Origin of the sequence: uncultured Kushneria sp. (assembly GCF_947497025.1) — a bacterium.
In the GTDB taxonomy this organism is placed as follows: domain Bacteria; phylum Pseudomonadota; class Gammaproteobacteria; order Pseudomonadales; family Halomonadaceae; genus Kushneria.
Window position 1 is genome coordinate 57,170 of record NZ_CANMFC010000002.1, and the last position, 461,373, is coordinate 518,542.

419 protein-coding genes, 1 tRNA gene, 7 pseudogenes and 1 riboswitch (1 of these 428 running past the window's edge) are annotated in these 461,373 nt (G+C 61.4%); of the genes and pseudogenes, 212 read left to right on the plus strand and 215 right to left on the minus strand.

Annotated features, from left to right (window positions below):
* From Q0931_RS03565 to Q0931_RS03580, 4 genes are all read left to right on the plus strand, one after another.
* Positions 1-737: the 3' portion of a hypothetical protein gene (locus Q0931_RS03565; protein ID WP_299257370.1), read on the plus strand. 424 nt of this gene lie to the left of the window's left edge; 737 of the gene's 1,161 nt are visible here — the last part of the coding sequence; its start codon lies beyond the left edge, outside the window; it ends in the stop codon at positions 735-737.
* 67 nt (positions 738-804) lie between these two features.
* A complete protein-coding gene (locus tag Q0931_RS03570; RefSeq protein WP_299257372.1) occupies positions 805-1,620 on the plus strand; it encodes a mechanosensitive ion channel domain-containing protein in 816 nt (271 codons plus the stop codon).
* An 85-nt stretch (positions 1,621-1,705) separates the two neighbouring features.
* The gene (locus Q0931_RS03575; protein WP_299257374.1) at positions 1,706-2,044 is read left to right on the plus strand and encodes a tRNA-binding protein; all 339 of its coding nucleotides are present in this window, start codon (positions 1,706-1,708) and stop codon (positions 2,042-2,044) included.
* A gap of 11 nt (positions 2,045-2,055) precedes the next feature.
* The gene (locus Q0931_RS03580) at positions 2,056-2,703 is read left to right on the plus strand and encodes an HD domain-containing protein (RefSeq protein WP_299257376.1); all 648 of its coding nucleotides are present in this window, start codon (positions 2,056-2,058) and stop codon (positions 2,701-2,703) included.
* Here Q0931_RS03580 and Q0931_RS03585 read toward each other — a convergent pair.
* Positions 2,700-4,103, minus strand: coding sequence for a PLP-dependent aminotransferase family protein (locus Q0931_RS03585; protein WP_299257378.1), 1,404 nt, complete (start codon positions 4,101-4,103; stop codon positions 2,700-2,702). The two genes, Q0931_RS03580 and Q0931_RS03585, sit on opposite strands and share 4 nt — an antisense overlap.
* 274 nt (positions 4,104-4,377) lie before the next feature.
* On the opposite strand from Q0931_RS03585, the gene Q0931_RS03590 reads away from it, so the two are divergent.
* The 6 genes from Q0931_RS03590 (at position 4,378) to Q0931_RS03615 (ending at position 9,153) form a co-directional block, all read left to right on the plus strand.
* Positions 4,378-5,163 carry an alanyl-tRNA editing protein gene (locus Q0931_RS03590; protein WP_299257380.1) on the plus strand — a complete coding sequence of 262 codons (786 nt, stop codon included), beginning with the start codon at positions 4,378-4,380 and terminating at the stop codon, positions 5,161-5,163.
* Entirely contained in the window at positions 5,160-6,365 is a 1,206-nt protein-coding gene (locus Q0931_RS03595; protein ID WP_299257382.1) for an MFS transporter, read from the plus strand. Before Q0931_RS03590 ends, Q0931_RS03595 begins: the two co-directional genes overlap by 4 nt.
* A 2-nt stretch (positions 6,366-6,367) precedes the next feature.
* Positions 6,368-7,279 (plus strand): pyridoxal-phosphate dependent enzyme, encoded by a 912-nt coding sequence (locus tag Q0931_RS03600; protein WP_299257383.1) that lies wholly within the window; start codon positions 6,368-6,370, stop codon positions 7,277-7,279.
* A gap of 46 nt (positions 7,280-7,325) precedes the next feature.
* Entirely contained in the window at positions 7,326-7,976 is a 651-nt protein-coding gene (locus Q0931_RS03605) for a serine O-acetyltransferase (protein WP_299257385.1), read from the plus strand.
* A gap of 138 nt (positions 7,977-8,114) precedes the next feature.
* Positions 8,115-8,393 (plus strand): hypothetical protein, encoded by a 279-nt coding sequence (locus tag Q0931_RS03610; protein ID WP_299257386.1) that lies wholly within the window; start codon positions 8,115-8,117, stop codon positions 8,391-8,393.
* 124 nt (positions 8,394-8,517) lie between these two features.
* Complete coding sequence (locus Q0931_RS03615; protein ID WP_299257387.1) at positions 8,518-9,153, plus strand: nitroreductase family protein; 636 nt, start codon at positions 8,518-8,520, stop codon at positions 9,151-9,153.
* Between the two features lie 83 nt (positions 9,154-9,236).
* Here the strand turns inward: Q0931_RS03615 and Q0931_RS03620 are convergent, their stop codons facing one another.
* Entirely contained in the window at positions 9,237-9,941 is a 705-nt protein-coding gene (locus tag Q0931_RS03620) for a hypothetical protein (protein WP_299257389.1), read from the minus strand.
* 623 nt (positions 9,942-10,564) lie between these two features.
* Between Q0931_RS03620 and Q0931_RS03625 the strand changes: the two genes are divergently transcribed.
* Entirely contained in the window at positions 10,565-10,768 is a 204-nt protein-coding gene (locus Q0931_RS03625; protein ID WP_086621314.1) for a cold-shock protein, read from the plus strand.
* 214 nt (positions 10,769-10,982) lie between these two features.
* On the opposite strand, the gene Q0931_RS03630 is transcribed toward Q0931_RS03625, so the two are convergent.
* Complete coding sequence (locus tag Q0931_RS03630) at positions 10,983-12,548, minus strand: methyl-accepting chemotaxis protein (protein WP_299257395.1); 1,566 nt, start codon at positions 12,546-12,548, stop codon at positions 10,983-10,985.
* A 226-nt stretch (positions 12,549-12,774) separates the two neighbouring features.
* On the opposite strand from Q0931_RS03630, the gene Q0931_RS03635 reads away from it, so the two are divergent.
* Positions 12,775-13,257 (plus strand): GNAT family N-acetyltransferase, encoded by a 483-nt coding sequence (locus tag Q0931_RS03635; protein ID WP_299257397.1) that lies wholly within the window; start codon positions 12,775-12,777, stop codon positions 13,255-13,257.
* A 15-nt stretch (positions 13,258-13,272) separates the two neighbouring features.
* Here Q0931_RS03635 and Q0931_RS03640 read toward each other — a convergent pair whose 3' ends face one another.
* Complete coding sequence (locus Q0931_RS03640) at positions 13,273-14,610, minus strand: DUF2254 domain-containing protein (RefSeq protein ID WP_299257399.1); 1,338 nt, start codon at positions 14,608-14,610, stop codon at positions 13,273-13,275.
* Between the two features lie 152 nt (positions 14,611-14,762).
* On the opposite strand from Q0931_RS03640, the gene rluF reads away from it, so the two are divergent.
* On the plus strand, positions 14,763-15,824 hold the full coding sequence (gene rluF / locus Q0931_RS03645; protein ID WP_299257401.1) for a 23S rRNA pseudouridine(2604) synthase RluF: 1,062 nt from the start codon (positions 14,763-14,765) through the stop codon (positions 15,822-15,824).
* A 129-nt stretch (positions 15,825-15,953) separates the two neighbouring features.
* Complete coding sequence (locus Q0931_RS03650; RefSeq protein WP_299257403.1) at positions 15,954-16,790, plus strand: YrhK family protein; 837 nt, start codon at positions 15,954-15,956, stop codon at positions 16,788-16,790.
* Between the two features lie 98 nt (positions 16,791-16,888).
* Here Q0931_RS03650 and Q0931_RS03655 read toward each other — a convergent pair whose 3' ends face one another.
* Positions 16,889-17,455: an HD family hydrolase gene (locus Q0931_RS03655; protein ID WP_299257405.1), complete on the minus strand. Its 567-nt coding sequence runs from the start codon at positions 17,453-17,455 to the stop codon at positions 16,889-16,891.
* A gap of 232 nt (positions 17,456-17,687) precedes the next feature.
* Between Q0931_RS03655 and Q0931_RS03660 the strand changes: the two genes are divergently transcribed.
* Positions 17,688-18,374 (plus strand): hypothetical protein, encoded by a 687-nt coding sequence (locus Q0931_RS03660; protein WP_299257407.1) that lies wholly within the window; start codon positions 17,688-17,690, stop codon positions 18,372-18,374.
* A 235-nt stretch (positions 18,375-18,609) separates the two neighbouring features.
* Here Q0931_RS03660 and Q0931_RS03665 read toward each other — a convergent pair whose 3' ends face one another.
* Complete coding sequence (locus tag Q0931_RS03665) at positions 18,610-19,803, minus strand: DUF4236 domain-containing protein (RefSeq protein ID WP_299257409.1); 1,194 nt, start codon at positions 19,801-19,803, stop codon at positions 18,610-18,612.
* A 786-nt stretch (positions 19,804-20,589) separates the two neighbouring features.
* Here Q0931_RS03665 and Q0931_RS03670 point away from each other — a divergent pair.
* Entirely contained in the window at positions 20,590-20,877 is a 288-nt protein-coding gene (locus tag Q0931_RS03670; protein ID WP_299257411.1) for a type II toxin-antitoxin system HigB family toxin, read from the plus strand.
* 2 nt (positions 20,878-20,879) lie between these two features.
* Positions 20,880-21,281, plus strand: a complete 402-nt coding sequence (locus Q0931_RS03675; RefSeq protein WP_299257413.1) for a transcriptional regulator — start codon at positions 20,880-20,882, stop codon at positions 21,279-21,281.
* 157 nt (positions 21,282-21,438) lie between these two features.
* On the opposite strand, the gene Q0931_RS03680 is transcribed toward Q0931_RS03675, so the two are convergent.
* Positions 21,439-21,515: transfer RNA gene (locus Q0931_RS03680), tRNA-Arg, on the minus strand.
* Between the two features lie 91 nt (positions 21,516-21,606).
* Between Q0931_RS03680 and Q0931_RS03685 the strand changes: the two genes are divergently transcribed.
* From Q0931_RS03685 to Q0931_RS03705, 5 genes are all read left to right on the plus strand, one after another.
* Positions 21,607-22,020, plus strand: coding sequence for a c-type cytochrome (locus Q0931_RS03685; protein ID WP_299257415.1), 414 nt, complete (start codon positions 21,607-21,609; stop codon positions 22,018-22,020).
* 79 nt (positions 22,021-22,099) lie between these two features.
* Entirely contained in the window at positions 22,100-22,954 is an 855-nt protein-coding gene (gene thiM / locus Q0931_RS03690; protein ID WP_299257417.1) for a hydroxyethylthiazole kinase, read from the plus strand.
* On the plus strand, positions 22,947-24,509 hold the full coding sequence (crtD, locus tag Q0931_RS03695; protein WP_299257419.1) for a 1-hydroxycarotenoid 3,4-desaturase CrtD: 1,563 nt from the start codon (positions 22,947-22,949) through the stop codon (positions 24,507-24,509). Before thiM ends, crtD begins: the two co-directional genes overlap by 8 nt.
* Positions 24,509-25,174 carry a carotenoid biosynthesis protein gene (locus Q0931_RS03700; RefSeq protein ID WP_299257421.1) on the plus strand — a complete coding sequence of 222 codons (666 nt, stop codon included), beginning with the start codon at positions 24,509-24,511 and terminating at the stop codon, positions 25,172-25,174. Before crtD ends, Q0931_RS03700 begins: the two co-directional genes overlap by 1 nt.
* Before the next feature lie 22 nt (positions 25,175-25,196).
* The gene (locus tag Q0931_RS03705; RefSeq protein ID WP_299257423.1) at positions 25,197-26,228 is read left to right on the plus strand and encodes a DUF2891 domain-containing protein; all 1,032 of its coding nucleotides are present in this window, start codon (positions 25,197-25,199) and stop codon (positions 26,226-26,228) included.
* Here Q0931_RS03705 and Q0931_RS03710 read toward each other — a convergent pair.
* Entirely contained in the window at positions 26,225-27,313 is a 1,089-nt protein-coding gene (locus Q0931_RS03710) for an acyltransferase family protein (RefSeq protein WP_299257424.1), read from the minus strand. The two genes, Q0931_RS03705 and Q0931_RS03710, sit on opposite strands and share 4 nt — an antisense overlap.
* A gap of 255 nt (positions 27,314-27,568) precedes the next feature.
* On the opposite strand from Q0931_RS03710, the gene Q0931_RS03715 reads away from it, so the two are divergent.
* Entirely contained in the window at positions 27,569-28,615 is a 1,047-nt protein-coding gene (locus Q0931_RS03715) for an Ldh family oxidoreductase (protein WP_299257425.1), read from the plus strand.
* A gap of 144 nt (positions 28,616-28,759) precedes the next feature.
* Here the strand turns inward: Q0931_RS03715 and Q0931_RS03720 are convergent, their stop codons facing one another.
* Positions 28,760-29,728 (minus strand): 2-hydroxyacid dehydrogenase, encoded by a 969-nt coding sequence (locus tag Q0931_RS03720; protein WP_299257427.1) that lies wholly within the window; start codon positions 29,726-29,728, stop codon positions 28,760-28,762.
* Positions 29,729-29,732: 4 nt separating this feature from the next.
* The gene (locus Q0931_RS03725; RefSeq protein ID WP_299257429.1) at positions 29,733-30,440 is read right to left on the minus strand and encodes a GntR family transcriptional regulator; all 708 of its coding nucleotides are present in this window, start codon (positions 30,438-30,440) and stop codon (positions 29,733-29,735) included.
* A 201-nt stretch (positions 30,441-30,641) separates the two neighbouring features.
* On the opposite strand from Q0931_RS03725, the gene Q0931_RS03730 reads away from it, so the two are divergent.
* Genes Q0931_RS03730 through Q0931_RS03750 form a run of 5 tightly spaced genes read left to right on the plus strand, consistent with a single transcriptional unit; the run spans position 30,642 to position 35,515 of the window.
* A complete protein-coding gene (locus Q0931_RS03730; protein ID WP_299257431.1) occupies positions 30,642-31,682 on the plus strand; it encodes a C4-dicarboxylate ABC transporter substrate-binding protein in 1,041 nt (346 codons plus the stop codon).
* Positions 31,683-31,707: 25 nt separating this feature from the next.
* Entirely contained in the window at positions 31,708-32,199 is a 492-nt protein-coding gene (locus Q0931_RS03735) for a TRAP transporter small permease subunit (RefSeq protein WP_299257433.1), read from the plus strand.
* A complete protein-coding gene (locus Q0931_RS03740; RefSeq protein ID WP_299257435.1) occupies positions 32,196-33,503 on the plus strand; it encodes a TRAP transporter large permease subunit in 1,308 nt (435 codons plus the stop codon). Before Q0931_RS03735 ends, Q0931_RS03740 begins: the two co-directional genes overlap by 4 nt.
* A gap of 13 nt (positions 33,504-33,516) precedes the next feature.
* The gene (locus Q0931_RS03745; protein ID WP_299257437.1) at positions 33,517-34,713 is read left to right on the plus strand and encodes a mandelate racemase/muconate lactonizing enzyme family protein; all 1,197 of its coding nucleotides are present in this window, start codon (positions 33,517-33,519) and stop codon (positions 34,711-34,713) included.
* 37 nt (positions 34,714-34,750) lie between these two features.
* Positions 34,751-35,515: an SDR family oxidoreductase gene (locus tag Q0931_RS03750; protein ID WP_299257439.1), complete on the plus strand. Its 765-nt coding sequence runs from the start codon at positions 34,751-34,753 to the stop codon at positions 35,513-35,515.
* 45 nt (positions 35,516-35,560) lie between these two features.
* Here the strand turns inward: Q0931_RS03750 and rep are convergent, their stop codons facing one another.
* Entirely contained in the window at positions 35,561-37,612 is a 2,052-nt protein-coding gene (gene rep, locus Q0931_RS03755) for a DNA helicase Rep (RefSeq protein WP_299257441.1), read from the minus strand.
* Positions 37,613-37,732: 120 nt separating this feature from the next.
* Here rep and Q0931_RS03760 point away from each other — a divergent pair, with 120 nt between their 5' ends.
* Positions 37,733-38,314 carry an STN domain-containing protein gene (locus Q0931_RS03760; protein ID WP_299257443.1) on the plus strand — a complete coding sequence of 194 codons (582 nt, stop codon included), beginning with the start codon at positions 37,733-37,735 and terminating at the stop codon, positions 38,312-38,314.
* 115 nt (positions 38,315-38,429) lie between these two features.
* Positions 38,430-38,936: a GNAT family N-acetyltransferase gene (locus Q0931_RS03765; protein WP_299257444.1), complete on the plus strand. Its 507-nt coding sequence runs from the start codon at positions 38,430-38,432 to the stop codon at positions 38,934-38,936.
* On the opposite strand, the gene trmL is transcribed toward Q0931_RS03765, so the two are convergent.
* The 3 genes from trmL to pyrE all read right to left on the minus strand — a co-directional run bounded on the left by trmL (position 38,894) and on the right by pyrE (position 40,879).
* Positions 38,894-39,358: a tRNA (uridine(34)/cytosine(34)/5-carboxymethylaminomethyluridine(34)-2'-O)-methyltransferase TrmL gene (gene trmL, locus Q0931_RS03770; protein WP_299257446.1), complete on the minus strand. Its 465-nt coding sequence runs from the start codon at positions 39,356-39,358 to the stop codon at positions 38,894-38,896. The genes Q0931_RS03765 and trmL overlap by 43 nt on opposite strands.
* Positions 39,359-39,500: 142 nt before the next feature.
* Positions 39,501-40,052 carry a YfaZ family outer membrane protein gene (locus tag Q0931_RS03775; RefSeq protein ID WP_299257448.1) on the minus strand — a complete coding sequence of 184 codons (552 nt, stop codon included), beginning with the start codon at positions 40,050-40,052 and terminating at the stop codon, positions 39,501-39,503.
* 155 nt (positions 40,053-40,207) lie between these two features.
* Positions 40,208-40,879 (minus strand): orotate phosphoribosyltransferase, encoded by a 672-nt coding sequence (gene pyrE / locus Q0931_RS03780; RefSeq protein ID WP_299257450.1) that lies wholly within the window; start codon positions 40,877-40,879, stop codon positions 40,208-40,210.
* A gap of 86 nt (positions 40,880-40,965) precedes the next feature.
* Here pyrE and Q0931_RS03785 point away from each other — a divergent pair, with 86 nt between their 5' ends.
* Positions 40,966-41,727 (plus strand): exodeoxyribonuclease III, encoded by a 762-nt coding sequence (locus Q0931_RS03785; RefSeq protein ID WP_299257451.1) that lies wholly within the window; start codon positions 40,966-40,968, stop codon positions 41,725-41,727.
* A gap of 149 nt (positions 41,728-41,876) precedes the next feature.
* On the opposite strand, the gene rph is transcribed toward Q0931_RS03785, so the two are convergent.
* A complete protein-coding gene (gene rph / locus Q0931_RS03790; RefSeq protein ID WP_299257453.1) occupies positions 41,877-42,599 on the minus strand; it encodes a ribonuclease PH in 723 nt (240 codons plus the stop codon).
* A gap of 142 nt (positions 42,600-42,741) precedes the next feature.
* On the opposite strand from rph, the gene Q0931_RS03795 reads away from it, so the two are divergent.
* From Q0931_RS03795 to dsbG, 4 genes are all read left to right on the plus strand, one after another.
* Positions 42,742-43,608: a YicC/YloC family endoribonuclease gene (locus Q0931_RS03795; protein WP_299257454.1), complete on the plus strand. Its 867-nt coding sequence runs from the start codon at positions 42,742-42,744 to the stop codon at positions 43,606-43,608.
* A 427-nt stretch (positions 43,609-44,035) separates the two neighbouring features.
* On the plus strand, positions 44,036-45,988 hold the full coding sequence (gene dsbD / locus Q0931_RS03800; RefSeq protein ID WP_299257455.1) for a protein-disulfide reductase DsbD: 1,953 nt from the start codon (positions 44,036-44,038) through the stop codon (positions 45,986-45,988).
* Between the two features lie 2 nt (positions 45,989-45,990).
* Positions 45,991-46,815: a prolipoprotein diacylglyceryl transferase family protein gene (locus Q0931_RS03805; protein ID WP_299257457.1), complete on the plus strand. Its 825-nt coding sequence runs from the start codon at positions 45,991-45,993 to the stop codon at positions 46,813-46,815.
* Positions 46,816-46,890: 75 nt separating this feature from the next.
* A complete protein-coding gene (dsbG, locus tag Q0931_RS03810; protein ID WP_299257459.1) occupies positions 46,891-47,673 on the plus strand; it encodes a thiol:disulfide interchange protein DsbG in 783 nt (260 codons plus the stop codon).
* 38 nt (positions 47,674-47,711) lie between these two features.
* Here the strand turns inward: dsbG and Q0931_RS03815 are convergent, their stop codons facing one another.
* The 10 genes from Q0931_RS03815 to Q0931_RS03860 form a co-directional block, all read right to left on the minus strand.
* The gene (locus tag Q0931_RS03815; protein ID WP_299257461.1) at positions 47,712-49,016 is read right to left on the minus strand and encodes a sensor histidine kinase; all 1,305 of its coding nucleotides are present in this window, start codon (positions 49,014-49,016) and stop codon (positions 47,712-47,714) included.
* A complete protein-coding gene (locus tag Q0931_RS03820; RefSeq protein WP_299257463.1) occupies positions 49,013-49,708 on the minus strand; it encodes a response regulator in 696 nt (231 codons plus the stop codon). The genes Q0931_RS03815 and Q0931_RS03820 overlap by 4 nt, the downstream gene beginning before the upstream one ends.
* A 76-nt stretch (positions 49,709-49,784) precedes the next feature.
* Positions 49,785-50,198 carry a DUF6691 family protein gene (locus tag Q0931_RS03825; RefSeq protein WP_299257465.1) on the minus strand — a complete coding sequence of 138 codons (414 nt, stop codon included), beginning with the start codon at positions 50,196-50,198 and terminating at the stop codon, positions 49,785-49,787.
* Positions 50,195-50,653 (minus strand): YeeE/YedE family protein, encoded by a 459-nt coding sequence (locus Q0931_RS03830; protein ID WP_299257467.1) that lies wholly within the window; start codon positions 50,651-50,653, stop codon positions 50,195-50,197. Before Q0931_RS03830 ends, Q0931_RS03825 begins: the two co-directional genes overlap by 4 nt.
* A 71-nt stretch (positions 50,654-50,724) precedes the next feature.
* Entirely contained in the window at positions 50,725-51,165 is a 441-nt protein-coding gene (locus tag Q0931_RS03835) for a TIGR01244 family sulfur transferase (protein WP_299257469.1), read from the minus strand.
* 41 nt (positions 51,166-51,206) lie between these two features.
* Positions 51,207-53,000 (minus strand): SulP family inorganic anion transporter, encoded by a 1,794-nt coding sequence (gene sulP / locus Q0931_RS03840; protein ID WP_299257470.1) that lies wholly within the window; start codon positions 52,998-53,000, stop codon positions 51,207-51,209.
* 61 nt (positions 53,001-53,061) lie between these two features.
* Complete coding sequence (locus Q0931_RS03845) at positions 53,062-54,417, minus strand: FAD/NAD(P)-binding oxidoreductase (RefSeq protein ID WP_366941564.1); 1,356 nt, start codon at positions 54,415-54,417, stop codon at positions 53,062-53,064.
* Entirely contained in the window at positions 54,389-55,303 is a 915-nt protein-coding gene (locus tag Q0931_RS03850) for an MBL fold metallo-hydrolase (RefSeq protein WP_299257471.1), read from the minus strand. Before Q0931_RS03850 ends, Q0931_RS03845 begins: the two co-directional genes overlap by 29 nt.
* Positions 55,304-55,550: 247 nt before the next feature.
* A complete protein-coding gene (locus Q0931_RS03855) occupies positions 55,551-56,297 on the minus strand; it encodes an MBL fold metallo-hydrolase (protein WP_299257472.1) in 747 nt (248 codons plus the stop codon).
* Between the two features lie 107 nt (positions 56,298-56,404).
* Entirely contained in the window at positions 56,405-57,589 is a 1,185-nt protein-coding gene (locus Q0931_RS03860; RefSeq protein ID WP_299257473.1) for an MFS transporter, read from the minus strand.
* Positions 57,590-57,917: 328 nt separating this feature from the next.
* On the opposite strand from Q0931_RS03860, the gene Q0931_RS03865 reads away from it, so the two are divergent.
* The 3 genes from Q0931_RS03865 (at position 57,918) to Q0931_RS03875 (ending at position 60,412) form a co-directional block, all read left to right on the plus strand.
* The gene (locus Q0931_RS03865; protein ID WP_299257474.1) at positions 57,918-58,811 is read left to right on the plus strand and encodes a LysR substrate-binding domain-containing protein; all 894 of its coding nucleotides are present in this window, start codon (positions 57,918-57,920) and stop codon (positions 58,809-58,811) included.
* 58 nt (positions 58,812-58,869) lie between these two features.
* Entirely contained in the window at positions 58,870-59,571 is a 702-nt protein-coding gene (locus Q0931_RS03870; protein ID WP_299257476.1) for a type II CAAX endopeptidase family protein, read from the plus strand.
* A gap of 85 nt (positions 59,572-59,656) precedes the next feature.
* The gene (locus tag Q0931_RS03875) at positions 59,657-60,412 is read left to right on the plus strand and encodes a glutathione S-transferase family protein (RefSeq protein WP_299257478.1); all 756 of its coding nucleotides are present in this window, start codon (positions 59,657-59,659) and stop codon (positions 60,410-60,412) included.
* Positions 60,413-60,487: 75 nt separating this feature from the next.
* Here Q0931_RS03875 and Q0931_RS03880 read toward each other — a convergent pair whose 3' ends face one another.
* From Q0931_RS03880 to Q0931_RS03890, 3 genes are all read right to left on the minus strand, one after another.
* A complete protein-coding gene (locus Q0931_RS03880) occupies positions 60,488-61,549 on the minus strand; it encodes an HlyD family secretion protein (protein WP_299257480.1) in 1,062 nt (353 codons plus the stop codon).
* A gap of 15 nt (positions 61,550-61,564) precedes the next feature.
* Positions 61,565-63,097 (minus strand): MFS transporter, encoded by a 1,533-nt coding sequence (locus Q0931_RS03885; protein ID WP_299257482.1) that lies wholly within the window; start codon positions 63,095-63,097, stop codon positions 61,565-61,567.
* 119 nt (positions 63,098-63,216) lie between these two features.
* Positions 63,217-63,654, minus strand: coding sequence for a MarR family transcriptional regulator (locus Q0931_RS03890; RefSeq protein ID WP_299257484.1), 438 nt, complete (start codon positions 63,652-63,654; stop codon positions 63,217-63,219).
* 346 nt (positions 63,655-64,000) lie between these two features.
* Here Q0931_RS03890 and Q0931_RS03895 point away from each other — a divergent pair, with 346 nt between their 5' ends.
* A complete protein-coding gene (locus Q0931_RS03895) occupies positions 64,001-66,487 on the plus strand; it encodes a membrane-bound PQQ-dependent dehydrogenase, glucose/quinate/shikimate family (RefSeq protein WP_299258180.1) in 2,487 nt (828 codons plus the stop codon).
* A 135-nt stretch (positions 66,488-66,622) separates the two neighbouring features.
* Here the strand turns inward: Q0931_RS03895 and Q0931_RS03900 are convergent, their stop codons facing one another.
* From Q0931_RS03900 to Q0931_RS03955, 12 genes are all read right to left on the minus strand, one after another.
* On the minus strand, positions 66,623-69,775 hold the full coding sequence (locus Q0931_RS03900; protein ID WP_299257486.1) for a type I restriction endonuclease subunit R: 3,153 nt from the start codon (positions 69,773-69,775) through the stop codon (positions 66,623-66,625).
* A 153-nt stretch (positions 69,776-69,928) separates the two neighbouring features.
* On the minus strand, positions 69,929-71,104 hold the full coding sequence (locus Q0931_RS03905; RefSeq protein WP_299257488.1) for a DUF4268 domain-containing protein: 1,176 nt from the start codon (positions 71,102-71,104) through the stop codon (positions 69,929-69,931).
* Positions 71,097-71,768: an abortive infection family protein gene (locus tag Q0931_RS03910; RefSeq protein ID WP_299257490.1), complete on the minus strand. Its 672-nt coding sequence runs from the start codon at positions 71,766-71,768 to the stop codon at positions 71,097-71,099. The genes Q0931_RS03905 and Q0931_RS03910 overlap by 8 nt, the downstream gene beginning before the upstream one ends.
* Positions 71,769-71,770: 2 nt before the next feature.
* The gene (locus Q0931_RS03915; protein WP_299257492.1) at positions 71,771-73,237 is read right to left on the minus strand and encodes a restriction endonuclease subunit S; all 1,467 of its coding nucleotides are present in this window, start codon (positions 73,235-73,237) and stop codon (positions 71,771-71,773) included.
* A complete protein-coding gene (locus Q0931_RS03920; RefSeq protein WP_299257494.1) occupies positions 73,227-74,945 on the minus strand; it encodes a class I SAM-dependent DNA methyltransferase in 1,719 nt (572 codons plus the stop codon). The genes Q0931_RS03915 and Q0931_RS03920 overlap by 11 nt, the downstream gene beginning before the upstream one ends.
* Positions 74,946-75,281: 336 nt before the next feature.
* Complete coding sequence (gene dcm, locus Q0931_RS03925) at positions 75,282-76,751, minus strand: DNA (cytosine-5-)-methyltransferase (protein ID WP_299257496.1); 1,470 nt, start codon at positions 76,749-76,751, stop codon at positions 75,282-75,284.
* A 61-nt stretch (positions 76,752-76,812) separates the two neighbouring features.
* Complete coding sequence (locus Q0931_RS03930; protein ID WP_299257498.1) at positions 76,813-77,895, minus strand: hypothetical protein; 1,083 nt, start codon at positions 77,893-77,895, stop codon at positions 76,813-76,815.
* 60 nt (positions 77,896-77,955) lie between these two features.
* Positions 77,956-78,696 carry a siderophore-interacting protein gene (locus Q0931_RS03935; RefSeq protein ID WP_299257500.1) on the minus strand — a complete coding sequence of 247 codons (741 nt, stop codon included), beginning with the start codon at positions 78,694-78,696 and terminating at the stop codon, positions 77,956-77,958.
* The gene (locus Q0931_RS03940) at positions 78,693-79,127 is read right to left on the minus strand and encodes a MarR family transcriptional regulator (RefSeq protein ID WP_299257502.1); all 435 of its coding nucleotides are present in this window, start codon (positions 79,125-79,127) and stop codon (positions 78,693-78,695) included. The genes Q0931_RS03935 and Q0931_RS03940 overlap by 4 nt, the downstream gene beginning before the upstream one ends.
* 144 nt (positions 79,128-79,271) lie before the next feature.
* Positions 79,272-80,765, minus strand: coding sequence for a Na+/H+ antiporter NhaC family protein (locus Q0931_RS03945; protein ID WP_299257504.1), 1,494 nt, complete (start codon positions 80,763-80,765; stop codon positions 79,272-79,274).
* Positions 80,766-80,860: 95 nt separating this feature from the next.
* Positions 80,861-81,169: a metalloregulator ArsR/SmtB family transcription factor gene (locus tag Q0931_RS03950; RefSeq protein WP_299257506.1), complete on the minus strand. Its 309-nt coding sequence runs from the start codon at positions 81,167-81,169 to the stop codon at positions 80,861-80,863.
* Between the two features lie 78 nt (positions 81,170-81,247).
* Entirely contained in the window at positions 81,248-82,381 is a 1,134-nt protein-coding gene (locus Q0931_RS03955; protein ID WP_299257507.1) for an NADH:flavin oxidoreductase, read from the minus strand.
* Between the two features lie 244 nt (positions 82,382-82,625).
* On the opposite strand from Q0931_RS03955, the gene Q0931_RS03960 reads away from it, so the two are divergent.
* From Q0931_RS03960 to Q0931_RS03970, 3 genes are all read left to right on the plus strand, one after another.
* Complete coding sequence (locus Q0931_RS03960; protein WP_299257508.1) at positions 82,626-83,459, plus strand: inositol monophosphatase family protein; 834 nt, start codon at positions 82,626-82,628, stop codon at positions 83,457-83,459.
* 215 nt (positions 83,460-83,674) lie between these two features.
* Positions 83,675-84,136, plus strand: a complete 462-nt coding sequence (locus Q0931_RS03965) for a MarR family transcriptional regulator (protein ID WP_086900393.1) — start codon at positions 83,675-83,677, stop codon at positions 84,134-84,136.
* Positions 84,137-84,201: 65 nt separating this feature from the next.
* Entirely contained in the window at positions 84,202-84,630 is a 429-nt protein-coding gene (locus Q0931_RS03970) for an organic hydroperoxide resistance protein (protein ID WP_299257513.1), read from the plus strand.
* 135 nt (positions 84,631-84,765) lie between these two features.
* On the opposite strand, the gene norR is transcribed toward Q0931_RS03970, so the two are convergent.
* Positions 84,766-86,328, minus strand: a complete 1,563-nt coding sequence (gene norR, locus Q0931_RS03975) for a nitric oxide reductase transcriptional regulator NorR (protein WP_299257515.1) — start codon at positions 86,326-86,328, stop codon at positions 84,766-84,768.
* Positions 86,329-86,558: 230 nt separating this feature from the next.
* Between norR and hmpA the strand changes: the two genes are divergently transcribed.
* The gene (gene hmpA / locus Q0931_RS03980) at positions 86,559-87,737 is read left to right on the plus strand and encodes an NO-inducible flavohemoprotein (protein ID WP_299257517.1); all 1,179 of its coding nucleotides are present in this window, start codon (positions 86,559-86,561) and stop codon (positions 87,735-87,737) included.
* A gap of 31 nt (positions 87,738-87,768) precedes the next feature.
* Here hmpA and Q0931_RS03985 read toward each other — a convergent pair whose 3' ends face one another.
* The 4 genes from Q0931_RS03985 to Q0931_RS04000 all read right to left on the minus strand — a co-directional run bounded on the left by Q0931_RS03985 (position 87,769) and on the right by Q0931_RS04000 (position 91,705).
* Positions 87,769-88,536, minus strand: a complete 768-nt coding sequence (locus tag Q0931_RS03985; protein WP_299257519.1) for an SDR family oxidoreductase — start codon at positions 88,534-88,536, stop codon at positions 87,769-87,771.
* Positions 88,537-88,671: 135 nt separating this feature from the next.
* Positions 88,672-89,238, minus strand: a complete 567-nt coding sequence (locus Q0931_RS03990) for a peptidylprolyl isomerase (RefSeq protein WP_299257521.1) — start codon at positions 89,236-89,238, stop codon at positions 88,672-88,674.
* A 71-nt stretch (positions 89,239-89,309) separates the two neighbouring features.
* The gene (gene narL, locus Q0931_RS03995; protein ID WP_299257523.1) at positions 89,310-89,993 is read right to left on the minus strand and encodes a two-component system response regulator NarL; all 684 of its coding nucleotides are present in this window, start codon (positions 89,991-89,993) and stop codon (positions 89,310-89,312) included.
* Complete coding sequence (locus tag Q0931_RS04000) at positions 89,990-91,705, minus strand: histidine kinase (RefSeq protein WP_299257525.1); 1,716 nt, start codon at positions 91,703-91,705, stop codon at positions 89,990-89,992. Before Q0931_RS04000 ends, narL begins: the two co-directional genes overlap by 4 nt.
* A 222-nt stretch (positions 91,706-91,927) precedes the next feature.
* On the opposite strand from Q0931_RS04000, the gene Q0931_RS04005 reads away from it, so the two are divergent.
* Entirely contained in the window at positions 91,928-94,612 is a 2,685-nt protein-coding gene (locus Q0931_RS04005; protein WP_299257527.1) for an MFS transporter, read from the plus strand.
* Positions 94,613-94,634: 22 nt separating this feature from the next.
* Positions 94,635-98,417 (plus strand): nitrate reductase subunit alpha, encoded by a 3,783-nt coding sequence (locus tag Q0931_RS04010; protein ID WP_299257529.1) that lies wholly within the window; start codon positions 94,635-94,637, stop codon positions 98,415-98,417.
* 98 nt (positions 98,418-98,515) lie between these two features.
* On the opposite strand, the gene Q0931_RS04015 is transcribed toward Q0931_RS04010, so the two are convergent.
* Genes Q0931_RS04015 through Q0931_RS04035 form a run of 5 tightly spaced genes read right to left on the minus strand, consistent with a single transcriptional unit; the run spans position 98,516 to position 103,509 of the window.
* Positions 98,516-100,276, minus strand: coding sequence for an ABC transporter permease subunit (locus tag Q0931_RS04015; RefSeq protein ID WP_299257531.1), 1,761 nt, complete (start codon positions 100,274-100,276; stop codon positions 98,516-98,518).
* Positions 100,277-100,286: 10 nt separating this feature from the next.
* Positions 100,287-101,387, minus strand: coding sequence for an ABC transporter substrate-binding protein (locus Q0931_RS04020; protein WP_299257533.1), 1,101 nt, complete (start codon positions 101,385-101,387; stop codon positions 100,287-100,289).
* Complete coding sequence (locus tag Q0931_RS04025; RefSeq protein ID WP_299257535.1) at positions 101,384-101,806, minus strand: ABC transporter substrate-binding protein; 423 nt, start codon at positions 101,804-101,806, stop codon at positions 101,384-101,386. Before Q0931_RS04025 ends, Q0931_RS04020 begins: the two co-directional genes overlap by 4 nt.
* A 24-nt stretch (positions 101,807-101,830) precedes the next feature.
* The gene (locus Q0931_RS04030) at positions 101,831-102,685 is read right to left on the minus strand and encodes a dipeptide/oligopeptide/nickel ABC transporter ATP-binding protein (RefSeq protein WP_299257537.1); all 855 of its coding nucleotides are present in this window, start codon (positions 102,683-102,685) and stop codon (positions 101,831-101,833) included.
* The gene (locus Q0931_RS04035) at positions 102,673-103,509 is read right to left on the minus strand and encodes an ABC transporter ATP-binding protein (RefSeq protein WP_299257539.1); all 837 of its coding nucleotides are present in this window, start codon (positions 103,507-103,509) and stop codon (positions 102,673-102,675) included. Before Q0931_RS04035 ends, Q0931_RS04030 begins: the two co-directional genes overlap by 13 nt.
* A gap of 202 nt (positions 103,510-103,711) precedes the next feature.
* Between Q0931_RS04035 and Q0931_RS04040 the strand changes: the two genes are divergently transcribed.
* From Q0931_RS04040 to Q0931_RS04055, 4 genes are all read left to right on the plus strand, one after another.
* The gene (locus Q0931_RS04040; RefSeq protein WP_299257541.1) at positions 103,712-104,065 is read left to right on the plus strand and encodes a DUF488 domain-containing protein; all 354 of its coding nucleotides are present in this window, start codon (positions 103,712-103,714) and stop codon (positions 104,063-104,065) included.
* A gap of 272 nt (positions 104,066-104,337) precedes the next feature.
* Positions 104,338-106,365: a TonB-dependent receptor gene (locus tag Q0931_RS04045; RefSeq protein ID WP_366941579.1), complete on the plus strand. Its 2,028-nt coding sequence runs from the start codon at positions 104,338-104,340 to the stop codon at positions 106,363-106,365.
* An 83-nt stretch (positions 106,366-106,448) separates the two neighbouring features.
* A complete protein-coding gene (locus Q0931_RS04050) occupies positions 106,449-107,012 on the plus strand; it encodes a YdcF family protein (protein ID WP_299257543.1) in 564 nt (187 codons plus the stop codon).
* Positions 107,013-107,111: 99 nt separating this feature from the next.
* Positions 107,112-107,495 carry a hypothetical protein gene (locus Q0931_RS04055; protein ID WP_299257545.1) on the plus strand — a complete coding sequence of 128 codons (384 nt, stop codon included), beginning with the start codon at positions 107,112-107,114 and terminating at the stop codon, positions 107,493-107,495.
* A 75-nt stretch (positions 107,496-107,570) separates the two neighbouring features.
* On the opposite strand, the gene Q0931_RS04060 is transcribed toward Q0931_RS04055, so the two are convergent.
* Positions 107,571-107,810 carry a glycerophosphodiester phosphodiesterase family protein gene (locus tag Q0931_RS04060; protein ID WP_299257547.1) on the minus strand — a complete coding sequence of 80 codons (240 nt, stop codon included), beginning with the start codon at positions 107,808-107,810 and terminating at the stop codon, positions 107,571-107,573.
* A gap of 310 nt (positions 107,811-108,120) precedes the next feature.
* Between Q0931_RS04060 and Q0931_RS04065 the strand changes: the two genes are divergently transcribed.
* From Q0931_RS04065 to Q0931_RS04085, 5 genes are all read left to right on the plus strand, one after another.
* Positions 108,121-109,665: a DUF262 domain-containing protein gene (locus tag Q0931_RS04065; protein ID WP_299257549.1), complete on the plus strand. Its 1,545-nt coding sequence runs from the start codon at positions 108,121-108,123 to the stop codon at positions 109,663-109,665.
* 322 nt (positions 109,666-109,987) lie between these two features.
* Positions 109,988-111,565, plus strand: a complete 1,578-nt coding sequence (gene narH, locus Q0931_RS04070) for a nitrate reductase subunit beta (protein WP_299257551.1) — start codon at positions 109,988-109,990, stop codon at positions 111,563-111,565.
* Entirely contained in the window at positions 111,558-112,292 is a 735-nt protein-coding gene (gene narJ, locus Q0931_RS04075; protein WP_299257553.1) for a nitrate reductase molybdenum cofactor assembly chaperone, read from the plus strand. The genes narH and narJ overlap by 8 nt, the downstream gene beginning before the upstream one ends.
* Positions 112,292-112,969 carry a respiratory nitrate reductase subunit gamma gene (narI, locus tag Q0931_RS04080; protein WP_299258184.1) on the plus strand — a complete coding sequence of 226 codons (678 nt, stop codon included), beginning with the start codon at positions 112,292-112,294 and terminating at the stop codon, positions 112,967-112,969. The genes narJ and narI overlap by 1 nt, the downstream gene beginning before the upstream one ends.
* A gap of 12 nt (positions 112,970-112,981) precedes the next feature.
* Entirely contained in the window at positions 112,982-113,797 is an 816-nt protein-coding gene (locus Q0931_RS04085; RefSeq protein WP_299257555.1) for a peptidylprolyl isomerase, read from the plus strand.
* Positions 113,798-113,908: 111 nt separating this feature from the next.
* On the opposite strand, the gene Q0931_RS04090 is transcribed toward Q0931_RS04085, so the two are convergent.
* Together Q0931_RS04090 and Q0931_RS04095 are read right to left on the minus strand one after the other, a co-directional pair.
* A complete protein-coding gene (locus tag Q0931_RS04090; RefSeq protein ID WP_299257557.1) occupies positions 113,909-114,493 on the minus strand; it encodes a GNAT family N-acetyltransferase in 585 nt (194 codons plus the stop codon).
* Positions 114,494-114,529: 36 nt separating this feature from the next.
* The gene (locus tag Q0931_RS04095; protein ID WP_299257559.1) at positions 114,530-115,132 is read right to left on the minus strand and encodes a LysE family translocator; all 603 of its coding nucleotides are present in this window, start codon (positions 115,130-115,132) and stop codon (positions 114,530-114,532) included.
* A gap of 110 nt (positions 115,133-115,242) precedes the next feature.
* On the opposite strand from Q0931_RS04095, the gene Q0931_RS04100 reads away from it, so the two are divergent.
* From Q0931_RS04100 to Q0931_RS04130, 7 genes are all read left to right on the plus strand, one after another.
* A complete protein-coding gene (locus tag Q0931_RS04100; RefSeq protein ID WP_299257561.1) occupies positions 115,243-116,634 on the plus strand; it encodes a PLP-dependent aminotransferase family protein in 1,392 nt (463 codons plus the stop codon).
* Positions 116,635-116,756: 122 nt separating this feature from the next.
* On the plus strand, positions 116,757-117,482 hold the full coding sequence (locus tag Q0931_RS04105; protein ID WP_299257563.1) for a glutathione S-transferase: 726 nt from the start codon (positions 116,757-116,759) through the stop codon (positions 117,480-117,482).
* An 80-nt stretch (positions 117,483-117,562) separates the two neighbouring features.
* Positions 117,563-118,219, plus strand: coding sequence for a glutaredoxin 2 (gene grxB / locus Q0931_RS04110; protein ID WP_299257564.1), 657 nt, complete (start codon positions 117,563-117,565; stop codon positions 118,217-118,219).
* Between the two features lie 110 nt (positions 118,220-118,329).
* Complete coding sequence (gene gmk / locus Q0931_RS04115; protein WP_299257567.1) at positions 118,330-118,962, plus strand: guanylate kinase; 633 nt, start codon at positions 118,330-118,332, stop codon at positions 118,960-118,962.
* 91 nt (positions 118,963-119,053) lie between these two features.
* A complete protein-coding gene (rpoZ, locus tag Q0931_RS04120; protein ID WP_299257569.1) occupies positions 119,054-119,305 on the plus strand; it encodes a DNA-directed RNA polymerase subunit omega in 252 nt (83 codons plus the stop codon).
* 26 nt (positions 119,306-119,331) lie between these two features.
* A complete protein-coding gene (locus Q0931_RS04125) occupies positions 119,332-121,458 on the plus strand; it encodes a RelA/SpoT family protein (protein WP_299257571.1) in 2,127 nt (708 codons plus the stop codon).
* A gap of 66 nt (positions 121,459-121,524) precedes the next feature.
* Positions 121,525-121,914, plus strand: coding sequence for a RidA family protein (locus Q0931_RS04130; protein WP_299257573.1), 390 nt, complete (start codon positions 121,525-121,527; stop codon positions 121,912-121,914).
* A 102-nt stretch (positions 121,915-122,016) separates the two neighbouring features.
* Here Q0931_RS04130 and Q0931_RS04135 read toward each other — a convergent pair whose 3' ends face one another.
* On the minus strand, positions 122,017-122,892 hold the full coding sequence (locus Q0931_RS04135) for an SDR family oxidoreductase (RefSeq protein ID WP_299257575.1): 876 nt from the start codon (positions 122,890-122,892) through the stop codon (positions 122,017-122,019).
* Between the two features lie 109 nt (positions 122,893-123,001).
* Here Q0931_RS04135 and Q0931_RS04140 point away from each other — a divergent pair, with 109 nt between their 5' ends.
* The 8 genes from Q0931_RS04140 (at position 123,002) to Q0931_RS04175 (ending at position 136,096) form a co-directional block, all read left to right on the plus strand.
* On the plus strand, positions 123,002-123,919 hold the full coding sequence (locus tag Q0931_RS04140) for a hydrogen peroxide-inducible genes activator (RefSeq protein WP_299257577.1): 918 nt from the start codon (positions 123,002-123,004) through the stop codon (positions 123,917-123,919).
* The gene (gene recG, locus Q0931_RS04145) at positions 123,916-126,036 is read left to right on the plus strand and encodes an ATP-dependent DNA helicase RecG (RefSeq protein WP_299257579.1); all 2,121 of its coding nucleotides are present in this window, start codon (positions 123,916-123,918) and stop codon (positions 126,034-126,036) included. Before Q0931_RS04140 ends, recG begins: the two co-directional genes overlap by 4 nt.
* A gap of 147 nt (positions 126,037-126,183) precedes the next feature.
* Positions 126,184-128,646, plus strand: a complete 2,463-nt coding sequence (locus tag Q0931_RS04150) for a class I SAM-dependent DNA methyltransferase (RefSeq protein ID WP_299257581.1) — start codon at positions 126,184-126,186, stop codon at positions 128,644-128,646.
* The gene (locus Q0931_RS04155) at positions 128,639-129,994 is read left to right on the plus strand and encodes a restriction endonuclease subunit S (protein WP_299257583.1); all 1,356 of its coding nucleotides are present in this window, start codon (positions 128,639-128,641) and stop codon (positions 129,992-129,994) included. Before Q0931_RS04150 ends, Q0931_RS04155 begins: the two co-directional genes overlap by 8 nt.
* Positions 129,991-130,995 (plus strand): virulence RhuM family protein, encoded by a 1,005-nt coding sequence (locus Q0931_RS04160; protein WP_299257585.1) that lies wholly within the window; start codon positions 129,991-129,993, stop codon positions 130,993-130,995. The genes Q0931_RS04155 and Q0931_RS04160 overlap by 4 nt, the downstream gene beginning before the upstream one ends.
* Positions 130,996-131,202: 207 nt before the next feature.
* Entirely contained in the window at positions 131,203-134,343 is a 3,141-nt protein-coding gene (locus tag Q0931_RS04165; protein ID WP_299257587.1) for a type I restriction endonuclease subunit R, read from the plus strand.
* Positions 134,333-135,052: a SprT family zinc-dependent metalloprotease gene (locus Q0931_RS04170; RefSeq protein WP_299257589.1), complete on the plus strand. Its 720-nt coding sequence runs from the start codon at positions 134,333-134,335 to the stop codon at positions 135,050-135,052. Before Q0931_RS04165 ends, Q0931_RS04170 begins: the two co-directional genes overlap by 11 nt.
* Positions 135,053-135,235: 183 nt before the next feature.
* A complete protein-coding gene (locus Q0931_RS04175) occupies positions 135,236-136,096 on the plus strand; it encodes an oxygenase MpaB family protein (RefSeq protein ID WP_299257591.1) in 861 nt (286 codons plus the stop codon).
* A gap of 73 nt (positions 136,097-136,169) precedes the next feature.
* Here the strand turns inward: Q0931_RS04175 and Q0931_RS04180 are convergent, their stop codons facing one another.
* From Q0931_RS04180 to Q0931_RS04205, 6 genes are all read right to left on the minus strand, one after another.
* Positions 136,170-137,057: a phosphogluconate dehydrogenase C-terminal domain-containing protein gene (locus tag Q0931_RS04180; protein WP_299257593.1), complete on the minus strand. Its 888-nt coding sequence runs from the start codon at positions 137,055-137,057 to the stop codon at positions 136,170-136,172.
* Positions 137,050-137,850 (minus strand): TIM barrel protein, encoded by an 801-nt coding sequence (locus tag Q0931_RS04185; RefSeq protein ID WP_299257595.1) that lies wholly within the window; start codon positions 137,848-137,850, stop codon positions 137,050-137,052. The genes Q0931_RS04180 and Q0931_RS04185 overlap by 8 nt, the downstream gene beginning before the upstream one ends.
* Positions 137,851-137,871: 21 nt before the next feature.
* Positions 137,872-139,230 (minus strand): MFS transporter, encoded by a 1,359-nt coding sequence (locus tag Q0931_RS04190; RefSeq protein WP_299257597.1) that lies wholly within the window; start codon positions 139,228-139,230, stop codon positions 137,872-137,874.
* A gap of 162 nt (positions 139,231-139,392) precedes the next feature.
* Positions 139,393-139,863: a hypothetical protein gene (locus Q0931_RS04195; RefSeq protein ID WP_299257599.1), complete on the minus strand. Its 471-nt coding sequence runs from the start codon at positions 139,861-139,863 to the stop codon at positions 139,393-139,395.
* Positions 139,772-140,569: a hypothetical protein gene (locus tag Q0931_RS04200; RefSeq protein WP_299257601.1), complete on the minus strand. Its 798-nt coding sequence runs from the start codon at positions 140,567-140,569 to the stop codon at positions 139,772-139,774. The genes Q0931_RS04195 and Q0931_RS04200 overlap by 92 nt, the downstream gene beginning before the upstream one ends.
* Entirely contained in the window at positions 140,556-141,269 is a 714-nt protein-coding gene (locus Q0931_RS04205; protein ID WP_299257603.1) for a hypothetical protein, read from the minus strand. Before Q0931_RS04205 ends, Q0931_RS04200 begins: the two co-directional genes overlap by 14 nt.
* Before the next feature lie 190 nt (positions 141,270-141,459).
* On the opposite strand from Q0931_RS04205, the gene Q0931_RS04210 reads away from it, so the two are divergent.
* Positions 141,460-142,482 (plus strand): Gfo/Idh/MocA family oxidoreductase, encoded by a 1,023-nt coding sequence (locus tag Q0931_RS04210; protein ID WP_299257605.1) that lies wholly within the window; start codon positions 141,460-141,462, stop codon positions 142,480-142,482.
* A gap of 27 nt (positions 142,483-142,509) precedes the next feature.
* Positions 142,510-143,223 (plus strand): transcriptional regulator NanR, encoded by a 714-nt coding sequence (gene nanR, locus Q0931_RS04215; RefSeq protein WP_299257607.1) that lies wholly within the window; start codon positions 142,510-142,512, stop codon positions 143,221-143,223.
* 29 nt (positions 143,224-143,252) lie between these two features.
* Here the strand turns inward: nanR and Q0931_RS04220 are convergent, their stop codons facing one another.
* Complete coding sequence (locus Q0931_RS04220) at positions 143,253-144,152, minus strand: LysR family transcriptional regulator (protein ID WP_299257609.1); 900 nt, start codon at positions 144,150-144,152, stop codon at positions 143,253-143,255.
* A gap of 156 nt (positions 144,153-144,308) precedes the next feature.
* Between Q0931_RS04220 and trpB the strand changes: the two genes are divergently transcribed.
* Together trpB and trpA are read left to right on the plus strand one after the other, a co-directional pair.
* Positions 144,309-145,637: a tryptophan synthase subunit beta gene (gene trpB / locus Q0931_RS04225; RefSeq protein ID WP_299257611.1), complete on the plus strand. Its 1,329-nt coding sequence runs from the start codon at positions 144,309-144,311 to the stop codon at positions 145,635-145,637.
* The gene (gene trpA, locus Q0931_RS04230) at positions 145,637-146,458 is read left to right on the plus strand and encodes a tryptophan synthase subunit alpha (RefSeq protein ID WP_299257613.1); all 822 of its coding nucleotides are present in this window, start codon (positions 145,637-145,639) and stop codon (positions 146,456-146,458) included. Before trpB ends, trpA begins: the two co-directional genes overlap by 1 nt.
* 63 nt (positions 146,459-146,521) lie before the next feature.
* Here the strand turns inward: trpA and Q0931_RS04235 are convergent.
* Positions 146,522-146,824: pseudogene (locus Q0931_RS04235) on the minus strand (HU family DNA-binding protein); the annotation flags it as partial.
* A 272-nt stretch (positions 146,825-147,096) separates the two neighbouring features.
* On the opposite strand from Q0931_RS04235, the gene Q0931_RS04240 reads away from it, so the two are divergent.
* The 4 genes from Q0931_RS04240 (at position 147,097) to phoR (ending at position 150,758) form a co-directional block, all read left to right on the plus strand.
* Positions 147,097-147,693 (plus strand): chorismate lyase, encoded by a 597-nt coding sequence (locus tag Q0931_RS04240; RefSeq protein ID WP_299257615.1) that lies wholly within the window; start codon positions 147,097-147,099, stop codon positions 147,691-147,693.
* 53 nt (positions 147,694-147,746) lie between these two features.
* The gene (gene ubiA, locus Q0931_RS04245) at positions 147,747-148,613 is read left to right on the plus strand and encodes a 4-hydroxybenzoate octaprenyltransferase (RefSeq protein ID WP_299257616.1); all 867 of its coding nucleotides are present in this window, start codon (positions 147,747-147,749) and stop codon (positions 148,611-148,613) included.
* Between the two features lie 156 nt (positions 148,614-148,769).
* The gene (gene phoB / locus Q0931_RS04250) at positions 148,770-149,453 is read left to right on the plus strand and encodes a phosphate regulon transcriptional regulator PhoB (protein WP_299257618.1); all 684 of its coding nucleotides are present in this window, start codon (positions 148,770-148,772) and stop codon (positions 149,451-149,453) included.
* Between the two features lie 6 nt (positions 149,454-149,459).
* Positions 149,460-150,758, plus strand: coding sequence for a phosphate regulon sensor histidine kinase PhoR (phoR, locus tag Q0931_RS04255; protein WP_299257620.1), 1,299 nt, complete (start codon positions 149,460-149,462; stop codon positions 150,756-150,758).
* 23 nt (positions 150,759-150,781) lie between these two features.
* Here the strand turns inward: phoR and Q0931_RS04260 are convergent, their stop codons facing one another.
* The 5 genes from Q0931_RS04260 to Q0931_RS04280 form a co-directional block, all read right to left on the minus strand.
* Positions 150,782-151,753: an N-acetylmuramoyl-L-alanine amidase gene (locus Q0931_RS04260; protein WP_299257622.1), complete on the minus strand. Its 972-nt coding sequence runs from the start codon at positions 151,751-151,753 to the stop codon at positions 150,782-150,784.
* 178 nt (positions 151,754-151,931) lie between these two features.
* Entirely contained in the window at positions 151,932-152,660 is a 729-nt protein-coding gene (cysZ, locus tag Q0931_RS04265) for a sulfate transporter CysZ (RefSeq protein WP_299257624.1), read from the minus strand.
* Between the two features lie 98 nt (positions 152,661-152,758).
* Positions 152,759-153,484 (minus strand): phosphate signaling complex protein PhoU, encoded by a 726-nt coding sequence (gene phoU, locus Q0931_RS04270; RefSeq protein WP_299257626.1) that lies wholly within the window; start codon positions 153,482-153,484, stop codon positions 152,759-152,761.
* Positions 153,485-153,598: 114 nt separating this feature from the next.
* Complete coding sequence (gene uvrD, locus Q0931_RS04275) at positions 153,599-155,797, minus strand: DNA helicase II (RefSeq protein WP_299257627.1); 2,199 nt, start codon at positions 155,795-155,797, stop codon at positions 153,599-153,601.
* Between the two features lie 114 nt (positions 155,798-155,911).
* Positions 155,912-156,823 (minus strand): SIS domain-containing protein, encoded by a 912-nt coding sequence (locus Q0931_RS04280; protein WP_299257628.1) that lies wholly within the window; start codon positions 156,821-156,823, stop codon positions 155,912-155,914.
* Positions 156,824-156,999: 176 nt separating this feature from the next.
* Between Q0931_RS04280 and Q0931_RS04285 the strand changes: the two genes are divergently transcribed.
* Complete coding sequence (locus Q0931_RS04285) at positions 157,000-157,218, plus strand: PA3496 family putative envelope integrity protein (protein WP_147376571.1); 219 nt, start codon at positions 157,000-157,002, stop codon at positions 157,216-157,218.
* 82 nt (positions 157,219-157,300) lie between these two features.
* Here the strand turns inward: Q0931_RS04285 and Q0931_RS04290 are convergent, their stop codons facing one another.
* The 5 genes from Q0931_RS04290 to pdxY all read right to left on the minus strand — a co-directional run bounded on the left by Q0931_RS04290 (position 157,301) and on the right by pdxY (position 162,706).
* Positions 157,301-158,218 (minus strand): OmpA family protein, encoded by a 918-nt coding sequence (locus tag Q0931_RS04290; RefSeq protein ID WP_299258186.1) that lies wholly within the window; start codon positions 158,216-158,218, stop codon positions 157,301-157,303.
* A complete protein-coding gene (locus Q0931_RS04295) occupies positions 158,218-158,997 on the minus strand; it encodes a MotA/TolQ/ExbB proton channel family protein (protein ID WP_299258187.1) in 780 nt (259 codons plus the stop codon). Before Q0931_RS04295 ends, Q0931_RS04290 begins: the two co-directional genes overlap by 1 nt.
* A gap of 427 nt (positions 158,998-159,424) precedes the next feature.
* The gene (locus Q0931_RS04300) at positions 159,425-160,777 is read right to left on the minus strand and encodes a sodium-dependent transporter (protein WP_299257631.1); all 1,353 of its coding nucleotides are present in this window, start codon (positions 160,775-160,777) and stop codon (positions 159,425-159,427) included.
* A 187-nt stretch (positions 160,778-160,964) separates the two neighbouring features.
* Positions 160,965-161,825 (minus strand): DUF72 domain-containing protein, encoded by an 861-nt coding sequence (locus tag Q0931_RS04305; RefSeq protein WP_299257633.1) that lies wholly within the window; start codon positions 161,823-161,825, stop codon positions 160,965-160,967.
* Between the two features lie 2 nt (positions 161,826-161,827).
* On the minus strand, positions 161,828-162,706 hold the full coding sequence (pdxY, locus tag Q0931_RS04310) for a pyridoxal kinase PdxY (RefSeq protein ID WP_299257634.1): 879 nt from the start codon (positions 162,704-162,706) through the stop codon (positions 161,828-161,830).
* 90 nt (positions 162,707-162,796) lie between these two features.
* Here pdxY and Q0931_RS04315 point away from each other — a divergent pair, with 90 nt between their 5' ends.
* Entirely contained in the window at positions 162,797-164,875 is a 2,079-nt protein-coding gene (locus Q0931_RS04315; RefSeq protein WP_299257636.1) for an AsmA family protein, read from the plus strand.
* Between the two features lie 164 nt (positions 164,876-165,039).
* On the opposite strand, the gene Q0931_RS04320 is transcribed toward Q0931_RS04315, so the two are convergent.
* From Q0931_RS04320 to erpA, 19 genes are all read right to left on the minus strand, one after another.
* Positions 165,040-167,106 (minus strand): pyrroloquinoline quinone-dependent dehydrogenase, encoded by a 2,067-nt coding sequence (locus Q0931_RS04320; protein WP_299257638.1) that lies wholly within the window; start codon positions 167,104-167,106, stop codon positions 165,040-165,042.
* 11 nt (positions 167,107-167,117) lie between these two features.
* Positions 167,118-167,480, minus strand: a complete 363-nt coding sequence (locus Q0931_RS04325; RefSeq protein WP_299257640.1) for a hypothetical protein — start codon at positions 167,478-167,480, stop codon at positions 167,118-167,120.
* A gap of 375 nt (positions 167,481-167,855) precedes the next feature.
* Positions 167,856-169,691, minus strand: a complete 1,836-nt coding sequence (gene glmS / locus Q0931_RS04330) for a glutamine--fructose-6-phosphate transaminase (isomerizing) (RefSeq protein WP_299257642.1) — start codon at positions 169,689-169,691, stop codon at positions 167,856-167,858.
* 71 nt (positions 169,692-169,762) lie between these two features.
* Positions 169,763-170,533: a DeoR/GlpR family DNA-binding transcription regulator gene (locus Q0931_RS04335; RefSeq protein WP_299257643.1), complete on the minus strand. Its 771-nt coding sequence runs from the start codon at positions 170,531-170,533 to the stop codon at positions 169,763-169,765.
* A gap of 230 nt (positions 170,534-170,763) precedes the next feature.
* Complete coding sequence (gene glmU / locus Q0931_RS04340) at positions 170,764-172,125, minus strand: bifunctional UDP-N-acetylglucosamine diphosphorylase/glucosamine-1-phosphate N-acetyltransferase GlmU (protein ID WP_299257644.1); 1,362 nt, start codon at positions 172,123-172,125, stop codon at positions 170,764-170,766.
* 241 nt (positions 172,126-172,366) lie between these two features.
* Positions 172,367-172,792, minus strand: a complete 426-nt coding sequence (locus tag Q0931_RS04345; protein ID WP_299257645.1) for a F0F1 ATP synthase subunit epsilon — start codon at positions 172,790-172,792, stop codon at positions 172,367-172,369.
* A 12-nt stretch (positions 172,793-172,804) separates the two neighbouring features.
* Positions 172,805-174,178 (minus strand): F0F1 ATP synthase subunit beta, encoded by a 1,374-nt coding sequence (gene atpD, locus Q0931_RS04350; protein ID WP_299257646.1) that lies wholly within the window; start codon positions 174,176-174,178, stop codon positions 172,805-172,807.
* A gap of 44 nt (positions 174,179-174,222) precedes the next feature.
* Complete coding sequence (gene atpG, locus Q0931_RS04355; protein WP_299257647.1) at positions 174,223-175,113, minus strand: F0F1 ATP synthase subunit gamma; 891 nt, start codon at positions 175,111-175,113, stop codon at positions 174,223-174,225.
* 58 nt (positions 175,114-175,171) lie between these two features.
* Positions 175,172-176,716, minus strand: coding sequence for a F0F1 ATP synthase subunit alpha (atpA, locus tag Q0931_RS04360; RefSeq protein WP_299257649.1), 1,545 nt, complete (start codon positions 176,714-176,716; stop codon positions 175,172-175,174).
* A gap of 16 nt (positions 176,717-176,732) precedes the next feature.
* Complete coding sequence (locus Q0931_RS04365) at positions 176,733-177,269, minus strand: F0F1 ATP synthase subunit delta (protein ID WP_299257651.1); 537 nt, start codon at positions 177,267-177,269, stop codon at positions 176,733-176,735.
* Between the two features lie 11 nt (positions 177,270-177,280).
* On the minus strand, positions 177,281-177,751 hold the full coding sequence (locus tag Q0931_RS04370) for a F0F1 ATP synthase subunit B (protein WP_299257653.1): 471 nt from the start codon (positions 177,749-177,751) through the stop codon (positions 177,281-177,283).
* Positions 177,752-177,829: 78 nt separating this feature from the next.
* Positions 177,830-178,057 carry a F0F1 ATP synthase subunit C gene (atpE, locus tag Q0931_RS04375; protein ID WP_299257655.1) on the minus strand — a complete coding sequence of 76 codons (228 nt, stop codon included), beginning with the start codon at positions 178,055-178,057 and terminating at the stop codon, positions 177,830-177,832.
* A gap of 71 nt (positions 178,058-178,128) precedes the next feature.
* On the minus strand, positions 178,129-178,953 hold the full coding sequence (gene atpB, locus Q0931_RS04380) for a F0F1 ATP synthase subunit A (RefSeq protein ID WP_299257657.1): 825 nt from the start codon (positions 178,951-178,953) through the stop codon (positions 178,129-178,131).
* A gap of 21 nt (positions 178,954-178,974) precedes the next feature.
* Complete coding sequence (locus Q0931_RS04385) at positions 178,975-179,511, minus strand: ATP synthase subunit I (RefSeq protein WP_299257659.1); 537 nt, start codon at positions 179,509-179,511, stop codon at positions 178,975-178,977.
* Positions 179,512-179,587: 76 nt separating this feature from the next.
* Complete coding sequence (locus Q0931_RS04390; RefSeq protein WP_299257661.1) at positions 179,588-180,511, minus strand: ParB/RepB/Spo0J family partition protein; 924 nt, start codon at positions 180,509-180,511, stop codon at positions 179,588-179,590.
* A 107-nt stretch (positions 180,512-180,618) separates the two neighbouring features.
* Positions 180,619-181,389, minus strand: coding sequence for a ParA family protein (locus Q0931_RS04395; protein WP_299257663.1), 771 nt, complete (start codon positions 181,387-181,389; stop codon positions 180,619-180,621).
* A gap of 35 nt (positions 181,390-181,424) precedes the next feature.
* Positions 181,425-182,042: a 16S rRNA (guanine(527)-N(7))-methyltransferase RsmG gene (gene rsmG, locus Q0931_RS04400; RefSeq protein WP_299257665.1), complete on the minus strand. Its 618-nt coding sequence runs from the start codon at positions 182,040-182,042 to the stop codon at positions 181,425-181,427.
* Positions 182,039-183,931, minus strand: a complete 1,893-nt coding sequence (gene mnmG / locus Q0931_RS04405) for a tRNA uridine-5-carboxymethylaminomethyl(34) synthesis enzyme MnmG (RefSeq protein ID WP_299257667.1) — start codon at positions 183,929-183,931, stop codon at positions 182,039-182,041. The genes rsmG and mnmG overlap by 4 nt, the downstream gene beginning before the upstream one ends.
* A gap of 620 nt (positions 183,932-184,551) precedes the next feature.
* On the minus strand, positions 184,552-184,905 hold the full coding sequence (erpA, locus tag Q0931_RS04410) for an iron-sulfur cluster insertion protein ErpA (protein WP_108841194.1): 354 nt from the start codon (positions 184,903-184,905) through the stop codon (positions 184,552-184,554).
* A gap of 210 nt (positions 184,906-185,115) precedes the next feature.
* Here erpA and Q0931_RS04415 point away from each other — a divergent pair, with 210 nt between their 5' ends.
* The 6 genes from Q0931_RS04415 to Q0931_RS04440 all read left to right on the plus strand — a co-directional run bounded on the left by Q0931_RS04415 (position 185,116) and on the right by Q0931_RS04440 (position 191,915).
* The gene (locus Q0931_RS04415) at positions 185,116-186,897 is read left to right on the plus strand and encodes a chloride channel protein (protein ID WP_366941566.1); all 1,782 of its coding nucleotides are present in this window, start codon (positions 185,116-185,118) and stop codon (positions 186,895-186,897) included.
* Between the two features lie 53 nt (positions 186,898-186,950).
* Entirely contained in the window at positions 186,951-187,385 is a 435-nt protein-coding gene (hemJ, locus tag Q0931_RS04420) for a protoporphyrinogen oxidase HemJ (RefSeq protein ID WP_299257671.1), read from the plus strand.
* Positions 187,385-188,239 carry a hydroxymethylpyrimidine/phosphomethylpyrimidine kinase gene (locus Q0931_RS04425; protein WP_299257673.1) on the plus strand — a complete coding sequence of 285 codons (855 nt, stop codon included), beginning with the start codon at positions 187,385-187,387 and terminating at the stop codon, positions 188,237-188,239. Before hemJ ends, Q0931_RS04425 begins: the two co-directional genes overlap by 1 nt.
* Entirely contained in the window at positions 188,236-188,859 is a 624-nt protein-coding gene (gene thiE, locus Q0931_RS04430; protein ID WP_299257675.1) for a thiamine phosphate synthase, read from the plus strand. Before Q0931_RS04425 ends, thiE begins: the two co-directional genes overlap by 4 nt.
* A gap of 115 nt (positions 188,860-188,974) precedes the next feature.
* The gene (gene hemL / locus Q0931_RS04435) at positions 188,975-190,264 is read left to right on the plus strand and encodes a glutamate-1-semialdehyde 2,1-aminomutase (RefSeq protein ID WP_299257677.1); all 1,290 of its coding nucleotides are present in this window, start codon (positions 188,975-188,977) and stop codon (positions 190,262-190,264) included.
* An 82-nt stretch (positions 190,265-190,346) separates the two neighbouring features.
* A complete protein-coding gene (locus Q0931_RS04440; protein WP_299257678.1) occupies positions 190,347-191,915 on the plus strand; it encodes a bifunctional aminoglycoside phosphotransferase/ATP-binding protein in 1,569 nt (522 codons plus the stop codon).
* 21 nt (positions 191,916-191,936) lie between these two features.
* Here the strand turns inward: Q0931_RS04440 and Q0931_RS04445 are convergent, their stop codons facing one another.
* Positions 191,937-192,620 (minus strand): response regulator transcription factor, encoded by a 684-nt coding sequence (locus tag Q0931_RS04445; protein ID WP_086900464.1) that lies wholly within the window; start codon positions 192,618-192,620, stop codon positions 191,937-191,939.
* Positions 192,621-193,037: 417 nt separating this feature from the next.
* Between Q0931_RS04445 and Q0931_RS04450 the strand changes: the two genes are divergently transcribed.
* Both Q0931_RS04450 and Q0931_RS04455 read left to right on the plus strand, forming a co-directional pair.
* Positions 193,038-193,670, plus strand: coding sequence for a carbonic anhydrase (locus tag Q0931_RS04450; RefSeq protein ID WP_299257679.1), 633 nt, complete (start codon positions 193,038-193,040; stop codon positions 193,668-193,670).
* A gap of 41 nt (positions 193,671-193,711) precedes the next feature.
* Complete coding sequence (locus Q0931_RS04455; protein ID WP_299257681.1) at positions 193,712-195,265, plus strand: SulP family inorganic anion transporter; 1,554 nt, start codon at positions 193,712-193,714, stop codon at positions 195,263-195,265.
* A 92-nt stretch (positions 195,266-195,357) separates the two neighbouring features.
* Here Q0931_RS04455 and Q0931_RS04460 read toward each other — a convergent pair whose 3' ends face one another.
* The gene (locus Q0931_RS04460) at positions 195,358-196,011 is read right to left on the minus strand and encodes a LuxR C-terminal-related transcriptional regulator (protein WP_366941580.1); all 654 of its coding nucleotides are present in this window, start codon (positions 196,009-196,011) and stop codon (positions 195,358-195,360) included.
* 300 nt (positions 196,012-196,311) lie between these two features.
* Here Q0931_RS04460 and rdgB point away from each other — a divergent pair, with 300 nt between their 5' ends.
* From rdgB to rlmJ, 4 genes are all read left to right on the plus strand, one after another.
* The gene (gene rdgB, locus Q0931_RS04465; protein WP_299257685.1) at positions 196,312-196,911 is read left to right on the plus strand and encodes an RdgB/HAM1 family non-canonical purine NTP pyrophosphatase; all 600 of its coding nucleotides are present in this window, start codon (positions 196,312-196,314) and stop codon (positions 196,909-196,911) included.
* Positions 196,908-198,086, plus strand: coding sequence for a radical SAM family heme chaperone HemW (gene hemW, locus Q0931_RS04470; protein ID WP_299258190.1), 1,179 nt, complete (start codon positions 196,908-196,910; stop codon positions 198,084-198,086). Before rdgB ends, hemW begins: the two co-directional genes overlap by 4 nt.
* 98 nt (positions 198,087-198,184) lie before the next feature.
* Positions 198,185-198,850: an OmpA family protein gene (locus tag Q0931_RS04475; protein ID WP_299257687.1), complete on the plus strand. Its 666-nt coding sequence runs from the start codon at positions 198,185-198,187 to the stop codon at positions 198,848-198,850.
* Positions 198,851-198,928: 78 nt separating this feature from the next.
* Positions 198,929-199,783: a 23S rRNA (adenine(2030)-N(6))-methyltransferase RlmJ gene (gene rlmJ / locus Q0931_RS04480; RefSeq protein WP_299257689.1), complete on the plus strand. Its 855-nt coding sequence runs from the start codon at positions 198,929-198,931 to the stop codon at positions 199,781-199,783.
* A 107-nt stretch (positions 199,784-199,890) separates the two neighbouring features.
* Here rlmJ and Q0931_RS04485 read toward each other — a convergent pair whose 3' ends face one another.
* From Q0931_RS04485 to Q0931_RS04505, 5 genes are all read right to left on the minus strand, one after another.
* A complete protein-coding gene (locus Q0931_RS04485; RefSeq protein WP_299257691.1) occupies positions 199,891-200,571 on the minus strand; it encodes an ABC-type transport auxiliary lipoprotein family protein in 681 nt (226 codons plus the stop codon).
* Positions 200,568-202,214 (minus strand): intermembrane transport protein PqiB, encoded by a 1,647-nt coding sequence (gene pqiB / locus Q0931_RS04490; protein WP_299257693.1) that lies wholly within the window; start codon positions 202,212-202,214, stop codon positions 200,568-200,570. Before pqiB ends, Q0931_RS04485 begins: the two co-directional genes overlap by 4 nt.
* The gene (locus Q0931_RS04495; RefSeq protein WP_366941581.1) at positions 202,211-203,560 is read right to left on the minus strand and encodes a paraquat-inducible protein A; all 1,350 of its coding nucleotides are present in this window, start codon (positions 203,558-203,560) and stop codon (positions 202,211-202,213) included. The genes pqiB and Q0931_RS04495 overlap by 4 nt, the downstream gene beginning before the upstream one ends.
* 226 nt (positions 203,561-203,786) lie before the next feature.
* Positions 203,787-205,526 carry an ABC transporter transmembrane domain-containing protein gene (locus Q0931_RS04500; protein WP_299257695.1) on the minus strand — a complete coding sequence of 580 codons (1,740 nt, stop codon included), beginning with the start codon at positions 205,524-205,526 and terminating at the stop codon, positions 203,787-203,789.
* Positions 205,523-207,262, minus strand: a complete 1,740-nt coding sequence (locus Q0931_RS04505) for an ABC transporter transmembrane domain-containing protein (RefSeq protein ID WP_299257697.1) — start codon at positions 207,260-207,262, stop codon at positions 205,523-205,525. The genes Q0931_RS04500 and Q0931_RS04505 overlap by 4 nt, the downstream gene beginning before the upstream one ends.
* Positions 207,263-207,422: 160 nt before the next feature.
* Here Q0931_RS04505 and Q0931_RS04510 point away from each other — a divergent pair, with 160 nt between their 5' ends.
* Positions 207,423-208,313 carry a cation diffusion facilitator family transporter gene (locus Q0931_RS04510; RefSeq protein WP_299257699.1) on the plus strand — a complete coding sequence of 297 codons (891 nt, stop codon included), beginning with the start codon at positions 207,423-207,425 and terminating at the stop codon, positions 208,311-208,313.
* Positions 208,314-208,371: 58 nt separating this feature from the next.
* Here the strand turns inward: Q0931_RS04510 and Q0931_RS04515 are convergent, their stop codons facing one another.
* The gene (locus Q0931_RS04515) at positions 208,372-209,433 is read right to left on the minus strand and encodes a biotin/lipoate A/B protein ligase family protein (RefSeq protein WP_299257701.1); all 1,062 of its coding nucleotides are present in this window, start codon (positions 209,431-209,433) and stop codon (positions 208,372-208,374) included.
* Positions 209,434-209,600: 167 nt separating this feature from the next.
* On the opposite strand from Q0931_RS04515, the gene Q0931_RS04520 reads away from it, so the two are divergent.
* Entirely contained in the window at positions 209,601-210,770 is a 1,170-nt protein-coding gene (locus tag Q0931_RS04520) for an MFS transporter (RefSeq protein ID WP_299257703.1), read from the plus strand.
* Positions 210,771-210,795: 25 nt separating this feature from the next.
* On the opposite strand, the gene Q0931_RS04525 is transcribed toward Q0931_RS04520, so the two are convergent.
* Together Q0931_RS04525 and mnmE are read right to left on the minus strand one after the other, a co-directional pair.
* Positions 210,796-211,692 carry a PhzF family phenazine biosynthesis protein gene (locus Q0931_RS04525; RefSeq protein WP_299257705.1) on the minus strand — a complete coding sequence of 299 codons (897 nt, stop codon included), beginning with the start codon at positions 211,690-211,692 and terminating at the stop codon, positions 210,796-210,798.
* A 119-nt stretch (positions 211,693-211,811) separates the two neighbouring features.
* Positions 211,812-213,173, minus strand: a complete 1,362-nt coding sequence (gene mnmE, locus Q0931_RS04530; RefSeq protein WP_299258194.1) for a tRNA uridine-5-carboxymethylaminomethyl(34) synthesis GTPase MnmE — start codon at positions 213,171-213,173, stop codon at positions 211,812-211,814.
* A gap of 172 nt (positions 213,174-213,345) precedes the next feature.
* Here mnmE and Q0931_RS04535 point away from each other — a divergent pair, with 172 nt between their 5' ends.
* Positions 213,346-213,978: a flavin reductase family protein gene (locus tag Q0931_RS04535; protein WP_299257707.1), complete on the plus strand. Its 633-nt coding sequence runs from the start codon at positions 213,346-213,348 to the stop codon at positions 213,976-213,978.
* A 102-nt stretch (positions 213,979-214,080) separates the two neighbouring features.
* Here the strand turns inward: Q0931_RS04535 and pgm are convergent, their stop codons facing one another.
* The 3 genes from pgm to nadA form a co-directional block, all read right to left on the minus strand.
* Positions 214,081-215,745 (minus strand): phosphoglucomutase (alpha-D-glucose-1,6-bisphosphate-dependent), encoded by a 1,665-nt coding sequence (gene pgm / locus Q0931_RS04540; RefSeq protein ID WP_299257709.1) that lies wholly within the window; start codon positions 215,743-215,745, stop codon positions 214,081-214,083.
* 89 nt (positions 215,746-215,834) lie between these two features.
* The gene (gene nadC, locus Q0931_RS04545) at positions 215,835-216,701 is read right to left on the minus strand and encodes a carboxylating nicotinate-nucleotide diphosphorylase (protein ID WP_299257711.1); all 867 of its coding nucleotides are present in this window, start codon (positions 216,699-216,701) and stop codon (positions 215,835-215,837) included.
* Positions 216,698-217,819, minus strand: a complete 1,122-nt coding sequence (nadA, locus tag Q0931_RS04550) for a quinolinate synthase NadA (protein WP_299257713.1) — start codon at positions 217,817-217,819, stop codon at positions 216,698-216,700. The genes nadC and nadA overlap by 4 nt, the downstream gene beginning before the upstream one ends.
* 186 nt (positions 217,820-218,005) lie before the next feature.
* On the opposite strand from nadA, the gene Q0931_RS04555 reads away from it, so the two are divergent.
* Both Q0931_RS04555 and Q0931_RS04560 read left to right on the plus strand, forming a co-directional pair.
* The gene (locus tag Q0931_RS04555; RefSeq protein WP_299257715.1) at positions 218,006-218,929 is read left to right on the plus strand and encodes an aldo/keto reductase; all 924 of its coding nucleotides are present in this window, start codon (positions 218,006-218,008) and stop codon (positions 218,927-218,929) included.
* 3 nt (positions 218,930-218,932) lie between these two features.
* Complete coding sequence (locus Q0931_RS04560; protein ID WP_299257717.1) at positions 218,933-219,583, plus strand: hypothetical protein; 651 nt, start codon at positions 218,933-218,935, stop codon at positions 219,581-219,583.
* 5 nt (positions 219,584-219,588) lie between these two features.
* Here the strand turns inward: Q0931_RS04560 and Q0931_RS04565 are convergent, their stop codons facing one another.
* The 4 genes from Q0931_RS04565 to rpmH form a co-directional block, all read right to left on the minus strand.
* Positions 219,589-220,554: an NAD regulator gene (locus Q0931_RS04565; protein ID WP_299257719.1), complete on the minus strand. Its 966-nt coding sequence runs from the start codon at positions 220,552-220,554 to the stop codon at positions 219,589-219,591.
* Between the two features lie 137 nt (positions 220,555-220,691).
* Entirely contained in the window at positions 220,692-222,377 is a 1,686-nt protein-coding gene (gene yidC, locus Q0931_RS04570) for a membrane protein insertase YidC (protein WP_299257721.1), read from the minus strand.
* A 78-nt stretch (positions 222,378-222,455) separates the two neighbouring features.
* Entirely contained in the window at positions 222,456-222,833 is a 378-nt protein-coding gene (gene rnpA / locus Q0931_RS04575) for a ribonuclease P protein component (RefSeq protein WP_299257723.1), read from the minus strand.
* A gap of 25 nt (positions 222,834-222,858) precedes the next feature.
* Positions 222,859-222,993, minus strand: coding sequence for a 50S ribosomal protein L34 (rpmH, locus tag Q0931_RS04580; RefSeq protein WP_086623304.1), 135 nt, complete (start codon positions 222,991-222,993; stop codon positions 222,859-222,861).
* Positions 222,994-223,325: 332 nt separating this feature from the next.
* On the opposite strand from rpmH, the gene dnaA reads away from it, so the two are divergent.
* The 4 genes from dnaA to gyrB all read left to right on the plus strand — a co-directional run bounded on the left by dnaA (position 223,326) and on the right by gyrB (position 229,682).
* Complete coding sequence (gene dnaA / locus Q0931_RS04585; RefSeq protein ID WP_086900485.1) at positions 223,326-224,873, plus strand: chromosomal replication initiator protein DnaA; 1,548 nt, start codon at positions 223,326-223,328, stop codon at positions 224,871-224,873.
* A gap of 94 nt (positions 224,874-224,967) precedes the next feature.
* Positions 224,968-226,071, plus strand: a complete 1,104-nt coding sequence (dnaN, locus tag Q0931_RS04590) for a DNA polymerase III subunit beta (RefSeq protein WP_086900486.1) — start codon at positions 224,968-224,970, stop codon at positions 226,069-226,071.
* Between the two features lie 81 nt (positions 226,072-226,152).
* Positions 226,153-227,268: a DNA replication/repair protein RecF gene (gene recF / locus Q0931_RS04595; RefSeq protein WP_299257730.1), complete on the plus strand. Its 1,116-nt coding sequence runs from the start codon at positions 226,153-226,155 to the stop codon at positions 227,266-227,268.
* On the plus strand, positions 227,265-229,682 hold the full coding sequence (gene gyrB, locus Q0931_RS04600; RefSeq protein ID WP_086900488.1) for a DNA topoisomerase (ATP-hydrolyzing) subunit B: 2,418 nt from the start codon (positions 227,265-227,267) through the stop codon (positions 229,680-229,682). Before recF ends, gyrB begins: the two co-directional genes overlap by 4 nt.
* Positions 229,683-229,732: 50 nt before the next feature.
* Here gyrB and Q0931_RS04605 read toward each other — a convergent pair whose 3' ends face one another.
* Positions 229,733-230,167 (minus strand): hypothetical protein, encoded by a 435-nt coding sequence (locus tag Q0931_RS04605; RefSeq protein ID WP_299257733.1) that lies wholly within the window; start codon positions 230,165-230,167, stop codon positions 229,733-229,735.
* A gap of 73 nt (positions 230,168-230,240) precedes the next feature.
* Here Q0931_RS04605 and Q0931_RS04610 point away from each other — a divergent pair, with 73 nt between their 5' ends.
* Entirely contained in the window at positions 230,241-230,612 is a 372-nt protein-coding gene (locus tag Q0931_RS04610; RefSeq protein ID WP_299257735.1) for a MerR family transcriptional regulator, read from the plus strand.
* Positions 230,609-231,019 carry a carboxymuconolactone decarboxylase family protein gene (locus tag Q0931_RS04615; protein WP_299257737.1) on the plus strand — a complete coding sequence of 137 codons (411 nt, stop codon included), beginning with the start codon at positions 230,609-230,611 and terminating at the stop codon, positions 231,017-231,019. The genes Q0931_RS04610 and Q0931_RS04615 overlap by 4 nt, the downstream gene beginning before the upstream one ends.
* On the opposite strand, the gene Q0931_RS04620 is transcribed toward Q0931_RS04615, so the two are convergent.
* Together Q0931_RS04620 and Q0931_RS04625 are read right to left on the minus strand one after the other, a co-directional pair.
* Positions 231,016-231,771, minus strand: a complete 756-nt coding sequence (locus Q0931_RS04620; protein WP_299257739.1) for a 3'-5' exonuclease — start codon at positions 231,769-231,771, stop codon at positions 231,016-231,018. The genes Q0931_RS04615 and Q0931_RS04620 overlap by 4 nt on opposite strands.
* Positions 231,759-232,622, minus strand: coding sequence for an arginase family protein (locus Q0931_RS04625; RefSeq protein WP_299257740.1), 864 nt, complete (start codon positions 232,620-232,622; stop codon positions 231,759-231,761). Before Q0931_RS04625 ends, Q0931_RS04620 begins: the two co-directional genes overlap by 13 nt.
* A gap of 286 nt (positions 232,623-232,908) precedes the next feature.
* On the opposite strand from Q0931_RS04625, the gene Q0931_RS04630 reads away from it, so the two are divergent.
* From Q0931_RS04630 to Q0931_RS04645, 4 genes are all read left to right on the plus strand, one after another.
* The gene (locus Q0931_RS04630; RefSeq protein ID WP_299257741.1) at positions 232,909-234,189 is read left to right on the plus strand and encodes an ABC transporter substrate-binding protein; all 1,281 of its coding nucleotides are present in this window, start codon (positions 232,909-232,911) and stop codon (positions 234,187-234,189) included.
* A gap of 84 nt (positions 234,190-234,273) precedes the next feature.
* The gene (locus Q0931_RS04635) at positions 234,274-235,173 is read left to right on the plus strand and encodes a carbohydrate ABC transporter permease (RefSeq protein WP_299257742.1); all 900 of its coding nucleotides are present in this window, start codon (positions 234,274-234,276) and stop codon (positions 235,171-235,173) included.
* On the plus strand, positions 235,170-236,045 hold the full coding sequence (locus tag Q0931_RS04640) for a carbohydrate ABC transporter permease (protein WP_299257744.1): 876 nt from the start codon (positions 235,170-235,172) through the stop codon (positions 236,043-236,045). Before Q0931_RS04635 ends, Q0931_RS04640 begins: the two co-directional genes overlap by 4 nt.
* A gap of 7 nt (positions 236,046-236,052) precedes the next feature.
* Entirely contained in the window at positions 236,053-237,225 is a 1,173-nt protein-coding gene (locus Q0931_RS04645) for an ABC transporter ATP-binding protein (protein WP_299257746.1), read from the plus strand.
* Between the two features lie 140 nt (positions 237,226-237,365).
* On the opposite strand, the gene Q0931_RS04650 is transcribed toward Q0931_RS04645, so the two are convergent.
* The gene (locus Q0931_RS04650; RefSeq protein WP_299257748.1) at positions 237,366-238,406 is read right to left on the minus strand and encodes an SDR family oxidoreductase; all 1,041 of its coding nucleotides are present in this window, start codon (positions 238,404-238,406) and stop codon (positions 237,366-237,368) included.
* A 135-nt stretch (positions 238,407-238,541) separates the two neighbouring features.
* The gene (locus tag Q0931_RS04655; protein ID WP_299257750.1) at positions 238,542-239,981 is read right to left on the minus strand and encodes a PLP-dependent aminotransferase family protein; all 1,440 of its coding nucleotides are present in this window, start codon (positions 239,979-239,981) and stop codon (positions 238,542-238,544) included.
* Between the two features lie 200 nt (positions 239,982-240,181).
* Between Q0931_RS04655 and Q0931_RS04660 the strand changes: the two genes are divergently transcribed.
* Genes Q0931_RS04660 through gabT form a run of 3 tightly spaced genes read left to right on the plus strand, consistent with a single transcriptional unit; the run spans position 240,182 to position 244,378 of the window.
* Positions 240,182-241,603 carry an APC family permease gene (locus Q0931_RS04660; protein ID WP_299257752.1) on the plus strand — a complete coding sequence of 474 codons (1,422 nt, stop codon included), beginning with the start codon at positions 240,182-240,184 and terminating at the stop codon, positions 241,601-241,603.
* A 22-nt stretch (positions 241,604-241,625) separates the two neighbouring features.
* Entirely contained in the window at positions 241,626-243,074 is a 1,449-nt protein-coding gene (locus Q0931_RS04665; RefSeq protein ID WP_299257754.1) for an NAD-dependent succinate-semialdehyde dehydrogenase, read from the plus strand.
* Positions 243,075-243,100: 26 nt separating this feature from the next.
* Complete coding sequence (gene gabT / locus Q0931_RS04670; RefSeq protein WP_299257756.1) at positions 243,101-244,378, plus strand: 4-aminobutyrate--2-oxoglutarate transaminase; 1,278 nt, start codon at positions 243,101-243,103, stop codon at positions 244,376-244,378.
* 99 nt (positions 244,379-244,477) lie between these two features.
* On the opposite strand, the gene Q0931_RS04675 is transcribed toward gabT, so the two are convergent.
* The 4 genes from Q0931_RS04675 to Q0931_RS04690 all read right to left on the minus strand — a co-directional run bounded on the left by Q0931_RS04675 (position 244,478) and on the right by Q0931_RS04690 (position 248,583).
* A complete protein-coding gene (locus Q0931_RS04675; RefSeq protein WP_299257758.1) occupies positions 244,478-245,443 on the minus strand; it encodes a ribokinase in 966 nt (321 codons plus the stop codon).
* Between the two features lie 79 nt (positions 245,444-245,522).
* Positions 245,523-246,221 (minus strand): pirin family protein, encoded by a 699-nt coding sequence (locus Q0931_RS04680; protein WP_299257760.1) that lies wholly within the window; start codon positions 246,219-246,221, stop codon positions 245,523-245,525.
* Positions 246,222-246,372: 151 nt separating this feature from the next.
* Positions 246,373-247,449 (minus strand): acyltransferase, encoded by a 1,077-nt coding sequence (locus Q0931_RS04685; protein ID WP_299257762.1) that lies wholly within the window; start codon positions 247,447-247,449, stop codon positions 246,373-246,375.
* 288 nt (positions 247,450-247,737) lie between these two features.
* Positions 247,738-248,583 (minus strand): HAD-IIA family hydrolase, encoded by an 846-nt coding sequence (locus Q0931_RS04690; protein ID WP_299257764.1) that lies wholly within the window; start codon positions 248,581-248,583, stop codon positions 247,738-247,740.
* Positions 248,584-249,007: 424 nt separating this feature from the next.
* On the opposite strand from Q0931_RS04690, the gene Q0931_RS04695 reads away from it, so the two are divergent.
* Positions 249,008-250,165, plus strand: coding sequence for a glycosyltransferase family 9 protein (locus Q0931_RS04695; RefSeq protein ID WP_299257766.1), 1,158 nt, complete (start codon positions 249,008-249,010; stop codon positions 250,163-250,165).
* Positions 250,166-250,217: 52 nt separating this feature from the next.
* Here Q0931_RS04695 and Q0931_RS04700 read toward each other — a convergent pair whose 3' ends face one another.
* Both Q0931_RS04700 and Q0931_RS04705 read right to left on the minus strand, forming a co-directional pair.
* A complete protein-coding gene (locus Q0931_RS04700) occupies positions 250,218-251,120 on the minus strand; it encodes a DMT family transporter (RefSeq protein ID WP_299257768.1) in 903 nt (300 codons plus the stop codon).
* Positions 251,101-251,382, minus strand: a complete 282-nt coding sequence (locus Q0931_RS04705; RefSeq protein WP_299257770.1) for a 4Fe-4S binding protein — start codon at positions 251,380-251,382, stop codon at positions 251,101-251,103. The genes Q0931_RS04700 and Q0931_RS04705 overlap by 20 nt, the downstream gene beginning before the upstream one ends.
* A gap of 168 nt (positions 251,383-251,550) precedes the next feature.
* On the opposite strand from Q0931_RS04705, the gene cdd reads away from it, so the two are divergent.
* The 3 genes from cdd to Q0931_RS04720 all read left to right on the plus strand — a co-directional run bounded on the left by cdd (position 251,551) and on the right by Q0931_RS04720 (position 253,165).
* Positions 251,551-251,979 carry a cytidine deaminase gene (cdd, locus tag Q0931_RS04710; protein ID WP_299257772.1) on the plus strand — a complete coding sequence of 143 codons (429 nt, stop codon included), beginning with the start codon at positions 251,551-251,553 and terminating at the stop codon, positions 251,977-251,979.
* Positions 251,979-252,557, plus strand: a complete 579-nt coding sequence (locus Q0931_RS04715; RefSeq protein WP_299257774.1) for a putative glycolipid-binding domain-containing protein — start codon at positions 251,979-251,981, stop codon at positions 252,555-252,557. Before cdd ends, Q0931_RS04715 begins: the two co-directional genes overlap by 1 nt.
* Positions 252,558-252,913: 356 nt before the next feature.
* Positions 252,914-253,165 (plus strand): hypothetical protein, encoded by a 252-nt coding sequence (locus Q0931_RS04720; RefSeq protein WP_299257776.1) that lies wholly within the window; start codon positions 252,914-252,916, stop codon positions 253,163-253,165.
* Between the two features lie 186 nt (positions 253,166-253,351).
* Here the strand turns inward: Q0931_RS04720 and Q0931_RS04725 are convergent, their stop codons facing one another.
* Entirely contained in the window at positions 253,352-253,744 is a 393-nt protein-coding gene (locus Q0931_RS04725) for an MAPEG family protein (protein WP_299257779.1), read from the minus strand.
* A gap of 261 nt (positions 253,745-254,005) precedes the next feature.
* Here Q0931_RS04725 and Q0931_RS04730 point away from each other — a divergent pair, with 261 nt between their 5' ends.
* Positions 254,006-254,428 (plus strand): GFA family protein, encoded by a 423-nt coding sequence (locus tag Q0931_RS04730; RefSeq protein WP_299257781.1) that lies wholly within the window; start codon positions 254,006-254,008, stop codon positions 254,426-254,428.
* 16 nt (positions 254,429-254,444) lie between these two features.
* On the opposite strand, the gene Q0931_RS04735 is transcribed toward Q0931_RS04730, so the two are convergent.
* Together Q0931_RS04735 and Q0931_RS04740 are read right to left on the minus strand one after the other, a co-directional pair.
* The gene (locus Q0931_RS04735) at positions 254,445-255,395 is read right to left on the minus strand and encodes a D-2-hydroxyacid dehydrogenase family protein (protein ID WP_299257783.1); all 951 of its coding nucleotides are present in this window, start codon (positions 255,393-255,395) and stop codon (positions 254,445-254,447) included.
* A gap of 38 nt (positions 255,396-255,433) precedes the next feature.
* Entirely contained in the window at positions 255,434-255,877 is a 444-nt protein-coding gene (locus Q0931_RS04740; protein WP_299257785.1) for a DUF4174 domain-containing protein, read from the minus strand.
* Positions 255,878-255,977: 100 nt separating this feature from the next.
* On the opposite strand from Q0931_RS04740, the gene Q0931_RS16710 reads away from it, so the two are divergent.
* The 8 genes from Q0931_RS16710 (at position 255,978) to Q0931_RS04775 (ending at position 261,425) form a co-directional block, all read left to right on the plus strand.
* Positions 255,978-256,316, plus strand: coding sequence for an MBL fold metallo-hydrolase (locus Q0931_RS16710; RefSeq protein ID WP_366941568.1), 339 nt, complete (start codon positions 255,978-255,980; stop codon positions 256,314-256,316).
* A 1-nt stretch (position 256,317) separates the two neighbouring features.
* Positions 256,318-256,947, plus strand: a complete 630-nt coding sequence (locus tag Q0931_RS16715; protein WP_366941569.1) for a hypothetical protein — start codon at positions 256,318-256,320, stop codon at positions 256,945-256,947.
* A 59-nt stretch (positions 256,948-257,006) separates the two neighbouring features.
* Entirely contained in the window at positions 257,007-257,594 is a 588-nt protein-coding gene (locus Q0931_RS04750; protein ID WP_299257787.1) for a UbiX family flavin prenyltransferase, read from the plus strand.
* A 76-nt stretch (positions 257,595-257,670) separates the two neighbouring features.
* Positions 257,671-258,228: a DUF6438 domain-containing protein gene (locus Q0931_RS04755; RefSeq protein ID WP_299257789.1), complete on the plus strand. Its 558-nt coding sequence runs from the start codon at positions 257,671-257,673 to the stop codon at positions 258,226-258,228.
* The gene (locus Q0931_RS04760) at positions 258,228-258,362 is read left to right on the plus strand and encodes a DUF2256 domain-containing protein (RefSeq protein WP_299257791.1); all 135 of its coding nucleotides are present in this window, start codon (positions 258,228-258,230) and stop codon (positions 258,360-258,362) included. Before Q0931_RS04755 ends, Q0931_RS04760 begins: the two co-directional genes overlap by 1 nt.
* Positions 258,363-258,469: 107 nt before the next feature.
* Positions 258,470-258,667 (plus strand): hypothetical protein, encoded by a 198-nt coding sequence (locus Q0931_RS04765; RefSeq protein WP_299257793.1) that lies wholly within the window; start codon positions 258,470-258,472, stop codon positions 258,665-258,667.
* Positions 258,668-258,874: 207 nt separating this feature from the next.
* Positions 258,875-260,449: a bifunctional diguanylate cyclase/phosphodiesterase gene (locus Q0931_RS04770; RefSeq protein WP_299257795.1), complete on the plus strand. Its 1,575-nt coding sequence runs from the start codon at positions 258,875-258,877 to the stop codon at positions 260,447-260,449.
* A 46-nt stretch (positions 260,450-260,495) separates the two neighbouring features.
* Positions 260,496-261,425: a DNA/RNA non-specific endonuclease gene (locus Q0931_RS04775; protein ID WP_299257797.1), complete on the plus strand. Its 930-nt coding sequence runs from the start codon at positions 260,496-260,498 to the stop codon at positions 261,423-261,425.
* Between the two features lie 239 nt (positions 261,426-261,664).
* Here the strand turns inward: Q0931_RS04775 and Q0931_RS04780 are convergent, their stop codons facing one another.
* Complete coding sequence (locus Q0931_RS04780; protein ID WP_299257799.1) at positions 261,665-262,633, minus strand: asparaginase; 969 nt, start codon at positions 262,631-262,633, stop codon at positions 261,665-261,667.
* A 275-nt stretch (positions 262,634-262,908) separates the two neighbouring features.
* Between Q0931_RS04780 and Q0931_RS04785 the strand changes: the two genes are divergently transcribed.
* Complete coding sequence (locus Q0931_RS04785) at positions 262,909-263,871, plus strand: threo-3-hydroxy-L-aspartate ammonia-lyase (protein WP_299257801.1); 963 nt, start codon at positions 262,909-262,911, stop codon at positions 263,869-263,871.
* A 136-nt stretch (positions 263,872-264,007) separates the two neighbouring features.
* On the opposite strand, the gene Q0931_RS04790 is transcribed toward Q0931_RS04785, so the two are convergent.
* Complete coding sequence (locus Q0931_RS04790) at positions 264,008-264,829, minus strand: pyruvate, water dikinase regulatory protein (protein WP_299257803.1); 822 nt, start codon at positions 264,827-264,829, stop codon at positions 264,008-264,010.
* A 458-nt stretch (positions 264,830-265,287) separates the two neighbouring features.
* Between Q0931_RS04790 and ppsA the strand changes: the two genes are divergently transcribed.
* Positions 265,288-267,744, plus strand: a complete 2,457-nt coding sequence (ppsA, locus tag Q0931_RS04795; protein WP_299257804.1) for a phosphoenolpyruvate synthase — start codon at positions 265,288-265,290, stop codon at positions 267,742-267,744.
* 81 nt (positions 267,745-267,825) lie between these two features.
* On the opposite strand, the gene Q0931_RS04800 is transcribed toward ppsA, so the two are convergent.
* Entirely contained in the window at positions 267,826-269,025 is a 1,200-nt protein-coding gene (locus Q0931_RS04800) for an ROK family transcriptional regulator (RefSeq protein WP_299257806.1), read from the minus strand.
* A 214-nt stretch (positions 269,026-269,239) separates the two neighbouring features.
* Between Q0931_RS04800 and Q0931_RS04805 the strand changes: the two genes are divergently transcribed.
* From Q0931_RS04805 to Q0931_RS04830, 6 genes are all read left to right on the plus strand, one after another.
* Positions 269,240-269,974 (plus strand): SDR family NAD(P)-dependent oxidoreductase, encoded by a 735-nt coding sequence (locus Q0931_RS04805; protein WP_299257808.1) that lies wholly within the window; start codon positions 269,240-269,242, stop codon positions 269,972-269,974.
* Positions 269,975-270,079: 105 nt separating this feature from the next.
* Positions 270,080-271,504: a sugar porter family MFS transporter gene (locus Q0931_RS04810; protein WP_299257810.1), complete on the plus strand. Its 1,425-nt coding sequence runs from the start codon at positions 270,080-270,082 to the stop codon at positions 271,502-271,504.
* Positions 271,505-271,866: 362 nt separating this feature from the next.
* Positions 271,867-272,862: an arabinose ABC transporter substrate-binding protein gene (locus tag Q0931_RS04815; protein ID WP_299258196.1), complete on the plus strand. Its 996-nt coding sequence runs from the start codon at positions 271,867-271,869 to the stop codon at positions 272,860-272,862.
* Positions 272,859-274,388: an L-arabinose ABC transporter ATP-binding protein AraG gene (gene araG, locus Q0931_RS04820; protein ID WP_299257812.1), complete on the plus strand. Its 1,530-nt coding sequence runs from the start codon at positions 272,859-272,861 to the stop codon at positions 274,386-274,388. Before Q0931_RS04815 ends, araG begins: the two co-directional genes overlap by 4 nt.
* A 76-nt stretch (positions 274,389-274,464) precedes the next feature.
* On the plus strand, positions 274,465-275,487 hold the full coding sequence (araH, locus tag Q0931_RS04825; RefSeq protein WP_299257814.1) for an L-arabinose ABC transporter permease AraH: 1,023 nt from the start codon (positions 274,465-274,467) through the stop codon (positions 275,485-275,487).
* Between the two features lie 58 nt (positions 275,488-275,545).
* Positions 275,546-276,739 (plus strand): aldose epimerase family protein, encoded by a 1,194-nt coding sequence (locus tag Q0931_RS04830; RefSeq protein ID WP_299257816.1) that lies wholly within the window; start codon positions 275,546-275,548, stop codon positions 276,737-276,739.
* A gap of 87 nt (positions 276,740-276,826) precedes the next feature.
* Here Q0931_RS04830 and Q0931_RS04835 read toward each other — a convergent pair whose 3' ends face one another.
* The 17 genes from Q0931_RS04835 to Q0931_RS04915 form a co-directional block, all read right to left on the minus strand.
* Entirely contained in the window at positions 276,827-277,237 is a 411-nt protein-coding gene (locus Q0931_RS04835) for a thiol-disulfide oxidoreductase DCC family protein (protein WP_299257818.1), read from the minus strand.
* A 61-nt stretch (positions 277,238-277,298) separates the two neighbouring features.
* A complete protein-coding gene (locus Q0931_RS04840) occupies positions 277,299-278,231 on the minus strand; it encodes an AEC family transporter (RefSeq protein WP_299257820.1) in 933 nt (310 codons plus the stop codon).
* A 57-nt stretch (positions 278,232-278,288) separates the two neighbouring features.
* Positions 278,289-278,711 carry a type II 3-dehydroquinate dehydratase gene (aroQ, locus tag Q0931_RS04845; protein ID WP_299257822.1) on the minus strand — a complete coding sequence of 141 codons (423 nt, stop codon included), beginning with the start codon at positions 278,709-278,711 and terminating at the stop codon, positions 278,289-278,291.
* A complete protein-coding gene (locus Q0931_RS04850) occupies positions 278,708-279,592 on the minus strand; it encodes an RsiV family protein (RefSeq protein WP_299257824.1) in 885 nt (294 codons plus the stop codon). The genes aroQ and Q0931_RS04850 overlap by 4 nt, the downstream gene beginning before the upstream one ends.
* 41 nt (positions 279,593-279,633) lie before the next feature.
* Positions 279,634-280,158, minus strand: a complete 525-nt coding sequence (locus tag Q0931_RS04855; protein WP_299257826.1) for a C40 family peptidase — start codon at positions 280,156-280,158, stop codon at positions 279,634-279,636.
* 220 nt (positions 280,159-280,378) lie between these two features.
* A complete protein-coding gene (locus Q0931_RS04860) occupies positions 280,379-281,026 on the minus strand; it encodes an OmpW family outer membrane protein (protein WP_299257828.1) in 648 nt (215 codons plus the stop codon).
* A gap of 231 nt (positions 281,027-281,257) precedes the next feature.
* Positions 281,258-282,529, minus strand: coding sequence for a TRAP transporter large permease (locus Q0931_RS04865; RefSeq protein WP_299257830.1), 1,272 nt, complete (start codon positions 282,527-282,529; stop codon positions 281,258-281,260).
* 1 nt (position 282,530) lies between these two features.
* Positions 282,531-283,097, minus strand: a complete 567-nt coding sequence (locus tag Q0931_RS04870; protein ID WP_299257832.1) for a TRAP transporter small permease subunit — start codon at positions 283,095-283,097, stop codon at positions 282,531-282,533.
* 99 nt (positions 283,098-283,196) lie between these two features.
* Positions 283,197-284,216 carry a DctP family TRAP transporter solute-binding subunit gene (locus Q0931_RS04875; protein ID WP_299257834.1) on the minus strand — a complete coding sequence of 340 codons (1,020 nt, stop codon included), beginning with the start codon at positions 284,214-284,216 and terminating at the stop codon, positions 283,197-283,199.
* 163 nt (positions 284,217-284,379) lie between these two features.
* Positions 284,380-286,239, minus strand: coding sequence for a sugar phosphate isomerase/epimerase and 4-hydroxyphenylpyruvate domain-containing protein (locus Q0931_RS04880; RefSeq protein ID WP_299257836.1), 1,860 nt, complete (start codon positions 286,237-286,239; stop codon positions 284,380-284,382).
* 79 nt (positions 286,240-286,318) lie between these two features.
* Positions 286,319-287,182, minus strand: coding sequence for a shikimate dehydrogenase (locus Q0931_RS04885; RefSeq protein WP_299257838.1), 864 nt, complete (start codon positions 287,180-287,182; stop codon positions 286,319-286,321).
* 111 nt (positions 287,183-287,293) lie between these two features.
* Positions 287,294-288,493, minus strand: coding sequence for an alpha/beta fold hydrolase (locus Q0931_RS04890; protein WP_299257840.1), 1,200 nt, complete (start codon positions 288,491-288,493; stop codon positions 287,294-287,296).
* A 57-nt stretch (positions 288,494-288,550) separates the two neighbouring features.
* Complete coding sequence (locus tag Q0931_RS04895; RefSeq protein ID WP_299257841.1) at positions 288,551-289,873, minus strand: TIGR00366 family protein; 1,323 nt, start codon at positions 289,871-289,873, stop codon at positions 288,551-288,553.
* Between the two features lie 34 nt (positions 289,874-289,907).
* Entirely contained in the window at positions 289,908-291,110 is a 1,203-nt protein-coding gene (gene pcaF, locus Q0931_RS04900; protein WP_299257843.1) for a 3-oxoadipyl-CoA thiolase, read from the minus strand.
* A complete protein-coding gene (locus tag Q0931_RS04905; protein ID WP_299258198.1) occupies positions 291,107-291,937 on the minus strand; it encodes a CoA-transferase subunit beta in 831 nt (276 codons plus the stop codon). The genes pcaF and Q0931_RS04905 overlap by 4 nt, the downstream gene beginning before the upstream one ends.
* Positions 291,938-291,942: 5 nt before the next feature.
* Positions 291,943-292,767 (minus strand): CoA transferase subunit A, encoded by an 825-nt coding sequence (locus Q0931_RS04910; protein ID WP_299257845.1) that lies wholly within the window; start codon positions 292,765-292,767, stop codon positions 291,943-291,945.
* A gap of 257 nt (positions 292,768-293,024) precedes the next feature.
* Positions 293,025-294,173 (minus strand): lyase family protein, encoded by a 1,149-nt coding sequence (locus tag Q0931_RS04915; RefSeq protein ID WP_299257846.1) that lies wholly within the window; start codon positions 294,171-294,173, stop codon positions 293,025-293,027.
* A gap of 155 nt (positions 294,174-294,328) precedes the next feature.
* Here Q0931_RS04915 and Q0931_RS04920 point away from each other — a divergent pair, with 155 nt between their 5' ends.
* From Q0931_RS04920 to pcaG, 3 genes are all read left to right on the plus strand, one after another.
* Entirely contained in the window at positions 294,329-295,129 is an 801-nt protein-coding gene (locus tag Q0931_RS04920; protein ID WP_299257848.1) for an IclR family transcriptional regulator C-terminal domain-containing protein, read from the plus strand.
* A 270-nt stretch (positions 295,130-295,399) separates the two neighbouring features.
* Positions 295,400-296,137: a protocatechuate 3,4-dioxygenase subunit beta gene (gene pcaH, locus Q0931_RS04925; protein WP_299257850.1), complete on the plus strand. Its 738-nt coding sequence runs from the start codon at positions 295,400-295,402 to the stop codon at positions 296,135-296,137.
* A 42-nt stretch (positions 296,138-296,179) separates the two neighbouring features.
* Complete coding sequence (gene pcaG / locus Q0931_RS04930; protein ID WP_299258200.1) at positions 296,180-296,794, plus strand: protocatechuate 3,4-dioxygenase subunit alpha; 615 nt, start codon at positions 296,180-296,182, stop codon at positions 296,792-296,794.
* Between the two features lie 98 nt (positions 296,795-296,892).
* Here the strand turns inward: pcaG and Q0931_RS04935 are convergent, their stop codons facing one another.
* Positions 296,893-297,786, minus strand: coding sequence for a helix-turn-helix domain-containing protein (locus tag Q0931_RS04935; protein ID WP_299257852.1), 894 nt, complete (start codon positions 297,784-297,786; stop codon positions 296,893-296,895).
* A gap of 147 nt (positions 297,787-297,933) precedes the next feature.
* Here Q0931_RS04935 and pobA point away from each other — a divergent pair, with 147 nt between their 5' ends.
* On the plus strand, positions 297,934-299,118 hold the full coding sequence (pobA, locus tag Q0931_RS04940; RefSeq protein ID WP_299257854.1) for a 4-hydroxybenzoate 3-monooxygenase: 1,185 nt from the start codon (positions 297,934-297,936) through the stop codon (positions 299,116-299,118).
* A gap of 93 nt (positions 299,119-299,211) precedes the next feature.
* Here the strand turns inward: pobA and Q0931_RS04945 are convergent, their stop codons facing one another.
* On the minus strand, positions 299,212-299,430 hold the full coding sequence (locus Q0931_RS04945; protein ID WP_299258206.1) for a hypothetical protein: 219 nt from the start codon (positions 299,428-299,430) through the stop codon (positions 299,212-299,214).
* Between Q0931_RS04945 and Q0931_RS04950 the strand changes: the two are divergent.
* The 4 genes and pseudogenes from Q0931_RS04950 to Q0931_RS04965 all read left to right on the plus strand — a co-directional run.
* Positions 299,387-299,863, plus strand: a pseudogene (locus Q0931_RS04950) (C4-dicarboxylate ABC transporter substrate-binding protein); the annotation flags it as partial. The gene Q0931_RS04945 and the pseudogene Q0931_RS04950 overlap by 44 nt on opposite strands.
* A 129-nt stretch (positions 299,864-299,992) precedes the next feature.
* The gene (locus tag Q0931_RS04955) at positions 299,993-300,532 is read left to right on the plus strand and encodes a TRAP transporter small permease subunit (protein ID WP_299257856.1); all 540 of its coding nucleotides are present in this window, start codon (positions 299,993-299,995) and stop codon (positions 300,530-300,532) included.
* Positions 300,522-301,813, plus strand: a pseudogene (locus Q0931_RS04960) (TRAP transporter large permease). Before Q0931_RS04955 ends, Q0931_RS04960 begins: the two are co-directional and overlap by 11 nt.
* A 142-nt stretch (positions 301,814-301,955) precedes the next feature.
* On the plus strand, positions 301,956-303,053 hold the full coding sequence (locus Q0931_RS04965; RefSeq protein WP_299257858.1) for a M42 family metallopeptidase: 1,098 nt from the start codon (positions 301,956-301,958) through the stop codon (positions 303,051-303,053).
* A gap of 43 nt (positions 303,054-303,096) precedes the next feature.
* On the opposite strand, the gene Q0931_RS04970 is transcribed toward Q0931_RS04965, so the two are convergent.
* On the minus strand, positions 303,097-303,738 hold the full coding sequence (locus tag Q0931_RS04970; protein ID WP_299257860.1) for a LysE family translocator: 642 nt from the start codon (positions 303,736-303,738) through the stop codon (positions 303,097-303,099).
* Positions 303,739-303,827: 89 nt separating this feature from the next.
* On the opposite strand from Q0931_RS04970, the gene gloA reads away from it, so the two are divergent.
* Positions 303,828-304,361, plus strand: a complete 534-nt coding sequence (gene gloA / locus Q0931_RS04975) for a lactoylglutathione lyase (protein ID WP_299257862.1) — start codon at positions 303,828-303,830, stop codon at positions 304,359-304,361.
* Positions 304,362-304,406: 45 nt separating this feature from the next.
* Here gloA and Q0931_RS04980 read toward each other — a convergent pair whose 3' ends face one another.
* On the minus strand, positions 304,407-305,831 hold the full coding sequence (locus Q0931_RS04980) for a mechanosensitive ion channel domain-containing protein (protein WP_299257864.1): 1,425 nt from the start codon (positions 305,829-305,831) through the stop codon (positions 304,407-304,409).
* Positions 305,832-305,975: 144 nt separating this feature from the next.
* Here Q0931_RS04980 and Q0931_RS04985 point away from each other — a divergent pair, with 144 nt between their 5' ends.
* The 6 genes from Q0931_RS04985 (at position 305,976) to Q0931_RS05010 (ending at position 313,535) form a co-directional block, all read left to right on the plus strand.
* Entirely contained in the window at positions 305,976-306,836 is an 861-nt protein-coding gene (locus tag Q0931_RS04985) for an IclR family transcriptional regulator (RefSeq protein WP_299257866.1), read from the plus strand.
* Positions 306,829-307,800, plus strand: coding sequence for a 2-dehydro-3-deoxygalactonokinase (locus tag Q0931_RS04990; RefSeq protein WP_299257867.1), 972 nt, complete (start codon positions 306,829-306,831; stop codon positions 307,798-307,800). The genes Q0931_RS04985 and Q0931_RS04990 overlap by 8 nt, the downstream gene beginning before the upstream one ends.
* 32 nt (positions 307,801-307,832) lie before the next feature.
* Positions 307,833-308,456, plus strand: coding sequence for a 2-dehydro-3-deoxy-6-phosphogalactonate aldolase (locus Q0931_RS04995; RefSeq protein ID WP_299257869.1), 624 nt, complete (start codon positions 307,833-307,835; stop codon positions 308,454-308,456).
* 58 nt (positions 308,457-308,514) lie between these two features.
* Positions 308,515-309,663 (plus strand): galactonate dehydratase, encoded by a 1,149-nt coding sequence (dgoD, locus tag Q0931_RS05000; RefSeq protein WP_299257871.1) that lies wholly within the window; start codon positions 308,515-308,517, stop codon positions 309,661-309,663.
* Between the two features lie 253 nt (positions 309,664-309,916).
* Positions 309,917-311,083: a nucleotide sugar dehydrogenase gene (locus tag Q0931_RS05005; protein ID WP_299257873.1), complete on the plus strand. Its 1,167-nt coding sequence runs from the start codon at positions 309,917-309,919 to the stop codon at positions 311,081-311,083.
* A 238-nt stretch (positions 311,084-311,321) separates the two neighbouring features.
* Entirely contained in the window at positions 311,322-313,535 is a 2,214-nt protein-coding gene (locus tag Q0931_RS05010) for a TonB-dependent siderophore receptor (protein WP_299257875.1), read from the plus strand.
* 74 nt (positions 313,536-313,609) lie between these two features.
* Here Q0931_RS05010 and Q0931_RS05015 read toward each other — a convergent pair whose 3' ends face one another.
* Entirely contained in the window at positions 313,610-314,503 is an 894-nt protein-coding gene (locus Q0931_RS05015) for a LysR family transcriptional regulator (RefSeq protein ID WP_299257877.1), read from the minus strand.
* Positions 314,504-314,640: 137 nt separating this feature from the next.
* Between Q0931_RS05015 and Q0931_RS05020 the strand changes: the two genes are divergently transcribed.
* The gene (locus tag Q0931_RS05020; protein WP_299257879.1) at positions 314,641-315,231 is read left to right on the plus strand and encodes an NAD(P)H-dependent oxidoreductase; all 591 of its coding nucleotides are present in this window, start codon (positions 314,641-314,643) and stop codon (positions 315,229-315,231) included.
* A gap of 145 nt (positions 315,232-315,376) precedes the next feature.
* A complete protein-coding gene (gene yccS / locus Q0931_RS05025; RefSeq protein WP_299257881.1) occupies positions 315,377-317,608 on the plus strand; it encodes a YccS family putative transporter in 2,232 nt (743 codons plus the stop codon).
* Here the strand turns inward: yccS and Q0931_RS05030 are convergent.
* From Q0931_RS05030 to Q0931_RS05085, 12 genes are all read right to left on the minus strand, one after another.
* Positions 317,574-318,056 carry an EAL domain-containing protein gene (locus Q0931_RS05030; RefSeq protein ID WP_299257883.1) on the minus strand — a complete coding sequence of 161 codons (483 nt, stop codon included), beginning with the start codon at positions 318,054-318,056 and terminating at the stop codon, positions 317,574-317,576. The two genes, yccS and Q0931_RS05030, sit on opposite strands and share 35 nt — an antisense overlap.
* Positions 318,023-319,177 (minus strand): M20 aminoacylase family protein, encoded by a 1,155-nt coding sequence (locus Q0931_RS05035; RefSeq protein WP_299257885.1) that lies wholly within the window; start codon positions 319,175-319,177, stop codon positions 318,023-318,025. Before Q0931_RS05035 ends, Q0931_RS05030 begins: the two co-directional genes overlap by 34 nt.
* A gap of 309 nt (positions 319,178-319,486) precedes the next feature.
* Complete coding sequence (locus Q0931_RS05040) at positions 319,487-320,761, minus strand: flippase (RefSeq protein ID WP_299257887.1); 1,275 nt, start codon at positions 320,759-320,761, stop codon at positions 319,487-319,489.
* Positions 320,762-320,927: 166 nt separating this feature from the next.
* Positions 320,928-321,161: a hypothetical protein gene (locus tag Q0931_RS05045; protein ID WP_299257889.1), complete on the minus strand. Its 234-nt coding sequence runs from the start codon at positions 321,159-321,161 to the stop codon at positions 320,928-320,930.
* A 133-nt stretch (positions 321,162-321,294) separates the two neighbouring features.
* On the minus strand, positions 321,295-322,941 hold the full coding sequence (locus Q0931_RS05050; RefSeq protein ID WP_299257891.1) for a carboxylesterase family protein: 1,647 nt from the start codon (positions 322,939-322,941) through the stop codon (positions 321,295-321,297).
* A 62-nt stretch (positions 322,942-323,003) separates the two neighbouring features.
* Positions 323,004-324,905, minus strand: a complete 1,902-nt coding sequence (locus Q0931_RS05055) for a carboxylesterase family protein (RefSeq protein ID WP_299257893.1) — start codon at positions 324,903-324,905, stop codon at positions 323,004-323,006.
* Between the two features lie 30 nt (positions 324,906-324,935).
* Positions 324,936-326,264 carry a TIGR00366 family protein gene (locus tag Q0931_RS05060; RefSeq protein ID WP_299257895.1) on the minus strand — a complete coding sequence of 443 codons (1,329 nt, stop codon included), beginning with the start codon at positions 326,262-326,264 and terminating at the stop codon, positions 324,936-324,938.
* A gap of 361 nt (positions 326,265-326,625) precedes the next feature.
* The gene (locus Q0931_RS05065; RefSeq protein WP_299257897.1) at positions 326,626-327,594 is read right to left on the minus strand and encodes a DUF2235 domain-containing protein; all 969 of its coding nucleotides are present in this window, start codon (positions 327,592-327,594) and stop codon (positions 326,626-326,628) included.
* An 87-nt stretch (positions 327,595-327,681) separates the two neighbouring features.
* On the minus strand, positions 327,682-328,290 hold the full coding sequence (locus tag Q0931_RS05070; RefSeq protein WP_299257899.1) for a cell wall hydrolase: 609 nt from the start codon (positions 328,288-328,290) through the stop codon (positions 327,682-327,684).
* A 169-nt stretch (positions 328,291-328,459) separates the two neighbouring features.
* Positions 328,460-329,275: an SDR family oxidoreductase gene (locus Q0931_RS05075; RefSeq protein ID WP_299257901.1), complete on the minus strand. Its 816-nt coding sequence runs from the start codon at positions 329,273-329,275 to the stop codon at positions 328,460-328,462.
* 138 nt (positions 329,276-329,413) lie between these two features.
* On the minus strand, positions 329,414-330,322 hold the full coding sequence (locus tag Q0931_RS05080; RefSeq protein ID WP_299257903.1) for an oxidoreductase: 909 nt from the start codon (positions 330,320-330,322) through the stop codon (positions 329,414-329,416).
* Positions 330,323-330,359: 37 nt separating this feature from the next.
* Complete coding sequence (locus Q0931_RS05085) at positions 330,360-330,692, minus strand: antibiotic biosynthesis monooxygenase (protein ID WP_299258202.1); 333 nt, start codon at positions 330,690-330,692, stop codon at positions 330,360-330,362.
* A 224-nt stretch (positions 330,693-330,916) separates the two neighbouring features.
* Between Q0931_RS05085 and Q0931_RS05090 the strand changes: the two genes are divergently transcribed.
* On the plus strand, positions 330,917-333,043 hold the full coding sequence (locus Q0931_RS05090) for a TonB-dependent siderophore receptor (protein WP_299257905.1): 2,127 nt from the start codon (positions 330,917-330,919) through the stop codon (positions 333,041-333,043).
* A gap of 89 nt (positions 333,044-333,132) precedes the next feature.
* On the opposite strand, the gene Q0931_RS05095 is transcribed toward Q0931_RS05090, so the two are convergent.
* The 6 genes from Q0931_RS05095 to bioB are packed head-to-tail and all read right to left on the minus strand — an operon-like array spanning position 333,133 to position 339,030.
* Positions 333,133-334,482: an adenosylmethionine--8-amino-7-oxononanoate transaminase gene (locus Q0931_RS05095; protein WP_299257907.1), complete on the minus strand. Its 1,350-nt coding sequence runs from the start codon at positions 334,480-334,482 to the stop codon at positions 333,133-333,135.
* Positions 334,472-335,203 carry a dethiobiotin synthase gene (gene bioD / locus Q0931_RS05100; protein WP_299257909.1) on the minus strand — a complete coding sequence of 244 codons (732 nt, stop codon included), beginning with the start codon at positions 335,201-335,203 and terminating at the stop codon, positions 334,472-334,474. The genes Q0931_RS05095 and bioD overlap by 11 nt, the downstream gene beginning before the upstream one ends.
* Positions 335,184-336,011, minus strand: coding sequence for a malonyl-ACP O-methyltransferase BioC (gene bioC / locus Q0931_RS05105; RefSeq protein WP_299257911.1), 828 nt, complete (start codon positions 336,009-336,011; stop codon positions 335,184-335,186). The genes bioD and bioC overlap by 20 nt, the downstream gene beginning before the upstream one ends.
* Positions 336,001-336,759: an alpha/beta fold hydrolase gene (locus Q0931_RS05110; protein WP_299257913.1), complete on the minus strand. Its 759-nt coding sequence runs from the start codon at positions 336,757-336,759 to the stop codon at positions 336,001-336,003. The genes bioC and Q0931_RS05110 overlap by 11 nt, the downstream gene beginning before the upstream one ends.
* Positions 336,756-337,940, minus strand: a complete 1,185-nt coding sequence (bioF, locus tag Q0931_RS05115; protein WP_299257915.1) for an 8-amino-7-oxononanoate synthase — start codon at positions 337,938-337,940, stop codon at positions 336,756-336,758. Before bioF ends, Q0931_RS05110 begins: the two co-directional genes overlap by 4 nt.
* A 16-nt stretch (positions 337,941-337,956) precedes the next feature.
* Positions 337,957-339,030 carry a biotin synthase BioB gene (bioB, locus tag Q0931_RS05120; RefSeq protein WP_299257917.1) on the minus strand — a complete coding sequence of 358 codons (1,074 nt, stop codon included), beginning with the start codon at positions 339,028-339,030 and terminating at the stop codon, positions 337,957-337,959.
* A gap of 255 nt (positions 339,031-339,285) precedes the next feature.
* On the opposite strand from bioB, the gene Q0931_RS05125 reads away from it, so the two are divergent.
* The 6 genes and pseudogenes from Q0931_RS05125 (at position 339,286) to Q0931_RS05155 (ending at position 343,308) form a co-directional block, all read left to right on the plus strand.
* Positions 339,286-339,960, plus strand: a complete 675-nt coding sequence (locus Q0931_RS05125) for a TonB-dependent receptor plug domain-containing protein (RefSeq protein ID WP_299257919.1) — start codon at positions 339,286-339,288, stop codon at positions 339,958-339,960.
* On the plus strand, positions 339,893-340,636 hold the full coding sequence (locus tag Q0931_RS05130) for a hypothetical protein (protein WP_299257922.1): 744 nt from the start codon (positions 339,893-339,895) through the stop codon (positions 340,634-340,636). Before Q0931_RS05125 ends, Q0931_RS05130 begins: the two co-directional genes overlap by 68 nt.
* A pseudogene (locus Q0931_RS16720) lies at positions 340,582-341,458 on the plus strand (TonB-dependent receptor); the annotation flags it as partial. The gene Q0931_RS05130 and the pseudogene Q0931_RS16720, both read left to right, overlap by 55 nt.
* 242 nt (positions 341,459-341,700) lie before the next feature.
* Entirely contained in the window at positions 341,701-341,937 is a 237-nt protein-coding gene (locus tag Q0931_RS05145; RefSeq protein ID WP_299257926.1) for a hypothetical protein, read from the plus strand.
* Positions 341,938-342,102: 165 nt separating this feature from the next.
* A complete protein-coding gene (locus Q0931_RS05150) occupies positions 342,103-342,294 on the plus strand; it encodes a hypothetical protein (protein ID WP_299257928.1) in 192 nt (63 codons plus the stop codon).
* 95 nt (positions 342,295-342,389) lie between these two features.
* Positions 342,390-342,590, plus strand: a riboswitch (cobalamin riboswitch).
* A 37-nt stretch (positions 342,591-342,627) separates the two neighbouring features.
* A complete protein-coding gene (locus Q0931_RS05155) occupies positions 342,628-343,308 on the plus strand; it encodes an energy-coupling factor ABC transporter permease (RefSeq protein ID WP_299257930.1) in 681 nt (226 codons plus the stop codon).
* 84 nt (positions 343,309-343,392) lie between these two features.
* Here the strand turns inward: Q0931_RS05155 and Q0931_RS05160 are convergent, their stop codons facing one another.
* Complete coding sequence (locus Q0931_RS05160) at positions 343,393-344,022, minus strand: LysR substrate-binding domain-containing protein (RefSeq protein ID WP_366941582.1); 630 nt, start codon at positions 344,020-344,022, stop codon at positions 343,393-343,395.
* A complete protein-coding gene (locus Q0931_RS16725) occupies positions 343,985-344,335 on the minus strand; it encodes a LysR family transcriptional regulator (protein WP_366941573.1) in 351 nt (116 codons plus the stop codon). The genes Q0931_RS05160 and Q0931_RS16725 overlap by 38 nt, the downstream gene beginning before the upstream one ends.
* A gap of 95 nt (positions 344,336-344,430) precedes the next feature.
* Between Q0931_RS16725 and Q0931_RS05165 the strand changes: the two genes are divergently transcribed.
* Positions 344,431-345,360 carry a DMT family transporter gene (locus Q0931_RS05165; RefSeq protein ID WP_299257932.1) on the plus strand — a complete coding sequence of 310 codons (930 nt, stop codon included), beginning with the start codon at positions 344,431-344,433 and terminating at the stop codon, positions 345,358-345,360.
* 45 nt (positions 345,361-345,405) lie between these two features.
* Here the strand turns inward: Q0931_RS05165 and Q0931_RS05170 are convergent.
* The 4 genes and pseudogenes from Q0931_RS05170 to Q0931_RS05185 form a co-directional block, all read right to left on the minus strand.
* Positions 345,406-347,048 (minus strand): annotated as a pseudogene (locus Q0931_RS05170) (aldehyde dehydrogenase family protein).
* A gap of 14 nt (positions 347,049-347,062) precedes the next feature.
* The gene (locus Q0931_RS05175; protein ID WP_299257934.1) at positions 347,063-347,536 is read right to left on the minus strand and encodes an NAD(P)-dependent oxidoreductase; all 474 of its coding nucleotides are present in this window, start codon (positions 347,534-347,536) and stop codon (positions 347,063-347,065) included.
* Positions 347,513-347,940 (minus strand): annotated as a pseudogene (locus tag Q0931_RS05180) (NAD(P)-binding domain-containing protein); the annotation flags it as partial. The gene Q0931_RS05175 and the pseudogene Q0931_RS05180, both read right to left, overlap by 24 nt.
* A gap of 73 nt (positions 347,941-348,013) precedes the next feature.
* Positions 348,014-349,318: a DUF3100 domain-containing protein gene (locus tag Q0931_RS05185; protein WP_299257938.1), complete on the minus strand. Its 1,305-nt coding sequence runs from the start codon at positions 349,316-349,318 to the stop codon at positions 348,014-348,016.
* 228 nt (positions 349,319-349,546) lie between these two features.
* Between Q0931_RS05185 and murI the strand changes: the two genes are divergently transcribed.
* The gene (gene murI, locus Q0931_RS05190) at positions 349,547-350,377 is read left to right on the plus strand and encodes a glutamate racemase (RefSeq protein ID WP_299257940.1); all 831 of its coding nucleotides are present in this window, start codon (positions 349,547-349,549) and stop codon (positions 350,375-350,377) included.
* A gap of 102 nt (positions 350,378-350,479) precedes the next feature.
* Here murI and Q0931_RS05195 read toward each other — a convergent pair whose 3' ends face one another.
* Both Q0931_RS05195 and Q0931_RS05200 read right to left on the minus strand, forming a co-directional pair.
* Entirely contained in the window at positions 350,480-351,061 is a 582-nt protein-coding gene (locus Q0931_RS05195; RefSeq protein WP_299257942.1) for a sugar O-acetyltransferase, read from the minus strand.
* A gap of 66 nt (positions 351,062-351,127) precedes the next feature.
* Complete coding sequence (locus Q0931_RS05200) at positions 351,128-352,075, minus strand: 2-hydroxyacid dehydrogenase (protein ID WP_299257944.1); 948 nt, start codon at positions 352,073-352,075, stop codon at positions 351,128-351,130.
* Between the two features lie 261 nt (positions 352,076-352,336).
* Between Q0931_RS05200 and Q0931_RS05205 the strand changes: the two genes are divergently transcribed.
* Positions 352,337-352,819, plus strand: coding sequence for a universal stress protein (locus Q0931_RS05205; protein ID WP_299257946.1), 483 nt, complete (start codon positions 352,337-352,339; stop codon positions 352,817-352,819).
* Between the two features lie 98 nt (positions 352,820-352,917).
* On the opposite strand, the gene sbmA is transcribed toward Q0931_RS05205, so the two are convergent.
* Complete coding sequence (gene sbmA / locus Q0931_RS05210) at positions 352,918-354,162, minus strand: peptide antibiotic transporter SbmA (RefSeq protein WP_299257948.1); 1,245 nt, start codon at positions 354,160-354,162, stop codon at positions 352,918-352,920.
* Between the two features lie 132 nt (positions 354,163-354,294).
* Positions 354,295-355,032, minus strand: coding sequence for a GntR family transcriptional regulator (locus tag Q0931_RS05215; protein ID WP_299257950.1), 738 nt, complete (start codon positions 355,030-355,032; stop codon positions 354,295-354,297).
* Positions 355,033-355,206: 174 nt separating this feature from the next.
* Between Q0931_RS05215 and Q0931_RS05220 the strand changes: the two genes are divergently transcribed.
* Positions 355,207-356,055 carry an amidohydrolase family protein gene (locus Q0931_RS05220; protein WP_299257952.1) on the plus strand — a complete coding sequence of 283 codons (849 nt, stop codon included), beginning with the start codon at positions 355,207-355,209 and terminating at the stop codon, positions 356,053-356,055.
* Entirely contained in the window at positions 356,049-357,350 is a 1,302-nt protein-coding gene (locus tag Q0931_RS05225; RefSeq protein WP_299257954.1) for an SLC13 family permease, read from the plus strand. Before Q0931_RS05220 ends, Q0931_RS05225 begins: the two co-directional genes overlap by 7 nt.
* Before the next feature lie 70 nt (positions 357,351-357,420).
* Here the strand turns inward: Q0931_RS05225 and Q0931_RS05230 are convergent, their stop codons facing one another.
* Positions 357,421-359,163: a glycerol-3-phosphate dehydrogenase/oxidase gene (locus tag Q0931_RS05230; RefSeq protein WP_299257956.1), complete on the minus strand. Its 1,743-nt coding sequence runs from the start codon at positions 359,161-359,163 to the stop codon at positions 357,421-357,423.
* 89 nt (positions 359,164-359,252) lie between these two features.
* A complete protein-coding gene (gene pdxA, locus Q0931_RS05235; RefSeq protein WP_299257958.1) occupies positions 359,253-360,299 on the minus strand; it encodes a 4-hydroxythreonine-4-phosphate dehydrogenase PdxA in 1,047 nt (348 codons plus the stop codon).
* Positions 360,300-360,461: 162 nt separating this feature from the next.
* Between pdxA and Q0931_RS05240 the strand changes: the two genes are divergently transcribed.
* Positions 360,462-361,253 carry a 2OG-Fe dioxygenase family protein gene (locus Q0931_RS05240; protein ID WP_299257960.1) on the plus strand — a complete coding sequence of 264 codons (792 nt, stop codon included), beginning with the start codon at positions 360,462-360,464 and terminating at the stop codon, positions 361,251-361,253.
* Here the strand turns inward: Q0931_RS05240 and Q0931_RS05245 are convergent.
* Positions 361,235-364,339 carry an efflux RND transporter permease subunit gene (locus Q0931_RS05245; protein WP_299257962.1) on the minus strand — a complete coding sequence of 1,035 codons (3,105 nt, stop codon included), beginning with the start codon at positions 364,337-364,339 and terminating at the stop codon, positions 361,235-361,237. The two genes, Q0931_RS05240 and Q0931_RS05245, sit on opposite strands and share 19 nt — an antisense overlap.
* Positions 364,336-365,505: an efflux RND transporter periplasmic adaptor subunit gene (locus Q0931_RS05250; RefSeq protein ID WP_299257964.1), complete on the minus strand. Its 1,170-nt coding sequence runs from the start codon at positions 365,503-365,505 to the stop codon at positions 364,336-364,338. The genes Q0931_RS05245 and Q0931_RS05250 overlap by 4 nt, the downstream gene beginning before the upstream one ends.
* A gap of 242 nt (positions 365,506-365,747) precedes the next feature.
* Here Q0931_RS05250 and wrbA point away from each other — a divergent pair, with 242 nt between their 5' ends.
* Positions 365,748-366,356: an NAD(P)H:quinone oxidoreductase gene (gene wrbA, locus Q0931_RS05255; RefSeq protein WP_299257966.1), complete on the plus strand. Its 609-nt coding sequence runs from the start codon at positions 365,748-365,750 to the stop codon at positions 366,354-366,356.
* Positions 366,357-366,466: 110 nt separating this feature from the next.
* Here wrbA and Q0931_RS05260 read toward each other — a convergent pair whose 3' ends face one another.
* Positions 366,467-367,099, minus strand: a complete 633-nt coding sequence (locus Q0931_RS05260; protein ID WP_299257968.1) for a peroxiredoxin — start codon at positions 367,097-367,099, stop codon at positions 366,467-366,469.
* 171 nt (positions 367,100-367,270) lie between these two features.
* Positions 367,271-367,573: a hypothetical protein gene (locus Q0931_RS05265; RefSeq protein WP_299257970.1), complete on the minus strand. Its 303-nt coding sequence runs from the start codon at positions 367,571-367,573 to the stop codon at positions 367,271-367,273.
* 131 nt (positions 367,574-367,704) lie between these two features.
* Here Q0931_RS05265 and ligB point away from each other — a divergent pair, with 131 nt between their 5' ends.
* Together ligB and Q0931_RS05275 are read left to right on the plus strand one after the other, a co-directional pair.
* Complete coding sequence (gene ligB / locus Q0931_RS05270; RefSeq protein WP_299257972.1) at positions 367,705-369,447, plus strand: NAD-dependent DNA ligase LigB; 1,743 nt, start codon at positions 367,705-367,707, stop codon at positions 369,445-369,447.
* A 312-nt stretch (positions 369,448-369,759) separates the two neighbouring features.
* Entirely contained in the window at positions 369,760-369,963 is a 204-nt protein-coding gene (locus Q0931_RS05275; protein ID WP_299257974.1) for a hypothetical protein, read from the plus strand.
* Positions 369,964-370,204: 241 nt separating this feature from the next.
* Here the strand turns inward: Q0931_RS05275 and typA are convergent, their stop codons facing one another.
* Positions 370,205-372,037: a translational GTPase TypA gene (gene typA, locus Q0931_RS05280; RefSeq protein WP_299257976.1), complete on the minus strand. Its 1,833-nt coding sequence runs from the start codon at positions 372,035-372,037 to the stop codon at positions 370,205-370,207.
* A gap of 525 nt (positions 372,038-372,562) precedes the next feature.
* On the opposite strand from typA, the gene glnA reads away from it, so the two are divergent.
* From glnA to Q0931_RS05310, 6 genes are all read left to right on the plus strand, one after another.
* Positions 372,563-373,969, plus strand: a complete 1,407-nt coding sequence (gene glnA / locus Q0931_RS05285; protein ID WP_299257978.1) for a glutamate--ammonia ligase — start codon at positions 372,563-372,565, stop codon at positions 373,967-373,969.
* A 147-nt stretch (positions 373,970-374,116) separates the two neighbouring features.
* A complete protein-coding gene (locus Q0931_RS05290) occupies positions 374,117-374,662 on the plus strand; it encodes a DUF4124 domain-containing protein (RefSeq protein ID WP_299257980.1) in 546 nt (181 codons plus the stop codon).
* A gap of 175 nt (positions 374,663-374,837) precedes the next feature.
* Positions 374,838-375,923 (plus strand): nitrogen regulation protein NR(II), encoded by a 1,086-nt coding sequence (glnL, locus tag Q0931_RS05295; RefSeq protein WP_299257982.1) that lies wholly within the window; start codon positions 374,838-374,840, stop codon positions 375,921-375,923.
* Positions 375,916-377,331, plus strand: a complete 1,416-nt coding sequence (gene ntrC / locus Q0931_RS05300; RefSeq protein ID WP_299257984.1) for a nitrogen regulation protein NR(I) — start codon at positions 375,916-375,918, stop codon at positions 377,329-377,331. Before glnL ends, ntrC begins: the two co-directional genes overlap by 8 nt.
* 128 nt (positions 377,332-377,459) lie before the next feature.
* The gene (locus Q0931_RS05305; RefSeq protein ID WP_299257986.1) at positions 377,460-378,323 is read left to right on the plus strand and encodes an oxaloacetate decarboxylase; all 864 of its coding nucleotides are present in this window, start codon (positions 377,460-377,462) and stop codon (positions 378,321-378,323) included.
* Positions 378,324-378,414: 91 nt separating this feature from the next.
* Positions 378,415-379,752, plus strand: coding sequence for a deoxyguanosinetriphosphate triphosphohydrolase (locus Q0931_RS05310; protein WP_299257988.1), 1,338 nt, complete (start codon positions 378,415-378,417; stop codon positions 379,750-379,752).
* Positions 379,753-379,847: 95 nt separating this feature from the next.
* Here Q0931_RS05310 and Q0931_RS05315 read toward each other — a convergent pair whose 3' ends face one another.
* Positions 379,848-381,449: a carbohydrate porin gene (locus Q0931_RS05315; protein WP_299257990.1), complete on the minus strand. Its 1,602-nt coding sequence runs from the start codon at positions 381,447-381,449 to the stop codon at positions 379,848-379,850.
* A 260-nt stretch (positions 381,450-381,709) separates the two neighbouring features.
* Here Q0931_RS05315 and Q0931_RS05320 point away from each other — a divergent pair, with 260 nt between their 5' ends.
* From Q0931_RS05320 to betT, 7 genes are all read left to right on the plus strand, one after another.
* On the plus strand, positions 381,710-382,981 hold the full coding sequence (locus Q0931_RS05320; protein ID WP_299257992.1) for an ABC transporter substrate-binding protein: 1,272 nt from the start codon (positions 381,710-381,712) through the stop codon (positions 382,979-382,981).
* Positions 382,982-383,001: 20 nt separating this feature from the next.
* Positions 383,002-384,012, plus strand: a complete 1,011-nt coding sequence (locus Q0931_RS05325; protein ID WP_299257994.1) for a carbohydrate ABC transporter permease — start codon at positions 383,002-383,004, stop codon at positions 384,010-384,012.
* On the plus strand, positions 384,009-384,851 hold the full coding sequence (locus tag Q0931_RS05330) for a carbohydrate ABC transporter permease (RefSeq protein WP_299257996.1): 843 nt from the start codon (positions 384,009-384,011) through the stop codon (positions 384,849-384,851). Before Q0931_RS05325 ends, Q0931_RS05330 begins: the two co-directional genes overlap by 4 nt.
* Positions 384,852-384,902: 51 nt before the next feature.
* Positions 384,903-386,033, plus strand: coding sequence for a sn-glycerol-3-phosphate ABC transporter ATP-binding protein UgpC (ugpC, locus tag Q0931_RS05335; protein ID WP_299257998.1), 1,131 nt, complete (start codon positions 384,903-384,905; stop codon positions 386,031-386,033).
* A 28-nt stretch (positions 386,034-386,061) separates the two neighbouring features.
* A complete protein-coding gene (locus Q0931_RS05340) occupies positions 386,062-387,693 on the plus strand; it encodes a glycoside hydrolase family 13 protein (RefSeq protein ID WP_299258000.1) in 1,632 nt (543 codons plus the stop codon).
* Between the two features lie 58 nt (positions 387,694-387,751).
* Entirely contained in the window at positions 387,752-388,804 is a 1,053-nt protein-coding gene (locus Q0931_RS05345; RefSeq protein WP_299258002.1) for a LacI family DNA-binding transcriptional regulator, read from the plus strand.
* Positions 388,805-389,051: 247 nt separating this feature from the next.
* Complete coding sequence (betT, locus tag Q0931_RS05350; RefSeq protein WP_299258004.1) at positions 389,052-391,115, plus strand: choline BCCT transporter BetT; 2,064 nt, start codon at positions 389,052-389,054, stop codon at positions 391,113-391,115.
* 142 nt (positions 391,116-391,257) lie between these two features.
* Here betT and Q0931_RS05355 read toward each other — a convergent pair whose 3' ends face one another.
* Positions 391,258-392,418 carry an MFS transporter gene (locus tag Q0931_RS05355; protein ID WP_299258005.1) on the minus strand — a complete coding sequence of 387 codons (1,161 nt, stop codon included), beginning with the start codon at positions 392,416-392,418 and terminating at the stop codon, positions 391,258-391,260.
* Between the two features lie 122 nt (positions 392,419-392,540).
* A complete protein-coding gene (locus tag Q0931_RS05360; protein ID WP_299258007.1) occupies positions 392,541-393,455 on the minus strand; it encodes an NERD domain-containing protein in 915 nt (304 codons plus the stop codon).
* A gap of 115 nt (positions 393,456-393,570) precedes the next feature.
* Between Q0931_RS05360 and Q0931_RS05365 the strand changes: the two genes are divergently transcribed.
* Positions 393,571-394,449, plus strand: a complete 879-nt coding sequence (locus tag Q0931_RS05365) for an NAD-dependent protein deacetylase (protein ID WP_299258009.1) — start codon at positions 393,571-393,573, stop codon at positions 394,447-394,449.
* On the opposite strand, the gene Q0931_RS05370 is transcribed toward Q0931_RS05365, so the two are convergent.
* Both Q0931_RS05370 and Q0931_RS05375 read right to left on the minus strand, forming a co-directional pair.
* Positions 394,439-394,858, minus strand: coding sequence for a YbaY family lipoprotein (locus Q0931_RS05370; RefSeq protein WP_299258011.1), 420 nt, complete (start codon positions 394,856-394,858; stop codon positions 394,439-394,441). The two genes, Q0931_RS05365 and Q0931_RS05370, sit on opposite strands and share 11 nt — an antisense overlap.
* 2 nt (positions 394,859-394,860) lie before the next feature.
* Positions 394,861-395,220 carry a translation initiation factor gene (locus Q0931_RS05375; protein ID WP_299258013.1) on the minus strand — a complete coding sequence of 120 codons (360 nt, stop codon included), beginning with the start codon at positions 395,218-395,220 and terminating at the stop codon, positions 394,861-394,863.
* A 213-nt stretch (positions 395,221-395,433) separates the two neighbouring features.
* Between Q0931_RS05375 and Q0931_RS05380 the strand changes: the two genes are divergently transcribed.
* Both Q0931_RS05380 and Q0931_RS05385 read left to right on the plus strand, forming a co-directional pair.
* The gene (locus Q0931_RS05380; protein WP_299258015.1) at positions 395,434-396,117 is read left to right on the plus strand and encodes a hypothetical protein; all 684 of its coding nucleotides are present in this window, start codon (positions 395,434-395,436) and stop codon (positions 396,115-396,117) included.
* A 219-nt stretch (positions 396,118-396,336) separates the two neighbouring features.
* Complete coding sequence (locus Q0931_RS05385) at positions 396,337-397,440, plus strand: Gfo/Idh/MocA family oxidoreductase (RefSeq protein WP_299258017.1); 1,104 nt, start codon at positions 396,337-396,339, stop codon at positions 397,438-397,440.
* Positions 397,441-397,559: 119 nt separating this feature from the next.
* Here Q0931_RS05385 and Q0931_RS05390 read toward each other — a convergent pair whose 3' ends face one another.
* From Q0931_RS05390 to Q0931_RS05405, 4 genes are all read right to left on the minus strand, one after another.
* Positions 397,560-398,540: a zinc-dependent alcohol dehydrogenase family protein gene (locus Q0931_RS05390; RefSeq protein WP_299258018.1), complete on the minus strand. Its 981-nt coding sequence runs from the start codon at positions 398,538-398,540 to the stop codon at positions 397,560-397,562.
* A gap of 28 nt (positions 398,541-398,568) precedes the next feature.
* Positions 398,569-399,630 (minus strand): PA0069 family radical SAM protein, encoded by a 1,062-nt coding sequence (locus tag Q0931_RS05395; RefSeq protein ID WP_299258020.1) that lies wholly within the window; start codon positions 399,628-399,630, stop codon positions 398,569-398,571.
* 82 nt (positions 399,631-399,712) lie between these two features.
* Positions 399,713-401,974, minus strand: coding sequence for a glycoside hydrolase family 3 C-terminal domain-containing protein (locus tag Q0931_RS05400; RefSeq protein ID WP_299258022.1), 2,262 nt, complete (start codon positions 401,972-401,974; stop codon positions 399,713-399,715).
* Between the two features lie 40 nt (positions 401,975-402,014).
* Complete coding sequence (locus tag Q0931_RS05405) at positions 402,015-403,379, minus strand: MFS transporter (RefSeq protein WP_299258024.1); 1,365 nt, start codon at positions 403,377-403,379, stop codon at positions 402,015-402,017.
* Positions 403,380-403,520: 141 nt separating this feature from the next.
* On the opposite strand from Q0931_RS05405, the gene Q0931_RS05410 reads away from it, so the two are divergent.
* A complete protein-coding gene (locus Q0931_RS05410) occupies positions 403,521-404,519 on the plus strand; it encodes a LacI family DNA-binding transcriptional regulator (RefSeq protein ID WP_299258026.1) in 999 nt (332 codons plus the stop codon).
* Here Q0931_RS05410 and Q0931_RS05415 read toward each other — a convergent pair whose 3' ends face one another.
* Positions 404,520-405,416 carry an EamA family transporter gene (locus Q0931_RS05415; RefSeq protein ID WP_299258028.1) on the minus strand — a complete coding sequence of 299 codons (897 nt, stop codon included), beginning with the start codon at positions 405,414-405,416 and terminating at the stop codon, positions 404,520-404,522.
* Positions 405,417-405,645: 229 nt separating this feature from the next.
* Here Q0931_RS05415 and Q0931_RS05420 point away from each other — a divergent pair, with 229 nt between their 5' ends.
* Together Q0931_RS05420 and Q0931_RS05425 are read left to right on the plus strand one after the other, a co-directional pair.
* On the plus strand, positions 405,646-406,194 hold the full coding sequence (locus Q0931_RS05420; protein WP_299258030.1) for a carboxypeptidase-like regulatory domain-containing protein: 549 nt from the start codon (positions 405,646-405,648) through the stop codon (positions 406,192-406,194).
* 61 nt (positions 406,195-406,255) lie between these two features.
* Entirely contained in the window at positions 406,256-406,699 is a 444-nt protein-coding gene (locus Q0931_RS05425; RefSeq protein ID WP_299258032.1) for an MAPEG family protein, read from the plus strand.
* An 8-nt stretch (positions 406,700-406,707) separates the two neighbouring features.
* Here the strand turns inward: Q0931_RS05425 and Q0931_RS05430 are convergent, their stop codons facing one another.
* Both Q0931_RS05430 and Q0931_RS05435 read right to left on the minus strand, forming a co-directional pair.
* The gene (locus tag Q0931_RS05430) at positions 406,708-407,106 is read right to left on the minus strand and encodes a VOC family protein (RefSeq protein ID WP_299258034.1); all 399 of its coding nucleotides are present in this window, start codon (positions 407,104-407,106) and stop codon (positions 406,708-406,710) included.
* Between the two features lie 118 nt (positions 407,107-407,224).
* Positions 407,225-409,462 (minus strand): NADP-dependent isocitrate dehydrogenase, encoded by a 2,238-nt coding sequence (locus Q0931_RS05435; RefSeq protein ID WP_299258036.1) that lies wholly within the window; start codon positions 409,460-409,462, stop codon positions 407,225-407,227.
* 408 nt (positions 409,463-409,870) lie between these two features.
* Between Q0931_RS05435 and Q0931_RS05440 the strand changes: the two genes are divergently transcribed.
* Together Q0931_RS05440 and Q0931_RS05445 are read left to right on the plus strand one after the other, a co-directional pair.
* On the plus strand, positions 409,871-410,278 hold the full coding sequence (locus tag Q0931_RS05440; protein ID WP_299258038.1) for a hypothetical protein: 408 nt from the start codon (positions 409,871-409,873) through the stop codon (positions 410,276-410,278).
* 211 nt (positions 410,279-410,489) lie between these two features.
* Positions 410,490-411,110 (plus strand): VTT domain-containing protein, encoded by a 621-nt coding sequence (locus Q0931_RS05445; protein WP_299258040.1) that lies wholly within the window; start codon positions 410,490-410,492, stop codon positions 411,108-411,110.
* Positions 411,111-411,208: 98 nt separating this feature from the next.
* Here the strand turns inward: Q0931_RS05445 and Q0931_RS05450 are convergent, their stop codons facing one another.
* From Q0931_RS05450 to Q0931_RS05460, 3 genes are read right to left on the minus strand one after another with little or no spacing between them, the layout of a single operon-like run.
* The gene (locus Q0931_RS05450) at positions 411,209-411,862 is read right to left on the minus strand and encodes a TPM domain-containing protein (RefSeq protein WP_299258042.1); all 654 of its coding nucleotides are present in this window, start codon (positions 411,860-411,862) and stop codon (positions 411,209-411,211) included.
* Positions 411,863-411,891: 29 nt separating this feature from the next.
* A complete protein-coding gene (locus Q0931_RS05455; RefSeq protein ID WP_299258044.1) occupies positions 411,892-412,647 on the minus strand; it encodes a TPM domain-containing protein in 756 nt (251 codons plus the stop codon).
* A gap of 16 nt (positions 412,648-412,663) precedes the next feature.
* Positions 412,664-413,299: a LemA family protein gene (locus Q0931_RS05460; protein ID WP_299258046.1), complete on the minus strand. Its 636-nt coding sequence runs from the start codon at positions 413,297-413,299 to the stop codon at positions 412,664-412,666.
* Positions 413,300-413,518: 219 nt separating this feature from the next.
* Between Q0931_RS05460 and Q0931_RS05465 the strand changes: the two genes are divergently transcribed.
* Positions 413,519-413,893 carry a hypothetical protein gene (locus tag Q0931_RS05465; protein ID WP_299258048.1) on the plus strand — a complete coding sequence of 125 codons (375 nt, stop codon included), beginning with the start codon at positions 413,519-413,521 and terminating at the stop codon, positions 413,891-413,893.
* A 164-nt stretch (positions 413,894-414,057) separates the two neighbouring features.
* Here Q0931_RS05465 and Q0931_RS05470 read toward each other — a convergent pair whose 3' ends face one another.
* Genes Q0931_RS05470 through Q0931_RS05485 form a run of 4 tightly spaced genes read right to left on the minus strand, consistent with a single transcriptional unit; the run spans position 414,058 to position 416,516 of the window.
* Positions 414,058-414,660: a glutathione S-transferase family protein gene (locus Q0931_RS05470; protein WP_299258050.1), complete on the minus strand. Its 603-nt coding sequence runs from the start codon at positions 414,658-414,660 to the stop codon at positions 414,058-414,060.
* 46 nt (positions 414,661-414,706) lie between these two features.
* Complete coding sequence (locus Q0931_RS05475; RefSeq protein ID WP_299258052.1) at positions 414,707-415,342, minus strand: FMN-binding negative transcriptional regulator; 636 nt, start codon at positions 415,340-415,342, stop codon at positions 414,707-414,709.
* Positions 415,343-415,344: 2 nt separating this feature from the next.
* Positions 415,345-416,061, minus strand: coding sequence for a GNAT family protein (locus Q0931_RS05480; protein WP_299258054.1), 717 nt, complete (start codon positions 416,059-416,061; stop codon positions 415,345-415,347).
* On the minus strand, positions 416,058-416,516 hold the full coding sequence (locus Q0931_RS05485) for a GNAT family N-acetyltransferase (protein WP_299258056.1): 459 nt from the start codon (positions 416,514-416,516) through the stop codon (positions 416,058-416,060). The genes Q0931_RS05480 and Q0931_RS05485 overlap by 4 nt, the downstream gene beginning before the upstream one ends.
* Before the next feature lie 92 nt (positions 416,517-416,608).
* On the opposite strand from Q0931_RS05485, the gene Q0931_RS05490 reads away from it, so the two are divergent.
* The gene (locus tag Q0931_RS05490) at positions 416,609-418,084 is read left to right on the plus strand and encodes a PLP-dependent aminotransferase family protein (RefSeq protein ID WP_299258058.1); all 1,476 of its coding nucleotides are present in this window, start codon (positions 416,609-416,611) and stop codon (positions 418,082-418,084) included.
* 52 nt (positions 418,085-418,136) lie between these two features.
* On the opposite strand, the gene Q0931_RS05495 is transcribed toward Q0931_RS05490, so the two are convergent.
* Complete coding sequence (locus tag Q0931_RS05495; protein WP_299258060.1) at positions 418,137-419,033, minus strand: LysR substrate-binding domain-containing protein; 897 nt, start codon at positions 419,031-419,033, stop codon at positions 418,137-418,139.
* Positions 419,034-419,153: 120 nt separating this feature from the next.
* Between Q0931_RS05495 and Q0931_RS05500 the strand changes: the two genes are divergently transcribed.
* The 5 genes from Q0931_RS05500 (at position 419,154) to Q0931_RS05520 (ending at position 424,243) form a co-directional block, all read left to right on the plus strand.
* Positions 419,154-420,170 (plus strand): 2OG-Fe(II) oxygenase family protein, encoded by a 1,017-nt coding sequence (locus tag Q0931_RS05500; protein WP_299258062.1) that lies wholly within the window; start codon positions 419,154-419,156, stop codon positions 420,168-420,170.
* A 165-nt stretch (positions 420,171-420,335) separates the two neighbouring features.
* The gene (locus Q0931_RS05505) at positions 420,336-421,964 is read left to right on the plus strand and encodes a BCCT family transporter (protein WP_299258064.1); all 1,629 of its coding nucleotides are present in this window, start codon (positions 420,336-420,338) and stop codon (positions 421,962-421,964) included.
* A gap of 206 nt (positions 421,965-422,170) precedes the next feature.
* A complete protein-coding gene (locus Q0931_RS05510; protein ID WP_299258066.1) occupies positions 422,171-422,440 on the plus strand; it encodes a DksA/TraR family C4-type zinc finger protein in 270 nt (89 codons plus the stop codon).
* A 137-nt stretch (positions 422,441-422,577) separates the two neighbouring features.
* A complete protein-coding gene (locus tag Q0931_RS05515) occupies positions 422,578-422,790 on the plus strand; it encodes a hypothetical protein (protein ID WP_299258068.1) in 213 nt (70 codons plus the stop codon).
* A complete protein-coding gene (locus Q0931_RS05520) occupies positions 422,783-424,243 on the plus strand; it encodes a sodium:solute symporter family protein (protein WP_299258070.1) in 1,461 nt (486 codons plus the stop codon). Before Q0931_RS05515 ends, Q0931_RS05520 begins: the two co-directional genes overlap by 8 nt.
* 61 nt (positions 424,244-424,304) lie before the next feature.
* Here Q0931_RS05520 and Q0931_RS05525 read toward each other — a convergent pair whose 3' ends face one another.
* From Q0931_RS05525 to Q0931_RS05545, 5 genes are all read right to left on the minus strand, one after another.
* On the minus strand, positions 424,305-424,985 hold the full coding sequence (locus Q0931_RS05525; RefSeq protein ID WP_299258072.1) for an alpha/beta hydrolase: 681 nt from the start codon (positions 424,983-424,985) through the stop codon (positions 424,305-424,307).
* Positions 424,986-425,090: 105 nt separating this feature from the next.
* Positions 425,091-425,957: a nitrilase-related carbon-nitrogen hydrolase gene (locus tag Q0931_RS05530; protein ID WP_299258074.1), complete on the minus strand. Its 867-nt coding sequence runs from the start codon at positions 425,955-425,957 to the stop codon at positions 425,091-425,093.
* An 11-nt stretch (positions 425,958-425,968) separates the two neighbouring features.
* Positions 425,969-427,315, minus strand: coding sequence for an APC family permease (locus Q0931_RS05535; protein ID WP_299258076.1), 1,347 nt, complete (start codon positions 427,313-427,315; stop codon positions 425,969-425,971).
* Between the two features lie 58 nt (positions 427,316-427,373).
* The gene (locus Q0931_RS05540) at positions 427,374-427,619 is read right to left on the minus strand and encodes a hypothetical protein (protein WP_299258078.1); all 246 of its coding nucleotides are present in this window, start codon (positions 427,617-427,619) and stop codon (positions 427,374-427,376) included.
* 207 nt (positions 427,620-427,826) lie between these two features.
* Positions 427,827-429,203 (minus strand): acyclic terpene utilization AtuA family protein, encoded by a 1,377-nt coding sequence (locus Q0931_RS05545; protein ID WP_299258080.1) that lies wholly within the window; start codon positions 429,201-429,203, stop codon positions 427,827-427,829.
* 107 nt (positions 429,204-429,310) lie between these two features.
* Here Q0931_RS05545 and Q0931_RS05550 point away from each other — a divergent pair.
* Positions 429,311-430,231: pseudogene (locus Q0931_RS05550) on the plus strand (LysR family transcriptional regulator).
* Between the two features lie 13 nt (positions 430,232-430,244).
* On the opposite strand, the gene Q0931_RS05555 reads toward Q0931_RS05550, so the two are convergent.
* The gene (locus Q0931_RS05555; protein ID WP_299258082.1) at positions 430,245-430,916 is read right to left on the minus strand and encodes an alpha/beta fold hydrolase; all 672 of its coding nucleotides are present in this window, start codon (positions 430,914-430,916) and stop codon (positions 430,245-430,247) included.
* Positions 430,917-431,053: 137 nt separating this feature from the next.
* Between Q0931_RS05555 and Q0931_RS05560 the strand changes: the two genes are divergently transcribed.
* The 7 genes from Q0931_RS05560 to Q0931_RS05590 all read left to right on the plus strand — a co-directional run bounded on the left by Q0931_RS05560 (position 431,054) and on the right by Q0931_RS05590 (position 436,838).
* Positions 431,054-431,341, plus strand: coding sequence for a DUF4235 domain-containing protein (locus Q0931_RS05560; RefSeq protein WP_120211736.1), 288 nt, complete (start codon positions 431,054-431,056; stop codon positions 431,339-431,341).
* Positions 431,342-431,486: 145 nt separating this feature from the next.
* Positions 431,487-431,681, plus strand: a complete 195-nt coding sequence (locus Q0931_RS05565) for a hypothetical protein (protein WP_299258086.1) — start codon at positions 431,487-431,489, stop codon at positions 431,679-431,681.
* Positions 431,678-432,445 carry an ABC transporter ATP-binding protein gene (locus tag Q0931_RS05570; protein ID WP_299258089.1) on the plus strand — a complete coding sequence of 256 codons (768 nt, stop codon included), beginning with the start codon at positions 431,678-431,680 and terminating at the stop codon, positions 432,443-432,445. Before Q0931_RS05565 ends, Q0931_RS05570 begins: the two co-directional genes overlap by 4 nt.
* Positions 432,442-433,323 (plus strand): metal ABC transporter permease, encoded by an 882-nt coding sequence (locus Q0931_RS05575; RefSeq protein ID WP_299258091.1) that lies wholly within the window; start codon positions 432,442-432,444, stop codon positions 433,321-433,323. The genes Q0931_RS05570 and Q0931_RS05575 overlap by 4 nt, the downstream gene beginning before the upstream one ends.
* A 39-nt stretch (positions 433,324-433,362) precedes the next feature.
* Positions 433,363-434,358, plus strand: coding sequence for a zinc ABC transporter substrate-binding protein (locus Q0931_RS05580; RefSeq protein WP_299258093.1), 996 nt, complete (start codon positions 433,363-433,365; stop codon positions 434,356-434,358).
* Between the two features lie 135 nt (positions 434,359-434,493).
* A complete protein-coding gene (locus tag Q0931_RS05585) occupies positions 434,494-435,969 on the plus strand; it encodes a YdiU family protein (RefSeq protein ID WP_299258095.1) in 1,476 nt (491 codons plus the stop codon).
* A 59-nt stretch (positions 435,970-436,028) separates the two neighbouring features.
* Entirely contained in the window at positions 436,029-436,838 is an 810-nt protein-coding gene (locus Q0931_RS05590; RefSeq protein ID WP_299258097.1) for an SDR family NAD(P)-dependent oxidoreductase, read from the plus strand.
* Here Q0931_RS05590 and Q0931_RS05595 read toward each other — a convergent pair.
* The gene (locus Q0931_RS05595) at positions 436,835-437,866 is read right to left on the minus strand and encodes an oxidoreductase (RefSeq protein WP_299258099.1); all 1,032 of its coding nucleotides are present in this window, start codon (positions 437,864-437,866) and stop codon (positions 436,835-436,837) included. The two genes, Q0931_RS05590 and Q0931_RS05595, sit on opposite strands and share 4 nt — an antisense overlap.
* A 92-nt stretch (positions 437,867-437,958) precedes the next feature.
* Here Q0931_RS05595 and Q0931_RS05600 point away from each other — a divergent pair, with 92 nt between their 5' ends.
* The 3 genes from Q0931_RS05600 (at position 437,959) to Q0931_RS05610 (ending at position 441,598) form a co-directional block, all read left to right on the plus strand.
* Entirely contained in the window at positions 437,959-438,768 is an 810-nt protein-coding gene (locus Q0931_RS05600) for a TraX family protein (protein ID WP_299258101.1), read from the plus strand.
* Positions 438,769-438,791: 23 nt separating this feature from the next.
* Positions 438,792-439,658, plus strand: a complete 867-nt coding sequence (locus Q0931_RS05605) for a M23 family metallopeptidase (RefSeq protein WP_299258103.1) — start codon at positions 438,792-438,794, stop codon at positions 439,656-439,658.
* A 161-nt stretch (positions 439,659-439,819) separates the two neighbouring features.
* Positions 439,820-441,598, plus strand: coding sequence for a methyl-accepting chemotaxis protein (locus tag Q0931_RS05610; protein ID WP_299258105.1), 1,779 nt, complete (start codon positions 439,820-439,822; stop codon positions 441,596-441,598).
* 36 nt (positions 441,599-441,634) lie between these two features.
* Here the strand turns inward: Q0931_RS05610 and Q0931_RS05615 are convergent, their stop codons facing one another.
* A complete protein-coding gene (locus tag Q0931_RS05615; protein WP_299258107.1) occupies positions 441,635-442,078 on the minus strand; it encodes a hypothetical protein in 444 nt (147 codons plus the stop codon).
* Positions 442,079-442,222: 144 nt separating this feature from the next.
* Positions 442,223-443,386: a phosphoglycerate kinase gene (locus tag Q0931_RS05620; RefSeq protein WP_299258108.1), complete on the minus strand. Its 1,164-nt coding sequence runs from the start codon at positions 443,384-443,386 to the stop codon at positions 442,223-442,225.
* Positions 443,387-443,808: 422 nt separating this feature from the next.
* Here Q0931_RS05620 and Q0931_RS05625 point away from each other — a divergent pair, with 422 nt between their 5' ends.
* Positions 443,809-444,861 carry a class I fructose-bisphosphate aldolase gene (locus Q0931_RS05625; protein WP_299258110.1) on the plus strand — a complete coding sequence of 351 codons (1,053 nt, stop codon included), beginning with the start codon at positions 443,809-443,811 and terminating at the stop codon, positions 444,859-444,861.
* A 140-nt stretch (positions 444,862-445,001) separates the two neighbouring features.
* Here the strand turns inward: Q0931_RS05625 and tkt are convergent, their stop codons facing one another.
* From tkt to Q0931_RS05640, 3 genes are all read right to left on the minus strand, one after another.
* Entirely contained in the window at positions 445,002-446,996 is a 1,995-nt protein-coding gene (gene tkt, locus Q0931_RS05630; RefSeq protein ID WP_299258112.1) for a transketolase, read from the minus strand.
* 201 nt (positions 446,997-447,197) lie between these two features.
* Complete coding sequence (locus tag Q0931_RS05635) at positions 447,198-447,965, minus strand: triose-phosphate isomerase family protein (RefSeq protein ID WP_299258114.1); 768 nt, start codon at positions 447,963-447,965, stop codon at positions 447,198-447,200.
* A gap of 34 nt (positions 447,966-447,999) precedes the next feature.
* The gene (locus tag Q0931_RS05640) at positions 448,000-449,715 is read right to left on the minus strand and encodes a dihydroxyacetone kinase family protein (RefSeq protein ID WP_299258116.1); all 1,716 of its coding nucleotides are present in this window, start codon (positions 449,713-449,715) and stop codon (positions 448,000-448,002) included.
* Between the two features lie 410 nt (positions 449,716-450,125).
* On the opposite strand from Q0931_RS05640, the gene rpiB reads away from it, so the two are divergent.
* The 9 genes from rpiB (at position 450,126) to Q0931_RS05685 (ending at position 460,226) form a co-directional block, all read left to right on the plus strand.
* The gene (gene rpiB / locus Q0931_RS05645) at positions 450,126-450,602 is read left to right on the plus strand and encodes a ribose 5-phosphate isomerase B (RefSeq protein WP_299258118.1); all 477 of its coding nucleotides are present in this window, start codon (positions 450,126-450,128) and stop codon (positions 450,600-450,602) included.
* A 169-nt stretch (positions 450,603-450,771) separates the two neighbouring features.
* Positions 450,772-451,752: a sugar-binding transcriptional regulator gene (locus Q0931_RS05650; RefSeq protein WP_299258120.1), complete on the plus strand. Its 981-nt coding sequence runs from the start codon at positions 450,772-450,774 to the stop codon at positions 451,750-451,752.
* Positions 451,753-452,186: 434 nt separating this feature from the next.
* Positions 452,187-452,843, plus strand: a complete 657-nt coding sequence (locus Q0931_RS05655) for a DUF2291 family protein (protein WP_299258122.1) — start codon at positions 452,187-452,189, stop codon at positions 452,841-452,843.
* Between the two features lie 27 nt (positions 452,844-452,870).
* On the plus strand, positions 452,871-454,433 hold the full coding sequence (locus Q0931_RS05660; protein WP_299258124.1) for a sugar ABC transporter ATP-binding protein: 1,563 nt from the start codon (positions 452,871-452,873) through the stop codon (positions 454,431-454,433).
* Positions 454,434-454,461: 28 nt separating this feature from the next.
* Entirely contained in the window at positions 454,462-455,577 is a 1,116-nt protein-coding gene (locus Q0931_RS05665) for an ABC transporter permease (RefSeq protein WP_299258126.1), read from the plus strand.
* Between the two features lie 67 nt (positions 455,578-455,644).
* Positions 455,645-456,607, plus strand: a complete 963-nt coding sequence (locus tag Q0931_RS05670; RefSeq protein ID WP_299258127.1) for a D-ribose ABC transporter substrate-binding protein — start codon at positions 455,645-455,647, stop codon at positions 456,605-456,607.
* Between the two features lie 333 nt (positions 456,608-456,940).
* On the plus strand, positions 456,941-458,050 hold the full coding sequence (locus Q0931_RS05675) for an alcohol dehydrogenase catalytic domain-containing protein (RefSeq protein WP_299258129.1): 1,110 nt from the start codon (positions 456,941-456,943) through the stop codon (positions 458,048-458,050).
* A 91-nt stretch (positions 458,051-458,141) separates the two neighbouring features.
* Positions 458,142-459,452: an MFS transporter gene (locus Q0931_RS05680; protein WP_299258131.1), complete on the plus strand. Its 1,311-nt coding sequence runs from the start codon at positions 458,142-458,144 to the stop codon at positions 459,450-459,452.
* Positions 459,453-459,476: 24 nt separating this feature from the next.
* Complete coding sequence (locus Q0931_RS05685) at positions 459,477-460,226, plus strand: GolD/DthD family dehydrogenase (protein WP_299258133.1); 750 nt, start codon at positions 459,477-459,479, stop codon at positions 460,224-460,226.
* A gap of 45 nt (positions 460,227-460,271) precedes the next feature.
* On the opposite strand, the gene Q0931_RS05690 is transcribed toward Q0931_RS05685, so the two are convergent.
* On the minus strand, positions 460,272-461,276 hold the full coding sequence (locus Q0931_RS05690; RefSeq protein WP_299258135.1) for a beta-propeller fold lactonase family protein: 1,005 nt from the start codon (positions 461,274-461,276) through the stop codon (positions 460,272-460,274).
* Between the last annotated feature and the right edge of the window lie 97 nt (positions 461,277-461,373).

The window sequence follows — 461,373 nt, forward strand, 5'->3', positions numbered from 1 at the left end:
GTGACGGCGTGCTGGTCATCCCGCGGCTGGAAGACTGGTTTTTGCGCCATCGCTGTGGGCTGGGTTTGATCCGGTCGCTGCTGGAATCGCTGGCCGGTCTTGAACGCCACTGCGTGATCGGTTGCAACAGCTGGGCCTGGGCGTTTTTGTGCAAGGCCGTCGATGCGCATCTGATCCTGCCCGAGCCGCTGACCTTCAAACCCTTTGACGAATCGCGCCTGCGCCGCTGGATTGCCGACATCGTCAGACAGCAGGCCGTTGAAGGCACCCGCTTTCGCCTGAACAGCAATGGCAAAAATATCTTTGCCCTCGACAGGAAGGACCGACCGCGCGAGGCGTATTTCGAAACGCTGGCCGCCCGCAGCCGCGGGATTGCCTGGGTGGCCTGGCACATCTGGCAGCGCAGTCTCAAAAAGGCCCGCGACACCGAAGACAACGACTACAGCGACGACGACCAGCAGACCCTCTGGGTGGTCGCCCTGGAGGAGTTCTCGCTGCCTGGCAGCGACGGCACCCAGGCCCTGCTGATCCTGCAGGCGCTTTTGATTCACAACAGCCTCAGCGGCCGCGAGCTTGAATGCGTGCTGCCCGACCCCGGCTTTCAGGGCATGCATCACGCGCTGCATCGCGCCGGTTTCATCACCGAACATCATGGGCGCTACTACTGCCGCCCGGCCGCCTACCCGGCCATTCGCAATGGACTGGCCACGGCCGGGTTTCCACTCGACGGCTATTAAGTCAGCCCCGTATCGCCCATGAGTCGGCCTTCGCCCGAGCCGGCGCCTCACATTTCAGGGAGTTTTCATGGCACAGCAGGAATCGGCAACCCCCGAAGCCGCCCGGATGATTCGCGACATCGGCGATATTCACTTTGGCACCATTGCCCTGATCATTCTGGGCACCTGGCTTGCCGTGGTGCTGGTCAAGCGCACCCTGCCCTGGATCGCCGAGCGCGGCCCCAATCGGCTGCGGCTCTGGCTGCTGGGCGCAGTGCCGATCTTTCGGCTGGTGGCCACGGCGCTTGCCGTGGCCTGGATCATTCCGCTGGTGTTCAAGGTCACCGTGGAGAACTTTCTGGTGATTGCCGGCGCGGTCGGCGTGGCCGTCGGTTTTGCCTTCAAGGACTACATCAGCAGCCTGATCGCCGGACTGGTGGCCCAGTTCGAGACGCCCTGGCGCGCCGGCGACTGGGTCAAGGTCGGCAGCGACTACGGTGAAGTCCGCTCGGTGGGCATGCGTGCCATCACGCTTCGCACCCTGCACGATGACATCATCACGGTGCCGAACCTCAAGCTCTGGGACAGCAACATTGCCAATGCCAACGACGGTGAGCGCACGCTGATGTGCGTGGTCGATTTCTACCTGGCGCCCCACTTCGATGCCCAGCGCATGCGCGCTGCCCTGCGCGATGTCGCCCTGACCAGCGCGTGGCTGTGCTACGACAAGCCGATCATTGTCTTTGTCGAGCAGACCGAGGTGGGCACGCATATCGAACTGCGCTGCTATCCGTTCGAAATGCGCGACCAGGGGCACTTCATCAGCGACCTGACCGTACGTGGCAAGGAAGCCATCCGGGCGCTGGGCGCCACGGAAGTGGCCGCCCCGGCCGCGGCGGGGTAACCGGAACCGGCGCCATGACGGGCAGGGCCCTGACAGGGATACCGTCCATGCCAGGCCATGAAAACCGGCTAAAAAAGGAGCCATCGTGTCGACACTGAGCTGGGATGAGTTTTCAAAAGTGGAACTGCGCGTGGGTCGCATCACGCACGCCGAAGTGTTCGAAAAGGCGCGTCGACCGGCCTATGTGCTGCAGGTGGATTTCGGCCCCGAGATCGGCGTGCGCAAGTCCAGCGCCCAGATCACCGAGCTGTATAATTCCGACACGCTCGTGGGGCGGCTGGTGGTGGCGGTGACCAACTTCCCGCCCAAACAGATCGGCCCGATCATGTCGGAGTGTCTGGTGACCGGTTTTCACAACGAGGACGGTGCCGTGGCGCTATGCGTGCCGGACCAGGACGTGCCGCTGGGCACCCGGTTGATGTAGAAATGCCCGCCATGTCTTCACTTTTCCCGGATCATCAACCGCTCGCCGATGCCCTGCTGACCCGGTTGCCTGACGCTTTTGATGGCGCCCACGATCTGGCGCATCTGGTACGCGTGTGGCGCAACGTGCAGACCATCGTCGCCGTGGAAGGCGGTGACCGCGAGCTGCTGCTGGCCGCGACCCTTTTGCATGATGGCGTACACGTGCCCAAAAACGATCCGCGCCGGGCCCGCGCCTCAAGGCTGGCCGCCGAGCAGGCCCGGGAGATTCTTGCCGCGCTTGAATGGGAGAGTGCTCGCATCGAGGCAGTGGCCCATGCCATCGAGGCGCATAGCTTCTCGGCAGGCATCGCAGCGCGCACGCTGGAAGCCAGGGTGCTACAGGACGCCGACCGACTCGACGCGCTGGGAGCGCTGGGCATCGCGCGCTGTTTCCATACGGCCGGTCAGATGGGCAGTGTGCTGTATGATCCGTTCGACCCGCAGGCCGATGATCGGGCGCTGGACGATCAGCGCTTCGCGCTGGATCACTTCGCCACCAAACTGCTGACGCTTTCAGGGAGATTCCAGACCGCCACCGGCCAGCAGATGGCCGCACGGCGCCACGCACGGCTGGTCGCCTTCCGGGAGGCGCTGCTGGAGGAGATCGGTGACGCTTAAAGCTCGATGCCGGGGTCAAAGAGCTCGGCCAGCTCAGGCGTAAAGTGCGCCACGTTGATGCGAAGGGCATCCTCGCGGCGGTTACCCACGGTGAAGACCGAACCCGGCAGCAGCAGCACATTGTGGGCCGCCAGCCGGTGGATAAAGGCGTCCATGTCGCGTATGCCAGGGTGGCGGGCCCAGAGGAACATGCCGCCCTCGGGGAGGATGTCAAATGTCCAGCCCCGGGCGCGCAGCAGCTGCTGAGTCAGCGCCTGCTGTGCCATCAGGTCGCGCTGCACCTTGCGCATGTGACGCAGATACGAGCCATCGGAGAGGATCGTATTGACAAAGCGCTCGCAAAAACCCGGCACCGACACCGAGGTCAGAAGCTTCAACTGCAGCAGCGGCTCGATCATCTCGGCGCAGCAGGCGATATAGCCGATGCGCAGCGATGAGGAGAGCGATTTCGAAAAGCTGCCGATGTAGATGACGTGATCGAGATCATCCAGATCGGCAAAGCTCTGGTGATTGCCGCTGGAGAAATCGCCGTAGACATCATCCTCGATGATCAGGAAATCATGGGCGATCGCCAGGCGCAGGATGTCAAAGGCATTGCGTGCCGACAGACTGCCGCCGGTCGGGTTATGAAAGGTGCTGTTACAGAAAAACGCGCGCACCCGGCGCCGGCTCAACAGCTCGGTGATAAAGGCCGTGTCCGGCCCGGCCGAGGTGCGCGGCACGCCGATCACTTCCCCGCCACCCAGCGCAATCAGCTTGTTGAGGTTGCCGTTGCCGGGCTCATCGACCAGTACCACATCGCCCGGTCGAATCAACAGACGAATGACAAGATCCAGCGCCTGGGTGGCGCCAAGCGTGGTGATCAACTGGGTCGGCGAGACGCTGGCGCGGGTCTTGCTCTGCAGATGGCGGGCCAGTTGCTGACGCAGCGGGCGATAGCCCTGGATATCGCCATACTCCACCAGCGCACGCTGCTCAAGGCGGGCGGTGCGACGAATGGCGCGGGCCAGCATCTCGGTATTGCGCCACTCGGTCGGCAGCCAGCCGCCGCTGAGCTTGATCGACTCGGGCCCGCTTTGCAGCAGCGCAAACAGCGAGTCCGACGGGTGCATCGGCATGACCGTATCATGGGTCTCCCGGGCCGCCAGATCGGCCAGCGTATCGGCCCGGCGCCCGGCGCTGCGCGCGGTATCCGATGAGGCCGTCACGAAGTAGCCGCGGCCCTGCTGCGCCTCGATTAGCCCTTCGGCGGCCAGGCGGTCATAGGCGCTGACGATGGCGTGATGGCTGGCGCCGCTGTCAGCGATCTGATGGCGAATGGAGGGCAGCCGCTGGCCGGCGGCCCACTCACCCGCCAGCAGCCGGGCGCGCATGTGGTGATAAAACGTGTCGCTGTTCATGTGGCCGCCTCCCTCACGCCTTTTCTGTCCTGCCCTTTCCTTCCTGATATATGCCCTGCCTGCAGAACGCTACCAGATAACGGTGTTACACCGCTTTTACCGGTTTTTCAGCACTTTATCACTGTTTGTTAAAACGAGCGCACAGTTAGCCGGAAATCTTTTTGACTGTTGGCTCACGTCTTCTCAAAACGTGTGAGCATCAGGGATCACGATCCGACCACCGGCCTTGTTCATGTCCCTGTATCAGGCGTTTATCGACAGGAAGAGAAGTCAGATGCGTACCACCGACAAGCTTTATTACCTTGATCAATATCTGTATCAGACCGAGGCGCGCATCGCGACGCTGCATGCCGAGGCCATCGAACTCGACCGGACCGTGGCCTTTCCCGAAGGCGGCGGTCAGGAAGCCGATATCGGCACCATCGACACGCCGGTGGGCACCTTTCGCTTCATATGGACCAAAAGGCTTTATGGCACGCCGCTGAGCATCGAGGGATTTACCGGGGCCAAGGTCGGCGGCGTGATCCTGCACCTGGTGCATCCCGACGATATCGACCGCCTGGGGGCGCTGGAGGTCGACATGCCGGTCACCGTCACCATCGAGGTCGAGCGCCGTGCCCGGCTCACTCTTTCCCACACGGCCAGCCATTTTCTTTATGCCGCGGCGCTGGCGCACCAATCCGAGCTCAAGCGCCTGACCATCGGCTGTCATATCAAGGAAGATGCCGCGCGCTTTGATTTCCTCGTGGAGACGCCCTTCAACGCCGAGGATGTCAGCGCCATCCAGGCCGAGGCCAATCGTCTGATGGCCGACAATCTGCCGATCATTACCGACCATCTACCAGAGCACATTGACGCGCGCTTCTGGCAGTACGGCGATCTTTACATTCCCTGCGGCGGCACCCATCTGGAAACGCCCGATGCCGTGGGCCCGCTACAGGTGCGGCGCAAGAACATCGGCAAGAGCAAGGAACGCCTGCTCTGCAGTTTTGATCAGGCTCATATCGACACGAGCGCCTATCGCGTCGACACCGAACGCCATGTCGAGACCGCCTCATGAAGACGCCTCTGCCCTTTCGCACCTGGCTTTACTTCGGCGCGCAGTCGATCAACCTGACCACCGCGGTCATGTCGGTGGCCATGGCGGCCATTGTGGGCGCCGAAATTGCCGGCAACGACACCCTGGCCACCCTGCCCTACGGCGTTCAGTTTCTGACGCTGATGCTGGCGACCTACCCGGCCTCAAGGCTGATGAGTCGCCTGGGCCGGCGCTGCGGCTTCATGATCGGCAACGCCTTTCTCGCCGCGGCCGGCGCGCTGGGCTATCTGGCGGTACAGGGCGAAAGCTTTGTGCTGCTGGCCATCGCCCATGGCGCGCTGGGCATCTACATTGCCTTCGCCAACTTCAACCGCTTTGCCGCCACCGATGGGCTGCGCAAAGGACTCAAGTCACGGGCCATGTCGCTGGTGGTGGCCGGCGGCGTGCTGGCCGCCATCATCGGGCCGCTGGCCTCGTCGGTGCTGTGGAACATTCCGGGCTATGGTCACTTTGCCCTGAGCTACAGCCTGTTCATTCCGCTGGCGATACTGGCCACCTGCATTGCCATGGCGCTGCCCAAAAGCGCTTCACAACCGCCGCGTGAGTCCGCCGACAACGATATCGCCACGCCTCATCGGCTGTTGAAACAGCGCCGGGTGCTTTTGGCCATTGCCGTCTCGGCGCTGGGCTATGGCGTGATGAATCTTCTGATGATTCAGGCCTCGCTGCACATGCACGCCCTGGACACGCCCTTTCACAGCGTCAACACCGCCATTCAGTGGCACGTGCTGGCCATGTTCCTCCCGTCCTTTTTCACCGGGCGACTGATCAACCGTTTCGGTCATCAGTTCATCGTCACCCTGGGGCTGGGCCTTCTGGTCACCACGGCGCTGCTCAACGTGGCCACCGAAGGCTGGCTGAGCATGGCACTGACCCTGATCGTGCTGGGCCTTGGCTGGAACTTCACCTACATCGGCGGCGGGGCGCTGCTGGCCCACACCATCGGAGACAGCTCCCGCGCCGTGCGACTGCAGGGCATCAACGACATGGCCATTGCGGTCATGGCGACTCTTGGGGCCTTTTTGCCGGCCGTGCTGCAGGCCACCATTGGCTGGCAGACCACCAACCTGATCACGGCGGCCCTGTGCGCCATGATGCTGCTGTGGGTCATGCTGGTGCTCTCCAGGCGTCGCCATGGCGCCCTTGTTTCGGGAGCAGCGTAAGCATGAGTCGCCTGATTACCTGTGATCCGCAGTTTTCCATCAAGCTGGAGCTGGACAACCCCGGCGGCAGCCACAAGTACCGAGCCGCCAGCCATATCGTGGCGCGCGCCATCGAGACCGGCGAGATCATCCCCGGGCGTACCACGGTGATCGAAAAGACCGGCGGCAACTTCGGCTTTGGCCTGCTGGCCGCCTGTCAGAAAAGAAACGTCGATGTCGCGCTGGCCATCGGTCTGGGGTTCAGCCAGTTCAAGCGCGACCTGCTCGAGGGGCTGGGCGCCGAGCTGATCGGCAAGGCGCAGCTGCGTGAGGGTGCCACGCCGCGTGAGGTCATCGACCATCACCTGGTCCACCAGCACGCGCTGGGGCGCCACTATTACTACACCGATCAGTTCAACAACACCGATAACGTGCAGGCGCATCGCAGCGCTACCGGCGTCGAACTGGGACGCCAGCTGTTGAGTGCCAGCGCCTCACGACGGCTGCTGTTTGTCGGCTGCGCCGGCACCGGAGCCAGCTTTACCGGCGTGGTACAGGCGCTGCGCGATCTGGATTTCGATGTGCGATCCATACTGGTCGAACCCGAAGGCTGCGACACGCTGGCCGAGCACTTTGTCGATCACCGCCTGGAGGGCATGTGCGTGGGGGTCGCCCCGCCCTTTCTGGACTGGACGCTGGTCAGTGACGTGTACCGCGCCGGTCTTGAAGACACGATCACCGCCCAGCGACGCTTTTATCGTGAGCAGGGCTTTCACGTGGGCAACACCACCGGGGCCTGTCTGGCCGTGGCCGGGCAGCTACGCGAGACGGCCGCCCTCGAGGGGCGCCATATCGTCATGCTCGGCTATGACGGCGGGCACTGGTACCCGGACCTGACCCGACAGATGCCAACCGGTGCACGTAACGCCGCCTGAATCCTGCCGCCGGCAGGTCCGTATGCCCTGATTCGGAATCCCACGGATGCGCAGACACAACATCTACTACTACACCCTGGCGCGGCTAATGCCCTTTCTGGAACCCGCCACACTTGAGCTGCTTGGCGAGCGTCATGACCCGTCGGCCATGACGCTGGCCGCCGAAGACCTGGACGCCCTGATCAAAAGCGACCCCTCTCACCGGGGCCTTGAACAGTGCTACCTGGAAAGCTGCTCGCCGTTCATTGCGGTGTCGACCTATCGGCTGGCGCATGCCTGCTGGGCGCGCGAGCCGCTGATGGCGATGAAGCTCTGCCACGCTGCGCGTGTCGCCACCGGCGTCGAGATTCACCCGGGCGCGACGATCGGCCGGCGCTTCGTGGTCGATCACGGCACCGGCACGGTGATTGGTGAAACCACCGAGATCGGTGAGGACTGCACGGTACTCAATGGCGTGATCATTGGCTCAAGGCGCATGAACGCCAATATGAACGTCAAGCGCCACCCCACCATCGGCCACCGGGTCAGCATTGGCGCCTACAGCCAGCTGCTCGGCAATATCGTCATCGGGGATGACGTACGCATTCACCCCTGGTCGGTCATCACCCGCGACCTGCACGCCCGGGCGCGCGCCTGGGCCGATCACGCTCGTCCTATCGAGCCACCCGACATGCCAGGCGCCATCCTGATCCAATAGAACCTCAGCGCTGGAGTAGAATCCGAGCGCTGGCCGGGCGCTGATACATGGTTCAGCTCCATGCGTCCAAGGCCGCATGGACAGCGCCCGTGGTTTCGCAACAGCATGGTGTGGTACGTCTCTCAAAGGATAAAGCCCATGAGTGCCCCCTTTATTACCGACAATCTGTTACTGCGCTGCCGGCGCGAGCAGCGCGTTCAGCAAGAGCGTAATCGTCAGAGCTTCGACCCGGCCGCCATCAACGACCGAAAGGAGCTCTCCCTGCTGGTCGAGCAGGCCCTGGCCGATGGCGATGACTACGCCAGCATCGTCTCGCGACATCGTGACATCGCGCTTACCGAGGCAGAGCTGATCGATCTGATCGGCCCCGAACAGGCACTGCGTGATCGTCTCGAAAGGTTCGGTCAGCTACACTGAATCGCGCCCCCTGTGTCGAAGGCCCCGTTTGCACAGCGTGCAGACGGGGCCTTTTTGTCCGGCCGTGATGCCTTTCGCCAACACTCGCCCGGGGCCCGTTTGATCACCCAGGAGAGACTCCGACATGTCACTGACCGATGCCCTCAACTGGCGCTACGCCGCCAAGCGCCTGAACGGCGAGCAGGTGCCCGAAGAGACGCTCGAGCGGATCATGGACGCCGCCCGGCTGGCGCCCTCTTCCTTTGGCCTGCACCCCTGGTCGCTGGTGCATGTCAGAAGCCAGGAACTGCGCGCACGCCTGCATGAAAACGCTGCGCCGCAGCCACAGGTCATTGAAGGCTCCGACCTGCTGGTCTTTGCCGTTCACGATCGCGACTTCAAGGCGCAGGTCGATGACCATGTGACCCACATGGCGACAACCCGCGGCCAGGATGAAAGTTCGCTCGACGGCTTTCGCAATATGGTCAAGGGCGTGATGGATCAGAAGGGCAGCCACGAGGCGTGCCTGGAATGGGCCGCACGCCAGGCCTATATCGGCATGGGCGTAGCGCTGAGCGCCGCCGCGCTGGAAAAGGTCGACGCCTCGCCGATGGAAGGCTTTTATCCGGACAGGCTGGATGAAGCGCTCGGCCTGCGGGAAAAGGGACTCAAAAGCGTGGTCATCATGGCGCTGGGCTATCGCGACCCCGAACGTGACCCGGGCGCCGGACGCGCAAGGGTGCGTCGTGACCGGGACGATTTCGTTGTCACCATCGAGTGATGGGCGGTGTTTGACAAGGCTCCGTCCGATGCGGGGCTTTTTTTGTGTGTCGTTCCCGGCAACACCGGAGACGCCATGCCTGTTCAGCGCCGGCGCAGGGTTCTCAACAGCTTGCCGACGCCATAACGCGGGCTGGGGTCAAAGAAATGCGCCAGCAGGGTGAGCCGTGGCCCCGAGGCGGCAAGACTGACTGCGCGGTTGGTATACAGCGTGGTGCGACCTGAAAACAGCATGGGGCGGCGTTCGGCAAAGTTTTCAAGGGTAAATTGCTTTTTCTCCAGTAGCCGCGTGGCACGTTCACGGTTGGCGTAGCGCTTGAACCAGACCTTGCCGGCAGTGTTTTCAAGCTCGCTGCGGGGATGACGCCGGGCGTTGGGACGATAGAGCAGCTCTCCCGCCTCGTTGCCATCGGTCGCCGTGGGAATGATCAATGGAATGACCAGCGTGAACAGGTGGGAATCAAAATGGGCACGATACTGCTCGGTGCTGTTGCCTGGTGTAACCAGGCGTGCAATGTGGTACTGATCCTCCAGGCTACCCTGATAGCCAAAGTGCTCCCGAGCCATGCCATGCAGCACAGGGGCCAGCTCATTGCGCACCTCAAGGGCATCCAGCAGTCGGGCATGTGTTGGGGAGGAAGCACAAAAGGTACGCCCCACCACCTCCTGCATGATCTCCCGGGCATAGGCATCCACATCGAGACTTTCCGATAACGCCGGAAACATCATGGCACCGCGTTCCATGAAGCCTTCCCGGGACTGCTCCAGCGCCTGCCAGTAGTGTTCCATCGTCCGTTCTTGTAGTGTGTCTGTAGCCGATAGAATTAACATGGGCCTTGTATTAGCGTCACCGAGCAGACCTCTCGAAAACTTGATCTGTAATAAGGCCGTCAGGTAGTTCCTTGTTTTCCAGAGCAATAAAAAACATCCTTTATCGTCCTGATGAGCATCTCGGCACAGCCCTGACATCATCCTGGTGGAATCGGGCAGCACGACAGGGCCTCCCCCCTCGCCAATCGGTGCTGACACCTCCGCCGACCGATCCATTTCATGCGCCGGCTCGCCCGATCCTGGTATCTGCGCCGGTGTTCGTCTCGCCCGGCAGCATCAGACAGCCTGTTCTTTTTGAAGGTGGGCGGGCTGTAGCCGGGCTGACAGGCAGGGGACGGAGCCACGCCATCAGGGGGCGTCGTGACCGTTATTCCCATCGATCTCGAATTCTTTTCGATCATATGTTTGACTCTGCCCCCGTTAGCATGCCACGATGATCTCAGTTGGTTAGCAAGTCGAATATAGTCAGTTGCACTCGAAGTCCTTCGGTAGCCTGGTTTTATCCCCCTTGTTTTACCTGCTTTATCTGGGGCAACACCCGGTCACTTTTTATAGCGCTTTATGCGCAAGGAAATTCGAATATGTCTACTGGCACAGTCAAGTGGTTCAACGACGCTAAAGGTTTCGGCTTCATCTCTCCTTCTGACGGCGGTGACGATCTGTTCGTCCACTTCTCCGAAATCAAGGCTGAAGGCTTCAAGTCACTGCAGGAAGGCCAGCAGGTCTCCTTCGAAGTGACTCAGGGCAAGAAAGGCCTTCAGGCTGCGAACGTCCAGGCAGACTAACCTTCGGGTTAAACTGTCTTTGAGCCGAAAGGCTCTGAACAACAAGGCCCGCGAAAGCGGGCCTTGTTGTTTTTGTATGTCGGATCAGTATCGGTACGTCCATCGCCATGCAGCGTGCCGGTATTTTCAATACCCGGCCGATATATCCTGAAAGGCCCCGCCATGTGCGGGGCCTTTTGATATCCGGCTTTCTGCCAGCCTGCTACCGCTCGTATCAGGCGACGGCCGTTTCCCGAACCCGAAAGGTCGCCACAAGCCTTTGCAGCTGACCGGCCTGCTCTTCCAGCTTGCCGGCCGCAGCGGTTGACTGCTCGACCATGGCCGCATTTTGCTGGGTGACCAGATCCATCTGAGCGATGGCGGTATTGACCTGATCGACGCCCCCATCCTGCTCGCGCGAGGCGGTCGCAATATCATTGATCAGCGTGGCGAGCTGCTCGATGGCGCTGCGGGTCTGCTCGATGCTGCTGCCGCTGCGCTCTGCCTGCGCCACCCCGGAAGTAATCCGCTGACTCATGGTTTCCAGAAGCTGGCGAATTTCGCCGGCCGAAGTGGCACTGCGATTGGCCAGCGCTCTGACTTCCGAGGCCACCACGGCGAACCCTCGCCCCTGCTCGCCGGCACGGGCGGCTTCCACCGATGCGTTGAGTGCCAGAATATTGGTTTGAAACGAGATCGAGTCGATGGTGACCAGGATGTCGTTGACGCGCTGGGACTGCGTGGCAATCTCCTTCATCAGTGACAGGCTCTGTACCACGTCACTGCTACTGCTGCGGGCACTGCCGGTGGCCTCGATGGTCAGCGTATTGACCTGCTGGGTCGCCTCGGTGTTGCGTTTTACCGTCGAGGATATCTCCTCCATGCTGGCCGCGGTTTCCTCCAGCGAAGCGGCCTGCTGCTCGGTACGGGTTGCCAGATCATGACTGGCGTGCGAAAGCTCGCTGGCACCGGCGTAGACACTCTGGCAGGTATCCCGAATGGAACTCACCAGCGTCAGGAGCGAGGCGTTCATTTTCTTCATCGCCATCAGCAGCTGCGCGGTTTCATCGCGCCCGGTGACGATGATCTCCTGGGTCAGATCGCCCTGAGCGACCTGCTCGGCCACATACACTGCGCGATTCAGAGGGCGCGTAATGCTGCGGGTAATCACGACGGCCAGTGCCATGGCCGCCAGCAGCGCCACACCGGCAAACATCAACAGGCTGGTCATGGTGCGCCCGTAAGCGGCTGTAATCGTCTCATCCGCATGTCCCAGGCGCTCGGCAGCGGCCGTATTGATCTGATCGGCCAGCGACTCAAGCTGATAAACCTGCTCCTTGTAACCGCCAAAGGCGGTATTGGCCTGCGTCGGGTTGACCAGCTCACCGTCAAGAATACGTTGATGAATGGCCTGGAACCCTGAGGCGTAGGCCTCCAACGCCGTACCCGCCTGCCCGTAGAGCGTTCGCAGTTCCTCGGTCGGCGCCAGCTGCTGGCCCTGCATCAGCACCTCTTTCAGCGCCTCCCGGGAACCCTCCCACTGGTCGTAGTAGTCAGCGACCCTGTCGGGCAAGGCGATATTGATAAAGCTGTCCTTCTCAAAACGCCGCGCCTGCAGGGCCAGACGCTGTACGTCGAGCGCATTCTGCGCCAGCATGGCATCCGTATTGATGGCCCTGTCAGCGGTAGATTTCATATTGCCAAGCCCCAGCAGCCCGACGACGGCACTGGCGACCAGAAGCAGGGTTAAAATACCAAACGCCATGGCCAGCCGGGGGCCAATTTTCAAACGAGTCAACATGGTCACTTGCTCATGCAAAACGGGATAGCATGCTATATCGACGCCGCCATGGCTTTCTTGATGATAGCTTCAATAAATTAAAGCCATGCCTTTGATTTAAAAAATAATTAATGCTGGCGACCATCGATCCTCCTGCCCTTAGGGCCCGGCAGGAAGGAGTGTCGCTGTACACCCGGCCCCGAACCGGTTTATATCAACACTCCCTGATGCTGATCGGCCATCCAACATGCCCATCGAGATTGTTCCCCTCCACGAACGCCCGGCATTCATCGATGCCTGTAGCGCCTGGGCCTACGGTCAGTGGGGGGTGCACAGCCCGCGCACGCTGGAGGAAACCCGACTGCTGTTTGCCAGCGCCGTCCACGGCAGCGGCCTGCCGCTGACCTGGGTGGCTCAGCACGGCGACTATCCGGTGGGCATGGCCAGCCTTTTTGAGGACGACTGCTCAAAACGTCCGGACCTGCGCCCCTGGCTGGCCGCCGTGTTCGTTCATCCTGACTATCGCGGCCGGAAGCTGGCAGCCCGTTTGATCGAGACGGTCGAGGCCGCTGCACGCGCGCGGGGTGAAAAGCGGCTCTATCTGATCACTGCCCACCAGCAGATGCTTTATGAGCGCCACGGCTGGCGCAGGACAGGCACGGTCAACTACCCCGACCGCCCCTGCACTCTGATGGAGAAGCACGTCGCCCCTGCTGACGCCCACCCATGAATTGGCAGGCCGGCGTCAGCTCGATGCCGACCGTTCAGGCAGCCGGGCGTTGATGTTCAAACAATGTAGCCCTCTGGTGAGGCGCGCCTCGATAAAGTCGATCTCCAGCGACGCGGTAAAGTGATCCGCCATGAGCTGAATCACGCGGTCGGCGTGGGCCTGAATGACTCGATGATCATCGGCCCGTGCGAAGTTGGACAGCGTCTTGAAGGCCTTCAACAGCGACAGACAGATGCTCAGATCCTGCCCGCCGTAGTGGAGGATGGGGTCGAAGACCCTGAACATCAGGCTTTCGAAATCTTCCTCGTGCCATGAGATCAGACAGCGTCCATCGTCATCCACCAGCGTGTTGGGGGGCGTCAGTGCCAGTCGTTGCGCCAGTAATTCGGTCATCTGGTGAATACACAGTCGCGCCGTGCCGGGGTCATTGATCCCGGGCGACAGCGCCTTGATGGCCACCTCCATCAGCTGCGTCAGTCCGTTGACATAGTGATCCCGCGTGGACTCCCCCTCGACGTATTCCAGACAGGCCAGTATCTGCTCTGTCAGCCCCTCGTCCGGTGCGGTATCTGCCTCGACCGTCAGAATGGGAAACTTCTTGACCACGAAATCGCCAAAACTGAACCTCAGATGGATCGCGATACCGTTATTGGTCGCCATTTTGGCCAGTCGCTCGAAATCAACGCTCTGGATATAGCCACTGTCGCGGGAATACACGGGATGACCGACGCTGGTATCGATCTCATCTTCTCGATGGACATAACGCGCGCTGTTCTGTTTTTCCCTCAACCCGTCGAGAGAACGCTGCGTGGACACGAGCAGCCCCTGAGTGATCGCATTGATCTGTACGGACTGGGAAGTGCCATGAATGAAAAAGACGAACATGGCCAGGCTATTGATCACCATGCCCGAGCCCAGATAGACCGCCAGCGAGCGCCAGGTATCCGGGGGGTTGTGAGTGGCCGGCACCAGCAGCAGGAGCAATAGATACAGGATGGTGCCGAGATAGTGCCCCAGCACCTGCTGGTGGCGCTTCTCGGTCATGATGCCGAACACCAGCTTGTTGGAGAAATTGCTGCCGGCCTGGGTCAGCACCGACATGACCGTGGAAAAGCTGAACACCAGAAGCGAGATCATGCCCGCCATCAGCGTGGCCACCAGCGTTCGGGCCGTATCGGGATGATCAAAATTCACAAAATCCAGAAATCCCGGCAGGTTTTTCACCTCAAAGGTGACGGCCAACACCGCCAGGACCCCATAAATCGTGATGATGATACTGGTCAGGTAGGCAATACTGTTGCGAAACCCCCTATAAAATCGAGCACCCGTGACGTTTTCATGGGGAGATGACAACTCCTTTTATTGATGTGTACCGGCCACCGCACGACTCGCCTTGTCTGCGCGCAGCGTATCAGAGCCCGCCGGCCACGCTTTAGGCAAAAAAGACCCGAACGCTCGCTGTTTTTTGATACCACGCTCAACCATTTCCAACCCTGTGAAACGCCATGCCATTACGAACATCGACCCGAATCAATAAATACATCAGCGAAAGCGGCCTGTGCTCTCGTCGCGAGGCAGACCGCTTTGTTGAACAGGGCAAGGTCTGGATCAACGGCCGGCGCGCCGGCACGGGAGACCAGGTGGTCGCGGGGGATCGGGTCACGGTCAACGGTCAGGAGATCGAACCCCAGGAAGAAGAGGACCTGATCCTGATTGCGCTCAACAAGCCCGTCGGGATCGTCAGCACCACCGAGTCGAGCGAGAAGGACAACATCGTCGAGTTCGTCAAGCACGGCGCGCGCATCTTCCCCATCGGCCGGCTGGACAAGGACTCCCAGGGGCTGATCTTTCTGACCAACAATGGCGATCTGGTCAACCGCATCCTGCGCGCCGACAACAACCACGAAAAGGAGTACCAGGTGACGGTCGACAAGCCGATCACCGAGGACTTCATCGAGGGCATGCAAAATGGCGTGCCGATTCTGGGTCAGATGACCCGGCGGTGTCGGGTCGAGAAGGTCTCCACGTTCGTCTTCACCATCACGCTGGTGCAGGGGCTCAACCGCCAGATTCGGCGCATGTGCGAGGTCTTCGGCTATGAAGTCACCCAGCTGATCCGCACCCGGATCATGAACGTCTCGCTCAAGGGGCTGGCCATCGGCGACTGGCGCGACCTGACCCCGAAGGAAGTCGACACGATCATCGACCTGACCGAAGGCTCAAAGGCCGGGCCGACGCCAGACAAGCCAAAGTCACCGTCGCGCGCCAGGGGGTCAAAGAGCGCACCCGGCGAGAAGCCAAAGGCCGACCCGCTGGGCATCGGCAAGCCGGCGCTGGATAAAATGTATTCAAGGGGCAAGGGCAAACCCGCCCCCGCCGGCAAGAAGCCGCCCAGTGGTGGCGGCAGAAAGGCCGGTGGAAACTGCAAGCCTGCGTCGCAGTGCAAATCGGGCGGCAAGCCCACCCCTCAGAGCAAAACGAACGGCAAACCGACCGGCAAAGGAAAGCCGGCCAGTGGCAAACCCGCTTCACGCTCTCAGGGCAGCCGCCCCGGCAAGAAGCGCTAGGCGCAACCAGATGCAGCGACAGCCTCCGGGTGAGGCTGCCGGCCTGATGACCGGCACGTATCGCTCAGGGCGCTATACAACCTCTTCCTGAATCACCACACTTGCCGTTTTTCCTCCAGAGTCATCGTCATGCCGCACCTTTTTACCGACCGCCCCCGTTCGGCCCGCCCTGGCCGAGGCAAGAGCGATCTCAAACAGGACTACCGCTGGGAAGGCATCAACGCGGTGCTCTATGAGCTGGGCGGTGTGATGTTCATCGTCGGCAGCGTGATGTTCTATCCGCGCCTTGAACACATCAGAGACATCGGCGCCTGGCTGTTCTTTGTGGGCTCGCTGGTCTACCTGGTCGTTCAGGCCCATGACGTGATCGAAGTACGCCGCTTCTGGCACAGCAGCAAAAAGACCTCGCCCTCGCAGCTGCTGGAGCTCATCTCGCTGGCGGTCTATATCATCGGTACGTTGCTCTACGCCGTGGGCAGCCTGTTTTTTCTGTCATGGTGGCACTGGATCGTGCCCGGGGCGTGGCTGTTCATCATCGGCTCGGTGCTCTTTCTGATCGGTGCCTGTCTCAACGTCATGATGGTGATTCGCGCCTCGGCGCTACTCACCCTGCAGCTGATGAACCTGACCGCCGTCACCTTCGTGGTGGGCTCGGTACTGTTCGTGGTCGCCTCCATTCCCTATCTCTGGGGCTTTGACAGCGTGGCGGATCATGACCAGCTGCATAACCTGCTGGCCTCGCTCTTTCTGGTCGGCAGCGCCTTTTTCATGATTGGCGGACTGTTTAACCACCAGCGCGCGCGCATTGTCATTCGCCACCGCTTTGATGCCACCGCCGAGGACAGCGAAGCCGACGAGCGCCTGCTCGCCTTCATGCGCGGTGAGCTTAACGATCCCGAACACAGCCTGGATGATGATTTTGAGTACGAAGACAACACCACGGTAAAGCCCGCCGCGCCTGCATGAGGTAGATGTGCGGCTGCCCTGCGCACCATCAAAAACCCCGACCAGCGTTCGCTGGTCGGGGTTTTGTCATTTGCAGCTCAGACAATGGCGGGAAAGCGCTACTGGCCGTGATCGATCCGCCGCCGGGTTTCGCCATCGACCAGCGTGCGCAGCATGGTCAGCACCGGCTCGGCATCCGTCTGGGCCCGCCCGTAGGTGAGGTTGAACGTGTAATCGAAGTCAGCCGGGTTATCGCCCTGACTGTGCTGGAGAATGGTCTCGAGCTTATCCAGGCCCTTCACCAGTCGCGCCTCGCGCGAGGCGCCCTGCTCGTAGTCCTCCCACAGCGACAGAAACTCGGCTTTCAATTTCTCATCCAGCGGCGCCATAACGGTGAGCAGATCCAGACGCTCCTGGGTGTTCTTGTCGGCGTTTTGCGCAATGGCCGGCTGATCGCCGTGGATCGCCTCACCCAGATCGTGCAGCACGCAGATTTTGAGAACGCGCGTCATGTCCAGCGGCGCCAGCTCGCGCTCGAACGTCATCGCCATCAGACACAACCGCCACGTATGCGCCGCCGTATCCTCCTGCCGCCCGGTGGTGGTGTACGCCGTGCGCAGCACGCTCTTGAGCCGCTCGGCCTCCTTTAAAAACGCCAGCCCGTTGCCGAGTCGTTCGATGTCCATGAGATTTCCAAAATTGTTGTCAGATGAAGGTATGGGAGACAAGAGTATAAGAGGCGGAAATGACATAAAACCTGAATAATGACTGGCATTCGAGGATTTAGCTTATCAGAATAATTTAGACTTAGTTAAAGTAAACGAAAATTTCGCCGATCTAGATTGAGGTAATAGCTTTTAAGCTGGAACCGGCAGGCTGATCGGTTCCGACATAAACATCTATATTGCTGGAGCAGTTATGTTTTCAGAGAAAGTACAAAAATCTGATAGCACTGGCTTAGATGATACTTTCTTAAATTGCGATATCTGTCATGGCGCGGTTAAAAAAAAGAACTTAGAAAAACATAAAAAAAAGCACGAAAAAAAAGCTAAAAAAGAGGCTCGCTCAGGCAACAAGCACTCATTAATTCTTGAAAACAAAAATAGCGATGTCGATTATATAAACGTGACAAAAACTTATCATAAATGTGCAAAATGCAAAAAATTGATATCGAAGTCTTTGATGAAAGAGCATTTGCACAAAATGCATGGCATTGTTATCAGAAACGTAGAAAAAGATTTGTTTTGGTATTATGAAAACGTTGTAAAAACTCAGAAAAGAAAAAAAGCAGAGCCTAAAACGTCAGTAGGAAAACCAGCGTTCACAAGCCAAAAAGTTTCCAAAGAAAACGGCGATAAAACTTTTATAAAGTGTCCTGTATGTAAAACAACGTTAAATCAAAAAAATTTGCAGAAGCATTTAAAGAAAGTTCATGGCAATGCAAAAATTCCGTTAAAAGATACCCGTCATACTGAAAAATCTACATATTTAGGAAAGAAACTCGAAAGTGAGCGCCCAGAACGAGATTATTCTGAAGATATATTTGATCGTGCAATTATCTACCACGGTGGAGCTTATGGCCTAGGCAAAAATCGAAAACATTGATGGGGAACCACGTTAAAAAAATACTTTGATTTATCCAGCCCTTGTTGGGATTATAAAATATACGCAAGCGCATGATAATACTTATTTTTTTAGTAAAACTTTTCTGCCGGTATACCTTTTTGTATACCGCCTTTTTGCTCAGCTTATTAAATAAAGCTATAAACATATACCTTAGATATCTGTTTTGATCAATATCAAGACCCTTGCAACTGGCCGAAGAAAACTAACTCTGAGCCTAGAACGGCTCAATTGGTTTCATTGTCCACGAAGTAAGCACCTTTCGCTTAACATCAAAGTTTCCAAGACAGTCATAAGCATCGATGTCTTTTGGTGAATCGAAATTCAATAATTGCCATGCATCGCGATTCAATCTAACGCTATAGAGATATTCGTCTTTCTCATGACCAGTGCTACGATCGAGGCGCTGTGAGTATCCAGATAAAGTTATCTTTTGGATTGTTGGCATAATCTGAAAGCACAGCGCTGCCAGCTTCAAACCAATGCTGCTGACATGTCGAGCGTAAAGCTCACTCAGTTCCTTTGCGGCAAGCTTACGTACATTCACTTTGAAACCACGGGCAGCCAATGCCGCTCTGCGTGCTGGAAACATATCAATTTCTGGAAAATCCACGTCGATTTTAAGCTCATGGCTGGAAAGGAAATCCCAAGCTATTAAGGTTTCATAGGGCCATTCAATCTCTTCCAACGCTTCTTTTAATAGCGCCTCCATGCTCTGCAAGTCTCCTTGCTGGCCATATAAGTGCCTTAGCCTTAAAGATTCTTGGAGTACTTCGTGCTGTTTTCGGGCATTTTCCCAATCAGAAACAGCATTTTGATAATCAGAACTGATCAGCTCAATGCATTTTTGGCGCCGCTTTTCCGCTGGTGGCCAGACTAAATGCACAAGCTTTTTGGCAGGTAGATCAGGGAGTATAGGCTGTTCTCCATTAAATGATTTTGCTTTATAAGACTGAGCAATCGGCGCCTCTATATCGCCATGCAGTATAGCCAATGATTCACGCGTTTCATTAATGTTATCGACCATCACCCCCAGCCTTTCCCGGATGACATCGCCTTGTTGCTGCTTGAGGACTTTTAAGGTCGAAGAATCTAGATGTAAACCAGTACGGCTGTTTAATAACTGAACTTCACCAGTTTCATCATCGATAACAATTTGTAGCTGGATCTCGATATGCTCTTGTTGTCTGGAGTTAAGACTGGAGGAGGAAGCTCGTAACCTATTGCTAGAACCTGAACCGATTTTTTCAGACCAAGACAATCCTGTACCAGGGATACCGGCACTTACGCGTGTACCAGAGGGGGAAAAGGAGATGCCCCCACCGCGGCCACCAAGGCGAACTCCAAGGCCACGGTGAGTAGCAGAAAAGCGGATGCCCGGTGCTATTTTTATGGACTTTCTGAAACGCATCCCCATTTTGTCACCTTATTGAATGGATCACGTACCCCCGCATAATAGCGGGGGTCAATGTCAGCCTGTTTAATTCCCCTTTTTGTGTTTATGTGGCTTCAGGGATGGCGTATTGCCAGGCGTCTGCTTATTGTCACGCTGACGTTTGTCAGGCTGGCCAGTAGACTTGGCGGTCCGTTTAGGACCCGGTTTGATACTCATAATGACTCCTTACTGCTGTTGGCACGACATGAGCGGCCAGACACGTCTGCCGCTCTCCTGACGCCATGGACAACACCCTTGCATCCGCCCACGGCGAAAATCTCGGTCAACTCCCCCGGCGCGCTGTCGACTCCCCGCCCCGCCTGCGCGCTAAATAGGTCGGTTTTATTGCACCCTTGCAGAGGGCGTCGGGCCGCTCATGTACTGGGCCGGACGACGGTTTTATGGCACCAGAAAATCTTGCGTTTCCTTGCATTTCAAACCGGCCACACCGGGTGGTGTGGGGTCAAAAGCCGGCTATGTGATACACGTTGACGCCGTTATCCGAAAACGGGTGTCTCTTGCGGTACCCGGGAAGCTCTAAAGGTCTTTTCAGCACAATATTCGAGCGCGCCGATTAAGTAAAGTTGTGTAACAGGAGATGAGACAAAAGCAGCATTCATCACGAACCCCTTTCGCTCGCCAGAATGAAATGATCACGCTTCGATCCAGATTTTATAGAGTCCCTACGCGACAACTCTGCATAGCAAATTGCTATATACAGCGTTTTGTTATACCTTGTTCTCTCCAGACAAGGACCCTTTCATGCATGTCATTACGCAAAAGCGAATCTGGGAAGCCAAGGCACAACACCCGCAGACCGCAACGGCGCTGGATAGCTGGTACAGGCTTATAAGGGCAAACGATCCGTCTGATTTCGCCGCCATGAAACGCCTGTTTCCTCAAACCGACAAGGTGGGGTCACTTCATGTTTTCGACATTGGCGGCAACAAGCTCAGATTGATCGCCGTCGTTCACTACCGGACAAGAAAAGTCTTTATCCGGCACATTTTGACCCACAAGGAATATGACAAGGGCAAATGGAAGGAATGAACATGAATGCCATTAATGAATCGACCATTCAGCACTGGGCCTGCGTCGCCCATCTGCTTCAGGCCCCTCAAAATGAGGCGGAATACGACCAGAAGGTAGAAACGCTCGACAGCATCCTCGATCGCATCGGCGACGATGAAGACCATCCTCTTGCAGTGCTGGCAGACCGCCTGGGGGATCTCATCGAAGCCTACGATCAGATGCACCGGCCGATGCCGGAAGTTTCCGGGATTGAAGCACTGCGCTATCTCATGAGTGAACATGGCATCGCGCAGTCTCGGTTGCCAGAAGTTGGTGCTCAGTCTGTCGTCTCGGCCACGCTGGCTGGAAAGCGTCAACTCAACTGGCGACAGGTACGCGCCCTGTCCGACCGGTTTGGTGTGTCGACGGACACTTTCAGGTAATGATGCATTCTTGCTCACCGCTCAAGGAGCGATCCTGTGGCGCCTTGCTCCTGCTCCCGGCTTTAGAAACATCAAAGCCCAGACAACAGACGTGACAAAACCCTGAGCGGACTCAGTAGCAGCATCAAAACGAGGAAGGTATTGCAGGGAAAGGAAGTGGCGCGCTTGTTGGGATTCGAACCCAAGACCCCCGCCTTCGGAGGGCGGTACTCTATCCAGCTGAGCTACAAGCGCGCGGAGCGTCTTCACGGGGAAGACAGCGCGCTATCCTACCGCCCGCGCCTGTCTCTGTCCACTCCCCGCGCGGGCCGCAGGGCGTGGTGTCATGTCAGTCAGGCAAGTGTCCGTAACGCTTTTATACTTTTGCCCACATCATAAAAAAACACCTGACCTGACCACGCTTGAGGACAAGACCATGCACATGCGCTTTACCCGCCTGATGACCGCCGCCGCCCTGCTGGCCGGCCTTTTGGGTACGACCGCTGCCGCCAATGGCGATGAGATCGACGGCCACCGGATTTATGAGGATAACTGTGCCGGCTGTCACGACGGCGGGCGCGGGCCACAGCGGGGCTCGGATGACTGGACCCAGCGGCTGGAAGCGGGCCAGCAGACCCTGTATACCCATGCCATCGAGGGCATTGGCGGCATGCCGGCGCGCGGTGGCAACAAGTCGCTCTCGGATGATGAGGTAAAGGCGGCGGTCGATGATCTGGTCGCCCCGACCAAAGACAAGTAACGTCTATCCTGACGCGTCAGACCACCTTTTTTCTGATAACCCTGTTTTTTCATGACAGCCAAGGGAGTCCATGATGGGCATGAGCGAGCAATCGGGCGGTGAGCCCACCATCGACATGGTCGTTCAGGCGCACCAGGCGCTGAAGGCCAGAAAGCCGCTGGTGCAGTGTTTGACCAACAACGTCACGGTCAATCTGGTCGCCAATGCCCTGCTGGCTGCCGGCGCCACACCGGCCATGATCGACAACCCCGAAGAGGCCGGGCGCTTTGCCACGCAGGCCGATGCCGTACTGATCAACCTGGGTACGCCGCAGGGGGATCAGGTCAAGGCGATGCACAAGGCCGCCAGCGGTGCCCATCAGGCGGGCAAGCCCTGGGTGCTCGATCCGATCGGCGCGGGCAGCATGAAATGGCGCCATGGTCTGGCACTGGAGCTGCTGGAGCATCGTCCCACGGTGGTACGCGGCAACGCCTCCGAAGTCATGGGGCTGGCCGGCCAGGAAGGCGCCGGGCGGGGTGTGGACAGTGCCATAAGCCCGCAAAGCGCGGTCAACGCCGCACGCGAGCTGCTGACCCAGGCCTGTACGGTCTCGGCCTCGGGGCCGGTGGACATGCTGCTCGGGCCGCTGCTTGATCGTCATCACAACGGCCCGGCGCTGGTCGAAATCGGCGGCGGCAGCGAGTGGCAACCCCGCGTCTCCGGCACCGGCTGTGCGCTGGGCGCGATCGTGGCGGCCTACTGCGCCGTGGTGCGTGATCCGCTGTGCGCCGCCGTGGCCGCGCATGTTCATGTCGCCGTGGCCGCCGAGCTTGCCGAGGAGCACGCTCAGGGGCCGGGCAGCTTTGCCATGGCCTGGCTCGACGCGCTGGATCAGGTCGATGAGCACCTGCTGCGCCAGCGCGGACTCATCGCGGTGCGCTGGCTGGATGCTTAAGCCGAGCACATACGCTGCCTCACGCATCGGCATCATCGGCGCCGGCATCGCGGGGCTGGCCGCGGCCATCCGCCTGCGCCTTGAAGGCGCCCACGTCGAGGTGTTCGAGGCCGGTGCCACGGCAGGCGGCAAGCTCGGCGAGCTGGTGCTGGGCGAGTATCGCTTTGGCATTGGTCCATCGCTTCTGACCATGCCGGAGTACATCGACGAGCTGTTTGAACTCGCCGGTGAAGTGCCCTCTGATCACTTTCGCTACCGGCGGCTGGACACCGTCTGCCGCTACGTCTGGGAGGACGGCACCCGGCTGGATGCCCGCGCCGACCCGAAGGCCTTTGCCAAGGAAGTCGAGCGTGTGCTGGGTGTGCCGGCGCAGCGGGTGCTCAGAACGCTGGCCCACGGGGAGGAAAAGTATCACCTGACCGGGCGGACCTTTCTGGAAAAATCGCTGCATACGCCAAAGACCTGGCTGACGCCGGAGGTCGGCCACGCCCTGACCCGGCTGCACCGTCTGGATCTCACCCGCACCCTGCATGACGTCCACCAGCGCGACCTGGGCGAGCCGCATCTGGTGCAGCTCTTTGATCGCTTTGCCACCTACAACGGTTCCAACCCGTATCGCGCGCCAGGCCTGCTCTCGATGATTGCCCACTTCGAACACGGGGCCGGCGCCTTTGTGCCCGAAGGCGGCATGCCCGCGATCGGCCGGGCGCTGTATGGGCTGGCCGAGCGGGTGGGCGTGATCTTTCACTTCGAGACGCCCGTGGCGGAAATTCTCACCCGCCACGACAGCCACCGGCCGCGCGCGGTGGGGCTACGCCTGGCGGATGATCGGCAAGTGATGTTTGATCGCGTGGTCAGCAACATGGATGTGTTTTTCACTCATGACCGGCTGTTGCCCGATGCCCCGGCGCCCACGCAGGTGCTGGCGCGGGAAAAATCGACCTCGGCGCTGATCTTCTACTGGGGTGTGAATAAATCCTTCCCGGAACTGGATGTGCATAACATCTTTTTCAGCGACGATTACCCGGGCGAGTTTGCAGCGCTGGAGGCGGGCACGCTGTGTGATGACCCGACCGTCTATGTCAGCATCTCTGCGCGCTACGACCCAAGTGCAGCGCCAGAGGGCGGCGAGAACTGGTTCGTGATGATCAACGCCCCCTTTACCACACCCGAACAAAACTGGCCGACGCTGATCGAGCGCACCCGCGAGCGGGTCATCCGGAAACTCGAGCGGATGCTGGGCAATGGGGGTGGAAAAGCCGGGCTGCGCGAAGCGATCGTCGAGGAGTGCGTGTATGACCCCACCACCATCGAGGCGCGCACGCTCTCTCACCTGGGCGCGCTGTATGGCACCAGCTCCAACGACCGCATGGCGGCGTTCATGCGCCATCCCAATTACAGCCGCCATGTCGACGGGCTCTATTTCTGCGGCGGCAGCGTGCATCCCGGCGGCGGGCTGCCGCTGTGCCTGTTATCCGCCAAAATCATGACCGATGTCATGGCACAGCGTGAACCCTTATCAAAGCCCGCCCCTGACCTGAAGGACGATGTTTGATGGCTTCACAGATTCCTGCTCCATCCGAACGCCGCCTGCGCCCGATGCCGGTCATTATCCTGTTGAGCCTGATCTATCTGGCCGGCGTCATCGGCATTGCGCTGCCGGTGCATGATCAGTTCATTCGCCTGACCCCGCTGACACTGATCGCCTCACTGGGTCTGGTGCTGGCCTTTCATCCGGGGCCGCGCAGGCCGCTCTGGGGCTACGTGGCACTATGTTACGTGGTGGGGTTTGTCGCCGAGGCGATCGGCACCTCGACGGGGCTGTTGTTCGGCGATTACGCCTACGGCCACGTGCTGGGGCCAACGCTCTGGCATACGCCGCTGATCATCGGGGTGAACTGGGCGCTGCTGCTGTATTGTCTCAACGTGTCGATACAACGCGTGCTGCCCGAGCTGTCACGACCGCTCAAGGGCGTGATCGGCGCGGCCCTGATGGTGGCGCTCGACATGCTGATCGAACCGGTCGCCATTCATCACGAGATGTGGGCATGGGGCGACACCCTGGTGCCGCTGAGCAACTACATCGGCTGGTTCATCGTCTCGCTGCCGATTTCGATGCTCTTTCACTACCTGTTTGCGCGCACCCACAACCCGGTCGCCATCGCTGTGGCGCTTTTAATGGCGGGCTTTTTTGGCGCGCTGAATCTGCTGGGGGTTTGAGGCCCTCTTTCGGGAACATGTCATGATAACCGCACGCCACCCTCCTGATCAGGCCACGCCTGGCGCCCTTGCCCATATGGCGCTGGGCCACGTCGAGCGGGAGTATCCCAACCTGATCACTCATCTGATGCGCGACGCACAGGATATCGCTGCCCCTTCAACGCTGCATCCGATCTTCTACGGCAGTCTTGACTGGCACTCCTGCGTGCACAGCTACTGGCTGCTGGCACGCGCGGCGCGTCTTTGCCCCGAAAGCGAAAGTGCTGCACGCGGAAAGGCTCTGTTTGAGCGCAATATCACGCCCGAGAAGGTGGCCAGGGAGCTGGCCTACTTCCAGGCACCGGGGCGCGGCAGCTTTGAACGCCCTTACGGCTGGGCGTGGCTGCTGAAACTGGCCGCCGAGCTGAACACGGCATCACACCCCGCGCTGATCGAGGCGGGCCGTACACTGGCGCCACTGACCGACTTCATTGTTCAGCAGTTCATCAACTTCTGGCCGAAGCAAGGTTATCCGATTCGCACCGGCACCCACTACAACAGTGCCTTTGCCGGCATTCTGGCGCTGGACCATGTCGAATCGTGCTGTGCGGGGGTTCAGGGACATGAGCTGGGCAGGATACTGCGCCAGCGCGCCAGCGACTGGTTCCAGAGTGATCGGAGCGCCCAGGCCTGGGAGCCGGGCGGCGATGAGTTTCTCTCACCGACGCTGATCGAGGCGCTTTACATGGCCCGCGCGCTGGAGCCGCAGGCGTTTGTCGGATGGTTTGACGCCTTTTTGCCGGCACTGGCCGATGGCCAGCCGCAGACGCTTTTTACTCCGGCCGTGGTCAGCGACCGCAGCGATGGCAAGATCGCCCATCTGGACGGGCTGAACCTGAGCCGCGCCTGGTGCTTTCGTGCCCTGGCGGCACGACTGGGAGAGGGCCATCCGGCCAGTGGTCGGATGCGCGACAGCGCCACCGAACACCTGAGTGTCGCGCTGCCGCATCTGGGGGCGGATTACATGGGCGAACACTGGCTGGCCACATTCGCCCTGCTGGCGCTGGAGGCCTAGCTGACCGGCTGTACCAGTCCGGTGCGGTAGGCCACGCGCCGAAAGATGTGCGGCATGGTAAAGAGCATGCCGCCGGGGCCACCATTAAGCGCCCTGTGGGCCAGCAGGCACAGCGCGCCAATCAGCACCGTCATAACCAGCGGCGTCACGGCCAGCACGCCATTTTGCAGCGCGCCTTCGATATACAGCGTCTCGGGCATGACGGCGACCAGCGCAAATATCAACAGCTTGTGAATGACGTAGATCGGCAGGGTGCGCTGGCCGATATCGCACAGCAGCACCATTCTGAAGCGCTCGGTCAGCAGCGCGAAAAGATCGATGGTGGTCGAGACCATTAAAAGGGCGAGGACCAGCTTCACACCCGGGGCCTCCATCGCGCTCAGCTTCCAGGTAATACCCAGTGCCGCCACCGTCAACGCCCCGGTCACCAGCAATCGTTTAATGTCGCACTGCACGTAGTGGCGGGCAAGGAAGGGTTGTAGATGACACCCCAGGGCAAAGAAGAAGAAGTAGTCCAGCAATGAGGCAATGTTCCACCAGCCCGGCGGCAGCAACAGGCTTGAGGCCAGATGCAGTACCACCCCCAGCCCGATGCTGATGACCGCCGGCGACGCCGTGTGCTGGATCAGCTTGCAGGCGACGAAATAGAGCACCAGCGCGTAGAGATACCAGAGCCCGGTATCGGCGCTGATCAGCTGCATAACCATCCCCCCGAGGGTCCCCGGATGGGCGCCGGCGGCCACGACCTCGACATCCAGCGGCTCGATGACGTACTCGGTGAACAGCCAGTACAGCCCCACCCACAGCACATAGACCCACAGCAGGCTGGCCACACGGCTGGTGCGCACCTCCCCCCAGCCACGTCCGGTCACCGAGCGGCTGGCCAGAAATCCCGAGATGAGAAAGAAAAGCGGCATGCGCAGCGGCTTGAGCGCCGTGACGATCAGATTCCAGAGCGTGGGGATGGCCGTCTGACCGAAATCGATCTGCTGAAGCACCATCTGATTAAAATGATAAAGCACCACCGCAAGGATACAGACGCTCTTGGCGGCATCGATCCAGGCGATCCGGCGTGCGCTGGGCATGCAGACTCCTCGTTTTATTTAACCATTTTTAAAATAAACCAAAGGTATTATGCGCAGCTTGTAGGACTAATCCATGGAACTAAAAAAATAATACACAAATCAACGCCAACGGTTACATATCGGCATTCGCATTCCTCCTCCCTGACACCTTCGTCCAGCAGGCGCCGCCGGGGAAGACGGTTATGCTGGCAGGCTACTGACGGGCCATGTCCTGCCGGGATCAATCCGTCTTTCCTGTACCGACCGGGAGCCCCCATGGAACACGACATCACGCTTTCGCTTGACCAGGCGCAGGCACTAAGCCGGCACATTCTGCATAACGCAGGCTTTGGCCCCGGCCATGTCGAGGCCATCACCCGAAGCGTTGTCGCCGCCCAGCGTGACGAGTGTCACTCCCACGGGCTGTATCGCCTGCTGAAGATCGTGGAGACGGCGAAAATGGGCGGGCTGGACCCGCAGGCCGTACCCGAGGTGATCGATCATGCCCCCGGTATCGTGAGGATCGATGCCCGCTACGGCAGCTCGCTGCTGGCGTTCGAACAGGGGCTCGCGCCGTTAAGGGAGAAGGCCGAGCGCCACGGCATTGCGGTGCTGGCCATCAATCACTGCTTTCACTTCTCGGCGCTGTGGTCCGAGGTAGAAGCACTTTCCGGGATGGGGCTGGCGGGGCTGGCGATGAATCCAACGCATGCCTTTGTGGCACCGGCGGGCGGTGTGCGCTCGCTTCTGGGCACCAACCCGCTGGCGTTTTCCTGGCCAAGACCGGGCGGCGATCCCTACACCTTTGACTTTGCCACCAGCGTGGTGGCCCGCGGTGAAATCGAGCTGCATCGCCGCGCCGGCAAATCCATACCTGACAACTGGGCGCTGGATGATCAGGGTCAGCCGACCACGGACCCGACCGCCGCGCTGGAAGGCGCCATGCTGCCCTTTGGCGGGCACAAGGGATCGGCGCTCTCCACCATGATCGAGCTGCTGGCCGGTCCGCTGATCGGTGATGCCCTGAGTCATGAGACCCAGGCCGCCAATGAGGAAGGTACCGGCCGACCCTGTCATGGCGAGCTGGTGATCGCGCTGTCGCCCAGGGTATTTCTGGGCGAGCAGCATGAGGCCGGGATTTCACACGCAGAAAAGCTTTTCGAGGAGATGCTGGGGCAGGGCGCGCGGCTGCCGTCGCAGCGCCGCTTTGAAGCGCGAGTGCGCAGCCTGGCATCCGGCGTGTCGATTCCGGCGGCGCTCTATCGGGATCTGATGGCCCTGGCCGGTGAGGATCCGGTCGGTGAAAAGGAGGATGCGCCCTAGCCCGGCAGCCAGCTTCAGGGTCCGGCCACGCGACTGGCGCACACCTACCCCCACCCGGCAGACACCACCGAGTGGGGCGTTAAGGCCGTCAGGACACTGACAGAACCCTAACAGGGCATGGACGATGATCTGCTGCGTCCTGCATCAGGCCACGATATTGCGAAGCTCACGGCCTTCCAGCAGCCGGTTGATGTTCTCGGCCATGGCATCCTTGCGCCGCTCCAGCGTGCCCTGGGTCCAGCCGGACATGTGCGGTGTCATGACCAGGTTATCGAGGGTCTGAAAGGGCAGATGGCCGGGGTCGGACGCCGGCGTCTGTGCATCGGGATAGACGTACCAGGTATCGATGGTGGCCCGGCGGATACGTCGCGAGGAAAGCGCATCGAAGAGCGCCTTCTCCTCGATGACCCCGCCGCGACCGACATTGATCACATGAGCGTGTGCCGGCAGGGCGTCAAAGGCGTCGGTATTCATCAGTCCCCGGGTCGCCGGGGTCTCGGGCAGGGCCACCACCAGGGCATCGAGCCCCTGATAGAACCTTTCGAGCTCATCCAGGCCGAAGGCCTGCTCAAGGCCATGTGCCCGGGCATTCACCGGTGAACGATTGGCGGCGCGGACACGCAGGCCCAGCGCCCGGGCCGTGGCGGCCAGCGACTGACCGATGTGACCAAAGCCGAGAATGCCCAGCACCTGTCCATGAAGCTCCCCGTGCAGGGTACGCCCCGACTGATAGTGCCAGTCTTTCTGACGCAGGCGATGATCGGCCTCGACCAGGGGCACGCAGTCATTGAGCAGGGCGGCCATGACGTACTCGGTGATGGGAATATCGTGGCCATGACAGTTGCACAGCCGGGCCCCCTCGGGCAGACGCGTGGCATCAATGGCATCCACGCCTGCGCCGACGGCCTGAAAAAGACGAACCGCTTCGGGTCGCGGCTGCTCATCATTGAGTCGATGCCCCAGGATGATGTCTGCCCGGGCAAACTGCCGCCGCCCGGCCTCATCCAGGGTATCGGGCAGGCAGATCAGCTCGGCCTCATGATGCAGGCGGTCCCTGAAACCGTCGTGAAAGCTGGCCGCATTCCGGCCATGAAAGACAATGCGTGTACTCACGTCGCTACTCCGGGTCAAAGGGGACGATGCCGGCATCCAGCAGTGCCGGATCCAGAGACGTCTCGATGGGATCCATCATCTCTGCGGCAAAGGCCATCAGCCGCGAGAGCACGTCATCGGCCGCCGGTTTCCGACCGGCAATGACGGCTTCCAGCAGCTCCTGATGCAGACGGATGTTGGTACGAATCAACGGCTCATCGCCAAAGTGGGTCAAAAACAGATAACCCAGCCGGCGAAAAAGGGTGTGCAGCGGACGCAGGGTGCGTTCAACGAAGGGTTCACTGGCGGCCTTGAGCACCAGCCGGTCCATTCGCCGATCGATCTCGTTGAAGCGACGGATCCGCTCGTCACACAAGGGCGTGTCGTCCTCGATCAGGGCAGCCAGCGCAGAGGCGAGCTGGCGCATCTGACTGCGCTCCAGCGTACTGGCACGCTCGCAGGCCTGCTCTATGGCAAAGCGCTCCAGGTCATGGCGTACCCTCAGCAGCCGACGCTCGCGCCCCGGATCAATGGGTAACACGCGAATCCCTCGCCCGGCCCGAACCTCCAGCAGCGTGTCATCGCTCAGGCGCCGTGTGGCCTCGAGCACCGGCATGCGTCCAAGCCCGGTACGGGCCTGGAGCTCGGCCATGGTGAGAAAGGCGCCGGGCGCCAGCTCCATGTGGGCCAGCAGCGTCTCGATTCGCTCATAGGCCAGTTCCGCGCGGGACATGCCCGGGGTTTCATTGGTCCGTTCCAGGGGCTTTAACCTTCTTTCCTGCATGTTGTCCTCGCACGATGACGCAGTCAGGCGTCGCTGTGAATACACCCTATGTATCATATGATATTTCGATATACAGAAATATATTTCTCCTTCGGCAGCGCTTTTATCGATCCCCTTTTCCGGTAACGCTGCCTTACGAAGGAGCACGTCATGGCAGAACTTACCAGGCGCCGTCTGCTGTCCGGTGCAGGCGCAGGCCTGCTCGGTGCCGCAGCGCTCTCGGGTCGGGCACTGGCCGAGCCGGGCCGCCAGTATCGTCTGAGAGCGCAGACCAACAAGAGTGAAACCTCGACCCAGGGCGCCATGTACACGCGCTTTGTCGAGCTGTGCGAGTCGCTCTCCGGCGGGCGATTACTGATCGACCTGCATTATTCAAGCGCGATTGTCAACGACTTTCAGACCTTCGATGCCGCCGCCAACGGGGTGCTGGACATCGATATGACAGGGGCCAGCTATCTCACCGGCAAGGACCCCGCCTTCCAGTTCATTGGCGATGTCATGGGCGGATATGAAGATCCCGTTCAGTTGCACGCCTGGCTCGATATGCCCGAGGCGCGCGCCATCGTCGACCCGCTCTATGGGCGTTACAACATGTACTGCGTCGGCCTGCTCTGCCCGCCGCTGGAGTCGTTGAGCTCTACCGTCCCCCTGCCGGGTATCGAGGCCCTCGGGGGGTGGAAGTTTCGCTCACCGCCGGGCATGGAGAGCGAGATATTTACCCGCCTGGGGGCCGCCCCGGTCGTGATGTCCTTTGGCGAGGTCTTTACGGCCATGGAAACCGGCGTGGTCAGCGGTGCCGATGCCGGCACCCTGGCCCTCAACCGCTCGCTGGGCCTTTATGACATCTGCAAATACGCCACCTATCCGGGCTTTCACTCCATGCCTGCCGACCATGTCGCCATCAACCTGGACAGCTGGAATGCCCTGCCTGCCGAGCTTCAGCGTGTCATTGAAGTAGCCCAGCGCGCCATCGCCTTTGACGTCATCAAGGAGGTGACGGTGGATGACCACCGGGTACTGACCGATCTGTCCGACCAGGTCACCTTTCATGACTGGTCGGAAAAGGATCGGCTGGCCTTTCGCGAAGCGGCCCTGCAGGTCTGGAAGGACTGGGCGACGCGCAGTGAAGCGGCCGATGTCATGGTGAAAAGCCATCTGGCCTTCATGCGTCAAATGGGGCTTCTGGTCTGAAGCCACCGTCCTCAGGGAGGTCATGATGTCCGATCCATCTGCTGAACAACCCGCCTTTCACTGGGATGAGCTGCCCGCCTGGCTCTTCATGGTGGTCATCGTGGCCATGACCTGGGAGGTGGTGTTTCGCTATTTCTTCCTGGCGCCGACCAGCTGGGCCAACGAACTCTCCCTGTATGTCTGCGCCATTGCCTATGTCTATGCCGGCGTCTTTGTCATGCGACGCGATGCGCATCTGCGCGTCACCGTGCTTTATGACCTCGCGCCCCGGCGGTTAAAACGCATCCTTGATGTCATGCAGTGCCTGATGACCCTGTGCTTTTGTCTGATCGTGGCCGGTTTCGGGGCGCGCGAGGCCTGGGTGGCGCTGGTCGCCGGCGAGCGCTTCGGCACGGTCTGGAATGCTCCGATCCCGATGACCATCAAACCCCTGATCGTGGTCTGTGCGCTGGTCATGGCCGTGATGTCGGTCATCAATCTTTATCGCCGCTGGCACCGACAGGAGGACGTCACATGAGCATTGCGATCATGTCCCTGGTGCTGCTGGGGGGATTGATACTGGCCATGGCCATGGCTGTACCGCTCGGATTTGCAGCGGGCGGTGTGGCCTCGCTGTTGGCCCTTGTCGAGTTCGGCCCGGAGGTCCTGGGTCTGGCCATGCAGAAGATCTACGGCATGGCGACCGACATCTCCTTCGCCTCGGTGCCGCTGTTCATTCTGATGTCGTCTTTGCTTGAGCGCTCGCGGCTGGCACGCGATCTTTTTGACAGCCTGCAGTATCTGGTAGGCGGTGTTCGCGGCGGCGTCGCGCTGGTCACGCTTTTGATTGCGGTCATCATGGCGGCCATGAGCGGCATCATCGGCGGCGAGATCGTGATGCTCGGCCTGGTTGCCCTGCCGCAGATGCTGCGCCTGAACTATGACCGCAGTCTGTCCATCGGCGTCATTGTGGCGGGCGGCTCGCTGGGCACCATGATTCCCCCCAGCATTGTGCTGATCATCTTCGGGCTGGTCGGGGGCGCAAGCATTCAGGCGCTCTTTTCGGCCACGGTCATCCCCGGGCTGATACTCGCCGGCAGCTACCTGCTCTATGTGGTCATACGCTGCTGGCTCAACCCGGCGCTGGCGCCCGCCAGCCGCGATGCCGTGCCGGAGGGGATGACACTCAAAAGCGCTTTGATGGGCCTGGTCCCGCCGATGTTGCTGATCGTTTTGATCCTGGGCTGTATCTACGGGGGGGTGACCTCGATCACCGAAGCGGCCTGTGTCGGGGTCGTCGGCACCCTGGCCCTGATTGTCGTGCGGCGCGAGCTCAGCGTGTTCCTGCTGCATCAGGCGCTGGTCCAGACCCTGCGCGCCGTCGGCATTCTGCTGTGGGTGACCTTTGGCGTGGCGGTGCTGATCAGTGTCTACAACCTGATGGGCGGGCGGGCCTTCATCAATGAGCTCATTCTGGGCGCAGGCCTGACGCCGATGATGACCATCCTTTTGATGCTGCTCGTCTTTCTGGTGCTGGGCTGCTTCATGGACTGGATCGGAATCGTGCTGCTGACCATTCCGATCTTTTTGCCCATCGTGGTCGAGCTGGGCATGAGCCCCATCTGGTTCGGGGTGCTTTTTTCCATCGCCATGCAGATTGCCTTTCTTTCCCCTCCCTTCGGCTCGGCGGCCTTCTACCTGATGAGCGTGGCGCCAAAGGGCGTCACCCTCGTCGACATCTACCGTTCCGTCTGGCCGTTCATGCTGATCCAGCTTGCCGTGCTGATCCTGGTATTACTCTTTCCGCCGCTCGCGCTGTGGCTGCCCGGCCTGCTTCCATAACTGGAGTTCACTGATGAAAATCACTGCCATCGAAACCCTGCATGCCCGCGAGTTCGAAAACGTGCTCTGGGTACGCGTACACACCGATGAAGGCACCATCGGCCTTGGGGAGACGTTCTACGGCGCCGGTGCCGTGGCGGCCCACATTCATGACACCCTGGCCCCCAGGCTGATCGGGCGTGACCCGCTGGCCATCGAGGCGCTGCATCGGGAGATGACCAACCTGCCGCTGGCACACGCCTCGACCGGTGCCGAGTCGCGCGCCACCTCGGCCATCGATATTGCGCTATGGGACCTGTTCGGCAAGGTATGCCAGCAGCCGGTGCATCAGATGCTCGGCGGACTCTGTCAGCCACGGCTTCGCATCTACAACACCTGCGCCGGCTACGGCTATGTGCGAAATCGCGACATCCGAACGGTCAACAACTGGAATCTGGGCAGCAGCGAGGGCCCCTTCGAGGATCTCAATGCCTTCATGACCGATGCCGGCGTGCTGGCCGAAAACCTGCTGGAAAGCGGCATCAGCGCCATGAAGATCTGGCCCTTTGACCCCATCGCCCAGCAGACCCACGGGCTGGACATCAATGCCGAGCAGATGAAAACGGCGCTGCGCCCCTTCGAGCAGATCCGACAGCGCGTGGGGGATGCAATGGACATCATGGTCGAGTTTCACTCCCAGTGGAATCTGACCAGTGCCAAACGCATTGCCAGGGCGCTGGAGCCCTACAACCCCTACTGGTTCGAGGACCCGATCAAAATGACCTCAACCTCAGCGCTGGGAGAGTACGCACGCGCCACTTCGGTGCCGGTGTGCGGCAGTGAAACCCTGGGCTCGCGCTGGCCCTACAAGGAGATGCTCGATCAGAATGCCCTTGGCGTGGTGATGGTGGATCTGTGCTGGACCGGCGGTTTGACCGAGGGGCGCAAGATCGCCGCCCTGGCCGAGACCTTCCACAAGCCGTTCGCCCCCCACGACTGCATCGGCCCGGTGGGCTTTGCCGCCGCCGTGCACATGTCCTTCAGTCAGCCCAACACCCTGATCCAGGAGTCGGTCCGCGCCTTCTATCGCGGCTGGTATCAGGAGCTGGTCACGGCCGTACCGCGAATCGAAAACGGTTACGTCTACCCCATGGAGGGGCCGGGGCTGGGCGTCGAACTGCTGCCGGAGGTCTTTGAGCGCGCCGATCTGGTCACCCGTAAAAGCCAGTAACGGCCAAGGGCATCCATCATGAAGGGAGGCATCAACCATGCATCTGTTTGACCTGACCGGGCGTACTGCCCTGATTACGGGCTCCTCGGGCGGACTGGGGCTTGCCATGGCCCAGGCGCTCAGCGATGCCGGCGCGGCCATCGTGCTGCACGGTCGCAATGCCGACAAGCTGCACGACGCAGCCACGCACTTTGCCGCCAGGGGCATCGAGGTGGGCACCATCACCTTTGATGTGACCAGCGAGACGGACGTGCACCAGGCCTTCGAGACCCTCGATCAGCGGGGCACCACCATCGATATCCTGATCAACAATGCCGGCATGCAGCACCGCCAGCCGATGACCGAGCTGGCACTGGCGGACTGGCAGAAGGTGATCGATACCAACCTGACCGCGGCCTTTCTGGTCGGCCAGCAGGTCGCGCGTCGCCTGATTGAAAAGGGGCAGGGCGGCAAGATCATCAATGTGGGCTCGCTGACCAGCCAGGTCGCCCGGGCGACCGTCGCGCCCTATACCGCAGCCAAGGGGGGGATTCGGCTACTGACCTGCTCGATGGCCGCCGAATGGGCCGAGCACAACATCCAGGCCAACGCCATCGGCCCCGGTTACATGCTCACCGACATGACCCGGCCACTGTCGGAGGACCCGGCGTTTGACGGCTGGGTGAAGGCGCGCACCCCGTCGCGCCGCTGGGGGCTGCCGGAGGATCTGGCCAGCACGGTCATCTATCTGGCCGCGCCCGGCTCGAGCTATGTCAACGGCCAGATCATCTACGTGGATGGCGGCATGCTGGCCGTCCTGTAGCCCCTGTCAGACCGGGGCCCGGGGCAGCCACCGGGCCGGGCCCCTCTACCCGAGCAGCGAGCGCAGCCCGGCGATGGCACTCTGGCCGCGCTCACGCTTTTTCTCCGGGTCTTCCTTGTCGGCGCGGCCGTACCACTCCAGGTCCTCGGGCGGCAGCTCGTCAAGAAAGCGGCTCGGCGCACAGTTCATCATCTCGCCGAACTGCTTGCGCTGCTGGGCCAGCGACAGCGTCAGGGTCTGGCGCGCGCGGGTAATCCCCACATAGGCCAGCCGCCGCTCCTCCTCGATGGTGTCCATCTCGATCGAGTTGCGGTGCGGCAGCAGCTCCTCTTCCATGCCCATCACGTAGACGTGCGGGAACTCGAGCCCCTTGGAGGCGTGCAGGGTCAGAAGCTGCACCTTGTCGGTGTCATCCTCCTGGGCCTGCTGGTCGAGAATATCGCGCAGCACCAGCCGTGAAATCGCCGCCTCGACGTCATCGGTCTCCTCGGCCATGTCGTCGCCCTCCTCGGTATCACGATGCATCGACTTCTCGAGCTGATCGATCAGGATATACACGTTGCCCATGCGCTTTTCGGCCACGATCGGGGCGCTGGCGTTCTGATAGAGCCACGCCTCGTAATCCATCTCGGCAAACATTGCCCGGATCGCGGCGATGGCGTCGCCCTGATCCATGCGCTTGCGGATACCTTCCAGAAAGTGATTGAAACGCCCCAGCCGGTCGACGGCACGCTCGGAGAGCACGTGTGCCAGGCCCATCTCGCTGCAGGCGGCAAACAGGCTGACCTTGCGCTCCTGGGCGTAGTTGGCGAGCTTTTCCAGCGTGTTGGGGCCGATCTCGCGGCGCGGCACGTTGACGATGCGCAAAAAGGCGTTGTCATCGGCCGGATTGATCAGAAGCCGCAGGTAGGCCATGGCGTCCTTGATCTCGTTGCGGGAGAAAAAGGAGGTGCCGCCGGAGAGCTTGTAGGGGATCTGGTGGTGCTGAAGCTTCAGCTCCAAAAGCCGGGCCTGAAAGTTGCCGCGATAGAGCACGGCAAAATCGCGCCACTGGGCGCTCTCCTTGATGCGCCGGGTAAGGATCTCGGTGGCCACCCGCTCGGTCTCGGCCTCCTCGTTGCGATTGACGATGATACGAATCGGCTCGCCGCGGCCCTTGTCCGACCACAGCGTCTTCTCATAGACGTGGGGGTTGTTGGCAATCAGCGTATTGGCGGCCTTGAGGATGATCGAGGTGGAGCGGTAGTTCTGCTCCAGCTTGATCACATTGAGCGAGGGGAAATCCTCCCCCAGCTGCACCAGGTTCTCCGGCCGCGCCCCGCGCCAGGCGTAGATCGACTGATCGTCATCGCCCACCACGGTAAAGGTCTGACGCTCGGCCATCAGCATGCGCACCAGCTGATACTGGCTCGAGTTGGTGTCCTGATACTCATCCACCAGCATGTAGTGGATGCGGTGTCGCCAGCGCTGCAGCACCTCCGGATGGCGCTCGAACATTGTCGCCGGCAGCATGATCAGGTCATCGAAATCGACCGCGTTATAGGCCTTCAGGTGGCGCACGTAGTGCTCGTAGATGCGCGCGCAGTAGGCGTCATCCTCGGTCTCGGCGTGGGAGAGCGCATGTCCAGGCAAAATCAGGTCGTTTTTCCAGGTCGAGATCTGGCTCTGCACCCGGTTGATCTGATCGCCGTCGATCTGGGCGTCCTTTTGCATCAGATCGCGCAGCAGCGCCCTGGCATCCTCCGGGTCAAACAGCGAAAAGCCCGGGCGCAGGCCCAGCGTTTTCAGCTCCGAGCGGATGATGGTCAACCCCAGGGTGTGAAAGGTAGAGACCGTCAGGCCGTGGCCGCTGCGCCCGGGCAACAGCGTCTGGACGCGCTCCTTCATCTCGCGGGCGGCCTTGTTGGTAAAGGTCACCGCCGCGATGCGCCGGGCACTCATGCCGCACTCATGAACCAGATACGCAATCTTGGTGGTGATCACGCTGGTCTTGCCGGAACCGGCGCCGGCCAGCACCAGACAGGGGCCATCGATGTATTTCACGGCCTCGCGCTGGCGTGGGTTGAGGCCGGCAATGCGGTTGCGAATATCGGACATGGGAACAACCTGATGAGGGGCAGATAACGCGAGCACGTCATGATACATCCTGCGGCCCCGGGTGTGCTGTAATGACAGGCAGTGGATCTGCCGCCCACTGTCATGACCCAGAGGAAAACCATGCGTGATCAGCGCCTTGCACCGGGTATCAAAAAACCGCCCTTTCGCACCGGTATGCGCCTTGCCCTGATCGGGGCCGTGCTGGGGTGTTCAGCGCAGGCCAGCGCGGCCTGCCAGATTCAGGCCATCCAGTACGACTATCCCGAACAGCGCCTTGATCAGGCGCTTGAGCAGTTTGCCCATACCAGCGGCTGCCCGGTCGAAGTGGACAGCGCATCGCTTGGCAACCTTCAGGCGCCGGCCCTCTCCGGACGCTTCACCCCGGGTGCCGCCCTGATTCAGCTGGTGCGCGGCTCGGGCCTTGAAGTCCATCTGGACAACGGCCATTACCGAATCAATCAGAGTGACCGGGAGCACATCGAAGATCTGGTCGAGACGTTTCGCTACCGCATCGACAGCGCCCGGGACAACAATCAGCTCACCCAGGACGAGGCCCGGGACCTCGACGCTCAACTGGACGCCATCGAGGCGCAAAGCGATCAACTGATCACCGAGCAGGGCTTTTTGAGCGCCGCCGAGAAGGCCGGCCATGAGCGCTTCTTTGCCTGGCTGGAAGGGCGGCTGGCGCCGGGCGCTCTCTGAGTTCCGGGTGGATGATCGGCCCTGCCCGGCATCGCGATGGCATGAGCCGTCATCACATCACGCACCACAACATCAGTGACAACGACATCAGTGACAACAACAAGAGGCCACAAGGATGAGGATCATTCAGGACGACCTGAGCAGCGACGCGACCATCGCGCTGATCCGCGAGCATGTGACGGATCTGGCCGGCCACTCTCCCGAAGAGAGCTGTCATGCGCTGGATATCGACGCGCTGCGCGCGCCCGGGGTGACCTTCTGGAGCGCGTGGGAGGGCAACACCATTGCCGGCTGCGGGGCGCTCAAGGCGCTCGATGAAACACATGGCGAGATCAAGTCGATGCGCACCGCCGAGACGCATCTGCGCCGCGGGGTAGCCGCCAAACTGCTCGATCATATTATCCGAGAGGCGCAGTCGCGCGGGTTCAAACGGCTCAGCCTTGAAACCGGAACGCCCCCGGTATTCGCCCCGGCACGCAGCCTCTATGCGCGCTTCGGTTTCGAGACCTGCCCGCCGTTTGGCGACTACCAGGAAGACCCATACAGCGTGTTCATGACGAAGTCTCTCGACGGCCCGGATTACAGCGCCCCGTCAAAGTCCAGCTGTCGCCAGGCCTCATAGACCAGTACCGCGCAGGCGTTGGAGAGGTTGAGGCTGCGGCTGCCTTCCCGCATGGGAATGCGCAGGCGCTGCCCTTCCGGCAGGCGGTCGATCAGCGCCTGCGGCAGGCCGCGACTCTCCGGGCCAAACAGCAGCGCATCCCCCGTTTGATAGGCCACGTGATCATGACGGGTACGCCCGCGGGTGGTGACGGCCAGCATCCGCGTTGGTGCGACCGCGGTCATGAAGGCCTCCAGCGAGGCATGGACCCGGACGCGGGCCCACTCGTGGTAATCAAGCCCGGCCCGGCGCAGGCGCTTGTCATCCAGTTCAAAGCCGAGCGGCTCGATCAGGTGCAGGCGAAAGCCGGTATTGGCGCAGAGTCTGATGATGTTGCCGGTATTGGGGGCGATTTCCGGCTCGAACAGGACGATATCCAGCATGGGCGGGCGTTTTCTCTACTTTCTACGGTTAGATGCCGCATATTGACGATCAGCTTCGCGGGGACCAACGACAGCGGGCCCGGCACAAGGGCCGGACCCGCTGGTGACAGACAGGTGCCTGTCGGATCAGAAACCGACGAATTTAGAAGCCAACCGAAACGCCCAGCTCCGGACCGCTGAACAGCGTCTTGCCATCGTGGTTGTCGAAATCGGTATGGTAGTAGCGATAGCCAACATAACCATAGGTATTGGCGATCAGCGTGGCACGAGCGCGGGCGCCGTATTCATAGCTTTCGTTAACGTCGCCATGGGCCAACCCTTCCGGCGTATAAAAGCCATAGCCACCGACACTGACACGCGGAATCGGGGTGTCCACATAGGCCGAACCGCCCAGCCCCAGACCACCCCCGTCACCGTAGTCGCTGTCCAGATACTGGTAGCGTCCGCCGACCGACACATCCACACCCGGCAGATAGGGCGAGAACATCAGCTGGCCGGAATAGGCCTTGGTATTGTTGCCGCTGTCATTGGTGCTGAAATAGCCCAGTCCGGCAGAAAAGCCCGGCAGCAGCCCCTGAGTGGCCTGAAAACCGTGGGAGTCCTTGCCACCGCTGGCAGAAAGGCTCAGAGCCGAGGCGTTAAGACTTGAGAGGGCAAGGCCTGCACCCAGTACCGAGATGATGATCTTTTTCATTTTGAAATCCTTGGCTTGTTGTCCCCTTGAACGGGACATGCGCTGTCAGAAAGGAATCCGTTCGCCTGCGGAAATACAGGCCGGTGTGCACCGGCGCATTGTGCCATCATGATGATATGGATCGACATGATGTTATCTTTTTTATTAAGGCTACCTTACCACCGCCTGAAGCCGTTATCCTGAACACCGTAATGCGCGCGATACTCATGGATGGCGTGGGCATAAGGAGCCAGGGCGTCATCGCCGCGAGTCTCGAGATATTCGAGAATGCCCGCCAGCGTGACAATCGGCACGACCGGAATATCGTAACGCCGGCGAACGTCCTCGATGGCGCTGATATCACCCTGTCCGCGCTCCTGGCGATCAAGAGCGACGACCACACCGGCAGCGGTGGCACCGGCCGCCTCGATCAATGCCATGGATTCCCCGATGGCCGTGCCGGCGGTGATGACATCATCAATGATCAGCACACGGCCGGACAGCGGCGCGCCAACAATCGAGCCGCCTTCACCATGGTCCTTGGCTTCCTTTCGATTGAACGACCAGGGCAGATTGCGGTCATGATGAGTCGCCATCGCAATGGCCGTACTCGATGCCAGCGGGATGCCCTTGTAGGCAGGGCCGAACAGGAGATCGAACTCCAGCCCGGCACGCTGGATGGCACCGGCATAGCAGCGCCCCAGCATGGCCAGTGCCGCACCACTGTGAAAATGGCCGGCATTGAAGAAATAGGGACTGACGCGCCCCGACTTGAGGGTGAACTCGCCAAAGCGGAGCGCCTGCTCGGCAATAGCGAATTCGATGAATTCTCGCTGCTCGTCCAACATGTCATACCCTTATTTCTTGTACCGGCTCTTTACCCAAACCTGTCAGGCTCGGGTATCATACACGCGCGAAAAACAAGGGACCATGTATGAAAATCGCCAGTATCAACGTCAATGGCATGCGCAGAGCTGTCGAACGGGGCTTTCTCGACTGGCTCAAGGCGCAGGATGCCGACATCGTCTGCGTGCAGAACTTAAAGACCAAAAGCTTCGAGCTGGACGACTCGATCCTCTATCCCGAGGGCTATGAAGGCTATTTTCTGGATGCCGAGCAGGATGATTTTGCCGGCGTCGGCATCTACTGCCGCAAGATCCCCAAGGCGATCATGTATGGTCTGGGCTTTGAGCAGTGCGATAATGAAGGTCGTTTTCTGCAGGCCGACTACGAGCGCTTCAGCGTGGCGTCCTTTCTGATGCCGGAAGATCCGCACGCCAAGCAGCGTTTTATCGCGCAGTACAGCGACTATCTCAACAAGCTGCGCCGCAAGCGTCGCCAGTACATCATCGCCGGCAGCTGGTACATCGCCCACAAGACCGTCGACCTTGATCACTGGTCCGAACACCAGAGCACGCCCGGATTTCGCCCCGAAGAGCGCGCCTTCATGGATCAGGTCTTCGGACCGATGGACTTCGTCGACACCTTCCGGGAAGTCGAGCGCAACGCCGGCCATCACACCTGGTGGCAAAAACCCGACAGCGAAGTGCCGCGCAAGCGTCAGGATGGCTGGCGCACCGACTATCAGATCACCGGGCCGGATATCGCCCGCACGGTCAAGCGTGCCTGGATCGATCGCGACGCCGATTTCAGCGAGTTCGCGCCGCTGATCATCGAGTACGATCTGGAGCTCTGACCCCGGCTGTCGATGACGGCACGGCCGTGATCGACCGCCCTCGGCTATTGAGCTGTTAGCCACCGCTCGGTCCCTTCGCGCAACGGCGCCGGAAGCTTTTGGCTTCCGGCGCCGTGTCGTTGTGCGGCTGACGTTTCAGGCCGTGCGGATCAGCTGACCATACCCAGCACATTGCGCTGACGCGCAAAGAGCTGCTCGCAGCCGGCTTCGGCCATGTCCATCATGGCGTTGAGCTCAGTGCGCGAAAACGATGTCTTCTCGGCCGTGCCCTGTACCTCGATGATGCCGCCATCGGCGGTCATGACCACATTCATGTCGGTCTCGGCGCGCGAGTCCTCGGCATAGTCCAGATCCGTCACGGCCTGGCCCTTGTAGATGCCGACCGAGACCGCGCTGACCAGCTGCTTGAGCGGGTCAGTGGTGATCTGCTTGTTGCGCTGCAGCGACTGGATCGCATCGACCAGCGCCACACAGCCGCCGGTGATCGCGGCCGTACGGGTACCGCCATCGGCCTGGAGCACATCGCAGTCGATAGTGATGGTGAACTCACCCAGCTTTTTCAGATCGACCGCCGCACGCAGGCTGCGCCCGATCAGGCGCTGGATTTCCACCGTGCGCCCGCCCTGCTTGCCACGCGCCGCTTCCCGGCCGCTGCGGGTATGGGTCGCGCGCGGCAGCATGCCGTACTCGGCGGTGATCCAGCCCTGGCCCTTGCCGCGCAGCCAGCGCGGCACGCCGGCTTCGACGCTGGCCGTACACAGCACCTGGGTATCGCCAAAGGCGACCAGCACCGAGCCCTCGGCATGCTTTGTGTAGCCGCGGGTCAGGGTAATTTCACGGGTTGCCTCGGGGGCACGTCCACTGGGTCGCATGACACTCTCTCTACTGGTAAAAATGAAGACACCAACCAAAAGGCGGGCCGGGCATCTTACACGCCTGCCTGCGCAATGAACGAATCGTTTAAACTGATCGCTTTCACCTCTTGTCTTTCCACCTTTCACGCAAGGATGACCCATGGCTCGCAGCATGACCGCCTTCACCCGCCAGACGCTGGATGCCGACTGGGGCAGCCTTGCGCTGGAACTGCGCTCGGTGAACCAGCGCTATCTGGACCTGCACTTTCGCCTGCCTGAATCCCTGCGCGATCTTGAAGCGCCGTTTCGCGACAGCCTGCGTGGGGTGCTCTCGCGCGGCAAGATCGAGTGTTCGCTGCGCTTTGAGCGCGCCCAGGGCAGCGGTGACAACCTCGACATCAACGTCGAGCATCTGGAAGTGCTGATGGAGACCCTGACGCGCCTGCGCCGTCACGCCCCGGAAGCCTCAATGCCGACCCTGCTGGAGCTGCTGGACCACCCCGGCATCTCGCGCGGCGGCGAGATCGACATGGACGCCGTGCGCGCCACCGCCCTCAAGCTGATATCGCAGGCGCTCGAGGATCTTAACGCCGGCCGCGAGCGCGAAGGCGAACAGCTCTGCGCGCTGATTCGCGAACGCCTGATTGGCATTCGCGCTCAGGTGGAAGAGGTCCGAGCCCACCTGCCGGCCGTACTGGAGCGCCAGCGTCGTCAGATTCTGGAACGTCTGGAAACCGTGAAGGCCGAGCTTGACCCGGCCCGGCTGGAAGCGGAAATGGCGCTGATGGCACAAAAGGCCGATGTTGCCGAGGAGCTCGACCGACTGGAAACCCATGTCAATGAAGTCGAGCGCCAGCTCACACAAAAGGGCCCGATCGGACGCCGACTCGACTTTCTAATGCAGGAACTCAACCGCGAAGCCAACACGCTCTCCTCCAAGGCCGCAGTCACTGATACCACCCGCTGCGCGGTGGAACTCAAGGTGCTGATCGAGCAGATGCGCGAGCAGATTCAAAACATCGAGTAGACACTTACGAAGATTTTTGCCCTATATACAGATCCTGTTTTGTAGAATCTTCCATCAAAGCAGGGTCTGCAAAAGCCCGCAATTTCTCCCATCTAAAGCAGCACAAGTTTGGCAGAACACACCCTCTACTTGTGAACCAGTGCTTCCATCATACGATGGTCAAACAACGCATGACTCTACCGACTGCCAGCCCGGTAGGCTGAACCATGAGTTCAAGAAACACCTGCAATCAGCATGAAGAGTCATGACGGTCCTTGAAAAGCTCTTATGCCGAATATCGATACACAATGCTTGCAAACCCATATGGCTGCGAATGAATTCGTAGCGTCGTTTTTGCCCGCACCCATCCTGCGCCTTCATGAAAGAGAATTCATCGCCAGCTCATTTTCATGAGTCATTCTCGCGCTATCAGTTCAGGAGGCGGTTCATGTGGCAAGAGATAAAAGCGCAGATCATGGGTTCGAAGCCGGGATCATGTTTGGCGATACTCATGTTGCTCTGCGTAGCACCCCTGGCCGTGGCGCAGGATCCGTTCGGAAAACGGGGCGACTTCCTGCCACCGGATCAGGCCTTCGAACCGACGCTGATACAAGACGGCGACGAGATAGACATCAATTGGCAGATCGAGCCCGGTTACTATCTCTATCGCCACAGCTTCGCCGCTGAGGCCGATGAACACGAGCTATCGCTCGATATCCCCGAGGGGGAGAATATCGAGGACGAGTACTTCGGTCGCTCCGAAATCTACCGTCATGCGTTGAGCATGACCACGCAGCCCGGGGAAGCCGATACCCTCACCCTTCATTGGCAGGGTTGCGCCGATGCCGGCCTCTGCTATCCACCCCAGCAGCGGACCTTCGATCTGGAATCCGTTGCAGGTGCCTCGGGGGACGGCACCACCGACGCGAATGAGCCAGGAACGGATGCCATGGTCGATGCGCCGAATTCGTCATCCGCGACACCAGCGTCTGTCGCGTCAGGCCCCACCAATCAGTCCCGGACAGACGCGGCGATGGCGGAAGATCAGCAGCTGGCGGCGCAGCTCGCCGGTGGCAACTGGATCTGGACGCTGGCAGCGTTCTTCGGCATGGGTCTGCTGTTGACCTTCACGCCTTGCGTGCTGCCGATGATCCCCATCCTCTCCAGCCTGATCGTCGGCCAACGTCGCAGCGGGGAGAATCCGCGCGCCGCCGGCTTCGTACTCTCGCTCGCCTACGTTCTCCCCATGGCTGCAACCTACGCGATACTGGGCGTGGCGGCGGCCATGGCGGGCGCCAATCTGCAGATGCTGTTTCAGAATGTCTGGTTCATCGGCATTTTCTCGGTGCTGTTCGTGGTGCTGGCGCTCGCCATGTTCGGTGCCTTCGAGCTCGAACTGCCGCGGGTGCTGCGTCAACGCCTGGATGCGGGACTGTCGCGACAGCGCGGCGGCCGGCTCAAGGGCGTCGCCGTCATGGGGGTACTCTCCGCCCTGCTGGTCGGCCCCTGCATGACCGCTCCTCTCGCCGGCGCTCTGCTCTTCATCGCCGACACCGGTAATCCGTGGCTGGGCGGCGCGGCGCTGCTCGCGCTGGGCCTCGGCATGGGCGCTCCGCTGGTGCTGATCGGCACGCTCGGCAGCCAGTTGCTGCCCAGGCCTGGCGCCTGGATGACCCGCGTCAAGGCGCTTTTCGGCTTCGTGCTGCTGGGCATGGCGATCTGGTTCGTCGCCCGAATCCTCTCGGATGCCATCGTTCTTGGCCTGTGGGGCGCGCTGGGTCTGGGCGGAGCGATCTCTCTCGTCGCCCTGGCACGTGATAACGACCCAAATGGCGATAGGCCAGGAGGCGTCCTGCGCCAGGTTGCGACAGCCAGTGCTGCCATCATCGGTCTGTGGAGCACGTTGATCCTGATCGGTGCCGCCGGTGGCGCCAGGAATCCATGGCAACCCCTCTCAGTCTACGTCCCGAGCGGTGTGGCAACGGCCTCCAAAGACGCCAGCGAGTCCGGGCCTGTCACGTTCGACGACGTGAAGGATCTGGCCACGCTCGAACGCCGCGTCCAGGCCACCGCCAACAGCGGCCAGATGACGCTGGTCGAATTCACCGCCGACTGGTGTGTCTCCTGCGAAGTCATCGAACGGGAAGTGTTCAGCGACCCGGCCGTCAAGGAGGCGCTCCAGGACGTGCAGCGACTGAGTATCGACGTCACGGATTACGACGCCGAGGACAAGGCGATCATGCAGCACTTCGGCATCGTCGGTCCGCCGACCCTGATGTGGTTCGGCCCTGACGGTCGGGAACAGCGCAGCGCTCGCATCATCGGCGAGCTGGATGCCGTGGCCTTTCTCGACCGCTATACGCAGGCCAGACAGAACGCCAACGAGTCCACGGAGGGCTGACCATGAATCCGCTTGATCGCAGTATCGCTCTGGGGCCCCTGGGCGTGAGTCTGGGTCAGCTTTTGCTGATCGTGGCCATGATCGTCGCCCTGATCGTGGGTGCCTGGGTGGGCCGTCGTCGGCAGGTCAGCGTCGGCGATGTTCTGTTCAATGCGTTGCTGATCGGCGTGATCGGCGCACGCATCGTGTTCGTCGCCCGCTACTGGCAGAGCTACGACACCTTCTGGTCCTGGCTCGATATCCGGGATCGCGGGTTCGAGTCGCTGGCGGGGCTGGCGATCGCTTTTACCTATCTGGCCTGGCGTTTCTGGCGGCAGCCGGCCATGCGCCGCCCCCTGGGTGCAGCGGTTCTCTCGGGTGCCCTGGCATGGTCGATGACCGCTGGCGCCCTGACGCTGACGGCACCTCGCGGGGCGAGCCTGCCTGCCATCCCGCTGGCGGCTCTCGATGGGTCACCGGTAGCACTGCCCACCGTGCTGCAGGCATCTGATCGGCCCATGGTGGTCAATCTCTGGGCGAGCTGGTGTCCACCCTGTCGTCGCGAGATGCCGATGCTGGAGCAGGCCCAGCAGGCGCGGAACGACGTGTCGTTCGTGTTCGTCAATCAGGGCGAGAGCGTTGACGCCATCGAGACGTTTCTGCAACGGGAGTCCCTCTCGCTCGATCATCTCTATCGCGATCCGGATATGACCTTCGGTCGGGAGGTGGGTGCCATGGCCATGCCGACCACCCTCTACTACGACGCCGACGGCCAGCTCGTCGATACCCACTTCGGTGAGCTTTCCCGTGCCACGCTCGATCGCAGTCTCGAGCGCATTGCCCCATGACGACTCGAGCGCGCTTTCAACCCAAGCGCTTCACTTGACCTTCCCGCCAGGCATTCACAAACGGAGACGACAACGATGCAACATCACACCCCCCGAATGATGTCACTACGGCTCGCGCTGCCTATGGCCGCCAGTATTGCTCTGGCGGCAAGCCTTCCCGCCGCCGCCGATGACTGGCCCGCGCCGATTCAGGCTCTCGAGCAGCAGGGCCTTACCATTCACGGTGAATTCGATGCCCCCGGTGGGCTCAAGGGCTACGGTGCCAGCATCCGAGGGCAGAGTGTGGCCGCCTATCTGACCCCGGACGGCGAACATGCCGTCGTCGGTACGCTGATCGACGCCCGGGGCCGTGACGTCTCTGCCGAGCCACTGGAAAAGCTCGTCGATGGACCCAGGAATGCCGAGCTATGGAAGACAATGGCGGATCATCACTGGGTTCGGGAGGGCGATGCCGATGCATCGCGAATGGTCTACACCTTCAGCGATCCCAACTGCCCCTACTGCCGCAAGTTCTGGCAGGACGCTCAGCCCTGGATCGAAAGCGGTGAGGTCCAGATTCGTCATCTGATGGTAGGTATTCTGAAAGCAGACAGCCCCGAGAAAGCCGCCGCAATCCTGGCCGCCGACGATCCGAGCGCCGCGATCGCCGAGCACTACCGTACCGGCGCCATGCCGGATAGCGAGGGAACCGATCAGAGCGAGCAATGGGTCAGTGACAACACGCAACTGATGCATGATGGTCAGCTTTACGCGACACCCGTGACCTTCTATCAGGACGATGATGGCACGGTGTATAAGGTCAGGGGCGCGCCCTCGCCGGACAAGCTGCGCACCATCATGGGTAGCGACTCTCCCTGAGTTTTCTCATCCACCTCTGCTCACCCGTCCCTGGCGAGTCAGGCCAGGGGCAGCGAGAGCGTCACCCGCAGCCCGATACCGTCGCCGGAGGCGAGCCGCACGCTGCCGCCGGCCCGGGTGGCGATCGCCTCGACGATGGATAATCCCAAGCCGCTGCCCTGCGGATGATTGCCGCGATGAAAGCGCTCCGTCAGGCGGGCGATCTGTTCGGGCGGGATGGTCTCGCCCTGATTGACGATGTCGATCACGGCCATGCCGTCCGCCTCGTGCGCCTCGATCTCGATCGGGGTGTCAGGTGAACCGTGACGCATGGCGTTCTCGAGCAGATTACGCAGCGCGATCACCAGCAACTCCCCGGATAGCGCGATATGAAGTTGATCGGCCAATGCGTGCCAGTGGCACCGATCACGACTCCCGGTCTCCACCATCGCGGCCTCCAGGGCTTGCTCCAGCCGCGTGGGATCGACACTCCCCCGCGCGATCTCCTCGCTCTCCATGCGTGCCAGCAACAGCAACTGGTCGAGCGTCTTCGTCAGCCGCTCGACCCCTGCCTCCGCCTGCTGCATCGCCTTCCGGCGGGGATCGCCGTTGACGCGTCGCGCAATCTGAAGATGGGTACGAATCGCGGTCAGCGGCGTACGTAGCTCATGCGCGGCATCGTCGGTAAAGCGCTGCTCCAGCGCCAGCATGCGTCGAGTACGCGCAAGCAGGGTGTTGAAACCGTCGATCAGCGGACGAATTTCCCCCGGCAAACCGCGAATCGGCAGTGCCGAGAGGTCACCATGATCGCGTGACATCAAGCGCCGCTGTAGTCTCGACAGCGGCGATAGTCCCCGAGTCACGCCCCACCACAGTGCAATCAGACTACCGATCAGTGCGAGCAGAAACGGATAAAAGGCTGCGCGGCGTACCTGAGATAACAATGATTCCCGCTCCCGCAGGCGATCGGCGACGGTGATCCGCTTGTCGTCGTCGACCAGGGTATAAACGCGCCAGCGCTGGTCGTTGTGATCGCGGTAGCTGTAGCCTTCGGCATCGACTGCGAGAACATCGTTCATTCCCGGGTGCGTACCCGCCACCACCTGCCCGCGCAGCGATGACACGCGGCAGGCGATGCCCTCAAGCGCAGGGATGACTGACGTCTCGCCAACTTCACCACTCCAGGTCGCCGCCGGCACACGATCAAGCAGACCGGCCACCATTCGGGCCGACTGGGCCAGGCGCTGATCCAGCGAACGCTCGAGCTGGCTCGAGAGATCGCGCATCGACCACGCCGCCGTCAGCCCCCACAGCAGCATCAGCGTGATCCCGAGCGTGGCGACGAGACGCAGCCGAAGGCTCATGATGGGGTGTCGCCATGACAAGGCCTGTCGGCGGAAAGCGGGCCGAGACGGTAGCCGATGCCACGGACCGTCTCGATCGCTTCGCGTCCCAGCTTGCGACGCAGCTGGTAGATGTGCACATTGAGGGCGTTGCTCTCGATCTCGTCATCAATGCCGTAGAGGCGATCCTTTAGCTGATCAGCACTCAAAATCCGCCCACGAGCCCGAATCAGCGCCTCCAGCAGCATCAGTTCGCGACGCACCAGCGCCACCGGTACGCCATCCAGCATCACACTGCGAGCGACAGGATCCAGCGCCAGGCGCCCGTGACGAAGTGAACAATCGACCTGCCCGGCGCTGCGGCGTAACAGCGCCTGCAGTCTTGCGGTCAACTCATCCAGATCGAACGGTTTGACCAGGTAGTCGTCAGCTCCGCCCTGAAGCCCTTCGACGCGACTGGCCACGGCATCTCTTGCCGTCAGCATCAGCACCGGTGTGGCAACGCCAGCACGACGCCACTGTTGCAGCAGCGTCAGACCCTCGCCATCGGGCAGACGGCGATCGAGCACCACGGCATCGTAGTCAATCGCAGACAGCGCCCCGCGTGCGCCGTCCAGCGTGATCACCGTATCGACGACGAAATCGCTCAGCGCCAGTCCCGCTTCGATGCCGGCCGCCACCGGGGCATCGTCCTCAACGAGTAGTACGCGCATGTTTCCCCCGTTTGCGATCCGATCCATTCCCGCCACAGTCTGGCGGACGGCGATGAGGTCGGAATGAGCTCGCCGATCAGTGAGCAGGAGAGAGCCGACGCGCCAGCCACCACCCCATCAGCAGGGTCATGATGAATGCCGCCAGCGGCCAGCTCGGTTCCGGCAGCGAGGCAGCCGCCGGGCCCGGGCAATAGCCGGAGAGGCCCCAGCCAATACCGAAAAGTGCGGCACCGCTCAGCAGCCGGGTATCGAGATCACGGCGGGTGGGCAGCTGGAACCGGGATTCGAACAGCGGCATCTGGCGTCGCCAGACGAGGCGATAACCGATGAAGGTAGTAATGACCGCGCCGCCCAGCACGAAAATCAGGGTCGGATCCCAGGCGCCGGCGACATCGAGAAAGCCGATGACTCGTGCCGGATCGGTCATGCCGCTGATCGCCAGGCCGAGTCCGAACAGCAGACCGGACAAATAACCTGACCGAACTTTCATGCCGAGCCCCCCAGCACATGACGCGACACGAACACGGTCAGCATGGCAGCAAGTACGAAGACGAGCGTTGCGGCCATCGACCGGGGCGACAGACGCGCCAACCCGCAGACCCCGTGTCCGCTGGTGCAGCCGCTACCCAGACCGGTGCCCAACCCGACCAGCAGGCCGGCCATCAACATTATCGCCGGTCCACTTTCCGGGACACCGACCACCGCTCCGCTGTCGCCCGACACATTGCCCCAGTCCAGGCCGGTCAATATCAGCAGGCCCGGCCCGGAGACAATGCCCAGCAGAAACGCAAGGCGCCAGGACCTGTTCCCGCCGCGTTCGAAAAGCAGTCCGGAGAGAATGCCGCTGATCCCCGCAATTCGTCCCAGCAATCCCATTAGCAGGCTGGCGGCAAGCCCGATCAGAATGCCGCCCAGTGCCCCTTGCAACCAGCTCATCGTTTCCATTTCGCACCTCATTGCCAGTGCCGTCAAACAGCAGTTGCCAAACGCTCGGCCGCGCCAACATCACATATTGATCAGTTCCCTCGAATCGCCTGGCTTGCCTGCCGTTCGAGGCGCTCACGCAGGGGTTCCAGGTCATGACCGATGGCGCCGGCGGCCTCGATAAGCTCCTGCACGGGACGATAGGCTGCCTGTGACAAGGCCCATAGATCAGTTACGCGCTTGCCCGAACGGCAAAAGCCAATAATGGGCCCTTGAGCGTTATTCAGAATGTGATCGAACGCCTCGATATCAGTCTGTGAATATTCCCCCGGCCTGACCGGAACCTGATGCCAGACCATCCCCAATGATTCTGCCTTGTCTTTCAGAGCATCAGGATCCGGCTGGTCCTCACTTTCGCCCCGTGGACGGTTGGAGAGAACCGTGCAAAACCCCTGGTCTGCCAGTTGCTCAAGCTCATCGAGCCGGGGCTGCGCAGTGACGCTCAATCGATTATCAAGTGATTTGATATCCATGATTTCCTCGTCTTGCTCGTCTGATAATAACGTTAATGCCTTCAACCGACAGTCCCCGAACACCCGGGCACCGGCGATTCGATACACGGATGACTCAGCGGTGCCGAGCCGCGGCCATGCAGCTCGCACCAGGCATCGAAGGTGCTCAGAAAGACACGGCCATTGAGTGTTTCGAGCAGTTCGGTACGACTCAATCGATCCATTACAGGCCCTTTCACTTCGGCGAAATGCAGCCCGATATGTCGATCCCGCAGGCGCCGATTAAGCGCCTCGAGACTCTCCAGCGCCGTGGCGTCAACGACGTTGACCGCCTGGCAGGCCAGCACCAGATCCCGAGGCGGCGGGTCACGATTCACCACTGCCGTGATCAGGTCTTCCAGGTGGCGAACGTTGGCGAAATAGAGACTCTCGTCGACGCGCAGAATGGCAACCCCGGCATCGGTCTCCACGGCATGACGACGAACATTGCGAAAATGTTCGGTGCCGGGAATGCGGCCGACTTCCGCACTATGCGGTCGGCTGGTGCCATAGAGATGCAGCGCCAGCGACATGGCGACACCAACCAGAATGCCTACGTCCACGCCCAGCACCAGCGTTGCCAGTGCGGTCGCCGACATGGCGACTCCCTCGCCGCGGGCGTAGCGCCAGACGCGCCTAAACGCTGCCAGATCGATCAGCGAGACAGTGGCGATGACGATGGTTGCTGCCAGCGTCGCCATCGGCAGTTCCCGCAGCCAGGGCGACAGAAACAGCATGGCCAGCGCGATACCCACGGCAGTGAACGCACTGGAGGCCGGGGTACGAGCGCCGGCATCGAAATTGACCACGGAGCGCGAGAAACCGCCCGTGACCGGCATACCACCGGTAAAAGCCGCCGCCAGATTGGCGCCACCGAGCCCGATCAGTTCCTGGTCCGGATCGACATGCTCACCACGACGCACCGCCAGCGCCTGTGCCACCGAGACCGATTCCACGTAGCCGACAATACTGATCAGCACCGCCGAACCGATCAACGATCGCCACAGCTCTGGTTCCCAGTCGGGCAGGGTCAGCGGTGGCAGCCCGGCGGGAATCTCACCAATGACGGCAACGTCGCGGCCCAGCCATCCTGCCGCGCCGGCAACCAGCGCTGCCAGTATGATGGTAGCGATCGGCGCCAGCCTGATCAGCACGCCCGCCACACGAGCCGGTACATGACAGTGTTCCAGTACGGGCTTGCCCCACCTCCGTATCAGCCACAGCAGCAGAAGCGACCCCATCCCAATGATGACAGTCGGCAGGCTGACACTCTCCAGCGCCGAGGGTAATCGGGACAACAGCGCCGGCAGCGTCGAGCCGGAGAGGTCGACACCAAGCAATTGCTCAAGCTGACTCGCTGCGATCAAAACGCCCGAAGCACTGACGAAACCGGTCATCACCGGATGACTCAGGAAATTGACCAGAAAGCCCAGCCGACAAAGCCCCATGATCAGCAGAATGGCACCGCAGAGCAGTGCCAGTACCAGGGCTGCGGCGACGTAATCCTGCGATCCCGATTCGGCAACCTGCGAAAGCGCCGAGGCGGTCATCAGGGACACCACCGCCATCGGGCCAACAGAGAGCGTCGCACTACTTCCCAGCAGGGTATAGATGACCAGTGGCACCAGGCTTGCGTACAGCCCTGCCACCGGCGGGAGCCCCGCCAGCATGGCGTAGGCCAGTGCCTGTGGAACCAGCATCAGCGCCACAATGACGGCCGCCAGCAGATCCTCGACCAGCACCCCAGCGTTGTAACGCCGCCCCCAATCAAGAATCGGAAGCCAGCGCGCCAATCCGGCTCTTTGCTGCTGACTCATGACTTGTCCGCTCCGTTATCCGAGCCATGGTGCGACCGGGTATTCATGAAAGAGGCACCTCTCAGGAGCGGGTCTGCGGCCTGGCCAGCCATTCGTGCCCCTTGAGCATCAGGTTCCAGTAAATGAATGGAAGCTGCTGCGCCTTGATGTTCCAGCCGAGTCTGGTCGGCCGTGTCGCCTGGTTGATCCAGGACGGAAAGGTCGGCTGTAACTGGCCACCGTAGCCAAACTCCGCCAGTACTACGCGCCCACGCTCTACCGTCAACGGGCAGGCGCCATATCCGAAGTAACCGGAAGGCATCGGCTTGCCGTCAAGTGCAGCCAGCAGGTTGTCCGCCACCACCGGTGCCTGCTTGCGCACGGCGGCGGCCGTCTTGGCATTGCCGGTACCACTGGCATCACCGAGACCAAAGACATTGTTGAAATGATTGTGCTGAAGGGTTTCGGCGTCGAGGTCGAGCCAGCCGCCCTCATTGGCCAGTGACGATTCTCGCACCAGCCGTGGGGCACGCTGTGGCGGCACGACGTGAAGCATGTCGAAATCGGTCTCGATCTCTTCGACACTGTCTTCATGGGTGACACGAAAGCGCGCCTTCTGGGCCGAGCCGTCCACGGCAACGAGATTCTGCTGAAACTGCTTGTGAATGCCGTAGCGTTTCACATATTCGTCCAGTGCCGGCACGAAGTCCGAAACGCCGAACATCACACCGCCGGCATTGTGGAAATGAACGTCAATATCTTTCAGGAGCCCTTGTTTCTCCCACTCGTAACAGGAGAGATACATTGCCTTCTGCGGCGCGCCGGCACACTTGATCGGCATCGGTGGCTGAGTAAATAGCGCCTTGCCTTGTTTCATGGACTGAACCAATGACCAGGTATAGGGCGCCAGATCGAAACGGTAGTTCGAGGTCACGCCATTCTTGCCCAGCGTCTCCTCGAGGCCATCGATCGCCTGCCAGTCGATCTCGAGACCCGGCGCGACCACCAATGCCCGGTAGCCAAGCGTCGAACCGTCACCGAGCTTTAACCGATGTAGTTCAGGTATCAGTTGATCGGCTGTGGTTTGATACCAGGTTGCAAAATCCGGCATTACCGAATGCATCGAACGTCGCGTCTGGTCCGCTGTAAATACGCCACCACCGACCAGCGTCCAGCCGGGCTGATAGAAATGATCCTGTGCGGGCTCGATGATGGCGATATCGAGATCTAACCGGCGCTTGTGAAGGCTCGCGGCGACCGCGATGCCGCCTGCGCCACCGCCGATGATGACGATGTCGTGCCGTTTCTCATTAACGTCTGGCGATTCGTTCAAAACTGTTGACCCGCCCATGACTGACTCCCGTTGGTTGTTTCGACACGCTGCAATATGGCCTGGCGACAATGCCCTCTCACTCCCATGCAGCACCTTCCAGAGCATCAAGCGGCAACTTCAGATAGCGTTTGCCGTTGCTCTCCGGTTCGGGGAGGCGACCGCCGAGAATGTTGACCTGCAGCGCGTGCAGGATCAGCTTCGGCATCGGCAGTTCGCGATCGCGACGGTTGCGCAGCTCGACGTACTCGGCCTCGCTGCTTTCACTCAGGCGATGCTTGTTGGTCTCACGCTGCTCGCGCACCGTGCTTTCCCATTGAGGTTCACGGCCGTCGGGCATGTAGTCGTGACCGGTGAACAGCCGCGTCTCATCGGGCAGCGCCAGGATCGCCTGAATCGAATGCCACAACTGATGAGCGCTGCCGCCGGGAAAGTCGGCGCGCGCGGTGCCGAAGTCGGGCTGGAAAAGGGTGTCGTGAACGAAGGCAGCATCACCAATCACGTAAGTGATCGAGGCCAGTGTATGCCCCGGCGAGTGCATCACGCGGCAATCAATCTCACCCAGTTTGAAGGTATCCCCTTCGTCGAACAGATAATCCCACTGGCTGCCGTCATCCTTCAGATCCGGCCAGTTGTAGATCTTTTTCCACAACGCCTGAACCCGAGTCACCGGTCGGCCAATGGCGGTCGGGGCTCCGGTTTTGTCATGGAGATAGCGCGCGGCGGAGAAGTGATCGGCGTGCGGGTGGGTATCCAGAATCCACTCGACCTCGAGCCCTTCGCGCTCGATATAGGCCAGCAATGTATCGGCCTGCAGCGTGGCGGTCGCGCCAGCCTTCTCATCAAAATCGAGCACCGGATCGATAATTGCGCAGCGGCGCGTGACGGAGTCGCTGACAACGTACTGGATACTGAAAGTGCGAGGATCGAAAAAGCCGGCGACATTGGGACAGCCGCTTTTCTGATCACCCCGGGAGAGGGCGAAGTTTTTCATGACAGCTCCTTGAAGAATCATGCCTCAAGGATAACGCACAAAAAGTTATATATTTAGATTACTTTGAAATATAAGAAAGCGATTGGATAACCATTAACGCTTTCAAGACCAGCAGCCATATGGGTAGTAAAAGGGAGGGGCAAAAAACAAAAGCGCTGAAAATATTTAATAAGTAATTGTTTTATATGTTAAAAAATTTATATTTCAGATTCAGAGTATCGAGTAGCACCTACTTGGTGGCCCAGACCTACGCCCACGCCGCCCCATCAAGGGCATCCAGCGGAATCTTCAGATAACGCCTGCCGTTGCTTTCGGGCTCGGGCAGGCGGCCGTCGGGCATGTAGTCGTGGCCGGTGAACAGGCGGGTGTCGTCGGGCAGCGCGAGGATCGCCTGGATCGAATGCCACAGCTGGTGCGCACTGCCGCCGGGGAAGTCGGCACGCGCGGTGCCAAAATCAGGCTGGAACAACGTGTCGTGAACGAAGGCAGCATCGCCGATCACATAGGTGATCGAGGCCAGCGTATGGCCCGGCGAGTGCATCACACGGACCTCAAGCTCGCCCAGCTGGAAGGTATCGCCGTCATCAAACAGCCGGTCCCACTGACTGCCGTCATCGCGCAAATCCGGCCAGTGGTAGATCTCCTTCCACAGCGTTTGCACCTGCGTTACCGGCCGGCCGATGGCGGTGGGTGCGCCGGTTTTGTCATGCAGATAGCGCGCGGCGGAGAAATGATCGGCATGCGGGTGCGTGTCCAGAATCCAGTCGACCTCAAGCCCTTCGTGCTCGATGTACTCAAGCAGCGCATCGGCCTGCAGCGTGGCGGTGGCGCCGGCCTTCTCGTCAAAATCAAGCACCGGGTCGATGATGACGCAGCGGCGCGTAGCGGGGTCGGAGACCACATACTGAATGCTGAAGGTGCGGGGATCGAAAAAGCCGGCAACCGTGGGCCGGCCTTTTTTCGAATTCCCCGGGGAGAGCGCAAAGGTGTTCATGACGGCTCCTTGAGAAGGACAGGTCTCAAGGATAACGGCAAGACGATTCCATGATCAGGTTGATTTGAAATATCGGAAGTAGTGATCAATTGTCACATCACCGACATTCAGGTGTGCCTTGCTCGAAACAGCAGGCCGGTGACCAGCGACAGGGCTGCAGCCCCCGTAAACACAACCACCAGGCTGGAAAGGCTTGCCAGATAGCCTGCCAGGACGGGGCCCACCACATTGCCCAGGGCATAGACCGTCAGCACCGCCGTAAAACTGATGCTCGAGATGTCGGGATACAGCCGCTGGCTGACAAACGAAAAAATGGCACTCAGGCTCATGAGACAAAGGCCCTGCAGGGCAGCAGAGGCAATAACACCTGCCCAGAGATTCGCTCCGAATGCGATGGCCAACAGGGAAGCCACAGAGCAGAGAAAGACCCCCTGAACCAGACGGCGCAGGTCAATGCGTCGCTCAACATCGGCCGTCCATAGACCAACGATTCCGCCGACACCAAAGGCAATGAACAGTATCGCGCCAGCACCGTCAGCCTGCAGACCGGCCAGACCTCCCGCTGAATCGATTTGATCCACTGCGAACGACAGATAGATGCCATTGGTAATACCAAACGATACGGCAATCCAGTACACGGGCCGAATCGCTTTACCCATCAACCTTTTGATTTTTTCCGGATCAAGGGACGACGCCGTCGTTTCCGGCAGCTGGCGCAATACCATCAGGTTATACAGGGCACACAGTAGTGCCATGCCGGAAAACCCGAACCAGATGGTTCGCCAGTCCCAGCCCAGCAGGGCGACGGCCAATGCCAGCATTCCCGCACCGGCCATGCCAAAGGTGGTGCCCGTACTGACCGCGGACAGTACGCGACCATGCCACTTTTCAACAATCGCACGCCCCACCGCGTCATTGAAGGGTGACCAGCACAGACCAGCGCTTGTCGCCGCCAGAACGATGCCAGCGGCAAATATCAGCTTGCTCTGCGTGGCGGCCACAAGGGCCATCCCGATCGCGGCCGCCAGCGAGCCCACAACCACCGGCACGCGCGAGCCATGGCGTACGACGAGATGGGCAGATACCAGCAATGCCAGAAAAAAGGCCGCAAAGGCACTGCTGGCGATCAGGCCGGCATGGGAAGTGCTCAACGAGAACACATCGCGAAACTCTGGCAGAAACAGCCCATAGCCCATTCGGGCCGGCCCGAATGCAATGGCGGTGCACAAGGCACCCCCCAGAGCAATGGAGGCGGTCTTTTTCATCTCGGTTCGACTTGTCTGTTGTGTCACTCTTGAGTCACTCGCTATAAACACCTGGCTTTACTGACTGCCCTTGAAAGAGCGCGTGATTCGGACCGTACCAACCCCATCCTTCAATCTGACGCATCCGTGCGCCGCTGACTCAGAACCTGAGTCGCACCCAGCGCCGTTCGTGCCAAATCAGAAAGCGTCTTTTCAGTGACGACCTCAAACCGATCGGTGGCATGGCCGTCATGTTGATCACAGGGCGGAGCGGTGGATGGTGGATGAAGCGGCGCGGGATACATTGCCAGGATACGCGTCCTCGTGTGACCATTAAATCTATATTTAAAACACTCTGTGTATAGAAAAATTAAACATGCCTGATCGAACGCTCGACATCGAATTGCTGCGCACGCTGCACATGGCGGGGTCACTGGGTACGCTGCGTGCGACGGCCACACGGCGGCATTGCACGCTCGGCGCGGTCAGCCAGCAGATCAAGCGGCTGGAGCGACAGCTGGACCGGCAGCTGCTGGTGCGTTTCAAGACGGGCGTGCAGCTCACCACGGAAGGCGAGCAGTTGATCGCGCAATCGCTTGCCCTGCTGGCCGAACACGATGCTCTTCTTGAACGTCTCTCACACCACTCGACGCAGGGTATCGTTCGAATCGGTCTGCCAGACGAATATGTGCCCCAAACGCTTGATAGCCTGCTGCCAGACCTTCGGCAAACGGTTCCGCGAGTCCGACTGCAGGTTAAAACGGCCAACAGTCTCGAACTCCGGCGGGCAGTGGCTCAGGGCGAACTTGACCTGGCAATTGCCCTGTACTCCAACGGGGAAGCGCAAATACCCGGGCTTCCTCTTTGGCGCACGCAGCCCGTCTGGGCAGGACCGACCCGCAACGCGCTTCACCTGCGGGAACCGCTGCCACTGGCGCTGCACCCATCCGACTGCACTTATCGAGCCATCGGTCTGGCAGCATTGAATGACAGTGGCCGAAGCTGGGAGACGGTATTTACCAGTACCAGTGTTGCCGCGATCGAATCGGCCGTGGCCAATGGTCTGGCGGTCAGTGTGCTCAACCGGGCACGGTTAACCGGAGACATGCAGCCGCTGGGAGGCAGAGAAGGCTTTCTACCGCTGCCGGAATGCCTCGCCTGCCTGATCGAATCACCGGAAGTCGCCACGCATGACAGGGCGGCGGTGGCGCTCGTCAAAAGCCGATTGCAATCCTCAAACCTGATTCAGAAGGTAAAACTGGCGGGTTAGCATTTCACGCGCTCGGCATCAGTGCTTCAAGCCTTCTTCCCTTACTGGAACCCCGGCCATGACCACCGCTCGTCCTTTCTGCCAACGCGCCTCGCTTCAGGTTCTATTCGGCCTTTTGATGTTTGCCGTCTACCTCGGCAGCCAGTTTTTAAGCGTATGGGTGCTGCAGCACGTCATGAGCGCTGCCGCCTTTGCCGCACTCATTCAGGGCTACGGCTTTGCGGTGCTTCTGGCGCCGTCGCTGGTGCTGATGCTCGCGGGCTTTTGGGCATGGCGGCGCTGGTTTTCACCGCAACCCACGCTTGCCGGGCACTTCACAAAGGGCGATTTCGCCCGGGGTATTGGTCTTGTGCTGCTGGTGCAGGGCCTGGCGGCGGCGATCAGCGTCTGGCTGAACATGGCACCCGAGGCGTTCATGACCTCGCTTTATGACGGCAAGAGCCTGCTCCAGAGCCTCATCATGGCATTTTGCGTGCTGGTCTGGGCGCCGATCATCGAAGAGCTGGCGTTTCGTCACTTTCTAATGTCTAGAATCGATGATCAATCGTCAGGTCTGCGAGGCGCGTTTCTGATCATATTCAGCGCGCTGTGCTTTGCCGGGCTGCACATGTTCCAGTATCACCATGTGATCACCTTCCTGGCGCTGTTGGGCTGGGGCCTGGTGCTGGGCTGCTACCGCTGGCGCACCCGCGGGCTTTTACTGCCCATGCTGCTACACGCCGTCATCTCAAGCATCGGTCTGGTCGGCGCACTGTTTTAGGCACGGTCGGCAGGCCAAAAGAAGGGCGAAAGAGAAGGGCAGACGACTGTGCCAGGCTGAAGGAAACTCCTTCAGGTGACCCCTCATGCCCATGACCCTATACGCCCATCGCCTTTCCCAGCCGTCACGCGCCGTGGAAATTCTCGCGCGCGAGCTGGGCATCGAGTACACCTTTCATGAGGTCGACTTCGCCGGCGGTGACACCCGCACCGAGTGGTTTGGCGCGATCAATCCCTTTCAGACCGTGCCGGCGCTGGTGGTCGAAAGCGATAGCGACACACTCCATCTGGCCGAAAGCCAGGCGATCATGATGACCCTGTGTCGCACTGCCGCGGATCAGGACACCGCGCAGCGCTGGTATCCGGGCGAACAGGACATCCCTCGCAGCGCCCGGATCGATCAGTGGCTCGCCTGGTATCAGGGCAACGTGCGCCGCTTCGACATGTTTCATCACATCATGAACCTGCATCTGACGCTGCCGATGCTCAAGCGCGAGATTCAGGCCATGCTCCTGCAGCCTTTGCAGGAAGGGCTCAAGCCGGGGCTCGCCACGCTGGAAGCACATCTTGCCGCTCAGCACAGCGCCGACCATTCGCCGACGCTTTTGGGCAATGAACACCCAACGATGGCCGATCTCGTCATGGGCTGCGAGCTCTATCAGATCCGCGCGGCGGGCTATCGGTTTGACGCCTGGCCACAGGTGGATGCCTGGCTTGCAGGCATGGCCATGCGGGCACACTTTCAGGCGGTGAGTGAGGAGATCAATGCGCTGGGCCACGAGATCAGAGCACAGGAAAGCGACTATCTACAGCTTGATGCCTTTGCCCGGCCCGGCGGTTAAAGCCGCTGTCGCGATGCAAAAAAGCCCGGCTGAAGCCGGGCTTTTTCATGAACGATTGGAGAGCGTTTGCGGCTTTCAACCGGGTACATCGGTATGGATCGTCGTCTCCACCGAGAGCCCCACGCGCAGCCGATCGAGCCCGGGCTGGTCGGGGTCAAGCGCGATGCGCACCGGCAGACGCTGAACGATCTTGGTGAAGTTGCCGGACGTCTCGTTGCTCGACACCGGGGAAAAGGTGACGCCCGTGGCCGGGGCGAGGCTTTTCACATGGCCGTGCAGGTCAAGCCCCGGCCAGGCATCGACCGAGATGTCCACCGGCTGGCCGGGTGCGACATGGGTGATGTCGACCTCGCGATAATGCGCGGTAATGTAGATCTTCTCCACCGGCACGATGGCCAGCTGGGCGCTGCCGGCCTCGACCCAGCCTCCCACGCGGGCGGACTGCTCGGCGATGACGCCGTCCACCGGGGCCTTGATATGCGTACGCGACAGCGCCAGCCGGGCCTTTTTCTGCTGCGCCAGAGCCTGATCCAGCGCGGCTCGAGCACTCTCCTTTTGCGCCCTGAGCACCTCCTCCTGACGGCGCACGCGCTCCAGCTCGGCCTGATCGGCCCGGCGCTTCGCCTGCAGGGCACGGGCGTTGGCATCAGCCTGCTGGGCGTTCTGATCAGAGACATTGCCGTTATGGCGCAGACGGCGGTAGCGCTCGGCGGTGGCATGGGCGTAATCGGCATTGGCGCCGTCCTGAGCGACCAGCGCCTCGGCCTGGCGAACCTGGGCCGGCTGCTGCGCCAGCTGCGCCTCGATGCGGGCAAGCTCTGCCCGGGCGGCGGCCACCTGACCCTCGGCGTCATCGACAGCGGCCTGATAGTCGCGCGGATCAATATCCATCAGCGGATCGCCGCGCGTCACGCGGTCGTGATCCTCGACATGTACCGCCACCAGATCGCCGGCCACCTGCGGCGAGATCACCACATAGTCGGCATCAAAGCGGGCATCATTGGTCCAGACCTCATCACTTCGAAGCTGATGCCACGCCAGAATCACAGCGGCAACGGTGGCGATCAACACGATCGCGACGGTCATGATCAGCGGCTTGCGCGACCGGGGGCGAGGGTCATCGGTAGGGGAGCTCATGGCACTCTCGGCGAATTACAGGGGTTTGGGGCGATTGAAACGCGGCGCAAAGGTGCGTTTGGGCAACAGACACAGGGGCAACAGCAGCAGGGAACACAGCGCCAGCGCGCGCCAGAGATCGGCATGAGCCAGCACCTGAGCCTGCACTTCCAGCTGCTCGAACAAATGGTGAAAGGCCTCACCGTGCGCCGTCAGCGCCTCGCTGTCGTGACCGCCCAGCGGCATCGAACGAGCAAGCGAGAAGCGCATGGCACCAATGCGATCAAGCAGGGCGTGAAGATGATGGTCATTGGCCACCGCCATGGCGTGGCCGATGATGCCGCTGGCCACGGGACCGGCCAGCGCGCGGGTCGTGTTGATCGTCGCCGAGGCGAATGGCCCTTCCCTGGGGTCGATTACCGCCGTGGACGTGGTCAGAAGACTCACCACCACGATCGACTGGCCGGCCGAGAAAATCATCTGCGAGAGATAGAACTGCTCACGCGTCCAGGCGATGGTGGCGTAGCTGTTCATCCAGCTGGCCAGCGCCATCAGTACCAGCCCGAGCGCTACCATCCAGCGACTGTCGATGCGCTCGAAGTTGAGCACAAACGCCGTCAGCGGCAGCATCACCAGTGACGGCAGCGCCAATGAGAGCATCACCGGCAGGCTCTGCAGCGGCCGATAGCCCTGCACCTCGGCCAGAAACTCCTCGGGCAGCGAGGCCGCCGAGGCCCCCAGCGCAATCACGCCCATCAGCATGACGATGCCGAAGCCGAAATTGACCCTTTTGACCAGCCCGGGCTGAATCAGCGGCACCGGGACCACGCAGCAGCGCAGGATAAAAAGCGGCACCAGCGCAGCGCTGGCAAGCGTGAGCCAGCAGATCAGCGGTGAATTGAACCAGTCCAGCCGCTCGCCCTGGGTAAAAAGGATAATGACGCTGGCGCACACGCCCCAGCCAAGCAGCCAGCCGGGCCAGTCGAACTGACGCCAACGCCCGGGCGGGCGCGGGTCCTGAGGCAGGCCGTAAAGCAGCAGCGCTGCGGCCAGCACACACAGCGGCACCACCGCCCAGAAGACAAAGCCCACGCCCATGCCCTGATGGGCCCAGACTACGATGGGGCTTGCGATGTTGGGGGCAAAGGTGGCCGTCAGACCGTAGGCGGCCAGCCCAAAAAGCTTGGTCGAGGGCGTCAGAAAGCGCAGCGCCACCGCCATCAGCAGCGGAATCAGAAAACCGTTGCTCAGCCCCTGCAGCCAGCGCAGGGCGAGCATCAGCGAGCGCGACTCGATCACCGTGCAGCAAAGGCCCAGCGCGCCGAGCGTGAGCACCGCCACCGCCGCAAAGCGGCGCATCGAATACGTCATGGCAAGCCAGGGCGCCACCAGCATGCCCATGGCCACCCCGGCGGAATAAAGCGTGGTGAACCAGCGGCCCTGATCTGCACTAAACCCGTAGGCGCCGCGGATATCGGCCAGGGCCAGCGAGGTAGCTTCTTCGTTGATATCGGCACCGACACAGGCCAGCAGCATACCGACCAGGCCGAGAACCAGGCGCAGGGACATGACACACTCTTTGCGATGGAAAAGGGACAGAGAAGCCGACTCGGGGCAGGCAACCTATCGCCATAAGTTGACTTTGTCAACTTTAAGTCAAATACCCATCGCTTTTATCAGTGCCCGGATCAGCGTCCGGGAGAGCCATCTCCGATGTTGTCGAGCACCCGGTCGAGCAGCGCATCGAACTGGCGTGTCTCATCAAGCGTACACCCGGCCATCATGGTCGAGGCCAGCTCGCTTCGTATACGTTCGAGTCGTTCAAACAGCTCCCGTCCTTCCTCGGTCAGCGCCGCCTCGGTGATGCGTCGGGCCGTCGAGCTGCCGCAGCGCCGTATCAGCCCCTGCTGCTCCAGCTCCCGAAAGGCCCGCGCCACCTGGCCCTTGTCCCAGCCACGGCGCTGTAGAAGGGTCTGCTGGTGCTGATCGGGAAAGCGGCCCACGATCGACAGCACCCGCAGTTGAAAGGTGGGCAGGGTGATGCCTTTACACCGGGCCATCTCGCTCAACCGCGCCCGGCTCAGAAAGCTCAGCTCTGCCAGCTTGTCGACGATCTTGCGTTCCATGGCCCCTCGCTGCGCTGAAAAACCGCCATTGTGGTGGAAATGCTGTGGTGCTGGCGAGTCCGGCGTGAACATTGCCCGGTCGTGGGGAGGGCACCAGAGCAATAACGCCAGGCGCTGGGCCGCGAGATTCAAACCCAAAGCGGTGAGTATCTGACACTGAACGTCTTCGGGTAAAAAAACCCTGTCTCGCAGTCCCGTAACTTTATTCCGTTTGTTTTTATTAGGAATATGACCAAGCTGTCATGACGAATGAGCCGTCAAGCGACAAACAAGCACGCCCGCATGGTGAAAAGAGCAAGGGAGAGCAACATGGGAACATCTTCAAAAAAATGAGCATCGGCGAGATATTGCGCTGCTGCTGGTCGGGGTGCTGGTGGCGCTGGTCGGCCTGGCACTGACGGTGGGCGGTGCCTGGCTGGCCCTCGTGGGCGGCTCCTGGTATTACCTGCTGGCCGGCATCGGCATGCTGCTGTCCGGGGGCCTGCTGGTCATGCAGCGCCGCGCCGGGGTGCTGCTCTACGCCGCGGTCTTCATCGGTTCGCTGGTCTGGGCGGCCTGGGAGTCGGGACTCGATTACTGGCGCTGGATCCCACGTATGGACGTGATCCTGATCCTCGGGATTCTGGTGGCGCTGGTGGCCTGGCGCACTGCCGAGGGTATGTCCCGCCGCGCCGCCTTCTCGACCGCCGGTGGACTGACGCTGGTACTGGCCGGTGCCGGCGCGCTCGCCTTTCTACCGCACAACTTCTCGCACCCCAATGAGGTGCCCGAGCCGCAATCGACGTCGCTGGCCACGGATACCGGCAATGCCCAGCCGGCAGATCAACCCGCGCGCGGTGACTGGACGGCCTACGGCGGCGACAACGCCGCCACCCGCTATACCTCGCTGAATCAGATCACGCCCGACAACGTTGACCAACTGGAAAAGGCGTGGACCTATCGCACCGGCGATCTGCTCGATCACCGCTGGGGCGCCGAGACCACGCCACTGAAGGTCGGCAATAGCGTCTATCTGTGCACCTCGCGCAACATCCTGATTTCGCTGGACGCTGCCACCGGCGAGGAACGCTGGCGCCATGATCCGCAGGTCTCCGAAGACGCCATTCCCTACACCGCGGCCTGTCGCGGGGTCACATACTATCAGGTGCTGGAGAACGCCCCGGTGCAGGATGATGGTGACGATACGAAGCCCACGGCAGCTCCGGTCGATGACAATGCTGCAGGTCCAGATGACAGTACCGACAGCCGCGTTGTTGCTGCCTCGAGTGACAGCGAACAGCAGTGCCGAACGCGCATCTTCTCGGGCACGCTGGATGGCCGCATCATTGCCGTGGATGCCGAGACCGGCAAGCCCTGTACCGATTTCGGCGACAACGGCCAGGTCGATATCAAGCAGAACATGGGCGAGACACCGCCGGGCTATGTCTCCATCAACTCGGCGCCGGTGATTGTCGATGGCGTGCTGGTCACCGGCCATCAGGTGCTTGACGGTCAGCGTCGCTATCCGCCCTCCGGCGTGATCAAGGGCTATGACGCCGTCACCGGCGAACTCGAATGGGCCTGGGATGCCGGCCGCCCGGATCAGAGCGAGCCGCTCAGCGGTGACGAGACCTACGTACGCGGCTCGCCCAACATGTGGACCACGGCGGTAGGCGACAACAAGCTGGGACTGGTCTATCTGCCGATGGCCAACTCGGCCGCGGACTACTGGAGCAGCTCGCGCACGCCGGCCGAGAACGAATGGGCCAGCTCGCTGGTGGCCCTTGATGTGACCACCGGACTGCCGAAGTGGAAATTTCAGACCTCACACAAGGATGTCTGGGATTACGACCCCGGTTCCCAGCCCACGCTGATCGACTTCCCCACCGACAACGGCAGGGTGCCGGCGGTCATCATGCCCACCAAGCAGGGCGGCATTTACGTCTTTGACCGTCGCAGTGGCGAACTGCTCGGCGGGGGCGCCGAGGAGCGTCCGGTGCCGCAGGGCGGTGTCGAGCCCGAGCAGCGCACGAAGACCCAGCCGTACTCGCTTTATCACACCCTGGAGCAGCCCGAGCTGACCGAGCGCGACATGTGGGGCATGTCACCCTTTGATCAGATGTTCTGTCGTATCCAGTTTCAAAACGCCAGCTACGGGGGCATGTACACGCCACCCACCGCCGATCGCCACTGGGTCGAGTACACCGGCTACAACGGCGGCTCTGACTGGGGCAGCATTGCGATCGACCCCCACCGCGGCGTGCTGATCGCCAACTACAACGACATGCCCAACTACAACATCCTCGTGCCGCGTGAGAAGGCCGACCAATACGGCTGGCGACCGCGCGAAGAACAGCAGGTGGATGAAGGAGGACCCGAAGGGGCAGGTGATCCACAGGCCGGCACGCCCTACGCCGTTGACGTCAACGCCGGCTGGCGTGTGCCCTTTACCGGCCTGCTGTGCAAGCAGCCGCCCTACGGTCATATTCGCGCCGTCGATGTGGCCTCCGGCAACACGCTGTGGGACCGCCCGCTGGGCACCGCCCGCGCCAACGGCCCCTGGGGTATCCGCTCGGGGCTGCCGATCAACATCGGTACCCCCAACAACGGCGGCTCGGCCGTCACCGCCGGCGGTCTGATCTTCATTGCCGCCGCCACCGATGACCTGATTCGGGCCATCGACATCGAAAGCGGGGAAACGCTCTGGAGCGCGCCCCTGCCGGCCGGCGGTCAGGCCAACCCGCTGGTGTATGAAGCCAACGGCCGCGAGTACCTGATGATCGTCGCCACCGGCCACCACTTCATGGAAACGCCGTCGGGGGATTACGTGCTGACCTATGCGCTGCCGGAGTAAGCTGGCCCAGCGCTTTCGTGACCCTCAAAAGCCCGGCAAATGCCGGGCTTTTTTGATCAAGTTTCCATACGGCGTCCCAAAACATGCTGGCAATGCATCGAGGTTTCGCTATTTATAGATCCTGACTAAATTCGCCTACCGGCTCCACTGATTCGACAGAAGCTCGGCCTGCCTGAGAATCAACTCGATGACTTCCGGTGATTTATCTGGCGGGTACTTGTAGCGCTGCAGCGTTCGGCGTACCAGAATCCGTAGCTTGGCACGCACGCTTTCGCGAACCTGCCAATCCACTGTCGTCGAGCCACGCAGCTTATTGGTGACCTCGACCGCCAGTGCCCTCAGCCGATCATCGCCCAGCTCGCGTACCGCGCTTTCGTTGGTAATCAAGGCGTCGTAAAAAGCGATCTCATCAGGGTTCAGGCCAAGCGCCTCGTCGCGTTCCATATCGGCCTTGAACTGCTTGGCCATGGCGATCAGCTCTTCGATCACCTGCGCCGTTTCGATGCCACGGTTGTTGTATTTATTTAATGTTTCCTGCAGCCGATCCGAGTACTTTTTCTCCTGCACGGCGTTTGTGCGCGTTTTGGCCTTGATGTCGTCCTTGAGCAGTTTTTCTAACAGTTCAACGGCCAGATTGCGATACGGCATCTGGCGCACGTCCTCAAGAAATTCATCGGAGAGCAGCCCGATGTTGGGCTTGTCGAGCCCGCAGAGTGCGAACACATCGGTCACGTCTTCCGCTTTCACAGCGTTATCAAGGATCTGCTTGAGCGCGGAGTTTTTCTGTTCCTCACTTAGCGAGCGGTTTGTACTGGTGTGCTTGACCAGCGCCGTCTTGATCGCCGAGAGAAACGCGATCTCCTCGTGCAGCGCTTTGGCTTCATCCAGCGTGCTGCACAATGAATACGCCTTGGTGAGCTGAAGCACGGTATCGAGAAAGCGCTTTTTGCCATCGTCCAGGCCCAGGATATAGTTGGCCGCTGGCGGCAACAGTTTGTGCGGAGCTTCTTCAAAACCGCTGTAGTCAAAGCCTTCGCGATTGGGGCCGCTGGCAAACATGCCGTGGATAATGTCGAGCTTCTCTTCCAGCACCGCGAAGGCTTCCTCGGCACTGTAGGTGGGCTGGCCCTTGCCACGGGAGTCGGTGTACGTCTTTAGGGCGTTTTTCAACTCGTTGGCGATGCCAATGTAGTCGACCACCAGCCCGCCGGGCTTGTCCTTGAACACCCGATTCACCCGGGCAATGGCCTGCATCAGGTTGTGCCCCCTCATGGGCTTGTCGACATACATGGTATGGCAGCACGGCGCGTCGAAACCGGTCAGCCACATATCGCGCACGATCACCAGCTTGAGCGGGTCCGCCGGATTCTTGAAGCGCTTCTCCAGCCGCTTCTTGGTGGCCTTGTTATAGATGTGGGGTGTCAGCAGCGAGCTGTCGGCGGCCGAGCCGGTCATGATGACCTTGATCGCGCCCTTTTCCGGGTCGTCGTCGTGCCAGTCCGGGCGAAGTTTGACGATTTCGTTGTAGAGCTGCGCGCAGATGCTGCGGCTCATGGCGACGATCATCGCCTTGCCCTCGATGGTCTCGTTGCGCGTCTCGAAGTGCTCGACGAGATCCGCCGCGATGCGTTGTAGCCGCGGCTCGGTCCCCATCAACTTTTCCAGACGACTCCATTCGCCCTTGGTGCGCTCCCGCGCGCCGGTATCTTCTTCATCCTCGATGACCTCGTCGACCTGCTCGGAGAGCTGATTGATTTCCTCGCGGTTGATATCGAGCCGCGCCAGCCGTGATTCGTAGAAGATCGGCACGGTGGCGCCATCGTCGACGGCGTCCTGAATATCGTAGATCGAGACGTAATCGCCGAAGACGGCGCGGGTGTCCTTGTCTTCACTGGCAATCGGCGTGCCGGTAAAGCCGATGAACGAGGCATTAGGTAGCGCATCGCGCATGTGCTTGGCAAAGCCGAACTTGTATTGACCGTCCTGCTTGAGGGTGGCTTTCAGACCGTACTGGCTGCGGTGCGCCTCGTCCGAGATCACCACGATGTTGTGGCGACCGTTGAGAATCGGGTGACCCCGCTCGTCGTCCAGCAGGGCAAACTTCTGCACCGTGGTGAAAATGATGCCGCCGGATTCACGCTCGGCGAGCTTCTGACGCAGGCTTTCGCGGTCCTCGGCCTGGATCGGGTCCTGCTTGAGCAGATCCCGCGCGCTGCTGAACGTGCCGAACAGCTGGCCATCGAGGTCGTTGCGATCCGTCACCACAATCAGCGTGGGGTTGTGCATCGCCGGTTGCTGCAACAGTTTGCCCGCATAGCAGACCATCGAGATGCTCTTGCCCGAACCCTGGGTGTGCCACACCACCCCGGCCTTCTTGCTGCCGGGCTTGACCTCATCACCGTAAGTCGCGCGTTTCTCACCCAAGCCCGCCGCAGGTTCCTCGGCAGCAATCACAGTCGCTTTCACCGCCTCACGAACGGCGTGGAACTGGTGATACCCGGCAATCTTCTTGATGACCCGCTCGGCGTCGGTTTCGAACAGCACGAAGTAGCGCAGATAATCGAGCAACATCGCCCGGTCGAAAAAACCCCGCACCAGGGTTTCGAGCTGCCACTCCAGCAGCGGCTTGTCGTCTTCATCCTTGATGGTGCGCCACGGCATGAAGCGCTCCTGATCCGCCGTCAGCGAGCCGACTCGCGCGGTGTAGCCATCGCTGATCACCAGCGCTTCATTGGTGACGAACAGGTCAGGAATTTCCGTCTTGTAGGTCTGCAGCTGATTGAAGGCACCGGTGATATCGGCGGTTTCACTGCTCGGGCTTTTCAACTCGATCACCGCCAGTGGCAGGCCGTTGATAAAACAAACGATATCCGGGCGACGGGGCTGTTTGCTGCCCTGTATGGTGAACTGATTGATGGCGCGGAAACGGTTGGCCTTCACGCGCTCGAAATCGATCAGAAAGGCGTGGTCATAAATGACCTCGTCATCGCGCTTGTACTGCACCGGCACGCCGTTGAGCAGCCACTGGTGAAAGGCGCGGTTACTGAGCACGAGATCGGGGCTTTGGGGTTTGCTGACCTGCGCCACGGCCTGCTGAACAGCGTCATCGGGCAGCTGCGGATTGAGCCGGGTGATGGCCTTCTCGAGATCGCTGTGCAGCAATACCTGCTTGTAATCTTCGCGCTCCGGCGTGGCTCCATCATGGGCGATATCCGGCCCGTGGGCGGTTTCCCAGCCGGTGTCGCCAAACCACTCCAGACACAGCTGCTCCAGTTGATCTTCGGTCATCCCCACTCCCTTGCCACCTGCTGAAATCGTCAATACTCGTTGACACGTTTTGTGTCATCGCTATACTTCGCCGTAATACGCCCGGCGCCTCTTCACAGTTCACTGTGTACGCGCCGGTTCTTTTTTATCGACCCGAAGGCGCCTGTCATAAAGTCATGGCAGTTCGGAATGCTCGAAGCTGACCTGTCTTAACTGTTGATTGATGCTTCTTAGTGGGTCACGCAGTGCATTTTCGAACCGCGTCATATGGTGCACCATCCATTCGATCATCGCGGGCCAGTTCGCCTTGTCATATCCGTCAACAGCTTTGGTGTACTGGAGACGACAGGCTTTCTTATCAGGCAGCGGCAGCCAGATCAGTGGAGCATCAAAGTTTTCCTCGATCGTATCCTTCTGTACTTCCAGCCGGTCAAATACAAAGGTATTGGCTTCAGCCTGGCCATTTTGAAGGCTCAACCCAACACGTATCTCACTTTTCCCGAAAATCAACTGATAGGGCATACCACTGATACCAGAGCCTGCGCTAAGCCAGTGATCCCTCATCGGACTGATATTGTTATATAGAGTGCAACCACTCTTGCTGAACTCTTCCAGCGCCTGTTCCCAGAATTTCAGACGCAGGGTGTGTCGATGCTTTTGCTCTGTATCGGCGCTTTTCTCCTCATCCTCCTTGGCAACCATGCCAATCATGAAGTCGGTCGATTCGGGCGTCGGGATGATCTGCTCAACGTTCAGGAAAAGCTCACGGCCGGCCTTGTAAGGCGTCACCTTGAAACACTGACAGGCAATACCAAACTGGCTCAGCCATAGCACGGTATTGGTGACTTCCTTGCGATAACGCGCTGCGACAAGAATAAGACGCTGCGTTTTGATGCGATTGATCTGAGCCGCTTCCAGACCATCGACTTCCAGAAACTCGATTAGATTATCGACGGCACTAGCCGGCGGCTGATCGGTTTCCTGCGCTTTCTGATTGAGATAGCGCTGGTAGATATCCACGACCTGCGACTTGCTCAAATTGGCGCAGTAGCTGGCATATTTCAGTGCCTGCCAGATCACGTCCCGACCGCTATCGTCTAGCTTGTTTTCGATAATGACCAGGTTGCCACTCTTGTCGATGGCGAGTAGATCCAAACGCTCACGGGTATCGTCAAAGCCATCAAACTCCTTTTGAATAATAAGGAGTTCCTCACCATCTGCCTGCGCCAATGCCTGCGGGCAGTTTTCCAGCCACTCCTGCAAATGCTTGCGCTCGCCAAAGCCAAGCTCAGTAAATCTTTTTACTTCTAGAGGATTAATTCGGTTGGTAGAAGCATCGATTCTAAACATTGTTTTCTAACTCCTCATCATCCTCTTCAGTACTCACATATTGAAGAAGAGAGGCACGATATCCCTTTAGATCATGTTCAAACATCAAACGGCTATAAGAAACCTCTCCTCCAGACAACAAACTAAAACTAGAAAACTGCCCATCCAGCCAGTCATTGAACTCTTCATAGTCATCATAATAAATCCTAGCCGACAGGTTAGGATCTGATGATTCTTTGTGCCTTCTGTACAAATATGAGCAAAAAACGTCAGTTATGCCTGCAACAAAACTGGCATCAGTTGGAGTGATAGGACTCACATAATAACCATCATCTCCATGCGAGGCAGCACCGTATCTATTCCTCAACTCAGAAATATTATGAACCATCGAATTTGTTATTATTTTAATCTTATCATTAACATCAGGATTATCGTTTAATTGCAGACAATCTCGAACATTTCTGTAGAGAGGGTTCATGTCTTGGCTTAGATTTGCGTTGCCAAGCCTATCTGAAAGAATGGTTTTAAAAACCGTCTCCAGGAGTGATTTAGATGTATCGAGAACAAGAGAGCAGTCTTGAATTTCTAAAGCATTTTCCAAGCGCTCTTTTTGTTCGTTAAGATGCGTGGCATCCATCGATAAAGAAAATGCCTCGGCACAAAGAAGAGGTCGAGCAAGCGACATTGTTAGACCTCCAATTCGCCAGAAAGAAGCTTTGGCAGCAATGCGTCACGCATCTCTGAAAGATTATTAGAGCTTTTTAAATTTAACTCGACACTTGAGTATTTCTCTCTTGCAACATTGGAAAAAATCGATACTAAACTATCAACAGGTACAACAATCGGAATACCTCGGAAGCTTTTCTTGCTTATCTCCGCAAACGTACTTCCGCTAGCGAGCTGCTTGATATCATCCATAACAGATTCAGCCCATTGAAGAACAAATTCGGGCTGCAGCCTTTTTTTGCAAATCATGGCAATATAGCCTTGATTAATGGCCACAGGAATTTTTGCCAAAGCAAGGTAGCCAACCGGCGCACGGGAAGACATCAAAACCGTATCTACAGGAAGTAGACCAGAGCTTATCTTTGCTAAACCAGCCTCCGTAATTTTTCTTTCTGTCGAAATCATTACCTTACTTTGAGCACCAGAAAGATCCTTTGGGCTAGTCCAATTGATACTACCACTTTCCCAATACTCTTTATTTTTTGTGGGCGGCGTTCCACCCCCTTTGATCTCGACTTCCGTGCCAATGGTTGAACATTCCCACCCGTCCGGAATTTCCCCCAGCTCACTGTCCTGCATTGCCGAGGGAAACAGCGCGGCGGTCTCGAACAGCTCGTTGTAACGCTCGGGATCTTCCGCACGCAGCGCGTCGAGCTGCTCTGCCGTTTTGCCGGAAATAGCCTGCATCGCGGCGCGGTTCATGTAGGATTCCAGATCGCCGACCGCGGGCGGCTCATCAAACTCGGCGGCGTAGCAGACGGGCGAGGCGGTTTCATTCTCTGGCTGGAGCGCCTGCCAGCGCTCGCGCGCGGCGATCTTGGCCTTGACCGGCTCGAAATCAACGAACCAGCTTTTGAATAAAGCTTGGGCCATCTGTTCGAGGGTTTGGTTGATGCGGTGATTAAGTTGGATCTTGTCGTCGAGACTTCCGAGTATTTCAACAATGCGATTTTGTTCTGAAAGCGGCGGTAAATTTAGTTCAAATTTAGAACAATCTGGAACTCGAATATGACTGACTACAGATCCAGTGCCATCGTGCATGCGAAACTGATTTTGAAGATCCACCGACAAGAAGGTGTAAAGTAAAAACCTAGGGTGGATAACGTCTTTATCGACACGATATTGCACAATCCTTTGCCCTAAAAACACAGTATCGCTGAAATCAACCAAGCCCACCTCCCCCATAGGGGCCTCTCTGGTGAGCAAAATATCATCTGGTTCGACGGTGGCCCTTCTAGTCCATTTTTGGTAAGTGTCCTTTGTCACATATCGGCAATTCGCAAGGTCTATTCGGCCATTACGAATATTGGGAGTCCGAATCATTTTATAAGGTGTTGCGTAGTTCACCTGCGGAGCGGTTTTATTGACACAGTCAATTATTAGCTCGCATACATTGCTGATTTGAACTCGATTCCACTTAGAGCTCATAACCCAGCCCCCCAAGATTCCGCTTGATCTCTGCTTCCAGCCGGTCGCTTTCTTCGAACTGCTCTTTCAACTGCGCTGTCAGCCGCGCCATCTTGTCGGCAAAGGGTTCGTCGTCTTCTTCCTGCGCGGCGGTGCCCACATAACGCCCCGGCGTCAATACGAAGTCGTGCTTTTCGATGGCGGCGAGATCGGCGGAGGCGCAGAAGCCGGAGACGTCCTCAAATTCGTCGGTGCGCTGCCAGCTGTGGAAGGTGTCACTGATCCTGGCGATGTCCTCACCCGTAAAGTCGCGCAGCACGCGGTCGCGCATATAGCCCTGCTGGCGGGCGTCGATAAACAGAACCTCGCCCTTGCGACGACGCTTTTCGACGCCGTTGGGCGAAAGGCCGCCGGTCTTGTCGCGGGTCAGAAACCAGATGCAGGCGGGGATCTGGGTGTTGGTAAAGAGCTGCCCCGGCAGGGCGACGATGCACTCGACCAGGTCTTCTTCGACCAGGCGGCGGCGAATCTCGCCCTCGCCGCCGCTGTTGGAGCTCATCGAGCCGTTGGCCAGCAGCAGCGCCATACTGCCTACGGGGGCCAGGTGGTGAAGCATGTGCTGCAGCCAGGCGAAGTTGGCATTGCCTTTGGGCGGGGTGCCGTAGTGCCAGCGCACATCCTCGGCCAGCGACTCGTGCCACCAGTCCTTGATGTTAAATGGCGGGTTGGCCATCACGAAATCAGCGCGCAGGTCCGGGTGCTGGTCATCGAGAAAGCTGTCGGCGTTTTTCTTGCCGAAATTGAAGTCGATGCCGCGAATGGCCATGTTCATCGCGGCCAGCCGCCAGGTGGTGGGGTTGGATTCCTGCCCGTAGATGGAGACGTGCTTTTTCTGTTCGGCGGGGTCGTAGTGATGCTCGCGGGCGTGCTCTTCGACGAACTTGTCGGAAGAGACAAAGAAGCCGCCGGAGCCCATCGCCGGGTCATACACCCGGCCCTTGTAAGGCTCCAGCATTTCGACGATCAGCGAGACAATGCTCTTGGGCGTGTAGTACTGCCCGCCCTGCTTGCCTTCTGCCAGCGCAAACTGACCGAGGAAGTACTCATAGACATGGCCGAGAATGTCCTTGCTTCGCAGGTTGAGCGACTCGCCATCAAGCATCGGCTGGGTAAAAGAGGTATCCGAGAAGGAATTGATCAGCCCGATCAGCTTGTCGTTATCGACCTGAAAGCGGCTAATGCCTTCCAGCACGCCCTTGAGCTTGTCGTTGCTTTTCTCGATGGCTTCCAGGGCGTTGTCGATCAGCCAGCCTACCGAACGCAGGCGCACGTCTTCGCCTTTATTGTCTTGCCAAAGCACCGAACCGGTGGGCAGGGCGGCTTTCTCTTTCAACGTGCTCCAGCGCGCCTCTTTCGGCACCCAGAACACGTTGGCTTCGCGGTAGTAATCGAGAATTTCCAGCTCGTCTTCGAGCGCCTGCTCATACTCGGCGTCGCTGTCGTAATCGTCGCGCGGTAGGAAGTAGATGTTGTCGTCGGCCTCAAGCTTGAAAAGCGCCAGCAACTCGCGCTGGCGCTCTCCAAACGCATCGGAGACGTACTTCAGAAAGATCAGCCCCAGCACCACGTGCTTGTAGTTGGCGGCGTCGAGGTTATTGCGCAGCTTGTCGGCGGCTTTCCAGAGCTTGTCTTCAAGCGCAGTTAAAAACTGGTGTTCGGTATTATCCACTGTGACTCCTGGAAAAAGTATTCGGCTATAAGCTGGCAGAATCATGGGCTTGATTCCGGGCTTATACATTCGATGGTGTTTATTTAACGCGGTCTATTCGAGGGCCCGCAACTCGATTCAAATACGACAGGCAACGCCTGTTTCCGGGTAGCGATATTGGCGATCAAATGATTGAAAAGGACCTACACCGTGGCGACAGAGTAATGGCCGGTATTGGCAATGAGGAACAACGGCTCGGCAAGAACTCCGGTCTGACACCGCGTCGATGAACTCGACAGGTCTCCGAACCAGCGCCGCTATTTCATTTTTGGATGAAAATTAAAATAAAGCGGCACGCTATTTTAACTTCCTGCGGGTTCCACCACTGGCGTGACCCGGAACAGCCTCAGCGCTTTTCCCCTTCGCCTTCATCAGCCTCGACTTCATCATCTCCGCCACGGCCTGAAACACCGGCACGACCACCGAGTTGCCGAACTGGCGATAGGCCTGGGTATCCGACACCGGAATCACGAAGCGTCGCTCGCCCGCAGCGTCAAAGCCCATCAGCCGGGCGCATTCATGCGGCGTCAGGCGGCGCGGGCGGTTTTGCAGGTTTTCGGGGGCATCAAAGGCCAGCGCGTCGTTGAAGCCGCGGTCGACGAGGATCTCCGAGCCGTCCTTGTGATAGCGCGCCGACAGCGTGCGGGCGGTATCTTCTGCCCGGGTCAGGCCGAAGCCGAAGCCGTTGCCCTTTTCCCTGTGCTTGCGGGCGTACTGGTACAGGTAGTTCCAGAGCTTGGGTGTGAGCACATACTTCGCATCAACCTCCGAGTCCAGCAGCTCGCCGAAGGTGGGCTTTTGGGCGGGGAAGTGCGCGCTGATGTCACGCAGGGTGAAGCCGTCATGCACGTTGAGATCGCGGCGAAAGCCGACCAGCACGATGCGCTCGCGGTGCTGGGGCACAAAGTGGCGGGCGTCGATCACCTTGGGGTCGCGGCCCTTCGGGGCGTCCACATCGGCGACGTCATAACCCAGCTCATCGAGTGCTGCGCAGATCACGCGAAAGGTCTTGCCCTGGTCGTGGCTTTTGAGGTTCTTGACGTTTTCCAGCACGAAGGCGGGCGGACGGCGCGCGGCGATGATGCGGGCGACATCGAAAAAGAGCGTGCCCTGGGCGTCGCACTCAAAGCCGTGCTTGCGCCCCAGGGCGTTTTTCTTGGAGACGCCGGCCAGCGAGAAGGGCTGGCAGGGAAAACCCGCCAGCAGCACGTCGTGCTCGGGGATCTGCTCGCGAATGTGGGCGTAGGCGGTCTCTTCATCGACATCATCGCGCGCGGAGAGGGTCACATCGCGGATGTCCTCGTTGAAGCGGTGGGTCTTCGGGTCGCAGTAGTGGTTCGCCTTGTAGGTGCGCACCGCGTATTTGTTCCACTCGGAAGTGAACACACACTCACCGCCCACGGCCTCAAACCCCTGGCGAATGCCACCGATGCCGGCAAACAGATCGATGAAGGTGAAATCAGCCTGATGCTGATGGGACGGCGGCGCGGGCAAAAGCGTGATCAGTACCCGGCGCTCGGCATCGCTCAAAGGCATCTGATGGCGCACCTTGAGATGGCGAATCAGCGCCTCGCGGGTCCAGTGAGCGCTCACTTCTGATAGTTTCTCGGCGACCGCGCCGCGATCAAAGATCTCCAGCACCCGGGCCAGCAGCGCGTTGTCGTCCAGAGCGTCATAGGGGCAGGGTCCGGACGGCTGGGCGCGGTCGGCCTCGAGTTCCGGGGGCAGCAGTTCCGGTAAAAACGGTTCTGATGAAGACAGCGTCATGGGCGCTCGCGGGTCAGTCGGATCAGGCAGGGTGGCAGGCCATTGTAGGGCGAAGCGATGGCTAGTCTCCAGGGCCTCGACGGTGTTTTCTCAGACATTCATCGGTAAGACGCGGCAGCGGCTGGCGCAGGGCGCCGGCCAGAAGGTTCCGGGCCAGGGTCTCGGCCGAATCGGCCAGGTTGCCGAGCACCACGAACCGCGCGGCGGCGATGGCCTTGTGCGACTGGGCCCGGCGCCCATAGAGCGACTCCGACCGGCCGCTGGTGCCGTCCGCTTCGATACTCAGGCGCTTGAGCGCACCACGATCCAGATAGTGGCCGATCACCAGCACGCGATCCTGATGGGCGTGGTCCTGGGTGAGGTAGCCCGGACCTGCCCCCTTGTCCCACCAGGGCTTGACGAGGATGACGTGGAAGGTGTCGATGCCGCAGTCGGCCAGCGCCAGCATGGTCATCACCTGGCCCTTGTTGAGGCCAAAACACAGCCCGCCCCGGCCCTGATACGGGTACTTGTGCTTGATCTCGAGCTGTATCCGCTGCCCGTTGGGCAGTTGCAGGATCGTGTCGATGTCCCACAGCCAGTCAAGAAAGGGGGCCAGCGCGCAGTTCTTGTAGAGCCGATGAAGCACGATGTCGTGAAACATGTCGATGCCAACCCGGCACTCGGTCATGCGCCAGAAGGCCCGGGTGGTGCGCAGGGTCTCGCACACGTCCGGGTCGGGACGGCGAAACTCGAGTTCGCGTTTTTGACAGAGCTGCCCCAGAAAGGTCTGTAACGCGACGCCGTTATATCCGCCATAGCCGTCAATCAGAAAGTCTTGTAATGCCCGGTCGTAGCGACAGCGCACCACGGCGCGCGGATGACGGCCCGACAGCGCATCGAACACCGCATCGATCTCTCCTGCAGGCTGATGCGCCCAGAGCCACCAGGCGATCTGTCTGCCGCGACGGCCGGCCCGTACCAGTGACAGCGGCAGGATCATCGCCCCGTGAGCCTCAAGCCTTGCAAGAATGCCCTCGACCAGCGCCTCCACCACCAGCCCTTCCAGCAGGCGGTGCTTGTCCATCGACAGCAGCCTCATCTGCGTGTTCGGACAGTCGATGTCGATCTCGTTGAGCCGTCCCAGCGGCGTCAGCAGTGCCATGTCGATGCGCCTTATACATTATCTCTAATGTATTGACGGCAGATATCGCGCTCACTGTAATCAGCCGCTCTGCTCGGCGTCCTCGCGCTTGGCGCTCTTGTGGCGCTCCTCGTTCAGGCCCAGCTTCCAGTAGCTCGACACATAGAGATCGCCCTTGACCACCTCGCGCTCGGCCTTGAAGTAGTGGCGCAGCTTGCGCATGGCAGAGAACTCGCAGGCCGCCCAGACGGCCGGGCGGCCATCTTCCCAGTCGATCGCCCGCACCGCGTCAGGCAGTACGTCGCTGTTATCCCCCGGATGCTCGTTGATCACCCAGTGCAGTTCGATACCCTCGGGCGCGGCAAGCGGCTGAATGTCGGCCTCGCTCAACACCTCGATCACCGCGTGGCCGCGGGCGTGTGCGGGCAGGTGTTCCAGGTTGTCGCTGATGGCCGGCAGGGCGGTCATGTCACCGGCGAGCAGGAACCAGCCGGCGCTGGCATCGACGCGCTTGCGCGGACCGGGGCCGCCAATCTCGATGATGTCACCGGGGGCAGCGCGCTCAGCCCACTGCGCCGCCGGGCCGCCGTCCTCGTGGAGCACAACATCCACATCGATGGCATCGGTTCGCTGGGCGCGCACGGTGTAGGTGCGCATGAAGGGCGTGCCGTCATCGCGGGTGAACATCAGCTTGATGTAGGTGCCGGCCTGATCGTCGGGAAAGGTCGCCATACCCTCACCGCCAAGTGTGACGCGCAGCATGTGCGGGGTGATGAGGGCCTTGTCGAGTACGGTAAAACGGCGGGGGGCGGGGCGGCTCATGGGGTCTCCTGTTCGCGATCGAGCTGTTCGGTCATGGCGTTGACGGTGTCGATGAAGGCATCGGCCTGGTCAGTGCTCAAGGCGGCCACCATCTGCGCATCGCACGCTTTTTCAATGGTTTTGATCCGCTCGCGCAGCGCCCGGCCGTTCGCGCTCAAGGCCAGATGCGCAGCGCGGCTATCGGTGGGGTGTGGGTGGCGCTCGATCAGGCCCTCGCGCTCAAGCTCGCGGGTGACCCGGGTGATCAGGCCCTTGTCCTGCAACAGCGCTGCGGCAATCTCGCGGGCCATCACGCCCTCGTGGCGGCCGATCTCGCCAAGCACGCGCAGATGCGACAGCGGCAGGATAATGCCGGCTGCCATGTAGCGCTCGCGCAGGACACGTTTGTAGGCGTGCAAAAGCCCGAAGAGGGCGTTGCCGGCAGAAGACATGACGTCACGACCTGAAATGAAAATGATTCTCGATACGATCCAGCATATGGTTGATATTGTCAACCATCTAGCCAGGCATAACGCAGAACGCCCACGCCTGATCGGGGCGGGCGTTCTGAGTGAGACGGCAGAATTCGCTACCGGCTACAGCATCATCGCGGCCACCCAGGCAAACAGCAGCATGCCGAGGTTGGCGTGCAGAAAGGTCGGGATCACGCTGTCTCTGATGTGGTCATGCTGACCATCGGCATTGAGCCCGGCAGTGGCGCCCAGCGTAATGGTGGAGGCCGGTGAGCCGGCATCACCCAGTGCCGCCGAGGCGCCCAGCAGGGCGACAGTGGCCAGCGGCGAGAATCCCAGCGCCAGCGCCAGCGGAATATAGATCGGCGCCAGAATCGGCACGCTGGCAAAGGAATCGCCAAAGCCGATGGTAATGAAAAGCCCTACTACCAGCATGATCGCCGCGCCCAGCGCCATATTGCCGCCGATCAGATCCGCCGCGGCGCTCACCAGCGGGGCGATCTCGCCGGTAGCACTCAGCACGCCGGCAAAGCCCGAGGCCACGGTAATGATGACCGCGATCTGCGCCATCATGCGAAGCCCCTGGGTGAAGACATCATCCTGCTCGCGCCAGCGGAAAATGCCGGTCACGCTGATGATCATGAAGCCGATCAGGGCGCCCAGCAGCAGCGAATCAAAGGCAATCTGACACCACAGCGCCACGGCCAGCGCGATCATCGTCATCACCAGCTGGCCGATGTTGAGCGTCACCGGGGCCTGCGCTGGTGACTGGGGTGTCGCGGCACTGGAGGCCTGCAGGACGGGCGTGTCAGACGTTGAAGATGCATAGTCGCGTGGGCGGCGATAGGTGATCAGCACCGCCACCAGCATGCCGGCAATAATGCCCATGACAGGCAGAAACATCGCCCTTGGCGCCATGGCCGCCGTGGCGGTCAGCCCCAGCGGCTCGCCCACCTGGTTGACGTTGGCCAGCAAAATCTCGTTGAGATAGATCGCCCCGAAGCCAGTGGGCAGCAGCAGGTAGGTGGCACTCATGGCGCAGGCCAGAATGCAGGCGATCGCCCGTCGGTCCAGCCGCAGCCGGTTCATGAGGCCCAAAAGCGGCGGAATCAGAATCGGGATGAAGGCGATGTGCACCGGCACCAGATTCTGCGACAGCAGCGAGGCGACGATCAGGATCGCAAACAGCAGCGCCCTGATGCGGCGATCCGTGCTCTTCGTGTTGCTGTCCAGTGCGGTGGAAAGCCTCGAAGCCAGCAGTTCCAGCAGGCCGCTGCGCCCCAGCGCCACCGCCAGGGCACCGATCATGACGTAGGTCAGCCCGACCTGCGCGCCCACCAGCAGATTGTCATTGAATGCCGCCAGTGAAGCCTCCACCGACAGCCCCGCATGAAGCCCGCCGAGCAGCGCCGCCGCAATCAGGGCAATGGCCACCGGAATCTGCAAAAGACACAACGTCACCATCAACACGATCGTGAGCACCACGGCATTGATGTGATAGCCCACGGCCTGCGCGACCAGGTAGAGCACGGCCAGAAAGGCCAGCACCGGCAACACGCGACGACGGGCGAAGCGGTCCCGACCAGAGGACGCGTCGAGAGAAAGGGTTGGGGACATGATCCTGCCTTGTGAACGGTTATTGTTGTCCGCCCGATCGGGCGTGGCGCGATCATATCAATGCAGGCGTGATGACGCTGCGTTCTTCGCCCCTGTCAGCGGTTCAACAGCCGCTCACCGAGCGCGCTCAGAAAGGCCTCGGCCACGTCGTGTTCATAGCGGTAATAGGTCCACTGGCCCATGCGCTGGGACGAGACAAGGCCGGCGCGTGACAGGGTCGACAGGTATAGCGAGGTGGTCGGCTGGGAAAGTCCGGTCTTCTCGCGAATATGGCTGACGCAGATGCCCCCGGGCGGGGCCATCTCTTTCTGAGGCGGGAAATGGCGTTCCGGCTCCTTGAGCCAGCACACAATGTCCAGACGCACCGGGTTGGCCAGTGCGCTTAAAATCGTATTGATATCCATGATCAGGGCCAGGCGTTGGGAGCCGGATCAGTATACGCACTCACGGCCGGACTGCCGAGACAGCCCGGCCAATGCGCATCAGCGAACCAGAGTATCCAGTGCGCTGGTATCGAAGTCGTGTAGCTCATCGAGGCGGCCGTCACGGACCTTGTTCGCCCACTGCGGGTCGGACAGCAGGGCCCGGCCGATGGCGATCAGATCGAAATCACCGCGGCCGCGCCACATGGCCAGCTCCTCGACATTGACCCGGCTTTTGGAGGTCGGGTCTTCCTCACGGGTGAAGTGCCCGGTGCGGAAGGTCTTGTCCAGACCCACACTGCCCACGGCAATGACCGGGCAGCCGGTCAGCTCACGCGTCCAGGTCGCCAGCGTTTTGGTGCTGCCTTCAAAGCCCGGCTCCCATACGCGGCGCGTGCTGGCATGGAAGATGTCCACGCCGTCCTCGGCCAGCGGCTTGAGCAGCTCGCCCAGGGCCTCGGGGGTCTCGGCGATGATTGCCTCGTAGTCAGACAGCTTCCACTGCGAGAAGCGGAAGATGATCGGGAAGTCCGGGCCGACCGCGTCACGCACGGCGCGCACGATCAAGCGCGCAAAACGCAGCCGGTTCTCGACGCTGCCGCCGTACTCGTCAGTACGCTGATTGCTCTCGGGCCAGAAGAACTGGTCGATCAGGTAGCCGTGGGCGCCGTGCAGCTCGATACCGTCAAAGCCGATCGCTTTGGCATCGCGCGCCGCGCGGGCAAAGGAGGCCACCACGTCCTGGATATCCTGCTCGGTCATCGCCTTGACGACTTCCACGCCGTCTTCAACGATCGACATCGGACCAAAGCCCGGCACGCTGGCGTCCGGCTCAACCCCCGGGCGACGCTCGCGCCCCACGTGCCACAGCTGCGGCACGATTTTACCGCCGGCGGCGTGAACGCCCTCGACCACCTTCTGCCAGCCGGCCAGCGCCGCCTCGCCATGAAAGGCCGGCACCTGTGGGTAGCCGTTGGCGCCGGGGTGATCGATATAGGTACCTTCGGTGATGATCAGGCCCACGCCGCCTTCGGCGCGGCTCTTGTAGTAGGCCGCGACGTCATCACCCGGCACGCCGCCCGGCGACTGGTTGCGCGTCATGGGGGCCATGACAATACGGTTGGGAATGGTCACCGGGCCCAGCGAGAGGGGTTCAAACAGCGGAGCGGCCAGCGTTTGTGCAGAAGTCGTCATGTCATCCACCTATTGATATAGAAATATACCAATATATTTAAACAGAGCGACCATAGCGTGACAATCCCCTGCTCGCCTGCAGGGAGCGACACAGGGTCGCGGGGCATGTGATCGGCATGCTGTCCGCCATTGGTGCTGGTGATCGCCCCGGATGAACGCCATGCTATAAGCAACCCGTGTTACCAACGCGTCTGTCACTGCAACGGTTGAACACCCCACTGTCCCTTTACCAAGGAGCCCCGTCATGACCCTGGATCAGGCTGCCACCAAGACGCTTATCGACATTGTTCGCCACGCCGCGAAAACCGAAATTCTACCGCGCTTTCGCATGCTCGATCCCGACACCATCGACACCAAAAGCGGTCCGGATGATCTGGTCACCATTGCCGACAAGGGGGCCGAGAAGGTGATCACCCAGGGGGTCGCCAGGGCCTTTCCGGAGGCCACCATCGTGGGCGAGGAGGCCGTGGCCGAAGACGCAACGCTTCTGGACACCATTCGCGACGCCGAGATGGCGGTGATCATCGACCCGATCGATGGCACCTGGAACTTTGCCCGCAATCTCAATCAGTTCGGCGTGATTGTGGCCGTGGTCAGCCGCGGCGAGACCGTTTTCGGTCTGCTGTATGATCCACTGGTCGATGACTGGGTCATGGCCCGCAAGGGGGAGGGCGCCTGGTATGGCCGCCCGGACGGCACGCAGCGGCGCCTGCACATGTCCAGCACCTCGAAGCTTTCCAACATGACCGGCTCCACCTCCATTCGCCGCTTCCCGAAGGAGACCCAGTACGATCTGGCCGGACTTTTCCCTGACTTTGATCGCATGATGTCCTTTGGCTGCGCCTGTCACGAATACCGCACCATGGCCTTCGGCTTTGTGGACTTCATGCTCACCGCCAAGCTGATGCCCTGGGATCACGCCGCCGGCGTCATGATCGTTCAGGAAGCCGGCGGTTATGCCGCGCTGCTCGACGGCACGCCGTATAACCCCACGATCCATCAGGGCCGCATGATTGCTGCCAACTCAAAAGACAGCTGGGAAGCCCTGCGCGAAAAGTTCGACTTCCTGATCGACTGATCTGCCTCTCCTGTCCGGCGCGCCTCTGGTGACGCGCCGGCGGCCCATGACGAAACCGGGTGATTGTCCGTGATGACCTGCAGCGATCACGATGGACACTGACACGGTTTTTCCTCATATTTTCCTCATATTCATTCCAACTTTGCCGCCGGCGCTATGATACTGATAGATTTAAATGGCTGGCCATTAAATCGCGCACTATATAAGTTACAGTCATGACTGATCACAACGACAATTTCGAGCAGGACGGAGACTTGCTGGCACTGGAATCGCAGCTCTGCTTTGCGCTCTATGCCACACAGCTTTCCATGAGCAAGCTTTACCGACGGCTTCTCAAGCAGCTGGAGCTGACCTATCCCCAGTATCTGGTCATGCAGGTGCTGTGGCAAAAGGACCATCTGACCGTTTCAAGCATTGGCGAGCGACTGTCTTTGGATTCCGCCACGCTCACACCACTGCTCAAGCGCCTGGAAAGCGCCGAGCTGGTCAGGCGTCAGCGTACCCGTGAAGACGAACGCCAGGTCGAGGTGTCGCTGACCGACCGGGGCAGTGCCCTGCGTGAAAAGGCCCGCACGCTGCCCGCGGAAGTTGAACGCGCCTCGGGCTGCTCAACATCGGAAATGAAGGCGTTGCGCGATCAGCTCAACGCTTTAAAGCAAAATCTGGATCGTATCTGACCCTTTTTTATCCATTTATATCGCGCGCTATCCAATAGCGCATATTGAACACAGGAAATATCAGCATGTCGATCGAAAAGGTACTCTACCGCGCCAGCGCCCAGGTCACCGGTGGCCGTGAAGGCCGCGCCGTTTCCTCCGATGAAAGACTCGATGTCGCCTTGAGCACGCCGAAGGCGCTGGGCGGCAAGGGCGGGGATGGCACCAACCCGGAGCAGCTTTTTGCCGCCGGCTATTCGGCCTGTTTCCTGGGCGCGCTCAAGCATGTGGCCGCTCAGGAGAAGGTCAGCCTGCCGGAAAACGCCTGGGTCGGTGCCGACGTGGACATCGGGCCGATTCCGACCGGTTTTGGCATCGAGGTGGCACTCAATATTCATCTCTCGGGCATGGATGAAGCCCGGGCCAATGATCTGGTCGAAAAGGCTCATGTGGTGTGTCCCTATTCCAACGCCACCCGCGGCAACATCGACGTGACGCTTAACGTCGAAGTCTGAACAGCGTCCGCAAAAACGCCTGAACCAAAAAACGCCCGCCTGTTTCACAGGCGGGCGTTTTCATGCTGCAACACCACGTGTGATCGTCGACATGTTTCACGTGAAACATTGTCTTTTTTTGACCCTGAAGACTCCCTATTTAAGCCCCAGCCGTCGTCCGAGCCGGTGCAGGTTGGCGCTGTCCATGTCGAGCGCCCGGGCACTGGCCGCCCAGTTGTGATCGTGTGCGGCCAGCACCTGTTCGATGTGGTGGCGCTGGAAGGTGTCAGTAGCCTCACGCAGGGAAAGCATGTTATCCACAACCGGTGGCGGGCAATCGGGTGTGGATAAGCGATCCGCCGCAGGCTCGACATCGCTCGAGCCGGTTTCGACCGGCAGATCCAGATGCTTGATCCCGATACAAACCACGGCCGATCGGCGCGACTCCGGGCGCGCCTCGCCCATGGCGCGCAGGGCGGCCCGGCTCAGGGTATGTTCGAGCTCGCGCACATTACCGGGCCAGTGCCAGGCCAGCAGGGCCTGCTCGGCGCTGATGTCCAGGCGCAGGTTGGCAAGGCCGAGCCGCACCCGATTGTCCTCCAGAAAATGGCCGGCCAGCAGCAGAATGTCCTCGCGTCGCTCGCGCAGCGGCGGAATACGCAGCGGAAAGACACTCAGGCGGTGATAGAGATCCTCGCGAAAGCGCCCGGCTGCCACTTCTTCGGCAAGATCCCGGTTGGTCACGGCAATCAGGCGCACATCCACCTTGATGGGCTGATCGCTGCCCAGCGGCTGAATCTCGCCCTCCTGCAGCACCCGCAGCAGTCTCGGCTGCTGGGCAAGCGGCAGCTCACCGATTTCATCCAGCATCAGGGTGCCGCCGTCGGCCATCGCAAAATGACCGCGATGGTCGCGACTGGCGCCGGAGAAGGCGCCGCGGCGATGGCCGAACAGGGCGCTTTCGATCAGCGATTCCGGCAGCGTGGCACAGTTGACCTTCACCAGCGGGCCGTTGCTGCGCCGCGAGCGCTCGTGCAGATAGCGGGTGAGGCGCTCCTTGCCCACGCCGGTTTCACCGTGCAGCAGCACGCTCAGATCGGTGGGCGCCACCAGCGCCAGGCTTTCATACAGCCGCGCCATGGCCGCGCTGTGCCAGCCGGGCGAGTGCAGCGACGCGCTCTGCTCTGATGACAGCACCTGATTGAGCCGCGAACGGGTATCCTCGAGCTGACCGGTCAGACGCAGGCAGGTGGCCAAAAGCTCCGCGGCGGCCATCAACTCCTCATCGTCAATGCCGGCCATCTGCTCGGGAATCAGAGCATCCAGCGTCAGCATGCCCAGCAGCCGATCACCGTCGCGCAGCGCCACGCCCATGCAGTCATGCACGTGGGTCAGATCGGCATCAAGGAGGCCATCGAAAGGGTCCGGCAGGGCACAATCCCGTGGAAAACGACAGACCTGCGGGTGCGCCGCGATGGCGGCAAGCCTTGGATGAGCCGCCAGCTGAAAGCGTCGGCCACAGACTTCATGTCCCATGCCGAGCACCGCTACCGGCTGAAGTCCGCCTTCCACGCTGACCATCAGCGTACTGGCATCGGCCGGATAGTTACCGACCAGTGCGGCCAGCAGCCGCGACCACTGCGGATGCAGCTCATCAAGGCGCTTGCCGTCACTCAATGCCGCCAGCAGCTCGCGCAGCGCCCGGGAAAAGATGGTCATATCGACACTCCGTCTGCTCGATGGTCATTTTGACATGCTAAAACAGAGTCATTATGACCACGGTCGCGGCATCAATACCAGCGCGTCCTGATGGACGAGTACCCGCCACACCGCCTCCAACGGGCGCTGCGGCGGTGGTAGTGTGGCAGGCTGTCGCAGTACGCCCGGTCTGGCACGGGTCTTGCGATATCAAAAGGGTCTCTTGTTTTTCCTGTCGCCAGGAGGGCGCCATGCTTAACCAAAAGCAGCTTGAAGTCATCAATGCCACAGCCCCGGTCGTCGCCGAACACGCTGAAACCATCGCCAGCACCTTTTACCCGTTGATGTTCGAGCGCTATCCACACGTGCGTTCGATGTTCAACATGCGCCACCAGCAGACCGGCGAACAGCCCCGGGCGCTGGCTCGCTCGGTGGTCGCCTACGCCCTCAATCGCAACGACCCGGAAGCGCTGGAAAGGCTCATGCGTCCGATCGTCAACAAGCACGTGGCGATCAATCTGCAGCCCGATCAGTATCCCATCGTGGCCGAATGCCTGATGGCAGCGATCGGCGAGGTGCTGGGTGATGCCGTGACCCCCGAAGTAGCCGATGCCTGGAGCGGGCTCTACTGGGAGTTTGCCGATCGACTGATCGATGCCGAGGAAGCAACCTATCAGCAGCTGGAACAGGCACCGGGCGGCTGGCGCGGCGAGCGTGCTTTCACGCTGGTCGATCGCGTGCCGGAAAGCGAGGAGATCGTGTCGTTCTACTTCAGACCGGCCGATGACAGCCCGGTGCGCACCTTCCAGCCGGGGCAGTATCTGGGCGTGTCCCTTGAGATCGACGGCGAACAGGCGCTGCGCCAGTACAGCCTGACGTCCCTTCCGGGGGATGACTTCTATCGTATTTCGGTCAAGCGTGAGGGCCAGGGACGCGCCAGTCGCCACCTGCACGATCACATCAACGTCGGCGATCATGTGCAGCTGCTGGCGCCGGTCGGGGAAATGGTGCTCGATGATCGCGATGCACCGGTGATGCTGATCAGCGGCGGCGTCGGCCAGACCCCGATGCTGTCGCTCATGGCCCAGGCGCTTGATGCCGGCCGCCAGGTGATCTATCTGCACGCGGCGCGCAACGCAAACGTCCACGCCTTTCATGAACACCTCAAGGCCATGGTCGAGCAGTACAGCTGCCAGCTGACTTACCGCTACGTCTACAGCCATCCGGACACGCCCGACGACAAGCGTCACAAGGGCATCATCGATCGCGCCCTGCTGGCGGATTATCTGCCGCGCGAGGTAACGCCGAGCTGCTATTTCACCGGTCCCACCGGCTTCATGCGCGATGTGGACAATGCCCTGGCGGCACTGGGCATCGATACGCCCTGTCGCCATTTCGAGTACTTCGGCCCCTCCGGTCAGCTGCACTGATCGCACCAGACCGATCGACGGCGAGCGTGGTTTACAGGTGATAGACCTGACTGCGCCCGCCATCGACAAGAATGTCGGTGGCGTTGATAAAGCGCGCCTCGTCACCGGCCAGAAACAGCGCCGTTGCGGCGACCTCGTCGGCCTCGCCCAGACGACGACAGGGGATGAGTTCGGCCTGACGCGCGCGTTCAGCCGGGCGTAACCCGTCAAGCCAGGCCTGCGCGGAGGGCGTTGCAATCAGCCCAGGCGAAATCGAATTGACCCGAATGCCCCGGGCCGCGTATTCAATGCCCAGCGAACGGGTCAGCCCGATCAGGCCGTGCTTGGCCACCGGATAGGGAAAGGCCCCGGGAATGATCCGATGCCCATGGACCGAGGCGATGTTGACCACATGGCCGCGCGACTGCGCAAGCATCGACGGCAACAGCGCCTGAATGCAGTGCCAGGCGCCTTCCAGATTGATAGAAAGACAGCGCTGCCAGAGCTCGGCATCCACCGCCAGCGGGTCGGAGAAAACGTTGACGCCGGCGGCGTTGACCAGGATATCGATCTTGCCCAGAGCGTCGAGCGAAGAGGCCATGACGCCTCTGACGGCATCATGATCGGCCACGTCCACCGTCTCGACATGAACCCTGCCGGGATACGACCGCCCCAGCCGGGTGCCCTCTCGGATCAGGGCAGGCGCGTCCTGATCCAGCAGTGCCACGCTTGCCCCTTCAATGAGAAAACGCTCGACCGTGGCAAGCCCGATGCCGCTGGCAGCCCCGGTCACCACAGCCCGCTGTCCCTGAAGTCTCATGTACCGCCCTCGTGATGATTCGAGTGATCATCATCGCAGCTTCGGGGCACACCGCGTACACGCCCTTGTGATGAGCCACAAAAAACGGCCCGGAACCCCTGGGCAGGCATTCCGGGCCGTCATGTCAGTGGCACATCAATCCACCCGCTCGACCTCGAGGATGGTAATCGGCTCGCGCGGTACGTCGGCATGCGGGCCGCGGCGACCGGTGGGCGCACCGGCAATGGCATCCACCACGTCCATACCGGAGACAACGTGACCGAAAACGGTATAGCCGGGCTCGTAGAGATTGCGGTAATCCAGCGCCTGATTGTCGACCAGGTTAATGAAGAACTGGCTGGTGGCCGAATCGGGCTGCGCGGTACGCGCCATGGCGATGGTGCCCCGGGTATTCTTGAGGCCGCTCTCTTCCAGGGCGATGGGGTCACGGGTCTTTTTGGTCGACATGTCGGCGGTCATGCCGCCGCCCTGAATCATGAAACCGTCGATGACGCGGTGGAACACGGTACCCTGATAGAAATCCTCCTCGGCATAGCGCAGGAAGTTCTCCACCGTATGGGGCGCCGCCGCGGCGTCGAGTTCCAGCTCGATACTGCCCTGGGTGGTCCGGATTTCGACATGCGGGTGGTCGGCATCGGCCAGTGCCAGAGGCGAGCAAAGCGGTAGCGCCAGCAGGCACCCGCGCAGTAACGGTTTCAGCATGAAAAGCGCTCCAGTCATACGATAGGGCCAGAAAGCCTAGCCGGGTGTGCCGGGGCTGACCAGCCCCCTGCTTATTTCCATCCTTCCCGGGCGGCCCAGACTGCCGCTTCGGTACGGGTGCGCATGCCCATCTTTTTTAACAGATGCCGGACGTGGACCTTGACCGTCCCTTCGCTGATGTCGAGGCGCCGGCCGACCTCCTTGTTCGACTGACTCTGGGCGATCAGACGCAGAATGTCGCGCTCGCGTCGGGTCAGCCGGGCCACCAGCGCCTCGGGACCGGGCGCGGGTTCACGCAGGGCCCGGGTCAAAAGGCCCATGAGGCGCGGATCAAAGGCATCGCCCTGCTCATCGAGTGCCTCGATGGCCGCCAACAGCGCCTCGGGGTCGGTGTCCTTGAGCAGATAGCCGCTGGCCCCGGCGCGAATCGCGGCGAGCACGTCGTCCTGCTCTTCAGAGACGGTGAGCATCACGATCGGCACGGCCACGCCTGCTTCACGCAGCCGGGTCAGCGTCTCGATGCCGTCCATGCCCGCCATCTTCATGTCCAGCAGAATCAGATCCGGCACATGGTGCGTGCAGTACTCCAGCGCCCGGGCGCCGCTGTCGGCCTCGCCTGCCAGACTCAGCGACGTGCTCATCGCCAATAGCTGCTGCACCCCGCGTCGAAAGAGCGGGTGATCGTCCACCACCAGTACGCCGCGTGGTGGCGGCTGGTGGTTCATGTCATGAGGGCTTGTGTCATGAGAGCTCATGCTGTGGTGTCTCCCGGGATGTGGGGATCGTTGATGAAGTTCAGCGCCACCCGCGTGCCGCCCGTGTCACGGCGGACCAGTTCCAGCGTGGTGCCCAGACTGCGGGCGCGCTCGGCCATGATGATGGTGCCATAGTGATGCGTGCGCGTTGGGTGCTCGGGCAGGCCCACGCCGTCATCCTCAACGATCAGTTCAATGCTACCGGCCTGGCCGGTCAGGGTCACCGCGACCTTTTTCGCTCGAGCATGCTGTACCACGTTGGCCAGCGCCTCCCGCAGAATCTGGACCAGATGCAGCTCCTGATCGGGGGAGAGGACGTCATCGGCAAGGGCGAGCCTCATATCGATGTCGAGCCCGCCCCGCTCGGCAAACTCGCCCACCGTGGCCTGTACCGCCGCGTTGATGCCATCCTCGGTCAAACGCAGACGAAAGGTGACCAGCAGTTCACGCAGCTGTCGGTAGGCCTGATTGATGTCCTCGCGCAGCTCGGCGAGAATGGCCGGTGCGTCGCTGTCGGTGGTCTCCGGCAGGGCGCGGCCCAGTCGCAGGGCCTGAATGTTGAGATAGCTCAGCGACTGCGCCAGTGAGTCATGCAGCTCACGGGCGATCACGGCGCGCTCGTCCATCAGCGCCAGTCGCCGCTTGTGCCGTCCCTGGGCGCGCAGGGCCAGCGCCGCCCCCAGCTGGTCGGCCAGCGTCTCGCAGAGTCGACACTTCCAGGCCGGCAACGGCGCCGCGCCCGGCAGGCGGGCCGTCAATACCAGAGGCGTCTGTGCATCGCCCTTGAGAGGAATGTAGTAGGCGTCATCGTCACTGCGATCCCCGGGAGAGACCAGCCTCAGTTCGGCCGGGGCCATCAGCGTCCCGAAGGGGCGCAGCGCCTGTTCGGGGTCGATCGCCTCGGGGGCGGTCGTGGCCAGATAGCGTGCATTGTCGTATAGAAGCGTCAGCGCCAGATGACTCTGCTCCAGTCGATGACCGCGCTCTTCGACCTGATCGTTGAGATGCTGACAAAACGCGTCGAGCTGACCGGCCATGTCATCGATGGTGGCCGCCAGCAGCCCGATTTCATCGTTGCGCCAGTAGCCACTGCGCGCCTTGAGTTCGCCGGCGCGCAGGGCCTCGATCACGTTCAAAAGCCGCCCCAGCGGGCGACGCACGTGACAATGAAGCTGATATGCGCCCCAGGCGATCAGCGGCAGGGTGAGCAACAGCAACACCACCTGCAGGGTGCAAAGCCGGCTGATGCGTGCCTCGGCCAGTGTCTGAAGTGCCTTGGTCAGGTTATCCAGCGCACGGACATGATCAACGATGCGCCGGGGCTCCACGCTCACCGCCTGCGCAGGGGTACGCATGTCCGGGTGCAACGCTTCACGCCACTCAAGACGTACGTCCGCCAGCTGCGCCACAACGTCTGGCTCATACTCAAGGGCCACCGCTGTCGCCAGACGTTGCCAGGTGTCATCCACCCCCTTCAGCAACGTCTGCCAACGCTCGGCATCCGCAGTGGGCGCCTGCGCTGCCAGCCGCCAGGTCTGCATGCGCAGCGAGCCGGCCTGATTGATCATCCGGGCATCCAGCCGGGCAGTATCGGCCAGCCAGCCGCTGGCCAAGATGCCCCCCAGCGCCAGCAGGGAAACCCCCGAAAGAATCAGGGCAAGCATCAGGGAGAGCGCGTAGTGCGAGGGCACAAAGCGTTTGGCTACCCCCATGGTGTCCTCCTGCGAGGGCCAGCTACCTCCAAGGAGGTAATCAACCCCATAAAGGGCTTTGCTTTCAGCGATCTACGGGCACGCCGCTCGCTATCGCCAATGAGATAACACGCTGATTTAACGCTATTTTCAGCCGGTCTATTTTGACGACGGTCAAAAGCGCTCGCGCCATCTCGCGCACAGTAGTCCTGACGCCATCATCCCGGCTACGAGGGCACCATCATGAGCGCAGACACCGCATCCCCACCACGATCACAGCAGCGGCGTGCGCTGGGTCTCTCGACGCTGGCCTTCACGCTGTGCTTTGCGGTCTGGACGATCTTTTCGATCCTCGGGGTCCGCCTCAAGCAGGAATTCGGCCTGTCCGATACCCAGCTCGGGCTCTTGATGGCCACGCCCGTCCTCACGGGCTCCGTCAGCCGGCTGTTGCTGGGTCTCTGGACCGACCGCTTCGGCGGACGTCGGGTCTTTAGCCTGTTGATGCTGGTCAGCGCGGCCTGCGTTTACCTGCTCACCTTCGCGACAAGCTACGCCATGCTGCTGCTGGCTGCCCTGGGCGTGGGGCTGGCCGGGGGCGGATTCATCGTCGGGGTGGCCTACACCTCGACCTGGTATGGCGCCGGCCAACAGGGCACGGCACTGGGCATTTTTGGTGCCGGCAACGTGGGGGCCGCCATCACCAACTTCGCTGCCCCCTTCCTGCTGCTGGCGATGGGATGGCAGGGTACGGCGCTGGTCTATGCCACCGTGCTGGCGCTGGCCGGTATCGCGTTCTGGGTGCTGGCGAAAGAGGATCCGGCCCATGCCGAGCGTCGGGCGCCGGTGCCTCTAAAGGTGCAGCTGGCGCCGCTTTCCGAGCTGCGGGTCTGGCGCTTCTCGCTGTATTACTTCTTTGTCTTTGGCGGCTTCGTGGCACTCGCCCTGTGGCTGCCCCACTATCTGATGGAGGTCTACGGACTGGGCATTGCTGCCGCCGGCATGGTGGCGGCGCTCTATTCGGTGCCGGCCTCGCTGTTTCGCATTCTGGGCGGCGTACTTTCAGACCGCATCGGCGCCCGACGCGTCATGTACTGGACGCTGGGCATCTCGGCGCTGTGTCTGCTGGTGCTGAGCTATCCGCCGAGCCGATTCATGATCGAGAGCGTGCGCGGTGAGGTCAGCTTCTCGCTGGTCATCACACTGCCGCTGTTCATCGTGCTGATCTTTGTGCTGGGCTTTTTCATGTCGTTGGGCAAGGCCGCCGTGTTCAAGCACATTCCGGTCTATTACCCCGACCATGTGGGTGCGGTCGGCGGCGTGGTCGGCATGGTCGGCGGGCTGGGCGGCTTCCTGCTGCCACTGACGTTTGGCATGCTCAACGATGTGGTGGGCATCTGGCAGAGCTGCTTCATGCTGCTGTTTGTGGTGGTGATTGCCGCCCTTGCGTGGATGCATTACGCCATTACCCGCGCCGACAACCAGAGCTGGGGCAAGGCCCCGCGCAGCACGGACCTGCCGGAGCTTGCCGCCCCCCGTTCGCTGGTACTGACCGAGTGGCACCCCGAAGACGCCACATTCTGGCAGACCACCGGAGCGCGCATTGCCCGGCGCAACCTGTGGATCTCGATTCCCAACCTGCTGCTGGCCTTTGCGGTGTGGTCGATCTGGAGCATCCTGGTGGTGCGCCTGCCCCAGCTCGGTTTTGGCTACAGCCCCAATCAGCTCTTCTGGCTGGCCGCGCTGCCGTCCCTGTCCGGTGCCACGCTTCGCATCTTCTACAGCTTCATGGTGCCGATTTTTGGCGGCCGGCGCTGGACGGCGATTTCAACCGCCTCGCTGTTGCTGCCGTGCCTGTGGATCGGGGTGGCGGTGCAGCATCCTGATACGCCCTACAGCGTGATGCTGATTCTGGCCCTGCTGTGCGGCTTTGGCGGCGGCAACTTCGCCTCAAGCATGGCCAACATCAGCTTTTTCTATCCGCAGTCACAAAAGGGCACCGCCATGGGCCTGAACGCAGGCCTTGGCAATCTGGGCGTCTCCGCCCTGCAGCTGATCGGTCCACTGGTGATTGCCACCAGCGTGCTGGGGCCGATGGCCGGTGGCCCGCTGACCGTCACTCAGGGCGTACATGCCGGCGAGTCGGTCTGGCTGCAAAACCTTGCCTTCATCTGGGTGCCGCTGATTGTCATTGCCGCACTGGCCGCCTGGTTTGGCATGAATGACATCGCCTCGGCCAAATCCTCCTTCCGCGATCAGGCGGTGATCTTCAAGCGCCAACACAACTGGCTGATGAGCTGGCTGTATCTGGGCACCTTTGGCAGCTTCATCGGCTTTGCCGCCGGTTTCCCGCTGCTCTCCGGCATGCAGTTCCCCAGCGTTGATCCGACCCGCTACGCCTTTCTGGGGCCGCTGGTCGGCGCACTCGCCCGGCCGCTGGGCGGCTGGCTGGCCGACCGACTGGGCGGGGCACGAGTCACGCTCTGGAACTTCGCTCTGATGGTGGCAGGCGTTTTGGGGGTACTGCTCTTTCTCCCCGGCGGTTCCCTGTCTCAGGACCCGGGCCAGAGCGGCAGCTTTGTAGGCTTTTTCCTGATGTTTCTGATCCTGTTCATCGCCACCGGCATCGGCAACGGCTCTACCTATCGCATGGTGCCGGTCATCTTCTTCAACCAGCGTCGCCAGGCACTGGGTGATGACCACCTGGAGCAGGTGCGCACCGAGGCCAATCGCGAATCTGCCGCCGTTCTGGGGTTCATCTCGGCGATGGCTGCTTACGGCGGTTTCTTCATTCCCAAATCCTATGGCACCGCGATGGCGCTGTCCGGCAGCGTGGCGCCGGCCCTTTACGGTTTTATTTTCTTCTATCTCAGCTGCATGGCGCTGACCTGGTGGTTTTATGCCCGTCGTAACGCCCCGGCCCCCTGCTAGGCACGCCCAAGGAGACTGACCCATGAGCTATTTTCTCGACCGACTGCAGTACATGAAAAAGATCCGCACCTCATTTGCGGGCGGCCACGGCGAAGTGCGCGAAGAGAGCCGCGAGTGGGAGAACGGCTATCGCGCCCGCTGGCAGCATGACAAGGTGGTGCGCTCCACCCACGGGGTGAACTGCACCGGCTCGTGCAGCTGGAAGATCTACGTCAAGAACGGCCTGGTCACCTGGGAGACCCAGCAGACCGACTATCCGCGCACCCGGCCGGACCTGCCCAACCATGAACCCCGGGGCTGCCCGCGCGGGGCGAGCTACTCCTGGTATCTCTACAGCGCCAACCGGCTCAAGTATCCGCTGGTACGCAAGGCGCTGATCCGGCTGTGGCGCGAAGCGCTTGAGCAGCACCCGGACCCGGTCGATGCCTGGGCCTCGATCGTGGAGGACCCAACCAGGACCGCGCAGTACAAGCGCCTGCGCGGCATGGGCGGCTTCGTGCGCGCCGACTGGCAGGAGATGGAAACCCTGGTGGCGGCCTCCAACGTCTACACCGCCAAACAGTACGGGCCGGACCGCATCATTGGCTTCTCGCCGATCCCGGCCATGTCGATGGTCTCCTACGCCGCCGGCGCGCGCTATCTGTCGCTGATTGGCGGGGTGTGCCTGTCGTTTTATGACTGGTACTGCGACCTGCCGCCGGCCAGCCCGCAGACCTGGGGCGAGCAGACCGACGTGCCGGAATCCGCCGACTGGTACAACTCGAACTACATCATCGCCTGGGGCTCCAACGTGCCGCAGACGCGCACGCCGGATGCGCACTTTTTCACCGAAGTGCGCTACAAGGGCACCAAGACGGTCGCGATCACGCCGGACTACGCCGAAGTTGCCAAGCTGTGTGATGAGTGGATCAGCCCCACCCAGGGCACCGACTCGGCACTGGGCATGGCAATGGGCCACGTGATCCTGAAGGAGTTTTACCTCGACCGACAAAGCGAGTACTTCACCGACTACGTGCGCCGCTATACCGATATGCCGATGCTGGTCGAGCTGGAAGCGCGCGAGGATGGCAGCTTCGTGCCCGGCCGCCAGCTGCGCGCCGCCGATTTTGATGCCGCACTCGGTCAGGACAACAATCCCGAATGGAAGACAGTCGCCTGGGATGAGACGCGCGACCAGCTGGTGGTGCCGCGTGGCTCGATCGGCTTTCGCTGGGGTGAGGCAGAGGCGGGCCAGGGCCGCTGGAATCTGGAGCAGCGCGACGCGGACGGCGATGACATTCACCTGCGCCTGTCGCTGGTCCCCGCCCATGATCGGGTCGTGCGGGTCGGCTTCCCCTACTTTGGCCACATCCGCCATGACTACTTCAACCACGTCGATGGCAACGACGTGCTTTACCATCATCTGCCGGCCAAACAGCTGACCCTGGCGGACGGGCGCCAGGTGCTGGCGGTCACGGTATTTGATCTGATGGTGGCCAACTACGGCATTGACCAGGGCCTCAGACTCAGCGATGGCGAGACCGGCGAAGACGACGGCGCCACCTCACTGGATCAGATGCGCCCCTATACTCCGGTCTGGCAGGAGGCGATCACCGGCGTGCCGGCAGCGCAGATCTCCCGACTGGCGCGCGAGTTTGCCGACAACGCGGATAAAACCCGCGGTCGCTCAATGATCATCGTCGGTGCCGGGCTCAACCACTGGTACCACATGGACATGCAGTACCGCGGCCTGATCAACATGCTGATCCTGTGCGGCTGTATCGGTCAGACCGGCGGCGGCTGGGCGCACTACGTGGGCCAGGAGAAGCTGCGCCCGCAGACCGGCTGGACACCGCTGGCGTTCGGACTGGACTGGAACCGCCCGCCGCGCCACATGAACGGCACCTCGTTTTTCTACAACCACTCAAGCCAGTGGCGCTTTGAGAAGGTCGAGATCAAGGACCTGCTTTCGCCGCTGGCCCGGCGCGAGGAGTACTCCGGCAGCCTGATTGATTTCAACGTGCGCGCCGAGCGCATGGGCTGGCTGCCGTCTGCGCCACAGCTGGACACCAATCCGCTGCACCTGGCCGGTGCTGCAGAGGCCGCCGGGCAACCGCTCAACGACTATGTGATCAGCCAGCTCAAAAGCGGCGATCTGCGCTTTGCCTCGGAAGACCCGGACAACCCGCAGAACTTCCCGCGCAATCTGTTTGTGTGGCGCTCGAACCTTCTGGGCAGCTCCGGCAAGGGGCACGAGTACATGCTCAAGTACCTGCTGGGCACCACCCACGGGCTGCAGGGCAAGGACCTTGGCGAGATGGGCGGGGCGCTGCCGGAAGAAGTCGAATGGCGTGATGACGCCCCGGAGGGCAAGCTCGACCTGCTGGTGACGCTCGATTTTCGCATGTCGACCACCTGTCTCTACTCCGACGTGGTGCTGCCTACGGCCACCTGGTACGAGAAGGACGACCTCAACACCTCCGACATGCATCCCTTCATTCACCCGCTGACGGCGGCCACCGATCCGGCGTGGGAATCCCGCAGCGACTGGGAGATCTACAAGGGCATCGCAAAGGCCTTTTCAAGGGTGTGCGTGGGGCATCTGGGCGAGGAGACCGATCTGGTCACCCAGCCCATGCAGCATGACTCCCCCGGCGAGCTGGCCCAGGTCGAGGTGCGCGACTGGAAACGCGGCGAGTGCGAGCCCATTCCCGGCCACACCATGCCGCATCTGATTGCGGTCAAGCGCGACTACCCGGCCACTTATGAACGTTTCACCTCGGTCGGACCACTGCTGGACACGCTGGGCAACGGCGGCAAGGGCATCAGCTGGCCCACCGGCCCCGAGATCGAGCTTTTGGGTCAGCTCAACCGCTGCAAGGCCGAAGGCCCGGCAAAGGGGCGCCCGATCATCGACAGCGCCATTGATGCCGCCGAAATGATTCTGACCCTGGCCCCGGAAACCAACGGCAAGGTGGCGGTGCGCGCCTGGGAGGCACTCTCGAAAATCACCGGGCGTGAACACGCCCACCTGGCGCTGCCCAAGCATGAGGAGAAAATCCGCTTTCGTGATGTGGTGGCCCAGCCGCGCAAGATCATCTCGAGCCCCACCTGGTCGGGCCTTGAAGATGAGCACGTCTCCTATAACGCCGGCTACACCAACGTCCACGAACTGATCCCGTGGCGCACCCTGAGCGGTCGCCAGCAGTTCTATCAGGATCACGCCTGGATGCGTGCCTTTGGCGAGAGCCTTCTGACCTATCGCCCGCCGATCGATACCCGCGCCGCGATGGCCGGTATCAAGCGTCCCGATGGCAACCAGAACCCCGAGCGGGTGCTCAACTGGATTACCCCGCACCAGAAGTGGGGCATTCACTCCACCTATTCGGACAACCTGTTGATGCTCACGCTGTCGCGCGGCGGGCCAATCGTCTGGCTCTCCGAGGACGATGCGAAGTCGCTCGGTGTGGAGGACAATGACTGGATCGAGCTCTACAACGCCAACGGCTCGATTGCCGCGCGGGCGGTGGTCAGCCAGCGCGTCAAGCCGGGCCTTGCAATGATGTATCACGCCCAGGAGCGGATCGTGAACGTGCCGGGCTCGGAGATCAGCGGCACCCGCGGCGGCATTCACAACTCGGTCACCCGCGTGTGTCCCAAGCCCACGCACATGATCGGCGGCTACGCCCAGCTCTCGTACAGCTTCAACTACTACGGCACCGTCGGCTCCAACCGCGACGAGTTCGTGGTGGTGCGGCGCATGCACCACATCAACTGGCTGGATGGCGAAGGCACCGACAGCGTGCAGGCACCGGTAAAGGGGTAGTCGGGCAGGGTCATAAACCGGCAGCTTCCATCCCCCGGCAAAAAGGCGCCCCTCGCAGGAGGGGCGCCTTTCTTTTCAGTCTGTCTCAACCCGGGCGCTCAGCCGCGCCGCCAGAGGCTCGACAGCGACACCGCCAGAATCGACATCAGTACCAGCGCCAGTGCCGGCACCAGCACCGCCCAGGGCGCGCGCTCCAGATAGGGAATGCCTTCGGCAAGTAGTAACCCCCACTCTGGTGCCGGCGGGCGGGGGCCGAGGCCCAGAAACCCAAGCGCGGCCAGCGCCAGGGCGATGCCCGGCAGGCGCAGCATGGCGTGACGAAAGACCGGGCCGATCACCGCCGGCAGCACATAGCGGGTGAGAAGCCGCAGACGCCCCACCCCCAGCATGGGCGTGATGCGCACGTGCGCCTGGCCCTGCACTTCGCTCACCAGCGCTGCCGTGTGCGCCGCCAGCGGCGCCCAGCTCACCAGCGTGACCGCAATGATGGCGCCGCTGGTGCTGGGGCCCATCACACCGGCCACGATCAGACCGGCAATCACCGGCGGGGCGGCGTTGGTGACCTCGATGGGCCCGGCCGCCAGCCGCGGCGCCAGCCCGATCAACAGACCCAGCACAAAGGTGATGGTGACCACGACCAGCGCCATGCCCATGGTCGACAGCGCCCCGTGGCTGACGCGGGCAAGAATATCGCGCCCGGTGCCATCGGCGCCCAGCGGCAGGGCCAGACTCGGCGTCTGCAGACGCAGGTAGCTGGAGGTGAGCGGGTCGCGCCCCATGCCGGCGACAATAATGATCACCAGCGCGAGCGCCACCACCGCCGGCACCAGCCACTGCCAGCGCCCGCGGTGAGACTCATGGCGGGTCACGGGAATGGCGCCGGCGCGCAGGGTCCGCCCAAGCATCAGCGTGCGGACAAGCCCCGCCGCGCCGCCGAGCACCACGGCAATCGCCAGCAGCAGCACGATGCCGGTCTGCAGCGCCGGCATGTCCTGCGCCGAGGCGGCCCCCAGGGTGGCCCGCCCCAGACCGGGAATCGAGAACACCTGTTCAACGGCAATCGCCCCGCCGGTCAGCCCGACGACCACCAGCCCCACCTGCGGCATGAGACTGGGCAGGGTGCGCTTGAGCACAGCCAGTGCAATGCGCCGCCTGCCAAAGCCCGCCACATGCCAGGTCGCCACCCAGCGCTCGGAAAAACTCGCCGTCAGACCGTCGCTGAACAACCGCCCCAGAAGCCCGCCGGCCGGCAGCCCGAGCGCCAGCGAAGGCAGCACCATATGGCGCCACTCGCCCCAGCCATAGGGCGGCAGCCAGTTGAGCCCGGCAGCAAAGACCACCAACAGGATCGCGGCGAGCAGAAACTCCGGCAGGGCGGTGAGCGTGGCGCCCACGGCCCCGGAGGTGGGCACCGGCTCGCCGATCAGCCCGCGGCGAACGGCGCTCACGCACAGCGTCACGGTGGTCACCAGCGCCACCAGCAGGGCCCCGAGCATCAGCACCAGCGAGACCCCGGTGGCCGACAGCATGCCGGGCAGCACCGGCCCGCCCGAAATCCACGAGATCCCGGCGTCACCGTGCACAAGGCCCCAGAGCCAGTGGCCGAGCTTCTCCCACGGGCCCATATCAAGCCCCAGCTGGACACGAATGGCGTCCAGCGCTTCCGGCGTCGGATTTTGATCGCCGGCGCGGGCACGCAGGATGCTCAACGCCGGATCACGCCCGGAAAGCCAGAGCAGCAGCCCCACCAGTACCACCACGGCAGACAGCGTCACCAGCCGCGAGAGGGTAGGTACCAGGATGCGCAGGCTTGGCACCAGGGCATGGAAGGGGGCAGTAGTCACACCGGACGTGCTCATGACCGCCGCCTTAACGAGAGGCGCCATCAAGGCGCGTGTGCTCGGTGATCAGTTCGCGCTCGCGTGGGTCGCGCACAGTATTTGCCACTCGCGCGGCTTCACCCTGGATGACGCGCTCATGCAGCATTGGCACGGCGGCATCGGTTTCCAGAATGGCGGCTTCGGCGTCGATGATCGCCTGACGACGCTCGGGCCCGGTGGGCAGGTCAGCAGCGCGGGCCAGCGCCTCATCCACTTTCGGGTCACAGAGCTGGGCGATGTTGAAGGAGCCCTCACAGGCGAAGTCGCTGTACATGTAGGCGACCGGGTCGCCGGAATCGAGCATGGTCGCGCGCGACAGGATGACGGCGTCAAACGCCCCGGCCAGCATGTCCGATTCGATATGGGCGTACTGGCGCACCTCCTGATGGACCGTGAAACCGGCGGCCTTCAACTGCTGCTCCAGCAGCACCGCCACTTCCGGCAGCTCCGCGCGGTCGGTAAAGGTCCCCAGCGTGATACTGGCGCCGTTCGGGTCAGCGGCTTCGGGACGCCCTTCAATCGGCGAACGCAGGCCATCGGCCCAGGCCAGTGCTGGCCCCAGCAGCCCCTTCGCCTCATCGGCGCGCCCTTCATAGACCGTTCTGACGATCGCTGCCTGGTCGAGTGCTTCACGGGCCGCGGCGCGCATCGTCGGGTCGCTGAACACGCCGCGCTCGGTGTTGAGATAGAGCGTGTTGGTGCGCGGCATCGGCACCTCATGGACCAGCTCCGGGTCGATCAGCGCGACCTGGGAGACCGGCACGGCCTCGACCACATCGGCCGTACCGGTGCGCAGGGCCGCCGCGCGGGCGGTACCGTCGGGCACGTAGTCGGCGTCGATGCCGGCCAGTTCGGCACGCTCGCCCCAGTAGTCGTCATAACGATCGAGTCGGGCACTCTGGGTACCGTTGATCTCTTTCAATACAAACGGCCCGGTGCCGGCCTCGATCGGATTGACCCGGCCATCCTCGCCGTAGGCCTTCGCCGCCATGATCGCCAGCTGCGGGCTGGAGAGGCGATTGGGCACCAGCGGGTCGGTATGTTCGGTGCGTACCTGCACGGCGTTGTCACCATCGGCTTCAATGGTCATGTTGACGCCATCAAGAATGCGCGGGCGCGGCGCGGCGCGGCGTGGGTGGCCGCCGTCAGTGCCCTGACGACCTGTTCGGCGGTCAGGGGCGTGCCGTCATGGAAGGTGACGTTACCGCGAATCTTGAAGCGCCAGGTGCGTTCATCGAGGCGCTCCCACCCGGTGGCCAGCAACGGCTGCGGGTCATTGTCATCGTTCAGGCGAATCAGCGTCTCGGCGGTACGCCAGCGCGACAGCTTGAAGGCATCATCGGTGAGCGGATTGAGTCCGGAGCGCGGCGGCTGCAGCATGGCGACCCGCAGACGCTTGCTGTCGGCGCTGGCGGCGTCCTCTTGGGTGGATTCTTCCTGCTGACAGCCGGTAAGCAGGGCCAGCGACAGGGCCCCGAGGGATAGATAAAACGCGCGACGAAGGGTCAAGACGGATCTCCTGGGCAATCGGTATCAAGGAACAGGGTGAAGGGAAGGAGTGGCCGCTGGTGTGATCACGGCGTGCTCCAGCCGTGCGGCGCGCACCAGTGCCCGGGTATGGTCATGGGCCGGCGCCTCGAACAGGGCCTGCGTCGGACGGTCCTCGATGATCGCGCCGTTATGCAGGATGAGCGTGCGCTCACAGAGCCGGGGCATGACCGAGAGATCATGCGAGATGATCACAAAGGCGGTGCCATCGAGTCGACTCATGTCATCGAAAAGCTGCATGACCCGGGCACGCACCGGCAGATCCAGCCCGCTGAGCGGCTCATCGGCCAGCAGAAGCCGCGGACGCAGTACCACGGCTCGGGCAATGGCCACGCGCTGGGCCTGACCGCCGGACAGTGCATCAGGTCGATAGCCCAGAAACTTCTGGCCGAGCCCCACCCGATCCAGCGCCTCCTCGATGCGCCGGGTGTGGTTATCCAGCACGTTCAGACGCACCAGCGGCTCGCGGATCAGCTCGCGCACGCTCATGCGCGGGTCCAGTGACGATGCCGGGTCCTGGGGGATGTACTGCACCAGCCGTCGGTACCAGCGCAGGGCCCGCACCGAGGCCGGGCGCACGACGCGACCCTGACAGGTGATCGACCCGGCATCGGCGCCCTTCAGCGCCAGCAGCAGGTTCAAAAGCGTGGTCTTGCCGGCCCCGGAGACGCCGGCCAGACCAATGCGCTCCCCGGCGTGAATGGAAAGGTGAATGTCGCGCAGGATCGTGCGGGGTGACCGCGCCCGCCAGAACGCCGGACTCGGCTGATAAAGATGTTTATGCAGCCCCTCGGCGCACAGCAATGGCGATGACGCATCGCTGGAATCTACGCCGTGCACAGCAGACCCTCGCGCACATCAAAGTCGGCGGCATAAGGCGGCATGCCGGGGGCGCTTTCCCGCAGCGCGTGCACCAGCTGACGCGTAAAGCGATGCTGCGGATTGGCGATGATGTGGGTCAGCGTGTTGCTCTCGATCAGCCGCCCATCATCGATGATGACGGCACGCTCGCACAGCCGACAGGCCGCGCCGATATCGTGGGAGATAAACAGCAGCGCCGGGGTGTCAGAGGTGCCGGTGCACTCGCGCAGGAGCTTCAACACCTCTTCCTGGGTGAGCACATCCAGCGCCGTGGTGGGCTCGTCGGCCACGATCAGGGCCGGTTTGCAGGCCAGCGCCAGCGCCATGCAGATACGCTGGCGCTGCCCGCCGGAAAGCTCGGCCGGCGAGCGCTGCATGACCTCTTCGGCCCTTTCGATGTTCATGCCACGCAGCATCGCCATGGCCGCTCCCAGGGCGCTTTTGCGCGAGAGGCCGTGAAAGCGCATGAAGGGTTCACGCAGCTGCGCCCCGACGCTGACCAGCGGGTTGAGCGCCGAATGGGTGTCCTGAAAGACCATGCCCGAGCGTGACTGCATCGGGCGACGGGTGGCGCGAATATCGGCCACCTCCACGCCATTGATGCACACGCTGCCATCGATCTGCACCGAGTGCGGCGACAGTCCCAGAATGGCCCCGGCGGTCAGCGACTTGCCGGAGCCCGATGGCCCCAGCAGACAGACCCGTTCGCCCGCGGCGACATGAAAGCAGAGATCACTGACCACCGTCTGTCCGCCGGCACGAATGCACAGCTCGTTGACCCTTAACACCGCATTCGCCGACATCTTTCGCGCACGCTCCCGACCGTCTGAGTCCTCTTTGGCGCGCTAGGTTATATCATAACAATCGGCAACGTGTATTGTGCCTTCCTTAAGTATCCCTGAGGCCCTGCCGACCTGGCCGGGTGCGACAAAACGCAGCCTGCAGGCTGAATCCGAAACAGCTAATGTGTTATTGAACCCACGCGCACTATCGACAGGAGGCGACATGCAGATTCAGCTCAAGCGGATTTATGACAAGCGCGACAGCAGCGACGGCTACCGCGTGCTGGTCGACGGCATGTGGCCACGGGGCATGGCCAAGGAAGACGCCCATATCGACGAGTGGTATCGCGACATCGCCCCCTCGAAGGATCTGGTCAAGTGGTTCAGCCACGACCGCGAGCGCTGGAACGACTTCTATGAGGCCTACCGCCGGGAGCTGCGGGACCGGGACTCGACGCTGGCGCAGACGCTTCGCGAGCACGCCAATGAGGAAGGGCTGACCCTGCTGTTTGCCGCCCGGGATGAAGAGTGCAACAACGCCGTGGTGCTCAGGGATTTTCTCAAGCGCACTCGCTAGAGGGAGACAGTCGATCTTCCGTTCAAGATATCCGCCGTAAGGCACCCCACCAGACAGGGCGCTGTCGAGTCGCTTGCTCAATGACCCGACGCGCTCTGCTGAAAACCTGCCCCAGGATGCCGCCCCCGCGCCCGATAGGGCGTTACCGGATGCTAAACTCAGCGCCATAACCAATAACATAACGACAACACCCATGTGTCCATGGGGAACAACCGTTTCAAGGGAACAACATGACATCACGCAGAACGCTGCTGTTTGCGCTGGCGGGCGCCATGGCGGCAGGGACCGCCCATGGCGAGCAGACTCGGGCCGTGGAGACAGCGCCCAATGAGGCCGTGGAGACCATGGTCATCAGTGCCCCGCGTCTGGCCCGCGAGCTCTACGACACCCCGGCGGCCGTCTCGACCGTCGAGCGCGAGAGCATTCAGCGCGGCCAGCAGCGCGTGCGGCTGGATGAATCACTCGGGCAGGTGCCGGGCGTGTTCATCCAGAACCGCGACAACTTTGCCCAGGGCCAGCGCATCGCGATCCGCGGCTTTGGCGCCCGCGCGCCCTTTGGCGTGCGCGGCGTCACCATTTTGATGGACGGCATCCCCTATACGCTGCCCGACGGCCAGGCCCAGATCGATGCCATTGATCTCGACAGCGCCGAGAGCATTGAGGTGATTCGTGGGCCGTCGTCGGTGCTGTACGGCAACGCCGCAGGCGGGGTGATCTCGGTGACCACAGCTGACGGCCGCGAGGACCCGGGCACCCGCCTGCGTGTGGAAGGCGGCAGCGACGGCTACAAAAAGGCCTCCCTGCAGACCGGTGGCAGCGATGGCGACTGGTCGCACCACGTCAGCCTCTCGGCGTTGAACCAGGACGGCTATCGTGACCACAGCTCGGTCGAAAAGTACCTGCTCAATGCCAAACTGCGCCGCGAGCTGAGTGAGGACCGCGCGCTGACTGCCATCGTCAATCTGCTCGACAACCCGCGCTCGGAAGACCCGGGCGGCCTGACCCGTGAGCAGGTCTCCCAAAAGCGCCATCAGGCCGGTCGCTTTACCCGGGAATATGACACCGGCCAGAGCGTCGATCAGCAGGTGGTCGGGCTTCAGTATGAGGATCTTTCCGCCGGCCCCGGCGAGCTCTATGTGAAGGGCTTCTACACCTGGCGCAACTTCGAGCAGCAGCTGCCCTATCCGGGCGACAGCCTGCTGGGCTATGACCGCGACTTCTTTGGCGGCAGCGCCGAGTACCGTCAGGCGCTGAGCCTGAGTGATATGCCGCTGCGCTACGTGGTGGGTATCGATGCGGCGCACCAGAAGGATGACCGCTGGCGACGCAACGTGGCTTTCAGTGGCGAAGTCACCGATACGGCGGCCGACGAGACCCAGACCGCCACCTCGACCGGCGTCTTTGTGCAGGGCGACCTTGATCTCACCGATCAGTGGACCGCCTCGCTGGGCGCGCGCTACGACCGCGTCAGGCTCAAGGTGGATGATGATTTCACCACCAACGGCGATGACAGCGGTGATCGCGAGTTCAACGAGTGGAGCGGCTCCGCGGGCCTGAGCTATCGCTACCTGCCCGATCATCAGGCCTATGTGAATACCGGCACCTCATTCGAGACGCCGACCTTCTCCGAATTTGCCAACCCTGCCGGCGGCGGCGGCTTCAACGCCAGCGTCGAACCGCAGAAGGCGTGGAACCGCGAGATCGGTCTGCGCGGTCACTTCAATAACGGCCTGAACTACGACGTGGCGCTGTTCTCGGTGCGGGTGCGCGACGAGCTGGTGCCCTATTACCTGGACGGTGACAACGACCGGACCTTCTACCAGAACGCCGGGGACACCGACCGGGACGGTCTTGAAGTCGCACTGGGCTGGCAGATCGACGAGACCTGGCGGCTGGATAGCGCGTTGACGCTGGCCCACTACCGTTTCGACAGTTTCGAAGCCGAAGGCGAACGCTATGACAGCAACCGCATTCCCGGCCTGCCGGAGCAGACCTGGGTCAACTGGCTCACCTGGGAAGGCACTGACCAGCGCTTTGCCACGCTGGAAACCCAGTACATCGGCGACATGGTGGCCGACAACGCCAATGACGTGGACGTCGACAGCTACTGGCTGATCAACCTGCGCGCCGGCGAGGGCTGGCAGCTTGGTGGCGACACGAGCCTCAATCTCTACGCCGGCATTCGCAACCTGTTCGACCGCGAGCACTTCGCCAACACCCGCATCAACGCCAACAACACTCGCTATTTCGAGCCTGCACCGGGGCGGACCTTCTATGCCGGGCTGGAAGTCGGATTTTAACGAAAATAGATAACCGCGCCGGCGAAGCGGTTGCCCGGCGCGGGATATTCAATACTGGATGAGTCATGACAGGGAGAGTATCGATGGAATGGCATTACGATGATCGCCATGCTCGCGCCACTGACATCATCGACGCACTGCCGGAAAACAAACACAGCGATGTCATCTTCGTACTCGGGTCAGCGCACAGCCATGATGACATTGCTGACGTTGTTGCCGAACGATTCAGGGCCTCGGAAAGGGCCGTGATTATCAGCGGCCATGCGAATGAATCCGCAAATATAAAGGCACTCGCCGTCGCCCGGGGTGTGCCACCGTCTCGAATCGAATGTGAGAACAATGCCAGCAACACGCTGGAAAACTTCCTGTTTTCAGAGCCTCTCTTGCATGGAGCATCAGAGCAGAAAACCATCGAAATCATCTGCAAGGATTACTCGGCGCCAAGAGTATTTTTGACGGCGACAAAAACGCTTCCGCAGTGGACCATTGGCATCCATTCCTACCGCTTGAGTGCCGTCACGCCTGCCGCCTTTCTCGACAAGTTCGTTGCAGAAACTCAAAAGATAGAGAAATACGCCAGCAAGGGCGATATCACGAGTCCCGATACCATCGGGCTTGATCCAGACCTCTTTGTTGCGCAGAGCTGATGACTCGAACCCGATTCACCTTCACCGTAATCTCTGCCGGTTCTTTTTGAGGCTACAGTGTGAGTTACCCCTCTTTCACCTGTCAGAGCGTGCCTTTATATGAAACCCCACCTTTATCCTCTCGCCCTCGTTCTGGCACTGGCCGGCTGCAGCGGTGAGGCGCCCGACCGCTCCGATGACGGACTGGTATTCGTCTCCGGCAGCTATACGTATCCCATCAAGCAGGCGTGCGTGCACGATATCGCGCTGGATCATGACGAGGCGTCAAATCCGATCGTCACGGTCGATGTGATCGATTCTGCCGAATGCAGCGGGGAACTCCGGGAATTTACCGAGACCCACATTGGTGATCAGATGTCGCTTCGATTCAAGGATCAAGAGCTGGTAAGAGATGCCAACGTGGTCAGCCATCTCAGCGATACCTTTACCGTTTTGGTCAACAGCGACGAGCAGGGGCAGACCATCATTGACTATTACCGATAACAGCTCATGTCTGACCTCTAAAAAGCCTCGCCGATGGCGGGGCTTTTTGATGCGTTACGCCACGGCCCGCCACTACTAGCCCAAATCGACCAGCACACCATCCCGGGTGGGCACCATGTCGGGCTCGATGGTATCGGCCCCCTGTTCGATCACCAATCGATATGCCTCCAGCGTGTGTTCGGGCCGATAGCCGCTGGCGCCGCGATGGGCGACCAGCTCGAAATCATCGGCACTGAAATCGGCCAGGCGAGCGGTGTCGATATCAAAGGCATCACGGGGGGAAGTGGTGAGAAACGAACGGTTGGGCAAGGGCATGGCACGAATCCTCAACTGATCATGAGAGAAGGACCTGCCAGATGGACAGTGAGCGCGCCGGATGACCGTTGCAAGACGCTGATGTATCTACAGCGTAATAACGGGTAGGAGAAAGGTTGCGATGAGACGGGCCGATTAGCTAAAAGGAGCACCGATAACCAAAAACTATAGGAAACAAAAAACTGAACTCTTACCCTATTAAACTGGCTTGACTGCTATTGCCCTAGCCCTCAAGGAGCTTATAAAGCTAATTCCCTTTTAAATAGAAAAATGCTAATTTAAAAAATTAACAAACAACCGGTGTGCCTTTATGCCACAACAAGTTAACCTTGACGCCTTAATTCCTCGAGAAGACTTTGCTATTAACGAAGGAGGCAGCACTTCTCAATTTGGACAAACTATACAAATAAGGGATTTGGAAGAAGGGTCGTTTTTTTATCCAATTTTAAGAAAACCAGATTTTCAAAGGGAAACTGCCGATTGGACCCCAGATAAAATCTCAAGCTTTATAGAGAGTTATATAAGCGGCGACCTAATACCAGCTATAATATTATGGCAATCAGGAGTTAATATTTTTGTGATCGATGGAGGCCATAGATTAAGCGCTCTAATAGCTTGGGTCAGCGACGATTATGGTGACGGAGATATATCAAGGCAGTTTTTCGAGCATCAAATTTCTGACGAGCAAAAGAAAATAGCTGAAAAAACAAGAAAGGAAGTTTCAAAGAAAATTGGCTCTTATAAAGATTTACAACATGCAGCTAGGTATCCGGACCGAGCAAACCAAGAACATGTAGAAAAAGCAAAAAAACTAGGTTTTACAGCGCTGCAACTGCAGTGGGTCACAGGTGATGCTGAAAAAGCAGAAGAATCTTTTTTCAAAATAAATCAGCATGCTGCTCCTATTGATAAAACCGAACTAAGGTTACTAAACTCGAGACAAAAGCCGAATGCCATAGCCTCTAGAGCTATAATACGAGCAGGTAAAGGGCATAAATACTGGTCTAGCTTTAGCTTAGAAGCTCAAGATACGATCGAAGAACTTTCCAATCATATAAACAATCTCCTTTTTTCGCCTACATTTCAAACCCCTATAAAAACTTTAGACTTACCAGTGGCTGGCAAGGGCTATTCTGCAGGGTCCTTAAACTTGCTGCTTGATCTTATCAATTTGGCCAACAATAAAACTGAATCTCAAGTTAGTAACGATTTAGACGGATCAGAAACAATAAATTTTTTAAAAACCACAAAAAGGATTTTATCTAGAATAACTGGGCAACACCCTTCATCCCTTGGTTTACATCCAATCGTTTACTTTTATAGCGTTTCTGGAAGATATCAACCTACCTCATTTTTAGCAGCCATTGAATTCGTTAAATGGCTTGATCAACATAAAAAACTCAAACAATTCATTTCAGCGAGAGAAGGGTTTGAGAATTTTATGCTTCAATATAAAAGCATACCCAATCAAATAACCAATAAATTTGGGAGTGGAGCTAAAAAGGGCCATAGAAGGCTATTTGAGTTCTATGTAAAACTTTTAAATCTTAAGCTAGAAGGCACTAGCGACACAGATATAGTAGAAAATATATCAAAAGACGATATTTTCGGTTTTTTACAATTTTCTCCGTCTTTCACAAAAACAAACGAGTCTTCTTTTTCAAACAACGTTAAATCTACAGCCTTTATTCAAGAAGCTCTCAAAAACCCCATCAGATGTCAAATCTGTCAAGGATTGATCCACAAAAACTCAACTTCTTTTGATCATATACAGAGAAAAGAAAATGGGGGTACTGGTAGTGCTGAAAATGCACAACTAGCTCACCCATACTGTAACAGCACATATAAAAATTAAATATTCAGTCTTTTTATTTAATACAAACAATTAAAAACCCGAACGAACGGCTGGATAGTATTATCCAGCCTTACCCCCAAAGAATCCCTACCTCCTGAGCTTCTCTCTAACAAATCCCCGATAAGCCCTCAAGCATCTGATTTTTCAGTCTTTATCCGCATTTTCGTTATCTACCTACAAAGAGGTATGCACCTTTGCACACCCCGCCCACCTTGACCTGCATCAAAACCACCAGCCCCTGCCACGCGCACGCTTGGCCCCATAACTGCGCATCCTGCCGGTGGCGGGCAGTCCATGCGCGATCGTCGTGGAGGCCGTGATTATGAGAATTCGCTCACAGGTGGGCATGGTGCTCAACCTCGATAAATGTATCGGGTGTCATACCTGTTCCGTGACCTGCAAGAACGTCTGGACCAGTCGCGAGGGCATGGAGTACGCCTGGTTCAACAACGTCGAGACCAAGCCCGGCATCGGGTACCCAAAGGAGTGGGAGAACCAGCACAAGTGGAAGGGCGGCTGGCTGCGCCGCCGGGACGGCGCGATCGAGCCCCGCATCGGCGGGCGCTTTCGCGTGCTGGCCAAGCTGTTTGCCAACCCGGAGCTGCCGGAAATCGATGACTACTACGAGCCGTTTGATTTCGACTACCAGCACCTGCACCGCGCCGGCGAGGGCAGGCATCAGCCGGTGGCACGGCCGCGCTCTTTGATCAGCGGTCAGCGCATGCAGAAGATCGAGTGGGGGCCGAACTGGGAAGAGATTCTTGGCACCGAGTTTGAAAAGCGCCGCCGCGACAAGAACTTCGATCGCATCCAGGCCGACATTTACGGCGAGTTTGAAAACACCTTCATGATGTATCTGCCCAGGCTCTGCGAGCACTGCCTGAACCCGGCGTGCGTGGCGTCGTGTCCGAGCGGGGCGATCTACAAGCGCGAGGAGGACGGCATCGTTCTGATCGATCAGGATAAGTGCCGCGGCTGGCGCATGTGCGTGTCGGGCTGCCCGTACAAGAAGATTTACTACAACTGGAAAAGCGGTAAATCCGAGAAGTGCATCTTCTGCTATCCGCGTATCGAGTCCGGTCAGCCGACCGTCTGCTCGGAGACCTGCGTGGGCCGCATCCGCTCGCTCGGCGTGCTGCTCTATGACGCCGATCGCATCGAGGAAGTCGCCGCCAGCGCCGATGAGCAGGACCTCTACCACCGCCAGTGCGAAATCTTTCTCGACCCGCATGACCCGGAGGTGATTGCCCAGGCGCGCCGCGACGGGGTGGAAGACAACGTCATCAAGGCCGCGCAGGCCTCACCCGTCTACAAGCTCGCCATCGACTGGCAGCTGGCCCTGCCGCTGCACCCGGAGTATCGCACCCTGCCGATGGTCTGGTACGTGCCGCCGCTGTCGCCAATCCAGTCCGCCTTCGATCAGGGCAACGTGCCAGGCGACGGCGTGCTGCCGGACATCGAATCGCTGCGCATCCCGGTGCGCTATCTGGCCAACCTGCTCACCGCCGGACAGGAAGGGCCTGTCATCCGCGCACTCAAGCGTCTGATGGCGATGCGTCTTTACAAGCGCGCCCAGCAGGTCGAGGGCCGCGAGGCCAGCGAGGTGCTCGAAGCCGTAGGACTGACGAAGGCACAGATCGAGGACATGTATCGCTACCTGGCGCTGGCCGATTTCGAGGACCGCTTCGTGATTCCCTCGACCCACCGCGAACAGGCCCGCGAGGCCTTCCCCGAGCGCGGCGGCTGCGGCTTCACGTTCGGGCAGGGCTGCAACGGCGGCGACAGCGCCGGCAGCCTGTTTGGCGGGCGCCGTCAGACCTCCACGCTGGTGAAACCCGTGGTCTCCCATTACGAGCCGGAAGTGGCGCCTTATGACGCCGAGGAGGATCGCCATGCGTAGTCTGATCGTACTGGCCCGGCTGCTGGATTATCCCACCCGGGACCTGCAGCAGGCCGCCCCCGAAATGACGGCAGTGATCAAGGCCGAGGACCGGCTCACGCCCCTGCGGCGGGAAACGCTGGTGGGCTGGATTCGCCGCGTGGCTCAGGCGGACCTGCTCGATCTGCAGGCCGACTATGTGGCGCTGTTTGACAAGGGCCGGGCGACCTCGCTGCTGCTGTTCGAGCACGTCCACGGCGAATCGCGCGACCGCGGTCAGGCGATGGTCGATCTGCTGGTGCAGTATCGCGAGGCGGGCTTTGAGCTCGATGCCCGGGAGCTGCCCGACTATCTGCCGCTGTTTCTGGAGTATCTCTCAACCCGAACGGAGGCCGAGATTGCCGGCCAGCTCGGCGAGATCGCCCACATTCTGGCGCGCCTGACCGCCCGGCTCGAAGAACGCGAGGCCGATCAGGCGCTGGCCACGGCCACGCTGCTGGCACTGATCGGTGCCGAGGACGAGATTACCGAGCATCAGGAGACAGTGCGCGAGGAGACGCGCGATGACACGCCGGCCGCACTTGATGCGGTGTGGGAAGAGGAAGCCGTGCGCTTCTCCGCAAGCTCGGATCAGGACTGCGCGGTGCAGTCCGCCGCCGGCCAGCGCCGCGCGCAGCAGCGACAGAGCGCGCGCGACGCGGCCCAGCCCGTCCGTATCATCGATCCTGCCTCGGGAGTCACCTCATGATGGACTATACCCATACCCTGTTGTTCGGCTTTTACCCCTATCTTGCCGGCACGGTCTTTCTGCTGGGCAGCCTGCTGCGCTTTGACCATGGCCAGTACACCTGGAAGACCGGCTCGAGCCAGATGCTGACCAAAAAACGCATGCGCGTGGGCAGCAATCTGTTTCACATCGGCATCATCGTGATCTTCTTCGGCCATCTGGTCGGGCTTTTGACCCCGCACTGGGCCTATGAGTGGGCGATCACCCCGGGCAACAAGCAGATCATGGCGATCGTGGTGGGCGGCATTGCCGGGGTGCTGTGTCTGATCGGCGGCATGATCCTGCTTCATCGGCGCCTGTTTGATCCGCGCGTGCGGGCCAGCTCCAGCACCGCCGACATCGTGATTCTAGCGCTATTGATGGTGCAGGTGACGCTGGGGCTTTTCACCATTGTGGCCGCCGTCGATCATCTCGATGGCAGCGTGATGCTGCCGCTGGCCGAGTGGGCACAGTCGATCGTGTTCTTCCGCGCCGGCGCCGCCGGCCATCTGATGGATGTCGGGCTGATCTATAAGCTGCACATTTTTGTAGGCCTGACCATCGTGCTGATTTTCCCCTTCACCCGCCTGGTCCACGCCTGGAGCGCGCCGTTTGGCTATATCGGCCGTCGCTATCAGCTGGTCCGCCGCCGCGCCTGAGGAGATACCGCCATGCAGATGATCGACACGCAAACGCTGCCGGAGGCGCCAACTCTGGCCCTGCCGCCCATCGTTGTTGGTGACACGCCGATCGACCCGACAGAAATTGCCGCCGAGATGCAGTATCACGGCGCCGATTCGCCGGAAAGCGCGCAGCTGGCGGCGGCGCGGGCGCTGGTCATTCGCGAGCTGCTGCGCCAGGAAGTCGCCATGACGCTGGGGCGCGATGTGGCCATGGATGAGCAGGATGCTATGACCACGCTGCTGGATCAGGCCCTGAACACGCCCGAGCCCGATGACGCGGCCTGCGAACGCTTCTTTCAGGCGCATCGCGACCGCTTTTGCACGCCGCCGCGCTATCGCGTGCGCCACATTCTGCTGCCGGCGGCGCCGGACGATCAGGCCGCGCGTGACGAGATGAAAACGCTGGGTGACTCTCTGCTCGGTGAGCTTGCCGAGCATCCGGAGCGCTTTGACGAGTTCGCCCTGCGCCATTCGGCCTGTCCGTCGAAGGAGAGCGGCGGGGCGCTGGGGGAACTGGCACCCGGGCAGACCGTGAAGGAGCTGGATGATGCCCTCAAACACCTGCCCGAGGGGCTGCATGAGCGGCCGCTGGCCTCGCGCTACGGCTGGCATCTGGTGCAGATCGATCAGAAGATCGAGGGCGAGGCACTGCCGCTGGAGACGGTGATCGATCGGGTGCGCCATACCCTGCGCGAGCAGGCCACCCGCCGCGCCCTGCGCCACTATCTGCTGGCACTGGCAGAGGAGATCGGCGTCACCGGTATTACGCTTGATGATGAGGCCGGCGGGGCGCTGATGCAGTAGCTGGCCCGCCGCATCCATCAACAACAGCATCCATCAACAATGCCATCAAACAACAACGCCATCGACCTGAAGGGTCGATGGCGTTGTCATGTCCGGCTCGGCAAGGCGCCTTTAGCCCGGTGTTTGCGGCGGACCGGTTTCCGGCAATGTCGTGTCACCCTCGTTGAGCGGGCGCTGCATGATCACCGCATCGACCCAGCGGCCGAACTTGAAGCCACACGCCTCGATCACGCCCTGATGGGTAAAGCCAAAGCGCCTGTGCAGGGCGATCGAGCCCTGATTGTCACTGTCACCGACCAGCGCAATCATCTGGCGCCAGGGGCCGGCTTCACAGCGCGTGAGCAGCTCGCTCAACAGCGCGCTGCCCACGCCGCGGCCGTGGGCAGCGTGGCTGACGTAGACCGAGTCCTCCAGACAGAAGCGATAGGCGCTGCGCGGATGGAAAAAACCGGCGTAGGCATAGCCCACCACGCGACCATCGAGCGTGGCGACGAAATAGGGCAGGCCCCCCTCACGAATGGCCGCGCAGCGTCGGGTCATCTCTTCAAGCGTTGGCGGCACTTCTTCAAACGAACCCAGCCCGTGGCGGACGTGGTGGTCATAGATGGCGTGGATGGCGGCAAGATCCTGATCCATCACATCGCGTACGGTCACACCACGTCCTGTTACATCGAGCTTTCCAGGCCTGTCACTCATGCGGATACTGTCCCTGCTGATCGTTGAAGGTGGGCGTCACTTTACAATGAACACAACGCAGGCGGCAGTCATCAGCCCCATGGTGACATTGAAGATTCGCCACGCCCGCGGGGTGGTCAGAAAGCGCGCGATCACCATGCCAAAGCCGGCCCACAGCGAGATGCAGGGCAGGGCGACAAGCTCCATGAAGATAGCCAGCCCGAGCGCATTGGCCCAGAGCATGCCCTGGGCGGGCAGAAAGCTGGCCATCAGGGTCAGCCCCATCACCCAGACCTTGGGGTTGACGAACTGAAAGGTGGCCGCCTGCCACAGCGTCAGGGGCCGGGCATCACCTGTCGACTTAAACTGCGGCGGTGGCGCACTGGCGATGCGCCAGGCGAGATAGAGCAGATACAGGGCGCCGGCGATCTGCAGCCACTGCTGAATCAGCGGATAGCGCTGAAAGAGCGTGCCCAGCCCCAGGGCAATCAGCGTAAAGAGCGTCAGCCCGCCCAGCAGAATGCCCATGATGTGGGGCAGGGTGCGGCGAAAGCCGTACATCGCGCCGGAGGCCGTCAGCATGACGTTGTTGGGGCCGGGCGTACCGGTCATGGTGATGGCAAACAGGGTCACGGAGACCCACCAGCTGACGGACATCATGATGGCCCCTCAATCATTGTATGAGTACAATCGTGGAAGCATTACCCGCTTATGGGTAACAATTTGAGCATACGTTTTCCAATGTCACCGTCAACGGATTTATTGTCACCATGACAATATGGATACCCGAGCTTTCTCAGGATGGACCGCGCTATCGCGCTCTGGCCCACGCCATCGAGCGTGCCATCGATGACGGCGAACTCGCCCCCGGCGCCAGGTTGCCCCCCCAACGCCGGCTGGCGGATGCCCTCGGCGTGACGGTCGGCACCGTCACCCGTGCCTATGCGCTGGTGGAGCAGAGCGGTCGGGTCAGCGCTCAGGTCGGCAGCGGCACTTACGTCAAGACTGAACAGACCGCCGAAGGATTTTCGCGGGTCATCGGTACCCCGCACGAGGGGCTGGTGGATCTGGGCATGTCCCTGCCGCCGCCGCATCCGGAGCGTCAGGCCATCCTGGGGCGCCTCCTGAGTGAGATCAGCGCGGACCCCGCCGCACTTGAGCAGGCCATCGACTATCCGCTTGATGACACCATGGCAACGCATCGCCAGCGCTACGCCGACTGGCTGGTTCATCAGGGGCTGACCGTCGACCCGGATGAGCTCCTGATTACCCAGGGCGGCATGAACGGCATTACGCTGGCGCTGTCGGCGCTGCTCTCACCCAATGATCGTCTGGCCGCCGAGGCGCTGAGCTATCCGGGCGTGATCAGTGCCGCGCGCCAGCAGTCGCTGAAAATGATCGCGGTGCCCTTTGATGACGAGGGCATCGATGTGGCGGCGCTGGCAGTGCGCCATGAGCGCACGCCCTTCAAGGCGCTCTATGTGATGCCCGAGCATCACAATCCCACCACCGTGCAGCTGTCTGAAAAGCGCCGCGGGGCGCTGGTGGCGCTGGCCCGCGAGCGCGATTTCTGGCTGATCGAGGATGCGGTCATGCACCTGCCGCAGGAGGCGCGCGGTACGCCGCTGTATCAGCTGGCCCCGGAGCGTACGATATTTGTGTTTTCGGTGGCCAAGATTCTGGGCGGCGGCCTGCGCTCGGGGGTGATGCGCGCCCCCACAGCGCTGCTGGAGCGGCTGCGCATCAGTCTGCGCAATCAGTGCTGGGCACCGCCGGCGCTGATGGCCGAGATCGCCGGGCGCTGGCTGGCCAGTGGTGAGGCCGATCGGCTACTGTCGTGGCAGTTCGAGGAGCTCAAGGTTCGCCAGGCGATGGTGAGCGAGGCGCTGGCCGGGTTTGACGTGCATATGCGCTGCGGCGGCTTTTATGCCTGGCTGGTGCTGCCCGGGGAGCACCGCGCCGCAATGCTGGTCGAAACGCTGGAACACAAGGGCGTGCGCGTGGCCCCGGCCGAGGCCTTTTGTGTCGGCAGCACCGCTGCACCGCAGGCGATACGGATCTGTCTGAGCGCGGCGCCGGATCGCTCGGCACTGGCACGGGCGCTGGAGGTCATCGTTGAGGCCCTGTCACACAACATGCCGCCGCGCTGGCAGACGGTCTGATAAAAGAGGCATCGATGCCGGTCACTATGCCGTTTGATGCCCGGCGACAAGGGGGTCTTCATCCCGGTTGCCCCGAGCTGCCAATATAAGGCACATCACGACGTCGGTACGGAGAGAACACCATGCGTTACGAGCTCTATTACTGGCCGGAGATCCCCGGCCGGGGCGAATTCATTCGTCTGGCACTGGAAGCCGGTGGGGCCGACTATATTGATGTGGGCAACAGCACCGAGCCCGGCTACGGCGTCGAGGCCGTCACTCAATGGCTTGATGGCAGCATGACCGACTATCCGCCCCTGGCGCCGCCCTTTTTAAAGGCGGGCAAGGAAGTGATCTCGCATGTGGCCAATATCCTGTTGTACCTGGCGCCACGGCTCAAGCTGATCAACGATGACAAGGTCTATCAGTACTGGGCCCACAGCCTGCAGCTGACCATCACCGACTTTGTTGCCGAGGCCCACGATGTACACCATCCGCTCGGGCCGGAGCTTTATTTCGAGGATCAGCAGGCCGAGGCCGTTCGCCGGGCGCGCAATTTCATCGACAACCGCCTGCCGAAGTTTTTCCACTATTTCGAGCGCATCATCGATAAAAATCCCGACAGCCCGGTGTATCTGGTCGGCAAACGTCTCTCCTATGTCGACCTGTCGCTCTTTCACATGGTGCAGGGTCTACGCTACGCCTTCCCGAAAACCATGGCCGCGCTGGAATCCGAAATCCCGAAGGTCATTGACCTGCACGATCATGTGCTGGAGCTGCCCCTGATCAGCGAATATCTCGCCTCCGAGCGCCGGCTGCCGTTTTCCGAACAGGGGCTTTTCCGTCACTATTCAATCCTTGATCAATAAAAGACTTGATGCTCTGGTGGCGAGGCACGCATTCCTCGCCCAGGCTTGAGAGACGACAGGGCGACGTTGGAGAACGCAAAATGAATCTTTACATCTATGATCACTGCCCGTTTTGTGTGAAGGCACGCATGATTTTTGGCCTGCGCGATGTGCCGGTCACCCTGCAGACACTGCTCAACGATGACGCCGAGACGCCCATGCGGCTGGTCGGCGACAAGAAGGTGCCGATTCTCGAATTCGAGGATGGCTATACCCTGGACGAGAGTCTGGAGATAGTGAAGTGCATCGATAACGAAGCCGAAGGCGTGAAGGTCATGGAGGGCCCGCGCAACCCGGAGGTCGAGCGCTGGGTGAAGGCAAGCAGCGAAACGGTCGGCAGGCTGTTCATCCCGCGCGCACCCCGGGCGCCGCTGGGTGAATTTGCCACGATGGATGCCGTCGAGCACTTCACGAACAACAAAAAGGCGGTATTTGGTCGCTTTGACACCCTGCTCGAGCAGACGCCCGAGCTGCTGGTGGAGGTGACGCAGTGGCTCAATGAGCTTGACGCGCTGATCCAGTCGCCGGAGGCCGTCAATGGCGTGCTGTCGATGGATGACATCGAACTCTTTCCGGTGCTGCGTCAGCTGTCACTGGTGGAAGGCGTGAAATATCCCGAGCGGGTTGAAGCCTACCGGCAGGCGATGTCACAGCTGGCCGATGTCCCCCTGCATGACGAGATTGCCGTGGCGGCCTGAGCGCGATGGCGCCGGCACAATATATAGGGGGCACAATATATAGGGTCACCGAAATCTGCAGGGCTGTGCCATAATGGCGCGCCTTGCAGCCATTCATTCGGACCGCTTTCATGTCTCAGGGCACGCTCTATATCGTTTCCGCTCCGTCGGGCGCCGGCAAGACCAGCCTGGTGCGCGAGCTCATCGCCGCCACCGACGGCATTGGCGTTTCGGTCTCTCATACGACCCGCCAGAAGCGCGCCGGCGAAACCGATGGCATCAACTACCATTTCGTGGACGAGCCCACCTTCGAGGCGATGATCCAGCGGGGTGAGTTCTTTGAGCACGCCTGGGTCTTTGATCGTCACTACGGCACCTCGCGTCTGGAAGTGGAAAAGCGCCTGTCCCGCGGCGAGGATGTCATCCTTGAGATCGACTGGCAGGGCGCTCGTCAGGTGCGCAGCCAGATGCCGCAGGCAGTGTCGATCTTCATCCTGCCGCCCTCACGCGAAGCGCTGCGCGAACGCCTTTCCAACCGCGGTCAGGATGACGCCGCCACCATCGATCGTCGCATGCGTGACGCCGTCAGCGAGATGTCGCATTTCAACGAGTATGACTATCTGATCATCAATGATGATTTCGCCACCGCCGTGAGCGAACTCAAGGGACTGATCAGTGCCGAACGTCTTCGATTGGCGCGGGTACAGGCGGCAAACCAGGCGCTGATTGGTGAGCTCTTGTCAGAAGTGGAAGGGCTCCGGTAGACTCGGTTCCCCCTTCCGAACACGATTAACGCCTGGCACATGACACGCCGGGCGCCTTCACTCAGATCACACGCATTCAGGAGCCAGCATCATGGCACGAGTAACGGTTGAAGATTGTCTCCAATTCATGGATAACCGCTTTCAGCTGGTCATGGTCGCGACCCATCGCGCCCGTCAGCTGGCCCGCGGATCGCGCAATGCCGAACTCCCCTGGGAAAATGACAAGAGCACCGTCATGGCCCTGCGCGAAATCGCGGCGCAAAAGGTCGATCGCACCGTGCTCAACGAGCCGCTGGAAGCCATGGTCCCCCAGCGCCCGCGCTACGAACCTGAAAGCGAATAAGCCCATTGCCCATACGCTGACCTGCCATGTTCACGATCGATGATCTCTCCGACCGCCTGGACGGCTACCTGACCGTCGATGAGATCGCGCAGGTCAGACGCGCCTTCTATTACGCCGAACAGGCCCACGACGGCCAGCATCGCCGCTCCGGCGAGCCCTATGTGACCCACCCGCTGGCCGTGGCCAACATCCTTGCCAACATGCACATGGACTATCAAAGCCTGATGGCGGCGATGCTTCATGACGTGATCGAGGATACCGGCATCACCAAGGAGGCACTGTCGCGCCAGTTCGGTGAAGAGGTGGCAGAGCTGGTCGACGGGGTCTCGAAGCTGACCCAGATCACCTTCGAGGACAAGGCCGTCGCCCAGGCGGAGAACTTCCAGAAGATGGTACTGGCGATGTCACGCGATATTCGCGTCATCATTGTCAAGCTGGCGGATCGTCTGCACAACATGCGCACCCTGGGTGCCCTGCGCCCGGACAAGAAGCGCCGCATTGCGCGTGAAACGCTGGAGATATACTCCCGCATTGCCGGACGCCTTGGCATCAACACCATTCGGGTCGAACTCGAGGATCTCTCCTTTCAGGCGATTCACCCGATGCGCGCCGAGCGCATTCAGCGCGCGGTGGTCAAGGCACGCGGCAACCGTCGCTCGATGGTGCGCCACGTTCAGAGCACCCTGCAGAGCACACTAGATGGCGACGAGCTGCCCGGCACGGTCATGGGGCGCCAGAAGCATCTGCTGTCGATCTATCGCAAGATGCGCGATCAGCGAAAGCCCTTCAACGAGTTGATGGACGTGTTCGGCTTTCGCATCGTCACCGACCGGGTCGATACCTGCTATCGCATCCTGGGCGCGGTGCACAATCTCTACAAGCCGGTACCGGGGCGCTTCAAGGACTACATCGCCATTCCCAAGGCCAACGGCTACCAGAGCCTGCATACCACGCTCTTTGGCCCCAACGGCATCCCCATCGAGGTGCAGATCCGCACCCGCGAGATGGAGGCGATGGCCAACAACGGCATTGCCGCCCACTGGCTCTACAAGGCCGGCCAGACCGACCGACCGATCGCCATGGGCAGCCACGCCCGCGCCCGCGAATGGGTGCGCGGCCTGCTGGAAATGCAGCGCCATGCCGGCAACTCGCTCGAGTTCATCGAACACGTCAAAAACGACCTGTTCCCTGATGATGCCTACGTGTTCACCCCCAAGGGCGACATCATGGAACTGCCGCGCGGGGCCACCGCCATCGATTTTGCCTACGCGGTGCACACCGATATCGGCAACAGCTGCATCGCCTGTCGCATCGACCGCCATCTGGCCCCGCTGTCATCGCGTCTTGAAAGCGGCCAGACCGTCGAGATCATTACCGCACCGGGGGCCCAGCCCAACCTGGCATGGCTATCGTTCACGATTACCGCCAAGGCCCGCTCGGCGGTGCGTCATGCCCTCAAGCATCAGCAGCGCAACGACTCGGTAGCGCTGGGCCGTCGTCTGCTCAATCAGGCCCTTTCCTCGTTCAACCTGACGCTGGAGACACTGTCACAGACCCCTCTTGATGCGCTGCTCGAGGCGCTGACGCTGAAGTCACTGGATGATCTGCTTGAGGAGATCGGGCTGGGCAGCCGCGTGGCCTACAGCGTGGCGCGGCGTCTGGTCGACAGCGAGCCCGAACGGATTCAGGCCCACAGCGACAACCAGCAGGGCGCCATGGCCATCAGCGGCGCCCGCAACATGGTGATCAGCTTTGCCCGCTGCTGCTATCCGCTGCCGGGCGACACCATCGTTGGCAATCTCAGTGCCGGTCGCGGCATTGTGGTGCACCGCAGCGAGTGCGGTAATCTGGAAGACTGCCGCGAGGATCCCGAGAAGTGCTTTCCGCTGCAGTGGTCCGAGACCGTGGAGGATGACTTCCCGGTGGGCCTGCGCCTTGAGATTGAAACGCGCCGAGGGCTGGTGGCCGAGCTTGCCAGTCTGATCAACGACGCCGAAGCCAATATCGAGCGCATCAATATCGAGGAACGTGATGAGCGTCTGTCGATCGTTCACCTGACCCTTGCCGTGCGTAACCGCGTCCATCTGGCGCGAATCATCAAGCGTATTCGCAATCTGGCCTATGTGGGTCGCGTCTCGCGTACCGGCAGCTGACAATCCGACGCATCATCGCCTTTTGACTTTTGAAGAGTGCTTTCAACAACAACGCAGGGAGTGTTCATGAGCAATCGTGCCGCCATTCATACCGACCGGGCCCCGAAGGCCATCGGCCCTTATTCACAGGCCGTCAAGGCCGGCAATACCGTTTACCTGTCCGGTCAGATTCCACTCGACCCGGACACCATGGAGATGGTGAGCGAGGATATCGAAGCGCAGGCACACCAGGTCTTCAGGAACATGAAAGCCGTGTGTGAAGAAGCCGCCGGCACGCTGGCCGATATCGTCAAGCTCAACCTCTACCTGACGGATCTATCGCACTTTGCGCGCGTCAACGCGGTCATGGAGCAGTATTTCCAGCCGCCCTACCCGGCTCGTGCCGCGGTGGGCGTGAAGGAGCTGCCCAAAGGCAGCCAGTTTGAAGCCGAAGGCATCATGGTGCTGGGCGACTGAAGTACCGAGGTTGTTGTCGGTGCCATCAATGAAGGGGGGCGATGATTGGTAACATCGCCCCCTTTCCTGTGATCGGTCCTGCGCCAGACAGCGCGTACGGCGTCAGGCCTGCTCGCTGACCTTGATGCCTGCCGCCTTGAGCACCTGGGCGTAGCCCTCACGAAAGGTCGGATACTGGAACTGATAACCGGCCTCGACCAGCCGACGGCTGTCGCAGCGCTTGCTGGCGCGCCGGCGCAGCGGTGACTGGATGGTGCTGCTGGGCTCGACGTTGAGTCGGGCGGCCAGCCACATCATCACATCATGCAGCGGCGTGGACTCGGTATCGCTGCCCAGATAGACCGGCTCGAGCGGTTCATTGTTCATGGCGCGCTCAATGAGAAAGTCCAGTACACCGGCACAGTCATCGCGATGGATACGGTTGGAATACATCGGCGGGCTCTTGGGTGCAATGCGGCCTTCCTGCACCTGACCGATCAGGCGCTCGCGCCCCGGACCATAGATGCCCGAAAAGCGCACGGACGTGCCCGGCAGGGCGCTGGCGGCCAGACGCTGCTCGGCTTCGACCAAAAGACGCCCGGAGAAGCTTTTGGGGTCGAGTTCGCTGTCTTCATCGACCGTTTCGCCCTCCTGCTGCCCGTAAACCGAGGTCGAGGAGACGAAGATGACGTGCTTCGGGGGCTGCGCCCGCTGCTCGAAGTCATTGAGTATTCGATCAAGCCCATCCACGTAGGCGGCCTGATAGGCACTCTCTTCGAAGCGGTCAGCGCTGAGCGCATAGACTACAATGTCGGCATCAGGCAGCGCTTCGAGCGCGGATTCATCGTTGATGTCCATCGATAATGGCTCAATGCCATACGACTGGAGTCCGGCCGCATGACGACGTACGCCGATCACACGGTACCCCTGTTCGAGCTTGCGCTGGCCCAGTGCGGTACCGACATCGCCGCACCCAAGGATGAGAATTGTTTTATTCACCCGCTAAGCTCCTTGCTTGATAGGGCCGATAAGGTTTGACTACAAGGCCCTGATTGAACGGTCGCTTCATGCGACAACTCCCTGTCCACGTGCTGGCTCGGTCTGCTACATGACTCTAACAGAACTTCGTTACATCGTAACCTTGGCCCAGGAGCGTCATTTCGGACGCGCCGCCGAGCGTTGCTTCGTCTCCCAGCCGACCCTGTCGGTGGCGGTCAAGAAACTGGAGGAAGAACTGGGCGTGGCGCTGTTCGAGCGCAGCAAGTCCACCGTCCAGGTGACCCCGCTGGGCGAAAGGATCGTCGAGCAGGCCAGTCGCGTGCTCGAACAGGCCGGCGCGATCAAGGAGCTGGCCAATGAAGGCAAGGATCAGCTCTCAAGCCCCTTGCGGGTCGGTGCCATTCATACCATCGGGCCCTATCTCTTCCCGCATCTGATCCCCAGACTCTCCGAGGAAGCGCCGCAGATGCCGCTTTACATCGAGGAGAACCTGACCGGCGAGCTGCGGCGCAAGCTGCGCTCCGGCGAGCTGGACGTGATTATCGTGGCGCTGCCCTTTGCCGAGCCCGATGTTCTGACCAAATCGCTCTATGACGAGCCCTTTGAAGTACTGCTGCCGGCCGGTCATGCCTGGCTCTCGCGCAAGGAGATCGACCGGGACGTATTGTACGACGAGAAGATGCTGATGCTGGGCGAGGGCCACTGCTTTCGTGATCAGGTCCTCGAGGCGTGTCCGACCATCAAAAATCACGTGCATCAGCCCGGCAACACCCTGATTGCCGAGGGCGGCTCGCTGGAAACCATTCGCCACATGGTCGCCTCCGGGCTCGGCATCACCGTGGTCCCCCAGTCCGCCACCGGCAGCGTGCATTATGCCAGCGGTCTGCTGGAAACGCGTCCGTTCAGGGACCCGGCGCCGTATCGCACCGTGGCGCTGGCCTGGCGGGCCAGCTTCCCGCGCCCCAAGGCGATCGACTCGATTACGCGCGCCATCAAGGCCTGCCACAAGGCGATCAATCCGGAATGAGTGCCGCCTTGCACGCCAGGGTCAGCGGCGCGACGGATCTGAACACGCTCAAGGGCGTGGGGCCGGCGATGCGCGAGCGCCTGGAACGCCTCGGGCTGCAGGTGGCAGAAGATCTGCTCTTTCATCTGCCGCTGCGCTATCAGGACCGCACTCGGGTCACCCCGATTGCAGCCCTCAAGGCCGGCAGCGAGGCGGTGGTGGAAGGCGAGGTGACGGCTTCTGACGTGATCCAGGGCCGCAAGCGCAGCCTGCTGGTCCGCCTGCGTGACGGGTCAGGGATCATGTCGCTGCGTTTTTTCCACTTCTCCCAGGCTCAGGTCGGGCAGTTTGCCCGTGGCACTCGGATACGCCTGTTTGGCGAGGCGCGCTCCGGCAGTACCGGCCTTGAGATGTATCACCCCGAGTATCGGCTTTTAAAGGACGAGCCTCAGGAGGTGGAAGAGACCCTCACGCCAATCTATCCGACCACGGAAGGACTGGCCCAGCCGCGCCTGCGCGCCCTGATTCGTCAGGCCTTTGAGCATCTTGATCAGGGCAGCCTCACGCTGGAGGAGCTGATTCCCGACGCCATCCGGACCCGCTTTCGATTGCCGGCGCTGCGCGAATCGCTGGATTACCTGCATTTTCCGCCGCCGGATGCCCCGCTGGAGACGCTGGCCGATGGCCATCATCCCACTCAGCGCCGGCTGGCGCTCGAGGAGCTGCTCGCCCACCAGCTGAGCCTGTATCGCATTCGCCTGCGCATTCAGGACGATGCTGCCCCGGCATTGCCCGCCAGCGGCGGGCTGGCCACCCGGTTTCTGACCCAGCTGCCATTTTCGCTGACCGGCGCCCAGCGCCGGGTATTAAGCGAGATCAGCGCCGATATCAGTCAGGCCACGCCCATGCTGCGGCTGGTGCAGGGCGATGTCGGCTCCGGCAAGACGGTGGTGGCTGCCATGGCGATGCTCCAGGCCGTGGCCGGCGGCTATCAGGCCGCGCTCATGGCGCCGACCGAACTGCTGGCCGAGCAGCACTACAAGAGTCTCAAGCGCTGGTTCGAGCCGCTGGGCATCGAGGTAGCGTGGCTTTCCGGCAAGCTCAAGGGCAAGGCAAGGCTGGAAGCCAAGGCGATGATCAGTGAAGGGCGTGCCCGGGTCGTGGCCGGCACCCACGCACTCTTTCAGGACGATGTGCATTTTCAACGCCTGGGCCTGGCCGTGATCGATGAGCAGCATCGCTTTGGCGTGCATCAGCGCCTCGCCCTGCGTCAAAAGGGTGAGGTCAGCACGGACGGGCGCAGCAGCGGCACCACCCCGCATCAGCTGATCATGACCGCCACGCCCATTCCCCGAACGCTGGCGATGAGCGCCTACGCCGATCTGGACGTCTCGGTGATTGATGAGCTGCCGCCCGGGCGCACGCCGGTCAGGACCGTGGCGGTATCGGACGAGCGCCGCGGCGAGGTGACCGAACGCATTCGCAACGCCTGCATGGCCGGTCGCCAGGCCTACTGGGTCTGCACCCTGATCGAGGAGTCCGAAGCGCTGACCTGTCAGGCTGCCGAGGTCACCCGCGACACCCTGACCGAAGCGCTGCCGGAGTTTCAGGTCGGCCTGGTCCACGGGCGCATGAAGGCCGCCGAGAAGGCCGAGGTGATGAACGCCTTTCGTGACGGCGAGCTGGACCTGCTGGTGGCCACCACGGTCATCGAGGTGGGGGTGGATGTCCCCAATGCCAGTCTGATGATCATCGAAAACCCCGAGCGTCTGGGGCTGGCCCAGCTGCACCAGCTCAGAGGCCGGGTCGGACGCGGCAGGGTCGAGAGCTTCTGTGTGCTGCTCTACCATCCTCCGCTGTCGGACACCTCCCGCGAGCGCCTGGCCGTGCTGCGCGAATCCAATGACGGCTTTCGCATCGCCGAACGGGATCTGGAGCTGCGCGGGCCCGGCGAGGTGCTCGGCACCCGGCAGACCGGTCTGGTCGGCATGAAGATTGCCGATCTCACCCGGGATCGTGACCTGCTGGAGCCGGTGCGCAGCCTGACCCGCGCCATGCTCGATCAGGCGCCCGAGGCGGTCGAGCCCCTGATCCGCCGCTGGCTGGGTGATGCTGTCGGCCAGTACGGTCAGGTGTAGGTCAGGCTGCCTTCTGCAACCGAGTAGCCTGTTTTCGCCAGGGCTGCCCTATCACGCCAACAGAATGAGACACTAGGAAAAATCCAACTCTGCTTTCCAGTAGGCGAATTCTGCCTGCTGGCAGTTGACGATATTCAGGTAAATGGAATGGCCCTCAAAAAATCTCAGCTCTATCGCTCCCTCTGGCAGTCCTGTGACGAGTTGCGCGGCGGTATGGACGCTTCACAGTACAAGGACTACATCCTGACCCTGCTGTTCATGAAGTACGTCTCGGACAGAAAGGACTCGTTGATCGAGGTTCCTGAAGGGGGCAGCTTCGCCGATATGCTGGCGCTCAAGGGCGACAAGGAGATCGGCGATAGGATCAACAAGATCATCGGTCGACTGGCCGAAGCAAATGACCTCAAGGGCGTCATTGATCAGGCGGATTTCAACGATGAGACGAAGCTGGGTTCGGGCAAGGACATGCAGGATCGGCTTTCAAAGCTGGTCAGTATTTTCAATCAGCTCGACCTGGGCGCCAACCGCGCCGACGGTGACGACCTGCTGGGTGATGCCTATGAATACCTGATGCGCCACTTCGCTTCCGAATCCGGCAAAAGCAAGGGGCAGTTTTATACGCCGGCGGAGGTTTCCCGCGTCATCGCCCAGATCGTGGGGATCGGTCAGAACACCCGTCAGGACGAGACGCTCTATGATCCGACCTGCGGGTCCGGCTCGCTGCTGCTGCGCGCCGCCTACGAGGCGCCACAGGGGATGAGCATCTACGGCCAGGAGAACGACAACGCCACCTGGGCGCTGGCCAGAATGAACATGATCCTGCACGACTACCCGACCGCCGAGCTGTGGCGTGGCAATACACTGTCGCAGCCCTGGTTCAAAAGTAGCGATGGCAGCCTCAAGACCTTCGATTACGCCGTGGCCAATCCCCCGTTCTCGGCAAAATCCTGGACCAACGGCCTTGACCCGGCCAACGACGAATTCGAACGTTTCGAACTTGGCACGCCACCGGCCAAAAACGGGGACTACGCTTTTCTGCTGCACCTGGTCAAGTCGCTCAAGTCCACCGGTCAGGGCGCCATTATCCTGCCCCACGGCGTGCTGTTTCGCGGTCATAAGGAGGCGGACATCCGCCGCAACCTGATCCGCCGCGGCCTGATCAAGGCCGTGATCGGGCTGCCCGCCAACCTTTTCTACGGCACCGGCATTCCCGCCTGCATCATCCTGATCGACAAGGCCGGGGCCGCTGAGCGTCGTGATCCGGACAGCGGCGGTATCTTCATGTGCGATGCCAGTCGTGAGTTCATGAAGGATGGCAACAAGAACCGCCTGCGCTCCCGCGATATCCACAGAATTGTCGATACCGTCAATCATCAGCGCAACGTGCCGGGCTACGCCCGCCGGGTACCACTAGCCGAGATTACTGGCGATAAAAACGAGTTCAACCTCAATATCCCGCGCTATATCGATGCGGCCAATAAGGAAGACGAGCACGATCTTTTTGCCCATCTGAACGGCGGCATTCCGGAGCGCGACATCGATGCGCTCCAGGAGTACTGGGAGGTGCTGCCCGGGTTGCGCGCCTCGCTATTCAAACAAAGTGAGCGCGCAGGCTACCTGGCCGCGGCGCTCGAGCCGCAGCAGGTCAAGGCCACGATACTGGCGCATCCGGAGTTTCAGTCCTTCGCCCAGCGCGTGAGTCGAATCATCAATAACTGGCAGTCGGCCCACTGGTCACTATTGAGGGAACTGGCACCCGGCGTTCAGCCTCGCCAGGTGATCCATGAAATCGCCGAAGACCTGCTGGCGCGATTCACTTCGATAGCGCTCTTGGACCGCTACGCCGTTTACCAGCGGTTGATGGATTACTGGGCCGAGGTGATGCAGGACGATGTCTACCTCGTCGCTGCCGACGGTTGGCAAGAAGCTGCCCGCCCGCGCGGCGTGATCGATGACAAGGAGCGCAAGATCAAGGAAGAGCCCGACCTGGTGGTCGGCAGCGGCAAAAAGGCGAAAAGATACAAGATGGACCTGATCCCGCCCGGATTGTTGATAAAGCGCTACTTCGCCGATGAACAGACCCGGCTTGAAGCCTTGCAGGCAGAGGCCGAGAACGCCACACGCTCTCTTGAGGAGTTCATCGAAGAGCAGGAAGGCGAAGAAGACCTGCTCAGCGAAGTCAAAAACGACAAGGGCAAGGTGACCAAAACCGAGATTCCCAAACGTCTCAAGGTGCTCAAGGGCGAAGCGGAAAGCGACGACGAAATCGCCGCACTCAGGCAGTGCCAGAAGCGTCTGAACGCTGAAGCCGCGGCCAAAAAGGCCGCCAAAGAGGCCGAAACCGCGCTGCATCATGCTGTGCTGGCGCGCTACGCGCAGCTCAGCGAGGCGGAAATCAAGCAGCTCGCCGTGGACGACAAATGGTTGACGGACATCCGCGCCGCCATCGAATCGGAAGTCGAGCGTATCACCAACCGCCTGGCATCCCGCGTGCGCGAGCTGGAAGAGCGCTATGCCCAACCGCTGCCCGGCATCGAGCGCGAAGTCGAGGCGCTGGCGGCGCGCGTCACGGGCCATCTGGATACCATGGGAGTGCGGGTAGATGTCTGAGCGCAGCGATCGCGACCGGGCCGAGGGCGTGCGGGAGGCAGCGGTGTTTTATGCAGCGGCTTCGGCTGAGAGGCAACCTGATTCGGTGCCGGCTGGGTATAAGCGCACCGAGGTGGGGGTAATTCCGGAGGATTGGGATCAGGTTCGCGTGTCTACTTTGGCCAAGGTGAGAGGGGGGAAACGCCTACCGAAAGGCTATTCACTTATAGAATCTCCGACTCCTCATCCTTATATACGAGTTGCCGATATGCAGCCGGGAAAGGTGGATGGAGCAAATGTAAAGTTTGTGCCTGAAAAAGCCTTTCATGCGATCAAAAATTATAGAATTTATAAAGACGATATATTTATCAGTGTGGCCGGAACTCTTGGCATGGTTGGAACCATCCCAAATTACCTTGACGGAGCCTGCCTCACCGAAAATGCGGATCGGATAACCGATATCAATTGTAACCGATACTATTTAATGTATTGGTTAATGTCTGAACCAATTCAGAGAGTTATTGATTCAATTCGAACAGTCGGTGCTCAACCAAAGCTAGCGCTTGGCCGAATTGCAAAATTTGATATTGCTATTCCGCCGGACCCGGAAGAACAAGCCGCTATCGCCAAAGCCCTATCTGACGCCGATGCGTTAATCGAATCGCTTGACCGCCTGATCGCCAAAAAGCGCGCTATCAAACAGGGGGCCATGCAGCAACTGCTCACTGGCCAGACTCGGTTACCGGGCTTTACCGGAGAATGGGAGGCGAAGCGGCTGGAAGAAATTGGAGTCTTTTATAAAGGTCAGGGCATTCGACGCGACGATGTAAGTGAAGAAGGTGTGCCATGCATTCGTTACGGAGAGATTTACACCCGATACGACAACTATGTTACGAATCCAGAATCTCGCATTCCAAGAAATATAGCTCTTTCTGCCTTCCCTTTGAAAACCGGCGATATTCTTTTTGCCGGATCTGGTGAAACTGCAGAGGAGATAGGAATGTGCCTAGCCTATTTGGGAGAAAGTTCAGCTTTTGCCGGCGGAGACATTGTTATATTGAGACCTCATTATGGTATCTCCGCTTATCTTGGACACTTGCTGAACCATCCCTCGATAGCCCAACAAAAAGCCCGGCTTGGACAGGGTGATGCGGTTGTTCATATAAGCGCGCGTAATCTTGCACAGATTGAATTGCGGCTACCCCGAGCAGATGAACAAACCGCTATCGCCAGCGTCCTCTCCGATATGGACGCCGAAATCGAAGCCCTGGAACACCGCCGCGACAAGGCCCGCCAGATCAAGCAGGGCATGATGCAAGCGCTCCTCACCGGTCGCACGCGACTGGTCGAGCCAGAGGCCTACCCATGAAGCCTAGCGAATTGATTCTCTACCGCAGCGACGATGGCCAAGCGCAGGTTCACCTACGCGCTGACGGCGATACGGCCTGGCTGACGCAGGCCGACATCGCCGAGCTGTTTGAAACGAGTAAACAAAACGTCAGCCTGCATGTTCGTAACATATTGAATGAAGGCGAGCTGTTGGCAGAGTCAGTCATCAAGGAATCCTTGACAACTGCTGGAGACGGTAAACGCTATCGTGTCAAGTGGTATAACCTGCCGATGATTCTGGCAGTAGGGTATCGCGTGCGCTCCCCGCGCGGTACGCAGTTTCGGCAGTGGGCGACGGCGCATCTGAACGAATACCTGGTGAAGGGCTTCGTGATGGATGATCAGCGCCTGAAGGAGCCCGGCGGCTGGGATTACTTCGACGAACTGCTGGCCCGCATTCGCGACATTCGGGCTTCGGAAAAGCGCTTTTATCAGAAAGTGCGCGATCTGTTTGCGCTGTCCAGCGACTACCAGCCGAAAGATGCGGAAGCCGCTCTTTTTTTCGCCGAGGTACAGAACAAGTTGCTCTATGCCGTGACTGAACGTACCGCGGCGGAAATCGTGGTCGAACGGGCGGATTCGTCCTCGCCGAATATGGCGTTGACAAGCTGGAAAGGGACGCGGGTTCGCAAACAGGATGTGGTGACGGCCAAGAATTATCTCGTGGCCGACGAGATCGAGACGCTGAACCGGCTGGTCACCCTGTTTATCGATCAGGCCGAGCTGCGCGCCAGGGATCGCCGGGATTTGACCCTCGATTACTGGCGCGACAATGTCGATCGTCTGCTGGCATTCAGTGAACGCCCGATTCTCGATGGCGCCGGCTCAATAAGTGCCGAACAGGCTCGACGGGTAGCGCATCAGCGATACGAAACCTTCGACGAACAGCGGAAAAAAGTGGAAGCGGAGCAGGCAGACAAGGATGATCTCGAAGCGCTTCAATCGATAGAGCACCATTTGCGGCAGAATAACAAACAGTGAATCGTCTGGCAGCGCCATTGTGCAGATGGGTCGCCTCTGGTGGCGTTTTCTTGATCGGGTCTTGAACGTGGCCTGACCGTTGCATCATGTATGCCCTTTGGGGCTAATAAAAACAGTGGGTTATCTGGTTTCGGCGGATGGTATTTTCTTGATCGGGTTTTCATCGCCGACAGATAAAGCAAAAGGTTTCACTATGGGGGCAGGGGCATGAGAAGCGATATCGGTCAGCGAGAGCGTCAGACCCAGCAGGCAGTGCTGCACTATTTTCAGGAAACGCTGAATTATCGCTACCTGGGCAACTGGAAGGATCGCGAGTCCAACCGCCCCATCGAAGAGACGCTGCTGCGTGACTGGCTCAAGCAGCAGGGCCATGACACCGGTCTGATCGGCAAGGTGGTTCGCGAGCTGGATCAGGCGGCAGCCATTAGTGGCAGTAGAACCCTCTACGATGCCAACCGGGCGGTATACAGTCTGCTTCGCTACGGCGTGAAGGTAAAACCCTCGATCGACTCGCAAACGGTCACCGTCTGGCTGATCGATTGGCATACCCCGGAAAACAACGATTTCGCTGTCGCCGAAGAGGTGTCAGTAAGCGGTCCGAGCGCCAAACGCCCGGATGTGGTGCTCTATGTTAACGGTCTGGCGCTGGGGGTACTGGAACTCAAGCGCTCGACGGTTTCGGTCACCCAGGGCATTCGTCAGAACCTCGACAACCAGAAAGCCGATTTCATCCGCCCCTTCTTTGCAACCAACCAGTTGGTGATGGCGGGCAACCCCAGCGAAGGGCTGCGCTACGCCGTGATCGATACGCCAGAGAAGTACTGGCTCGAGTGGCAGGAACAGAATCCCGAGTGGTCGCCCCGGGCACCGGTCGAACCGAAAACGCTCGCCCCCTGGGATCAGGGTCCGCTGTCGAAACTGCATGAGCAACTGGGCTGGCTGTGCAACAAACCGCGCTTTCTGGAGATTCTGCACGACTTTATCGTCTTCGATGCCGGCATCAAGAAGACCTGCCGTCATAATCAGTACTTTGGCGTACGGGCTGCACGCGATTTCGTGCGCCGGCATGAAGGCGGCATTCTCTGGCATACCCAAGGCAGCGGCAAGTCGCTGACCATGGTGTGGCTGGCCAAATGGATTCGCGAGAACGTGGCCAATGCTCGCGTGCTGATCATTACTGATCGCACCGAGCTGGATGAGCAGATAGAAAAGGTTTTCAAGGGCGTCGATGAACATATTTACCGCACCCGTAGCGGTGCCGATCTGATCAGCGTTCTCGGCCTCGATAAAGAGTGGTTGATCGGCTCGCTGATTCACAAGTTCGGTGCCTCCGAGGAAGGCGATGTGGATGCCTTTCTTCAGGAGGTGCAGGGCAATCTGCCCGATGGATTCCATGCCAGGGGCAAACTTTTTGTTTTCGTGGACGAGTGCCACCGAACCCAGTCCGGCAAGCTGCACGATGCCATGAAGGCGTTACTGCCCGATGCGATGCTGTTGGGCTTTACGGGTACGCCGCTGCTCAAGGCGGACAAGCGCAAGAGCATCGAGGTCTTTGGTCCTTACATCCATACCTACAAATACGATGAAGCCGTACAGGACGGCGTTGTGCTTGATTTGCGCTATGAGGCCCGCGACATCGATCAGCACGTAACGTCACAGGAGAAGATCGACCAGTGGTTCGAGGTCAGGACCAAGGGGCTCAACGATTACGCCCGCGCACAGCTCAAGAAACGCTGGGGTACCCTGCAGAAGGTTCTCAGCTCACGGGACCGGCTGGAAAAGATCGTCGCCGATATCCTGTGGGATATGGCGACTCGAGATCGTCTAATGAGCGGTCACGGTAACGCCATGCTGGCCGCGGGCAGCATTTACTCGGCGTGTCGGCTTTTCGAGATGTTTCAGCAGACGGAGCTGAAGGGAAAGTGCGCCATCGTGACGTCCTATGTCCCTTCCACCGCCACGATCAAGGGGGAAACCACCGGCGAAGGTGAAACGGAAAAGCTGCACCAGTACGAGATTTACCGGCGTATGCTGGCCGCTCATTTTGACGAACCCATGGAAACGGCGCAGCACAAGGTAGAGACCTTTGAAAAAGAGGTGAAAAAACGTTTCATCGACGAGCCGGCGCAGATGAAGCTGTTGATCGTGGTGGATAAACTGCTGACCGGCTTCGACGCACCGCCGGCGACCTACCTCTATATCGATAAATCGATGCGCGATCACGGCCTGTTTCAGGCCATCTGCCGCGTCAATCGGTTACACAGCGAGGACAAGGAAGTCGGTTATGTAATTGATTACAAGGATCTGTTCAGATCGCTGGAGCAGTCCATCCAGGACTATACCGGCGGTGCCTTCGATGCGTTCGACGCCGAGGATGTGCAGGGGCTACTGGAAGATCGTTTGGAAAAAGCACGAGAGCGTCTGGAAGAGACCCGCGAAGCGGTCAAGGCGGTTTGCGAGGGGGTAGAGCCGCCTGCGGACAGCGCCGCCTATCGGCGCTATTTTGTGGGGGCAAGCAACGACCCGACGCTTCAACAGGAAAACGAGCCGCGCAGGCTGGCCCTTTACAAGCATGTTGGCGCCTTGCTGCGTGCCTGGGCCAATCTGGCCAATGAGATGGAGCAGGCGGGCTACAGCGAGGCCGAAGCGGCGACCGTGCGCGAGGAGGTCACCTACTATGAAAAGGTACGCGAGGAGATCAAGCTCGCCAGCGGTGACTACATCGACATGAAGCTCTATGAGCCGGCCATGCGACATCTTCTGGATACCTATATCCGCGCTGACGAGAGTGAGAAGCTCTCAGCTTTCGATGACATGACGCTGGTGGAGCTGATTGTCGAGCGCGGGGAAGAGGCCGTTGAGGCGCTACCAGAATCGATATCAGGTAATCAGGAGGCGATGGCGGAAACCATCGAAAACAACGTTCGTCGTCTGATCATCGATGAAATGGCAGTAAACCCGAGATATTACGAAAAGATGTCCGAGCTGCTGGACGCGCTGATCGAACAGCGCCGCCAGCAGGCCATCGAATATCGGGAATATCTAAAAAGGGTTGTCGAACTGACACGCCAGACAACACAGCAGCAAGCAGACAAGCGCTACCCCGCAGGTATCGACACCCCGGCTATCAAGGCGCTGTATGACAATCTTGGCGAAAATGCGACATTGGCGATACGACTGGATGATCGTATTCGCTCGGTCAAAAGAGCGGACTGGCGTGACAACGCCTTCAAGGTGAAGGAGCTTCGTAACGCTGTCAGCAATTTCCTTGATGCCGAAGTACGCGAGCAGGGCGGCGCCGATATTGATACCGTCATGGCGCTGATAAAGGCGCAGCATGAATACTGAGATCGAGGTGAGCGGTATCCGCGTCGATATCCACCGCAAGCCAATCAAGAACCTCCATGTCGGTGTCTATCCACCGGACGGTCGCGTGCGTGTCGCGGCGCCCGAGCGCCTGGACGATGAAGCCGTGCGTTTGGCCATCGTCTCTCGCCTGAGCTGGATTCGTCGCCAGCGCCGTGGATTCATCGAGCAGACGAGAGAGTCAGCGCGCGAGATGGTGACCGGAGAGAGCCACTATTTTCGCGGCCGTCGATATCGGCTCAACGTTCTGGAACAGAGGACGCCCCCGGACGTTCGGATCGCGGGTAGACATACGCTTGAACTACGTGTGCCTCCGGATAGCGAGACCCGGTATCGCCGCAACGTTCTTGAGCGCTGGCACCGTGATCAGCTGTATCAGGCGATACCCGATTTGATAGAAACCTGGTCACCCATCGTCGGTGTCGAGGTAGCAGAATGCAGGGTCAAGCGTATGAAAACACACTGGGGCTCCTGCAATATTGCAGCCCGACGCATCTGGTTGAATCTTGAGCTGATTCGCAAGCCACCCAAATGTTTGGAATACATTTTCGTCCATGAAATGGTTCATCTGCTGGAGCGCCATCACAATGAGCGTTTTCGCCGGCTGATGGATACGTTCATGCCGGATTGGCGCCTGCGCAAGGACGAGTTGAACAAGGCGCCGCTGGCTCATGAAAAGTGGGATTACTGACTTAGGGAAAACCTCTTTGACGTCTCAACGTCACTGATCCGCCGCTGGCTGGGTGATGCTGCCGGCCAGTACGGTCAGGTATAGACGACGCGGTAGTCATCATCGCCGCGGCTGTCGTTACGGTGTCCTACACTGAAAGCGTCTGACAGCCCTTACAACGCCGGATACGCGAGCCCTGCGCCCATGACCTCGACCTTTTTGCGTGACGCCATGATCGAGCGCCTGGGGTCGGCGCGTACCGATCAAAACCCCGGCCCCTTCCCCCGTGACGGCCTGGTCAGAAACATCCACGGCGATTTCACCCCGATGATGTGCGGCGGTATCAGCGCGCTGTTGCTGCAGATGCTGCACCCGCTGGCGCTGGCCGGTATCTGGGACCATTCGCGCTTTCGCGAGGACATGATCGGGCGGCTCAGGCGCACCAGTGATTTCATTGCCACCACCAGCTTTGGCACGTTCGAGCAGGCCGAAGCCGCTATTGCCCGCGTGCGGCGGGTCCATGAGTACGTGAAGGGCCATGCTGCCGACGGTCGGCCCTACGCCGCCGATGATCCCGACCTGCTGGTGTGGGTCCATGTGGCCGAAATGAGCCGCTTTCTCACCGCGCACCTGCGCTATCGTAATCCACACCTGAGCCACACCCAGCAGGATCGCTACTTCTTCGAGACCGCCTGCATTGCCGAGGCACTGGGCGCACGCAACGTACCGGACAGTCGCGCCGCGGTAGAGGATTATTTCGCGCGGACGCGTCATGAACTGGTCTGTGATGCGCGCACCAGGGAGGTCATTGAGGTGTTGCTGGATGCCCCGCCGCGCAATCTCGTGCTGCGTCCGGCCGGGGCGCTGTTCATGCGCGCCGGCATCGATCTGTTGCCCGACTGGGCTGGTGAAATCCTGGAATTGAAGATGTCGCGCCTGCAGCGACGCATGGTGCGCACCGGTATCAAAAGCGCGATGCCGATGATCAGTCGAGCGGTCCGAAGCGGCGCCTATCAGCGCACGCTGGTGCGACTGCAAAAAAATGACGGGCAAGCGAAGGGCTAGAGAAAGGGCCAGGGCTAGCAGGGCTAGGGAAAGGGCAGAAGGGTCGGGCACCGGCTGCCCGACCCAACGGGCATTACTCGGCGGTAGACACTGGCGCCGAGGTATCGCGGCGCACCTGGTCGATCCTGAGCATGCGCGCGATGACCCTGTCGAGCTCCTCCTGCTCGAAGATCTTCTTCCAGTCATCCTTGAGGATATTTTCACGTCCGTAGTCGATGGCGATCATGCAGGCATCCGAGAACGGGTTGGTGCTGCGAAACGCCACGGCCAGTGCAATCTGGATATGGCCGTAGAGCATCGCCTCGGCCGCCTCCCGGGCCACGCCGGTGCGCGCCACCGTTTCATCCAGCGCTTCCTTCATGAAAGTGCCCACCATGCAGGCCACGGTCTCCACCAGCGTCGGCTCGAGATAGGCCAGCTGTGTGACGGTCATCCAGTGCACCTTGTCGACCGGGCCATACATCCGGCGAATCACCGTCTCAAGTGAGGCGCGCTCTGCCTCGCTGCCCTGTTCAAAGGCAGCCGCCACCGACTGTGTGGCGGCACTGCCGCCAAAGGCGTCGGCCCACTCTTCGTCGCTGCGACGCTCCAGAAACACCGACGGGTGGCAGGGGTGCGCGACGGCGTAGTGAATCTCGTCGCGCTGATGCAAAAGATTGGCATACGCCGCCGCCGGGTCCAGCGTGAGCACCGTGGCGCCGACCTTCATGCGCGGCACCAGCTGTGCGGAGACCCTGCCCAGCACGATGTCGGGTACGGCCAGAATCACCAGATCGCAGCGCTCGATGACCTGCTCGATGTCGCTGACCTCTCGCCCGAGTTCACGCATTGTCTCCTGCGCGGCGGGAGCATTTTCGCAGTAATAAATGTGGCTACTGCTGCCTTCAAGATTGGCCGAGATGCGCATGCCCATCTTGCCGCCGGCACCTACCAGCGCGATGTGCTGATACAGGTTATCCATGATGACTCCTTAAAAATGTCATGTTGTGACGGGTCCACTGCGCTTCCAGCGCACAGGTACTCGCTTCATCCTGCTGCCAGGGCAGCCAGTGTTCGATAATCTCGTTGATACCACGCGCCTCGGGGCTCACCGCCTCACGCATGGCCTTCAGCGGTAAAAGCCCGTCGCCCAGCGGGCAGCCGGTCAGCTGAAAGCCGACCCAGCCCGGCGCGCGCGAGAAGGCAAAGTCCTTGATGTGCAGATTGACCACCCGCGAAGCCGTGCGCGCGATGACCATTTCGGGCAGCTCGAGTGCCGCCACACAGTTACCCGGGTCCAGACAGACCCCGATGTGCTCATCATCGATCGTCTCGATCACCTGCATCAGCGTCTCGACGCTGACCTGCTCGTAGGTTTCGAGTGCCAGCGTGACCTGCTGCTGTCTGAGCGCCGGCAGGATCTTTTCGAGTCGCTGCAGGGCCTGCTCAAGCGTCGGGCGATCCTCCCCGGCATACAGCATGCTGCGAATCAGACGCACATCGAGCAGACGGGCCAGCGCCAGATAGCGCTCGAGATGCTCGGGCGCGATCCCGCGGGTGCCCAGCTCCAGCACGATATCCAGTGCGCGGGCCCGGTCGCGCAGCGCCGTGAGTCGCGACTCATCAAAGGTCTCGATCGCCGGGTAGTCACAGATCTGAAAGACCTTCCCACCCAGCGCGGCGGTCTCTTCCAGCATCGCCTCCAGCGTCATGGGCGTTTCGACCTGTTCTGATCCACGCCAGAAAAAGGCGTAGGTACTCAATCCAGTGGCCATGGGGTCTCGGGGGTAAAGGGGTCAGTGGGCATGGACGCCGCCAGGCATGCGCGCTCCCGAGTCGGGCCGGGGCACGCGGCTGATCGCCAGCATCAAAATCCCCGACATCAGCATCAAACCGCCAACCACGAACATCGGCACGGTGTAGCTGCCGGTCAGGTCATGGAGGGCACCGGTGAGATAGCTCGACGAGAACCCGGCCATGTTGCCCACGGTGTTGATCAGCGCCACACCGGCGGCCGCCGCGGCACCATCCAGAAAACGCGTCGGCAGGGTCCAGAAGTTGGGCAGGGCGGCAAAGATCGAGCAGGCCGTCACGGTAATCACGGCCACGGTGGCGGCCGGGGAATCCATGTAAAGCGCCAGCGGAACACTTACGGCACCGGTAAAGGCGGGCAGCGCGATATGCCAGCTGCGCACGCCGCGTCGGGTGGCATCGCGTGACCAGAGATAGAGCACGATGGCGGCCGGCAGATAGGGAATCGCAGTGATCAGGCCCTTTTGCATCAGATCGAACCGGGTGCCGAACTGCGCTTCAAAACCGCCAATGATGGTGGGCAAAAAGAAGGCGAGTGCATAAAGCCCGTAGATGAAGCCGAAATAGATCAGCGCCAGCGTCCAGACCCGGCCGTTGGTAAAGGCCAGCTTCAGCCCCTGACGGCCGTGATCACCGCCGCTTTTCTCGCGGGATTCACGGGCCAGCTCCTCGGTCAGCCAGCGTTTTTCCTCCACGCTCAGCCAGCGGGCATCGGCCGGGCGGTCCACCAGATAGAACCAGGCAACGATGCCCATGACGATCGCCGGGATGGCCACCCCGAAGAACATGAAGCGCCAGCCGGCCAGACCGAAAAAGACCCCGTCATGCTGAATGAGAGACGCCGCCAGCGGCGCGCCGATCACGGTGGTCAGCGGCTGGGCCAGGTAGAAAAGCGCCAGAATGCGACTGCGATAGCGCGCCGGCACCCAGAGACTCAGAAACAGGATCGCCCCCGGGAAAAAGCCGGCCTCGGCCACGCCGAGCGCAAAACGCAGCGCATAAAGCCCGTTAGCGCTGTCCACCCAGGTAAAGAGCAGGGCGACCACGCCCCAGCTCACCATGATGCGGGCCAGCCACTTGCGCGCGCCGAAGCGATGCAGGGCCATGTTGCTGGGCACTTCCAGCAGGATATAGCCCAGAAAGAAGATGCCGGAGGCAAAGCCGAACTGCGCCGCACTCAGGGCCAGGTCGCTGTTCATGCCATTGGGGGCGGCAAACGAGATCGCGGTACGGTCGAGATAGTTGATGAAAAACATCAGGGCCACGAAGGGCACCAGGCGAATGGCGACCTTGCGAATGGCAGAAGCTGCCACAGCGTCATTGGGCGCGTGAGACATGATCATGTCACTCCCGCTGCCGTCTCAACGGCAGTTAACCGGCATGAATGGGCAAAAGTCCTTCGCGGATGCGATCGACTTTATGAAAGCCTGGCCAGGCGAGGAGTGATCATCATCTCATCATACCACTGGCGCAATACGACTCAGGTCGCATAGCGACGCAAAGGATCACTCAAGCACCAGGCGCAACACCCCGAACGCCGGCAGCGGCATCGGTGCACCGGCAGCGGTTAAATGATCCATCCATGCCATGTCTTCCAGGTCGGTGTGCGCATCCAGCAGTGCCGCAGCACGTATGGCAACACCCTGTATCGCCAGACGGACCGGCTCGGTGGAGAGATTGGCCAGCCACAGCTCATCAAACGCCCCTTCGGGCGACTGCCAGCCCACGGCGGCCACGTTGGAAGGGGCGTCAGGGCAGACCAGCAGCGGCTGACCACCGCCGCGGATCAGTCCGCGCAGTACATGAAAAAGCGGGTACGGCACATGGCCTGCCATATCAAGGGGTGGTCCCAGCGAGGAGAGTGTCAGCGCCTTTACACCGCCTTCACCGGCGCGGGCGACCACGCCTGTCTGCCAGGCCGCACCGAACAGGGCGCGCTGGCGCGGGTCTCGATCGCCCGAGCGTGACGCGCTCATTGCCATCACTGGTCGTGAGCTGTTTGCCATAAGGGTTGGTCCACGCCCCGATCGCGCTGGTGGTCACCCGGTAGGGGCATCCCGGCGCCAGCGCCCGGGCGCTTTTGAAGATATGCGGCAGGCTTTCCAGCGTTTCCATCACCGAAACATCATCGGCGGCATGAACGATCGGTGAGAGGGCATGGGTGATGAAATCGATGTGATCCGGGTCAGGACGGCAGCGGTTGAGTTCGGTGAAATACGTTGGAAAACCACCACCCAGCGCCAGAGCCGGCCAGTACTGGCGCGCTAGCGCCCGGACCATTTCAGGACCGGCACCGTCAGGCCAGGGGCCTTCGGGCTGATGGCTCTTGAGATAGGCACGCGGCGTGACCAGCATGCCGGCCGGTGACACGCCGGCCTCTTCAAGCCAGCTGGCCAGTCGGGCCAGGCCGCTCTCGGGCCCGTCATCGTCACAGATCACATATAGCCAGGGCGCCACGTCATGTGCACCGCAAAGTGTCATGACGGCATCAAGCCGCGTGCGGGCCTCCGGCAGGGCCACATCCAGCACAATGTCCAGATGATGCGGCTGCAGGGCCTTGAGATAGTGCTCGATGCGAGAAAACTCTACCTCGCGATCCAGCCACAGTCCGCAGCCGATCAGCGGTAAGCAGCGGTCTGAAAGCAGGGCAGGCGTGCACCGATGAACGTCAGCGAGCGTCATGGTCGTTCTCCTCAAGCTGGATCGACAATTCCTGCATCACCGTCTCACCGGCTTCGATCACATAGGGCGTGGGCCAGGCCAGCGGGCGGCTGTAGATCTTGAAGGAGGCATCCGACCAGTTGCGCTGGTCCTCCATCTCGAACACCTCACCCTTGAATGACAGCCGGACGGCAGGCCCGTGCAGCGGGGTGTAGCCAAGCCTTTTGATATCCCAAAAGGGCTGGCCGGGGCTGATGCGTTCGGGAAAGCGTGACGCTCTTTCAGTGTCATCGCCGTGGGTAATCTGCACGGGGTGACCAACCACGCCGTCAAGGGGCAGCAGCACGATCAGTCCACTGCGACAGGTGGCAAGGGTTCGAGCCGCCGTCAGGGTCAGAAACATCTCGACACCGCAGGCACTGATGTGCGCTTCAAATCGGCCCGACAGTGCACGCTCGCCCGTCTCAAACTCATGGATCAGCTGCAGGCTCCCTGGATGAGAGGTGACATGCTCGGTCACGGTTACGAGGTTGTGCGTGCCCCACTGGTCGTCGCGAATGACCGGGCGGACGCCGCGCACGCATTCAATACCGCGGTAGCAAAGCGTGCGCAGGGCGCCGGCCTGACGGTGAAACGACAGCGCTCCCACGGCGTGATGCGTGATCGGTGGCTCGGCCAGCGCCGTGCCGTAATGCCGTTTCCCCCAGCAGCTATCGTCCATTTCTCTCTCCCACACAGAAGCGCTGGTATCGAGCATAGTGACAGGAGGGGCCAGCCGATATGCGACCATTGGTATGATGACATCATCACTACTACCGGCCTAAATGGACCGATAAGCGTGCCCTACCGGCCGCCGGGAACAGCGTGGGAGAGCCACATGAAGGGAGAAACAACATGAAGGGAGAAACAACATGAAAGGTGCCCTGATCGGCTGCGGCTTTTTTGCCGAAAACCAGATGAAGGCGTGGCAGTCGCTGCCGGAAGTGGACATCGTGGCGGTATGCGATCCGGACCCGGTGCGGCGTGAGTACTTTCAGACAAACTTTGACGTGGCCCGCACCTTTGCCGAGGCTCAAACCCTTTTCGAGCAGTGTCGGCTCGATTTTGTCGATATCGCCGCCCCCACACCGGCCCATGATTCGCTGGTCAGACTGGCCGCCGATCACGGCGTGGCCATCATCTGCCAGAAACCCTTTGCCGGATCCCCCGATCGGGCGAAGGCCCTGATTCAATACTGTCTGCAAAAGGGCGTTGGCCTGAGCATTCACGAGAACTTTCGCTGGCAGTACGCCGTGCGCGAGGTGATCCGACGGGTCCGTAATGATGAGATCGGCACGCCCTTTTTCGGGCGCATCAGCTATCGCAACGGCTTTGATGTCTATCAAAGCCAGCCCTACCTGGCCCACGTCGAGCGCTTTATCATCGAGGATCTGGGCATTCATGTACTCGATATTGCCCGCGCGCTCTTTGGCAATGTGCGCCGGCTGAGCTGCGAGACGAGCCGCGTGAACCCGGACATTGCCGGCGAGGACGTCGCTACCATGATGCTGCGCCACGACAGCGGCACTACCTCGGTGGTCGATTGCAGCTACGCCACGCGTCTCGTCCCTGACCCCTTCCCGCAGACGCTGATCGATATCGACGGTTCCCGCGGCTCGCTGCGTCTGATGGCAGACGCAACACTGTATATCCACACCCCTGACGGTTGTGTCGAGCATCACGTAACGCCACAGGCGCCGGACTGGAGCACGCCGCCCTGGACCATCATTCAGGACAGCGTGGTGGCCTTTCAGACCCACTGGCTTGAATGTCATCGCGCAGGCGTTGAAGCCGATACCTCGGGCAGGGACAATTACAATACGCTGGCACTGGTAGACGCCGCCTATGAGGCGGCTGCCCATCATACGGTCATGACGCCAGAACGCTGGTCATGACGTGTTCGATACAAGGAAATCGCTTCGATGCTTCCAACCTCCGACGAGCCGATTCGACGGCGCAAGCTTTCCGACGAAGTGCTGGACAGACTGCTGGAAGAGATTCGCGGCGGGGCGCTGCGCCCGGGCGATCAGCTGCCGCCCGAACGCGAGCTGATGACCCGCTTCGGCGTCGGGCGTCCGGCCGTTCGCGAAGCGATGCAGAGTCTGGCCTCACGGGGGCTGATCACCATTTCCCACGGTGAGCGTGCCCGCGTCAGCGAGTTCAGCGTCTCCTCAATGATCGATCAGTTCGATACCACCGCGCGACTGCTGCTGTCAGGCGCCGAGGAGAACATCAGCCATCTCATACAGGCACGCCTTTTTTTCGAAACCGGCATGGTGCGCATGGCCGCGGCCCGGGCCACACCCGAGGATATCGCCCACCTTGAATCACTGATCGACGAGATGGCAAAACAGCCCACCGGGGCAGCCTTTATCGATTGTGACATGGCCTTTCATCATGCGATTGCCGACATGACCGGCAATCCCATCTTCGCGGCGACCGCCCGGGGCATGCTGCACTGGCTCAAGGACTATCACGCCGCAATCGTCAGCTTTCAGGGCGCCGAGGACGTCACCCTCAGGGAGCATCGCGACATCGTGCATTATCTCGGCATCCATGATGTTGAAGGCGCCGCGCGCGCCATGGGCAATCACCTGACCCGCGCCAGCGAACTTTATCGACAGCGCCTCGATTAGCGCAGGCCAGGTATTCCCCTGGCGGACGCTTACGCCGGCGCCGTCAGTTCATGCCGCAGCCACGCCGCCAGCTGCTCGCCGCTTTGCTGGGACGTACCGCGTCCCAGCAACAGACAGAGCCTTGCATCGGTGTCGACAAACCCCCAGGGCGCCACCAGCCGGCCGCTGTGCAGATCGCCCTCGATCACCAGTCGCGGCGCGATGGCCACCCCCAGGCCCGCCAGCGCCGCCTCCAGCAGATAGTAGAGATGTTCAAAGCGCTGGCCGGTCTGGCGAGCCCTGTCCAACGCCGCCTCATCGAGCCCGCAGGCCTTTGCCCACTGTGGCCAGGCCTGAAGACGCGAGGTGGTCTCCAGAATGGTTTCCTCGAACAGCGCGTCAGGCGGGCGCTGCGTCAGTCGTGCGGCAATGCCGGGCGACGCCACCGCGCCGATACTCTCGGCGGTGATCTCGATCACCTGAATATCGGAAGGCCATGGCGGGGCAATAAAGGCCAGTGCCGCGCTGATATCGCCGCGCCTGGGGTCGGGCTCGCCGTCGCTGGCCAGCACGTTGAGTCTGAGTGTGGGCAGCTCGCGGTGCAGCCGATCCAGCCGCGGAATCAGCCAGCGCGCCAGCAGACTGCCCGGGCAGGCCAGCGTGAAGGGCGCGCCCTTGATCTCGCGGCTCAGGGCACGACAGCTCGCGCGCAGCGTGGTAAAGGCCTCGCTGACGCCGGCATGCAGCTGGCGGCCATGGCGGGTCAGGACCAGACCCCGTCCGGCGCGTTCAAACAGGGTGGCGTCAAAATGTGCTTCCAGTGCACGAATCTGACGGCTGACCGCCCCATGCGTGACGCTCAGCTCCTGGGCCGCGGCCGTGACACTGCCCAGCCGGGCGGCGGCTTCAAAGGCCTTGAGCGCATTAAGCGGCGGTAGGGATTCCGGCATAAGGTGTGAGTTTTCCTCAATGATTGAAGCGAATTAATCGATGTTATACCGCGCCCTGAACTGTCACGATAGGGCCATCATCGATGTTCGCATTGATATCCATTTCATGAGTTGGTGCGTTCATGACCAACCTTCATGACGGACAGGGAGATCACCATGTCGTCTGCTACTGATTCCACCACGCGCTTTTCAAGGGGCCCGGACGCCAACGGCTTCTACGGCGATTTCGGCGGCCGCTTTGTCGCCGAAACCCTGATGCCCCTGATTCTCGAACTCGAGGAGGCCTGGGAGTGGTCACGTACCGATGAGGCCTTTCGCCGCGAGCTTGAAGGCTATCAGCGCGACTACATCGGCCGCGCCACGCCGCTGTACTACGCGCAGCGCCTGACCGAACATCTGGGCGGGGCGAAGATCTACTTCAAGCGCGAGGATCTGAACCATACCGGCGCGCACAAGATCAACAACTGCATCGGTCAGATCCTGCTGGCCCGCAAGATGGGCAAGCGTCGCATCATCGCCGAGACCGGTGCGGGCATGCACGGCGTGGCGACCGCCACGGTGGCGGCACGCTTTGGCATGGAGTGCGTGATCTACATGGGCGCCACCGACATCGAGCGCCAGCAGCCCAATGTCTTTCGCATGAAGCTTTTGGGCGCCGAGGTCATCCCGGTCGAATCCGGCACCGGGACGCTCAAGGACGCCATGAACGAGGCGCTGCGCGACTGGGTCACCAACGTCGACTCCACCTTCTACCTGATCGGCACGGTCGCCGGTCCGCATCCCTATCCGGCGATGGTGCGCAACTTCCAGTCCGTGATCGGCCGTGAAACCCGCGAGCAGATTCTCGAGAAGGAAGGGCGCCTGCCGGACACGCTGATGGCCTGCATCGGCGGCGGCTCCAACGCCATGGGGCTCTTCCACCCGATGCTCGATGACGACAGCGTCCACATGATCGGCGTGGAAGCGGCCGGTCACGGCATCGAGACCGGCGAACACGCGGCGAGTCTCAACGGCGGAGAGCCGGGCGTGTTGCACGGCAATCGCACCTTTTTGCTGCAAAGCGTTGACGGTCAGATTACCGATGCCCACTCGGTCTCGGCGGGGCTGGACTATCCCGGCATCGGCCCCGAACACGCCTGGCTGCATACCCAGAAGCGCGTTGAATACGTCTCGATCACCGATCACGAAGCGATCGAGGCCTTCAAACTCTGCTGTGAACTCGAAGGCATCATTCCGGCGCTGGAGTCGGCGCACTCGCTGGCCCATCTCAAAAAGATTGCGCCCGGTCTGCCCGGGGATCATCTGATCGTGCTCAACATGAGCGGGCGTGGCGACAAGGACATGGCAAGCGTTGCCAACTGGCTCGAGCAGCACGGCGATACCGACAAGCTGCCGAACACCACGGTCGAGGCCGCCGAGCCCGGCCGGATTGATGACATGCAGCCGCCGCATGATGTGGCGAAAAAGACCGGGGAGACCGAATAATGGCCACACGTATTACTCGCCGCCTTGAGGCATTGAAGGCAGAAGACCGTGCGGCGCTGGTCACCTTTACCATGGCCGGTGATCCGAACTATCAGGCCTCGCTCGACACGCTCAAGGGCCTGCCCGGGGCCGGTGCCGACATCATCGAGCTGGGCATGCCGTTCACCGATCCGATGGCCGACGGCCCGGCGATTCAGAAGGCCGCCCTGCGGGCGCTGAAAGGCGAGCACACCCAGCAGAAAACGCTCGAGATGGTGCGCGAGTTTCGCCGCGAGGATCAGGACACGCCGATCGTATTGATGGGCTATTACAATCCCATCTACCGCTACGGCGTCGAGGCCTTTTTGAAGGATGCCGGTGAGGCCGGCATCGACGGGCTGATCGTGGTGGATCTGCCGCCGGAGCATGACAGCGAGCTGTGTCTGCCGGCGGCGCGGGCCGGGATCGACTTCATTCGTCTGGCCACACCGACCACCGATGACAAGCGCCTGCCGCGGGTGCTGGAAAACACCTCGGGCTTTATCTATTACGTCTCGGTGGCCGGTGTCACCGGCACTGCCGCCCCCACGCCGGAAAGCGTCGAGCGCTCGATCACGCGCATTCGCGCCCATACCGACCTGCCGATTGCCGTGGGCTTTGGCATTCGCAGCGCCGAACAGGCCGCGGCCATCGGTCGTTTTGCCGATGCCGTGGTAGTGGGATCGGCCCTGATCAGCTGCATCGAGCAGGCCGACAGCGTGGAGGCCGGCACCCGGGACGTTCATGCGCTGGTGCGTGAGCTCTCAAAAGGCGTGCGCAGCGCGCGCCTGACACCGGCCTGATAAAACAACACCGGCTGCCCTGGGGCAGCCGGTGATATCAACGCCGTAACCCTTTTGAGGGGATTACTTGGAAACGGCGTCCTTGAGACCCTTGCCGGCCTTGAACGCAACGTTCTTGCTGGCAGGAATCTGGATTTCCTTGCCGGTCTGCGGGTTCTTGCCGGTACGCGCGGCGCGCTCACGTACGGTGAAGGTACCAAACCCGATCAGGGTGACATCTTCACCCTTGGCAACACTGCGGGTAATCTCGTCGAGTACGACGTTGAGTACCTGACCTGCCTTGTCCTTTGAAAGATCCGCCTGCTCGGCAATGGCCGCGGCGAGTTCTGGTTTGCGCATAACGCCTCCTGGTTGGGCAATAACATGGCGATTTTTTGGTGCCGCCCATTGTTATATCGAATTCGCACACTGCAAGGGGGTGCGCGAAGGGTCGCTCACTGCCCTGCACCAGCGCCATGAGGCCGGCCTTGCAGGGCGAACACTGTTCGACTGGCCTAGACTAGCAACGCCGCCCCGCTTCACGCCAGCCAAAACTGCACAAAATGGCACTTTGTGGCGTATATCCCCCCTAATGGATGATATTTTTACCCTCCGGGTACAAAAAGATACCCGATGGCCCTCTTTCGGATGTTTCACTCATGCCCGAATCTTTCCGGTTTTCTCCCACTTTCGCGCACTGGCAGCCGGTGGCGCTGTCCGGTGTCCATCTTGAAGACCCGCTCAGAACCCTGATGGGCTCGCGGGATTCCCTGACAGCACGGCTGGCCCGTTGGGTCGGCGCGCCCATCACGGTTCGTCTGCATGCGCAGGGGCCGGGTCGCGGCCGTCATGACGAACTGGCCGCTCTGGGCCAGAAGGCCGGGCAGCGGGTCTGGCGACGGGAAGTCACTCTGGAAGCCAAAGGCGAAGTGCTGGTGGCCGCGCGTTCGGTCATGGCGCTCAAGGCCTGCCCGCCCTGGATGACCGGGCTGGGCACACAGGCCCTCGGGCATCAGCTTTTTGCCAGAAGCGCCCGGGCACCGCGCAAGGCCATGGTGCAGCGTTCCAGTCTCGAAATGATTCGGGCCGCGCCCGGATTTCTGGCCCTGCCCGTAACGTGGGGGCGGCGCTCCCTGTTTGCCCTGGGCACCGGGCGAGCGCCCCTGCTGGTACAGGAGTATTTCGTGCACGAGCGCTTTACCGAGTGCCAGCGGCCATCACACGTGAAGGGCTCGACGCGCCGCCATTTCGGGTAGACTCATGCTTTCACGCTGACACGCTTGTTTTTACGCTGACTGGAGCCCCGACGATGCCGTCGCCCCTCGCTCGACTCCCCGACTTCCTGCGCCTGACCCGGCTCGACCGGCCCATCGGCACCTGGCTTTTGATGTGGCCGACGCTGGCTGCGCTGTGGCTGGCCGGTGATGGCCTGCCCACGCGTCATAACCTGATCATCTTCATTGCCGGGGTCTACGTCATGCGCGCGGCAGGATGTGTGATCAATGACTACGCCGATCGTCACTTCGATGCCCACGTCAAGCGTACCCATGATCGGCCGCTGGCGACCGGGCGCATCAGCGCGCGCGAGGCGCTGATCCTCTTTGGTGTCCTGCTGGCGATCGCCTTCGTGCTGGTCTGCTTCACCAATACCTTTACCATCATGCTGTCGTTCGGGGCCGCGGCGCTGGCGGCCAGCTATCCGTTCATGAAGCGCTACACCCACCTGCCGCAGGTGGTGCTGGGGGCGGCGTTTGGCTGGAGCATTCCGATGGCCTTTGGCGCCGAGCAGGGCCATGTGCCGGCCGTGGCCTGGTGGCTCTTTTTTGCCAATATCGTCTGGACACTGGTCTATGACACCTGGTATGCGATGGTCGATCGGGACGATGATCTGAAAATCGGCATCAAGTCGACCGCCGTGCTGTTCGGCCGCATGGATCTGGTCATCCAGGGCGCGCTGCAGATATTGATGCTGCTGTTGCTGGCCGTGGTGGGCCGTCTGGCCGGGCTGGATGGCTTCTACTGGGTAGCGCTTGCCGCCATCGCCGCCGTGTTTGTCCATCAGCAGCGGCTTTGTCGCACGCGCACCCGAGAGGGCTGCTTTCAGGCCTTTTTGAACAATCACTGGGTGGGCGTGCTGCTGTTTGCCGGCATCGCGCTGGCGACCTGGCAGGCCTGATGCCCTGAAAGTGATGGCGTCAGGCCCGTCGATGGTGTCATAAAGTTGTCACATGAAGACGTTTGAATGACGATCACATGACGAAGCCGATGACGAAATTCCATCGTGTTCATCGTCCCGGCAGTCGCCATCGCTATCCGGCAGGGGAAGCCCTTCATGTCCAGAACCGTTTTAATCGTCGACGACGAAGCGCCGATTCGTGAAATGATTGCCATGGCACTCGAGATGGCGGACTTTCGCATTCTCGAGGCCGAGGATGCCATCACCGCTCATGAGCTGGTCGTCGATGAACGCCCTGATCTGATTTTACTGGACTGGATGCTGCCCGGGGTCAGCGGGATCGATCTGGCCCGCCGCCTCAAGCGCGAGCCCACCACCCGTGATATTCCAATCGTGCTGCTGACCGCGCGCAGCGAGGAAGACAACAAGGTTCAGGGGCTGGAAAGCGGCGCCGATGACTACATCACCAAGCCCTTTTCCCCGCGCGAGCTGATTGCCCGCCTCAAGGCGGTGCTGCGACGCACCACGCCGGCAGGCGTTGAAGAAACCGTTGAGGTCAATGGTCTGTTGCTCGATCCGGTCAGCCATCGCGTCAGCGTCGATGGCCGGGCACTCGAGATCGGGCCGACCGAATATCGTCTGCTGCAGTTTTTCATGACCCATCAGGAGCGCGCCTACACCCGCACTCAGCTGCTTGATCAGGTCTGGGGCGGCAATGTCTATGTCGAGGAGCGGACGGTGGATGTGCACATTCGCCGATTGCGCAAGGTGCTGGGGGACGCTCATCAGCATCTGGTGCAGACCGTCCGCGGTACCGGCTACCGCTTCTCGTCGCGGTAGTCGGACATGCATTACTGGCTCAATGAACTCTGGCGGCTGGCCTACCTGGTCATCTGCTTCGGCATTCTGGGCACCCTGCTGGGCTATCCGGGGTGGGGCATTGCCCTGGGGCTGGGCATCCATCTCGCCTTTACCCTTCGACACCTCAAGCGCCTCTACCGCTGGCTGGAAGCGCCGGTGGATCAGCGTCCGCCCGATGGCGAAGGGGTGTGGGGCGATCTTTTTGACCGGCTCTATCGCTATCAAAAGGGCCAGCAGCAGCTGCAAAACCGTCTGCGTTCGGTGTTGAAGCGCGTTCAGGAATCGGCCGAGTCGATGAGCGAAGGGGTGGTCATGCTCGATTCACGCGGCTGTCTGGACTGGTGGAACAGCGCCGCCGAGCGTCTGATCGGACTGGACAGTCGCCACGATCGCGGCCATCACCTGACCAACTATCTGCGCGATCCTGCCTTTATCCGCTATTTTCGCAAAATGGATTACAGCGAGCCGATCACGATCGGCGCACCCACCAACGAGGCACGCACCCTGTCGTGCCAGATCACCCGCTTCGGCGATGACGAACGTCTTCTGATCATTCGCGATGTCACCCGGCTACAGCGTCTGGAACAGACGCGGCGCGATTTCGTGGCCAACGTCTCGCATGAACTGCGCACGCCGCTGACGGTGCTGACCGGCTATGTCGAGACCTGGCAGGACAATGATGGCGCACTTCCTGCGTCCTATAAGCGCGGTCTGAGCCGCATGCAGGAACAGACCGTGCGCATGCAGCATCTGGTCGAGGACCTTCTGACCCTGTCGCGGCTGGAAACCAGCGAGCGCCACCACAACGAGCGCTCGATCGACATGGCCGCACTGTGTGAGCAGATCGCCGAAGACGGCCAGGAGCTGTCCGGCGGCAGCCACGAGATCACCTGCCGGCTCGAGGAAACGCGGCGGCTGTTTGGCGATGTCGAAGAGCTGCGAAGCGCCCTGACCAACCTGATCTACAATGCCGTGCGCTATACGCCGCCAGGCTGTCATATCACCCTCGTCTATCGCCGATGGGACAAGAACGGTGCCGCCGTCGAGGTCATCGATGACGGCGACGGCATTTCCCCCGAGCATCTGCCGCGGCTGACCGAACGCTTCTATCGGGTCGACAAGAGCCGCTCGGTAGCCAGTGGCGGCACTGGCCTGGGGCTGGCCATCGTCAAGCACGTGCTGTTGCGTCACGACGCCCGGCTCGATATCGAAAGCCAACCCGGCGAGGGCGCCTGCTTTCGCTGTATCTTTCCCGTCACCCGCCTGGAAACGGCGCCTGCCTGACGCGCAGGCGCGATCATCACGCTTTATTGACGCACGGCGCGGACATCAGCCAGACCGTGATAGCGCTCGAGCAGCGCCAGCAAAATGGCCTGACTTTCCACATCGACATTGCCGTGCGTATCGGCCGGTCGAAAGTGCATCTGAAAGGCGCCCAGCGCCTTGCGGGTCGGCTCGTCATACGTGCCGGTCACGCTCACCGGATACCCCCAGAGACCCAGCGCGCGCTGCAGCTGCGCCATGGACAAGGGTGAAGCACTGAGCTCGCGCTGATAGCGCGTCACGACATGGCGCTCGGGCCAGGCGCCGACACCGGCCTCATAAAGGCGCTGCCAGGGAAAGAACGGGCCCGGATCCACCTTGCGCCCCGGGGCAATGTCACTGTGACCCAGCACGTTTTCCGGAGCAATGTGGTAGCGGTCGACGATGTCGCGGGCCAGCGCCGTGACCAGCTCGATCTGGGCACGGGAATAGGGGTCCCAGACCATGCCGTCGGGCGAGGTGTAGTGGCCGCGATTGACGATCTCGATGCCAATGGAGGTATCGTTGAGATTGACACGATCTCCCCAGCTGCTCACGCCGGCATGCCAGGCCCGCTTGTTCTCGTCCACCAGCTGCATCGCGACCGGCTGATTCTGATACTCACCGGGCGAAGCCGTGACGAGATAGTGGGCGCTGACGCTGTTGCCGGTCAGCGCCCGAAAGGCGGCCGTATCATCGCCGCCGGTGTAGTGCAGCACCAGAAAACGGATGCGCTGATTCTGCCCGGGTGAGGACACCGAGTGATCTACCCGATAGCCGCTGCGGCGCTCGAGTGTGGCCCCCTGCGCCGGGGTATAACGCCGGGGCGGGGTGGTGTCCTCGATGACCGGGACATTGCTGAAAATGCGGTCGATGGCATCGGTATCGACCACGGGCGTCGGGGTCGGTGCTGGCGTACTGGCACAGCCGGCCAGCGTCATGGCCAGCGCCAGCCCCGCAAGCAGGGATTTTGACATGTTGGGTTCCGTCAGGACGGTGAGGTGATCCGGGCTTCAAAACGCCATACGACACGAGTCACTGTGCAGGCCCTGACGGGCGTTTCATGCGACATGTCACATCATGTGACGACGGCAGGGTCGCATCATAGCAGTGTTGTTCACGCCTGCCTGCATGACGCCTGCATCGAAACAGGGTCTATTGCGGCACCGGCAGCGCCATGTAATGACGCCGCCACATCATGACGCCCGCTGCCACCGCAGCCGGCATGACCAGCAGATTGACGATGGGAATCCAGATCAGGGCGGAGACCACGCCGCCAAAGGTCAGCGTCGGCCACCAGCGCGCGCTCAGGCGTTTTTTCATGTCGGGAAAGCTCACCCCGTTGTTGTCCATGGGGTAGTCCAGATACTGAATCGACATGCTCCAGATGGAAAACAGCGCCCAGCACAGCGGCGCCACCAGATGCAGCACGGGGACGAACCCGATCAGCAGCAGCAGCAATATTCGGGGGGCCATCCAGGCCAGCTTTTGAATCTCGCGCTTCAGACTGTCGATGCCCTGACGCCAGAGCGAGCGGTCATCAATGCTCTCCTGCTGACCGGACAGACGCCTTTCAACATTCTCGGCCAGAAACCCGTAAAAGGGTGAGGCGATCAGGTTGGCCACGACCGTAAAGGTAAAGGCCAGCACGATGATCAGGCACAGCACCACCAGCGGCCAGATCAACCATTCCAGCCACTCGAGCCAGCCCGGCACGCTGGCCATCCAGTAGTTGACCCAGCCGGAGAAACGCTGGATGACCAGCGTAAACATCAGCGCGTAAATGGCCAGATTGGCCAGCAGCGGGATCACGACGTAACTTCGAAGCCCGGGCGAGAGCACCATGGAAAACCCGCGCCCCAGCGCAGAGACGGCATACACCATTAAAGGATTATCCAGTCATCAAAAGGGGTGGGCAGGCAGATTAGCATACCCGCCGATCCTCGCAGAGAGGGTCGGCAGGTGTCAGGAAAGGGAAGTGCTCAGGCCGTTGGCGTGCTGCCTTGTGGCGGCTGGGTGCTGTTGGCGTGGCGAATGTCGTCACCCTCGACCAGATACACCACCGATTCCGCCAGGTTATCGGCATGATCGCCGATACGCTCCAGCGAGCGCAGAATCCACATGACGTTGAGCACCGAGCTGATCGAGCGCGGGTCCTCCATCATGAAGGTCACCAGCGAGCGCATGGCGGTCTGGTAATCCTGATCAACGATTTCGTCCTCCCCCAGTACCTCGCGCGCCAGGGGTACATCCATGCGGGCAAAGGCGGTCAGGGCCTGACGGACCATGTCCCGTACGCGGGTGCTGATATGGCGAATTTCGGTGAAACCGCGGCTGGTCAGACCTTCCTCGATCAGACTCAGGGCGTGACGGGCGATCTTGTTGGCCTCATCCCCCATGCGCTCCAGATCGGAGGTGGCACGCGTGACGGCCAGTACCAGCCGCAGGTCGGAGGCGGTGGGCTGGCGACGGGCCAGAATATGGGCGCACTCGTCATCGATGTCGAGCTGGAAGTTGTTGACCTCACGGTCGTTGTCACGCACCCGCTCGGCCGCCTCGAAATTGCCCTCCAGAAGCGCGGCGATAACCTCGTTGATCTGGCGCTCTACCAGCCCCCCCATCGCCAGCAGCTGGGTCTTCAGTGACTCCAGCTCCTGATTGAACTGACGTGAAATATGCTGGCTGTGAGGGTCGTTGGTAATGTCCATGGTGACTCCGTACACGGATCAGGGGCGCTGCCTGGCAGCGCCATGTTGTCGCCAGCATCGCGCAGAGTCATGACAATTTAATGACAGACCGGGCTGCCTGATGTACTGGCGCCTTCAGCCCAGCGGTACCAGCTTGGCAAAGCCCAGTACCAGCCACTTGTCGCCGTCTTCCTCAAAGCTGACTTGGACCCGCGCACGCTGACCCTGACCTTCGGCATTGATCACCACCCCTTCACCAAAGACCGGATGGCTGACCCGCTGACCCAGGGACAGGCTCGGCAGCTCCTCGCCACCATCGACCTGCTCCTGGCGCACGCTGGAGGCCTTCGAAGTGACCGGGCGCGAGATCTGTCCGCGCAGGCGAACCTCCTCGACCAGATTTTCCGGCAGCTCACGCAGAAAGCGCGACGGGCGCTGGAAGGTTTCCTTGCCGTGTAGACGCCGCGACTCGGCGTGGGTCAGATAGAGCTTTTCCATCGCCCGCGTGACCCCGACATAGCAGAGCCTGCGCTCCTCCTCGAGACGGCCGGGTTCTTCCAGCGACATCTTGTGCGGAAAAAGGCCCTCTTCCATGCCGGCCACGAACACCACCGGAAACTCGAGGCCCTTGGCCGAGTGCAGGGTCATCATCTGCACCGCATCCTCGAATTCATCGGCTTCATGCTCACCGGAGTTGAGTGCGGCTTCTGCCAGGAAGGTGCCGAGCGTGTCACCCTCACGATCGCTCATCGGATCAAAGGGGTTGCTCTGGGTAGCGGCCTTCGCCGCGCTGACCAGCTCTTCCAGGTTCTCGACCCGCGCCTGGCCCTTTTCACCCTTCTCAGCGCGGTGATGTTCGATCAGGCCGGTCTGGCTGATGACGTGATCGATCATTTCGTGCAGAGCCAGGCCCGCGGTGTCGTTATCGAGCTGATCGATCAGATTGCTGAAGGTGGTCACGCTCGAGGCAGCGCGTCCTTTCAAAAGCCCTTTTGATGGCGCATCGTTGAGGGCCTGCCATAGCGAGACGCCCTCGTCGCGAGCATAGGCGCGCAGCAGCTCGACGCTGCGCGTGCCGATGCCGCGCGCCGGCACATTGATCACACGCTCAAGCGAGGCATCGTCGTCACGCGACACCATCAGGCGCAGATAGGCCAGCGCGTTCTTGATCTCGAGACGCTCGTAAAAGCGCTGACCGCCGTAGATGCGATAGGGCACCTTCTGGCGAATCAGCGCCTCCTCCAGCACCCGCGACTGGGCGTTGGAGCGGTACAGGATAGCGATATCACGACGGGCACGATCCTTCTCGCGTACCTGAGCGGCAATAGTATCGACAATGAAGCGCGCCTCGTCCAGGTCGTTGAAGCCGCCGTACAGGGAGATGCGCTCGCCTTCGGCGACATCGGTCCAGAGCTCCTTGCCCATGCGACCGGCATTGTTGCGAATCAATGCGTTGGCCGCCTCAAGGATGGCGCTGGTCGAGCGGTAGTTGCGCTCAAGGCGGACCAGGCGGGTATCGTGAAACTCATCGCGAAAGCGCGCCAGGTTCTCGACCTTCGCGCCACGCCAGCCATAGATCGACTGGTCATCGTCGCCGACCGCCGTCAGACAGGCACGATCACCGGCCAGCAGCTTGAGCCAGGCGTACTGCAACGTGTTGGTGTCCTGAAACTCGTCGACCAGCAGGTGCTGAAACCGCTCGCGGTAGTGCTGCAGAAGGCGCGCGTTATCGCGCAAAAGCTCCAGCGAACGCAGCAGCAGCTCGCCGAAATCGACCAGTCCGCCACGTTCACAGGCGAGATGATAGAGCTCATAGAGATCGACCATCTGCTGCATGTAGGCATCACCATGGGCGTCAATGTCGCCCGGGCGCAGGCCTTCTTCCTTGCAGCCGCCAATGAAGTACTGCACCTGTTTGGGCGGATAGCGCTCGTCATCAATGTTGTGATCGCGCAGCAGCCGCTTGACCAGCCGCAGCTGATCATCACTGTCAATGATCTGGAAATGCTCGGGCAGGCCGGCATCCTGCCAGTGGGTGCGCAAAAGTCGATGGGCAATCGAGTGAAAGGTGCCGACCCACATGCCGCGCGGCGAGACCTTCAAAAGCGTCTCCAGCCGCGATCGCATCTCGCGGGCGGCCTTGTTGGTGAAGGTCACGGCCAGTATCGACCAGGGCGACAGGCCATCGACCTCCATCAGCCAGGCAATGCGATGCACCAGCACCCGGGTCTTGCCGGAACCAGCGCCGGCCAGCACCAGCATGTTGCCCTGAGGGGCGCCGACCGCGTCGCGCTGATCGGAGTTGAGCGAATCGAGTAGCGCAGAGGCGTCCATGAAATCAGATACCCTGGAAATCGGCCGGAAGTGGCCTGAGAGAAGAGATCAAAAAGAAGCCTCTACCCTAGCATATCCGGCGCTGCCGGTCCCTCTCCCTGCCTTGCCCGGGGCCTATTGATCGTCGGATTTGCCGCGGGTGCGGGCGCATTCCTGACGGGCCCGGTCGAAAGGGTCGGGGCGGGCCGTACGCAGCGGGTCAAGGCTGCGCTTGACCGCTACCAGATGCTCGGCCAATTGCGGGCCGCGTGTCTTGGCCACGCCCACGGCGAGGATATCGATTACCACCAGATGCGCGATGCGCGAACTCATGGGGCGATAGACCTCGCTGTCCTCGAACACATCGATATAGAGCCCGAGCGTGCACTTTTCGGCCAGCGGTGAATCCGCCGGACACAGTCCAATGACCGTGGCGCCGTGAGACAGGGCAATGTCGACGCTTGAAAGCAGCGAGCTGGAACGCCCGGTCTGGGAAATGGCCACCACCACATCATGCTCGCCGAGAGTGACAGCCGACATGTGCTGCATGTGTGGATCGGAATAGGCCGCCGTCGAGATGCGAAGGCGAAAGAACTTGTGCTGGGCATCGATGGCCACTGCCCCGGAGGCACCGTAACCGTAGAACTCGACCCGGCTGGCATCCGACAGCGCATTGATCGCGCGGGTCATGCTGGTGGCGTCGATCCGGTCACGTACGCCCAGAAGCGTTCCCACGGTGGAATCAAAGATTCCGCGGGAGAACTCGGCGACGCTGTCGGTTTCGTTCATCGAAAATTCCGAAAACTGCTCGCCGGTCGCCAGTGTCTGCGCCAGCTTGAGCTTGAAGTCCTGATAGCCCGTGCAGTCAATGGCGCGGCAGAATCGGATGACCGTCGGCTCGCTGACGCCTACCCGGCCAGCCAGCGCGGCCAGTGGCAGATGAATGACTTCATCGGCATTGCGCAGTACAAAACGGGCCACTTTCTGCTCGGAGCGGCGAAAGGCCGGCAGCCGGGCGCGAAGGTCATCAAAAAGCGTGACACTCAAGGTGCATCCTCTGTGCTGGTTGACGCACACCCTTTGTTGCGGTACGTCATAAAATTGTCAACAGCACTATCATACGCTGAGTGCGAGCACTGATCGACGCTGACTATTACGTTCATGGTCACGTTGACACAGTGTCATGTCCCGGATCCATTTCAATGTCGAAGGGTGCATCGTTCATGCAAAAACAGACTGCTGATCAATCCAGACTCAATGCCGTTCGCAACGAAATTCTCGATATCGCCCTGCATATCGATGCGAAGGAAAACGAGAAACGCCGACAGCGCGCCGCCGAGCGTGCCCTGAAGGCCCGTCGAGGTATCGAGGATCACTTCGAATCACGACGGCTGGCCACGCAACTCAGCGAGGAGGATGAACGACGGCATCACTTCGGCTAGCCGACACCGCCAACGCCAAACCTGTGCGTGAAACGACCGCGACCGGCAGGGCCGGCCACGATCGCAAGCGGTAGAAGGGTGGCTACGGGCTGGTCGAGCGCGTCGCAGCCGGGCTCAATACCAGCTCGACCCGACGGTTCTGGGCGCGGCCTGCTTCGGTATTGTTGCCGGCCAGCGGCCGGGTTGGCCCATAGCCGATCGCCCGCAGCTGCGAGGCGCTGACACCGCCCCGGCTCAGGTAGCGCAGCACGGCCGTGGCGCGCCCAACGGAGAGCTCCCAGTTTGACGGGAATCGCTCCGTCGAGATGGTCCGACTGTCCGTGTGACCTTCCACCGAAATTTCACCATCGAAATCCCTGAGCGCCGGCAGCAGACGATCCAGCAGTACGCTGCCCTGGCCGCCGATGTCGACATCGGCGCTGGGGAAGAGCAGTCGGTCTTCGATCCGCAGGATGGTGCGCTCGCGCTCGCGGGTGACCTGAACCCCTTCGATCCCGGCCAGTCGGCGATCCATGGCCATGACCTGATCCGAGGGCGCCTCTTCTGCCGGTGACGCCCTGTTTTCCAGCGGAATCATCACCGCCAGCGCCGCCTGAACATCCACGCGCGCCGGCGTCCGGCTGTCGTTTACCGCCGTGGCTGACAGCATTTGCCAGGGCGTCTGAACAGCGGGCGAGGCCGCAAGCCATGGCAGCACGCCAGTGGTACTGACCGGCACGGCCTGCACTGGCGAGAGTCGATCCGTGGCTGCAAGCGTCAGCGGCGAGACCATCACCGCAGCACTTCCTGAAGCCAGTGGCGATGCCGTGGCCGACAGCTCCTCCTGCGGGATCACGCCACGCATCGCCAGCAACAGCACGAACAGCACCAGCAGCAGGGTCAGAAGATCCAGATAGCTGAGCATCCAGCCATCATTTTCCTCCCCGCGATCGGCACTCAGCACCAGCTCGCGGGCGGCCTGGCGGGCCTGACCCGAGGTTCCCGACGATCGGTGTTCCATCACGACGCGCTGCCTCCGCCACCTTCCGACTCGCGCGGCAGCGGTCGCTCACCCAGCTCGTCATGGGCCTCGCTGATAAAGGAGTTGAGCGTGGCCTCGATAAAGGAGGGCAGGCGACGGCGCGAGATCATGGAGACCCCCTCCAGCACCATGTTCATCGCGATCAGCCGATCTTCGGTGCGCCGCTCCAGCTTGACCGCAATCGGTCGGAACAACAGATTGGCCAGCAAAATGCCGTAGAAGGTCGACAGCAGGGCGACGCCCATGCGCGGGCCGATCACGGCCAGATCACCGTTCTGGATCACCTCCAGCATGTTGATCAGCCCGACCAGGGTGCCCAGCATGCCAAAGGCCGGCGCGTAGGTGGCCATGGTGCGAAAGATCTGTGCCTCGGCCAGCTCCCGGGCGCGCAGGCGTGTGATACGCCAGCGCAAAAGATCCAGAATCTCCTCTTCGCGCACGTTATCGATCACCAGACTGATGCCGGTACGCAGAAACGGGTTGCGGGTATTTTCCAGCGCACGCTCTACCGCACGGGCATCGCCATGCATCCATTCCCGGGCCAGGGCCACCAGCTCGTCGATATCCTCGCGAATGAAATCCGGCTCGCGGCGAAAGACGCTGCCCACCAGCGCCACCACGCGGCGGATTTCGCGCATGGGATAGCTGATCATGGTGGCGGCCAGCGTCCCGGTCAGTACGATCAAAAGACCGGGCAGGTTGAAAAAGCTCAAGGGGGACTGCGCGGTAAACAGCACCACGACCATGAGCAACAGCATGCTGACTACAATGCCGATCAGGGTCGAAGGATTGCCGGGAACGCCGGGCGGGCGGCCGGAAGAGGCCTGAGAGGAACTGTCAGTGCTGCCGGATTGACTGCTGGTCATGAAAGGAGATCCATGTGCATGCAGCGTCGTGACGCCTACGGCCGACGGGTTTTTCTTCAGCCAGCGCCACTGCTGCCGATATTGACCGGTCCATTCTGACAGAGCACTTTCTCGTCAAACGCCACGAATAGCGCCATTTTTGCCACGCATTCATTCGCTTGAACAAGAGTTGTGCACCTTTCCCACAGAGTTATCCACATTTTCCATTGACAGTGGATATCCCTGTGATCAATCGAGGAACCGCCATCCACTGTCGGCATGCACAAATAAAAGGGGCGGGCATCCAGGATGCCCGCCCCTTGCACAGCGGTTTAATGCCTTACTGCAGCAGACCGAAGACAAACACGATGGCCACGCCGATCGGCGCCACAAAGCGCGCCGAGAAGCGCCACCAGGCAAAGGCCAGGCCACTCATGTTGAGCTGGGCACGCACCTCATCACGTCCCATGAACCAGCCCACGAACACGATGGTGGCAAGACCGGTCAGCGGCAGCATGAACTTGCTGGTCACATAATCCAGCAGATCGAAGATGGTCATGCCAAAGGGCATGAACGCCGACCAGTCGTTGAACGACAGTACCGTGGCAATGCCCAGAAGCCAGGTCGCGGCACCGGCCGCCAGCGCCGACTGCAGCCGACTCATCGGAGTTTTCTCCTCGAGCCATTCGACAATCGGCTCCAGCAGCGAAATCGCCGACGTCCAGGCGGCAAAGACCAGCAGCAGGAAAAACAGCGTCCCGAAGATGACACCGCCGGACATGCTGCCAAAGGCCAGCGGCAGGGTCTGGAAAATCAGCCCGGGCCCGGCCGCCGGGTCAAGCCCATCGGCAAAGACGATCGGGAAGATGGCCATGCCGGCGGCCAGCGCGATCACCGTATCGAGAATCACCACCGTCAGGGCCGTACGGCCGATATTGACGTCATCACTGAGATAGGAGCCATAGGCCATCATGATGCCCATGCCCAGACTCAGGGTGAAAAAGGCATGTCCCATCGCCGCCAGAATCACATCGCCGGTCAGACGTGTAAAGTCAGGCCGGAAGAGGTAATCAAACCCTTCGGCAAAGCTGCCGGTGGTGGCGGCATAGCCCACCAGCACTGCCAGCAGCACCACCAGCGCCGGCATGAGGATCTTGGCGGCACGCTCGAGTCCGCCGGCTACACCGCCAGCCACAATGGCAATGGTCAGCACCATGAACAGGCTGTGCCAGGCCAGCAGCGTGCCCGGGCTTGCCAGCAGATCGGAAAACAGCGTGCCAACGCTTGTGCCATCAAGGCCGGTGAAGGTCGATGTCGCACTATAACGGACATAGGCCAGCGCCCAGCCGCCGATCACGCTGTAAAACGACAGGATCAGCCAGGCGGCCAGAATGCCGCCCACGCCAATCAGCACCCATGCCCGAGATCTTTTGAGACGCCCGGCGATGCGGTTCATGGTCGAGATGGGGTTTTTCTGTCCCAGCCGACCCAAAAGCCATTCGCTCATCAAAATGGGCAGGCCGATCAACAGGATGCAGACCAGATAAACGAGAACGAAGGCACCGCCACCGCTCTCACCGGTCATGTAGGGGAATTTCCAGATATTACCCAGCCCGACGGAAGAGCCGACCGCGGCGAGCATGAATGCAATGCGCGAGGACCACTGCGCATGTGAATGGGGCTTGTTGGTCATGAGGCTACCCTGTGGTTCCCTTTAAGTCGGCAAACCCGACCGGTTTGAAAAGGTCAAACCGCCTGTTGCCGACGCCCGTGCTTCATTGTTGATGTTTTTACGATGCCATTGTGTCAACAACGCCCATCTGAAGCGATTGATGGCGCCCATTGTACAGGCGTGGGCATCGACATCACGCGTTGTCACATTAAAAGAGTGATTCCTGCCGCTCACCGGCAAAGGCGGCCAGAGGCGGCAGGGCAATGCGCTCGGCCAGCCGGCCATGGAAAGCACGGGCCAGCAGTGGCGCTGCCCGGTTATCCGGCGTATGCACAAACAATACAGGACTTTTCCCCTGCTCTATCCACAGCGCCAGCTGCTCGATCCAGGGCGTGAAGCGCGCGTGATTGATCTCATCATCAAAATGCCCGATAAAGCGCACCACCGGCTGCGCCGCCGTGCTCAAAACGTGCAGCGGTCGACGCGGCTTCTCGCGCTGGGCCTGCTGTAGCCGGATATCGTCACCGGCCGGGGTAGCAAACAGCGCGCGCGTATCCAGCATGACACGATCGACCTCATGAGTTATCAACAGCCGGTTGAGCGACTGCTCGGCCATCCCCTTGTGGAAAAATTCACTGTGACGGACTTCCACGGCACAGGGCAGCGCCTTCGGCCAGCGTTTCAGAACGGCTTCGAGCATGGGCAACTCATCTGCGCCGAAGTCCCGGGGCAGCTGAATCATGGTCGGACCCAGCCGATCATGCAGCGGCGCCAGCCGCTCAAGGAAATGATCCATCTCGGCCTCGATGCCCACCAGCCGTTTGTCATGCGTCAGCAGGGAAGGCAGCTTGAAGCAGAAGCGAAAGTGGGCGGGCGCCTGGCGCGACCAGGTCTCGATCACATCGACCCGCGGCGCGCCGCTGTAGAAGGTGGTATTGCCCTCGACGCAGGAAAAGACGCCGGCATAGTCCGGCAGCGAGTCACTCGGCCCGGTGTAGCGGCCGTAGAGCGTGCCGCGCCAGTCGACATTGGCCCACATGGCCAGGCCCAGATGCAGTGTGCCCGCCATGGTCAGCGCACCCGTTCGGCGTCAAAGCGCTGTCTGGGCGCCACGATCTCGTTCTGGGCCTGAATCAGGGCAAGTTCGCGGGTGCCGGCCTCAAAGGTATGGGTGAAAAGGGCATGCACGGCTTCGGCCGTGCTTGCCAGCGCCCGCGCCGGGCCCTCATTGGTCATTCCGTCCTGATCACGCAGGCAGCAGGCCAGAAACACGGCGGCGGTAAAATCACCGGCGCCGTTGGGGGCCACCGGAAAATCAAAGCGGGGCGTGGCGATCCGCCAGCTGCCCACCGCGGTATCCACCAGCATCTCGATGGTGTCCGGGGTACTGTCATCAATATCCAGCGAGGTCACCAGCACCACACTCGGGCCCTGCTCGCGCAGCCGTGCTGCTGCAGTCAGCACGTCATCCAGGGACTCAATGGGCTGATCGCTCAAAAAGGCCAGTTCAAACTGATTGGGCGTAACAATATCGGCCGCCGGTACGGCGCATTCACGCATCCAGGCCGGAATGCCCTCGCGAACAAAAAAGCCGCGGCCAATGTCGCCCATGACCGGATCACAGCAGTACAGCGCGTCCGGGTTGGCCGCCCGCACGCGCGCCACGCTCTCCAGCACGGCGCGCCCGATGCCTTCATCCCCCATGTAGCCTGACAGCACGGCCTGCACATCCTTGAGCCCGGTCAGCGCCTCAACGCCATCGAGTACCTCCTTTAAATGCGCCGGCGTAAACACCTCGCCGGTAAAGGCGCCGTAGCCCGTGTGGTTGGAAAACTGCACCGTATTGATGGCGGTGACCTCGCAGCCCAGCCGCTGCAGCGGCAGAACGGCGGCGCGATTACCCACATAGCCATAGGCCACGTGACTCTGAATGGAAATGATATGGGTCATGAAGAAGACTCGATCAGCACATGAAATACCCACGAATGCGCGGGCCTGTCTATGCTTTGAAAGATAACATTCCGTTGAGGTAAACCGCTCATGCCGCGTGCAATGCGCATCATCAGTCGGACGCTGGGGGGGCTTGTGGCCCTGCTGGTACTGCTCATTGTTGTGATGACCCTGATGAGCTGGAACTGGCTCAGACCCACGATCAATGACCGCGTCTCCGACGCCCTGGGTCGACCCTTTGCCATTGAAGGCGATCTGGGGCTTTCCTGGCAGTGGGACAGCTGGCACCTTTCTCCACGCGTCACGGCCGAGGACATCGTGCTGGGCGACCCATCTGAACTCAATCAGGCGCGCAGCGTGGAGGCCGGCACCGAAGACGCACGTACGGCCCGTATCGGCCAGGTAGCGGTCAGTCTGCGCCCGGGTGCCCTGCTGCAAAAGCGCATCGCGCTGCACGATCTGGTCGTGCGCGACGCCAGCGCTACCCTGCGCCGCCTCGATGAGACCCACAACAACTGGCAGCTTGCCGACAAGGACGATGACGATGGCAATGCCGAGCAGGACCAGGGTAACGGCTGGCAGTTTGCCATCGATCAGCTCGATATTGATCGGGTACAGGTTGCCCTCAATGACCGGGTGCTGGACGTTGACGCGACCGCCACGCTTGAGACTCTGGGTGAACCGGTCCGCTGGGAAGAGGTCGCCGGAGATCAGAACGCGACCAATGAAGGGGGCAAGGCCGCATCAGGGCAGGGCGCCCCGAACGGCGAAGACCGGTTTCGCTTTGCCTGGCAGCTTGAAGGCACCTATCGCGGCAGTGCGCTGGACGGCGATGGCCGTCTGGGTGGACCGGCGGCACTTCGTGACGGCGGGCAGTTTCCGCTGGAGGTGCATCTGCGCTCCGGCAATTCCCGCCTGGATGTGATCGGCACGCTCAACGATCCGATGCAGCTTGCAGGCCTGGACCTGCAGGTCGGCGTGGCTGGTGACAATCTGGGCGATCTCTATGATCTGACCGGTGTGGTACTGCCCCAGACACCGCCCTATGCCACGCGGGGCCATCTCTTGGCCGATCTGGATACCCCCGAGGGCGGGACCTTCGAGTATCGCGACTTTGACGGCACGATCGGCGACAGCGATATCCACGGCAGCCTGCGCTATGTCAACGGCGCGCCGCGTCCGGTGCTGACCGGTGAGCTCATCTCGAAACAGCTTCGCCTTGCCGATCTTGCCCCGCTGGTGGGCGCCGACAATGAAGACACCGGTGATTCGGTCAATCCCGATCAGCCCGAAGACAAGGTGCTGCCGGTCTCCGAATTCAACACCGATCGCTGGAATACCATGGACGCCGACGTGCGCTTTCGCGCGCAGAACATCGTGCACGGCGAATCATTGCCCCTGAGCGATCTTTCCACCCATCTGGTCATGGATAACGGCGAGATTCTGATGGACCCGCTGAGCTTTGGCGTGGCCGGCGGCCACCTCAATACCACGCTGCGCCTGAGTGGGCAGGCGTCTCCCCTGCGAGCACGCATCGATATGCACGCCAGAGGGCTTCAACTGAGTCAGATCCTGCCCGACGACAGCGATCTGACCGAGGGTCTGGGCGAGATCAACGGCGATGCCACCCTGACAGGACGAGGCAACTCGGTCGCCGCGCTGCTGGGATCGAGCGATGGCGAGCTCCAGCTTCTGATCGAACAGGGCCGCATCAGTCGCAATCTGATGGAGCTTGCCGGCCTCAACGTGGGCAACTATCTCATCGGTGAGCTGTTTGGCGATGAAGAGGTCGCCATTCACTGCGCCGCCGCCGACCTCCAGTTCAATGACGGCATGGTGCGCCCACGCGTTTTTACTATTGATACCGACAACGCCATCATCAACGTTGAAGGGGCGGTTAATCTGGCCAGCGAACAGATGGATCTGACCATCAAGCCGGAGAGCAAGGGCTTTCGTATTTTCACCCTGCGCACGCCGCTTTATGTCAGCGGCACCTTCAAGAACCCGTCGCCCGGCGTGGAAGCCGCACCGCTGATCGCCCGCGGGGCAGCAGCCATTGCACTGGGCACGCTGGCGGCCCCGGCCGCAGCTCTTGGCGCGCTGATCTCGACCAGCGCCGGGGAGGAGAGTCAGTGCGGCGCGCTGATCGAGCGGATGAAAAGCGACTGACAGGCGCTGATATCGCCCCCCACGTTGCCAACCTCAAAAAACGCCGGCGCAAGCGCCGGCGTTTTTTATGAGAGGATCAACCTGCAGGGCCTGTGCCATGACATGCCATAAAAAAACGGAGCGCCCCAAAGGGACGCCCCGTCATCAACCGCGCTGGCCGGACTTTACTGCTTGTCTTCCGGCAGTGCGTAGACGGCAATCTGATCGCCGACCTGATCCTTGAGGATGGTGTTGCCCCCGGCCACAAAGGCCACGTACTGGCGACCCTTGTATTCATAAACCGAGGGGTTGGCAACGACCGGTGCCTGGGTCTGATCTTCCCAGAGCTTTTCGCCGGTCTCGAGCGAGTAGGCACGAACCTTGGCATCCATCGAGGCACCGATGAAGACCACACCGCCAGCCGTCACGGCCGGACCACCAATGGTGGGCGAGCCCCAGCGTTCCGGCATGAAGAAACCGAACTGCTGAGAGGCGCCGACCGGCTTGCGCCACTTGACGTCACCGGTGTGCATGTCAATCGCCACGATCTCGCCAAACGGCGGCTCCCAGCAGGGCATACCCAGCCAGTTGCTTGCCACGTTCAGGCGCATGCCGTAGGGCGCGCCTTCCTGCGGCGCAAAACCGCTTTCGTTGCCCGAACCGCTATCGGACTTTTCATAGTCTTCGCGGTTATAAAGCTTGACGGTCTGGACGATGTGCGAGGTGTTGACGATCGCGGTCTGGCTCACGGGATCAAAGGCGACGCCGCCCCACTGAACGCCACCGGCGCTGTCAGGATAGGCAAGCGCCCCTTCACCACGGGTCGTGGGCGGTGTGTACATGCCTTCATAGGTGAGCTCATCCCACAGGCGCGAACACTGGCCAAAACCGACGGCATCCGCCAGCCCCCAGATGTCGGGCTTTTTGGACTGATCCAGCAGCGGGGCAGGCCTGGTCGGGAAAGGCTGGGTCGGTGAATAGACCTCGCCCTCGACGCTGCCATCCCCCTGGGGTACCGGACGCTCCTCGATCGGCCAGACATCCTCACCGGTCAGACGGTTGACCACAAACAGAAAGCCCATCTTGGTGGCCTGCACCAGTGCCGGGATTTCCTTGCCATCGACGGTAATGTCCATCAGCGTGGGCGCAGCGTTGATGTCGTAGTCCCAGATATCGTGATGGACCCACTGGCGCGACCAGACCACTTTACCGGTCTCGACATCGAGCGCGGTGGTAGAGGTTCCCAGTGGAATATCTTCCTTGCGATTGCCGCCCCAGAAGTTGGGCGACGGTGAGGAGACCGGCAGATAAATCAGGCCGTTTTGCTCATCCGCCGACATGTGTGTCCAGACGTTGGCGGTACCGCTTTTCTCGCGAACATCTTCCGGCAGCGCCTCGAAGGTCCACTCACGCTCGCCGGTGCGGGCGTTGACCGAAAAGACGGTGCCGGCCGGCGCTTCCTCATAGGCCCAGTCCTTGCCGGCCCAGCCGAAGATGACGTGATCACCCACGATGGTCGGCGGCTGCAAAAGCGACAGCGGGAACTTGGGATTGATGGTGTTCCACTGATCAACATTGAGCACGCCGTTGTCAGCGAAGTTCTGACATGGCTTGCCGGTGTCAGCGTCGATGGCAAACAGCTGAGCGTCCATGGTGCCCATATAGACGATCTTCTGGCACGACTCGCCCTCAACCGGATTATCGGCTTCCCAGTAGGCCACGCCGCGATTCTTGAGCACGGGCTGGGTCAACCCTTCCCTTGAGGACTGCGTATCAAAGCGCCACTTTTCTTCGCCGGTGGCGGGATCGTAGGCAATCAGCTTATAGAAGGGGGTGCCAATATAGAGCGTGTCATTGGCAAACACCGGTGTGGCCGACCACACCGTGGCCGGCGTCTCGCCCTTGCCGTCGGAAATGTCGCCGGTATGAACTTCCCAGACCTTTTCAAGCTGGTCGACGTTATCGACGTTGATCTGATCCAGCGGACTGTATTTCTGGGCGTTGAGCTGACCGTGGAAGCTGTTCCAGGTCGGCGAGTCCGGCACCAGCGGTATGTTGGCGCGCTCGCCCGGCTGCGCGCCAGACGCTGCCGGCTGCTCGGTAGACGCTGCCGGCTGCTCGGTAGAGGCTGCCGGCTGTTCGGCAGGCTCGGACGGCTGCTGATCGGCGGCCAAAAGCATGGTGGGGAAGGCCGCCAGAGAAAACGCGGTCAGCGTACTCAGGCGCCTGAATTCTGTGCGAAGACGCGTCATGTCGGGGCTCCTCATGAAGTCGTGCGGTGAGCGGGCGAGGGGCGGAAAATATCGATCATCAATCCGACCAGTGCGACAGCCATGGCAATGGCCAGCCACCACAGATGCAGCAGCAGGGCAGCAAAGGCAGTACCGACAATAAAGGCGAAGACCACAACCCGAAGCAGGTTGTGTAAACCGCGCCCATGGCACAGGGCAAGCCCGAGCCCGAGGGCGACAAGAATGGCGCAGGTCACGATGACCACCAGTGCGCCAAGCGTACCGTTCACGCCGGTCAGCGGTGTGAGATAGGCATAAAGTGCAATGGCAATGCCCACCGCTGAAGCGATAAGCACGACCATGGCGCCTGGATTTGAGGATCGCATGGAAGACATGGCGAGTTCCCTTCCCTTGGGCAGATTTTTATGTGCCGACTCCCGGCATAACGTACACGATACCGCAATCGCGGTATCGAAAATCATGAACGGGAATGGACAGACATTGAGCGATGGCTTTTCAGAGGGCGCATCAGCAGTGTAAATGATAACGGTTATAACAAAAAAAAATACTGACTTAATTATAATTGAATCAAAAAATGACGTCCAGGCGTGCTCGGCAAGCGGTCATGACCGGCAGAACCTTAGAAGCTCTTCAAAAACAAAACCAAAAGAGCGCTTCAGAACCAGAAAGGCCCTTCCAAAAAAACGGGTATCGATCACATCATCGATACCCGAATCAGCAGGGCGCAAGACACCCTATAGGCGCAGGGGTTATTCCACCGTCACACTCTTGGCCAGGTTACGCGGCTGGTCCACATCGGTGCCCTTGAGCACGGCCACGTGATAGGAGAGCAGCTGCAGCGGCAGGGTGTAGAGAATCGGTGCGATCACGTCATCGACGGCCGGCATGCGCAACACATGGACGCCTTCGCTTTCATTGATCGAGACATGTTCGTCGGCAAAGACGAACAGCTCGCCGCCGCGGGCACGAACTTCCTGCAGGTTGGACTTGAGCTTTTCCAGCAGTTCGTCGTTGGGGGCTACCGCGATGACCGGCATGTCGCTGTCGACCAGCGCCAGCGGACCGTGCTTGAGCTCACCGGCCGGGTAGGCCTCGGCGTGGATATAGGAGATTTCCTTGAGCTTGAGCGCCCCTTCCAGCGCGATCGGGAACATGGTGCCACGGCCCAGAAACAGCGCGTGATGCTTCTCGGCAAAGGCCGCCGACATCGTCTCGATGGCACTGTCCAGCGCCAGACCACGGGTGATCAGGCGCGGCAGTTCGCGCAGGGCATTGACCAGACGGGCCTGCACCTCATCATCACCCTGACGAACGTGGCGCAGGGCCAGGGTCAGCAGCAGCAGGGCCACCAGCTGGGTGGTAAACGCCTTGGTGGAGGCCACGCCGATTTCGGGGCCGGCCTGGGTCATCAGGGTCAGATCGGATTCCCGTACCAGCGAGCTACCCGGCACGTTGCAGATCGCAAGGCTTGCCAGATAGCCACCCTTTTGAGAGGCGTAGCGCAGGGCAGCCAGCGTATCGGCCGTCTCACCGGACTGAGACAGCGTCACGAACAGCGTGCCATCGGGCACGACCACTTCGCGATAGCGATATTCGGAGGCCACTTCGACCTGAGTGGGCACGCCCGCCAGCTTTTCCAGCCAGTAACGCGCGACCATGCCGGCGTGGTAGCTGGTACCACAGGCGATGATCTGAATGTTTTTGACCCGGTCGAGCAGGTCGTCGGCTTCGGCGCCCAGAATGCGGGTGAACACATGACGATCCCCGAGGCGGCCTTCCAGGGTATTGGCAATGACCCGGGACTGCTCGTGGATTTCCTTGAGCATGAAGTGACGATAGTCACCGCGCGAGATGGCACCGTCACCGTGCTCAAAGATGGCACTGGGACGCTCGACGCTCTGACCGGCGTTGAAGATCTCGATACCGCCACCGACCGTCAGACGTGCGACATCGCCTTCCTGCAGATAGATGAAGCGGTCGGTGACCTGCAGCAGGGCCAGCGGGTCAGACGCCAGGAAGGCTTCATCGATACCCACACCCACGACCAGCGGGCTGCCCTTGCGCGCGCCCACGATCTGGTCGGGGTAGTCGGCATGGGTCACGGCCAGCGCGTAGGCGCCGTCGAGCATGTCGACCACGTGCTGAAAGGCAGACAGCAGATCGTCATGACGCGAGACTTCACGCGACATCAGATGCGCGATGACTTCAGTGTCGGTCTCTGACAGAAAAACGTAGCCCTGACCTTCCAGCTCGGCCTTGAGGGTTTCGTAGTTCTCGATGATGCCGTTGTGTACCACCGCCAGGCTGTCGCCGGACTGATGGGGGTGAGCATTGTTTTCAGTCGGACGACCGTGCGTGGCCCAGCGCGTGTGGGCAATGCCGACATGTCCGCGCAGACCGCTGGCCTGCAGCTTTTCTTCAAGGGCAGCGACCTTGCCGACCGCACGCTGGCGTGACAGTCGTGCATCGGCGGACAGCACGGCCATACCGGCGCTGTCATAGCCGCGATACTCAAGACGCTTGAGTCCCTCAAGCAGAATGTTCTGTACCTGACGGTCAGCGACCGCGCCTACAATGCCACACATGGTTTGTCTCTCCTGAAATGCCAAAAATGGGATATCACCCCGGATGCCGGATCAATCGACAACCGGCGGTGTCACGACGTCTGCGTGCTGACACAGATCAGCACGACGCCCTGGTCCTGGATCCGTTGACGGCTGGTGTCATCCAGCCCGTCATCGGTAATCAATACATCAATCTGCGCCCAGCCGAGCTCAAGATTGGGAATGCGCCGGCCAATCTTGTCGGACTCCACCATCACCACGACTTCACGCGCCACCTCGGCCATCACCCGTGACAGGCCGATCAGTTCGTTGAAGGTGGTCGTGCCGCGCGCCAGATCGATACCATCGGCACCGATAAAAAGCTGATCGAAGTCGTAGGCCCGTAGCACGGTCTCGGCCACCCGACCCTGAAACGAGGCCGAGTGCGGGTCCCATGTGCCGCCGGTCATCAAAAGGGCAGGGGGCATATCCAGCGCCTGAAGTGCCCCGGCCACCCCCAGTGAATTGGTCATGACGACCAGCCCGGTACGGTGTGCCAGCGTCGGTATCAACGCGCTGGTGGTGCTACCGCTATCGATGATCAGCCGCGCATGATCCGCAATGCGTTCGCTCGCCGCCCGTGCCAGCGCCTGCTTGATGGGTGAAACGCGGTGACGCCCCTGGTCGCCTTCACGCGGCACCAGCGTGGCGCCCCCGTGGCGTCGAATCAGATGGCCGGCCCCTTCGAGGGTGGCCAGATCCTTGCGGATGGTCACACTCGAGGTCTCGAAATGTCGCGCCAGTGTCTCGACGGCCACCTCGCCGCGCGCGGCCAGCAGATCAAGAATGGCCTCCCGGCGCTGGGGTGTCTGACGTCGACTCATGGAAGCGGGGATATCCGTGGATTGAAACCTATATCTTTCGATGCGAAAGATTTTGTGTTTCGAATGAAAAACCATAACGGTGGCGAGGTCAAGCCAATGCAGCGCTTTTGGCACAAAAATATGCGCCTTAAGTCGAATACGTTCACAAGGGCACATATCAGGGCCAAAAAAATGGCGCCACACAACAGTGCGGCGCCCGGCAGAGGCTTTCGCCCCATCACCCTTCAGGATTACTTGCGGTGCGGCGGTGTCCAGCCCTGCTTGTTGATCTGACGGGCGCGGCCGATGGCCAGCTCGCGATCATCCACCGTGTCGGTCACGGTGGAACCGGCCGCTACGGTGGCGCCATCGCCAATCACGATCGGCGCGACCAGCGCCGAGTTGGAGCCAATAAAGACGTCATGGCCGATCTCGGTGCGGTGCTTGTTGACGCCATCGTAGTTGCAGGTAATGGTGCCGGCACCAATGTTGACGCCACGGCCCAGCGTCGCGTCACCGATATAGCTCAAATGATTGATCTTGCTGCCTTCGCCCACGTGTGCCTTTTTGGTTTCGACAAAATTGCCGATGCGCGCCTTTCTTTCAAGACGCGTGCCCGGGCGCAGGCGCGCAAAGGGACCGATGGCGTTATCGCCCGCCGTTTCGCTGCCCTCGATCATGCTGTGGGCCTCGATACGAGTGGCGTTGCCGATGCTGGCATCGCGGACGATGCTGTAGGGGCCGACGTGGACACCATCGCCCAGATGCACCCGGCCTTCGAAAATGCAGCCCACGTCGATGAAGACGTCCTGGCCCACGCTCAGCTCGCCGCGCACGTCCAATCGCTTCGGGTCGGCCAGGCTTGCACCTTCGCGCATAAGCCGCTCTGCCTCGCGGGACTGATGAATACGCTCCAGCGCGGCCAGCTGCACCCGGTCATTGACGCCCTGCACTTCACTGACCAGCGCCGGCTCGGCCGTGGCCACTTCGACCCCTTCGCTCGCCGCCATGGCAATGATGTCGGTCAGGTAGTACTCGCCCTGGGCATTGTCACTGGAGAGCGCCGGCAGCCAGCGCCGCAGTTGATCGCCGGTGGCGGCCAGAATGCCGGTATTGCACTCACCGATCTCGAGCTGTTCGGAGGTAGCATCCTTTTGTTCGACAATGGCCACGGCCTGGCCCTGGCCATTGCGCACGATGCGTCCGTAGCCGTGCGGATTGGCCATGGTCACGGTCAACAGCGCCATGTGCTGCTCGTCGACCCGCTCCACCAGAGCGCTCAGCGTCTGCGCCTGAATCATCGGCACATCACCATAAAGGACCACGACCGGACCGTTGCCCAGCGACTCGAGCGTCTGCGCCACGGCGTGGCCTGTACCGCGCTGTTCGAGCTGATGGGCAAAACTGATGGGCAGATCGGACAGCGCGTTTTGTACCTGTTCGGCACCGTGTCCCACAACGACGTGCAGCCGCGGTGACGAGAAAGCCTCCATGGCTGACTCGATGACATGACGCACCATGGGTTTGCCGGCCAGTTCGTGCAGTACCTTGGGCTTTTGCGAACGCATGCGACTGCCCTGACCGGCAGCCAGAATCACGACATCAATGGACATGAAAGAAGACTCTCCCCCGCGCTGAATGAAAAATGATCACCGATCATGCACCCAACAGATGACATGCTCTGTCATGCCTGATCACTCCTGTGGCTGATAGTGTATCAGGGCATGAATTAATCGGATTGGTTCAGATGCGCATGGCAGTTACAAAAAAGGCGGCCCGAAGGCCGCCGGTAAAACGCATCCATGGCTTGTGACCATGATGCGACAATGCTGCTCGAGACGGTTTCTCCCGAGTTTACTGGTTGCCGCGACGATTGCGCAGCTGGGACAGGGTCCGCAGTCGGGCGGTGGCCGCTTCGATCTCGGCCAGCGCCTGCTGGTAATCCATCTCACCCGTTTTGCCCTGCAGGGCACGGCGCGCTTCATCGCGCGCCTTTTCGGCTTCGGCGGCATCCAGATCGCGGGCGCGGTCAGCGCTGTCGGCCAGCACGATGACCATGTTCGGCTGAACTTCCAGAAAACCACTGGAGACGTAGAAAACCTCTTCTTCGCCCCCTTCATGGACAATCCGGACCGGGCCCGGCTTCAGCTCGGTCAGCGTCGGCTCATGCCCGCGCAGAATCCCCATCTCGCCAAGCACGCTGATCGCCACAACGCGTTCTACTTCGCCGGCGAAGATATTACGCTCCGCACTGACGATACTGCATTGCATGGTCGCCATGAGCGCCCCTCCTTACATGCTGTCGGCTTTCTCGATCGCTTCGTCGATCGTGCCGACCATGTAAAACGCCTGTTCGGGCATATGGTCGTAGTCGCCGTTGAGAATGCCCTGGAAGGCGCGGATGGTTTCCTTGAGCGACACGTACTTGCCGGGTGCGCCGGTAAAGATTTCCGCCACGAAGAAGGGCTGCGACAAAAAGCGCTGGATCTTGCGCGCCCGCGATACAGTCTGCTTGTCTTCGTCGGAAAGCTCATCCATGCCCAGAATGGCAATGATGTCCTTGAGCTCCTTGTAGCGCTGCAGCACGTTCTGCACACCGCGAGCCACATTGTAGTGCTCTTCACCCACGACCAGCGGATCAAGCTGACGCGAGGTGGAGTCCAGCGGGTCGATGGCCGGGTAAATCCCGAGCTCGGCGATCGAACGCGCCAGTACGACCGTGGCATCCAGGTGCGCAAAAGTGGTGGCCGGAGACGGGTCGGTCAGGTCATCCGCAGGCACGTAGACGGCCTGGACGGAAGTAATCGAGCCGGTTTTGGTCGAGGTAATGCGCTCCTGCAGCATGCCCATCTCTTCAGCCAGTGTCGGCTGATAGCCCACGGCGGACGGCATACGACCCAGCAGTGCCGATACCTCGGTCCCTGCCAGCGTGTAGCGGTAGATGTTGTCGACAAACAGCAGAACATCACGACCTTCGTCACGGAACTGTTCGGCAATCGTCAGGCCGGTCAATGCCACGCGCAGACGGTTGCCCGGCGGCTCGTTCATCTGACCGTAGACCAGCGATACCTTGTCGAGAACGTTGGACTCCTTCATTTCGTAATAGAAGTCGTTCCCTTCACGCGTACGCTCACCCACACCGGTAAAGACCGAATAACCGGAGTGCTCGGTGGCGATGTTACGGATCAGCTCCATCATGTTGACGGTCTTGCCAACCCCGGCACCACCGAACAGACCGACCTTGCCGCCCTTGGCGAACGGGCAGATCAGGTCGATGACCTTGATGCCGGTTTCCAGCAGCTCGCTGGAAGCGGCCTGGTCTGCAAAACTCGGCGCGGCACGGTGAATCGGGCTGCGCTTGTCTTCACCGATCGGGCCGGCTTCGTCGATCGGTTCCCCCAGCACGTTCATGATACGGCCCAGGGTCTTTTCACCCACGGGGACCGAAATGGGTGCGCCGGTGCCGGCCACGGTCATGCCGCGCTTGAGCCCTTCGGTCGAGCCCATGGCGATGGCACGCACGATGCCGTCACCCAGCTGCTGCTGAACTTCGAGTACGGTGCCGGTCTCTTCCACGTTCATGGCGTCATAAACGTGAGGGACCTCGCTGCGGTCAAACTCGACGTCAATCACCGCACCGATGATTTGTACGATACGTCCGCTCATCCTGATTCCTCTTGAACCTGTAAATAACTGTCCGACGGGCCGACCTAGACCGCAGCGGCACCACCCACAATCTCGGAAATTTCCTGGGTGATGGCTGCCTGACGCGCCTTGTTGTACTGAAGCTGCAGGTCATCAATGATGTCACCGGCGTTATCAGTGGCGTTTTTCATCGCAATCATGCGAGCGGCCTGCTCGCTGGCAATGTTTTCCACCACGGCCTGGTAGACCTGCGACTCGACGTAGCGCACCAGCAGCCTGTCGAGCAGGCTTTGAGCGTCCGGCTCGTAGGTATAGCCCCAGCCGCCTTTCGAGGTGGCACTTTCCGCACCTGAAGACGAAGATTTTTGCTCCATCTCTTCAGGCAGCGGCAACAGCTGACGCACGGTCGGCTTCTGGCTCATGGTGTTGACGAACTCGTTGTACACCAGATCCAGTCGATCGATCTCGCCATTGTCGAAGGCTTCCAGCATGACATTGACGCTGCCGATCAGCTCGTTCGCTTCAGGCGCATCGCCCAGATTACGGGTGGCCGCCAGTAGATCACCGCCATATTTGCGAAAGAAGACACTGCCCTTGGTGCCCAGTGCGCAAAAGGCCACGCTGACGCCCTTGTCACGCCATTGCCTCACTTCCCGTAGTACACGCCGAAACAGGTTACTGTTCAGGCCGCCACACAGTCCGCGATCCGAGGTCACCACGATATAGCCGATACGCTTGACCTCACGCTCGATCTGGTAATCGTGGCGGTATTCCGGATTGGCCTGACTGATATGGCTGACTACCCGACGGATCTGACTGGCATAGGGCTGACTGGCTGCCATGCGCTCCTGAGCGCGGCGCATCTTGGATGCCGCCACCATCTCCATGGCGCTGGTGATCTTCTGGGTATTCTTGATGCTCCCGATCTGGGACTTGATCTCTTTTCCGGCTGCCATAGCGATATTCTCCTAAACAATCAGCGCAGGACGCCCGGACCCCGAAGGGCCCGGATCATCAATAGCTCTGCGTTGACTTGAACGATTCAACGCCGCTTTTCAGCCCCTGCTGAATGTCGTTGTCGTAGCCGCCGGTGCTGTTGATCTTCTCCATCAGCTCACCCTGTTCGGTGCGCATGTAATCGAGCAGATCACGTTCGAAATTCAGCACCTTGTCGACCGGTACGTCAGAGAGATATCCCTCGTTGGCAGCGTAGAGCGAGACAGCCATATCAGCGATCGACATCGGCGAATACTGCTTCTGCTTCATGAGTTCGGTCACACGCTGACCGTGCTCAAGCTGCTTGCGCGTGGCTTCATCCAGGTCGGAGGCAAACTGGGAAAACGCTGCCAGCTCGCGATACTGCGCCAGCGCCAGGCGCACACCGCCACCCAGTTTCTTGATGATCTTGGTCTGTGCCGCACCGCCCACACGCGAGACCGACAGGCCCGCGTTGATGGCCGGGCGGACACCGGAGTTGAACAGGCCGGTTTCCAGAAAGATCTGACCATCAGTGATCGAGATCACGTTGGTCGGAACGAACGCCGACACGTCACCGCCCTGGGTTTCGATGATCGGCAGCGCCGTCAGCGAGCCGGTCTTGCCGGTTACTTCGCCGTTGGTGAACTTTTCCACGTAATCAACGTTGACGCGCGAAGCACGCTCCAGCAGACGGGAGTGGAGATAGAACACGTCACCGGGATAGGCTTCACGACCCGGCGGACGACGCAGCAGCAGCGAAATCTGGCGATAGGCCACGGCCTGCTTGGACAAATCGTCATACACGATCAGGGCGTCTTCACCACGGTCGCGGAAATATTCACCCATGGTGCAGCCGGAGTAGGGCGCCAGAAACTGCATGGCAGCGGGGTCGGCAGCGCCGGCCGCGACAATGATGGTATGTTCCATCGCGCCGTGCTCTTCCAGCTTTCTCACCACGTTGGCAATGGTCGACTGCTTCTGACCAACGGCCACATAAACGCAGGTGATGCCCTTGCCCTTCTGGTTGATGATCGCGTCGATGGCAATGGCCGACTTGCCGATCTGGCGGTCACCAATGATCAGCTCACGCTGACCGCGACCGATCGGCACCATGGCATCGATCGACTTGAGACCGGTCTGTACCGGCTGATCGACGCCCTGACGAGAGATAACGCCCGGCGCCACCTTTTCGACGGCGTCCATCTCGGTGGTGTTGATGTCGCCCTTGCCATCAATGGCGTTGCCCAGCGCATCAACGACACGACCGATCAGTTCACGACCGACCGGCACTTCCAGGATGCGACCGGTGCACTTGCCCGTCATGCCTTCCTGAAGCTTCTGGTAGTCGCCCAGTACCACAACACCGACGCTGTCGCGCTCCAGGTTGAGGACCATGCCGAAGACGTCGTTGGGAAATTCGATCATCTCACCGAACATGGCATCGGCCAGTCCGTGGATGCGCACGATGCCGTCAGCGACGCCGACGATGGTGCCTTCATTGCGCGCCTGTGCATCAAGGTCAAGATTCTCGATCCGGCCCTTGATGATGTCGCTGATTTCGGAAGGATTCAGTTGCTGCATGCCATGTCCCTCGACTTCAATGGTTCAAGACACTGGAAAGCCGTGCCAGTCGTCCACGCGCCGATCCATCGATAACGGTATCGCCGGCACGAATGACAACGCCGCCCAGCAGCGTCTCATCCACAGAAGTGGTGATCGTGATTTCGCGATTCAGGCGCCGCTTGAGCGCCTGTGCGAGCTTGTCTTTTTGTGCCTCGTCCAGCGGATAGGCCGAAGTGATCTCGACGCTGACACGCCTTTCAAACTCGGCGCGTTCAGCCTCGAAAAGATCGCTCAGCAATGCCAGAGCGGGCAAACGCTGCTGTCGGGCCAGCACCATCAGGAAATTGGCGCCACGCTCAGGAAGCAGCTCGTCAAGCAGCTTGACGAATACCTGCCCCTTGTCATTCGGGGAGCGCTGCGAGTCCACGAGCAGCCGTTCGATGCGCTCGTCACTGGTCAGACGTGCCGCCTCGGCCAGCATCGTTGACCAGGCGTCCAGCGCACTGTCTTCCCTGGCCAGTTCAAAAGCGGCCCTTGCATAGGGACGTGCCTGCGTGATGTGGTCTGACATGTGGCGTTTCCTCAGAGCTCTTCAGCGAGTCGATCGACCATCTCACGATGCTTCTTTTCATCGATGGAGGACTCGAGAATGCGTTCAGCGCCCTGAATGGCCAGTGCCGCCACCTGAGCACGCAGTTCACCCTTGGCCTGCTGAATTTCGCTGTCGATCTCGCTGCGGGCGTTGGCAATCATGCGCTCGCCTTCAGCGCGGGCATCGGTACGTGCTTCCTCGATCATCTGATTGGCACGAACACGTGTCTTGTCGAGAATGCGTGCAGCTTCCTCACGACTTTCACGCAGCGTTTCTTCGGCCTGTTCATTGGCCTTGTGCAGCTCGGCGCGTGCCCGGTCGGCCTCTTCAAGACCTTCCTGAATGCGCTGCTGACGCTCGGTGAGGGCCTGCGTGATCGGAGGCCACACATATTTCATGCAGAACCAGACGAAGATCGCAAAGGCGATCATCTGTCCGATAAGCGTCATATTGATATTCACGCGGATCTACCTCCTGCGGGTTCGTGGTGGCCGGAAACGGCGACACCGAGCACCAGGGGCCCGGCGCACAGCGTTTACTTAACCGGCAACAACGAAGATCAGGTACATCGCGATACCCACACCGATCATGGGCACAGCGTCAAGCAGACCGGCCATGATGAAGGTTTTGGTCTGCAGCTGGTCACCCAGTTCCGGCTGGCGCGCGGTAGAGTCGAGCAGCTTGCCACCGAGCAGGCCGAAACCGATACCGGTAGCAATGGCAGCGCAGCTCAGGATAAGGGCAGCAGAAATGTAGACGAGTTCCATGGAATGGCTCCTGTTTCAGGTTTTTTCAGACAAGGGGTAAAAGGGTTTTGAAGCTGGTTTTGTTGTTGGATTCAGTGCTCTTCGAAAGCAGCGCTCATGTACACCACACTCAGCACGGCAAAGATGAAGGCCTGCAGTGCGATAACCAGGATGTGGAAGATCGCCCACGGAACATCAAGTACCCATATGGCCCAGAAGGGCAGCAGGGAGATCATGATGAAGATGACTTCGCCGGCAAACATGTTGCCGAAAAGACGCAGCCCCAGACTGATGGGCTTGACGATCAGTACGATCAGTTCAAGGACCAGGTTGAAGGGAACCAGCGACCAGTGGTTGAAGGGGTTGAACGCCAGCTCTTTCGAGAAGCCACCAAAGCCCTTGTTGCGAATGCTGTAAAAAATGATCAGCAGGAAAACGCCAAAGCCCATGCCCAGCGTCGCATTGGGGTCACTGGTCGGGACAATACGCATGTATTCGATGCCCAGCTTGTGGGCAATCTGCGGAAACAGATCGATGGGCAGCCACTTGAGGCTGTTCATGAAGAAGATCCAGCAGAACAGCGTCAGCGCCAGCGGCCCGATCAGCTTGCTTTTGCCGTTGAAACTGGTGCGAATGATGTCGTTGGAAAACTCGAAGACCATTTCAAGCGCATTCTGCAGCCCGGTCGGTACGCCGGTGGTCACTGTTTTTGCAAGATAGCGAAACAGCCACAGAAACAGCAGACCGGTGGCGATCGACCATCCCATGGTATCCACATTGATGGCCCAGAATCCCATTTCTCGGGCTTCTTCTGCGCCATGAGCAAAGGACCAGCCATTATCGGGATGCAGGCCAAAGGTCAGGTTCTGAAGATGGTGAGTGATATACTCGGTTGAGCTTGGTGCGTCGCCTGCCATAACGTTGCCTTGAATCGTTTTTTAAAGGGAACCGGATCTGCTGATCAGCCAGGGGCTTAACCAGTAAACGCTCTGGACCAGCGCAAACGTGCCAAAAAACCATGCGGGCGCTTGCGGTGGCGACGTTATAAAAATGCCAGTAAACAGCAGGATTGTCAGAAAATGCTTGCCTGCCTGGGCTCGATATAAACTGCTTATCATCTGACGCCTGAAACGTGCTCCCCGAAACAGGAAGGCGCGCCAGGCGAAATACGCATTGGGCAGTACACCTGTCATCCCACCCATCAGCGCGGATAAGGCCGCGGCGTTATTCACCTTGAAAGCCAGCGCTGTGGTCACCGCAATGACAATTCCGAGCTGCACCAACAACAATCGGTATATACCAGGGCGTCTCGGAGCTGCCGGCACCGCCGGAGCCGTGGGCTCGTGTCGTTGCATGGTTTTATGCATTCCCGAGATATTCGGCTCTTGACGCCAGGCAGGCGGATTATAAGGAACCCCCCCGGCGGCTTCAATGTTACCGGCATCGAAAATCGCGGTCTTTAAGCTGATCTGCACCAAAAGCGGCTCGATCCTGTGTCAAAGCGTCGCAGTTTACAACATGCAATTAAGGCGCGTTTAAGCACCCGTACCTCTAGCGGATGTGCGAGAGAATGCCATCAAGCTCATCAAGACTGGTGTAACGGATTGTCAAACTGCCCTTGCCGGTCTTGCCGTGACTGATCTGAACGCGAGCTCCCAGCAATTCCGCCAGCTGATTTTCAAGACTGCCGACATCGCCTGAAGGCTGGGCCGGCGCCTTTTGGCTGCCCTGGGCTGCCTGAGCATATTTTTTGACCAGCGCTTCGGTCTGACGCACGGTCAAACCACGCTCGACCACCTCACGCGCCGCCTGACGCTGCCTTTTGCCCTTGAGCCCCAGCAGGGCGCGGGCATGCCCGACATCCATATCGCCCCGCTCCAGCAGCGTCTGCACCTCCTCTTCCAGGGCCAGCAGTCTCAGCATATTGGCGATCTGGCCCCGCGAGCGGCCCACGGCATCGGCCGTCTGCTGCTGGGTCAGGGAAAATTCATCCATCAGACGCTTGAGCGCGATGGTTTCTTCAATGGGATTGAGGTCTTCACGCTGGATGTTTTCGATCAGTGCCAGGGCCAGTGCCGTTTCATCATCCAGTTCGCGCACCACCGCCGGAATCACATCCAGCTCGGCCAGCTGCGCGGCACGCCAGCGACGTTCACCGGCAATGATCTCGTAACGGGCGGCACTGCCTTCGGGCAGGGGACGCACCACAATGGGCTGCATGACACCCCGGGTCCGGATCGAGGCGGCCAGCTCTTCAAGGCGCTCCGGCTGCATTTCCCGACGCGGCTGATAGCGCCCGCGGGTCAGCTCCGCCAGCGGCAGGCGCTCAAGACGTTCGCGGCTATCGATCAGGGGGGATGCGGTCACTGCCGCCTCGGCAGAACCACCGTCGGGGTTCTGGGTCTGTGAACGCTGCCGGGCGCCGGCGCCAATCAGTGCGTCCAGTCCTCTTCCGAGTGCGCGTTTACGCGTCATGAACAGTTTCCTCGTTCAGGCCATGCAGGAGTAACAACACACGCTGACGTCAGGGACATCAGCGTTCGAGCGTCGAATCATCGACAGTGTGTCCGAACAGGACCGGGTTACAGCGACAGCTTGCGAATCAGTTCCTTGGCCAGCACCCGATAGGCATGCGCGCCCCGGGACATACGCGCGTAGCGGTTGACCGGCAACCCGTGGCTGGGCGCTTCGGCCAGGCGAATGTTGCGGGGGATGGCCGTTTTCAGCAGATCGTCACCGAAATAGTCCGACAGCTGCTTGCTGACATCCCGGGTCAGGCTGTTGCGATTATCAAACATGGTTCTGACGATACCGTCGAGGGCCAGCGCCGGATTGACGCTGTCACGAATCTGCTCAACGGTATCCAGCAGCGCCGACAGGCCTTCGAGGGCATAGAACTCGCACTGCAGCGGGATCAACACACCATGCGCGGCGGTCAGGGCATTGACGGTCAGCATGTTAAGCGAGGGCGGACAGTCGATCAGAACCACATCGAACCGGTCGGCCACGGTCTCGATGGCACGATCCAGACAGCGCTCACGACCTTCGCGTTCGAGCAGGTCCACCTCGGCAGCGGTGAGATCACCATTGGCCGGCAGCAGCTGATAGCCGGCATTGGGGCAGTCGACCAACGCATCAGACGCTGACAGTTCCCCCAGAAGTACATCCAGCGAGCCGCCGTTGGCCAGCGCGTGCTTGTCAATACCGCTGCCCATGGTGGCATGGCCCTGCGGGTCCATATCCACCAGCAGCACCCGCTTTTTCAGCGACGCCAGGGCTGCGGCCAGGTTGACGGCGGTCGTGGTCTTGCCGACGCCACCCTTCTGGTTGGTCAGCGCAATGATCCGGGTCAAGAGAGAGTTCCTTGTATATTGATCGCTTGGCCTTGTCAGGCGATGTCCATTTTCAACAGATGACGCTGACCCTGTTCACCGGGAATGTGCAAAGGCCAGGTGTGCGCCAGCCGAATGTCGTCGGGCAGGACAATATCATCGACGCGCCCTGCCATGGCCAGCCAGTGACCGCCGTCAGCGAGCAGCGAACGGGTCAGGGCAACAAAGTCTGCCGGGGCGGCAAAGGCCCGGCTGGTGATCTGCTCAAACGTGACGCCCTTGAGTGTCTCGACCCGATCATGCACGGGGGTGACGTTCTCAAGGCCCAGCTCGAAGGCCACCTGGCGCTGAAAGCGGATTTTCTTGCCGTTGCTGTCAATCGAAGTCAGGGCAATATCGGGGCGCACGATAGCAACCACAATACCGGGCAAACCGGCACCGCTGCCCACATCCAGAAGCCTCGATCCCTCGATCCAGGGCAGGATTGCCAGACTGTCCAGCAGATGGCGCGTCACCATCAGCTCGATATCGCGTACGGCGGTGAGGTTATAGGCCCGATTCCACTTGTGCAACAGCGACACAAAGGCCAGCAGGCGGTCACGAACCTCGGGTGAAACGATCAGGTTCAAGGCCATCATGCCGTCATCGAGACGACGCTCGATACCGGTACTCATGACGTACCGGCCCTGACCTTGTGAGCACTGCCACGCTTTTTGAGATGAATCAGCAGCATTGAGATGGCCGCCGGCGTGACGCCCGGAATGCGGCCGGCCTCGGCCAGCGTTTCGGGACGAGCGACATTGAGCTTCTGACGGATCTCGCTGGAAAGCCCATCGATGCGATCATATTCAAGTGATTCCGGCAGTCGGGTAGCCTCATGTCGCTTGAGCTTGTCGATTTCCTCGCTCTGGCGATCGATGTAGCCCTGATACTTGGCCTGAATCTGTACCTGCTCGCGCACCAGCGGGTCTTCCGGCGCTCCGTCGGCCAGCGGTGCGATGTCGTCATAGACCAGCTCGGGCCGGCGCAGCAGATCGCTCAGACGATGTTCGCGGGACAGGGTACCCACTCGATCGGCAAGGCTTCTGGCCGCGTCGCTGCCAGGCTGGATCCAGATCCGATCCAGACGCTCACGCTCGGCGTCGATGGCCGTGCGCTTGCGCTCGAAGGCCTCGAAGCGGGCATCGTCCACCAACCCCAGCTGACGGCCTGTCTCGGTCAGACGCAGGTCGGCGTTATCCTCACGCAGCAGCAGGCGATATTCCGCCCGCGAGGTAAACATTCGATAGGGTTCCTGTGTGCCCATGCGGATCAGGTCATCGACCATTACGCCGATGTAGGCTTCATCACGCCGTGGCCACCAGGCGTCCAGCCCCTGGACGCGGCGGGCCGCATTGAGACCCGCCAGCAGTCCCTGGGCGGCGGCTTCCTCATAGCCGGTGGTGCCGTTGATCTGGCCGGCAAACCACAGGTTATGGATGACCTTCGTTTCCAGTGAGTGCTTCAGATCGCGTGGGTCAAAGAAGTCGTACTCAATGGCGTAGCCCGGACGCACGATATGGGTGCGCTCCAGCCCTTCGATCGAACGTACCAGCTCGAGTTGTACGTCAAAGGGCAATGACGTGGAGATCCCGTTGGGATAGAGCTCATGGGTATCAAGCCCTTCCGGTTCGATGAAGACCTGATGGCTCTGCTTGTCGGCAAAGCGATGAATCTTGTCCTCGATCGACGGGCAGTAACGCGGCCCGATCCCCTCGATGACACCCGAGTACATCGGCGAACGGTCCAGATTGGCCCGGATGATGTCATGGGTGCGCTCGTTGGTATGCGCAATGAAGCAGCTCACCTGATCGGGGTGCATGTCACGCCGTCCCATGTAGGACATCACCGGGCGTGGCGTATCGCCGGGCTGCTCGGCCAGTTTCGAAAAATCGACTGTTCTGGCATCCAGCCGCGGCGGGGTACCGGTCTTGAGACGTGCCACCCGCAGGGGCTGCTCGCGAAGCCGCGCGGCCAGGGCATTGGAGGCCGGGTCTCCAGAGCGGCCGCCACTGTGATGCTCCATGCCGATATGGATCACGCCGCCCAGGAAGGTTCCGGTACACAGCACCACGGTTTCGGCCATGAAACGGACGCCGCCCTGGGTCAGCACGCCGCGCACCGTATCGCCTTCCACGATCAGATCATCAGCCGCCTGGGCAAAAATCGACAGGTTGGGCTGATTTTCAAGGATATGGCGAACGGCTGCCTTGTAGCGAACGCGGTCGGCCTGAACACGGGTCGCACGTACGGCCGGACCCTTGCGGGAATTGAGCGTTCGAAACTGGATGCCGCCCTGATCGGTGGCCAAAGCCATGGCACCGCCGAGTGCATCGATCTCCTTGACCAGATGGCTCTTGCCGATGCCGCCGATGGCCGGATTACAGGACATCTGTCCCAGTGTTTCGATGTTATGACTGAGCAGCAGGGTCTGACAGCCCATGCGAGCGGCGGCCAGTGCGGCTTCGGTACCCGCATGACCACCACCGATGACAATGACGTCAAAGCGGTCCGGATAATCCACGTGATGAACCTCGAGGGATTGGAGATGAACGTGACACCCGACTGATCAGCGCGTGTCGATACCCACATGCCCGTGCAGGGCGTTGGGGATAAGCCGTATTGAATGGTGCGCATTATAACGTGGCTGTGAGTAAGCGTCAGGGTTTTCCACATACGGATTTTTTCAAAAGGAAAAGTCCTTAATTAATAAAATAGTCTTTTAAATAAGAAGTTCTGTTGTGGTTGTAACTACTGGGAACGCCATTTTCTGTGGAAAAGCTGCTTTTACACTTACAAAACAAAAATTTGCGATGTGATTGGAAACCCAGGCAAGCTGCTTGCTTCCCTTGTGCAGGCTCTGTACGGGGTGTGCATAAACAGGCAGGTTACCCACAACTCGATTTATCCCCGTCTCGTCAACCGGGCTCAGAGGTATTTCTCCCCATGGTCATCAAGAAAGGTATCGCTGCGGAAAAAGAGGGCAATACTGGTGTGTGTGGCGGGCTGTAGCGCAGGCGAGAGAAAAGGACGCGTTTTCTTATCCACAGGGGGCAGCGCCAAAAAAAATCGACCATGCTGATAGCAGACATAAAAAAAGCGCCTGTCAGAAGCTGACAGGCGCCTGAATATTGGCAGGCCACATCACACCGTAAAGGAGGCTCCGCAGCCACAGGTCGTGGTGGCATTGGGGTTTTTGATCAAGAAGCGGGCACCTGCCAGGCCGGCTTCGAAATCGACCGTGGAACCGACCAGATATTGATAGCTCAGCGGGTCGATTACCATGGCCACATCGCCATTTTCAATGACGGTATCGTCTTCACTGATGGTCTCTGCGACATCGAAACCGTATTGAAAGCCCGAACAACCGCCTCCCGTTACGTAGACGCGCAGTTTCAGGGCCGGGTTACGCTCTTCTTCTATCAGCGCCCTGACTCTGCCTGCAGCGGCATCGGTAAAGACAAGCGGTGTCGGAACAAAGGATTCTGCTCCGCTCATCGCGGCCTCCTTTTGAGATGACACGTCTGATGCGTGTCAGGAATGGATCAGCATAATGCTGTCATGGCACCCATTATCGACACCCCTTCAGCCGGTGGTCAACCGGCACTCGCCGGGCAGCAATCATGAAAGGCGATGACCATAAACAATGATAGGCTGAAGGACGTGTGGTCCCATGACCCCGTTACCGTGCCGCTGGGGAGAAAAAGCTTGCCGCGCCGTCTGCTGGATATGTCACGCCTGAACCTTGAAAACTTTCGACGCGAGCTGGCAAGTGTCGATGCCCTGCCGCAGCTGTGTCTGCTGGCGGTTATTTCAGGTGCCTTGACCGGCATCATCATGATCGCCTTTCGAGAGCTGATCGAACTGGGCGCGCTGGTGCTGATGCCCGACGGGCATGCCGAGGCCTTTGAAAGCCTGCCGACGATGGTGCGCATGGGTCTGCCGGTGGTTGCGGTGATTCTGATTGGACTGGGGCTTGGCTGGCAGAAAAAAAGCGCCCGGCGCCTTGGTATCACCCATGTCATCGAGCGCTTCTCCTTTCATCAGGGCGTCATGGTGCGCGACAACTGGCTCAATCAATGGTGGGTCGGTGTTGTGTCATTGCTGGGCGGGCTGTCCGCCGGCCGCGAAGGCCCGGCCATTCATCTGGGCGCCGGCGCGTCGGGCTGGATCGGTCAGTTGCTCAAACTGCCGCACAACAGTCTGCGTGTACTGGTCGGCTGCGGCGTGGCGGCCGGTATTTCGGCCTCATTCAATACGCCCATTGCCGGGGTGATCTTCGCCATGGAAGTGGTGATGATGGAGTACACCCTGACCGGCTTCATGCCCGTGATGCTGGCCTCGGCCACCGGTGCTGTCATTACGCAGCTGCATTTTGGCTCGGCGCCGGCCTTCATGATGCCGGAGCTCATCGAGCCCCGTTTACTCGACATTCCGTGGCTGCTGCTGATGGCACTGGCCATCGGTATCATGGCCGGCGGCTTTATTCGACTGACGCGTCTGGGCGATCGCCTTGCCCGCGTGCCCTGGGCCGTTCGTCTGTTGATGGCCGGGGCGCTGACCGGGACCGTGGCCTGTTTTTATCCGCAGGTACAGGGCATCGGCTATGACAGCGTCGAAACGATCCTGACCGGTCAGGCAGGCCTGGATGTGCTGCTGGCGCTGGCACTGGGCAAGCTGTTGTTGACTGCCATAACCCTGGCCTGCGGTATTCCGGTGGGCATCGTGGGGCCGACGCTGGTGATGGGGGCCGCTGCCGGGGCGCTTTTCGGGCTTGGCGCCTCGGCGGTTTTGCCTTCGATGGTGGGGGAGCCCAACCTGTATGTCATGATGGGCATGGCCGCCATGATGGGCGCCGTGCTGCAGGCACCGCTGGCGGCCATCATGGCGCTGGTGGAGCTGACGCACAGTCCTGATATCATTTTATACGGCATGCTGAGCGTACTGAGTGCGGCGCTGACTGCACGCATGGCCTGGCGCACGCAGGGATTTTTCGTCATGACCCGACAGGGTCACACGCAACATCCGCTGCAGCAACCCCTGATGCAGGCGCTCTCGAGAGTCGGGGTCGGTGCGGTCATGGACCGAAGCGTCACCGTGACCGCCGCCGTGATTACCCGGGAGCGGGCCCGGGTCATTCTGGATGCGCGGCCCACCTGGCTTTTGATCCACCGTCAGAGCGATCAGCACAAGGCCGACCGTGAGCCCGGCAAGGCGCCGCTGGCCCTGCTGGCGGCAGACATGGCACGGGCACTGGAAGAGAAGGACCAGGCCGGCGTGGAGCAGAAGGACAGTATCAATCTGCTGGAAATCCCGGGCAAGCGACTGGAGCTGGCGCCGATTGATCTCCAGGCGACGCTGTCGGAGGCCTTTGCATGTCTTGACGATCAGCGGGTGGATGCCCTCTACGTCAGACACATTACCGCGCCGATGATGCACCGGGTTTCAGGTATCATCACGCGGGAAGCCATTGAAAACTATTACCACTGATGGGCCATGCCCCCATCAGCCACGACCTGACGACCGTTATTGAGGATGTGCATATGTACCCCTGGGTTCTGGCCTTTCATATCATTTCATTTACGTGCTGGTTTGCGGCACTGTTCTACCTGCCGCGACTTTTTATCTATCACGCCCACGCCATGCGCCAGAATGACGGCCAGGGGTCGACCCGCTTTCAGATCATGGAGCGAAAGCTTTACGGCGCCATCATGACGCCGGCCATGATCCTGACGCTGGTGTTCGGCATATGGCTGCTGGCGCTTGATTTTCAGGTCTACCTCACCGCGGGCTGGTTTTACGTCAAGGCAGTGCTGGTCGTGCTTCTGATCGGCTTTCAGCACATCTGCAAGGCCCACATGAAGCGCTTTGCGTCCGGCACCAACCGTCGCGGTGGCAGCTACTATCGCGTCTTTGGTGTCATTCCGGCCGTTGTGCTGATCGCCATCGTGATTCTTTCCGTGGTCCAGCCGTTCTGATGTCCCTGCCCTGCGTTCTGGTACTGGCCGGTCACGACCCGACCGGCGGCGCCGGGCTGATCGCCGACGCCGAGGCCATTCGTGCCATGGGCGGCTGGGCGCTGACGGTACCCACGGCGCTGACGTGCCAGACGACCGTTGATGTTCGAACCGTCATGCCTCGCCCGGGCGAAGAAATACTGGCCACGGCCCGGGCGGTGCTGGAAGACTGTGATATTCACGCCATCAAGGTCGGGTTGATTGCCGATCTCTCCGCACTGGAAGCGGTCATTGCGCTGTGCACGGCGTACCCGCATCTGCCGATTGTCATTGACCCGGTGCTCAAGGCCGGCGGTGGCCGCGAGCTTTCCGGTCAGGCGCTGATGGCCGCCTTTGTCGAGCGGCTGCTGCCGCTGGCCAGCCTGATCACGCCTAACCTTGAGGAACTGGCCCGGCTGACCGGCGGTACTTTCGAGGAGGCACGGATCGCCGGTCAGGCCGAACAGATGCTGGCCGCCGGAGCGGGCGCCGTGCTGGCCACCGGCACCGATGTTGCAGACACGCAGTATCAGCCCCATGTTACCCATCGACTCTATACGCCCGGAAGCATGCAGGCGTGGTCATGGCCGCGTCTGCCGGGCCACTATCACGGTTCGGGATGCACGCTGGCCAGTGCCGCCGCCGCCCTGATGGCCCGGGGTGAAACGCTGGCGCAGGCCTGTCAAATGGCGCAGCAGTTTACCTGGCACTGCCTTGAGCGGGCGCTGACGCCCGGGCGCGGCCAGCAGATTCCCGATCGCCTGGCCGGGCGATTTCATTTACCGACTCAGGGTTTACCAAAACAGGGTTTACCGAGACAGGGGAGCGCGACATGACCCAGTGGACGCAAGGGCTTTATGCCCTGACCGATGCGCAGCTGATGCTGGATGACGCCACGCTCATCGATCGGTGCGAGGCGGCGCTGAGCGCCGGCATTGCGCTTTTGCAGTATCGTGACAAGTCCGGCGATGAAGGGCAGCGTGAGCGACAGGCGCGTGCGCTCAAGGCGCTGTGTGATCACTATGACACACCCCTGATCATCAATGATGATGCGGCGCTGGCCTGGCGGCTGGGCGTTGGCGTACATCTGGGGCGCAGCGACGGCTCGATTGCCCGTGCCCGCCAGGCGCTGGGCCCTGATGCCATCATTGGCGCCACCTGCCAGGGCAGCCTGGAGTTTGCCGAACAGGCCGCCAGCGAGGGCGCCAGCTACCTGGCCTTTGGTCGTTTCTACCCGTCACGCACCAAGCCCGATGCGCCGCCGGCGGATCTGTCGGTGCTGGCACAGGCGGCCCGTTTTGAGCTGCCGCGCGCGGCGATCGGCGGTATCGATGGCGACAATATCGAGGCGACGATCGGGGCCGGTGCCGATCTGATTGCACTGGTCCATGGCATTTTCGGTCATGATGATCCGGGCGCCGTGGTGCGCCGGCTCAATCAGGCCTTTAATCGATAAGTTTTCATGTTATCCACACCCTGATGTGAGCAGCACCTGCTGACGGGATGTGAATAACCCTGAATCTGCAGACGGTCCATTCGGACCGGCCCCTTTTCCGCACAGGAGCGCGAAGATGAATCTCATCACCTCCGAGACGCTTTTTACCCGCGCCGAACACCGCATTCCCGGTGGCGTCAATTCTCCGGTTCGTGCCTTCAAGGGCATGGGCCGTGCCCCCATGTTCGTGTCACGTGCCCGCGGCCCCTATCTCTTTGATGTCGAAGGCAAGCGCTACATCGATTATGTCGGCTCCTGGGGGCCGATGATTACCGGTCATGCCGACCCGGACGTGCTGGGTGCCGTGCGCGATCGACTGGAAGACGGTCTTTCATTTGGCACGCCCACGGCGGTCGAGACCGACATGGCAGAGCTGATCTGCGAGATCATGCCGTCCATTGACATGGTGCGCATGGTCAACTCGGGCACCGAAGCCACCATGTCGGCGGTACGTCTGGCGCGGGGCTATACCGGGCGTGACAAGATCGTCAAGTTCGAGGGCAATTACCACGGCCACGTGGATTCGCTGCTGGTCAAGGCAGGCTCCGGTGCCCTGACCCATGGTGAGCCCAGCTCACCCGGCGTGCCGGCATCGCTGGCCGAACACACCGTGACGCTCTCCTACAATGATATCGAGGGCGTGCGCGAGTGCTTCCGCGAGATCGGCGATCAGGTGGCCTGCGTGATCGTGGAGCCGGTGGCCGGCAACATGAACTGCATTCCGCCGGTGCCGGGATTTTTGAAATGTCTGCGCGAGGTGTGTGACGAGTCCGGAGCCGTTTTGATCTTTGATGAGGTCATGACCGGTTTTCGTGTGGCGCTGGGCGGCGCTCAGGCCCATTACAGCATCACCCCCGATCTGACCTGTCTGGGCAAGATTGTCGGGGGCGGCATGCCGGTGGGTGCCTTCGGTGGCAAGCGCCATATCATGGAATATCTCTCGCCAATGGGGCCGGTCTATCAGGCCGGGACGCTTTCCGGCAATCCGCTGGCCATGGCCGCGGGGATCGCGCTGTTGAGAAAGATTCGTCAGCCCGATTTTCACAAGCGTCTGAGCGAGCGTGTCAACACCCTGTGTGACGGCCTCGAGCAGCGTGCAAGGGCTGCCGGTGTGCCGCTTTTGACCCATCGCGTCGGTGGCATGTTCGGCATCTTCTTTACCGACCAGACCGAGGTCAATGATTTCGCGGCCGCGACCGGCTGTGACGTCGAGCGTTTCAGACGCTTCTTTACGGCCATGCTGGATCGCGGCGTCTACATGGCGCCGTCACCGTTCGAGGCCGGCTTCATGTCCAGCGTCCATGAGGATGAAGACATCAATGCCACGCTGGATGCCGCCGAGGCGGTGTTTGCGACCCTGACCTGATCATCGACGCCTTTCGGGGCGTCATCCCCCGTCCGCCGACGTTTCGGCGGACGAATTTCATCACTGATCCGGAGTGAGCCCCTTGAGTCAGTCACTGATCAGCGCGCTGAGAAGCGGCCGGTTTTTCAATCATGAGGTGTCCAGCCTGCAGGTGTACGAGACCCATATTTCCTGGGTCATCCTGACCGGTGATTACGCCTACAAGATCAAGAAGCCGCTGGATTTCGGCTTTCTGGATTTCTCGACGCTGGAACGTCGCAAACGCTTTTGTGAAGACGAGGTGCGGCTCAATCGCCGGCTGGCAGGCGATCTCTATGAGCGGGTGGTGCCCATCAGCGGTACGCCCGAGGCACCCGTGCTGGACGGAAAGGGCGAGCCCTTCGAGTATGCCGTGTGCATGCGCCAGTTCGATAATGCCGGTCTTTTTTCGACGCTGCAGGCCAACAACGAGCTGACCCGTACGATGATGGACGACATGGTGGATCAGCTGGTCGCCTTTCATCAGCGTGCCGAGCGTGTGTCGCCGGACAGCAGCTTTGGTTCACCCAGCGCCGTCCATGCGCCGGTGGTACAGAATTTCGATCAGATTCGACCGTTGCTGGAGGATGAAAACGATCTTCGTCGTCTGGAGGAACTGGCCACGCGCGCCGAAGAGCTTTATCACCGGCTTGAACCCCTGCTGGCAAGGCGCCAGCGCGAGGGCTTTGTGCGCGAAACGCACGGCGACGTGCATCTGGCCAACGTGGTACAGCACGAGGGGCGGGCGCTGATCTTTGACTGTATCGAGTTCAATGATGACCTGCGCTACAACGATGTCTGCTGTGAACTGGCCTTCTTGCTGATGGATCTGGAAGCGCGCGGTGAGCAGGCGCTGTCCAGCCATGTGCTCAATCGCTATCTGGAAGGCAGCGGCGATCACGAACTGGTGCGCCTGTTGCCCTGGTACAAGGCCTACCGGGCGATGGTGCGGGCCAAGGTCGCGCTCTTTCGTCTTCAGCAGCCGGATCTGCATCCGGCGGACCGCGAGGCGGCGCTGTCGGACTATCGCAGTTATATCGCGCTGGCCGAGCGATACAGCGAGACCGATATCCCCTGGCTTTTGATCAGCGTGGGCGTGTCGGGCAGCGGCAAGAGCCGCTTTACCGAGCAGGTCGTGCGGGCGCTGGGCGCCATACGTCTTCGCTCCGACGTCGAGCGCAAACGCCTTGGTGAGCTGGCGCCCGATGCCGATTCGGACTCAGGCGTGGCGCAGGGCCTCTATAGCGATGACATGACCCGCCGGACCTACGAGCGACTGGCTTCCCTGGGTGGCACGCTGATGGAGGCCGGTTATCCGGTCTGCATTGATGCCACATCGCTCAAGCGTCTGCAGCGTGACCGGCTGCGACACGAAGCCGAAAAGCGCGGACTGGCGGCGCTTTTGATCAGTTTCGAAGCCGATGACGCTACTCTGCGTGATCGACTCCAACGACGCCAAAGCCGGCGTGGTGAAGTCTCGGAGGCAGGGATCGAAGTGCTGGATCACCAGCTCGCCTCGCGTGACGCCTTCGACGAGGATGAGCTGGCCTATCTGATTCATCTGGATACCACGGCCGAGGATGCCAATCTGACGCTGGTCTCCCTGATCAGGGAACGATTGCGCCTGAACTGATGTCTCCCGGCAGATGGCCGGTCAGGCCGTGTCCCGACGTGTGCGGGGCGCGGCCACGACGGTCGTGGGCTGCTGGCGCAAAAGATTCAGCGCCTGTGCCCGGTTTCTTACCTTGAGCTTGCGGAACACGTGATACAGGTGCGATTTGACCGTGTGTTCGCTGATGGACAAGCGATCGGCGATATCCAGGTTGCTGGCACCGCTGTCCAGCAGCCCCAGTATTTCCTGTTCCCGTGGCGTCAGACTTGCCAGCGGCAGCTGCTCGTCATGCTGGCGATGCCAGTAGGCGCACAAAAGACGCTCCATCAAGGGGCGTGACAGCCACATCTCGCCTTCGAAAAGCTTGCGAATCCCCTTGCTGATCAGCTCAAGGGAATCCCCCCGATAGAAGATGCCGTGTAGCGGCATGCGCATCATCAGGGCGACCGCCCGATCTTCATTGCTCATGTTGAAGGCCGTGAAAATGGCATCGTCATACTGGCCCAGCTGCTGCGTCCAGTCGCGCAGCACGGATTCTTCTAGATGATCATCATCCAGCAGTGCCACAACGCGACAGTGCCTCAAATGCTCCGGCAATTCGGGTGGCTCGTCCGTCGGCAATTGCTGTACATGGCAATCCAGCTGCTGACGGAGGTAATCCAGAAACAGCTCATTCTGGGGGCTGCTTTTGGTCACCATGATCAGTGCAATATTTGTCACATCCATGAAAGTGGCCCTGGTAAAGAGTATGAAGGCCTTCAGACGCCCGATCGCAATCAAAACTGGGGGATGTGCCAAAATCCGGCGCGCCGGACAGGGCACCCTTTACGCTAAGTAAGATTAAGTAAAAAAATAAACAAAACAACTACTTAAAAGCACTTAAGGTTCAGAGCTGATTAAGCTCTTGCGACTAACGTTCTAGTTCGATCATTTAGAACAGGCTAGGGGTTCGAATGATCGTACCGATAGCCGACGCGACCGGGGTCCTGAAGATGCCCCCGATTATAAGGCGATCGATTTTTGAATGAGAGCGGTCAGAACGTGCATCTACACCAAATGGCGCATTGTGCACAGGAAATTGCGCTTAAGGATGTATTTGAAACGGTTTGTTAACCGTTTAGTTACAAAATAAAGGAGCGCCGGATGCGTTTTGTCGAGAGATTGCTGCTGGAAAATCAGGCCTGGGCCAGTGAAATCAAACATCGCGATCCGAACATGTTTGATCGCTTGAGTGCCGGGCAATCTCCGGAAGTGCTCTGGATCGGCTGCTCTGATAGCCGTGTTCCTGCCGAGCAGCTTTGTAATACCTCGCCGGGAGAAATGTTCATTCATCGCAATGTGGCCAACCGGGTCTGTCCCAATGAAACGGGCTTCATGAGCGTACTTGAATACGCCGTTGCTGTATTAAAGGTCCGTCATATCATCGTCTGCGGTCATCATCGTTGTGGTGGGATCAAGGCAGCAATGACAGACGAAAATACCGGACTTTCTCATCTTGATCATCACCTGGATGGCATCCGTGATGTCAGAAGAAGGCATGCCGATGAACTAGCAGAAATTACCGATGATGCCGAACGTCTTGATCGACTAGTGGCCTTCAATGTGGCCGATCAAATCAGGACGCTCAGTGAGCTGCCCCTGATTCAGAAGCACTGGTCGCTCAATCAGCTTCCCACGATTCATGGCATGGTGTATGCCCTGGAAACGGGAAGACTGCGCGAAATTCAGCGCTGGAATGGTGAAGGTTGCGAGCGTGTTCAGGCATGCGTCGTCTGAAAATTCGATCATGTCATTATTCATGAAAAGAGACGGTTAACATGAACAAAGCGCTTTCATTGAAGACGCTGCCACAGGATCTGCCTGCCGGCGTCGTGGTCTTTCTGGTCGCCATTCCCCTGTGCCTGGGGATTTCCCTGGCCTCGGGGGCACCGCCGCTCTCCGGCCTGATTGCCGGTATTATTGGTGGTCTTGTTGTATCACTTTTCAGCGGTTCGTCCCTGAGCGTATCCGGCCCGGCCGCCGGACTGACCGTGATCGTGCTGGGGGCGGTCGAACAGATTGGTCTGAGCGGGCTTTTCATGGCCACGGTGCTGGCTGGCGCCCTGCAGCTGGTATTCGGTTTCCTGCGTCTGGGCAAGATTGGTGCCTTTGTGCCCTCGGCCGTCATCAAGGGCATGCTGGCTGCCATCGGGTTGATTCTGATTCTGAACCAGATTCCGCTGGCGCTGGGGCTGTCGCAGGACAGCGATGTATCGCTTTTGAACGTGGGCGCGCTGATGGCCGGTTTGTCGCCGGTGGCGCTGGCCATTGCTGCGGTGACACTGATCATACTGGTCAGCTGGGAGAAGCCTTTCATGCCGGCGGTGATCAAGCGCTTTCCGGGGCCGCTGGTGGCGGTACTGCTGGCGATTGCGATGGATCGATTGGCCCTGTCTCTGGGCCTGCCCGGCGCGCTTGACGCCGGTCAGCGCATTTCCCTGCCCGGGCTCGGCGGGCCGGTCGATTTCCTGGGCCAGCTGCAGCTGCCGGTGGTGTCCGATCTGCTCAAGCCACAGGTCTATGTGACGGCCGTGACGCTGGCACTGGTGGCCAGCCTTGAAACCCTTTTAAGTCTCGAAGCCGTGGACAAGATCGATCCGCTCAAGCGTCATTCGCCGCCGCATCGCGAGCTCAAGGCGCAGGGCATCGGCAATATGGTCAGTGGCATGGTCGGGGGACTGCCGATTACAGCCGTGATCGTGCGCAGCTCGGCCAACGTGCAGGCGGGTGGTCGCACACGTCTGGCCAGTTTCGTGCACGGTATACTGCTGCTGTGCAGTGTGGCCTTCGTGGCCGGGGCGCTGGAGTTCATTCCGCTGGCGTGTCTGGCGGCCGTACTGGTGCATACCGGTTACAAGCTGGCCCGGCCGGCGACGATCCTTGCGCACTATCATCAGGGCTGGCAGCGCTTTGTGCCCTTTGCCGTGACGGTAGTGGCGATCATGGTCACCAATCTGCTGGAAGGCGTCATCATCGGCTTTCTATGCGGACTCTACTTTCTGGTGCGTGCCAACTATCACTCATCGGTGTCGTTTACCCATCATGACCGCTACGCCCTGCTGCGCTTTCACACCGATATCTCCTTTCTCAACCGCGACAAGGTGCGTTACTACCTTGATGAAATTGCCGACGGCAGTCATCTGATCATCGATGCGCGCGAGGCGGGGTTCATTGATCCCGATATTCAGGAGGACATCGATAACTTTGTCTACTCATCGCACGAGCGTGACATCGTGGTCGAGCTCAAGCAGGTCAACGGCCTGACGGCCAGCTATCCCGCCCTGCGCCCCTCAAGGCCGCCATCTGACAGTGACATGGCGCCCGCCGCCTAGACCATGACCGGCTCCATCCGGGCCATAATAAAGGGCGCCTCTGGCCATTACGGCCAGGGGCGCCCTGTCATGTCACTGGCAGCGAATTCTGGTCAGGCGTCGGACGAGTGGCTGCGTGACGCCGGTGGAAGAGGCGCACCCCCCAGGTTCTGGCGTACCCAGTTCATGGCCTGAATGCGATTGCGTACCTTGAGCTTGCGAAAGATGTTGTAAAGGTGCGACTTGACCGTATGTTCGCTGACAAAAAGCTGGCCTGCGATCTCGGTATTGGAAGCGCCTGTTCCCAGCAATCGCAGAATCTCGAGTTCGCGATGTGTCAGGCCGTTGGCCGGCCGGAAGGCATTGATCTGCTGGCGCCGGTAGAAACGGATCAGTCGCGTCATCAGATTGCGCGACATCCACAGCTCCTCGTTGATCAGCTTGGCAATGCCCTTGCAGATCAGGGCCAGCGAATCACGACGATAAAAAACGCCCTGAAGACGAAAGGTGGTCGCCAGATTGACGGCCTGGTTTTCATCCGCAAGGTTAAAGGCTGCCAGTGTCAGGGTGGCGCTGTCACTGGCCGCGCTTTCTTCCCAGTGATACATGTCCTTTTCATTGACGTGATCGGCATCGAGCAGCACCACACGCTGTATATCATCTTCTGCCGGTACCGCATCCCGCGGCGCCAGCGTCTCTACCTCACAGCCGATTCTGTCCCGCACGTACTGCATGAACAGCTCGCTTTGCGGGTTGATCTCTGTCACCAGTAGCAAGACTACTTTCTTTTCAATTTCCAAGTCACTATCCACGGTGCCCCCTTGATGCCCGTTCATCAGCTCATGTTGTGACAGCCAACGACGAGGCTTTGCTCAAGCTTACTCCGAAACGGGGTCTGGAGCATCGCTCGGGCAGGCGCTGTTTTGACGGCCAATTCGTTGGTTAATATCACGCTATTTGTATCACGCCAGGTATGCTTCGGTCGGTTAATCCGCAACAATATGTTCCAGTGTGATGACATGGCGCTTTAAAATGGGATCGTCAATCACACCAAGGGATCATGCCTTATGTCTGCTACACGCTCTCTCGTTGTCGCCAGCAATAATGCCGGCAAGCTGCGGGAGTTCCGCGAGCTGCTGGAACCGCTGGCATGGGAACTTACCGCTCAGGCCGATCATGGTATATCGGCCGTTGAAGAGACCGGCTTGACCTTTGTTGAAAATGCGCTGCTCAAGGCGCGCGCCGCCTGCCTTGGCAGTGGTCTGCCGGCGCTGGCCGATGACTCGGGGCTGGCCGTCTCGGCGCTGGGCGGTGCACCGGGTATCTACTCGGCGCGCTACAGCGGCGCTCAGGGTGATGACCAGGCCAATAATGACAAGCTGCTCGAGGCGCTGGCCGAGGTACCCGAGGGCCAGCGTGGCGCGCAATATCATTGCGTGCTTGTTTATATGCGCCATGCCGAGGATCCGGTGCCCATTATCGTTCAGGGCAGCTGGCCCGGGGAAATTCTTTCCCTGCCACGTGGCGAGGGCGGGTTTGGCTATGATCCCCTGTTCTGGGTGCCCGAACAGGGCATGAGCGTGGCCGAACTCTCCCCCGAGCTCAAAAACCGGATCAGCCATCGCGGTCGCGCCCTGACCGCCCTGCTCGAGCAGCTGGAGCGCTGATGCTTTCCCTGCCGCCCCTGGCGCTCTATATCCATGTCCCATGGTGCGTGCGCAAGTGTCCCTACTGCGACTTCAATTCCCATACGCTTTTGGAAGACCTGCCCGAAACGACCTATATCGATGCGCTGCTGGCCGATCTCGATGCCGAACTGGTCGATGTACAGGGACGGGTGCTGACGTCGATTTTCATCGGCGGCGGCACGCCCAGCCTGGTCAGTGGCGCCGGCTATCAAAGGCTGCTGACCGGTATTCGTGAGCGCATGACGCTGGCGCCGGACATCGAAATTACGCTGGAAGCCAACCCGGGCACCTTCGAGCGCGAGCGGTTTGCCGATTTTCGCCGCGCCGGCATCAACCGGCTCTCGGTGGGCGTGCAGAGCTTTGACAACGATGCTCTGGCCCGACTGGGGCGCATCCATGACGCCGACGAGGCCGTCAGGGCCATTTCCACGGCGCGCGAGGTCGGCTTTGACGAACTCAACATCGATCTGATGCACGGTCTGCCGGGTCAGAACATGAGCAGTGCACTGGCGGACATCGACCAGGCGCTGGCGCTGTCACCCTCGCATCTGTCCTGGTATCAGCTCACGCTCGAGCCCAACACGGCATTCTATTCGCGCCCGCCGACGCTGCCCGAAGAGGACGTGCTGGCCGATATCCAGGATGCCGGCCAGACACGCCTGGAGGCGGCCGGTTTTCAGCGCTACGAGATTTCGGCGTGGTCACGGCCGGGGCACGAGGCACGGCACAATCTGAACTACTGGCGCTTTGGGGATTACCTGGGCATCGGGGCCGGCGCGCATGGCAAGGTCTCCCGGCCGGGCGAGCATGGGCTTGTGATCGAGCGGCGCTGGAAAACACGCCAGCCCGAGACCTACCTGACCCGCCATGGTGATCCGCGCGGCTTCGTGGCCGGCCATCGTGTGCTGTCGCGCGATGAGCGCGGGCTCGAGTTTCTGATGAACGCCCTGCGTCTGAGTGACGGCGTGCCCCGCGCGCTCTGGCAGCAGCATACCGGGCTCGACGATGCGCGCCTGGACGCTCACACTAGAGCGGCCATCGCCAGCGAGTTGATGCTTGAGACACATTCACGCATTCAGGCCACGCCGCTGGGGCTTTTGTTTCTCAATGATTTGCTGGCGCTGTGCGATGATTCGGTTCTGGCCCGCTCGTGACGGGTCACATGGCAGGGCAGTGACTGCCCTGCAGATTCAGCAAGGTCGGACATGTGCCTCGATATATGTTCCGAACGGTATTCACAGGAGAGCAGGACGTGAAGAAAAGCATCTGGATGGCGGCACCGCTGGCCGTAGTCATGGCCGCCACGGGCTGTACCACTACCAATCCCTATACCAACGAGCAGCAGACCTCGAGCCTGGCCAAGGGCGCCGGCATCGGTGCACTGGTCGGTGGCGTGGCCGGGGCCACCAAAAGTGGTAACCACCGTCTCGACAAGACCCTGATTGGTGCCGCCGTGGGCGCGGCCGCCGGTGGCGGCGTTGGCTATTACATGGACGCTCAGGAAGCCAAGCTGCGCCAGGAAATGCAGGGCACGGGCGTGAGCGTCAATCGCGTGGGCGATCAGATTCAGCTCAACATGCCCAGCGCCATCACCTTCGCCAGCGATTCCAGCGAGCTTTCCTCGCAGATTCATGCGCCGCTGGATGGCGTCATCAAGGTGCTTGGCGAGTACCCTGATACCCTGGTCAATATCGCCGGCTACACTGACTCGACCGGTGCTGCGGCCTATAACCAACGCCTGTCCGAGCTGCGTGCCCAGGCCGTGGGCAACTATCTGGCCCGTGGCGGCGTCAATTTCAACCGCCTCATCATGCAGGGTTACGGCGCCAGCAACTATGTGGCCAGCAACGATACCCCCGAAGGCCGGGCGCAGAACCGTCGCGTCACGATCACGCTGGTGCCCAACGGCAACCGCTGATCATCGGATCGGCAGCCCTGACGGCCGTGTCGTCGCCGCAGTCCCATGACTGCGGCGATGTTTTTTCAAGGAGGGAGCGTGCTTTCCTATCAACATGAACATGCATGGCATGCCGGCAACTTTGCCGATGTGCACAAGCATCTTGCCCAGTTTGCGCTGATCGAGCGCCTCATGGAAAAGAACTCGGCCCTGAGCCTGATCGATACCCATGCCGGGCGAGGTCACTATCCGCTGGCGGCACCCGAGACCGCAAGGCTGGGCGAGTACCGTGACGGTGTCCTGCCACTGTGGGAGGCGCGCGATCGGCAGACAGGGCTTGTGGCGCGCTGGTGTGACGCGCTGGCCACCCTTCAGGACGATGCAGACACGCTGTCGCGCTATCCGGGCTCGCCCTGGTGGTTTGCCCGCACCATGCGTGATAACGATCGTCTGACCCTGTATGAGCTGCATCCCGGCGAGCATCGCCATCTGGAAGATGCCACGCTTGAAACGCCCCATGTACGGCGGCTCAAGCGTGATGGTCTCGGCGGTCTGGTCCACCAGCTGCCGGTGCGAACGCCCCGACTCTGCGTACTGATCGACCCGTCCTATGAAGTGAAGGACGAATATGAAACGGTCGCCTCGACGCTTGCCCAGGTCGTGCGGCAGATGCGACACGCTGTCGTGCTGATCTGGTATCCGCTGCTGGGTGACGGGCGCCACCAGCGTCTGCTGGACGGCGTTAAACGCCACAACATCGCCAAGGTGTGGCGCAGTGAGCTGACCCGGCATGACCCGGCCGGCGAACACGGCCTTTATGGTTCGGGGCTTTTGCTGCTCAACCCGCCATGGCAGCTGGAGACACAGCTTGATGAGGCGTTTGGTGCGCTGGCCGCGCTGTATGGCGACCAGGCCTTTCACACCAGTGACTGGTGGATGCCCGAGCGGCCCTGATACGGACGTCAATGATGCCAGCAAAAGGCCCGCCATGATGGCGGGCCTTTTGCTGTTTCAAAGCGCGGGTATTTCAAGCCCCGCGTACGACACGGTCCGTGAGCGGCTCAGGGGGTGGTGGCCGGCACCGAGCGCGCTGACGAGCGAGAATAGGCCCCGGTGCTCGATGCCATCTGTTCCTGACGGGTAATCTCGTGGGCAATCTGCTCACCCACGTTCTCCCAGCCCTGTGCCAGGGTGCGTACCAGCGCCGGATAGCCGTCGTCATCGAGCGGGCGTTCAATTTCGAAGGGCTGCTGATAGAGCAGGCTGCCGCCGGCGTCGCGCAGCTGATACTGCCCGGCCAGCACCGCCATGCCGTCATAGCGGCCCTGGAAACGTGACAGCGTGACCCGCACGCCGGTATCGGCGCGGTCGCCGGCCAGGGTCTCGCCCAGCACGCGATGATCCTTCAGTTGATCTCCCAGCGTGCGCTGCAGGCTGCGGGTGAGCTGGGCGCTCAGACTGTCGGCCCAAAGGTTGGCCTGCGCCTCGTTCACCTCGATATCGCTGGTCTGATAAACCACGCCCTGACCGTCGAGATAGTCCGCCAGCCGTACCGACGACACCGCCACCGTCGGCGCGCTGTCGGGCAACGACACCCCGGGTTCGGCGGTGGCAGCGCGCTGATCGGCCAGCGGCAGCGTATAGCGGTGAAACTCGGTGGACTGACCGGCGCAGCCGGCCAGTACCGCCAGTACCACAAGGGCTGCGCCGCGACCGGACGCGTTGAGAAATGGCATCATCATGGACGGGCCCTCGGTTGCGGATCCTGAATCTCGCCGCGATTGAAGATCAGCGAGTTGGGTTTCTCGCTGATGGTGCGCGCTGCCGGCTGCAGCGAGCGCATCAGCTGCTCAAGGCTTTTCAGTGTCGAGGTCAGCTCGCCATAGGCCGGTGCCTCACTCGAGTAGCTCGACAGCGTCTGCTCAATGCTGCGCAGCGTGCGCTGGACGTCACCGGGCAGGCCACGGGTACTCTCATCATTGAGCACTTCATTGAGGCTGCCGGCGGTCTCGTTGAGCTCATTGAGCAACGACTCGGAGCTGGCAAGCGTCGCATCCAGACGAGTGAGCGACGACTCCACCGGCAGATTGTTGAGCTTGTCGAGCAGACCGGTCACCTTCTGTTCGATCTGGGCAAAGCTGCCGGGCTCACTGGGGAACACGGCCACGCCGTTGTAATCCTTGAGTGTCTGTTCGGACGGCTCATCCACGAAATTGGTGTCCACAAAGAGTGCCCCGGTGAAGAGGTTGCCGGTCTTGAGCGAGGCGCGCAGACCATTGCCAAACATGGTGTTGATCCGCCTGCGCCACTCCTTGAGCGACTCCTCGTCCACCTTCGCCTGAAGGCGCTGCGGCTCGATGCGAATCAACACCGGAATGCGAAAGCCCTCGACCTGATTTTCCTGCAAAAGATCAATGCGGTAGGGCACGGTATCCACGGTGCCGATCCGTACGCCGCGATATTCGACCGGCGCCCCGCGCGAGAGCCCGCGCACGGTGTCATCGATCATCACGACATAGCGCAGATAGTGACTGAAGCTGCCCTGCAGGGCGTTTTCTTCGTCGCTGTAAAGCGAAAAGACCAGATTGCTGTCGGCACCGACCGGCTCGCCCGGCGGGATATCCTCCGGCACGCCGAAGGTAACGCCTCCGCTGACCAGCGACTCCAGCGAGCCCAGCCCCAGCGAGAAGCCCTCCGAGGTCAGATCAAAATTAATGCCCGAGGCCAGCCAGAAGCGGGTATTGCTGGTCACCAGATCTTCATAGGGCGCCTGAATGAAAAGCTGATAGTGCACCACCCGATCCTCGGTATCGAACTCCAGATTCTCGACCCGTCCGACGGTGAACCCCTGAAACAGGACCGGATCACCGACATTGAGCGAACCGGCGGCGGCGCTGGTCAGGTGCAGCCGCAGTCCCTTGGCATCCGGCGGTGCGACAGGAGGCTGTTCCAGCATTTCAAAGCTCTCCTGAGTGTTTTCCGAATGGCCCGGCTGCAGCTGGATATAGGCGCCCGACAGTACGGTGTTCAACCCGCTGATGCCTTCACGACCGATGCGAGGCTTGACGACCCAGAAGCGTGTCTCTTCGTTGAGCAGGCGGTCGGTGCCCGGGTTCATGCGTGCCTTGATCACGGCATGAGAGGTGTCTTCCGACAGCGACACCGAGGTGACCTCGCCCACATCCACATTGCGCGCCTTGATCATGGTGTTGCCGGCGTCAATGCCTTCAGCATTGTTCATGATCAGCGTGATTTCCGGCCCGCGCGAGGAGAGCGTGTGATAAAGCATCCAGCCCCCGATCAAAAGCGCGATCAGGGGGATCAGCCAGACCGGTGAGATATGTCGGTGCTTTTTTCGCTGCGCGGTGGTCTCGGTCTTGCTCATGGCCCCGTGTCCTGTGCTTTCCCTGCAACCACCGGCTGAGGGGATAATGTGGAAATATCGTTGTTTTCAAGGTCTGGATGATCGGCAGCGTCCCAGATCAGGCGCGGATCAAAGCTCATGGCGGCAATCATGGTTACGATCACCACACCGCCGAAGGCGATGATGCCGGGCTCGGCAGAGATGTGCATCAATACGCCCAGCTGCACCAGCGCGGCCAGCAGGGCCACCACGAAGACATCGATCATTGACCAGCGGCCGATGAACTCGGTCACCCGATAAAGGGTCATGCGCACCTCGGGCCGCCACGGCTGAGGCCGGGCGACCTTGAGGCACAGCCAGAAAAGCGCCAGAAGCTTGGCGACCGGAATCACCACGCTGGCCAGAAAGATGATGGCGGCGATCGGATAGTCGCCATGATCGATCAGCAGCAGAACGCCGCCGATAACCGTCTGGGTCGTCGTATCATTGAGACTCGAGACGGTCATGATCGGCAGAATCATGGCCGGGATATAGAGCAGTATCGAGACCAGCAGTAGCGCCAGGGTCTTTTGCACGCTGTGGCGGTGGCGCATGTGCAGTTTCTCGCCGCAGCGGCGGCAGTAACACGCTCGATGATGATGATAGTCGTTGACCGTACTGCAGACCGGACAGCCGACGAGTTTCTGCGCCTGTGCGGTGCGTCCGGCGCGTGCATGCGCCGGCGGCGCAGGCTCCGGTGCCATGAGACGCCAGAGCCAGTCGCGATCCACGCTGCGCGAGACCAGAAGCATCAGCACCACAAACAGGCAAAAGGCCCAGAAGGAGACGCCAAAGCCAATGCTGGCCAGCGACAGGATCTTGACCAGGCTCACCAGCACGCCGATTAAAAACACATCGGCCATCATCCAGTGCTCGATGTGGCGCAGGGTGCGCAGCATCAGCATACCGCGCGGTGGCCGCCGGCCCAGTAACAGTGCACCATGGATCACGATCACCATACCCAGATAGAGCATCGGCAACAGCAACAGCACCATCCACAGCACCACGGCCAGTACGGTGTAGCTGCCGGTCGACAGAATCGCCATGGCATCGGTCAGGCTGATGCTGCGCTCGAGACCGCGGGCAGAAAAGGAGATAAACGGAAAGGCCAGCGAGGTGACCAGCGCCACAATCGCTGCAATGGCCAGCGCCAGCGACTGCTGGGCAGGCGCTCGCTTGCGCACCATCAGCTCATGCTGACAGCGTGGGCAGCGGGCACTTTCCGAGCACGCCAGCGGCGGCACGGTACTGACCAGATCGCATTCATGACAGACCCGCAGGGGCTGTGAAGGCTCAGATAGCGTGGTGATGGTTCTCTCCGAAGTCAGCCCGGGTCGATGTCGTTTGAAACGACCGGGGGCTACCGACCAGGGCAGGCCCCGCCGGTATTAATACCTGCAGACTATAGTCCGTTCCAATGGTCAGGCACCATCGCACTCACCTGAACACGCCAGCCCCTCGATGAGGTCTGGCATATTTAAACATTCATCATGGTATGTAAATAGCATCGACGGCCATCGACGGCAAGCCGTCATGTGAACGCAACCCCTGACATCAGTCATGGAGGGGGCCGGGTTGATGCCAGAGCCGGTAATAGGCGCCATCGGAATTGTCGAGCAGACGGTCGGGGGCGCCACGCTCGATCACACGCCCGGCCTGCATCACCACGACCTCATCGGCCTCGGCAATGGTCGACAGCCGATGCGCGACTACCACCATCGTGACCCGACCCTTGAGCGCAGCCAGCGCCCGGTTAAGGCGCGACTCGGTCAGGCTGTCGACGCTGGCAGTGGCCTCATCGAGCAGCAGAATGCGCGGCTGTCGCAGCAGCGCCCGTGCCAGCGCCAGAAGCTGGCGCTCACCAGTGGAGAGCGTCAGCCCCCGCTCGCCCAGCGGTGTTTCAAGCCCGTCGGGCAGGCGATCGATCAGCTCACGCAGCTGGGCTTCATCAATGGCGCGGGCGATGGCGGCGTCATCGGCCTCGATCCCCATCAACAGATTGTCCCTGAGCGTGGTCGAGCGAATGAAGGGCTCCTGGGGAACGCTGGCCATCACCGTATTGATCACCGAGGGTGCCAGGGTGTCGATACGTCGTCCGTCCAGCAGCAGATAGCCTATGGTGACCGGCTGCAGCCCGCCCAGCAGGTCCAGCAGCGTGGACTTGCCGCTGCCGGTGTGGCCGACCAGACCGATGAAGCGACCTTCGGGGATCTCGAGGGTGACATCATCCAGCGTATTGGCCTCGGCGCCATGATGGCGAAATGTCAGCGCCTCGAGCCGGTAGTCAGCCGACCGGATCGCCCGGGTGTCGTCCCCGGCGGCCGCCTGCGGGCGATCCAGCAGGGAGAGCAGCCGCGTACCGGCCACGCCCGCCTGTTGAAAGATGTTAAAGCGCTGGGTGATCTCGATCAGAGGCTCGGACACGCGTCCCAGCCAGGTCACGAAGGCATACAGCACGCCGATTTCGGCCCCGCCCGCCAGGCTGTCGGCGCCATAACCAATCAGAAGCGCGGCCAGAATGATCACGCCCACCAGATCCAGCGCCGAGCGCAATAAAAGCGCCGAGATACGGATGGTATGCAGCCGGGCGTGATACTGCGCCACGTTAAGGTCGTGATAGCGCGTTCGAAAGCGCTCGGTCTGATTGAACGCCTGCAGCACGCTCATGCCGCCGATCGCCTCATTGATCCGCGCGTTCTGGCCGGCGCGCAGGCGACGCACCTCCATGGCGGCCGGACCACTGGCGCGCTGATAGGCCCAGATCACCACGGCCGCCACGGGGATCAGGGTCGCCGCGATCAGCATCAGCTTGAGATCCATCAGCGCCATGGCGACCAGGATGCCGATCAACAGCATCAGATTCTGCAGCACGGTGGCCAGAAACTCGACGTAGAGCTCGCGCAGGTCATCGGTGTCATTGGTCACCCGCGCCACCATTTCGCCGGTGGGGGTGGCGTCATGCACGTGCTGGGGCAGATGCATGACGTGGCGAAAGACACGCCGGCGCAGGGCATGCACGGCGTCCAGCGCAATGCGGGCAAAATAGAGCGTCTGCAGATAGCGGCCGAGGGCGGCCAGACCCTGGCTGCCGACATACAGCATCAGCAGGATGATCAGCGGCTCGGGGCGCAGATCCCGCGGAACCAGATAGCTGTCGATATAGTGCTTGGTCAGCCAGGGGCCCAGCACGTCCATGGCGGTGGCGGTCAGCAGCAGTATCAGCGCCAGCACCAGACGGCGACGGTCCTGCAACAGCGGGCGCAGCATCAGCGCGAGCAGGCGACGGTTGATCATGACGGTGTCTCCGCAATGCGGATCTGCTGCTCCTGCCACAGGCGGGCGTAGTGACCATTGCGGGTCAGCAGCGTGTCGTGTCGGCCCTGCTCGACGGCGCGGCCCTGATCCAGTACCACGATTTGGTCGGCGTGGCGCACCGCCGACAGTCGGTGACTGACGATCAGGCAGGTGCGTTCGCGCTCGGCCTCCAGGGTGGTCAAAAGCTGCTGCTCGGTGGTCTGGTCGACCGCCGAGAGCGTGTCATCGAGCAGCAGAATCGGTGCCGGGGAGAGCAGGGCACGGGCCAGTGCCACCCGCTGACGCTGGCCGCCGGACAGCGTCACGCCGCGCTCGCCGATGCGGGTGTCGAGTCCGTCAGGCAGGCGTGCCAGGTCCGGGCCGAAGGCCGCTGCCTCAAGAGCTGCCCGGATTTCGCTGTCACTGGCATCAGGAACCCCCAGCGCCACGTTCTCGCCCAGCGTGGCGGCAAAAAGATACGGGTCCTGCGGCACGTAGGCGTACATCGAGCGCAACGTTCCCAGCTGATAGTCGCCCAGCGGATGATCACCCAGGATGAGTGTGCCGTGTGTCAGCGGATACTGGCGCAGCAGCAGGCGAATCAGGGTCGACTTGCCGCTGCCGGTGGCGCCCACGATCCCCACGGTCTGGCCGGGCTTGATCTCGAGTTGAAGATCGGTGAGTGCCGGTGTGGTCGCCAGTGGGTAGGTAAAGGCGTCGATGGCGATATGCAGGGCCGGGGAGGGCACCTTGCTCCGCTCGCCCGCATCATCAATGGTTTCACGCTCGTGGAAGAACTCGGTCAGCCGTCGTGCGGCCGCCTCGCCGCGCTGAAGAATGTTGAGACACCAGCCGAGTGCAAACATCGGCCAGATCAGTTGCACCAGATACAGGGTAAAACTGGTCAGCTCGCCCAGCGTGATCGCGCCACTCAAATAACGCCAGCTGCCGGCGGCAATGGTGGCCAGTGTGGCACTGCCCAGTGCCAGGAAAACGACCGGATCGTAGCGCGCCTCCATGCGCTGCACCTGATAGTTGGCCCGGGCGTGGGCCTCGGCGCGTCGATCAAAATCGGCAATCTCGGCCTCGATCAGCGAGTGCTGGCGCAACAATCGCAGCCCGGCGATGGCTTCCTGGGTACGATCGTTTAAATCGGAAAATCGTGCCAGCGACTGGCCGAAATAGCCCTGCACCCGGCTGGCCACCCGATAAAAGCCCCAGGCCATGAAAGGGAAGGGGATCAGCGCGATCAGCGCCAGTGGCGCATCGATCACGATAATCATCATGGCGAGCACCAGAAGCAGGGTCAGTGCCCCGTCGACGCTTGAGAGCACGCCTTCACCGGCGGCCACTTCCACGGCATCAATGTCCTGGGTCGAGCGTGCCAGCAGATCGCCACTGCGCCGCTGCTGGAAAAACCCCGGATCCAGCCGGGTCAGCTTTTCATAGAAGCGGTCGCGCAGGGCCACGCCCAGCTGGTAGGAGGCGCCAAACAGCAGGATGCGCCACAGATAGCGCAGTCCATACATCGCCAGCGCCACGGCCACCAGCACCGCGGCACTGCGCCAGAGCCCAGACATGTCGATGCGCCCTTCATTGAGGGCATCGATGATGCGGCCGGCCCACCAGGGCAGGGCCATGTTGAGAAGCCCCACCGCCAGCAGCGCCATAATGGCCAGCAGATAGGCACGGCGATGAGTCGCCAGAAAATCGAGCAGCAGTCGGCGTAGCGCCATGGGCGTTGATTCAATCAAAAGGGTGGATGGGCATCAGGGCAGAGCCCTGTGCAGTGTAACAAAGGGGCATGCCCTCCGGGACCGCTTGATTCCGGATTCACGTTGTCGTTGCCGGCGGTGACGATTACGCTAGGGCGCTTCAACACGTGAGGAAATGATCGTGTCCACCACGATGAAAATTGCCTGGACCAGCCTGCTGGTAGGCTTTGCCGTGCTCGGCCTCAAGACGCTGGCCTATGCGCTGACAGGCTCGGTGGCCCTGCTCTCGGATGCACTGGAGAGCATGGTCAACGTGGTCACTGCCGTGGCAGCGTTGATCGCCATTCGGGTGGCCGCCATGCCGGCCGATGACAATCACCCCTACGGCCATCACAAGGCGGAATTTTTCAGCGCCGTGCTGGAAGGCGTGATGATCATCATCGCGGCACTTCTGATCCTGCGCGAGGCCGTGACCGGGATCATGGACCCGCAGCCGCTCGAACTGCCTGTCATGGGAATTGCCATCAGTCTGGCGGCGACCGTGATCAACGCCGTCTGGTCGCGCGTGCTGATTCGCATCGGCCGCCGAGAGCGTTCGCCGGCACTGGTCGCCGATGGCCGCCATCTCTTTACTGACGTGGTCACTTCGGCCGGCGTCATCATTGGTGTAGTGCTCGCCATGACGACCCACTGGTGGCTGCTGGACCCGCTGGTGGCGATTATCGTGGCCATCAATATCCTCTGGTCGGGCGCGCAGGTGATCCGCGAATCCCTGAGTGGGCTGATGGATGAAGCCGTCCCGCCTGATACCCTGGAGCTGATCCACCATGTCATCGCCGTGACCGGCGAAGGCGCCGTCGAGGCCCACGACGTGCGCACCCGTCATGCCGGGCGCGCCACCTTTGTCGATTTTCATCTCGTGGTCCCGGGCGAGACCACGGTGTTTCACGCTCACGAAATCTGCGATCGCATCGAGGCCGGGCTGCGTCAGGCGCTGGGCGAGGTACGTATCACCATTCACGTCGAGCCCGAGCACAAGGCCGAGCAGGTCGCCGACATCGTCTTTGATTAACGGTCTTTGACTAACACTCCCTGACTGACTCTGCATGATCTCTGGCTAATTGGCCGGCCTAGGGCACGCGGTTCAGCCAGGCGTCATCCTGAAACTTCGATTCGGCCAGCGCCTGCGCCGCGGCCAGTTCCTCAGGGCGGACATCGTCAGGGGTGAGCGTAAAGCGCGCGCCAAAGGAGGCCGCCATGCGCTCGATGATGGTCTCGCGTGACAGACCGGTCTGGCTTCTCAGCGGGTCGACCCGCTTGCCGGCGCTGGCGATGCCCTTGTCGGAGAGCTTCTCGCGGCCGATACGCAGTATCTTCGTCATGCGCTCGGCATCGATGTCATAGGCCATGGTGACGTGATGCAGCACTGCCCCGCCCAGGCGCTTTTGCGCCGCACCGGCCAGCTTGCCGCCTTCGGAGGTGATGTCATTGATGGGGACATACCAGGCGCGGATGCCCATATCACCCAGCGCCTGAATCACCCACTCATCGAGAAAGGCGTAGCTTTCGACAAACGAGAGCCCCTCGACCAGGGTCTCCGGCACGATCAGCGACCAGGTGATGGTGTTGCCCGGTTCGACAAACATCGCCCCGCCACCGCTGATGCGGCGCATGACCTCGATATCGAGCGCACGGGCGGCGTCCATGTCGACCTCGTTGGACAGCGACTGAAAGCTGCCGATGATCACGGCCGGGCGGTCCCACTCCCAGACCCGCAGCGTCGGGCCGCGCCGGCCTTCGGCGACTTCCCGGGTAAGCACTTCATCCAGGGCCATGTGCAGCGCCGGCGATTCCGGCGGGCGATGGATCAGGCCAAAGGTATGCTCGCGCCAGTCGGAGGCCCCGGCCAGTGCCCGGCGGATGACGGTGGCCACTGCCGGCGCCGACAGGCCCACCATGACGGTGCCTTCCGGCAGTGCCTGGCGCACCCGTTCGGCCAGCGCCTCGGCGCCGGTAGCCACACTTGCACCCACCAGCGCCTGATTGATGGCATCGAGTGCGTCGTCGGGCTCAAGGAAAAAATCACCCGACAGTCGCACCGAGGCCAGCCGGCCATTGTCGATGGTGATGTCGGCGACCAGCAGCTTGCCGCCGGGAACCTTGTATTCGCCGTGGCGTGATGCTTCGACCATAGTCTAAAATCCGGGTCCGGTTTGATGTCATGACAGTATAACCGGGTGCCGAGCATAAACCGCTACCGGCGCCTTCGACGTTCTGACCCCTATACTGATCTCTTGTCTTCCGCGCCTTGACCGGCGCAGTGATGAGGATCGCCTTTTTCTTTTCTGTGCGAGGCTTCATGGTTCGTCATACCCATCCCCTGCTTGTTCTTCTGGCACTGGCCACCGGTGGCTTTGCCATCGGTACGACCGAATTTGCCACCATGAGTCTGCTGCCCTTTATTCAGAATGACATGCAGATCGCCCCGTCCACGGCCAGTCACATCATCAGTGCCTACGCACTGGGCGTGGTCATCGGCGCGCCCGTCATTACGGTACTGGCGGCGCGTATCGATCGAAAATGGCTGCTTTTGATTCTCATGACCCTGTTTGCGCTTGGTAACGCTCTGAGCGCGCTGGCCTCAAGCTACGGCTCGCTGGTGCTGTTCCGCTTCCTCAGTGGCCTGCCGCACGGCGCCTACTTCGGGCTGGCGGCCCTGATGGCGGCCTCGGTCGTGACCAGCGGCAAACGCACGCGTGCGGTGGGCATGGTCATGCTGGGCCTGACGGTGGCCACCATTGTTGGTGTGCCGCTGGCGACCTGGCTGGGTAACGCCATCGGCTGGCGCTCGGGGTACTGGCTGGTCACCACTCTGGCCCTGTTGACCGTGGTCATGATCGCCCTGTTTGCGCCCAGAACGGGCGTGGCCAGCGAGCGCAGCGCCAAAGGCGAGCTGCGAGCGCTGAAAAACGGTGCCGTGCTGCTGACGCTGGCCATCGGTGCCGTAGGCTTTGGCGGCATGTTCTCGGTGTATACCTATCTGACCTCCACGCTGGACAGTGTGACGCAGATGACGTCTGCCACCATTCCACTGGTGCTGGCCGTCTTCGGCTTGGGCATGACGATCGGCAATATTGTCGTACCGCGTTTTGCCGACCGTTCACTGATGCCCACCGCCGGTGGCCTGCTGATCTGGAGCGCGGTGGCACTGGGCGCCTTCCCGTTCGTGGCAGGCAACCCCTGGCTGGTCAGCATTGATGTGTTCTGCATCGGTATCGGCGGGGCGCTGGGCACCATCCTGCAGACCCGGCTGATGGATGTGGCCGGCGAGGCGCAGAACATGGCGGCCGCGCTCAATCACGTGGCCTTCAACATGGCCAATGCCCTCGGCCCCTGGCTTGCCGGGTTGTCGCTCGCCCTGGGCTTTGGTTTTCGCTCGACCGGGGTGGTGGGCTGTCTGCTGGCGCTGGGCGGTCTTGTCATCTGGATCATGGCGCGGCGTCATGAGCGGCAGTCGCAGGCCGTCTGAGCCGGCCGCCCTGTCTAGAGACTGTCTAGAGACGAAGGCGGCCCTCGCCGATGACGACGGCCGTTCCGCCCACGTGGATGGCCGTGATGTCCCGGCCGGCCTTGTCGACCAGCACGCCGATGCGGCTGGGACGGCCCATCTCGAGGCCCTGCATGATGGTGTATTCCAGCGTGCCGGTCTCCGGTGACTGCCGGGCCAGGTAGCCGGCCAGCGGCGCAGCGGCACTGCCGGTGGCCGGGTCTTCCACCACCTGATCACTGATGCGCAGCTTGCGCGTTTGAAGGCAGCGCTCACCTTCCTCAACGTACAGATAGACATTGGCGCCATGCTCGCTCTTCAGCACATCCGGCAGCAGTGCCGGGTTGGCGCGTACCTCGCCCAGTGCTTCAACGCAGGACAGTCTGATCAGATGAAAGGGCGAGCCGCAGGTAGCGCCGACCACCGGCTCATCGATCAGTGTCTCCGAAGAGAGCCCCAGCAGGGCCGCGGCCTTTGAGCGCGACAGCGCACTCGGCTCGATGCTCAAGGGGCCGGGCGCACTCAGCCAGGCCTGCTCGCCATCAAAGCGAATGGGGACGTCACCGGCCCGTTCTCGCAGGATCAGCGGTGTGTGATCGTCATGCCAGCCGATCTCGCGCAACAGCCAGGCCGCGCCAATGGTGGGATGCCCTGCAAAGGGCAGCTCCTGATGCGGCGTAAAGATGCGCACGTCAAACACGCCCGGCATGGCGGTGGCAGTCATGAAGACCGACTCCGACAGATTGAGCTCGCGCGCCATTTGCTGCATGACGCGGGCGCTCAAGGCGCCTGCGTCAGGAAACACGGCCAGCGGGTTGCCCTGAAAGGGAGTTCCGGTAAAGACATCGAGCAACAGATAGTCGATGGAAGACGCCTGCGGGTCGATCACGTCACGAAGGGGCATGGCAGCTTTCCTTGAGCGCGGGGCAGCCGCCCCGGGCGCGATATCGTTTGACTGGCAAAACGGCGGCCGGCGAGCGCTTCGGACCGCCCTTTCTGCAGCGCCTGTGGGCCGCTACGAATTTATTTGCCGATGCAGAAACTGCCAAAGATCTCGCCCAGCAGTTCATCGGCGGTGAATTCGCCGGTGATCTCGCCAAGCGAATCCTGGGCGGCGCGCAGGTCTTCGGCCAGCAGCTCGCCGGCACTGGCGCCGGCGAGCTGATCCGCGCCATGCGTCAGCGCCTGCCCGGCACGATCGAGGGCGTCGAGATGGCGGCGGCGGGCCGAGAAGCGCCCTTCGCTGGTCGACTGATAGCCCATCACGCCCTTGAGGTGCGCTTTCAGATGTTCCACGCCGGCGCCGGTGGTGGCGGAGAGGCGAATCACCGGCGGGGTGGTGGCAAGATCCGGCTCGCTGGTCTCGCCGCTTTCATCGATCTTGTTGCGTACCAGGGTGAGTTTGGACGGGTCGGGCAGGCGCTCGACGAACTCGGGCCAGATGGCCATCGGGTCGAGTTCACCGCTTTCGCGGCTGTCGACCATCAAAAGCACCCGGTCGGCCTTTTCAATCTCCGCCCAGGCGCGCTGGACGCCGATCTTTTCCACGGCATCCGGCGTGTCGCGAAGGCCGGCAGTATCGATGATGTGCAGCGGCATGCCGTCGAGATGAATGTGCTCGCGCAGCACGTCCCGGGTGGTGCCGGCAATGTCGGTGACGATCGCAGTTTCCTGCTCGGTCAGCGCGTTCAAAAGGCTCGATTTGCCCGCGTTGGGGCGCCCGGCGATCACCACGCTCATGCCCTCACGCATCAGCGCGCCCTGGGCGGCGCTGGCGCGGACCTCGCCAAGGCTGGTGCGCACGCCGGCGAGCATTTCGGCGACGCGACCATCACCGAGAAAGTCGATCTCTTCTTCGGGGAAGTCGATGGCGGCCTCGACAAAGATGCGCAGCTCGATGAGGCGTTGCACCAGCGCCTGTACCCGGGTCGAGAACTCGCCCTGCAGCGAGTGCAGAGCGTTTTCGGCCGCCGCACGGGAGCTGGCCTCGATCAGATCGGCGATCGCCTCGGCCTGGGCCAGATCGAGCTTGTCGTTTAAAAAGGCCCGCTCCGAGAACTCACCGGGGCGGGCCAGGCGCGCGCCCAGCGCCACGGTGCGCTCCAGAAGCCAGTCCATGATGACCGGGCCGCCGTGACCCTGCAGCTCCAGCACGTCCTCGCCGGTAAACGAGTGGGGGCCCGGAAACCACAGCGCGATGCCTTCATCGAGCACCTGACCCTCATTGCCCAGGAAGGGACCGTAGTGGGCGCGCCGGGGTTCGGGGTCAAACCCGAGCATGGCGCGGGCGATGTCGGCGGTTCTGGCGCCGGACAGGCGAATGATGCCGACGCCGCCGCGCCCGGGCGGGGTGGCCAGCGCACTGATGGTGTCCTGGTCGAGCATGAGCGTTCCGAAATGGTGATAAGGCCGGCAGAGGCGGCCATGAATGGTATGGCGCCGATTGTCAGCGCTGGGACCAAACGCTGCAAGCATCGGTCGATCGGGCCGGTTAACCGGGCCGGTCGTTGCTATAGTGGAGCGCAGACCATTGATATCGCGATATCGGAGAGCGTTCATGACCGACCCGTTCCACTTCTATGAGCCGCGCAAGGGCCACGGCCTGCCGCACGATCCCTTCAAGGCGATCATTGCGCCGCGCCCCATCGGCTGGGTCTCCTCGCACAATGGCGAGGGGCGGCTGAATCTGGCGCCCTACAGTTTCTTTAACGCCTTTTGTGCCGCGCCGCCGATCATCGGCTTTGCCAGTGCCGGCTGGAAGGACAGCGTGGCCAACATCGAAGCCACCGGCGAGTTCTGCTGGCATCTGGCTACACGCACGCTGGCAGAGAAGATGAACACCTCGAGCGCCAGCGTGGGTGCCGACGTGGATGAGTTTGCGCTTGCCGGGCTGACGCCGGCCGCCTCGAACGTGGTGAAGGTGCCGCGCGTGCTGGAAGCGCCGGTGTCGTTCGAGTGCCGGCTGACCCAGTTGATTCAGCTGGAATCGGCCGACGGCGAGAAGCTCGACAACTGGCTGGTGCTGGGTGAGGTTGTGGGCGTGCACATCGATAAACACATGCTCGACGACGGCATCTATCAGACCGCGGCCGCCGAGCCGATCCTGCGCGCCGGCGGGCCGGCGACCTACTACACCATCAATGAGAGCGTGCGCTTTGAGATGGAGCGCCCGGATAACTCGGGGCAGTAGGGGCGGGCTCGTCACGCCTTTCACCCGCTTTGACACAAAAAAGGCCGGCGATTGCCGGCCCTTCTAATTTTCTCGCCCTTTTTATCCTGTCGCCAAAGGCGATCAGCCCTTGAGCACGCCGTCCACCAGTGCCTTGGCTTCTTCCTGGATGCGCTTCAAGTGATCTTCGCCTTCAAAGCTTTCGGCGTAGATCTTGTAGACGTCTTCGGTGCCCGACGGGCGTGCCGCGAACCAGCCGGCCTCGGTCTCCACCTTGAGCCCGCCGATGGCCGCACCGTTGCCGGGCGCTTCGGTGAGCTTGCGGGTGATGGCATGACCGGCCAGTTCGGAGGCCTTGACCTGCTCGGGAGAGAGCTTGCCAAGGCGGGCCTTCTGGTCGCGATCAGCCGGGGCATCGACACGGGCATAGACCGGCGCGCCGAAGCGCTCGGTCAGCGCCTGATAGCGCTCGCCCGGGTTCTTGCCGGTCACAGCGGTCATTTCCGCGGCCAGCAGGCCGAGAATGATGCCGTCCTTGTCGGTGGACCAGGGCTGGCCGTCAAAGGTCAGAAACGAGGCACCGGCGGACTCTTCGCCGCCAAAGCCCAGGCTGCCGTCCATCAGACCGTCCACGAACCACTTGAAGCCGACCGGCACCTCGACCACGGCCCTGCCGATGCCTTCGGCGACGCGGTCAATCATCGACGAGGAGACCAGTGTCTTGCCGATCGCGGCCTGATCACCCCACTGCGGACGATGCGTGAAGAGGTACTCGATCGCCACCGCCAGATAGTGGTTGGGGTTCAAAAGCCCCGTGGAGCGGGCGACGATGCCGTGACGGTCATGGTCGGTGTCGCAGGCAAAGGAGACGTCAAAGCGATCCTTGTTCTCGATCAGGCCGGCCATGGCGTGCGGCGAGGAGCAGTCCATGCGGATCCTGCCGTCCCAGTCCAGGCGCATGAAGCGGAAGGTCGGGTCGACGGTGGTGGAGATCACTTCCAGCGGCAGCTGGTAACGCTCGGCGATACGCGTCCAGTAGTGCACGCCGGCGCCACCCAGCGGATCAACACCGAATTTAAGGCCCGAGTCCCGGATCGCGGCCATGTCGATGACCTTGTCCAGGCCCGAGACGTAGCTGTCGATGAAGTCAAAGCGCTGTGTGGTGGGCGCCTTGAGGGCCTCGGCATGGCTGACGCGCTTGACGCCTTCAAGATCATTGGCCAGCAGTTCGTTGGCCCGCTCCTGAATCCATTTGGTGATGCCGGTATCGGCCGGGCCACCGTTGGTGGGGTTGTACTTGAAGCCGCCATCCACCGGCGGATTGTGCGACGGCGTGATCACGATGCCATCGGCCAGATCGCTGGTGCGATCACGGTTATGGTTGAGAATCGCATTCGACAGCGCCGGCGTGGGTGTATAGCCCGGCTCGCCGCCCGTTTCCTCACAGCCGGCATCGATGCGGGTCTCAACATGGTTGGCGGCCAGCACTTCCAGTGCCGATACAAACGCGGGCTCTGACAGCGCATGCGTGTCCATGCCGATAAACAGCGGCCCGGTGATGCCCTGCGCCTGTCGGTAGTCACAGATCGCCTGGGTGGTGGCCAGGATGTGCCACTCGTTGAAGCCGGTCTTCAGCGATGAGCCGCGATGACCGGACGTACCGAAGGCCACCTGCTGAGCGGGATCCGACACGTCGGGGCGTTCGCTGTAGTAGCGCGACACCAGACGCGGCAGATGGGCGAGGCGGTGCTCGTCGGGCAGCTGCCCTGCATTGGAATCGATGCTCATCTCTTCATCCTTTGAGAAGCGTGACAACAGAATTTACGCGTCATTCTAGCAGGCGAGGTGCGCGGGCCTCTGTGCCTTTTTGTGATCTCTCAATCCAGCGAGTCCAGCCCGATATCGAGCTGCGGCGCCGAATGGGTCAGGGCGCCAACGGCAATCAGGTCCACACCGGTATCGGCGATTTCGCGCAGGCGCCGGGCATCGATCCCGCCGGAGGCGGTCAGCAGGCAGCGGCCGCGGGTCATGGCCACGGCCCGGCGCAGGTCATCAAAAGACATGTTGTCGAGCAAAATTGCATGGGGCGGTGTGATCAGGGCCTCCTCGAGCTGTTCCTGGGTGTCGACCTCCAGCTCGATCATGCGCAGATGCCCCAGCTGCGCGCGTGCCCGCGCCAGCCCCTCGGTAATGCTGCCGACGGCGGCGATGTGGTTGTCCTTGATCAGCATGGCGTCATCCAGCCCCAGGCGATGATTGACCCCACCGCCCAGACGCACGGCGCGCTTTTCCAGCGCCCGCAGGCCGGGGGTGGTCTTGCGCGTGCAGGCCAGTCGCGCGCGGCTGCCTTCGAGCTGATCGACCATGGTGCGGGTGAGGGTGGCGATGCCGGAAAGCCGGGTCAGGAAATTGAGCGCAGTCCGCTCGGCGGCCAGAAGCGGCCGGGTCGGCCCTTCGAGGGTAGCGATGGGTTCAAGGGCCTGCAGGCGCTCGCCGTCACGGCGGTGCCCCTCGAGGTGAATACGGGGATCGACGTGATCAAGCACCCGGGCCAGCACGTCCATGCCGGCCAGCATGCCGGGTCGACGCGGCCGCAGCTGCAGGCGGCTGGTGTGATCGGCATCGATCAGCGCCTCAGAGGTGATATCGCCGCCGCGGCCCAGATCTTCTGCCAGCGCGGCAGTCACGATGGGGTCGAGGATGACAGCAGGCAGCGGTGCGATCTCGTGGCCGGGAGCATTCATGACACCACCTCGACATGGGCGTTGTGTGCGGGACGAGTGAAATCGGCCGGCGTCACGGGATCAGGGAGCGCCAGCATCGCGTCGATGGCGCGTCGGGCGCGCACGGTGATGCTCTCCTCGACGTTGATTTCATGACGGCCGTAAGCCAGCGAGGCGAGAATGCCGTCCAGGGTGATGCGCTGCATGTGGGGGCAGAGATTGCAGCTGCGAACAAACTCGATCTGCGGGTGGCGGCTGATCAGGTTGTCACTCATCGAGCACTCGGTGAGCAGCAGTACCTGTTCGGGTCGGTGATCATCCACCCAGCGCTCCAGGTCGGCGGTCGAGCCGGAAAAGTCGGCGGCGTCCAGCACCTCTGTCGGGCACTCGGGGTGGGCCAGCACCCGAACGCCGGGATGACGACGGCGGATGGCGCTCACCTGGGCGGGGGTGAACTGCTCATGGACCTCGCAGCTGCCCTGCCAGACCAGAATCGACAGGGGCGTGCGCGCTGCCACGTTACGGGCCAGATGTTCATCGGGGAGCATGATGACCCGATCCACCCCCCATTCGGCGGCGATCGCCTCCACCACGTTGAGGGCGTTGGAGGAGGTGCAACAGATATCGCATTCGGCCTTCACCTCGGCGCTGGTGTTGACGTAGGTCACGATCGGCACGTTTGGATAGCGTGATTTCAGCTCGCGCACCTGCGCGCCGGTGATCGAGGCCGCCAGCGAGCAGCCGGCCTGCGTATCGGGGATCAGCACGCGCTTGTCCGGGCAGAGAATCTTCGAGGTTTCGGCCATGAAGTGCACGCCGGCCTGCACGAGGGTGCGTGCCTTGCTTTTGGCGGCCTCGCGCGCCAGTGCCAGCGAGTCACCGCAGATGTCGCCGACCAGGGCGTAGATGTCCGGCGGCATGTAGTTATGCGCCAGAATCACGGCGTCCTGTTCCTTTTGAAGCTTTTTGATGGCATGCACCCGGCGGCCCATTGCCGGCCAGTCGTGGCTACTGACATGATCTTCCACGCGTGCATAAAACGCATCGGTCTGGCGGGCTATTTCAGCATCATAAGGGGGCAGAAGTGATTCAATCTGCTGGCTCGGCGGTACTTCTGATCGGGCAAGCGTCACGGTCATGAGCAGGCTCTTGGAGGGGTTAGGCTCACAATGAGTATTTTGGAGTCTGGCACGGTGCTCCTTTTTAATCAATACGAGCAAAACAGTAGAAGCCTTGGCCGGAACTGAGGTGCTCGACGGTGCAGTTCGCACCGGCCGGGGTCGATGGCCTATAAGAGGAGCTGTCACCCTTTCCGGGAGTGCTTCATGCGATTACTGATGCCGCGCCGCCGTTTTCTCATTGGAATGGCCTCGACCGGGCTGGCAGCACGCTGGCCCGGGGTACTGGCCGACAGCGAGCCGGCGCCGATCACCCGAACGATTCCTTCGACCGGCGAGCCCCTGCCGGTGATCGGCATGGGCACCTGGCGCACCTTCAACGTCGGCACTGATCCGGTACTGCTCGATCAGCGCGAGCAGATCCTTGATCTCTTTTTCCAGCGCGGCGGCAGGGTAGTGGATGCTTCCCCCATGTATGGCTCCGCGGAAGCCGTCGTCGGCGAGCTGGTCAAGCGGTTGGGCCGGCGGGAGGCGCTCTTTGCCGCCACCAAGGTCTGGACGCGCGATGAAAGCGATACCCGCGAAGCGGTGGCCCGGTCCGAGGCGCTCTGGGGCGTGGCACGCTTTGATCTAATGCAGGTGCACAACCTGCTGGGGTGGGAGGGGCATCTGGCCACGCTTCAGGAGATGAAGGCTGAAGGCCGCCTGCGCTATATCGGTGTGACGACCTCCCACGGGCGTCGCCACGACGATCTTGAACGAATCATGAGGCGTGAGCCGCTGGATTTCGTGCAGCTGACCTACAACATGGCCGATCGCGAGGCGGAGCGCAGGCTGCTGCCGCTGGCGCGCGAGCGAGGGATCGCGGTGATCGCCAACCGGCCCTTTCAGGGCGGGCGGCTGTTCGAGCGGGTTGGCTCACGTCCGCTGCCGGCGCTGGCCGGGGCGCTGGAGATAGACAGCTGGGCCGAATTCTTTCTCAAATTCGTCGTCTCGCACCCGGCCATGACCTGCGCCATACCGGCCACTACGCAGGTGGCCCACATGCGCGAGAACATGGGCGCGCTTTACGGTCGCCTGCCCGATGAGATGCAGCGCCGGCGCATGATCGATATCGTCAGGGAGCTATAGCGCATGGATTACGCACTGGGTGATTTTTTGATGTTCACACCCGAGGTGTATCTGCGCCTTTTCGAGCGAACCAACGAGGCGCTCGGGGTGGGGCTCTGGGGAGTGGTGGCCGTGCTGGTGACGATCCCGGTATTACTGTGCCGGGCGCCGACGCTTGTCAGGCGATTGGTGGCGGTGGCAATGGCGGCCGGCTGGGGGCTGACGGCAGCACTTTTCATGATGCGGTTTTATGCCCCCATCAACTGGCCGGTGGGGCCCTTTGCCTGGGTCTTTGCGCTGGAGGCGGGGCTTTTGATGGTGGTAGCGGCACGGGTACCGCCGGCCAGGGTGAGGCTGGTCGCACTCGCCGGTGGGAGCGCGCTATTGCTGGCGCTGTCATGGGTGACGGTACGCGAGACCGACACGTGGCAGGCGATAGCGCTGCCCGGTGTGACGCCGGACATGACTGCGGCCACCACGGCAGTGCTTTTGATGGCCTGGCCGCGCCGCGCCCGGTGGGGGCTTCTGGTCATTCCGCTGCTGTGGTGCGCCTTCAGCGCGCTGGGGCACTGGGCCATGGGGCTGTGGTGGCCCATGGCCGTACCCGTCACCGGACTGGTATTCATACTGATGGCCGCACTGTGGCCGCCGCCGCGCTCACCCAGCGTCGAGTAACGCGTTTATTGATACTCGCTGTGAGCCAGCGGGGTCTGTACGCCTGGCGCCATCTGCTGGCGCCACTGCTCGCGACAGAAGCGAAAGCGCTCGGCCGGACGCCCGCCGGTGGCGGTATCCACCGCACCGGTAGGCACTACCAGGCCGGTGCGATCCAGCGAACGGCGAAAGTTCTGCTTGTGCAGGCGACAGCCAATGATTGCTTCGATGGTCAGCTGAAGCTGGGAGAGGGTAAAATGCTCGGGCAGCAAATCGAAGATCACCGGTCGATAGCGCAGCTTGCCGCGCAGGCGATCCATGGCGGTGGCGAGAATGCGGCGGTGATCGGACATCAGGGGCTCACCCGGCAGGGTCGTGATGACTTCGGCATGATCATGATGCTGCGCTTCAGGGGCGAGCCCTGCCTCATATAACAGCTCGAAGCGTTCCAGTACCCGGGTATCGACCCAGCGCGCGCCGTTCAGGCCAAAGGCCAGCTGAGTGCGCTGGCGCCTCGCCTCGCGGGTCGTCTCGTCAGGGGCGGCCATCACCCAGCGGGACAGTGCCGGAGCGATGATCATGTCGATCATCGCCGGACGACCGTGACGATAATCTTCCCACGGAAAATGGTCATACCAGCTGGCCCAGAGCGTCTGTTCGTCGCGTAGCGCCTGCTGCTGCGACACCAGCCCCAGATGGCCGATGGAAATATGGCGCGTGATTTCGCCGGTCGCGTCCGGCTCGAGACGGTCCTGGTCGCCGAAGGTGTAGAGCTGCTCGACGTAGTCCAGTGCCAGCCCGGTCTGGTGAGCGACCCGGTCACGAAGGCCCAGCTCAAAGGTGCGGTGATGGCGCGGATCGAAGTCACCTGCCGGCAGCATGGGGGCGCGACAGCGATCACTGGAGCGCGTGAGCAGGACGGTGGGGGTTGCCGACTCCATGGCAATGACGACGGCGGAGAGTTCGATGGCAATGACAGTGCTGTCTGGCATGGTGACGGCCCGGGGCATTCCGTGATCGGCAGAGGGTTACGGCGGCACTATTGTGTCACAACCGTCTCCTGCATGGCGGATAAAGAAAAACCCCTGCCGTGGCAGGGGTTTTCGGTGTGGCGAGTGCCACGTACGGCCTAGACCGTCTTTTCCTTGTCGACATCACTGTTTTCGATACGCTTGGTGATGAAGTACTGCTGCGTGATCGAGAGCAGGTTGTTGGTAATCCAGTAGATCACCAGGCCTGCCGGGAACCACAGGAAGAAGAAGGTGAAGACAATCGGCAGCATCTTCATGATCTTCGCCTGTGTGGGGTCCGGCGGTGTCGGGTTGAGCTGCTGCTGCAGGAACATGGTCAGACCCATGATGATCGGCAGGATAAAGTAGGGATCCTGCGCCGACAGATCATGAATCCACAGCATGAACGGTGCATGGCGCAGTTCGATGGACTCCATCAGCATCCAGTACAGCGCGATGAACACCGGCATCTGGATCACGATCGGCAGACAGCCGCCCAGAGGATTGATCTTCTCCTTCTGGTAGAACTTCATCATCTCCTGCGACATCTTCTGACGGTCGTCGCCGTGCAGTTCCTTGATGCGCTTCATCTCGGGGCCCATCTTGCGCATCCTGGCCATCGACTTGTAGGCAGTGGCAGAGAGCGGGAAGAGAACGGCCTTGACCAGCACGGTCAGCAGGATGATGGAGAAGCCCCAGTTGCCGATCAGCGCATGAATGTGCGTCAGCAGCCAGAACAGCGGGTTGGCGAGGAACCACAGCCAGCCGAAATCAACCGTCAGCTGCAGGTGCGGCGCCACGGCTTCAAGGCGTTCGTGCTCCTTGGGCCCCATATAAAGCGTGGCCGAGAGATCACCGTTCTGACCCGGTGCCACGGTTTCGCTGGGGCTGGCAAAGGCCGCCACGTTGCGCCCACGCTGATCGACGTCGGCATAATACAGGTTCTGCTGATCCTGATTGGGCGCCCAGGCGGTGGTGAAGTAGTGCTGAATCATCGCCACCCAGCCACCGCGGACATCGGCATTGTTGAACTTGCCGTTTTGAATGTCTTCGAAGCTGACCTTCTGATAGTGATCATCCGGCGATGAGAAGGCCGCGCCCAGGTAGGCATGCATGCCGACACCGGCGCCGCTGGTCGGGTCGTCGCTGTTGTCACGGGCCAGCTGACCGATGAAACGTGCCGAGACGGGCGTCTGCGAGGTGTTGTCGATCAGATAGTCGACCTTCACCTTGTAGCTGTCGCGCTCGAAGGTGAAGCGCTTGATGATGTTGACGCCGTTGACGGTCGCGTTCATGTCGACCTGAAGCGACTGTTGATCATCCCCCAGCTGGTAACTGGTCTGCTCGGGTCGGAAGGTGATCCGGCCCTTGTGGCCTTCCATCTGCAGTCCGGAGCGCGCGATATAGCTGCGGCGCTGATCATCGGAGAGCAGAACGAAGGGGGCGTCGCTATCAAGGCGCTGCAGATGCTTTGGCAGGGCGGCATAGACGATATCGCCACCGCGCGGATCGATGCGCAGGTCAAGAGCATCGGTACGAACGCTGATCAGGCTGGTGTTCTGGGCATCAGCGCTATCGGGGCTGTCGGTGGTGTTGCCGGGCTGCGGTGTGCTGGCCCGGTCATTACCGGTATCGGGCGCATCGAGCGACTGCTCACCGGGTTCAACGTCACTGCTTTGCTGGGACAGGGCGGGAGGCGCTTCATCCGGTCGGTCGTTTTGCCCGTGATCATTGCTCCATTGAATGATCATCAGGTAGGCAAGTACGGCCAGCGGGATGACAAAAAGAAGTCGTTTCAGATCCATTGGGATTGCCCGGTGGGAAAATGTCGACGCGGCGCAAGAAAACGACGGGTCGCACTCGACGGTTCGTCGCGCCTCGTATTATTGCTGATGCTCCGGCTGGCGTTTGACGTCCTTTTCAAGGCGTCGCCACATACCGTGAAGCTGTCTGGCCAGTGTTTCCGAGTCAATCTCGTGCACGCCCTTGCGTGACAGCACGACGATATCCACGCTCGGCAACCATTGCTGGCGCAGTCGCACCGATTCTCGAGTCAAACGCTTGAGACGGTTGCGATCCACGGCTCGGCGTACGTTCTTTTTGCTGAACACCAGCCCTACACGAACGTGACCGAGATTGTTCGGGGTCGCGAGTGCGAGAAGCCCCTTGCCGTGAATCCTGAAACTGGCATGTTCGAAAACATGACGGTATTCCCCGGCGGTCAGGATTCTGAGACCGCGGGGAAATCCCTGATTGGTCATGAGCTCGGCTGATCCGTTAAAAAGATCAGGCGCTCAGGCGCTTGCGACCCTTGGCGCGGCGACGCGAGATGACCTGACGGCCGTTCTTGGTGGCCATGCGAGCGCGAAAACCGTGGTTACGCTTGCGCTTGAGCACACTGGGCTGGAAAGTACGTTTCATGGTTGCGATTCCCGAATTGAGACTTGAATGATCGGTGACACCGATGCCCTCAAAATCGAGGCGCACGGGGGTCAAGAGCCGGGATTCTAGAGAATTCAACGAAGACGTGCAATTTTTATCCACGCATGAAAAACAAGCGGATGTGCATAACTTTGTGCACAAGCCGCGCATGTCATTTTTCCAGGGCCATCTGTACGACCCGGAGAGGCCCGGATAGTGAGGATAAGGTTATCCACAGAGGGTTTTGTTCGCCAACCCGGTGTGGATAACCTGTAGCGCGGGCGTTACACTACTGCCCCGTTTACACGACTCACCATTGATAGAGGTCGCGTGTGTCCATCGCTCTCTGGCAGCAATGTCTTGACTATTTACAGGATGAACTGAGCTCTCAGCAGTTCAATACCTGGATCCGTCCCCTGCAGGCCGAAAGCGGTTCCAGTGACCACGAACTCTCCCTGCTGGCCCCCAATCGTTTTGTGCGTGACTGGGTCAATGACAAGTATTTAAAGCGCATCAACGAGCTGATGCGCGAGCTGGCTCAGGGTCGTCCGCCGAAGGTGTCGCTGGACATCGGCAGTCGCCGCACGGTATCCAATCCCGTGTCACGGTCGGCGGATGCGCCGCAGCAAAACGGTTCTGCACCACAGGGCAGTACCGCTGCGCGCACTCAGGAGAGCTGGTCTACGGGCGTGACCCGTACGTCTTCGGCGCCCATGCCGCCTTCGCCGCCAACCTCCCCTCGTGGCGACTATCAGGACGAGCGTGAAATCCCCGCGGCGCCGCCTTCCGGCAACACCATGGGTGGACGACGCAGCGACAGTGGCGAGCGCCAGGTGCAGGTCGAAGGCAGCATCCGCCATCAAAGCGGTCTCAACCCGGGTTTTACCTTCGAAACCTTTGTCGAGGGCAAGTCCAACCAGCTGGCGCGGGCTGCATCGCGCCAGGTGGCCGAAAATCCCGGTGGCGCCTACAACCCGCTGTTCCTTTATGGCGGTGTGGGTCTGGGTAAAACGCACCTGATGCACGCCGTCGGCAACCACCTGGCCGGTCTTCGAGACAACGCCCGGGTGGTCTATCTGCATTCCGAGCGCTTCGTGGCCGACATGGTCAAGGCGCTGCAGCTCAACGCCATCAACGACTTCAAGCGCTTTTATCGCAGCGTCGATGCGCTGTTGATTGATGATATCCAGTTCTTTGCCGGCAAGGAGCGCTCTCAGGAGGAGTTCTTCCATACCTTCAACGCCCTGCTTGAAGGCGGCCAGCAGATGATTCTGACCTCGGACCGCTACCCCAAGGAGATCAGCGGTGTCGAGGAGCGCCTGAAATCGCGCTTTGGCTGGGGCCTGACGGTCGCCATCGAGCCGCCGGAGCTTGAAACACGCGTCGCGATTCTGATGAAAAAGGCCGAGCAGGCCAAGGCGGATCTGCCGCACGATGCTGCCTTTTTCATCGCCCAGAAGATCCGCTCCAACGTGCGCGAGCTGGAAGGCGCGCTCAAGAAGGTGATCGCGGACTCCCACTTCATGGGGCAGCCCATCAATCAGGAGTTCATCCGCGAATCGCTCAAGGATCTGCTGGCGCTGCAGGACAAGCAGGTGGGCGTGGACAACATCCAGCGCACCGTGGCCGAGTACTACAAGATCAAGGTGGCCGATCTGCACTCCAAGCGCCGCTCGCGCTCGGTGGCCCGCCCGCGGCAGGTCGCCATGGCGCTGGCCAAGGAGCTGACCAACCACAGTCTGCCCGAGATCGGTGATGCCTTCGGCGGTCGTGATCACACCACGGTGCTGCATGCCTGCCGCAAGGTGGTGGAGCTGCGCGAAGAGAACTCCGATATCCGCGAAGACTACAAGAACCTGCTGCGTCTTTTGACCAGCTGATGACCAGGCGTCTGGCTGATGCCACGCCCTCATCGGCGGTGACCGACATGACAACACTGTGGCCGGAACAAGAGCCTGAAAAGAGTGGAGCCCCATGAAATTTTCCATTTCGCGTGAAGCCCTGCTGCGCCCGCTATCGCTGGTAGCGGGCGTGGTTGAGCGCCGTCAGACCCTGCCGGTGCTCTCCAATGTCCTGTTAACGGTCAGCGATGACGAACTGTCGCTGACCGGTACCGATCTCGAGGTCGAGCTGATCGGTCGCGTCGCGCCCTCGAGCATCGAGGAAAGCGGCGCGGTGACCGTCCCGGCGCGCAAGCTGATGGACATCTGCAAGTCGCTGCCCGATCAGTCCGAGATTACCCTGGCCATCGAGGAGGGCCGGGCGCTGCTGCGTTCGGGGCGCTCGCGCTTTACGCTGTCGACCCTGCCGGCGGCCGAGTTCCCCAGCATCGATGAAAATCAGGGCAGTACCGAACTGACCCTGCCGCGGCGCACCCTCAAGCAGCTGATCGACGCCACCGGGTTTGCGATGGCGCAGCAGGATGTGCGCTATTACCTTAACGGCATGCTCATCGAGCTGCGCGATCATCTGGTCCGCACCGTGGCCACCGATGGCCACCGTCTGGCGGTCTGCTCACGCAGCGCCGATATCTCGCTTGAGGAACCGCAGCGTCTGATCCTGCCACGCAAGGGCGTGGTGGAGCTTTCGCGCCTGCTGGATGACAGCGACGAGCCGATCACGCTCATGCTGGGGGCCAGCCATCTGCGCGTCCGCACCGGGGCCTACACCTTTACCTCGCGGCTGGTCGACGGCAAATTCCCGGACTACGAGCGGGTGATCCCGAAAGGCGGCGACAAGCAGATTCTGGCCGAGCGTGGCGAGCTGCGTCAGGTGCTCTCACGAACCGCCATTCTTTCCAACGAGAAGTACCGTGGTGTGCGGCTCAATCTGGAAGCGGGTAATCTGCGGGTGCTTGCCAACAATCCCGAGCAGGAAGAGGCCGAAGAGAACGTGGCGATCGACTACAGCGGCAGCGCGCTGGAGATCGGCTTCAACGTCGGCTATCTGATCGATGTGCTCAGCGTGTTGGACACCGATCAGGTTCAGCTGACGCTGTCCGATCCCAACAGCAGTGCGCTGCTGGAAGCGCCTGGCGGCGGCGATGCCATGTACGTCGTCATGCCGATGCGGCTCTGACGTTTTTGCGCCATCGCCTGCCAGCTTGTCTGCCACACCAGCGCCCGGCATCGGTCGGGCGCGCGTCCCTTCGGGATCGTCATGCCGCTTGATCATCTTCATTTTCAGGGGCTGCGCAACCTGCCTGCCGTCACCTGGCAGCCGGGCGCGCATGTCAACCTGATTTTCGGCGACAACGGCAGCGGCAAGACCAGCCTGCTGGAAGGTTTGCACATCCTGGGCATGGGGCGCTCGTTTCGTACCCGTCAGCTCAAGCATGCCATTACCCACGATCAGGACGCCCTGACGCTGTTTGGCCGCCTGACCGGCGATCCGGCCCTGCCGCTGGGTGTGGAGCGACGTCGCGACAGTGACGGCCTCAACGTGCGGGTGGCCGGCGAGAAGATCGACCGCATTGCCGAGCTGGCGCGTCACCTGCCCATGCAGCTGATCAACCCGGATGCCTTTCGTCTGATCGAGGGGGCGCCTGCCGCACGGCGGGAATTTCTCGACTGGGGGGTGTTTTACGTCTACCCCGATTTTTTCGATGTCTGGCGCCGCGCAAGACGCTCGCTCAAACATCGGAATGCGCTGCTCAGACATGATAGAATTGATGAACAGTCGCTGGGCCTCTGGAGCCGCGAACTGGCGCGCTGGAGCGATCGGCTGGATGCCATGCGCAACGACTGGATGGCGCGCTTTTCAGACGTGTTCAGTGCAACGCTTGCCGAGCTGATCGAGTTGCCGGAACTGTCGCTGCGCTACTACCGCGGCTGGGACAAGAGTCGCCCGCTCGAGGAGATCCTTCTGGAGGGGGTGGCCACCGACCGGCAGATGAAGTTTACCCAGCAGGGGCCTCAGCGTGCGGATCTACGTTTGCGCATGGGTCGCTATCCGGCCGCTGAAGTACTCTCCAGAGGACAGCAGAAGCTGGTGGTCAGCGCCATGAAGCTGGCGCAGGGACGGCTTTTAGAGCAGGAAGACCGCCACCGCTGCCTTTATCTGATCGATGATCTGGCAGCCGAACTTGACGAGCAGCACCGCCGCGCCTTTTGTCGGCTGCTGGAACAGATGAATTGTCAGACCTTTCTGACCGGTATCGAGCCTGCCTCGCTTGAGGGGCACTGGCATATTGATACCGACGTTAGAAGGTTTCACGTGAAACAGGGTCGTCTGGCAGGCACTGCCGACGGCACGATGACCCGGGAGCATCAATGAGCGAACCACAGGCTTACGACTCATCGAGTATCAAGGTTCTTAAGGGACTGGACGCGGTACGCAAGCGCCCGGGCATGTACATTGGCGATACCGATGATGGCACCGGCCTGCATCACATGGTGTTTGAAATCGTCGACAACTCGATCGACGAGGCCCTGGCCGGCCACTGCAGCGAAATCCGGGTGGTCATCCATCCCGACGAATCCGTCACCGTCTCCGATGACGGCCGTGGCATTCCGACCGACATTCACTCCGAAGGGGTGTCGGCGGCGGAAGTGATCATGACCGTGCTCCACGCCGGCGGCAAGTTCGATGACAACTCCTATAAGGTGTCCGGCGGCCTGCATGGTGTGGGCGTCTCGGTGGTCAATGCGCTCTCCGAGCAGCTCAAGCTCACCATCTGGCGCAAGAATCAGGTTCACGAGCAGATCTATCATCACGGCGTGCCGCAGTCGCCGCTGGCGATCGTGGGGGATACCGAGCGCTCCGGTACCCAGATCCACTTCAAGCCTTCTGCAGAGACCTTTGCCAATATCGAGTTTCACTACGATATTCTGGCCAAGCGCCTGCGCGAGCTGTCGTTTCTGAACTCCGGTGTGGCAATTCGTCTGCTCGATGAGCGTGATGGTCGCGAGGAGCTGTTCCACTACGAGGGCGGTCTGCGTGCCTTTGTGGACCATCTCAACACCAATCGCACCACCATCAATCCGGTGTTTCACTTCAATGCCGAGCGCGAGGATGGCATTGCGGTGGAAGTGGCGATGCAGTGGAACGACAGCTACAGCGAAAACATCTTCTGCTACACCAATAACATTCCGCAGCGCGACGGCGGCACGCACATGGCCGGTTTCCGCGGCGCGCTGACCCGCAGCCTCAACAGCTACATCGAGGCCGAAGAGCTGCAGAAGAAATCCAAGGTCGCGACCTCCGGCGATGATGCCCGTGAAGGTCTGACCGCGATTATCTCGGTCAAGGTGCCCGATCCGAAGTTCTCCTCACAGACCAAGGACAAGCTGGTCTCCTCGGAGGTGAAAACGGCCGTCGAGCAGGAAATGAGCCGCCAGCTCTCCGATTATCTGCTGGAAAATCCCGCTGACGCCAAGGCGATCGTCAACAAGATGATTGACGCTGCCCGCGCCCGCGACGCCGCCCGCAAGGCCCGCGAGATGACGCGCCGCAAGGGCGCGCTCGATATTGCCGGGCTGCCCGGCAAGCTGGCCGATTGCCAGGAAAAGGACCCGACCCGTTCGGAGCTCTATCTGGTCGAGGGTGACTCCGCCGGTGGCAGTGCCAAGCAGGGGCGTGATCGTCGTACTCAAGCGATCCTGCCGCTCAAGGGCAAGATCCTCAACGTCGAGAAGGCGCGCTTTGACAAGATGCTCTCTTCGGCAGAAGTCGGCACGCTCATCACGGCACTGGGCTGCGGCATCGGCCGTGAAGAATTCAATGCTGATAAGCTGCGCTATCACTCGGTCATCATCATGACCGACGCCGATGTCGATGGCTCGCACATTCGAACCCTGCTGCTGACATTCTTCTTCCGTCAAATGCCGGAGCTGATCGAGCGCGGCCACATCTTTATCGCCCAGCCGCCGCTCTACAAGATCAAGCGCGGCAAGAACGAGATGTATCTCAAGGACGAGGCAGCACTGATCCAGCATCTGACCACGACCGCCCTTGATGGCGCGCAGCTGCACGTCAACGCCGACGCCCCGGGTATTGGCGGTGAGCATCTCGAAAAGCTGGTGCATCAGTACCGTGACGTGATGGACCGACTGGATCGTCTGGCGCGTGTCTATCCGGCTGACGTGCTCAAGCGTCTGATTTACGCCGACCCGGTCAGCGAAGAGATGCTGGCCGACAAGGACGCCATGACACGCTGGTCCGATACCCTGCAGGCGGATCTGGACGAGCGTATCGCCTATGAAGGCGGCCCGCGCTATACCTTCCGTCTGGTGCATAGTGAAGAACGCGGCCTGTACCTGCCGGCGGCGGTTCTAAGTGCTCATGGGGTAGAAACCGATTACCCACTGGGTCTGGGCTTTTTCCAGTCGGCCGATTACGCCGCCATGGTCGCGCTCAACCGGGCGCTTGACGGTCTGCTTGAAGAGGGTGCCTACATTGCCCGCGGCGAGCGGTCAAAGCCGGTCGAGAACTTCCACGACATCCTCACCTGGCTGATGGCCGAGGCCAGTCGCGGCTTCAGCATTCAGCGCTACAAGGGGCTGGGCGAGATGAATCCGGATCAGCTGTGGGAAACCACCATGGACCCGGAAAGCCGCCGCATGCTCAGGGTGACCATCGAGGACGCCATCGGCGCCGACATGATGTTCAACACGCTGATGGGTGATGAGGTCGAACCGCGTCGTGACTTCATCGAACAAAACGCCCTGGTCGCGAATCTGGATATCTGATCCGGCCATCTTTGCGTCTGATCCAACCGGAGCCCTGTGCTCCGGTTTTTTTATGCCGGGTCGATTTCGATCCACCACTTTGGCTTCATGCGGCCAAAGTCACGGCGCACGTTGTGCTTGAGTGCCGCCTTTGAGTCCAGCACCACACTCTCTCCCGCCTCGCGCACGAACACGACCCAGTGCCAGAAGGGCACCCCGTCGATGAGGCGCCACTTGATCGCCAGCAGCGCCCGATCCGGTAGATCCTCCCAGCCGGTAAAGGAACGCTCGTTCGGGGCCGTATCAATGTCCAGCGCACGCAGCAGTCTTCTCACATGGGCCGTGTTCGACCAGAGCGTGCGATCACCGGCATGAATACCCAGCTCGGCGGCGCGGCTGCGAGCGGTGTCGTACGTCAGTCCGGCCAGTGCCGCGCAGGCGGCAATGCCACAGCCGGAGGGTTCCTTTTGAATGACGGGCAATGTGGTTTGAACGGCAGCGGTCATGACGTGATCCTTTTGCTTGACCTGGAGTGCGCTCCAGGCCGTAACCTCTTCGTCATCCGTACGGGAGGGATGCATGAAAATTGGAGAACTGGCCAGACGTTCGGGGCGCTCGGCCCATACGCTGCGCTACTACGAGCGTATCGGACTGCTGCCGCCGCCCCGGCGCGATGGCTCGGGGCAGCGCGACTATGACGCCAGCGTGCTGGTATGGCTGGCCTTTCTGGAACGCCTGCGCGCCACCGGTATGCCGATTCGTGAAATGCTCGATTACGCCGCACTGCGCGCCCGCGGAGAAGACACCGCACTGGAACGCTGCGCGCTGCTCGAAGCCCATCGCGACCGGGTTCGGGCGCATGTACGTCTGCTTCAGGCATCGCTTGAGGTACTGGATACCAAGATCGAAGGCTATCACGCCGCCCATCATGAGAGGACACCTGGAACATGAACCAACCCCGTGAAAGTGATCGACTGATCCGCGGCCGTCAGGCCCTGGCGGCCATTGATGGTGACGCCGGCGAGAAGGTTATCAGCGCACTGGCTGACATCGCACCCGACTTTGCGACCTATCTGCTGGAGTTTCCCTTTGGCGATATCCATTCGCGCCCGGGGCTTGGCCTGCGCGAGCGTGAAATTGCCACCATCGCGGCGCTCACGGCGATGGGCACGGCTGCCCCTCAGTTGAAGGTGCATATCGAGGCCGGGCTCAATGTTGGAGTGAGTCAGCAGGAGATTGTCGAAATTATCATGCAGATGGCGGTCTACGCCGGCTTCCCGGCCGCCCTGAACGGGCTTTTTATCGCAAAAGAGGTGTTTGCCGATCGCGCGACCCATGCCGAGCAGGAAAGCCTCTAGAAAAGTCGTCCCTGCTCGGGGCGTGCGGTCAGGCCACGCCTGGTATATTCAGCCTCGAGCGAGGCCAGCACATCGATGCTGCCACCGCGCCAGCCGGTCAGCGCCTGGGTCAGAGCGTCATCATCGAGTGATTCGATGGTGTGTCCGCGGGCCGGACCATAGCGTAGGCGCATGCCGGGCACGGGCTGTCCGGTGGTAGCCCAGTCGAGAAAGGTGGCAAATCCGGTGAAGCCAAAGCGCGCCATCAGCGGCGTGATCAGCGCTGCGGTCATGGTCACATCAAAGAGCGCATCGTGGGCGTGGGTCGGCTCGTCACCGGTCAGTTCGCGATACATGTTGCCCAGTGACGCGCTTGCCAGACCGTCGCGCTTTTTGAGCCGATAGGCAGGAATGAACAGGTCCAGACTGCGCCTTGGACGGCAGCCCAGCCGGCGCGCGATCACGTTGTCGAAACTGGTATTGCTGTAGCCGATCACCAGCGCATCAAACCCCTGGCGAGCGGCCTTGCGGTAGACCGCGGGGATGGCGCGACGATAGTCACGACAGTGGGCGACGTCCTCGTCACTCAGGCCGTGCACCCGGGTGGTGGCCGGGTCGATCGATCCGCCCGGCTGATAGTGATCGCAGGCCTGCCACTGTAGATCGAAGGCGCCACCCTCTCCCAGTGACCCGCCCAGCACGGCCAGCTGGACCACGCCACAGTGACGTGCACTGCCGCCGGCGGTTTCGAAGTCATGAATCAGGGCGCGCATGTCACCTCATCAGACAAAAGCTTTCTGGCCAGCGGCGCCAGTATTTCCACCAGTACCGTCAAGTCTGCCGGTTCCGACTGCCCGGGCCAGTGGGATTCCAGTTCGGCAATCTCCATACCGATGACATTTTCCTCGATCAGGACGGTCATCAATGCGGCCAGCGCTTCGGGCGCAAGGCCGCCGTCAACCTGATAGTCGCTGGGCACCACGCCGGCATTGAGCACGTCGCAGTCCAAGTGAACATAGACCGGGCGGCCGTTGATGGCGTGCCGCAGCGTCTCGGCATTCAACCCGGAGGGAGGCAGATGACACACTAGTCCGTCATCGATCAGCCGTTGCTCGGTGGGGTCGAGTTGATGGGCGCCGGCCAGAATGACCTGATCCAGTGCCAGACCGCTGCCCAGGCCGCTGTCCCAGAGTCCGGCGGCCCCGGCAATCACCATGCCACCGAGATAGCCTGACCCGGAGGTCTTTGGCGTATTGAGATCACCGTGAGCGTCAAACCAGACGATGCAGGCCTGCGGGTGGTATCGGGCGACCACCGGCAGGGTGGCCAGCCCCCCGGCACAGCGACTCATGGTCAGCACCGGACGCTTGCCCGCGCTCATGATCTTTTCCAGATAGCGACCCATTGACACAAAATCGGGCGTGATGGCTTCCAGCACCTGTTGCCAGCCTCCCGGCAGTGCCTGACCCGGCGCTCCCAGGGTCTGAAGAGGAATGTCCAGATGTCGGGCAAGATGCCGGGCGAGTGCGAGCGCGCCGGTCATGCCCAGCGCATTGCGCCCGGCGCAGTTGCCCTGAAAGCAGATCAGGGGTGCCTGCGCATGAATAGGGGGCTGCTGCACCATGATGTCTCCAGGTCAGAGGAAATGGTTTGATCATGCCACGGTGTCCATGTGATCACATCCGCGCACGGCCACAAAGGCGCGAATGATCTGTCAGCGTTGTCGCGGGCAGGGCTGTTCAGGCATCCGACCCCGCAGCAGGCGCCTCGCGCCCTGCGTCGATGGTTGTATTGTGACCTGCTAATGCCTGGGTAATAGTTTGTGACAGCCCACGTCAGCGGCGGTCATCGTGGGTCCCACAAAACAACGATATCGACTCGCCTCAATAACAGAACAAGGGACGCACGCCATGACAACAACATTCAACAAGTGCCTGATGGCCGGTGCCATACCGCTGGCCATCCTGCTGTCGTCGTCGGCTTTCGCTCAGGAAGGCACCAGCAAGGGTGAGGTCGAAGTCCTCAACTGGTGGACCTCCGGCGGTGAGGCGAAGGCCCTTGGTGCGCTCAAGGACAAGCTGGCAGACGACGGTATCGGCTGGCAGAACATGCCGGTGGCCGGCGGTGCCGGCACCAATGCGATGGCCGTGCTGCGCTCGCGCATCACGTCAAACAATCCGCCGACGGCGGCGCAGGTGCTGGGCTATGACGCTCAGGACTGGGCCGACCGCGATGCGCTGAGCCCGCTGGATGATGTGGCAAAAGCCGGCAACTGGGACGAAGTCTTCCCGCAGCCGATCCAGCGCTTCGCCAAAAGCGACGGCCACTGGATCGCCGCGCCGTTCGAGATTCACTCCACCAACTGGGTATGGGCCAACAAATCGATGATGGACGAACTCGGCATCGAGCAGCCCGACACCTGGGAAGCCTTCATTGCCTCGATGAAGAAGGCGCAGGAGGCCGGCCACACCGGTCTGGCCTATGGCGGACAGCCCTGGCAGGACGCGACCGTGTTCGAAAACGTGGTGCTGGCCACCGGTGGCGCCGACTTCTATCGCCAGGCCATGATCGACCTTGATCCAAAGGCGCTCGATTCCGACACCATGGTCAGGTCGTTTGATCGCTTCCGCGAGCTTTTGCAGTACAAGGATGACAACTCCCCCGGACGTGACTGGAACCTCGCTACGGCCATGGTCATCAACGGCGACGCGCTCTATCAGATCATGGGCGACTGGGCCAAGGGCGAGTTCCTCAATGCCGGGCTCAAGCCGGAGCAGGACTTCATGTGCTTTAGAACGCCCGGCACGCAGGACGCGGTGACCTTCAACAGCGACCTGATGATCATGTTCAAAAACGACGACGAGCAGCAGCAGTCGATGCAGAACACCATGGCCGGGATCATCGGTTCGCCGGAATTCCAGGTGACCTTCAGCCAGCTCAAGGGCTCGGTGCCGGCCCGTACCGACCTGTCGTCCGACGGGCTCGACGCCTGTGCGCAGCGCGGCTACGAGCAGGCAAAGGCGGCCGCCGAGAGCGATACGCTGATGGGCAGCATGGCGCACGGCTACGCCGCGCCGGCCGGCGTGAAAAACGCGGTTTTCGATATTGTCTCCTCGTTCGTCAACGGCAACATGCCCAGTGACGTCGCCGCCGAGCAGCTGGCGATGGCGGTGCAGGGCGCGCGCTCCTGATCGAGTCGTTCTGATCAAGCAGTGATGTGACGCATCCGGCCCCGCCACCCCTGGCGGGGCCATGGTCCTGACCCGAGGTTCTCGATGTCGACACCACCCTCTTCGCGGGGCATTGGCGAGCGCCTGCAGCACTGGCTGCCCAGGCTCGTCCTCTCGCCCTCGTTCGTGCTGGTACTCTTTTTTGTTTACGGCTTCATCCTCTGGAGCACCTGGATCTCCTTTAGCAATTCGGGGATGCTGCCGGACTATACCTGGGCGGGCACCCGGCAGTGGTCGCGGCTGTGGTCTTCCTGGACCTGGGGGATCGCGCTGCACAACATCTGGGTGTTCGGGCTGCTCTATATCGTCAGCTGCACGGTGCTCGGCCTTTTGCTGGCGATCCTGCTGGACCAGCGCATCCGCGCCGAGGGCACGCTTCGAACCATCTACCTCTACCCGATGGCGCTGTCGTTTATCGTCACCGGCACGGCGTGGCAGTGGTTTCTCAATCCCGGGCTGGGGCTTGAGCGCACCATGCACTCGCTCGGCTGGGAGAGTTTCAGTTTCAACTGGCTGATCGACGCCAACATGGCGATCTACACCGTGGTGATCGCGGCCGTCTGGCAGGCGACCGGCTTCATCATGGCGATGTTTCTGGCCGGCCTGCGCGGCATCGATGGCGAGATGATCAAGGCTGCCCAGATCGATGGCGCGCCGACCTGGAAGATCTATGGCCGCATTATCATTCCCCAGCTGCGCCCGGTCTTTTTAAGCGCGATCGTGGTGCTGGCGCATCTGGCCATCAAGAGCTTCGATCTGATCGTCGCCATGACCGGCGGCGGGCCGGGCAATGCCACCGCGGTGCCGGCCACCTTCATGTACTCCTACGCCTTCTCGCGCAACGAGATGGGCATTGCCTCGGCCAGCGCCGTGTTCATGCTGGCGGTGATTGCCGCGCTGATCATTCCCTATCTTTACTCTGAACTGCGGGAGCCCCGCTCATGAGTGCCGGATCCATCGTTGCGCGCCGCAATACGCTTGCCCGAGCGCTGCTTTACGCCGTGCTCGCGGTATTTGCGATCCTCTATCTGATGCCGCTTTACGTCATGCTGGTAACCTCGTTCAAGCCGCTCGAGGAGATTCATCAGGGCAACATGCTGGCGCTGCCTGAGGAGTGGACCTTCGCACCTTGGCGCGAGGCGTGGGGGAGTGCGTGCATCGGGCTCGAATGCAGCGGCGTGCACGGCTACTTCTTCAACAGCATCAGGATCGTGGTGCCGGCGGTATTGATCTCGGGGCTGCTGGGCGCGTTCAACGGCTACGTGCTGACCAAGTGGCGCTTTCGCGGCCACAAGGTCGTCTTCGGGCTGATCCTGTTCAGCTGCTTCATTCCGTTTCAGATCGTTTTGCTGCCGATGGCGCGGGTGCTCGGCATTCTGCATATCGCCAACAGCACCACGGGGCTGGTGCTGGTGCACATTGTCTACGGTATCGGCTTTACGACGCTGTTTTTCCGCAACTTCTATGAGAGCTTCCCGGACGAGCTGGTGCGGGCGGCCAAGCTCGACGGCGCCGGCTTTTTCACGATCTTCTTTCGCATTCTGCTGCCGGCCTCGATCCCGATCATCGTGGTGACAATCATCTGGCAGTTCACCAACGTCTGGAACGACTTTCTGTTCGGGGTCTCCTTCACCTCCGGCGACAGTGCGCCGATCACGGTGGCACTCAATAACCTGGTCAACAGCTCCACGGGGGTGAAGGCGTACAACGTCAACATGGCGGCGGCGATGGTGGCGGCCGTCCCGACGCTGATCGTCTATATCCTGGCGGGCAAATACTTTCTGCGCGGTCTGATGTCGGGATCGGTCAAGGGTTGAGGCATTCATGAGCTTTTTACATATTCACAACGTCCACAAGCGCTTCGGCGAGACCCACGTGCTCAAGGGCATCGACATCGCCATTGAAAAGGGCGACTTTCTGGTGCTGGTCGGGCCGTCCGGCTGTGGCAAGTCGACCCTGTTGAACATGATCGCGGGGCTTGATGCCATCAGCGAAGGGGAGCTTCTGCTCAACGGCGAGCGGATCAATGACCTGCACCCGTCGCGTCGCGACATCGCCATGGTATTTCAGTCCTACGCGCTTTACCCGAGCATGACGGTGGCCGGTAACATCGGCTTCGGGCTCGAGATGCGCAAGGTGCCAAAGGCCAAACGACGGGAGGCGATACAGCGCGCCGCCGAGCTGTTGCAGATCGAAAACCTGCTCAACCGAAAGCCGGCCCAGCTCTCCGGCGGGCAGCGCCAGCGGGTGGCGATGGGGCGCGCACTGGTGCGCGAGCCGCAGCTCTTTTTGTTCGATGAGCCACTGTCGAATCTGGATGCCAAGCTGCGTGTCGACATGCGTACCGAGATCAAGCAGCTCCATCAGCGCCTGGGTACCACCATCGTTTACGTCACCCACGATCAGATCGAGGCGATGACGCTGGCCACCCGCATCGCCGTGATGCGCGGCGGCGAGCTTCAGCAGCTGGGGACGCCGCAGGCGGTCTACGATGATCCCAACAACCTCTTCGTGGCGGGCTTCATGGGCTCGCCATCAATGAATCTGATCACTGCTCGCATCGAGCGGCACGACGATGCGCTGGTGGCGCGCATTGAATCCCCCGCGGGCGATGTGACGCTGCCGATCGTGCGTGATCGCGCCGCGCTCGAGACATGGTGTGACCGGGACGTGATCCTCGGGCTGCGTCCGGAGGCGATCACCGACCCGGCCAGTGCCAATCGCCAGGACGGCGAGATCTTTGAGGCGACGCTCGAGGTGGCACTCGTCGAGCCCACCGGTGCCGATCTCTACGTGGTCACCCGGCTTGGTGGACGCAATATCAATGCGCGCATGCGTCCTGGCGCGTCGCTGAGCCCTGGGCAGTCGACCCGCTTTGCCTTTGACGTCTCGCGCATGGTGGGGTTTGATCCCGAGAGTGAGGCACGCATCCGTGATGATGCAGCAGCAGCGATGGGGACGGCGGCTCAAACGGAGACGCTCGGTCAGAACGCATAGCAACGGCCTGCCCCGCCATTCGATAGGCGGCGGTTTTGGGCTCGGGCGTCAAACGGCCCGCCTTGTAAGAGGCGGGCCGTTTTTATGCGGACAACGGTGTGACCGGTCAGCGCAGAAAGGCAGTCAGGGCAGAAAGGCAGTCAGGGCAGGATTTTGCTGGCTTTCAGCGCATCAAGGGCCTTGAAGAGTGAGGCCCGCGTGTCCATGCGCGGCGTGAAGCCATAGCGATAGATCTTGTTCACGTCCGAGATGACATCGGTTTCGGTATTGAAAATGAAGTCGGCAAAACCCCACTGCACGACGCGGTCCAGCTGCTGTTCCTGCAGGCCCTCACGCTCGGCGATGCGCTCCCAGACCGCCTGTTTGTCTGCCATATGGCGGGTCAGGGTGAGCGGTACAGGGCTGGCCATGGGCAGCTCGAAGTAGTCGGCAATCTCCTGCCACAGGCGCTCCCAGCGAAAGACGTCGCCGTTAGTGACATTGAATGCCTCACCGCTGACACCCTCGGCGTTGGCGGCCCAGACGCTGGCCTCGCCAAGCAGGTCGGCATCGGTGCCCTGCATCAACACACGATAGGCGGCTTCGCTGCCGGGAAAGCGCAGTGGGACGCCGAGCTCACGCGAGAGGGTCGCGAACGCACCGATCGCTGCGGCAATGTTCATCGGATTGCCGTGGATGCGACCGTTGATGATGACGTCCGGACGCAGGGCGACATAGTCCCAGCTGGCGGTTTTGGCGCGTTTGGCGAGCATCGCCTCCTGAGACTGATAGAGATTGGGCGGCATGTGGACCGGATCGCTCTCGCGCGCCGGCGTCGGCACCTTCGCGCCCAGATGGATGCCGTAGATCTTGAAACCCTGATAGATCACCACGCGCTCAAGCGGCGCCTTCGCCTGCTCGAGCGCGTCAAGCAGGTTGTCCAGCATTCGGCCGTTGCGCTCGGCCTCGATCGCGAGATCATCATCGGGGGCCAGTGCCGCGTAGAAAAGATGGGTCGTCTCGGCGGCGCCGTCGCGAATGGCCTTCCGGGTCGATTCAGGATCCGTCAGATCGACCGTGACCGTCTCCATGCCTTCGATGGCATGGCGTCCGAGCCCCTTGACGCTGGCGCCATGCGCTTCGAGGGCGCGGTGGACGCCTTCACCGATGATGCCGCCGGCGCCTGCTATCAATGCCTTCATGATCACTTTTCCCTGTGTGGTTCGTGGAACATCCCGTGTTTGACAGGCGGAATGGATAGGCCCTTGCTGGCAAAGTTCGACTGCTGGATAACTCTAGTGAAAGGGACAGCAGTTTTCGAGGATTTCGAACGGACATCAGCGGCGCTCAATAAACCGGCGAATGCCCTCGGCCAGCTGCTGCCCCAGGCGTTCGAGCGTCTCGCCCTCGACCATGCCGATGCCCAGCACCAGTCCGCGGCGCGGGTCACCCGCGGCGCAGACGGGGCTGAGCGGCTTGACCAGCAGGCGGTAGTGGTTGAGCAGGTGACGCGACAGGCGCACGTCATCAATATCGGCGGCCAGCGTCACGCACAGGGTGATGGTGCCGGCCGGGGGTGAGATATCGATCACGCCCGGCAGATCAATCAGTAGATCATGCAGCGTCTGCTGGCGGCGCAGATATTCGCGATTGATGCGCCGACACCAGCGGTCGAGATCGCCATCGGCCATGAATTTTGCCAGCACCGCCTGATCCAGCATGCGCCCCTCGCGAAAGACTTCGCTGCGCAATCGATTAATGGCCCCGCTCAGCGAACGTGGCACGACCAGATACCCCAGCCGCAGCCCCGGAAACATCAGCTTGGAAAACGACCCGGCCAGAATGGAGTGGCCGTCATCGGGGGAGAAGAGCAACCCCCGGTGGTGGCTGTCGAAGAATTCGTAGTCGTCCTCGATGATCAGCTCTGGCGAGAGTTGCTCGGCCAGCACGCGCTTGTCCTCGATCGGCATCGGCACGCTCAAGGGGTAGTGGCGGGCACCGGTCAGGTATAAAAGGCGCGGCGAAGGCGCCGCTGACGACAGGTCGCGATAGCCTGCCCCGGGCTGCCAGCGACACTGATCGATGCCCAGCCCGGCAGCCTGAAAGACGTTGCGTGCCCCCCAGTAGCAGGGAGAGTCCATCAACACGCGGTCGCCATGGTCGGCCAGCGCCAGGGCGCAAAGCTCCAGACCGTGATGCGTGCCGTCGGTGATGATGATCTGTTCAAGGGCGCATTCGATGCCGCGCTCGCGGCGCAGAAAATCGGCGATCTCCCGTTTCAACGGTCCATACCCCCCGCTTGAATAGGACAGCAGCAGGGCATTTTGCGGCACGGTCAGGGTGGCGTAGAGCGTGCGCCAGCGTCGCATCGGAAAGCGTGCAATGTCGGGAATGCCGGGCACGAAGGCACCGCTCTGGATCGGGCTGGCCCCGCTGGTGCCGAGGATCCGCTGCGCCCGCTGTGACAGGGCGACCGGCGAGGTCTGTTCCATGGGCGGTGACACGTTTGGTCGCAGGCTCCAGCTGCCCCGGCCGTGCTGGGTGGCCAGTAGATGGCGCGACTGCAAAAGCTCGATGACGCCGGCCAGGGTGTTACGGGCGATCCCCAGGCGCTGACAGATATGGCGATGGGCCGGCAGACGCTGGCCGTCGGCCCATTGCTGTTCGATCAGCGTGGTCAGGGCCTGCTCCAGACGGACCTGCTTGTTCAGCCGGTCGGGCTGGCGCTGCCAGGCAATTTCAATATCACTCAGGGCCTCTTCGACAGATCGCTGCATGACACGGGTCCGGGCAGGGTGAGGGGGAAGAAGAACATTATGATGGTGGTCCCAGGCAGTGGTCTACCTGAACACACAAGTGGTTCACGTACCGAACCCGGGACAGTGGTAGCGTGTGAGCAGGGAGACACAACAGGTTGCGTGACCTGCCACAACATCCTCCCGGCCCTGAAAGATCACAATAATGACGGATAAATCCTATGCAGAGCACAACCAAACCACGCGAACTGGTGCGTGTCCTGGCGCGCACCGATGTTCTGGCACTTGCCTTTGGCGCCATGATCGGCTGGGGCTGGATCGTGTTGACCGGCGGGGCGATTCTCGATGCCGGCAGTGTGGGCGCCATCATCGCTTTCATCATCGGCGGCATCGCGGTCCTGCTGGTCGGGTTGACCTACGCCGAACTGGCCTCGGCCATGCCCAAGGTGGGCGGCGAGCACGTCTACAGCTATCGCGCCCTGGGTCACTTTGCCTCCTTTATCTGCACCTGGAGCATTGTGCTGGGCTATGTGAGCGTCGTGTCGTTTGAAGCCGTCGCGCTGCCCACCGTGGTCGAGCAGCTTTTCCCCGGCTATGACGTGGGCCATCTCTGGACCGTGGCCGGCTGGGACGTCAAGGCCAGCTGGGTGGCGGTCGGTGTGATCGGTTCGCTGATCATGATGGCGATCAACTATGTCGGCATCACCACCGCGGCGCTGATCCAGAAGCTGGTGACCGGCCTGATCCTGGTCGTGGGGGTGCTGTTTATTACCGGCGCACTGTTCACCGGCGAGGTGGCCAACATGACGCCGCTGTTTAACCATGAATCAAGCGGCGGCTTTGCCGGCGGCATCATGGCGGTGCTGGTCATGGTGCCTTTTCTGTTCGTGGGCTTTGACGTGATCCCGCAGGCGGCCGAGGAGATCGATCTGCCGTTTCGCGATATCGGCAAGGTGCTGATTGCCTCGGTGCTGATGGCGGTGGCCTGGTATGCGTTGATCGTGCTGGGCACCAGCCTGATGCTGAATCAGCCGGCGCTCGAGGGCAGCTCGCTGTCGGTGCCGGATGCCATGGCGGCGGTCATGGGCAGCGTCTGGGGCAGCAAGCTGATGGTCCTGGCCGGCATTGCGGGCATCATTACCAGCTGGAACGCCTTTTATATCGGCGGATCGCGCGCCATCTATGCGCTGGCCCATTCCGGCATGCTGCCGGCCTTTTTGGGCAAGCTGCATCCGAAATATAAAACGCCCACCAACGCCATCGTCATGATCGGGCTGCTCTCAACGGTGGCGCCCTTCATGGGTCGTCCGGCCATGGTGTGGCTGGTCGATGCCGGTGGTCTGGGGATCGTGATCGCCTATCTGTTCGTGGCGCTGTCGTTCATGGTGCTTCGAAAGCGCGAGCCCGACATGGACCGTCCCTTCAAGGTAGGCAATGGTCGTGTGGTGGGTACACTGGCGGTACTGCTGTCACTGGCCATGGCGTGTCTTTATCTACCGGGCAGCCCGTCAGCGTTGACCGGTATTGAATGGGGGGTGTTCGGAGGCTGGATGGCCCTGGGTCTGGCGATGTATCTCTTTGCGCTCAATCGCTACGGGCGAGCGTTCAGTGACCGGGTCATGCAGGACGTTTATCACCGCTGACATCATATCCATGAGGTAGACAATGTTTGATATCGAGTTCAAGAACCAGCGTGCCGCCGCCCTGATCGGTGATCAGTGGCAGGAAGGCAGCCAGCAGTTTGCCGTCAACAACCCGGCCACCGGGGAGCTGGTCGCCAACGTCGCCGATCTCGGCGCCGAGGAGACTCGCGCGGCGGTGGCCGCGGCCGAGACGGCGCTGGCCGACTGGCGCAAGGTGCCCGCCAAGGAGCGCTCGCGTCTGCTGCGCCGCTGGTTTGATCTGGTGATTGACAATACCGACGCTCTGGCACGTCTGATGACGCTGGAGCAGGGCAAGCCGCTGGCAGAGTCGCGTGGTGAAGTCGGCTATGGCGCCTCGTTTATCGAGTTCTACGCCGAAGAGGCCAAGCGCATCGCCGGGGAAACCCTGCCGGGTCACGGCGCGGACAAGCGCATTCTGGTCATGCGCGAGCCGATCGGTGTGGTGGCGGCCATCACGCCATGGAATTTTCCGCTGGCGATGATCACCCGCAAATGCGCCCCGGCACTGGCCGCCGGCTGCACGGTCGTGATCAAGCCGGCCGAGGCGACCCCGCTGACGGCCCTGGCGCTGGCCGCGCTGGCGCTGGAAGCCGGCATTCCGGAAGGCGCCATCAACGTGGTCACGGCCAAAAGCCCGGTCGCCGTGGGCGAAGTGCTGACCACCGACCCGCGCGTGCGCAAGGTCTCCTTTACCGGCTCGACGCCGGTGGGCAAGAAGCTGCTGGCGCAGTGTGCCTCCACCGTCAAGAAAACGGCCATGGAGCTGGGGGGCAACGCGCCCTTTATCGTGTTTGATGACGCTGATATTGACGCAGCCGTCGAGGGCGCGATCGCCTCCAAGTATCGCAATGCCGGTCAGACCTGCGTCTGTACCAACCGCTTTCTGGTGCAGTCCGGCATTTACGACGCCTTTGTTGAGAAGCTCGCCGCCCGCGTTCGGGAACTCAAGGTCGGCAACGGCATGGAAGAGGGCACGCTCATTGGACCGTTGATCAACCAGGCGGCGGTCGACAAGGTCAGTGCCCATGTCAGTGATGCGCTGGACAAGGGCGCTCGGCTGGTGGAAGGTGGAGAAGCGCACGCGCTGGGGCACTCGTTTTATGCACCGACCGTACTGGCGGACGTGACCCCCGACATGGCTGTGGCCCGCGAGGAAACCTTCGGACCATTGGCGGCGGTGTTTCGTTTCGACCATGATGATCAGGCCATTGCGATGGCCAACGATACGCCCTTTGGCCTGGCGGCCTATTTCTATGCCCGTGATTACAAGCGCATCTGGCACGTCATGGAGGCGCTGGAATACGGCATGGTGGCCGTCAACGAAGGGCTTTTATCGACCGAGCTGGCGCCCTTTGGCGGGATCAAGGAGTCAGGACTGGGTCGAGAGGGTTCGCACCACGGACTGGAGGAGTTTACCGAGCTCAAGTATGTCTGTCTTGGCGGGCTGTAATCGCTGCACATCAAAGGAGATTGCGCATGAACAATAACGAACTGAACGAGCTGAAAAAGCGCTATGTGGCCAATGGCGCGGCAAGTCCGGACGGGCATTTTGCCGACCGCGCCGAAAATGCCGAGCTGTGGGATGCCGATGGCAAGCGCTTTATCGATTTTGCCGGTGGCATCGGCGTGCTCAACATCGGTCACCGCCATCCGAAGGTGGTCGAGGCGGTCAAGGCGCAGCTCGACAAGGTCATGCATACCTGCCAGACCGTCATGCCCTATGAAGGCTACGTGAAGGTGGCCGAGAAGCTCAGCCACATCACACCGGTGCGCGGACATGCCAAGGTCATGCTGGCCAATTCCGGGGCCGAGGCGCTGGAAAATGCGGTCAAGGTCGCGCGGGCTGCCACCGGTCGCTCGGGTGTGATCTGCTTCACCGGTGGCTATCACGGCCGTACCTTCATGACCATGGCGATGAACGGCAAGGTGGCACCCTATCGCACCGATTTTGGCCCCATGCCGGGCCAGGTCTATCGCGCGCCCTATCCGGTCGAATCGATCGGCGTCAGTGAAGAAGAGGCGCTGCGCGGGCTGAAGATGACCTTCAAGACCGATGCCAACCCGAAGGATACGGCCGCGATCGTCATCGAGCCGGTGCTGGGCGAGGGGGGCTTCCACGCCGCCTCACCGGGTTTCATGAAGGCGCTGCGCGAGATCTGCGACGAGCACGGTATCCTCTTGATCGTTGACGAAGTGCAGTCCGGTTTTGGCCGTACCGGCAGGATGTTTGCCATCGAGCACACCGGCGTGGAACCGGACATCATGACCATGGCCAAGAGTATGGGTGATGGCATGCCAATTTCGGCAGTGGTCGGCACCGACAGCGTGATGGACGCCTCTGGTGGCAACTCGCTGGGCGGCACCTATACCGGCAGTCCGCTCTCCTGCGCGGCCGTGCTGGCGGTACTGGAAGTGTTCGAGGAAGAGAACATTCTCGAGAAAAGCCGGGCGCTGGGTGAGAAGCTGGGCGAACGCTTCCAGCGGTGGGAGCGCTCGTTTGACTGCGTACGCCATTCGCGTCACCTGGGCGCCATGGCAGCGTTCGATCTGGTCCGTTCCGACGGCGAACCCGATACGGAGCTGGCCGGCAAACTCTGCAGGACAGCGCGCGAGCGCGGCCTGATCCTGCTCTCCTGCGGACTCTACGGCAATACGATCCGCTTTTTGATGCCGGTCACCATCAGCGATGAGGTGCTGGGCGAAGGGATGGATCTGATCGAGTCCATGCTCAGGGAAATGAGTGCTCAGTCGTAAGCTGTCAGTGCGCTTTTGACCATCGCGCTGGAAACAGAAGGCCCCGCCAATGGCGGGGCCTTTTTTGATGTATCAAAAACATCAGGGACTGCGCCCGGGTTACTCGGGCCGGCCGGCGATCTGCAAAAAGGTCTCGACCTCGTTCACGGCAGGGATACCGGTGGCAGCGCCCGGTCGCTGTACGGCCAGTGCCGCGGCCGCGGTGGCCCGCTCCAGACAGGTCGTGGCATCACGATCGGCCTGCAGGGCCGCCATGTAGTAGCCGATGAAAGTGTCTCCGGCACCGGTGGTGTCGACGGCCTGCACCGGACGGGCCGGCTGATATAAGGTGTCGCCGCGCGTGCCGTCGATGCGCCAGGCGCCTGCAGCGCCGAGGGTCAGCACGATATCGACACCCGGCAGCGCCGTCTGCAGCGCCCTGATCAGGGTGTCGGCATCACTTTGTTCATCAAGTTCCACCAGCGCGGCGGCTTCCCCGCGGTTGACGAACAGCAGCGACAGTTCGGTCAGGGGCAGCTCGCGAATGGCGGGTGTCATCGGTGCCGGATTGAAGGCGACCTTCAGTCCTCGGTTCAGCGCCTGACGAATGACCTCTTCAATGTCATTACACTCGTTTTGCAGCAGCAGCCAGCCCTCACTGTCGGCATTGGTGAGCAGCTCATCAATGCGCTCCAACGTGAAGCGCTGGTTGGTGCCGCCAAAGAGCACGATGGCATTTTCGCCCTTGTCATCGACCTGAATCACGGTATGGCCGCTTGAGCCTTCAAGCAGCGCCACTTCATCGATGTCGGCGCCGGCGTCCCTTAAGGTCTCCAGCGCCCACTCATCGGCACGGCCGAGCTGTCCCCAGTGGGTCACCCGGCCACCGGCGCGCGCCAGCGCAATGGTCTGGTTGGCACCCTTGCCGCCCAGCACGATCTGATAGTCGGTGCTGGAGAGCGTCTCGCCCGGACGTACCAGATGCGGCACGCGGTAGACATGGTCGATATTGATCGACCCGTAGTTGTAGACGGTAGCAGCGCGGGCTGTCGGTTGATTGGAGGCTGACGGGGTTGATGCTGACATGACGCCCTCAAGGTTATGGCAATGCGGTGATCATAATGGTCTGGCGTGATCATCGAACAGATCGAGAGCGCTTGTCGATTCAGGGCAGATCAAATATCAGCGCCTCGGCGTCACGGCCATGGGCAAGTTCGATCCGTGACTCGGCTTCAAGCATCAGGGCATCGCCGCCCTCGAGCGGCTGACCGTTGACCTCGAGTGTGCCGCGGATAAGGTGGACGTAGCCACGTCGGCCCGACGTCAGCGCGTGAGTGAGTGTGGTGTCCTCGTCCAGGATCGTGGCGTAGATGAAGGCGTCCTGTTCGATGGTCAGCGAGCCGTCACGTCCGTCCGAGGAGATGATCAGACGCAGCTGGTCACGTTTTGAATCAGGCGGGAAGTCTGCCTCGCTGTAGCGCGGCGTCAGCCCCGTTTCGCGCGGGAAGAGCCAGATCTGCAGAAAGTGCACCGGCTCCCGGTCGCTGTGATTGAACTCGCTGTGTTCCACGCCGGTACCGGTGGTCATCAGCTGTACGCGCCCCGGGCCAATGCTGGAGCCGTTGCCCAGCGTGTCACGGTGGGCCAGCTCGCCGGAGAGCACGTAGGAGAAAATCTCCATATCGCGATGACCGTGCTGACCGAAGCCGCCACCCGGGGCAACGCGGTCCTCATTGATCACCCTCAGGGGGCCGAACTGGACATGGTTCGGGTCGACATAGCCGGCAAAGGAGAAGGAGTGATAGCTCTCGAGCCAGCCGTGGTTGGCGTGGCCGCGCTCACTGCCGGGGCGAAGGGTCAGCATGGAAGATTCTCCAAAAGTCAGGAATGCTCACAGCATCTGCTTCGAATTCCTGCATGGCAACTGCAGAAAATGAGCGTTGAACGCCTATAAAATCGAATGCGCCCGCCGGGGGTAACCCGGCGGGCGCATCAGGCTTGATGGCTTGTAACGATCAGGCGCCCTGTGCCACCGGGCGGTTTCGCAGCGCCGGGAAATCAAACAGCGCGCGGCCCGGACCATGGTCCAGCAGGTAGCGCACCAGCAGGCAGCCGGCACAGACGACCGTGGCAATGACGATGGGCAGGGCGACGGCGATCATTTGACCTACCGAGCCGCTGAGTTCGACATCGACCATCAAAAGCGTCAGGGGATGGACCAGCAGCATGTGAATGACATACACCGGCAGGGTCCTTTTGCCCAGTGCCTGCAAGGCCCTCATCTGCCAGAAACGAAGGATCAGCGCGAGGGTATCGATGGCAAAGGAGACCATCAGACAGGAGAGAACAAGCTGAGTGACCGGCAGGTAAAAAATACCCAGCTGGCGTGCTACAGCCATCGAAGCGAGCAGCCCTGCCCCCACCAGTACCCAGCGTTTGGCGCTGAATTCGGCATAGACGTGTGCAATCCGGTCCCGGCCAAAGCAGCCCATGGCGTAGAAGATGCCGTAGTCCAGCAGCTTCTTGAAGTTCCAGACATCAGTAATGTGCTCGGAAAAGATCTGCAGCAGGGCCAGTACGATCAAAAGCGGAATGGCGACCCGTTTAAAGGTCTTGCAGATCACGAAGTAGAGCACCAGCGCATAGAGATACCAGATGCCGCTGTCGGCCAGAAATACGCCACGCACGAATTCAATGATGTTGAGCGTGTAGGCCTCGCCCGGGATGATTTCGGCAGCACCTGGAATTTTGGTGCGCATCAGCGAAATGATGACCCAGTTGATGGCCATCCACAGTAGATAGAGCCAGAACAGGGTCGCCACGCGGGACTTGAAGGTCTCTTGCCAGCTTTTGCGGGTAATGGCCGAATGGGCAAGAAAGCCGGAGATCAAAAAGAACAGCGGCATGCGCAGCGGCTTGAAGGCCGTCAGGGCGCCAGTCCACCAGCTATCAAGTGGAAGCCCGCCAAAGTCGATCTGGGCGTAGGAAAAAATGGTGGTATGCCATAGCACGACCATGAAGATGCAGGCGCCCTTGGCCGCATCGATCCAGGCAATGCGCTGGCCACCATATATTCCGATTGTCTTGGTCATGGATATTGATCGCAGAGCAGAAATTTAGCTCCACCTTAATGCCAATGCTTGTATAAAAATATGCGGATATGGGTTTGTGATTGTTATAAAGCGTAACTAATATGTGAGAATTGTCTTTTAGTGCCTGTTTTCTTAAACAAGTGTTTGAAAATTAATTTTCATGAATTATTTTGGCCTCTCTCTCATGGTATTTGGCGCGTAATTGTCGTCCGAAATGTCATGTGAGCTTTCGGGAGCGTCCTTTTTGGACACGACGCTCCTCGAAAGCGGCGTTCGCCAGGGACGCCATCATGCTGAGGCGTCCAAACCCTTGCCCTCCTTTCTTTTCACATTCTTCGACTGCTGATCATCCTCCAGCAGATCGGCCACCGAATCAAGTATCTCCTTCGGGCGAAACGGATAGCGCTCGACGGCCGCGCGATCGGCAATACCGGTCAGCACCAGTACGGTGTGCAGCCCGGCTTCTATGCCGGCGACGACATCGGTATCCATGCGATCACCGATCATGCCCGTACGCAAAGAATGTGCGCCCAGCCTGTTGAGCGCCGAGCGAAACATCATCGGGTTGGGTTTGCCCACCACATAGGGTTCGCGTTTGGTGGCGCTGGTGATCAGGGCTGCCACGGCGCCGGTGGCCGGCAGCGGGCCTTCCCGACTGGGACTTGTGACATCGGGGTTGGTGACAATAAAGCGCGCGCCGTCATTGATCAGGCGAATGGCCCGGGTAATGGCCTCGAACGAGTAGGTGCGGGTCTCGCCCAGCACCACATAGTCCGGGTCGGTATCGGTCATCACAAAACCTGCCTCGTGCATGGCGGTGGTAATACCGGCTTCACCGATCACAAAGGCCGAGCCGCCCGGCGATTGATCCTGTAAAAAGGCTGCTGTGGCCAGTGCCGAGGTCCAGAGCAGCTCTTCAGGCACGTCGATGCCGCTGCGTGCCAGGCGTGCACTGAGATCACGTGGGGTATAGATCGAGTTGTTGGTCAGCACCAGAAAGGGCTTTTGCTTCTCCCGCCACTGATTGATCAGCTCGGCGGCGCCCGGGATGGCCTTGTTCTCGTGCACCAGCACGCCATCCATGTCGGTCAGCCAGCAATCGACGTCGCGTTCTATCTTCTTGCCTGTAGTCAAAATTCGCTCCCCCGTATGGTTGGTAATCATCAGCATAGCGTTACACAGCGAGTCGTGTCCTTTTCAACGCTGGTTTCATGATGGCGCGATACCGACATGATACGGCTGGTATCGCCAGACAATGACAGATTATTGAGTGTTTCCCATCTTTATCCTTAACAACCACCCTGATTAAAAAACGTTGTTCATTTAATGATGCAATAAGGAAAGTAAAAGGTCTTTTTAATAAAGATTTAACAGGGCTCATTTTTTAATATTATCTTCATTTTAAAGCGGTTTTTTTTCGGAAATGTCCCTTGAATACTGGAACCAGTAGCTGACATCGTGGTCTTTTAACGCCAGTAAAAGAAACTTTGATGCGTTAATAAACCATTAATGATTGCGAGATATTGTCTCGCAATGGATGCCCTGACCAGGTGATGTGATGTCTCTGAAAACAGCGATTCGCACCAACACAATGCTTAAAACACTCGCGCAGAGTATCGAAAGAAGGGCACGACGTTGCGTGACCTTTTTCATCACGAAATATCTTCAAAAAAACGAGACTGTTGACGCCGAAAATCTTCAGGGTCCTTTAAAAATACTGCTGGTGCGACCCAACTATCGCATTGGTAACGCACTGATCATGTCGCCTGTCATCGAGACCTTCCGACAGCGTTTCCCGGATGCAAGAATTGATCTTCTTGCCACGGACAGCACCCATTCTCTGTTTCGCCATCAGCGCGTGGATCGCGTTTTCACCCTGTCGCGTGATGCCATTGTGCGGCCGTGGCGCTTTCCCGCCATGATCCGGCACCTGCGCCAGGAAAAGTATGATCTGGCCGTACAGGCAGGTCCCAGCTCGCTGACCGGGCTGATCTTCGTACGCTCCATTAATAGCCGCTACACCATGGGCAAGGCCAGGCGTGGTCAGCGCTGGTTCGATATCGAGGTCAGCGGCGAGCAGGCGCATGCCTATGACATACCGCAGATGTTTGCCAGGGCCCTTGGCTCGCCCTGTCGTGACCGCCCATCGATGATATTGAGCAATGGCGAGCGCAGTATCGGGCGCGGTGAACTCGAAGAACTCGGCATCGGCTTCGATGATGATGGCCAACCGACCCCCTTTGTGGCGCTGTTTGTGGGCGGGCATCTCGACAAGCGACTGCCGCTGAGCTTCTGGCAGGAGAGTATCAAGGCGCTGGAAGCGGCCGGACAGCGTTACGTGGTGTTTATGGGCCCCGAGGAGCTGCGCCATGCCCCGACGCTCGAGCGACAGATGGCCGACGGTCAATATGGCGCGCTCTGCCGGCCCCGACCGCTGCGTATCTTTGCCGCCATGCTGCATTACGCCCGCTATCTCGTCAGCCCGGACTCCGGACCGCTGCATATCGGCGCAGCGCTGGATGTACCGGTCATGGCGCTGGTCCAAAAGCGCAAGTCACTGAAGTTTGTTCCGCGAGGTCCGCTGGATATCGTGCTCTGGCAGCCGGATGCTCGGAAACTGCTGGACGCCGTCATTACGCCCGAGCCGTTTCAGGGACGTCGTGATATCGGCGCACTGGAGGCCGATATGGCGCCAGACATGGCGTTGACGTCCTGACGGTCCGGTCATCCCGGCCACTCGCCTTTTAAAGGTCATTGACCCTGCAGGGTCATTCGGCTCGCGAGGCGGCCGCCGCCCGGCGGCCGCGGGACTTTCGCAGTCCCAGCCAGCCATTGCTCAGCAGCGTGACCAGCGTCAGCAGCCCGCCGTAGAGGGTGGCCTCCGGCGGATTCTCGCCGAGCAGCCACCAGACCCATAGCGTGCCAAGAATCGCCTCGATCAGATAGAAAAGCGCTACCTCGGCGGAGGGCAGATAACGGGTGGCATTGTTGATCAGCGCCGTGGCCAGCGGCATCTGGATCAGCCCCATGACCGCAAGTACAGCGTAGCTCTGTGTGTCCAGCGCCAACGGTGTGGCCATGGGCCAGGCCACCACGGCCGTGATCACACCGCCGCCGGCAATCAGGGGAAGGCGGTCCAGTGCCTGGTAGCGTCGCAGCAGGGTCAGATTGGCACCGACCGCCATGGCGGCGCCGAGGGCGTAGACATCTCCCAAAAGGCCGTCACCGGTCAGTGATCCCGCAAAGACGATCACCAGCCCCAGCATGGCCAGGCCGATGGCGATCCAGGTGCGCGCGGCCACCCGCTCCTTTAGGAAAAGTCGAGTGAAAAGGGCCGCAAACAGCGGCGCCGTGCTCAGAATTACCACCACGTTGGCCACGCGGGTATGCATGACTGCCATCACGAATAACAGCGAGGTCACCGCCAGCAGTCCGGCGGAGAGCAGCGATACCCTGCGATGGGCATTCAGTGTGGCCAGTCGCCGGCGCTGACAGTAGAAAAGTCCCATGACGATGGCCATGAACGCCCCGCGCCAGAAGGCAATATTCCAGCCGTCGGTGTCCGCCAGCCGTACCAGCAGGCTATCGAAACTCAGCACGACGATGCCGACGGTAGCCAGCAGCAGCCCACGCGAGTGACGGGCGGCGGCCTCATGGGGTGTGGTGATCATGGCAAGTATCTCCTTCACGACAGCGCTGGCATACGTACTGTCGTCTCTCTAATGCGTCCGAATGCACAGGGTGGGTAAACAGGGTGGGTAAAAAGCTGCGCCGGGTCTCGGGGAAGGCGCCGTGATCGTGATAGAGCACCCGGGTGCGAAATACGCCCAGCTCGATATCATTTTCGACCTTGCAGGCGACCGAGCAGGCGTGACAGCCGATACAGCGCTCAAGGTCGACGGCCATCTGCCAGTGCGGTGATGGGGTGGTCATGGGCGATGGCCTGTTGCAGAACTCGTTTGAACACTCGAAACAGAAATCTTATCTGGGGTCGGCGCTAAAAAAGCAGAATTTAATGTAAATTCTTGTATCACATGGCCTGACTGTTGTCGGCACGCGCAGGCTGCGACAATGACGGATCATCATTGTCAGGAGATCCCCATGACCGAGCTTGCGCCGCTTCCCGAAAGCCTTCGCCAACAGCTTGTCGCCGTGCGCGATAACGCCTATGCGCCCTATTCGAACCATCCGGTCGGGGCGCTTTTGATCAGTGACAGCGGCACCGTCTACACCGGCTGCAATGTCGAAAGCGCCAACTACAAGGGCCTTTGTGCCGAAGCCGGCGCGATTGCGGCCATGGTGGCTCACGGTGAGCGCGAGATAAAAAGCATTCATGTCATCGGTCCGGGAGATGGACTCTGCACTCCTTGCGGTGACTGTCGTCAGCGCATTCGCGAGTTCGCCGCCCCCGATACCGAGATCGTGGTGGTCAACGCCGAGGGTCTGCCGCTCAAGCGCTACGACATGGAAACCCTGTTGCCGGACTCCTTTGGGCCGGAAAATCTTGGTAAACCCTCCAGGATGGCGTAGTGAGCGCTGCCAGTGATGGCCAGCGCGTGCAGCGCGAGGTGGTCTGGACCGGCTGGGATCATCAGGGCAGCGAGCATCTGCAACTGCGGATCGAAGGTGACGGCGTCAGGGTTGAAAGCCGGATCGAAGGCGGCCATGACGACGCCTTTCGGCAACTGAGCTATCAGCTGTGGCTGGACCCGGAGTGGCGAGTGCGCCGGATGGCGGCCCGGCTGGACGATGGCCGTGAACGCCGTCTGGTCACCGACGGGGCTGGTCACTGGTGGTGCGACGAACACGGGCTGCTGTCATCGCTGACAGGCTGTCTCGATATCGATATTGCAGCCACACCCTTCACCAATACGCTGCCCATTCGACGGCTGGGCCTGAGCAGCGGAGAATCAGCCAGTCTGACGGTGGCGCTGCTGTCCATACCGTCACTGGCCCTTAATGCCGTTCGACAGCGCTACACGCGTCTGTCCTCACGGGGCTGGCGTTATGAGGGGCTCGATAGCGGCTTTACGGCACAGCTGGATGTCGATGATCAGGGGCTGGTGCTGGATTACCCCGAGACCTTTAGACGAAGGCGCCCGTGCTGAATCCTTTTCCTGAGTGGCCCACCGAGTAAAAAAACAGTGTTGTACAAGTTGCGGCAAACATGAACAGGATTTCAGCGCCATATCATCAATCTGTCATGCAAAAATGCTGTCCTGGCCCGGGTTTAACGGTTACAAAAAATTATAATGTACAAGCCTTGTACATCGCTCGGCGCTATGCCAGAGTGTGTCTACACGGTCAGCAGGGACGCTGACCCGGGTTGACAGGAACGTTGATCCGAGCGGCGAGGAACGCCACGGCAGGGATGCCGCAGTAGTTGGCCAGGATGGCCAGGGCAAGGATTGCAACATTTACCGGCCAGGAAGGCCGGTCACATGACCAGGGAAGGACACAAGCCATGACACATTACATCTCATGCACACGCTGTGGTCACGATCAACAGGCACCGATGGACACCTGCAATGAGTGGGATGAAATTACCTGCTCTGAATGTGGCGAGTTTCTGGATACGGTAGGTCACTGGAACGACCTTCACTCTCCGTCCTTCGCCATGCAGACGCTGAACAAGTCCAGAACGCTGACACTCATGATGGCCCGCGAGAGCCGCCCCATCAATGATCAGCAGATCGGTCACCGTGCCTCTGCCTGATAAATGGCTGACGCCACAGACATTGTGAAATGCCGCCTCTTGAGGCGGCATTTTTATGCCTGCTTCCGGGGCCGTTTTGCTTTCTGACGCTTTTTACCCGGAGATGCGGGGCTGATTCTCCGGCTGAAACGCCCGACCATGGGCCGGGCGATATCCGCTGAGGTCACCAGGGCCTGGAAGGTGGGCCTAAAAGATGATCGGCAGAATCACCAGTATGAGCCCGAGCAGGCTGACGCCCCAGACCATCGATCGCACATAGGGAATCCCCATGGCGTAGAGGGGAACGTAGGCAATACGTGCCAGGAAATAGAGCCACGCGCCCCAGGCCGTCATCGCTCCTTCCTGTCCACCCACATGCGCAATCAGGATGGCGCCGATAAACAGCGGCAGGGTTTCAAACAGGTTCTTCTGAGCCCGAAACAGCCGGCCGGTGATCACGCCCATTGGCGGGCCTTCCTTGTCGCGTGGGCCGGCGTTGTAGTCAAGGCCGGTCTCGCGATTGCGATACATCGCAGGCAGCAGGATCTGGACAATGGCAAGCACCAGTGTCCAGCCCAGCAGATAGAGTTCCATGGTCATGCGCGACTCCCGAAGCGATCTGAAGGATATCTCCCTTCCAGCGTAGCAGGCCGCCGGCATACGGGCGCCGTCGTGATAAGAAAGTGCATGACGCGTTTATCGTTTTAAACGAATATGAGACTCGCTTATTCATCATGCCTGATCTAATGGGGTTAACGTCGTGATAGGGTGCTGGACCAGCATCGTCACAAGCGTCACAACAGCAGACGCTGATGACCGACAACATCACGGGGCAATGCATTCACAGGGAGGAGAGAAATCATGACCGAGATTACGGAAAGGGCGGGGGGCTGTCTGTGTGGGCAGGTGCGCTTTACGGTTCGCCATGGCGGCGAAGTGCATGTCTGTCACTGCTCCCTGTGTCGCAAGGCCACGGGCGGGCCCATGCTGGCCGTGATCTGTGACGGGGAGCCGGTTTTTGACGACGCCTCGCCGGTCGGCATTTATCACTCCTCCGAGCAGGGCGAGCGCGGCTTTTGCCTGCGCTGCGGCAGCCAACTCTATTTTCGCCACACGCCGGACAATGCCTACGCGTTCACGGCCGGCACCTTTGATGACCAGTCACCCATGGTCATGACCGAAGAAATCTACATCAAGGACAAGCCCGGTTTTTACGATTTTGCCAACGAAACGCGGCGCTACTCGCAGGACGTGGACAGCGACCCTGTTCCACGCCAGGGCTAGCCGCACCGCTGCCTGATTACAGGCGCCTGATCGGTGTGCCCGAAAGCCAGGCCTCGATGTTTTCGATGGCCTGGCCGAACCAGGTGCGGTAGTTGGTATCGCTGACGTAGCCCAGATGCGGCGTGGCCAGAACGTTGGGCAGCCGGCGCAGAGGGTGATCAAGCGGCAGGGGTTCCTGTTCGAATACATCCAGCCCAGCGCCTTTGATCCGACCTTCCTTCAGGGCATCGATCAACGCGGTTTGATCGACAATGTCGGCGCGTGACGTGTTGATCAAAAGCGATGAGGGCGACATCCACTCAAGCGCCTGACGGTCGATCAGGTGATGGGTACGCGCACTCAGCACCAGGTGGATCGAGATGATATCGCTGGCGCCCATCAGCGCCTTTTTCGACTCGGCAAACGTGACGCCGGCCTCCTCGCAGCGTGCCGGGGTCAGGTGTTCGCTCCAGGCCATCACTTCCATATCAAACGCTTTCGCAATGCGCGCCATGCGCGTGCCGATTTTTCCAAGCCCCACGATGCCCAGCGTGCGACCGGCCAGCGTCATGCCGACCGTACTCTGCCACGGACCATTGGTGGTGAAGTGATGATGCTCGGCAGGGAGATGGCGCGCCAGCCCCAGGATCAGCGCCCAGGCGAGTTCGGCCGGCGGCGCCGGATGACTGTCGGTACCGCATACCGTGATGCCCTGCGCGTGCGCTGCCTCGAGATCGACGGCGGCGTTGCGCATCCCCGAGGTGATCAGCAGTTTCAACTGCGGCAGGCGTGACAGTAATGAGGCCGGAAAGGCCGTGCGCTCGCGCATGATGACGATGACATCGAACCCGGACAGCCGCTCGACCAGCGCGTCTTCATCATCAAGGTGGTCATGAAAGGGGGTCATCGCAACGCGCCCCTCAAGGCGCGACCAGTCGGCCATTGAAAGCGCCGCATGCTGATAGTCATCCATGATGGCGCAACGCATAGGTAACCCTCCGGTAGTGACTGCTGCTTGACGCCCGCCTACTGCCGCGCGCGGCGCATGGGCATGTTATCGATCGTATCGAACAGCTGGCGCGGGTCGACAAAACCCTCCTGCTGTACCTTTTTACCGCCATCCTTGCCGACGAGCACCGTGGTCAGTGGCCCCCGGGCGTTCAGTCCCAGCGAGGCGAGCAGGGCATCGGTTTCGGCCTCGGTCAGGGCCTGGTCTGCCTTCATGCCGCTGCCGTCTTCTACGGTATAAAGCACCATGTCGCGATCATTGAAGGCATCGCGCTGCGTCTCGACGATGCCGCGCATGCGCTCGTAATCCGGATTGTCAGCGCTCGGTGTCACCATGATCAGCGGGCGTGACTGCCACTTGTCGGCCAGCAGCGGGTTGGCGGCCGGGTTGATGTCACCGGCCTGTGCGGCCGTTCCGGTCAGCGCGGCGGCCAGCAGGGCCGGCATCATCCACTGTTTCATGTTCTGCTCCCAGGTCAGGCATTCACGTGCATGTTTTCCAGCATAGCCCTCGCCATGGTTATCATCATCCTGTCCCGCTTAATACCATAAGGCCCTTGCCATGCAGCTGCGCTTTCTGGGTACCTCGGCCGGGGTACCCACCAGAACCCGAAATGTCAGTGCGCTGGCACTCATACCCGAGCGCCAGCGGCGCTGGTATCTCATCGATTGCGGTGAGGGCATCCAGCACCAGCTGATGCACACGCCCCTGAGCCTGGCCCGGCTGGAAGCCGTGCTGATCACCCATATTCACGGCGATCACTGCTACGGCCTGCCGGGGCTTTTGGCCAGTGCCTCGATGGCCGGTCGCCGGGCCGCACTGACCGTGGTGGGGCCACGGGCGGTCAGGGACTATCTCGAGGCGTTGAAGGCCACCACCGGGCTGCATCTCGGGTTTTGAATTGATCCATATTGATGCGGCAACGCTTGTAGACGAGCCCCTCACGCTTGCCGATGTCACCGTGCGTGCCGCAAGGCTTTCCCACGGCGTCGAGTGCTATGCCTACGCTCTCGAAGAGCGCCGTGTCGAGGCCTCACTGGACGTTGATCGACTCAGGGCAGACGGCGTAGTGCCCGGCCCGCTGTGGGGGCAGCTTCAGCGCGGCGAGACGGTGATTGATGAGCAGGGGCGAGCGTTGAGTGGCGCCGACTATCGCCTGACTGCGCGCCGGGCGCGAAAGCTGGTAGTGGCCGGCGACAACGATACCCCGTCGCTTCTTGGCGAGCTCTGTCAGGACGCGGACGCCCTGGTGCATGAAGCGACCTATACCGAGGCGGTGATCGAGCAGCGGGGCCCGGACAACGGCCACAGCAGCGCTGCCCGTATTGCCGCCTTCGCAGAAAGGGCAGGGCTTGCCCATCTGGTGCTTACGCATTTCAGTCCGCGCTACGTCAGCCACCCTGACGCCACGCCTTCCATCCGCGACATCGACGCCGAAGCGCGCGAGCATTTTGGCGGTGCCCTGATGCTGGCCGAGGACCTGGCGGTCTTTGATCTGTCGCGAGACCACCGGCTATATCGGTGTGAATGAGGCCGTGCCCGGCTACAATGGGCACTCACGCGCCTTTTCCATGATGCTCAGGAGCCCGGATGCCCCGCCGTCGTTTGATCATTGCCATTACCGGTGCCACCGGCTTTGTCTACGGCGCTCGCGCCCTGGAACTGCTCAGGCCGCTGGAGATCGAGACCCATCTGGTGGTCTCCAGGTCCGCCGAGCTGACCCGGCGTTACGAAACCGGCATCAGTCGCGACGACCTTTTTGCGCTGGCCGATGAAGTCCATCAGGTGGGCGATATCGGCGCCTCACTGGCCTCGGGTTCCTTTCGCACCCTGGGCATGCTGGTCGCGCCCTGCTCGATCAAGACCATGTCGGAGATTGCCTCCGGCACGACCACCAACCTGATCTCGCGTGCCGCCGATGTGGTGCTCAAGGAGCGCCGCCGTCTGGTACTGATGCTGCGCGAAACGCCGCTGCATCTGGGGCATCTGCGCACCATGACCGCCCTGACCGAGATGGGGGCGATCATGTTTCCGCCGGTGCCGGCCTTCTACGCCCGGCCGGCCACGCTCGAGGAGATGGTCGATCACAGCGTGGCGCGTGCGCTGGATCTATTCGATATCGAGATCGACGGCATGCCGCGCTGGGGCGAAAATCTCCACCCGCCGGGCAAGGGCTGAGCACCACGGTCTACGCTTGAGACAGGCTGCCTCGTTTGATTCACGCCGCCATGACCCAACCTTCAGGGAGTTGTCCATGAAAGCTTTCCTTTTATCCGGTGTGTTGGTCGGTGCCGTACTGCTGGCGGGCTGCGCGGGCGGTGGCGATCAGAGGCCAGCCTCGGCTCGGGGCGATACCGCGGCGCCGGCCGCCGGCGATCTGGCCAGCATTCGCTACGAGGTCGGCCCCTGCCACGGCTTCTGCCCGGTCTATTCCGTCGAGGTGCGCGCCGATGGCACCACCACCTTTATCGGCCAGCAGCATACGCAGGTCTACGGCAAGCAGGCCCGCCAGAACGGTCCGCAGGCGTTCACCCGCCTTCAACGCACGCTGGCGCCCTGGCAGCCGGTGATGGACCAGCAGCGTGAATCCAGTGGTTGCGGTCCGCGCGTGACGGACATGTCGTACTACACCGTGACCTGGACCGGCCGCAACGGTCATCAGGCGAAACTTCTACACGATGGCGGCTGTCGCTCGGCCGGTGCGCTGTCGCTGACGCGCCTGCTGAGTGAGGAAATTCCTGACCGACTCGGCATTTCGGGCTGGATCGGCACGCCCTCGATGTCGGATGCGGTGGCGGCGCCCGCGAACTGATGCGAAAAAAGTCCGACCTGCCGACCAAAACCTGCCCGGTATGTGAACGCCCGTTTACCTGGCGCAGGAAATGGGCGCGCAACTGGGACAGCGTGATCTACTGCTCCGAACGCTGTCGACGCTCGAAGTCATGAGACGATGAACAAGGTCATGACACTGTTATCAATGCGTCATCACCGTGACATCCCGGCTTGCCATGCTGCGCCTGACAGATGCCATCCACGGTCACGGAGTAACGCTCATGCTGGGTCTGACATCACGGGAAATGGAACGGCTTGAACAGCGCGATATTCATCCAGTCTGCGTTGAGGGCAGCGACTGCCTGATCAGAATGCATGGCCGGGTTGTGCGCTGCACCCCCCACGATCTGCACCGCCTGGCGGCGCCTTCCCTGCGCGAGCGCATGCGCGGTCAGGTCAATCGCCTGTCGAAAGCCTGATTCCTTCTACCATCAAGCCGGCGTCAAAGCAGATCATCCCTCGATGTTTAATGTATCAGCGACGTCATGAAGCAGACGTAGTGTTATTGGAAGGTATGAACGCGGGGTTCAGAAGATTAGAGTAGCGGCCGATAGGTTAGCTCTATCATTAGTAACTGCTCAAATAAACGCTGTCAGTCAGCGGCCGCCGCTCTGGTACTTCTTCTCATGCGAACCAAGGGTTACCTCCTGCGCCAGGGGCTTGCACTCTTTGCTGCCACGCTTGTGATCCTTTTTCTGATCGCCGTGATCTGGGAATTCTGGCTGGAAACACAGGCCTTCCGGCTTCTGGGCTGGGGCATACCGCCGGATCTCGATACCGCCTCGCGCTGGCGCTTTATCCTGACCTGCACCGGATTTGCCGCCATTGCCATGGTGGTACCGTGGATTCTGTCCCTGCGACTGATCTGGCGGCTGCGTCACCGCTATCGCCAGCTGCTGGCCGCGCGGGCGCGTAGCCATCATCTGACTCGGCACGATGCCCTGACCGATCTCATGAACCGGCCCTGGTTCATGACCCGGCTTCATGCCCGGCTCAGCCCGCTGCTGGAGCAGACCGCGCTGCTGGTCATCGATCTCGACAACTTTCAGAAAGTGAATGATGCCCATGGCAGTACGGCCGGAGACTACGCCCTGCGCTGCATTGCCGACAGGCTGAATCATGTCCAGACCGTGGGCGATCCGCTGCTGGGGCGTCTGGGCGGCGACGAGTTCGTGGTCGCCCTGACCGGTGCCCTGAGCCGACGCGACCTGCTCGACCAGGCCCGGGCGCTACAGCGTCAGATACGACAGCCGCTGGTCTGCGGCAGCCGGCGCGTGTCGCTTCAGGCCACCATCGGGATTGCCATCGCGCCCCTCAATGCCACCTCGGCCGATCAATTGCTTGCCGCAGCCCATGACGCCATGCATGAGGCCAAACGTGGCGGTGAGCGAATCCGGTTGCAGAAAAACTGTCTGCCCGAAGCGCAGCAGGAAGAGGCCCATCGTGCGCAGCGCCTGCGCCAGGCGCTTGATGCCGACGAAATCGTGCCCTTTTATCAGCCTGTGGTTGCCCTTTCAAATCGTGTGACGGTGGGGGTCGAGATGCTGGCCCGCTGGCAGCATCCCGAGCGCGGGCTGGTCTCTCCCAATGAGTTTATCCCGCTGATCGAAACCCTGGGGTTGATGCCGGAAATGACCCGACATCTGCTGGATCGGGCGATGCGTGATGCCCGGCAGTGGCCCGGCGAATGCTTTCTGGCCGTCAATATCACGGCCTCGTATCTGGAAGACGAGGCGTTTGTCATGCAGATGGCAGCACTGCTGAAAGCGCACGCGTTTCCGGCCGATCGCCTCGAGGTCGAAATCACCGAAAACGTGCTGATCGAGCGGCTGGACATCGTTCAGCAGAATCTGAGTCGGCTGCATGACATGGGGGTACGCGTATCGCTGGATGATTTTGGCACCGGTTATTCGGGGCTTTATCATCTGGCCCGGCTGGATGTCGACAAGACCAAGATCGATCGCTCCTTTTTCAATGCCGAAGAAATTCGCCAGGACAATCTGGTGCGCATGATCATTGCCATGGGCCGGTCACTGGGGATGTCGGTCGTGGCCGAAAGCATCGAAGACGAGCGTCTGGCCGAACATCTGGCGCAGCAGGGCTGTCACTTCGGGCAGGGCTACCTCTTCGGTCGACCGATGCCGGCGCTGGCCCTGCGCGAGCACCTCATGTCCTGTCCTCATGAAACGGCCCGGCCCTGAAGTCATCCATGCCAGGCCTGAAGGATCACTTGCCAGGGAGATCATCATGACTGCTCTGAAAAATGGCCGCATTGGGCTTCGCGATATGCGCCGGTTGATCGAACCGCCCGCCACGGCACTGGCCGAGCCGCCTGCGGCCCGCGCCGCCACCGTATCCGAGCTGGCCGCGCGCCAGGGCTACAACCCCGACTTTCTGGCCAATATGGCGGTGGCTCTGCCGGTGCCGATGGGCGCGCTTGCCGAGGAGGTGACCCCGGTGCCCGGGCGCGACGATGGGCGGCTTGATTACACGCATTTCTCGCTGGTGATGTCGCGCAGTCGAAAACTCGCCCTGTTCACCGCGGTCAATATCGACGGCAGTTCACTGGTCAGCGTTCCCCGTGGCAGTGATCACTGGCGGTATGATCCGCGTATCGATCGCGCCCTGCAGGCCGGCCCCGATCTCTACAGCCGCAACCCGCTCGATCGTGGCCATCTGGTGCGTCGCACCGCGCCCAACTGGGGGGAGGACGCCGCGATCGCCAACGACGATACCTTCTACTTCACCAATGCCACGCCGCAGCTGGCGGGCTTCAATCAACAGACCTGGCTGGGTCTGGAAGATTATCTGCTGGACAATGCCCGCGCCGATCAACAGCGCATTACCGTTTTCTCCGGCCCCGTGTTTGCCCCGGATGATCGCGTCTATCGCGGCATCCGGATCCCCGAGGCCTACTGGAAGGTGGTGGCTTTCATGGGAGATGGCGGTCGTCCTTCTGCGACCGCCTACATGATCGAGCAGGGCGAAGGGCTCGATCAGCTCGGGTTCATGTTCGGTCAGTACCGAACGTATCAGCGCAGCGTGGCACGCATCGAGGCGCTGACCGGGCTGGATTTCGGTGATTTGAGCACCTTCGACGGGTTTTCCGGTGAGGAGCGCGAGGCCGGCGTGCGCATCGAGGCCGAAATACGCGGACCGGAAGATATTCGGGTATGACGTTCGACGCCTGCCCACGGTGATGTATTGAACAATATTGCCTGCCGGTCGAGGGGCCTACCGATGGCCGAGGCGCCACCAGGGTCTACCCGCAAAACGGAACGCTGGAAGGCCCGGTCCACACGATCAACTCGCCGGTGCCGGTCGATTTTGCCTTCAATGCTGTCAGCGGCTGATCAAAGGTCAATGACGGGTTAACGCTCAAAAGGCGCCGTTGCGGTCAACGGCGCCCCTCAGTGTCAGCCGTGACACAGCGCCAGCATCAGCGCGATTCTGGCCTTCACCGGCGAGAGATCCGTCATGATCGGGAAGGCCGCATCAGGGGTCGGCAGCAGCCGCCCTTCGTTGCAGCGTGCGGCCACGCTCACTTCGATACCGGCAGCCCGAGCCCGAAGTGCCGCCTGTTCAAGATCACGATGAAGACTGGCATTGCCCGTGGCGCCCAGCACAATGCCGGCCACTGCATCAGAGACACCGTCCTGTCGCTCACGCACGAGCGTATCGATCAGCGTGCCGCTGGCGCCGGCATGACTGAGCACGATTTCCACACGTGGCCAGTGCCCGGTGTCCGGCAGGGCCACAGGATCGTCCGAGTGCCGTCGCGGCCAGGGCCGCAGCTGCCGGACGGTGGCCTCTTCCACATAACCGATGGGGCCGCTATCGCCGGAGCCAAACGCGTTCAGGCGATAGGGGTGTGTCTTTCGCACCGCTACCGCGTCGTGAATTTCACCGGCACAGACCACCGTGACCCCTGCCGCATCAACCGTTGCTGCCACGGCCAGCGCGTCGCGCAGATTCTGTGGGCCATCCGGCATCAGGGCGGTCGACGGGCGCATCGCGCAGGCCAGCACGACGGGTTTGGCGGATGACAGCACCGAGTGCAGAAAAAACGCCGTCTCCTCGACGGTATCGGTGCCGTGCGTGATGACCACGCCCGCGACGTCATCGTGGGCCAGCCAGTGTTCGCAGCGTGCCTGCAGGGCCTGCCAGGTTGCGGTGTCCATGTCCTTGCTGTCGAGCTGGGCCACCTGCTCGGCGTGCAGGGCAAAACTGTCCGGCGCGGTAATGCCGCCCAGCAGATCCTCCACTGACACCGTGCCGGCGGTGTAGCCAAGGTTGGCACCGGCCCTTGGGGAGGAACCGGCAATGGTGCCGCCGGTGCCAAGCACGACGAGGCGGCGTGTCTTGCCGGAGTGGGATTGCGTCATGATCTCTGCTCCATAATTACCAATCATAAAAAGGTGGCCGGGTATCAATGCTGCCATCAGGCAACAGGGCCTTGTATTCGGAGTGCGGGGCAATGATGGTGTACGCACGACTAGGCAGAATGCGCCGCCGCATGCAACGTTCAAAAGGGCCTCGCCTGCAGTCGGCATCGATATTATCTTCACATCGCAGCAGCGCTGAAAGGTTTCGAAAACAGCCGCGCCCGGCGCGGATATCAACCCGTGTGGAACGGCTGACAGGCCGAGAGAGGAGCTCCATGAATCACCTTCCCACCTTTGACGATGTGATCGCTGCATCAAAACGACTCGAGGGCCACGCGCGCAGGACGCCGGTGATGACGTCGCGTACCCTGGATGACGCCATGGACGCGCAGGTGTTTTTCAAATGCGAGAACTTTCAGCGCATGGGCGCCTTCAAGTTCCGGGGCGCCTTCAATGCGCTCTCACAATTCAGTCCCGAGCAGAAGCGTGCCGGCGTGGTGGCGTTCTCTTCCGGCAATCACGCCCAGGCCATTGCCCTGTCCGCCAGAATTCTGGGGATCCCGGCGACCATCGTCATGCCCCGGGATGCCCCGAAAACCAAGGTCGACGCCACCAGGGGCTATGGCGGTCACGTGGTGATGTACGACCGCTATACCGAGGACCGGGAGCAGATTGGCCGCGACCTGGCCGAGCAGCATGGCCTGACGCTGATTCCGCCCTATGATCACCCCCATGTTCTGGCGGGCCAGGGCACGACCGCCATGGAGCTCTTCGAAGACGTTGGCGAGCTGGATGCACTGTTCGTTTGTCTGGGGGGCGGTGGCCTGCTGTCGGGTTGCGCGCTGGCGACCCGGGCCCTGTCGCCGGCCTGCAGGATCTATGGTGTCGAGCCCGAGGCGGGCAACGATGGCCAGCAATCGTTTCGCAGCGGTCAGATCGTCCATATCGACACACCCAACACCATTGCCGATGGCGCGCAGACCCAGCATCTGGGCCAGTTGACGTTTCCGATCATCCAGCGCGATGTCGATGACATCCTCACCGCCTCGGACACCGAACTTGTCGAGTGCATGTCGTTTCTGGCCGAACGCATGAAACTGGTGGTCGAGCCGACCGGCTGTCTCGGTTTCGCCGCGGCGCGGCAGATGAAAGACGAGCTCAGGGGCAAGCGTATTGGCGTCATCATCAGCGGCGGCAACGTCGACATGGCGCGCTTTGCCAGCCTTTTGATCTCTTGAGTCCCTTGACGACCTGACCTGCCGACGGCCCGCCTCCGGGCCGTCCCTTTTCGTCTGCCGCCCTCCCGGGCGGCCCACTACAACACCTCTTTTAGAACCTCCTCTCCCAGAATCCCCTTTTTTGGAAACACCTTGCTCAGAAAATACGCCGGTCGATGCCGAGCGTGTCCATCAGGCGCGTGGCAATCTCCTCGACCGAGTAGTTGGTGGTGTCCAGATAGGGGATGCGCAGTCGGCGATAGAGCGCTTCGACTTCCGAAAGCTCCAGCCGGCACTGCCGCAGCGAGGCGTAGGTGCTGGCGGTGCGGCGCTCATTGCGAATGGCGGCGAGCCGGTCGGCATTGATGGTCAGCCCGAACAGCTTGCCGCGCTGCTCCCGCAGGGCCGGCGGTAGTGCCAGGCGGTCCATGTCATCGGCAATGAAGGGGTAGTTGGCGACCCGCAAACCAAACTGCATGGCCAGATAAAGGCTCGTGGGCGTCTTGCCACAGCGCGACACGCCGATCAGGATCACCTGGGCCTGCTCGAGATGGCGCAGTGACAGGCCGTCGTCGTGGGCCAGGGCGTAATCGATTGCCGCGATACGCTCGTCATAGCGCGCCACGTTGCGCTGATTGAGTCCGTGGGTGCGGTGCAGCGTTGGATGCGGCGCCATGTTGAGCTCTTCGCTGAGCGGAGCGATGACGGATTCGATCACGTCATGGCAAAAGCCGTGACTCGAGAGAATGATCTGGCGAATGTCATCGCTGACAATCGAGTAAAAGACAATGGGGCGCTCACCGGTATCGACAAAGATCCGGTCGATGCGCTCGCGAATTTCGATGGCGCGTTCGCGGGTGTCGACAAAGGGCCAGGTGCGCTGGGTAAATTCCGTATCAAACTGGGAGAGAACGGCGTGGCCCAGCACTTCCATGGTAATGGCCGTGCCGTCGGAAATATAAAACACTGTTTTTGGCATGAGGTTCTCTCTTTCCGGCATAAAAAGACACGGTTTATCAGGTATTAAACCACGGTAATGGTCGAAATAGTGCAGCGCCATTGCGACCTTGTTTGTCAAATTTGCGCATGCACTACAAAACGTGTAGTGGTTTTTTGTGTTGCTATTTTTTCCATATATTGTTTATTTTTCAAAAACATGTCGGCAGTATTTAAGACTTTAAGCTAATAACTTGTAGTAGTCTTTCAAAATACTCCTGGTCTTAAAACTTGTCATGGAGGCTATGGAAGCCTGAAGAAAATGATTACGCTCTGCTCGACTGTCAGGTGACAGAAGAAATTGAAAAACGTCGCTTTTATTCGGTCGTGCGATGGACTGACACGCCAGAGCGACGTTTTTTTACGTTGTTGACTTTTTGGGTAGGGCACCGCCAGTAACTTCGGGTTCTGGTGGCTAAAGGATTGCCGGGAGAGACGGAAATGAGTGATCGCAAGGTGACAGACGACAATCGCCCCAACAGCGCCGAGCCGAATGTGCTCTGGTACGACCAGGTGGGCATGCACGACGTGGATCGTGTCGGTGGCAAGAATGCCTCGCTGGGCGAGATGATCAGTCATCTGAGCAGCCTGGGCGTTCAGGTCCCCAACGGCTTTGCGACCACCGCCGATGCGTGGCGGCGCTTTCTGGAGCAAAGCGGTCTGGATGCCCGTATTCATGCCCTGCTTGATGAGACCGATATCGACGATACCCAGGCGCTGGCCACAGCCGGTTCGCGCATTCGTCAGTGGGTGATCGACACCCCCTTTACCGCCGAGCTCGATAACGCCATCGCCAGGGCCTACGAGCAGCTGGCCGGCGACAACCCGAACGCTTCCTTTGCGGTTCGCTCGTCGGCCACCGCCGAGGACATGCCGGACGCCTCCTTTGCCGGTCAGCAGGAAACCTTTCTGAACGTGCAGGGGCTCCCTGCCGTGCGCGAGGCGATCCACCACGTGTTTGCGTCGCTGTTCAACGACCGTGCCATCTCCTACCGCGTCCACCAGGGCTACGACCACAAGGGCGTGGCGCTGTCTGCCGGCGTGCAGCGCATGGTGCGCTCGGATCTGGCCACCTCGGGCGTCATGTTCACCATCGACACCGAATCCGGCTTTGATCAGGTCGTGTTCATCACCGCCGCCTGGGGACTGGGCGAGATGGTGGTGCAGGGCGCCGTCAATCCGGATGAATACTACGTTCACAAGCCCACGCTTGCCGCCAACCGTCCGTCGGTCGTGCGCCGCAGCATGGGCACCAAGGCCGAGCGCATGGTGTACGCCGATGATCGCGCCCACGGCAAGCAGGTGCGCATCGAGCCGGTCGACGCCGCCGATCAGGATCGTTTCTGTCTGAGCGATGATGAGATCGAGGCGCTGGCCCGTCAGGCCATGCTGATCGAGCAGCACTACGGCCGCCCGATGGACATCGAGTGGGCCAAGGATGGTCACACCGGTGAGCTTCTGATCGTGCAGGCGCGCCCGGAAACCGTGCGCTCGCGCAAGCAGGTCATGGAGCGCTACCAGCTCAAGTCCCGCGGTCCGGTGGTCGCCGAAGGTCGTGCCATCGGCCAGCGCATCGGTGCCGGCCCCGTCAAGATCATCTCCGACATCAGCCAGATGCATGAAGTTTCCCCCGGCGATGTGCTGGTCACCGACATGACCGACCCGGACTGGGAGCCGATCATGAAGCGTGCCGCGGCGATCGTCACCAACCGCGGTGGCCGCACCTGCCATGCCGCGATCATTGCCCGTGAGCTGGGCATTCCGGCCGTGGTCGGCTGTGGCGATGCCACCGAGCGTCTGACCTCGACTTCGCATGTCACCGTCTCCTGCGCCGAGGGCGATACCGGCTACATCTACGAAGGAGAGCTGGAGTTCGAGATCAAGAGCGCTGCCATCGATGATCTGCCGGAGCTGCCGCTCAAGCTGATGATGAACGTCGGCAACCCCGATCGCGCCTTTGATTTTGCCACGCTGCCCAACGAGGGCGTGGGCCTGGCGCGGCTGGAGTTCATCATCAACCGCATGATCGGCATCCACCCGCGCGCCCTGCTGGAATTCGATCGTCAGACGCCGGCGCTGCAGGCCGAGATCAAGAGTCGTATTGCCGGCTACAGTGACCCGGTCGAGTTCTACGTGGCCCGTCTGACCGAAGGGATGGCGACGCTGGCCGCCGCGTTCTGGCCCAAGCGGGTGATCGTGCGCCTGTCGGACTTCAAGACCAATGAATACGCCAACCTGGTGGGCGGCGAGCAGTACGAACCGCATGAAGAAAACCCGATGCTGGGCTTCCGCGGCGCCGGTCGCTACGTGTCGCCCGATTTCCGTGACTGCTTCGCGCTGGAGTGTCAGGCCGTCAAGCGGGTGCGCGATGTGATGGGCCTTGAAAACGTCGAGATCATGATTCCGTTCGTGCGGACGCTCAAGGACGCCAGCGCGGTGATCGAGACGCTGGAAACCCACGGGCTCAAGCGCGGCGAAAACGGCCTCAAGGTCATCATGATGTGCGAGCTGCCCTCCAATGCGCTGCTGGCTGATCAGTTCCTCGAGTACTTCGATGGCTTCTCGATCGGCTCCAATGACATGACCCAGCTCACACTGGGGCTGGATCGCGACTCCGGTACGGTCTCCGAGCAGTTCGACGAGCGCAACGATGCGGTGCTGGCGCTGCTGTCGATGGCCATTCGGGCTGCCAAACGACAGGGCAAGTATGTGGGCATCTGCGGACAGGGACCGTCGGACCACCCCGACTTCGCTGCCTGGCTGATGAGTGAAGGCATCGACAGTCTATCGCTCAACCCGGATACCGTGATCAATACCTGGATCGCGCTGGGTGAGCAGGGCGACAATGGCGCCCCTCAGGCCGGCAGCGGCAAGCCGGCGTCACTGATCAACAAGTAAACCTTCCGTCATGTCATCGACCGTCCGGCCTGCAAGGGTCGGGCGGTTTTTTAATGCCCGAGGGGCAGGGCGCGGGGTCGATTAAAGCGGCTCATCAAGGGCGGCCAGCGCGCTGGCCATGACCAGTGCCGCTGCGCCACGGGCCGGCGGCAGGTGGCCTTGCGTCAGCACGCGCGGGGTAATCAGGGTGGCCTCCGGCAGCAGCCGGCGCTGGGTGCTGGCAAAGCGGCCCAGCGCCGGCTCCATGAACGCCGGGCCAAGGGCGGTGAGCGTGCCGCCGATCACGATCTCGGCCGGGTTGAGCGTGTGGTGCAGGTTGTGCAGCAACATGCCCAGTGCGCGACCGGCGCGCGCCAGTACCGGGCCGGTTCGATCCTCGGGCAGGGCGGCGATGGCCTCGGCCAGATCATCGTCATCATTAATGCCGAGCTGCTGGCGCAGGCGCCAGCCGCTGACCAGCGTCTCGGCGCAGCCATGGTTGCCGCAATGGCACAGCGTGCCCTCCGGGTCGAGCAGGGTATGGCCGATTTCACCGGCCAGGCCATGAACACCGCGGATGATGCGGGGCGGGGCGCCATTTTCCACCAGGCCACTGCCGATACCGGTATCGGCGCTGACAAACAGCAGCGATTCAGGCGCATTGTGGGTGGCGAAGTAAAGCTCGCCAAAGGCGGCCAGCGAGGATTCGTTGTCCATCAGCCGAATTCCTGGCAGCGCCGGTAAATGGTGCGCCAGCAGGTCGAGAAAGCGGACCTGGTGCCAGCCCAGGTTGGGGGCCAGTCCCAGCAGCGGTTCATCCGGCATCACCGGCCCCGGCAGGGCGACGCCCACGCCCAGCAGCCGACGCGCGCCCAGATTATCGTTTTCAAGCAGGGTGGTGATCTCGTGGGCCAGCTGACGGGCGGCGGCGTCAGGCGTGGTTTTTGACAGCGGTATGCAGCGCTTTGCAAGGGGGGTTCCGGACAGCGTACAGGCCAGCACCCGGAGCTCGTGGACACCGACTTCGGCCCCCAGCAGCAGATGATGGTGCTCACCAGGAAACAGCTCACGTCCCGGGCGGCCACCACGTCGGCGCTGAAGTGACCCTTCCTCGAGCCAGCCGCTCTCCAGCAGCGGCATCACGGCGCTGCCGACGGTGACCTTGGTCAATCCTGTCTTCTGTGCCAGTTCAGTGCGGGTCATGCCCGGCATGCGGCGCAGCGCATCGAGAATGGCCAGGCGATTGCGCTGCTTCAGGGAGTTGAGATCGCCGGCGGGGCGTGGATCGGACAGTCGGGTCATGGCAATAGGGCCTGGAGAACGAAAAGGGACGACGGGATGGAGGCCATCACTCGCCTGCAATCACTGCCTATCATTGGCTGCGCCCCGGCGCCTGACAAGGCGCCCCTGGACCATGGTCGCGCGTCGACCTATGTCCAATGGCTGTGCACTGTGCGCAGGAGGACACTGCCTGGTAAGAAGTTTTAATTAAATCGATGCTTATGGAAGTGATGTCATGACCCACCCGATTTATCCCGATCTGAAAGACCGCCGCGTTGTCGTGACCGGAGGCGGTTCCGGCATCGGTGAAGGCATCGTGCGCGCCTTTGCCGAGCAGGGCGCCGAGGTGCATTTTCTCGACATCATTGATGAGGCGCAGGCACTGGCCGACTCCCTGGGTGAACAGGTGCACTTTCATCGCTGTGACCTGACCGACCCCAGGGCACTGGAACAGGTGCTCGCTGATATCGGTACGGTCGATGTGCTGGTCAACAACGCGGCCAACGATGATCGCCATACGCTTGAAGATGTCACGCCCGAGTACTGGGACGATCGCATGGCAATCAATCTGCGCCATCAGGCGCTGGCGGTGCGTGGTGTTGCGGCCGGCATGCGCGAAAGGGGTCATGGTTCGATCATCAATATGGGTTCGATCAGCTGGCATCTGGGACAGCCCGGCATGGTGCTCTATGAAACCGCCAAGGCGGCCATTGAGGGCCTGACCCGGGCACTGGCCAGCGAGCTGGGCAGTGATGGCATTCGGGTCAACTGCGTGATCCCGGGCAACGTGAAAACGCCGCGCCAGTCACGCTGGCACTCCCCCGAGGATGAGGCGCGGATCGTGACCGAACAGAAGATCAAGGTACGTCTGCATCCGCATCACGTGGCGGCCATGGTGCTCTTTCTGGCTTCCGATGCCGCCGGCGGCTGTACGGCCCACAACTACTGGGTCGATGCCGGTTGGCTGTAGCGCCCACGCTGCCCTGCGGGAACGAGGCTTGGGTCACCCATCAGAGCACCACTGACGTTCGATCAACACCGGTTTCGACACAACAGGATATCAGGAGATACCGCCATGCAGTCAGACACTACGGTTCAGGACGAGGACGGCCGCAAACAACAGTTCTACGTGTTCATTATCTGCTGCGTCGCCGCGCTGGGCGGCTTTTTGTTCGGCTTTGACAGCGGCGTCATCAACGGCACCGTGGACGGCCTGCAGGCCGCCTTCAATTCCGAAGCGGCCGGCACCGGCTTCAATGTGGCCTCGATGCTGTTGGGCTGTGCCGGCGGCGCCTTCTTTGCCGGCCGGCTGGCGGACCGCTTCGGGCGTCGCATGCTGTTGATCGTCGCCGCGCTCTTTTTCATCGTCAGTGCCTGGGGCTCCGGTGTGGCGGAAGGCTCCTTCGAGTTTGTCATCTACCGCATCCTTGGCGGTATCGCGGTAGGGGCGGCCAGCGTCATGACGCCGGCCTACATCAGTGAGGTGGCACCGGCCGCCATTCGCGGACGATTGGCGACCATTCAGCAGATTGCCATCATCACGGGGCTTTTCATGGCCTTTGTCAGCAACTACCTGCTGGCGCGCGTCGCCGGTGCGTCGACCGCCGAGTTCTGGGGCGGCTTTGAAGCCTGGCGCTGGATGTTCTGGATGGAGCTGGTGCCGGCGATCATTTTCTTCCTGGCGCTGCTGGGCATTCCGGAAAGCCCGCGCTTTCTGATCAGCAAGGGCGAGGGCAAGAAGGCGCTCAAGGTGCTCAGGACGTTGATGACCAACCGCGAGGCGGAGCAGAAGGCGGGCGACATTCGCACCTCGCTGCATCGCGAGCGTACTCCCGGCCTGTCTGATCTGATCAATGGAACGACCGGGCGCGTGCATCGCATCGTCTGGGTGGGGATTGGCCTTGCCGTCTTCCAGCAGCTGGTCGGTATCAACGTGGTGTTCTACTACGGTGCGGTGCTGTGGCAGTCGGTCGGTTTTACCGAAAGCGATGCACTGTTGATCAACATCATCAGCGGTGCGGTCAGTATCGCCGCGTGTCTGATCACCATTGCCCTGATCGACAAGGTGGGGCGCAAGCCGATTCTGTGGATCGGCTCGGTCGGCATGACGGTCACGCTGGGAATTCTGGCCTATGCCTTCTCCACCGCGGCCATCGTCGATGGCTCGCTGCGTCTGTCCGACAACATGGGCATCGTGGCGCTGCTGGCGGCCAACATTTACGTCATGTTCTTCAACGCCTCCTGGGGGCCGGTCATGTGGGTCATGCTCGGCGAGATGTTCCCCAACCAGATGCGCGGTTCGGGGCTTGCCGTGGCGGGGCTTTTCCAGTGGCTGGCCAACTTCGGCATTACCATGACTTTCCCGATCATGCTGGCCGGCATCGGCCTGGGCGGGGCCTACGGCATCTACGCCTTCTTTGCCCTGATCTCGGTATTTTTCGTGTTCAAAATGGTCAAGGAGACTCGCGGTCGTGAGCTCGAAGACATGGCCTATGAGTAACGCCACCAGTCGGCATTGAGCGCTGCGTACCCTGTCGCCCGGCCGAGCGTGTCGGGCGATTTTGTCAGTCCCGATGCCTCTGATACGTGGCCGGCCGCGCTCTGGTGTGCCGCCTCGATGATGGTTTGGCAACAGCGCGTAACTTTAGTCTCAGCGCCCGGGTCAGGCGCTGTGGCGACAGGGGCCATGCCTGCTGGATTGACCTGATGCTGATAGCCATTTCGATATCACTTCAGATGACTTGACGTATTAGTCGCCGCTTAAGTCGCGCCGTATGTTGGCTTTAGTGTGTCAATGGCACGACCTGTCGGCCTTGATCACCCATGAATAACAAACTGCCCCGCGAGGGCCCGGAGTCCATGATGTCCCTGCTACCTGCCTTTACCCGTGTCCTTGCCACCACGCTCATGGCCCTGGTGCCACTGGGCATGGCGCATGCCAGCGATGACAACGTCAAGATCGGCTTTATCGTCAAAAAGCCCGAGCAGGCCTGGTTTATCAACGAACAGCGCGCGGCCAGCGAGCTGGGACAGGAGCAGGGCTTCAGCGTGGTACGTCTAGCCGGTGAAGATGGTCAGCAGGTGCTCAGCGCCATTGATAACCTTAATGCCCAGGGCGCGCAGGGCTTTGTGATCTGTCCGCCGGATGTGCGCCTTGGCATGGCGATTGCCAACCGGGCGAAGCAGTACGGCATGAAGGTCGTGACCGTCGACGATCAGTTCGTCGGCAGCGACGGCAAGCCCATGACCGAGGTGCCGCACCTGGGCATGTCGGGTTACAAGATCGGGGAGCAGGTGGGCAACGCCATTGCCGAAGAGATGAAGCGTCGCGGCTGGGACATGGCCGATACCGGCGCCCTGCGCATCTCCAACAACGAGCTGCCCACCGCTCGTGAACGCACCGATGGTGCCACCCAGGCGCTGCTGGATGCCGGTTTTGACAAGGCCAACGTCATCGATGCGCCGCAGCAGAACACCGATACCACCAGTGCCTTCTCGGCCGCCTCGCCGATGTTTTCCAAGTACGGCAAGTTCGATCACTGGGTGATCTACGCGCTTAACGAGGAGAGCGTGCTGGGCGGCGTGCGTGCCAGCGAACAGTACGGGCTGTCGCCTGATGACGTCATCGGTGTAGGCATCAACGGCTCGGGTGCGGCCTTTGCCGAGTTCTCGCGTGAAAAGCCCACCGGCTTTTACGGCACCGTGGCGGTCAGCTCGACCATGCACGGCCGCCAGAGCGCCGAGAACCTCTATGAGTGGATCGCCAACGACAAGCAGCCGCCGGCCAACACCGAAACCACCGGCACGCTGATGACCCGTGACAACTGGAAGGAAGTCCGCGAGGAACTGCAGCTATGAGCAGTGCGTCCGCTGCGACAGCCGGGGTCGTCGAGGCCGACCCCTGGCTTGTCGTGGAAAATGTCACCGTCGAGTTCCCGGGCGTACGCGCCCTCGATGGGGTGAATTTCAGCGCGCGCGCCGGCGAAGTGCATGCCCTGATGGGCGAAAACGGCGCTGGCAAGTCGACCCTGCTCAAGGTGTTGAGCGGCGTGAACCGGGTCACCGACGGGGCACTACGGGTCGGCGGTGAGCGCCATGTGTTTTCCAATGCCCGCGAGGCACTGCGACTCGGCATTGCGATCATCTATCAGGAGCTGACGCTGTCACCCAACCTGTCGGTGGCGGAAAACCTGCTGCTGGGGCAATTGCCCCAGCACTACGGCATCGTGGATCGCAAGCGGCTGCGCGAGCGGGCACTGGCCATTCTGGAGGAGCTGGGTGAGGGCAGTGTCCACCCGGCGACGAAGGTGCGCGATCTCTCGATCGGTCAGCAGCAGATGATCGAGATCGGCCGGGCGCTGCTGCGCGATGCCCGCATCATTGCCTTTGACGAGCCGACCAGTTCGCTGTCGGTACAGGAGACGCGCCAGCTCAAGCGCATTGTCCAGCGTCTGCGCGATGAAGGTCGGGTGGTGCTGTACGTGACCCACCGCATGGAGGAGGTGTTCGAGATGTGCGACGCCGTCACGGTCTTTCGGGACGGGCGCCATATCTGCACCCACGACACCATGGCAGGGCTCACCCAGGACCAGCTGGTCAGCGAGATGGTCGGGCGCGATATCGAGGATGTTTACGGCTTTCGCGCGCGCGACACCGGCGAGGTCATCCTGAAGGTAGACGCCCTTGAAGGGCACGGACTGAAGGCACCGGTGAGCTTCGAGGTTCGCCGCGGCGAGGTCTTCGGGTTTTTCGGTCTGGTCGGGGCCGGTCGCAGCGAGCTGATGCGGCTGATCTGCGGCGTCGAGCGGCCCAGAAGCGGCGAGATCCACTTCAATGGCCGCACCGGGCGCTTCAACTCGCCGGGAGAGGCGATTCGGGCCGGTATTGCCATGTGCCCGGAGGATCGCAAGTCGCAGGGCATCTTTCCGGTAGCCAGTGTCACCGACAATCTCAATATCAGCTGCCGGCGCTTTTTCAAGCGCATGGGACTTTGGCGCCATCCCAAACGCGAGCTGGATAACACCCGCGACTATATCGAGAAGCTGCGCATTCGAACGCCGGGGCCGCGTACCCGCATCAGCACCCTGTCCGGCGGCAATCAGCAAAAGGTCATCCTGGCCCGCTGGCTGTCCGAGCAGATCGAACTGTTCGTGATGGATGAGCCGACCCGCGGCATCGATGTCGGTGCGCGGCGCGATATCTACAACCTGCTTTATGACCTGGCCGACCAGGGCAAGGCCGTGGTGGTGATTTCAAGTGATCTGACCGAGGTCAGCGCGATCTGTGATCGCATCGCCGTGATGCGAAACGGGGCGCTGGTCGACATCGTCGATCGCAGCGCCGCTACACCCGAGCGGCTGCTGGGGCTGGCCCTGCCGGCCTGAGCACGACTGTCCTGGCCATAGTTGTCCTGACCACAACCGGCGCCAATAACAACATGATGTCTGGAGACACCCAATCATGAGTAGCGACAAGAGCGTTCACGCCGCCGAGCGCGGCCCGTCGGACACGGCGCGACCGGCCGGCAGGCAGGGGCTGATCAAGCCGCTGCGCACCCTGCTGGACACCTCCGGGCTGATTGCCATTTTCATTGTGCTCTTTATTGCGCTGGCAGTAGCGATCCCTGATTTTCTGACCGGTCGCAACATGGTGGGCCTGCTGCTGTCGGTGACCATTATTGGCACCATTGCCACCACCATGATGATGGTGCTGGCGCTCGGTGAAGTGGACCTGTCGGTCGCCTCGATCGTCGCCTTTGCCGGCGTCAGCGCTGCGGTCATCACCAGCGCCTCTGGGAGTGTGTTGATCGGGGCGCTGGGCGGGATCGCCGCCGGTGCACTGGTGGGCGTTTTCAACGGGTTCGTGGTGGCCCGCTTTGGCATCAATTCGCTGATTGCCACGCTGGCCGCCATGGAGTTCGTGCGCGGGCTGGCCTACATCACCTCCGGCGGGGATGCGGTCATGATCACGGTGCCGGGCTTTTTCGAGCTGGGCAGCGCTTCCTTTCTGGGCCTGACCCTGCCGGTCTGGACCATGATCATCTGCTTTGTGATCTTCGGTTTTGTACTCAACCTGACGGCGTTTGGGCGCAACGTGCTGGCCACGGGCGGCAATCCGGAGGCCGCGGCGCTGGCCGGGGTCAACGTCCGCCGGCTCAAGATCATCGTGTTCGGTCTGCAGGGGCTGGTGGCCGGCATCGCCGGGGTGCTTCTGACTTCGCGCATGGGGCTGGGGGATCCGAATACGTCCATGGGGCTGGAGCTTGCGGTCATTTCAGCCTGCGTGCTCGGCGGCGTGGCGCTTTCCGGCGGTGTGGCCTCGATCACCGGCGTGCTGGTCGGCGTACTGATCATGGGCTGTGTGCAAAACGCCATGGGGCTTTTGAACGTGCCGACCTTTTATCAGTACCTGGTGCGTGGCGCCATTTTGCTGCTGGCCGTGCTGTTCGATCGCTGGAAACAGCAAAAGCGCCAGCGGGCCTGAGCCCTGTCGGATACATCAGTACGAGCGAGTCTCTCCTTCAACGCGTCTGGAGCATGCCATGAAACAACCTTCGCTGCGGTCTCTGGTCTTTTTGAGTGCTGGCCTCCTGTCCCTCGGTGCCGCTCAGGCGATGGCGGCGTCAAAACCCGATACGCCTTCGGCAGCCATGCCGCCCGGCGTTGAGCAGTTCGTCTTTGGCACCCTGCCCGACGGGCGTACCGTTCACGGCTATCGCATCTCAAGCGGTGGGCACGTTGATATGTCGGTGATCGAGTACGGCGGCATCATCACCTCGCTCAAGGCGCCGGACCGCCACGGAGAGAAGGCCGATATCGTGCTCGGCTTCAACTCGCTGGAAGGCTATCTGTCGCCGGCCTACAAAAAGCTCAATCCCTACTTCGGCGCGCTGATCGGGCGCTACGGCAACCGCATCGCGGACGGTCGCTTTACGCTGGATGGAAAGACGTATCAGCTGGCCACCAACGACGGGCCCAACCATCTGCACGGTGGCGATGAAGGCTTTAACCGGAAGCTCTGGCAGGCCACGCCGTTTTCCTCCAGCGAAGGCAGCGGTGTGGTGATGCGCTATACCAGTGCCGATGGTGAAGAGGGCTATCCCGGGGAGCTGGCGGTCGAGGTCAAATACACCCTGACCCACGACGATACTTTGGCCATTGATTACAGCGCGCGCACCACAAAGGCCACGCCGGTCAATCTGACCCAGCACAGCTATTTCAACCTGAACGGGGAGGGCAGTGGCAGCATTCTCGATCACGTCATGACTATTGATGCCGCCACCTACACCCCGGTCAACGACACGCTGATCCCGACCGGTGAGATCGAAACGGTGGCCGGCACGCCGTTTGATTTCACCCAGCCCACCCCGATCGGGACGCGCATCGAAGCCGACAACGAGCAGCTCACGCGTGGCAAAGGCTATGACCACAATTTCGTGCTTGCACGCGAGCCCCGGCCCACGCCCGCGCATGCCGCGCGCGTGAGTTCACCGGAAAGCGGTCGGGTGCTGGACGTCTGGACCACCGAGCCGGGCCTTCAGTTCTACTCGGGCAATTTTCTGGATGGCAGCGTGACCGGCAAGAGCGGGCACGCCTACGGCCATCGTTCGGGCCTGGCGCTGGAAACCCAGCACTTCCCGGACTCCCCCAATCAGTCGGGCTTCCCTTCCACGATTCTCCAGCCCGGCGAGACGCTTGAAAGCCACACGGTCTATCGTTTTACCACCGAAGACTAATTCTTGGTTCATGCCATAAAATAGCGCCCTGCGATGTCTTCCACAGGGCGCTGTCGTATCCACAGGTATCGCAGCCGCGGCCTGGGATCAGGTTTTTTTATCGGAGAGATCGCACTGGCCGCCCTCGCAGCTCTGACAGCGCTGACGCCCGGTCAGCCAGCCCGAGAGGCGATAGCGCCTGGGGGCAAACCAGAGATAGACCCGATCGGCGACCGGACGGATCAGCGGCCAGCGCAGGGGCGCGGTGAGCCAGCCGCGGCCGACCAGCGACCAGGCGCGATGGGTCACATCCAGCCCGCGAATCCGTTGACCATGAACGTCACCCAGCAAAATGGCGCTGGCTTCCTCGCGATCCACATCGGGATAGCGGCTCGTGAAGTTCTCGGCATGAATATCTTCAAACGCAATGCGCTGGCGTTGATCAAGCCGTTTCAGGTGATTGATTTCATTGACGCACAGCGGACAGGTGCCGTCATAGAAAAGCGTCAGGTCGGCCATGGGAAGCCTCTTTGAGGATTAGGGTGTTCCCATCAGCATAGCGGATCAGCGCAGATGCTGATCAGGTGCTACCGGTCAGCTGAAGCATGACAGGCATGGTCAGCATCGCCAGCAGCGTCTGCCCGGTGATGATCGCCGCCATCAGCTCGGCGTCGCCGCCCAGCTGGCGAGCCAGAATATAGGCAGACGTCGCCGTGGGCAGTGCGGCAAACAGAAGCGCCACGTTGCGATCCACGCCGTGCAGACCGGCCAGCCAGGCCAGTGCCAGTGCCAGCAACGGGGTGATGACAAGCTTGAACAGGCTCGATACCCAGAACGCCCGACCGCTGCGCCACAGTGCGCTCAAGCGCAGGGCCACGCCCACGGCCACCAGGCCCAGCGGCAGGGCGGCCTGGCCCAGTAGATCAAGGGCGGGTGCGCTGACGCCCGGCAGTCCGATGCCGCTGACGTTGAGCAGGACGCCCGCCAGACAGGCCAGAATCAAGGGGTTGCGCGCCAGCGCCAGAACGCTTGTGCTCACACTTGCCGGCCCCTGGTCAGAAACGATAGTGCCGGAGACGATAAAGGCCAGCACGCATAAAATGTTGGCCGTGGGCACCATCAGAGCGATCGCGACCGCCGCTACGGTCAGCCCGGGTTCGCCGTACAGCGCCGCGGCGCCGGCCACGCCGACATAGGTGTTAAAGCGCACTACGCCCTGAAAGGCCGAGGTGAACACCGGCGGCGACAGCGCCAGCCATCCGCGCGCCAGCCACAGCGCGGCCCCCAGTGCGATCATGGTGCCGAGCAGGGTGGCGGCCAGCGGCAGCACCGACACCTGGCTGACATCGGCCGTGGCCAGCGTCGCCACCAGCATTGCCGGGAACAGCAGATAGTAGATGACGCGCTCAAGCTGCGGCCAGAAATCACCGCCGGGAAAGCGCGTCCAGCCAAGCGCCGCGCCCAGCGCGATCAGGGCAAAAAGCGGGGCCAGCGCACCGACGATGCTGCTCATGGAGAGTTCCTTGTATCAGGGCGTGATGGCGTCCGCCCTGCCTGCGCCTGAAAGACGCTAGCGCGCCAGAAAATCGATCGCCGCCAGATAGCCGAAGCTGCCCATGCCCGCGATTACCGCTTCGGCCCGCGCCGAAACATACGAGTGGTGGCGAAACACCTCCCGGGTATGAATATTGGACAGGTGCACCTCGATCACGCGCCCTTCAAAGGCCTTGAGCGCGTCCAGCAGCGCCACGGAGGTATGCGACCAGGCGGCCGGGTTGATGATGATGGCATCAAAGCGCCCGCGCGCCTCATGAATGCGGTCGAGCATCACGCCTTCGTGATTGGTCTGGAGAAAGTCGGTGCCCACGCCCTGATCAAAGGCGCGGTGGCGAATGGCGTTTTCGATGTCGGCAAGCGTCTCATGGCCGTAGATCTCCGGCTCGCGCTTGCCCAGCAGGTTCAGATTGGGGCCGTTGAGGATTAAAACGTTCATCGTGACTCCGGGGTATCAGTGACGGTTGTTTCGGGCATGAACCGCGGCTTGAGAACGCCTGTCAGGTCGCTGTAGGGGATGGTCAGCGTCGGCTGGCCGATCGCATAGGGCCCCAGCGTATAGACGCCATAGGTGACGGCCATGTTGTCGGCCAGCGGGGCGGCGTTGTCGCTGGGCGAGAACGGCCAGTCGTCGGGATCGAGCGTTTTGCCCGCCTCACTGTCCTCCATCCAGCGCTGCCAGGCACTTTTCAGCGCCGCCTCGAAGGCCGGCTTCTGACCTTCTTCGAGCATGTCGTCCAGCGTCAGGGTCTGGCGGGTATTTTCATCGATGACCATATAGTCGGTAGCCGGCATGCCGTGGGCACCGCCGGTCATGACGTAGCTTTGAAGCTCGAGAATCAGCAGGTCGTCGTGATGGCCGACTTCCTTGGCTTCCAGGGTCGTGTGATAGGGACGCGGGTTATCGCTGTCGGCGTTGGCTTGAGCACTTTGATCGAAAAAATCGTCTGCGTAGGCGTCCACGGTGGCGGGCAGCTTGTCCTCATCGACCATCGAGTCACTGATGGGACTGCCCATCCGGACCAGACGACGTTCCAGTTCACTGGAAAGCTCGGGGGCATTGTCGAATTCGATCATGCGCACGTCGATGCTGGCGCAGTCATCGCCCTCACAGTCCGGCGCCTTGAGGGTGCGATTGACGAAGGTCGGCGACAGGCCTTCCTGCGGTTTTTGCGCGTCCGGGGCATGGGCGGTGGCGGCGTTGTCCTGCGGGGTGGCCCGGTCATCGGGCGTCTGGTCATCGCCGGTCTGGTCGCAGGCGGTCAGGGTCAGTAGCAGGGCGGGTACTGCCAGCCAGCGATAGCGTGTCGAGAGGGTCATGTAAGGTCTCTTTCGTAACAGGGAAAAGGTCATCGAATCGGTCAGGGCGCCGGTGCCGCGGCACCCCGGTAGTGGCTGCGCCAGTAACGCTTGTCCAGGCTGGCGAGGGTCACCTGACGCCCGCTGCCCGGGGCGTGGATCATCTGGTTGTTGCCCATATAGATGCCCACATGGCTCACGTTACCTCCCGAGCCGAAAAACATCAGATCCCCCGGGCGGGCGCGCTCGATGTGCTCAAGGCCATCAAACTGCTGCTGCGAGGTGCGGGGAATCTCGATGCCGGCGGCCAGAAGGCTGGCCTGGGTCAGACCGCTGCAGTCCATGCCGGCAGGGGTCGTGCCGCCGTAGCGATAGGGCGTGCCCAGCGCGTCGCGGGCGTAATTCATGACCAGCACCCGCTCGATCGACAGATCCTGCTGCTCGGAGATCGGGCCCATCATGTCGCTGGTCTGCATCTCGGGATTGCCGGCACAGCCGGCCAGCCACAGGACAGAGACCAGTAGTGACACACCGCGCAGGCGCTGTCTCGACGGCAGGGGAAGGCGAAAGGCGGCAAGCAGTGACATGAGCAGGTTCCGATAGGCAGCGAATGCCTTGATAGTAACCGCGAGCGTGATGTGTTTTCGAGCCTTCAGCAGATATTCGGTGACACCGGCGTCTCGCCAATGCCACGGAAGGGATGGCGCACGGTTTCGGCCTGCTGACAGATATAAAAAAACCCGACGGCAGGCCGAAACCGTCGGGTCTGCGCCGAGCGAAAGGGCGGCGCGAAAAGGATGATGCTGGTTAGAAGCGGTAGCTGATGCCGCTCATGATAACGACCGGATCGATCTCCAGGTGCGTCCTGTAGGTCTCGCCGCCGGCGCTGGCGGTCACGTTGGAGTCGATGTCCAGATACCAGGCAGCGGCGTTGATGGCCCAGTGGTCGTTGATCAACAGATCCACACCGACCTGACCGGCCCAGCCCCAGGAATTGTCCATGTCCATGCTGGCGCCATCGATGTCGACGCTTTCCGCCGAGAAGCGAGTGTAGTTGATGCCGGCGCCGACATAGGGCTGTACGCGGGCATCGGTGCCGCCCAGCGGGTAATACTGCAGCGTCAGCGTCGGGGGCAGGTGCTTGACCGAGCCGCCCTTGTCACCGTCGAGATTAAAGTCATGCTTGATGCGCTGCGCCGCCAGCAGTTCCACGCCCCACTGGTCGAGAAAGCGATAGCCGAAGGTGATCGCGAACCCGCGACCGTCCTTGACGTCGACCTTGTCCACGCCCAGCGAATCATAATTGCCGTTGTCATCCTTCGGTGACACTTTGGCCAGACCGGCGCGGGTGAAGAAATCGCCCTGACCGTAGGTGGATTCAGCAGCCTGGGCAGTCGTACCCACGGTCACTCCGAGTGCCAGAGTGGCAATGGAAACAAGCGGCAACGCGCGCATGTGTCTGGTTCCCCTGAACAGTTTTTTTAACGCGGTTCGGTTACCCCTCAGGCAAGCTGCACCTGACCCGACCGCTGTGGTTTGCTTGCCGGCATTGTGCCGGGCGAACGCTGTTCATTTATTGACGCACGTCAAATCCGTTGTTTTGAAAGACAGTTTTGAAAGACATTAAGAACGCGTTCGGGCCTTTCATTTTCTGAAAGGCCCGAACGCGAGGAGGCTGATGGCGGCTTAAAAGCCGAGAAGATGGGGCAGGGTGGTGACAATGGCCGGCACAAAGGCCACCAGCAACAGCACGCCGACCTGCACGGCAAACAGCGGCAGGATACGTCGTGTCAGCCTTGCCATGCCGACATTGGCAATCGAGTCGACCACGAACAGGCAAAGACCCATCGGTGGGGTGATGAGACCGATCATCAGGTTAAAGATCACCACAATGGCGAAATGTACCGGATCGATACCGAGCTGAACGGCGATGGGGTGCAGAATCGGCACCAGCACCAGCATGGCCGCAATGCCTTCCAGAAACAGCCCGACCACCAGCAACAGCGCGATAACGGCAATCAGGAAGGTCCAGGGGGTGGAGATCAACGACAGCGTCCAGTCCGTCAGCAGATTGGGAATACGATTGAAGGTCAAAAGCCAGTTGGCGGCGGCCACTGCGCCAATGACGATCATGATGACGGCGCTATCGACCATGGTGCGCGAGAAGATACCCGGCAGATCGCGCAGGCGGATATTGCGAAAAATAAAGACGCCGACGATCAGCGCATAGGCGACAGCAAATGCCGCTGCCTCGGTCGGGGTCACCACACCCAGCAGAATCGAGCCGATGACAAACACCGGCATCAATAGCGGCACGATGCCATCAATCAGAATCGTGACCTTCTGCTCACGAGGCATCTGCGTGGGTTTTTTCTGATAATGGCTGGCAAAAAACACCACATACAGCGACAGAAAGACCGCCAGCAGCAGCCCGGGCACGATGCCCGCAATAAAGAGTGCCGGGACCGACACGCCACTGACAATCAGCGCATAGATAATGACTGGAATACTGGGCGGGATGATTGGGCCAATGACAGAGGATGCTGCCGTCAGTGCTGCGGCAAAATCGCGGGGATAGCCTTCCTTTTCCATCTCCGGGATAAAGACCCGGCCCAGCGCCGAGGTATCGGCCACGGCCGAACCGGAAAGGCCTGCGAACATGACCGAGGCCCATATGTTGACGTGGGCCAGACCGCCGCTGACCCGGCCGATCATCACTTTTGAAAAGGCAATGATCCGGGTGGTAATGCCGCTTTCATTCATCAGCTCGCCGGCCAGAATGAACAGCGGAATGGCCAGCAGGGAAAAGGAGTTGATGCCCGCAAAGAGCTGGGTCGCCACGCCCTGAATGCTATAGGGGAAATCGCCCGTACCCATGAAGTAAAAAAGGGCAGCGAGGATGGCAAACGCCACTGGTACGCCGATCAGCAGTGACACCAGCAAAATGGCAAATACCATGTCAAATGCTCCCTTCGGACGGTGTGGTCGTGGCGGTGCGATCCATGGCCAGGCGGTCGATCAGACGCAGTATCCCGGCCAGCAGCAGCAGAACACCGCCGACGACCATCGCAAACTGATAGGGCGCCAGCGTCCCCAGTCCCTTGAAAAGGGCGAGATTGGTCGAAGTGGCCAGCGAATCTGCAATGCCGGTCATGCCCGACACGCGCATGCCACCACGGCTTTCGACAAACCGCATGCCGGCCACGGCAAGCGTACTCCCCAGCATGATGACCGAGACATCGACCAGCAGGAACAGCCGTTCCCTGATCCCTGGCGACAGCGCATCGACCACAAGCCCCAGCCTGATGTGGCGGTCCTGCAGATAGGCCAGTGCGATGCCGAACATGACACCGTAGATCCCCAGGAAAATCGGCAGCTGCCCGCCCCATGCCAGCGAACTGCCCAGGAAATAGCGCATTAGTGCATTGATCAAAACGATGGCAAACAGCAGCGCCATGCATAGCCCGGCGCTAAAGGCGAGCAGGGCGACGACGCTGGCGCGCAGGCGACAGTAGAGTCGGCTCATGATGTCATCCAGGGGATAGTGGACACCGGCGGACAGTCGTCCACCGGCATGTCGGGCCAAAGGGTGTTGTCATATGCAGGTCAGCAGGTGCCGCAAGCGTTATGACGGATTCTTTTGAGCAGTACTGTCGACCGCCTGCTGGAGCCTGTCGATCCAGTTCGCTTCATCGCCGAGGTCGTTGCGCAGCAGTTTAACCACCGGTGGCTGAGCCTTGTTGCGGAACTGCTCAATTTCCTCGGGGGTAGGCGTGTAGACCTCCATGCCCGCCTTCTGAACGGCCAGAAGACCATTGGCCGCGGTGAATTCCTGAATGGAGCGGCCCATGTTGCCTGCAAGCCGGCCGGCCTCCTCGACAATGGCCTGATCCTCGGGCGAGAGCGACTGGAAATACTGCTCGTTGATCAGCAGAAAATCGGTGGCATAAATATGCCGGTCCAGTGTCATGTATTTCTGCAGCTCATGCAGGTTGTTGTTGTAGATGGTGCTGACCGGGTTCTCCTGACCGTCCACGACGCCCGTTGACAGGGCCGTGGGGGTTTCCGACCATGGAATCGGCGCCGGTTCACCGCCCAGCGACTTCACCAGCTCGACATACAGGGGGATATCCTGAACCCGGAACTTCAGCCCCTGCATGTCGGCGGGCGAGTGGATCGGATGGTCGTTGTTGGTGAAATTGCGAAAGCCTGTTTCGCCGTAGCCCAGCGTACGCAGGCCGGTCTGATCGAGGCAGTGCTGTGCCAGCGCATCGCCAAACTCGCCGTCCAGTACCTTCCAGGCCTGGGAGGCCGTATTGAACATGAAGGGGATATCAAGCACTCCGGCCGCCGGACAGACCTTGGACATCGCTCCCGAAATCATGACCACCTGGGTCATGCCGTCCATGGCCTGCTGAACGGTTTCGTCCTCTCCGCCCAGCGCGCCGGCCGGGTAAAGCTCGACCTTTAAATCATCACTTCTGGATTCCACGGCCGCCTTGAACATGGCCGCCGCAGCCCCCTTTTTCGAGCTCTGCCAGCTGTCCGGATCGACATGTGCAAATCGAATCGTGTCAGCCTGCGCCATAAGAGTGGCGCCCAACAGGCCACCGGCGACTGCCACCTTCCAGATCGAATCGACCATCGCGTTATTCTCCACAGGCTGTTTTATCGTTGTGCCGTCATGGCTGGATGCCATATGAATGTTTGCTGTACGAACATCAGTTTGTGATACGAACCAGGCTATTGGCAGACCTGATTCGAGTCAAATGGACCAAAGCAGTATCCGTTCCCGGGCCGGATGACGGTCAGCTCCGCTGCGCCCGGTGACGCGACTGAGCTGCCAGTCGGATCGGGGCATTGACAGCGCCGAACTGATGGTAGTCCCCCCGGCGTTCGACGATCTCGAAATAAAAGCGGTCAGCAAAGAAATCGGTGTAGGCATGCAGGAATTCGCCGCCCTCTTCGTTGCGATCGTAAAGAATGTTGCGCGCGCGCATCGCCTCCAGCACCGCGTCATCAAGGTCAAACCGCGCGGCCAGGTCATCGTAGTAGTTGGCGGGGATGCCCAGCAGCACCAGGCCGTTGGCGACCAACTGATCAATCGTTGCGAAAATATCGTGGGTGCCCAGCGCGATCTGCTGAATGCCGCCGCGGCCTTCACTCATGAAGCGTCCCGGCAGTGTTTCCTGGGCGCTTGAGACATTGAGCGGCAGGCGAATGGTGCCATCCCGACTGGTCATGGCCTGACTGACCACCAGTCCGTGAGGGTCGACCAGTTCATGCTCACTGCCGGCCTCAAAGTCGAACACCGTCTTGAACAGCAGCTGCCAGCCCAGTAGCTGGGTGGGGGCAACGACCGTCGAGAGATGATCGACGCCGGCAATGCCGGCCTCTGCGCCCCGAGGCGTTTCAAACAGCTCAAAGTCGGTCTGCCACTGTCTGTCACGCGCCGTTTCAGGATCGACCAGATAGATGAGGCTGTTTTCCATGCCTCTGAGCGCGGGAATCTGCAGCTCGCCCGGCCCGACCGGCCCTTCATGGCTGCGCGCCTTGAAGGCCCTGGCACGGGCCATGGTCAGCAAGGGGTCGTTGTCGCGAACCCCGATGGCGCACACCGAAATGCCGTGCACCAGCCGAAAGGTGTGGGCAAAGCTGTCGGTTTCCATGTTGAGCACCAGATGCAGATCCCCCTGGCGCCAGAGCTGGATGTTCTTGGAGCGGTGATGCCCGATGTGGCGAAAGCCCAGTGCCGCAATCATCTGCTTCAGCGGCGCGGCCCGTTCTTCATCAACGGTGAACTCCAGAAAATGGATGCCGTTGAAAACGGGTGACGGGGGCAGGGATGAAAAATAAGGGGTATTGGGTGCCATGTTCTCGACCAGAATCATCGAGCGCATGCCATCCAGGGCGGTATCCCGGGGCGGGGCGGTTCGAAAGCTGGTGTTGAAAATCTCGTGAGACAGCGGGCCGTTATAGCCGGTACGGCCCAGCGCCTTCATGAACGCTTCGATATTCAGCCGTCCCTGACCTGGGAAGCAGCGGTAATGGCGGCTCCAGTTGAGCAGATCCATATCCAGCAACGGAGCGTCCGCCAGATGGACCAGAAAGATACGGTCTCCCGGGATCTCTGCGATCGGGTCGGTGGACAGACCGGGCGCCAGCGCATGAAAGCTGTCGAGCACCAGCCCCAGAGCCGGATGATCGGCGCGCTGCACCATCTCCCAGGCGTCACGATAGTCATTGATGTGGCGTCCCCAGGCCAATGCCTCGAAGCCGATGCGCAGTCCATGGGCATGGGCGCGCTCGGCCAGTTCGCGCAGGTCTGCCACGATCTGTTCACGCTCGCCGGAGCTCTGGGGAGAGGTGTTACTGCAGACCAGCATGAAATCGGTGCCCAGTGCCTTCATCAGGTCAAACTTGCGTTCGGCCCGCTCGAAGTTGCGCCGGCGCTGCGGCTCGGGCATGCCTTCAAAGTCGCGAAAGGGCTGCAGGGCAGTGATGGAAAGCCCCTGTGAAGTGGCCATTTCGCGCACTTCCTCGGGAGTGCCCCCCCAGGAAAGCAGGTCGTTTTCGAAAATCTCGACGCCCTGGAAACCGGCACGAGCAATGGCCTCGAGCTTGTCGCTGAGATCGCCACTGATGGAAACGGTTGCGATCGAACGCATGGGATGGCTCCTGGTAGCTGAATCTTTCGCCGTCCGGAGGACTGTCCGGCCGGCATGAATGCTGTCCTGGGACGCGTGATCAGGGGGTGGTGCCGATCAGCTCACGATGATAGTGCGCTCTCAGCGTTGGGGTCTGCTGAACAATACGCGCCTCGGCCTCGCTTGAGGCGGCAAACCAGCGAAAGGCATCGACCCCCTGGAAGACAAAAAGATCAACGCCTGACAACACGGTCATGCCACGCTGACGCGCCGCCATTAAAAGCTCGGTTTCGGCCGGCACATAGACGGCGTCGAAAATCCACTGTTCACTGCGCAGCAGCGTCGTATCAAGTGGGCAGCCGGGATGGTCGAGATGTCCGATCGGCGAGCAGTTGAGCACGCCCTCCGCGCTCATTAGCCGGTCTGCCAGCCCGTCGCGGTCAATGGCGGTGGCCTCGGTGCCAAGGTGGCGCAGCTCTGCGGCCAGACGTTCGGCACGCTCGGTATCCGTATCGAAAATGGCCATCCACGGTGCCTGAAGGCCTGCCAGCGCGTGGGCGACGGCCCGGCCCACGCCACCGGCACCCAGCTGCACGACGCCACCCGGGGCGACCTCGCCGAAATTAAAGCGCCACGCACTCTGAAAACCGGTGAAGTCGGTGTTTTCCGCGCGAATGCCGTCGGCTTCAAACAGCAGCGTGTTGGTAGACCCGACGCGTCTGGCGCTTTCACCGGCATGACGGGCAAGCGTCAGCGCCTGTTCCTTGAAGGGATAGGTGATGTTGACGCCGCGGTAGCCTTCCCGCTGCAGCCGCTCAAGATGGTCCGGCAGGGAAAAATCCGACACACCGCTGACATCGAAAAGATCGTAACGAGTGTCAATGTCGGTCAACTGCCCCAGTCTGTGATGCAGATCCGGGGAGCGTGATTGCGTGATGCCAATACCGATCAGGCCCAGTTTCATGAATAGCTCTCATGTGCAGTGATTGGAAAAACATTGCCTGTCCAGCGTGCGGCCTGCTCATGAGGCCCTGCCCTGTCAGCAATGACGCTGCTGTATTCACGCTGTAAACCGTTAACCCTCGGGGTGCGATGACGCGGGCTGGTCGCCCCAGCCATGCTGTCTGGCCAGTCCAAAGGCGTGATTGGCCGCCGGCACCCCGGCATAGGTGGCCACATGCATCAGGACCTGGCGCAGCTCTGACTCGCTGACCCCGGTGCGATGGGCGGTCTTCAAATGCAGCACCAGCTCGCCATCACGCCCGAGGACGGCCAGAATCGCCAGCGTAATCAGGCTGCGCTGGGTGACAGACAGATCCTGACTGCCCCACAGCTCGCCCCACGCAAAGCGGGTGATCATCTGCTGGAACGGCTGATCCAATGTGGTGGCATTGTTTGACGCGCGCTCGACATGCTCGGCGCCGAGCACGCGCTTGCGGGTCGCAAGCCCCTCATCATGATTGACGCCGTGAAGGCCAATGTTGCCACCACGGGTACCCAGCCAGGTCATGAGGCGCTGTGCCAAGGCGTATGGCTGTTCGACCGGGGGCACGTGGCCGACACCGGGCAGAATTTCCAGTGGCGGCTCATTCAGGCAGTCCGCCAGCGCCGTGAGCGTCTCCGGCGGTGTTGAAAGGTCGTCACTGCCACCGAGCAGGTAAAGGCCGTCGCGCTCGGGTCTTTTCTCGAATGCATCACGCATGTCGAAGCCGGCCAGCATCTCGCACAGCCGCGCATAGCTCTCATCATTGGTGCGGGCGAGCTGGGCGCGCCAGCCTTCCACGAGAGCCTCGTTTTCGCGGGTGGCGGCACTGAACCAGCGCGGCGCCAGCTCAGCGGCCATCGCGGCCAGCCCTTCGCTGCGGACACGTTTTGCGCGCACATGCCAGTTGTCCGGGGTGCCGATAACGGCGCCCGTATTGGTCAGGACTACCGCGGCCAGGCGCTCGCCGTGGTGTACCAGCAGGTGCTGACCCAGTGCGCCGCCAATCGAGGTGCCCACGAAGTGAAAGCGCTCGGCGCCGGTCTGGGCCACCAGCGTGAGCAGTTCATCGGCCAGCGCCTCGATGGTCAGGGCACCAGAGGCGGCGGCACTGCCGCCGTGGCCGGGTAGATCCCACGTCAGGACGCGATAGCGGCTCAAAAGGGTGGGCAGCACCTCGTCCCAGACGCTCTGGCTCATGCCCAGTGGATGGGCGAGCACCACCAGCGGTGCCGCTTCCGGGCCCAGCAAGCGCCAGGCGATAGTGCGACCCTGATACTCCATGAACGTCATGTGTGTCTCCTGATGGTCCAGTTCCGGTATGTCGAGTGCAGGCCGTGCTGCGGCGGCTTATCCCAGCAGGGCCAGCGCGGCAAAGACGCCACCGATGGCCAGCCCCGAAATCACCAGCCAGATGATGAGATAGCCCATGATGTCGCGCGCCGAGAGCCCTGCCACACCCAGCAGCGGCAGTGCCCAGAACGGCTGAATCTGGTTGGTCCAGCCGTCTCCCCAGGTGAAGGCCATGATGGTCTGGGCCGGGTCGGCGCCAATGGCGGCGGCCGCCTCCATCATGATCGGCCCCTGAATGGCCCACTGACCGCCGCCGGAGGGAATGAAGAAGTTGACGATGCCGGCACACAAAAAGGTCAGGATGGGAAAGGTGGCAGGCGTGGCCAGTGAGATGACGGCTTGTGAAAAGTGTGTGACCAGTCCTGATCCGGTCATCATGCCCGCGATGCCGGCATATAGCGGAAACTGCACGATGATGCCGCGGGCCGCGCTCACTCCCTTTTCTGCCGCGGCCAGATAGGCCTTCGGACTGCGGTGCAGCAACAGTCCCAGCGCCAGAAAGAAAATGATCACGGTATCGAGATCGATACTCAGCCCGTCGGTTACGGCCTGAACGATCAGGTAAAGCGCCGCCATGGCCCCCAGAAACAGGGTTGGCAGGCGGCTTTGCTCGATGCGATCGGACGGCGTATCGGCGGGGGCCTCGTCATGGGTCTCGGGCGCTGCCGGGGTCCGGTCGGTCATTTGCAGGGTGACAATGTGCTCGGGCTGCTTCTGACGCGCGAAAAAGGCCAGCAGCAGGGCCAGCAGCAACAGCGTCAGGGCGATGTTCCAGCCGGAATAAAGCGTTTGCGAGACCGGCACGATGCCAATCGCGTCTTCCATGAAATGTCCGGGGGTAGCGATGACCAGAGGAATCGACGACGACGGACCGCGCACCAGTTCGCCGCCGTAGGCGGCCGCCACCAGCAGCGGGAAGTGGATACCTGCAACTCGGTGGCCCATCTCGCGGGCCAGGATGGCGCCTGCCACCATGCCGAATCCCCAGTTGAGGTAGTAGCAGACAAAGCTGAAGACGATGGTCAGTAAAATGGCCTGCCGCGGCGAGCCGGCATGTCGGGTCAGACCGGACAGCGCGGTCTGAACGACCGGCGTCAGGGCCAGTACATAGCCGGTCAGCAGCACCAGCGTCATCTGCATGCCAAACTTGAAAAGCGCCGAGAAACCATCACCCCAGTACGTCACCATATCGATGGGCGACTGCCGGGTAATGCCCATGCCAAGGGCAAGCACGATGGCGGTCAGCATCACCGCCAGCACGAAGGCACTGGGCAGATAGCGCTGAACGATGCGAACCGATACGTTGGTGATGGCTTCCATGATGCTCCCTTCTGCAGGCATGCAGATGATGGGTTCAGACCCGCTCCAGCACCGTCGCAATACCCTGACCCACGCCGATGCACATGGTACACAGCGCAAATCGTCCCCCGCGCTGTTCAAGCTCGTGCATGGCGCTGGTGATGATGCGCCCGCCCGACATGCCCAGCGGATGGCCAAGCGCAATGGCGCCGCCGTTGGGATTGACCCGTGGGTCGTCATCGGCAATGCCCAGCTCGCGCAGACACGCCAGCGCCTGGGCGGCGAAGGCCTCGTTCAGCTCGATATGATCGAGTTGATCAAGTGTCATGCCCAGCCGACCCAGCAACCTTTGGGTGGCAGGCACCGGCCCCATGCCCATGATGCGCGGCTCGACCCCGGCCGTGGCCATGCCGTGGAGGCGGGCCATCGGGGCAAGATTGAAGCGTTTTACCGCCGCCTCACTGGCGACCAGCATCGCTACTGCGCCGTCGTTGATGCCGGAGGCATTGCCGGCGGTGATGCTGCCGCCGTCACGAAAGGGCGCGGACAGGCCGGCGAGCTTTTCAAGCGTGGTGTCGCGCGGATGCTCATCGGTATCAAATATCAGTGCAGGCTGTTTGCGCCGTGCCACTTCAAACGGCTCGATCTCTCGCGCCAGCCGACCGCTGTCCTGAGCCCGCCTGGTGCGCTGCTGTGAATTCAGGGCAAAAAGATCCTGATCCTCACGCGAAATATTGAACTGTTCAGCCACATTCTCGGCCGTTTCGGGCATCGAGTGCGTGCCAAAGCGTTCTTTCATCAAACGATTGACGAAGCGCCAGCCCATGGTGGTGTCTTCCATGGTCTGGCCACGTGACCAGGCACTGTCTGCCTTGCCCATGACATAGGGCGCACGCGACATTGATTCGACCCCACCGGCGAGCATCAGCTCGGCCTCGCCGGCGCGAATGGCGCGCGCCGCGGTGCCGATGGCATCCATGCTGGAGCCGCATAGCCGATTAATGGTGGTGCCGGGCACGCTTTCCGGCAGACCGGCCAATAGTGCCGCCATGCGGGCCACGTTGCGGTTGTCCTCACCGGCCTGATTGGCGCAGCCCATGATGACGTCATCGATGGCAGCGGGGTCGAGATCCGGGGCCTGACGCAGCACGGCTTCAAACATGCGCGCGGCCATGTCGTCGGGACGCACACCGGCCAGCGCGCCGCCAAATTTACCCACGGCAGTGCGCCGGGGATGGCAGAGATAGACGTCCGTCATGCGCTTTTCTCCTCATGGTGACCGCTATGGTGTCGCTCGGTGCGCGCCTTGAGCTCGCGCAGCGTGCTGACTTCATGCTCGCTGGGCTCGGGGGTGGCCTCGGGCGACTCGACAAAGCGCACCGGCCAGCCGGTCGCATCAACAATCTGCTCACGGGTGACGCCGGGATGAATCGAAGTGACCACCAGCTCGTGGGTATCCGGGTCAGGGCGCATCAGACACAGGTCGGTGATCACCAGCGTCGGGCCACGGCCAATGTGACGGGCGGTTTCGGGATGAAGATCGTCACGGGCGCGGCCGTCGCGCCCGAAGCCGAGGCTGGTGATAAAGTCGACCTCTTCAACAAAGGCGCGCGGAGAGTGCTTGATCATCACGAACACTTCACGCGAGTTGGTGGCGATCTCCGGGGCGCCGCCACCGCCGGGCAGACGTACCTTCGGTTCACGATAGTCACCGATCAGGGTGGTATTGAGATTGGCGTAGCGATCGATCTGGGCGGTGCCGAGAAAGCCGACATCGACCCGGCCACCCTGCAGCCAGTAGCGAAACATCTCCGGCACCGACACGGTGGACAGTGCCGTATCACACAGCTCGCCGTCCCCGATGGACAGCGGCAGCACGTCAGGCCTGGTCTGCAGGGTGCCGGATTCGTAGATCAATACCGTATCGGGGGCATGGGTCAGGCGAGCCAGATTGGCGGCCTCGCTGGGCAGGCCGATGCCGACAAAGCAGGTGGTGCCATTGGTGAGCGCGCGGGAGGCCGTGACCGTCATCATTTCGGTGGCGGTGTAGTCGTGGGCCGTCGTGTTGCCATGGTCAGGGGACATATCACTCATGCAGACACTCCTTCTTCGACGGTCATGACGTTGTCTTCCATCCACTGGCGGAAGGTGTCGCGGTCGCGGGCGATGGCGTCCCACTGCTTGTAGAAGTCGTTGCGGCGGCCGTAGTAGCCGTGGGTGTAGGAAGGCGCGGCGCCGCCGGGCGCGACGGCGATGGCGCTGATGGCCCAGGCCGGCAGCACGCAGGCATTGGGATGGGCCTCCAGACTGTCAACGACCTCCTCGACGGTCACCACGCTGCGGCGAGCGGCCAGTACGGCCTCCTTCTGCACGCCGATGATGCCCTCGATCAGCACGTTACCGGCCCGATCTGCCTTCTGGGCATGGATGACGGTGACGTCGGGGCGATTGGCAGGGATGGCGGCCAGCCGCTCGCCGGTAAAGGGGCAGTCGATGTGGCGAATGTCCTGGTTGACCCGCGGCAGGTCACTGCCGAGATAGCCACGAAGCACCGCCAGCGGCAGACCGGCGGCACCGGCCTCCCAGGCGCACGCCATCGCAGCGTGGCTGTGCTCGAGGATCTCAAGCGGTGCCGGGTAGTGCTTCTCGACGGCGTCGCGCAGGCGATGCAGGGAGCCAACCCCGGGGTTGCCGCCCCAGGAAAAGATCAGCTTCGAGGCGCAGCCCATGCCGATCATCTGGTCATAAAGCAGATCAGGCGTCATGCGAATCAGCGTCAGATTCTGGCGCTTTTGGCGGATGATCTCATGGCCGGCGGCAAACGGGATGAGATGGGTAAACCCTTCCAGCGCCACGGTATCGCCATCGTGGACGTGGCGGGCGATCGCCTCGTGAAGCGAGAGAAACTCAGCCATGAGAGGGCCTCTTTTGTTCGCTATATGAACTTTATGTTTGCAATGCGAACCAGATTATGGCGAGGCCGAGCAGGCCGTCAATACACCCCGACGGATGGCGGGTAGCGTAGAGACCTCGAATAGCCGTTGGCAGGCGATTGTTTTAACAGCAAAAAATGCCGCCGAACCGTGAGGGCGACGGCAGCAAAATTGCGACCAAGGTCTACAAAACGGGAGCGGTTGAGGCAGGTGCCGTGCGCACTGACTGGCCGGTATGGCTACCGAACCAGATGCGCCAGCACCCGATCAATCTGGCAGTGGCTGCTGTCGGTATCATGGCGGGCGGCCATATTCAGGGCTGCTAGCCGCGAGGCCATCACGTCATCGTGAACTTCCAGCCCTTCCAGCAGCACGGCGAGCTGTAACAGGGCACCTTCCAGCAGCTGCTGGCTTTCGATCAGCGGCGCCCATTCGCTGTGCCATTCGCCCAGACCGCGTTCCAGTGGCTGGCTGGCGGCGTTGATCACGGTGGCCGTATGGCCGTGAACGTGGCGGGTGGCGGTGCGAATCAGCGCGCAGCGCACCGGATTGCGCTTGTGGGCCATCGACGAGGAGCCACCCACCCCTTCGCCAGCGGGTTCACTCAGCTCGCCAATCTCGCTTTGTGCCAGCAGGGCCACATCAAGGGCGATCTTGTCAGCGGCGGTGGCCAGCGCATCCAGTGCGGTGATCAGGGCGTGGATTGGCTGGCGGTTGGTATGCCAGGGCAGCAGTGGGGCGCGCAGCCCCAGCGAGGCGGCCAGTGTCGCCATGATGGCGAGCCCGTCATCAAGCCCGTTATGGATGCCTACCGGGCCGCCAAACTGCACCGGCAGACCTGTCTCGGCAATTTCAGCCAGGCGTGTTCGCGCCTCATCCAGCTGCAGTGCCCACTGGGCCGCGCGTACGCCAAAGGTGATCGGCAGGGCCTGCTGCATCAGGGTGCGCCCGATCATCGCGGTATTGCGGTGGCGATCCATCAGATCAGCCAGGGCGCTCAGGCTGCGCTGAGCCAGCGTCAGCAGGGTAGGCAGCCGCCGCTGGCTTAGAAGCATCAGGGCACTGTCGAGCACGTCCTGACTGGTGGCGCCAAAATGAAAATGAGCCCGCAGAGGCTTGGGCAGGGCAGCCTTTGCCTGGCGCACGAAGGGAATTGCCACGTTGCCGCCCAGCGCTGTGCCGTTTTCCAGATCCTCGAGATCAAACACGTGATCGGCAAGATGCTGTCGTAGTGCCTCACCGGTACCGGCGGGCAGCACGCCGTGTTGCTCTTCGCTGTCGGCCAGCGCCAGTTCAAAGTGTTTCATGGCATCGATCAGGGCGGCGTTGTCAAAATGCGCAAGCGCTGCCCGGCTCATGAATGGGTGGTGAAGAAATGCGCAGGCCATGGTGTCTCCCCGCTATTGCGCTGATGCAGATACTCTGCGACCTTTTGTACGTTGAGCGAACAACCTTATCCTGGCATGCGCTCCTGACGCTGGCGAGTGCCAGCACAGGCTGCTTTTGCCTCCTTTTTTCGAGACCCCTTCAGGAGAGCCCTTCGATGGTGAAGCCGACCGACGGCGATGAAGACGCCGCGATTACGCCGGACGATCGAGATTTCGTGACCGCGCTGGCCAGCGGGCTGGAGGTCATTTCGGCGTTTGATCAGGAGCATCGCAGCATGACGCTCAGCGAGGTGGCTGCCCGCACCGGCATGAACCGGGCCCGGGCACGCCGGTTTTTGCTGACCCTGCATGCGCTGGGCTATGTGGCGCGGCGCAAGCGTCAGTTCGAGCTTTCGCCTCGCGTGCTGTCGCTGGGCTATTCGTTTCTGTCGGCCAACAACTACCACTCGGTGGTCCAGCAGGGGCTTGAAGAGCTGACCGAACGCACGGGGGAATCGGCATCACTCGGGGTGCTCGACGGGCTCGAGGTGGTGTACGCCGCCCGTTCGGCTGCTCGCCACCGGCTGATGGCCATTACACTGTCGGTAGGCACGCGTCTGCCGGCGCTTTACACCTCGATGGGACGCACGCTGCTGGCGCAGCTGGATGAGACCACGCTTGATACCCTGCTTGAGGGCGTAACGCTTGAAGCGCATACCGGGTACACCCTGACCGACATGGCGGCCTTTCGCGGCGAACTCGCCCGGGTACGGCGCGACGGTTTTTGTGTGGTGGATCAGGAGCTTGATTCGGGCCTGCGCTCGCTGGCGGTGCCGCTGTATGCCGGCACCGGGCGGCTGCTGGGGGCGATCAACATCAGCACCAACGCCATGCGCATCTCCGATCAGCAGTTGCGAGAAGACTTCCTGCCGCTGCTGCTGGAAAAGCGCGATCAGCTGGCCCGTCACATGCAGTAAGTCATCTTCAGTAAATCTTCTGCAGCAAGTCATCTGCAGCAAGCCATCTTCAGTAACCCCTGCCGGGCAGGCCTCTCCTGCCGGCACTGTCCTTCAAACCGGTTGACCGGTCTGCGACCAAAGTGGTGATTGCCTTTTGCGGACTGGCTCCATAGTTTGGTTCGCATCACAAAGAAGTGTTCATATCGCGAACAAATCGTTGGCAAAACACTTCTCTCCTGCACCGCTGCCCGCCCGCCGAGCGCTTCATTCACCCACGAGATGCAAGTCATGTCGGATATAGAGAACAGGCGCTTTGTACCGCGCGATCGCAACTGGCACCCCGCCCCACACACGCCCGGCTACAAGACGTCGGTGGCACGCTCGCCGCGCCAGGCGCTGGTCAGTCTGCTGAAACCCACCGTGTCCGAGCTGTCCGGCCCGGACTTTCGTCACCTGCGCATGGGCCCGAACGACAACGATCTACTGCTCAACTTCCGTGAGGATCCGCAGCATTCGGGACTGCCGATCGGCGAGCGCATCATCATGCATGGTCGGGTCATCGATCAGTTCGGCAAGCCCGTGCCCCACACGCTGGTAGAAATGTGGCAGGCCAATGCCGGCGGGCGCTACCGGCACAAGAAGGATCAATATCTCGCCCCGCTCGACCCCGGCTTTGGCGGCGTGGGGCGCTGTCTGACCGATGAGCAGGGCTGGTATCGCTTTCGCACCATCAAGCCGGGCCCCTATCCCTGGCCCAACGACATCAACAGCTGGCGCCCGGCCCATATTCACGTCTCGGTGATGGGGCCTTCGATCTCGACACGCCTGATCACCCAGATGTATTTCGAGGGCGATCCGCTGATTCCGCTGTGCCCCATCGTACAAACGCTGCGCGACCCCGAGGCCGTGGCGACCATGGTCGGGCGGCTGGATATGGCGCACAGTCGCACCATGGACTGTCTGACCTATCGCTTTGATCTTGTCGTACGCGGTGAACTGCAAACCTGGTTTGAGAATCAGGGCTAAGTGAACAGGAGATCAGTCATGCAACAGCCCAATGCGCAACCGATGGCGGACGGCGTGCTGCGCGAAACCGCCTCGCAGACCGCCGGCCCCTATGTCCATATCGGACTGGCACTCGATATCGCCGGCCTGCCACCGCGGGAGCAGGAAGTCTGGAACCGACTGGCCGGCGATCAGGCCGAAGGTGAGCGTATCGAGATCGTTGGTCGTGTCATTGATGGCAACGGCGATATTGTTCGGGATGCTTTGCTGGAAGTGTGGCAGGCCAATGCCGACGGTCAGTATCAGCCCCGCTTTGACAGTGATGCCCCCTTTAACAGTTTCGGACGGACGGCCGCGACGGTGGAAAACGATGGCGAATGGCAGTTTTTCACCGTCAAACCCGGCGCCGTGGCACTGGCCAACGGTCGGCAGATGGCACCGCACATCAACCTGATGGTGTTTGCCCGCGGCATCAACATCCAGCTCAGCACAAGGCTCTACTTCGAGGATGAAACGGAGGCCAACGCGGGCTGCCCGATTTTCAATGCCATTGAATCCCCCACGCGCCGCCAGACCCTGCTGGCCCGGCGCGAATCAGACGACGGTGAATCCGGGGCGCGCTACCGCTTTGATATTCGCCTGCAGGGCGAGGGCGAGACGGCGTTTTTCGACTTTTAACCTTTTGCACCGCATCAAAAACTCATGCCCTGGCCGGGCCCTGGAACAGGCCGTGACCGCGGCGGCTTGATCCGTCACCGCGCACGTTATGTTCCCTGTTACGCGCCCGGCAGCCGCTGGCGAAAGGCGCGTGGCGTCTCACCGGTATGGCGCTTGAAAAAGCGCGTGAAATAGCCGGGCTCGGAAAAGCCGAGCTGCTCACTGACAGTGGCGATGCTGTGGCGGGTATAGGTCAGCTGGCGACGGGCCTCAAGCAGCACTCGCTCGTGCAGCAGCTGCAGCGCACTGCGCCCGGCCAGCATCCGGCAGATCTCATTGAGATGGGCGCTGCTGATGCCGATACCGGCGGCCAGCTGCGGTACGGTGGGCTGGTTACGAAAGCAGGTTTCGATCAGGGCCTGATACCGCTGCAGGTGCTGTTCGCCTCGCCGGGATGTCGGGCGATGGTGATGCGGCTGCCAGCGGGCGCGTCGCCACAGCTGCAGCACGACTGCCTCGATCAGGGCATTGAGCATGACCTCCCGTCCCTCCTGTTGACCCATCGGGGTATGGCGATATTCGGTGTGCAGCTGTTTGATCAGCGCTGTCAAAGGCGCCTGCTCGGCACGCAGGGCGAGGGCGTAATGATTGGCACGATGCAGCACCTGTGCCTGGGGGAGGCGTTGCTGGAGCTTTTCGACCAGCGGTCGGGCCAGCGTGACGATGTGGCCTTCGGTGTCCGGTGAAAAGTGAAAGTCATGAGAGACCGCGGCCGGTACGCAGATCAGTGCCGGTGGCGTCAGTCGGCAGGTCAGCTCGCCAAGGTGCGCGCTGCCGCCACCCCTTGTGAGCAGCAGCAGATGCATCAGGTCGGTATGGCGATGGGGCCTGATCTGCCAGCCGTGGGGCAGGCTGCGATCGGCAATGGTTTCGCAGTGCAACAGGTCCGGCGTGGGCCAGTCCCGGGTTTCACCGTACAGACGAAAGACAGGCACTGTCTGGGCTATCGTCATCACCAATCTTCCGGTCGGGCATGGTCTGCCAGACTAAAGTCATCGAGTAATCCGCGGATATTGTCATTTCGTCGTTCATTTGTGCCTTAAAGGCGTGCGCTGTGAAGCAGAAAATGAGATCTATCATTTCTGTAACGGAAGTTCGCGATGCGTACAAAAGTGGCCATTATCGGCGCCGGCCCGGCGGGCCTGCTGCTGGGGCAGCTGCTGCAGCGTCAGGGTATCGACAACGTCATTCTCGAGCGGCGCTCAGGAGACTACGTGCTGGGACGAATTCGCGCCGGCGTACTGGAGCAGGGCACGGTGGATCTATTGCGCGAGGCGGGTGTCGACCAGCGCATGAGTGAGGAGGGCATGCCTCATGATGGCTTTGAGCTTGCCTTTGATAACCGTCGGGTCCGTGTCGATCTTGCCGGGCTTACCGGTGGCCGATCCGTCATGGTGTACGGCCAGACCGAAGTTACCCGCGATCTGATGGAGGCCCGGGAAGCGGCCGGTGCCACGACCATCTATGAAGCCGACAACGTCGCGCTGCACGATCTTGATACCGAGCAACCTTGGGTGTCCTTTGAAAGCGAAGGGGAAACCCGTCGCCTGGAGTGTGACTATGTGGCCGGCTGTGATGGTTATCACGGCGTGTCACGTCGTTCGATTCCCGAAGATCGCCTTGAAATCTTCGAGCGGGTCTATCCGTTTGGCTGGCTGGGCATGCTCTCCGATACGCCCCCGGTGTCTGACGAGCTGATCTATTCAAGTCACACACGAGGCTTTGCCCTGTGCAGCATGCGTTCCCGGACCCGTAGCCGTTACTACCTGCAGGTACCGGCGGGTGAAAGGGTCGAGGACTGGTCCGACGAGCGCTTCTGGGAGGAGCTCAGGGCGCGCCTGCCCGAGGATATTGCCAGAACACTGGTCACCGGGCCCGCCATCGAGAAAAGCATCGCGCCACTGCGCAGTGTTGTGGTCGAGCCCATGCAGTACGGAAGGCTTTTTCTGGCCGGTGATGCCGCCCATATCGTCCCGCCCACCGGCGCCAAGGGTCTGAACCTGGCCGCCAGCGATGTGCATACCCTTTATCACCTGCTGGTCAGAATCTACCGGGAAGGCCGCGCCGATCTCATCTCTCGCTACTCCGACATATGCCTGCGGCGTGTCTGGAAGGCCGAACGCTTTTCATGGTGGATGACCACCAATCTGCACCGCTTTTCCGATAAGCAAGACTTCGAACGGCGCCTTCAGCAGGCCGAGCTGGATTACTGCACAGGTTCCCGTGCGGGGCTTGTCACCATTGCCGAAAACTATGTGGGGTTGCCCTTTGAGGCGCTGGAGTAATCGCTCATCACATGCTCCCGTATTTCAATGTGGCCGGGCTGCGCCATGTCATGTGGCCGCGTAGTGATGCAGGGCAGCGGCGCATCACCCCGCTCAACTAAAGTCGGTTTTCGCTCCAGCCACGGTTGGTTTATGTTGTTCCTCAAAGCGAACTTTTGTACTTATTGCGAACAATAAATTGATGATCGGCATGCTGCGATCGCTCAAGAGGTTACGCCCGCCCATGAAAATTCGTTCCGGGATTTGTGTATTGACAGCTGCAGCGGCCATGCTGACCGCCGGCGCCAGCCAGGCCGCGACTACGCTTCGCATGTCTCATTTTTGGCCGGGCGTTTCTGCGATCAATCAGGAGATTTTCGAGGATTGGGCGAAAAGCGTCGAGGCGGCTTCTGATGGTGAGCTGCGGGTGCAGAATTTTCCATCGCAGACGTTGAGCAAGGCCGACGATACCTATGACGCAACCGTCAAGGGGATTACCGATATCGGGATTACCGCTCAGGGCTACACGGCCGGTCGTTTCCCGCTGTCACAGATCGTCGAGCTGCCGGGCGTTGCCGAATCGGCGCCGGAAGGCGCCTGCATCATGCAGACCCTTTATGACGACGGCCGTTTTGGTGATGAGTACAAGGACAGCCATGTGCTGTTCATGTTTACCACCGGGCCGGGCTATATCCATACCCGCGAGACGGATGTCCAGACGCCGGCAGATCTACAGGGGTTGCGTATCCGACGCCCGACAGCTATCTGAGCGAGCTTGAATCACGCGGCCTTGACCAGGCGCGCGAGGTGTATCAGGCCGCGCTGGAGGCCAAAAGGAACTGCGGCGCGGGGATTTGATTCCTGACCATCTGATTTCTGACCCGGAGAGAGCGTCATGCAGCAGGGGTTCATTCGTATTGGTCGCTGGCTGGAGATCGTGAGCAGGCTGGTGGCCGGCGTGTCCCTTGCCGGCATGCTGGCGGTGACCGTAGCTGATGTCACGCTGCGCTATCTGTACCGCTTCAGTGACGGTGCCATGACACTGCGGGTCGCGGGCAGTGTTGAGCTGGTCAGTTATCTGATGCTGTTTGCCCTGCTGGCAGCCATGGCGGCCAATGTCGAGAAAGGACAGGTGGTGGTCGAGGCGTTCAGCCATCGACTCAACGACACCCTCAAGACCCGCCTCAACGGCTTTTATCTGCTGGGATTTGCAGTGCTGGGGCTGCTGGTGGCCATCGGGCTATGGGATTCGGCTGTCAGTGCCCGCGGCCACGGGGAGGTCACGCAGGATCTGCGCCTGCCGATGGGGCCGATCTACACGGTTGCGGCCGGGCTGAGTCTGCTGCTGGGTATCCGAAGTCTGGTGTTTGCGGTGCTGGGCTTTTGGTTCAACTACCGCGTGGCCTCGGTCGAGGAGATTCCGGATGGGAAGTGAAATGATCGGGGTCCTGGGCCTGGGGCTGCTGCTGGTATTGATGGTGCTGCGTGTGCCGGTTGCGCTGACCATGCTGATCGTCGGTGTGGGCGGCTTTGCCCAGGTGATCAGCTGGAGTGCGGCCCTGTCGATGGTGCGCTCTGTCCCTGTCGAGGTATTGACCAACTACAGCTTCAGCGCCGTGCCGATGTTCATTTTAATGGGGTGCTGGCGGCGCATTCGGGCATGGCCGGCAAGCTTTTCGGTTCAACGCGCGCGATCTGTGGGGGCTGGAAGGGTGGCCTGGCGATTGCGGCAGTGGGCTCCTGCGGGATCTTTTCGGCGATCTCGGGCTCCTCGCTGGCAACGGCCAGTACCATGACCCGGGTGGCCCTGCCCGAAATGGAGCGCTACGGCTATAACCGGGGCCTGGCCACCGGGGCACTGGCCGCCGGCGGAACGCTGGGCATCATGATCCCGCCCAGTATCGCCCTGCTGATTTATGCCATTCTCACCGAGCAGTCAGTGGGCGACATGTTCATGGCCGGTCTGATCCCGGGGCTGATGGGGCTTGTGTTCTATTGTTTGACCATTACCGTGGTGATGCGGCTGCGCCCGTCGCTGGCAGTGGCGGGCGAACCCACCGGCTGGGGTCAAAAATTCGCGTCGCTGACAGGGCTGGTGCCGTTTTTCGCGGTGTTCCTGCTGATCATTCTGGGCATCTATTTCGGGCTGTTCACGCCGACCGAAGGGGCCAGCGTCGGTGCCTTCGCAACCCTGCTTTACGCCGTGTTCAAGGGTATGCGCGTGGCCGGGCTATGGAGCGCGCTACAGGAAACTCTGGCGCTCTCCACGGTAGTGTTTTTCATGCTGGTCGGTGCCGAGACGCTGGGCTACTTCATCTCGGTCTCACGCATTTCGTTTTCCATTTCGGATTATCTGTACAGCCTGCAGCTGGCGCCGATCGTGGTGCTGCTGTGCATTCTGGCGATGTACTTCATTCTCGGCATGTTCATGGACTCGATCGCCATGCTGGTGATCACCGTGCCGGTGGTCTATCCGATCATTCAGGCGATGGGCATTGATCCGGTCTGGTTTGGCATCGTCACGGTCCTGACGGTCGAGCTGGGGCTGATCACGCCGCCGGTCGGCATGAATGTCTTTGTCATCAAGGCGATGGCGCCCCATGTAGGGCTGGGCGAAATCTTCAGGGGCGTGGCGCCCTTTATCGTTTCGGACTTCGTACGTCTGGCACTATTGATCCTGTTCCCGGCGCTCAGTCTGTATCTGGTTACCGGGTGACCATCGGGCTTTTGATCGACAGTTCCACTCGATTCAAGCGCTCAGAGGCAGCGCTCAGGGCTGGACGATTGATCCGATTCGCGCCATGGTCAGGGCGTACGGATCGATGGATCCCGGAATCACCGCATCAACAGGACACCCCATGAGTGATAACACCCCCCTTTTGAACGACCAGTCGATGGATTTCCTCGAGCGCTATCTCAATAACGCCTCGCCCACCGGCTATGAGTGGGAAGGCCAGAAACTGTGGATGGACTATCTGCGCCCGTGGGTCGATGAGTTCTTCACCGACACCTATGGCACGGCGGTGGGCGTGATCAATCCCGATGCCCAATACAAGGTCGTGATCGAAGGCCATGCCGACGAGATCAGCTGGTATGTGAACTACATCTCCGATGAAGGACTGCTCTATGTGATCCGCAACGGCGGCAGCGACCATCAGATCGCGCCCTCCAAGCGGGTCAACATTCATACGAAAAACGGCATCGTTGAAGGCGTGTTCGGCTGGCCGGCGATCCATACCCGCCGCAGCCCCGGCAGCGAAGAGCAGGCACCCAAGCCGGACAACATCTTTATCGACGTGGGCTGTGACAACAAGGAAGAGGTCGAAAAGCTCGGCGTGCACGTCGGCTGCGTGATCACCTATCCGGATACCTTCAGGGTGCTCAACGGCAACAAATTTGTCTGCCGCGCGCTGGATAACCGCATGGGCGGCTTCATGATTGCCGAGGTGGCGCGTCTTCTGAAGGAGAACGGCAAGACGCTCGATTTCGGCCTCTACATCGTCAATTCGGTGCAGGAAGAGGTGGGCCTGCGCGGGGCGCAGATGATCGCCGAGCGTATCCGTCCGAATGTGGCGATCGTGACGGATGTGACCCATGACACCCACACACCGATGATTGATCCCAAGAAGGAAGGCAGCAACAGGATGGGGGCCGGCCCGGTAATTGCCTGGGCACCGGCGGTGCAGAACCGTCTGCGCGAGCGCATTCTGGAAGTGGCCGAGAAGGGCGACATCCCCTTCCAGCGGGTCGCCAAGTCACGCGCCACCGGCACCGACACGGATTCGTTTGCCTACAGTAATACCGGTGTGGCCTCGGCACTGATCTCGCTGCCGCTGCGCTACATGCACACCACCGTCGAGATGGTGCAGCGCGAGGATGTCGAAAACGTCATTCGCCTGATCTACGAGACGCTTTTGAACATCAAGACAGGCGAGACGTTCAGCTATTTTGAATAATCGCCATCGTTGAGAGATTCGGCGCCTCTGGCGCCGAATCCCTTTAGCCCGGTGTCCGCGTCAGGGCCAGCCGAATGCCCAGTGCCACGAACATGACACCGACGCTGCGCTCGAGCCATGCCTTGAGTCTGGCGCCGGGGCGCAGGCGCTGTCCGCCCAGCGTGACGGCAGCGATCAAAACGGCACTCCACAGGGTGCCGACGACATCAAATATCAGCCCCAGGGTCAGAAAGGCGAGCGGCTTGAGGGTGGCGGTCGGGTCAATGAACTGCGGCATGAAGGCCATGAAAAACAGTGCCACTTTCGGATTGAGTACGTTGGTCAAAAACCCCTGACGAAACAGCGTGCGCAGACGGACAGGGCTGACACGAGCCACCGGTGTCTGCGGGGTCTGATGGCGGCGCTTGAGAAGGGCCGACAGGCCCAGCCAGATCAGATAGAGCGCCCCGACCCATTTGACCAGCGTGAAGGCCATCGCAGACGTGGCCAGAATGGCCGACAGCCCGAGTGCTGCGGCGAAAACATGCACCAGCGTGCCGGTGCTGATGCCCAGTGCCGTTACCGCGCCCTGCTGCCAGCTGCCCGCGGCGGTACGCGACACGATCAATAGCGAATCCGGGCCCGGCGTCATGTTCAGGATCAGGCCCGAAAGCATGAAAAGAGCAAGATCATGGATGCCCAGCATGAGATGCCTCCGGCTTGTTATTTGTGCTGTGCTCTTGAGGTCATGGGCACACGCTGATGGTTAACGAATTTATTATCAAGGAGAAACACATGACCACCTTTACCGAGAAGGCCCCGGGTGTGGCCGAGGAAATTCCGACCGCCGCGGCGGGCTTTACCCTCAACCACTCGATGGTGCGCATCAAGGACCCGGAGCGCGCCCTGCACTTCTATACCCACGTGTTCGGCATGCGCCTGCTGCGCAAGCTCGACTTTCCCGAGATGCAGTTCACGCTCTATTTCCTGACGCAGCTGTCTCCGGAAGACAGCGTGCCGGAAGACCCGGACGAGCGCACGATCTGGACCTTCAGCCAGCGCGGGCTGCTGGAGCTGACCCACAACTGGGGCACCGAAGAGGATCCGGAGTTTGCCTATCACAACGGCAACTCGGACCCGCAGGGCTATGGCCATATCTGTTTCAACGTGCCCAACCTGGAAAGTGCCGAGACCTGGTTTGAGGACATGGGGGTCGAGTTCATCAAGCGCGCCAATGACGGCAAAATGAAAAACGTCATCTTCGTGAAGGACCCGGACGGCTACTGGATCGAGGTGATTCAGGCCGATCTGATGGCGGGCGCCGGGTAGTAACGCCCGACGACGCACGCGTGTCCCGGCCCTACTGGCCGGGGCCTACTGGCCGGGGCCCGGGCCGTTGGGTGTCCGGTCCTCTGCCGGGGCGTCCTCCGGCGTCTGAGTCAACGATGTCTTTTCAACCGCAGCAGGGGGCTCTTTCTGTTTGCCCTCTTCCTGCTCGCCATGCAGGCTGTTGCGATCCGGCATCATCACCCGCATGCGCGGGAAGGCATCCGGATAGTCACGGGCGATAAAGCGAATCAGCCCTTCGCGCATCTCACAGCGCAGGTCAAAGGTATCGCCGCCGCCGCGAGCGCTGACCAGCACGCGCAGCTGCATGTTGTACTCGGTCATCTCCAGCAGCTGCACCTTGCATACCAAACCGCTCCACAGCGGCGAATTCTGCGCGATGCGGGTGGCTTCTTCCTGCAGCGCGTCCAGCGGCAGTGAAAAATCGGCATGCAAAAAGACGCTGCCGATCAGGTCATTGGTGCGCCTGGTCCAGTTCTCGAACGGATTGTCGAGAAACCAGTTGATCGGCAGCACCAGCCGTCGCCAGTCCCAGAGCCTGACCACCACATAGGTCAGCGTCAGCTCCTCGATCCAGCCCCATTCGCCCTGCACCACCACCGCATCATCAAGCTGGATCGGCTGGGTCATCGCGATCTGAACCCCGGCCAGCAGGTTGCCGAAAATCTTCTGCGCGGCAAAGCCCAGCACCACCCCGATGATGCCGGCCGAGGCCAGAATGCTGGTGCCGAGCTGGCGCACCTTGTCAAAGAGCATCAGCATCGAGGCCAGCGCCACCAGCACGATGATGAAGTTGATCAGCTTGCGCAGCACGGCGATCTGCGTGTGTACCTTGCGCGCGGCCAGGTTATCGGCCACATCGACGCGATAGTGCTCCCGAAGCGCGCGCTCAACGATATTGACCCCGTGCACCAGGATGCCGGCGATGCTGCCAATCAGCAGCATGCTGGTGAGGTTGTGAATGACCAGGTCAAAGCGCTCGGAGGTCACGAACAGCGGAAACAGCGAGAAGAGCAGAAATATCGGGAAAAGTGCCGCGGCGGCCCGGGCCAGAAAGGGCGCCAGAAAGCGCTCGAAGTAGCCGTGGCGCGTGTCCGACCAGCGGTCCATCACGGCAATGACGCGGCGGGAAACCCGTAAAAACAGCCAAAAGCCCAGAAAGACGCCCACCACGTTGGCCAGTGTCATGATCGAGGATTGCCAGCCCAGAACAGCAGGAATCAGATAGTAAAGGGCCACCATCACGCCATAGCACCACACCAGACACACCAGCGGTGGATGCACGGCCAGCGCCGCCACGTTGAGCAGATGCCAGCGCCCGTGCTCCAGCCGGCGCAGGCGAAGGTGCAGAACCTTGAGCCCGCCATGCAGGACCACGGCGGCGGCGATCGCCACCATGGCCAGCGCCCAGCGGGGCAGGTGCATCAACCAGATCATCAGAGTGTCATGCATGAAGCGGATCCTGTCACAGTCGGACATGAGTGCCTTTCTGACCTTAGTACAGGATCGAGACCTTCGTATCATGTCGTTACTCCCACAATGTGGGAGTCATGTCTGCATATTGGGATCGGGTCGTTTCAGGCGTAGACTGAGGCCATGACAACTTCTCTTTCTGCCTCCCTTCCCGAACGCCCTGTCGGCGCTCAGGCCCTGATGCGCGGTCTGGCGGTGCTGGATGCCGTGGCCGAAGGCCATCATGGTCTGGCCGCCATCGGCGAGCATATCGGCTGCACGCGCAGTACCACGCACCGGCTGGTGTCGGCGCTGGTCCATGCCGGCTATCTGCGCCACGGCGTGCAGGGCTATCAGCTCGGCTTGAAGCTGGCCTCGCTCGGTACTCGTGCTCGCGAGCAGATGCCGCTGGTGACGCTGGCCCGCCCGATCATCGAGACCCTGGCTCAAAACTGCGGTGACAGCGTGCATCTGGGTGTTCGCGACGGCGATGACGTGGTCTATCTCGACAAGATCCGGGGCTCGCGCGGTCTGGAAATGCGCTCACGCCCGGGGCTGCGGCTGCCGCTGGCCCTGACCGGGGTGGGGCGGGCACTGATGCTTGATCTCGACGAGGCTCAGTGGCAGCGCCTGCATGCGCTGGCATGTGATCGCCATCGCCACCAGGGTGAGGCACCCGTTGCGGGGCTTTCACCGCTGGCGCCCCCGGCCTGGCCCGAGTATCGAGCGCGGCTGCTCGATTATCAAAAGACGGGCGTGGTGCTGGATCTCGAGGACAATGAACGGGGCATTCGCTGCGTGGCGGCGCCGGTGCGTGACGAGCAGGGCATGATCGTGGCGGCCATCAGCATCGCCAGTGCCACGCCCTGGATGTCGGATGCGCGCCTGACCGAGCTGGGTCCAAAAGTGCATGACGCCGCTGCGCAGTTATCAAGCCGGATCGCCCGGCCTGACCTTTATCCTGACTCTGCCCTTTTTTCACCTGCGGGAGCCTTGCATGACTGACACCTCTGCGCGCCTGATCGCGCTCGACTGGGGCACTTCCTCACTGCGTGCCTGGCTGCTTGATGACCAGGGGCAGATCCTGGCGAGCCGCCATGAGCCCTGGGGGATTCTGCATACCCCGGAGGGTGACTTTGCCCGGGCCTATCAAGCCGTCGTCGGGGCGTGGCGCGACGCGCACCCGGACCTGCCGGCACTGGCCTGCGGCATGATCGGCAGCCGCGGCGGCTGGCAGGAAGTGCCCTATGTGGCCGCACCCGCCGATGGCAATGCCATCGCCGACGGGCTGGTCGAGATCGAGACCGGTATTGACCGGCTAGCGCTGGTGCCTGGCGTCATGCAGCACAGCAATCCCGAGACCGGTGCCCTGCCCAACGTCATGCGTGGCGAGGAGACCCAGTTGCTGGGCGTGATGGCGCGCTATCCGGCACTCGCTCAAAAGGCGCTTCTGATCATGCCCGGCACCCACAGCAAGTGGGCATGGATCGAGGCTGAACGGCTTACGGCGTTTACCACCCACATGACCGGCGAGCTGTATGCCGTGCTGCGCGAGCACTCGATTCTGGGGCGACCGGCGCTTGAAGGTGAGGAAGAGGCCGGCGAGGCGGCAAGCCTTGAGGCCTTCGATGAGGGGCTTGAAAATGCCCGGCAAAGCGGCAGCTCAGGGCTTTCGGGGCAGCTTTTCAGCGTGCGCAGCCGCGTGCTGGCGGGTGAGCTCTCGCCCGCGGCGAGCCTTGCCTATCTCTCGGGACTGTTGATCGGCGAGGAGGTGCGCAGTGCCATGGCCGCGCTGGGCGAGACGTCCTGTCCGGAGCTTGCGCTGATCGGTGATGACGTCCTGTGCCGTCGCTATGCCCGAGCGCTGTCACACTTTGAATGCCCTGATGTCGAGACCATTCATGACGCCAGCATCAGCGGACTGATGACCATCGCTCGCCATGCCGGTTTGATCACCGCCGCCGGCTGACCCTGACGCTTTAGCTCACCAAGGAGCAGACCATGTTGAACCAGTACCTGCAGACCCTGCCGTTGATCGCCATTTTGCGCGGTGTGACGCAACACGAAATCGAGCCCATCGGCCAGACCCTCTATGATGCCGGCTTTCGCATCATGGAGGTGCCGCTCAACTCGCCCGAGCCGCTGGAGAGTATCGTGCGGCTGGATCGATTGCTGGGCGACAGGTGCCTGATCGGTGCCGGGACGGTCACCCGCCTCCAGCAGGTGCGTGATGTGGCGCACGCCGGCGGCAAGCTGATCGTCTCGCCCCACGGCGATCCGCGCGTCATTCAGTCCACCAAGGCGGCCGGGCTGGTCAGTGCCCCGGGTGTGGCCACGCCGACCGAGGCCTTTGCCGCGCTCAACGCCGGCGCCGATGTGCTCAAGATGTTCCCGGCCGAGCAGCTGGGCGCGACGGTGATCAAGGCCTGGCGTGCCGTGCTGCCGCCCGAGGTGGCGCTGTTGCCGGTGGGCGGCATTACGCCCGACAACATGCAGGACTTTGTCGATGCCGGCGCCGGCGGTTTCGGGCTCGGCTCGGCGCTCTACAAGCCCGGCATGAGCGCGGAAGAGGTCGGTCGCAATGCCCGCGCCTTTGCTGAGGCCTGGCAGGCGCTCAAGCGCTGATCTGGCCCGAATGCCTTCCCTCTGATCCACTCAAGACCAGGAACTGCCGAGTACTGTCATGAAAATTACCCGACTGGAAACCTTCATCGTACCGCCGCGCTGGTGCTTTCTGAAAATCGAGACCGACGAGGGCTTTGTCGGCTGGGGCGAGCCGGTGGTGGAAGGCCGCGCCCACAGCGTGGCGGCGGCGGTGGACGAGCTCGCCGACTATCTGATCGGCAAGGACCCGCGCCACATCGAGGACCACTGGACGGTGATGTATCGCGGTGGCTTCTACCGCGGCGGCGCCATTCACATGAGCGCGCTGGCCGGTATCGATCAGGCGCTGTGGGACATCAAGGGCAAGGTACTGGGCGTGCCGGTCCATGAGCTGCTGGGCGGGGCGGTGCGCGACCGTATCCGCGTCTACTCCTGGATCGGGGGCGACCGACCGGGTGATACCGCACGCATGGCGAAGGAGCGCATGGACGGTGGCTTCACTGCGATCAAGATGAACGCCAGTGAAGAGATGCAGTTCGTGGATACCTTCGACAAGGTCGATGCGGTATTGGCCAATGTGGCAGCGATTCGTGATGCGGTGGGTCCGCACTTTGGCATCGGGGTGGATTTCCACGGCCGGGTGCACAAGCCGATGGCCAAGGTACTAATGAAAGAGCTGGAGCCCTATCGCCTGATGTTCGTCGAGGAGCCGGTGCTGAGTGAAAACGCCGAGGCGTTGAAGGAAATCGCGCCGCTGTCCAATATCCCGATCGCCCTCGGCGAGCGGCTGTTCTCGCGCTGGGACTTCAAGCAGATTCTCGCCGGCGGCTATGTCGATATCATTCAGCCCGACCCGTCCCACTCCGGTGGCATCACCGAGACCCGCAAGATCGCCAACATGGCCGAGGCCCATGATGTGGCGCTCGCCCTGCACTGCCCGCTGGGGCCGATCGCGCTGGCGGCCAACCTGCAGCTCGATGCCAACTGCTACAACGCCTTTATTCAGGAGCAGAGCCTGGGCATTCACTACAACCAGGGCAATGACCTGCTGGACTACGTCAAAAACCCGGAAGTGTTTGCCTATGAAGACGGCTACGTCAAAATCCCGCAGGGGCCGGGGCTGGGCGTTGAGGTCAACGAGGAATACGTGCGTGAACGCGCCGAGATCGGCCATCGCTGGCGCAATCCCATCTGGCGCCACGCCGATGGGAGCTTTGCCGAGTGGTAGCCAGCGTTGCACTGACAATGCGCTGAAAGCACGTCACAATGGGGCCGGCGCCTGCGTCGGCCTGTTGTTTTCCAGCGTGGTGTATTCAGCTGGCGCCTGAAAGTAGCGTTTGTGCCAAGTGCTTCCCGTGACGGGTCGCGTATGATGGTCGGTAACAGTCACGACCGCGGCCCCGGAGGGGCGCTGTCACCGAGGCGCTTTTATTGTCCGGTGACGGTCGGTAAAGCACATTTTTGACGAAAGGACGGTTCAAGTGAAAATTGCAGTTGCAGGCACAGGCTATGTGGGCCTTTCCAACGCCATGCTGCTGGCGCAGCATCATGAAGTGGTCGCGGTCGATATCGTGCCCGAGAAGGTCGAGCGTCTCAACGAAGGGATCTCGCCCATCGAGGACGTGGAAATCTCGGATTTTCTGGCCAACCGTGCGCTGAATTTCACTGCCACTCTGGACAAGGAAACGGCCTATCGCGATGCGGCGTATGTCATCATCGCCACGCCCACCGATTACGATCCCCAGACCAATTACTTCAACACCAAAAGCGTTGAATCGGTCATTGATGACGTCATGGCGATCAACCCTGATGCCGTGATGGTGATCAAATCCACCGTGCCGGTGGGCTATACCCGCGATGCGGTCGAGCGCTTCAACACGCAGAATCTGATGTTCTCGCCGGAGTTCCTGCGCGAGGGCAAGGCGCTGTACGACAACCTGCATCCGTCGCGCATCATCGTTGGCGAGCGCTCCGAGCGCGCCGAGACGTTTGCCAACATGCTGAAAGAGGGCGCGATCAAGCAGGATATCCCCACGCTTCTGGTCGACAGCACCGAAGCCGAGGCGATCAAGCTCTTCTCCAATACCTATCTCGCCATGCGCGTGGCGTATTTCAACGAGCTCGATACCTACGCCGAGACCCACGGACTCAACGCCCGTCAGATCATCGACGGTGTCGGCCTCGACCCGCGCATCGGCAATCACTACAACAACCCGAGCTTTGGCTACGGCGGCTACTGTCTGCCCAAGGATACCCGTCAGCTTTTGGCCAATTATCAGAATGTGCCCAACAATCTGATTCAGGCCATCGTCGAAGCCAATCGCACCCGCAAGGACTTCGTGGCCGAGGCGATTCTGCGCCGCCAGCCGAAGGTGGTGGGTGTCTATCGTCTGGTGATGAAAAGCGGCTCCGACAACTTCCGCGCCAGCGCCATGCAGGGTGTGATGAAGCGCATCAAGGCCAAGGGCGTTGAAGTCATCGTCTATGAGCCGAACCTGGCAGAAGAGGAGTTCTTCAGCTCCCGTGTCATCAAGGACTTCGAAGCGTTCAAGCGTGAGGCCGATGTCATCATCGCCAACCGCATGCTGCCCGAGCTCAAGGACGTGCAGGACAAGGTTTATACCCGCGACCTGTTCAATATTGACTAAGCGTCCCTGCAGCCATCGCGCCCCACTAAAACCATCCTTCGGGATGGTTTTTTTGTGTCTGCTTAAGTCAACGCCTGTTGCACTTCACATGCGAATCGTTTTCAAATGCACAAAATTCACACTGGCAGCCAGTGATGCAGGCCAATCAGGTCAAAGGATCGCCTGTGGCGCGCCTCTGCCGACACAGGACCGTGACGCGACCGGCGTCGGGCACGAATAATTCAAAGGGTTCAGGGCAATGACAAGGGAACAGGGTTACGGGCGCCGACTGGTGCAGCGCGTCGCGGGTGTTGTCGTGGGAAGTGTGGTGGCCACCGGCAGTGCATACGCTGCAGAGCAGGATGGCAGTCTCGATACCATCACGGTGACCAGTACGGCGATCGAGACCGCCGGTGACCTGCCCCCGCCGGCCTATGCCGGCGGGCAGGTTGCCACCGGCGGTCGTCTGGGCATTTTGGGTGAGCAGGACGCCATGAATGTGCCGTTCAGTGTCATCAGCTACACCGATGAGCTGATCGAGAACCAGCAGGCCGATACTGTCGGTGACGTGCTGCAAAACGATGCCTCGGTCACGGTCGGCACGGGCTTTGGCAACTATGCCGAGTCCTTCAAGATTCGCGGATTCGACCTTTATGGCGATGACATCTCCTTTGGCGGTCTTTATGGCGTGCTGCCGCGTCAGATTATTGCCAGTGACATCGCCAGTCGCGTGGAGCTTTTCAAGGGCGCCAGCGCCTTTGCCAATGGCGTACCGGCCGGCGGCACCGGTGTGGGCGGGGCGGTCAATATCGAGCCCAAACGCGCCACCGATACCCCCATCAACCGGCTCTCGACCGGCTATACCAGCGATGGTCATATTGAATCGGGTATCGATGTCGGACGCCGCTTTGGCGAGGCCAATGAGTTTGGTGCCCGACTGACACTCAAGCGCGGTCGAGGCGATACCGCGGTTGATGATGCCGAGCGTGAAAACACCCTGGCGCTGCTGGGGCTGGACTATGACGGCGGTGACGATCGGCTCTCGTTTGATCTGGGTCATCAGAAAACCGTGATCGACGGGGATCGACTCAATCTGAATCTGGGCGGCTATACCGGCAACTCGTTACCCAGCGTGCCAGACAGTGACGCCAACTATGTGCCGGGCTGGAATCGTTCAAGTCTTGAAACCACCTTCGCCATGGTGCGCGGCGAGCATGATTTCAATGACGACTGGACCGGCTATGTGGTGCTGGGCGGCAATCGAACCCATGAACGCAGCCTGGCCGGCACCGTGACGCTGAGCGATGAAGACGGCAATGGCACGGTAGGGCAGCTGGACACGGCCTATCAGTCGGAGTCGCTGGCCAGCCAGATCGGACTGCGCGGCGAGCTCGACACCGGACCGGTCTCGCATCAGCTCAATCTGGGCTATTCCAGCGTCTACTCGCGCAAGGATGTGGCCTACAGCTTTCCGGATACTCAGGCCAACCCCAATTTGGCGACCAATATCCATGACCCGGCCGATATCCCGATCAGGGGCGATCTGACCTTCAGCGGCGATTTGAGTCATCCCAACACCACCGGTCGAATTTATAACAATGGCGTTTCGCTCTCCGATACGCTGGGCTTTATCGACGACCGGCTGCTGCTGACGCTGGGGGCGCGCTATCAGGAGATTGAGGTCAACAATTACGGCGCCGCAACCGGGGCAAGCGAGCCCGGCTTTACCGAGTCGCGTGTGACGCCGGTCTACGGTCTCCTCTACAAGGCGACTGATAATATCTCGCTGTACGCCAACCATATCGAGGCGCTTCAGGCCGGCGAATCAGCACCCTTTACCAATGGTGCTGAAAACGTCACCAACGCTGGTCAGGTGCTGGGGATCGTGCGCTCCAAACAGGATGAGGTGGGTGCCAAGTTCGATTACGGTAATATTGGTGGGGCAATTGCCCTGTTTCAGATCGAGCAGCCTCAGGTCGCCATCGATAGCAACAATACTGCGGGTTATGACGGCGAGCAGCGCAATCGCGGTATCGAAACCAGTCTTTATGGTGAGCCAATGACCGGCGTACGCCTGCTGGCCAGCGCCACCTGGATGGACCCCGAGCTGCGTGATACCACCGATGGTGCCAACGACGGCAACGATGCACCGGGTGTTGCCAGCTACCGCTATGTACTGGGTGGTGAGTGGGACCTGCCGCACGTACAGAAGCTGACCGCCACCGGGCGCGTGATTCGTACCGGCTCGCAGTACGTGGACGATGCCAACAACCTGGAGGTCGATCCCTGGACGCGGCTGGATCTGGGCCTTCGCTATACCATGCCGTTCAATGACGGCAATCTGATCTGGCGCGCCAATGTTGAAAATGTCACCGACGAAGAATATTGGGCGTCAGCGGCGACGACAGGGTCACAGACCCTTTTGCAGGGTGAGCCACGCACCTTCAAGCTCTCGGCGACGCTGGATTTTTAACCCTCTTCGCACAAGCATTCCACGCTCTCCGCCGGCCCCATGGGGCCGGCGTTTTCATGTTCTGACGCCAATGGCTACAGGCGTCCGTCGAGCCGTTCGCCCAGAAAATCGAGAAAAACGCGGATGCGCCGTGAGAGCTGCGTATTGCGGTAATAGACCGCCTGAATGCTCTGGTGTCGATCCAGCCGTTTTGCGGCGAGGACTTCCACGAGACGGCCGTCCTCGAGGTCCTGACGGGTCATGAAATCCGCCAGACACACAATGCCCTGACCCTCGAGGGCCAGGGTGCGCAGGGTATCGCCACTGGAGGCTGACAGCACCGGCGTGATGTCCAGCTCCTCGCCGTGGGCATCATGCAGCGGCCAGCGATTGAGCTGCGGCAGCTGGCTGAAACCCATCATGGTGTGGTGCGACAGGTCATTCACCGTGGCAGGGCAGCCGTGTCGGGTCAGATAGTCCGGGCTGGCCACCAGGCGCAGGCGGCTGACGCCGAGGGCGCGGGCATGCAGCGAAGAGTCCTTGAGCGTTCCGATGCGGATGGCCAGATCGGTGCGATGCTCGAGCAGGTCGATGATGCGGTCGTTGGTATCGAGTTCCAGCGTGATGTCGGGCCAGGCCTTTCGAAACTCACCGATCAGTGGGGTGATGACATGGCGCATGAAGGAGGGCGCCGCGTTGATGCGAAGCCGTCCGGCCGGGCGCTGGCGGCTGAGCGCCATGGCCTCTTCGGCTTCATCGACGCAGGCGACGATGGTGCGGGCATGGTCCAGGAAGGTACGTCCCTCATCACTGAGCTCATGACGTCGGGTCGTACGGCGCAACAGCGTGGTGCCCAGCTTGTGCTCCAGTCGGTGCAGGGCGCGGCTGACGCCGGAGGTGGTCTGGCCCAGCTGCTCGGCTCCGGCAGTGATCGAGCCCGTATCGACAACCGCAATAAAGGCGGCCAGCTCTTCAAGTGTCACGTTCATGGGGGATCGGCTCGGCAGGCAGGGATGGATTATTGACTATAGCGCAAGAATGATTCCCCATTCTTCCCATTTTTCGCGCGGATGAACAGGACGATAATACCGTCATCGCACTGGATTTCATCCGAACGGAGCATGTCATGAGCAGGATTTTATTGATTAACGCAGGCAAACAGTACGCTCACTCTGATGGACGACTGAACACGACGCTGCATGAGCTGGCTGTGGGAGAGCTTTCAGAGCTGGGGCATGAGGTGAAGACCACCCCCATTGAGGCCGGCTATGACCTGCAACAGGAGGTCGAGAAGTTCCTGTGGGCCGAGGTCATCATCTATCAGATGCCGGGCTGGTGGATGGGCGCGCCCTGGACGCTCAAACGTTATATCGATGAAGTGTTCACCACCGGGCATGGGTCAATGTATGCCAGCGACGGACGCTCCAGGCATGATGCCAGCAAGCGCTATGGCAGCGGCGGGCTTTTGCAGGGGCGGCGCTACATGCTGTCGCTGACCTGGAACGCCCCGCAGGCGGCCTTTGATGACCCTGATGATTTCTTTGAAGGCCGCGGTGTGGACGCCGTCTATTTTCCCTTTCACAAGTCACAGCAGTTTGTCGGGCTTGAGGCGCTGCCGACCTTTCTGGCCACCGATGTGATCAAAAACCCCGAGATCGAGCGCTACCAGGCCGACTATCGAGCGCACCTGCGCCAGGTTTTTGGCCACGATGCATAACGCTGTCTTCCTTTCCTGCTGATCGTTATCCCAGGCGCCCCTGACCCGGGCGCCGATGTCGTCTCGATTGCCTTTCTGTTATGTTCGCGCTGTTACGGGGTGCCCGGTACGCCCCGCTGTCCTGTCACCCGTGGATGCCAGCGCCATGTTCGATCGCCTGACCCATTCACTGCGCCGTCTCTGGGCGCTGGATGCCTTTGCCTACAGCCTGCGCGTGTTTATCGCGCTGACCGGGGTCATGCTCTGGAGCTGGCTGTTGGGTCACATCGAACAGATGATTCCGCTGTTTCTGGGCGTGATTGCCAGCGCCCTGGCCGAGACCGATGACAGTTGGCAGGGCCGACTGCGGGCGCTGATCGTGACGCTGGTCTGTTTCGCCATTGCCTCGTTTGCCGTAGAGCTGACCTTTGTTCACCCGTGGCTGTTTGGCATCGGACTGGGCCTTGCCACCTTTTTGATGATCATGCTCGGCGCCATCGGCCAGCGCTACGCCACCATCACGACGGCGACGCTGATCTTGTCGGTCTACACCATGATCAATATCGAACAGCGCGGCGGCGCAACGCCGGACAACCTCTGGCACGGGCCGCTTTTACTGGTTGCCGGCGCCGCCTGGTATGGGGCGCTGTCGATTGTCTGGCAGGCACTGTTTACCCATCAGCCGGTGCGCCAGAGCCTGGCAGCGCTCATGACGGAACTGGGGGAGTATCTCGCCATCAAGGCCTCGCTGTTCGAACCGCTGCGCGAGGTGGATCGCAGCGCTCGCCGGCTGGCGCTGGCGCGTCAGAACGGCCGCGTGGTCAGCGCGCTCAACGAGGCCAAGGAGATGATCTTTTCGCGGCTTCAGGGCCAGCACAACAGTGCGCGCATTGACCGCTACCTGCGTCTGTATCTGATCGCTCAGGACATCCACGAGCGCGCCAGCTCCACCCACTACGATTACGACGCGCTGGCCGAGCACTTCTTTCACAGTGATGTGCTGTTTCGCTGTCAGCGGCTGTTGTACCAGCAGGGGCAGTCCTGCCGGGCGCTGGGCAGGGCGCTGTTGTTGCGTCAGTCGTTTGATCACGGCGAAAGCGAGCAGGCGCTGGGGGATCTGCGGGCCTCGATCGAGTACCTCAAGCGCCATACGCCCGGCGAAAACGTCCGCCAGAATCACCGGCTGCTGCGCTCGCTGACCTCGCTGGCCATCAATCTGGGCGAGCTGGAGCGCCAGCTGACCCGCGTCGACAACCCGGAAATGACGCTTGATGAACCCGACCGTAAACTGTTGGATCGTTCGCCGAGCAGCCTGCACGACGGCTGGCAGCGCCTGCGCGGGCACTTTCGGACCTCTTCACCGATCTTTCGTCACGCCCTGCGCCTCTCCACGGCGCTGGTGGCGGGTTATCTGCTGCTGCGCCTGATTCACCCCACCCAGGGCTACTGGATTCTGCTGACGACGCTGTTTGTCTGCCGGCCGAGCTTCGGCGCGACCCACCGCTTTTTGCGCCAGCGCATCATCGGTACCGTGCTGGGGCTGGTGGCCGGCTGGGCGCTGATCACGCTTTTCCCCTGGGACGCCGCCCAGGCCCTGATTGCGGTGCTGGCCGGGGTACTGTTTTTTGCCGCCCGCATTCGTCATTACATGATCGCCACTGCCGCCATCACGCTGATGGTACTGGCCTGCTTCAACCAGGTCGGCGACGGGTTTGATCTGATCTGGCCGCGGCTGTTCGACACGCTGCTCGGGGCGGGGCTTGCGGCGCTGGCGGTGCTGTTGATCCTGCCGGACTGGCAGGGGCGGCGGCTCAATCGGGAGGCGGCGTCGGTGGTTACGGCCAGCGAGGCCTACTTTGGTGAAATCGTGCGTCAGTATCGCAGCGGCAAGCGCGATGATCTGGCCTACCGGCTGGCTCGGCGCAATGCCCACAACGCCGATGCCGCGCTGTCGACGCGCCTGGCCAGCGTCATGCAGGAGCCGGGGCAGTACCGCCATGATGCCGATGAGGGGTATCGGCTGCTGGTGATCACCCACAGTATTCTTGGACATCTGTCGGCGCTGGGGGCGCACCGGCGCAGCGTCAGTGAACGACTGGATGTGCAGGAGCTGGAAGTGGTGTTCGAGGCCATCAGTGGCTATCTCTCGACCATTGCGCAGGCGCTGGCCCATCGTCAGGCGCCTGGAGCGCTGTCACCGCCGCCCGAGTCGATGGTGGCCTTTCTCGAGCAGCTGCCGGAGGAGGCCGAGGATGCCCGCCGGCTGGTGCACTCTCAGCTGGCCATGATCTGTCATCAGATGACGCCGCTGGCCGAGGTGGCCGGTCGGCTGCTGGATCAGCAGGGGCAGCGCCGCCATCTGATCAGTTCCTGGCGCGTCGCGACCCGGGCTCGATAGCGTTCGTTGACCCGGAAACAATGTCGGCGGCTGGTCCGGGGCGGCCGAGCAGAAAGCCCTGAAGGTGCGAGCAGCCTTCCTGCTGAAGCAGGGCCATCTGCTCGGGGCGTTCAACGCCTTCGGCGGTGACTTCTATCTCGAGGCTTTTGCCCATGCCGGTGACGGCGCGCACGATGGCCAGTGCCTCGCGACTGTCGCACATCTCGCGGATAAAGCTCTGACCGATCTTGATTCGGTCAAAGGGAAAAGAGCGCAGATAGTGCAGCGACGAGTAGCCGGTACCGAAGTCATCCAGCACGATGCGCACGCCCAGCTGCTTGAGCAGGTGCAGGATCTCGACATTGTAAAGGGCAAGATCGGCGCAGCGCATCAGCTGCTCGAAGCTGTCGATATCGTTCGAGGCACGCACACAGATCAGTTCAGCAGCCGTCTGACCAGTGCCTGCCACCAGACCACTCCCACCGGGGCCAGGGCGTCGTTGAAGTCATAGCCGGGATTATGCAGAGCGGCGCTGTCGCCGTTGCCCATCCAGATATAGGCGCCCGGACACTTCTCCAGCATGAAGGCAAAGTCCTCCGAGGCCATGCAGGGCGGCAGGTCGTAATGGACCCTTTGAATCTCCGTCATGCCTTCCAGCACCTCGGCGCAGCGGGCGGCGTGTTCGGCATCGTTGATGGTGGCCGGGTAACGGGACTGATAATCGAGCTCGACCGTCAGGCCGTGGAAATCGGCACAGGCCTGGATCGCTTCACGAAAGCGCTTTTCAAGATGCTCGCGAAGGGCCGGATCAAAGCAGCGCAGGGTGCCGCGCAGCTCTACCGTGGCCGGCATGACGTTGAAGGCATCGCCGCCGTGAAACTGGGTCACGCTCAGCACCGCCGGCTGATGCGCCGGGCGCTCCCGGCTGATCAACCCCTGCAGCTGCGTCACCAGCTCGCAGCCCGCCAGGATGACGTCATCGCCCATGTGCGGCATGGCCGCATGACAGCCCCGGCCGGACAGGCGTAGGGTGAAGACATCAAAGGCCGCCATGGAAGGACCACTGTGGACGGCGGCTTCGCCGACCGGCATGCCCGGCCAGTTGTGCAGGCCATAGACGGCGTCCATGGGGAAAAGATCAAAAAGCCCCTCCTCGATCATGACCCGGGCGCCACCCTCGTTTTCCTCGGCCGGCTGAAAGATGAGGTGCACGCGGCCTTCAAAGTCGGGATTGCGCGCCAGCGCCCAGGCCGCGCCCAGCAGCATGGTGGTATGACCGTCATGGCCGCAGGCGTGCATGCGACCGGGCGTGGTAGAGGCCCAGTCCAGACCGGTGGCCTCCTCGATGGCCAGCGCGTCGATATCGGCGCGCAGGCCGATGGTGCGGCCCGGACCGCGAGCGCCCTCGATCGTGCCGACCACGCCGGTACCGGCCAGCCCGGTGTGGACCTCGATACCGGCCTCGCGCAGCAGCTCGGCGACGCGCGCGCTGGTGCGCTGCTCTTCAAAGGCAATTTCGGGATGGCGATGGAAATCGTGGCGCCACTGGCGCAGTTGCTCGGCGCTGGGGTAGGACTCAAGAGCGGTCATGGGGGTTCCTGATCATAAGTGTTGTTGTCGAGGGGGGTATCCCGGGACAAAAACCTTATGCCGATCGCACCCGGGTGTCGATGCGCTCGGCCGCGTCATCAGGGAGAAGTGGTGATGAAAGCACGCATATCATCAATAAGGCCCTCGGACAGCGTGCTGTCCGGGGGTCTTATTGTGCCGGCGAGAAGAAGATCGTCGATCATGCCATACGGCCTTTAGCTCAATCCCTCCGAGAGGGTTTTCATCAGGTTAGAGCTGTCGGGCTCAGATATTGATGACCCAATGTTGAAAGTGTGCCATGGCACTTATTCAGGTCGTTGCTTTTCTGGGCAAAAAAGCCGTTATCTGAAGTCTTAGCACTCTTCCTTTTTGGTAAAAGGCGTTAAGCACCAGCGCGGAAAGAATTTCAGCCGTTAGCGTCGCCAGTGCTGCGCCGATCATTCCATACCGAGGGATCAACATATAGTTGAGGATCACATTGAGCAAACTGACAAAAAGCATTTTCTTCAATAGAAACCCGTAGCCGCCCATGACCGTAATAACACGATAGGCTGCCGTGCCATAGGCCGAGAATACTGAAGAAATGGCAGTAATGGCCAATATGCTGCCCGCCGGGGTATAACTGTCACCATAAACCAGGGCAATGATTGGGTCTCGAAAGATACCCATGACCAGGGCCGGTAACAGCGCCATAAAGAACACAACAATAAACATGTTTTTGATTCGGCGTTCAAAAAACGGAATGTTATTGTTTCTGGCGGCTTCATTGATGCCGACCATCCATGATGTCATCAAGGCAACAGGGAACATTAGCCATCCCTGAGCCAGGGTCAGTGCTGCGCTGTACCAGCCGACATGAGTTTCATCAAGCATCGCGCCCAGCATGACCTGGTCCGTACGTGTGTAGAGCGCGATGGACAGACTGGAAATGGCAAGTGGTAAACCTGCATGCAATAAATGACGTGCATGACGACGGCTGCGCTGTCGTACTGTCTGAGCCTTGAGTTTTATTTCCTTGTTAAAGAAATAGCGTTTAATGACCCATGATAGGAACCATTGAATAATATTGGCAGCGGCAAAAAAGGCAACGGTAGCCCCGGCATGTATAAAGATTAATTTCAAGACGACGGCAGCAGCCAAGGAGCCGTTTTGCGCAATGGTGTTAAATTTAGAACTTAAGGTCGCATTGAAAAAGACGCTATAAATTTCTGTCGTTATAAAATAACTGCCCCATATAATGATGGTGAAGACCAGCATTTTATGAAGAGTGTCAAAATAAAAAAAAGCGCCCGTCGTTATAATGACGTTAATAACCAGAAAATTTACAAAACGTACCCGCTTTGAAGCGCCTATCAAAAGCAGCCCGCTTTCCTGATTGTAGGCCAGTCTGTTAAAAATGACGCTTTCACTGCCAAGCTTCACCAACGGCGTGATCAGGGCCACGATCGCCAGCGCCAGACTGATCAGGCCGAACTCGCTGGGGCCCAGATAGCGAGCGACATAGACCGTGATGAAAATACCGGCCAGCGCCAACATGACCTTTTCGCCAAGAATCCAGGCGGTATTGATGAGTGCCTTGTTCATGAAGCTGCTTTTTCAGGGGGATAACGCCGAAGGATGGCCGATCGGCAAGGGAGGCCGATCATGCCACCAGAAACGGTTACCGTGTGTGCAGAGTTGTGCGATGTCTCGGGTTGTATCATGGCGCAACATCAGGTCATGACAGAAAAATCGGCCTGGGTCACCAGGTTTAAAGGCTTTCCAGCAGACGGGCGAGCGGCGTCTCCTGCAAGAGAAGACGCAGCGTGTCGGGCGTTTCCTGCCAGGCCAGACGCAAAGACTCCTCGCGTCTGATCAGACTCGTGTAGTTCTGTTCCAGCTGCTGGCAGGGAGACAGCGCGCTCATGAGGGCGTCATGCGCGGCTTCATCCTGGAGTAAAGCGTCCTGTTCGTTGGCCTGTGCGTAGAAGCGATCCAGTTTCATGATGGCGGGAATCCAGAAGATGTTCCCCGCCTTTATCGGCGACTCGGTGACCTTCTTGATTCATTTGTTACTTAAAGTTACCAAAGTCGTAGCCCCTCGCCCCTAACGTCCATGAAGGCAAAACGCGAGGCCGTCAATGATCGAGAATCGGCGTCAGGTGGCGCTCGATCAGATCCAGCCGTGCCTGCCACGGGTCCTGGCGGGCCACCGGCCCCTGATTTTGCGTGAAGTCCATCATCAGATTCGACAGCGGTGTATGCAGCGGCCAGGTGGGCGCGCCACCGCCGTTGGGATTGCCGCCCCGGGCGAAGTTGACCACGTAGCGATGGAACTGCCAGGCCATGGCCCGGTCGCTGTCATCAAGATGGTTGTAGCGCGATTCGAGCGTGCGAAAGAGATAGGGCAGCTCGCTGGCATGCACCGCCCCCGGCCAGGCATCGCGCGCCTCAAGGCCGACGTGCGAGAAGCGGTAGCGCCATACCGGCTCGCCACTGGCCGCCATCTGATCGGCAATAAAGCGCGCCGGTTCGGTCATCATGCGATCCATCCCGATGGCGCGCCCCACGCGCTGCACATCATCGCTGCCCTGGGCGTCATACAACGCGCGGGCGCGGTCGGCATCCTCACCAAAGGGGGTGAGCAGTGCGTCCATGCTGTCAGCGCCGCTAAAGCCCAGATCGGCATCGGTGGTGCCGATCAGCATCGGCACGTGCTGTTGAAGTCCGGCCTGATAGATCCCTTCGGGCTCGCCGGACACCAGTTCACCATCGCGGATCGGGCCGCCGACCCAGGTGCGCGGTCCCTGGTGTGACGCCATGAGGCTGCTCATGTTGAGCCCGTCGACAATCCGTTCGGGCGGCAGCCTTCGGAGCGCCGCGAGCGCGTCTTCCCCCCGGCCGTCGATGCCGTGCTGGCGGGCGAAATGCTCGCCGATCGTTTTGGCCGAAGGCTGATCGCCCTGATCGCCCTGATCGCCGGAAAGCGCGGGCATGGGTCCCATCAGCGCCCGGCCACCGCCGGACATCACCACGGCGCGCTGGAACAGCCCGCGGGCGGCGGGTGAACCGGTCAAATCCAGCACCGAGGCACCGCCGGCGGATTCCCCCATGATCGTGACGTTGCCGGCATCGCCACCGAAGGCGCCGATGTTGCGCTGGACCCACTCAAGTGCGGCCAGCTGATCCATGATGGCGTAGTTGCCCGGCGCCTTCCCTTGCTGTTCGCGGCTCAGGGCGGGGTGAGCAAAAAAGCCGAAACGGCCCAGCCGATAGTTGAGACTGACCAGGATCACGCCGTCGCGAGCGAAGGCGCTGCCATCGTAAATGGGCGTTGAGGTGCCGCCGTTGACGTAGCCCCCGCCGTGAATCCACACCAGGACCGGATGATTGGTCGGGGCGCGATCGGCCTTCGGATCGGGAATGGCATCCGACGGCGCCCAGACATTGAGATAAAGACAGTCCTCCGATGGCGTCACGCCCAGCGGGGCGGCGTCGCCCGGGTCGGGTCGCTGCATGCAGTCCGGGCCGAAGCCGGTGGCCTTGTGCACGCCCTGCCAGGGCGACACCGGTTGCGGTGGCCGCCAGCGATTCTCTCCCGTTGGCGGCGTTGCATAGGGGATGCCCTTGAAGGCCGTCACATCAAGCGCACTGCTGCCCTGCAGCGCGCCGGCATCAATGTCCACCCGGGTCACGGCCGGGTCGGATGGGGAGGCCTGGGCAAGGGCCCACAGGGGCGTGGCCAGCAGGCCCAGAGTCAGCAGTCCTTTCAACCAGCGTTGCATGCGACGTCCCGTTTGCGTTGGTTCAAACGCTCAGGATAGACCACGCCGGAAGGTCGGGCCTGTTACCCGTGATCGTCCGGGTCGGTGCTGGTGCCGGGGGCGGCCACCCAGCGGCCCTCGATCATGTCCAGCCGCTCCCACCAGGGATCGCGCATCACCTGCGGCCCGTCCTCCTGAGTGAAATCCACCAGCTTTTCCTGCTGCGGGTCGTGCCGTGGCCACTGTGGCAGGCCCTCGCCGTTGGGGTCGCCGGTCAGCGCGAAGTTGACCACGTAGCGATGAAAGGCGGTGGCCGTGGTGCGATCACTGTCATCAATGGCGTCGCCGTAGAGCTCATCAAGACGGTCAAAGAGATAGGGAATATCGGTGGCATGTGGCGCGCCTGCCCAGTCGGCACGGCGCGGGGCGGCGACGTGCGAGAAGCGATAGCGCCACACCGGCTGGCCGGCGGCGTACATTTCATCGGCAATAAAGCGCGCCGGTTCCGTCATGGTGCGATCGCGCCCGATCTCCTTGGTCAGCGTTTTCAGGTTGACGTTGCCACTGGGGTCATAGAGTTCGCGCATGCGATCGGCATTATCGCCAAAGGCGTCAAACAGCTCGGTTTTGGAGGCGGCATCGGCGCGCCCCAGATCCATGCTGGTCGAGCCGATCAACAGCGGTATCCTTCGCTGTTGCTGCTGTCTGAAGCGGTTCTGGGTCTCATCGACCAGAAGCCGGCCATCGCGCACCGGCCCGCCGGCATAGGTCTCGCGCTCGCGGTTGGGGGTATACATCATGCTCATGTTGAGATCCCCCGTCACCGCCTCGGCCGGCAGCGCGCGCAGCGCCTCACGCGAGGCTTCATCGTTGCCCTCGATGCCGTGGCGGTGGGCAAAGCGCGTGCCGAAGGTGTCGGCCGATGGATTGTCAGGGGTATCTTCGTGCAGCTCATGGCGCACGGCGCGCAGCCCGCGGCCGCCCCCGGACATCACCACGGCGCGCTGAAAGAGCCCTTCGGTGGCAGGGCTTGCCATCAGGTTGAGAATCGAGTTGCCGCCGGCGGATTCGCCCACCAGGGTGACCTGGTTCGGGTCGCCACCGAAGCGGTCAATGTTGCGTTTGACCCATTCAAGCGCGGCAATCTGATCCATGACGGCGTAATTGCCCGCCGGGGCATCATTGCCGTCTTCGCCGTCCAGCGCTGGATGAGAGAAAAAGCCAAAGCGCCCCAGCCGATAGTTCAGGCTGACATAGATCACGCCATCACGGGCAAAACTCTGGCCGTCATAGGCCCTTGATGACGCGCCGCCGTTGACGTAGGCCCCGCCATAGAACCAGACCACCACCGGAAGGCCCGTGTCATCCGCCTCGGCGGTTTCTTCATCAGGGGCGTCATCCCGGGCGCTGTCCGGCGCGTCCCCCCGAGCGCCATCGGGTTGCCAGACATTGAGATAGAGACAGTCTTCATCGGGGCGCTCATCATCGGGTGAGGCGCTGCTGGACAGTGGCTTTTGCATGCAGTCGCGGCCAAATCGTGTGGCCTCGCGGACGCCTTGCCAGGGCTGGACGGGCTGCGGTGGGCGCCAGCGGTTCTCTCCCACCGGAGGTGCGGCAAAGGGAATGCCGCGATAGACCGAAAAGCCCGGCGCCTGCTCACCGCGCAGCAGGCCCTTCTCCAGCCGCACAATCGGCGCGCTGTCCGCGGCGGCCTTGAGAATACCCGCCACCTCAAGCGCCATCGCCTCATCCACTGCGACAGGGGCGCGGTCATCTCCCGGTGCGTTAACCACCGCAAGGGCGGCGGTCTCATTGACCGACTCGGCCACCGGGGCAGGGGCCGTGGGCTCTTCGGCCACAGTGATCCCTGTCAACAGGCTCAATACGGCCCATGTCATCAGGATGACACCCTGTCTGCCTGTCGCCGCTGCCCGCATGTCCTCTCCCTGTCCGTCGATCCCCTGAGTGAGACTAAAGATGGACACGGTCGTTCACTCGGGCAAGGCGCCCCGGGATCAGATCAGGAACATGGCGATGCCCAGCACGACCCCGGTCACCAGCATGACCACCGAGGTATAGCCCATGATGTCGCGAATCTGCAGGCCGGCAATGGCCAGCAGTGGCAGTGTCCAGAAGGGCTGAACCATGTTGGTCCAGGCATCGCCCCAGGCCACGGCCATGGCCACATTGGCCATGTCGGCATCGAGCTGGCGGGCGGCATCAATCACGATCGGTCCCTGCATGACCCACTGGCCGCCGCCGGCCGGGATAAAGAAGTTGATCAGACCGGCGCTAATGAACGAATAAAAGGGCAGTGTTTCGCTGGAGGCGATCGAGACCAGCCCACTGCCGATATCGGTGGCCATGCCGGTGCCGCCGATCACGCCCATCATGGCGGCGTAGAAGGGAAACTGCATGATAATCCCGTAGGCCGTACGCGACCCGCCGGTACAAAAGGCGATGTATTCGCGGGTATGACGGGAAAACACCAGCCCCAGAGCAAAAAAGCCCAGAATGACCGTGTTGATGTTGACCCCGCCGCCGGTCACGAAGTGATCCAGCAGCCAGAGCAGCGCAATCACGCCCAGCGTCAGCGGGATCAGTCGCGAGTACTCAAGGCGCTGGGCCGGCGTCATGTCCGCGCGCTCAGGGTCCTGATGAGCGGTCATGTCATCGCTTTGCTCGCTGTCCGGCAGACTGGTGCGGGGCTCGTTGCCGCGCGGGCGCATTGACACCAGTACGGCCGGCACCACCAGCACCATGGCCGCCAGAATGGCCAGATTGCCGATCGAAAAGACCGTCTGAGACACCGGAATGATGCCCATCTCGGCTTCCAGAAAGTGGCCCGGATTGGCGATCACGGTCGGGATCGAGCCGCCGTAGCCGCCGTGCCAGACGATAAACCCCGAATAGGCCGCTGCCACCACCAGCGGATAGTGCACCCGGCCGCGGTGAACAATCCCCATCTCGCGGGCGATCAGGCCCCCGGCCACCAGCCCGAACCCCCAGGAAATCCAGCTGCAGAGCATGGCCACCAGCGTCGTGGCGATGATGACCTGCACCTCGGTGCGCGGCAGACGGGTAAAGGCGATCAGCGCCCGCCGTACCGGCCGGGTATGGGCCAGCGCGTAGCCACTCACCAGCACCAGAATGATCTGACAGGTGAATTCATAAATACTGAAAAACCCGTTGCCCCAGTAGTCCAGCACCTGGCGGGGAGCGTGGCCGTCGCCCCACACGATGCCCAGCCCCAGCACCAGAAGCGTGAGAAAAAACAGAAAAACAAAGGCATCCGGCAGATAACGTTCGGCGATGTGAGTAAACAGACGGCCAATGACACGCATGAAGGGTCAGGCTCCCGGGGTTGTCATGGATTGTTGTTATGGATGGTTGTGATGCGTACAGCGACAGGCACCGTCGAGTATCGACGTGGCTCGGGTCGCCTCGAACGCTAGACGTCCGGGGGGATCACTGCCCTGGCAGAAGTGCTCATGGGCGGTGTGATGCGCAAAACTTCAGCCTGAGGCGGGTTTGATGAATCCTTTGCCACGCTCTGGCATGGGGCGGTCGGCAGATGGGAGCCGAAAGGGTGTTCACCGTCAGGGCCGGTGGTTTAAGGCTTTAGCGAGATCATGAAGGAGAGGGTTCATTCATGCGTAATGGCGGATGGGTGCAGAAGGCCTCAAGCGGCAGGGAAGAGCGCTTTCAGCCCCGGGGCTTTTCCCGGGCTGCCGGTCGATAGCCTTCAACCTGCTCGATACGGGCCTGCACGCTGTCATCGATCAGGGCATCCGGCGGGTAGTGGCGATGTCGGATACCCAACAGCTGCCACGCCCCCGCGGCCTTTTGATGCAGCACGCCCGAGGGGTCCCCCTGGATACGGGACAGATCGTTCTGTTCCAGCAGCAGCCCGTGTTCGGTGGCGCGCTCCAGCATCCAGCGCAGGGTAATGTCGGCGAGTCCGCGCTCGGGGTACATGCCACCCACATCGCCGTGGCTGCCGGCGAACCAGCGCTGCTCGATGTGCTGCTCGTCACCGGCGCTGCTTTCATCCCAGGGCGTCGGCGAGAAAGGCCGGCGCTTTTCGTCCAGAGCCAGGGCATGGAAGGCGTAGCGCACGCCCGGACTCAGACGGCGGTTATGGAACTTGCGCATCGAGATCAGACAGCCCAGCGCCCCGACGGTATCCCACACGCCGACCAGCCAGGGCTTGCAGGATCGGGCAAAGGTGTCGCGAAAGGTCTTGAGGCTTGTGGCGTCATCACCCCGCAGATAGCGTCGGGTGATCTCCTGCACCATGTTGTCGTGATGCGGATAAAGAATGCCGCAGCGGTCGATCATCGAGGCCAGCGAGCGCGCCGTGAAGGCGCCACGGCTGAAGCCGAACAGAAAGACCCGGTCGCCGGGCTCGTATTCGTTCATCAAAAAGCGGTAGGCATCTTCCATGTTCTGCTGGATGCCGTAGCCGAAGGCCGCCCCCAGGGCGCGCCCCAGTGCTTGTCCCACATTGATGCCGAAAAAGGGCGCGGCAAAGGTGCCGACGCCCGGGCTGTAGAAGGCCTTTTGTTGATCGCCGTGACGTTTGATCAAGCGAAACAGGTGAACCACGTTGGTATTGACGCGACTGAACTGCTGATTGGTGCCATCGCAGCACACCACAAGATTCCTGCCCATCGATGCCGCTCCGCCCTGATATCGAAGATATGTCGGGCCCCTTAGCGTAGCGGCTGGCAGTGTCTGTGCCAGTCACATCGGACGAGCTCAACCCGGCGGGCGATAGAACCGGAACTGACCGGTTTCTGCCGTCTGCACAAAACTCGATGCCCAGTTCGGGGTGATGCCGCGGTGATGGAAAAAGAGCGCCCCGTGCGTGCGATCGCGCAGGCTGCCGTTGAGCGCGCGTCGGGCAATTTCGCGGGCGGCGGCGTACTCCTTCAGCTCATTGGCTTCATCCGGACGACCGTCGCACCACCAGGAAAACTGACAGCTGCCGGTTTCCGAGCCTTCCTGCACCACGCCGCACAGGGTCGTGGGAAAGCCGTTGCTGCCGAGACGATTCATGATCACATTGGCCACGGCCTCCATCTCCCGAGCGTTGGTGCCCTTGGCTTCCCAGTAGATGGAGCGGGCCAGACAGGTCACCGCGTCATCCAGCGGTGCCTGACCGCGCGGGTCGATTGCGCGCGTGCCGTCACGGGTCAGGCGAACGTCGGGAGGCGGGGGTTGAACGCCGCCCTCGCTGGAGGCGCGCTGCTCGAGCAGCTGCGCCTTCTGCTGCGCCATGGCGCGCTGGGTGGTCTCGGAGGCCTGAACGGAGGAAACGCCCAGACAGGCGACAAGACTGACAATAACCATCAGGGAGTAACGCATGGCCGCTCTCGTGGCGAAGGAAGCCCTATCCTACGCATCCTCACCGGCACCGGAAAACCGTCTTTAAGGCCAGGGCGCGGGCGGCACAGATTAAAAAAGCGCCCGGGCGGGCGCTTAAAGGGGAAAGAATGAATCGACAAGGATCAACGGATCGGCAGGGATAAAAGACTCAGTCGGTTTTCCAGCCCTTTTCAAACAGCATCTTGCCGGGCCATGTGTAGGCCATCACGCCGCCGTCGGCGAGAATGGTCTCGCCGGTGACAAACGAGCTGTCGTCGCTGGCCAGAAACAGCGCCACCTTCGCCATCTCCTCGGGCCTGCCGAGTCGACCCATCGGCGTGACCCACTTCTGGGCCTCGCGGAACTGTCGACCGCTGTCGTCTTCCGGGCTGCCGGCCAGATTGCTGACCAGCGGCGTCTCGATGGTGCCGGGGGCGAGTGCGTTGACACGAATGCCACTGCGGCCGTAGTCGATCGCCATCGTCTTGGTCATGTTGGCGACACCGCCCTTGGCCGCGTTATAGCCCGAGCGATCCAGATCGCCGGCAGACGCCGACATCGAGGTGGTGTTGATGATCGAGCCGCCGTTGTCCAGCATCAGCGGGATCAGATACTTGCTGACCAGAAAGGTGCCGCGCAGGTCGGTGGCGATGATGCGGTCAAAAAGCTCGGTGGGATATTCGTGCAGCTTGCCGCCTTCCTGATCGATACCGGCGTTGTTGAACAGGATATCCAGTCGGCCATGATCGGCCCTGACCTTTTTGGCGAAGCGTTTGACGTCCTCTTCACTGGACACATCCAGGGTATGGCCCTCGGCCCGGTCGCCGGCTTCCACAATGGCGCGGACGGTGCGCGCCACGTCATCTTCGCTGATATCGGCGCAGATGACGGTGGCACCTTCCTCGGCAAAGGCTTTCGCCGTGGCGGCACCGATGCCGGTCGCGGCGCCGGTAACCACGGCAATGCGTTGATCGATTCTGCCCATGATCGACTCCCTCTGATTGGCAGGTGGCATCATGTCCATGACGCCCTGGAGGGCCTCAATAAAGCAGTTGCCCGGCCCCTGTGCCAGCTCAACGGCCGGGGCGTCGTGTCGCAGGGGCGCGCCGGGTCGACGGTGAGGCTATTCAGTGCGCCACTCGGCGCCGGTCAGCTCACAGGAGACCTGCCAGAGCCGCTCGCCTTCAGCCTGATCACGTGCCGCCTTTGAGAGTCGGGCGCGTTTGGGGGCCCCGCGTGTTTCCCCCGGGCCATCGGGACCAAAGTAATCGCCCGGGCGAATGTCGCTGGCGGTCGCGGCGTGGATCGTGGGCCGGGCACCCTCGGTGGCATTCTGGCTCAGAAGCGGCATGGCCAGACGAAAGAGCGTGCCCACCAGCGGCCGGCTTTTGACGCCGTGGTTGAACAGCGCCGTGCGCGACAGTCCCGGGTGCGCGGCCAGGCTGTCCAGTCCCCACAGCTCACTGTTGCTATGGCGCTGCAGGGTCTGGCTGAACATCAGCATGGCCAGCTTTGACTGGCGATAGGCGCGCCAGGGGTCGTAATCCCGTTCGCCCTGCAGATCATCGAAGTCGATGCGCCCGCCCCGGTGAGCAAGGCTTGATAGCTGCACTACCCGCGGGGCGGCGGCGTGCATCAGCTGTGGCAGCAAAAGGCTCGTCAGCAGAAAGTGGCTCAGGTAATTGACGCCGAACTGACGTTCGAAGCCCTCCTCGGTGAGCTCGCGCCGGGGCAGCGCCATGACACCGGCGTTGTTGATCAAAAGATCCAGCGACGGCTCGCGTGCCTGCACGCGGGCGGCAAATTCCCGCACTGACGTCAGCCGGTTGAGATCAAGCCGCTCAAGGCGCACGTCGGCCTTGGGAGCCTCGGCCCGCAGCGCTTCTACCGCGGCCTGCCCCTTTTCTTCATCACGCGCCGCCACGATGACCCGGTAGTGCTGATGCATCAGGGCACGGGCGGTTTCAAACCCCAGCCCCGTATTGGCACCGGTCACCACGGCCAGCAGCCGTCTATCGGCGTGATCATTCATGACAATGCTCCGCAGTGGACAGGCAGGCCATCACGCCTCAGGCGTGATTTTTCTCGCTGATGGTTTGGATGACCTCGAACCCTTCAAATTTCGGCGGTCCCAGATAGAGCCCTTCGCGGCGGCTCTGACCGGCATTGGCATGCGCAGCGCGAAAGGCCTCGGAGTGGGTCCAGGCGTCGAAATCCTCGCGCGAGCGCCAGATCGTGTGGGAGGCGTAGAGCACGTGATCCTCCTCGGCCGGACCGCGCAGCATATGAAACTCGACAAAGCCGGGCAGGCCCTGCAGGTGGGTTTCACGCTCCAGCCAGAGCTGCTCGAACTCCTCCACTCGTTCGGGATTGACCCGAAAACGGTTCATGGCAATAAACACCGGATACTCTCCTGTCATCTTCAATCGGGCGCACCGTGCGCCGGGTCATGTCATGACGATGGCACCTTGCCGGCGTTCGGGCAAGATGCCGATGGTGGTGCGGGTATATTAAAAAAGACTCTATTGAGAATGATTATTATTGACTTTAAGTGAACGCCTTTCCAGAATCCCTTCGCTTTTTAATATCAATAACGGGTGCGTCAAACGCATCAGCAAGGGACATCATGACAACGTCATCACGCTTTCCGGCGGCGGTTACCCTTCGACCGTCAGTTTCTCGTGCCCATCTTCTGGGCGCCGTCATGGCGGCTGCGAGTGGGCTGCTGCCGACCACCGCGGTCATGGCGCAGGATAATGGCGACGCCTCGCTTGAGACCATGACCGTCGAGGCGGCCGCCGTGCCTGACAGCGCTGCCGGGCCGGACAGTTCCATCGTGGCCCGTCGCACCCTGACCGGCTCAAAGACCGACACCGATGTGCTTGATCTCTCCAATAGCGTCTCGACGGTCACCGAGGAGGAGATGCGCACGCGCAACGTGCAGGGGCTTGAGCAGGCGATCGGCTATACGGCCGGCGTGGCGGTGGATCAGTACGGCAGCGATGATCGCTACGATTACTTCATGATTCGCGGCTTTGATAGTACTTCCATGGGGACCTACCGCGATGGGCTCTCCCGGCGCACGGTCAACTTTACCGGCGGCAAGCTCGAACCCTATGGCCTGCAGCGCATTGATGTCCTCAAGGGCTCGACATCAACGCTGTTTGGTCTCAACGCCCCGGGGGGCATGGTCAATGCGATCACCAAGCGCCCGCTCGATTACGATTTCGGCGAGGTCTACACCACGCTGGGCGATGACCACACCGAAACCGGCGCCGATTTTGGCGGGCCGATCGATCAGGCCGGAGAGTGGACCTACCGCATCACCACGAAATGGCAGGACGCCGAGCTTGACGCCGATGAGACCCGCGATGACCGCTTCTATTTTGCCCCGGCCCTGACCTGGCAGCCGGATGATGCCACCTCACTGACGTTTTTGGCCGATTACAACAAGCGTCGCGGCAATGCCTCCCATGCCACACCGCTGGGCCAGAAAATCGACCCGAAAACGTTTCTCGGCGAGCCCGACTTCAACGACATGGACCGCTTCGAGCGCAATATCGGCTACCTGTTCGAACACGACTTCGATAACGGTCTGACCTTTCGCCAGAACGCACGCTATACCCATCTGGACATGGACTACCGGCACGTCTATCTCGGTGCTGCCGACCCGGCCAATAGCCGGGATGCCTATGTGGTCGCCGGCGAGCGTGACCAGTACGCCATCGACAATCAGCTGCAGTTTGATCATGCCTTTGCGGGCGTCAAAAGCCGCACGCTGGCAGGCTTTGACTACAACAACGACGAGGTCAATGAGCGCTCACGCTTTGGCAGCGCCGGCGGAATCGATATCAACAACCCGAGCTACTGCGGCGCGGCGTGTGTCGAGCTGACCCGACAGCCCGACTTTCACCAGAAGCAGATCGCGCGCGGCACCTACCTGCAGGAAGAGCTGACCTTCGATGATCGCTGGATCGTGACGCTGGGCGGTCGCTTTGATGAGATCAAAACGGACACGGCTGATGCGTCCTACAGTGACGACGCCTTTACCAAACGGGCCGGGCTGACCTGGAAGGCGCTGGAGAACCTTTCGCTGTACACCAACTATTCGGAGTCCTTCCAGCCGCCTTCAAGCCGTAGCCTGATCGAGGGCAGCGCCGAGCCGCAGGAGGGCAAACAGTACGAGGTCGGCATGAAGTACCGTCCGGCCGACAACGCGCTGGTGACGCTGGCGGCTTTTGATCTGACCCAGGAAAACGTCGTCAAGCAGGTCAGCCAGAATCTCTATCGCCAGATCGGCGAGGTCAACGTGCGCGGGCTGGAGCTTGAGGGCAAGCTGGCCCTGAGTGATCGACTCAACATGACCGCGGCGTATTCGTACTGGGACGCTGAAATCAAGGAAGACGGCATTGGCGGCAACGAGGGTAACCGGCCCATGCTGGTACCCCGTCACATCGCCTCCGTCTGGGCGGACTATACGATTCCCGGTGACAGCGCCCGCGGTGATCTGACCCTGGGGCTGGGGACCCGTTTTGTGGGTGATTCCTACACTGATGATGCCAACAGTGGCAAGTCAGCTTCCTATACGCTGGTCGATGCCATGGCGAACTATGTGCTGACCGAGGACGTGGACCTGGCCGTCAACGTGACCAATCTGTTTGATCGGGACTATCTCACCTATGCCGATACCTACAACAATGGCTTTTACGGTGACGGCCGATCCATCCTGACCACGCTGCGCTATCACTGGTAGGGAGAACGTGGCAGGCATGTTGCAGCGGGCAGATTTGAAACCGGAGAGCCCGGCCGGGCTCTCCGTGTCAAAAGCCGGTGAGGGTGACGCTACTGCCCGGTTGCCAGGTCCAGCCCTTCGCGGGTCACTTCACCGAGAAAGTCGATCTCCTCCGGGGTGATCACATAGGGCGGCATCCAGTAGATGACGTTGCCCAGCGGGCGCAGCATCGCGCCGCGGGACATGGCGTGCTGAAACACTTTCAGGCCGCGGCGTTCGCGAAAGTCATAGGGTTCGAGCGTCGTTTTGTCCTTGACCATCTCGATGGCCACCACCATGCCGGTCTGGCGCACATCGCCCACCTGCGGATGCTCGCGAAGCGGTGCCGTGACCTGCTCGATCCGGGCCGATTTGTCGCGATTGGTCGCGATCACATCGTCGTCTTCCAGAATGTCGAGCATGGCCAGCGCCGCGGCACAGGCCAGCGGGTTGCCGGTGTAGCTGTGCGAGTGCAGAAAGGCTCGGAGCGTTGCATAGTCATCATAGAAGGCGGCGTAGATCTCATCGGTAGTCATCACCACCGACAGCGGCAGATAGCCACCGGTAATCGCCTTGGACAGACACAGGTAGTCCGGACGCACACCGGCCTGCTCGCAGGCGAACATCGTGCCGGTGCGGCCGAAACCGACGGCAATTTCATCGAAGATCAGCTGCACGTTGTGGCGGTCGCAGGCCTCGCGCAGCCAGGTCAGATACTCCGGGGGATACATGCGCATGCCGCCGGCACACTGGATCAGCGGCTCGACGATCACGGCGGCCAGCTCGTCGGCGTGACGCTCAAGCGCCGCCTCCATGTGGGCAAAGGCCGCCCGCGCCTGGTCGACCCACTGATCGCGCGGCAGGCCGAAGCCGTCCGGCGCCGGCACCTTGATGACATCCAGCAGCAGCGAGCGGTAGGTGTCGGTGAAAATCGCCACATCGCCCACCGACAGCGCCCCGAGCGTCTCGCCATGATAGCCGTTGGTGATGGTCAGAAACCGTCGCTTCTCCGGCCGCCCCTGGTTGTGCCAGTAGTGATAGCTCATCTTCAGGGCGACCTCGATCGCCGAGGAGCCGTTGTCGGCATAAAAGCAGTGGCCCAGACCTTCGGGTGCCAGCCGGCCCAGCCGCTCGGAAAGCTCGATCACCGGCTGATGGGTAAAGCCCGACAAAATGACGTGCTCGAGCGTGTCGAGCTGGGTCTTGATCCGCTCGTTGATGCGCTCGTTGGCGTGACCAAGAATATTGACCCACCAGGAGCTGATGGCGTCCAGGTAGCGCCTGCCTTCGAAATCCTCAAGCCACACCCCCTTGCCCGAGCGGATGGGGGTGACCGGCAGGGTTTCGTGGTCCTTCATCTGTGTGCAGGGGTGCCAGAGGCTGGCGAGATCGCGCTGCATCCATGTGGCGTTATCGTTCATGAGGCTCCAGTAGGGATTCGATATCAAGACAGGCGCTGACCCGTTCGGGCGTCGGGTCAGCCAGATGGGGGACCACGCCCAGGCAGGGAATGCCGCCTTGCCGGCTCAGCCAGTGCTCAAGGGTGGCCAGATTGGTCTCCAGCCGGGCGGTGTGGCCATCGATGACGTTGGCCACCCAGCCGGCCACACGCAGGCCGTCCCGCTCGATGGCCTCCAGGGTCAGTCGCGCATGATTAATGGCGCCCAGCCGCACCCCCACCACCAGAATGACCGGCAGGTTCAGCGCCATGGCCAGGTCGGAGAGGCAGGCGTCATCACGCAGAGGGACGCGCCAGCCCCCGGCGCCTTCGATCAGGGTCAGGTCGGCGTTGGCGGCCAGCAGGGTCTGCATGGGGGCCAGAAGCGATGCCACCGACAGCTCGCGCCCGGCTTCGCTGGCCGCAATATGTGGGGCGATGGCCGGTTCAAACGCCACTGGATTGACCGCGTCATAGGGCAGGGTCGGTGTGCACTGGGCCTGAAGGGCCAGTGCATCGGCGTTGCGCAGACCGTGTGATGTGCGCTCACTGCCGGAGGCGACGGGCTTGCCGGCAGCCGTTGTCAGTCCTCGGGCACGGGCGGCGTACAGCAGGCCTGAGGTCATCAGGGTCTTGCCGGCGTCGGTATCGGTACCGGTGACGAAAAAGGCCGCAGGGGGCCGGTCAGAGGGGGAATCGGTCATGGGATAGCTCGTCGGGTTTTTGCATGAGGACCTGGGCGACCCGGTAGGTGGTGGGCAGGCCTTTCGAGGTGCGAAAGCGCTCCAGTGACTGCGCGACGCCTGCCCAGTGCCGGCGGCTCATCAGGCCATGACGGACCGTTTTGTCCGGTGTGGCGGCACCCACCGCCTTCAGCGCCCGCAGGCTTGCCGCAGCGCTGTCATGAAAGACCCGGTGATCGCTGACACTGAGCGAGTGCGTGGTGAGACGGCCGGGATTGAGGTACTGATTCAGTGCCTCGAAAGTGAGAAACGTGTTGCCCTGGGGGCCGAACTCAAGCGCTTTAAAGGCGGTTTTCAACTCGTTCAGAGTGCCCTCAAGCAGGGTGGTAAAGGCGAGCCATCCGCCCGGGCGCAGCGTGCGCTCGGCTTCCCTGAGAAAACCTTCTGGTGTGGCACACCACTGAATGGCCAGGCTGGACACCACCATGTCCAGACACTCGTCTGCAAAAGGCAGCTGCTCGGCCTCACCCGACTGCCAATACAACCGACCATGGCCGTGACGGCGGGCTGCTTCCTCAAGCATGCCGGGGGCCGGGTCAATGCCGGTAATGGTGGCCTCGGGATAGCGCGCGCGCAGTCCGCGGGTGACGTAGCCGGTGCCGCAGCCGACATCTGCCAGACGCTGAGGCATGGCTCTTGTCGGCAGGGCGCGAAGCAGATCATCGGCCACCTCGCGCTGAAGACCGGCGTGGTGGTCATAGTGAGGTGCTGCCCTTGAGAAGCTCGTCGCGATGCGGTGCTTGAGGGGCAGGGTCGCCTCAGTACTCATGGGCGTCTCCTGTCCCGCTTTGCTTGATAAAGGCCACCATGTGTCGGGCGCACGCTTCCGGGTGCTCCATCACAAAGGAATGGCCGGTGTCGGCCAGCTGACGGACCGTGCTGTTATCGGGTTGCCACTCGTGAATGGCCTCACCGGCGTGTGAGGGCACCAGCGCATCAAGCTCGGCAAAAAGGTGCAGCCTCGGGCAGAGACCAGGGGCGAGCTGCGTCTGCAGATCGATGTGCGCCAGCAGCGACAGCCCGGCCAGTGCCTGCTCAATGGTGAGGGTTGCCGCATGCTGCTCAAGCTGGCGGATCATGGAGGCGTACGAGGCGCTGCCGCGGGCCACCAGCGCGAAAAAGCGTGACCGGGTCTTTTCCGGGGCGCTTGCCCAGCGGCCCTGAAAGGCCGTGAGGGTGGCCGTCGGCAGGGCGTGCCGCCAGTCATGTCGGGTCACGAAGCTCAAGTTGCTGCCCAGCGTGATAACGCCGGGGCAGTGCCCGCGGCGCCGGTCGGCCAGCGCCATGGCAAGCATGCCGCCCAGCGACCAGCCGGCCAGCCAGGCATGCTCGGGCAGGCGGGCATCAAGATCATCGAGCCAGACCTCGAGGGTGTCATCGCTGGTAGCCGGCAGGGGCGGGCAGTCGATGACCCAGCCGGGCAGCTGCGCCTTGAGTTCAGCGGCCAGTGCCATCAGCGAGGAGGGTGCCATGGCCCATCCGGGCAGCAGGATCAGGGTTGGAGAGGCGGTCATCATGAGGTCACTGCCCGGCAGCAGCGCTCGAGGGTGTCGAGCAGCCGATCCAGGTCGGCCTCCGTGTGGGCCGCCGACAGGGTGACGCGCAGCCGTGACTGCCCCGGGGGGACCGTGGGCGGGCGAATGGCGGTACATAAAATGCCGTCCTCATAAAGACGCTTGGACAGCGCCATCGCCGCCTGTTCGCTGCCGACCAGCAGAGGCTGAATGGGCGTTTCGGAAGGCATCAGCGTGATATCGGGCAGCGCCAGCGTGAGCAGTTCCCGTCGAAAGCGCTGGATCAGGTGATGCAGATGGGCACGCCGTTCCGGTTCGGTCTGAACGATATCCAGGGCAGCCAGCGTGGCCGCGGCCAGCGCCGGCGAGAGGCTTGTGGTGTAGACGAAGGGCCGGGCGAATTGGATCAGCGATTCGATCAGCGCGTGGCTGCCGGCCACAAAGGCACCCTGGGTGCCCAGCGCCTTACCCAGTGTACCGACCAGAATGGGTACGCGGTCGGCCGCCACGTTCTGCGCTTCCAGCGTGCCGGCGCCATTGGCGCCCAGCACGCCGAGGCCGTGGGCATCATCAATCATCAGCGGCGTATCAAAACGCTCGGCCAGCCTGGCCAGGGTGGCCACATCGGCGCAGTCACCATCCATGCTGAAGACGGCGTCGCTGACCAGCAGTCGATCGGCGTCCGGCGATAGCCCGGCCAGTGCCTGCGCTGCACCGGACAGATCACCATGCGCGAAGCGATGAAGCCGGGCACCGGAAAGCCGGGTGCCATCCAGCAGTGAGGCGTGGTTGAGTCGGTCATGAACAACATGCCCGCCGCGGGACATCAGCGCCGAGATGACGCCCAGGTTGGCCTGGTAGCCGCTGCCAAACAACAGCGCTCGCTCACGACCGGTCCACTGTGCCAGCTGCGTCTCCAGCCGGTCATGGATCTCCTGATGGCCGTTGACCAGGTGTGAGGCGCCGCCGCCGGCCCCGTATTGGCGCGCGCCGTCACACAGAGCCTCCACCACGTGCGGATGTGTGGCCAGCCCCAGATAGTCATTGCTGCAAAAGGTCAGCATCCCCCGGTCATTGATCCGGGTATGCACGCTGGCATCACGCTGGCTGCGCCGCCGGCGATAGCGGCCGGCGGACTTTTGCTGCTCGAGGCGATGATGCAGGGCACGCTCGAAGGCACTCATCTCGACGGTGTCCCTCTCAATGGGCGGCGGCATCGGTGGTCATAGCGGCAACCTGCGCCTTGCGGATCTGATCGTTGAGCACCGCCTCATGGGTGGCGTCATCGACATCGTGACGCGGCTCCGGATAGAGCCCCAGCCGCTTGAACAGACGCTGGTCGTGATTGGCCTGCGGGTTCTGCGCCGTCAACAGCCGCTCGCCGTAGAAGATCGAATTGGCGCCGGCGAAAAAGGCCAGCGCCTGGGTCTCATCGCTCATCAGTTCGCGCCCGGCGGCCAGTCGCACATGAGAGGCGGGCATCAGAATGCGGGCGACCGCGATGGTGCGAACGAACTCGAGCGGGTCGAGGTCCTCGATGTGCGCAAGGGGTGTGCCTTCGATGCGGATCAGCATGTTGATCGGCACGCTTTCCGGATGCACCGGCAGGTTGGCAAGCTGCTGCAGCAGACCGGCGCGATCATTGACGCTCTCGCCCATGCCGAGAATGCCGCCGGAGCAGATCTTCATACCGGCCTGGCGCACGTGATCGAGCGTCTCCAGCCGGTCGGCGTAGGTGCGGGTGGTGATGATCTCGCCGTAGTACTCCGGTGAGGTGTCCAGGTTGTGGTTGTAGTAATCAAGGCCGGCATCTTCGAGCGCTTCGGCCTGATCCCGGGTCAGCATGCCCAGCGTCATGCAGGTTTCCAGCCCCATGGCCCGCACGCCGCGCACCATCTCCAGCACGTACGGCATGTCCCTTGCTCGTGGATTCTTCCAGGCCGCGCCCATGCAGAAGCGACTGGCCCCCACGGCCAGGGCCTTGCGCGCCTCTTCCAGCACGGCCTCGACCTGCATCAGCTTTTCGCGCTCAAGACCGGTGTTGTAGTGGCCGGACTGCGGGCAGTACTTGCAGTCTTCCGGGCAGGCGCCGGTCTTGATCGACAACAGCGTCGAGATCTGCACGGCGTTGGGATCAAAGTGCCGGCGATGCACGCCCTGCGCCTGAAACAGCAGATCGTTGAAGGGCTGGGTGAGCAGCGTCTCGATCTCGTGACGCTGCCAGTCGTGGCGAAAGGGCGGGGCGGTGGCGGCATCAGGTCGAGCGGCAGACATGGCGTTGTTAACCTTTTCGATTCTAAAAGATAACGGAACTCTGCCAGCGTCTTTCGTTAACTTCAAATTTTTTAAAAGTTTACCAGTACGGGCTGCTGGCGGGTTTTAACCGCCTGAGGGTCGAGAATACGAGTATTTAACTCGTGCAAATGAGAATTAATATTAAAAGCATTGACTTTGCATTCACCGGTTCATCAGAATTCTGTCGCCATAACACTGATAACCGGCGCGCCAGACGTGCCAGCAAGGGACACCATGAAAAAGCCATTCTGCGGTCGGCGCCCACGCCGTACCGGTCCTGCCGGTCGTCACGCTCTGACATTGGTGACCACCGGCGCCTGCCTGATGACGCCCGCGATCGCTCAGGCCGATGCGGCCATCGATACCCTCACCGTCACGGCGACCAGCCTTTACGACAACGTCGGCTATACCCGGCGCACTACCGGGGCCGGCACGCGGATGAATCTGGCCCCGAAGGAGATTCCGCAAACGGTCAGCATCATGACCGAACAGCGCATCAAGGATCAGAACCTCGAGACGATCGAAGACGCCCTTGTGAATACCACCGGCGTTTCGGCCCGACGCATCGACAGCGACCGGGTCCGCTTTTCCGCCCGCGGTTTTGATATCAACAGCTATCAGTACGATGGCATCCCGACGCTCAATACCGACAGCCGCTGGTACTTCGGCGAAGGCGCGCAGAATACGGCGATCTACGACCGGATTGAGGTGGTCAAAGGCGCCAACGGACTAATGACCGGTGCCGGCAACCCGGGCGCCTCGGTCAACTTTGTACGCAAGCACGCCGACAGTCGTGAGCTGACCGGTTCTGTCTCCGGCACGCTGGGACAAAAAGCGCGGCGTGGTGGATGTCACTACCCCGCTGACCGCCTCCGGCGACGTTCGCGTCCGTTTTATCGGCGGCTATGAGGATCGTGACAGCTATCTGGACCGCTACGGCAGCCGCAAAAAGTTCGACTACGGCATCATTGATGCCGATGTCACCGACAACACCACCGTCTCGGTGGGCTATGACTATCAGAACACCCATAACAGCTCGCCCACCTGGGGCGGCTTCCCGCTGTGGTATGGCGATGGCGGGAGCACCGACTATACCCGCTCATTCAGCGTGGCGCCGGACTGGTCCTATTACGACTTTGAGTCGGAAAAGGTCCTTGCCATGCTCGAGCACCGCTTTGGCAATGACTGGCAGCTACACGGCACCGCCACGCATGAGAAAACCGAGGCCGACAGCAAGCTGGCCGCACCCTATTACGAGCCCTTTTTCTCCTCACCCAATCGCGAAACCGGGCAGGGCAGTTTCTTCTATACCGGCTGGAATCGCGGCGAGCGCAAGGTTGATTCGGTCGATGTTTACGCCAATGGCCCCTTTGAGCTGATGGGGCGAGCGCATGAGCTGGTCATCGGCGGCAGCTACGCAGACCAGAGCAACGACTACGACAATCGCTTCATCGATGCTTCGATGTCGGTGATCTCGACAACTGGAACGGCACTGCACCCAATACGGGTTGGGGCAGCTTCGCCCCGCTCGAGCGCGTCAGCACTCGGCAGAAATCCATCTACACGGCCGCCAGACTCTCTTTGAGTGACCCGCTGACGCTGATTGTCGGCGCGCGCTACACCGACTGGCGCGGCAGAACCTGGTCAGCCGGCGTGGGCAACGATTCGCAGAGCCAAAGCGATGTCACGCCCTACGGCGGGCTGATTTATGACATCAATGATGTCTGGTCGGTTTATGCCAGCTATACCGAAATCTTCCAGCCGCAGAGCTATCGCCTGGAAGGCGGCAACGGCTATCTCGATCCCCTCACGGGCAAAAACTACGAAACCGGCGTCAAGGCGGCCTGGTTTGACGGCCTGGTCAATGCTTCCTTCTCGGTCTTCCGGCTCGAGCAGGACAACGTGGCCGATATCGTCGGAATTCCCGGCTCCTTCGTCACCACAGCGACGCCGGTCAGCGACGCCGGTCAGCGATGTGGTCAGCGAAGGGTTCGAGGCCGAAATCACCGGTGCGGTGACTGAAAACCTCGACATGACGGCCGGCTTTACCCACTACACGGCGACCTCGGCCCAGGGCGATTTCAATCCGGACCGGCCGCGCACTCAGGCGAACCTGTTTGCCAGCTACCGCGTGCCGCAGCTTGAGCCGCTGACCGTGGGTGGCGGATTCAACTGGCAAAGCCATATCCTTGAGCGCGACGTGCCGGGGCCACAGGGCGATGAAAAGGTCGAGCAGGGCAGCTACACGCTGGTCAACCTGTTCGGACGCTACGCCTTCACACCGGATCTCTCCTTGCAGGTCAACGTGCGTAATCTCTTTGACAAGAAGTACTACAGCTATCTCGACGGCTACGGCGTTTACGGCGAGCCAATGAACATCACCTCTACGCTGACGTACTCGTTCTAACCCCTTCGAAATAACGAATACGGCCGACCATTCTGTCGGCCGTTTTTATTCGTGTTCGCTTAAGTGAGCGCGCTACACTGGGGCCACCGTCATGGTTGTGGAGCCCTGAAAATGCCCACCGGCCCGCTCGTTACGCTTGCCCGCTTTACCTGGCCCATGAGGCTCGGCTGTTCAAGGGGTTATTGGAATCCAGAGGCCTTACGGCCTTCATAGCGGATGAGCATCTGATCACGATGCAATGGATGTGGGAGACCGCGCTCGGAGGGGTGAAGGTGCAGGTGCCGCCGCAGGAGCTCGATGACGCTCGTGAGGTGCTTATCGATTACCGGGCACATCGACTGGCCATGCCCTCATTTGAGCCCGACGCTTCGACCCCACGCAGTGCCACACACTTTAACGGCTGGCGGGCGCTGGCGATTGCCTGCTGGGCGGCGACGGGCGTGGTGTTTCCGGTGCCCTCATCAAGGGGGAGGGCATGAAAGCGCTTGAGTGATCCATGGCGCGTTATATATCCAGGACCAACACACAAAAGGCATTCCCATGACAGGCGATGCCCTCAACGTCACCATTGCTCTGGCACAGCCGCCGGGTATGAGGCAGATGCAGCGCTGCTGGCCGGCATCGCTCAGCGTCATCAGCTCCAGGTGCTGCTTTCCAATCATGTTTCTCATACCGGCGGCTGGCAGACCTGGGGCAAAAGCGGCGGCTGGAATGCCCGCGGCGAACGCGTCATCGGCGCGCAGGGCAGTGATGCCGGTCTGGTGCTCTGCACGATCAGAGACGGGGTGCTGGCGCGTACTTCTGGGAGCGTTGTCTCGTTGGAAGGCGCTGCCTGACGCGTCGGGCCCGCGGCCGAATCTGAGTGTCAGGACGATAGCCACTTAATCAGCAAATGCTTTAAAAAGCATTGCCTTCGCTGTGCCCGGGAGGCATAGAATGCCGGGGTCATGGTTTCAAGACGGCCTTGCCGTCTTGAATGAAAAGGGAACGTGGAGCGATCAGCTATAAGCCACGGCTGCCCCCGCAACTGTAAGCGCCGAGCCTGCCTCATACGCCACTGGGATATCCGGGAAGGTGAGGCAAGGGTGATGACGCGCAAGCCAGGAGACCTGCCATGTCGACCCCAATCCATCACATCCCTGCACGGTGGGTGCAGCAAGGATCATTCCATGCATATCGAACCGGGCGTCGTCACGGGCGCTAAAATCCTCCTGAGTTATGCCACCGCCATCGGGGCCTTCGGGCTGACGGCGCATCTGGCGCGGCGCACGCTGGAAGCCAGCGGTGTCATGGCACTGGTTAGTCGCAGTCTTGTGGCGACGCTCTGTGTCTTCTGTTTTTTTGAGGTGTTGCCCCATCACGCCATCGGTGTTTCCGAAGTCCATCTGATTCTGGGCTCAACCCTGTTGCTGCTGTTTGGCGCCGGGCCCACGGCCATTGGTCTGGCGCTGGGGCTTTTGATTCAGGGGCTCTTTTTTGCGCCGTTTGATCTGCCTCAGTACGGCATGAACGTCACGACCCTGATCGTGCCGCTTTGGGGCATCAATGCTCTGGCCGGACGCCTGATTCCACACGATACCCCTTACGTCGATGTGACCTACAAACAGGCGCTGGCACTGTCGACCACCTACCAGGGCGGCATCGTGCTCTGGGTTGCCTTCTGGGCCTTTTATGGCGAAGGATTCTCCGCACAGAGCCTGACCGAGGTCAGTACGTTCGGGGTGGCCTACATGAGCGTGGTCATTCTGGAACCCCTGATCGACCTTGGCGTACTCGCACTCGCCAAAACCTTTTACGGGATCACGCGAGGGACACTGTTCAACGCCCGGCTTCATCGCACCGTGCTTTAGGAATTGTCTGCCGACAAGATGGCAAAAGCCCACCGAATGGTGGGCTTTTTATTTGGTGTGGTCCGGTGGCGACGGGAACCGTTTTCAGCGGGTGCTGCGGGTCTCATCATCGAATACGGCGGCCTCGGCCAGCAGCCAGTCCATAAAACGTGCCACGGCCGGTGGCGCCTCGCCGGTGGCCGGCGTCAACAGGTCGTAGGTCATGGGGGAGGCGAGGACATGCTGCTCGCCAAAGGGGCGCACCAGCACGCCGCTTTTCAGCCGGTCCGCCGCAACAGGGTGAGTGGCCAGCATGATGCCGCGGCCGGCGATGGCCTGGTCCATGGTCAGACCGGACACCGAATAACGACGCTGCGTCGGTGATACCCGATCGGCCACGCCGGTGGCTCTGAGCCAGGCCTGCCAGCCAGGGAAATTGATGCCCTGCGAAGGCCAGGCCACTTCCAGCAGGGTGTGATGGGCCAGGTCGGCGGGCCTCATGGGCCGGCCGTGCTGTTTGAGCAGTGAGGGGGCGCAGACGGGGAACAGCTCATCGCCTAACAGCCGGTAACTCGTCACGTCCGGCCAGGGGCCGCGGCCATAGCGTATCGCCAGACGCGCCCCGTTGCCTCGCCAGGTGGGGACGATCAGGGTGTCACTGGACTCCAGCGAAATATCGAGACCGCCAATGTGAGCCTCAAATGTGGCCAGCCGTGGCAGCAGCCACAGCTGCAGGAAGGTGGGGGGCGCTGAGCGTCAGCAGCGGAGTCTGTCGTGCACTCTCCCGCGCGGTCGCGACACCCGCCGCGATGTGCTCAAGGCCGCTGTCGATGTCCTGGGCCAGTTGCCGCCCGATCTCGTTGAGCTGTACCCCGTTGGCATGTCTCTCAAAAAACGTAACGCCGAGCCGGTCTTCGAGTTGTTTGATCTGACGGCTGACCGCACCGGGCGTCACCCCCAGCCTATTGGCAGCGTGCTTGAAGCTCTGCGTGCGGGCCGCCTCGACAAAGGCGCGCAGCGCATTCAGGGGGAGGCGTTCAATCTTCATGGGTTGAGTTTTCCTGAGCCTTGATCCCCAGATTAATCGTTTGGCGACGGCCCCGGCAAATGCTCCACTGAAGCCTGTGACTGACAGGAGGCCATATGCAGAACACCGGACAGGCAACGCCCACTCTATCGACAGACAGCAGATCGGTACGCCGGCGGCTGGACCTGCAGGCCAGCGCCCTGATGGTGCTGTTCTGCATTGTGCTGGGGGCTCAGCAGGTGGCCATCAAGATGGTGGCCGAGGACATGTCACCACTGTCACAGGTAGCGCTGCGTTCATCGCTTGCGGCCGTGCTGGTAGCGGCGCTGGCCTGGTGGCAGGGCATTCGGCTGCGCGATATGCGGGCGCATATCGGTCCGGGCGTGCTGGTGGGGGTGGGATTTGCCGCGGAGTTCTTGTTTGTCGCCTGGGGGCTCAACCATACGCTGGCCTCGCACATGTCGGTGTTTCTCTATACGGCACCCGTCTTTGCGGCCGTGGGGCTGCATTTATGGGTGCCGGGCGAGCAGCTAACGCGACGTCAGTGGATCGGGGTGGCCCTGGCCTTTGGCGGTATGGTGCTGGCCATGGCGCCGGATACTGATATTGACAACGCCGGCGACATTCTGCGGGGTGATCTACTGGGTCTGCTGGCCGGTCTTGCCTGGGCGGCCACGACGCTGGTGATCCGTCGTTCATCGCTTTCCGAGGCGCCGCCGGTCCAGACATTATGCTATCAGCTGACCGTTGCGGGTCTGCTGTTGCTGCCCGCCACGATACTGCTGGGCGATTTTGGGCGTATTCAGTTCACGGGCGCAGCGCTCGCCAGCCTGACCTTCCAGACGCTGGTCATCTCCTTTGCCGCACTGCTTTTGTGGTTCGCACTGCTCCGGCGCTACTTTGCCTCGCAACTGGGGATCTTTTCGTTTCTATCCCCGATTTTTGGCGTGCTGTTCGGGGCGTTCTTGCTCGGCGAGCCCCTGACGATCAACTTCCTGGCGGGCGGAGTGCTCTTGCTGGTCGGTCTGGTTGTCGTGACGCGATAGAGAATGGCGTGCTGTCTTCATTCAAGCTCAGGGGCACACCCAAGCTCAGGGGCACACCGAAAAGCGTTCGCGTGATCCCGGCATGGCAGCACAAAAAAGCCCACCAAAAGGTGGGCTTACAGGTCTCATGGGAAAGACCCACCCCACGCCGTTGCCATACCCCATCGCCACGCTTGCCTGCCCGCCGGTTTCCCCCCAGACGCTCTGGGGCAGGGTGTACTCCTTCAGGCCATCCAGACCGCTGGAGCGCCCAAAGCCGCTGTCGCCGAAGCCGCCAAACGGCGACATGACGTTGATCGCCTTGTAGCTGTTGATCCAGATTGTGCCGGCCCGCAGCTTGCCGGCCACGCGATGGGCGCGGGCGACATCCTGTGTCCAGACAGCACCGGCCAGCCCAAAGCGGGTGGCATTGGCAAGGCGGATGGCCTCGGCTTCGTCATCGAAGGGCATGGCGACCAGCACCGGACCGAACACCTCCTCGCAGGCAATGGCTATGTCGGGGGTCACATCGGCCAGAATGGTAGGCGCCAGATAGTAGCCGCCGGTCCCTTCGGGCAGCCCCTGTGGGCGATGGCCGCCGGTCATGAGGCGGGCGCCGGATTCGATCGCCGTATTGATCATGGCCATGACCCGTTCGAACTGCCGGGCGTTTTGAAGCGGTCCCATGCGGGTGGCATCGTCTTCCGGCAGCCCCACCGGAATCTGTGCCGCGGCGCGTCCCAGTCGTTCAACGACCTCATCGAAGATGTCGCGCTGAATCAAAAGACGTGATCCCGCCACACAGTTCTGCCCGGCAGCGGCAAAAATGGCGGCCTGAGCGCCGGCCACGGCGTCATCGAGTCTGGCGTCATTGAAAATGATGTTGGCGGATTTGCCGCCGAGCTCCAGCACGCTGGCACCAGGCGGCGCGCGCCGGCCTGCGCAATCAGGCGGCCGCTTTCCGGCGAGCCAACAAACACCAGCTTCGAGATGCCGTCATGATCGGTCAGGGCGGCACCGGTGGTCGGGCCCACGCCGTTGATGATGTTGATCAGCCCTTTGGGCAGCCCGCCGCTTTCCAAAAGCCTTGCGATCACGACCGAGGTGAAGGGCGTCAGCTCCGAGGGCTTGAGCACGGCCGCGTTACCGGCCGCCAACTGCCAGGCGCAGGTGAACATCGGCGCATTCCAGGGCGTGATCTGACCGACCACGCCATAGGGCACGTGGCGCACATAGTTAAGATGCGAGGTGGGCACCGGGATCACTTCGCCATGCTGTTTGTCACACCAGCCGGCGTAGTACTCGAACATTTCGCGCACCTTGCCGACCTCGCCTCGACAGTCGCTGATCGGCTTGCCGGCCACCACGCTTTCCAGCTGCGCCAGTGACTCTTCCTGTCCTTCCAGCGCCCGAATGGCGGCATTCATGTGTCGGCCGCGGGTGCTGGCGGTCAGGCCCATCCATTCGATCTGTGCACGCGTGCCGGCGCTGACGGCTCGTTCAACCAGGGTCTGGCCGGCATCGAAGTAGCTCACCAGTGGCTGACCGGTAACCGGGTTGTGCAGCGTGATCGATTCGCCCTGGCCGATGACGGCCTCGCCGTCGATCCAGTTGGTGGCCGGGGCCTCGTCGTGAGACAGGCCAAAGTGATCCAGCAGGGTCTCAAGGCGCGCCCTTGCGCGCTCGTTCAGTGCAGAAGGGGTCGACATGACAGCATTTCCTGTTACTTGCGGGCTGAGGCGAGAAGGGCATCGGCGATGCGGTTGAAGTCTTGCTGATCCTCGATGTCGTGCGCCTCATGCCAGCGCTCGACCACATGGTTCAGCAGGGCCCTCGGGGTGTCCAGCTGCTCGGCGGCATCACGGGCCAGGCGAAGGTCCTTGCGCATCAGGCCGGTGGTAAAGCCCGAGTCAAAACGCTCCGAGAGAATCCATTCGGGGAAGTTGACCTCGCTGACGGCGCTGCGCCCCGAGCCGCTGTTAAGCCCGGCCAGACAGGCTGCCGGGTCGACCCCGGCTCTGGCGGCCATGGCGACGGCCTCGCCGGTGGCGATCAGGTTGGCTGCACACAGGTAGTTGTTGGCCAGATTGACCATATGACCGCTGCCGGCTGGGCCAACATGGGTATGGCGAGCCGAAAGCGCCTCGAGCACCGGGGTCACCCGCTCGATGGTGGATGCCTCGCCGCCGGGCAGCATGCCTATCCTGCCGGTAGCGGCGCCCTTCGGACCGCGCTGACCGGGGCATCCAGCCATTCAAGGCCGGCGTCCGTGACCTTTTGGGCCAATTCACGACTGACCATCGGATCACCGGTTGACGTATCCATCACCACACTGCCACGCGCGGCGTGCTCGAGAAGCCCGGGGCTTGATTCGATCACCGTGCGAACATGATCGGAAGTGGGCAGTGACAGCAGATAGACCTCGGCAGAGGGCAGCGCGGCGTCGCTGGCCACATTCAGACCCTGATCGCTCAGCCGCTGTCGCGCCTGTTCGCTGGGGTCGATACCCGTGACCTCAAAGCCGGCGCGCTTGAGCGTGAGCGCCATATTGCCCCCCCCCCCCATCTGCCCCGGGCCGATGACAACGATCTTCATGGACATGCGTGTCTCCGTAATGCGAAAGGGATCAACGTGGGTGTGGCACGCCGGTAAAGGTGTGCCACACCGTTGCGGGTTAAAGCAGGATCTGGGCGACCACTGCCGAACCGAGATAGGTGCCGGTGAACACCAGCAGCGACACCAGCACCAGCTTCCAGCCGGTACGGCGGAACATGCTGAACTCCTGCTTCGACAGGACGAAGCCGGCGTAGGCGAGCACGGGCGTGACGATGGCCAGGAAGTTGACCTGCGACAGCTGCGCTACCAGCCAGGCATTACCGGGAAAAAACGGCAGGGTCATGACAATGCTGACCAGCGATATCCAGGCAATCGCCGGCAGGTAGAAGGGCATGGCCCGGGTGATGAGCAGTCCGATCAGACTCATGACGTAAAGAATGATCATGCCCGGCAGGGCGCCCCAGAGCGTGCCGGCGCTGATCACATTGGTGATCCAGCCCACCACGCAGACGGCTGCCAGCATCATCGCGGTCCGGCCGATCTGCTGCTCGGGGCGAAGTTCAGCCGCCGCCTCTGTGGCGCTGTCGGCATCGGCGGGATTGATAGAGGCAGTCGCCTGGCGTTTGGGGCTGAGCCGCTTGTAGAGCCACTCCGCGACCGGCAGGGCGATAAAGAGCGACACATAAAGGCCGGTGGCATAGGTCAGGAGATTACTGGCCCCGGCAAAGGCGAACAGCTCCTCGCGCATGGCAGGAACGGCCTCGGCCAGCGCCCCTGAACAGGCCGCCACCATGCTGCCGCTACCCACGCCACAGGCCATCGCCAGCGCGCGCGGGTCAAACCAGCCCGCCGAGCCGAGAAAACCGGCCATCAGCGCAAACCAGAGGGTGCCGAACATGGTGCCAACCACGTAGACCCCCATCACGCCGATCCCTTCCGGACCCTTCAGGCCATAGCGGTCCGAGATGATTGCGATATTGGGTTCACGCGCAATCGAATAGGTCGCCCCGATCGATTCGCGACCCATTTTCAGCACCAGCAAGGCAAACGGCAGGGCGATCAGCATGGTGCCCAGATTGCCCAGTTCCTGAAGGATCAGCGCTGGCCCGGCACTGATGATCTGATCGATCGATGGCCCGATGGTAGACCCAAAGCGGGCAATGAACGGCATGATCGCAATCAGGATCAGCGGGGAGGCTGCATCGCTCAGGCGTGGCGGCACCAGCGCATGAAACTGGCTGGAAAGATGCGGGTTAAGGGCAATGGCCAGCAAAAAGGCATAAAACAGCGGCAGCAATAACAGCGTACCAACGCCCAGCGGAATCTTGATGATGCCGATCCACTCTGCAATCAGCGAGAGGACGACGACCAGGAAATGCAGGCGCAGAAGATCGAGCGGAGACGCTCGGGTGACAGAGGTCATGGCAATGTTCCCATTGTGTTGTCTGGCGTACGGCAGGTCATGACCGGCCGGCGCTTATTGTATGGGCCTCGTGTTCATCACGAGTGCTACCATTATTAACGACCCGGGGGAATGGGGAAGCGCGGCGATGTGTCGCTGAGATATTCTTCTGCATTGGCATGATCGGACGTCATGCTTGACATACACATGACCATCTAATACTCGAACCGGGAAGCAGGCAAAACAGTCATGCAGAAGACGCGAGCCATCTGGCTGCTGGATTCCGGCATAGGCGGACTGACCATTGCGCGGGCCATTCGCCATCGTCTGCCGGGACTTTCGCAGCACTACATCGCTGACAGCGCAGCGTTCCCCTATGGCAATCTTGATGCCGAGGCGCTGATCGCTCGCGTATGCGATCTAATCACACGGGCTGTAGCGACTCGTCCGGTCGATGCGGTGGTGATCGCCTGTAATACCGCCTCGACCGTGGTGCTGCCTGCGCTGAGAGCGCGTCTGTCGATACCGGTAGTGGGCGTAGTGCCGGCGATTCGACCGGCCGCGACGGCCAGTCGCAGCGGTGTCATCGGCGTGCTAGCCACCCCGGGCACGGTGAAAAGCGCCCACGTCGCGACCCTGATCGAGCGCTTTGCCGGTCACTGCCGGGTCGTGACGGTGGGGGCCCCGAACCTGGCGACGCTGGCCGAGCAGTACTGGCGATCAAACACACTCGATGGTGACGCGCTGGCCGCCGAGCTTTCTCCCCTGCACGATCCCGAGTGGCGCTCGCTCGACCAGCTGGTGCTGGGCTGCACGCACTATCCGCTGCTTCGAGAGCCGATTCAGGCGCAGCTGGGCGGCCACGTTCAATTGATTGATTCGGGTGACGCGGTCGCTCGACGGCTGGAGGTTGTGCTGGGTGACAGCTCACTGACGCAGGGTGACAGCTCTGCTGGCCGTTTCCATGTAACTGGCGCACTGCCGGTAGAGGCCGGGTTTGAAGCGCGGGTCAGGGCCGAGGGGTTTGGCGAGATTGTGACGTGTGCCCATGATCCGGGCGTGCCTCTCTTCGTTCGTTAACGACAGATAGCGCAGGACGACAGGCCTCGATGACGGGCATATCACGAGTGCCATCTTGGTGGCCCACCCCTACTCCGAGACCGGCGTCGTGAGGTGTATCACTCAATCAAGCTGTCGAATCACGCGGGCCGGGTTGCCAACCGCCACGACGTTGGCCGGAATGTCCCGGGTCACCACGGCGCCGGCACCGATGACGCTGTTCTCACCGATGGTAACGCCGGCCAGTACGATCGCGCCGCCGCCCAGCCAGACGTTGTCACCGATGACGATGGGGGCGCCGGCTTCCAGCTTGTTCCGGCGCGCCTGGGCGTCAATCGGATGGGTCGGCGTCAGCAGCTGCACGTTGGGACCGATCTGCACGTCCCGGCCGATGGTGATGGGCGCCACGTCCAGCGCCATCAGACCGAAATTGGCAAAGGCGCCCTCGCCAAAGCTGATGTTGAAGCCGTAGTCGACATACAGCGGCGCTCGTATGTGCGCGGTATCGCCAAACTGTCTGAAAAGGCCTTTCAGAATGGTATTGGCGTCGTCGACATCGTGCTCAAAACGTCGGGCAAATTCGGCCATGGCGGCTTTGGCAACGCCTGCATCATGAGCAAGTTCGGCGTCATCGGCGAGGTAGAGCTCGCCGGCGAGCATCTTCTGCTTCTGGGATCGGTGATCGGTCGAGTGGTCATCCTTCATGGCGTTCTCCCGTGAGGTCCGTGACTTCGAAAGGGGGCAGGTCGAAAGGGGCCGGTGCCCTGCCTTTCAGGTGCCGGGGACCGGCGTCACCGGCGGCCTGCCATCACGAAAGGCTTCGAGGTTTTGGATCACCAGTTCGACGGTGGCATCCAGCGCCTCGGGGGAGAGACCAGCGGTATGGGGCGTCATGACAATGCTTGGTTCGTCCTTCAGCGCCTGCGCCACTTCGGGTTCATGCTCGAACACATCGAGGGCGGCGCCGGCCAGTCGCTTCTCCCTCACTGCCCGGGCCATCGCCTCGCTGTCCACCACGCTGCCGCGGCCGATATTGACCACGATGCTGTCAGGCTTCATGACGGCGAGCAGGGCATCATCGATGAGATGGTGGGTCTCTGGCCCGCCGGGCAGGGTGCTCACCAGCACGTCAGCCTGTTCGGCCACCCGTTTTGCGTCCGTTTCATGCGGCCAGTCGAGGTCTGCCTTCGGCTGGCGGGCGAAGTAGATAATCGGCATGTCGAAGCCGCCATGGGCGCGTCGGGCGATGGCGCGGGCCACGTTGCCCATGCCCAGCAGCCCCAGGGTTTTGCCGTGCAGCACCGGGGCGCTGCGACGAATCTCTTTCCACCGGCCCTTTCGAAGGCCGGCATCGCCCTGGGGGATGCGGCGCAGGCAGGCCAGCACCAGCCCCAGCGTGTGGTCGGCGACGGTCTCGGCATTGGTGCCGGGGCCGTGAGTCACCACGATGCCGCGTTCGCGGGCGGCTGATACGTCGATGCCTTCAAAGCCCACCCCCTGGGCGCAGATCAGGCCCAGCTTCGGCAGGGTGTCCATCTCCTCGGCACTGAACCCGATGGTGCCGATGGTCATGACCGCGCGGATATCGTCACGGTGGTGCTCAAGAATCCTGCGGCGCGTCTCGGCGTCTTCGGCCATGTGCAGCCGAATACCGGCGGCCTCGATGCGGTCCTGATGGTGGCGTGACAGGCGGGTCACGACCAGTAGATGAATCGCCATGGCGGAAAATCTCCTTGTGCCGCACGGGGGGTCGATGGCGCCACCTTACCGTGGCGAGTCATGGACAGGGTAGCGGCCGACGCGGTCCATGGGGTGAGGCATACGACCATCGAGCCCAGGGTGGGCATGGATGGAATGCTAATATAACAGGGTATGGGGCCGGCTCGGTCATGCGACGGGGTCTGTCCTGTCACTCGTTGTGCTGTCTGGCGGCCATCCCCTGGGCGCAGGGTCGTCAGCGGCCGGAGAAGGAGGTGGGTCATGTCACAAAATATTCTGGTACCCCTGGATGGTTCCCGCAGTGCCCTCAGGGCGCTGGAGCACGCCTGTCTGATGCAGCGGGCCGATGGCGGCACCCTGCATCTTCTCCATATTGTCGAGCCGCCCGTGGCGCTCGATCACATGGGGGCGCAGACCGGGTCGACACCGGTGGATTACACGCCGGCACAGGGACATGAGGAGGGCGAGTCACTGTTGAGAAAGGCCTGGGCTCAGGTGGGCTCGCCCTCGGCGGAGGTCCACTTCCACGTGGAAGACAATCCGCCGGGTCGTCCGGAACGGACCATCGTGATGCTGGCCCGCGAGCTGGATATCGATACCATTGTGATGGGCAGTCGCGGCCTCAGTGACCTGAAGGGGCTGGTCGTGGGCAGCGTGTCGCACAAGGTCTCCCATGTGGCCCACTGTACGGTGATTACGCTGCATGTTCCTGATCCGGTAGCGGATGACAGCGCCACTCCCTGAGCCTTCATCGGGCGGCATGTCGCTATCGGCCGGGTACTGACTGATGCCATGGCGGCATCTCCCGGCCCTTTCTGGGGCCGCCAGGCGCTGACCGGGCGCTATGACGCCGGTTCGTTTGATCGCAGCGGCGCGTCACTCGATTCGCCATGATCGATCACGGCTTCAAAGGCGCGCAGACGCTTGATGATCGAGAGCAGCTCGATGATGGTCGACCAGGAGTTGACCAGATACTGAAACGATTCCCGCACCTGGCCGAAGACGTTGAGAATCTGCTGCAACAGCCCCAGCGTCAGCTTGCCGGCCACGATCGACGGGGCCAGCACGATCAGCCCGAAGACCACATCGGCCTGCAGATAGAAGATGCGGGCAATGTTGAAGTAGGCGTAGTGCCAGTAAAGGCGAAAGTAGTTCTGTCGCACCCGGTTGAACAGCGTCGCGACAGTGACCGGGTCGGCGCGCTCCGAGTCATCCTCGCCGTAGACCAGCTCCTTTCGATAGGCCGCCTCGACGCGCTGGTTGCGAAACTCGAGCCCCGGCAGGCGAATGCCCACCACGGCCAGCAGCACGGTACCAAAGAGTGACCAGGCAATGGCCGACCACACCAGTGCATTGGGAATGTGCCCGATCAGCGGCAGCTCGGTAATGTTCTGCGACATCGTGACCAGCAGCGGCATGAAGGCAATCAGGGTCATCACCGACTTGAGCAGATTCACCCCCAGGCCTTCGAGCGTGGTTGAAAAGCGCATGGTGTCTTCCTGCACACGCTGGGCCGCGCCCTCGATATGGCGCAGCTGTGACCAGTGGCGCATGTAGAAGTTGTTCATCGCCCAGCGCCAGCGAAAAATGTAATGGCTGACCACGAAATAATTGAGCACACCCACTGTCACGGCGACAAAGGCAATGCCGGCAAAGCTGAACATGCCGGTATAGATATCAGTGACCGTCACGCCGCTGTCGCCGCCCAGCGCCTGCTGAATCATGTCCCAGAACGGTCCGTACCAGGCGTTGACCGCCACACTCGTCTGCACCGAAAACCAGGTCATGAAGATGATCAGCGCACTGCCCAGAATTGACCAGCGCTGCCAGCGATGGGGGTCATACAGGGCCCACGCCATGGCAAATACCGCCACACACAGCGTGTAGTAGAGATAAAACCAGAGCATTGACGGCGCCCAGAAGCGCGAGACATCCACGGGCAGCGCCTCGCCCTCGGCCAGCGGCGGTAGCCCGATCGCCGCGCCCCAGTCGCTGACGCCCATTTGCCAGAGACCGATGCAGATCAGCGCCCAGACCACAATGCTTGAGAAAAACAGGGGCGGGTTGGGGAAAAATGACCGTAACACGATAGAGTTCCTGCGGTAGCGACAACATTCAGACAGACCCGATGGGCCGCGTATCCTTCATCGACCCCGGGAGACGGGGAGTGTTCACTGCTCAGAGCGTCTGAAGCCTGTTTGCGGGTCAGAAAAAGCCGCTCAGGATATCTCGATTTGATAACGAAAGGTGGCCGCAGCGCCCATGGAACAGCGATATTCCAGTGGCGTGCGGTCATAGCCCAGTGCGGTACGCTCGATCACCACCACAGGATCACGAGGGGCAATGCCCAGCATGTCGGCCGTGGCGGCATCGGCCGAGTCAATGGTCAGCGTCTCGCGTGCCGAACCGATGCTTTGACCGAACCTTGCCTCGTAAAAGGGGTAAAGCAGGTTGTCAAACTGCTCGAGAGGGATCTCGAGAAGGCCGGAGAAACGGGAAGCCGGCAGCCATATCTTCTCCGCAAGCAGGCTCCCATCCTCCATGGCTCGCAGTCGTTCCAGGCAGATGCATGACTCATGTTCAGTCAGCTCCAGTGCTTTGGCGGCAGCTGGTGGCGGTGTCTGGAGCGAAGCAGACAGGATACGACTGGTCGGTACCCGTGACTGCCCGGCGGCGTTGACCTGACGGAAAAAGCGGAAGAAGGAGGCATCAAAATCCGGCCGGCGGACGAACGTACCACGGCCCTGGCTACGCTCCAGCAACCCCTCATTGACCAGCGTATCGATGGCCCGGCGTACCGTGCCCACCGCGATGTTGTAGCGTCGCGTCAATTCCGCTTCGGTCGGAATGGTCTCTCCGGGGGGCCATTCGCCGCTGGCAATTCTGTCCATGATCTCCTCGCGCAGCCTTTGATACAGCGGCAGACGCGCATCCGACCCTTCTTTCCATGCACTCATGAACACCTGCAATAATTTAAGTAGGTATTAATATATAACACCAATGTCGCATCGCGGACGGATTGACCATGATACCGGGCCGCTATAAGGTCAAAATTCATATAGATGAATAGATAACGATAACACTGTGCTCATGAGAAGGTGCTCAGGAGGCAGGCAACGCAGGGAATCCGAATGATCGATACACGCCGCTCCTCCCTTACCGGCGTCGATACCCACGCCCATATCTTCAGTCAGCATCTTCCCATGACGAGTCAGCGGCGCTATAGCCCTGACTACGATGCCGATGTCAGCCAGTATCTGGCGCATCTGGACCATTGCGGGCTCTCGCATGGTGTGCTGGTACAGCCCAGCTTTCTGGGCACCGACAATAGTTACATGCTCTCGGCGCTGCGCCAACATGCCGACCGCCTGCGGGGCACGGCCGTGGTCGATCCAGGGATCGATGATGCCTCGCTTGACGCCCTTGGCGACGCCGGTGTCGTCGGCATACGCCTCAATCTGGTCGGGCAGACGCTGGACGATTACCGCAAGGCGCACTGGCAGGCGTTTTTCAGTCGACTGGCCGGTCGTGGCTGGTCGGTGGAGATTCAACGCACGCTGAAGGATCTCGAGTCGGTGGTACCGGCCATCCTGGCATCAAACGTGGCGGTCGTGATCGATCACTTCGGTCTGCCGGAAGGCGGTGCGATCGACGCCTCGCGCAGCGAACACCGGTGGTTTCTGGACCGGCTGGGGGAAGGCAATCTGTGGGTCAAGCTATCGGCCACCTACCGCAGCGGGCTGAGCCTCGATCAGGCCCGTGCCAGCATGGATACCCTCTGCAACGCCCTTGGCCACGCCGAACGTCTGGTCTGGGGCAGCGACTGGCCGCATACCCGCTTTGAGGAGCAGACCGATTATGAGGCGCAGTTTGCGCTCATCGACGCCCTCATGCCCGATGCAGCACTACGCCGGAAGGTGCTGATCGATAACCCGACACGCCTTTTCATGCTGGATGCACAGGAAGCTTCGCCATGCTGAGTCTGCTGATTGTCGGGGCCATTGTGGCGGCCATTGCACTGGGATACCTGACCCGCATCAACATCGGGCTTTTTGCCATCGCTCTGGCCTACGGGATCGGCAGCTTCGTGATGGGCATGACGCCTTCCGAGGTGATCAACCTCTGGCCCCTGAAGCTCTTTTTCATCATCTTCGCGGTCTGTCTGTTCTACAGCTTTGCCATCGTCAACGGCACGCTGGAAAAGCTGGCCGAACACATGATGTATCGCTGTCGCAATGTTCCCCACCTGCTGCCCTACGCCATTTTTGGCGCCTCGACCCTGATCTCGGCACTGGGGGCGGGGTATTACACGGTACTGGCCTTCATGGCACCCATTACGATCCTGCTCTGTGCACGTACCGGGCTGAGTCTGATCGTCGGCGGCATGTCGGTGAACTATGGCGCGCTGGCCGGCGCCAACTTTGTCTCCAGCCAGAGCGGCATCATCTTCCGGGGCCTCATGACCGCCTCCGGTGTGTCGGAAGGCACGGCCTTTCTCAACGGGATCGGCATTTTCCTGTCCACGGCGGTGATCCCGCTGATCGTGATCACGGGCTTTGTCTTTCTGGCCGGCAACAAGCGCGCCATGGCCGATGCCATGACGCATGTCGAGGCGCCCAAACCGCTTGATCGCGACCAGCGCATGACACTGTTGCTGACGTTGATCATGATGGCCGTGGTGCTCGTGCCCCCCATCGCGGCCCTGATTGCGCCTGACAATGCCCTGGTGGGCTACATCAATGCCCGCGTCGATATCGGTCTGGTCGCCAGTGTCTTTGCCGTCATTGCGCTGCTGCTCAAACTGGGAGATGAACGCAGGGCAATTGCCAGCGTCCCGTGGGGCACGCTGATCATGATCTGCGGCGTGGGCATGTTGATCGCCATTGCCATGAAGGCCGGCACCATCGATCTGCTCGCGTCCTGGATCAGCGGCAGCATTCCGCCGGTGCTGGTTCCGGTCGTGTTTGGCGTGATTGCGGCGATGATGTCGCTGTTTGCCAGCACCCTGGGCGTAGTGACGCCGGCGCTGTTTCCGATTGTACTGCCGATCGCCCAGAGCCTTGCGATTGATCCGATGATCATCTTTATCAGCATCGTGGTGGGTGCTCAGGCCACTTCCATCTCGCCCTTCTCCTCGGGGGGCAGTCTGATCCTGGGCTCCTGCCCGAGCGAGGAAAGCCGCACGGCGCTTTTTCCGAAGCTGCTGTTTCGCGCCGCACCGCTGGGCTTTGTCGTGGCGCTGGCCTTCAATCTGGCGCTGGCGTTTGTCTTCTAGTCCCATCTGCACAGGAAGAAAAGAGGCTTGCGCCGTCGGGGTTCTCCCCCGGCGGCGTTGTCATGAGCGCCTACCAGTTCAGCGTCTCGAAATCCCCTTCCTTGTGGTGCTCAGGGGCCTTTTTTTGATCGGATGCGGGATCATTGGTGACGCCATCGGCCGGCAGCGGGCCGGCACCGGGGTCGCGGGCGATACCGTTGGTCACGGGGTGGTCGCGGAAATATTCATCAAAGCGCATTTGGGCATCCTCGCCGAACAGCAGCTCGCACGCCTCCATGAGTCCTGCCGATTGGCGGATGGTTTCCTGGCGCGAGACAAGACTGATCTTGGAGCGGCGGCGCAGGAAGTCCTCGAGTTTGGTGATCATCTCGCGACGCGCGGCCTGGCGCACCTCGGCGCGGATGTATTCGGTCCCTTCGATGAGAATCTCCGCCTGGCGCGGGTCTTCACGAATGTACTCCAGCATGCCGATGGCGTGGGCTGCGTAGCGCCGCCACAGCCGGGTCGACAGCGGCTCGGAGGCGCTGGCATCGGTGTAGTCGTCAAGCTTCATCAGGCGCGCCTGGTGGAAGAACTCGTCGCGCACGGCGTCTACCGGCTCGCCGTACCAGCGATAATCCGGGAAGCGGATGTCGATGCCCATTGTTTTGACCAGATCAACGATCTCCTCGCCGACGTTGATGCAGTCGGTCAGCTTGCCGCCAAAGATGCTGATAAATCCCTGGTTAATGTCGGAGTCGATCTCGTGCTTGCGCGACAGTTGCAGGAAATCACGGTCCTTGCCGCTGGTGTTCTGTACCGCCAGCGGCCGCACGCCACAGCGGGTGGCAATGATATCGTCGCGGTCCAGCGGCTTGTCGAGCGACAGACGCGCGTTGATGTTATCGAGCACGAAACTGACGTCATCATCGGTGATGGCCGCGTGAGGGTCTTCGGTGCGGGTATCGGTCGTGCCGATGCAGGTCCGGGTGCCCATGGGGATGGCGAAGAAAAGCCGCCCATCCTCGTCGAAAAACGCCATCACGCGCTTGTTGGGTGTGATCCGGTCGACGATCAGGTGGATGCCCTTGGAGAGCACGTGACTGTGCTCGGTCTGCTTGCCGGCCAGCGAATTGGTGCGGTCGGCCAGCGGGCCACAGGCGTTGACCAGCGTCTTCGTTTTGACCGTCCATTCGCGCCCGCTCATGACATCCCTGAGGCCCACGTGCCAGAGTTCTCCCTGGCGCTCGAAACCGGTCGCTTCGACGTAGTTGGCCGCCACACAGCCACTGTTCATGGCGGTGCGCACGAAGTTCCACACAAAGCGGGCGTCATTGTCGTGCAGGAAAGCGTCGGAATACTCGAAACAGCCGGTCGCCGACTCGGTGTTGATCACCGGCTCCTCGCGGTTGATGGTCGCAAGGCTTGGCAGGCGCGGCACTCGGGTAAAACCGTTGCCGAACAGCCAGTAGATCCAGGTGCCCGCCCACAGCATCAGCGGATGCCAGCGAAAGCCTTTGGTGATCGTGGTGAGAAAGCGGATCTCCTGCACGGTCGAGGGGTAGTGCTTGATCAGATGGTTGCGCGAGATACAGAGTTCGCGCACCAGCTTGAAATCCCGCGATTCCATGTACTTGATGCCGCCCCAGATGAGGTTGGACGACCACATGCTGGTCATGCCGGCGAAGTCGCCCTGTTCCACAAGGCCGACCTTGACGCCGCGCCCGGCCAGCGCCGCGGCACAGACTGCACCGTTGATGCCGCCGCCGATGATCAGCGTGTCGTAGACCGCACCGTCGGCCAGCCTGTCGATATTGCTCTGCCTGAGTTGCATCGTCCTGCTCCGCGTCTCAAAAAAAGGGCGCGCCGTAACGGGAGACCCCGTAGAGGCGTTGTTGTCTCTTCAGTGTATGAACCAGTGTACTACCGCTGGCCAATGTTGCATCCGACCGGCCGTTTTGCGGCCCCCGCACGCACCATCGCCTCGGCCTGTTTGAGCGCATAGAGAAGGCTTGAGGGGTCGGCGATGCCCTGGCCTGCGATATCAAAGGCGGTGCCGTGGTCAACACTGGTGCGCACAAAGGGCAGTCCCACCGTGATGTTCACGCCGTTATCGACGCCCAGATACTTCACCGGAATCAGACCCTGATCGTGATACTGCGCCACCACCGCGTCAAACTGGCCGCGGCGGGCGTTCATGAAGACCGTATCCCCCGGCCAGGGGCCGGAGGCGTCGATGCCCTCTTCGCGGGCGCGGGCGATGGCCGGGGCAATGATGGCGTCATCCTCATCGCCGAACAGCCCACCTTCCCCGGCATGCGGATTGAGCCCGGCGACCGCAATGCGCGGGTGCTCGATGCCATAGGCGTGGCAGGCGCGCGCGGCGAGGCGAATGGCGCGCAGCTCGCGCTCGGGGGTGACCGCCTCAATCGCCTGGCGCAGCGACAGGTGAATCGACACCAGCATCACGCGCAGCTCGTCGTTGGCCAGCATCATGCCGAAATCCTGCGTGCCGGCGCGGTCGGCGAGAATCTCGGTATGGCCCGGGTAGGTGATACCCGCCGCGGCCATGGCGGCCTTGTTGAGCGGGGCGGTGACGATGGCGCTGACCGAGCCGTCGAGCGCGAAATCGATGGCGCGACTGACGTAGGCATAGGCGGCGGCGCCGGCGCGGGCATCCACCTGGCCATGGGGCAGATCAGACGGCAACGGCTCACCGGCCGGCAGCACGGCTAGCCGTCCCGGCGTGGTGTCATCCATGTCCAGTTCGCTTGGATGCTGGATGGGCACAAGGGTCAGTTCCAGTGCCAGACGCTCTGCCATGTCGCGCAGCCGCTCGATGTCGCCGATGACCAGTAGCGGCGTATCGCTGGCGCGCGGCAGGCAGGCCAGACGAGTGATGATTTCCGGGCCGACGCCGGCCGGGTCGCCCATGGTGATGGCAATGGGAGCGCGAGGAGATGCAGACATGGGGAGGCCCTTTTGTTATCAGACAGGCGCCCTGAACAGCGTGTCATGGGCGGCGGTGATCGACAGTGCCATAATAGCGCTCTGCCCCGCGCGGCGTCAGGGTTGCTCTGGCGTGTCACGCGGTGGCTCCACCTTTCTGCTTGATTCTCGGTAGTGACCCTGATGTGTGATGTGCTGACTCATGATGCGCCGCTTGAAACGCTTTCAACGTCGCTGGCCGAGCGACTTGCGCGCGACGGCTACCTGCTGGCGCCGGCCGACGAAATCACTCCGGTCTTTCGTGCCTGGTGCGCGGCCAGCGACCACCGCACGCAGGATCATGACGCGCTGGCCCGCTACTGGAACGAACTGGCCCCGGATCGCTTCATGGGCGATGGCGGGCGCTACCGGCGTCGGCGTCATGCGGTGTTCAGTGCCGCTTCTGATGCGCACGCGCTGGTCCGAAAGCCCCATCAGGCCCACTTTCAGACCACGGATTTCAATCGGCTCAACGGCGGCATCGAACGCCATTTCGAGCCGGTGGAAGAGAGGGCGCTCAAGACGCACACCTTCACCTTTCTCTGCGAGCTGACGCTGGGCGTGTTCGGCCGCTGTGCGCCTGGTGCCGACTGGCACGTCGAGATGCACCAGTTTCGAATCGAGGTGGGCGGTGACATCACCGCCGGTCTGCCCACGCCCGAAGGGCTGCACCGTGACGGCGTGGATTTCGTGGCGATGGTGATGATCCATCGGGACAACGTGTGTGAGGGCGTCTCGCACATTCACGATCTGGCTCGCTCCCCCCTGGCCGAGTTCACTCTGGCCGAGCGCCTGGACATGGCACTGGTCGATGATACGCGCGTGCTGCATGGCGTCACGCCCATTGTGGCCGCTGACCCCGGACGCGTCGGCACCCGCGATCTGCTGGTGCTGACCTTCAAGCGCCGGCCGCCGGATCATCTCTCCGGGGTGTGATGTTCCAGCGAAGCCTTGAGCTGGCGGCGGCGATGCCCCGGCGGCTTTTGATGACCGGCCAGCCAGTAGTAGGCGATCGGCACCACGCCCAGAGTCAAAAGCGTGGCGCTGGCGCAGCCGGCCAGCAGCGTAATGCCCAGCCCGAAGCGGCTGGCCGCTCCGGCGCCGGTGGCCATCACCAGCGGCAGGGCACCGGCCATGGTCGAGATTGAGGTCATCAGGATCGGGCGCAGGCGCGTTTGTGATGCCTGCAAAATGGCCTCGCGCAGCGCCACGCCCTCATCGCGCAGTTGATTGGCGAACTCGACGATCAAAATGCCGTTTTTGGCGGATAGTCCGATCAGCATTAAAAGCCCGATCTGGGCGTAGAGGTTGAGGCTTTCACCCAGCAGCCACAGCGCCATGCCGGCCCCCATCATCCCCAGCGGCACGGTCAGCATCACCACCAGCGGACTGATGAAGTTCTCGAACTGCGCTGCCAGCACCAGCCAGGTCACCGCGATCGCCACGGTAAACACCAGCAGCAGATCCCGTCCGGCCTCAAGGAAGTCCTGCGTGGCGCCCTTGTAGTCGATGCGCGCCTGTTCCGGCAGGGTGCTTTCGACCGTGGCGTTCATGTGATCGAGCACCTGCGACAGGCTATAGCCCTCGGCGACATTGGCCGAAAAGGTCACGGCGCGAATCCGGTTGTAGCGGTTGAGCGTGGGGGAGACAGCGATCTCTTCCAGATGGACGAGGTTGGCCAGACTCACCAGCGCCCCGCTGGCGGTGCGTACGCGTATCTCTTCCAGCGCCTGCGGCGTCAGGCGCTGCTCGCGCAGACCCTGCAGGATCACGTCATAGGACTGGCCGTCGCGCTCGAACGTGGTCAGGCTGCGCTCACCAAAAAATGACTCGAGCGTGCGGCCCACCGTCTCGGCGCTAACACCGAGCTGCGCGGCGTGCTCCCGGTCCAGACGTACCTGAAGCTGCGGCGTGGTCTCGATCAGGTCACTGTCGAGCGCCTCAAGGCCCGGGTAGTTCTGCCAGGCGGCCATGAGTTGATCGCGCCAGGCGCCCAGGGTGGCGTAGTCCGGCCCGCCCACCACGAACTGTACCGGTGTGGCGTTGCCTGAACTCAGCCCGCGCGGTAACAGCGTCGTGGCACTGACTTCGGAAAAGCCCGCCAGTGCCTCGTTAATGCGCGCGGCCACCTGGCGGGTGCTCTGATCGCGCGTCTGCCAGGGCGTAAAGCTGATGATCCAGCGGCCGTTGTTGACCGCGCCTTCGCTGTTGCCGGGCGAGGGCACGCGCAGCGAGGCGTTATCGACCAGCGACCGGTCCTCGAAAATGTGTGCCAGACGCTGCTCCATGACCTGCATGCGCCGGTGCATCTCCTCGAAATTGACCCCTTCCTCGGCCTGGACGTTGATGCGCAGCGCCCCGCGGTCGTCATAGGGCTCGTACTCGGTCGGCAGTGTCGTAATGACTGCCGCGGTAACGATGACCATGGCCAAAAAGCCGCCGCCGACCAGGACCGGGCGGTGAAGAACGCGGCCTAGATGGCGCTGGTAACGATCGGCTACACCGGACATGAGACGGCCTACCGGCGAGGCCTGACGGCCGTAACCCCCGTTCAGCAGCCACGAGGCCATCACCGGTGTCAGTGTCAGGGAAACAAGCGTGGAAAAGGCGATGGCGGCGGCAATGGTGACGGCGAATTCGGTAAACAGTCGCCCGGTCTGACCGCTCATTAATGTGATGGGCAGAAAGACGGCCATCAGCACCAGGCTGGTGGCAATGATGGCAAAGGCGACCTGGCGGGCACCGCGAAAGGCGGCCACCAGCGGTGCGTCGCCTTCCTCCAGATGGCGCTGGATGTTCTCGATCATGACGATGGCGTCATCCACCACCAGGCCGACCGAGAGCACCAGCGCCAGAAGGGTCAGCATGTTGAGGCTGAACCCCAGTCCCAGCAGGATCATGCCGCAGGCCAAAAGCGAGATGGGAATCACCGTGGCTGCTACCAGCGCTGCGCGCCACGAGCCCAGAAAGAAAATGATCACGGCGACCACCATGACCACCGCGATCACCAGCGTCAGCAGCACCTCCTTGAGGGCTGCCGAAATGTAGAGGGTGTCATCGGAGACGATATTGATGTGCATACCTTCGGGCAGCTCATCGCGCAGATTCTCAAGCGTTGATCGCACGTCGCGCGAGATGGACAGCGTATTGGCCGTGCTCTGGCGGCTGATGGCAATCGAGACGGTGGGTTGACCGTCGACCTGAAAGCTCTCGCGCCGAGTTTCGGGGCCCAGCGTGACGGTGGCCACATCGCCCAGCGTCACGGTGCGGGTGCCTTCGCCCTGGCGCAGCGGCAGACGGCGAAACGACTCGGCCGACTCATAGCCCGGCAGCAGGCGCACGGTGAACTCCCGGGTGGTGGATTCGATCCGCCCGCCCGGGTACTCGACGTTTTCGCTGGCCAGCGCCTCGGTAATGTCTTCGACGGTGATGTCATGGGCCGTCATGGCGTGGCGATCCAGATCCACCCGCATGGCCGGCAGTTGCGATCCCCACAGCCGCACCCGTGAAACGCCACCAATGGTCGAGAAACGGTCCAGCAGTGACCGGTCGGCATAATCCGACAGCGCCATGGCGCTCATCCGGTCGGTCTGTACCGACAAGATCATCAGGGTGTCGCTGCCGCCCTGGTCCTTGCTGATTTCGGGGGCCTCGGCGCCGGTGGGCAGGGCATCGGCGACCCGTGAGACCTGATCGCGCACGTCGTTGGCGGCAGTGTCGAGATCCACCTCGCTTGAAAAGGTCAATGTGACCTCGGATTCACCGTCATTACTTTCCGACTCGACGCTGACCACGCCTTCGATGCCGGCGACGACGTTTTCGATTGTCTGGGTCACGCGCGACTCCACCACCGCTGCCGAGGCGCCGGGCCAGGCGATCTCGACCGAGACTTCCGGCTCCTCGATGGAGGGATATTCCCGAATGGGCAGTTCCAGAAAGCCCAGCGTGCCAAAGAGCACCAGCAGCATCGAGGCGACCACGGTGCCGACCGGTCGCGTCACGGCCAGATCAGTCAGCGTCATGGGGTGGGCGTCTCCGACGTGACGGCGCGCTCATCCGCCGGGGCCGGCTTGAACAGGGCGCGGGTATCGCGCGCAGCGGCCTCATCGAGAACAAGATCCCGATCCTCGCCGATATCGCGCAGGCCGCTGATGGCCACCGAGGCGCCCTCCTGTAGCGGGCCCCTGTCATCGTTGGCTTCGATGGCGGCCCAGCCGGGGCCACGTTCAAGCACGTTGATGTCGACCCGATGGGCGCGATGATCCTCCGCACTTGAGGTGATCACGTAGATCCACTGGCGATCACGTTCGCCCATGATGGCCGTCTCGGGCACGATCAGGCGACGCTGTTCCGGCAGAAGAAGGGCGATATCGAGCAGCATGCCCGGACGCAGGGCCAGGTCGGGATTGTCAAACCGGGCGCGGACCATGACCGTGCGGGTGTCCCGGTCCAGACGCGGGTCGATGGTGGTGACCCTGCCGCGAAAGGTGCGATCGGGCCAGGCCACCGAGTGCGCCGTGACCGTCATGCCCTCACTGATGCGGCTCAGTTCGCGCTCGGGTAGCGAGAAATCAACCTGCACCCGATCGATGCTGTCCAGTGTGACCAGCGGCGTGTCGGCACTGATCTGCTCGCCGACGCTTAAATGGCTCAGCCCCATGACGCCGGCCACCGGCGCAGTAATGGTCCGGTCTTCCAGCGCGGCGGTGAGCCGGGCAAGCTCGATCCGGGCGCTTTCCAGCCGATTGCGCTGTTCGTCGGCCTGCTGGGTCGCAATCGAGCCCTGACGCACCAGTGGCTGCAGTCGGTCATATTCGCGCTGTTCCTGTTCGACGATCACGCGGGCGGCGCGCAGCCCCTGCTGCTCGGCGCGATCATCAAGCTGAATCAGTCGATCGCCCTTGTTGACCCGCTCGCCGCTGTCAAAGTGCAGCCCGGTGATGCGCTCGGTGACCAGTGAGGCAATCTCGATCGAGTCGGTGGCCTCGACATCGCCCACGGCGCCCAGCGTTGCGTTCAAGGGGCGCTCAATCACCTCGGCAAGGCCGACGGCCACGGGAGATGGGGCACTGGCCTCCTCTGGCGCCCGCTCACGCGATAGCCACCACCAGAAGATCAGGGCAAGCGCTATCGGAGTGAGCGCGACCAGCCAGATCAGCGGGCGTCGGGCATCGTGAGATTCAGGCATGGGCAGATTTCCGCAGACAAAAGGCATTCACGGCAGCAGGACGCTGCCTTCTGACAGCATACGAGTATCCGGGCTGGCCGCAATGTCATTCATTCAAGCGCGCTTAAGACAGGGGGCTCACCGGGGAGATGGCGGATGCCACGCCAGGAAAAAGCAGGCAGCAATGGTGCAGATGCACCAGGCTGACATCGTTTTATACTCGATCTGTGTCAAGCCGACATCTGCATAAGGAGACGGACCCGATGTCCCGAATACTGGTGCTGTATTACTCGATGTATGGCCATATCGAAACAATGGCGCAAGCCGTGGCCGAAGGCGCACGCTCGGTGTCCGGTGCCGAGGTCACCATCAAGCGGGTGCCCGAGACCATGGGCGAGGAAGCCTTCAAAAAGGCCGGTGGCAAGGTGGATCAGTCGGCGCCGGTTGCCGAGCCATCCGAGCTTGTCGATTATGATGCGATTATTCTGGGCACGCCGACCCGCTATGGCAACATGGCCGGCCAGATGCGCACCTTTCTGGATCAGACCGGCGGACTGTGGGCCAGGGGCGCCCTGCGCGGCAAGCTCGCCAGTGTCTTTACCTCCACCGGTACCGGCGGCGGTGAGGAGATGACAATTACCTCGAGCTGGACGACCCTGGCGCACCACGGGATGGTGATCGTGCCGATCGGTTACGGGGTCGAGGAGCAGTTTGATGTCTCCGAGGTCAGCGGCGGCACGCCTTACGGTGCCTCGACGCTGGCCGGCGGGGATGGCTCGCGCCAGCCCAGTGCGCGCGAGCTGAAAATTGCCCGCTTCCAGGGGGAGTATGTGGCAGGCTTTGCCAAAAAGCTGACCGCACAGGTGCTGTAACGCAGCGGTCTCTTTGATCAGAAAGCGTGATCAAAAAAACGCCCGGCCAGATGATGGCCGGGCGTTTTTTATGGCGTGACGCAGATGGTATCGCCTGCGATATCAGCGCCTTATTTGTTGAGTTTGGTCATGCGCAGGTAGGGCTTTTTCTCGTCCCAGCCCTGTGGGAAAAGTTTGGCGGCTTCTTCGTTGCTCAGTGACGGCACGATGATGACGTCATCGCCCTGGCGCCAGTTGACCGGCGTTGCGACCTTTTCATTGTCGGTCAGCTGCAGGCTGTCGAGCACGCGCAGGATTTCCTGGAAGTTGCGCCCGGCGCTGGCCGGATAGGTCAGGGTCAGACGAACCTTCTTTTTGGGGTCGATGACAAAGACCGAGCGGACCGTCAGGGTGTCATTGGCATTGGGATGGATCATGCCGTACTTCTCGCTGACACTGCGATCGGCATCGGCCAGCAGCGGGAAGTTGAGCCCACAGCCCTGGGTCTCCTCGATGTCACCCTTCCAGGCGTGGTGATCTTCGATCGGGTCGACCGACAGGCCAATGGCCTTCGTGTTGCGCTTGTCGAACTCGGGCTTCAGACGGGCCACTTCACCCAGCTCGGTGGTGCACACCGGGGTAAAATCCTTGGGGTGAGAGAAGAGAATCGCCCAGCTATCGCCCAGCCACTCGTGAAAATTGATCACTCCCTCGGTGCTGTCCTGAGAGAAATCCGGTGCAGTATCGCCAAGTTGCAGCGCCATTTGTCACTCCTTTGGCCATCGATAAAAACGGGTGTCGGCAGCAGGACCTGCGATCAGGGCCATATCCGACATGAACTCATGGTCAGATAATGACGACTCAAGGCCGCAGAACCAAACACCGAGTTGTCCTAACTTGATTCCATTATAGTATAAAAAGAGGCTGACAAAGCATCAATTGCTATAACGGATAAAGGCTCGATCCCTGTCCGGGACCAATACCGTCTCTCCCTTGTGCAGCCCTTCATGTTCATCAACACGCTGTTCATCTTCGACGCTGATGCCCAGGACCTCGGCCACCGAGGTATCTTCACCCTGGCGGTCCAGCACTTTCAGGCGCACATTGGCCTCCATGTAGCGTGCCGTGATGATGTCACCGGCTCCGGGTTTTTTGTGCAGGAACTGAGTCAATTCTTCATGGTCGGCGACGTGATCGACCCCTTCCTGATCCCACGTAATCGCGCGTGCGTTGCTCATGACATATCTCCTCGTGAATTCAAAAAGTTTAGCAGTTTGCGCCTGCGGCGCTGAATGCATTCGCCTTCAGAATGACGATCTCTCGTCGATAGTCATATCAGGGGTTTTTAATATTGGCGAATGAGGGTCGTATGGGATGGCAGCGGTGGGTGATGGGCGGGATAACACTGATGGGGCTGGCAATGCCTGTGATGGCGCAGGAGGGGCCCTGTCCGGCATCGGATGAGATCAGAAAGCGTGTCGAGCCTCTGGCTGCGCAGCTCAAACGCTGGGACGAGGCCTATTATCAGCGCGGCGAGCGGCTGGTAACGGATGGGGTCCATGATCAGGCGCAGGCTCGCCTGGCGCACTGGCGCTTTTGTCTGGGTCAGGATTCGCCTGCGGTTGTTCTGAGCGGCGGCGAGCAGCGCCACGTGGTTGCTCAGACAGGGCTGAACAAGCTGCCGGACCAGACCGCGGTCAATCATTGGCTCAAGGCGTTGCCACCGGGACCGCTGTGGGTGCAGCCCAAGGTGGACGGCGTGGCAGTAACGCTGGTGTATGACGAGGGTCAACTGGTGGCGGCGACCAGCCGCGGCAACGGCCTGAGCGGCCAGGACTGGCTGACCGGCGTCACCGGCATCGACGCCATTCCCGAACGACTCGATGGCCCCTCGCCCGAGCAGGTGGTGATTCAGGGCGAACTCTATTTCAAGCGCCCCGAGCACGTACAAAGCCGAGATGGCAGTGCCGGCGCGCGCGCCGATATTGCCGGTCTGATGCAGCGCCATGACCCGGGCCCACAGGCACGCGGCCAGATCGGATTCTTTGCCTGGGCGCTGCCCGATGGCCCCGAGACACTGGCCGAGCGCAATCAGCAGCTGGCCGGCTGGGGCTTCATGGACCCGCAGCGCTGGAGCCATCGGGTCAGCACCATCGAGGACGTGGCGCACTGGCGACGGTACTGGTATCGCCATGCGCTTCCCTTTGCCAGCGATGGCGTGGTGATCAAGCGCGACGTTCAGCCGCCGGGCCGTACCTGGCGCGATACGCCGCCTGCAGAGAGCGTGGCGTGGAAATATCCTGTGGTCGCCACGCTTGCCGAGGTGCGCGATGTCGAGTTTCGCATCGGTCGAACCGGCCGTATCACCCCGGTGCTGGAGCTCTTGCCGGTGACGCTGGATGACCGCACGATCCGTCGCGTCAGTGCAGGCTCTTTTGCGCTCTGGCAGGAGGCCGACATTCGCCCGGGTGATCAGGTCATGATCTCGCTGGCCGGACTGACCATTCCCCGGCTTGATGAGGTCGTGATTCGCAACGACCAGCGTGTGGCTCTGGATGTTCCGGATCCCGAGGCGTTCAACGCACTGAGCTGTCTGACACTGACGCCCGGGTGTCGCTCACAGTTTCTGGCACGCCTGACGTATCTGAGCAGCCGTCAGGGACTGGACATGCACGGGATCGGCGAGGGCACCTGGAAACGGTTAATTGACGCCGAAATGGTGACATCCCTGCTCGATTGGTACGATCTGGAGCGCGCTACATTGCGCTCGTTGAACGGCGTCGGTGAGACCCGCGCCGCACAATGGCGCACCGCATTCGATCAGGCAGGGCGAATGTCACTGCAGCAATGGCTGATCGCACTGGAGCCGGCCCACGCCCGCTTTTATGGCTCTCAACCTAAAGTCGTCTTTCGGTCAGCCGATAGTTTGAATCACATTGTCTTCATGCGCTCGCTCGAAAGTGCTGACTGGCAGGCGATGCCAGGACTGAGCAGCACGGACGCCGCCACGCTGGCGGCCTTCTGGCAGGACGAGACGGTGCAGGCGCTGCTTGATGAATGGGTCACCAAAACAGACCCTTCGAGACGGGAGGATGAGGAGGCGACATCGTGAAGCCGGGTTTTGTCATCATTCGGAACGTTGAAAAGTCGTAGATCAATAGTTCTTTTCAATTTCCATGATACTAATGACTCAGTGTACTTTGCGTTACCTTCTGATACATTAAGAACTATAGAGTTACTGATTCGACGGCTTACCCGGTAATCATCCTTTGGACAGGGAATACCGATCAGGCATGAGACATCAGCGGTTTGTTGGAGCACAGCGCCGCAGGGCAGGCGACCACCATCAGGAATATGGCTGTGCAAATTGGCTTCCATTGTAAAAACGTATCGTGATGACGACACGTTGAGAGGAGATAGGACCATGGCACTGTTAATCATTGGCGGAATGGGTTACGCCCTGCTGGTCATGTTCATGCTGGGCGCGATGATGCTTTCCGGCCGGGCTTCGGATCGTGAAGCGCGTCGACTGCAGCCGGTACAGGTCAGTACTTCAAAACCTGCTGCACGCAGCAATACGCAGCCATCTACTGACTTCTCGACCATGCCTGGCCGCAACGCTGCCTGATCTTCACGCTAATGCGTGAACGGCAAAAAAAGGCCGCTGCCCGAAAGGGCGGCGGCCTTTGCATATCTGTAGTTTAACGCCCAAGACCAATATGACCCGGTCCATTTTTTGAGGGCATGCAAGCCAGAGGCGTGAAAGCTGAAGGCATGGAACTTGCAGCCGTACCATTGTTTCGGACATGAAAAACGGCCTGCATCGCTGCAGGCCGTTTTGTTATCTACCTTACCGCTCTGGCGCGTATTTACTTCTTGTTGCGCTTGCGGTCGGTTTCCTTGAGGTGTTTCTTGCGGATGCGGATGAAGCCGGGCGTGACTTCCACCAGCTCATCGCTGTCCAGAAACTCGATGGCCTGCTCCAGCGTGAAGCGGATCGGCGGCGTCAGCACGATGTTTTCATCGTTGCCCGAGGCGCGCATGTTATCGAGCTTCTTGCCCTTGGTCGGGTTGACCACCATGTCGTCGGAACGGTTGTTGATACCGATCAGCATGCCTTCATAGACCTCGGTACCGTGATCGATGATCAGCTTGCCGCGATCCTGCAGGGCGTAGAGGGCGTAGGCCAGTGCCTTGCCATCGACCATGGAGACCAGTACGCCGTTGCGACGCTCGACGCCGGCGCCTTCCTTCAGCGGACCATAGTGGTCAAAGCGGCTGGTCAGGATGCCGGTGCCGGACGTCATGGTCAGAAACTGCGAGCGGAAGCCGATCAGACCGCGCGAGGGAATCATGAAGTCCAGACGAACACGACCCTTGCCATCCGGGTTCATGTTGGTCATCTCACCCTTGCGATAGCCCAGCTCTTCCATGACAGAGCCCTGATGCTGCTCTTCACAGTCGATGATGACTTCTTCGTAGGGCTCCTGCTTGACGCCATCGATCTCGCGGATGATGACCTCGGGGCGGCCCACGGCCAGCTCGTAGCCTTCACGACGCATGGATTCGATCAGCACCGACAGGTGGAGCTCGCCACGACCGGACACCTTGAACTTCTCGGCCGATTCCCCCTGTTCAACACGCAGGGCCACGTTGTGAATCAGTTCCTGATCCAGGCGGTCCTTGATGTTGCGGCTGGTGACGTACTTGCCGTCACGGCCGGCAAAGGGCGAATCGTTGACCTGGAAGGTCATCGAGACGGTCGGCTCATCGACGGTCAGTGCCGGCAGCGCTTCAACGCTGGACGGGTCACAGATCGTGTCGGAGATGGACAGATCATCGATGCCGGTGATGCAGACGATGTCGCCGGCACTGACTTCATCGGCCTGAACACGCTCAAGACCCAGGTGGGTCATGACCTGACCGATCTTGCCCTTGCGGGTCACACCGTGACGGGAAATGACGCTGACCTGCTGGTTGGGACGCACGCGGCCGCGCTTGACGCGACCCAGACCGATAACGCCCACATAGCTGTTGTAGTCCAGTGCCGAGATCTGCATCTGGAAGGGGCCATCGAGCTCAACGGTCGGCGGCTCGACGATGTCGACGATGGCCTGGAACATCGGGTCCATGTTGTCGGCCAGATCTTCCGGATCCATGCCGGCGATACCGTTGAGCGCCGAGCAGTAGATGATCGGAAAGTCGAGCTGCTCGTCGGTGGCGCCCAGGTTGTCGAACAGATCGAAGATCTGATCGATGACCCAGTCAGGGCGCGCGCCCGGGCGGTCGATCTTGTTGACCACCACGATCGGCTTGAGGCCCTGAGCAAACGCCTTCTGGGTCACGAAGCGGGTCTGCGGCATCGGACCGTCAACGGCATCCACCAGCAGCAGTACGGAATCCACCATCGACATGACGCGCTCGACCTCACCACCAAAGTCGGCGTGCCCGGGGGTGTCGACGATGTTGATGTGGTAGTCGTGCCAGGTAATGGCCGTGTTCTTGGCCAGGATGGTGATGCCGCGTTCCTTCTCCTGGTCGTTGGAGTCCATGATGCGTTCCTGGTTTTCCGCCTTGCGGTCCAGGGTGCCGGACTGAGCCAGCAGCTTGTCGACCAGTGTGGTCTTGCCATGGTCAACGTGCGCAATAATGGCAATGTTTCTCAGCTTCTCGATGTTGCCGGAAGTCAGCGTATCGGACATAACGCGTTTTCACCTTTGTGTACACGCGCCTGTTCAGGGTAGGAGCATGACCGTGCGTTGTTGTAACGGCCATTCAGCAGCGTGCAATAAATTTGGCCCCGCATTGTATAGGCTAAGTCGTCGGTCGAATAGCTGGAATCTTGGTACAGGCACCGTGAAGTACAATGAGACAGATCAGTTGTGACGAGATGACGACAGATCGCTTTCTGACTGCGCTCCTTTTTGGTGCATTAAAGGCGTTTTTTGATCGCTGATGGTGCAGCATGAATCGTTGGCTCGTGATTCATGTCCCTGACTTTTGATGTCAACGAGTGCCACGCCATCTGAATATGTCTTTAAACTGCTGTATCGAAAGATTTTTTAAATGGAAGCGAGGTGTTGTGCGCCATTTTGGCACGCTGCATGCATTATTTGGGTACACATCGGGACTTGCATGCACTGTGCTTGCGCGTGATACAACGGTGGCGAAGTGATGGCGTCCTGTTAACGGTTTTCAAGCAGTATCCCTTTTATTGGAGGAGTCACATGTCAGAGAAAACGCTTGCCCTGATCGAAGAGAACGACATCAAGTGGGCCGATCTGCGCTTTACCGATACCAAGGGCAAGGAGCAGCACGTCACCATTCCCGCCCGCATGGTCGATGACGAGTTCTTTGAAACCGGACAGATGTTCGATGGCTCCTCCATCGCTGGCTGGAAGGGCATCAACGAGTCCGACATGATCCTGATGCCTCAGGACGGTTCGGGCTATATTGACCCCTTCACCGAAGACCCCACGATCGTCTTGCGCTGCGACATCATCGAGCCGGCCACCATGCAGGGCTACGAACGTGATCCGCGCTCGATCGCCAAGCGTGCCGAGGCCTACCTGAGCAGCACCGGTCTGGGTGACACGGCCTTTTTCGGCCCAGAGCCCGAGTTTTTTATCTTTGATGAAGTGCATTTCAAAAACGACATGCACCACTCCTTTTTCCGTGTTTCGTCGGAAGAGGGTGCCTGGGAGACCGATGGCAAGTTCGAAGGCGGCAACATGGGGCACCGTCCGCGCGTCAAGGGCGGCTATTTCCCGGTCCCGCCGGTCGACTCCTTCCACGACATCCGCAGCGCCATGTGCTCAACGCTCGAAGCCGTGGGCCAGACCGTCGAAGTGCATCACCACGAAGTGGCCAACGCCGGTCAGAACGAAATCGGTGTGAAGTTCAACACGCTGGTGCAGAAGTGTGACGAAGTGCAGACCATGAAGTATGTGATCCACAACGTGGCACATGCCTATGGCAAGACCGCCACCTTCATGCCCAAGCCGATGGCCGGCGATAACGGCAGCGGCATGCACGTTCACCAGTCCTTCTGGAAGGACGGCGAAAACATGTTCGCCGGCGACGAGTACGCCGGTCTCTCCGAAACCGCGCTGTATTACATTGGTGGCGTGATCAAGCATGCGCGTGCGCTGAACGCCTTCACCAACCCGTCGACCAACTCCTACAAGCGTCTGGTCCCGGGTTTTGAAGCACCGGTCATGCTGGCCTACAGCGCCCGCAACCGCTCGGCCTCGATCCGTATTCCCTACACCGCAAGCCCCAAGGGCAAGCGTGTCGAGACGCGTTTCCCCGACCCGATGGCCAACCCGTACCTGGCCTTCTCCGCGCTTTTGATGGCCGGGATCGACGGTATCCGCAACAAGATCCATCCGGGCGAGGCGCTGGACAAGAACCTGTACGACCTGCCGGCCGAAGAAGCCCTCAACGTGCCCACGGTCGCCTCCAGCCTTGAAGAAGCCCTGCAGGCGCTCAAGGATGATCACGCCTTCCTGACCGAAGGTGGCGTGTTCACCGAAGAGATGATCGAAGCCTACATCGAGCTCAAGATGGAAGATGTGACCGCCGTTCGCATGGTGCCAAGCCCCATGGAATACGATCTGTACTACAGCCTCTAGGGTCCAGACCCCAAAGGTTTGAAGTGCGGCGCCCGCGTTCGGGCCTGCAACGGAAAAGCCCCGTTTTAACGGGGCTTTTTATCGTCTGGTGATTGTGGCATTCCGGCAATAATGCGCGCTCCCTTTCCTTTTTGTGGAACCTCCGCCGTGCCGGGTCGTCCTTGTCACATGATGCTGTGGATCGTCGTGTTCTGGCTGCTGCTGGCATCTGCCACGTCGCAGGCCCGGGCAGAGGTCTATCGCCATACGGACGCCCGGGGCAATGTTGTCTGGAGCGACCGCCCCGGTGGCACTCGGGCCGAGATACGCGCCCCGCGTGTGCTGTCGCCTTCCAGAGCCTCTGACAAAAGCATGGCGACGCCCGTCGCCTCCACCCGCTTTACGCCCTATCAGCGTGTTTTCTTCAAACCCCGATCGGCACCCGTGACCCTGGAGCAGGCCCGCCGTGGCATTCCCCTGCGCCTCGAGACCGTCCCGCGCCTTCGCAGCGGCGACCAGGTGCAGCTGATCATCGACGGCAAGCGTCATCAGTCTGCGCTTTTCAGTCATGTCCTGATGGCCATGGGGCTGGCAGCCGGCCGTCATGAACTGGTGGCCGAGATCCTCGACAGCACGGGGACCGTTCGACAGCAATCAAGGGTCATGACACTTGAAGTGCTGCCTACCTCGGAGGCTGGGGCGTTAACACCGTAAACTTCCAGCACGCTGGTCTTTTTGCACCACAAAGGTGCATCATGGTTTGCGATGGGTCATCGCTGGGCCACTTTCGTGCTCACGCAACAACAGCCCTTCCTCTTGTGGTGCGACACTCGTCATATATGGCGCGCTTTTTGCACTATCAAAGGGAAACCATGTTGACGAGGGCTTCATGCATCAACGCCTGCTGGAACATCTCACCACGGCCGTGGTGCTGCTGGATGCGCAGTTAAGCGTTCGCTGGCTCAATCCGGCCGCGGAAGCCCTGATGGGGCTGAGCCTTTCACGGGTACAGGGGACATCTCTGGAGTGCCTGGAAGGGGAGGAGGGCCGCATCGCTGCCATGCTGGCAGATGCTCTGCGCCGTCAGCACCCTTACACCCAGCGCGAAACGCAGCTGACCATGGCGAGCGGTGAGCGAATCACGGTGGATTACACCGCCACGCCCCTGTCGAAAACCGAACTCTTGCTGGAGTTCGAGCCGCGCGATCGTCTCATGCGCATCTCGCGCGAGGAGTCGCTGATTGCGCGCCAGGAAATGGTCAAGGTACTCACCCGGGGACTGGCCCATGAGGTCAAGAACCCGCTGGGCGGCATTCGCGGGGCGGCACAGCTGCTCGAGCGCGATCTGCCCGATGAGAGCCTGACCGAATTTACCCGCATCATCATTGAAGAAGCCGATCGCCTGCGCGATCTGGTGGATCGAATGCTGGGTCCCAATCGGCCGGTCGAACAAACACCCATCAACGTGCATGAGGTGGTCGAGCGGGTGCGTGCTCTGCTGCAGGCCGAAACCGACGCCATCACGCTGGTACGGGATTATGATCCCAGCCTGCCCTTGATCATGGGGGATTCCGGCCAGCTGATCCAGGCCGTGCTGAACGTGACCCGCAACGCCGTTCAGGCGCTCAATGAAAACGCCACCGAGCAACCAACGGTCATCCTGCGCACCCGGGCGCGGCGTCAGTTTACCCTGGGCGCCGAGCGTCACCGGCTGGTGTGCGAGGTTTGTGTGATCGATAACGGCCCGGGCGTTCCCGAGACGCTGTCCGAGTCGCTGTTTTATCCGATGATTTCCGGGCGGGCCGAAGGCAGCGGGCTGGGGCTTTCCATCGCCCAGTCGATTCTGCATCAGCATCAGGGCCTGATTGAATGTGAAAGCCGCCCCGGTCATACCGAATTTCGTCTTCTGATTCCGCTGGAAGGATTCAGCGAACCCGAACAAGACCGACAAGAGAAGGGAGGCACCCATGAGTGATACGGCCCGCGTCTATATCGTGGATGATGATCGCGCCATCCGCTGGGTACTCGAGCGCACGCTCGCTCAGCCGGATATCGAAGTCTCGAGCTTTGAGCGGGCCGATCAGGCCGAGGAGGCCATCAATCGACAGGCGCCCGACGTGCTGCTCACCGACATCCGCATGCCCGGTGTTGACGGGCTGGATCTGATGGCGCGCGTACGCGAGCGTCACGCCGACATGCCGGTGATCATCATGACGGCGCATTCGGATCTCGACAGCGCCGTGGCCTCCTATCAGGGCGGCGCCTTTGAATACCTGCCCAAGCCCTTCGATGTCGACGATGCGCTGTCGCTGGTGCGTCGCGCCGTGGCCCATGCCCGCGAGCGCCAGTCGCCGGCCCGCGTGCCCGAAGGTATTCAGGCCGAGATCATTGGCGAAGCGCCGGCCATGCAGGAGGTGTTTCGCGCCATTGGCCGGCTGTCTCATTCCCACATTACCGTGATGATCAATGGCGAGTCGGGCACCGGCAAGGAGCGGGTCGCCCGCGCCCTGCATCAGCACAGCCCGCGGGGTCATCAGCCCTTTATCGCGCTGAACATGGCCGCCATTCCGCGTGACCTGATGGAGTCGGAACTTTTCGGTCACGAAAAGGGTGCCTTTACCGGCGCCACGGCTCAGCGTCGCGGCCGATTCGAGCAGGCCGATGGCGGCACGCTCTTTCTCGATGAGATCGGCGACATGCCGGCCGAGACCCAGACGCGGTTGTTGCGCGTGCTGGCCGATGGCGAGTTTTATCGGGTCGGCGGTCATGTCCCGGTGCGGGTGGATGTGCGCATTATCGCCGCCACGCACCAGCATCTGGAAAAACTGGTCGAGGACGGTCGCTTTCGTGAGGATCTCTTTCACCGCCTCAACGTGATTCGTGTGCACCTGCCAAGGCTCTCCGAGCGGCGCGAGGATATTCCAAGGCTTGCCCGCCATTTTCTGGCCGAGGCGGCCCGTGAACTTTCCGCCGAGCCCAAGGTGCTCACCGAGGCCGCCGAGCAGCATCTCTCGCATCTGCCCTGGCCGGGCAACGTCCGCCAGCTGGAAAACACCTGCCGCTGGCTGACCGTCATGGCGTCCAGCCGTGAGGTGCTCGTTGATGATCTGCCGCCGGAGCTTCGCGATCTCGAAAGCCCCGGCGAGGGGAGCGGCGACTGGCGCAGCGCCTTTCGTGAATGGGCCGATCGGGCGCTGGCCGCCGGCCATACCCATCTGCTGGAAGAAGCCGTGCCGGATTTCGAGCGCATCCTGATCGAAACCGCGCTCAAGCACACCGGTGGCCGCAAGGGCGAGGCCGCCGAGCTGCTGGGCTGGGGACGCAATACCCTGACCCGCAAGCTCAAGGTGCTGTTGCCGGCCCTGGCCGACAGCGCCGACTAGATCGAGCGCTTCTCGTCGCCATTCAGGGTGCGCCGTGTTGGTGCGTTATGGGACAAACGTATAAAGTAGGTCGCCATCAAGGATGGGCCTTCGGGCCCATCGCCGGTTTCTGATGTCCAGGAGTTGTCATGGCTACCCCTTCCCAGCACGATCTGCGCTACCAGTTTCGCGACCTGCTTGCCCGCGAGGACTGCTACTTCACCGCTTCCACGTTTGATCCCATGTCGGCCCGAATTGCGGCGGATCTCGGCTTTGAAGTCGGCATTCTGGGCGGGTCGGTCGCCTCGCTGCAGGTGCTGGCGGCCCCCGATTTTGCCCTGATTACGCTGAGCGAATTCGTCGAGCAGGCCACCCGTATCGGTCGCGTGGCGCGTCTGCCGATCATTGCCGATGCCGACCACGGCTATGGCAACGCGCTCAACGTGATGCGCACCATTACCGAACTCGAGCGGGCCGGCGTCGCGGCGCTGACCATTGAGGATACGCTGCTGCCGGCCAAATACGGGCGCAAGTCCACCGACCTGGTGCCGCTGGAAGAGGGCGTGGGCAAGATCCGCGCGGCCCTTGAGGCGCGCATTGACCCCGCCATGTCGATATTTGCCCGCACCAACGCCGGCGTGCTCAGCGCCGAGGACGCCACCACCCGCGCCATGGCCTACGAACGTGCCGGCGCCGACGGCATCTGCATGGTCGGTATTCGTGATTTCGACCATCTGGAAAGCATCGCCAAACACCTGAGCATCCCCCTGATGCTGGTGACCTACGACAACCCCGAGCTGCGTGACCGCGAGCGTCTCGCGCGTGCCGGCGTGCGCGTGGTGGTCAATGGCCATGGCGCCTATTTTGCAGCCATCAAGGCCACCTATGACTGCCTGCGCGAGCAGCGCCAGATTGCCGATGGCAACCTGAACGCCTCTGAGCTCTCCACGCGCTACTCAACGCTTGAAGAGAACCGCGAGTGGGCGCGTCGCTATATGGACGTCAATGAATAAGCGGACGTCAACGAACAAGTGCCGGCCAGCGCCGGGTATTCATCAGTGAACGGCCGGCGCCTGTTGCGCGGGTCCCGGGGGGCGAGGCGACATGAGTCAAATGCAGTGGGAGCAGTTGCTGGCCCCCGTGCGTCTGGATGACAAGACCACCGAGCGCGAGCGTGAAATTGGCCGCAGTCCTTTCCACAAGGACTTTGATCGCATCGTCTTTTCAGGCTCCTTTCGCCGGCTGGGGCGCAAGACGCAGGTGCATCCGCTGACCGAAAACGATCATATCCACACCCGGTTGACCCACTCGCTGGAGGTCGGCTGCGTGGGGCGCAGTCTGGGCATGATCGTGGGTGAGCGCCTGAGCGATCGTCTGCCGGGCTGGATCACGCCGGCCGACATGGGCGTGATCGTGCAGGCAGCGTGTCTGAGCCACGACATCGGCAACCCGCCCTTTGGCCATGCCGGCGAGTACGCCATCCGCGACTGGTTCAAGCGCGCCGAAGCCGACGGTACCGGCTTTCTCGAGGCCTTGACCCCGACCGAGCGGGCCGACCTGCTGACCTATGAAGGCAACGCCCAGGGCTTTCGGGTGGTCACCCAGATCGAGTACAACCAGTTCAATGGTGGCATGCGCCTGACCGCGCCAACGCTCGGGGCGATGCTCAAGTACCCCTGGACGGTGGAGCGGGCGGGGCTTGCGGGCAAGTTTGGGGCCTATCAGTCGGAGAGCCGGCAGCTCGAACGCGTGGCCGGCCTGCTGGGGCTCAAGCGCTTGAGCGATCACGCCTGGTGTCGTCACCCCTTTGCCTGGCTGGTCGAGGCGGCCGATGATATCTGCTATGCCCTGCTCGATCTCGAGGACGGCCTCGAGATGGGCATTCTGCGCTTCGAGGAAGTCGCCGGCGTGCTGACCCATATCGCCGGCGGCGAGCCCGAGGACTACACCCGCATGTCATTCGAGAACGTCTCCCAGCGTCGGCGGATAGCGGCGCTGCGCGGGGCGGCCATGGAGCGGGCGGTCAATGAAGTGGCGGCCACCTTTGTCACGCATGAGCAGGCGCTACTCGACGGCAGTCTCGAAGATGACCTGCTGGATCTGTGCCATCCGGATCTGGGCTGGGGCGTGAGTGAGGCCAAAAAAATTGCCCGCGACCGCATCTTTCGCAATGCGCGCAAGGCCAAGCTCGAGATTGGCGCCTACACGACGCTGGGGATTTTGCTGGAAGCCTTCATTGGTGCCGCGCATGAGCTGCACTTCACCGGTCAGTCCAGCTTCAAGCATCAGCGCGTGCTGGCCCTGATCGGGGAAAACACGCCACAGACCCAGTGGCCGTTGTATGACAGCTATCGCCGCATGCTCGATTTCATCGGCGGCATGACAGACAACTTTGCCGTCGATCTCGCCCAGGAAATGGGTGGGCGACTGCGGGGAGAGTAACGTCAGGAGCGCTGGCGCCGGATGGGTCAGGACCAAAAAGGCGCGGGGTGCGGCATGGCCGCCTCCCGCGCCTTTCGTTTAACCCCCGCGTTTCTTTAGAACCACACCTCCATCTGGGTACCGAACGTCCACTCGCTGCCGGTAAAGCCGTCGCTGCCCAGTGCGTCATCATTCGAGAAGTTGTTGAGATCCTCGTCCCAGTCGCTCCAGGTGGCGAACAGGCGAATCTCCGGACGGTTCCAGAAATCGCCGACCTGCGGCTTGAAGGTGGGCGCGATGGTCAGGCGTGTATAGCCACCGTTGACGCTCTCAAAGACCTGGGGATTGCCGTCGCTATCCTCATAGCCATATCCCGCCGGATCAAGATCCATCCACTGGTAGCTCGCCTCGTACTGCATCTCGAAGTTCTCGTTCAGCTCGTTGGCCAGCCGCGCGCTCAGGGTGACCCAGTCATAGCGGTCGCCGTCGGCGTAGCGGTCGCGACTGGTCTGGGCCAGCAGCGCCGGTGCGATGCGCCATTTTGGTGCGAGATAGGTGGTGCCGTAGACTGCCAGTCGGGCCGTATTGGCGTCTTCGTTCAGATTGCCGTCCGAGCCCAGCGCCTTGACCTCACCGCCCAGCCCGTGACCATACATCAGAGCTGCCTTGAAGGTGCCTTCGCCCATGCCAAAGAAGCTGTCGCCATGGTAGGCCGCCATGATGTGAACGCCGTTTTCGGCGACGTTGTCACCCGGGATGCCGTTGCGTGGATCGTTGTCGCGCTCGTCGTTGTCGTTGGCCGACATGCCGCTGATCATCCACTGCCAGGGGCCGAAGCGGTTGTTGGAGGTCAGGATCAGGTTGTCGGTGTCGTCCTGCAGGCCCGGCTGCTCATCGGTGACCACGGCATAGTCACTGAAGCTGCGGCCATAGAGCGAGAAACTGGTGTCCCAGCCATCGGTCACGCTGATGTCGTAAATCCCCGCCCCGGTACCGGCCAGAAAGATGACATCGCTGTCGAGCCAGTGGATATCAAAGTTGTCGCGGTCAAAGCGCTTGCCTGCCCAGACCGAGGCATTTTCAAACGCGCCGGTAAAGCTGGGCAGGTCGCTGAACTCGACAAAGGCCTGACGTACGTTGAGATCCGACTCATCGGCGGTCCAGTCGTTGCTGGTGGTAGTGCCGTCGGCCAGCATGATGCGATACAGCGAGTGCGCGCCGTTTTCAAAGCGCTGGTTGTAGTCAAAGACCGTTTCAATGTAAGTGTCCGGCTCGTTGCCCAGTCGGCCCACGGCACCGCCCGAGCGGCCGCCCGGGGTGAGGTAGGGGCCGCCGGGTGCGCTTTTGCGATCGCTGCCAATCAGAAGCCCCGAGCGGGCATAGACACTCATGGACAGCCCTTCGCCTTCGCCCTCTTCTTCGCGCACTTGGGAGGGGATGCTGCCGGCCGAAAGTTCTTCCTCTCCAGCGCCCTGCGATGTGTTGCCCCCCTGCACCAGCTGCTGCGAGTCCTGCTGCTTTTCCAGCGCCGCTTCGGCCCGGGCGGCGCGCTGTTCTGCCTGGCTGGCCCGACGCTCGGAGGCAGCTATGCGCGCTTCCAGTTCGGCGAGTCGTTCTTCAATGGAGCTGTCAGCGGCAAGCGCGCTGGTCGGCAGTGCCAGCGCCAGCGCAACAGCAACGGCCAATGGGTGACGCGGGAAGCGGTAAGGCGAAGGCATGATGGTGTCCCTTGTTCATGATTATTGTTCTGATCCTGTTACTCGATAGCTCGCCAGTCTTGTGATGCAAGCGGTAGGCACAGGATCGTAAAAGGAACTTACAGAGCTATGGTTAAGGTTTCACTCATACATTTGCCTCTGTGACAAAAGGTTATCAATCCATTGTCCAATGTCGCTATCGTGTGGCGAAAAGTACCTTTCATGATTGTCTTAAACGATTAAGCCGAGCATCTGGCGTTTTGCTTCCTGGAGGCGTTGTCATGACATCCGGATTGATTTGTGCAGGCTGTCTGCTGGTGGCCGTCAGTGCTGTTTCACAGGCTTCGGCGGCCGATCTCACCATCTCGTGTGGCGCTGTGGGCGCCGAGCTGCAGCTCTGTCAGGCCGGTGTCGAGCGCTGGGAGGCCAAAAGCGGCCACAGCGTTGAGGTGGTCTCCACGCCCAATTCGGCGACCGAGCGACTGTCGCTTTATCAGCAGATTCTCGGCTCGCGCTCCGGTGACATCGATGTGTTTCAGATCGATGTAGTGTGGCCCGGCATGCTGGCGCCGCACCTGATCGATCTAAGGGAACATCTGCCGGAGGGGGCCACCGACGGATTTTTCGAGGCCATCGTCGACAACAACACCGTTGATGGCCGGCTGGTGGCGATGCCCTGGTTTACCGACGCTGGCGTGCTCTACTACCGCAGGGATCTGCTCGACAAATATGATCTTGAGGTGCCCGGTACCTGGGCGGCACTGACAGAGGCCGCGCACACCGTGCAGGCCGGTGAGCGCAAGGCCGGGCACGATGACTTCTGGGGCTATGTGTTTCAGGGGCGTGCCTACGAAGGGCTGACCGTCAACGCGCTGGAGTGGATGGCCAGCTATCCTGACGGTGGCACCATCGTGGACGACGACGGCGAGATCACCGTCAATAACCCGCAGGCGGTGAAGGCGTTGTCGCAGGCCGCCGGGTGGATCGAAGATATCTCGCCGCGGGGCGTGCTCAACTACACCGAAGAGGAGGCGCGCGGCGTCTTCCAGTCGGGCAATGCGCTGTTCATGCGCAACTGGCCCTACGCCTGGGATCTGGTGCAGTCCGAGCAGAGCAGCATTCGTGATCGGGTCGATGTCGCACCGCTGCCTGCCGGTGGCAGGGAGGGTCGGAGTGCCGGCGTGCTGGGCGGCTGGAATCTGGCGGTATCACGCTACAGCGATCATCCCGACATGGCCGCTGATCTGGTCGCCTTTCTCACCTCGTTTGATGAGCAGAAGCGTCGCGCCATCGAGGGCGCCTATAACCCGACGCTGCCGGCCCTCTATCAGGATGACGAAGTATTGGCTGCGGTGCCCTTTTTCGGCACGCTCTATGAGACCTTCACCCTGGCAGTGCCGCGCCCGGCGGCCGTCACCGGCGACAACTACCCCCGCGTCTCCAACGCCTTTTTCAACACCGTTCATGAAGTGCTTTCCGGCAATGTCGCCGCCGATCAGGGGCTTGGGCGTCTTGAGGGTGAGCTTGAGCGCATCAAGCGCCGTCGCTGGTAAGGCGCTTCAGGGAGCACATCATGGCCGCACGAGAGTCGCATGACGCCCTGCCTGACAATGCTCGTCATTCAAGAAGTGACGGAAGATTAAAACGATCGGCCAAGGCTTGGCATCGTGAGCGCGGCACCCGGGTACGTCGCCAGCGGGTGCGTGCCGCCTGGCTGTTTCTGACGCCCATGCTGATCGTACTGGCAGCCGTCGCCGGCTGGCCGCTGATACGCACCTTCTGGTTCAGCCTGACCGATGCCAGCCTGTCCAGTCTCGACGGGGCGCAGTTCATCGGGGTCGAAAACTACCTGGTTTTCGATGACGGCTGGTACGGCATTCTGGCCGATCCACTGTGGTGGCAGTCGGTATGGAATACCCTCTATTTCACCCTGGTGTCGGTATCGCTGGAGGCGGTGCTGGGCGTGATCGTGGCGCTGGTGCTCAATGCCCGCTTTCGCGGCCGCACCCTGGTGCGCGCGGCGATGCTGATCCCCTGGGCAATTCCCACCGTGGTGTCGGCCAGGATCTGGGCGTGGATGCTCAATGACCAGTTCGGCATCATCAACCACATGCTGCTAGGGCTTGGGCTGATTGATGCGCCGCTGTCATGGACGGCGGATGCCAGTCTCTCCATGTGGGCGGTCATCATGGTCGATGTCTGGAAGGCGACGCCCTTCGTGGCGCTGCTGGTGCTGGCGGCACTGCAGATGCTGCCCAGCGATTGTTATGAGGCCGCCAGGGTCGATGGCATCCATCCGGTTCGGGTGTTCTTCCGCGTGACCCTGCCGCTGATCACCCCGGCGCTGCTGGTGGCGGTCATCTTCCGGGCGCTGGATGCGCTGCGCGTGTTCGATGTCATCTACGTACTGACCTCCAACGCCGCCTCGACCATGACCATGTCGATCTACGCTCGCCAGCAACTGGTGGAGTTTCAGGATGTGGGTTACGGCAGTGCGGCCTCGACGCTTCTGTTCATGATCATCGCGCTGGTCACGGTGGTCTATCTCTACCTGGGTCGCCGTCAGCTGGGAGGTGGGCAATGACGCTGCGAATGCTGAAGGCGGTGGTGCTGAAAATCGGCTTCTGGGCGCTGGTGGGGGTGCTGATGCTTTATGCCATTTTCCCCTTTTACTACGCGGTGGTGACCTCACTGAAGCCGTCGAGCGAGTTGTTTGAAGTGAGCTACTGGATCGATGATCTGGACTTTTCCAACTATGTGGCGGTGCCCTCCCAGCCGGCCTTTCTGGCCGCGATTCGCAACTCGGTGATCGTGGCGGTCAGCGTGGTGATCATTGCCCTGCTGCTGGGCCTGACCGCGGCCTGGGCGCTCGGTCGGGTGCGTTTTCGCGGGCGTACCACGGTGATGATGCTGGTGCTGGGGGTGTCGATGTTTCCCCAGGTGGCGGTACTGTCGGGGCTTTTCGAAGTGATCCGTACGCTGGATCTCTACAATTCGCCCGGCGGCCTGATCCTGAGCTACACCATTTTCACCCTGCCGTTCACGGTGTGGATTCTGACCACCTTCATGCGCCAGCTGCCCGACGAGCTTGAGGAGGCCGCCATCGTCGATGGCGCCTCGCCCTGGGTGACGCTCACGAAGGTCTTCATGCCGCTGTTGTGGCCGGCGATGGCCACGACCGGGCTTCTGGCCTTCATTGCGGCGTGGAACGAGTTTTTGTTCGCCCTGACCTTCACGCTGACCGACACCCAGCGGACGGTGCCGGTCGCGATCGCCCTGATCTCCGGTGGCAGCCAGTACGAGCTGCCCTGGGGTCCCATCATGGCGGCCTCGGTGATTGTCACCGTGCCGCTGGTGGTGCTGGTGGTGATCTTCCAGCGCCGCATCGTCTCCGGTCTGACGGCCGGGGCCGTCAAGGGCTGATATCGAAACGCCTGCCACGCTGCAGCGTGGCAGGCTCTGCAGGAGGTAGACATGGCTTCCGTGACGCTTGAAAGGGTCAACAAGCGCTTTGGTTCGACCCGAGTGATCGAGGACGTCTCGCTCGATATCAGCGACGGTGAATTCGTGGTCTTTGTCGGCCCCTCGGGCTGTGGCAAGTCGACCCTTCTGCGCCTGATTGCGGGGCTTGAGTCGATCACTCATGGCGATCTGATGATTGATGGCACGCGGGTCAATCACCTGACCCCGCCGGAGCGTGGCATCGGCATGGTGTTTCAGTCCTACGCGCTTTATCCGCACATGAGCGTGTATGACAACATCGCCTTTGGCCTGAAGCTTGCAAAATCGGACCGGCAGACGGTGGATGAGCGAGTGCGCCAGACGGCGAAGATCCTGCAGCTCGATGGTTTGCTGGACCGGCTGCCAAAGGCGCTCTCCGGTGGTCAGCGCCAGCGCGTGGCGATCGGACGGGCGATGGCGCGCGAGCCCAGAATTCTGCTGTTTGACGAGCCGCTCTCCAACCTTGATGCCGCCCTGCGCGTACAGACTCGCAATGAAATTGCCCACCTGCACGCACGCCTTGGCGCTACCATGATCTATGTCACCCATGATCAGGTCGAGGCGATGACGCTGGCTGACCGTATCGTGGTGCTCAATGAAGGGCATGTCGAGCAGACCGGCTCGCCGCGTGAGCTCTACGAGCAGCCCATGTCGCGCTTTGTCGCCGGCTTTATTGGCTCGCCGAAGATGAACTTTCTCACCGCCCTGGCGCGCGCCGAGGGCGATGCGGGATGTCGAATCAGTATTCCGGGTATCGGTGAACATGTGCTGCCGCGCCGGTTACTGGCCAGCGAGCGAGAGACGCGCCTGACGCTGGGCGTGCGCCCGGAGCATCTGACGCCGACTGCCGCGGCAGGGGACGCGGGCTTCAACATTCTTAACGTCGAATATCTGGGCAGCGAAGCCTACCTTTATCTGGAAACGCCTGAGGGTGAGGCGCTGGTGTGTCGTACCGAGGCCCCGGCGCCCTTTGTGCGCGGTGATCACGTCACCCTGGATTTTGCGCCGCACAGGGCCCACCTTTTTGATCATGATGGCCGGGCGCTGCCGCCGGTGCATGACGCTGGGACCGAGCCGGCTACCGCGCCGACAACGTTTTCCTGACATTCTCACCCACATGACGGAAGGCAACATGACTCAGCAGCATTCCCGGCCACAGTGGTGGCATGACGCCGTGATTTACCAGATCTATCCGCGCAGCTTCATGGATGCCAGCGGCGATGGTATCGGTGACCTGAGCGGCGTCATACAGCGGCTCGACTACCTGGCGAATCTGGGCGTCGATGCGCTCTGGCTGTCGCCCTTTTACCGCTCACCCCAGGCGGATGCCGGTTACGACGTGGCCGACTATCGCGACGTCGATCCACTATTCGGCACGCTCGAGGATTTCGATTCGATGCTGTCGGGAGCCCACGAGCGGGCCATGAGAATCATCGTCGACATCGTGCCCAACCACACTTCCAGCGAACACGTCTGGTTTCAGCAGGCGCTGGCATCAAATTCCGGCAGCCGGGCGCGGGCGCGCTACATTTTTCGCGAGGGTCGCGGTGACAATGGCGAGCAGCCGCCCAACAACTGGCAAAGTGTCTTTGGCGGCCCGGCCTGGACGCAGGTGCCGGGTGAGCGCGAATGGTATCTACACCTGTTTGATACGCGTCAGCCCGATCTTGACTGGCGCAATCCTGAAGTGCTCGAAGAGTTCGACAACGTGCTGCGGTTCTGGCTCGAGCGCGGGGTGGATGGCTTTCGCATCGATGTCGCTCACGGCATGATCAAGGCACCGGAACTGCCGGACTGGGAAGGCAGTCAGGAAATGATCGAGGGCGGCAACCGCGGCCCCATGTGGGATCAGGAAGAGGTGCACGAGATTTATCGTCGCTGGAATCGGGTGCTGAGCGAATTCGGCCGTGACCGGATGATGGTGGCCGAAGCCTGGGTACATCCACCGGCGCGAACTGCGCGTTACGTGCGGTCTGACGAGATGCAGCAGGCGTTCAACTTTGACTATCTGCTGGCTCCCTGGGATGCCGAAAAACTCAGGGAAGTCATCGATATCTCGCTTGAAAGCTACGGTGCGGTCGGGGCCCCTACCACCTGGGTGATGTCCAACCATGACGGCGTGCGTCACGCCTCGCGGCTGGGGCTATCGCACCCGGGGGCGCGACCCAACGGTATCGATGCCGACGGCGAACAGCCTGACGAGGCGCTGGGGCTGCGTCGGGCACGGGCCCTGATCATGCTGACACTGGCCCTTCCAGGCTCGGCCTATCTCTACCAGGGCGAGGAGCTGGGGCTGCCGGATCACACCACCATGCCGGCGCGCTATCGTCAGGATCCGACCTTCCATCGCACCCACGGCGAACAGATCGGCCGTGACGGCTGCCGGGTACCGCTGCCCTGGCGCGCCAGCGCCCCGGCCTTCGGCTTCAACACTACCGGCGAGTGCTGGCTGCCGCAGCCGGAGAGCTATGCCCGCTACGCCGCGGATCGCCAGCTGGAGGATGAAAACTCGACGCTGGAACTCTATCGCCGGCTGCTGGCCATGCGCCACGAGCACGGGCTGGGCCACGGTGAGCTGATCTGGCAGGCGCATTCGCGCAGTGACGTGCTGAGCCTGACCAATGGTGGCGTGACCCTGGTGCTTAACCTGGGGGAGACACCGGTGGCGTTGCCCGAGGGGCAGGTCGCCCTGCAGAGCGTGACGGATGCCATCAGTCATGGTCAGCTGGTGGGTAATGCCGCTGTCTGGCTGACGACGTCTTGATAAATCCGTCAGGGCCGGCCATGCATCACTGCCGAGATGTTCTGGCCCGGGGCCGGGCATGAGCCGGCGGCGTCCCATGACGCTCAAGGCGGTCGCGGCGCACCTGGGCGTGTCGACAGCCACAGTCTCCAATGCCTTCAATCGGCCCGATCAACTCTCATCAAGCCGGCGTGAGGAGATCCTGACAGCGGCCCGGGCGCTGGGCTATGACGGCCCGAGCAGCCAGGGGCGGTCGCTGCGTACCGGGCGTACCCGGGTCATTGGCGTGATGCTCTCGGATGGTCTTGGCTACAGTCTCGGCGATAGTGTGGCCGGGGGCTTTCTGGCCGGCATCGCCGAGGTGCTGGATGGCCTTGGCTATCACATGCTGCTGTTGACGGATGCCGGGCGTACCGACCGGCAGAGTGTCTCGCTCAACGGTGTGGCCGACGGCTATCTGATCTATGGTTCGATCCCTGAAGAGGGCATCCTGGCGCTGCTGCGACATCAGCATCAGCCACTGGTGACCGTGGACATGCGCCTGCCGGGGCTGGCCTCCATTCAGATCGATCATCGCGACGCAGCGCTGAGTATTGCGCGTCATGCGCTGGTCGGGGGCGCGCAGCGCCCGGCCATCGTGGCACTGCGCATGACGCTGGATGCCCCGGGCGGCAGACTCGAGCGGCGCTCGCGCTGGTCCCAGCCCAATTCGGTGGCCATCGAGCGACTGGCCGGGTTTGATCAGGCGCTAATGGAAGCCGGCCATGACCCTGACCAGGTACCGCTGTGGAACGTGAATGGCAATACCTTTGAAGCCGCCGCGCCGGTGATCGAGGCACTGCTGGACGACGTCCTCCCCGATCTTTTGCTGTGCATGTCGGATCGGCTGGCGCTGACGGCACTGAGCCTGGCCGAACTGCGCGGTATCGAGGTGCCCGGTCAACTGCGGCTGACCGGTTTTGACGGTATCGCCGAAGGCCAGCGCCGTCGGCCCATGTTGACAACCGTGCATCAGGACAGCCATGCGAAGGGCGTTATGGCGGCCCGGATGGTGACCGGTGAAAGCCATGAACGCGATGTGGTTCAGCCTGTCTGGCTGATCCACGGTGACACCTGCCCCTTGATCTCCTGACGCCCGCCCGGCATTACCCTTTTGGGCCTTCATGCGCCCGCTGCCTCTCTATCCTGCCGCCTCGTGACAGTGTCGGCTCAGGGTCTTTCTGGATAACCCTGTCTTTTCAAAAATTCTCTTTCTGATAAGTTTTTTTTTGAACGGTGGTTAAACTAAGATAACGTCACCCTGAGTTACCGCTAAAAAAAACAGCATTGAACGCTGTCGAGACTCTCTTCCAATCTTCAATAATCAATCAGGAAGACACATGAGTGAAGCAACAAAGGATCAAACCCCTTCGGGGGACAGGCTCAATCCGACCGTTTTCTACGGCTCGTTCATCGGCATCGTGGCCTTTTCGCTATGGGCGATGATCGCGACCGAACAGGCCAGCGGCGTCATCAACACCATTCTGGGCTGGATCTCCAACACCTTCGGTTGGTACTACTTTTTGACCGTTGTGATCTATCTCGCCTTCGTGGTGTTCGTGGGCGTATCCCGCTTTGGCAAGATCCGGCTGGGGCCGGAGCATGCCCGGCCGGATTTCAATATCTTTTCCTGGTCGGCGATGCTGTTTTCCGCAGGCATCGGTATCGGCGTCATCTTCTTTGCGCTGGCCGAGCCGCTGACCCAGTTCTATAACGCGCCCGGGGCACCCGAGGATCAGATTGAAGCGGCGCGTTACGCCATGCAGCTGACCTTCATGCACTGGGGCCTTTCCGGCTGGGGGATCTATACGCTGGTGGGCATGTCGCTGGCGTTTTTCAGCTATCGCCATAATCTGCCGCTGACCATCTCGAGTGCGCTTTATCCCATCTTTGGTAAAAGGATCTACGGACCCATTGGCCATGCGGTGGATATCGCCGCGGTCATGGGGACCGTCTTCGGGATCGCCGCAAGTCTTGGCATCGGGGTGATTCAGCTCAACTACGGGCTGAACTTCATGTTCGGTATCGCCGAGAGCGCCTGGACCCAGACGGCTCTGGTGCTGATGATCGTGCTGTTTGCCACCATTTCGGCGGTGACCGGTGTGGAGAAGGGCATCCGCAGGCTGTCGGAGTTCAATATCCTGCTGGCCGTGGCGCTGTTGCTGTTTGTGCTTTTCGCCGGCAAGACCATCTTCCTGCTTAACGCGCTGGTAATGAACATCGGCGATTACCTCTCCTCTTTCGTGAGGATGTCGTTTGATACCTACGCCTTTGATCGCCCGACGGAGTGGCTCAATGGCTGGACGCTGTTCTTCTGGGCCTGGTGGATCGCATGGGGCCCGTTTGTCGGCCTCTTCCTGGCACGTATTTCTCGTGGCCGAACCATCCGTACCTTCGTGGCCGGCACCCTGACACTGCCGATCGCCTTCATGATGATCTGGATGTCGCTGCTGGGGAACAGTGCCATCGATATGGCAATGAATGGTGCCGCCGATTTCGGTCAGCAGGTCATGAACAACCCGCCGTCAGGTATCTATCTTTTCCTGCAGGAATATCCCTTCCCGGTGGTCACCACAATTGCCGTGAGCATCCTGGCGATCGTGTTCTTTGTCACTTCGGGGGATTCCGGCGCGCTGGTACTTTCGAACTTCACCTCGATTCTCAAGGATGTCAGCAGTGATGCGCCGATCTGGATGCGCATTTTGTGGTCGGCGGTGATCGGTATCCTGACCCTTTCGCTGCTGCTGGCCGGGGGGCTGACGACGCTGCAAAGCGCTGTGGTCATTACGGGGCTGCCGTTCTCGATCGTGCTCTTTTTCATGATGGCGGGGCTCTACAAGGCGCTCAAGGTCGAGGCCTTCAAGGAGGAGAGCTATCGGCTGAGCCTGGCCGGCTCACTCTCCGGACGCATGGGCAGCAGCCGCGGTGCTCGCGGCAACTGGGAGCACCGTCTCGATCGGGCGATGAACTTCCCGGACCGCAGCGAGGCGCAGCGCTTTCTTGAAGAGCGTGTTCGCCCGGCCATGACGGCCATCAAGGAAAGGCTCGACCACCAGGATGTGGTGGGGGTTTATGTTTGCGGCGGCGAGCAAAACGAGCATGACTATCTCTCGCTCAACGTCGACTTCGGTGACGAGCAGAACTTTACCTACCAGGTCTGGACGCGTGCCTTCGCAACGCCGGCCTTTGCCATGCGCACCAAAAAGGCCTCGCGCAATTACTATCGCCTTGAAGTGCATCTTCTGGAAGGCAGCCAGGGCTATGATCTGATGGGCTATAGCGAGCAGCAGGTGATCGACGACATTCTCGATCAGTACGAGCGTCACCTGCAGTTTCTGCACCTCAATCGCATGGAACCCGGCAGCATCAACATGCCGGATAGCCCGGAGCAGCCGCCGGTCTGAGCACATCCTGTCTTCGAAGCTCAGGGCTCGACCATTATGGTCGGGCCCTTTTTCATGGTAGGTGGCAGGTGGGGCGATCGATATGTCAGGGCACTGCCGGTTCTGGTGCGTCGCTGTTTTGGTCAAGGGCTCATCTGAAGGATCAGGCCCGGGCCGCTGGCCGTGCCAGGGCGATAGCCAGCGCTGCGGCCAGGATCAGTGCAATAAAGGCGTAGTGCAGCGTGATGGCCTCGGCCAGAAACCCCAGCATCGGCGGGCCGCCCAGCATGCTCAGGTAGCCCAGCATGGCCACCGAGGCAATCGCCCCCGAAGGGGACATGGCACGATTGCGCCCGGCCAGGCTCAACAGGCACGGGAACAGGGTCGACATGCCGATACCGGCGAGTGCAAATCCCGCCAGGGCCGCCATGGGGTCGGCCGCCACAATGGCCAGACCCAGACCGGCCAGGGCCAGTGCACTGCCGATCTCCAGCGCCCGTACTGCGCCCACCCGGTCCAGCCAGCGATCTCCCAGCAGGCGGCCGACGGCCATGGTGCCGGTAAACACGGCAAGCCCGAGGGCGGCATGGCCGCGTGAGGCGCCAAGTTCGGTGAGAAAAAGCGCCGACCAGTCCGCCATCGACCCTTCGATAAAGACCACGGCGGCTGCAATGATGCCCAGCAGCCAGACCCGCCCCTTTGGACGCACGAACAGGGCCCCGACCGGGCGCTCGGCACGCGGCGGCGGAGCCAGGAGATGACGATGGCTGATCAGAATACCCATCATCAACAGCCCCGCGACCAGCAGCAGGTGCCAGCGTGGCGTCAGCCCCAGCGTGGCCAGCGCTCCGCCAATCAGGGAGCCGGCCATGCCGCCCAGACTGAACAGGCCATGGAAGGAAGACATGATGGAGCGTCTGTAGCGCCGCTCGAGTGTGGCCGCCTGATCGTTCATGGCGATATTGAGAAGCCCCATGCCGGCGCCAAAGACCACCAGCGCCAGACCCAGCGTCAGCATTGAGACAGCGGCGCCGATCAGGACCAGCGACACCACGATGGCACAGGCGGCCACGCGCGTAATGCGCCGGCTGCCAAAGCGGGTGTTGAGATAGTTCGACAGAAGCGTCAAACACAGCGACCCGACCACAGGGCACAGCAGCACCGTCCCGAGCTGGGACTGTGATAGATCCAGCAGGGTGCGAATGTCGGGAATGCGTACCGCCCAGTTGGAAAAGGACAGTCCCGAAAGGGCAAAAAACCAGGCAATGGCGGCGCGGCTGGCGGGCGCATTGGCCTTGATGCTCTCGCTGGCGGGGTCATTCATGGAGCACTCCTTGTCAAACAGGGCACGCCCACGGCCTCCGGCAGGGAGAGCGTGCCGTCTTGTCTTTCGTGATCGGGATCATGGTTCCGGCGTCATGACGCGCGCTGAGTACCGGCGCCGTTCTATCGGCCTGTCGGGGACAGCGCATGGTGGGTTTGATGATCATCGGTCAGGCGAATCAGCGCCTTGAGCACATCGTCATACAGCGGCTGTGGCAGCACCGGTTGTTCGCTGCGCTGCATGAAATGCACCAGCTCATTGTCGCCGACCACCCGGATATCCTCGTTGTCCCGGACCCGCTCGATGCGCCAGCCCGGCATGACCAGCATGGCCTGAACGGGCACGTCCCGTTTGCAGTCTCGGCTCAGACGTTCACGCAGCCAGCGCCGGGCGCGCTGCGCTTCGCGTACCGGGCGAGTCTCTTCCCGGTCGGGAAAGAGGAGTCGCTCGCCATCGAGTCTGAGCGTTCGGGTGCTGTCCAGAGCGGCTTCAGGGCCTGCCTGGCGAGTACGAACCAGCAGCGAAAAGATACCGTGTTCGGTCACTACCACATGGTCGATGGTGAAGCCTTCGGCCGGCACATCGTGAAAGATGTAAATGCCCTGATGCTGCGTGCGTAAAAGGCCCTGCAGGTCGTGCGCCACATTCATGGCACCGGCCAGACGCAAACGCAGATTAGAAATCCGGTAGGAAAGTGCCATCATGAAAGCGCCCACAATCAGTGCCGCAATCGTGGTGATCAGGCCGTAAATGCTCCATTCGATCCAGTCCTGATAAGACGAGAACAGCATTCGCCCCATGCCATAGATCAACGGTGTGATCGCTATCACCGGCCCCAGGGCGCCGGCGAGAAAAAGTTTGACGCGTGCCTCGGCCAGGCGTTCACGAAAGCGGTTGCCGGACTGTCTGAGCCGATGGCCGGAAGGAGAGAAGCCGGGCTTATCCTGAAACAGATGGCGCAGCCCGAGCACCACCACGGCGGTGGCGAACAGGGGGGTCAGAAAAATCAGGGGAAGCAGATATTCCAGCCAGCGCATGACGTCATCCCGGTAGGTTGAGGTTTAGTCTAGCGTTCTGTCGGGTTGGCATCCATGCCCGGCAGAATTTTGTTGACCGAATTTTCGTTCGGCCGACAGGTTGCAAGGAGAGGGCATGAGTAGTGTTGTCACAGGTAGCCCGATGGGTGCCGATGAACAGGCACTGATCGATCTGGTTCGGCGCCATCCCCGCCTGTGCGTTCTGACAGGCGCCGGGGTCAGCACCGACAGCGGGATTCCCGATTATCGAAATGAAAGGGGCGAGTGGAAACGGCCACCGCCCATGACCCATCAGGTCTACATGAAAAGCCACCTCGGGCGTCAGCGCTACTGGGCACGCAGTCTGGTCGGCTTTCGCCTGCTCGCACACGCGTCGCCCGGTCGTGCGCACCGGACACTGGCAGAGCTTGAGGCACAGGGCTTTATCGAGGGCATCATCACGCAAAATGTCGATCGCCTGCATCAGAAGGCGGGCAGTCGGCGCGTGGTGGATCTGCACGGCCGCGCCGACCTGGTCCGCTGCATGCAGTGCAATCTGCTGGTGCGCCGCCATGTGCTCCATGACCATCTGGCCACGCTCAACCCGGACTGGGTGGGCATGGAAGCCGAGATCGCCCCGGACGGTGATGCCTATCTGGAGGATGTGGACTTCTCGAGCTTCAGGCTGCCGGACTGTCCGCGCTGCGGTCACGGTATCCTCAAGCCCGAGGTGGTGTTTTTCGGTGACAACGTGCCGCGCTGGCGGCTGGCGCGTGCCATGTCGATGCTCGATGGCAGTCAGGCGCTGCTGGTGGTGGGGTCATCGCTGATGGTGTTTTCAGGCTTTCGCTTCGCCCGACATGCCGCGTCGAAGGGTATGCCGCTGGTATGTATCAACCGTGGGCATACCCGCGCCGACGATCTTTTTACCTTCAAGATTGACGGCGCCATCGATCAGACCCTGACAGCACTGCTGGCAGGGCTTGAGGGATCGAACGCAAGCGTTATCGGCTGATCGGCGAGAGCGGAACACGCACCTGCTGCGAGGGCGCGCCATTGGTCAGCACCGGCAGCGGCTCCAGCGTCAGATAGCGCGTGTTGTCGCCTTCGTGCAGCGCGGCACTCAGGGCGTAGCGGCGATCACTGTCGATGTAATGACGGTCATACTGCAGCATGAAAGGCACCGGCCAGCGCCCGTGCGTCTTTTGATCCACCTGGGCGATGGTGGTACGCCCTTGGGTGAGGTCCAGCAGGCGAATTTCCAGCCGGGCATCATTGGCAATCGGTGCCTGCTCGTCGCTGACAGCCTCGCCCGAAAGCGTGGCGAAATCGGGGCCGCCTGAAAACAGCGAACAGCCGCTCAGAAGGGCTGTCAGCACCAGCGGTGCGGCGGATACCACGGGGCGGTAACCACGGATGGGCATGTTCAGCCTCCTGCCAGCTTGACGGTATGGCCGCGCTTTTCCAGCTCGGCGCGCAGCGTATCGCGATGATCGCCCTGAATCTCGATGATGCCATCCTTGAGCGTGCCGCCGCTGCCACAGCGTTTTTTCAGCACCTGCAACAGCGCCTTGAGTTCTTCGGTGCCCAGGGCGATGCCGTGCAGGGTCGTCACGCCCTTGCCCTTGCGGCCGGCTGTCTCACGCTTGATGCGTACCACGCCATCCAGGGCCGCCAGACGCGCGGCCTCCTGCGCCTTCTGGTCCTCGCTTTCATCGTGCTTGCGCATATCCCCGGTGTCGGTGGAATACACCTTGCGGCTCAACTGATCGCGCAGTGATGACATTGCTTGACTCCCGCTCGCCTCATGAAGGCTCAACAATAGCGCAACGCCTGTGTCCTTCGAAACGACAGGAGAAGGCGCCGGGTGAGAAATGCAGACCCAAACTTCCGCTTTTCTCTGAATTGATCGCCGATGCGCTGAGTAAACTCGTGGTTATTAAATGACGTCGACCTCATCGGCGCACCGCAACCTTGATCATTCCAGAGAGGCTACATCATGCGTCGTATCGCTACTGCCGTCATCACCGGCTCCCTGCTGCTGACTACCAGCGCCGCCGCCATGGCGGAAGACCACTGGTCAGTGGCCGGCAGCGCCGGTACGACCGGTCTGGGTGCCAACGTGAGCTGGCGCTTTCATGATCACTTTGCACTGACGGCCGGCTATAGCGGTTACAACTACGATGATCTGGACCACACCAACGGCGATGTCACCTACAAGGGTGAAGTCGACATGGATATCTACAGCCTCAAGCTGGATGTCTATCCGTGGGTCAACAGCGGCTTTTTCATCTCGGCAGGTGCCGTCAAGCCGGATATCCAGCTCAGGGCAGTCGGTCGCTATACCGGTGACGAAACGTTTGACGATTTAGGCGGCATCTCCATCAGCGCCGATGATGCTCGACTGGATGGTCACGGCAGGCTTTCCAATGGGGTCGAGCCCTATCTGGGCATTGGCTGGCGCAATAGTTCCAAACAGGGGCTGGGCTTCTATGCTGAAGCCGGTGCCTTCTGGATTGATCCCAGCGTATCTCTGACGCCGCGGGGCGATGCACTCAATATTCCGGGAGTGCGTCCCATTGCAGAGCAGGAAGCGCGCGATCAGGAAGATGATCTGCGTGATGATCTCAACAAATACAACGTCTATCCGGTCGCCGTCATTGGTGTCGAATACACGTTTTGATTCCGATTTCTCGTGAGGCCTGCCCCGCTTTGGCGGGGCTTTTTTGTAGCCAGGATTCGGCATTGCCCTGCTGCCTGCCCCGGCCGGACATTGGTGCCAGCCGAACCGGCTGAGAAAAGCCTGATGTCACATGAATATGGCCGCTTTACCTGACAGCATCGAAGGCTTGCGCCAAACTTGATGGGACCGTTTTCATTCACGAACACATCAGGAGTTCACATGGCACAGGGAAAGGTGCGCTACGCCGTGGTTGGCGGTGGAGAAATCTCGCAGGGCGCGTTCATGCCGGGTATTACTGCCAGCGATAATTCGGAGATGACGGCGCTGGTCACCGGCGACCTGAAAAAGGCCGAGGTGCTGGGCAAGCGCTACAACCTCAAGGTCCATGGCTACGACGAATACGAGACGCTTCTAAAGTCCGGCGAAATCGACGCCGTCTATGTTGCTACCCCCAATTTTCGTCATCGTCAGGACACCGTGCCGGCGTTGGAAGCGGGTATCCACGTGCTGCTGGAAAAGCCGATGGCGACCAGCATCGAGGACTGCCAGGCGATGATCGAGGCCGCCGAGCGCGGCAATGCGAAACTGATGATCGCCTACCGGCTGCACCACGAGCCGGGTACGCTGGAAATGATTCAGCACATGCGCGAGGGCACCATCGGCGCGCCTCGCACGTTCTCCTCCCAGCTGACCCAGGATCTCAATCCGAAAAACCACCGCGCCCTGCACGGCTACTGGGCCGGACCCGTGCCCGACATGGGCACCTACCCGATCAACGCGGTGCGCCATCTGTTTGGTGCCGAGCCGATCGAGGTCAGCGCCATGAGCGATAACACGCCGGGGCGCGACTACACCTGCGATGACAGCGTGACCGTCAGCCTGCGTTTCCCCGAAGGGCGGCTGGCCCAGTTCTTCGTCAGCTATGCCACCAGTGGGCACAATTACTTTTCGTTGGTCGGCGAGCGCGGCGCGCTGTTGGCACGGCCCAGCTATATGTTCGGCCCCGGTGTGTCGATCGACTATGACCTGAGCGTTAACGGCGAGACCACGGCGCACTCGCCCGGCGCGGTCGAGCAGTTTGGCGGGCAGACCGACTACTTCTCGCACTGCATTCTCAATGACATCGCGCCCGAGGCCGACGGCATGGAAGGGCTGCGCGATGTGCGCATTCTGGACGCCATCGAGCGCGCGCTGACCACCGGCCAGCCGCAGTCGCTCGAACCGCTTGAGTATCGCAGCCGGATTCGCCCGGACCAGGTGCGTCGCCTGACGCCGGCCGAGCCGCCGGAAGTGGTCAGCGTCGAGACCATCAGCGGTAGCTGAGTGATCTGCCACACTGCGTAATGGCAAAAGGGCCGCCTGACAGGGCGGTCCTTTTTCATGCCGGTCTTTTTATGCCAGCTGTTCAGGCCGAGTGACGCATGAAGGGCGTGCCGGCATGATCAGGAAAGCATCAGCATGGGTTTCACGGCCGGATGGCTGTCGTGCCAGATCAGTGCCTGGCGCCAGTCGGTGAGTCTGAAATCCCGTGTTGCGGGCATGTCGATGTCACGCAGCAGCGCCCAGAGGGTTTTAAAGCTCTCCTGCCACTGGAGATGATTCAGCCCGGCAATATGATCACGCAGATGAAAATGACGCACGCGGGCGTTCATGTTGCGCGGACTGATGGGGGCGCCGGAGAGCAGACCATAGGCAACAAAGATGCCTTCGGGCGCCATATGGGTCAGCAGGCGATCGGCCAGCCGCCCGCCGGTGGCATCAAACAGGCGCTCGGCGCGCCCCGCGGCCGCATCGATGGCGGCGTGATCTTCCTGATCCAGGACGTGAACGCCCATGTCGGTCAGCGCCTCGCGGTGATGGGCACTGCGGCAGATGCCGGTCACCGAACGGGCGCCACAGCACAGCGCCCACTGGGCCAGCAGCCGCGCGCAGTTCGAACCGGCCGCGGTCAGGAGCACATGGCATCCTTCTACCGGCCAGCGCCGCAGCATGGCCATGGCCGTCATCGGATTGATCCAGGCCCGCGCCGCTACATGATCGGGGATATCGTCGGGGACGGGCACTGCCAGGCGCGGATCGCAGTCCAGCGACTGCTGCCAGGTGCCGGGCCCACGCAGCGGCAGCACTCGGCGCCCCTTGAGCGCGCGCCATGCACCGTGGGCCTGGGTCACCATGCCCACGCCTTCATGCCCGGCCACCAGCGGCGGCATAACCCGGTGACGATAGGCGCCGGCAATCGGGATCAGATCCGAGGGGTTGATGGGCGCGCAGCTCATGCGTACGCGCATCTGCTCCTGAGGCAGGGGGCCGTCGGGCTGTGGTTCCAGGTGCAACACCTCCAGCGGTGAGCCGAAGCGGTGATAGCGCAGTGCAGGGTCCGGCATATCGGTCATCAGATCAGGGCGGGCATTGGCAGCTGTCATGGGATGTCCTCCTTTTGAATTGTTGTGGTTAAAATAGTCCGATCTGCTGATGAGGCGGTGCAAATCGTGTGGTGTCGAGGCGCTCTTCCTCGCGGCGCCGATTGAGCCCGAGGCGTCGAATACTCAGGCGAAAGCGTTGGGCCAGCAGATCGGCAAAGGGCCCTTCGCCACGCAGGCGATGGCCAAAGCGGCTGTCGTAATCACGTCCGCCGCGCGACTGGCGAATCAGACTCATGACGTGCGCGGCCCGGTCCGGAAAATGCTCGAGCAGCCACTGCTCGAACAGCGGGCGCACTTCAAGGGGCAGGCGCAACAGGGTGTAGCCGGCGCTGGTGGCACCGGCATCAAGGCCCGCCTGCAGAAGTTTCTCCAGTTCCATGTCGTTGATCATGGGGATCATCGGTGCGGTAATGATGCCGACCGGCACCCCCGCCTCGCGCAGCGTACGAATCACCTTCAGTCGCGCACCGGGCGAGGCCGCCCGCGGTTCCATGACCCGCTTGAGATCACTGCTCAGCGTGGTGAAGCTGATAAAGACCCGGACCAGTCGCAGGGCTGCCAGCTCGGTGAGCAGGTCCAGGTCGCGCAGAATCAGCGCGCTACGGGTGGTGATGGTCAGCGGATGTCGATGACGCAGCAGAATTTCGAGCACCTGTCGGCTCAACTGGTGCTGACGCTCGATGGGCTGATAGGGGTCGGTATTGGCGCCCAGCGCGATGGGCTCGCAGACGTAGCCGGGGGCGGCAAGTTCCTCGGTCAGCCGCACGGGCAGGTTGGTGCGGGCAATCAGGCGCGTTTCAAAATCAAGCCCCGGTGACAGATCCCAGTAGGCGTGAGAGGGGCGGGCAAAGCAATAGATGCAGCCGTGCTCACAGCCCCGGTAGGGGTTGAGCGAGCGTGAAAAGGGCATGTCCGGTGACTGATTGCGCGAGATCGCCGTTCGGCTCTGTTCCAGACGTACCTCGGTGGCCCGACTGGCGGGCGCATCCTCCTGCCACCAGCCGTCATCGACCGCCTCAATACGGATACGATCGAAGCGGTGATGCAGATTGCCACTGGCACCGCGGCCGGTCATGGGTCCACCCGACATGGCGAAATCCTCTCTGAGTACTGTTTAAATATACAGTTATTGCAGAGAGAACCCAAGCCACTATTGGCCGTTATACAAAAGGCTACGCCAGTGCCTTTAGATCCTTGAGCAGGTCTTCAAGGCGCGCCTCGGTGAACCCTGAAAAGGAAACCAGCGCCCGCAGCGGCAGGTAGTGGCCCATGGCATCCATCAGGTCGTCACCGCCGTCGCGCGACATCAGGCCGTTGAGCATGGGCAGTTCATCGGCAATATCGGCAAGATGCTGGCGCAGCACCCGGGTGGCGCCCTCATGGCGCTGAAGATCACCCATCAGGATATTGCGATCGATCACGGGCAGCGCCACCGCATCGCCGCGGACCTCAATGCACTGGTTCAGGCGGATGTCGCGGGAGGAGGCGCCGATGCGGACCTCGAAGATGCCGGTGGGCAGGCGCCAGTCGGCACGTTCGGCGTCGTACCAGCAGAAGTCCCGCCGCGACAGCCCCATCTCGATCCGTGCGGTCTCGCCGGGGGCAAGCGTCACCCGATCGAAACCGCGCAGGGCCTGCGCCGCCATCGGCACGCTCTGTGTCCGGTCGCTCAGGTAGAGCTGCACGATCTCGCTGGCCTCCCGCTCGCCGCTGTTGGTGATGTCACAACTGACCGTCAGGCTGCCCTGACCGTCGAAGTCGCTGGCAGAGAGCGTCAGGTTGGCGTAGTCAAAGCGGCTATAGCTCAGGCCGTGACCGAAGGGGAACAGGGGGTCGGTGCCGAGCGTGTCATAGTGGCGATAGCCCACAAAAATACCTTCGCCATAGCGCACCACATCGCTGTCACCGGGGAAGTTGAGATGGGCCGGTGTGTCCTCCAGCCGATGCGGGAAGGTTTCGGCCAGCTTGCCGCTCGGCGAGACCTCGCCATAGAGCAGGTCGGCCAGTGCCGCGCCCACCGCCTGACCGCCCAGATAGCCTTCCAGAATGGCGCTGACCTGCCCGGCCCAGGGCATGGCGATCGGGGCACCGTTGGCCAGCACCACCACGGTGTTGGGCTGTACGCGGGTGACCGCCGCGATCAGGGCGAGCTGGTTGGCCGGCAGGTTCAGATGGGTGCGGTCATAGCCCTCCGATTCGTGACGGTCCGGCAGGCCCAGACAGAGCACGGCGACCTCTGCGGTGCGCGCCCCCTCGGCCGCGGCCTGCTCGAGCCGGGGATCAGGAGTGTCCCGATCGATCTCGAAGCCCTTGAGGTAGTCAAACAGGGCGCCCCGGGTCTCGAGCGCCTCCAGCAGCGGCTCGACACGGGTGGCGTTGACGTGCGAGCTGCCGCCGCCCTGATAGCGCGGGCGCTCGGCAAACTCGCCGATAATCGCCACGCGGCGTTCGTTGGACAGCGGCAGGATGCCATCGTTTTGCAGCAGGACCATGCTCTCGCAGGCGATGCGTCGGGCGAGCTGATGATGGGCGTCGGCGTCGAATTCGGCGCTTTCCTGGCGCGCATCGACGGCCCTGAAGGTGATGCGCAAAAGCCGCTCGACGGCGCGATCCAGCACCGCCTCCTCCAGCCGGCCCTCTCTGACGGCCGCGACGATCTGCGCATCACGCTCACCGCCGGAGGCGGGCATCTCGAGCTCCATGCCGGCTTCAAGGCCCGGCACGCGCTCGTTGACCGCGCCCCAGTCAGACACCACGAAGCCTTCAAAGCCCCATTCATCGCGCAAAATCGTGGTCAGAAGCCGCGCATGTTCGCTGCAGTACTCGCCGTTAAGCCGGTTATAGGCGCACATCACCGTCCAGGGCTGTGCTTCCTTTACCGCATGTTCAAAGCTTGCCAGGTAGATCTCGCGCAGGGTGCGTTCGTCGATGCGGGCATCCACCGACATGCGGCGATGCTCCTGATTGTTGGCGGCAAAATGCTTGAGCGAGCTGCCCACCCCGCGCGACTGGGTGCCGCGAATATGGGCAGCGGCCAGATGCGAGGAGAGCAGCGGGTCTTCGGAGAAGTACTCGAAGTTGCGCCCGCACAGCGGCGAGCGCTTGATGTTGGCCCCCGGCCCCAGCACCACATGCAGCCCCTCGGCCTGGGCTTCATCCCCCAGTGCAGCGCCAAGCTGCTCGAGCAGCTCGACACTCCAGGAGCTGGCAAGACCCGCCGCCGTGGGGAAGCAGGTGGCCGGCCTGCTGTCATTGACGCCCAGATGATCCTGCTCCTCACCCTGCGCGCGCAGTCCATGTGGTCCGTCGGAAAGATTGATCGCGGGGATGCCCAGGCGCTCGACGGCTTTCGTGCGCCAGAATTGATCCCCCGAGCACAGGCCGGCCTTCTCCTCCAGCGTCATCCGGGAAATCAGTCTTTTCAGGGTGCTCATGCAGTGGCTTCCTTGTGGGTCAGAGGGGGAGCGAGTAGATTTATGCCGCCGTGGGCTTGGCCGTGCGGATCTCGGCCATGCGGCGATCCCCCAGCGGGTAGATCAGCATCAGCGCCGCCACCCCGAGCGCGCCCACGGCCGGTAGCACGCTCATCATGGACTTGATCAGCACCAGCACGGTCTCGCTCTGCTCGGTATTGGGGGTATAGCCATAGATACTGAACAGCACGCCGGTCACAAGCCCGCCGATGCTCATGCCGAATTTATGGCTGAAGGTGACGGCGCTGGTGGTGCCGGTGGCACGGCGGCCGCTTTGGTACTCCACGTAATCGGCGATATCACCGACCATCGCCCACATGGTGGGCGCGATAATGCCGTTGATGAACTTGGCGGCCATGAAGGCGGCAAAGTAGAACGCCGCGCCCAGGTCAGCCGCCATGAAAAAGCTGGCCAGCGCGACGCCGTAGGCCAGGTTGGCGCCGATCATGACGCGGCGCTTGCAGAAGCGACGCATCACCAGCTGATTGAAGATTACCCCCGCCACCATGCTGGCGTAGCCCATGGCCAGAAACAGCGACACCGAGGATTCTTTACCCAGGTAGTATTTGAAGAAGTAGATGGCCGCCGAGTCCGGCATCAGCATGAGGGTGAAGATCAGGATGCTGGTGGCGAACATGATCCAGAACGGCCGGGCCCGGGCGATGTGGGCAAGGCTTTCAAGCGGGTTGCTGGCGCTGTCACCCTCCACGTAACGCTCGCGCACGCCCTTGAAGGTCAGCAGGAACACGGCAAAGGTGATCGCGCCATAAAGGGCGTAGGTCAGCGCGAAGCCACGCTGCTCATCGCCATCGCCCAGCCATCCCACCAGCGGCAGCGTGGCATAGCTGATCACCACAAAGGCGATGTAGGAGAGCAGCATGCGGTAGTTGGTCAGCTGGCGGCGCTCGTCGTTGTCGGTGGTCATCGACACCGGCAGCGCCGAGTAGGGAATATTGACCAGCGTATAAAGCCCCATCAGCGTGATGTAGGTCACAAAGGCGTAAATGATGCGGCCGTTTTCACTCAGTGCAGGGGTCGTAAAGGTCAGGGCCAGCATGGCCCCGAGCGGCAGCGAGAAAAAGAGCAGATAAGGGCGCAGCCGGCCAAAACGGGTGCGGGTGCGATCGGCCAGCAGACCTACGGCCGGATCGGTGACAGCGTCCCACAGTCGGGTCACCAGAAACAGCGTCCCGACCAGCGCCGGGCTGATGCCGAACACGTCGGTGTAGAAGTACATCAGATACAGCGATAGCGAGGCCCACGTGAAGGCACTGGCAAAGTCACCCAGCCCGTAACTCAGTTTCTCCTGCACGTTCAGCATTGAGACATCCTTGTCGTCGATGGGCGTCCATGAAACCGGTTTCATGATGGCGCGTCGAGCGCCATCCCACTATGCGACCTTGGAAGCAGTGTCGGTAAGGCGACGACAGGCAAGGGGCCGGCGACGTCTGCTTGCCGTGACGCATGGCATCTGGTCAAGTAGCCGGATCATTCAAGGGACAACATTATGCCGACCATTCGCGAGGTTGCCGCGCACGCCGGCGTCTCTCCTGCCACGGTGTCTCGCGTCATGAAGGGTGAGGTGCCGGTCAGCGCCGACACCAGGGCCCGTGTCGAGGTCGCCATCAGCGCCATGGGGTATGCCCCCAACGCCTTTGCCCGCTCGCTGGCCTCCAACCGGCTGGAGGGGGTAGGACTGGTGATTTCGCATCTGGCCGGCCCCTTCATGGGACGGGTGATGATGACGCTGGAGGCGACGCTGCGCCGCGCCAATGTCTCCCTGCTGGTGGCCTCCGGTGGCGGTGAAGCGGCACGTGAGCAGGAGGCCGTGAACTTTCTGCTGGGGCGACGCTGTGACGGGCTGATCGTGCATGCCGATGCACTCTCCGATGAGACCCTGACAGCGCTGGCCACCACCACGCCACTGGTGGTGTTCAATCGACGGGTGCCGGACATTGACGCGCACTGCATCTCTCTGGACAACGAGTACGGCGGTTATCTGGCCACCCGTCATCTGCTGGACCAGGGGCATCAAAGCATCGCCTGTCTGACCGGGCCGCTGCGACAGCAGGACGCGGCCGAACGCCTAGCCGGCTATCAAAGGGCCCTGCACGAACGGGGCATTCCGGTGGACGAGCAGGCCATCATCGAGGGCGATTTCACCGAGCAGGGGGGCGAGCAGGGCATGATGACGCTACTGGCGCGGGAGATGGCCGTTACGGCGGTAGTGGCCGGCAACGACGACATGGCGCTGGGCGCCATGACGATCCTGCGGGCGCGAGGGGTGGCGGTGCCTCGAGCCATGTCGCTGGTAGGTTATGACAATGAAGCCTGTGCCCGACATGTCGTGCCGGCCCTGACGACCGTTCATGCCCCCCTCGAGGAGATGGCGCAGGCGGCCGCCGAGCGGCTTCTCAAGCTGATTGCGGGCGCCTCGCTGCCGGCCTCGACGCCTTTCATGCCCACCTTGATCGAGCGGGAGACGGTCGGCCCGTGGAGGACATGATCATTTCTGCCGGGGGGCGATGCCTCCAGCGGGAGCACCCCTGACGGGCGCCCTTTTGAGCCGCCTGATATTGATGATGGCGATCCCGCCGACCACCAGGGCGCCGCCGATGAGCTTGTTGAGCGCCATGCTCTCGTCCAGCATCAGCACGCCCAGCAGCACCACCACGACCGGGGTCAGCAGCGACAGCGGAATGAGACGTGCTACCGAATGCCGTCGCAGCAGGGTGTTCCACAGGCCATAGGCGAGGATCGAGGACATCACGGCGCTGTAGATGACCGCCCCCCAGCCGCGCCAGCCGGCCTGGGTCATGGCCATCCACTGATGCTGTTCGAATATGAGTGACCCCATCCCGACCAGCGGAATGGCAAACATCGACAGCCAGCCGGCCATGGTCAGCGGCGCGATCTCCGGGCCCGTCTTGACCAGCAGGTTGGTAATCGCCCAGCCCAGTGCGCTCAACAGCAGCAGCGTGAGCGCCAGCGGGCCGGGCAGGGTGGGCCCGCCGGCCAGCACCACCACGCCGGAAAAGGAGACCAGCATGCCGAGCACCGGCTTCAACCGCAGACGCTCCTTCAAAAAGATGGCGGCCAGAATGGTGGCAAAGGGCGTCCCCAGCTGTACCAGCAGGGCCCCGGTGCCGGCTTCGGCGTAGTTGAGGCCGATGAACAGAAAACCAAAGTGCATCAGACCGAAACTGGCAGCCAGCTTCAGCACCAGCGGCAGCTGTACCCGCGTGATCCGGGTGAAGGGCACGATCAGTGCGGCCACCAGTACAAAGCGCAGGGTCGTCAGCAGCAGTGGCGGCATCTCATCAAGGCCCAGCTTGATCATGATGTTATTGAACGCCCAGACCAGAATGACGACCAGCACCAGATAGAAATCGCGAAGAGGCACGGTGGCTCCCGAGTGGAAAAGGACGCCTCGCTGACGTGATGACAGGTGAGGTCAGCTTATTCTAGCAGGGCATCACCGGCGTACGTCAGATGAACTGGGGGGAGCGATATGTCCCGGCGGTCTCGGTCAGCGGCCGGCACGCAGAAAAGCGTGGACGCCAGCGTCTTCGGCGGTAAGCTTGTCAGCCGTTTCAACGACCCTGAACAGCACGACGGCAGGAGAAGGCATCATGCGTTACTGGCAGCAAATGGCAGGCATCGGTCTGCTGGCACTGGGACTGGGTGGCTGTGAAAGCGTGCAGCGAATGGCGCAGAACATTCCCGGCGCCGGGCATATCCCGGGGCTTTCCAGCCAGCGTCCGGTCGAGGCGACCGTGCCTAGGCAGGTCCCCTTCCCGGCCGACACCTACGCTGCCCTGCCCAGGACCGGTACCGCGACCATCAAGGGTCGTCTGGCCTATCAGTTGACCTCGGGGCAGACCGTCTACGGCGATCACGAGAAGGTTTCGATCGCGCCGGCGACCGAGTACTCGGCCGAAGCCGCCGACAAGGCACTGGCGGGTCAGCGCGTCGAGCCGGCGGACCCGCGCGCTCAGGCCTATACCCATGTGATCACTACTGACGCCAACGGCTACTTTACCGCCACCGGCATTCCGGCTGGCACCTTTTACGTCGCCGGCACCGTGGCGCTCCCCGATGGTCAGGGGCGCAGCCCGTTCATTCTCAAGCAGGTGCGGGTAAAGGACGGCGGCTCGGTCAGGGTGGATCTGAGTCGGTGATCCATCGCAGTGGGCGCCAGTAGCCCTTTGGTTATCGCACCCCGTTTATCGGAGAACATTGATGAAAGCCGCCATGCTAGCGCCTGCTGCCGTATTGATCCTGTGGTCACTGGTCATGCTGTTCTGGATGGCCTTCAGTCGTTTCAGAGCGATGAAGGCTACCGGCAGCGATCTGACAACAGCCCGTCCGGGAGGACGCGGTCAGGATCTGGAGGGCGTGCTGCCCGAGCGCGCCAACTGGAAAGCGCACAATTACACCCATCTGATGGAGCAGCCCACGATCTTTTATCCGGCGGTCATCATTCTGGCCATGATGGGCGCCAGTCCCGTGGATGTCTTCTTGGCCTGGGGGTATGTGTTGTTTCGCATCATCCACTCCGTTTATCAGGCCACCGCCAATCGAGTCGCGGTGCGCTTTCCGCTGTTTCTGGTATCGACCATCGCCCTGGTCTGGCTTGCCGTGCGGGCGGTGGTGGTCACGCTGTTTTCTTCCGGTGGGGTCTGACAGGCGGTTCACTCACTCCTTATCGGTATATCACGATCGTAGGTCGTGATCTCGAAAGGGTTGCTGTCGGGGTCATTGAAATAGAGCGACCAGGCCACCTGGTGATCCTCGATCCGGGGTGGCAAGGGCAGCTGCTGCGACAGCCAATTCTGCCACTGACAAAACTGATGGCCGCTGACGCCAAGTGCGATGGTGGATCGAACGTTGATGGGCGCACGCTCGAACAACGACAGGCAGATGGCGCCGGTGCCATCAGCGATGATCAACGGACCCTTCGGATCATCGGCCCAGAACGCCAGCGCAGCGACACGCTCAAGACCCAGCACCTGCTGATACCAGCGCTCGGCAGCCGTGCGGTCGGTGACAAATACATGGATGTGATCGATGCGACTCAGTGATGGCGGCATGAGGTGATTTCCCTGACCTGTGAGCGGTTGGCACATCCTGAAGGGTAATAAAAAACCGGCGCCCTGAGGCGCCGGTTTTGGTATGGCCTGTCATCGCTGACAGTCACGCATTAACGCTTCAGCTCTTTTTGGAGAGTGTGGCGAGTGCGTCATTGAGGATGCGGCTCGGACGCATGGCCTGGCCGGCCAGTTCGATGTCCGGGTGATAGTAGCCCTTGATCTCGACCGCCTTGCCCTGCACGCCGTTAAGCTCATCGAGGATCGCCTGCTCGTTATTGCTGAGCGTTTCATAAAGCTCGCCGAAGAGCCTTTTGAGCTCGGCATCGTCGTTCTGTTCGGACAGTGCCTTCGCCCAGTACAGCGCCAGATAGAAGTGGCTGCCGCGGTTATCCAGCTCACCGGTCTTGCGTTTGGGCGACTTGTCGCTGTCCAGAAACTCGCCGTTGGCGCGATCCAGCGCGTTGGCCAGCACGAGGGCGCGCTGGTTATCAAACGTCTTGCCCAGATGCTCCAGCGACGCCGCCAGCGCGAGGAATTCACCGAGGGAATCCCAGCGCAGATGGTTTTCTTCCACCAGCTGCTGCACGTGCTTGGGCGCGGAGCCACCGGCGCCGGTCTCGAACAGGCCACCGCCGTTCATCAGCGGCACAATCGAGAGCATCTTGGCACTGGTGCCCAGCTCCATGATCGGGAACAGGTCGGTGAGGTAGTCACGCAGCACATTACCGGTGACCGAGATGGTGTCCTCGCCGCGACGCGTGCGCTCCAGGGTGTACCGCATGGCCTCGACCGGCGCCATGATCTGGATATCCAGACCGCTGGTGTCGTGATCCTTCAGGTACTGCTCGACCTTCTTGATCATCTGCGCGTCGTGGGCGCGCGCGCTGTCGAGCCAGAAGATCGCCGGCGTCTGGCTGTCGCGGGCACGGGTCACGGCGAGCTTCACCCAGTCCTGGATCGGCGCGTCCTTTGTCTGACACATGCGCCAGATGTCCTCGCGCTCGACCGCGTGCTCGAACAGCACGTTGCCGTTCTCTTCCGTGACACGTACGGTGCCGTCGGCCGGAATCTGGAAGGTCTTGTCGTGGGAGCCGTACTCTTCGGCCTTCTGGGCCATCAGGCCGACATTGGGCACGCTGCCCATGGTGGTCGGATCGAAGGCGCCGTTTTTCTGGCAGTCCTCGATGGTGGCCTGATAGATGGTGGCGTAGCAGCGGTCCGGGATCACGGCCTTGGCATCGTGACGCGCATCGTCTGCGCCCCACATCTTGCCGGAGTCACGAATCATCGCCGGCATGGAGGCGTCGATGATGACATCACTGGGCACGTGCAGGTTGGTGATGCCCTTGCTGGAATCGACCATCGCCAGCGACGGACGCGCCTTGTAAAGCGCCTCGATGTCGGCCTTGATCGCGTCCTGCTGGTCAGAAGGCAGTGAGGAGAGCGCCGAGTAGAGATCGCCCACGCCACTGTTGGGGCTGAAGCCGGCGTTCTTGAGGGCATCGCCGTGCTTTTCCAGCACGTCACGATAGAACTCATCGACCACGATGCCGAACATGATCGGGTCGGAGACCTTCATCATGGTGGCTTTCAGGTGCAGCGAGAACAGGACACCCTTCTGGCGGGCATCCTCGATCTGCTCGCGAATGAACGCACGCAGCTGGCGGCTGCTCATGCTGGCGCCATCGACGATTTCACCCTCGGTGACCGCGACCTTCTCCTTGAGCACGGTCGTGGTGCCGTCGTTCTGGACCAGCTCGATCTTCAGATTGCCGGCCCGGTCGATCACGGCGGACTGTTCGCTGCCGTAGAAATCGCCTTCGCTCATGTGAGCGACATGGGACTTCGAGTCCTTCGACCACTCGCCCATGCGGTGCGGGTACTTCTTCGCGTAGTTCTTGACCGATTTCGGCGCGCGACGATCGGAGTTGCCTTCACGCAGGACCGGATTGACGGCACTGCCCTTGACGCGGTCAAAGCGGGCGCGAATGTCCTTCTCTTCATCGCTTGACGGCGACTCGGGGTAGTCGGGGATGGCGTAGCCCTGACCCTGCAGCTCCTTGACGGCCGCCTTGAGCTGGGGCACCGAGGCGCTGATATTGGGCAGCTTGATGATGTTGGCTTCCGGCGTTTTGGCCAGATCGCCCAGCTCGGCCAGATGATCGCCGATCTTCTGATCATCCTTCAGATAATCGGGGAACTGCGCCAGAATGCGGCCGGCGAGTGAAATATCACGGGTTTCAACGATAATGCCGGCGGAGTCGGTAAAGGCATCCACAATGGGGAGCAGCGAATGGGTGGCCAGCGCAGGTGCTTCGTCGGTGAGGGTGTAGATGATTTTCGGCGTGTTGGACATCCTGGTATAAACCTCTCTTGTCACTGCGATTGCATGGGATACATGACGGTTGCATGAAGCTGGAGCGGTACGCAGTGGTCGTGCAAGGGCAGTCTATCGTCTGTCTTCGCACCCACTCGCCCGACGAATGAGTCTTGCCTGCGAAGCGCCCGGAACCCATGGGGCTGCAGGCGCCCATGGACCAGCGATCCGATCATGGCGAGTATAACAGCGCACCCCGAGATGCGCATGGGCAGGGCGGTGTCGGCAGCATGGGCGCTCGCCACGGGAGGTGATCACCCCGATAGGCCAGTCTTCGATCTCAAAGAATTTGTTATGAAGTGTCAGCAGGGCTTGGTTAATCGTTGAGCCTTTCTATACTGAAAGGGTATTCGCTGAATAAAGTAGTCATTCATTGCAGGAGGCAATATGAAAGCGACATGGATAGCACCCTTCGTTCTGGCACTGGCCACCACCCCGGCTTTGGCCGGTGAACAGTCCGGCTCTACCGGGCAGGCGACCAACAGCACCAGTACGTCCTCTCAGCAGGGCCAGACAGGCTCTGGCAGCATGACGGACAACATGAAACAGAAAGCGGGTGAAAAGGCCGGTCACAAGATTGATCAGCACACCGGGTCTGGCAGCTCAAACAGCCAGTCGAGCATGGGTTCCGGCAGCATGAAGCAGAAGGCCGGCGAAAAGGCCAAACAGAAAATCGACAGCCGCACAGGTTCCAATACCTCTGGCACCGGCAGTATGGAAGGTTCCGGTAGCAATACGACCGGCTCAAATAATATGGGCACTTCCGATTCCGACAGCGCCACGACCTCGCAGTAAATGTTCCGCGCTTTGTTGAGCGCAATCGATAACTGCGATAAAAGCGTCCCTGCCATGAGGCAGGGACGCTTTTATGTGTCAGGCTTTATCTCGTCTGAAGACAACAGGTCGGACGTTAAACGCTCGTGCAGGCTCGCGTTTCGTTGCTGATGATCAGCATCGTCTGGTACGCCAGCCCACGCAATCAACGACAGGGTGAACAGGGAAAGCCATGGGCTGGAGCCTGCAGGATCAAAAACAGCGTCTCGGTGACCGGCTTACCGCACTGATGGATCATCGCCGGGCCATCTGGCTGCTGTTTGTGGCCTCGATACTGGAAACCCTGATCGTCCCGATTCCGATTGAAACGATTCTGATTCCCTGGATGGTGATGCGCCCGGAAAAGCGCTGGCGACTGGCCACGGTGGCCCTGGCGGGCAATCTGCTGGCCGCTGCGATCGGCTACGGGCTGGGCGCCTGGGCCATGGGCCAGTTCGGCGATCAGTTGATTGCGCTTTTTGGGGGGCAGCAGGCGTTCAACGATTTCGATCAGCGCTTCAGCGATAACGGTTTTCTGGCCGTGCTCTCCATTGGTGTCATCCCGATTCCTTTTCAGATCGCCATGCTGGTCGCCGGCAGCACCAGCTATGCCTTCCCCCTGTTCATGCTGGCCGCACTGCTGGCCCGCGGCGCGCGCTATTTTGGACTGGCGCTTTTGGTGCACTTTTTCGGCGATCGGGCGCTCAGGCTCTGGAAACGCCATGAACGCACCATGATGGTCGTGCTGGTCGTCGCGGTAGTGGGCTATCTGATCTACAAGGGCGTTGGCATGATGGGCGGTGGCGCCGGCTGAGACGGTCGCGACAGCAGCGCTGTTTAAAAATAATGCCACCTTTTGAAGGTGGCATTATTGTCTCCGGCATGTTTGCCCACGCTTCACCAGGCGGCGCGTCAGCCGATGTCATCCCTGCCAAGCACGACCAGACGATTGGGCAGCTCGTTGCGCTCGTGGGTGGCGGGCACGTGGGTCTTCAATAGACCACCGCAGGCCTGAATGCAGTCCAGAAAGCCCTGCTGGGTCTGACCGGCGCGCACCTTTTGAGTGAAATCAGCAACGATGTCGGCCCATGCGGCGTTGTCCAGCCGGCTGGAAATGCCCTGATCCACCAGAATCTCGACATAGCGCTCGGCTTCAGAGACAAAGATCAGCACGCCGGTGCCATCCTGCGTACGGTGCAGGTTCTGCTCGAGAAACTGGCGCCGGGCGAGGTTGCCCGCGCGCCAGAAACGCACATGCCGCGGGATCAGTCTTGTAATGACCCCGGGCAGGCGAAAGATGGCCGCCAGCACCACAAACAAAACCCACTGCACCAAAAGCACCATCCAGGGGCCGGTCCAGAAGACATCAAGCCCGAACCAGCCGGCCAGAACGGCCAGCGCCCCGGGCACGATCAGGGCCACCAGCCCCGCCCACAGCAGCGGGATATAGGCGTAGTCGTCCGCCCGGGGGGCCAGTACCGTGACGATCTCGGCATCGGTGTCGCGCTCGACGCGGGCAATCGCCTCGCCCACCTCGCGCTGTTCGTGCTCTTTAAGTAGTGACATACCGCGTTATCCCTGTTTGATCGCGACCATTACCAGCCGCCGGAAGCACCGCCGCCGCCGAAGCCGCCGCCACCGCTGAAACCACCACCGCCGAGACCGCCGCCCGACCGGCCCCCTCCACCGAGCGCCCCGCCCAGCAGCATGCCACCGAGCAGACCGCCTCGTCCTCCACGACCGCCGCCGCCTCGAACGATCATCAAAACGATGAACATCAGGATCGTCAGCCAGATGCCGGCACCGCCGAGCTCACGGGACTCGTTGGCGCCGCGCTCGGGACGCTGGGAAGCCTGCGCCAGCGGGTCGCCACCCAGTACCTGGATCATGGCCTGACTGCCCTCGACGATGCCGCGAGCATAGTCGCCGTCACGAAAGGCCGGCGTGATCACCTGGTTGATGATGGCGGAGGACTGCGCATCGGTCAGACGTCCTTCCAGGCCGTAGCCGACCTCGATGCGCACCTGGCGCTCATCAAGGGCCACGATCAAAAGGGCGCCGTTGTCTTCGCCCTCCTGGCCGATGCCCCAGGCGCGGCCAAGCTGATAGCCGTACTGCTCGATGGGCTCTCCGCCCAGATCGGGCAGTGTCACCACCACGACCTGCTCACCGGTGGCCTCTTCATGGGCCGCCAGTGTCTGAGAGAGCTTCGTTTCGGTGTCTGTATCGAGCAGTTCGGCGTTGTCCACCACGCGCCCGGTCAGTTCTGGAAAGTCGGGGGCAGCCTGGGCGGCTGCCGTGCACAGCAGCAGCACAACACCGAGGGTTAGCGAGCGTGTCAGTTGTCTCAAGTCATCACCTGTGGCATCAGAAGTTCACCTGCGGCGCCTGGTCTGCGTTTTCAGCAGTGGCCTCGAAGTTCTCGCGGATCGGCATGTCGCTGTACATCAGCTTGTGCCAGATGCTGCCCGGGAAGGTACGGATCTCGGTGTTATACGCCTCGACCGCCTGAATGAAATCGCGCCGTGCGACCGCAATCCGGTTTTCCGTGCCTTCAAGCTGGGACTGCAGCGCCAGGAAGTTCTGATTCGACTTGAGCTCCGGATAGCGCTCCGATACCGCCATCAGACGACTCAATGCGCCGCTCAGCTGGCGCTGCGCCTGCTGAAACTGCTGAAGCTGTTCGGGGTCGTTGAGCGTATCGGCATCGACCTGAATCGAGGTCGCCTTCGAGCGCGCCTCGATCACGGCCGTCAGCGTCTCCTGCTCCTGACTGGCATAGCCCTTCACCGTCTCGACCAGATTGGGGATCAGATCGGCGCGGCGCTGGTACTGGTTCTCGACCTGGGACCAGGCGGATTTCACTTGTTCATCCAGCGTTGGAATCCTGTTGATGCCACAGCCTGAGAGGGCGAAGCACAGACACAAAAGTGCCAGCCACTGCCAGTGATGGGGGCGCACGCGGGGACGAGGTGAAAAAGAGCGATCGTAATACATGGGCATGAGTCGGGTCTCGAACGAACGGGCTTGAGGATTCTATGCAGATAACCCATCACCGTGATGGGCCACCGATGATGTCAGTCTAGATGGCAGCGCGCCACTCGTCGTCGTTGATGCGATGTCGGCGCATCAGCGCGACCAAAGCAGCAGCCGTGAAGGACGGTGATTTACCCCGGCGCCCTCTATGCTCAGAGCTGGCATAACGCCTCGGAGAACACGGTCATGAAAACATCGCGAACCCTATTGTGGGGACTGACAATGACGCTGGTCCCGATGCTGGCGCTGGCCTCGACACCGGCGGCGGAGGACAGCACGGCGACTCCATCGTCGCAGGCGATGAAAACGCCTGACCAGAACACCGGCGAGCTGTCCCGTCAGGGCGGCGCCAGCGGCATGGAGGATCAAAGCGGTAGCATGCAAATGGATCGCCAGAAGCAAATGCAGGACTCGCATGAACCGTCCTCTCCCGCCACCGGCACACACGGCCAGCGTCAGCAGGACGGTGCCGGCAGCATGAACCAGCACAACACCACCAAAACCGACCGGGGCACTGCCGAGATACCCGACCAGCGCACTCAGGATGACACCGCCCCGTAACCCCCGAGGCGAACCCGCACGCCTGTTTCACGATGAGGCAGGCGTATCGGCCGAGGCCGTGACCTGTACCCGGTGATTCAGCCCTGTTACCGCCAGGGCCATCACCCACCGATTCGGACATCAAGAAGGTCGCATGGTGCGTGATCTCCCTTTGTCAGGCTATCTCAGTCCAGCATGGCGACATGACCGGGTTGTGCCGCGACTCGTGTCAGCCAGGCATCAATGGCGGGATAGCCGGAGAGATCAAAACCCCCTTCATGGGCCACATGGGTGTAGGCGTACAGGGCGATATCGGCCAGCGTAAAATGATCTCCTGTCATGAAAGAGGTTTCTGTCAGCTGCTGCTCCATGACGGTAAGAGCCGCGTGCCCTTCACGTTGTCGATCAGCCAGGTCCTGGCGTCGTTCATCCGGTGTGTTCAGATAGCGCACGATAAACCGCGCCGAGGCTACGGAAGGCTCGTGACTATACTGCTCAAAAAATAGCCACTGAAGCATGCGGGCACGTTCCAGTCGTGTCGTCGGGATCAGCTCGCTGCCATCAGCCAGAAAACAGATGATGGCATTCGATTCCGCCAGACAGGTGCCATCTTCCATCTCCAGCACGGGGATCTTTCCGTTCGGGTTGCGCTGCAAGAATGCCGGTGTTCGGGTCTCCCCATTCAAAACGGACATCTCGGTCCATTGATAAGGTAGAGACAAATGGCGCATGACCAATTTTACCTTATAGCAATTGCCTGAGTGCTGATCGCCGTAGACGCGGTACATGACATCTCCTGTGTTCTGTGGCCGGAATGGCTGTCCGAATGAAACATTATCTGGATCTGGTAAAGAGCGCGCCGCTTAACCAAGCGGCCTCCTGCTCGACCATGCCTTTCTCTTTCAGTGCGTCACACACTGCGCGCCGTGTGGCCTCATCCTTGTGCTGCGCGGCCTTGTGTTTGCCGGTCAGCCGCTCAATGTGAAACTCGATGCCCACGATCGCCCGACACATGCCATCGATGTAATCCGCCGGCGCGTCGTTGATCGACCAGGGCGTGGTTTGTTCGCACTCAAACCGGTCGGTCAGCTCGGCGACATGCGAGCGCAGCCAGTCGGGGCCTTCGATAAACCGAAGCGTACCGTGTGCCTGGACGCTCAGGTAATGCCAGGTGGGTACCACCCGACCATGCTCGCGTTTGGCAGGATACCAGCTCGGTGTAATGTAGCTGTCGGGCCCATGGAACAGCGCCATGGCCTGTGTCGGTGGCGTTTTCCAGAGCGGGTTGGCACGGGCGATATGACCTTCAAGTACACCGTGGTGGCCACGTTGGGCATTGAATAGAAGCGGTAGTGGATTGGCATCGAGCCCGGCGCTTGAGACGGTCACGAGCGTGGCGAAAGGGTAGCGCGCCATCAGGGCATGCTGCGCTTCAAGGCTGGTCATTTGAAAGTGGCGGGGGAGATACATGATCAGGTGTCTCCCCGGTTGGCGATCATCATTTGAGACAGCGCCTGTCGCTGAGCGCCGTGGGCATCGAAATTATCCGGTGCCAGCCACTGCCTGTGCGCATCCGCGATAAGCGGCCATTCGTGATCAAGCAATGAGAACCAGGCCGTATCGCGATTGCGTCCGCACACCACGCGATGCTGGCGGAAAAGGCCCTCAAGGCGAAAGCCGAGCCGCTCGGCGGCGCGTCGTGACGGTGCGTTGAGCGCGTCGCACTTCCATTCCACGCGGCGATAGCCCAGCGTGAAGGCGTGATCAATCAAAAGATGCAGTGCCTCGGTGGCCATGCGGGTGCACGCCATTCGTGTAGAGAAGCTCAAATGGCCCAGCTCGATCGTGCCGTGGGCAGGGGTCATGTTGAGCCATGCGGCCACGCCCAGCGCCTGATCATGGTCCTGATCAATGAGCATCATGAAGAGTGGATCGCGGGAGGTGGCCTGACGGGTCAGCCACTCAAGACAGCTGTTTCGATCATGGAAGGGACGCCCGCCGAGATAGACCCAGCGCGAGGCGTCATCCTTCTGCCAGGCGTTGAACAGCGCTTCGCCCTGTGTCGCCACATTCAGCGGCGCCACCCGGCAGTAGCGCCCGCTCAGCGTGTCGTGACCCGGCAGCGACGGCGGTTGCCAGTCATGGATCAGGGGGCCTGTCGGAGTAGCTGATGGTGAAGGGTTCGTCATGACGTTGATCCCGGTACGGAGAGCAGGTAGGTATCGAAGGCCTCGTTTTTCTCCCACCCCAGCGATTCATACAGCGCTTTTGCGGCATGGTTGTGGGTCTGGGTGCGCAGCATTAGCGCCGCCACGCCGTGTTCGTGGGCCAGATTCGCGGCGGCCTGCATCAGTGCCCGGCCAATGCCGCGGCCGCGCGCCGGCGGGGCCACGAACAGGTCATTGAGCAGCCAGCGCGGGGCAAGACTCACCGTTGAGAGCACCGGGTAGAGCTGCACGAAAGCGTCCGTGCCGTGGCCGGCGTCGTGAACCAGCAGATAGGCGTCGCCGCGCTCAAGGCGCTCCTGAAGAAAGCCGCGACAGGCCGCTTCATCGCTTTGCTGCTGATAGAACACACGATAACCGTCCAGCAGGGTGGTCAGGGCATCGAGATCCGAAAGGGTGGCCGTTCGAACAGGGGGCATAGATCGCTCCAGGCAGGTGATGACGTTCGATCATCGTGACCGCATACTGGTTCTTCCATAAGGGCCAGTTTCAGAAAAATCAGGAGAACCGGTTGAGCCGGCTTGCACGCACTGCCTGGGTGAGCGAAGCGCTCGCCATCCGTTTGACGAGTCATCGCGATCAGGGGCTGGGACAACAGCTTTATGTCGCCCTGCGCGGCTGGATCGAATCCGGAGAGCTGGCCGCGGGCGAGGCGCTGCCGTCGTCCCGGCAACTGGCACGCGAACTTTCCATTGCTCGCAATACGGCGCTTTCGGCGCTGGATCGACTGGCTGCTGAAGGGTTTGTCGTGTCCCGACCGGGAGCGGGGCTGTTCGTGGCGCGGCTGGCGCTGGCCGAGGCGATTCATCAGGCACCGATTGCCCCACAAAAGAGGCAGCTCTCCAGACGCGGTGATGACCTGCTGGCGGACTGTGCCCTGTCGGGCGGACATCATCGCGCCTTTGCCCCCGGCATCCCGGCGCTGGATCTCTTTCCGCGCGAGCAGTGGCAGCGCCTGCTGCGCCGTCATCAGCAGCGTGCCCCCGAGTCGTGGCTGGCCTACCAGAGTGGCGGCGGCGTTAAAGCGTTGAAGACGGCACTGTATGACTATCTCCGGCTGTCGCGCTCGGTGCGCTGTACGCCTGAACAGATTCTGATCACCCAGGGCGCACAGCAGGGATTTGAGCTGATCGCGCGGATGCTGACCGATCCCGGTGACGGCGCCTGGATCGAAGAGCCCGGCTATGTTGGCGCACAGGTGGCCCTGAAAGCGGCAGGGTTATCGCTGGTGCCGGTGCCTGTCGATGCCGAGGGCATCGATATCGAGCGTGCCCCTCAGGGGGCGCCGCCGAAGCTGATCTACGTGACGCCGTCGCATCAGTACCCCAGGGGGGTAACGCTGAGCCTGTCGCGGCGACTGGCGCTGCTGGAAACGGCGCGTGCGCAGGGCAGCTGGATCATCGAGGATGATTACGACAGCGAGTTTCGCTACAGCTCGCCGCCGCTGGCCTCGCTTCAGGGGCTGATGGATCAGGCGCCGGTCATCTATGTGGGGACGTTCAGCAAGGTACTCTATCCGGGGCTGCGGCTCGGCTATCTGGTGCTGCCTGAAGCGCTGGTGGAACCCTTCCAGCGGGCCAATGCCCGGATCAACCGGGAGGGGCAGTATGCGGTGCAGGCCGCACTCGCCGAATTTATCGAGCAGGGGCATTTTTCCCGACATGTGGCGCGCATGCGTCGGGCCTATCGCTCCAGACAGGCAGCACTGCGCCGGGCGCTGGCACCGGCCGTTGATAAGGGGCTGACGCTCTCGGATGGGCACGCCGGTATGCATCTGCTGGCCGGGCTCGAGAGTGTGGCCTGCGAGCAGACACTGGTGGCGGCCGGTCGCGCCCAGGGCATCCAGCTCTCGCCGTTGTCACGCTATTTTACAGGGCCACCTGCGCAGGCCGGGCTGGTCCTGGGCTATGCTGGAAGTCATGAGCAGGACATTGCCCGAGCCGGTGACTGGCTGGCGCGGGCATGGTGCAAACAGCGTAGTAGCTAGCCGGTGAGCACCTTTGTCACGCCAAACCGTTTGCCGCATGCCTGAATTGGTATCAGCCTGGTCGCTCACGCTCGGTCAAAATACTCTCGATCAGCGTGATGAAGTCGCCAAAGGCCGGGTGGGTCAGACTCGGTGACCGATGCACTTCAAGGGTTGCAGGTGGCATGGGCGGTAGCCCTTCATCCTCGCCCAGAATCTGCCATCCCTCGGGAAGCCAGCGTCTATCCACCAGCGTGACCGTTCGAGCCTGGTTGACGATCACGCGTAGCCCGCTGGGGCTCTGGCTGGTGGCATCGATCCGCCAGTCGCGGCCCATGCCTGCAAGGGCCGTAAGGGCGCGGCGGCGGTAGATGCACTGTTCGGGAAACAGCGCCAGAGGGATGGGCCGGGTGGGGGCGAGCCTGAAATCCTGATGAGCGGCCCATACCACGTCTTCGGTGGCGATCGCTCGGCCGCTGCTCTCGGGCGTGTGCCGTACGGCCAAAACAATATCCAGAAAGCCGCGCTCGAACTGCTCCAGCAGCTCCGTCGACATGCGACAGTGAATGTGGACCTGTACCTGCGGATGTTGTGCCCCGAAGCGTGCCAGAAGCGCCGTCAGCCAGGCGTCGGCATAATCCTCGGGCAGCCCGAAGCGCAGTGTCATGGGACGCGACCGGCCCAACGCCGCGACCGCTTCCTGTTGAAGCTGTAACAGTCGGCGGGCATAGACCAAGAAAGTTTCACCGTCGCTGGTCAGTTGCACCAGACGACTGTTGCGCTCGATAAGCACGGTTGCCAGTCGCGATTCCAGCGTACGAATACGCAGACTGATGGTCGACTGGGTCCTGTGCAGATGCTTTGCTGCCGCGGTAAATCCGCCGCTTTCGGCGACCGTGACAAAGGCCATCAGCAGATCGCTGTCCAGTGCCGCCAGGTTTGAAGTATCGGTATAGCCGATGGCTGTCATTGAAATGACTCGTTTTACTGATGGTTTTATTCTGCGCAGGATAGGGCATCCCTAAATTCGTTCAATCCTCTGGCATCGCCAACCGGCGATGCTTTATTCGCTGAACGCTGGAGTGATGTCATGACGCAGACGCTGATTCCCCATATCGATCTGACGCCGCTGTTTGAAAGCGATGGAGCGCGGGCCGGGGTCATCGACGCCATTACGGATGCGGCCTGCCACTCCGGCTTCATGACCGTTGGTGTGACACCGGCCAGGCTCGATCTACCGGACGACATCCATGCTCGGCTGCTGCGTTTTTTCACTCTGGAAGCGGATGTCAAACACGACCTGGCGCGTCACAAGTTTGTGCCTGCCAATCACAACATCTATCGCGGCTATTTCCCCCCGCAGAGTGAAGACCCGACCTGGAAGGAGGGCATCGATCTGGGGCCGGACATTGCTCATCCCGAGCGGGCCCTCTCTGCAGAGCGTAATGTGATAGGTCACGATCCACTACGCGAATCGACACCGAGACCGTCAGAAGCACAGTTGCCCGGCTGGTCGGCGGATATCTCGAACTATTACGTGGCGATGGAGCGCCTCGGCCGCCAGATCGCCGAGGCACTGGCTGAAGGGCTTGGCATTTCGAAAGAGACAATGCTCACCCCCTTTGAGGCCGGCAACTCCACATTACGCTTGATTCACTATCCGGAGCGTCCGTCCGGGACGCTCGAGGCGATGCCGGCGATCGATGGTGAAGGCGGTTCGCGGCGCTGGCTGGTCGGTGTGCCGCACTTTGACAATGGCTTCATTACGCTACTGTGGCAGGATCAGGTCGGCGGGCTGCAGGTACGCACGCCGGGCGGTAGCTGGGAGGAAGTGCCGCCGCGTGAGAATGCACTGGTGGTCAACTTTGGTCGGCTGCTGGCGGACTGGTCCGGTGGGCGTATTCAGGCAACCGAACATCGCATTGTGGGCGGCACCCGCTCGCGCCACTCGATTCCGTTCTTTTTCGAGCCGGCGGTCGATGCCTTGATCGAAACACCGGATGGGGCTGGTGAGAGCGGCTATGTTTACGGCGACCGGCTATGGGCGCGGATGCTGGAATTCGTCGAGTTTCAGGGGCTGGAGCGCTTTTCGACCCGCATGCCGTAATCAGGGACTAGGGGCACGCTTTTGGTTGGCGGCTGCAGGCAAGGGTGTGGCGTCAGGCGAGGTAATTGAAAAACGTCCTGTCGCCACAGGGCGGATTAACGGTGACCAGCATGGTGCAACGCCTGCTGTAGGTAATCCCATATAACATAAACAGGAGTTTGCCTGATGTCGAAACGTATCGACTGGCCGACCTTTATTGGTGCCTTCGTGCTGCTGCTGATCGTGGCCGTACCACTTGTGCTCTTTCCCGAGGCCGGGGCCCGCTGGGTACTGGCGGCAAAGAACTTCGTCACCGAGCAGCTCGGCGTGCTTTACCTGCTGCTGGGTGTGGTCGCCATGGGTTTCATGGTGTATGTCATTTTCAGCAACTTGGGGCAGATCAAGCTGGGAGATGCCGATGAGCGCGCCGAGTTTCGGACCTGGTCGTGGGCGGCCATGCTCTTTTGTGGCGGCATCGGGGCCAGCATCCTCTACTGGTCGGTAATCGAATGGATGTATTACATCCAGAGCCCGCCGTTTGAAGTCGAACCCATGTCGAACGAGGCGGCGCGCTGGGCCTCGACCTACGGTATTTTTCACTGGGGGATCGTCACCTGGTCAATCTACCTGATCCCCTCGCTGCCGATGGCCTATTTTCTACATGTACGCAAGCGCAGCGTCCTCAAGGTCAGCCAGGCGATGCTGCCGGTGTTGGGTGAAAGGCTGGCCAACGGCTGGCTGGGCAAGCTGATCGATATCCTGTTCATCTTCGGTCTGATGGCCGGCACCGCGACTACGCTGGGGCTGGCAGCCCCGCTGATCAACGAAGGCGCTCATCAGATGTTCGATGTGCCGCTGGGGATCGGGCCACAGCTGATTGTATTGCTGGTCTGTACCGCCATTTTTGGCTGGAGCGCCTGGTCGGGGCTCAAGAAAGGCATCAAGATCCTGTCCGACATCAATCTGTGGCTGGCCATTGGCCTGCTGATTTTCGTGTTCGTGCTCGGGCCGACGCTGTTCATGGCCAATACCGGCCTGGATGCCATCGGGCGCATGCTGTCCAACCTGATCCGTATGGCCACCTGGACCGAACCCTTTGGCGGCATTGACGGATTTCCCGATTCCAGTTTCCCACAGGACTGGACCATGTTCTATTGGGCCTGGTGGCTGGTGTTCTCACCTACCATGGGGTTTTTTGTCGCACGCATTTCACGCGGGCGCACCGTTCGTCAGATGGTCGCTGGAGGTATCTTTTTTGGCAGTCTCGGCTGTGCGGCCTTCTTTATTACCCTGGGCAACTTCGGCCTCTATATGCAGATGACCGGCCAGCTGGACGCCGTCTCGATTCTCAATGACCAGGGGCCGACGGCGGCCATGTTTGCCGTACTCCATGAGCTGCCCATGGCCTGGGTCGCCATTGCCGCCTTCACCGTGCTGGCCGTTTTGTTTACCGCCACGAGCTTCGATTCCACGTCCTACATACTGGCCGCCGCTGTCGAAACACAAATGGAAGGCGGCGAGCCGATGCGCTGGAACCGCCTGTTCTGGGCGATCTCGCTGTCGATTCTGCCGGCAGTACTGATGTGGCTGGGCGGTCTGGAAACGCTGCAGACAGCTAGCGTGGTCGGCGGGGTGCCGCTGCTGCCGATTGCGGTGCTTTTGATGGTCTCCTTCGTGCGGGCGGCCAAATATGATCTGCGCTATCAACCGGATTACAGCGATCCCGAGATCAGCATCGAAGAATTTCCGCGTCATGATCCCTGGACCGACAAGGGAGACTGGGACAATACCGGCGCTGAGACGACCGAGCGCTGAGCGTATCGGGGCATGGTTCCGGAGCGCGTCGCAAACAGTCGAGCGAGAGAGTATGCGGACATCGCGACGCGCGCTTCCGGGGAACTGCCGAACGGACCGAAACCGGTCTATGCTAATGGTCATGAGAAACGCATGATTCGGGCCGTTGCTGGCCCGGGCATCGCACAGTCTTCAATGCTCGGTTTTTCAGCATCAGGAGGGGCATCATGGCCGGTGGCTGGACACGAGATGGCGCAGTACAGGATCAAATCGACGATACCGTGGAAGAGGGGGTCGCACGGGCGCGCAGTCATCTGCAAAACAAGGGTGAGAGCCTGATGTACTGTGAAGCTTGCGAGGCGCCCATTCCCGAGCGCCGGCGCGAGCTGGTGCCGGGCGTGCGGCTATGCGTGAACTGCCAGGCCGAGGAGGACCGCCACACGAGTCGGACCTCGGGCTTCAATCGTCGCGGCAGCAAGGACAGCCAGCTGCGCTGATCCCGGGTGCTTTCAAAAAACCGGGCCTGGCTGGCGGGCCCGGTTTTTTTTCACATTTCACGCTATTTGCTTATTTCGAGCATAAGTCAGGCGCGCTATGCTGGCGGCCCTCTATTAATCCCGGGAGCAAGGCGAAAATGACCACGGCGCGCTGGATCGGAGTGGTATGGCTATCGGTAATTCCAGCCATTGTGTTGCCCTTTACGCTGCTTTCAAGGGTACAGGCCTGGTATGGCAGCTTTCTGCTCTGGTGCGTGCTGGGACTCATGGTCATCGTGCTCAATGTACTGGCCACACGCCAGTTCAATGCTCCTGCCCAGAGAGATAATGAGGGCGCCGGTCATGAGTGAGTCGCTGATCTGGAGCGCCGTGGCACTTTATCTGGTGGTGTCCCTGATCGTCGCCTGGCGCTCGCGGCAGGGGCAGGGCACCGGCATGGCCGATTACTTTCTGGGCAGCCGTCAGATGGGCGGGATGGTCTCGGCGTTGAGCTACAGCGCCACGACCTACAGTGCCTTCATGATGGTGGGGCTTGCCGGGCTGACCTATGCCGGCGGCGTGGGCGCGCTGGGCTTCGAGATCCTCTATTTTGCCGGGGTATCGCTGGTGGCGATCTTTGGGCCGCGCTTCTGGGCGGTGGGCCGCCACTTCGGTTTCGTGACGCCCGGTGAGATGCTCGGCCATCGCTATGAAAGTCGCGGCGTCGCGGTGGCGGTGGCGCTGACCAGCTGCCTGTTTCTGATCCCTTATGCTTCGGTGCAGCTGGCAGGCGTCGGCTATCTGCTCTCCGGCATGAGCGGCGGGGCGGTGTCGTTTACCACCGGCGTGGTGGTGGCCACGCTGCTGGCGATTCTTTTCTCGCGGATTGCCGGCATGCGCTCGGTGGCCTGGACCGATTCTCTCCAAGCGCTGTTCATGATTGTGGCCTCAACGCTGGTCGCGCTGCTGGTGGTTCATGAGCTGGGCGGGTTTGGTGTCCTCTTCGATCGGCTGGCCCGTGCGCATCCGCAGTCGCTGGTGGTGCCGGGCAACGGTGTGTTCAGCCTGATCAACTTTCTGGGGCTGACCCTGCCGTGGTTCTTTTTCAGCCTGTCCAACCCTCAGGTCAGCCAGCGCCTGTTCATGCCGAAGGATCTCTCCGCAATGCGGCGTATGCTGCTGGGCTTTCTGGTGTTCGGCTTTATCTACACGCTGGTGTCGGTGCTGTGGGGGTTTTCGGCGCTGGTCGCCTTCCCCTCGCTTGAAAGCGCCGATCTGGCCACGCCGACGCTTCTGGCCTCCAGCCATGTGCCGCCCGTGCTGGGGGTGATCGTGATGGTGGGCATCCTGGCCGCGGCGGTATCGACCATTGATTCGATTATGCTGACGCTGGCATCGATGATTGCACGCGATCTGCGGTCATCTTCAAAAGGCAGCGAACAGGCTCAGCTCAAACTGGGTAAATGGGTGATGCCCGTGATTGCGCTGATCGCGCTGGGCTTTGCCGAGCTGCGCCTTGATCTGATCGCGGTGCTGTCGGTGGCGTCATCCAGCGGGCTGGTGGTGGCCGTGCCGGCTATCGTGGGGGCCTTTTTCTGGCGCCGTGGAACGGCGACCGGCGCGCTGGTGAGCATTGTCGGTGCAGGGGCGCTGGTGCTGGCAAGCTTTGTCACCGGCATCAAGCCGCTGGGACTGCCGGCGGGGCTCTGGGGGCTGCCGATGGCCACGATCCTGTATCTTGGGGCCAGTCTGGTGACCCGGCCGCCTCGTGACGGCGCACGGTTCATGCAGATTGCCAACCGTCAGCACAGCAGATCCCGGTAATGACAACGCCGCCCAATGGGCGGCGTTTTTTATCAGGTGCGGGGTTATCCGAGGCGGGCCATCAGGCGACCAGACGTGTCCGGATCAGGCGCGTGACCAGCCAGGCGCGCAGCTGGGAGAGTTCATCGGCGCAGAACTCGTTGCCCATGGCGTGGGCGTGATAGTCGACGCTGTAACCCATGCGAGTAAAGGCATCCGCGCGCTGACGTGCCGAGGCTTCGCCCACGACCGGGTCCTGGCGACCGTGGTGCATGGTGATCAGCAGGTGACGGTTGGCATCATGGGTATTGGAAGGCATCGTGCCCAGCGCCGTGGAAAGCATCATCAGCCCGCCCAGACCCTTGCGATAGCCCAGCGCGGTCTGCGCGGCGATATCGGCCCCCTGACCAAACCCGCCCAGAATAATGCGACTGGCATCAATGCCCTCGGCCAGTGCGCTTTCGATGCGCATCTCGACCTGATGCACGGCATCCACCATCTGCTGCTGGGCATGACCGCCGGCGTTCTCCCCCGGTGCGGCGTCATACCAGGCACTGGCGCGTGCCCCTTGGCGACATTCGAGCTGACGCATCGGGGCGCCGGGCAGCACGAAGCGCACATTGCTGCCGGCCGGCAGGGCGAGCGCATGAAACAGCGGTTCGAAGTCATAGCCGCTGCCACCCTGACCGTGCAGGAAGATAACGCAGGCATCCGCCGGGCGGCCGCTGGCGGGTTCGATGATCGAGGACTGGGCAAAGGACATGTCGACACCTTGAGAGACTGTGGAAGCGATGTCTCAAGGATGACGCCGGAGCGGTCTCATATCCGTGCCGTAAAAGGCGATCAGCCCGAAAGGCACGCTGGTTAATCACGCCGGCATGGCAGGTATGGCATCTGTCATGCCGGCGTCCCCTGTAATCGACTCATGAGGCTGGCCCCGGGGCATCATTTTGACTGGCCCGACGTACTGGCAGCGCCCCCGCCTGAGCTGAGGGTAATCCGGGCGCTGTGCGCTGCGATCGGTCAGCAGCAGTGGTGCCTGCGTCACGGTGTCGTGCTCGCCGGCCACGGCAGTCATCTCGCCGTCCACCGAGACGATCATCGAGCCGCCGGTGAATTCGAAGGCCTCACCGGTGCCTGTCTGATTGACGTAGACATGAGCGCGGGTGTTCTCGATGGCGCGCGCCATGGCAAACAGATGGTGGTCCATGCCAAAGGGCGTCATGTTGGCGGAGATCGTCACCAGCGCTTTGGCACCTGCCTGTGACAGGGCGCGGGCCACCTCAGGAAACTCCATGTCGAAGCAGATCATCAGCCCCAGGCGGTGCCCGTCGAGTTCGACGGTGATCAGTTCATCACCGGCAACGAAGGCCTCAAGTTCAGCGCCGAACAGATGCGTCTTGCGATAGATGCCGGCCAGCTCGCCATGGCGATCGATGCAGAAGGCGGAATTGGCGATGCCGCCACGATAGTGCTCGGCGGCGCCAAAAATGATGGCGAGACCGCACTGTCTGGCGTGATCACGCAGTTCCTGCAGCATCGGGTGCCGGGCGTCGATGGCATGCATGTCGGGCGTACGCGTGGTATAGCCGCCCAGGAAAAGCTCCGGAAAGACCACCAGATCCGCCTCGCGATGCTGCTCCATGGTTTCCATCATGCGCGTCAGGTTGGCCCGGGCATCGTTGACGACGGGCGCAAACTGCGCCAGCGCCACCTGCAGAAGGGAGGTTGTCATGATCGTCACTCCTAGAGTTGATCGGCCTGTTCAAGCTGCATGCGCGGTGGGGGCTGACGAAAGCCGCGTGTCAGTACGGCCAGCCAGAGCACGCCCAGCGCCAGCCAGATGCCGCCGATGAGGCGGGCATCGATGTCCAGACTCATCAGCAGATAGAAGTTGACGATGGCACCGGCCAGCGGCAACACCACCCAGCCGAGTATTGCGCCGACGCCATGGCTCGGGCGATGGCGCCGGTAGTGCATGATGGTGCTGAGATTGACCAGAATGAAGGCGCTGAAAGCCCCGAAATTGATAAATGATGCCGAGGTGGTGACGTCCATGAAAAGCCCGACCAAGCCGGTCAGACCGATTAAAACGATGCCGACTACCGGGGGTTTATAGCGCGGCGACAGATAACTCAGCGATTTCGGCAGCACCCCGTCCCGGTCCATGGTAAAGAGAAGGCGCGAGGCCCCGGCCTGTATGGCCAGCCCACAGGCGAACTGCCCGATGATCAGCCCGGCCAGCAACACGGCGGCGAACAGGTTGCCACCGACCAGGCGTGCCAGCTCCAGGGCGGCGGAATCGACGTTGGCAAACGTCGTGCCGGGATGGATCAGCTGGGCCACCCAGGCCACGCTGACAAACAGGAGGCCGAAAAAGGCCACCACGATCAGCATCGCCCGAGGGATGGTGCGACGCGGGTCATGGGTCTCCTCGGTCAGAAGCGTCAGGCCGTCAAAGCCGATGAAGGAGTAGGCCGCCACCGCCGCCGTGGCCAGTGCGGCAAACGTGGTGCCCTGATTGAAAAAGGGTGACAGCAGCGTGGCACCGGTCTCGTGGCCGGCAAAATGGGCCAGACTCAGCACTGCAAGGATCACGATCACCAGCAGCTGAAAGGCCACCAGCAGATAGTTCGCTTTCGCGGCCACCTGAATACCGATGATGTTGAGCAGCGTGGTGGGCACGATAAAGGCGACAATCCAGATCCCGAGAGGGATGGCCGGAAACTGTTCGGCCAGATACGCCGCCCCGATCAGCCAAACCACCAGCGGAATGAAGAAATAATCCAGCAAAATCAGCCAGCCGGTCAAAAATCCGAGCCGTGGGCCCATTTCCATGCCGACATAGGTATAGGCAGAGCCGGCGCTTTGATAATGCACCAACGCCATGCGGCCATAGCTCCAGGCCGTGAAGATCATGGCCATCAGCGTGATCAGATACGCCGTGGGGGCCGTGCCGTTGGAGAGTTCAATGATGATGCCGATGGTCGCCAGCGCGATCAGCGGGGTGACCCAAGCCACTCCGATAATGACCACACCCGGCAGATTCAGCGTACGTTCAAGCGTTCTGGATGAGGGGGATGTGTCAGTCATGAAGCCCCCGAACGGTTCGGTGTTATCGATTGTTGTGGTGTCCGATGCTGCCAGCCTGTTACCCGGAACGGGTCGTGAACATGTCCTGCATGATGCGATCGTTGTACGCGCGGCCGTAGCGTTTGAGAGCAAAGGCGTACATGGCGAGCCCGAGCAGCATCCAGCCGCCAAAGATGGCCCACTCGATGCCCGTCAGCGCCGAGGGGCTGCCCGGCAGGTACAAACACACCATGCCCAGGGACAGCAGTGCTGCTGCCAGAACGCCGATCGGCATGCCGGCGCGCACCTGAAATGGCCGCGGCATGACACTGCAGAGGGGCGTCGGGCATGAAAGTGATCCGCGACACGTTCAGGGGTGAGCATGGCGACGAGCCAGTCGTAATGGCCTGGCTGAAAGACAAACACCGCAATATTGAGATGGTTGCCCTTGTCATCGGCCCGAGCATGAGCGTAATCCGCAGTAGCACCGAGGCGGACAGGGCGTTGGCTGCGCAGGACATGGCGAGGCTCCTTAATACCAGGCAAGGAAGGTGGAAACGGCGTGACGGTCGATCATGAAGTCCTCGGTGCGCAGTGATTCGACCAGATGGGTGCGAATACCGCCGCCACCGGCTGTACCGTTGGTATAGAGGGATTCAAAGTCGTCAAGCAGCGCCTGAATGGCCCCGCGGTCGCGATCCACCACCCCCAGACGAAGGCGAACGTCATCGACACCATCCTCGATTTCCGGGCGCTGGCTGATCACCGCGCCTGCGGCGTCGCCGAGCACGCTGTAAACGCCGACAATATCCAGTCGCGGTGCCAGGTTCGGGGTCAGTTCGGCGGCGCGAGTCATCACGATCTCCCGCGCCAGTTGCGCTCGGGCCAGGGCGCGAGGGCCGGCATAGGAGATTCCGGCTTCGCCGAACCACAGGCCTGTGAGCCCCAGGTTGCCCTTGAGGATCGTCGGTGGCGGATGGCCATGAATGTCGCGGACTTCTACCCGGTTGTTGCCGTGATCGATGACCTGTGCCCGGCTGACGTCCATCACGCCATCCGGCGTCAGGTAGGCGGCCGGATCATGAATTTCATACAGCAGCTGCTCCTTGACGGTGCGAGCACTGACCATGCCGCCGGTGCCGGCAGTTTTGGTGACGATCAGTTGACCCTCTGCCCCCAGCTCGATGATCGGGCAGCCCGGATGTGCCGGGTCAGGGACGGGGTTGGTGATCGGGTCGGCAAAATAGCCCCCGGTGATCTGTGTGCAGCACTCCAGCAGGTGGCCGGTCGCCAGCGCGATAGCAGTCAGCTCGGGGTCCTCGGCTGACCAGCCCAGCCCATGACGGATGGCGCCGACGGCCATCGAGGGGTCCGCCACGCGACCGCACAGCACAATATCGGCGCCTTCTTCCAGCGCCTGCTGAATGTGCTCGGCGCCGATATAGACGTTGCAGGACACCACGTCATCCAGCACCACACTCGCCGGCAGCCACTCCGGGGCGGGCGTGGCACCCAGCTGCTCGACAAGGTCATCGCCGAGCACACAGGCAATGCGGGCGTCGTGAAAACCCTGGTCATCCAGCCAGCCTCTCAGACGACGGGCGGCCGCGACGGGATGGGCCGCGCCGCCGTTGGTAATGACAGGAATTCGGCCTGCCAGACAGATGGGCAGGATCGGTTCAAGGAAGTCAAATAGTCGAAGTGCGTAGCCGGACGTGCTGTCGTCGTAACGCCTTTGCTGACACTGGGCCAGCGTGCGCTCGGCAAGAAGTTCAAGGGCCAGGTAGCGCGGCCCGTGGCGCGATGCTAGGTCCCGGGCCAGCGCCAGCGCCGCCTGCGGGCGATCACCGGCAAAGCCGGCACCATAACCGATGTGCAGTGTCGTTTGATCGGGGCAGTGATCCGTCATGGGCCTCATATCCATTCATCAGGAGGCCTTTGACCATGGTGTAGTGCCGCTGCCGTGACCAGCTGCTTTATTTTATGAGCCTATCGGCAATGGTTATGGAGCAGTTCATGTTCGCACGACGGCAGTTGCAGGGCTTTGTCAGCGTGGCGGAGCTGGGCAGCTTCACCCGCGCTGCCGAATACGTTCACCTTTCCCAGCCGGCCCTGTCGTCGTCCATCAGAAAGCTTGAGGCGCTGCTGGGCATCGCCCTGTTCACGCGGGATACGCGAAGCGTGACGCTGACCTCGGGTGGCCGACACTTTCTGGGCCACGCCCAGCGGATTCTGGCCGACATGGACCGGGCGCTGGAGGACGCCCGGGACATGGCGCATCTGCGCCAGGGACATCTGCGTCTTGCGGTGCTGCCTTCGGTGGCCTCTTCCCTGCTGCCCGGGGTGATGGCACGCTTTTGTGAGCGCCATCCCCAGGTGGACATCAGCGTGCGGGATGGTCTGGCGGGAGACATACAGACATGGGTATGTGATGCGAGCGTGGATATTGGCCTGACGTCTCGACCCAAGGCGTACAGCGCGCTGGATTTTTAGCCGCTCTGGCAGGACGAGCTCATCGCCGTTGTCCCAGCAAGCCAGGGCGCTGGCCGGGACTGGCAGACCTGCTCGCATGCACTGCCCTACATCGCCCTGACCGCCCACACCAGCACTCGTCCACTGGCAGACCGGGCGCTCAAGCAGGCAGGCCTGTCACTGGTGCCGGGCTGGGAGCTGGCTCAGATGAGCAGCACCATTGCCATGGTGAGAGAAGGGCTTGGCTATACCCTGCTGCCGGCGTCGTGCATCGAAGTGTTCAATCTGGGCAGTGAGGTCACCACGTACCGGGTCGAGGGTGTGTCACGCGAGCTCGGCTGCTTGTGGCGTCGTCCGGTTCAGCCAGGGCCTGTTATCGAAGCCTTTATGACCCTGCTGCAGGAAAGCATCGATCGCGTGCCGGGCGCGCGCCCGGCGGCCGTACGTCTGGAAAGCCTCAAGTAACTCTATTGCCGGATTAGCCCTGTTCCCCGAGTCGTTCGATCAGCCACTGGCGAATGGCCGGTACCTGATCGGCGCTGATCGTGTGTGCCATCGGCCAGGTACGATATTCCACGTCGTAGCCCATGCCGATCAGGCGTTCGGCGGCACGTTGGCCGAGCGTCTCGTCCACGACCGGGTCCTGAGTGCCGTGATGAATCTCGATCGGTGTGCCGCGATTGGCGTCATCCGTTTTGATGCTGTCGGCCGTGGCGAAGTAGGTCGACATCGCCAGCACGCCGGCCAGCGGCTCGGGATAGGTCAGGGCCGCTTCATAGGCGACGGCGCCGCCCTGAGAGAAACCGGCCAGCACGATGCGCCGGCTGTCGATGCCGCTGGCGATCTGCTCATCGATCAATTGATGAATGCGTTGTGCCGAGGCCTTGAGCTGGGCTTCATCAATCTCGCGATTGAGCGCCATGCTGGTGATGTCATACCAGGCCGGCATGGTCATGCCGTTGTTGATGGTGACCGGCAGCATGGGGGCGCTGGGCGAGACAAAGCGCACCGCCAGGTCGTCCGGCAGTGACAGCGCCGGAATGAGCGGGTCGAAATCGTGGGCACTGGCCCCAAGGCCATGCAAAATGATAACCACGGCAGTGGCCGGCGTGTGTTCGGGTTCGATGACGACGGGGGGCTGTTCGGTCATGGCATGTCCTGAGATGGTCTAGTGAAGATCACCGGATGGTGCGCGAGTGCGGTGGCGCTGTCCATGGGTACTGGTGGCATCAAACGGGATCGGCCAGGCTTGAAGGGCTGTCACTGATCAATCAACAGGATACTGCCATGAAATCTCAAACCCTCTGGACCCTCGTCGGCACCGCTACGGCGGCGGCGACCGGAATCGCCATGCGTCAGGCCATGAAAAAGACCTTCCGCCATGGCGTTTTTGAGCCGCCCATCAATCCCGATCGCGACGACGTCGAGTGGCGCCAGGCACTCCTTTGGGGGGCGGCCAGCGGCATGGCAGTGGGTGCTGCCCGCATCGTGGGCTGGAAAGTAGCCTCGGCGGGCATGCGTCGTACCCGCCGATCACGACGTGGGCAGCGGTTACTGGCGCGACTAGAAGACTAGAATCACCGGGCGTTGATTGGCAGCATCAGACGATCGCGGGGTGCTGCGTGATTGCGCTGGCGTAGACTACATGTGATGATACTTTATAACATCCAAGGTGCCGGGCAGTTGCTTGCCCGGCACCGTATCGTCATGGAATCACATCGTGTCTCGTCAACTCTCTCATCACTCTTCTACCAGGGATGATTCGCCAAACGCTTCGCGCGTGCGCGATGACAATGTCATAAGCCGCTGCCGACGCTCGGTACTGTCCTCATCGGTGGGCTGGCGGTTGTTGCTGGCGGCCGTCGGACTGGTCGGACTCTGGGCCATGGTGCACTGGGCGGTGGCCGTCCCATGAGCTGCGATGACCTCAAGGGTGCGCCCATTCATCTTGATAATCTGACGATTACCTATCAGCGCCATCCGGCCGTCCACCATGTGACCGGCAGTTTCGAGGCCGGGAGTCTGACCGCCATTATCGGCCCCAATGGGGCAGGCAAGTCGACCCTGATCAAGGCGCTGACCGGCACCATGGCGGCATCCGAAGGCCGCATCGACCGCGCCGGCATGTCGGCCAGCCGCTATGGCTACCTGCCTCAAGCCGCTGAGGTCGACCGCAGTTTCCCATTGAGTGTGTTTGATACCGTCGCCATGGGGGACTGGCATCGTCTGGGCATTTTTGGCGGCATGAAGCGTCGCGATGTGTCCCGGGCGCTCGATGCCCTGGACAAGGTCGGCCTGGCAGGCTTTGAACAGCGGCGTATCAGTGAGCTCTCCTCCGGCCAGTTTCAGCGCGTGCTCTTCGCCCGTCTGCTGCTGCAGGACGCGCCGGTCATCCTGCTGGACGAGCCCTTCAACGCCATTGATGAGCGCACCACCCGCGATTTGCTGGCCCTGATTCGTCACTGGCATGAGCACGGTCGCACCGTGATTGCCGTGCTGCACGACATGTCCCAGGTGCGTCAGTGCTTCCCGCAGACGCTGTTGATGGCGCGCGAGGCCATCGCCTGGGGGCCGACCGAAGAGGTGTTGCAACCGCACCACCTGAGTCGGGCCAACATGATGGAAGAGTCGTGGATCGAGGATGCCCACACCTGTGAACTGCATGAGGAGCAGGCATGAGCCTTGTGACCATGGCCTATGACGCCACGCTGGCCCCCTTTGTCGAATTTGGTTTCATGCGCCGGGCGCTGGTGGCCTGCATGGCGCTGGGGCTGGGCTCCGGCCCGGTTGGTGTGCTGCTGATGCTGCGTCGCATGAGCCTGGTGGGGGACGCGATGAGCCACGCCGTGCTGCCGGGTGCTGCGGTCGGCTTTCTGGTCGCCGGGCTGTCGCTGCCGGCGATGGGGCTGGGCGGTCTGATTGTGGGGCTGGCGGTGGCGCTGCTGTCGGGGCTGGTCAGCCGCACGACGGCGGTGCGCGAGGACGCCAGCTTCGCCAGCTTCTATCTCACCTCGCTGGCCGCGGGCGTGTTGATCGTGTCGCTCAAGGGCTCGAGCGTGGATCTGTTGCATGTGCTCTTTGGCACCATTCTGGCCATCGACCAGAACGCGCTGTATCTGATTGCCGGCATCTCGTCGTTAACGCTGGTGTTGCTGGCCCTGATCTACCGTCCGCTGGTCATGGAGTGCTTTGATCCCGGGTTCCTGCGGGCCGTCGGCGGGCGAGGCCTCCTCTATCACGTGCTCTTTTTGCTGCTGGTGGTGCTCAACCTGGTGGCGGGGTTTCAGTCGCTTGGCACACTCATGGCGGTGGGGCTGATGATGCTGCCGGCCGTGGCCGCGCGTTTCTGGGCGGTGAGCCTGCCGGGCATGATGTTCAGTGCCATGCTGGTGGCCTTTCTGGCCGGCATTATCGGGCTCAACATCTCCTTTCATACCGGCGTGGCCTCGGGGCCGACCATCGTGCTCTCGGCCAGTGGGATTTATCTGCTGTCGTTTCTGTTCGGGCGGCTGGGCATCGTGCGCCAGCGCCTGTCTCGACCGCATCTGGCCGGTTAGGCCGGGTCGGCGTTTTCCACTTCTCAACGGGGAGCATGCATGAAGATCAGAGTCTGGTGGGCCGGGGCCGCAATGCTGGCACTGTCACCGTTGTCGGCCGCCGTGGCTCAGGCGGCGGATATCAAGGCCGTGGCGACCTTTACCGTGCTGGCCGATGTGGTCAGTGAAGTGGGCGGTGACCGGGTCGAGGTGTCGAGTCTGATCGGCCCCAACGGCGATCCGCACGCCTATGAGCCGACCCCGAACGATGTACGCCGGGTGCGCGACGCCGACGTGGTGTTCATGAGCGGGCTGGGCCTTGAAGGCTGGATGGGGCGGTTGATCGAGGCCTCAGGATTTGAGGGTAGCCCGGTGGTGGTCTCTGACAACATTCATACCCGCGAGATGGGCGAGGACAGCCACGAGCATGACGAGGGTCATGAGCATGAGGGCCATGACCACGACGACCATGACCACGACGACCATGGTCATGAGGCCGGCGGCCATCACCATCATCATGACGGGCCTGATCCGCACGTCTGGAACAGCCCGGTCAATGTCGAGGTGTGGGTCGACAATATCGTGACGGCGCTGTCAAAGGCCGACCCGGACGGTGCCGACGAGTATCGTGCCAACGGTGATGCCTACAAGCAGGAACTCGAGTCGCTGGATGACTACGCCAGCACGCAGTTCGGTACCATCCCTGAGGACAAGCGCAAGATCCTGACCTCGCATGACGCCTTTGGCTACCTGGGCGACCGCTATCATGTGACCTTTCTGGCGCCGCTGGGCATGACCACCGACAGCGAGGCCTCGGCGAAGGATGTGGCAGGGCTCATCACGCAGATGAAGGAGGAGCACATCAAGAGCTACTTCTTTGAAAACTCCAACGACCCACGGCTGGTCGAGCAGATCGCCAATGCCGCAGGGGCCGAGCCCGGCGGCGAGCTGTATGTGGAGGCACTCTCAAAGGACGATGGTCCGGCATCGACCTACGCCGACATGTTCCGCTTCAACGTCGATCAAATGGTGAAGGCCATGAAACAAAACGACTGACTTCATCGCCTTTGTACCGGCTTGTTCAGGGCCCGGCCTCTTTGTGAGCGCCGGGCCTTCACGTCTGTGATGTTCTACTCTTTTGATCCGGACGGATCATTTCATCAATACGCGGCCCCTGCCGCCGGAGTCACCATGTTTCCGACCTTTACCCTGCGCTACGCGCGTCTGCCGGGCCATTTTTTCGAGCCCTTTACACCGGTCACTGTTGAAAGCCCCACGCTGATTGCCTTCAATCGGGAGCTTGCCGAGACGCTGGGCTTTGATCTGGCCGCCTTCGATGAGCAGCAGGCCACCGACTGGTTTTCCGGCAACGAGCTGCCCCCCGGCGCCGAGCCGGTCGCCCAGGCCTACGCCGGCCATCAGTTTGGCGGCTTCTCGCCGCGGCTGGGCGATGGTCGCGCGGTGCTGCTCGGTGAGGTGACTGATCGTAATGGCGTGCTGCGCGACATTCAGCTCAAGGGCGCGGGGCGTACGCCGTTTTCCCGCGGGGGTGATGGCCGCGCGCCGCTCGGCCCGGTGCTGCGCGAGTATCTGATCAGTGAAGCCATGCATGTCATGGGTATCCCCACCACGCGCGCGCTGGCGGCCGTGACCACCGGTGAGCGGGTCATGCGGCGCATGCCGGAACCCGGTGCGGTGCTCACGCGGGTGGCCTCAAGTCATATCCGGGTCGGCACCTTTCAATACTTCGGCTCGCGCCATGACGCCGAGGCCGTGCGCACTCTGGCCGATCACGTGATCGAGCGCCACTATCCCGAGCTTCTCGAAAACGAGGCGCCGGGCCGCTATCTGGACCTTCTAAAGGCGATCCAGCAGCGCCAGGCCGAACTGGTGGCGCGCTGGATGGGGGTGGGCTTCATCCATGGCGTCATGAACACCGACAACACCTCGATTTCCGGCGAGACGATCGACTTCGGACCCTGCGCTTTCATGGAGCGTTATGACCCGAAGACCGTCTTCAGCTCGATCGACACCGGTGGGCGCTATGCCTATGTCAATCAGCCGGTGATTCTGCAGTGGAACATGGCGCGTCTGGCCGAGGCGATGCTGCCGCTGTTTGATGCTGATGAGCAGCGCGCCATCGAGCAGGCCACCGAGATCGTGCAAGGGTTCTCCGAGCAGTATCTTCAAGCCTGGCTGGGGGTGATGCGTCAAAAGCTGGGCCTTGTGCAGGTCGAGGAGAGTGATCAGGAGCTGATCGAGACGCTGCAGGAGGCCATGCGGATCGGGCGCGCCGACTTCACCCTGACGTTTCGACAGCTCGGTGAATGCGCTCGCGGTGAAGACGGTGATGCGGCCCTGCTGGCGCTGTTTGAACAGGACGCCGGCATTCGCAACTGGCTTGAACAGTGGCGTGCCCGTCTGGCTCGCGAAGGGGGCGGCGGTGACGACATTGCCCGGCGCATGCAGGCGGTCAACCCGCTCTATATCCCGCGCAACCACCGGGTCGAGCAGGCACTGAGCGCCGCCGCCGAAGGTAATTTTGAACCCTTCGAGACGCTGCGCGAGATTCTCGCCCATCCGTTTGAGGAGCAGCCCGGGCGTGAAGCCTGGACATTGCCGGCCTCGCCGGATGAAGCCGTGTTTCGCACCTTCTGCGGCACGTAAGCGTCATGGTCGCGGGATAGCCATACCCCTTGAATGCAGAGAAAAGAGAGGAGACAGGGATGACCACACCGAACAGGAAGTTCGCGCTGATCACCGGTGCCACCAACGGCATCGGTCTGGAACTGGCCAAATGTTTTGCCAATGATGGTTACGATCTCTTGATCGTCTCCCGGGGCAGCCGCCTGGAAGAGACGCGTGAAATGCTGGAAGGCTATGGCGTCACGGTCACGACCTGCGCGGCCGACCTGACCCGGTCTGATGAGGTTGATAAGGTCCATCAGACGGTACTCGATAGCGGTCGAGCGCTGGACGCTGCCGCACTCAATGCCGGCGTGGGCCTGGGCGGTGCCTTCGTGGAGGGTACGGCGCTGGAAGACGAGTTCTCGCTGATCCAGATCAACGTGATGTCGACCGTGCAGCTGACCAAGCGGCTGCTGCCGGCCATGGTCGAGCGCGGCAAAGGGAGGCTTTTGCTGACGTCCTCCATTTCGGGCACCACACCGATTCCCTTTGAAGCCGTCTATGGCGCCTCGAAGGCCTTTATCAACTCGTTTTTCTACGCAGTGCGCAACGAGATTCAGGGCAGCGGGGTACAGATGACGCTGCTGCTGCCCGGGCCGACCGAAACCAACTTTTTCCACCGCGCCGGTCAGGATGAGACCGAGGTGGGCGCGATGGAGAAGTTCGATCCTGCCGATGTAGCCCGTGACGGCTACGTGGCCCTGATGAGCGGCCATGACACCGCCTATGGCGGCGGCTCTTCTGTGGAGTACGAGGCCGAGGTGCTCAATCGTATGGAAAGCGAGCCGCAGAAGGCCCAGCGCCATCGACTCATTTCGGCGCCGGGCTCGGCCGGGGGATCGCGCTAGAGCACGACCTCGCACCGGGTGGCGCTGCTCTCGTGGGCGGCGTCGAGCACGCGCATCACCTCGCGGGCCTGCTCGGGCGTTACCAACAGTTCGGCCTCGCCGTTCAGATGCGCGACGATATTGTCATAGTAGGCGCGGTAGTCGCCGCGGGCGTTATCGATGAGTTCATTCTCGCCGGTGTCGCCGTGGTAAAGCACGCCGCGCATCGGGTCCTCTCCCCAGCCGGCCTGGCCTGGCGTGCCGCCGTCGCGCAGGGTTTGTTCCTGAGTGTCGATCCCGTGCTTGATGTACGAGGCGCGCGTGCCATCGACGGCGTAGCGCAGCGAATCATGCGCGCTCAGCGCATGGCTTGAGAGCACGACCCGATGGTGGTCATAACGCAGCAGCACATGGAAATAATCCACCGCGCCGCCGCCGGGTCGCAGCGTGGCCAGATCGGCGTAAACGGCGCGTGGCGTGCCAAACAGGGTTACGGCCTGATCGGCCAGATGCGAGCCCAGATCATACCAGGCACCGCTACCGGGTCCGGGCCGCTCGCGCCAGCGGTCGCGCACCTCGGGTCGAAATCGGTCAAAGTGCAGGTGGCAGCGGGTGACATCGCCCAGACGGCCTGCGTCCAGCAGTCCCTTGAGGGTCAGAAAGTCAGCGTCCCAGCGGCGGTTCTGGAAGACGCTGAAAACTCTGTCATGATGGCGGGCGCAGGCCGTGATGTGCTCAAGTTCTTCGCCATCCAGCGCCACCGGCTTGTCGATCACCACGTGCTTGCCGGCGTTCAGTGCCGCCATGGCAAGCGAGGTGTGGGTGTCGTTGGGGGAGGCGATCACGATCAGATCCACCTCCGGGTCACTGAAGGCCTGATCGGCACTCGGATAGACGTCGATATCCGGCAGGTCAGCGTGAACGTCGTCCGGACGGCTGGAGACCACACCCTTGAGACTCATGCCGTGGGTGTGGCGAATCAGGGGCGCATGAAAGACGCGCCCGACCAGCCCGTAGCCGATAATCACGGTTCTGATAGGGAAGTGCATGGACTGTCTCCGTGTCATCCTGTGGACGTGCGCCGCGTCATTTGCGGCGTGTGGTGTCATTTCTGCCAATCTGATCAAATGATGGAGCGCGCATGACCGAGACAACCGCCCGGGTCACCCCGGACCCCCGACGGGCCATCCTGTCGCGCTGGACGGACTGGGGCAAGTGGCTGGCCCTGATCTCCATGACCGTGGATCACGTGGTGCGCTATGCGCTGTCCAACGAACTGTCCTGGCAGTTCGGCTGGGCGAGCTCCACCATCGGGCGGGTCGCCTTTCCACTGTTTGCTGCCATGGTGGCCTGGCACGGGCTTTTCGATACCCGCAACCCCATGCGCTACGCGCGCCGTATCCTGATCATCGGCCTGGTCGCCCAGCTACCCTATATGCTGATGCCGCGCTACTCCAGCGTACTGGTGATCAATGTCTGCTTTACGCTGGCCTTCGGGCTGGTGTGGGGCGCCTGGCTGCGCCAGCTGATCGTGTCACCGCCCAGAGACGGGGGCGCTCGGATCATCACTGCTGCAGGCGTGGCGCTGTCCATCATCGTCTGGTACACCGTGGGGCCGCTGCTGGAGTACGGCCGCTTCGGGCTTTTGATGGTGCCGGGCTTCATGCTGGCGATGGCGGTGTATCAGCACTTTGATCACGGCGTGACGCGCATCTGGGCCTGGCTGGCCGGGGTGCCGATCCTTTTGATCACGGCCCAGCTCAATATCTACACCATCAGCAAGACCGTGGCCTTTTCGACCACGCTGGTCGTTCTGGTGATCGCTGCCGGCCTGGCGCGCTTCATTCCCGGCGTGGTGCGCATGCCGCGCTGGCTGTGGCTGGGCTGGTACCCGGGGCATCTGGCCGTGATTGCTTTGATCGTCTATCTCCCTTATCTGCTGCCCACCTGACAATACGCCGAGAGTGAATGCCCATGTTTTCTGATGCCACGATGTCGACCGGTCGCCTGCGCCGCGCCCTGTTCGGACTTTTACCGGCCCTGATGCTGCTGGGAACGCTGATGAGCGTGCCCGCCGAGGCCGAAAGCCAGGTGCCCATCGTCTTTCCCGAGCATGTCCAGCAGGGGAGCATGGTCATCGGGCGGGTGCCGCCCGGCAGCCGGGTCACCCATGGCGGGCGCACGCTGGGCGTCACCGACTACGGTACCGTGGTGTTCGGGATCGGCCGTGATGCCAGCGGCGCCAGTCAGGTCGGGATTACCTCGCCCGATGGGCAGCAGCGCACGGTGAATATTCAGGTCACGCCGCGGGATTTTCCCATCGAGCGCATTGATGGCGTGCCGCCAAAGACCGTGTCACCACCGCCGGAGATCGCCGAGCGCATTCGCCGTGAGCAGGCCGGCGTCAGTCAGGCTCGCACGCGCGATGAGCGCATCCCCGATTTTGCCGAGCATTTCATCTGGCCGGTGAAAGGGCGCATCAGCGGGCGCTTTGGCAATCAACGTATCTATAACGGTACGCCGGGCTCGGCACATTCGGGCATGGATATTGCCGCCGCCACCGGCACGCCCGTCAAGGCGCCTGCCGGGGGTATTGTGACCTTTGCCGACCCGGATCTGTATCTGACCGGCGGCACGGTGCTGATCGATCACGGCTACGGTATCAGCTCCAACTTCCTGCATCTGTCAAAGCTTGATGTAAAGGTGGGCGATCGCGTGGCGCAGGGCGATGTGATCGGCGAGGTAGGGGCGACCGGCCGTGCTACCGGGCCGCATCTGCACTGGGGCATGAACTGGTTTGATACACGCATCGATCCGCTGCTGGTGCTCGAGCGTCAGTAGTCTCTTGTTGGCCCGGGCGTTTTAATTGTGGCGATGACTATGGCCACCATAAGATATTTCAACGGTCATATGTCTCAAGGCATAAAGATTTGAGGCGATAACCCCTGTCCATATAAATAGCGCATTAATCAATAGTGCTCTAACAAAGGCAGGTGGCTCACATGGCAATGTCTGCAGGCGTCTCAACGCTCACGAACATGCGCGTTCGCACCTGCATGATGCTCGGTTTTTCTGCAGTACTCTTTTTGATCGTATTACTGACGACCATCGGCATATGGCGGGTCGGCGAGATCGATAGCGGACTGGCCCACATCAATGATGTCAACAGCGTCAAGCAGCGTCATGCCATCGACTATCGAGGCAGCGTTCATGATCGTGCCATCGCGCTAAGGGATGCCACGCTGGTAAGCGACAGTGAACTGCCACAGGTCACGGCGCTGATTGACAAGCTGACGGCAGATTACCGAACCGCTGCCGCCAACATGACGGCCATGGCAGCCGATGACGCCCAGTTTACGGCCGAGGATCATCGCCTTCTGGCCAACATTGATGCCGTGCACGATCGCACCATGCCGTTGATCGAGCGCGTACTTGAAACGCGCCGCAGCGGTGATATTGAAGGTGCTCGTTCACTGTTGCTGTCGCAGGCGCGCCCGGCCTTCGTGGACTGGCTGGCCTCGATCAATGCCTTTATTGATTATCAGGGCACCATGAACCATGCCGATGCCGGCCTGGTACGCGGCATCAGCGGCGGCTTCAAGACCACCATGATTATTTTGTGCACGCTGGCCGTGCTGCTGGGCATTGTGATTGCCACCCTGATTACGCGTGGGCTGTTGAAAACCCTGGGCGCTGAACCCGCTGACGTGCGCGCCCTGGCCGAGGCTGTCGGTCGTGGCGAGCTGGATGCGTCACGCCCGGTTTACCACGAGAAGGATCGCAGCATCATGGCCGCGTTGAGTCGTACGGCCGACCGGCTTCAGGAGACTGTCGCCAATGTACGCCGTACCGCTCACGAGGTCGCCCATGCCAGTGGCCATATCGAGCAGGGCAACAGTCAGCTTTCCTCGCGTACCGAGCAGCAGGCCAGCGCGCTGGAGCAGACGGCTGCCGCGATGAAAGAACTCAGTGCCACGGTGCGCCTGAACGCCGATAACGCTCGCGATGCCGAACAGCTGGCCACTCGTGCCTCGGGTGTGGCCGAGCAGGGTGGCCAGGTCTTTGGTGAGGTGGTGACCACCATGAAGGGCATCAATGACGGCGCGCGGCGTATGTCGGAAATCATCAGCGTGATCGACAACATTGCCTTTCAGACCAATATCCTGGCGCTCAACGCCTCGGTCGAGGCGGCCCGCGCCGGGGAGCAGGGGCGTGGATTTGCCGTGGTGGCCAACGAAGTGAGAAGCCTGGCCAGTCGCAGCGCCGAAGCGGCCAGAGAGATCAATGCGTTGATCACGGCCAGCGTTGCTCAGACCGAGCAGGGGGCCGTACTGGTGGATCGTGCCGGGCAGACCATTGAGGAAGTGGTGACCTCCATTGGTCGTGTCCACCACATCATGGGAGATATCAGCCGCGCCAGCGCCGAGCAGAGCACCGGCGTCAGTCAGGTGGGCGAGGCGATCGGCCAGCTGGATCAGACCACACAGCACAACGCACTGATGGTCGAGCAAAACGGAGAAGCCTCACGCAGGCTTTATCAGCAGTCGCAGGCACTGGTCGAGGCCGTCTCGGTCTTCCGTCTGCCCCCTTCGGCGACCAGCACGCCGGTGGCGGCCGAGCAGAAGCGAGCAAGCGCTGTCACAACGCGACCGACGCCGGCCCCAGTCCCCACCTCAAGGACGGCGAAAAAGCCTGACACCTCAGGGCGCGAGCGCCCGCGACCGGATGCTTCGCATGTCCCGTCCCGCGCCGCCGAGGTCGAGGAGTGGGAAAGCTTTTAAAAGCTTCCAGAGACAGGGGATGCCTCCGGAGGGCCGTCAGTCCGCGGCGTGATCGCTCAGTGACTGACGGTACTGGCGGATAAGACGCTTGATCAACAGCGAGATCAGAAAGACCAGCCAGCCGACCGTCATCAAAAGGCAGGCCAGCGTCCACTGCTGGGCGTCGGGAAGGCGGCCAACGATGCGTTCGAGCAGCCACCACAGCGGTGGGGCGAGCAGCATCGGGGGATAGAGGATGTGCATCCACATTTCGGTGCGACGCTTTCTGACCCGATAGCGTGCCAGGGTGAGTTTCAGCGGCTGCCACAAAAGCGTTGTCAGCGCGCAGACCAGCACCACAAGGGTTGCCAGCAAAAAGACGAGACTCTGATGGTTGACCAGCGACCACTGAATGCTCCAGGCATAGCCTACCCACAGGGCGCCTTCGAGCAGGGCAGCGGAATCGGGCCAGTTACCGGCATAAAAGAGTCGTTTGTTCATGGATGGCCTGTTTTGCACTTTGTCGCAGTGTAGCGCCGAGAGGGGGCTACGGAAACATGCTTGCAAAAAGGTGTTACAAAAGGGGCCCTGTTCCGGGAAGGAACAGGGCCCCTTTATCGAGCCTGAGCGGCGTGTCGTCAGGCGTTATTTCGCGGCGTCGCGCAGGGCACTGACGGCCGGCAGGGTCTTGCCTTCCACGTATTCGAGGAAGGCGCCGCCGCCGGTGGAGATATAGGAGATATCGTCGGTGACACTGTATTTGTCGATGGCTGCCAGGGTGTCACCACCGCCGGCAATCGAGAAACCGTCACTGTCGGCAATGGCGTGTGCCATGGCCTTCGTGCCGCCACTGAACTGATCGATCTCGAACACGCCGACCGGACCGTTCCACAAAATGGTGCCGGCTTCGCGCAGCGCTTCGGCGTAGGTCTCGGCGGTCTGCGGGCCAACGTCGAGGATCATTTCATCGTCACGGACTTCATCCACATTGCGGGTGACGGCTTCGGCCTTGTCGGAGAACTCGGTCGCCACGACCACATCGATGGGCAGGGGCACGTTGACCCTTTCCATCAGGGCCTTTGCCTGATCGACCAGATCGGCTTCATACAGGGATTTGCCCACGTTGTAGCCGGCGGCAGCAATGAAGGTGTTGGCGATACCGCCGCCCACAATCAGCTGGTCGCACTTCTCGGACAGGGCGTTGAGGACCTCGAGTTTGGAAGAAACCTTGGAGCCGCCGACGATGGCCACCATCGGGCGCTTCGGGCTGGACAGGGCCTTTTCCAGCGCATCCAGCTCCGAGGAGAGCAGCGGTCCGGCGCAGGCGTCCGGCGCAAAGCGGGCCACACCGTGAGTAGAGGCCTGGGCGCGGTGCGCGGTGCCGAAGGCGTCCATCACGTAGATGTCGCAAAGGCTGGCGTATTTTTTCGCCAGGGCCTCGTCATCCTTTTTCTCGCCCTTGTTGAAGCGCACATTTTCCAGCAGTACGACTTCCCCTTCCTGCACTTCGGGGTTCTGCTCCAGATAGTCACGCTCCAGACGAACCGTCATGCCCAGCAGTTCGCCCAGGTGGTTGGCCACCGGTGCCAGTGATTCCTCATCATTGGGTTCCCCTTCGGTGGGGCGCCCCAGGTGACTCATCAGCATGATACGAGCGTTTTGTTCAAGGGCCGTGCGAATGGTGGGCAGGCTGGCACGAATGCGGGCATCCGAAGTGACCTTTCCATCCTTGATCGGCACGTTGAGGTCCTGACGGATCAGGACGCGCTGGCCGGCGAGGTTCAGCTCGGACATCTTGCGCACAGTCATGTCGCTACTCCCGTAGTAATGATAAGTGGTCGGCATTGAGCGGTGGTGGCTCTGCAGTGTTGCCAGGGCCGATTTGAACAGCTTTCAGCATAGCAGGGACACGGAAAGCGAAGACAGCAGCGCCGGGCGCCATTATTGACTGCCGGGGCGCCCTCATGTGCATGAGACTTTCGTCTATAGGGCAATGGCAGCGCGCATCGCGGTCAAGTGGTCCATGGCCTTGTCGGCTCACAATGGGAACCAGTCATGACGGCCCTGAATATGTGATCGTCCATGACAGGCATGCAGTGCAACCCCCTTCATGCTTGAATACTACTGACAAAACATGACATGAACTGCAACGTATAGTTGCTTATGCTGTCCGAGCCTCGGCATTGGCCGGCGGCAATGCAAAATCTTTCGTAGAAAAGAGGATGAAGATAATGACAGATATCGCCAGGCTGCTGGGAGAGGAAGCGGATAGCCTGTTGAACCATACCTGTGCCGGATTCAAGAAAGAGGACCTGCACCTGCCTGGTCCCGATTTCGTTAATCGGGTCATGATGGACAGCAGCCGCTCGCCGCACGTACTGCGTAACATGCAGACCATTTTCAACCATGGTCGACTCGGTGGCACAGGCTACGTCAGCATGCTGCCGGTGGATCAGGGCATCGAGCACTCGGCCGGCGCCTCCTTTGCGCCCAATCCGCAGTACTTTGACCCGAAAAACATCGTTGAGCTGGCCATCGAAGGCGGCTGCAACTGCGTAGCCTCCACGCTGGGCGTGCTGTCTTCGGTCGCGCGTCGCTACGCGCATCGCATCCCGATGATGGTCAAGCTCAACCATAACGAGACGCTGACCTATCCAGCCATCTACGACCAGACGCTGTTCGCGCAGGTCGAGCAGGCACATGACATGGGCTGTGTCGCGGTCGGTGCGACCATCTATTTCGGCTCGCCGGAAAGCCGTCGCCAGATTCAGGAAATCAGCGAAGCGTTTGAGCGCGCGCATGAGCTGGGCATGGTCACCGTACTGTGGTCCTACCTGCGTAACCCCGAGTTCAAGAAGGACGGCACCGACTATCACGTCTCTTCTGACCTCACCAGTCAGGCCGTGCATCTGGCCGCAACCATCAACGCTGACATCGTCAAGCAGAAGCTGCCGGAGAACAACGGTGGCTATCGCGCGGTCGGCTTTGGTCATACGCATGACCGCGTGTATGACGAACTGCTCAGCGACAACCCGATTGACTGGGCGCGCTATCAGGTCGTCAACAGCTTCATGGGTCGTGCCGGCCTGATCAACTCTGGCGGCGGCTCCAAGGGCCATTCCGACATGGGTGAAGCGGTACGTACCGCCGTCATCAACAAGCGTGCCGGCGGCATGGGCCTGATTTCCGGACGCAAGGCGTTCCAGAAGCCGCGTGATGAGGGTGTTGCCCTGTTGAATGCGATTCAGGACGTCTATCTCGACAAGAGTGTCACCATCGCCTGATCGGCATGTTCTGATGCTTGAAACGCAAAAGGGCCCGGCAATTGCCGGGCCCTTTCTTTTGTCCTCGAACATCAATCCCTGGAACAGGATCGGCTCGAAGCGTCCCGGACGACGCTGGCCGCCCGGGCGCTGACGGAGGGTTACGCCTTGAGCATCTGCTCGGCGCGCTCGACAACCTTCTCGACGGTGAAGCCGAAGTGCTTGAACAGATCACCACCCTTGCCGGATTCGCCGTAGGTGGTCATGCCGAACACGTGGCCGTCCAGACCGACATACTTGTACCAGGTCGACGGAATGGCGGCTTCGATGGCCATGCGATTGCGTACCGACGGCGGCAGCACGGAGTCGCGATAGCCCTGATCCTGCTCATCGAACTTCGTGGTGCAGGGCATGGAGACCACGCGCACCTTCGTACCCTTGCCTTCAATTTCCTTCGCGGCGTCCATCGCCAGACCCACTTCGGAGCCAGTGGCGATCAGGATCAGCTCGGGCTGACCATCGCAGTCACGCAGGATATAGCCGCCGCGACGGATGTTTTTCACCTGCTCGTGATCGCGCGACTGGGCCGGCAGATCCTGACGCGAGAAGATCAGCGCCGTGGGGCCGGTTTCGCGCTCGAGACCTTCCACCCAGGAGGCGGCGGTTTCGGTAGCATCACAGGGGCGCCATGTGGCCAGACCCGGCAGGTTGCGCAGATCGGCGAGCTGCTCGACCGGCTGGTGGGTCGGGCCGTCCTCGCCCAGACCGATGGAGTCGTGGGTAAAGACGTGAATGATGCGCGTGTGCGACAGGGCCGACATGCGAACGGCGTTGTGCATGTACTCCATGAACACCAGGAAAGTGGCGTCATAGGGGATAAAGCCGCCGTGGGTGGCGATGCCGTTGGCGATCGCGCCCATGCCGAATTCACGCACACCGTAGTGCAGGTAGCTGCCGTCGAAGTTGTCCTTGCTGATCGCCTTTGCCCCTTTCCAGAGGGTCAGGTTGGACGGTGCCAGGTCGGCGCTGCCGCCAAACAGTTCGGGCAGATCCGGTGCCAGCTCGTTGAGCACGCCGAGTGAGGCCTTGCGTGAGGCCGTGGTCTCGGATTTTTCCTGTGCGCGCTGGATCAGGGCCTCGCCGTCAAAGTTTTCCGGCAGCTCGCCGTTGTAACGACGCTGAAGCTCTTTGGCGAGTTCCGGATAGGCCTTTTCATAGGCGGCCATGCGCTCCTTGTACTCGTCTTCGAACTGTTGGCCCTTGTCGCTGGCATCCCACGCCTTGTAGAGGTCATCGGGAATTTCAAATGCGCCGTGCTCCCAGCCCAGCTGCTTGCGCGCCGCTTCGACTTCCTCTTCACCCAGTGCGGCACCGTGGCTCTCTTCCTTGCCGGCCTTGTTGGGCGACCCGAAGCCGATCACGGTCTTGCAGATGATCAGGGTCGGCTTGTCGGTGACTTCCTTCGCTTCGCGAATGGCGGCATCGATCTGTTCGGCGTCATGGCCGTCCACGTCACGAATGACGTTCCAGTGATAGGCTTCAAAGCGCTTGGCGGTGTCATCGGAGAACCAGCCGGAGACTTCGCCATCGATCGAGATGCCGTTGTCATCATAAAAGACGGTCAGGTTGCCCAGACCCAGATGGCCGGCCAGCGAGCAGGCCTCGTGGCTGACGCCTTCCATCATGCAACCGTCGCCAGCGAACACCCAGGTGCGGTGGTTGATGATCTCGTGACCATCACGGTTGAACTGTGCCGCCAGCGTGCGCTCGGCGATCGCCATACCGACAGCATTGGCCAGCCCCTGACCCAGCGGCCCGGTGGTGGTTTCGATGCCCGGCGTGTAGCCGTGCTCCGGATGACCGGGGGTTTTGGAGCCGATCTGGCGGAAGTTCTTGAGCTCTTCCAGCGGCAGGTCGTAACCGGTCAGGTGCAGCAGCGAATAGTGCAGCATCGAACCATGACCGTTGGACAGAATGAACCGGTCACGTTCAGCCCAGTCGGGGTTTTTCGGGTTGTGCCTGAGATGATCGTTCCAGAGCACTTCTGCGATGTCAGCCATGCCCATCGGCATGCCCGGGTGGCCGGAGTTGGCCTTTTGCACGGCATCCATCGAAAGCGCACGGATGGCATTGGCGAGGTGACGACGCGAGGTCATATCTTGGTGAACTCCTGCCTGATAGTGGTAGTGAAAGGGGCGCTGGCATCATTGACCGAATGTGAGTGGGCCTTGGCACCAGCGCCCGCATCGATGTCGCACATCTTTATTCGCCAAGAGTAGCTGCATGAAATGGTGATGTCGCCCCCTTGTAATCAAGAAGGGCGTGCCGAAATCGGCACACCAAATCATGAGCCGGCGTCAGCGCGACGCCGATGATAGCGTCATGACTTCATCGAGAATCTGTTCAAAGGCGCTTGCGTCATGCACGAATCGACCCAGAAACATGCCCTGCACGCTGCCTTCAAGGCGTGATAGAAGCCCGGGGCCGGCACTGCCACCGTAGATGACACGCCCGCCACCGTGGCCATCCAGCCAGGCCTGAAGCTTGATACACACGGCACTGATATGTTCACGCGAGGCCGGTTGGCTGGCGCCGATCGCCCAGTGTGGCTCATAGGCCACGATCAGGTCGGTCTCTCTGGGCTGCGGGACGTCAGACAGCGCGCTGTCTATCTGGCGGATGCACTCGCTGGCCGCGGCTTCCGGGTCGCCTTCTTCAATCTCACCCACGCACAGCACGGGAGAGAGTCCGTTCGCCATGGCCTGAGCGGTCTTGGCGGCAATCAGGGTTTCATCTTCATGGAAGTGGCGCCGACGCTCGGCGTGGCCTACCTCGACACAACGACAGCCCATCTCGGCGAGCATGGCGGCGCTGACCTCACCGGTCCAGGCACCGGGCGGCTGATCGGACAGGTTCTGCGCCCCGATTCGGATATCGGTGCCGCGCACGATCTCGAGCACCGGTGACAGCGTCGGAAACGAGGGCATGATGAAAAGCGCTGCATGCCCCTGCGTCACGGCGGGATGCTGACGGGCGATGTCAGTGACCTGACGACACCAGTCCAGCGTTTGCTGATAGCCGAAATACATTTTGAGGCTGGTGCCGATAAGCAGGGGTGCGGCCATGTCTCTCTCCTGTGTTCAGACCGTAAAGGATAGCCTAGAGCACATCTGCCACGGCGCGGATGATCATGGACAGCGAGACAGCGCCGGCATCCGGAGTGCCCTTGCTCTTTTCCGCCAGCGGACGCGCGCGGCCGATTTTCGGCACGAGATCGGCCGTGTCCTTGGCGGCCTGCTCGGCGCGATCTGCTCCGGCCTGCCAGGCCGTGGCCAGATCATCACCGGCCTCGACGCGCTCGCTGAGCACCTCGCTGAAGGGCACCAGCACGTCGACCAGCGTCTTGTCGCCGACCTTCGCCTTGCCAAAGTGCATGATGTTATCGCGGGCATCGCGAACACCCTGGGCGATACGGGCGGCATCGGGTTTTTTCTCGTCGCCGATGGCCATGGCCAGCGAATGCAGTGCCGCGCCCCAAATGGCGCCGGAGGTACCGCCGGCCCGGTCGGCCCAGGCATCACCTGCCATGCGCAGGGTCGTTCCGGCACCGGCACCACGCTCTTTCACCTCGCGGGCCTTTTCGACGGCTGCCTTGCCACCGCGGGCCATGCCGATACCGTGATCGCCGTCGCCGGCCACGGCGTCAATGCGACCGAATTCCTCTTCATTCTCCTCGATCACCTTGTAGGTGGTTTCGAGTGCTGCCAGTACCTTCGCGGCGGCGTCCCTGGATTCATCAGAAGCATCAGGAATGGCGTCCGGGTCCGGGATGTCGAGTTCGGCAGCATCGAGCTGTTCGACCGCCACCACGCTGCCCTTGCTGTAGGCAGGGGTATCGCAGGGCGCGGCCCAGAATTTTTCGAGCTCGTCATCAAGCCAGAACAGCGTCAGCGAGGCACCGGCCATATCGAGGCTGGTGACCAGCTCGCCCACTTCGGGTTCGACAATTTCGAGACCGGCTTCTTTCAGCAGTTGATTGACGCGACGATAGACCACGAACAGCTCTTCATACTTGACTGTCCCCAGACCGTTGAGCAGCACTGAGGCCCGCGCACCCCTTGCACTGCTGACGCCCTCGGGCAGTTCTTCAAGCAGCCGTTTGACCAGCAGTTCGGCCAGCTCGTTGGCGGTGGGAATGTCCTGCTCGCTGATCCCGGGCTCGCCGTGAATGCCCAGGCCTACCGCCATCCTGCCTTCCGGCACATGGAAGAGGGCGTCTTCGGCACCGGGCAGGGTGCAGCCGTCAAAGGCCACGCCAAAGGAGCGAGTGCGCAGGTTGGCTGATTCTGCCGCACGCACCACCTCTTCGAGTGAATAGCCGGCTTCGGCCGCGGCCGCGGCGATCTTGAAGACGGTCAGATCGCCGGCAATGCCGCGCCGCTTTTGAATCTCTTCGAGACTGGCGCTGGAAACGTCGTCGATGACCTTGACCATCTCGCAGGGGATGCCTTCGCTGATCAGGCGATCGCGCGCCTGGCCGAAGTGCAGAACGTCACCGGCATAGTTGCCATAGCTTAGCAATACGCCGGCGCCGTTGTTGGCCGCGCGGGCGACTGTATAAATCTGCTGGGCCGAGGGCGAGGCAAACAGGTTGCCCATGGCGGCGCCGTGCGCCAGACCCTGGCCGACCAGGCCGGCAAAGGCCGGGTAGTGGCCGGAGCCACCGCCGATCACGACCGCAACGGTATTGGGCTCACTTTTCGTGCTGCGTATCACGCCGCCGGGCACCTGGTGCACCCGGTTAGCGTGAGCGGCTACAAAGCCTTCGGTGGCTTCGTCGACAAAGGCAATCGGGTCGTTGAAAAGGCGTGTCATGACGGACGTACTCCTGAAAGGCGAAAATGACCGGGCATCGCACGCCGTCTTCCTGTTGCAGGGGCGTTTGATGCCTCTCTCCCCTTCGCGTGCAGCGCGCACCCGAACAGGAAATTGTCAGAACGATAATATGATCCTGACATGTACATTTGTTAGAAACATTGGGGCTATATTAGCCCTGCAGCCGGTCACTTCGCATGAGACTTTGGTTTTACTATCGCCCTTTGTAGGGGGTGTGTCGGCGTATTTATGCCTAAATGGGTGATATCTTCGGCAGGTGAAAGCGTTTTTCCGAGCTGATGGTACGAACTCGCGGAATTTTTCATATGAATGTGCTTTGTTCATATGATCGACAAGGCGTACGCTATAAAAGTGTCAACGCATACGGTGATAGTTCACCAGGAGAAATCATGACAGCAGAAACCAAAAAGCTTCGGGTCGCACTCGGATGTGATGAAGCCGCTTATGACATGAAGCAGGCCATGGTGGAGCACGTGCGCTCGCTGGGTCACGAGGTCGAGGACTTCGGCACTTTTGATGCCGAGCCGGTGCTTTATCCCGATATCGCCTTTGCCGCCGCGCATGCCGTCAAGGAAGGCCGTGTCGATCGCGCCATCCTGATCTGCGGCACCGGTATTGGCGTTGCCATCTCGGCCAACAAGGTGCCGGGCATTCGTGCTGCGCAGGCGCATGACACCTATTCTGCCGAGCGCGCGCGCAAGAGTAACGATGCGCAGGTATTGACCATGGGCGCTCGTGTGATCGGTGTCGAGCTTGCCAAGAAGATTGCCGAGTCCTTCCTTGAAAGCGAGTTCAGCGGCGGCGGCTCGCAGGCCAAGGTGGATCGCATCACGGCCTACGAGCAGGAACAAAACGGCAAGGCATAATCTCGCTCGAGTGCGCAGGTAACATGATGGGGGCAGTGCGGCGAACCGGCGTACTGCCCCCTTTTTCGAGTGATCCGCTGTCTGTTCCGGGGCATCCGCTGTGACACGGGCGATGCTTGCAGGTATCTTCCCGCCCCCATGACACCAACGCGTCTGATACGGAGATCCCATGAACGAGCGTGCCGATCCTGATATTGCGCTGATGACCGAGATTGCCAGCCGCTATTACATGCAGGGCGAAACCCAGGAGGCGATCGCCGGACGCATGGGCATGTCACGCATCAAGGTGGGGCGTCTGCTCAAGCGCGCCCAGGCCGAAGGCATCGTCGATGTGCGGGTGCGTCATCATCCTTCGGTGGCCGCCGAGATCGAGCAGTCGCTGATCCGCCGATTTGGCATTCGCCGGGCGCTGATCGCACTGGACTGCGCCGATGCCGAGCAGCAGCGTCACGAGGTCTCGAGTCTGGTCGCCGATCATCTTTCACGAACGCTGGAAGATGGCACCATGGTGGCCGTCGGCATGGGGCGCAATGTCGGCACCGTGGCCGATAACGTCTTTACCCAGCGCACCCGCCAGTGCTCGTTCATTTGCGCCATCGGCGGCTCGCTGCGCGCCGGGGAGTACATGAATCCCGATCATATCTGTCGGCGACTGGCAGCAAAATTCGGCGGTGAAAGCGAAACCCTTTATGCGCCGGCCATGGTGGCAAGTCCGGAGCTTCGCGATGCCATGCTGGATAATCCGACCGTGCGCCAGACGCTGGATCGCGCCCGACGCGCCGACATTGCCATGATCGGCGTGGGCGATCTTTCCGAGGACAGCAACATGGTGCGCATGGGCTGGTTTTCGCCGCAGGAGATTGCCGAGGCACGTCTGTCCGGTACGGTCGGCGACATGATGGGCTATGACTTCATCGATCTGAACGGACGGGCCTCCACCACGCCCATGCAGGGTCGCGTGATCGGGCTGACCATCCCGGATCTGGCGCGCATTCCCGAGGTCATCGCGATTGCCAGCGAAAGCACCAAGGCCGCCGGCATTCTCGGTGCGCTGCGCACCGGCGTGATCGACGTGCTCGCCACCAGCGCCACCAATGCGCACACCCTTTTGCATCTGGATGAGGCGACCCGCACCAGAGACGAGGATTAATTCCTCGTCTGGCCCATCACCATTCTTTCCTTCCAGTGGCGTTAGCTCTCAGTCGCCATCAAGGCGATGAATACGAAATGCTGACGTTTATCGACGGCGTCTCGTGACGCCCGTCTGTCTCCGAATCACCTGTACCGATGTTCCTTTCCTGCAGAAATGTTCGCATCCCGTGCGCCTGTTCCGGCGGATAACTTTAGTCGCAGGATTGGTTATTCGTTCACTTTATTTCTTTTCATTTCATAATGTTAAAAACGTTAAGCATAAAGTCTTAGCGCTGCATCAGGGCCTGGGCATTGCAGTTTAAAGGGGGCATGGCGTTAATACATTTGAACGAAGCCAGGGCAAATGATTCGGGGCGGGTCTCGTCAAGTCAGTGCCCGTAAGACCTGAAGATCCTTATAAATACCTGCCTTTGCAGCGGAGACCGGTTTGATATGACAGCAGATGCCAGTACCCATGCACGTCCACCCGCTCGTAAAAAATATGGCCGTGCCATCACGGCGGCGGTGGTTCTGGTCGTGGTTGCCGCCATGGCCTGGGATACGCACGTGGTCGAGCAGGGCGCGCAGTCCGATGCCCAGAGCGGACAGTTTTCGGCCGAGCGCTATGGGCAGGAGCAGTTCCCGCAGATTGTGCAAAGCGTTGAATCGCGTGCTGTTGAGGCGCCGGAACTGGCCCGTGCGCTGAATGATGATGCCAGCGCTGCCGGTGAGCGCTATGGCGTGGCCAGCAGCATTGGCCCGATCTTCCCGGTGCATTTCACCGGCACGGTGGGCGAGGGCAAGTCGGGTATCTACACGATCGAGATCCCCGACATGCCTGAAGGCACCCGGGTGCGGGTACAGACAGGACCGGCGATCAACGGCACCACACTGCGCGATGCCACCGGCGAGATCAGCTTTGGCCAGTTCACCAATCAGATCGAGTATCAAAACGCGGGCGCGGCCATCAACAATGCCATGAAGGCTGCGGTACTCGAAGGGGTGGATACCGCAGCCCTGAGCGGCAGGACCGTTGAAGTCACCGGTGTGTTTCAGATGATCAATCCCAAAAACTGGCTGGTCACTCCGGTGGCTCTCGATGTGCAGTAAGGCCGGGCGGGAACAGGAGTGCATGCCATGAGCAGCGAAGAGAGTGTCATGGAAAGGCCGACGAGGTCGGGCAGCGAGACGGGGGAGGTCGTGCTGTCGGCGCGCAACGTGGCCAAGTCCTTTGGCAGCGTGCACGCGCTCAAAAGCGTCAATTTCGATATTCGCCGCGGGCAGGTCACCACCCTTTTTGGTGAAAACGGTGCGGGTAAATCGACGCTGATGAAAATTCTTTCTGGCGTGATTCAGCCCAGCGCCGGCGAGATTGTGCTGGACGGAGAGCCGGTGCGGTTTTCTTCCACCGTGGATGCCCAGCGCCATGGTATTTCGATCATCCATCAGGAGCTGAGTCTGGCGCCCAACATGAATGTGCGTGACAACATTTTCATGGGCCGCGAGCTGGGCGGGCCGGGTGGTGTGGATTACGCCGAAGAGGCGCGTGAAACCGAGCGGCTGATGGCCGAGCTGGATGAGCCCATCGGTCCGCTGACGCTGGTGGAGGATCTGCGTCTGGGGCAGCAGCAGATTGTCGAGATTGCGCGCGCGCTGTCGGTCAATTCGCGCATTCTGATCATGGATGAGCCCACCTCGGCGCTGTCGGCTTCGGAAGTCGAAGTGCTGTTTCGAGTCATCGAAGACCTGAAAAGCCGGGGCGTGTCGATCGTCTATATCTCGCACCATCTGGAAGAGGCGCTGACCATTACCGATCACGCCGTGGTGCTGCGTGATGGGGCAATGACCGCCTGGGCCGAGCGCAGCGAAATCGATCTTGAATGGATTGTGCGCCACATGGTGGGCGACAACTTCGATCTGGGCTCGCCGCCGACCGGCCATACGATGGGCGAGGTGGCGCTGTCGTTCGAGAACGTCAGCGTGGCGGATGTCGCCGTGCCGGAGCGTTCGGTGGTGGATCGTCTGTCGCTTGCGGTACGCGCCGGGGAAATCGTGTGTATCTACGGCCTGATGGGCGCCGGGCGCACGGAGCTTCTGGAATGCGCTGCCGGGCGTGTATCGGCCAGCGAGGGTCGGATCATGCTGGAAGGCGAGGATATCTCGAGTCTGAGCATCGCCGAGCGTATCGAGCGTGGGCTGGTGCTGGTCCCCGAGGACCGCCAGCGTGATGGCCTGGTCCAGACCATGGCGGTCGGTGAAAACCTGTCGCTGGCCAGCATCGGTGCCTTTACCCGTGGCCTTTTGACCTCGCGCGGCCGCGAGCAGGCCGTCATCGAGGCGTCGATCCGCAACGTGCACATCAAGACCGACGGGGGGGCGGCCGGCATCGGCTCGCTCTCCGGCGGCAATCAACAGAAGGTGGTCATCGGCAAGATGCTGGCGACCCATCCACGTGTGGTGCTGCTGGATGAGCCCAGCCGCGGTATCGATATCGGCGCCAAGGCCGAGGTGTTCCGGCTGCTGGCCGAGGGCGCGTCAAACGGGCTGGCGGTCATCTACTCGACCTCGGAGGTTGGAGAGTGTCTGAGTGTGGCGCATCGGATTGTGGTGATGAGCCGCGGCCGCATCAGCGCAGAGTTCGGGGCCGATGTGACCCGGGAAGAGATCATGGCTGCCTCCGGAGAATCCGCCGAAGGCTGAAATACGTGTTATAGCAGGGATCACTACCATGTCCGATGTTCAACAGGGTGCTTCATCCGCCAACGCCTCCTCTCCGCGCTCGGCGTCAGGTCGCAGCGGCGGGTTTGATCTGGGGCGCATTCTTCTTGAGGGGCGAGCCTTTTTTGCCCTGATCGCCATCATCATCATCTTTTCGATCCTGTCGCCGGTCTATTTTTCGACCAATAACTTTTTGACCATGTCGTCCCACGTGGCCATCTTCGGACTGCTTTCGATCGGCATGCTGCTGGTCATCCTGACCGGCGGTATCGATCTGTCGGTGGGCTCGACCATGGGACTTTGTGGGGTCATGGCGGGCTTTTTGATGCAGGGGGTGTCGGTAGATGCCTTCGGCGTGACGCTCTATCCGCCGGTCTGGGCGGTCGTGGTGCTGACCTGCGTGCTGGGTGCCTTCGTGGGCATGATCAACGGTGTGCTGGTGTCGATCTTTCGAGTGCCGGCCTTTGTCGCGACGCTGGGCACGCTCTATGTGGCGCGGGGCGCTGCGCTGTTGATGACCGATGGCCTGACCTACAACAATCTGGGCGGCAACCCGGAGTTTGGCAATACGGGCTTTGACTGGCTGGGCTTCAACCGGCTGTTCGGGGTGCCGGTAGGTGTGTTGATCTTCGCGGCGGTGGCGATTGCCTGCATGTTTGCACTCAACCGTACGCCCTTTGGGCGCTGGGTCTACGCCACTGGTGGCAACGCACGGGCTGCGGAGCTTTCCGGGGTGCCGGTCAAGCGGGTGCAGGTGTGGGTGTATGTGCTGTCCGGGGTGTGTGCTGCCATCGCGGGGCTGGTGCTCTCCTCTCAGCTGACCTCGGCCGGGCCGACAGCCGGTACGACCTATGAGCTGACCGCGATTGCCGGGGTGGTGATCGGCGGTGCGGCACTGACCGGGGGGCGCGGTAACGTACGCGGTACGCTGTTGGGCGCGTTCGTGATCGGGTTTCTCTCCGATGGGCTGGTCATCATCGGGGTTTCCTCCTACTGGCAGACCGTGTTCATGGGTGCGGTGATCGTGCTGGCAGTGCTTTTGAACAGCATTCAGTACAAGCCTCGCAAAAAGCGTGCTGCCAGTACCGAGCATCAGAAGGCTTCACCGTCGTCCGGGACAGCGTAAGCCGGCTCGGGCGGTATCGAAAGACCGGTTCGCCGGTACATCAACTGTCAAGGCAAGGGGAAACATCATGTTGAGAAAGGGAAAACGTCTTTTAATGGCGGGCCTGGCCATCGGCGCCATGGTGGTCGGGGGAAGCGCACTGGCCCAGGATCAACAGAAGGGATTGATCTCGATCATCGTCAATGACACCTCCAATCCGTACTGGCTGACGGAAGGTCAGATTGCCCGCCAAACGGCCGAAGAGATGGGTTACAGCGCCAACGTCAGCGCCCACAAGGGCGATACCAACGCTGAAAGCCGCCAGGTGGATACTGCGATCACCAACCAGGCGAAAGCGATCATTCTTGATCCGGCCAACGCTGATGGCTCGGTAGGCGCGGTTAAAAAGGCGGTCAACGCCGGCATTCCGGTCTTTATCGTCAATGCCGAGATCAACCAGCAGGGGCTGGCGAAGGCCCAGCTGGTGTCCAATAACGCTCAGGGGGCGGCACTGGGCGCGCAGCAGTGGGTCGAGGCCGTGGGCGACAGCGCCCGCTATGTCGAGCTCAAGGGGGCGCCTTCTGACAATAACGCTGCCACCCGCTCCAATGGCTATCAGACCGTGTTGACCCAGTATCCGGACTTCGAGCTGGTCGCGTCCGACGTGGCCAACTGGGACCGTACTCAGGGCTACAACAAGACTCAGAGCATGTTGCAGGCCAATCCGGACATTCAGGGGCTGATCAGCGGTAACGACGAGATGGCGCTGGGCGCCATCGCCGCTCTGCGCGAGTCGGGCAAGCTCAAGGATGTCGTGGTCGGCGGTTTTGACGGCTCGCCGGATGCGGTGCAGGCGGTCAAGGATGGTGATATGGCCTATACCGTACTGCAGCCGGTGGCCGTGTTTTCAAAGCGCGCCGTGGAACTGGCCGATCAGTTCATTCGTACCGGGGAGACCGGTCTGAACGGTGAAAAGCAGCTTTTTGACTGCCTGCTGATCACGCCCGAAAATGTTGACCAGGTCACCTCACCCTTCGTGTTGGAACAGTAAGCGTCAACATTGTGTTCTGGACCGGAACCAAAGCCGCCTTTTATGGCGGCTTTTTTTGTTGATGCTGACCTGTGTCAGGAAAAAGCCGGGCCAGCGATTGTTCAAATGTTCAATAATTGATCGTTCAATACACGTTTTATGTCATGACAATCGAATGAGACATTCGTCGTTAGGCTTCTTAAAAAAGCGCCTTTAATCAAATACCTATAGCTTATTGTGCTAAAGTCTAAGGCTTGCAGGGCGGTCATTTGATTGACCCGCTGCTGCTTGCAGCGTTATTTCATTTGTCCATGGCAGGAACAAATGATGCTTGCAGCCCGCAACGAGGTGATCATGTCTGACACGCTGACGCAGAACAACGTCTCCCAGCACGAGATTCCCAAAACCATGCACGCCGTGGTGGCCTATGGCCCTGGCGATTATCGCTATGAGGAGGTGCCGGTCCCTGAGCTCGACAATGATCGCGAGATTCTGGTCAAGGTCGAGGGCTGTGGCATCTGTGCCGGCGATATCAAGTCCTTTGACGGCGCGCCGAGTTTCTGGGGGGATGAGTATCAGCCGGCCTACATCAAGGCGCCGATGATTCCGGGTCACGAGTTTATCGGTCGGGTGGTGAAGGTTGGCGATGCCGTCAAGGACTACAAGCCCGGTGATCGCGTGATCTCTGAGCAGATTGTCCCCTGCTGGGATTGCCGCTTTTGCAACCGCGGCCAGTACTGGATGTGCGAAAAGCATGACCTCTACGGTTTCCAGAATAACGTGAACGGCGGCATGGCCGAGTACATGAAGTTCACGAAGGAGGCGATCAACTACCATGTGCCCGAAGAGCTGCCGTTGGAAAAGGCCATCCTGATCGAGCCCTATGCCTGTTCTCTGCACGCCGTACAGCGCGCCAGAATCGAGCTGGGGGATGTGGTCGTGCTCTCGGGCGCTGGCACTCTGGGGCTTGGCATGGTGGGTGCCGCCAAAAAGGCCGGGGCCGAAAAACTGATCGTACTGGATCTTTTTGACGAGCGTCTGGAGCTGGCCAAAAAATTTGGCGCCGATATGGTGCTCAATCCCAAAAACGACGACGTGGTGTCGATCATCAAGGAGATGACCGGCGGCTACGGTTGCGATGTTTATATCGAAGCTACGGGGCATCCAAAGTCGGTCGAACAGGGGCTCTCGATGATTCGAAAGCTCGGCCGCTTCGTCGAGTTCAGCGTCTTCAAGGATCCGGTAAGCGTGGACTGGAGCATCATCTCCGATCGCAAGGAGCTGGACGTGCTGGGTTCGCATCTGGGGCCGTACTGCTATCCGCTGGTGATCGAGGGCATCAAGAACGGCGACTTCCCCACCGAGGGGGTCGTGACCCACAAAATGCCGCTGGAAAAGTTCGAGGAAGGCTTTGAGCTCATGACCAACGGGGCGAAGTCACTGAAGATCGTACTGGTTCCCTGAGTGCAGATTCGAGACAGCGCGGCCGCCATGCCGCGCTGTTTTTTTATGCGCGTACTTCCGGATCAAATCCATACAGCCTACGGAAACTGTCATGTCCACCAAAGCGGTTGCGAGTGAGGCGGGGGAGAGCCGTCTTGACCGTGTGGGGATTCCCCACAGCCTGCGCTGGGGCTTTCTCGGCGTCCTGATTTTCATGACCGGTAACGGTGTCGAGTCCAACTTTATCGCGCCCCACATGAGCAGCGCGCTCGGAGCGGCGGGGGCGCCGCTGGTACCGACCATCATTGCCATGTACAGCCTGGCGGTTCTGATTGCGTCCTATCTGTCCGGCGCGCTGGCGGATCTGTTTGGTCCACGCCGCGTCATGCTGCTGGGCTTTGGCGTCTGGGTCGTATTCGAGATTCTTTTTTTGCTCGCTCTGAGCATCGATTCAGTATCGCTGGTCTTTTTAAGCTATTTCTTTCGCGGCTTTGGTTTTCCGCTGTTCGCCTTTGCCTTTCTGGTCTGGATCAACGCCGTATCGCCACGCCGGCGCAATGGGGCCGCGGTGGGCTGGTTCTACGTGATGTTCACCGGGGGGCTGCCGACGCTGGGCTCGCTTTTTGCGGTTCTCGCCATTCCCGCCTTTGGCGGCGGCCGTTTGGGGGAAGCGGCCACCATGTGGGCTTCCCTGGGGTTGGTAACACTCGGATTTATGCTGGCCTGGTTTGGCGTACGTGAGCCTACCGGCCGCTTGCGGCTGGCCCCCGAGGACGAATCTGCCCTTGATGTCATGACCAGTGGCCTGCGCCTGACCTTTCGCGAACCGAAAGTGGCGATGGGCTTTCTGGTGCGCCTGATCAACACGGCGCCGGAATTTGGCATGTTCGTCATCCTGCCTTCGGTCATTGCTGATGAGATGGGTTGGGGGCAGTCGCGCTGGCTGGTGATGACCTCGGTGGTTTACGCCGGCAACATTTTATTCAACGCCGCTTTCGGCGCGCTGGGTGATAAGTGGGGCTGGACGCGCACAGTGCGCTGGTTTGGCGTGGTGGGCTCTGCTGCAGGGCTCTTGCTGTGGTGGTATGTGCCGCACATGGTGCCGGCAGGCTCCGACTGGGGCTATTTTGCCTCACTTGTTGCCGGCACCGTGTTCGGCATCATGCTGGCCGGTTTCGTGCCGATGGGCGCGATCATGCCCGCACTGGTACCCGCCCACAAGGGGGCGGCGATGGCGATGTATACCACGGCTGCCGGTGGTGCCATCTTCCTGGGGACCGGCGTGGTGGCAGTCATGCAGCCACTGGTCGGCAATACCGGCGTGGTCTGGACCTTCGTGGGGCTCTACGCCTGTGCCTTTGTGATGCTGCACTGGCTGAAGGTGGATCAAAGTGATAATGCCGAACAGCGAGAGACCGGATAAACGTTTCATTGGCGGGAGATACGCATGAGCGACATGGACCCATATCGACTGGATGGCAGGGTGGCGCTGGTAACCGGTGCGGCTAACGGTATCGGGCTTGCCATCTGTCGGGCGCTTGCCCGGCAGGGAGCAACGCTGGTCCTGCTGGATCGTGACGAGTCGGTACATGAGACAGCCAAAACCTTTCAGGGCAGCCTGGCGGTAGTGGCGGATGTCACGGACGAGACAGCGCTGGAACGGGTGGTTGAGCAGATCGAGTCGCAGCTGGGAAGTATCGATATCCTGATCAACAATGCTGGTGTGGTGGCCTTGTCACCGGCCGAAACGCTGAGCGAGCAGGACTGGGACAAAACGCTTGATATTAACCTCAAGGGTGTCTTTCTCACCAGTCAGATTGTGGGACGTACCATGTTGTCCCGCGAGGCGGGCGTGATTATCAACATGGCCTCGAAGGCGGGAGTGATGGCGCTGGACCAGCATCTGGCCTATGGGGTCAGCAAGGCCGGTGTGATTGCCTTGACACGTTCACTGGCGCTTGAGTGGTCACCACGGGGTGTGCGGGTCAATGCTGTCTCGCCCACCATTGTCATGACCGAACTGGGGCGCACCGCCTGGGATAATGACGCCGGTGAAGCAGCTCGATCGCGAATGCCGATGCGCCGCTTCGCCGAGCCGGAAGAGATCGCCAATGCGGTCGCCTGGCTGGCTTCGCCGGGCGCCTCGATGGTGTCAGGTGAAAATCTGCTGGTTGATGGTGGCTATACCATAAGCTAGCCATGTCAGACCCCGCCGCAGGTGCTTGCACGCGGCGGGCTCTCTTCAGCGTATCTCGACCCAGTCCGGGGACTGGGCGACTTCCACGCGGTCGATGAACTCAAGCCTTCCCTCATCGAGACGATAGGCGGCCACATGATGGGATTGCTGGCCGGCCACCAGCATAATCTTCCCAGTAGCCTCCAGCGCAAAGCCTCGGGGCTGCGCCTCGACGTCAAAGGCGCCGATGCGAGTGAGTTCGCCGCTGTCGGCATCGACGGCAAAAGAGGTGATCAGCGAGCTGCTGCGCTCGGAGGCGTACAGATAGCGCCCTTCGGCGTCGAGATGAATGTCCGCCGCCCAGAATTTGTCGGCATTGCCCTTGTCCACCACGACCCGCTGTCGCTTGTTCAGGGTTCGAGTGCTGCTGTCGTAGTCAAATAGCGTAATGGAGCCATCCAGCTCGCCGAGCAGATAAAGCTGTGTGCCGGCGGCATTGAAGATCAGGTGTCTGGGCCCGGTACCGTCGGGCAGCGCAACCTCGATCGTGTCTTTAAAGGGAGGCTGGGTTTCAAGGCTGGCGCAGTAGAGGCGATCGCCGCCGAGGCTGGTGAACAGCAGGTTGCGCTGATCCGGGTCCGGGAGAATGCAGTGGGCATTGGGTTCGGTATTCCACCGGCCCTGCTCGCCCTGTACAGCGCCTTCCCGGGAAATCTCGTAGGCAGCCACCAGATGATGGTGATAGGAGGCCGAAAAGAGGCGGCCATCCTGCGCCGAGCAGGCCAGGTAGGCGACGCTTTCATGGATGGGAAAGGTCGATACCGGCGTCAGTTGATGGCTCTGTGCATCAATGGCAAAGGTGAAAATGCCCATGGGGGTGCCGCGGCCGGCGGCATACAGATGGCGCTGATCAGGACTCAGGCACAGCGGCATGGAGCCACCGGCCTTTTCAAGGTCGGGGAGTGTGACGCGCTGGATCAGTTCAAGACGCTCGTGTGCATAGCGCACCAGACAAACCTCGCCGGCGCCGCCACAGCCGATATAGGCAAAAAGGGATTGCGATGATGACATGTGCCCATCCTGATGTTGAACGTGAAGGGACAAGGGTTACAGCCGTGCACCCTTTAATCCAGTCCGTGATTGTAGGGTCCTGCGCCTGTGAAGACGT

Bases quoted from the DNA above. Each gene is read 5' to 3' on its own strand.
- Q0931_RS03570 (WP_299257372.1), top strand. From the start codon at position 805: ATGGCACAGCAGGAATCGGCAACCCCCGAAGCCGCCCGGATGATTCGC.
- Q0931_RS03580 (WP_299257376.1), top strand. From the start codon at position 2,056: ATGTCTTCACTTTTCCCGGATCATCAACCGCTCGCCGATGCCCTGCTG.
- Q0931_RS03585 (WP_299257378.1), bottom strand. From the start codon at position 4,103: ATGAACAGCGACACGTTTTATCACCACATGCGCGCCCGGCTGCTGGCG.
- Q0931_RS03590 (WP_299257380.1), top strand. From the start codon at position 4,378: ATGCGTACCACCGACAAGCTTTATTACCTTGATCAATATCTGTATCAG.
- Q0931_RS03595 (WP_299257382.1), top strand. From the start codon at position 5,160: ATGAAGACGCCTCTGCCCTTTCGCACCTGGCTTTACTTCGGCGCGCAG.
- Q0931_RS03600 (WP_299257383.1), top strand. From the start codon at position 6,368: ATGAGTCGCCTGATTACCTGTGATCCGCAGTTTTCCATCAAGCTGGAG.
- Q0931_RS03605 (WP_299257385.1), top strand. From the start codon at position 7,326: ATGCGCAGACACAACATCTACTACTACACCCTGGCGCGGCTAATGCCC.
- Q0931_RS03610 (WP_299257386.1), top strand. From the start codon at position 8,115: ATGAGTGCCCCCTTTATTACCGACAATCTGTTACTGCGCTGCCGGCGC.
- Q0931_RS03615 (WP_299257387.1), top strand. From the start codon at position 8,518: ATGTCACTGACCGATGCCCTCAACTGGCGCTACGCCGCCAAGCGCCTG.
- Q0931_RS03620 (WP_299257389.1), bottom strand. From the start codon at position 9,941: ATGGAACACTACTGGCAGGCGCTGGAGCAGTCCCGGGAAGGCTTCATG.
- Q0931_RS03625 (WP_086621314.1), top strand. From the start codon at position 10,565: ATGTCTACTGGCACAGTCAAGTGGTTCAACGACGCTAAAGGTTTCGGC.
- Q0931_RS03630 (WP_299257395.1), bottom strand. From the start codon at position 12,548: ATGTTGACTCGTTTGAAAATTGGCCCCCGGCTGGCCATGGCGTTTGGT.
- Q0931_RS03635 (WP_299257397.1), top strand. From the start codon at position 12,775: ATGCCCATCGAGATTGTTCCCCTCCACGAACGCCCGGCATTCATCGAT.
- rluF (WP_299257401.1), top strand. From the start codon at position 14,763: ATGCCATTACGAACATCGACCCGAATCAATAAATACATCAGCGAAAGC.
- Q0931_RS03650 (WP_299257403.1), top strand. From the start codon at position 15,954: ATGCCGCACCTTTTTACCGACCGCCCCCGTTCGGCCCGCCCTGGCCGA.
- Q0931_RS03655 (WP_299257405.1), bottom strand. From the start codon at position 17,455: ATGGACATCGAACGACTCGGCAACGGGCTGGCGTTTTTAAAGGAGGCC.
- Q0931_RS03660 (WP_299257407.1), top strand. From the start codon at position 17,688: ATGTTTTCAGAGAAAGTACAAAAATCTGATAGCACTGGCTTAGATGAT.
- Q0931_RS03665 (WP_299257409.1), bottom strand. From the start codon at position 19,803: ATGCGTTTCAGAAAGTCCATAAAAATAGCACCGGGCATCCGCTTTTCT.
- Q0931_RS03670 (WP_299257411.1), top strand. From the start codon at position 20,590: ATGCATGTCATTACGCAAAAGCGAATCTGGGAAGCCAAGGCACAACAC.
- Q0931_RS03675 (WP_299257413.1), top strand. From the start codon at position 20,880: ATGAATGCCATTAATGAATCGACCATTCAGCACTGGGCCTGCGTCGCC.
- Q0931_RS03685 (WP_299257415.1), top strand. From the start codon at position 21,607: ATGTCAGTCAGGCAAGTGTCCGTAACGCTTTTATACTTTTGCCCACAT.
- thiM (WP_299257417.1), top strand. From the start codon at position 22,100: ATGAGCGAGCAATCGGGCGGTGAGCCCACCATCGACATGGTCGTTCAG.
- crtD (WP_299257419.1), top strand. From the start codon at position 22,947: ATGCTTAAGCCGAGCACATACGCTGCCTCACGCATCGGCATCATCGGC.
- Q0931_RS03700 (WP_299257421.1), top strand. From the start codon at position 24,509: ATGGCTTCACAGATTCCTGCTCCATCCGAACGCCGCCTGCGCCCGATG.
- Q0931_RS03705 (WP_299257423.1), top strand. From the start codon at position 25,197: ATGATAACCGCACGCCACCCTCCTGATCAGGCCACGCCTGGCGCCCTT.
- Q0931_RS03710 (WP_299257424.1), bottom strand. From the start codon at position 27,313: ATGCCCAGCGCACGCCGGATCGCCTGGATCGATGCCGCCAAGAGCGTC.
- Q0931_RS03715 (WP_299257425.1), top strand. From the start codon at position 27,569: ATGGAACACGACATCACGCTTTCGCTTGACCAGGCGCAGGCACTAAGC.
- Q0931_RS03725 (WP_299257429.1), bottom strand. From the start codon at position 30,440: ATGTCCCGCGCGGAACTGGCCTATGAGCGAATCGAGACGCTGCTGGCC.
- Q0931_RS03730 (WP_299257431.1), top strand. From the start codon at position 30,642: ATGGCAGAACTTACCAGGCGCCGTCTGCTGTCCGGTGCAGGCGCAGGC.
- Q0931_RS03735 (WP_299257433.1), top strand. From the start codon at position 31,708: ATGTCCGATCCATCTGCTGAACAACCCGCCTTTCACTGGGATGAGCTG.
- Q0931_RS03740 (WP_299257435.1), top strand. From the start codon at position 32,196: ATGAGCATTGCGATCATGTCCCTGGTGCTGCTGGGGGGATTGATACTG.
- Q0931_RS03745 (WP_299257437.1), top strand. From the start codon at position 33,517: ATGAAAATCACTGCCATCGAAACCCTGCATGCCCGCGAGTTCGAAAAC.
- Q0931_RS03750 (WP_299257439.1), top strand. From the start codon at position 34,751: ATGCATCTGTTTGACCTGACCGGGCGTACTGCCCTGATTACGGGCTCC.
- rep (WP_299257441.1), bottom strand. From the start codon at position 37,612: ATGTCCGATATTCGCAACCGCATTGCCGGCCTCAACCCACGCCAGCGC.
- Q0931_RS03760 (WP_299257443.1), top strand. From the start codon at position 37,733: ATGCGTGATCAGCGCCTTGCACCGGGTATCAAAAAACCGCCCTTTCGC.
- Q0931_RS03765 (WP_299257444.1), top strand. From the start codon at position 38,430: ATGAGGATCATTCAGGACGACCTGAGCAGCGACGCGACCATCGCGCTG.
- trmL (WP_299257446.1), bottom strand. From the start codon at position 39,358: ATGCTGGATATCGTCCTGTTCGAGCCGGAAATCGCCCCCAATACCGGC.
- Q0931_RS03775 (WP_299257448.1), bottom strand. From the start codon at position 40,052: ATGAAAAAGATCATCATCTCGGTACTGGGTGCAGGCCTTGCCCTCTCA.
- pyrE (WP_299257450.1), bottom strand. From the start codon at position 40,879: ATGTTGGACGAGCAGCGAGAATTCATCGAATTCGCTATTGCCGAGCAG.
- Q0931_RS03785 (WP_299257451.1), top strand. From the start codon at position 40,966: ATGAAAATCGCCAGTATCAACGTCAATGGCATGCGCAGAGCTGTCGAA.
- rph (WP_299257453.1), bottom strand. From the start codon at position 42,599: ATGCGACCCAGTGGACGTGCCCCCGAGGCAACCCGTGAAATTACCCTG.
- Q0931_RS03795 (WP_299257454.1), top strand. From the start codon at position 42,742: ATGGCTCGCAGCATGACCGCCTTCACCCGCCAGACGCTGGATGCCGAC.
- dsbD (WP_299257455.1), top strand. From the start codon at position 44,036: ATGTGGCAAGAGATAAAAGCGCAGATCATGGGTTCGAAGCCGGGATCA.
- Q0931_RS03805 (WP_299257457.1), top strand. From the start codon at position 45,991: ATGAATCCGCTTGATCGCAGTATCGCTCTGGGGCCCCTGGGCGTGAGT.
- dsbG (WP_299257459.1), top strand. From the start codon at position 46,891: ATGCAACATCACACCCCCCGAATGATGTCACTACGGCTCGCGCTGCCT.
- Q0931_RS03815 (WP_299257461.1), bottom strand. From the start codon at position 49,016: ATGAGCCTTCGGCTGCGTCTCGTCGCCACGCTCGGGATCACGCTGATG.
- Q0931_RS03820 (WP_299257463.1), bottom strand. From the start codon at position 49,708: ATGCGCGTACTACTCGTTGAGGACGATGCCCCGGTGGCGGCCGGCATC.
- Q0931_RS03825 (WP_299257465.1), bottom strand. From the start codon at position 50,198: ATGAAAGTTCGGTCAGGTTATTTGTCCGGTCTGCTGTTCGGACTCGGC.
- Q0931_RS03830 (WP_299257467.1), bottom strand. From the start codon at position 50,653: ATGGAAACGATGAGCTGGTTGCAAGGGGCACTGGGCGGCATTCTGATC.
- Q0931_RS03835 (WP_299257469.1), bottom strand. From the start codon at position 51,165: ATGGATATCAAATCACTTGATAATCGATTGAGCGTCACTGCGCAGCCC.
- sulP (WP_299257470.1), bottom strand. From the start codon at position 53,000: ATGAGTCAGCAGCAAAGAGCCGGATTGGCGCGCTGGCTTCCGATTCTT.
- Q0931_RS03845 (WP_366941564.1), bottom strand. From the start codon at position 54,417: ATGCTCTGGAAGGTGCTGCATGGGAGTGAGAGGGCATTGTCGCCAGGC.
- Q0931_RS03850 (WP_299257471.1), bottom strand. From the start codon at position 55,303: ATGAAAAACTTCGCCCTCTCCCGGGGTGATCAGAAAAGCGGCTGTCCC.
- Q0931_RS03855 (WP_299257472.1), bottom strand. From the start codon at position 56,297: ATGAACACCTTTGCGCTCTCCCCGGGGAATTCGAAAAAAGGCCGGCCC.
- Q0931_RS03865 (WP_299257474.1), top strand. From the start codon at position 57,918: ATGCCTGATCGAACGCTCGACATCGAATTGCTGCGCACGCTGCACATG.
- Q0931_RS03870 (WP_299257476.1), top strand. From the start codon at position 58,870: ATGACCACCGCTCGTCCTTTCTGCCAACGCGCCTCGCTTCAGGTTCTA.
- Q0931_RS03875 (WP_299257478.1), top strand. From the start codon at position 59,657: ATGCCCATGACCCTATACGCCCATCGCCTTTCCCAGCCGTCACGCGCC.
- Q0931_RS03880 (WP_299257480.1), bottom strand. From the start codon at position 61,549: ATGAGCTCCCCTACCGATGACCCTCGCCCCCGGTCGCGCAAGCCGCTG.
- Q0931_RS03885 (WP_299257482.1), bottom strand. From the start codon at position 63,097: ATGTCCCTGCGCCTGGTTCTCGGCCTGGTCGGTATGCTGCTGGCCTGT.
- Q0931_RS03890 (WP_299257484.1), bottom strand. From the start codon at position 63,654: ATGGAACGCAAGATCGTCGACAAGCTGGCAGAGCTGAGCTTTCTGAGC.
- Q0931_RS03900 (WP_299257486.1), bottom strand. From the start codon at position 69,775: ATGACCGAAGATCAACTGGAGCAGCTGTGTCTGGAGTGGTTTGGCGAC.
- Q0931_RS03905 (WP_299257488.1), bottom strand. From the start codon at position 71,104: ATGTTTAGAATCGATGCTTCTACCAACCGAATTAATCCTCTAGAAGTA.
- Q0931_RS03910 (WP_299257490.1), bottom strand. From the start codon at position 71,768: ATGTCGCTTGCTCGACCTCTTCTTTGTGCCGAGGCATTTTCTTTATCG.
- Q0931_RS03915 (WP_299257492.1), bottom strand. From the start codon at position 73,237: ATGAGCTCTAAGTGGAATCGAGTTCAAATCAGCAATGTATGCGAGCTA.
- dcm (WP_299257496.1), bottom strand. From the start codon at position 76,751: ATGACGCTGTCTTCATCAGAACCGTTTTTACCGGAACTGCTGCCCCCG.
- Q0931_RS03930 (WP_299257498.1), bottom strand. From the start codon at position 77,895: ATGGCACTGCTGACGCCGCTGGGACGGCTCAACGAGATCGACATCGAC.
- Q0931_RS03935 (WP_299257500.1), bottom strand. From the start codon at position 78,696: ATGAGCCGCCCCGCCCCCCGCCGTTTTACCGTACTCGACAAGGCCCTC.
- Q0931_RS03940 (WP_299257502.1), bottom strand. From the start codon at position 79,127: ATGTCTTCTGCCGGCAACGCCCTCTTCGGGCTTTTGCACGCCTACAAA.
- Q0931_RS03945 (WP_299257504.1), bottom strand. From the start codon at position 80,765: ATGTCCCCAACCCTTTCTCTCGACGCGTCCTCTGGTCGGGACCGCTTC.
- Q0931_RS03950 (WP_299257506.1), bottom strand. From the start codon at position 81,169: ATGGATATCAATACGATTTTAAGCGCACTGGCCAACCCGGTGCGTCTG.
- Q0931_RS03955 (WP_299257507.1), bottom strand. From the start codon at position 82,381: ATGACGACTTCTGCACAAACGCTGGCCGCTCCGCTGTTTGAACCCCTC.
- Q0931_RS03960 (WP_299257508.1), top strand. From the start codon at position 82,626: ATGACCCTGGATCAGGCTGCCACCAAGACGCTTATCGACATTGTTCGC.
- Q0931_RS03965 (WP_086900393.1), top strand. From the start codon at position 83,675: ATGACTGATCACAACGACAATTTCGAGCAGGACGGAGACTTGCTGGCA.
- Q0931_RS03970 (WP_299257513.1), top strand. From the start codon at position 84,202: ATGTCGATCGAAAAGGTACTCTACCGCGCCAGCGCCCAGGTCACCGGT.
- norR (WP_299257515.1), bottom strand. From the start codon at position 86,328: ATGACCATCTTTTCCCGGGCGCTGCGCGAGCTGCTGGCGGCATTGAGT.
- hmpA (WP_299257517.1), top strand. From the start codon at position 86,559: ATGCTTAACCAAAAGCAGCTTGAAGTCATCAATGCCACAGCCCCGGTC.
- Q0931_RS03985 (WP_299257519.1), bottom strand. From the start codon at position 88,536: ATGAGACTTCAGGGACAGCGGGCTGTGGTGACCGGGGCTGCCAGCGGC.
- Q0931_RS03990 (WP_299257521.1), bottom strand. From the start codon at position 89,238: ATGCTGAAACCGTTACTGCGCGGGTGCCTGCTGGCGCTACCGCTTTGC.
- narL (WP_299257523.1), bottom strand. From the start codon at position 89,993: ATGAGCTCTCATGACACAAGCCCTCATGACATGAACCACCAGCCGCCA.
- Q0931_RS04000 (WP_299257525.1), bottom strand. From the start codon at position 91,705: ATGGGGGTAGCCAAACGCTTTGTGCCCTCGCACTACGCGCTCTCCCTG.
- Q0931_RS04005 (WP_299257527.1), top strand. From the start codon at position 91,928: ATGAGCGCAGACACCGCATCCCCACCACGATCACAGCAGCGGCGTGCG.
- Q0931_RS04010 (WP_299257529.1), top strand. From the start codon at position 94,635: ATGAGCTATTTTCTCGACCGACTGCAGTACATGAAAAAGATCCGCACC.
- Q0931_RS04015 (WP_299257531.1), bottom strand. From the start codon at position 100,276: ATGAGCACGTCCGGTGTGACTACTGCCCCCTTCCATGCCCTGGTGCCA.
- Q0931_RS04020 (WP_299257533.1), bottom strand. From the start codon at position 101,387: ATGACCATTGAAGCCGATGGTGACAACGCCGTGCAGGTACGCACCGAA.
- Q0931_RS04035 (WP_299257539.1), bottom strand. From the start codon at position 103,509: ATGTCGGCGAATGCGGTGTTAAGGGTCAACGAGCTGTGCATTCGTGCC.
- Q0931_RS04040 (WP_299257541.1), top strand. From the start codon at position 103,712: ATGCAGATTCAGCTCAAGCGGATTTATGACAAGCGCGACAGCAGCGAC.
- Q0931_RS04045 (WP_366941579.1), top strand. From the start codon at position 104,338: ATGGCGGCAGGGACCGCCCATGGCGAGCAGACTCGGGCCGTGGAGACA.
- Q0931_RS04050 (WP_299257543.1), top strand. From the start codon at position 106,449: ATGGAATGGCATTACGATGATCGCCATGCTCGCGCCACTGACATCATC.
- Q0931_RS04055 (WP_299257545.1), top strand. From the start codon at position 107,112: ATGAAACCCCACCTTTATCCTCTCGCCCTCGTTCTGGCACTGGCCGGC.
- Q0931_RS04060 (WP_299257547.1), bottom strand. From the start codon at position 107,810: ATGCCCTTGCCCAACCGTTCGTTTCTCACCACTTCCCCCCGTGATGCC.
- Q0931_RS04065 (WP_299257549.1), top strand. From the start codon at position 108,121: ATGCCACAACAAGTTAACCTTGACGCCTTAATTCCTCGAGAAGACTTT.
- narH (WP_299257551.1), top strand. From the start codon at position 109,988: ATGAGAATTCGCTCACAGGTGGGCATGGTGCTCAACCTCGATAAATGT.
- narJ (WP_299257553.1), top strand. From the start codon at position 111,558: ATGCGTAGTCTGATCGTACTGGCCCGGCTGCTGGATTATCCCACCCGG.
- narI (WP_299258184.1), top strand. From the start codon at position 112,292: ATGGACTATACCCATACCCTGTTGTTCGGCTTTTACCCCTATCTTGCC.
- Q0931_RS04085 (WP_299257555.1), top strand. From the start codon at position 112,982: ATGCAGATGATCGACACGCAAACGCTGCCGGAGGCGCCAACTCTGGCC.
- Q0931_RS04090 (WP_299257557.1), bottom strand. From the start codon at position 114,493: ATGAGTGACAGGCCTGGAAAGCTCGATGTAACAGGACGTGGTGTGACC.
- Q0931_RS04095 (WP_299257559.1), bottom strand. From the start codon at position 115,132: ATGATGTCCGTCAGCTGGTGGGTCTCCGTGACCCTGTTTGCCATCACC.
- Q0931_RS04100 (WP_299257561.1), top strand. From the start codon at position 115,243: ATGACAATATGGATACCCGAGCTTTCTCAGGATGGACCGCGCTATCGC.
- Q0931_RS04105 (WP_299257563.1), top strand. From the start codon at position 116,757: ATGCGTTACGAGCTCTATTACTGGCCGGAGATCCCCGGCCGGGGCGAA.
- grxB (WP_299257564.1), top strand. From the start codon at position 117,563: ATGAATCTTTACATCTATGATCACTGCCCGTTTTGTGTGAAGGCACGC.
- gmk (WP_299257567.1), top strand. From the start codon at position 118,330: ATGTCTCAGGGCACGCTCTATATCGTTTCCGCTCCGTCGGGCGCCGGC.
- rpoZ (WP_299257569.1), top strand. From the start codon at position 119,054: ATGGCACGAGTAACGGTTGAAGATTGTCTCCAATTCATGGATAACCGC.
- Q0931_RS04125 (WP_299257571.1), top strand. From the start codon at position 119,332: ATGTTCACGATCGATGATCTCTCCGACCGCCTGGACGGCTACCTGACC.
- Q0931_RS04130 (WP_299257573.1), top strand. From the start codon at position 121,525: ATGAGCAATCGTGCCGCCATTCATACCGACCGGGCCCCGAAGGCCATC.
- Q0931_RS04140 (WP_299257577.1), top strand. From the start codon at position 123,002: ATGACTCTAACAGAACTTCGTTACATCGTAACCTTGGCCCAGGAGCGT.
- recG (WP_299257579.1), top strand. From the start codon at position 123,916: ATGAGTGCCGCCTTGCACGCCAGGGTCAGCGGCGCGACGGATCTGAAC.
- Q0931_RS04150 (WP_299257581.1), top strand. From the start codon at position 126,184: ATGGCCCTCAAAAAATCTCAGCTCTATCGCTCCCTCTGGCAGTCCTGT.
- Q0931_RS04155 (WP_299257583.1), top strand. From the start codon at position 128,639: ATGTCTGAGCGCAGCGATCGCGACCGGGCCGAGGGCGTGCGGGAGGCA.
- Q0931_RS04160 (WP_299257585.1), top strand. From the start codon at position 129,991: ATGAAGCCTAGCGAATTGATTCTCTACCGCAGCGACGATGGCCAAGCG.
- Q0931_RS04165 (WP_299257587.1), top strand. From the start codon at position 131,203: ATGAGAAGCGATATCGGTCAGCGAGAGCGTCAGACCCAGCAGGCAGTG.
- Q0931_RS04170 (WP_299257589.1), top strand. From the start codon at position 134,333: ATGAATACTGAGATCGAGGTGAGCGGTATCCGCGTCGATATCCACCGC.
- Q0931_RS04175 (WP_299257591.1), top strand. From the start codon at position 135,236: ATGACCTCGACCTTTTTGCGTGACGCCATGATCGAGCGCCTGGGGTCG.
- Q0931_RS04180 (WP_299257593.1), bottom strand. From the start codon at position 137,057: ATGGATAACCTGTATCAGCACATCGCGCTGGTAGGTGCCGGCGGCAAG.
- Q0931_RS04185 (WP_299257595.1), bottom strand. From the start codon at position 137,850: ATGGCCACTGGATTGAGTACCTACGCCTTTTTCTGGCGTGGATCAGAA.
- Q0931_RS04190 (WP_299257597.1), bottom strand. From the start codon at position 139,230: ATGATCATGTCTCACGCGCCCAATGACGCTGTGGCAGCTTCTGCCATT.
- Q0931_RS04195 (WP_299257599.1), bottom strand. From the start codon at position 139,863: ATGAGCGCGTCACGCTCGGGCGATCGAGACCCGCGCCAGCGCGCCCTG.
- Q0931_RS04200 (WP_299257601.1), bottom strand. From the start codon at position 140,569: ATGACGCTCGCTGACGTTCATCGGTGCACGCCTGCCCTGCTTTCAGAC.
- Q0931_RS04205 (WP_299257603.1), bottom strand. From the start codon at position 141,269: ATGGACGATAGCTGCTGGGGGAAACGGCATTACGGCACGGCGCTGGCC.
- Q0931_RS04210 (WP_299257605.1), top strand. From the start codon at position 141,460: ATGAAAGGTGCCCTGATCGGCTGCGGCTTTTTTGCCGAAAACCAGATG.
- nanR (WP_299257607.1), top strand. From the start codon at position 142,510: ATGCTTCCAACCTCCGACGAGCCGATTCGACGGCGCAAGCTTTCCGAC.
- Q0931_RS04220 (WP_299257609.1), bottom strand. From the start codon at position 144,152: ATGCCGGAATCCCTACCGCCGCTTAATGCGCTCAAGGCCTTTGAAGCC.
- trpB (WP_299257611.1), top strand. From the start codon at position 144,309: ATGTCGTCTGCTACTGATTCCACCACGCGCTTTTCAAGGGGCCCGGAC.
- trpA (WP_299257613.1), top strand. From the start codon at position 145,637: ATGGCCACACGTATTACTCGCCGCCTTGAGGCATTGAAGGCAGAAGAC.
- Q0931_RS04240 (WP_299257615.1), top strand. From the start codon at position 147,097: ATGCCCGAATCTTTCCGGTTTTCTCCCACTTTCGCGCACTGGCAGCCG.
- ubiA (WP_299257616.1), top strand. From the start codon at position 147,747: ATGCCGTCGCCCCTCGCTCGACTCCCCGACTTCCTGCGCCTGACCCGG.
- phoB (WP_299257618.1), top strand. From the start codon at position 148,770: ATGTCCAGAACCGTTTTAATCGTCGACGACGAAGCGCCGATTCGTGAA.
- phoR (WP_299257620.1), top strand. From the start codon at position 149,460: ATGCATTACTGGCTCAATGAACTCTGGCGGCTGGCCTACCTGGTCATC.
- Q0931_RS04260 (WP_299257622.1), bottom strand. From the start codon at position 151,753: ATGTCAAAATCCCTGCTTGCGGGGCTGGCGCTGGCCATGACGCTGGCC.
- cysZ (WP_299257624.1), bottom strand. From the start codon at position 152,660: ATGGTGTATGCCGTCTCTGCGCTGGGGCGCGGGTTTTCCATGGTGCTC.
- phoU (WP_299257626.1), bottom strand. From the start codon at position 153,484: ATGGACATTACCAACGACCCTCACAGCCAGCATATTTCACGTCAGTTC.
- uvrD (WP_299257627.1), bottom strand. From the start codon at position 155,797: ATGGACGCCTCTGCGCTACTCGATTCGCTCAACTCCGATCAGCGCGAC.
- Q0931_RS04285 (WP_147376571.1), top strand. From the start codon at position 157,000: ATGCAAAAACAGACTGCTGATCAATCCAGACTCAATGCCGTTCGCAAC.
- Q0931_RS04290 (WP_299258186.1), bottom strand. From the start codon at position 158,218: ATGGAACACCGATCGTCGGGAACCTCGGGTCAGGCCCGCCAGGCCGCC.
- Q0931_RS04295 (WP_299258187.1), bottom strand. From the start codon at position 158,997: ATGCTGTTGCTCATGGTCGTGGTGCTGTTTACCGCGCAGTCCCCCTTG.
- Q0931_RS04300 (WP_299257631.1), bottom strand. From the start codon at position 160,777: ATGACCAACAAGCCCCATTCACATGCGCAGTGGTCCTCGCGCATTGCA.
- Q0931_RS04305 (WP_299257633.1), bottom strand. From the start codon at position 161,825: ATGGCGGGCACACTGCATCTGGGCCTGGCCATGTGGGCCAATGTCGAC.
- pdxY (WP_299257634.1), bottom strand. From the start codon at position 162,706: ATGACCCATATCATTTCCATTCAGAGTCACGTGGCCTATGGCTATGTG.
- Q0931_RS04315 (WP_299257636.1), top strand. From the start codon at position 162,797: ATGCCGCGTGCAATGCGCATCATCAGTCGGACGCTGGGGGGGCTTGTG.
- Q0931_RS04320 (WP_299257638.1), bottom strand. From the start codon at position 167,106: ATGACGCGTCTTCGCACAGAATTCAGGCGCCTGAGTACGCTGACCGCG.
- Q0931_RS04325 (WP_299257640.1), bottom strand. From the start codon at position 167,480: ATGTCTTCCATGCGATCCTCAAATCCAGGCGCCATGGTCGTGCTTATC.
- glmS (WP_299257642.1), bottom strand. From the start codon at position 169,691: ATGTGTGGCATTGTAGGCGCGGTCGCTGACCGTCAGGTACAGAACATT.
- Q0931_RS04335 (WP_299257643.1), bottom strand. From the start codon at position 170,533: ATGAGTCGACGTCAGACACCCCAGCGCCGGGAGGCCATTCTTGATCTG.
- glmU (WP_299257644.1), bottom strand. From the start codon at position 172,125: ATGTCCATTGATGTCGTGATTCTGGCTGCCGGTCAGGGCAGTCGCATG.
- Q0931_RS04345 (WP_299257645.1), bottom strand. From the start codon at position 172,792: ATGGCGACCATGCAATGCAGTATCGTCAGTGCGGAGCGTAATATCTTC.
- atpD (WP_299257646.1), bottom strand. From the start codon at position 174,178: ATGAGCGGACGTATCGTACAAATCATCGGTGCGGTGATTGACGTCGAG.
- atpG (WP_299257647.1), bottom strand. From the start codon at position 175,113: ATGGCAGCCGGAAAAGAGATCAAGTCCCAGATCGGGAGCATCAAGAAT.
- atpA (WP_299257649.1), bottom strand. From the start codon at position 176,716: ATGCAGCAACTGAATCCTTCCGAAATCAGCGACATCATCAAGGGCCGG.
- Q0931_RS04365 (WP_299257651.1), bottom strand. From the start codon at position 177,269: ATGTCAGACCACATCACGCAGGCACGTCCCTATGCAAGGGCCGCTTTT.
- atpE (WP_299257655.1), bottom strand. From the start codon at position 178,057: ATGGAACTCGTCTACATTTCTGCTGCCCTTATCCTGAGCTGCGCTGCC.
- atpB (WP_299257657.1), bottom strand. From the start codon at position 178,953: ATGGCAGGCGACGCACCAAGCTCAACCGAGTATATCACTCACCATCTT.
- Q0931_RS04390 (WP_299257661.1), bottom strand. From the start codon at position 180,511: ATGACGCGTAAACGCGCACTCGGAAGAGGACTGGACGCACTGATTGGC.
- rsmG (WP_299257665.1), bottom strand. From the start codon at position 182,042: ATGAGTACCGGTATCGAGCGTCGTCTCGATGACGGCATGATGGCCTTG.
- erpA (WP_108841194.1), bottom strand. From the start codon at position 184,905: ATGAGCGGAGCAGAATCCTTTGTTCCGACACCGCTTGTCTTTACCGAT.
- hemJ (WP_299257671.1), top strand. From the start codon at position 186,951: ATGTACCCCTGGGTTCTGGCCTTTCATATCATTTCATTTACGTGCTGG.
- Q0931_RS04425 (WP_299257673.1), top strand. From the start codon at position 187,385: ATGTCCCTGCCCTGCGTTCTGGTACTGGCCGGTCACGACCCGACCGGC.
- thiE (WP_299257675.1), top strand. From the start codon at position 188,236: ATGACCCAGTGGACGCAAGGGCTTTATGCCCTGACCGATGCGCAGCTG.
- hemL (WP_299257677.1), top strand. From the start codon at position 188,975: ATGAATCTCATCACCTCCGAGACGCTTTTTACCCGCGCCGAACACCGC.
- Q0931_RS04445 (WP_086900464.1), bottom strand. From the start codon at position 192,620: ATGGATGTGACAAATATTGCACTGATCATGGTGACCAAAAGCAGCCCC.
- Q0931_RS04450 (WP_299257679.1), top strand. From the start codon at position 193,038: ATGCGTTTTGTCGAGAGATTGCTGCTGGAAAATCAGGCCTGGGCCAGT.
- Q0931_RS04455 (WP_299257681.1), top strand. From the start codon at position 193,712: ATGAACAAAGCGCTTTCATTGAAGACGCTGCCACAGGATCTGCCTGCC.
- rdgB (WP_299257685.1), top strand. From the start codon at position 196,312: ATGTCTGCTACACGCTCTCTCGTTGTCGCCAGCAATAATGCCGGCAAG.
- Q0931_RS04485 (WP_299257691.1), bottom strand. From the start codon at position 200,571: ATGATGATGCCATTTCTCAACGCGTCCGGTCGCGGCGCAGCCCTTGTG.
- pqiB (WP_299257693.1), bottom strand. From the start codon at position 202,214: ATGAGCAAGACCGAGACCACCGCGCAGCGAAAAAAGCACCGACATATC.
- Q0931_RS04500 (WP_299257695.1), bottom strand. From the start codon at position 205,526: ATGATCAACCGTCGCCTGCTCGCGCTGATGCTGCGCCCGCTGTTGCAG.
- Q0931_RS04505 (WP_299257697.1), bottom strand. From the start codon at position 207,262: ATGGCGCTACGCCGACTGCTGCTCGATTTTCTGGCGACTCATCGCCGT.
- Q0931_RS04515 (WP_299257701.1), bottom strand. From the start codon at position 209,433: ATGGTCGAAGCATCACGCCACGGCGAATACAAGGTTCCCGGCGGCAAG.
- Q0931_RS04520 (WP_299257703.1), top strand. From the start codon at position 209,601: ATGGTTCGTCATACCCATCCCCTGCTTGTTCTTCTGGCACTGGCCACC.
- Q0931_RS04525 (WP_299257705.1), bottom strand. From the start codon at position 211,692: ATGCCCCTTCGTGACGTGATCGACCCGCAGGCGTCTTCCATCGACTAT.
- mnmE (WP_299258194.1), bottom strand. From the start codon at position 213,173: ATGCTCGACCAGGACACCATCAGTGCGCTGGCCACCCCGCCCGGGCGC.
- Q0931_RS04535 (WP_299257707.1), top strand. From the start codon at position 213,346: ATGACCGACCCGTTCCACTTCTATGAGCCGCGCAAGGGCCACGGCCTG.
- pgm (WP_299257709.1), bottom strand. From the start codon at position 215,745: ATGAGCATCGATTCCAATGCAGGGCAGCTGCCCGACGAGCACCGCCTC.
- nadC (WP_299257711.1), bottom strand. From the start codon at position 216,701: ATGAATGCTCCCGGCCACGAGATCGCACCGCTGCCTGCTGTCATCCTC.
- nadA (WP_299257713.1), bottom strand. From the start codon at position 217,819: ATGACCGTGACGCTTGCCCGATCAGAAGTACCGCCGAGCCAGCAGATT.
- Q0931_RS04555 (WP_299257715.1), top strand. From the start codon at position 218,006: ATGCGATTACTGATGCCGCGCCGCCGTTTTCTCATTGGAATGGCCTCG.
- Q0931_RS04560 (WP_299257717.1), top strand. From the start codon at position 218,933: ATGGATTACGCACTGGGTGATTTTTTGATGTTCACACCCGAGGTGTAT.
- Q0931_RS04565 (WP_299257719.1), bottom strand. From the start codon at position 220,554: ATGCCAGACAGCACTGTCATTGCCATCGAACTCTCCGCCGTCGTCATT.
- yidC (WP_299257721.1), bottom strand. From the start codon at position 222,377: ATGGATCTGAAACGACTTCTTTTTGTCATCCCGCTGGCCGTACTTGCC.
- rnpA (WP_299257723.1), bottom strand. From the start codon at position 222,833: ATGACCAATCAGGGATTTCCCCGCGGTCTCAGAATCCTGACCGCCGGG.
- rpmH (WP_086623304.1), bottom strand. From the start codon at position 222,993: ATGAAACGTACTTTCCAGCCCAGTGTGCTCAAGCGCAAGCGTAACCAC.
- dnaN (WP_086900486.1), top strand. From the start codon at position 224,968: ATGAAATTTTCCATTTCGCGTGAAGCCCTGCTGCGCCCGCTATCGCTG.
- recF (WP_299257730.1), top strand. From the start codon at position 226,153: ATGCCGCTTGATCATCTTCATTTTCAGGGGCTGCGCAACCTGCCTGCC.
- gyrB (WP_086900488.1), top strand. From the start codon at position 227,265: ATGAGCGAACCACAGGCTTACGACTCATCGAGTATCAAGGTTCTTAAG.
- Q0931_RS04605 (WP_299257733.1), bottom strand. From the start codon at position 230,167: ATGACCGCTGCCGTTCAAACCACATTGCCCGTCATTCAAAAGGAACCC.
- Q0931_RS04610 (WP_299257735.1), top strand. From the start codon at position 230,241: ATGAAAATTGGAGAACTGGCCAGACGTTCGGGGCGCTCGGCCCATACG.
- Q0931_RS04615 (WP_299257737.1), top strand. From the start codon at position 230,609: ATGAACCAACCCCGTGAAAGTGATCGACTGATCCGCGGCCGTCAGGCC.
- Q0931_RS04620 (WP_299257739.1), bottom strand. From the start codon at position 231,771: ATGCGCGCCCTGATTCATGACTTCGAAACCGCCGGCGGCAGTGCACGT.
- Q0931_RS04625 (WP_299257740.1), bottom strand. From the start codon at position 232,622: ATGGTGCAGCAGCCCCCTATTCATGCGCAGGCACCCCTGATCTGCTTT.
- Q0931_RS04630 (WP_299257741.1), top strand. From the start codon at position 232,909: ATGACAACAACATTCAACAAGTGCCTGATGGCCGGTGCCATACCGCTG.
- Q0931_RS04635 (WP_299257742.1), top strand. From the start codon at position 234,274: ATGTCGACACCACCCTCTTCGCGGGGCATTGGCGAGCGCCTGCAGCAC.
- Q0931_RS04640 (WP_299257744.1), top strand. From the start codon at position 235,170: ATGAGTGCCGGATCCATCGTTGCGCGCCGCAATACGCTTGCCCGAGCG.
- Q0931_RS04645 (WP_299257746.1), top strand. From the start codon at position 236,053: ATGAGCTTTTTACATATTCACAACGTCCACAAGCGCTTCGGCGAGACC.
- Q0931_RS04650 (WP_299257748.1), bottom strand. From the start codon at position 238,406: ATGAAGGCATTGATAGCAGGCGCCGGCGGCATCATCGGTGAAGGCGTC.
- Q0931_RS04655 (WP_299257750.1), bottom strand. From the start codon at position 239,981: ATGCAGCGATCTGTCGAAGAGGCCCTGAGTGATATTGAAATTGCCTGG.
- Q0931_RS04660 (WP_299257752.1), top strand. From the start codon at position 240,182: ATGCAGAGCACAACCAAACCACGCGAACTGGTGCGTGTCCTGGCGCGC.
- Q0931_RS04665 (WP_299257754.1), top strand. From the start codon at position 241,626: ATGTTTGATATCGAGTTCAAGAACCAGCGTGCCGCCGCCCTGATCGGT.
- gabT (WP_299257756.1), top strand. From the start codon at position 243,101: ATGAACAATAACGAACTGAACGAGCTGAAAAAGCGCTATGTGGCCAAT.
- Q0931_RS04675 (WP_299257758.1), bottom strand. From the start codon at position 245,443: ATGTCAGCATCAACCCCGTCAGCCTCCAATCAACCGACAGCCCGCGCT.
- Q0931_RS04680 (WP_299257760.1), bottom strand. From the start codon at position 246,221: ATGCTGACCCTTCGCCCCGGCAGTGAGCGCGGCCACGCCAACCACGGC.
- Q0931_RS04685 (WP_299257762.1), bottom strand. From the start codon at position 247,449: ATGACCAAGACAATCGGAATATATGGTGGCCAGCGCATTGCCTGGATC.
- Q0931_RS04695 (WP_299257766.1), top strand. From the start codon at position 249,008: ATGTCTCTGAAAACAGCGATTCGCACCAACACAATGCTTAAAACACTC.
- Q0931_RS04700 (WP_299257768.1), bottom strand. From the start codon at position 251,120: ATGATCACCACACCCCATGAGGCCGCCGCCCGTCACTCGCGTGGGCTG.
- Q0931_RS04705 (WP_299257770.1), bottom strand. From the start codon at position 251,382: ATGACCACCCCATCACCGCACTGGCAGATGGCCGTCGACCTTGAGCGC.
- cdd (WP_299257772.1), top strand. From the start codon at position 251,551: ATGACCGAGCTTGCGCCGCTTCCCGAAAGCCTTCGCCAACAGCTTGTC.
- Q0931_RS04720 (WP_299257776.1), top strand. From the start codon at position 252,914: ATGACACATTACATCTCATGCACACGCTGTGGTCACGATCAACAGGCA.
- Q0931_RS04725 (WP_299257779.1), bottom strand. From the start codon at position 253,744: ATGACCATGGAACTCTATCTGCTGGGCTGGACACTGGTGCTTGCCATT.
- Q0931_RS04730 (WP_299257781.1), top strand. From the start codon at position 254,006: ATGACCGAGATTACGGAAAGGGCGGGGGGCTGTCTGTGTGGGCAGGTG.
- Q0931_RS04735 (WP_299257783.1), bottom strand. From the start codon at position 255,395: ATGCGTTGCGCCATCATGGATGACTATCAGCATGCGGCGCTTTCAATG.
- Q0931_RS04740 (WP_299257785.1), bottom strand. From the start codon at position 255,877: ATGAAACAGTGGATGATGCCGGCCCTGCTGGCCGCCGCGCTGACCGGA.
- Q0931_RS16710 (WP_366941568.1), top strand. From the start codon at position 255,978: ATGCAGCTGCGCTTTCTGGGTACCTCGGCCGGGGTACCCACCAGAACC.
- Q0931_RS04750 (WP_299257787.1), top strand. From the start codon at position 257,007: ATGCCCCGCCGTCGTTTGATCATTGCCATTACCGGTGCCACCGGCTTT.
- Q0931_RS04755 (WP_299257789.1), top strand. From the start codon at position 257,671: ATGAAAGCTTTCCTTTTATCCGGTGTGTTGGTCGGTGCCGTACTGCTG.
- Q0931_RS04760 (WP_299257791.1), top strand. From the start codon at position 258,228: ATGCGAAAAAAGTCCGACCTGCCGACCAAAACCTGCCCGGTATGTGAA.
- Q0931_RS04765 (WP_299257793.1), top strand. From the start codon at position 258,470: ATGCTGGGTCTGACATCACGGGAAATGGAACGGCTTGAACAGCGCGAT.
- Q0931_RS04770 (WP_299257795.1), top strand. From the start codon at position 258,875: ATGCGAACCAAGGGTTACCTCCTGCGCCAGGGGCTTGCACTCTTTGCT.
- Q0931_RS04775 (WP_299257797.1), top strand. From the start codon at position 260,496: ATGACTGCTCTGAAAAATGGCCGCATTGGGCTTCGCGATATGCGCCGG.
- Q0931_RS04780 (WP_299257799.1), bottom strand. From the start codon at position 262,633: ATGACGCAATCCCACTCCGGCAAGACACGCCGCCTCGTCGTGCTTGGC.
- Q0931_RS04785 (WP_299257801.1), top strand. From the start codon at position 262,909: ATGAATCACCTTCCCACCTTTGACGATGTGATCGCTGCATCAAAACGA.
- Q0931_RS04790 (WP_299257803.1), bottom strand. From the start codon at position 264,829: ATGCCAAAAACAGTGTTTTATATTTCCGACGGCACGGCCATTACCATG.
- ppsA (WP_299257804.1), top strand. From the start codon at position 265,288: ATGAGTGATCGCAAGGTGACAGACGACAATCGCCCCAACAGCGCCGAG.
- Q0931_RS04800 (WP_299257806.1), bottom strand. From the start codon at position 269,025: ATGACCCGACTGTCCGATCCACGCCCCGCCGGCGATCTCAACTCCCTG.
- Q0931_RS04805 (WP_299257808.1), top strand. From the start codon at position 269,240: ATGACCCACCCGATTTATCCCGATCTGAAAGACCGCCGCGTTGTCGTG.
- Q0931_RS04810 (WP_299257810.1), top strand. From the start codon at position 270,080: ATGCAGTCAGACACTACGGTTCAGGACGAGGACGGCCGCAAACAACAG.
- Q0931_RS04815 (WP_299258196.1), top strand. From the start codon at position 271,867: ATGTCCCTGCTACCTGCCTTTACCCGTGTCCTTGCCACCACGCTCATG.
- araG (WP_299257812.1), top strand. From the start codon at position 272,859: ATGAGCAGTGCGTCCGCTGCGACAGCCGGGGTCGTCGAGGCCGACCCC.
- araH (WP_299257814.1), top strand. From the start codon at position 274,465: ATGAGTAGCGACAAGAGCGTTCACGCCGCCGAGCGCGGCCCGTCGGAC.
- Q0931_RS04830 (WP_299257816.1), top strand. From the start codon at position 275,546: ATGAAACAACCTTCGCTGCGGTCTCTGGTCTTTTTGAGTGCTGGCCTC.
- Q0931_RS04835 (WP_299257818.1), bottom strand. From the start codon at position 277,237: ATGGCCGACCTGACGCTTTTCTATGACGGCACCTGTCCGCTGTGCGTC.
- Q0931_RS04840 (WP_299257820.1), bottom strand. From the start codon at position 278,231: ATGAGCAGCATCGTCGGTGCGCTGGCCCCGCTTTTTGCCCTGATCGCG.
- aroQ (WP_299257822.1), bottom strand. From the start codon at position 278,711: ATGAACGTTTTAATCCTCAACGGCCCCAATCTGAACCTGCTGGGCAAG.
- Q0931_RS04850 (WP_299257824.1), bottom strand. From the start codon at position 279,592: ATGACCCTCTCGACACGCTATCGCTGGCTGGCAGTACCCGCCCTGCTA.
- Q0931_RS04855 (WP_299257826.1), bottom strand. From the start codon at position 280,158: ATGTCACTGCTTGCCGCCTTTCGCCTTCCCCTGCCGTCGAGACAGCGC.
- Q0931_RS04860 (WP_299257828.1), bottom strand. From the start codon at position 281,026: ATGCGCGCGTTGCCGCTTGTTTCCATTGCCACTCTGGCACTCGGAGTG.
- Q0931_RS04865 (WP_299257830.1), bottom strand. From the start codon at position 282,529: ATGGTATTTGCCATTTTGCTGGTGTCACTGCTGATCGGCGTACCAGTG.
- Q0931_RS04870 (WP_299257832.1), bottom strand. From the start codon at position 283,097: ATGAGCCGACTCTACTGTCGCCTGCGCGCCAGCGTCGTCGCCCTGCTC.
- Q0931_RS04875 (WP_299257834.1), bottom strand. From the start codon at position 284,216: ATGGTCGATTCGATCTGGAAGGTGGCAGTCGCCGGTGGCCTGTTGGGC.
- Q0931_RS04880 (WP_299257836.1), bottom strand. From the start codon at position 286,239: ATGCGTTCGATCGCAACCGTTTCCATCAGTGGCGATCTCAGCGACAAG.
- Q0931_RS04885 (WP_299257838.1), bottom strand. From the start codon at position 287,182: ATGAAACTGGGCCTGATCGGTATTGGCATCACGCAATCACGCTCCCCG.
- Q0931_RS04890 (WP_299257840.1), bottom strand. From the start codon at position 288,493: ATGACGTTCATGGAGTATCAGGGTCGCACTATCGCCTGGCGCTTGCTG.
- Q0931_RS04895 (WP_299257841.1), bottom strand. From the start codon at position 289,873: ATGGAAGCCATCACCAACGTATCGGTTCGCATCGTTCAGCGCTATCTG.
- pcaF (WP_299257843.1), bottom strand. From the start codon at position 291,110: ATGACGGACGTCTATCTCTGCCATCCCCGGCGCACTGCCGTGGGTAAA.
- Q0931_RS04905 (WP_299258198.1), bottom strand. From the start codon at position 291,937: ATGTCCCCTGACCATGGCAACACGACGGCCCACGACTACACCGCCACC.
- Q0931_RS04910 (WP_299257845.1), bottom strand. From the start codon at position 292,767: ATGGCTGAGTTTCTCTCGCTTCACGAGGCGATCGCCCGCCACGTCCAC.
- Q0931_RS04915 (WP_299257846.1), bottom strand. From the start codon at position 294,173: ATGGCCTGCGCATTTCTTCACCACCCATTCATGAGCCGGGCAGCGCTT.
- Q0931_RS04920 (WP_299257848.1), top strand. From the start codon at position 294,329: ATGGTGAAGCCGACCGACGGCGATGAAGACGCCGCGATTACGCCGGAC.
- pcaH (WP_299257850.1), top strand. From the start codon at position 295,400: ATGTCGGATATAGAGAACAGGCGCTTTGTACCGCGCGATCGCAACTGG.
- pcaG (WP_299258200.1), top strand. From the start codon at position 296,180: ATGGCGGACGGCGTGCTGCGCGAAACCGCCTCGCAGACCGCCGGCCCC.
- Q0931_RS04935 (WP_299257852.1), bottom strand. From the start codon at position 297,786: ATGACGATAGCCCAGACAGTGCCTGTCTTTCGTCTGTACGGTGAAACC.
- pobA (WP_299257854.1), top strand. From the start codon at position 297,934: ATGCGTACAAAAGTGGCCATTATCGGCGCCGGCCCGGCGGGCCTGCTG.
- Q0931_RS04945 (WP_299258206.1), bottom strand. From the start codon at position 299,430: ATGCGAAGCGTAGTCGCGGCCTGGCTGGCGCCGGCGGTCAGCATGGCC.
- Q0931_RS04955 (WP_299257856.1), top strand. From the start codon at position 299,993: ATGCAGCAGGGGTTCATTCGTATTGGTCGCTGGCTGGAGATCGTGAGC.
- Q0931_RS04965 (WP_299257858.1), top strand. From the start codon at position 301,956: ATGAGTGATAACACCCCCCTTTTGAACGACCAGTCGATGGATTTCCTC.
- Q0931_RS04970 (WP_299257860.1), bottom strand. From the start codon at position 303,738: ATGCTGGGCATCCATGATCTTGCTCTTTTCATGCTTTCGGGCCTGATC.
- gloA (WP_299257862.1), top strand. From the start codon at position 303,828: ATGACCACCTTTACCGAGAAGGCCCCGGGTGTGGCCGAGGAAATTCCG.
- Q0931_RS04980 (WP_299257864.1), bottom strand. From the start codon at position 305,831: ATGCATGACACTCTGATGATCTGGTTGATGCACCTGCCCCGCTGGGCG.
- Q0931_RS04985 (WP_299257866.1), top strand. From the start codon at position 305,976: ATGACAACTTCTCTTTCTGCCTCCCTTCCCGAACGCCCTGTCGGCGCT.
- Q0931_RS04990 (WP_299257867.1), top strand. From the start codon at position 306,829: ATGACTGACACCTCTGCGCGCCTGATCGCGCTCGACTGGGGCACTTCC.
- Q0931_RS04995 (WP_299257869.1), top strand. From the start codon at position 307,833: ATGTTGAACCAGTACCTGCAGACCCTGCCGTTGATCGCCATTTTGCGC.
- dgoD (WP_299257871.1), top strand. From the start codon at position 308,515: ATGAAAATTACCCGACTGGAAACCTTCATCGTACCGCCGCGCTGGTGC.
- Q0931_RS05010 (WP_299257875.1), top strand. From the start codon at position 311,322: ATGACAAGGGAACAGGGTTACGGGCGCCGACTGGTGCAGCGCGTCGCG.
- Q0931_RS05015 (WP_299257877.1), bottom strand. From the start codon at position 314,503: ATGAACGTGACACTTGAAGAGCTGGCCGCCTTTATTGCGGTTGTCGAT.
- Q0931_RS05020 (WP_299257879.1), top strand. From the start codon at position 314,641: ATGAGCAGGATTTTATTGATTAACGCAGGCAAACAGTACGCTCACTCT.
- yccS (WP_299257881.1), top strand. From the start codon at position 315,377: ATGTTCGATCGCCTGACCCATTCACTGCGCCGTCTCTGGGCGCTGGAT.
- Q0931_RS05035 (WP_299257885.1), bottom strand. From the start codon at position 319,177: ATGACCGCTCTTGAGTCCTACCCCAGCGCCGAGCAACTGCGCCAGTGG.
- Q0931_RS05040 (WP_299257887.1), bottom strand. From the start codon at position 320,761: ATGAACAAGGCACTCATCAATACCGCCTGGATTCTTGGCGAAAAGGTC.
- Q0931_RS05045 (WP_299257889.1), bottom strand. From the start codon at position 321,161: ATGAAACTGGATCGCTTCTACGCACAGGCCAACGAACAGGACGCTTTA.
- Q0931_RS05050 (WP_299257891.1), bottom strand. From the start codon at position 322,941: ATGCAACGCTGGTTGAAAGGACTGCTGACTCTGGGCCTGCTGGCCACG.
- Q0931_RS05060 (WP_299257895.1), bottom strand. From the start codon at position 326,264: ATGCGTGTCATTGGCCGTCTGTTTACTCACATCGCCGAACGTTATCTG.
- Q0931_RS05065 (WP_299257897.1), bottom strand. From the start codon at position 327,594: ATGGGCAGGAATCTTGTGGTGTGCTGCGATGGCACCAATCAGCAGTTC.
- Q0931_RS05070 (WP_299257899.1), bottom strand. From the start codon at position 328,290: ATGCGTTACTCCCTGATGGTTATTGTCAGTCTTGTCGCCTGTCTGGGC.
- Q0931_RS05075 (WP_299257901.1), bottom strand. From the start codon at position 329,275: ATGGGCAGAATCGATCAACGCATTGCCGTGGTTACCGGCGCCGCGACC.
- Q0931_RS05080 (WP_299257903.1), bottom strand. From the start codon at position 330,322: ATGAATGATCACGCCGATAGACGGCTGCTGGCCGTGGTGACCGGTGCC.
- Q0931_RS05090 (WP_299257905.1), top strand. From the start codon at position 330,917: ATGACAACGTCATCACGCTTTCCGGCGGCGGTTACCCTTCGACCGTCA.
- Q0931_RS05095 (WP_299257907.1), bottom strand. From the start codon at position 334,482: ATGAACGATAACGCCACATGGATGCAGCGCGATCTCGCCAGCCTCTGG.
- bioD (WP_299257909.1), bottom strand. From the start codon at position 335,203: ATGACCGATTCCCCCTCTGACCGGCCCCCTGCGGCCTTTTTCGTCACC.
- bioC (WP_299257911.1), bottom strand. From the start codon at position 336,011: ATGAGTACTGAGGCGACCCTGCCCCTCAAGCACCGCATCGCGACGAGC.
- Q0931_RS05110 (WP_299257913.1), bottom strand. From the start codon at position 336,759: ATGATGACCGCCTCTCCAACCCTGATCCTGCTGCCCGGATGGGCCATG.
- bioF (WP_299257915.1), bottom strand. From the start codon at position 337,940: ATGAGTGCCTTCGAGCGTGCCCTGCATCATCGCCTCGAGCAGCAAAAG.
- bioB (WP_299257917.1), bottom strand. From the start codon at position 339,030: ATGTCTGCCGCTCGACCTGATGCCGCCACCGCCCCGCCCTTTCGCCAC.
- Q0931_RS05125 (WP_299257919.1), top strand. From the start codon at position 339,286: ATGAAAAAGCCATTCTGCGGTCGGCGCCCACGCCGTACCGGTCCTGCC.
- Q0931_RS05145 (WP_299257926.1), top strand. From the start codon at position 341,701: ATGTGGGAGACCGCGCTCGGAGGGGTGAAGGTGCAGGTGCCGCCGCAG.
- Q0931_RS05155 (WP_299257930.1), top strand. From the start codon at position 342,628: ATGCATATCGAACCGGGCGTCGTCACGGGCGCTAAAATCCTCCTGAGT.
- Q0931_RS16725 (WP_366941573.1), bottom strand. From the start codon at position 344,335: ATGAAGATTGAACGCCTCCCCCTGAATGCGCTGCGCGCCTTTGTCGAG.
- Q0931_RS05165 (WP_299257932.1), top strand. From the start codon at position 344,431: ATGCAGAACACCGGACAGGCAACGCCCACTCTATCGACAGACAGCAGA.
- Q0931_RS05175 (WP_299257934.1), bottom strand. From the start codon at position 347,536: ATGCTGCCCGGCGGCGAGGCATCCACCATCGAGCGGGTGACCCCGGTG.
- Q0931_RS05185 (WP_299257938.1), bottom strand. From the start codon at position 349,318: ATGACCTCTGTCACCCGAGCGTCTCCGCTCGATCTTCTGCGCCTGCAT.
- murI (WP_299257940.1), top strand. From the start codon at position 349,547: ATGCAGAAGACGCGAGCCATCTGGCTGCTGGATTCCGGCATAGGCGGA.
- Q0931_RS05195 (WP_299257942.1), bottom strand. From the start codon at position 351,061: ATGAAGGATGACCACTCGACCGATCACCGATCCCAGAAGCAGAAGATG.
- Q0931_RS05200 (WP_299257944.1), bottom strand. From the start codon at position 352,075: ATGGCGATTCATCTACTGGTCGTGACCCGCCTGTCACGCCACCATCAG.
- Q0931_RS05205 (WP_299257946.1), top strand. From the start codon at position 352,337: ATGTCACAAAATATTCTGGTACCCCTGGATGGTTCCCGCAGTGCCCTC.
- Q0931_RS05215 (WP_299257950.1), bottom strand. From the start codon at position 355,032: ATGAGTGCATGGAAAGAAGGGTCGGATGCGCGTCTGCCGCTGTATCAA.
- Q0931_RS05220 (WP_299257952.1), top strand. From the start codon at position 355,207: ATGATCGATACACGCCGCTCCTCCCTTACCGGCGTCGATACCCACGCC.
- Q0931_RS05225 (WP_299257954.1), top strand. From the start codon at position 356,049: ATGCTGAGTCTGCTGATTGTCGGGGCCATTGTGGCGGCCATTGCACTG.
- Q0931_RS05230 (WP_299257956.1), bottom strand. From the start codon at position 359,163: ATGCAACTCAGGCAGAGCAATATCGACAGGCTGGCCGACGGTGCGGTC.
- pdxA (WP_299257958.1), bottom strand. From the start codon at position 360,299: ATGTCTGCATCTCCTCGCGCTCCCATTGCCATCACCATGGGCGACCCG.
- Q0931_RS05240 (WP_299257960.1), top strand. From the start codon at position 360,462: ATGTGTGATGTGCTGACTCATGATGCGCCGCTTGAAACGCTTTCAACG.
- Q0931_RS05245 (WP_299257962.1), bottom strand. From the start codon at position 364,339: ATGACGCTGACTGATCTGGCCGTGACGCGACCGGTCGGCACCGTGGTC.
- Q0931_RS05250 (WP_299257964.1), bottom strand. From the start codon at position 365,505: ATGCCTGAATCTCACGATGCCCGACGCCCGCTGATCTGGCTGGTCGCG.
- wrbA (WP_299257966.1), top strand. From the start codon at position 365,748: ATGTCCCGAATACTGGTGCTGTATTACTCGATGTATGGCCATATCGAA.
- Q0931_RS05260 (WP_299257968.1), bottom strand. From the start codon at position 367,099: ATGGCGCTGCAACTTGGCGATACTGCACCGGATTTCTCTCAGGACAGC.
- Q0931_RS05265 (WP_299257970.1), bottom strand. From the start codon at position 367,573: ATGAGCAACGCACGCGCGATTACGTGGGATCAGGAAGGGGTCGATCAC.
- ligB (WP_299257972.1), top strand. From the start codon at position 367,705: ATGGGATGGCAGCGGTGGGTGATGGGCGGGATAACACTGATGGGGCTG.
- Q0931_RS05275 (WP_299257974.1), top strand. From the start codon at position 369,760: ATGGCACTGTTAATCATTGGCGGAATGGGTTACGCCCTGCTGGTCATG.
- typA (WP_299257976.1), bottom strand. From the start codon at position 372,037: ATGTCCGATACGCTGACTTCCGGCAACATCGAGAAGCTGAGAAACATT.
- glnA (WP_299257978.1), top strand. From the start codon at position 372,563: ATGTCAGAGAAAACGCTTGCCCTGATCGAAGAGAACGACATCAAGTGG.
- glnL (WP_299257982.1), top strand. From the start codon at position 374,838: ATGCATCAACGCCTGCTGGAACATCTCACCACGGCCGTGGTGCTGCTG.
- ntrC (WP_299257984.1), top strand. From the start codon at position 375,916: ATGAGTGATACGGCCCGCGTCTATATCGTGGATGATGATCGCGCCATC.
- Q0931_RS05305 (WP_299257986.1), top strand. From the start codon at position 377,460: ATGGCTACCCCTTCCCAGCACGATCTGCGCTACCAGTTTCGCGACCTG.
- Q0931_RS05310 (WP_299257988.1), top strand. From the start codon at position 378,415: ATGAGTCAAATGCAGTGGGAGCAGTTGCTGGCCCCCGTGCGTCTGGAT.
- Q0931_RS05315 (WP_299257990.1), bottom strand. From the start codon at position 381,449: ATGCCTTCGCCTTACCGCTTCCCGCGTCACCCATTGGCCGTTGCTGTT.
- Q0931_RS05320 (WP_299257992.1), top strand. From the start codon at position 381,710: ATGACATCCGGATTGATTTGTGCAGGCTGTCTGCTGGTGGCCGTCAGT.
- Q0931_RS05325 (WP_299257994.1), top strand. From the start codon at position 383,002: ATGGCCGCACGAGAGTCGCATGACGCCCTGCCTGACAATGCTCGTCAT.
- Q0931_RS05330 (WP_299257996.1), top strand. From the start codon at position 384,009: ATGACGCTGCGAATGCTGAAGGCGGTGGTGCTGAAAATCGGCTTCTGG.
- ugpC (WP_299257998.1), top strand. From the start codon at position 384,903: ATGGCTTCCGTGACGCTTGAAAGGGTCAACAAGCGCTTTGGTTCGACC.
- Q0931_RS05340 (WP_299258000.1), top strand. From the start codon at position 386,062: ATGACTCAGCAGCATTCCCGGCCACAGTGGTGGCATGACGCCGTGATT.
- Q0931_RS05345 (WP_299258002.1), top strand. From the start codon at position 387,752: ATGAGCCGGCGGCGTCCCATGACGCTCAAGGCGGTCGCGGCGCACCTG.
- betT (WP_299258004.1), top strand. From the start codon at position 389,052: ATGAGTGAAGCAACAAAGGATCAAACCCCTTCGGGGGACAGGCTCAAT.
- Q0931_RS05355 (WP_299258005.1), bottom strand. From the start codon at position 392,418: ATGAATGACCCCGCCAGCGAGAGCATCAAGGCCAATGCGCCCGCCAGC.
- Q0931_RS05360 (WP_299258007.1), bottom strand. From the start codon at position 393,455: ATGCGCTGGCTGGAATATCTGCTTCCCCTGATTTTTCTGACCCCCCTG.
- Q0931_RS05365 (WP_299258009.1), top strand. From the start codon at position 393,571: ATGAGTAGTGTTGTCACAGGTAGCCCGATGGGTGCCGATGAACAGGCA.
- Q0931_RS05370 (WP_299258011.1), bottom strand. From the start codon at position 394,858: ATGCCCATCCGTGGTTACCGCCCCGTGGTATCCGCCGCACCGCTGGTG.
- Q0931_RS05375 (WP_299258013.1), bottom strand. From the start codon at position 395,220: ATGTCATCACTGCGCGATCAGTTGAGCCGCAAGGTGTATTCCACCGAC.
- Q0931_RS05380 (WP_299258015.1), top strand. From the start codon at position 395,434: ATGCGTCGTATCGCTACTGCCGTCATCACCGGCTCCCTGCTGCTGACT.
- Q0931_RS05385 (WP_299258017.1), top strand. From the start codon at position 396,337: ATGGCACAGGGAAAGGTGCGCTACGCCGTGGTTGGCGGTGGAGAAATC.
- Q0931_RS05390 (WP_299258018.1), bottom strand. From the start codon at position 398,540: ATGACAGCTGCCAATGCCCGCCCTGATCTGATGACCGATATGCCGGAC.
- Q0931_RS05395 (WP_299258020.1), bottom strand. From the start codon at position 399,630: ATGTCGGGTGGACCCATGACCGGCCGCGGTGCCAGTGGCAATCTGCAT.
- Q0931_RS05400 (WP_299258022.1), bottom strand. From the start codon at position 401,974: ATGAGCACCCTGAAAAGACTGATTTCCCGGATGACGCTGGAGGAGAAG.
- Q0931_RS05405 (WP_299258024.1), bottom strand. From the start codon at position 403,379: ATGAAACCGGTTTCATGGACGCCCATCGACGACAAGGATGTCTCAATG.
- Q0931_RS05410 (WP_299258026.1), top strand. From the start codon at position 403,521: ATGCCGACCATTCGCGAGGTTGCCGCGCACGCCGGCGTCTCTCCTGCC.
- Q0931_RS05420 (WP_299258030.1), top strand. From the start codon at position 405,646: ATGCGTTACTGGCAGCAAATGGCAGGCATCGGTCTGCTGGCACTGGGA.
- Q0931_RS05425 (WP_299258032.1), top strand. From the start codon at position 406,256: ATGAAAGCCGCCATGCTAGCGCCTGCTGCCGTATTGATCCTGTGGTCA.
- Q0931_RS05430 (WP_299258034.1), bottom strand. From the start codon at position 407,106: ATGCCGCCATCACTGAGTCGCATCGATCACATCCATGTATTTGTCACC.
- Q0931_RS05435 (WP_299258036.1), bottom strand. From the start codon at position 409,462: ATGTCCAACACGCCGAAAATCATCTACACCCTCACCGACGAAGCACCT.
- Q0931_RS05440 (WP_299258038.1), top strand. From the start codon at position 409,871: ATGAAAGCGACATGGATAGCACCCTTCGTTCTGGCACTGGCCACCACC.
- Q0931_RS05445 (WP_299258040.1), top strand. From the start codon at position 410,490: ATGGGCTGGAGCCTGCAGGATCAAAAACAGCGTCTCGGTGACCGGCTT.
- Q0931_RS05450 (WP_299258042.1), bottom strand. From the start codon at position 411,862: ATGTCACTACTTAAAGAGCACGAACAGCGCGAGGTGGGCGAGGCGATT.
- Q0931_RS05460 (WP_299258046.1), bottom strand. From the start codon at position 413,299: ATGCCCATGTATTACGATCGCTCTTTTTCACCTCGTCCCCGCGTGCGC.
- Q0931_RS05465 (WP_299258048.1), top strand. From the start codon at position 413,519: ATGAAAACATCGCGAACCCTATTGTGGGGACTGACAATGACGCTGGTC.
- Q0931_RS05470 (WP_299258050.1), bottom strand. From the start codon at position 414,660: ATGTACCGCGTCTACGGCGATCAGCACTCAGGCAATTGCTATAAGGTA.
- Q0931_RS05475 (WP_299258052.1), bottom strand. From the start codon at position 415,342: ATGTATCTCCCCCGCCACTTTCAAATGACCAGCCTTGAAGCGCAGCAT.
- Q0931_RS05480 (WP_299258054.1), bottom strand. From the start codon at position 416,061: ATGACGAACCCTTCACCATCAGCTACTCCGACAGGCCCCCTGATCCAT.
- Q0931_RS05485 (WP_299258056.1), bottom strand. From the start codon at position 416,516: ATGCCCCCTGTTCGAACGGCCACCCTTTCGGATCTCGATGCCCTGACC.
- Q0931_RS05495 (WP_299258060.1), bottom strand. From the start codon at position 419,033: ATGACAGCCATCGGCTATACCGATACTTCAAACCTGGCGGCACTGGAC.
- Q0931_RS05500 (WP_299258062.1), top strand. From the start codon at position 419,154: ATGACGCAGACGCTGATTCCCCATATCGATCTGACGCCGCTGTTTGAA.
- Q0931_RS05505 (WP_299258064.1), top strand. From the start codon at position 420,336: ATGTCGAAACGTATCGACTGGCCGACCTTTATTGGTGCCTTCGTGCTG.
- Q0931_RS05510 (WP_299258066.1), top strand. From the start codon at position 422,171: ATGGCCGGTGGCTGGACACGAGATGGCGCAGTACAGGATCAAATCGAC.
- Q0931_RS05515 (WP_299258068.1), top strand. From the start codon at position 422,578: ATGACCACGGCGCGCTGGATCGGAGTGGTATGGCTATCGGTAATTCCA.
- Q0931_RS05520 (WP_299258070.1), top strand. From the start codon at position 422,783: ATGAGTGAGTCGCTGATCTGGAGCGCCGTGGCACTTTATCTGGTGGTG.
- Q0931_RS05525 (WP_299258072.1), bottom strand. From the start codon at position 424,985: ATGTCCTTTGCCCAGTCCTCGATCATCGAACCCGCCAGCGGCCGCCCG.
- Q0931_RS05530 (WP_299258074.1), bottom strand. From the start codon at position 425,957: ATGACAACCTCCCTTCTGCAGGTGGCGCTGGCGCAGTTTGCGCCCGTC.
- Q0931_RS05535 (WP_299258076.1), bottom strand. From the start codon at position 427,315: ATGACTGACACATCCCCCTCATCCAGAACGCTTGAACGTACGCTGAAT.
- Q0931_RS05540 (WP_299258078.1), bottom strand. From the start codon at position 427,619: ATGCCGCGGCCATTTCAGGTGCGCGCCGGCATGCCGATCGGCGTTCTG.
- Q0931_RS05545 (WP_299258080.1), bottom strand. From the start codon at position 429,203: ATGACGGATCACTGCCCCGATCAAACGACACTGCACATCGGTTATGGT.
- Q0931_RS05555 (WP_299258082.1), bottom strand. From the start codon at position 430,916: ATGACCGAACAGCCCCCCGTCGTCATCGAACCCGAACACACGCCGGCC.
- Q0931_RS05560 (WP_120211736.1), top strand. From the start codon at position 431,054: ATGAAATCTCAAACCCTCTGGACCCTCGTCGGCACCGCTACGGCGGCG.
- Q0931_RS05570 (WP_299258089.1), top strand. From the start codon at position 431,678: ATGAGCTGCGATGACCTCAAGGGTGCGCCCATTCATCTTGATAATCTG.
- Q0931_RS05575 (WP_299258091.1), top strand. From the start codon at position 432,442: ATGAGCCTTGTGACCATGGCCTATGACGCCACGCTGGCCCCCTTTGTC.
- Q0931_RS05580 (WP_299258093.1), top strand. From the start codon at position 433,363: ATGAAGATCAGAGTCTGGTGGGCCGGGGCCGCAATGCTGGCACTGTCA.
- Q0931_RS05585 (WP_299258095.1), top strand. From the start codon at position 434,494: ATGTTTCCGACCTTTACCCTGCGCTACGCGCGTCTGCCGGGCCATTTT.
- Q0931_RS05590 (WP_299258097.1), top strand. From the start codon at position 436,029: ATGACCACACCGAACAGGAAGTTCGCGCTGATCACCGGTGCCACCAAC.
- Q0931_RS05595 (WP_299258099.1), bottom strand. From the start codon at position 437,866: ATGCACTTCCCTATCAGAACCGTGATTATCGGCTACGGGCTGGTCGGG.
- Q0931_RS05600 (WP_299258101.1), top strand. From the start codon at position 437,959: ATGACCGAGACAACCGCCCGGGTCACCCCGGACCCCCGACGGGCCATC.
- Q0931_RS05605 (WP_299258103.1), top strand. From the start codon at position 438,792: ATGTTTTCTGATGCCACGATGTCGACCGGTCGCCTGCGCCGCGCCCTG.
- Q0931_RS05610 (WP_299258105.1), top strand. From the start codon at position 439,820: ATGGCAATGTCTGCAGGCGTCTCAACGCTCACGAACATGCGCGTTCGC.
- Q0931_RS05615 (WP_299258107.1), bottom strand. From the start codon at position 442,078: ATGAACAAACGACTCTTTTATGCCGGTAACTGGCCCGATTCCGCTGCC.
- Q0931_RS05620 (WP_299258108.1), bottom strand. From the start codon at position 443,386: ATGACTGTGCGCAAGATGTCCGAGCTGAACCTCGCCGGCCAGCGCGTC.
- Q0931_RS05625 (WP_299258110.1), top strand. From the start codon at position 443,809: ATGACAGATATCGCCAGGCTGCTGGGAGAGGAAGCGGATAGCCTGTTG.
- tkt (WP_299258112.1), bottom strand. From the start codon at position 446,996: ATGACCTCGCGTCGTCACCTCGCCAATGCCATCCGTGCGCTTTCGATG.
- Q0931_RS05635 (WP_299258114.1), bottom strand. From the start codon at position 447,965: ATGGCCGCACCCCTGCTTATCGGCACCAGCCTCAAAATGTATTTCGGC.
- Q0931_RS05640 (WP_299258116.1), bottom strand. From the start codon at position 449,715: ATGACACGCCTTTTCAACGACCCGATTGCCTTTGTCGACGAAGCCACC.
- rpiB (WP_299258118.1), top strand. From the start codon at position 450,126: ATGACAGCAGAAACCAAAAAGCTTCGGGTCGCACTCGGATGTGATGAA.
- Q0931_RS05650 (WP_299258120.1), top strand. From the start codon at position 450,772: ATGAACGAGCGTGCCGATCCTGATATTGCGCTGATGACCGAGATTGCC.
- Q0931_RS05655 (WP_299258122.1), top strand. From the start codon at position 452,187: ATGACAGCAGATGCCAGTACCCATGCACGTCCACCCGCTCGTAAAAAA.
- Q0931_RS05660 (WP_299258124.1), top strand. From the start codon at position 452,871: ATGAGCAGCGAAGAGAGTGTCATGGAAAGGCCGACGAGGTCGGGCAGC.
- Q0931_RS05665 (WP_299258126.1), top strand. From the start codon at position 454,462: ATGTCCGATGTTCAACAGGGTGCTTCATCCGCCAACGCCTCCTCTCCG.
- Q0931_RS05670 (WP_299258127.1), top strand. From the start codon at position 455,645: ATGTTGAGAAAGGGAAAACGTCTTTTAATGGCGGGCCTGGCCATCGGC.
- Q0931_RS05675 (WP_299258129.1), top strand. From the start codon at position 456,941: ATGTCTGACACGCTGACGCAGAACAACGTCTCCCAGCACGAGATTCCC.
- Q0931_RS05680 (WP_299258131.1), top strand. From the start codon at position 458,142: ATGTCCACCAAAGCGGTTGCGAGTGAGGCGGGGGAGAGCCGTCTTGAC.
- Q0931_RS05685 (WP_299258133.1), top strand. From the start codon at position 459,477: ATGAGCGACATGGACCCATATCGACTGGATGGCAGGGTGGCGCTGGTA.
- Q0931_RS05690 (WP_299258135.1), bottom strand. From the start codon at position 461,276: ATGTCATCATCGCAATCCCTTTTTGCCTATATCGGCTGTGGCGGCGCC.